A 457454-nucleotide genomic window follows, 5' to 3' on the forward strand; every position below is an offset into this window, starting at 1 on the left:
TCCTCCGAGGTCGGCGGCCGCTGCCAGGTCTTGGTGAATAGAATGGCCATCTGCTCGATCTTCGGTGCCGTGACGACGATGCTGCCCGGCTTGTTTTGGATATCCGCGCCAATGAGCCGGTAACCGGCGAAGATCACCAATGCGAGCAGCAGGAAATGAACCAGCGGCTCCCTTAGCATGGATTTCAGCCAGATCGTTCCTGTTCGTTGGCTGGAGGGTGGAGCGGTCGGTCCGGCGGCCTGTTCAGCCGCGATCATGGCGTATACCAGATCGGCGAGGTGTAGGCGCGCTCGGTCACCGTCATCCGCGTTCCCTCGAGCGGCTTCGTTCCGTACCGTTTGGCATCATAGGCAGTCCATCGCGGCGTCGGAATTTCGATGACGCGCCCGTAGTAAAAAGCCTTCTGCTTGGGATCGAAGCTGGGATCCTTCCAGATGGCGATCAGTTCCGGAGCGCCGATCGTATTGGTCCATGTCGCGTTTTCGACGTTCACGGTGCTGCCGACCGGCGGCAGCTTGCCGTCGGCGCCTGGTTTGCGGTCCCCGCTCCAGGCGACATCGTACACCTGCTCATGCGTCTCGCCCTTGTCGTCCAGCCAGCCCTTGACGATCTGGTAGCGGTCGAGATTGGCCCCGATCGGGTCCCGCAGCGCGGCGACGAGGAACGACGGTGCCTTTCCTTCCGGCGCTGCTCTGAGATCGCCACCCATGGGAACGCCCTTGGCGTAGCCGATTTCACCGGGGTTGCGGGTCTCGGCGTCGGCTTGTTCGAAATTCCAGCCGCCGAAGAAGCGTACGGCCATGCGCGATCCCGTTGTGGCATAGGTCTCCTTGCGTTGCATGGCGTCCCATATCGACTCGCGCGTATTTTCAACCGCCCAGACAGCCGCGTATCCCGACGCGCCGACTTCCCAGTCCATCACCGTGATGCCGGTCTTGTCGTCCTTGACAAAGGTTGCCGTCAGACGCTCGGGGCTCGGCTCCTGCGGCGTGGTCTTGCCGAAGAAATTTTCCTCCTCCATCGCCGAAAGGCCCGTGTGTGCATCGGAGCTGCCGACCAATCCGAACTTGTAAGGGTTCGTACCGAGCTCGGCTTCGAGTTTGAGGCCGTTCTTCAATGCAGACCGTGCATATTCGAACTCGAGCATAGCAGGCGTCTTGCGTTCGCTGGCATCGAGATTGCCGAAATCCCAGATCTCGAAATCAGCAAACTCGTCGTTCGGCGACAGCAACGGGTGTGCCTCTCCGGTCCCCTTCGTCTGGGTCGTTTCGTAGAGGCGTTCCCACCTGGCGCGCTGCTCGACATAGGTCTTGTCGACCGGCTTGCCGGTGAAGGATTCGATCAGCGGGAACATGCGCCCATTGGAGAGATTGCCGTTGTGCGCAATCGCCAGCACGTTGCCGCCGGTCTTGTCCTCATAGGCCTGCATCCACTGCCATAGATCGCGCGGGTTGTCGCTGCCCAGTGGTTTCAGCGTGGTATAGGGTACGACCTGGGCGGCCTTGTCGGCATTGTCGCGGAAGATGACGTTGCGATGGAGGTTGTTACCTGCCGTATTGGACGTCCATTCATAGCCGATGAAAGCCGTGAACCGCCCCGGATCGTTATATTCCTCGGCAGCCTTTATCGTGTCCTGCCATGCATTCTTGTAGGGACGCGTGTCCGGCCCATAGATCATGCTCTGGGGAAGCGTTCCCTTGCCGAAGCTGAAGATGATTTGAAGCGCCGCGGTAGCGCCCTGGCCTGACTTGATCATATCGTACCAGGTCTTCGCCTGCGGATCGGCGATCACTTCAGCCTTGCCGGCGAACAGATCGGGGAACATGCCCATGTTGTCGGAGTGATCGGCCACGACCAGAAAGTCGAGCGGCCGTGACAGCTTCGCAGGCTGGCCGCTTGAGGCCATGACCTCCTCGCCACGGGCGAAGCGGTAAGCGTCACGTGGCGTCAACCTCGCGCCGAACGCGCCGGCGTCGAAGGAGGCTCCCGTATGCAAATGCGTGTCGCCAAAAAGCGGGCGGGTCGGAAAATTTCGTCCCGCATAGGGCGAGTAGAGAGGTTTACTGGTGAATACCCGTCCAGCCGCCCCGCTGTCCAGAGTGCCGATATCGGTGGCCTGCTGAGCCACGGTCGGTAAAGCAGAACCGAGGCTTATCAGCCCGGCAATCAAGAGTTTCCCAGGTGTCCGTTTCATGGCTCTCCCCCCACTGTGCGAACATTACACTATCGAAGCGGCGCGCTCCTTGATTAGCATCAATGACCGGAGCCCCTGTCCCGGCGAAATCAGCCTTGATATCCTCTGAGGCCGGCCCTGGCGTGCCGACCGCATACATGCCGGTCGGCAGGGTGATGGAGGTCCGACTGGGCTCCCCTTACGGGCGTTCAGTCCTTCGTTGAAACTTGCTGGTGCGACTCTTGCGCCTCGGCTAATATGCAATGGTGAAGCGCGGCAAGGGGGAAATAAGAAGAGCAGATTTGCTTCAACAATAAAGGTCAATCCGGATGATACCGGTGATCACTGCAACCGTTGAAAGAAGGTTCTCGAAGTACTGGAGGGGGAAGATGAAACGTAGAACTGCGCTTACCACGGCGTTCATTGGGGGGGTTCTATTCAGCGCTGGCGCCATGGCCGCTGACATCAAATCGCCGCTGACGCCGGAAGCTCATCAAGCTGAAACCGAAACGGGATGGACATTCGCATTCGCGCCCTACTTCTGGGCGGCAGGATTATCCGGCGATGTCGCGCAATTCGGACTGCCGACTGTCGATGTCGACATGAGCTTCAGCGATATTTTTGACCATCTCGACTTCGGGGCCATGGCTATTGGCGAGGCCCGCTACGACCGCTACAGCATTTTCGGCGACATCATATACACCAAAATTTCCGGCTCAGCAGGTACGCCCAGAGGGTTCATTGCCTCCGACGTAGAAGTTTCGACGGAGACATTCGCAGGCTTGCTCGGCGTCGGCTACTCGGTCATCGATGACAACACCTCGCGACTTGATGTCGTCGGAGCGGCGAGGGTCTGGTCTGTCGACACCGATATTTCGTTCAGCGGTGGCGTTCTGGATGGGGTGACGCGAAGCGATGGCGAGACATGGGTGGACGCGATGGCCGGCTTTCGCGGAAACTACTCCATCACGCCCGAGATCTATCTGACCGGATGGGGCCTGATCGGCGCCGGCCAGGCCGACCTCGATTGGGACGTCGCTGCTGCGATCGGCTACCGTTTCGGCGAGACCGTTTCAGCAGTCGTCGGCTACCGTGCCCTGGGCGTCGATTTCAGCAATGACGGCTTCGTCTTCGATGTAGTGCAACAGGGCCCGATTCTGGGATTGGTCATGCATTTTTGACCTGGTTTCAGGCAAACTTTCGAGCCAATGTCGAGGGCTAAGCCGATGCCGAGCCCCGCGCGGAAGTCCATCGTAGCCTTCAGCGGGCGGAGTGGCTGGCGCTGCGCGCAAAAACGAAAATTTGACGAACCGGCCCGGCAACTTCAGAATCGCTTCACAAACACGCATCTACCCGATGCTCGCCAAAACTTCGGATATAACGGAGAATTTCGTGGCCTGCCACCGTCTGTAGTCGAGGACGAATTTTGCGGAAATCCAGCAATCTCCGGTCATTTGGGCAGCCTCCCACCCGAGTAGTCCTTGATTTTGCGCGGCCGCCAACAATCTGCCGGCATGACTTCGGGAAATGACATATTCGGCCGCCGTCAATCGTGCGGAGACATCGCCCACCCAGGTGCGTTCACCTACGACCGGCGCGAGTGGCACACGCGACATGAGGTCATGCAATATATTGCTTCCGGATTCGGACCTCACGAACAGCGCGATGCTTTCTGGCGGACTGTACCAATCCGGATTGTTAAACAGCCGGCGGGCGATACGCGGCTGAGCGCGATAGAGAATTGTCTCATCCGTCTCCGACCGGCTACAGCGGTCTCCCGCGTCCATGCCGTCCAGGGAACGAAGGTGCCCTTCGAACCATTGTCGGATCAAGGCTTCAGCATAGGCGCTTGCCTGTAACGGGTTGGCGCGCCGATCCGTCGTCGCCACGGGCTCGAATAGTTTGTAATAGGCCATCTCCTTCAGATGGGCGACCGCGGTGTTATGGCTGGCGACGTGATTCTCGACCAGAAACTTTGCGAGGTTGGAAGCGGTCAAAGGAGGACGGGACGGGTCGAGCTTCCGCTCAAAATGCAATGCCAATGCCGCCTGGCTGAGCAGCCACTTCTGCAGATCGGCAACGTAACGCACAATTCTGGGCGCACTGCGATGGATTGCCAGCAGCTCGGAGGCGGATTCGCGCAGAGCCGCGGCAAAGGCGGCGTCCGCCATGAGATCTTCAACACTGTAGCTGCGGCATCTGGTCTGCAGTGAGGCTGAACATAAAGATATCGACATTTTGAAACCGAAGTGCATGCGATGCTGGCGCGAGATAATAAAAACCGCGGATGGTCAAAAGTCACTGCGAGAGTCAGTAACTGGCAAGCCAATTGCCGGTCGAGTGCGCGGCACCGTCGACGGAAGCTGCAGCGTCTCTGGCCCCGCTGCGTCACGATCGCCGGTTGAATGTTGCGAGCATCGCCGCGCCGACCAGACCGGACAGCAGAGATCCCAGCAGGATGCCCATCTTCACATGGTCTTGGACGGTGGGGTCGTTGAATGCCAGCAACCCGATGAAGAGGCTCATGGTAAAGCCTATGCCGCAGAGGGCGGCCACGCCGATCATTTGCCCCCAGCTCGCCTTCGCGGGAAGGTCGGCCAGGCCGAGTTTGACGAGCAGAAAGACCGTGCTGAGAACGCCGGCCAGTTTTCCAAGTAGCAGGCCCGCCGCCACGCCGAGCGTCAATGGTTCTGTCAGCGTGGCTGCCGAGGCGCCGATGAAGGAGACGCCGGCATTGGCAAAGCCGAAGATCGGAACGACGATGAATGCGACTGGCCTGTGGAGGATGTGCTCGAGGTGGTGCAACGGCGACTGGTCGTGGCTTGCCTCGGGCGTACCAGGCGTCACCTTCAGCGGAATCGTCAGAGCGAGAAGAACGCCGGCCAGCGTCGCGTGGATGCCGGATGCGAAAACGAGCACCCACAGCACGGCGCCGAGCAGCAGATACGGCCAGAGCTTCAAAATCCTGGCGCGGTTCATGCCGTAGAGCGCCGCAAGCACTGCCGCAGCCCCTGCAAGCGCCAGGAGGTTGAGATCGTTCGTGTAGAACAGCGCAATGATCACGACCGCCCCCAAGTCATCGATGATCGCCAGTGCCGCCAGGAAGATCTTCAACGAGGCAGGCACCCGTGGGCCGAACAGCGAGATGACGCCGAGCGCGAATGCGATGTCCGTCGCGGTCGGGATCGCCCAGCCGCGCAGGGCGGCCGGGTTTTCCCAGTTGAACAGGATGTAGAAGAGGGCGGGGAAGAGCATGCCTCCCATTGCCGCCGCGCCCGGCAGGATGCGGCGGCTCCAGCTGGAGAGCTGGCCATCGAGCATTTCGCGCTTGATCTCGAGCCCGACGAGGAGAAAGAAAAGCGCCATCAGCGCGTCATTGATCCAGTGCAGCAGGCTGAGCGGCCCCAGATGGATGTGAAGCGCGTGGAAGTAAGCCTCTGCGAGTGGTGAGTTCGCCGTCACGATCGCCGCCAAGGCGACTGCCATCAGCACGAGACCGCCCGACGCTTCGCTGTCGAGGAACTGACGAAGGGTGGATCGGATGAGGCCTGGAGAGATTGGCGACGACACCGGTCAGCGCTCCCTTTGTTTTGGAAGGTTGATCTTCAGTCTCCGTCGATTTCGGGAAAGCCCGCGGCGCACGCAGCACACGCCATCCCCTGCAGGATAAAGGGGCCGCATCGCCATTTCCAGCGAAATCGACCCGATCCGGAAAGATCATGGAGAGGCGCAGGGTTCGTTGGACCTGCCATTCGCTTCATTTTCACTGAAACGAGTAACCAGCCGGCACCATCTGCGTTTCTATCGTGAAGGTGACGATGTCGCCGAGTTCGGGGATTGCGAGATCCAGCCCCCAATCGCTGCGACGGATGCTGCCGGTCGCCGAGAAGCCGATCTTCGGGACGCCCATCATCGGGTGCTCCGCCATTGAGCCGTTGAAGGTCACGTCGAGCGTTGCCGGGTGCGTCACGCCGCGCAGGGTCAGGAGGCCTTCGACGGTGCCGGTCTTCTCGCCCGTCACGTGGATCGTCCTGGAAACGAAGGTGATCGGCTTGGCTGCAAGGAAGTTCTCGTCTCCGCCGATCTCCGCATCGAAGTTGACCTTCTCAGGCCAGGGATAGTCGGTGCGGACCGAAAGCGGATCGATCGTGACCGAAAGCGTGGAGGTTTCCGGCTTTTGCGGCTTCCAGTCGAGCCGCGCATCGACTCCGGTAAAGCGGGCCGTGTAGTGGGACAGGCCGGAATGGTCGAAGGACCAATTGAAACTCGAATGCGAAGGATCGGTCTTGTAGGCACCGCCCGGTGCAGGATCGGCGGCGGCGGCAGAGGTGAAGGCCGTGCTCAAGGCCAGAGCAAGGGTGCATGCGGTTGTACGAAGCATTGATAGTTCCTCGGATGTGAAATGATGTGGCTGTCGGCTCAGGCCGCCTGGTCGCGGTGGATCGTCTGGAGGCGCTCCCAGACGCGGCCGGGCTGGGGGATGTCGAGATCGAATACTGCCTGGAATGTGTCGCCGAGATGGCTCGCGCTCGTAATGCGCTCCTCGCTGAGGCTGTTCGCCGTCACACGGCGCAGACGGTCGTTCTGGAGGGCGACGTAGCCGTCCGCCGTGTGCCGCAACACCGCGAGCTTCTGGGTGAACGGCGAGCCGGGATCTTGCATCAGCCAGCCTTGTGTTGCGGCCATCGCGGCTTCGTCGCTGTGGTCGAGCCGGAAATCGAAGCTTTTCGCGATGCCGAGCACCTGATTATTGAAGCGCAGCCAGCTCCCGTCGGCCGGCATGATGGAGAAGTCAAAGCCGCGTTGGCTGATCGGCCCGGCCACAAGCGGCACCGGCTCGATGATGGCGTCGGCTACGCCGACCTCGGCGAGATAGGAACGGTCGAGGTCGACCCGCAGCGTCAGATGATTGCCGATGGCGATGTCGCCGAGCTTTTCGCGATCGACGGCGCCGCAAAGGCGGGTCACACGGAAACCCAGGGCTGCAAGCGCGGCGCCGAAGAGGCCGTTCATCTCATAACACCAGCCGCCGCGCCGCCCCTCGACCATCTTGGCGAATGCCGCAGCCGGGGTGATCTGGGAAGGCCATCCCATGAAGGCGTCCAGTGCCTCCCATGTAAAGCTCATGAGATGGGCGCGGTGCAACTGCGACAAGCTGTCGATGTCGAGGCGCGACGGCCGCTCGACTCCGATCCGGGCCAGATAGGCATCTATCTGTTGGGCTGTCAGGGGCATTGCGTTTTCATTTGAACGTGCATGTGTCATCGTTCGGTCTCCTTTCATTGGACCGTTGCTCAGGTCCGGCGGTGCGACTCCGTTGGTTCAGGCGACCTTGCGGCCGTCCTCAGGTGGGAAGGTCAGCCCGAAACTTTTGGCGACCGAGGCGACCTGCTCAGGTGTTTCGGGCTTGCAGAGTTCTACGATCGAAAAGAAACTTTCGAACCCGCCCGGTGTGACCACGACCATGAGGCGGCCCTCCGTTTTCCCCACATTGCGGAAACGGTGTGGCACACCACGCGGCAATGCGATGCAGCCGCCTTCCGCAAGTTCGACATAATCTCCGGCGCACCAGAAGCCGAAGCGCCCGGCAAGCACGCGGAAGAACTCGTCCTCGCGCTCGTGTACGTGCAGCGGCGGTCCTTCGCCGGCCGGCACGAAAGCTTCGAACATGCCGAGCGAACCGCCAGTATTGGCCGCCATTATGCGGATGACATGCTTGCCGAACGCCATTGCCGGCGTCCCACGCCCGGACGGCGAGACCGCAGCTTGGGTGAATGTCATCATGTCGGGTCTCCTTTGCTTGAGTACGCCCCACCGATTACTTTGCGCCCTCTCCTATGATAAGAGGGATTAACTGACATCATTGTTCGGATAATTGTACTCATGAAAACGCTTGATCCGCTTGACGGGATTGCCGCATTCCTAACGGTTTCCACGCATCTGAGCTTCACGAAGGCGGCCGAGGAACTGAGCATGGCGCGGGCGACGGTCGGCGCCCAGGTCAGGCAGCTCGAGGATCGCCTTGGCATCCGCCTCTTTCAAAGATCGACGCGCAAGATCGTCCTGACGGAGGCCGGGGCAGCCTACAGGGAAGCGCTTTCGGGAATTCTGCCGCAGATAAGAGAGGCCGAACGGGCCGCAATCTCGTTTCAGAAGGAAGCTGTCGGGCGATTGCGGGTGTCGGCGCCACCCGACCTCGGGCAGCTCGTGATCGTGCCGGCAGTTTCGGAGTTCCTCAAACTCAATACGGCTGTGTCTATCGAACTCGACCTGTCACATCGGCCCGTGAACTTGGTCGAGGATGGCTTCGACCTTGCAATTCGAGGCCGCCTTGAGGTCGATATCAATCTCATCACCCGACAACTGGCGACATCGTCAATCGTAATTTCCGCTTCACCGGCCTATATTGCCGAACACGGGGCACCAATGACGCCGCACGACCTCGCTCACCACGCCTGCCTCCACTTCGCCGAACTAAGATGGGGGCGGATTTGGCCGTTCAGCAGGGACGGTGAGGAGTTTCGCATCCCCATCGTACCCCGCCTGGAACTTAATCACAGTCTTGGTCTGCGCGACGCCGCCGTGCTCGGACTCGGCATTGTCCTTCTGCCCGACTTTATCGTCGGGGAAGACCTCAGGCAGGGCCGGTTGGTCCGTCTTCTCCCCGATTGGGATATCAGTACGATACAGTTGCAAGCGGTCTATCCGGCCAATCGCCATATCGCGGTAAAGGTCCGACGCTTCGTCTCGTTCCTGGCAGGCAAACTGCGACTATAGACGAGGTCCCAATCACCTATGGCATACAGCCTATCGAGACGCTGCTGAGCCCGTTCCCTGTCTCGAAGTATGCGGCTACTCCACCGGAATTTCGACCCCGATCGCGCCGATCATTCATCACCGCGGCGACGAACGAGCTTTACATCGTGAAGGGTGTTGCCGGCATTCCGCTGCGCCTGATGCTCGACTGGCATCTGAGCGATGGCAGAAGCGAGTTCACGAACCGGGAAACGCGGTTGACCGCCGGCGCACGCATGCCGGAGATCAAGGACAATCTCGAAACCCGGCTCTTGCTGTTGCGCCGCCGGCTTGAAGAAAAGCAGGCGCCCATCCGCCTCGCCCGCATCGGCAGGGGCCGCGTCAGGCTGGAGGCGGAAGGACCGCTGTTCCTGGAAGCCGTCGCAGGGGAATCCCCCTAAGCTGAGTGCCGGCGCAATCCTCCGGCGGCGCCTGCGCCAAACGAGCACCACCACTGTCCCACGAACAAAGCCGTACCATCGTGCGAAGGCCGATCACCAATTCGTGTTCGTCATGCCTGTAACAAGCGGGATCGTCGGCTCGAAAGAGGGATTACGCGGCCGATGACCGGTGCGCGGATATTTGCAAGAGGAGACCTTCCATGAACCGTTCCACTCTCACCCTCGCCCTCGCAGGCTCGCTCGCCACTGCGATTTCATCCGCTGCCTTCGCCGCGCCGCTGCCGGCGGAGAAAATGGTGGGCAACGAGAAATGCTATGGCATCGCGCTCAAGGGTCACAATGATTGTGCCGCCGGTGCCGGCACGACCTGCGCCGGGACATCGACGATGGATTATCAGGGGAACGCCTGGAAGGCCGTCCCGGCCGGCACCTGTGTCAGCATGAATGTCAACGGGCACATGGGTAAGCTCGAGCCGACCAAAGGCTGACCCGAAAGCGGAGGCCCGACACCCGGGCCTCCATCTTTTCTGGCCAAATCGGGAGAATTGCGATGACCGCTTCAACAAACCGACCTGTCCTCCTGCCTGCGCGGGCCGGCCTCGGCTTAAAACCCGAGCATTACGACACTATTCTGGCCGATCTGCCGGATGTCGGCTTCTTTGAGGTCCATGCCGAGAACTACATGGGCGCAGGTGGGCCGCCGCATTGCTATCTCCAAGCCATCACGGAACACTATCCGCTGTCGCTGCACGGTGTCGGCTTGTCGATCGGCGCGGCGCGCGGGCTCGACACGGCGCATCTGAATCGACTTCGCAGCTTGATCGACTGCTATCGGCCGCAGAGCTTTTCCGAACATCTGGCCTGGTCGACGCATGAAACGGGATTTCTCAACGATTTGTTGCCGCTACCCTACACGGAAGAAACGCTGGCACGCGTCGTCGACCATGTCGATGAAACGCAACAGGCGCTCGGGCGACAATTGCTGCTGGAAAACCCTTCCACCTATATACTATTCGCCGACAGTACGATCGATGAAGTGGATTTTCTGGAGGCGATCGCGCAGCGGACGGGCTGTGGCCTTCTGCTCGACGTCAACAATGTGATGGTCTCGGCGGTGAACCACCGGCTCGACGCCGCCACCTATATAGATCGTTTTCCGGTCGAGCTCGTCGGCGAGATTCACCTTGCCGGCTACGACGAAACCGTCGACTCCACCGGCGACCGGCTGCTGATTGACGCGCACGCGACAGCCGTGAAGAGCGATGTATTGGCGCTCTACGAACATACCCTCGCGCGCACCGGCGCACTCCCGACGCTGATTGAATGGGACAATAATGTTCCGGATTTCGCCACACTGTATTCAGAGGCGAAACGTGTGGATGCGGTGCTCGCCGCCGAAACGTTTCGCCGCGGCGGGCACCGGACCCGGGCGGCGTGACGATGGATTTCCCAACTTGCCAAACCGCCTTCGCCGATGCCTTGCTGCATGCCGAGCGGCCGGTGCCGGACTGCGTGATCAATGCACGCGGCAAGCCCGACGCGGCGCGGTTTGCCGTATACCGCAACAATGTATTCGTCGGGCTGACAAAGGCGCTGGCGCAACGCTTTCCGGTGACGGAGAGGCTCGTCGGTTCGGAATTCTTTGCGGCCATGGCGCGGGCCTACGCCCAGAATCATAAGCCGGCCTCGCCGCTGATCATGGAATATGGCGACGATTTCCCCGACTTCATCACAGCTTTCGAGCCTGCAGGCACGCTTGTCTACCTGCCTGACGTCGCCCGGCTCGAGGCCGCTTGGACGGAGGCTTACCACGCCGCAGACAGCGCGTCTCTCGATCCTGCGGCACTGAGAGCCGTGGCGCCCGAGATTCTTTCGGATTTGCGGCTCGTCCCGCACCCCTCGGCGCACCTGATCCTATCGAATTTTCCGGTTGGTTCGATCTGGAGCGCACATCAAGAGGAGATGGTTTCGCCGGTCTCCGACTGGGGCGGCCAAGCGGTCCTGGTCGTGCGACCGGAGATGTCGGTGAATGTTCATATCCTGCCGCCGCGGGACGCCGTTTTTGCAGCCGCCTTGTTCAATGCCGCCACTCTTGGCGAGGCGGCAGAGGCAGCATTTGCGGCTGCCCCCGAATTCGATTTCGGAACGGCGCTGGTCGGCCTTGCCGGTCTCGGCGCGTTCAGCACCCTTCAACAGTATAAAGGAAACTCCACATGAAAACCGAAATGGTCCCTTCGTACGGCTTTGGTGCTGCCGCTGCCTCCCTCGTCACGCGTGCGGAAGGCCTGCTCGCCTCCGTTCCCAGGTCGCTGCCGCTCTTGGCATTGCGTTTTGCGCTGGCTATTCCCTTCTTCAAGTCGGGGCTGACCAAATGGGACGGCTTCCTGACGCTTTCATCGGGCGCAAGATATCTTTTCGAGCAGGAGTTCAAGCTTCATGTCTTCGGCAGCGCAGTCGCCTACCCGTTTCCTCTGACGATGGCGACGGCCGCCGGAATCGGAGAATTGGTCCTGCCAATTCTGCTGATCCTCGGCCTGGCCACACGCTTCGCTGCTCTCGGTCTGCTTCTGATGACGGCGATCATCCAGCTCACCATCCCGGATGGCTGGGCGAATTTTCACTTGCCCTGGGCGGCAATGGCGCTGGCATTGGTCGTGTTCGGTGGGGGCAAGATCGCGGTTGATCCGTTTGTCTTTGCAGCGCCGCAAATGACGCGGCGGCCACACGCGTCATCTCCCCGAGGCGGCGCTCAGCCGGGATGAAGCCTTGCGCCGGACCGGAAAGATGCTGGCGTAGAACTGTCCGGCGTCAATGGCGTCGGCGGCTGCCACGCTCTCGACCATCTCATGGTCCTGCGATCCTGCCGCAGTGCTGGCATCCAACACGCTAGCGGCCGGTGCTGTGATCAACGTCAGCAATGGAAGAAACTCGAAGCGCAGCCGGAACCGACCAGCGTTTCGATCTCAGCCCCAGCCTGGGCCTTGCCCCGTCCACCGGATTGGCCGGGCCGAGGCGCTCCGGTTTTCGAAGCGAAGTGTCTCCGCCGCTCCCCCGAGCGCGGCGGAGACACGCAGCGCGCCAGCTATGCTGCGGACTGGTCCCGCGCTGCGAAGATAATCGCCTCTCCTGCGATATCGAGCACTGTGCGGCCCTCGATCGTTCCCGCTTTGAGATCGGCAAAGATATCGTTGATGTTGTCGAGTTGCGCCTTGGAGATTTCGGCGCGAACCTTGCCTTCGATAGCGAAAGCCAGCGCCTCATCGAGATCGCGGCGCGTGCCGACGATCGAGCCGCGTACGGTGATGCGCTTCAGCACGACATCGAAGATCGGTGTCGGGAAGTTGCCCGGCGGCAGGCCGACGAGGCTGACGGTGCCTTTGCGACGCACCATGCCGAGCGCCTGCGAGAAAGCGGGCGGCGAGACGGCGGTGACGAGAACACCATGCGCACCGCCGCTTGTTGCCTTCAGCACCTTCTCGACGGTGTCTTCAGCGCGTGCGTTGAGCGCGAGATCGGCGCCGACCTGGCGGGCAAGGTCGAGTTTGGCGGCAGCGACATCGAGAGCAACCACCTTGAGACCCATCGCTTTGGCATATTGGATCGCAACATGGCCGAGGCCGCCGACGCCCGATATCGCCACCCATTCGCCGGGCCGCGCTTCGGTTTCCTTCAGCCCCTTATAGGTCGTGACACCGGCGCAGAGGATTGGCGCGATCTCCGCGAAATCGACACCGGCAGGAAGGCGGGCGGCGAAAGCGGCCGAGGCAATGACATATTCGGCAAAGCCGCCATTGCAGCTGTAGCCGGTATTGTGCTGGTGTTCGCAGAGGGTTTCCCAACCGGTTTCGCAATATTCGCAGCGCAAGCAGGCATCGTGCAGCCAGGCGACGCCGACGGCGTCGCCTTCCTTGAATTCGGTGACGCCGGGACCGAGAGCAGCAACGACCCCGGCCGCTTCGTGACCGGGAATGAAGGGCGGCAACGGTCTGACCGGCCAATCGCCCTCGGCGGCATGCAGATCGGTATGGCATACTCCGCAGGCAGCGACCTTCACCAGGATTTCACCTGGGCCCGGAACAGGCACTGGCACGCATTCGATTGCGAGCGGCTTGCCGAACTCCTGAACCACTGCCGCCTTCATCATCTTGCTCGTCATGATCTTCGTCCCTTCACGATGATTATCCGGCTCGGATAATGCAGGCATCGCACACTCGCCACATTGACCCATCGCAAAGAGCGGCCCCGTTGACCCAGAGGGAAGGGGGGAGACTGTTCTGGCAGCCATCAATAAGAGAGGCCGGATACGAAACCGGCATGTCTGGAGGCACCACGGGAATGGGAGCGGCCATGAGATGTCTCCTGCACGAAAGTGCCGGCAGCCTGGCGCACATCACCCGGGAAGGCCTTAGCCGGCCTCGTCGAGGGACCTTGCCGCTTCAAGCAGAAGCTGCTTCATTTTCTCGCGAACCGTCTGAGCGCCAATCGCGGCGTCTGCGCTTCCAAAAAGCTGAACCGCTCTCGGTAACGCAGGCGCAGCGCCTGTAGGCAATCAAAACAGAAGGAGCGATGCCAGAGACAGAATGAGCGCGGGGAACATGACGACGGTTCCGAGTTTTAGAAACGTCCAGGCGCCGATATGCAGGCCTTCGCGGCGCAGCGCAGACAGCCACAAGATCGTTGCCAGCGACCCCGTCACCGACAGATTGGGGCCGAGATCGACGCCGATCAGCACGGCGCCGGCGATCTTGTCGGAGACGCCGGCCGCCTGAACCACGCTGCCGGCAAGCAGTCCGGCGGGAAGATTGTTCACGAGGTTGCAGATCACGCCGACGAGAAGGCCCGCCACGCCGATCGCCTGCGATTGCGAGGACGAGGCAAGCGCAGCCAGCTGATCAGCGAGAATGTTCGTCAGGCCGGTGTGATCGAGAGATTCGACGATGACGAATAGGCCGGCGACCAGCGGCAGAACGCTCCAGCTGATGCCCTTCATCGTCTCGGCCGGGCTTTGCCGCGTGAGCATCAGAACGATCGCGGTGGTGATCGTGCCTGCAACAAAGGTCGGCACGCCGAGATCGACATGCATCGCCGACGCCGCGATAAGAATAATGGCCGTCAGCAGGATTCCCCATCCCGCCAGCCGGGCGCTGTGGGAGAGGGGCGCCCGTTGCGTGTCCGCGGCAAGAGTGTCTTCTGCGAGGGCGCTGCGCTGCGTCCAGTAGAGGCAGAGGAACGTGGCGACGATCGAAATGATCGACGGCAGCATGAATGTCGACAGCCAACGGGACAGCGGCGGCATGTCACCGCCGGCAAAGATCACCAGATTGGCCGGATTGGAAATTGGCAGAACGAAGCTTGCGGCATTGGCGATGAAGGCGCAGATCAACAGATATGGCATCGGGTCCTTCACCCGCGCCGTCCGGCAGGCGGCATAGACGGCCGGTGTCAGCACCACGGCTGTCGCATCGTTGGAAAGAAAGACGGTGACAACCACCCCGACAAGATAGACCAGCACGAAGAGACGCCGGGGTGATCCTTTGGCGTAGGCGATTGCAATGGCGGCGATCCAGTCGAACAGGCCTTCGCGCCGGGCAAGTTCCGACAGCAGCATCATGCCGATCAAAAAGAGATAAACGTCGCCGCCCTTGGCGACGCCTGCCAGGGCATCATGGGGGCCGAGCAGGCGGAAGGCGAGCAGGAGCAGGGCGCCGAAGACGGCCCAGATCGCTTCCGGCCACCGAAAGGGACGGACGACGACGCCCATCGCAGTGAGGCCGGCGATTCCCCAGGTCATGGCATGTTCAATCATTTGCAATCGCGTTCGGTTGGGGCGCGGCAGAACAGCCGCCAAGGTTGATGCAAGAGCTTTTCGGGATCGAATACATGTTTGGTCGGGCAGTGACAAATCCGATTATCTTGAAAAGCCGCTAATACCAGAAGCAGCAGCTCAATCGGCCAACGGAACAATCACAGCAGGATCTGGTTTAACTCGCACCACGTATCTCCGGCGGAGGTGACGATGTGGGCAGTTCTGATTGGCGCCGCTCTCATAATTGGCGGCCTTGTTTTTCTCTTGCGGCCGACGCTTCGTCGAAAGCCGAGTGATCCGCACCTGATGCCGCAAGGCGGCGCCACGCTCGAACCGCGGCGCCAAGGGCTGAGATTTCTCAGCTTGGCGCGGAACTGGCCGGCCCTGGTTGTCATCGCGGTCGGTGCGGTTTTTCTGGTTTTCGGGAGCTACTGGTGACAGACACAGTGTTGGCCCACTCCGCAGCGCATCTCTCCCATCAAGATTCCCGGTTTGCCGCCGACGCCTTGAGAAGGCCTGCAGCCAAGGCGCCGAAGGCCTCGACAGCTTTCGGCAGCACATCCTGCGGCTCGTCACTGGCAGCGATCCAGAGGGCGGCATTGAGCGCGGCACCGTTGAGCAGCCGGGCGGCTGCTTCCGCGTCGACCGGCTTGAGGGCGTCCTGCGCGATAAGGCGATCGATTGTCTGCCTGGTTGCCTGAAGGCAGCTGCTCTGGCTCGGCCATTGTGACGGATCACCCAATACGGCAGGCCCGTCGAGCAGAACGATGCGTTGGACCTCCGGATCAAGCGCCATTTCGATATAAGCCGCGCCCTCTGCGAGCAGACCTTGCCAGTCATCACCCGCACGGGCGCCGATCTCCTGGGCGCGGGACGCCATTTCCGTGTCGATCTGATCGACGACTGCCGCAAGCAGCCCGCGCTTGTCTCCGAAGTTGTGGTACAGCGCTCCGCGCGTCAGGCCTACCTCTGCGGTCAGCTCATCCATCGACGCGGCCGCGTATCCCTTCTCGGCAAAAGCCTTTCGCCCGGCCGCGATCAGCTTCATACGATTTTCCTCCATCGTCTCGCTGCGCCGTTTGACCATCTCGTCTCCAAATTTTGGTATACGTTCCGTATATGAACTTGACATGCGGCCCGTGTGCAGGCATTTCATATACGCACCGTATATCAGATAACGCGGCGGGCTGTGAAGCTCCTTAGACGGCCTGCTGCTCATTGGTGTTCCATCAACGACAAGGATCGACAAATGACCCAACGCGAAGCAATCTTTCCCGCAGGCAGGAATGCCCTTTACGAAAAACACGGATATTCGGCCGCCATCCGAACTGGCGATCTTCTGTTCGTCTCCGGCCAGGTCGGCAGCCGTTCCGATGGTACGCCTGAACCCGACTTTGAACGCCAGGTTCGGCTGGCTTTCGAGAACCTGAAGGCAACGCTGGATGCTGCAGGCTGCGGCCTCGACGACATCGTCGATGTAACGACGTTCCATACGGACCCCGAAAACCAGTTTGAAACAATCCTGGCCATCAAGCAGGAGCTTTTCAGCAAGCCACCCTATCCGAACTGGACGGCGATCGGCGTGAACTGGCTGGCCGGCTTCGATTTCGAGATCAAGGTCATTGCCCGCATCCCGTCCACCGCCCGATTTTAGGATGATGCCAGGCATCCCGTTCGGGCTGCATGGTTGGACTGTGACAATAGACGGGTGCCGGACGATGCAATCATCGTTCGACTCGCGACCTATCGGGGGAAGAGCTCCGGGATGATCCTGCGGGCGCGATCGCGCAAAAACACCGCCTCTCGCTCGTCGACAAAGCGGTAAGGCCATCTCAGCCTGGTCGTGACCGGGCCCCAGTTGCCGATCACAGCGAGCAGTTTGTCGAGGGCGGCATTTGAATAGCCGCGGTCACGGCGAAACGGGACGATGTGATTGTCCATGAAGGCGCAGATGCGGCTTTCGATGTTGAGCGCCGCCTCGAGATTCCTGCGCATCAGCTCTGTCCAGGCCTGCGCGCCGCGGGGATGGAGACAGGCAACGTTCGAAAACGCCCCGGCGGCCACCCCCTGCTTCATGCCGGTTGCGAGATGGTGGCCTGGAATGAACAGCGAAAATTCGGAAAGGTGTGCTCGCGCCTGCGAAAACCAGGCATCGTCTCCATCGGCGACCTTCATCCCGACCACTGACGGGCAGGGGCCGCAAACCTCGCTGAGCTCGGCTGGCGACAGGACACGTTTCGCATGCGGCGGATTGTAGAGGATGAGCGGGATTCCTTGGGCGACGTCTGATGCCCGTTTCAGGAAATCGATGGCTTCGAGATTGGTGAGCGGCCACCAGTCGGGGAGGATTACCTGAAGCGCCAATGGCTTATGAACGGTTGCACGGCGCAGCCGATCGAGCATGATCATCGGATCGGGCTGGCAGGCGCCGATGACGAACGGCATTCCGGCCGCGCGGCAACGCGAGACCAGCACGTCCTGAATTCGCTCGTACTCCGCTTCGCTCTGGTTGTGGAATTCTCCCGCCGTGCCGTTCGAATAGATGCCGTCGACCCCGGCGGCGATCAGTATGTCAATTTCCTCGGCGAGCTTTTCGAAATCGATGCTGTCGTCGTCGGCGATGGGCAGCAGCAGGCTTGCCCAGTTGCCCGCGATCGGGTGGCGGCGGGTCGTGGTGGTCATCGCACGTCCTTCAATTCAGGTCATCACGGATGCAGGCCTTGAAATGACCGGGCTTCATTTCGCGCAGCTCCGGCACGGTCTCGCCACAGGCGGGCAGAGCGTTTGGACAGCGCGTGCGGAAGACGCAACCGCTCGGCGGATTGGCGGGGCTCGGAATATCGCCCTTCAGGATCTGGCGATCGCGCGGCGCATCGGGATCGGGCGAGGGGATCGCGGAGAGAAGCGCCCGCGTATAGGGATGCAGCGGCCTGGCATAAAGCGCGGCACTGGGCGCGATTTCCATGATCCGGCCGAGATAGAGCACGATCACCCGGTCGCAGATATATTCGACCACGGCGAGGTCGTGACTGATGAACAGCATGGCCAGATCAAGGCGCTGCTGCAGGTCGCGCAGAAGATTGATCACCTGCGCCTGGATCGAAACATCGAGCGCCGAGACCGGCTCGTCGGCGACGATGAATTCGGGCGCGAGCGTCAGCGCGCGCGCGATGCCGATCCGCTGCCGCTGGCCGCCCGAGAATTCGTGGGCATACCGGTTGACGGCGTCCGGCGGAAGATCGACCTGTTCGAGCGCCTCGCCGGCACGTTCTAATCTCTCTCTTGCCGTCCCCAAGCCCTGGATCCTCAGCCCCTCGGTCAGGATTTCGCCGATTGTCATACGCGGCGACAGGCTCGCGAACGGGTCTTGGAAAATATATTGCATCCGGGGCCGCAGACGCCGCATTTCGGATGAGGACAAGGCGGTGAGTTCGGTACCATCGAAGCGGACGCTGCCGGCCGACGGTTCGACCAGCCGCAGGACCGATCGGCCGATCGTGGTCTTGCCGCTGCCGGATTCGCCGACCAGCCCGACCACCTCGCCCTTGCCGATATCGAAGGATATGGCCTGCAGGACGGTCAGCCTGGTTCCGCGGGACGTATAGTGTTTGCCGAGATCGCGGACGGAGAGAAGGGGCTCGCTCATCTGATCTCCTGCCAGCGAATGCAGCGGCTGTGGTGGCGCGGATTGACCTCGGCCAGCGGTGGCACCGCCGGGCGGCAGGAGTCGATGGCAAATTTGCAGCGTGGTTGGAAAGCGCAGCCGGCCGGCATGTTCATCAGACTCGGCACGACGCCGGGAATGGCCGCCAACCTTTCGCCCGCCTGCTTCATCCGGCTCGCATCGCCGAGTTTCGGCATCGAGGCCAGGAGGCCGATCGTATAGGGATGTCTCGGATTGCGGAAAACCTCGGCCACCGGCCCGGTCTCGACGATCCGGCCGGCATACATCACCGCCACCCGATGCGCGATTTCGGCGACGACGCCGAGATTATGGGTGACGAAGAGCATGGCCATGCCGCGTTCGCGTTGCAGCGTCTGCAGAAGGGCTAGAATCTGCGCCTGGATGGTGACGTCGAGCGCCGTCGTCGGCTCGTCGGCGATCAGCAGCGTCGGGTCGCAGGCAAGGGCCATGGCGATCGTGGCGCGCTGGCGCATGCCGCCGGAGAGCTCGTGCGGATATTGACCGGCGCGGCGCCCGGCATCGGGAATGCCGACGCTGTCGAGAAGGGCGACGGCCACATCCATGGCGGCCTTCCGGGCCGCCCGGCGATGGATGCGGATTGGCTCCGAAATCTGGTCGCCGATCGTGTAGACCGGGTTGAGGCTCGACATCGGCTCCTGAAAGACCATGCCGATGTCATTGCCGCGAATGGCACGCATGTCCTCTTCGATGAGCGCGACAAGATCGCTGACCGTACCGTTCTTGCGCTTCAAATGGATGCTGCCGGCGGCGATCGCACCAATATTGCGGGTCAGAAGCCGCATGACCGAAAGGCTGGTGACCGATTTGCCTGAACCGGACTCGCCGACAAGCGCAAGCGTCTCGCCGGCAGTCACCGTCAGATCGATGCCGTTCACCGCCGTCACTTCGCCCGAGCGGATACGGAAGACGGTCCGCAGCCCTTTGACGTCGAGAATGGTGTCGGCGGTCTGTTGCATGGCATCCATCAGGAAAGCAGGCCGGTCGCGCGCAGGATTTCGTCGATCCTAGTCGTTTCAGTCTCGTTGAGAGCCGCCCTCGGACGCGGCATCAGCGCCGTGTCGATGATGCCGAGGCTCTTCATCGCCGCCTTGAAGGCGCCGATGCCGGCGGCGCCGCCGCTGACGCGGCCCGCCCCGACTGAGACGATCTCGAAGAGCCGGCAGAGGCGCTCCTGCTCCTTGCGGGCCGCGACCCAGTCGCCACGCTGGGCGGCGTTCCAGAGCCTGACGTAGCCATGCGGATCGACATTGGCGATGCCGGGCACGACGCCATGAGCGCCCATCTGCAGCGCCGTGTCGACGACGATTTCGGAGCCCGTCATCAGGAAGACCTCGTTGTTGCCGGCGAGATCGAGCAGCACGTAACGGAAGTTGCCGTCGTCGCCGCTCGAATCCTTGATGCCGACGATCGTTCCCTCCTTCGCCAGCGTCACGCTGGTCTGGCGCTGCAGTTTCACATGCACGCAGACGGGAATGTCGTAGGCGATCAGCGGCACGTCGACGGCATCGCGGATATAGCGGAAGTGATCGATGATCTCGGACTGGCTGGTGACGGTGTAGAACGGCGCCGTGACGACAACCGCGTCGGCGCCGGCCGACTTCGCGATCCTGGCATGGTTGATGACCCTGTCGGTGGTTGGGTCGATGACGCCGACGATCAGCGGTACGCGACCATTGATGACTTTGGCCGAGTGCTCGATGATTTCCTTCCGGGTCCTTTCGTCGTGGAAGATCACCTCGCTGGTCGAGCCGAGCACGAACAGGCCATGGCATCCGGCCTCGATCAGGTTTTCGAGCACCCGTGTGTAGGACGGGTAATCGACCGTGTAATCCTTGTTCAGCGGGGTTATGACGGGAGGAACGACACCCTTGAATTTGCTCATTTTCGCTTTCTTTCAATCGTCAGTTTAGTTCGGTGCGAGGGTCGAAGGCATCACGAAGACCATCGCCAATGAAGTTGATTGCAAGGACGGCAAGCACCAGGAATCCGCCGGGAAACAGCCATTGCCAGGGATATTGTTCGAGCACGGCGGTAGAGCGGGCAGCATTCAGCATGTTGCCCCAGCTTGCCGCCGGTGGCGCAATGCCGAGACCGAGGAAGGAAAGGCCGGCCTCGAGCAGGATGGCATTGGCGATCTGCAGCGTCGCGAAGACGACGAGGATGTCGATCGAGTTCGGCAGGCCGTGGCGGAAGAGGAGATGCGGCAGACCCGCCCCCATGCCTCTCGCGGCCATCACGAAGTCACGTTCGCGAAGTTCGAGCAGCCGCGAGCGCACCATGCGCGCCAGCAGAGGCCAGGAGAGAAGTGAGATGACAAAGACCGTCGGCCAGATGCCGGTGCCGGCGATCGAGGCGAGCACCAGCAGGAAGATGACCGGCGGCAGCGTCATGACGAGATCGACGAACCGCATCGTGACCGCATCTGCAAAGCGGCCGGCAAGCGCCGAGACGGCGCCGACCAGGAAACCGATGATGGCGGACATGACGGTCGAGGTGAGGGCCACCAGCAGCGAAATGCGACCGCCGTCCAGGACCCGGGCAAGGATGTCGCGGCCGACCCCGTCAGTGCCGAACCAGTGTCCCGGCCCCGGCTGCGCATTCATTGCCATGAGATCGATGTCGTTGGGTTTGAAGCTCCACCACAGCGGATAGGAAAGGATTGCGACGATCATCAGCGCGATCATGCCGAGGCCGAGCAGCGCGGTCCGGTTGAGCAGAAAGCGATGCAAGGAGCGTATGATCGGGCCCGGGCTGCGGGCAGGGCTTCGTGCCAGCATCGCTCACCCCACCTTGATCCGCGGATCGACCACCGCATAGGCTAGATCGGTCAGAAGATTGACGACGATGACGCAGGCACCGATCACCAGCGTCGAACCCATGATGACCGGATAGTCGCGGCCCTCCACCGCATCGACCATGAGCAGGCCCATGCCGGGCCAGTTGAAGACGCTTTCGATGAAGATCGCGCCACCGATCGCAAGGCCGATGGTCGAGCCGATCAGCGTAATGACGGGAAGCAGCGCGTTGCGCAGGGCGTGCTTGGTGATGACCCAGAATTCGAAGACGCCTTTGGCGCGCGCGGTACGCACATAATCCTGGCTCAGAACCTCCAGCATGGAAGCGCGCATATAGCGCATGATCAGCGCTGTCTGGGCGACGGCCAGCAATGTCGCGGGCAGGATCAGGTGATGGAGAAGGTCGGCGATGGAGAATTCCTGGCCTGGCGTCAGCATGCCGCCCGAGGGCATCCAGTTGAAATAGACCGAAAAGAGATAGAGGCCGACAAGAGCGCTGAGGAAGGGTGGACTTGAAATACCGGTGACGGCGAAGACTGACAGGGACAGGTCCGCGACGGAATTGCGGCGAACCGCGCTGATGACGCCGGTGGCGATCCCCGCAACGATCGCGATCGCAATCGCCGATCCCATCAAGAGCACTGTCGGGCCGACGCGCGAGAGCACGAGGCCGAGCACTGGCTGGTCCGGCCGCTTGATCGAATAGCCGAGATTTCCCGTCAGCGCCTGCCGCAGCCAGCCAAGATACTGCACCGGCAGCGGCTGATCGAGTCCGAGCGTGGCGCGCAGCTCGGCAAGATCCGACGACGACATCGGAATATTGGGATCGATATAGGCGTCGATCGGATCGCCGGGCGTGAGGCGCAGCATGGCGAAGATCAGCACGCTCAAGGCAAGCAGCATGCCCACTCCGATCAGCAGGCGCCGGAGACTGTATCTCAGCATGAATTCCGTTCCCGTGCGGGCGGGCCACTGCGCCTCGGAAGACGCGTGGCGCTGCAGTGACCCGGCCGCCCTTTGCTTCTCAGGATGCGTGACGCCCTATTCGGCGATCGCCCATTTCTCCGGATGCGCCTGGTAAGGGCCGCCACCGGGAGCGGGCGTCCAGATGAAGTCCTTCAGCCTGGCGGAGGCGACGCCATATCGTTTCGCCACCCACAGCGGACCCCAGGGCAGTTCCTTGTTCATCACCTTGCAGACATCCTGATAACGGGCGGAGCGCTTTGCGGCATCCGTCTCGCCAAGCGCTGCGTCTAGAGCAGCCGTCAGCACCGGCATGCGCACGCGCGCGACGTTCGGGCCGGCCGGCGGGATCTGCTTTTCGTTGAGGCCGACATTGATGCTGCCCGGATCCGGGCCGTTCTGAAGTCCGGCATAGACCATCTGGAACTGCGCGACATCAGGCGTCGGATTGAGCACGATGCTGTTATAGGTCGGCGTGTCGACGGCACGCGGCGTTACGTTGATGCCGACCTGGGCGAGCATTGCCTGGACCGCCGCCATGACATTGGCGGCAAGCGGCGTCGTGTAATAGGTCAGCAGGGTGACCGGCTTGTTGCCGTTGATCTCATCCCAGCCGGCGTCCTTCAGCAGCTGCTTGGCCTTTTCCGGATCATAGGCATAGGTCTCGATGCCTTTCGGCACCACCTGATCGGCGACATAGGCGCAGTTTGCCGGTTCGGCGGCGCCGCCGTAAAGGCTCTGGATGATGGCATCGCGATTGATCGCGTACATCACTGCCTGACGGACCCGAACATCTTTCCAGATCGGCGAGTCGTGGTTGAAGCCGAGATAGTTGACGACGAAGGAGTTGCCTTCGATGACGCGGAAATCCTTGTTGTTGTCGAAGGCCTTCAGATCGTTGGAATCGACGTAGGTGAACTGGATTTCGCCGGCACGAAGTGCGGCGATCGCCGCTGCCGGATTGGCAAAATAGCGGTTGATGATCTTTTCGAGCGCCGGTTGGCCGCCTCGGTAGTCGGTATTGGCGACAAGTTCGACATATTGATCGGTGACATATTTGCTGAACTTGAACGGCCCGGTGCCGATCGGCGCGGTGGACCACCATGTGTTCTTGGCGAGCTGATCGGCCGGGATCTGCGAAAGTGCGTGTTCCGGCAGCATCATCACCTTCGTCAGGGTGTCCATCAGGCTTGCGGACGGGGCGGAGAGCTTGATGATCAGGGTCTTGTCGTCCTTGGCCTCGACCGAGGAAACGGCGCTCAGCCGCGCTGCCAGTACGGAGCCGGTCTTGGCGTTCTTGGCGAGCTCGATGGTGAACTTGGCGTCCTTTGCCGTGAAGGGCTTGCCGTCATGCCATTTCGCGTCGGCAAGCGTGAAGGCGTAGGTCAATTGGTCGGGACTGACCTCGTAGGACGAAGCGAGCTGGCCGACGACCTTCTCGAGCTTCGCGTCATAGGTCACCAGCGGCTCGAAATAGACGCTGAGCCATGTGAAGCCGCCCGTTGCGGCAAGCGGATTGAAATTGCCCTGAAAACCACCCGGGCCGACATCGAAGCCGCCGGACAGCGTGGCTGCCTTCGCTGGGCCGATGAAGGCCGGGGCGACGGTCGTCGCCATCAAGGCACTCAATGCGATGGCCGATGATAGTCTTTGCAGTCGTTTCATTGTGCTCCTCCCACATTGGCACTTTTCTTGTTGGCTGCGATCACCCGGGAAATGCCGTCATAATGGCGGTCCAGGCGCTTCTGCGCTTCCGCGACATCCCTTGCCTCGATGGCATCGACGATCGCCGCGTGATCCCTCCAGGTGGCGACGGGGTCGACATTGTCGAGGTTGACGAAATCGGACGCCTTGTAGAAGGCGAGCCAGAACACGTCGATCAGCCGCGCAAGGGTCTCGTTGTTCTGGCAGCGGAAGAGCAGGGTGTGGAAAAGCTGGTCTTCGTCGGCGAAGGATTTACCCCGTTCCGCATGGACCCGCATGCGCTCCACCGTGGCGCGCAGCTCGGCAATATCGTCGTCGCCGATCATCTCAACCGTCTTGCCGATCAGCCCGACTTCCAGCGTTCGCCGGATCTCGATCACTTCTTCGATCTGGCGCAAGGCGCCGCCGAGGCCATAAGCGAGATTGTCGAGCAGCGGCTCGAATGAGAATGCCTTGACGAAGATGCCGACACCACGGCGCGATTCCAGCACGCCGAGCGATTCCAGCGCCTTGATGCCTTCGCGCAGGGAATTGCGGCTGACGCCGAGCTGGTTCGCCAGGTCGGATTCAGGCGGAAGCAGCGTGCCGGGCTTCAACCCGTTGTCGCTGATATAGGCCCGCAGGCTTTCCTGCACGGAGACGTGAAGTAGGGGCGCGCGGGCGAGGGGTTTCATGGATTTCAGCGACATGCGTTCTCATTCCGTCCGCAATGGAGATGTTAGAGAGATATCCACTTGTAGGATATCCGTCAACAGCATTCCTTCGCTTCGGAATGTCGGCGAGAGGTCGGACGCGCACGCTCCGAGCGCTGGCAGTAGTCATTGTGGTGATGGAGGATCGCTGCGCGTTGCGACGGATACGCAGCTCGCGTCCGCGTAAGTAGTAGCGGAAAACCATACGAACGGCCCGGCGCTCAATCGGGTTGCGGGGGAGCGGTCGTTTCCCCCTCCGAAAGCTCGCAAGCGAGCAGGATCGGGTGGTCGAGGTCTGGCGTCGGTTGCCTGTTCAGCAGGACGGCGACCGCTGCTGCGGCAATCTTTTGGATCGGCTGCTTGACGGTTGTCAGGCGCGGCGTGGTCATGCTCGAGAGCGGGATGCCGTCGAATCCGACGATCGAAAGGGCTGCGGGTATCGGTATCCCCAGATCATGTGCCGCTCTCATGCAGCCGATCGCCTGCTGATCCGAACTTGCGAAAATGGCTGTCGGCCGCTCGCTGCGGGCGCGTGCCAGCAGATAGTTTCCCGCCGATCGTCCGCTTTCGTAGTCGAAAGCCGCCTCTGCGATCAGCGGCGACCCTGTTTGTCCGCCGTCGTCGGGCTGCCCCATGGCGTCAAGGTAACCTGTAAGGCGATCGTTGGCAGGCACGGAATGTTTCGGGCCCGAGATGAAGCCGATGCGGCGATGGCCGAGCTTCAAGAGATGCTCGACGCCGAGACGCACGCCGGCCCGATGGTTTGAAGCGATCCCGGAATATCCTGGCATGAGGCGGTCGACGACGACGATCGGCAAGCCCTTCGGCAGCTTCAGCGTATGGAAATCATTGCTGGGAACCAGGATGATGCCGTCCACTTTTCGGCTTGTCAGCTGACCTATGCGGTCTGCTTCCTTGGTCGCATCGTCAAACGAAGTCATGACGATGATGTTATAGCCATGGCTTGCCGCCGCCTGCTCGGCCGACTGCACGAGTTCCGAGAAGAACGGATTGGTAAGATCGGGAATGACGATGCCGATGAGCCGGCTGACCTTGCTGCGCATGCTTCGGGCCGACGGGTCGGGCCTGTAGCCGAGCTCGTCGATGATGCGTCTGACGCGTGCCCTCAGTTCATCGGTCACGGCGGGGTGGTCATTCAGCACCCGTGAGACGGTCCCGGTGGAAACGCCGGCAAGTTTGGCAACGTCTCGAATTCCGACCTTTGGCATAATGGAAGAATATGTCCCTTCATTTTGGGTCTCGGGGACGCGGAGGCACCCGATGAGGCTTCAGCTAATGGTCTCCATCGCCTTCGTCAAAGGGCCGCAGTCAATTTGACGGCGTTTGCATAACACGAGGAACGCCGGCATTCAATGGAAACGGTTCATCAACAGGCGCCTCATTCTTCCATATACGGCCATTTTCGCTGCCTTGACAATCCTGCGGGGCGTTGTTACCCAAGTGCTGTTGGAAACGGTTCATTTCGAAGGCACTCAGGTGAGGATAGGCCCGGAACCGTTCGGAGGAGAGAAATGTCCCAATCTACGAAGCGTGATTCCGTCCTGATGCGTACGCCGCGCCGTGCGGCATTGAAGCTTGGACTTGCCGGCACGTTGGTGCTCGCACTGTCTTGCGGCGTGTCGCCCGCTTTTGCGGCCGGCAAGCCGAAGGTCGGCCTGATCATGAAGTCTCTGTCGAATGAGTTCTTCAAGCAGATGAAGGCCGGCGCCGATAAATATGCGGCTGAGAACAAGGACAAGTTCGACTTCAAGGCCGTCGGCATGAAGGACGAGCGCGATTTTGCCGCCCAGGTCGATGCCGTCGAAAACTTCGTGACGCAGAAATACGACATCATCGTCGTCGCCCCGGCCGATTCCAAGGCGATGGCGACGCCGCTTGCGAAGGCCGTGAAATCAGGTGTCAAGGTCATCAACATCGACGTGCCGCTCGATGCCGATGCCAAGAAGGCAGCCGGTATCGACCTGGCATTCTTCGGTCCGGACAACCGCGAAGGCGCAAAGCTCGCCGGCGACGCGCTGGCCAAGGATCTGGGCCCAGGCGCCAAGGTCGTCATCCTCGAGGGCAATCCCGAGGCCGACAATGCCAAGGAGCGCAAGGAAGGTTTCATGGCCTCCGTCAAGTCGGGCAAGCTCGAGCTTCTCGACAGCAAGACCGCCCATTGGGAGACCGAAGAAGCCAACACCGTCATGACGAACTTTCTGACCAAATATAAGGATATTCAGGGTGTCATGGCGGCCAACGACTCCATGGCGCTCGGTGTCGTCAAGGCTCTCGATGCAACCGGCCAGGCCGGCAAGATCAAGGTTGTCGGCTTCGACAACATCCCGCCGGTCCAGCCGCTGATCAAGGACGGCAAGATGCTTGCCACTGTCGAGCAATATGGCGCGCAGATGGCGGTCATGGGCATCGACTATGGTATGCGTGAACTGGCCGGCGAAAAATTCACCGGCTGGGTCAAGACCGACATCAAGCTCGTTACCGCCGGCGACCTCAAATAATCGATATTGCCGAGCTAGGACGAAAGGAGGCGCCGGCTGCCCGCCGGCGCTGACAGCTGCCAACCGATTGCGTCTACTCCCGATGAGGCTCGTTGCGGGCCTTTGGGAGTGTGCATGTTCGGATGGCGGCCATCTCGAATTCAAACAGATCATGCACGAGGTGGGACGTGTCAGACGCAGCAGATGACCACATCCTGAAGCTGGAGGGGATCGGCAAGCGCTTCCCGGGCGTCGTGGCGCTCAGGAATGTTTCCATGCGGATCGGCCGCGGCAAGGGCCACGTCCTGCTGGGCGAGAATGGTGCCGGCAAGTCGACCCTGATCAACCTGCTGGGCGGTGTGTTCAAGCCGGACGACGGGCAGATTACATTTGACGGCGGGCCCTATCATCCTGCCTCGCCGCTGGAGGCCTTCAAGGCCGGCATCCGCATCATCCACCAGGAGCTCCACCCCCTTTCCAATCTCAGCGTCGCCGAAAATCTGCTCTTCGAACATCTTCCGCGGCGATACGGCCTGGTGGATTACCGGCAGATGAACCGCCGGGCGGCCGAATTGCTGGCGGAAGTTGGCCTCGATGTGGCGCCGACGACGCTCGCCAGCCGTCTCAGCGTCGCGCAGTTGCAGCTGCTCGAAATCGCCAAGGCGCTCTGCTATGAAAGCAAGCTGCTCGTTCTCGACGAGCCGACGGCAACCTTGACGTCCAAGGAAGTTGACCGGCTGTTCGAAATTCTGAAGCGTCTGAAGGCGCGTGGGGTGACGACGCTTTACATATCCCACAGGCTCGAGGAGATTTTTGAAGTCGGGGACGATGTGACGGTGCTGCGCGACGGCCAGCATGTCATCACGCGACCGTTGTCCGGCTTGGCCATCCCCGACATCGTCGAGCTGATGGTCGGGCGAACGCTCTCGGATCATGGCGTCTTTCGCAGTGACAGCGCCGTGTTCGGCGAGGCGCTCGGCGTTTCCGGTCTGAAAGTGACCCGAAACAGCCCGGAATTGTCGTTCTCAGTGGCCAAGGGCGAAATCGTCGGCATTGCCGGCCTTGTGGGTAGCGGCCGGACAGAGGCGGTCCGCGCCATATTCGGCGCCGACGCCAAGGCCGGGGGCGAAATCCGCATCGACGGCGAACTGGTTGCGATCCATTCGCCGAAAGATGCGGTTGCCGCCGGCCTGTGCCTGGCGACGGAAGACCGCAAGCTGCAGGGCCTGATGCTCGACATGAGCTGCGCAGAAAACACCACGGTTACCGATCTCGCCAAGATTTCCCGCAAGGGGCTGATCAGCCGCAGGATGGAGAACGAAAACGCGCAGCGTCTCGTGCGCGAGTTGCGCATCAAAACACCATCCGTCCATCAGCGGGTCAGGACGTTTTCGGGCGGCAATCAGCAGAAGGTGGTGATCGCCAAATGGCTGTTCCGCGGCCCCAAGGTGCTGATTTTCGATGAGCCGACCCGCGGCATCGATGTCGGCGCGAAAGCCGAAATCTACGACCTTCTCTGGAAGTTTGCCGCGGAAGGAAAGGGTGTTCTGGTCGTATCCTCGGATCTGCCGGAGCTCATTGGCATCTGCCATCGCATCATCGTCCTGTCGGACGGCAAGATCGCCGGCGAAATCGCACGGGATCAATTCGAAGAGAGCAGGATCCTCTCACTCGCTTACAAGGAGTACAGTCGTGTCCGGCAACATTGAAACCAAGGTCGAAGCGAAAGAGACGGGCTTCTGGGACAAGCTGATCCGGATCTCGATGAAAGAGGCAGGCGTTGCCATCGCCCTCGTCCTGATCGTCGCCTTCTTCTCGGCGACGGCGCCGTATTTCGCGACGCCTGAGAATTTCCTGAAAATCTTCGTGCAGATTGCCATCAACACCGTGCTTGCCTCGGGCATGACCTTCGTCATCCTGGTCGGCGGCATCGACCTCTCGGTCGGCTCGCTGCTGGCGCTATGCACGGTCATCGGCGCGACGATCATGATCGACCCCAGGCTCTCGCCCTGGCAGGCGATCGTGCTCGCTTCGCTCGCCTCGATGGGCACCGGCGCGATCCTTGGCGCCATCAACGGCTGGGTCTGCGAAAAGTGGAAACTGCCGTCCTTCATCGTCACGCTCGGCATGCTGAATGTCGCCAGCGGCCTGGCCCGCGTCGTCAGCGACAACTCCACCATCACCGGCCTGCCGCAGCCTTTCGTGGATTTCGGAAACCTGATCTTCTGGGGCGTCTTCCCGTCGATCTTCCTGATTGCCATCATCGTCGTCCTCGCCGGCTGGTTCGTCCTGCGTTATACCGTGTTCGGACGTTTCGTCTTCGCGATCGGCACCAACGAAGAGGCTGTGCGGCTGTCGGGGCATGAGCCGAAACGCTACAAGATCGCGGTGTTCACCATCTCGGGCCTGACCGCCGGCATCGCAGCCATGGTTTACCTGCTTCGCCTCAATGTCGGCAGCCCGGTTGCGGGCATCGGCTATGAGTTGAACGCCATCGCCGCGGTCATTATCGGCGGAACCAGCCTCTCGGGCGGCAAGGGCTCGATTGTCGGAACGCTGGTCGGTGCCTGCATTCTGCAGGTGCTGTCGACGGGATTGCAGCTGCTGGGCGCCGACGACAACATCAAGCCGATCGTCATCGGCGCCGTCATCGTGCTTGCCGTTATCCTGGACAGCTATCGCGGCCGGTTGATGCGGATACTCGAAACGCGGTGACCGATCGCAAGGCGTGGGCCTCTGAGCGCATGGCGGCGTGCAAAGTCGAGGCAGGCCGTCAAACTCCTGCCACATGCCCTGCATTAATTCGACGCGACTGCGTATGTCTTAGATCGGAATTGATTTAAGGATAATGCTGCAGCAGCTCAAAGCCCAGCCGCACCCTTGGCGCATCTGAGACGATGCGCGGCGCTGCGGTAACCGCGTCGATGGAGATCCGATGCCCGCAGTCCTGCGAAAAAAAGTTCACGGCGCGTCCACCCGGGCTGAGGTCATCGACGGTGCAGAGGATATCGGCGTCGCCTATCAGGTGTTTTCCGACACGGTGGTCGAAGACGTCGTCGTCAAGAACTCGCCTCGTGGCTTCAAGTTTCACAACGGCAGCAACCTCGTCGTCAGACGCTGTGAAACGGAGAATGTCAGGGGCGATGGCCTTTATCTGACGAAGACGAAGAACGTTCTTCTGGAAAACAACCGTATGGGGGCGGCTCCGGGCGAGGGCGCGGACTGCTGCCAGTTCGCCTATCAGAACAGCGACGACAATATCAGTTCGGACGTGGTGATCCGCGGCAACCTCTTCCTGCAGTCGCCGACGAGCACCTCGAACAAAGGCGCCCTGGTCTGCGATAAAACCCGGAAATATCTCGTCGAGTACAACTTCATCGGCGGCAAGAATTTCTCCTTTTCATCGATCGGCGACGATGCCGTGGTGCGCAGCAACATCATGCGCGACGGCAGGATGAACGACTATTCCTTCGGTTACGGCATCGGCGACAAGGCAGACCGTACCGGCCATCACGTCTATGACAATTGGATCGAGAACAACAATCGCGGCATTAGCCTGAGCGGCTTTTCCGACCAGGAGCGGGCATTTCGCAAGGACATCGACATCCACGACAACGTCATCAGCGGCTGCGACATCGCCTTTTTCGCCAATCGTCCATGGTCCGGGAGCCTCCGGCGCAACATATTCATTCGATGCGGCCAGGACTTGGTTCTGTCGGGAAAGGGCAAGAGCACCGCCGGCGAGATCGACAGCAATTACCATAATGACGGCAGCTTCTTGAACCTTGTGGCGCCGCCGCTCCGCTTCAATACCTACGGCAAGGCCTCCGTCGCCTCGGGTGAATGGACATCCGAGCCCGATGAGATCGTCATCCAGTGGCGCGACAAGGGATTGGATATTCCTGGCGCTAACCGCCCTTCCATTGCCGTCGAGCCTGGCATGGAATTGTCCTGCGTGCTGTTGGCCCGCAAGGGCCGCAATTGGATGCTGGCGATCGCCGAGACCGCTTATGACGAGTTCACGCCGCGCGCATGGCAGGAAAAGATGCTGCCGTGGCAGAAGCGGTATCTCTCGATCTGAACCAAGTAATCCCGGTATGCCAGGCCCGGAACCAAAGGCCGGTTTTGCCGTTGACTGCCAAGTTCCATCGGTCCGGGAGGGCAGGACAGTCGTGGCACGTCAGGCGTTCTGGAAAGGTTATCTCAAGCTCTCGCTCGTCACCGCCGCCGTTTCGCTGACGCCGGCAACGACCGAAAGCAACAAGTTGCGTTTCCACGTCCTCAATCGCCAGACGAAAAACCGGGTCGAAAGCCGCTATGTCGACAGCGTTACCCATAAACCAGTGGCCGACAGGGACCAGGTCAAGGGCTATCCGCGCGGCGAGGACGATTATGTTCTTCTCGAAGACGAGGAGATCGAGGAAGTCGGGCTCGACAGCACCCGCACCATCGATATCGACAGCTTCGTACCGCGTGGCTCGATCGATTGGGTGTGGTACGACAAGCCGCATTTCCTGGCGCCGGAGGACAAAGTCGGCGTGGAAGCCTTCTGCGTCATCCGCGAGGCGATGAAGGCGAACGACGTCGTCGGCATTGCCCGCCTTGTTCTCTATCGGCGCGAGCGCGTCGTGCTCCTGGAGCCGCAAGGCAAGGGCATCGTGCTCTGGACCCTGCGCTATGGCGACGAGGTGCGCGAACCGTCGGCCGAAATCGACGACAAGGCGGAGATCGACAGCAAGCTGCTGACGCTGATGAAGCGGCTGGTGAAGGAAGAGACGAAGGATTGGAGCCCGGCCATGGTGCAGGACCCGATCCAGAAGCGCCTGAAATCGATGATCCGCGGCAAACAGAAGAGCCTGAAGAAGGCAGCGCCTGCCAAAAAAACCGCACCGGAAAAATCGACCGGCAACGTCATCAACATCATGGATGCGCTGAAGAAGAGCCTGGTTTCGCAAAGCGGGCGGAAGTCGCGTTAGAGCAATTCCAGGAAAAGTGCGAAGCGGTTTTCCCAGGCAAAGCGAAGCGCTTTGCCTGGAATTGCGCAAATCCAAAAGGTCAGAGCGGGATGATTTTACGCTCTAACGCTTCTTCTTTTCCAACGGTTTCGCTGCAGCGAAAAATCCGTCCCAGGGATCTCGCGGCAACGCGTTGAGCCGCGTCGGCGTATTGTCCACCGTGAAATAGGCCGGTCCGACGTCGGCGGTGAGTTCGCTCCACTCCAGCGGCATCGAGACCGCGGCGCCTCGCCGTGCCCGTGTCGAATAAGGCGCGACCGCCGTATTTCCGCGGCCGTTGCGGAGATAGTCGATGAAGATCTTCCCCTTGCGCTTGGCCTTCGTTGCCGTCGCCAGATAGCGGTCGGGATCGTCGGCGGCCATGCTGTCGGCGAGCCACTTGGCGAAACCCTTCACTTCGGCCCAGCTGGCCTTCGGCGTGAGCGGCGTCACCACATGCAGCCCCTTGCCGCCCGAGGTCTTGACGAAGGCGGCGAGGCCTTCGGCCTCCAGCCGCTCCTTCAGTTGGTAAGCAGCGGCGATCACATCTGCCCACGCCACCCCGTCATCGGGATCGAAGTCCATGGTGATCATATCGGGCTTTTCCCAATTGTCGGTCGTTGTGCCCCAGGGGTGGATTTCCAGCGCGGCCGATTGCACCAGCGCCACGATCCCGTCGAAATCGGTAATTCTGAGCAGCTTCTCCCCCTGCCTGTCCTTGGGATCGGTAATCTCCTGGATATGCGGGTTCATGCCCTTCCAGGCGTGCTTCTGGAAAAACCGCTGCCGGCCATTGATCCCGTCCGGCAGGCGCAGGAGCGCCAGCGGCCGGTTGACGACGTAAGGCGCCATGAAGCGCCAGACCTGGGCGTAATAATTCGCCAGCCCCTCCTTGGTAACGCCCTCGTCCGGCCAGTAGAAGCGGTCGGGATGGGTGAGTGTCACAGCCGATTTCGGCAGAGCAGGGGCCATGGTCTTTTCCGTCTCGCGCGTCACGTCCTTCGCAGGCTTGTCTTCTCGCAGACCGCGGAAGGCGGCATGGCGCAGATTGCCATCGGCCGACCAGGCGCGGAACTCGACCTCGCCAACCAGCTGCGGCTTCACATAGATCAGACCGCGCCGCTCCTCCGATGTCAGCTTGTCGTCAAATGACGTCTCGTTCTGCGTCAGGCCCGACAGTTTCTCATAAAGCATCCGCGCGGTTGCCGCCGTATATCCGGTGCCGACGCGCCCGACATGTTTGAGTTCGCCGTCCTGGTAATAGCCCATCGCCAGCGAGCCGATCGCATTCTTCATCGATGTCGACGGCACGTAGCCGCCGATGACGAATTCCTGCCGGTGCGAACATTTCGATTTGATCCAATCGCCTTTGCGTCCCGACGTGTATTTGCTATCGCGCAGTTTGGAAATCACCCCTTCGAGGCTGAGCCGGCAGGCATGGTCAAGCACCAGGCCGCCGCTTTCGTTGAAATGCGCGCTGTAGCGCAGCTTGTCGTTATTGTCGGGCAGCAGGCTTTCGAGCAGCTGCTTGCGATCGGTGAGCGCCACATTCACCAGGCTGTGGCCGTCGAGGTGGAGAAGATCGAAGGCATAGAAGACGAAGCGATCGTCGCGGCCCTCGCTCAGATCGCGTTGGAGCGCCGAGAAATCCGAGGCGCCGCTATCGCGCTCGACGACGATTTCGCCGTCGATCACCCCCGATTGCACCGGCAGGGCGGCAAAGGCCTCGAGCACCTCGCTGCCGAATTTCTCCGTCCAGTCGAGGCCGCTGCGGGTCAACATTCTGACCTTGCCGTTCTCGACCCTGACCTGCAGCCGGTAGCCGTCGAACTTGATCTCGTGGATCCAGCGATCACCAGCCGGCGGCTTCGTCTTTAACCTGGCAAGCGCCGGTTCGATGAAATCGGGCATTGCGGCCTTGCGAGCACCCTTCGGCCAGTCGCGTTCTCCTGGTGCGGCGGCTTCGGCCTTTGAAGCCGGTCTTTTAGCGGCAGCCGGCTTGCCGTCTTTCGACTTGGAGGTCCAGGTCGTATCCGGATTTCCCGCCACCTCTTCGAGCCGGCGGCCGGTCTTTGCCGATTCCGGCCGCTCCTGAAGAATGTCGCCGTCGTGGCGCGCCGCGGCATCATCTCCCTTGATCAGCAGCCAGTTCTCCCGCTTTTCCCCGGGCCGGCCATGCATGCGCACGAGGTGCCAGCGGCCCTTCAGCTTTTCGCCATCGAGCTCGAATTCCATATGGCCCTCGCGATAGTCCTTGCGCGCATCGCCGAGGGGCGTCCAAGTGCCGCGATCCCAGACGATGACAGTGCCGCTGCCATATTGACCTTTTGGAATGATGCCTTCGAAATCGCCATAGGAAAGCGGGTGATCTTCGACGTGTACGCCAAGGCGCTTGTCCTCGGGGTTGAGGCTCGGCCCTTTGGTCACGGCCCAGCTCCTCAGCACCCCATCCATCTCCAGGCGGAAGTCATAGTGCAGCCTCGTTGCATCATGCTTCTGGATGACGAAACTGTTGCCGCTGCTGCGGCCCAAGCGACCACGTGGCTCCGGAGTGAGTTTGAAATTGCGCTTCGCCTCATAGGTCTCGAGGGCCATCTCAGCCTGCCTTCTTCCTTAGGCTATCGCTGCGCGCCGGCGCCTTCTTCTTTGCCGACGCCTTCTTCGCCGTCTTGCCGCTCATCCCCGCGCTTTGGCGCAGCGCCTCCATCAGGTCGACGACCTTGCCTTCCGGCGCCGGTTCCTTCTTCGGCGCTGCCCGGCCCTCGATCTTTGCTTTCACCAGTTCGACGAGGGCCGCTTCGTAGCGATCCTCGTAGGCACTCGGATCGAAGCTGCCGCGCTTGGTTTCGATGATGTGACCGGCGAGTTCGAGCATCTCCTTGTCGAACTTGACGTCGGGAATGTCTTTGAAGACCGAGTCGGCCGAGCGCACCTCATAGTCGAAGTTCAGCGTGGTCGCGATGATGTGGCCGTCATGAGGCCGGATCAGCAGCGTTCGGATGCGCCGGAAAAGCACGGCTTCGGCGAGCGCCGCGACCTTGCCGTCGCGCATGCTGCGGACGATCAGCGACAGCGCCTCCTCATCATGTTCGTCGACAGGTGCGAGGTAATAGGGACGATCGAAATAAAGCTTGTCGATATCGTCATAGGCGATGAAAGCTTTGACGTTGAGCAGCTTGTCGCTCTCCGGCACGATCTCTGCGATCTCGTCTCCTTCGATGACGACGTAGTCGCCATTCTCCATCTGATAACCTTTGACCTGCTCGTCCCGCTCGACCGGTTTGCCGGTCTCGCTGTCGACGAATTGCCGTTCCACCCGGTGTCCCGTCCTGCGGTTGATGATGTTGAAGGAAACCCGGTCCGAGGAGAAGATGGCGGTATAGAGCCCGACGGCGCAAGCAAGGTCGCCTACCTTCAGATGACCTTTCCAGCTTGCCCGCGCGGCCATGCCATCCTCCGTTGCAAATCACAGACGACTGTTGCTCTTATCTGTTTCGAGTTCCTGAAACGCCCAGCCGCCATCGGGTGAAGGATAGGCGAGCAACGCGTCGCCATCGCCGATTTTCTGACGTGACGCAGCATCCTTGGCGTGGACAATCGCTTCCTCAGCCGTCGCATAGGTTTCCGACAACGTGTCGCCGAGCTTGTAGGCCCAGCCATTGTCATGCGGCACGACCTGATAGGTGATGTCAGCCATTTCGGATCTCCTCTTTTCAGTTCGATGGCGGCATGATGCCGGTCGAAAACCGCGCACGCTTCGGCATCACGCCTAGTTCCGATGTGGTTTGCGTCTTTCATCGAGCGCGATGATTTTCTCCAGGGAGGCGATGTCCTCGCTGGTGACGACGGGAACCGGATCGGCCGCGATAGCCTCAAGCACCTCCTGCGAGATGGCGCCGTTGCGGATGGCCCATTCCAGCGTCTCGCGCGTTTCCCGCTCGGCCTTCAGCTGTGCATAGAGCGCGACAATCAGCCGGTCGCGGGCGTCCATCCGCCGGTCCTGACGATGCATGTTGCGGGCATGCGGCATCGTTATGCACCTTTGTCACTGATTTCGTTCAGGTGTAGTCAACTGATGACGGAAGGAAAGGTTCCGTTACCAAGCATCGCGCCGTCATTGCGGGCCGAGGCGTAACTCGCTATTTCTGCGAGGCTGTTGTCAGAGGATCTTTTCATGGCCGATCTCAAGGCTCGCCCCCGTCCGACAGGTGCTATCGCCACTCTCGGCCGTACCGGCTTTCCGCATGTCACGTCCACCACCAAGGGTGAGATCGATATCGTCACCGCCCCTTCTCAGCCGGGCTTCAGCCCGCTCGATCTGCTCTATGCCTCGCTCTCGGCCTGTCTCGTGCTCAGCGCCCGCATTGCAGCCAGTCAGATGGGGGTTCTCGACAGGATCAGCGAGATCACCGCCGACGTCACCGGCGAGAAGGCGGCGGAAGGGCTCTCACGCGTTGCAAAATTCAACATCGTCTTCTCGATCAAGGGCGATGTCGACGAAGAGACCCGCCGCAAGATCGTCGATGCTGCCGAAGAGGAGATCTGCACAGTCAGCAACACCATCCGCGGCAATCCCGAATTCTCGACCACGATAGTGGGATAGAGGTCGCACTCGAAACCCAATAAAATTTATAGACAATTCGCGGTGAGGGAGATTGCGCGGGAAATGTCCGGCATTTATTCTCGGCCATCGCAAGTGAATATCCCGGCCGTCATGCATCCGAAGCCTCTCCCGAAGTCCGAACGATCCGTCGTCGCCATTATCGGCGGCGGCCTCTCCGGCGCGGGCGTCGCCTATCATCTCGCCAGGGCAAATTGCGGTGAGCGCCCCATCATCATGGTCTTCGAACCGCGCGCGGAGCTCGGCCGCGGCCTTGCCTATGACACGGACGATCCGGCGCACCGTATCAATGTTCCCGCCGCCAAGATGAGCCTGCAGCCCGACGACCTGGGCGAATTCCAGGCTTGGATCGAAGCTCGCGACGCCGTCGCGGACGATCCGGGGGCGAGGCAACCGGACGGCATGCTCTTCCCCCGGCGCCGGCTCTTCGGCGAATATGTCGCCTCCCTGCTGAAACCGCTGCTGGAAGAGGGCGTCGTGCTCCACAACCGCGCCCGCGTGACCGGTCTCGAGCGCCGGGGCGGCCGCTGGTCGATCCAGGACGACAAAGGCGGGGTGACGGAGGCCGATATAGTTGCGATCGCCACCAGCCATCCGCCGCCGGCAGCGCCGGGCCGGCTTGCCGCCAGCTTGGCCGCCCATCCCCGCTTCGTCGCCGATACCACCAAGCCGGGCGCGCTCGGCGTTATCCGTCGGCATGACCGGGTGCTGGTCATCGGCAACGGCTTGACGGCCGCCGATGTCATCGCCTCTCTTGCCGAGTGCGGTCATGATGGCCCTGTGACGGCGATCTCGCGCCGCGGCCTGCGTTCGCGCGGCCATTCGCCGGAACCGCAGCAGCTCTTTGGAGACTTCGTCTCCCAGGCCGCGCATTCCGCCCTTGCGCTGCTTGTCAGGATCCGCGCCGACATAGAGGCCGCGAAGGCGCAGGGCATAAGTTGGCACGGCGTGATTGATCAGGTGCGGGCGCAGGGATACGAACTCTGGCAGGCGCTGCCGATCGCCGAACGGCGCCGTCTCGTCCGCCATCTGCGTCCCTATTGGGATGTGCATCGCTTTCGCATCGCGCCGCAGGTGGAAGCCGTGCTCGACGCGGCGATTGCCGCCGGCCGCCTGGAAGTCCTTGCCGGGTCGGTCGCCGATGCGCGCATTGAAGGAGAGCTTGTTCTTTGCACCCTGCAGCCGCGCCATCGGCGTCAGTCCCTGGAGCGGAGCTATGACGCCGTCGTCGTCACCACGGGCCCGGCGCATGGCGGCATTCTCGAAACTCAGCCCTGGCTCGCGGCGCTTGCTGCAAGCGGCCACCTGTCGCTTGACCCGACAGGCCTCGGCCTTGCCTGCACCGAGCAGTCGGAGGCGATCGGCCCGTCGGGAAAGGCGGATCCTTCGCTACTGATCTCCGGTCCACTGGCGCGCGGCACTTTCGGCGAACTGATGGGGCTGCCGCAGGTGACCGAGCATGCCTTCTTCGTTGCAGGCGAAATCGCCGCAAAGCTGCGGCTGGCCGAGACGAACACCCGCCCGGCCTGATTTTCCGTTCCGATGTCGTTCTTCGACTGTCGCCGGCACATGACTTCTGCTACGCACGCTCCAGTCAATGGCCCGCCGCCAATGTTCGGGCAATCAAGAAAATCGAGACCATGTCGCAGACCGCTTCCACTCTCTCCGAAGCCTCGCCTTCCAACCGTCTGGCGCTGGCCGCTCTTGTTGTCGGCGGGGCGGCGATCGGCGGCTCGCCGATCTTCGTTCGGCTGTCCGAAGCCGGGCCGATGGCCACTGCCTTCTGGCGTGTGGCGCTGGCGCTGATCCCGATCTTCATCGTCTCGCTCATGAAGAAGGATAGGGGGCCGAAGCCGCAAAGCCTTTCCGATTATGGGCTGCTGGTTCTTCCGGGCCTCATGCTGGCGCTCGACCTCGCCGCCTGGCATCTTTCGCTCACCATGACCTCGGTCGCCAACGCGACGCTGCTCGCAAACCTCGCGCCTGTTTTCGTCACGCTGATCGCCGTCCTGTTTTTCAAGGCGCGAACCAGCGGTGTTTTCCTGCTGGGGCTGGTCCTGGCGCTTGCCGGCGTCGTTATCCTAAAAGGCGGACCGGCAGGGCTCGGCAATGGCGGCTTGAGCGGCGACGGCACCGCGATGATCGCCGCTTTCTTCTATGCCTGCTATATCCTGGCGATCGGCAGGCTGCGCAGCCGGTTCGATACGATCCGCATCATGCTGTGGAGCACGGCATCGGCTGCCGTCTGCATCTTCCCGATCGCCTTCTTCTTCGAAGGGCAGATGCTGCCGGCGACCCTCTACGGCTGGTCGATCCTCTTCGGCCTCGCCTTTGTCAGTCATGCCGGCGGGCAGGTGGCGATCACCTATGCGCTGGCCTATCTGCCGCCCGCCTTTTCATCGCTGACGCTGCTGTTGCAGCCGGTCGTCGCCGCAATCCTCGCCTGGGCGCTGCTCGACGAGGCGATCGGGACGATGCAGGCGCTGGGCGCCGGGGTGGTGCTCGCCGGCATCATGGTTGCCCGAACGGCTCGCTCGCCGGCCTGACCGCCTGCTGCTCCAGCGGCGCTGGATCGTCCCCCATTCTCTGAAGCAGCCACTTTTGAATGATCGGCACATCGGCGTCGCCGAGATCGTGGCCGCCGGGGATGACGTCGGAATCGACGGTGGCGCCGGAACTCTTCAGCCGTTCCTCCAGGTCGCTCGCATATTTGCCGTAGGCATCGGTCTTGCCGCTGATGACGAGCAGGTCCGTGCCCTTCAGATCGGCATGCGGATAGTCACTGAGCACAGGCATGGAGCGCAGCAGTACCGCCTTGTGAACGAGGTTCGGATGCAGGTAGAGCAGCGAGTTCAAGAGGTTGGCGCCATTGGAATAGCCGACATAGACGATCTTCTTCGGATCGAGGCCGTAGGATTTGACGGCGCCTTCTATGAAGGCCGCAAAGGCTTCGGCCTCGGTCTTGATGTCGTTCTGGTCGAAAGAGAAGGGTGTAATGCGCTTGTACCAGCGCGGAAAGCCTTCTTCCGTCGCCCGGCCCCGCACGCCCATCAGTGTTGCGCGCGGTGCCGCCTTGTTGAGGAGCGGCATCAGCGTCGTCTCATTGCCGCCCGAGCCGTGCAGAAGCACGAAGACACTGCCGTCAGGATTCGGCGGCGTGTAGAAGCGATGAACGAACGGCAGCTCGCGGTAATTGATGCGCGGCTGGCCGGGCAACGAAAATTGCGGCAGAACCACCTTGAGGTCGTCGAGATTGGTGATCGCTTCCGGCGGCGCGAAGAGCTTGGTGCCGAGGGCTGCATGCTCTTCGTCAACAGTCATGCCGGGCTTGTCGGTTGCAAGCTCCACCAGCGTGCCGCCGGGCTCGCGGGCATAGAGCGAGCGGAAATACTTGCGGTCGTGCATGTTGGTCGGCGATGCATCGGTCTTCTCCAGCGCCTTGGATACCGAAAGCAGCGCCTCCTCATCGGCGGCCCGGAAAGCGACATGATCGACCGTGCCGGTCCCCGGCGCACCGGACCAGAAGCCGCGTGCATCGCGCACATCGATGACATCGCCCGATTGCGACACCAGCCTGTCGATCGTGCCGCGGTTGGCCAGGAAGCGGTAGCCGAAATGGCGCTCGAGGAAGCTGCGGCTCTCCGCCGGCTTTTCCGTCAGCACGGTTGCGCCGCGCACCCGCTGGACGGCATGCCCGACCGGGATCGCGGCGCCGTCCCAGACAGCCGGCGATGTCAGGTCCTTTGCGCCCGCGAGCTTGAGGATGATGTTATCGGGATCCTTCAGCCTCAGAACAGGCTCGCCGAATTCATCGGCGGGTCCTTCCGAGCGCAGGCCGAAGCTCATGGCGCGCGTCAGCCAGTAGCCGATGCTCGCCGGATCGATCGCCAGCGAAATTTCGCTGATCTGGCCGTAGCCCGCCCGGCCGGGCGCGCCATCTTCCCAGACGAGGAAGCTGACGAGCGAACCCGGCGTGCCTGCCGAATCGCCGTAGAAGAGATGGAGCTGCGTCGCATCCTCGTAGCCGGCCGTCTGCTTGACGAGCCGCATGCCGAGAAAGCCGGCGTAAAAATCCACGTTCGCCTGCACCTTTCGGGTGATGGCTGTAACGTGATGTATGCCTGATACCATCGAGAGCAGTCCTGATTGAAGCGGCGTCGTCAGGAGCGCGAGTATGAGAGCTGCGAAAGTCATACCGTTGCCAATGACCACCGCTTAGTTTTGTTCCGCGCAAAGCGCAAGCGAATCGCCGCGCTGGAGCAGTTCCAGATGGTCGACATCTTCGAGCGCCTCTTCCAGTTGCTGCAGGGTCGGCGGCTTCACCATATAGGCGCGCGCGCCGAGATTTCTGGCCCGCTGCATGTCGGTCTCATCGCTTGAGGTGCTGAGAATGCAGACGGGAATCCGTTTCAGACGGGCATCGGCCGAAAGCGCGTTCAACACCTCGAAACCATCCATGATCGGCATGTTGATGTCGAGCAGCATCAGGTCGATCTGCGGGACGTCGGCTATGCCGGCGCGCTCTTCGAGCAGCCGCATCGCCTCGCGCCCATTGGTGGCGACATGCAGGTTGAAGGCCACCTTCTCCCGCCGCATCAGCTTGATCTTCAGAATCTGGATGTCGGCGGGACTGTCTTCGACCAGCAGCACCTCGGCAAGCCTGCCGGAACCCTCGCCCGGCTGATCCGCCGGCTTCAGGCTCGGCGGAACGGCTGATGCGGCGGGCGGCGCGGGCCGTGCCGCGGCGAGCGGCATCTCGACGACGAAGGTGGCGCCAGGTCCCTTCTCCGGTTCGCACCAGATCGAGCCGCCATGCAGCTGCGCGATGCGTCGGCAGATGGCAAGGCCGAGCCCGGTGCCCTCGATGCCGCGGCCGACGAGCCGTTTGAACGGCTGGAAGATCAACTCGCGGTGCTGGGGATCGATGCCCGGTCCATTGTCACGCACCGTCAGGCGGCAGCTATTCCCATGCGCTTCGCCCGAGATCTGGACCTCCGGAACCTTTTGATCGCAGTAGCGGATGGCATTCGACACCAGGTTCTGGAGAAGCTGGGTCAGCAGTGTCGCATCGCCCATCACCTCCGGCAGCGGCCCGCGGATGATGACGGCCCCGCGGCTCTCCATCTGCTGGCGCAGATTGTTCTCCACTTGGTCGAGCACATCAGACAGCGAGACCGGCGTCAACTCCGGCCCGCCATAGGCTTCGAGCTTGGTGAAGTTCGAAACCTTGACGATCAGGTCTTCCATATGGTCGGCGGCGCTCAGGACATAATCGAGCAGCTCGCGGTCTTCCGCCGGAAGCACTGCAGAACCGTGCAGGATCCGGCTGAAGGACTTGATCGTCCTCAGCGGCTCCTTCAGATCATGCGCCATGGCGCGTGTGAAGATCTCCAGCGATTGCCGCTTCTGCTCCAGCTGGCCTTCCAGCATGCCGTGCATGATGGCGTTCTGGATGCAGCGATGCAGCGTTTCGGGTGAAAGGGAATCCTTGGTGAGATAGTCGCGCGCGCCGCTCTTCATCACCTCGACGGCGACGGTTTCGCTGCCCTGGCCGGTCAGCATGATGACGTTTGCGGCGGGATCGTCCTCCAATATATCGGCAAGAACGCCGAGTCCGTCGCGCCCCGGCAGCGAATAGTCGAGTAGGATGCAGTTCGGCCGTTTCCGGCTGTTCAGCGCAAGTCCCTCTTCACCGGTCTCCGCCTCGAGGACGGTATAGGCCGTGCTGGAGACACGTCGAAGGATGCGGCGATAGACCTCGCGGTCGTCGATGTTGTCGTCGATGATGAGAATGCAGCAGTCTTCCGCCAAACTGTCAGTCCTCGAGCGGCAGGATCGCGATTTCGAACCAGTATTCCTTCAGCCGCTGGATCGCGGCGAAGAGGCCGTCGAGATCGACCGGCTTCTGCACATAGGTGTTGGCGCCGAGCGCGTAGCAGCCTTCGATGTCGCGTTCATCGTCTGACGTCGTCAGGATCACCACCGGGATCTTGCGCCAGCCGTCGTTCGACTTGATCGCCTGCAGCGTCTTGCGGCCATCGAGACCCGGCATGTTGAGATCGAGCAGGATCAGCCCTGGTTTCGGCGCCATCACGGCGAGCATGTCGAGGGCTTCCTGACCCGAGGCGGCCCATCGGATCGAGTTGCGCAGGTTGGTCCGTTTGAAGGCGCGCATCGTCGCTTCGAAATCGTCTTCACTGTCTTCGACGATCAAGATCGGTTGCGTGTCACGCTGCTGCATTCTGCCCCTCGCGCTTTCTTCCCAGGGTGAAATAGAACGTGGTGCCGACGCCGACTTCGGACTCCAGCCAGATATCGCCGTTGTGCCGCGCGATGATCTTGCGGACGAAGGTGAGGCCTGCTCCGGTCCCGTCTTCGGAATCCTGCGACTTTTCGAGCCGTTTGAAAATGCGGAAAATGTCCTCATGGAATTCCTGGGGTATTCCCTTGCCGTTATCCCTAACGAAAAACACGTTGCGGGCAACCGTGCCGTCCTTGCCGACGAACCGTTCGAGATAGCCGATCGAGACTAACGGCGCCGGCTTGTCGTTGTATTTGATCGCATTGGTGATGAGATTGCGGAACACTTCGGTCAGCCGCGGCGCGTCGCAGACCACGTCAGGCAGCCGGCCGTCGGTGACGACCCTGGCATGCCGCTCTTCCAGCAACAGCTCCATCGTCGCGACCACATCCTTGACGATCAGGCCGATATCGGTGCGTTTGACTGCCAGCTGCTGCCGACCGAGCCGGGAGAAGTAGAGCAGGTCGTTGACGAGCTTCTCCATCCGCTGGCTGAGACGCACGAGCCGGTTCAGCCGGCGCACGCCGTCCACGTCGAGCTTGTCCTCATAATCCTCGAGGAGGAAACGCGAGTGGTTGTGCAGGCCACGCAGCGGCTCCTTCAGATCATGCGAGGCAATATAGGCGAATTCGTCCAGGTCGTGGTTGCTGCGCTCGAGCTCCGCCGTATAGGCCTCGAGCTGGGCAAGCGTCGTTTTCATCCGTTCTTCCTGCCGCACGCGCTCGCTGATATCGCGTACGATGCCGACGAAGGTCTTGGTCTCGCCGCTGACGACAACGCTGATGGACACTTCGATCGGGAAGACGATGCCGTTCTTGCGCCGACCGGAGACCATCCGCGTCGTTCCGATGATACGTTCCTCGCCGGTCTGCCGGTAATGGGAGAGATAGCCGTCATGCTCGGAATGATAAGGCTCGGGCATCAGCATCTTGATGTTCCGGCCGATCGTTTCCTGCGGCGAATAGCCGAACATGATCTCGGCTGCCGGATTGAAACTCTTGATCGTTCCACGTCCGTCGATGACGAGGACGGCATCCGGCGTGCTGCGCGCCAGCGCGCCGAAGCGAACGCGTTCGGCTTCCAGGTTGTTGTTGTTGCGCAGGAAATAAAAGATAAGGATGGCGATCAGCCAGAGGGTGGCAGCGGTGATGGTGCGGTTGGCGATCTCCTGCCAGAATGCCGCCTCGTCATGCCTGACGGCGAAGAAGCCGAGCATGAGGAGCACGGTGCAGGCAAAGGCGAAGAAGAGCGGCGCATTCCTGTTGCCGAACCAGAGGGCCGTCAGCACCAGCGGCACATAAAGAATGCCGTTGGCAAGGCCGAGCGGCGTATAGAGATCGACGACAAGGCCGGTGAAGCAGACCGCCGCCGGAATCCAGAGCGGAATCTGCGCCCGGTTTGTCGGCTGCATCCACCAGGAGCGGGCAAGCAGGCCCGCGCCGAAAAGCACCATTCCGATCGCCGTGTGCAAAGCCATCGCCGCATAGGGGCCCCAGCGGTAGCCCTGTTCGGCGTCGGTGAGATAGCCGGCGAGCGCGATCATGCCGAGCGTGACGACGACATAGGCGGTCAGCTCCTGCACCACCTGATTTCCAGACTTTTCCACATGAAGCGAGAGCAGCAGCGAAAGATTGGCGATCAGAAAGATCAGCGCTGTATTGGGTCCCATGCCGCCGCCGATCTCTGCGATGAAATCGGGCGGAATCACCCAGCCAGTGATCAACTGGTCGACATAGTGGACGGTCCGGCCGGCGGTGACGATTTCCACGAGCCGGGCTGCCGCGATCGCCGCTGCAAACCCAGTCATGACAGTTGCCATTGTAAGAAAGCGACGGGCGGAAAACGTCGATGCGGCAAGCCCTAGGCCGGACAGTATGAAGCAGAGCCCGGTGTTGAAGGCCATCGACGGAAAGCCGGGGAAGAGCGAAATGATGAGCTTGATCTGCAACAGCCAGCCGGCAAGGGCGCTCACCCCGAGAAGGAACAGCAGGCAACCGACCGCAATCGCGAAGGCACGGTAGCGCCATCGCCTCCGCTGGTCCTGCAGGTCCACGTTGCCCTTATCCTGCACCCGTGTATCCTCTCTCGGTTCGCGCGGCCATTTTTTCCGAAATCGAGGAATACTCAATAGGCAGTGGACGCCGCCATCGCGCTTTTTCCGAAATGATTTTTCGATCGGGCAGATCGAATTTTCGTGAAATCGCGATATCGTGACGTCGGAAGACAACGAGGTTCATTCGAACAATACCCAGATCACGGTGCCGCATGCCTACGATAGTTTACGTCGACGACAGCAGGGACGATCTCTTCTATCTCGACTATATCCGCAAGAAGCAGCAGATAGACGTCGATCTATTTTGTTTCTCGACGGGCGAGACGGCGCTGGAGGCGCTGAAGCAGCGCGTGGCGGAAGGCTGGGCCCCGCCGGAGCTGCTGGTCGCCGATCTCTACATGCCCCTCGACAGCGGCATTGGCCTGGTAAGCAGCCTGCGCGGGGATGATCGTTTCAGAACGATGCGTCTCGCCATCTGCAGCGGATCGGATGCCGATGAGGATCGCGCGCGCGCGTTCGAAGCCGGTGCCGATCTTTACCTTGAGAAGCCGCTTGACCTCGCCGCGATCCTTCTCAATCTGGAAGTGTAGGAAACAGCGAAACCGAATGGTGCGTTTCCTGGCGTTCGTCCGGGCGAAGTGACAAACCGCAATTGACAAGGCGGAGTGTGCATTTCAAGATGCAACCGAAGCGAAAAGGACGGAACAAAAAGTAAGCGCTGAGAGAACCGATTGACCCGTGTTCGCCGCCACGAACTTCCAGCCAACCCCTTAGCTGAATGGGCCTATCGGCTCTCTCGCGCTTACGTCTGGCACTGCCTTCTCGCATTCATGGATGTTGAACGCGCGAAGATTTACGATACCCAGGTAAGAATTACTGCCCCTCAGTATATCTGCCCGTGCATCACCTGTAGTTGAGGCATTTGATGATATCCGCCTTGTATACCGAAAGTCCCCGTTTCGATATCTCTCATCAACCGTCTCGCAATTTTTGTAGCTGTTCGCGTTTAAGACGTATATCCCAAGATTTGGGGATCGGGGGCATGGCGGGAGGAGAGGAAGAGTGGGAATGAACAATGCCGCGGCAACTCCTTTTCATGCCGGACCGGAGCTGAGCCGGGCGATTAACCGCACCGATTTTTTCCGTCTGCTGAAAGCGGCGGCGCAGCATTACCACTTCGACAATTTCGCGCTTGCCCGCATTTCCGAGGCTTCGACTCCTTTCGGCGAGCGCGATATCGTTATCACCAATGTCGCCGAGCGACGGGTCGGCCTTTTCATTGCGACGTTGAGGGAGGCGCTCGGGACCGTCCGGGCAAAGAGCGCCCAGTTTTTGGCGACGCCCGTCCATGGCAGGAGCGCGCAGCCGGACACCTTTCCCTCCGATCTGCTTTTCAACGAGTTCCGCAGCGGCGTCTTCCTCTTCATTCCGCTGTTCACGCCCGAAGGGCGGCGATATTGCCTCGTGCTGAGCGGCGAGCGTGAAGAGCCGGATCAGGGTGAGATCGCCGACATGCTTCTGGATGCCATGCGCATTTTCGACAAGCTCTACGAGGAAATCCTGACGCCTGAGATGTCCGGACGGTTGACCCAGCGCGAATCGGAAATCGTCAAATGGACCAGCGAAGGCAAGACCTCGGCCGAAATCGCCATCATTCTCGGTCTGTCCGAACATACGGTCAATTCGCATATCACTGCGGCCGCGCGTAAGCTCGACGCCGTGAACCGCGTCCACATGGTGGCGATCGCCCTGAGGAATGGGTTGGTTTCGTGAAAATTGGCTTCGGGACTGGGAAAATGAAATGATCACCAGAACGGTCCGACAGAATGCCGTAAAGGTTCTCTTTGTCGATGACGAGTTCATCGAATTCCGCGCGCTCAAAAAGAAGATCGCAGATCTCTCCGAGCCGGCGGTCGAAGTCGAATATTCGCCGTCGATCGGAGACGCATTGGAAAAGGTCCGCGCGGCGCGCTTCGATCTCATCCTGCTCGACAATCGCCTTCTGCCCAATGCCGATTTCCGCGAGACGGTGCCGGAGTTGCGCGGCATCGGCTATACCGGCCCGATCGGCGTCGTCTCGACCGACATATCGGGTGGCTATTTCCAGGAATTCCCGGATTACGGCGTCGACTTCCGCATCGGCAAGGACGAAATCGACGTTCAGACGCTGCAGCACATCATCCGCGAATATGTGAACTATGATGTCCCGGATTTCTGGAAGGACGATTACAGCATTTGAGCGTGGCGCGCAAAATAGCGCGAACGTTTTGCGGTAGCGGCATGCGCAGAAAAGGACTGGAAGCACGTCCAGCGAATCTGAGATCGCAATGCGCTTCAAGCACGGCAAACGAAGCTGAGCGATTGCAATAGGTTGCTTAGCCGGCGGGAAGGCGAATGGTGAAGCGGCTGCCGGTTTCGTCGGAATGCTCGAGACTGATATCGCCGCCAAGCGCCTTCAGAAGTTCCTGCGCCGTCGTCAGGCCAAGGCCGGCGCCGGGGGCTGCCCCCGCCTTCGGCAATTTCCAGAACGGCTCGAAGATCCGTTCTCGATAAGCAGGATCGATGCCTATCCCGTTATCGGAAATCCGGACGAACCAGTTCGCCCCCTCTTGTTCCGCCGTCATCGCCACATGCGGCGGCGATGAGTTCCGATAGGTGAGTGCGTTGGACATGAGCTGCCTCAGCACCAGTCCGAACAGCGCGGGGTCGGTGCGGATGGAGGGGAGTCCCTTACTGGCGAACGTCGCGTCGCGAGCCCCCGTCTCATCGATGAGGTCGCCCCAGATTTTCTCGGCCAAGGCCTTCAGGTCGACCTTTTCGGGCGTTACCTGTGGTGTTCCACCGGCAAGGCTCATCAGTGCCTTGGTGAGGCGTTGTGCGGCTTGCGCCTTTTCCAGGATCATCTTGAGGCTCTGAAGCTGTTCGCCGTCGAGTGTCTCCTCGAGATCGTCGAGCAGCAGCTCGGCATACATGGCGATATGGCGCAGCGGCGATTGCAGGTCGTGCGAGGCGGTTGCGAGAAAGCGCTTGATGCGCTCCTCGTTATCGCCGGCAATATTGGTCTCAGGCGGTTTCGCCGGGTTGGGTGACATCTGGCGGTTTCCCGATCTCTGCTGCGGCGTCGCGCGCCTTTTTCAGCCGCGCGACGGACGCTGTAATATCTTGAATTGCTGCACAATTTTATCCTGGCAATAGGCAACAATAAAAAGAGGGCGCCGGCTCTGCAACCGGCGCCCTCTTCAAGGATACGTTAACAACCCGTTTTTCAGCTCACCGACTTGCGCGAGCGGCCCTCTTCCGGCGGGATGATTTCGGCTGCCGTATCGGTTGCCAGTGCCGCCTTGGCGTGGCGGCGGCGCCAGTCGCCGAGGAACAGCAGGATCGGTGCGGCGATGAAGATCGACGAGGCGCCGGCCACCAGAATGCCGAAGACCATCGGGATCGCAAAGCTCGAAACGGCGCTGCCGCCCCAGATCGCCATCGGCACCAGGGCGAGGAAGGCCGTCGCGTTGGTGTAAAGGCTTCGCGCCAGGGTCTCGTTGATCGACTTGTCGATGATCTCGCGCAGCGGCATCGACTTGTAGAGCCGCATGTTTTCGCGCATGCGGTCGTAGACGACGACCTTGTCGTTCACCGAATAGCCGACGAGCGTCAGGATGGCGGCAATGGCCGTGAGGTTGAAGTCGAGGCCGGTGATTGCGAAGAAGCCGATCGCCTTGGTGACGTCGAGCACCAGCGTAACGATGGCGCCGACGGCAAACGGCCATTCGAACCGCGCCCAGATATAGATGAGCATCGCGAAGCTGGCGATCACGACCGACAGGATACCGGCCGAGGCAAGCTCGCCGCTGACCTTCGGGCCGATAACGTCGGTACCTTCGACGGTAGCGCTCGGATCGATCTTGGCGACTTCGGCCTTCAGTTTGGTCACCGCAGCCGTCTGCGCCTCCTCGCCGCCTTCCTGCCGCTGCGCCCGAACGAGAATGCTGTTGTTGTCGCCAAAGGTCTGTAGCGTGATTTCGCCGAGGCCGAGACTATCAAGTCCCTCGCGGAACTTCGCAAGATCGGCCGCCTCTTTCGTCTTGACCGACATCTGGATGCCGCCGCGGAAATCGACGCCGTAGTTGAGTCCGGGATGGATGAAGAGCACGACGGAGGCAATCGAAAGCAGCGCCGAAACGGTGACGCCGAAGAAGCGCGCCTTCATGAACTGGATGTGTTTGTCATAAGGGCTGAAGGGGATCAACGGCCGGATGTTCAGTACCTTGAACCTGCGGCGGCGGGTAATCTCGATCATCGCGACGCGAACGAAGGCAACCGAGGTGAACATCGAGATGATCAGGCCGAGCGCCATGGTCACGGCAAAGCCGCGAACCGGTCCGGAACCGAACCAGAACAGGATGGCCGCAGCGATCAGGGCCGTCATATTGCCGTCGATAATGGTCGAATAGGCACGATTGAAGCCCGTGTCGATGGCGGCAAAGGCGCCCTTGCCCTTGCGGGTCTCTTCTCGAATGCGCTCGTTGATGAGGACGTTCGCGTCGACCGCAAGGCCGATGCCGAGAACGACACCGGCAATGCCGGGCAGCGTCAGCGTCGCGCCGACCAGAGTCAGGGCCGAGAAGGTCAGGATCGTGTGGATCAGCAGCGCCACATTGGCGAGGATGCCCCAGGTGCCGTAGAGAACGAAGATGAAGGCGGCAACAAGGGCGAAGCCGACGATGCCGGAATAGATGCCCATCTTGATGGCGTCAGCGCCGAGATCGGCGCCGACCGTGCGCTCTTCGATAACAGTCAGTTTGGCGGGCAGGGCGCCGGCGCGCAGCATGGCGGCAAGAGTCGTGGCGCTGTCGGCCGAGAAGTTGCCGGAGATCTGGCCGGAACCGCCGGTGATCGGCTCGCGGATGACGGGAGCGCTCAGCACCTTGTTGTCAAGGACGATGGCAAAGGGACTACCGACATTCTGGCGGGTGATCTCGGCAAAGCGGGTGGCGCCGGCACTGTCGAAGCGGAAACTGACGATGGGTTCGCGCGTGTTGGGATCGAAGCTGACGCGGGCATCCGAAAGGCGGTCGCCGGAGATTTCGACACGATCGAGCACCGGATAGGATCTGCCTTCGTCGTCCTGCAGCATGGTGACGCCGGGGCCGGGCTGGTTGTTCGGCGCCAGCATGTGGAACGACATCTTTGCCGTGGAGCCCAGAAGTTCACGCAGGCGCGACGGATCCTGCGCGCCCGGAAGCTGGACGAGCACGCGGTTGCCGCCGATGCGCTGGATGGTCGGCTCGGACACGCCGACCTGGTCGACGCGCTGGCGGATGACTTCAAGACTCTGCTGGACGGCATTGTCGACATTGGCGGAGATGCCGGCCGGCGAGAAGCCGACAGTGATGGTCGCTCCGTTTGCGGTGACATTGAGATCTGCCTGGCCGGCGCTGAGGCCGGTGCTGATCGGGTTGGCAAGCGTCTTCAGATCGGTGACAGCCGCATCGCTCTGCGCGGCATCGGCGAGCGTCACGACGATCTGGTTCTGGCTGCGCACGACGGCCTTTGGCTGGATGCCCTTTTCGCGCAGGACGCGGCGGGCGTCCTGAAGCAGCGATTGCAGCCGCTCCTTGGTCAGGTCCGCTTCGTCGACTTCCAGGACGAGGTGCGAACCGCCGCGAAGGTCGAGGCCGAGTGACACCTGCTCATGCGGCAGCCATGCCGGAATGCGCTGGAGGGTGGACTGCGGCAGGACGTTCGGCAGGGCGATGAATAAGCCGATCACGATGATCACCGTATAGGTGAACACCAGCCATGGTGAAGTACGCATGTTGTATTCCTTAGATAATCGAGGGCCGGCGCCCGGGCGCTGGCGGCATGTCGTCAATGGTCGGAAGCGCCGCTCGGCGCAGGCCTCAGGCGACGATCGGCGGTGCGCGCGCCTGATGGGTCCTGGAAACTGCCTGATGAAGCGCAGGCTCGAATGCCGCAAGAGGAGCGGCAATGTCCCAGCCGGTAAAGTCGACAGCAGGGGCGGCGGCAAGGGCCGGCGGTCCGGCGTCGTAGCCGGTCTGTTTCGGCGCAAGCTTGCGCTCGGCGACAAGCACCCCGCGCACGGCTTCGCGCGCGCTCAGTTGCTGCGGCTGGGGATCGCGGCCGGAAGAGGAAAGCGTGTTGACGGCGGTCGCCGGCTCAATGAGATTGCCGCCGAAAAGCAGGCCGATATAGGCAAGAATGGCGAAGAGGAGGGAAGCGGCGATACGGCTCGTCAGACGGTGCTGGTCCAGCTCCATCTCCTCCGTCCCGGCGATGTCACTACCGTATCGGCTCAAAAGCGCGCCAATCTCTCATTCTCTTTCCGGCGGAGCAGTGCCCGTCGGGATGATTGTATCAGGCTCCTGCCTGTCTTCATAGGAAACACTCTCATGATGCACTTGAGCGAGCCGGTCAACCATGCCAAGCGCGATTTCGCGTTCGCCCATGATGACGGTGTCGGCGCCGTATTGCTTCAGCTCGTCGACCTCGGCGTCGGAATGGGCGCGGGCGACGATGAGGATCGAGGGATTGACGCTGCGCGCCTGCTCGGCGATGCGACAGGCCTCAAAGGCGTTCGGGATGGCGATGGCGAGGCTGCGCGCAGTCGAAAGATTGGCGAGATCGAGCGTCTCCCGCGCCACCGCATTGCCCATGAAGGCTTCGATCCCTTGTGCTTTCAACTCGCCGATGCGCTTGTCGGAATCCTCGATGACGAGGAAGGGCGTGCCGGACGATTTGAGATTCTGCCCGACGATCCTGCCGACCCGGCCATAGCCGACGAGGATCGCGTGGCCGGTTAGCGTGGTCGGATGCGCGTCGTCGTTGTCAGACGCCGCCTGCTCTTGAGCGGGATCCGCAACCGCGGCGGAAGCGGGGTCGGCCACGGTTTCCTCGCGCTTTGCACCTTCGAGAAGAGGCCGCATGCGGTCGCAGAGGAAGAACAGCAGCGGATTGAGGACGATCGAGATGATGGCGCCGGCAAGAATCAGGTCGCGGCCCTCCTCCGGCAACAGCCCGAGTTCGGTGCCGAGAGCGGCGAGAATGAAGGAGAACTCGCCGATCTGACCGAGGCTTGCCGAAATCGTCAGCGCCGTGCCGGGCGGCTTCCTGAAGGCGAGCACGATCAGAAAGGCGGCGACGGACTTGCCGATGACGATGATGAAGACGGTGGCAAGGATCGGCAGCGGCCTGTCGAGCAGGATGTTCGGATCGAACAGCATGCCGACCGAGACGAAGAAGAGCACGGCAAAGGCGTCGCGCAGCGGCAGGCTTTCCTGGGCCGCGCGGTGGCTGAGCTCGCTTTCGGCCAGCACCATGCCGGCAAAGAAGGCGCCGAGCGCCAAGGACACGCCGAAGAGCTTCGCCGCGCCGAAGGCAACGCCAAGAGCGATGGCGAGCACACCGAGCCGGAAGAGCTCGCGCGAGCCGGCATGGGCGATGCGGTGCATCGTCCAGGGAATGAGCTTGCGGCCGAAGACCAGCATCAGCGCCACGAACAGCGCCACCTTGACCAGCGTCATGGCGATCATCCCGCCGATGCCGAGATCGAGGCCGAGCAGGCTGTTCAGAGCCGCCGACAGCGGCTCGACCGGACCATGGCCGCCGCCGATGCTGGCTGCCGCCGGGATCAGCACCAGCGCCAGCACCATGGCGAGGTCTTCGACGATCAGCCAGCCGACGGCGATCCGGCCGCGCTCCGTCTCCACCAGCCGGCGCTCCTGCAGCGCCTTCAAGAGCACGACGGTAGAGGCGACCGACAGCGCCAGGCCGAAGACCAGGCTGCCGCCGGTCGGCCAGCCCATCAAGGCGCCGAGCCCCCAGCCGAGCAAAGTCGCAAAACTGATCTGCACGATGGCACCCGGCAGCGCGATGCCGCGTACCGACAGCAGGTCTTTGAGCGAGAAATGCAGCCCGACGCCGAACATCAGCAGGATGACGCCGATTTCGGCAAGCTCCGGCGCAAGGCTCTGATCCGCCACGTAGCCCGGCGTGTGCGGTCCCACCAGCACGCCGGCGATCAGGTAGCCAACGAGCGGCGGCATGCGCAGCCGATGAGCAAGGACGCCGAAGATGAAAGCCAGCACGAGGCCGCCAACGATTGTCGAAATCAAGGGCGTATCGTGCGGCATTGCTGTCTCCCGATCTGGAAATCCCGTGCGTAATATGACATATATGGTCTATCTCAACCAATATGGGCAACATCACACCATGGGTCAAGGCGCAAGGGAAACAATTCTCACCCCGGCTCTCTGCCGCGCGGCGCGCGGCCTGCTAGATTGGACCCAGGCCGATCTGGCCGAAAGAGCCGCCGTCTCGCGCAGCACCATCCGCGATTACGAGGGACGCCACCACGACATCCACCGCGCGACGGAGGCGCAGTTGCGCCTTGCTTTCGAAAGGGGTGGTGTCAGGTTCGTCGAGATCGAAGGGGCAGGCACCGGCCTCTGCCTGCCCAATTGAACAGGCTGAAGCCGGCTCAGGGCGCCAGGCAGCCGGCGGAGACTTTGTAGATGGAAAGCGCCTTGCCCTTGTAATAGCCCGCGGTCGGCTGCCATTTCTTCAGTACCTCCGGCGTTTCTGTGGCACAGCTAAGGGGGACGTCCGTCAGGAAAAGCACCTTGCCGGTGACGTCGGCGGGCAGCGCGAACTCCTGCTCGTAGTAGCTCTCCGGAAGTCCTGCAGGCGCCCGGGCGTAGATCCTGTAGGATGCGTCGCGCAGTGTATAAAAGAGGTCGGCGACCATATCGCGGTTGTCGGTGACGATAATGTCGGTGCCGGCCTGAGCTGCAAGGGCTCCCGCCTCGCGGCTGACCTCGGCGCGACCAAGATAGCGCTTCATCAATTCGTCGCCGTTCGGCAGCAGCAATTGCTGCGGAAAGATCGTCGCCAGCGGAAAGAGCAGGCTTGCGATGCCGTTGATGGTGAGCGACAGCCTCAACCCCTTAGGCCACATCCGGTAAAGCAGCCAGACGGCAAGAATGGTCCCCGCGACATAGGCGGTCACGGCCCAGTTGGCATAGGCTTTCGCGACCGTCGCCTGCAAGGTGATCAGCACCACCACCGGCATCGACAGCCAGATCAGCATCTTTTCGCGGTCGTCGCTCCGGCCCTTGATCATGCGATAGACCGCCCAGAGCATTGCGAAAAAGATGATCGGTCCGACGACGCCGAATTGGGCGGAGAAGAATTCGAGCCCGCGCCGCAGATTGATGCCGATGTCGCTCCAATGGGCGATATCCTGCGTATGGCGCACCGTCGTATTGTCGTGTTGCAGGTTCCACCAGAGGTTTGGCAGGGCGACGACAGCCGCAACCGCGACCGCGATGATGAAGTCCCGGACGGCGATGCGCGCCGACGGAATGAGCAGGAGGGCGATCGCGCCGCCCGGTACGACGAACAGCACGGCATATTTCGTCAGGAAGGCGAGGCCGACGCCGAGGCCCATGATGAGCGCCAGTCCGACCGAGCGCCGCTGCGTCAGGCCAAAATAGGCGTGCAGAGCGATCGCGATGAAGAACAGCAGGATGACGTCGGTCGAGAAGAACACTGAAGAAAGCGCCACCCCCGGCAGCGTAATATAGGTGGCGCCCGTCCAGCCTTCGATCTCCGGCCCGACGAAACGCTTTGCCACCTTCATCAGCACCAGTGCCGCCGCCATGTGGATCAGCGGCCCGAGCAGCCTGATGAAATAGATGGCGTTGGAGCCGGAAAGCTCCGTCATTGCCCGGATCACCCAGGCGATCATCGGTGGTTTCGAATAGTAGCCGAGATCGAGATTCTGCGACCAGAACCAGTACTGCGCCTCGTCGACAAACAGGTCAGTAGCATCGAAACGCAGCGTGACGACACGCCAGAACGTGAAGCCGAGAACGATGAGGAGACCAGATCTGGGGGACATGAACCGAGTGTTCCGCTGACATGAAAGGCGCGAGTGCGATTACACCAAAGGCGCCGGACTGCCAACGGGGGATGGATCGGCTTGGAGCGGGAGAGCTTTCAGAACACCCGAAGCATGCGGATGTCGCGGTTTGCGGCAAGGAAATCGAGGCTGGCGATGGCGGCAAGTACGCCCATTGCGATCAAGCAGGAACCCAATCCGAGAACAATCATTGCTCTGTCCTTGTCGACGTCATGTCTTGGTTGTCGACCGGCCTATAACACGGAGCTTGCGTGTGCCTTGTAGCAGCCGTGCAACTCCGTGGAAGTATTTCCTGCGAACTGCCTTGAATTGCTCCAAAAGCCTGCGCCTGGAACGGCGTATTAACCTTCGGGCAAGGAATTAACCATAAACATTGGGTTACACGTCGGAATGGGAAGATGTGCTCGTTCCCAGCAGGCATGACGCCGTACCGCCGTACCGGGTCGATCCGGTATCCATCTCTTCAGACAGCTTCGAAACATAGCTGATCAGGGGCTTTTACCTGCCGGTCGTCGCCGGTGGTGAAGACCGGCTCCGCGCTTGCGTTCATCGAATGCTGCAAAAGTTTTTGCCGGGCATTCGCCTGGAAAGTGGGTCGGGGACAGGCGTTGAGGCAGGACATGCCATCAGATCAGGCTCGTGGAGCGCAGGCAGGCAGCTTGCGCGACCGCCTGCGTTTTGCCGGTCTCGATGCCGATCAGTGCGAACTGGTGCGCCGTAACCGACCGGCCCTCGAAGCGCATCTGAAAGCGGGCCTGCGCGATCTCTTCCACAGGTTCCAGTCCTATCCCGACGCCGCTCGCAATTTCGAGAGCGACCGACAGGTCGATCGTCTGCATGATCTGCAGTCCTCGCATTGGGACCTGCTGACGGATGCGCGCTTCGACAGCCTCTATGCCGAGCGTGTCAAGGTCCTCGCCGACACCGAAAGCAAGATGGGCCTCGAGCCGCGCTGGCACGTGGCCGGCCATGGCGTCATGCTGGAACACGTCCTTTCCGGCCTCGCCGAAGAGATCGCCGGCCGGCCCCTGCTGCCCTCGGCCAGGCGCCGCACCCGCGAAATTTCCGATCTGATGACGGCGATCATCCGCATCGTCATGGTCGATGTGGAAATTGCCGTTTCGCTTCGCTTCAATGCGCTGCGAGCCGCCCAGAGCCGCGCGCTCGCCGATCAGCGCGCCGGAAGTGAAGCGGAGATTGGGCGGATCTTCGGTGAGGTTATCGAGGGCCTCGCCGCCCGCGACCTGACGCGGCGCGCGCCTGTCGAGGCCGACGGCGCCTATGCCGGCATCGCCGCCGCCCTGAACGGCGCCTTGGATGGCCTGCAGGCAGAATTCGCCGCCATGACCGAACGCGCTGATAAGGCCGAGACGGCGACCGCTTCGCTTGCCGCTCAGTCGCGGCAGTTCGCCGGCACTGCGTCCGGCCAGGCAGGCCGGCTGCAGCTTTCCGCCGCTGCCCTTGCCGGCATTGCCGGAAGCGTGCGCGACGGCGCCGCCGACAGCCGCGCCGCCGAACAGGCGGCCGCCTCGACGCGCGCTGCGGTCGAACAAAGCGGCGAGGTCGTCGGCCGCGCCATCAGCGCCATGGCCGACATCGAGCAGTCGGCCGAGAAGATCGGCCAGATCATCGGCGCGATCGACGAGATCGCTTTTCAGACCAATCTGCTGGCGCTGAACGCCGGCATCGAGGCGGCCCGCGCTGGCGATTCCGGCCGCGGCTTTGCCGTCGTTGCCCAGGAAGTCCGCGCGCTTGCCCAGCGCTCGGCCGACGCCGCCCGCGAGATCAAGACCCTGGTAACGACGACCAAGGCGCAGGTCGACGCCGGCGTGCAGATGGTCGGACGTACCCAGGATTCGATCGGCAGCATCGTGCGGCAGGTCACCGACATCAACGCCGCCATATCCGGCATCGCCACCAGGACCGGCGAGCATGCCGCAAGCCTCGACGGCGTGGCGGCCGACGTCAAGGGTCTCGGCGCAGAGGTGGCGGACAATGCCGGTTTGGCCGAATGCTCCGCCGAAGGCGCCGACCACCTCCATACCGTCATTCTCGAGCTCGGCCAGACGATTCGCGAATTCCGCATCGCCCGGGAAAATGCGCACACCGGGCGTGCAGCATCGGTCCGCGCGGCGCCGTCGCGCGCGATCGAAGCGGCTGCCCGTCCTGCGGTCGAAGACGAATACGAAAATGATGATTTTGGCCTTCCGCAATCGCTCGTAAGCGTCGGAGGTGGGCGGAATGTTTACTAACCTATCGGATGATCGCCGCAGCTCATCTTTTCGGGCCGGGGACAAAGGGACAAGGACAAGCTGATGGTAGCAAAGAAGAGTGGCAAGACGCTGAATTTGACAGCGGTGCTCGATCTCAACGAGGCTTCCGCCTTGCGTGACAAGCTCCTTTCTCTCAGGGGCAGCGGTCTTTCAATTGACGCATCGGGCGTCGAGCGGATCGGGGCTCTTTGCGCTCAGGTCCTGATGTCCGCCGAGAAGACCTGGGAGCAGGACAAGCAGCCATTCACCTTCTCCAAGGTGTCCGACGCATTTCACAAAACCATGCAGCTGGTTGGCGTCAATATTGACCACCTGCTTGCCAAGGAGATTCGGCAATGAAGAAAAAAGTGCTTACCGTGGATGATTCCCGCACCATCCGAAACATGCTGCTCGTGACGCTGAACAATGCCGGTTTCGAGACGATCCAGGCGGAAGACGGCGTCGAGGGCCTTGAGGTGCTCGAAGAATCCAATCCTGACGTGATCGTGACCGACATCAATATGCCGCGCCTCGATGGCTTCGGCTTCATCGAAGGTGTGCGCCGCAACGAAAAATATCGGGCGATCCCGATCCTGGTCCTGACCACCGAGAGCGATGCGGAAAAGAAGAACCGCGCCCGCCAGGCCGGCGCCACCGGATGGATCGTCAAGCCTTTCGACCCGGCCAAGCTGATCGATGCAATTGAGCGCGTAACCGCTTAAACCCAGGATTTGCTCCTATGGATATGAACGAAATCAAAGAGATCTTTTTCCAGGAGTGCGAGGAACAGCTCGCCGAGCTGGAATCCGGTCTGCTGAAAATGAACGATGGCGATCGCGATCCGGAAACCGTCAATGCGGTGTTCCGTGCCGTGCATTCGATCAAGGGGGGTGCCGGCGCCTTCGGCCTTGATGATCTGGTTGCCTTCGCCCATGTTTTCGAGACCACTCTCGATTGCGTTCGTTCCAACAAGCTCGAGCCGACCCAGGACGTCCTGAAGGTGATGCTGAAGTCGGCCGATGTGCTCGCCGACCTGACCAATGCTGCACGCGACGGCGGCAGTGTCGATGAAAGCCGCAGCCGCGGCCTCGTCAAGGAGCTCGAGGCGCTGGCCAACGGCGAGCTGCCGTCTCCTTCGGCCGAAGCGCCTGCGCCCAAGGCCGCCGCAAAGGCGTCTCCGGCCGCTCCGGCGCCGGCCCCCAAGCCGACCGACGACAGCGGCTTCCAGCCCGTCCCCTTTTCCTTCGACGATTTCGCCGACGAGGACGGCGCAGAGACCGGCCTGCCGGCCTACGAGATCACCTTCAAGCCGCGCCACGAACTCTATTCGAAGGGTAACGACGCCACCCTGCTGCTGCGCGACCTTTCGCGCCTCGGCGAAATGACGATCTACTGCAATACGGATGAGCTGCCGGGTCTCGAAGAGCTCGATCCGGAGGCTGCCTATTTCTTCTGGAACGTCACGCTCAAGACCGACAAGGGCGAGGATGCAATCCGCGCCGTCTTCGAATTCGCCGAGTGGGATTGCGAGCTGACGGTGAAGCCGGTTGAGGAGACCAGTGGCGCCGCTTCGAGCAACGAGGAACTGCCGATGGTGCCGGTTCCCTTCGACCTCTCGATCCTGGACGAGACCGACGCAACGGAGAGCGTTTCCGCTGCACGGTCCGAAGACACGGCCGCTGCCGTTGCCGCCGCCGAAACCGCTTCCAACGTCACGCAGATGGCGGCAGCCGCCGCTCGCGTCGAGAAGAAGGAATCGGCCGCCGCGGCCGCCGCGGCCAATGCCGCCGCCCAGAACAATGCCGCTGGCGCCGGCCAGACAATCCGCGTCGATCTCGACCGCGTCGACCGTCTCATCAACCTCGTCGGCGAACTGGTCATCAACCAGGCGATGCTGTCGCAGAGCGTCATCGAGAACGACACAACAGGCACGTCCTCGATCAACATGGGTCTCGAGGAGCTGCAGCAGCTCACCCGCGAGATCCAGGACTCGGTCATGGCGATCCGCGCGCAGCCGGTCAAGCCGGTCTTCCAGCGCATGTCGCGTATCGTCCGCGAAATCGCCGATATGACCGGCAAGTCGATTCGCCTCATTACCGAAGGTGAAAATACCGAAGTCGACAAGACGGTTATCGACAAGCTGGCCGAGCCGCTGACCCACATGATCCGTAATGCCGTCGACCACGGCATCGAAACCCCGGAAAAACGCGCAGCCGCCGGCAAGAACACCGAAGGCACGGTTCGCCTCACCGCCAAGCACCGCTCAGGCCGCATCCTGATCGAGCTTGCCGACGACGGCGCCGGCATCAACCGCGAGAAGGTCCGCCAGAAAGCGATCGACAACGATCTCATCCCCGCCGACGCCAACCTGTCGGATGAGGAAATCGATAACCTGATCTTCCTGCCGGGCTTCTCGACGGCCGACAAGATCTCCGACATATCGGGCCGCGGCGTCGGCATGGACGTCGTCAAGCGCTCGATCCAGGCGCTCGGCGGCCGCATCAACATCACCTCCAAGCCGGGCCACGGCTCGGTTTTCACCATGAGCCTGCCGCTGACGCTTGCCGTTCTCGACGGCATGGTAGTCACCGTCGCCGGCCAGACGCTGGTCGTGCCGCTGACCGCGATCGTCGAAACCCTGCAACCGGAAGCGTCCGCAATCCACTCCTTCGGCGCGAACCACCGGCTGATCTCGATCCGCAACTCGTTCTGCCCATTGGTCGATGTCGGTCGCATCCTGAACTTCCGCGCGACCCAGGCCAACCCCGTCGAGGGCGTGGCGCTGCTGGTGGAATCGGAAGGCGGCGGCCAGCGCGCCCTGATGGTCGATGCCATCCAGGGTCAGCGCCAGGTGGTTATCAAGAGCCTGGAGGCCAACTACACCCATGTGCCCGGCATCGCCGCCGCCACCATCCTTGGCGACGGCCGCGTGGCGCTCATCCTCGATGTCGACGCGGTTGTCGGCGCCTCGCGCGGCCAGTCGCTCAAAGCGGAAATGTCGTTAGCAGCGGTAGGGTAAGGAATGTCGTACGCTGTAAAAAGTCTGAACCAGGGGGATCGCGAGCTGATCGCGTTCCGCATCGGAGATCAGGAATTTTGCGTGAATATCATGTCGGTTCGCGAAATCCGGGGCTGGACCCCCGCGACCGCGATGCCGCACTCGCCTGCCTATATGCTGGGGGTCATCAACCTGCGCGGCGCGGTGCTGCCGATCATCGATCTTGCCGCCCGGCTCGGCATGAAGCCGGCCGATCCCACAGCCCGTCATGTCATCATCGTCGCCCAGGTCCGTCGCAAGGTCGTCGGCCTCCTGGTCGACGCCGTCTCCGACATTCTGACCGTCACCGACGAGATCATTCAGCCGACGCCCGAAATCTCCTCCGACCTCGAGCGCCAATTTGCCCGGGGCATTCTCGCCATCGACAAGCGCATGATCTGCCTGATCGAACTTGAAGCCCTCTTTTCCGAGACCGAAAGCGAAGCCGCATGAGTGCAATGGGTGCAAAAGATCAGAGGCAGGGAGCCGATGAGGTGCTGGCGAGCGGAGAATATCCGCTGACGCGCCGCGACCTTACGGAAATCGCCGCCATGATCTACTCGGATGCCGGCATCTTCCTCAACGAGACGAAGGCCTCGCTCGTTTATTCGCGTCTGTCGAAACATATCCGCAATCTTGGTCTGTCCGGCTTCCGGGAATATTGCGAACTCGTCGCTTCGCCGGCGGGGGCTGCGGCGCGCCGCGAAATGCTCTCGCATCTGACGACCAATTTCACTCGCTTCTTCCGCGAAAACCATCATTTCGAGCATCTGCGCGATCATGTTCTGCCGGAGCTTCTGCAGCGGGCGAGATCGGGCGGCAGGGTGCGCATCTGGTCGGCTGCTTCCTCCGACGGGCAGGAGCCCTATTCGATCGCGCTGACCGTGCTGTCGCTGATGCCGAACGTCGCCGATTACGACTTCAAGATCCTGGCCACTGACATCGATCCGAAAATCCTCGCCATCGCCCGGGCCGGCGCCTACGACGAGAGCGCGCTCGAAACCGTTTCACCCGCCATGCGCAAGCAATGGTTCAGCGAAGTCGAGGTGCAGGGCCGGCGCAAGTTCCAGGTCGACGACCGCGTCAAGCGGCTGATCACCTACAATGAGCTGAACCTGATGGCGCAATGGCCGTTCAAGGGCAAGTTCGACGTCATCTTCTGCCGCAACGTCGTCATCTATTTCGACGAGCCGACGCAGATAAAGATCTGGCAGCGTTTTGCCGGCCTGCTGCCGGAAGGCGGCCATCTCTATATCGGCCATTCCGAGCGCGTCTCCGGTGAGGCGAAGCACGTCTTCGACAATATCGGCATCACGACCTATCGCTACACGACCAAGGGTCTCGGGAGGAAGGCATGAGCGCTCCGGCCAGAGTTCTCGTTGTTGATGACTCGCCGACCATGCGGGGTTTGATTACCGCGGTGCTGAGCTCCGACCCGGAAGTGAGCGTCATCGGCCAGGCCGGCGACGCGCTGGAAGCGCGGGAGGCAATCAAGCGGCTGAATCCCGACGTCGTGACGCTCGACATCGAGATGCCGAACATGAACGGCCTCGATTTCCTTGAAAAGATCATGACCCTGCGGCCGATGCCGGTGATCATGGTCTCGACGATGACGCATCGCGGTGCCGAAGCGACGCTTGCGGCGCTTGAGATCGGTGCCTTCGATTGCGTCGGCAAGCCAGGTCCCGGCGAACCCAGGCCCTTCGGCGATCTCGCCGAGAAGGTCAAGGCGGCCGCGCGCACGCAGCGTCAGTTCTCCCAACCGACCGCCGCCGTCGCGCCCCCGCCCTCCGTCGCCGATTTTCGCGTCGGCCGCAAGATCGTCGCGATCGGCTCGTCGACCGGCGGCGTCGAGGCGCTGATCGCCGTGCTGCAGAAATTCCCGGCAAACTGCCCACCGACCGTCATCACTCAGCATATGCCGCCGACTTTCACCAAGAGCTTCGCCGAGCGGCTGAACCGTCTCTGCGCGCCGGTGGTGCAGGAAGCGACCGACGGCGCCCGTCTCGAGATCGGCAAGATCTATCTGGCGCCGGGCGGCGAACGTCATCTTCAGGTCAGCGGCGGCTCCGCGCCGTGCTGCCGTCTCGTCGACCGGGCGCCCGTCAACGGTCACCGCCCGTCCGTGGACGTGCTCTTTGATTCGGTCGCGGAACTCGCAGGCCGCAATGCCGTCGGCGTGATTCTGACCGGAATGGGCCGCGATGGCGCCGCCGGATTGTTGAAAATGCGCCACGCGGGCGCCAGAACGCTCGGCCAGAACGAAAAAACCTGCGTCGTTTACGGAATGCCAAGGGTTGCTCACGAACTTGGCGCCGTCGAGCAGCAGCTGCCACTGACTGCCATCGGTGAAGAAATATTGAAATTGACAGCCGCCCGAAAGGAAGGGACCGAATAAATGTCGATCGCGGAGAAAATCAAAGTTCTGATCGTCGATGATCAGGTAACGAGCCGGTTGCTGCTCAGCGACGCGCTGACCCAGCTCGGCTTCAAGCAGATCACATCCGCAGGCGACGGCGAGCAGGGCATGAAGATCATGACCGAGCAGCCGCACCACCTGGTGATCTCTGATTTCAACATGCCGAAGATGGATGGCATCGGCTTCCTTCAGGCCGTGCGCACCAACCCGAACACCAAGAAGGCGGCCTTCATCATCCTCACCGCCCAGGGCGATCGCGCGCTGGTGCAGAAAGCGGCCCAGCTCGGTGCCAACAACGTGCTCGCCAAGCCATTCACGATCGAGAAGATGAAAGCTGCTATCGAAGCCGTGTTTGGAGCTCTGAAATGATCATTGAGGGGGCAGCCCGCCGCGTGCACATCATTCAAGGCGAGTACAAGGTTCTGAGCGATCCGAATGCGGTTCTCTCGACCATTCTCGGCTCGTGCGTGGCTGCGTGCCTCAGAGATCCGGTCGCCGGTGTCGGCGGCATGAACCACTTTCTGTTGCCCGGCTCGGCGACGTCGCCGACATCAGGCGGCGATGCCACACGCTACGGCGTGCATCTGATGGAATTGCTGATCAACGGTCTCCTGAAGCAGGGCGCCCGGCGCGACCGGCTGGAGGCAAAGATCTTCGGCGGCGCCAAGACGATCTCGACTTTCTCCAACGTCGGTGAGCAGAATGCGGCCTTCGCCATGCAGTTCCTGAGGGATGAAGGCATTCCGGTGGTCGGCTCCTCCACAGGCGGAGAGCATGGGCGCAAGCTCGAATATTGGCCGGTCTCCGGTCGGGCCCGGCAATACCCTTTGACCGGCGCCGAAACGCAGAGAACCGTCGCTCTCGAGCAGCGTCCCGCCGCTCCGCAGAAGCCCGCCGAAACCAGCATCGAATTTTTTTGATGGCGAGGATTTTGATATGACATTTACTCCGGTGATGGAGCCGCCCGCGCCTGTCGAAGCGCTGAGCGACATCCTGATGCGCATCGTTTCGGAACTGCACGATGTGGCTTACCTGATCGAGCGCATCGAGCCGCAGCTTCTCGACCTCGGTGGCGCTGAAATTCTGAACTCGCCTGACGCCATGAAGGTCATGCAGGGCATCGACCTGGCCGTGCAGAAGTCACGCGGCCTTGCCGAATTCATCGACACCATCACCGGCGAAATCCCGCTCGGCTGGACGGTCGACGTCGCCACCGCGCTCAGCCTCGTCAAGCTGGCGGAGATGCAGAAGGCGCTGGGCGGCTCCACGCGCCACGGTCATTCGCAGCCGCTGAGCAAGGCCGCCGGCGACTTCGACTTCTTCTGAAGCGAACGGTTTTTCAACTCCGCTTCTCGCGCCTCGGGTCCTTTTCAAGCATGTCGTTCTCGCAAACTCGCCGCGCGACATGCTTCAACCTTTCGCTCTCGCGCGCTCCTCACGAAACGCTCGCACAAGTTTCGCCTATTATTCGTCGGATGAGGCAATAAGCCTGCTTTGTCTTTGACGGATCGTGCGAGAACAGAATGAATCTGTTAAATCAATTAGTTCAGATTTTTAAGAACTTTGGCGCCCTGGGCCGGACACGCCTGATGATTCTGGGAGGCGTCGGCGCCGTTTCCATCGCAATCATCCTTGCGGCCGCCCTTTTCGTCAACAAACCGGCACAAGAAACGCTCTATGTCGGTCTCGACGCTCCCGATCTCAACCAGATCAGCATGGCGCTTGCCGAAGCCAACATCAATTTCCAGGTCGGCACGGACGGCTCCAGCATCACCGTTCCGGCTGGTATGACGGGCAAGGCCCGCCTGATGCTTGCCGAGCGCGGCCTGCCAAACAGCGCCAATGCCGGCTATGAACTCTTCGACAATGTCGGCTCGCTTGGGCTGACCTCCTTCATGCAGGAGGTGACGCGGGTTCGAGCGCTGGAAGGCGAAATCGCACGCACCATCCAATCGATCTCGGGCATAACGGCCGCGCGCGTCCATATCGTCATGCCCGAGGTTGGAAACTTCCGGAAGGCGGAGCAGAAACCGACCGCCTCCGTGATGATTCGCGCCAGCGCCGCCACCGGGCGCGGCGCGGCGACCTCGATCCGTCACCTCGTCGCCTCGGCCGTGCCGGGGCTTGATGTCGATGACGTCACGATTCTTGATTCTGCCGGCCAGCTTCTCGCGTCCGGCGACGAGGCGAGCAACAGCTCGCTGAACCGCTCGCTCAACATCGTCCAGAACGTTCAGCAGGAAGTCGAATCCAACATCGACAAGGCGCTGGCGCCCTTCCTCGGCATGGACAACTTCCGCTCCAGCGTCACCGCCGACCTCAACACCGATGCTCAGCAGATTCAGGAAACGGTCTACGATCCCGAATCCAAGGTCGAACGCTCCGTTCGCTCGACGAAGGAAGCCCAGCAGTCGCAGCAGAGGCAGTCCGACAACGCAACGACTGTCGAACAGAACATTCCCCAGGCGGCCCCCGATGCCGGCGGCGCAAGCGGTCCGGAATCACAGGACAAGTCGGACAAGCGCGAAGAGCAGACCAACTACGAAATCAACAGCAAGACGACGGCGACGACCCGCAACAGCTATCAGGTCGAGAAGCTTTCGATCGCCGTCGTTGTCAACAAGGGCCGCATCGCCAAGATGGTCGGCGAGCCCGTCGATCAGGCCAAGATCGACGCCTATCTCGCCGAAATGCAGAAGATTGTCGCTTCGGCAGCCGGCATCGACGCCAAGCGTGGCGATGTCGTCACCGTCACGGCGATGGACTTCCTCGAGAACCAGCTGCTGGAAGACGCCACCGGCGGTGTCCGCGTCATGGATATGCTGAGCCGCAACCTTGCCGGCATCATCAACTCGCTCGCCTTCGTGGCGGTCGCCTTCGTGGTGGTCTGGATGGGTCTGCGGCCGCTGGTACGCAGCGTCAGCGGTAACGGCGCGAGCTCGGTGCTTGGCGACGCCACGCCAGAAGCGGCCGGTCTCGAACTTCCGGACTTCGCGCCGGCGGCCGGCGCTCCTGGAGGCGCTCTCATGGACGGCTTCGGCTCCGATTTCGGCTTCGACAGCACCGAGGATCTGCTCAGCCTCGGCGACGACGACGGCAACTTCAACCGCCGCGTCAAGGAGGGCCCGGAACGCAAGCTTGCCCGCATGGTGGAGATCAACGAGGAGCGCGCCGCCAAAATTCTCAGGAAGTGGGCGATCGACGACGCAGCATAAGAAAGAGGCCGGGCAACCGGCCCTTTTCATGTCTGTATCAGGCTTTTCACTGCCGGAGCAGGATTGTTATCGGTCCTCCGCGGGGGAGCCGACAGCTCCCCGGTTTGTATTCGGCTCCAGCTGTCGAACGGGAATAGAAACGGCCGCGTGAAGGATTTGAATAATACTGTTGAAGATCACTCGCGTAAAACGCGAATGAAGTTGCGGTACAGCCAGAATCATCTTAGCCTTCCCAGTATTCTGAGGGGCGCAAGTCGTCCTCGAATCACGGCATGAGCGACAGCGAAAGTAAATCCCTAGAAGTCGGAGATGGTGATTTACACCGGCTGGCTTACCCTTAGGTGATTCGAAATGGGATTCGAGCGGGGCTTGAATTGAATCCTTCACAAAAAAATCGCTGTTGCACCGAGTTTGATCGTTCCTCAGCCGCAGGAAATTGCCAATGGATATGACGATATTTCAGGCGAGCAAAGGCGAGAGGCAAATGGCGAATTTCGCGAGCGTGGTGGCGCCGGCTCTCTTGCCGCGCGACGAGCTGATTCGGCGCCTGCACGGTGTCGCCGACACTGGGAGGTTGCAGTCCGGTCTGCGCGCGCTGACGGACTATGTGGGTGCGTCGCACTATCTTCTGGCGCGCTGTGATCTCATCCAGGAAAGCGGTCTCGATTTCATCGTTTCGTCGGACTGGCCGTTCGATCTGGTTAAGGATATCGCCAACGATCTGGTCAGCACCTATGCCCGTTCGACCGAGCTGGAAAAATGCATGCAGGTTTTCCAGCCGAACTTCGCTCTTCTGCCCGATGACGCCGATGTGCCTGATGGCGCCAGCCGCCAATATTGCTCATTGACCTTCAATGTCGGCCGCTCGCGGCTCGCCTTGATGTTCCTGTTCGGCGAAGGCTTCATCCTGTCGCCGGAGCGCCTGCGGGATGTGGGACTGCTTGCCGGCTACGTCGCGAGCTTCCTTCGCTGCGGGGGCGCAAAGGTCGACCGCGATTTCGAACTGACCGACCGCGAGCTGGAATGCCTGTTCTGGATCGCCGAGGGCAAGACCAGCGATGAGATCGCGATGATTCTCGGAATATCCCGCAATACCATCAACAATTACATCACCAGCGTGATGCGCAAGACGGCGACCAAGACCCGGTCGGAGGCCATTGCCTTCGCGGTCCGCAACAATCTCGTATAGGGGAATCCATGGCACATCCATCAAGCAGGGCGATGAACGGCGCCGATCCGCTGCGCGTGGTGCGGGTGAACAGGATTTCCAGCCGTTCGGATCTTTTTCCGCGGCTGGTCGCGATGCAGAAGCTCGCCGACGCTCAAGGCTTCGCGATCTACCGTGTCAGCGGCTCGGGATTGCCGGCAAAGCAGCGCCTAGTCTGTGAGCTCGAGAACTGGGGGCCTTCGAATACCGGTTTTGCCAAGGCCTTCACGGATGCTTATGGCGATATTCTTCTTGACCATATCGAAAAGTCGCTGCTGCCGCTTTCATGGGCCGGCGCTCACGACCGAGCGGCCCCCGGTCCGGCGGATTTCGCGCCCTTCATGACACGCCTGAAGGATGGAATTCTGCCTTTCTCCGGCCTTGCCTTCCCGGTGCGGCTCGGCGCCCTCGGCAACGGCTTCATCCTTTTCACCGGCGATGATATCGATCCTCCAAGCGACACGATCGTCGAGCTGCACGGCCGCTGCTGCCACGTGATGATGGATCTGCTCTCTCTCGACGAACGCCGCTCGGCCGCCGCCGAAGCGCTGAGCGAACGCGAAATCGCCTGTCTCCAGCTCGCCGGCGATGGCCGTATCAGCGAAGAGATCGCCGAAAAACTCGGCCTGTCCGTGCACACGGTCAATGCCTATCTCGGCTCGGCGACCATCAAGCTCGATTCCGTCAACCGCATCCAGGCGATCGCCAAGGCGATCCGGCTCGGCTACATCAGCTGAACCGGTTCCTGCCGCCTTCATGAAAGGCGGCGCGAAAGCGAGGCTGGATTGTCCTGGGGGCAAATCAGCTGGCGAGCGCGCGCGGCGGTTTCACGCTGTAGCGAGACTGCTGAAGGCTCTTTTCCAGAAAGGTAGTGTTCTCGTCGGGGTCGGAGGAGGGGTCCTCGAAGGCGATGTGGTTGATTTCGATGCCGGCATGATTGTCGGCAAGGGTGAGCTGGGCGTAGACGGTGACGCCCCGCGGCTTGATTTCCAAGTCAAGAACGACTTCGGGCTTGCCGCCCCATTCCAGCGTATAGTTTCCACCGAGGCCGAAATTGACCGTGCCCGGATGAAAGAAAAGCTCCGCCGCCGAAGCGACGAGATCGGCCAGATTGCCGTAATACTCGAAGCGCAGCAGTGAAATGAGGTCAGAGGCATCCAGAAGGCGCAGTTCGGTGGCGACGGGGCTGATCGCGTCTGCGAGGATCTTTTCACGCTGGGCAGAGTGAGGGCATTTTTTCATTCGGCTTATCTTACCCGTTTGTTCTTGGCGTCTGCGGCGTAGACCCTGTGTATGAGCTCCGCAACGGCCTTATAGAAGACTGACGGTATGACACTATCGATCGAGACTTGCGCAAACATGGAGCGCGCGAGCGGCGGATCCTCGAACACCGGGATGCCGTTCTGCTCGGCGATCTCTCTGATTTTGAGTGCAATCAGGTCCTGGCCCTTTGCCAGAACCACAGGCGCGTCGTTCTCTTCACGCGCATAGCGCAGCGCTACGGCATAGTGCGTCGGGTTAGCGATGACAAGCGTGGCGCGGTGCACGTTGGCGATCATGCGGCGGCGCGCGCGGTCGCGCATCAGCGAGCGCTGCCGGCTTTTGACAAAGGGGTCGCCCTGCGCCTGCTTGTTTTCTTCCTTCACCTCGTGGCGCGTCATCTTGAGCTCGGTGAACCAGTGATGGCGCGTCCAGAAAAGATCGGCGATCGCCACGATCGCGGTGGCGATCAGCATGACGATGATGATCTTGCGCATCGCCGTCATCATCCGCACGAGGATTGTCTGCGGATCGGAGAACATGGCGTCGATTGAGCTGAAATATTCGCTCCTGAGCACAAAAAACAGGACGACCCCGACGACGACGACCTTGAACAGCGACTTTCCGAACTCGACGAGGCCGGGCAGGCTGAAGAGCCGTGACCAGCCCTTGACCGGAGAGATGCGTGAGGCCTGAGGCCTGATGCGTTCGAGCACAGGCGTCGGCAGGTTCTGGAAGATCGAGGAGGCGATGCCGAAGACCATGAACAGGATGAGGGCGGGTGCCAGCAGCGCCGCGCTCGCCCAGCCGAGCCGGACGAAGAGCGCCAGAATGTCCGGTCCCGTCTCGATTTTCCATTGGTCGGGCTGCTCGAAAATGTCGCGCAGCGTTTCGCCCATGCGGCCGACGCTATCGGGAAGGAAGAACACCAGATAAATGAAAGTGGCGAGGATGGTCGCGAAGATCGACAGCTCGCGCGAAAACGGCACATTGCCTTTCTCCGCGGCGTCGGCTTGCTTTTTCGCGGTCGGGGCTTCTGTTTTGCTGTCCTTGTCATCATCGGCCAAGTCGCGGCCCTCCGTCAAAGAAACAGGCCGCAGCGAATGCATGCCACCCCGAACAGGGCAGCGATTCTGGGATGACGAGATGCGTCAAAACAAAAACCCAAGGCGCGTCGCAGGAGCCATGTGCTCTGCGACACGCCATAGAGTGCGGCCGATCGATGAAAGGTAGTCGCCCGCGGCGCGGCGATCAACAGCGGCCTGCTTGCCGGCCGGATTTGTCAACAGTCTCAGAGGGTCAGGCAGCGGCCGAGGCCTCGCCTTCCTTCTCCTTGAGCTCGATCTGGCCTGAGTTGGCCAGGCGAATCGCTTCCTGTGCCACGGCGCGGCGCGCAATGGCGATCTCACGCGGATTGACGCCGCCCATGCCGCTCTGCAGATCCGATTCGATCATGCGGCGCTGGCGCGGACTGATGGCGGACAGAACCGATTCGCGGATCTCGGCCGGCGAGCCGCGCAAGGAGACGGTGAGCACGTCGGTCGAAATATCGTTGAGCAGCAGGACGCGGCTGCGCTGCGGCATGTACATGAGGTCCTCGAAGAGGAAGATCTTCGGCCGAACCTTGTTGACCGCCTCGCGGCTGATCGATTCGAGCGAGGTGAGCAGCGTGTCGACCTGCGGCTTGTCGAGCTCGTTCATGAGATCGGCGACCTTCGTCGAGCCGGCAGCGTTGCGCTCTGCCTCGATTTCGGCAAGCAGCGTCATCACCTGGTTCTCGATGATCTGCGCCGCCTTCGGGCTGACGGCCTTCATATTGACCGTCCGGTTCATGATGTCGGCGCGGCGGTTGTCGGGAAGCTGCAGCAGCACCTTGGCGCCGAAGGAGGAGGGCATCATCGAAAGGATGTAGGCGACGGTTTGCGGATGTTCACGCAGCAGGAACTGTGCGACGAATGCCGGCTCGGCTTCGCTGAGGCGATCCCAGATCGAGGTCTCGTAGGCCTGGAATGCCGTGCGGCGGCCGAGCAGGCTGTCCACCTCGTCGGGGGTCAGGCCTTCTTCTAGAATGGCCTCGATCGCTTTGGCATTGTCCATCAGTCCAGCGCCCTCGGTGAAGAGGTCCTCGAACTCGGAGACGAGCGACAGGAGCTCGTCCGGCGGAATGGCGCGCAGTGACTGGGCCGATGCGATAATGGTCTGCAGCTCGGCCTGAGTGAAATATTTCAACAGCCGGCCGGCGACACCCTTTCCCATGGCGAGAAGGACCGCCGCCGCCTTTTCAGCCTGGGTCAACGGTTTCCCGGCTAGCGCGCCGCCGAAATCGTCAAAGTCCATCATGGTCTAACCTCTCCGTCCCCACAGGGATCAGGCTTTTTTCGTACTCAAAACTTCTATCAGCTTCACGCCGAACCGGGTGTCGTCGTTATCAAGAACCGTAATCTCGCCGCGTGCAATCCTGCGGCCGTTCACCATGATCTCAACGGGTTCGCCGATTTTCTTGTCGAGGGCGATCGTCGCTCCTTCATTAAGATTCATCAGACTGGAGACCTGCATCCGGCTGGTGCCGAGCATGATCTGGACATCGATCGGAATGTCCATGATCAGCTCGAAATTCGAGGTCAGCGCGCTGCCGAGCGGCGCCGATGACGCCTCGAACGAAGAGCTGCCGCCGAAATCCATGCCTGCAGCCGGGCTGGCATTGCCGGCGCCGAAATCGCCGCCGAAATCATCGCCGCCGAAAGGGGAATCCGAAATCTCGCCGCCGAAGGCGGTCAGATCCGTTCCTGCCGCGAAGCCATCATTCTCCAGTTCGGCGCCAAACTGCGACAGGTCGCTATCGGCATCCTTCTTCAGCACGCCGCGCAGATCGTCGATCGCTTGGTCGAGATCGGCCTCGCTGCCCGGCATATCCAGGGAGAGGTCACTGTTCTGCTGTGTTTTCTTCGTTGCCATGAAATCACTATTCCAGTTGAAACTTGCCTCAAACTGCCTTTGCAGCCCGGAAGCCAGAGAACCGATCAATTCATTAAATGACGGATGAGTTCGTCATCCGAGTTCATCGTATCCTTGACGCGGACCATGTAGTTTTCGCCAGAACGCCCGAACTCGCATATATACAATTCCTTGCTATTGGCGCTGACCTCGACGCGGACGTCGCGGCCGTCGCGGAACGGGATGACGTCGCCGACCATCAGCTTCGATATGGTGCGCAGCGTCAGGTCCTGTAGCCGGATCCTGGCCTCGAGCGTGACATGCGAGCGGCGGACCTGATCGCCAAGCTGTTCGGCCCATTCCGGCGAATTGCCGCCGGTCTGGCGCTTCGGCTTCGGCGGCGTCACCTTGGTCTTGAGCAGCGCCGTCTGCGGAATGATCAGTGCGAATTCCGAAACAATGCCGGCGAGCGTGATCGACATGTTAATGGCGGCGGCAAATTCGTCCGGCTTGTCCTCCGCCGGCCGGGGGCTGGCGTCATGGGCGTGCGGGGCCGAAAGACTGGGCTCGAAACCGCCAGGTGCATTGACCGCCGAGCGCAGCACCTTGGCGATCTTGTCGAAGACCATGACCGCCAGATCGAGTTCGATGACCGAGAGCAGCCGCTCGGCCGGCTCCTCGATCGTATCGGCGGTGGCGCCGAGCAGGTGTTCCATCAGCGTGATGACGAAACCGTTGCCGCAGGCAAGCGTGACATTCTGAGACCAGTTGCGCAGCGTCGCGTCGACGAGCGTGACGTTGTGGCTGAGGTCGTCAACCAGGTGGTTCTTGTAGCCGATCTCGCAGCCGAGATAGCTGACGGTCACGTCGAGGCCGGTCTCGCTTTTGATGACGTCGGGAAAGAACTCGCTGTAGACCTCCCCGAAGGCGCTGCAGATCTTGGCGACCCTGCCTCTGTCTCCGAGCCCGCCGGTCAGCTTGGCGAGAAGGGCGGGATCCATTGCCGGTTTGTCACGCGAAGCATCGCTCATGGTCATTTAAGCCGCCTTGTTTTCGCCGCCTGGGTTCATCATTTCCTGTTCGACCGCATCGATGGAAGGACGTTCGTAGGCCGAGATCGTCTTGCGGCCGTATTCGAGAGCGACCTGCGGCACCGAACCGTTCATATAGGCAAGCAGCGTCTGCTTGACGATGACATAGAGGCGATGCTGCTTGTTGCGGACGACCTTGATCTGGGAAACCAGCGGCGAGCAGACGCAATAGGATAGGAGAATGCCGAGGAAGGTGCCGACGAGCGCCGAACCGATCAGATGGCCAAGCACCTCGGGCGAATCGTTGATGTGGGCCATCGCCTTGATGACGCCGAGAACGGCCGCAACGATACCGATCGCCGGGAAGGAATCGCCCATGATCTGGATCGCGTGATAGGGCTTCATCTTGTCGTGCATGATGGTGTTGAGCTCTTCGTCCATCAGCGCCTCGATTTCGTGGCTACGGGCGTTGCCGATAATGATCAGGCGCACGTAATCGCAGATGAAGGCCGTCAGTTCCTTGTTCTTCAGAACCGTCGGAGCCTGCTGGAAGATCGTCGATTCGGCAGGATTGTCGATATGGGCTTCGATTTCGTTTCGCGACTTGGTGCGCAGGTCCCGCATCAGCGAGTAGAGCACGCCGAGCGTATCGAGATAATTGCGCTCCTTCGGTACGGCGTGCTTGAAGGCCTCTGCAAGCGCCTTACCGGAATCCTTCACCACCTTCATCGGGTTCGCCATGATGAAGCTGCCGAGACCGGCGCCGCCGATGATGAGAAATTCGAAGGGCTGGAACAGCGCATCCACTTCGCCGCCCATCGCCATGAAGCTGCCGACGATGCAGCCGCAGACAACAATAAATCCGATAATGATGTTCATCGTCAGCCCAATCTGAACGTTGCTTTTCTTCGAGACGGATAGGGTTTCTGCCTTGCGTGAGGCTGATGAAAGGGTCGGTCCCAGGCATTTCCACGTGCCAGCTTCGCGCAAGCATCTGCCGCCAATCTAAAGGAGACGAATGGGCGCTCGCGCCCGTTTCTGAGATGCCGCCTCAGCGAAATCCCGGCCGAACCAGATCAGACGACGCCCGGCTTTTCGTCCCGTTCATCGCCAATGCTTGGAGCTTACAGACATGCAATCCGGTCTTTACGTTTCTCTGTCGTCGCAGATGGCGCTTGAAAAGCGCTTGAACACCATCGCCGACAACATGGCGAACGTGAACACCACCGGTTTTCGCGCCACCGAGGTGAAGTTCGACGAGATGGTGGCGGCCACCAAGAACAAGCTGAACACCAAGGTCGCCTTCGTTTCCCAGGGCAACGACTACCTGAACGAGCAGAACGGCGAGTTGCAGCACACCGGCAACATGCTTGATTTCGCCGTCAAGGGCGATGCCTGGTTTGCCCTCGACACACCGGCCGGCCGCGTCCTCACGAGGGACGGCCGCTTTACGCTCAGGGATACCGGCGAACTCGTTTCGATCCGCGGATATCCGGTTCTCGATGCCGGCGGCGCACCGATCCAGCTCGACACGAAGGGCGGCGAGCCTGCTGTCGGCACCGACGGCATCATCTATCAAGGCGACCGCCAGGTCGGTTCGCTGGGCCTGTTCGAGGCCGATATCGGCAAGGGTTACCTGCGCTACGAAAACAGCGGCATCCTGACCACCGACCAGCCGCGCGCCGTCGTCGACCGCTTCAATGTCGGTGTCGAGCAGGGTTATCTGGAAAATTCCAACGTCAACGCCATGCGCGAGATCACTCAGCTGATCGAAGTCAACCGTGCCTTCGAAAGCATTTCCTCGCTGATGCGCGACAGCGAGGATTCGTTCAAGCAGGCCGTCCAGACGCTTGGGGGCAGCCGCTAAGCAATGAGCACGACGCTACTGTCCGAAGACGGCCTTTCTCCGAAGCTCGCGCATCTGGCGGGTCTCGTCGACCGATACGCATCGCCGGAATTCGCCGTCGCTCATGGCGGTCGCGTCCAGACCATCGCTGCCGGCCACTATACGGTTCGCGGTCTCTCCCGTCATGTTCGTCTCGGTGAATTCGTAGCGCATAAATCGGCGACTGGCATCCATCTCGGCGAGGTCGTTCGTGTCGAGCCGGACCTGATCTATGTCTGCCCGATCGAACCGGGCGAGCCGATCGGCATCCATGACACGGTCATTCGCAAAGGCGCCTTCCGAATTTCGCCATCCGACAGCTGGTGCGGGCGCACGATCAATTCGCTGTGTGAGCCGATCGACGGGCTGGGTCCGATCGGCCAAGGGCTCGATCGCCGCTCGATTTCCAACGCTGCGCCACCCTCGATGACGCGCCAGCGCGTGGCGACCGGCTTCAAGACCGGCGTGCGCGCGATCGACATCTTTTCGCCGCTCTGCCTCGGCCAGCGTCTCGGCATCTTTGCCGGCTCCGGCGTCGGCAAGTCGACGCTTCTGTCCATGCTTGCCCGCGCCGATGCCTTCGACAAGGTGGTCATCGCGCTCGTCGGCGAACGCGGCCGCGAGGTGCGCGAATTCATCGAGGATACGCTCGGCAGCAATATGAAGAAGGCGATTGCCGTCGTCGCGACCAGCGACGAAAGCCCGATGCTGCGCAAGATGGCGCCGCTGACGGCGGTCACCATCGCCGAGCATTTCCGCGACAAGGGCGAAAACGTGCTCTTCATCGTCGACAGCGTCACGCGTTTTGCCCATGCGATCCGCGAGGTGGCGACCGCCTCCGGCGAACCGCCGATCGCCCGCGGTTATCCTGCCTCTGTCTTCACCGAATTGCCGCGCCTGCTCGAACGCGCCGGTCCTGGCCCCGAAGGCGCCGGCACGATCACCGCCATTATCTCGATCCTCGTTGATGGCGACAACCACAACGACCCGATCGCCGATTCGACGCGCGGCATTCTCGACGGCCATATCGTCTTGCAGCGCAGTCTCGCCGAAGAAGGGCGCTATCCTCCGATCGATCCGCTCGCCTCGATCTCGCGTCTTGCCCGCAAGGCCTGGACTCCGGATCAGGAAAAGCTGGTGTCGCGCTTGAAGGTATTGATCCACCGCTTTGAGGAAACGAGGGACCTGCGCCTGATTGGCGGTTATCGCCAGGGGGCCGATCCTGATCTCGACATGGCGGTCAAGCAGGTCCCTATCATTTACGACGTCCTGAAACAGTCTCCGGGCGATCGCGACTCGGTTGACGCTTTTGCCGATCTCGCCGGCGCGCTCAAGGCTGCTGCCGGCATGGGCAATCAGGGCGCACCCATGCAGAGGAGATAAAAGTGGCTGATTTTGACGATGAACGCATCGCTTCCCTGAAGCAGCGCAAAAAGACCGCCACTCTGGATCGGTTTCTCACCTTCGCCGGCCTGGCGCTTGCCGGCGCCTCCGCCTTTTTCCCCTGGTATGTCTTCTTCAATGCGGACAAGTTCGGCATCAACGTCGCCACCAGCAGCAATTCGCGCGAACTGCCGGATTGGCCCGCCCGCAACGTCTTCAGCGTCTCACCGCTGGCCATGGTCAACAAGAACGAGGCAGCCAAGAAGGCTCCGCCGATCGATCCGCTGACGACGGCGACGGTCTCCGATCTCGGCAAGCAGCGTGACGGCGGCGTGATGCTGGAAGACCAGCCTTTCCCGGGCAAGTCTTCCTTCCGCCTTCTCCACGTGTCCAACGGCCGGGCGCTGATCGAGGATCCCTCGGGCATGTATGTGGTGCGCATCGGCTCGGTCCTGCCCGACGAAAGCCGCCTGGCGATGATCGAGCAGCGCGAGGGCAAGTGGGTGATCATCACCTCCAAGGGCGATATCTACAAGAACGACTGAATCCCTTCGCAACGGCTGAAGACAAGAGGGGCTCCGCCGCGAACCGGCAGGGGCCCTTTTCTATTGCGGTTTTCGGCGAGGCCTCGAAGGCCGAATTCCCGTAAGTCCCACGCAAGATTACCGCTCTAGGTTCCGGATAGTAAAAACGGAGAGTTCTCATGCAACCGATCCAACTTTTCGACTTGGCTTCGCGACAGGCGGAATGGCTGACGATCCGTCAGCAGGTTGTTGCCGGCAACATCGCGAATGCCAATACTCCGAAATTCCGCGCCAAGGACGTCACGCCCTTCGATGCCGTGCTGGACAGATCCGACATCACCATGGCGCGCACCAATCCGGCGCACTTCAGCGGCAACGATTTCAGCGACAGCGGCGATATCGACGTCAAGGAAGCAGCCCTCGACCAGGAGATCGGCATTCAGGAATCCGGCAACACCGTCGGTTTGGCCGAAGAGCTTTCCAAGTCGGGTGACATCAAGCGCCAGTACGATCTGAACACCTCGCTGGTCAGCTCCTTCAACCGCATGATGTTGATGACGGTCAGGAAGTAATTGTCATGGATCCGCTTTCCGCAGCTATGAAAATCGCCGGTTCGGGGCTCGAGGCGCAATCGACGCGCCTGCGCATCGTCTCGGAAAACATTGCCAACGCCCGCTCGACCGGTGACACGCCGGGCGCCGACCCCTATCGCCGCAAGACGATCACCTTCGGCCAGCAGATGGACCGCACCAGCGGCGTCGAGACAGTCAACGTCAAGAAGGTCGGCGTCGACGAAGGCGATTTCAGCACCGAGTTCGACCCCAGCAATCCGGCGGCGGACGCCAAGGGCGTCGTCAAATTGCCGAACGTCAACATCCTCGTCGAGATGGCTGACATGCGTGAAGCCAATCGCTCCTATGACGCCAATCTGCAGACCATCAAGCAGACCCGCGACCTCATCTCGTCCACGATCGATCTTCTGAAGAGCCAATAATCAATGATCAGCAGCGTCCAGAATGTCAGCAATCTTTCGATGACCCGCGCGCTCGGCGCCGTCGACACCGAAAATTCCGCCTCGTCCTCCGCAACGACCATGCCGGGCACTGCGGGTGCGGCCAACGGCCTGAGCTTCGCCTCGGTCCTGGGCGGCATGGCGACCGACGCGGTCAGCAGCCTGAAGGGTGCCGAAAACATGTCCTTCGCCGGCATCAAGGGCACGGCGACGACCCGTGAAGTCGTTGATTCCATGCTCCAGGCCGAGCAGACGCTGCAGACCGCGATTGCCATCCGCGACAAGGTCGTTTCGGCCTTTCTCGAAGTCACCAAGATGCAGATGTAACTGATTTGAGGACGAATACATGAGAGCGCTCGCCATCGCAGCAACGGGCATGGATGCCCAGCAGACCAATCTGGAAGTCATCGCCAACAACATTGCGAACATCAACACGACGGGCTTTAAGCGGGCCCGCGCCGAGTTCACCGACCTTCTCTACCAGACCGAACGCGCCAAGGGCGTCGCCAACCGGGCCAATCAGGCCGTCGTTCCTGAAGGCGCAAATATCGGCCTCGGCGTCCAGACCTCCGCGGTCCGCAATCTGCATCTCCAGGGCGAACTGACACAGACTGGCAACGACCTCGACGTGGCGCTGATCGGCAAGGGCTTCTTTCAGATTCAGTCGACCGATGGCACGACGCTCTATACCCGCGCTGGCGCTTTCAACAAGAATGACCAGGGCCAGCTCGTCACCATCGACGGCTATGAAGTCCTGCCTGGGATCACCATCCCTCAGGGTTCGACCGAACTGACCATCAGCCGCTCCGGCGAGGTCTCGGCGAAGCTGCCGGGTCAGACCGATCCGACTGTTCTTGGACAGCTGACGCTTGCCGACTTCGTCAACGAAGCGGGTCTTCAGCCGATCGGCGACAATCTCTTCCAGGAAACGCCGGCCTCGGGCGATGCGGTCGTCGGCAACCCCGACGAGGAAGGCTTTGCCTATATGAAGCAGGGTTATCTGGAATCCTCGAACGTCGACCCGGTGAAGGAAATCACCGAGCTGATATCGGCTCAGCGTGCGTACGAAATGAATTCCAAGGTGATCACGACCGCTGATGAAATGGCCTCCATCGTCAGCAAGAACCTGAAGTAAAGGGAAGGGCCGAAACATGATGTTTTGCCGGGCAGGACGCATCTCAGGATGGGTGGCGGCAGCCACGATCGCACTCGCGGGCGTGGTCTTGCCTGCGGACGCGGATGCCGGCATGGGTTATGCCGTCGTCCCGACGACGATCATCTACCCCGGCGACACATTGTCGGGCAGCCAGCTTCAGGAGGTTGAGGTCACCAACCCCAACCTCGCCGGCGATTATGCCAAATCGATTTCGCAGGTCGAAGGTCTGGTTTCCAAACGCACGCTGCTACCGGGGCGCACAATCTCGGTTTCAGCCCTGCGCGAGCCCTATACGGTGACGCGCGGCTCTTCGATCCGCCTGGTCTTCTCTCTCGGCGCAATGACGATCTCCGCTGCCGGCACGCCGCTCGAAGACGGCGCGACGGGGCAGGTGGTCCGTGCACGTAATATGGATTCCGGCGTCATCGTCAGCGGCACGGTGCTTGCGGACGGCACGATCCATGTGAGGGCGAAATGAAATTGTTCTTCCGTATCGTCGCCTTTGCTGCGGTTGTCGCCATGAGTTTGGCCGACGTGGCGCCCGCCTGGGCGCTGACGTCACGCATCAAGGATATCGCCTCGCTTCAGGCCGGCCGCGATAACCAGCTGATCGGCTACGGTCTGATCGTCGGCCTGCAGGGAACCGGCGACGGCTTCCGTTCCTCGCCCTTCACCGAGCAGTCGATGCGGGCAATGCTCCAGAATCTCGGCATCTCGACACAGGGCGGCCAGTCCAACGCGAAGAACACCGCGGCCGTGATGGTCACCGCCAACCTGCCGCCCTTCGCGAGCCCCGGCAGCCGTCTCGATGTTACGGTGAGCTCGCTCGGCGATGCGACCTCGCTGCGCGGCGGCACGCTCGTCATGACCTCGCTTTCCGGTGCCGACGGCCAGATCTATGCTGTCGCCCAGGGCTCTGTTATCGTCTCCGGCTTTCAGGCGCAGGGCCAGGCGGCGACGGTGACCGAAGGCGTCACCACCGCCGGCCGCGTACCCGGCGGCGCGATCATCGAACGCGAACTGCCGTCGCATTTCAAGGATTCAGTCAATCTCGTCCTACAGCTGCGCAATCCCGATTTCTCGACGGCGATCCGCATTGCCGACATTGTCAATGGCTATGCCTCCGCGCGCTTCGGCGGCCCGGTCGCCGAAGCCAAGGATTCGCAGGAAGTGGTGATCCAGAAACCGCGCACGGCCGATCTCACCCGGCTGATGGCCGACGTCGAAAACCTCATCGTCGAAACCGATACGCCGGCCAAGGTGGTTATCAACGAGCGCACTGGAACGATCGTCATCGGCTCCGATGTCCGCGTCTCGCCGGTCGCCGTCAGCTACGGCACACTCACGGTTCAGGTCACCGAGACGCCGCAGATCATCCAGCCCGAACCCTTCTCGCGCGGGCGGACTGCCGTTCAGCCGCAGACCGATATCGCGGCTGAGCAGACCGGCGGGCGCGTTGCCATAATCGACGGTCCCGACCTCAGGACCCTTGTTGCCGGTCTCAACAATATCGGCGTGAAACCGGATGGGATCATCGCCATTCTCCAGGGCATCAAATCGGCGGGCGCCCTGCAGGCGGAGCTTGTATTGCAATGATGACGATCCTGAATCCTGACATGACCGTGCTGCAGCTGCTGCGCCGCCTGGCGCTGCCGGCAGCCGGCCTCGTCCTGCTGTCGATCCCGGGTGCCTTCGCACAGGAGCACCCGGAGGGAGACATCACGTCTCAGGACGAGATCAAGCAATTCTGCACCAACATCGCCGATCCAGCCCGCGACCAGCGCTACCTGCTGCAGAAACAGGAGCTGGAAAGGCTCCGCGCCGACATCGACGCCCGGATGGAGGAGATGGACAAGCGCAAGGCCGAATACCAGGACTGGCTGAAGCGGCGCGACGACTTCCTGCAGCAGGCGGAAGCCGGCCTCACCGAAATCTATAAGAAGATGAAGCCGGATGCGGCGGCGCTCCAGCTGCAGGACATGAAGGTCGAAGTGGCCTCGGCCGTCATCATGCGGCTCGGTCCGCGTCAGTCGAGCCTCATCCTCAACGAGATGGACCCGCAGAAAGCCGCCATCATCGCCGGCATCATCGCCAGTGCGTCCGATCCCAATACGTCGAAGGATCCTTCATGAACATGCGTTTTCCGGCCGCGATCGCCGCCCTCGCACTCCTTGCGGGCTGCCAGTCCCCGACGGCAGTCAGCGAGATCGGCCGTGCGCCCGCCATGAGCCCGATCGGCAGTGGACTTGCCTATGGCCAGACCCCGCAGATGGCGCTTTATCCGAAGCAGCCGCGTGCCGTGGCGCAGGGCTATTCGCTCTGGAGCGATTCGCAGGCCGCGCTCTTCAAGGATGCACGCGCGCTGAACGTCGGCGACATCCTGACCGTCGACATCCAGATCAACGACAAAGCCTCCTTCGACAACGAGACCAACCGCAGCCGCAAGAATTCGAGCGGCATGAACTGGGACGTCAATGCCCAGATCTTCGGCTGGACCCCGGAATCGAAGACCGATCTGACCTACGGTTCGGATACCAGCACCGACGGCAAGGGCAAGATCGAGCGCACCGACAAGCTGACCCTTCTCGTTGCGGCCGTCGTCACCGGTATTCTTGAAAACGGCAACCTCGTCATCTCTGGCTCGCAAGAAGTCCGTCTGAACCAGGAGCTGCGCATCCTGAACGTCGCCGGTATCGTGCGTCCGCAGGACGTCAACGCCGACAACCAGATCTCCTACGACAAGATCGCCGAAGCCCGCATCTCCTATGGCGGCCGCGGTCGCCTGATGGAAGTGCAGCAGCCTCCGCGCGGGCAGCAGGCCGTCGATCTTTTCTCGCCGCTTTGAGGCCCAACGACGATGGCAGACGAAGACGTAAGCGCAGGTCAATCGAAGAAGAAATCCGTCCTGATGACGATCATCGGCATTGCCGTCCTGACGCTCCTCGGCGCCGGCGGCGGCTGGGCGGTCGGCACGATCGTCGCGCCCCAGATCAAGGGCGCCAAAGAGGCAGAGCAGGCCAAGGAAGCCGAGGCCAAGAAGAAGGCCGAGGAGGGGCTGGCGCGCATCTCGACCGAGGCCAACAACGTCGTCCAGCTCGAGCCGATTACATCCAACCTTGCTTACCCGTCGGAAAACTGGGTCCGACTAGAAGTCGCGCTGTTGTTCAACGGGCCGCCCGACGTCAAGGTCGCCGAGGACATTCATCAGGATATCCTCGCCTATGTCAGGACCGTTTCCCTTCAGCAGATCGAGGGGCCGCGGGGCTTTCAATATCTCAAGGATGACATCCAGGAACGTGTTGACCTTCGCTCGCAAGGGCGGGTATCGAAGGTCATGTTCAGGACCTTTGTCATCGAATGATTCGTTTCATAGTTTTCCTTGCCGCCATGATGGCGGTGCCGGAACTGGCGGTGGCACAGCAGCTGCCGACCGACTTGTTGAACGTGCCGGTCGATGGCTCCGTCGCCGCCTGGATCATCCGCACCTTCGGCCTGCTGACCGTACTTTCGGTCGCGCCCGGCATCCTGATCATGGTGACGAGCTTCCCGCGCTTCGTCATCGCCTTCTCGATCCTGCGCTCGGGGATGGGCCTCTCCTCGACGCCTTCCAACATGATCCTCCTGTCGCTGTCGCTCTTCATGACCTTCTACGTCATGTCGCCGACCTTCGATCAGGCCTGGCAGAACGGCGTTCAGCCACTGCTTGCCAACCAGATCAACGAGACGGAGGCGGTGCAGCGTATCGCCGAGCCCTTCCGCACCTTCATGGCGGCCAATACCCGCGACAAGGATTTGGCGCTCTTCGTCGATCTGGCGCGTGAGCGCGGGCAGAACATCCAGACGACCGATCCGATCGACTATCGCGTGCTGATCCCTGCCTTCATGATTTCGGAGATTCGCCGCGGTTTCGAGATCGGCTTTCTCGTCGTGCTGCCGTTCCTCGTCATCGACCTCATCGTCGCAACCATCACCATGGCGATGGGCATGATGATGCTGCCGCCGACTTCGATCTCGCTGCCTTTCAAGATTCTCTTCTTCGTCCTGATCGACGGCTGGAATCTGCTCGTCGGCAGCCTGGTCCGCTCGTTCAGCTGACCGGCTGGGGCGATGAGGAACTTCGGTTCCTCGATCGAGCGGTTTATGCTATGCGCGGCTCGCGAAATCCATCAGCAATGCCAGACCTTCCGGCCAGTCACCCAGATCGCTTTGGCCATTGATGTGGCCGGCCGCGCCGATGATTTTCAACTCGCTACCCCATTGCTTTGCTCGCGTTTCGGCGTAGGGGAGCGAACCATAGGGATCGGTGGTGCTAGCGACGATCAGCGATCGAAAGCCGAACTGCACCTGCGGCACATCTGCAAAGCCTGCGGCGTCCGCAGGAAAGCTCGGAGAAAGAGGGTCTGGCACGGCGGCGAGGAACGCTCCCTTGATCGGCGAAGAGGTCCGCTGATGCCAATGTGCTACAAGCAGGCAGGAGAGGCTATGCGCCACGAGAACAGGTGGTGTTTTCGCTCTGCGCACCGCTTGCTCCAAGGCTTGGATCCAGTCGGAAAGATCCGGCTGATCCCAACTCGTCGGTGCAAAACGGCGTATGGCCGGATTGGCATTCTCCCAACGGCTCTGCCAGTGAGCGTTTCCGGAATTGCCGATGCCCGGCAAATGAATGAATTCGGTCATATCTCGCCTCTTCTTCGCTTCAGCGGGAGTATGGCGGTTTACACCTGCGAACCAAATTGGCATCTATCGGAAAAGCACCGGATAATCCGATAGATTGAAGGTTGATGGCAAAGCGCACCGATATCAGTCCAGATCTTGATCCAACCGACATCGCCATCATCGAAGTCTTGCAGGATGATGGACGCATCAGCGTCTCCGAGCTCGGAAGGAAGGTCGGTCTTTCCCAGCCGGCCACGTCGGAGCGTCTCAAACGGCTTGAAGAACGCGGTATCATTGAGGCGTACAGAGCCGTCATCGACCCCGCCGCAGTTGGGCTTGGCATGATGGCCGTCATTCGCCTGCGCACCACGCACGAGCATATCAAGACATGCTTGAAGCAATTTTCCGATATGCCTGAGATCATCGAGGTTCTAAGGCTGACAGGAGAGGATTGTTTTCACCTGAAAGTCATTGTTCCTACGCCGGGCGGCCTTGAAAGCATCGTCGATGCCATTGCGCGCTATGGCTCGGTCACGACGGCCGTCGTTCTGCGCAGAGAGCCGCCTAAACGCATCGGGCGTGAACTGATCGCAAAGAAGTAAAGACCCGCTGAAGCGAACAGGACCGCTTCGGCGGGTATTCCGTCTCGGAAAACATCACTCGGCTGCGAACGGTGTCGTGCGCGGCGGCAGCGCCGGAATATCCATGTGATCGGGTGCGAGGCCCTGCTTGGCGCGCTCTGCCATGATTTCATAGGCCTGCTCGAGATGATGGCAGAAGCGTTCGGCGTCGAAGAGCGGCGCGATATAGCGCCTCTCCTTGAGGTGTGCCTTGTATTCGGCGATCCGTCCCGGGTTCTGCGCCAGTTCGACGGCAAGGTCCTCATAAGCCTGCAGGTCGCTTGCGACGAGCTCGGGCAGATCGATCGCCCTGAGCAGGCTTTCGCTGACGCGTGAGGCGAAGTTGGTGCCCTTGACGGTCAAAACCGGCAGGCCGCCCCAGAGCTGCTCCGAGGTGGTCGTATGGCCGTTGACCGGGAAGGTGTCGATCCCGAGGTCGGCTGCCTGCTGGCGGCTGATGTGATCTTCGTAGGGCGCGCGCGGGCAGAAGATGATGCGCTTGGGCGCAATGCCTGATGTCTGGAACTGCTTCAGCAGGTTTGCCTGGTTGCGCGGCGAATTGGCCATCAGCCAGAGCACACTGTTCGGCGCCCGCTTGAGGATCCGGCACCAGCTGTTGACCACATCAGGCGTAATCTTGCGGTTGCCGTTGAAGGAGGCGAAGATGAAGGCCTCTTCCGGCAGGCCGAGCTGCTCGCGGGTGACCGGACGCGGCTTCGGGCGATGCATCGGATCATTCGGCTGGTAGCTCTCCGGAAGCCGGCAGAATTTCTCATGGAAGAATGGCTTGGCCAAGTCGGGCAGCACCGAATGGTCGCCGATGACGTAGTCGAGATCGATGTTGACGGTGCTGCCGGGAAAACCGAGCCATCCGACATGAACAGGTGCGAGCGGCAGGTTGAAGGCTGACGCGCGGCTGCCCGACGTATGACCCTTGAGATCGACCATGATGTCGATATTGTGCTCGCGTACGATTTCCAGCACCGCCTGGTCGGAGAAGCCGTGAATGTCGACGATCCTGCCCCAGCGGCTGCGGTCGGTGACGTTATGCTTCAGGTATTCGGGACCTGTATGGCAGAAGAGCGTCACCTCGAACCTGTCCCTGTCGTGCAATTCGAGAATGCGCTGCAGCAGCTTCATCGTCGCGTGGCGATCCCAGAAGTCCGATGACATGTAGCCGATGCGGATCTTGTTCGACCATGTGTGCGGCTGGTTGCGGCGGAAAGCGATGCGTTCCTGGTTAAGCGGGGCCGTGCCGATCGTCGCATACCGGTTGAAATCTTCGTTGCCGCACCAGTGCAGATGATAGAACGGGTTGTCCTTGCGCAGGATCTCGACATTGCCCTTTGCCAGCGCGTCGTCGATCACTGCCTGATGCTTGGCCGCCTCGTCGAAATCGTTGAATTCCCGGGCAAAAACGAGGTGAAGAAAGCGGAAGGCGTGATTGCCCGGGAAACGTTTGAAGATGTTGCGGGCAAGCGTCTGGTTGGTTGCGTCGTTGAGATCGTCGCTGAGCAGCAGGGCCGCCAGGCGCATGTGATCGGGGTTCATGCTTTCCGACAGAACCGTCTTGAACGGGCGGATGATATCCCGCTGCTGGCGCTTCAGATAGATCGCGGTGATGATGAAGGCGAGTTCGGGATCTTCCTGCGCTCTGGTGAGGTTGCGCATGGCGATCAGCAGCGCTTCGTCCTCGTTGCCGGTTTCGTAGTGCAGCTTGGCAGCCTGCTTCTGATATTCGTAGGCGTTCGGTCCTTCGCAATTGCCGGCCAGACCATAGGCTTTCGCGGCATCGGCCTTGAAGCCGAGCTGCACGAGGTTCTTGGCCAGCAGCGCATAGGTCTTGGCGTCCTGCTGAGTATCGATGAGCTGGTTGAGCGTCGCCAAGGACTTTGTGTAGCGGCCTGCCTGGTAATCTTTGGATGCCGCAGAGAACGAAACTTTGCTGTTCAAAACCCAACTCCGTGAAGGAAATTTTCTCGCATGGCTGTCGATTGCCGAGCGCCCACGATCCGTCCTCCCGGACAACGGGTGGATTGATCCGATGATGCTATCCCGGCACCTGCCATGTTGCCATTCGAAGCTTGCTTGAAACAGGTGCGCCTCATGAAGACATTGTCTTGTCCGAGGGAAAACGGCTTCTTTCCCGATATGTTAGCATGCGAAGGGATAGATTCAGCCGGTATTAACTATGGGATGTAAGGAGCCGGAACGGAGCCTCTATTTTTAAGAAGTTGGCAAGCATTGGCTGCGAGATTGCCCTGGACATGACGGGTTTGGGCCAAACAAGCAGGCGCCGAGTAGCATGAAGCTGGTCCGTCATCGCCGGTATTACAGTCCGGTATGTCCTCCTTTTTGTATCTAGTTTCCAGGGGACAGATTTATGACAAGCATTAACACGAATTCTTCCGCACAGGCCGCTCTCCAGACGCTGCGCAGCGTCAACCAGGGCCTCAACAAAACGCAGAACCACGTTTCGTCGGGTTATCGCGTTGAAAAGGCTTCCGACAACGCTGCTTACTGGTCGATCGCAACGACCATGCGTTCGGACAACAAGGCACTGTCGGCCGTTTCCGACGCCCTCGGCGTTGGTGCTGCGAAGGTCGATACCGCTTACACCGCCATGGACAGCGCCATCGACGTCGTCGGCGAAATCAAGGCCAAGCTGGTTGCCGCAACTGAAAACGGCGTTGACAAGGCCAAGGTGCAGGAAGAAATCGGTCAGCTGCAGCAGCAGCTCCTGAGCATCGCTCAGTCGGCTTCCTTCAACGGCGAGAACTGGGTTGCCGGCGCTAACGGCACCAAGAGCGTCGTTTCGTCGTTCGTCCGTGACGGCTCCAACGCCGTATCGATCACCACGACCGACTACGTCCTCGACAGCGGCTCCGCCGGCAACGTTCTGTTCGGCATGAGCGCTGGCGCGGTTGAAACCTCCACGGGTATTCTCGGTACCTCGACGGGCGCGACCGGTTCGATCTACTCGATGGACATCACCAGCTTCACGGCCGGCCAGATCCAGTCGGCTCTGACGAACGTCGAATCGGCTCTGAAGTCGATGACCAGCGCCGGTGCTGCTCTCGGCTCGCTCTCCAGCCGCATCGACAGCCAGGAAGACTTCGTCTCGGCTCTCAGCGACTCGATCGACTCCGGTATCGGCCGTCTCGTCGACGCCGACATGGAGGAAGAATCCTCGAGGCTCAGCGCTCTGCAGACCCAGCAGCAGCTGGCGATCCAGTCGCTGTCGATCGCGAACTCCTCTTCGCAGAACATCCTGTCGCTCTTCCGTTAAAACGGTCGGCACAAGGCTTTCAAGTTTCGCGGCCGGCTCATCCCCGGCCGCGAAATGTTTTAACATAAGGTTAATGTAAATCTCTGTAAGTATCAGATATTTTTACGCAATTTCAATTTTGAATTTAGCTTTCCTTAACCATCTTACTGTTTTCTAGGCCCATCGAAACGGCGAGTTAACCCTAACGAGAATGGTTAACAGGCATGATGCTGATCGCTGTGGGCCGGCCGAAAATCCGGAATGTCCCTTCTTAAAATCTGCCAACAAGGGGCAAACAAACTATGACGAGCATCAATACCAATAATGCTGCAATGGCAGCCCTCCAGACTCTGCGTGGCGTCAACCAGGGTCTCCAGACGACCCAGGCTCACGTTTCGTCCGGCTACCGCGTCGGCAAAGCTGCCGACAACGCTGCTTACTGGTCGATCGCAACGACCATGCGTTCGGATAACAAGGCTCTTTCGGCTGTTTCCGACGCTCTCGGCCTCGGCGCCGCCAAGGTCGACACCGCTTACTCCGCCATGGACAGCGCCATCGATGTCGTCGGCGATATCAAGGCCAAGCTCGTTGCCGCGACTGAAAACGGCGTCGACAAGGCCAAGGTCCAGGAAGAAATCAGCCAGCTGCAGCAGCAGCTCCTGAGCGTCGCTCAGTCGGCCTCCTTCTCCGGTGAAAACTGGGTTGCCGGCGCTAACGGCACCAAGAACGTCGTTGCCTCCTTCGTCCGCGACGGCTCCAACGCCGTTTCGGTCGTGATGACCGACTACGTTCTCGACAACAGCTCCACTGGCAACGTTCTGTTCGGCATGAGCGGCGGCGCGGTCGAAACCTCCACAGGTATCCTCGGTTCTTCGAACGGCGCGACCGGTTCGGTCTACGCGATGGACATCACCAACTTCACCCTCGGCGAGATCCAGTCCGCTCTGACCAACGTCGAATCGGCTCTGAAGTCCATGACCAGCGCCGGTGCTGCTCTCGGCTCGATCTCCAAGCGTATCGAACTTCAGGAAAACTTCGTGTCGGCTCTGAGCGACTCGATCGACTCCGGTATCGGCCGCCTCGTCGACGCTGACATGGAAGAAGAGTCCTCCAAGCTCAGCGCCCTCCAGACCCAGCAGCAGCTGGCTGTCCAGTCGCTGTCGATCGCGAACTCCTCTTCGCAGACCATCCTGTCGCTCTTCCGCGGCTAATAAGCGCCGGAAAATATGGCCCGCCGGTCTCCGGCGGGCACCTCGTGCCGAGCCGCGCTTCGACGAAGCGCGGCTTTCTTATTTCCGTTAACGATTGATTAACCATAATGTTGTCTTCTCAGCTCAACGAGACGGCGGGTTAACCGAAATTAACAACCGGTTAACAGGCATGAGGCTGATCCCCGTTCCCGGTAACATTCCGGAATGTCCCTTTTTCCCAGATGCCAACAAGGGGCAATCATTTCATGACCAGCATTTTGACGAACGTCGCGGCAATGGCCGCTCTTCAGACACTCCGCGGAATCAACGACAGCCTCGAAGACACGCAGAACCACGTCTCGTCGGGTTATCGTGTTGAAAAGGCTGCCGACAATGCCGCCTACTGGTCGATCGCAACAACCATGCGTTCGGACAACAAGGCGCTTTCGGCCGTGTCCGACGCTCTCGGTCTAGGCGCCGCCAAGGTCGACACCGCTTACTCCGCCATGGACAGCGCCATTGACGTCATCAGCGAGATCAAGGCGAAGATCGTTGCCGCAACCGAAAAGGGCGTCGACAAGACCAAGGTCCAGGAAGAAATCGGTCAGCTGCAGCAGCAGCTGCTCAGCATCGCACAGTCGGCTTCCTTCTCCGGTGAAAACTGGGTCGCCGGTGCCGACGGCACCAAGAGCGTCGTGTCGACCTTCGTCCGCGACGGAAACGGCAACGTCTCGGTCAAGACGACGGACTACGTCCTGGACACGAGCTCTACGGGCAACGTTCTCTTCGGCATGACCTCGACCGGTACGATCGAGACGAGTTCCGGCATTATCGGCACGTCCTACGGCACGATCGGTTCGATCTACTCTATGGACATCAGCACCTTCGGTTCGGCTGAGATTTCCATGGCCCTGACCTCGATTGAGGCCGGCCTCGAAGCGATGACCAAGGCTGCATCGCAACTCGGTTCGATTTCGACGCGTATCGAATTGCAGGAAAACTTCGTCGGAGCGCTCACCGATTCGATCGATTCGGGCGTCGGCCGCCTCGTCGATGCTGACATGGAAGAGGAATCGAGCAAGCTGACGGCGTTGCAGACCCAGCAGCAGCTGGCGATCCAGTCGCTGTCGATCGCCAACTCCAGCGCTCAGAACATCCTCACGCTGTTCCGCAGCTAAATCAGCCGCTGAAGCTGGACCGAATCTTGCGCCGCCGTTCGGCCGCAAGCAGAAAACCTTCCGGACCGCGCCCGAAACGGCGCGGTTCTTTCTTTCACATCAATGGTTTGACTTGCGAGGCAATTCGAATGTCGCGCTCGCGGCGCCGCTCTTGCCCAACAAGTTGATATCGAGTTAACTTCGCCTTGAGTTGATTTGCTTTTGCGACGCGCCGGTGAAATTTCGCCGGAGGCATGAGGCCACTTCAGTCGCCGCCGGCAATCCGGCCTGCCCTTTCATCTTATTCCGAGACCCTGTCGATGACCGTTAAGATTACCAGCGCGGCCGCGGTGAATGCACTTGCGGTGCTGCGCAGCATCAACAAAGAAGCCAGTCAGACCCAGCAGCAAGTTTCTTCGGGCTATCGGATCGAGACGGCCGCAGACGATGCCTCCTACTGGTCGGTCGCCACTGTCATGCGCTCGGATAGCACCAATCTAGGCACGATCGGCGATGCGCTGGGTCTCGGCGCTGCCAAGGTGGATGCGACCTACACGGCAATGAATTCGGCGCTCGATCTCGTCAGCCAGATCCGCGCCAAGCTGGTTGCTGCAAGAGAGCCCGGCACCGACAAGGACAAGATCAATGCCGAGATCAGCGAATATAAGGAGCAGCTGAAGACCGTTGTCGAATCAACGTCGTTTGCAGGCGAGAACTGGTTGCTGAACAGTGACAAGACCGCGCCGCCGGCATGGTCGGTCATTTCAGGCTTCGTGCGCGCCTCGACGGGCGAATACCAGGCCCAGACCATCGACTTCCCTTCGTCGCAGACCATCCTCATCGACAAGAACAATGCGAGCGGTGGCCTGTTCACCAAGGCGATTGACGCCCAGGCGATCAACAACAGCGGCACCGGACCGCGGAATTATTACCTGCTGGACGCCGGTTCGACCACGCCGGCGACGGGCAGCGAAATCGCGATCGGCAAGAACACCACCGACGCCCAGCTCGTCGACATGCTCGATGTGACCGACTCCCTGTTCTCCTCACTGACGACGACGGCAGCCTCCATCGGTGTGATGAAGACGCGTATCGACGATCAGATCGATTACGCCGCTGATCTGTCGGATTCGATCGACAAAAGCGTCGGCGCGCTCGTCGATACCGATATGGATGAGGCTTCGATCCGCCAGAAGGCGATTGAAACCCAGAAGCAGATGGCCGTCGAAGCGATCTCGATCCTCAACACGGCTGCGAGCAAGATCCTCATTCTGCTGGAATAGAGCTGGGCGTGATCACTGATGGCGGCGGCGCCATTCATCTTCGCGCAAGTTTGACTTCCTAGTTTCCGGCATGAAGGCATCGTCCGAAAATCGTGCCGGTGCAAGGTCAAGCCCTTGTTCGCTGCGAAGGACATGTCGCGCACAAGGTCATTTTGAACGGGGGCGGGCATGCCGCACGTCTCCCGGACGCTGGATGGTTTCTATGAGCATTTCGCTTTCTCGGTATTTGAAGGACTTCGGCGAACCGAAGCCGTCAGGGCCGATCATCGATATCGACGATTTGGCCGGAGATGTTTTTCCGGAGCCGCCGAGCGAACCGCCGGTCGACCTCGAGGCGGAGCGGCGTGACGCCTATGCGCAAGGCCATGCCGCGGCGACCGCTGATTTGGCCGAGAAATACGAAAGCGAGGCGCGCGCTCTGGCCGAGGCCCATGCGCGCGCGCTCGAGGAACTGAAGATTCGCTATGAAGTGGAGGCGGCGGCGGTCATTGCATCCCGCGTCCGCGATATCGCCGAAGAAGTCGCTCAGCTGGTCAGCGCTGGCGCAGCCAAGGCCATTGCGCCCGTCGTGACGGACGCGCTTGCGGCGAAGGCTGCCGAAAGTCTCGCGGCTTTGCTGCGTGAAGCGATTCTCGAAGGCGCGGCCGGACCGATCGTCGTCAGGGGTCCGACCAGCCTCTTCGACATATTGAAGGCCGAGCTCGGCGAACATGCTGCCGCGGTTCGGCACATCGAGGCAGACGATGTCGATCTAGCCGTCGAAATCGGTGAATCCGTCATCGTCACCCGAATGTCCGCCTGGGCGGCCAGCTTGAAGAAAGTTCTCGAATGAGCGACGGCGAAAACCATCACCACGGCAGAAATGAGATCATTATCGTCAAGCGGCATGGCGGCGGTGATCACGATGGTGCCCACGGCGGTGCGTGGAAAATTGCATATGCCGACTTCATGACGGCGATGATGGCATTCTTCCTGGTCATGTGGCTGGTCAACGCCGCCAACGAGGAGACCAAGGCCGCGGTCGCGACCTATTTCAATCCGATCAAGCTTGCCGACGAAAAGCCGACCGAGAAAGGCCTGAAGAAGCCTGTCGACCATGCCGAGGGCGAGGAGAAGAAGGAAAAGTCGAAACAGAAGGAAGATAATCCGACCGAGGGCAAGTCCGCCGCCGATGGTGACGACCAGACATCGACCTCAGGCGACCAGACCAATTATTCCGAGGCCGATTTCTTCGAGAATCCTTATTCGGTACTCGCCGAGATCGCCCAGGAGGTCGGCCAGCAGGCCAATGTCAGCGCCAAGGGCGATGGCGGCGCGGCCGATTCCGGCCCTGCCACCGGCGCCGATGGCGGTCAAGCCTATCGCGATCCCTTCGATCCGGATTTCTGGACGAAGCAGGTGGAGGTGACAACGGCCGGAAAACCCCTGCCGCCCGGCAAGAGCGAGGAGCAGGCGGCCGAGAGCGAGACGACGGAGATCGCCAAGGCAGAGGATATGAAGCCGGTGCCTTTGGCGAGCGATCAGAAGCCCGCTAAGGAAGCGCCCGCCAAGGAAGCCAAGCAGACCAAGGAAACGACCGGCCCCGCCGAGACCAGGGACGGCAAGGCGACGGATGGCAGGGCGCCTGAGGAGAAGAAGGCGGAAGCTCGGAAGGACGTCGAGCATCAGAAGGAAGCCGACAAGAGCGCGGCTGGGACCGAGCAGCAGAAGAAGGAAGCCGAACAGCTTCAGGCGGAGATCGCGCAACAGATCGGCGGTGTTGCCGGCAAGCTCGCCGAAGGCCTGACAGTGACGGCAGCCGAAGGCGGCCTGCTGGTCAGCATCTCCGACCAGAACGACGATTCGATGTTCAATATCGGTTCGGCCGTTCCGCGCCAGGAGATGGTGCTCGCCATGGAAAAGATCGGGACGATCCTGAAGGAGAGGGGGGGCGCAGTCGCCGTCCGCGGCCACACGGACGGGCGCCAATACAAGAGCGGGCAGAACGAGAACTGGCGGCTTTCGATGGATCGCGCCCAGAGCGCCTATTACATGCTCGTGCGCGGCGGGCTGGACGAGACGCGCGTCTCCCAGGTCTCCGGTTTCGCCGACCGTCGGCTGAAGCTTCCCGCCGACCCGTTCAATGCGGCCAACCGTCGGATCGAGATCCTGGTGCAGGCGGAATAGGGATAGTCGGATGGCGCGTCGGCAGCATCGCTACGTCGGATTTATGGCCCTCGGCCTGGCGATGCTTTCGCCTGCCGCAGGCAAAGCGCAGGATCCGGACGATCTTGCGCCGTACAAGATGCTGCGGTCGCTGCAGTTCGTACAGGATTCCGTCGTCGCCGGCGATCATTCGGCCGGCGAAATGCAGCGCTTCATGTTGGGAACCATCGACGAACGGCTGCGAACGGCCGATACAAAGATTTTCGATGACGACCGCAATGTCGATGCGGCGCTGATCTATACGATGAGCGGCGGCAATCCCCAGACGCTCGAATATCTGATCGCCCATGACGTCAACGGCTATTTCGACAACCGCGTCACCGATGTGCTGCGCAAATATCTGACGGGCAAGGGGCTGCTCGTCGCCAAGACGCTGGAGGAAACCGCTAAGGAATATCGCGACAAGAAGATCGGTCCATACCTGGCGCTGATCGGCGGCAACGTGATGATCGCCAGCAAACCGACAGATGCGCTTGGCCTCTACGACCAGGCACGTCTGGCCGCGCCGGGCACGATTGTCGAGGAGGCGGCCTTGCGCCGTTCCCTCGCCATCTGCGTCGACAAGGGAATGCTCGACAAGGGGCTCGCCTATTCGCAGCGTTATGCCAGACGCTTCCTGCATTCGCCCTATGCTAGCCAGTTCGCCGATCTTTTCGTCAAGCTCGTCGTCGCCCATGATCACGATGTGAAACCGCATGATGTCGTCGATATCCTCTCCTTCATGGATGCCCCGCGCCAGCGCGAGGTCTATCTGCGCATCGCCCGCGCTGCAGCGATAGCGGGCAAGCCTGAGCTGGCGCGCATGGCGGTCGAACATGTGCAGCTGCTTGGCGCGGGTACCGACAATGCCTTCGGCCCGCTGGCAGATTTTTATGGCGGTATGGCCGGCCTTCCGACGGACGATATCGACCAGGCGGCGAAGAACGTCAGCGACATCGATGGTGAAACGCTTTCGCCGCGGGATCAGGCGCTGCAGGCGGCGGCGCGGTCCGTTGCCGAGCAGATCCTGCGTGCGCCGGATCCGGCAAGCTTGACGCAAGCATCCAATCCTAACACTTCTCATCAAGAAATCACTTCTGAAAAGGCTGCTGCGATAGCCACGCAACCGGGGACGCCAAGCGCGCCTCCCGAGCCTGTTCCGGGAGGTGTGGCATCGACTGGCCAGAGCCAGGATACCGACTCCTCATTCAACGCATTTGTGACGACCAGCCGGTCCAAGCTCGACGAGATCGATGGTCTGCTGGCGCAGGAAGGCAACGAACAATGATGGATTTGAGCGTCTCGGGCGGAGCCTCTGGTGCGGAGGCGGCTGCGGCCGCGAAATCCGCCAAGGCTGGAAAGGGCGATGCCACCGGTCAGCAGGGCGGCTTCTCCGATGTGCTTGCCAAGACAGGCGGCAGCGCCTTCGACGACGCGCCCGACGATGCGCAGCCGGATCAAAGTGTCGCCGATGGCGATCCAGGGAAAGTGACACGAACGATCCGCAGCCGCAGCGGCGCCAAACCGCTGATCGATCTCGGCGGCGCCGCGCTCAAGGCACAGGCCGAGGTGCAGCCGGAGACGATCGCCAATGTCGAAAAGGCCGCGGCAAGACCTGCAAAGGATGGGCTCAAACCGCCGGCCGGCGTCGGCAAGCTCGATGCCGAGGATCAATCCGCCGACGAGGCCGCGCAGGCGGCCAAGGGCGTCAAGCGCGTCAAGGCGGAGATCCCGAAAACAGATGCGGATACGGACAGTGAGGCCGATGACGGCGGCATTTCCGATGTGCTCGGGCTGCTGAAGCAGGAGGCCGCCAATGGCACGGCTTCGCCAGCCGTGGCAGCCGTCCATCAAGCCCTCACCAAGACCGGCGAGGCCGGATCTGCCGAGAAGACGACCGTTGGTGTCGACGCCAAAACGAGCGGGCACGCATCCGACGCCCTGGCGGTCGTCAGCGGCAATGTCGAAAGCGTCAAGGCTGATGATATCAGGGTTCCCGGCGCCGAGAACACCGAAGCCGCCGACGGCCGGACGTTCCGGATCAGTCGCGCCGATGGCCGCGGCGTGTCGATGGACGTTCACCGCGGCGCGGAACAGGCCGGGCCGAAGGACGGTGCGAAGAAGACCGATGTCGAAAACGTCTCGGTCCTCGAATCGCGCCGCTATATCGGCTTGGCGCAGAACACCAATTCCGCCGCGGTCACCGCGGCTCTCGCTGGTGACTCCGAATGGGCGCGCGCCATGCAGCCGAGTTCGGCGCTCTCCAACGCGGCGGAATGGACGAGCACCGGCAAGGTGGTCAATACGCTGAAGATCCAGATGAACCCGATCGATCTTGGCCTGGTGACGGCGACCATGCGCCTGGCTGGCGACGCCCTGAACGTCGACCTCAAGGTCGAAACCGGCACAGCCTACCGGCAGCTGAAGGAAGATCACGGCAAGATTCTCGAATCTCTGCGCAGCCAGGGCTATGCGGTCGAAAACGTTACCATCAGCCTGGCCCCCGTCGAGCGGGCCGACGTTGGCAACCAGGCCGACGGCCAGGGGCAGGCCTCCCAGCAGCAGTCGCTGCCGCAGCAAGGGCAGGGCAGCGAGGCGCGCGAGCGCCACAATCAGGTGGCGCAGCGGACGGATGGAGGCTTCAATGGCGCAGGCGAGACCGGTATCGAAGACGTCTTTGCTGGCGGTGCTCGCAGCAGCAGCGCTGGCGGCGTTTACCTCTGAGGCAGCCGCTTCCACCGGTGCCTGCGAACGCGAAATCCAGTCGGCTGCGGTCAAATATGGCATCCCGGAAGGCATCCTCTATTCGGTTGGGCTGACGGAGACCGGTCGCAAGGGCTCACTTTATCCCTATGCCATGAACGTCGAGGGCAGGGCGATTTTTCCGCCTTCGGAAGAGGATGCGATGAGGCAGTTCGATGTCGCCCGAAGAAGCGGGGCGAAGCTAATCGACATCGGATGCATGCAGATCAATCACTATTATCATGGCGAGAATTTCGCCTCCGCCGAAGATATGTTCGATCCGCATCGCAACGTCGAATATGCGGCGAAGTTTCTCCGCAACCTGCATGACCGTCATGAGACGTGGACAATGGCGGTAGCCAGATACCATGCAGGGCCAAATAACAACCCGGCGCAGAAGCAATATGTCTGTCGCGTCATCGCCAATTTGGTGGCCACGGGCTATGGCAAATGGACTCCCAATGCGAGTAACTTCTGCCAAAATTAATTCAACCAAAAATAGAAGTGCCAAATTGTGACGGAACTGTGGCATAATGTGGCGGGAATCCGGCGTCAAATCGACGTGCAAGTCACATTTAACTGCTCGTTAACTTTTCCACGAAACTTTTGTGTGGATATCCGAGCCAGGCCACTAGATGTAGATCAAATCGCAACGCGGGTCTTAATCAATTATTAATTTCCGCCATTCACTTTAACGAGTTGTCGCCGATTCGTGCGATTCGTACCCATAGATCATCGAAGTGCCACACTGATTCGGAGGCGGACGAATGATCGTAGTGGTTGATGAGCGTGAGCTCGTGAAAGACGGATACACATCCCTGTTTGGCCGGGAGGGCATTCCCTCCACCGGCTTTGATCCATCGGAATTCGGCGAGTGGGTACAGACCGCTGCCGATTCGGATATTGCGGCGGTCGAGGCCTTTTTGATCGGTCAGGGCCAACGCAGCTTCGAGCTGCCCCGGGCGATCCGGGACCGCTCGATGGCGCCGGTGATCGCGGTCAGCGACCAGCCCTCGCTCGAAAACACCCTTGCGCTTTTCGATTGCGGCGTCGACGACGTGGTACGCAAGCCCGTCCATCCCCGCGAAATCCTCGCCAGGGCGGCCGCGATCCGGCGCCGGCTGAAGGCGATCGCCAACTACACCGATATCGGCGGCATCCGTGTCTTCTCGGATGGTCGTGACCCCGAGATCAACGGCGAAGTCTTCGCGCTTCCCCGGCGCGAGCGCCGCATCCTCGAATATTTGATCGCCAATCGCGGTCGCCGGGTCACCAAGACCCAGATCTTCAACGCCATCTACGGCATCTTCGATGAGGAGGTCGAGGAGAACGTCGTCGAAAGCCACATCTCGAAGCTGCGCAAGAAGCTGCGCAAGAAGCTCGGTGTCGATCCGGTCGATTCCAAGCGCTTCCTTGGCTACTGCATCGACTGGGCCTGATTTTTCCGGCCGGACAGCGGCGTCCGGCTGAACCTCGAGATTAGCCTCGCTGCTCGCCATCACAGACAGCTTCACGCAAGGCCCGACAAATACTCTCGAGTTTAACAGGTAAAACGAGGTTTTCAGATGAGCATTTTCGGCAGCATGAAGACGGCAGTGTCGGGCATGAACGCGCAGGCAAACCGCCTCAGCACCGTCTCCGACAACATTGCCAACGTGAACACCACCGGTTACAAGGCCGTGTCGACGAGCTTCTCCTCGCTGGTTCTCCCCTCCTCGGGCGGCAATTACAACTCCGGCGGCGTTCAGACCTCCGTGCGCCAGGCGGTCTCCGACCAAGGCGATATTTCTTACACGACCTCCTCCACCGATCTTGCGATTTCGGGCGACGGCTTCTTCATTGTCCAAGGGCCTGACGGCACACCGGTTCTGACCCGCGCCGGCGACTTCCAGAAGGACGACGAAGGCAATCTCGTCAATGCCGCCGGCTTCCAGTTGATGGGCTATTCCTACGACTCCGGCGCTCCTGCCGTCGTCGTCAACGGCTTCGACGGCCTCGTCCCCGTCAACGTCAATCAGGATGGTCTGACCGCAATCGCGTCGACATCAGGTGTCTTCAAGGGGAACCTTGATTCCAACGCCAACGTCGCGCCGGTTGCCCCGGCGACCCTTCCAAGCGCAAACCTCGCGACCACCACCGCCGACACCAAAAAGGTCTCGATGGTCGCCTATGACCGTCTCGGCAACAAGGTGATGTACGACTTCTACTTCACGAAGACCTCGGTGGTTACGCCGCCGCCGGCAACCGGTACCGCTGCAACCTGGGAGGTTGCAGTCTTTCGCAACGCCAACGCGGCGACGGGTGGCACAACTTCATTCCCGTACAGCGCCGGTGGCGCTGTCGGATCGGGATCGCTAACCTTTGACCGTGACGGCAAGATGCTCACTGGCGGCACCCTCAGCATCAACGATACGACCACCGGCCAGACGATAGCAATGGATCTCTCCGGCTTTACTCAACTCGGCGCCGCCTTTTCCGGCACCGGTACGCCGAACGGTCAGGCGGCGACCCCGGTCAAGGACGTCACCATCGACGGCGACGGCATCGTCTACGCCAAGTATGAAGACGGCAGCACCAAGCCACTTTACCGCATTCCGCTCGCCAACGTTGCAAGCCCCGACAAGCTGACGCTGATGAGCGGCAACGTCTACAGCGCCAACGGACAATCGGGCGTCACCGTCACCGGCTTCCCGCAGACCAACGGGCTCGGCACGATCAAATCAGGTGCTCTCGAGGGTTCGAACGTCGATCTCGCCGGCGAACTGACCGAGATGATCGAAGCGCAGCGCAGCTACACCGCCAATTCGAAAGTGTTTCAGACGGGGTCCGACATCATGGACGTCCTCGTCAACCTCAAGAGATAAGTAAGGTAACGGCTAAGCCATGTCGCTCACGTCCGCACTGAATACCGCGCAGAACATATTCAACAATACCGGCACGCAGAGCAGTGTCGTATCGAACAATATCTCGAATGCGGGCAACAAGGATTACGTGCGCCGACAGGCGATGCTCACCACGTCACTCAACGGCGCGCAGGTGGTCAAGATCAACCGGGCACAGGAAGATGCCCTACTGCGTCAGTATCTGAAGACCTCCTCTCAGGATAGTGCCCAGCAGACCCTGCTGGGCGGTCTCGAAGACCTCAAATCGATCATGGGAGGCAACGACTACGAAACGTCGCCGTCCACTTATCTCGGTGTTTTCCAGCAGAAGCTCCAGGCGTTCCGCACCACGCCCGGCAGTACAGTCGCCGCGCAGGGCGCCGTCACCGCCGCCCAGGACGTCGCCAACTCGCTGAACAATGCCTCGCAGTCCGTTCAGGACGTTCGCGCCAACGCCGACAAGGAAATCACCACCGCCGTCGATACGCTGAATACGCTCCTCAGCCAGTTCGAGAAGGCTAACAATGCGGTCAAGACCGCCACCGCCTCCGGTACGGATGCATCCGGCGCTCTCGATGAACGCGAGAAAGTTCTGAAGCAGATTTCGCAAATCGTCGGCGTCAGCGCGACGACGCGCGACAACAACGACATGGTGTTGAGCACGCCGGACGGAACGATCCTCTTCGAGACGATCCCGCGCAAGGTGACGTTCAAGTCCCAGGATATCTATACCGCCACCACGGTCGGCAATTCTGTCTATATCGACGGCGTGGCGCTGCCGCTCGGCAAGGGTTCGACGACGACGGGGCAGGGAAGCCTCCAGTCGCTCCTGCAGATTCGCGACGAGATCGCCCCCAACTTCCAGAAGCAGCTCGACGAAATCGCCCGTGGCCTCGTCTCGCTCTTCAAGGAGCAGAACACGGCAGGCCCCCCGGCCTATGTGCCTGGCCTCTTCACCTGGAGCGGCGGCACGGTAGATACTGGCGCCACCGCGGTCGCCGGCATGGCGTCGACCATCACGGTCAGCACCCGCGTAATCACCTCACAGGGCGGCGATCCGATGCGTCTGCGCGATGGTGGCGTCAACGCCGCCGGCGTCGTCCTGAATACGTCAGGCGTCAGCGGTTATACGGCTGAGCTCGACCGCCTTTATACGGCGATGACATCCGACATGGATTTCGACCCGGCAGCTGGAGCGCCGGTCGGCTTCGACGCCACGACGGGCATCGATTCCAACGTGAGCATCATGGAATATGCCACGAATTCACTCGGCTGGCTCGAGCAGTACCGCAGCAACGCAACGACGGCGGCCGAAAACACTTCGGCGGCACTGTCGCGCTCCGACGAAGCCTATTCCAATGAGACCGGCGTCAACCTCGACGAGGAGCTGACGCTGCTCCTCGACATCGAGCAGTCCTACAAAGCGGCGACCAAGATTCTGAACGCCGTAGACGAAATGTTGAAGTCATTGCTGGATATCGCGAGTTAAGCCATGAAGAGCTCATTTATTTCAAGTTCGGCCATTCAGAATGCGATGCGGTTGACGATCCGTCAGGCGCAGAACCAGATGACGAAGGCGACGATGGAAGCAACGACGGGAGTCTATGCAGACATCGGCATCTCGCTCGGCGGTAATGCGGCCAGGAGCGTGGATTTCACCCGCGAGACCGACAGAATAGACTCGATCAAAGCAAGCAATTCGCTCGTCAGCGCACGCATGGAATCCTCGCAGCTCGGTCTTTCCAAGATGAAGGACGTTGGCGATGGCCTCGTTTCGAAGCTGACGGCGCTGCAGGGCAGCCACGATCCGGGCAGCATAACCGTCGCCATTCAGTCGGCCACCAGCGCACTTTCGACCATGATGGATACGGCCAACACCATGGTGAACGGGGAATATCTGTTCTCCGGCATCAACACCGACGTGCAGCCGCTGACCGACAAGACGACCGCAACCAGTACGGCAATCGTTACCGCTTTGAACACTTATGCAGCCGGCCTTATCCCGCCGAAAGCGGTCAGCGACCTCACCGGCGCTGAAATGGAGACCTTCATCACGTCGACGGTCGAACCGATGTTCAGCGAAGCGAACTGGACGGCTGCGGGGACCGGCTGGTCGCAGGCGTCGAGCCAGAACATGACGAGCCGCATCAGCAACTCGGAAGTGATCGAATCTTCGACCAATGCCAATTCCGAAGGCATGCGCTATTTGGCGCTTGCTTCGGTCATGACCACCGCGCTGCTCGGCCAGAACCTCAGCACCGATGCAATGACGACGGTGTCCAAGCAGGCCATCAGCTACACGGCCAAGGCCACGAGCGGTCTCGTGACGCAGGCAAGCCAGCTCGGCCTCTCCCAGGAGCGCGTCAAGAAGTCCAACGACGCTCTCGACGCTCAGTCGAACATTATCAAGAACAAGCTGGTCGATCTTCAGGGCGTCGATCCGTACGAAGCCTCCACTCTCGTCAAGACTTTGGAAACGCAGCTTGAAACCGCTTACACGATCGTCTCGAAGATCCAGCAGTTGAGTCTCGTGAACTACCTTTGATGAGCAAAGGCGCGCAATAAAGAAGGATGCATGAATGTATCAGTTCTCATATGCCGAAGTCATGCAGGACTCGGTGGCCGACGCGAAAGAGCGGGAATGGCAGGTTCTTGACCGGTCCATAGAGCTGCTGTCGTTGGCGCGCGACAAGGAAAAATACGGCCGGGAAGCCATCGAAGCCCTGTTTTATACGCGCCGGGTGTGGATCAGCTTTATCGAGGATCTGAAACATCCGGAAAACCAGCTGGATGTCCAGCTCAGGGCCAACCTCATCTCGATTGCGATCTGGATATTGAAGGAATGCGACAGGATCAGAAAACGTCTGTCTAACAACTACCAGGGCATCATCGACGTTACCACCATCATCAGGGATGGACTTAAATGAAAAGTACACTACGCATTTCTCTGAAAGCCGGGGAAAGAATCTTCATCAACGGCGCCGTCCTGCGTGTCGACCGCAAGGTCGCGCTGGAATTCCTGAATGATGTGACGTTCCTTCTCGAAAATCACGTCCTCCAGCCGGAAGGTGCGACGACGCCCCTGCGCCAGCTCTACTTCATCGCGCAGATGATCCTCATCAACCCCGAGGGCAAGGAGCACTCGACGGCGATGTTCCGCAAGTCGATCACCATGCTGCTCACCTGCTTCAAGAATGAAGAAATCCTCGCCGAACTGAAGCGCATCGACGCACTTGTGTCGACCGGCCGCGCCTTCGACGCGCTGAAGGCGATCCGCGGTCTCTACGCCATCGAAGACAATATTCTCAACAACCACGAACTGCCGCCGACGATGGTCGAGCAGATCCGCAGGGAGATCGCACCATGGCGGTAGATGCAACGTCAAAAGTGACGAGCTCGACCTCGACCGGCACGTCAAGCTCGACCCAGAAGGCGACGCTGAACTACGACAACTTCCTTCAGCTGCTCATCGCGCAGATGAAGAACCAGGATCCGACCGATCCGATGGATGCAAGTGAGCAGGTCGCTCAGCTTGCGACCTTCTCGCAGGTCGAGCAGACGATCCAGACCAACACCAAGCTGGATACGCTTCTGGCAAGCTCGAGCCTGACGCAGGCCAGCAGCTATGTCGGCAAATATATGGAAAGCGCCGACGGCACCGTCAAAGGCGTCATTGATTCCGTCAAAGTTTATTCCGACGGCATCATTGCGACGACCGCGGATGGCGATAAGATACTCGTGCAGGCGGGAATCACTGTTGCCGACGAGGCGCCGAGCAGCGGCTCCTGACGCAAGGGGCGCCAGGAGCGCGCTAATGCCGATCAATCGCAGCCCTGTTATAGCGGGGCTGCTTCGAGGCGATATGAGGTTGCCTTCAGATGAATGAAGCTGATGCATTGGACCTGTTCCAGGCCGCAATCTGGACGGTCCTGATTGCCTCCGGTCCGGCGGTTCTCGCCGCGATGGTGGTGGGTCTCGTCATTGCCTTGATTCAGGCGCTGACCCAGGTGCAGGAAGCGACACTGACCTTCGTGCCGAAGATTGTCGCCGTGCTGGTCGTGGTCGGAATCACCGCCCCTTTCGTCGGCTCGCAAATCTCCATTTTCACCAATCTCGTCTTTTCGCGCATCCAGACCGGCTTCTAAGCAATTCCCGCAAAACTGCGCAGCGGTTCGACGCCTCATGAATAGCTGAACCGCTTTGAGCCACCTTCGCGCAAGCTTCGCCATTTAATTCTCGATCCGAATTGGGCGGACCCATGTCCGCCTCCTCTCATGAAGAGACGGAATCGTCATGGCGCAACCACCTGCACTCCCCCTTCCCAAAGTCGCCCCGAGCCTGCGCGATATCGGTTTTGCCCTCGGCATCATCGGCATCATCTGCATTCTCTTCCTGCCGATCCCGCCGTTCCTGATCGATATGGGCCTGGCTTTCTCGATCGCTTTCTCGGTGCTGATCCTGATGGTCGCGCTGTGGATCCAGAAGCCGCTCGATTTCTCGTCTTTTCCGACCATTCTGCTGATCGCGACGATGACACGGTTGGCGCTCAACATCGCGACGACCCGCGTCATCCTGTCCCACGGCAATGAAGGCCACGATGCGGCCGGCGGCGTCATTGCCGGTTTCGCCAGTCTCGTCATGTCCGGCGACTTCGTCATCGGTCTGATCGTCTTCCTGATCCTCATCACCATCAACTTCATCGTCATCACCAAGGGTGCCACGCGTATCGCCGAAGTCGGCGCGCGTTTCACCCTCGACGCCATCCCGGGCAAGCAGATGTCGATCGATGCCGATCTCTCGGCCGGCATTATCGACGAAAAGGAAGCCCAGCGCCGGCGCAAGGAGCTCGAGGAGGAGAGCTCCTTCTTCGGGGCGATGGACGGCGCGTCGAAATTCGTGCGCGGCGATGCCGTCGCCGGCCTCATCATCACCGCGATTAACGTCTTCGGCGGCATCATCATCGGCTATTTCCGCCACGCCATGCCGATCGGCGAAGCGGCCGACGTCTTCGTCAAGCTCTCCGTCGGCGACGGCCTCGTCTCGCAGATGCCGGCCCTCATCGTTTCGCTCGCGGCCGGCCTTCTCGTGTCGCGCGGCGGCACGACCGGCTCCACCGACCAGGCGGTGGTCAACCAGCTGAGCGGCTATCCCCGCGCGCTCTCCGTCTCGGCCGTGCTGATGTTCGTTCTCGGCCTGATGCCGGGCCTGCCGACCATTCCCTTCACCGTCCTCGGCGGTCTTCTCGCCTTCGGCGCCTGGTTCATTCCGCGGCAGGTCGAGGCTGAAAATAAGCTTCGCCGCGAACAGGAGGAAAAGAAGGTCGTCCAGAGCAAGGAGCTGGAGAAGGATTCGGTCAAGTCGGTGCTACGCACCTCGGAGATCGAACTCGCACTCGGCAAGATGGTGTCGACCCGCCTGCTCGGCGCTCACCAGGAGCTGGCGTTCCGCGTCGGCAAGATGCGCAAGAAGTTCGCCACTCAATACGGTTTCGTGGTGCCGGAAATCAAGGTCACGGACGACATCGCCATCGCCGAGAAGTCTTATCAGATCCGCATCCACGGCACGACGGTCGCCTCCAATCTGCTGCGCGTCGGCGAAGTCCTCGTCGTCACCGGCGCCGGTCGCAAGCCCAGTATTCCCGGCGACGAAATCCGCGAACCCGCTTTCGGCATGCCGGCCGTCTCGATCCTCGAAAACTTCGCCGACGATCTGAAACGCGAAGGCTTCCAGCCGATCGACAACGTCTCCGTCGTGCTCACGCACATGAGCGAGGTCATCCGCAACAACCTGCCGCAGCTTCTGTCCTACAAGGACGTCAAGGTGCTGATCGATCGACTCGACCCGGAATACAAGAAGCTCGCCGATGAGATCTGCTCGTCGCACATGTCCTATTCCGGCCTGCAGGCGGTGCTCAAGCTCCTGCTTGCCGAGCGGGTGTCGATCCGCAACCTGCATCTCATTCTCGAAGCGGTGGCCGAGCTTGCCCCGCATGTCAGGAAGACCGAGCAGATCGTCGAGCATGTCCGCATCCGCATGGCCCAACAGCTCTGCGGCGATCTCGCCGATAATGGCGTATTGCGTGTGTTGCGCCTCGGCAGCAAATGGGATCTCGCCTTCCACCAGGCGCTGAAGCGCGATGCCAAGGGCGAGGTGATCGAATTCGACATCGATCCGCGCAGCCTGGAGGAATTCAGCGAGCAGGCCAGCAAAGTTATCCGTGAGTTCATGGATCGCGGCCTGCCGTTCGCCCTTGTCACGTCGCCGGAAACACGCTCCTATGTGCGCATGATAATCGAAAGGCTGTTCGCCACGCTCCCTGTCCTGTCGCATGTCGAATTGGCCAAGGGCATCGAAATAAAAATTTTGGGCTCGATTTCATGATAACAGACCCGCAAGGGACGGTTCTCGCGCTGTTTCTGGTTTTCTGCCGGATCGGCGGTTGTGTGCTGGTCCTTCCGGGTTTTTCCTCGGCGCGCGTGCCCGAGCAGCTGCGCGTCTTCATTGCCCTCGCGCTGTCGATCGCCGTCATGCCGCTGCTTTGGGACACCGTCTATCCCGCCGTCCACACGGGGTCCGCGACCTATATCGGCCTAATCTTCAGCGAATCACTGATCGGCGTGATGTACGGCATGCTGGCCAGACTCTATACGCTCGGCATGCAATTCGCCGCGACGATCCTCGCCATGATGGTCGGCTATACCCAGCCGGGTTCGGCCGATGTCATCGAAGATACGCCCGAGACCAGCCTTTCCGCCTTCATCACCTTTGCCGGCATCATGATTCTCTTCATCATGGATTTCCATCACATCGTCTTCCGCGCCCTGATCGATTCCTACACGACCATGCCTTTCGGCGGCCTGATGCAGATGCGCGCGACGCTGATCTCCTTCACCGACACGCTCGAGCAGACGACCTACATCATGCTGCGGCTGTCGAGCCCCTTTCTGATCTACGGCATGATCTTCAACGTCTCGATCGGCTTCATCAACAAGCTGGCGCCGCAGATCCCGGTCTATTTCATTTCCACGCCCTATCTCCTGATGGGCGGGCTCTTCCTGCTTTACATCTCGATTGCGGCGCTGATCAGCCAGTTCGGCCAAGCCTTCGGTTCGATCTATATCGGGCGATGAGGCTGTCATGATCGAGAAGAGCCGTTCCCAGAAGCTCAAGCGTCTCCTGTCGGTGCAACGGCATATCGAAAGGATGGCGGAAAACGATCTGGCGGAAACCAGCCGTCAACGCATCGAGGTCAATGCGGCGATGGACGACGTCATCGTCGCGCTCGGCTCGATGGATCCCGTCCACCACGCTTTTTCACAGAATTATGCCGATCGATTCGGCAGACTCACCATCAAGGATCAGCAGCTGACCGGCATGCAGCAGATCCACGAGATGCGGCTGTCGCGGGAGCGCGCCAAGGCCGATCGGCTGGAAGAGGGCTTGAAAGAGGCCTTGGACGCCGAGCGTCGGGAGGCCGACGACAATGCCGTTTACGATGTGATCGACCAGCAATTCGCAACGCCAGCCTCCAGCAAGCTTCAAAAACCATAATCGTTGCGATCTTAATTCAGAGGATTGTAACGTGGCTATTTCGCCCCCCAGTGATCTGGTCCTGGACGTGGTCAAAGCTGCCGACCCCATGGAGGTTCAGGCAGCCCAGGAAAAATTGAAGGCAAATCGCGCGGCCTTTGCCGCGACGAGCCTCGCCGAGAACGGCAAGGGCTTCTCCAATGCGGTCGACGTTCTCGATCATGTCGGCCAGAAGAGCGGCCTCTCCAATATTCAGAACCGCACCAAGACTGAGGAGGTTCCGGAAAGCTACCGGAAGTTCGAGGCCATGGTGCTGCAGAACTTCGTCAAGTCGATGCTGCCGAGCGAGAGCGAAGACGTCTACGGCAAGGGCGCGACCGGCGATATCTGGAAGGGCATGATGGCCGAGCAGCTCGGCAACACCATGGCGAAGGGCGACGGTATCGGCATCGCCAAGCAGATGTACAGCGAGCAGCTGCGCCGTCAGGAGGGCAAGATCGTCAATGCCGCGACCGATGATCGCGACCGCAACACCGCGCTCAGCATGATCGATGACTTCCAGCGCAGGACCTTCGGCACGCCAACCGCCGACTCCAAGACAGCAAGCGACGCATAATCGAGGATACAATGGAAATAGTTTCGAACGAATACAGGATCAAATCCGTTCTCGGACGCCTCGAGATGATCATCGACAATGAGAACACCCGGATCGGCAACGATCCGCAGTTCGACCTCAAGGTCTCCAACGCCCACAAGAGCCGTTGCCTCTACGAGCTGTCGATGCTTTTCCGCGACACCGATCCGGCCGAGCTTGCCGCTGCCCATCTCGATCAGCTGCACGGCCTGAAAAAGAAGCTGGTTCTTAACGCCCGGCGTGTCGAGGCGCATCTCGAAGCAGTTCGTGCAGTGGCCGACCTCCTGAAGAATGCGGTTCAGGACGCCGACGCCGACGGCACCTATTCCCAGGAACAATTCGCCACGCGTGGAAACTGATGGTCAAGCTCGTCCTCACCGGTATCTGGGTCTGCGCCATCACCTTGGCCTCGGTCTATTTTTCGGTGTACCTGGCGACGGCGCCGGCACCCGCGGCAACGGATTCCAAGCAGAGCGCGCTCGAACTGGTGAAGGGTGAAACGATCACTGTGCCGGTCATCGGTGACGGCGCGATCACCGGTTATTTTCTCGGCCGCATTTCCTTCATGATGAACAAGGACATGCTGAAGGGCGTGACCTTGCCGCTGACCGAGATGACGACCGACGAGCTTTTCAGCCTGCTCGTCGGCAACAAGATGGTCGATCTTGCCCACATCAAATCCTTCGACCCGAAAGCCTTTCGCGAGGAGATCAGGAAGGGCATGAACGAGCGCCTCGGCGGCGAGTATGTCGCCGACGTGATGCTGGAGCAGCTTGATTATCTCTCCAAGGAAGAGGTCAAGGAAAATTCGGCCGGTCAGCCGAAGAAGCTCGGCGCACCGGTGAAGATCATCGAGGGCGCGCCAGCTGAGGAAGCATCGGCCCCGCTCGCCCATTGAACAACCGACCATCAATGCACAAACGGCGCCTTCGGGCGCCGTTTGTCGTTGGGCCGTCTTTGGTTAATAAACTACTTATACGAGCATCAAAATCCAAGGAATTTTCCTAAGGGTTGTTTGAAACCGTCCTGTTATATCAGGTGGCACAGCTTGGCATGCGCCGTTTCCGCTATCGGGGCGACGCCTTTCCATGCGTGACGCGACCGGTCCTTTCGAGACCTCCGGGGTGCGGAATATGGGCTTGTTTTCCGGGATGTCGGGCGCATGAAGCACCCTCGGCAGGAGGTAGGAATGAATTTGATTGCAAACTTCGCGGTGCTTGCGTCGCGGCGGACGATCTTCGATCTGCCGGTCTGCGATCTCGACTGGGACGATGCCCTCGTTTTCATCAACGAGCTCGCCTCCATCCCCGTCGGTCAGACCGTGGTTTGCTTCGTCAACGCCCATAACATGCTGACGGCCCTGCGGGACGATGAATATTACCGGATCATGTCGCACAATCTGGTGCTGCCTGATGGTATCGGCCTCAACATCGCTTCGCAGATCGCCCATGGCGCGCCATTTCCCGCCAATTTGAACGGCACTGATTTCGTCCCGGCCTTCCTCACCTTCATGGAGGCCCCGCGCCGCATCGGTCTTATCGGCGGCAAGCGCTCGGTCGTCGAGGCGGCGGCAGAAAATTTCCACAAGCACACGCCCTGGCATGAATTTGTCGTTATTTCCGACGGTTTTTTCGACAAGGTCGACTCCACGGATGTCATCGAGGAGATCGAGCGCCAGAAACTCGATATTCTGATCGTCGGCATGGGGACACCGCTGCAGGAGAAATGGGTTCACGACAATATCCGCGCCGACCATGCGCGCCTGGTGCTGACGGTGGGCGCTCTCTTCGACTTCGTCTCCGGCGCCGTGCCGCGGGCGCCGAAGACGGTGCGGATGATGCGTCTTGAATGGGCCTATCGCCTGATACAGGAGCCCGCGCGCCTCTGGCGGCGCTATATCGTCGGCATTCCGGTCTTCCTCTTTCATGTGCTGCGCTACCGCTTCCGCCGGCGCGAAAGAATTCTCGGCCATCCCGAAGAGCCCCGCAGCATCGTGCAGCCGGCGGCCGATCGCAAGAAGGCGAGCTGAGCCTGAATTGCCCGCGCGTTTGACGCGCAGGCAGCGCTATCGAGAACCGGACCGCAATTCTTGCCGGTCGCGGTTAACCATTTCTTTGCCATGAATATTTAGAGTGGCTTAATCATCTGCATCGCGTGCGGATGAGTAAACTTGGCCATCATGTGCATGAGATGTGGTGCAAATGTACGATAGCAGGGCCAGAAGCAGTTTTCTCGATCGCGCAGCCGCAAGGCCGCGCGCCCATGACGATCACTACCGGCAGTCCCGATCGAACGGAGCGAATATCGCCCCGCCCGAAGCCGACCTGCTGCGCGCCATCGGCCGTGTGCTGGAAGAGCAGCGCGTGAAGGCGGCGCCCGAGGCGCCGCTCGTCGACCGCATCGAAACCATTCTCGGCAACCGTCTCCGGGCTGCCAATGATGTCGGCCATCGTCTTCCGACGGAACCAGCACGATATGGGGAGCCGGCGGTTCCCGCCGGCGAGACGGCAATTTCGGTCGAACTGCCGGCCGCAAGTCATCAGGAACCGGTCGAGCCCCGCCCGGCGGCACCGCAACCCCGCGCGGGCAGGACCGGCTTTGCGGTAATGGTCGCTGCCGCAACAATCCTGGGCGCCGGTCTGCCGATGCTGATGCCGGCTGCGCCTGTCCACTACCGCGCCGAAACGACGCTTGCTGTGAAAACGGATGCCGCAAGCCGCGCCGCTTTCACGCAGGCTGCGGCAAAGGGGCTAGTGTCCGCGCGCACGGTGGCCTCGACGGTCGCTGCGTTGAAACTTGATCGCGATCCTGAATTTGCCGGTTCCAGCACCAATGCGCTCGGCATTGCATTCGATCTCCTCTCGGGAACCGGTGCCGCCGCCGATCCGGCCTCGCGCGCCGAAGCCACGCTGAAACAAGCGATTGAGATCGTGCCCGATGCGGCCGCCGGCACGATTCTCGTCAGGGTGACGACCGGCGACAGTGGCAAATCCATGCGCATCGCCGCGCGGCTTGCCGAAACCGGTTCCACAGGCAGCGGCCAAGGTCGGAGCGCTGAGACCGACGCCACCCTGCGTAAGGCCTATGACGAGGCTCAGGCCGAGCTTTCCGCCTTCACGGCAAAGAGCGGCGATGGCAATGTCAAGGTAGCGATCGACCTTCGTCGTCAGATCGACCGGCTTGATGCCGATCTGAAAGAGGCAGACCAGAACATTCTCGCGGCCAAGGCGCAGGCCGACCGGCTGAAGGCGGCGAAGCTTGCCGACGTGCTGGATGGTTCGTTGCCCTCCGGCATGCTCTCGCCGGCGATGCAGGACTGGCGCGACAAATATGCGGTCGCAAGGACGACGTTTGCGCAGCTTTCGGCTGAGCTTGGCCCACGCCATCCCCGCCTGTTGCAGCAGCAGGCCGAAACGGATGGGCTTAAGGAGAACATGGGCAAGGAGCTTGCCCGGCTCGCTCAGGTCGCCAATGCCGCTGCCAAGGCTGCGGTCGATGCGCGCAAGGGACTGAACGAGCGCCGCAACATGCTGATCGCCCAGAGCCGGGATACCGGCGTCGATCTCTCGCGGCTGACCGAACTGCGCGAAAAGGCGAATGCCGCCCGCTCGCGCCTGGATGATGCGGCATCCGTATCGGCGGCGGCAGGCGACGGCCATATCACCGTTTTGAAGCCGCCGCTGGCATCGGCGACATCGGCAAAGAGTGGTCTGACCGGCCGCGCTCTGGCCGGCGCCGCCACAGGCCTGGCAGTCGCTGTCGCACTGGCTTTCCTGCTGTCCTTGCGCAAATCCGTCGCGGCTCCGGCAACGGATGTGCCGGCGTCCGCGTCCGTCCCTTCTCCGCCGCCATCGCCCGTGCCGGCCTCTGCTGCGGTCGACGAGGTCGAACTGCTGCGCTCCCAAATCTCAGGCCTGCGGGACCGGCTTCGTGTTCATGTGATGGAAACGCGGCAACAGCGGCGCTGAACCACCCATTTCCTTGCAAATTTGATATTGCCTTGCCGCTTTCCGACAGGATAGGGCGTTAGCGGGCATTTGACGCTCGTCAACTATCCATAGATTGACGCTAAACAGGGCGGAGAGACGCGTGACGACAGTAATCGACGGCAAGAACGTAGCTGCATCGGTAATTCAGACGGTCAAGAGTGCGACGGCAGCGCTGGAAAAAAGCAGCGGCATCACCACCGGCCTTGCGGTCATCATCGTCGGCGACGATCCGGCGAGCCACGCCTATGTCGGCTCCAAGGGCCGCATGGCCAAGGAATGCGGCTTCAAGTCGGTCCAGCACACGCTGCCGGCCGAGACCAAGCAGGAGGATCTGGCTGCCCTCGTCGCCACCCTCAACGGCGATCCGTCGATCCATGGCATCCTTGTGCAATTGCCCTTGCCGAAGCCGCTCGACAGCGAGCCGATCATCCAGTCGATCCTGCCCGAAAAGGATGTCGACGGCCTGAGCGTCGTCAACGCCGGCAAGCTTGCCACCGGCGACCTGAAGACCGGTCTGGTCTCCTGCACGCCGGCCGGCGCCATGGTCTTCGTCCGCCGCACCCATGGCGAGGATCTCTCCGGCCTCAACGCCGTCGTCATCGGCCGTTCCAACCTGTTCGGCAAGCCGATGGCGCAACTGCTGCTCAATGCCAATGCGACGGTGACGATCGCGCATTCGAGAACCAAGAATCTCGCCGAGGTCTGCCGCAACGCCGATATTCTGGTCGCCGCCGTCGGCCGGCCGGAAATGGTCAAGGCCGATTGGGTCAAGCCCGGCGCGACCGTGATCGACGTCGGCATCAATCGCGTGCCGGCTCCTGAGAAGGGCGAGGGCAAGACCCGGCTCGTCGGCGACGTCGCCTTCCGCGAGGTCTCCGAGGTCGCCGGCACCATCACGCCGGTTCCGGGCGGCGTCGGCCCGATGACCATCGCCATGCTGATGGCCAATACGGTCATCGCCGCCCATCGCACCGCCGGGCAGACGCCGCCGCAGTTCTGATTATGGTTGCTGCGGGGCTGGGCCCGTCGAGGCCCTGACGATCAACTCGGTTTTCCAGAGCTCCTGTTCGGGGAAGGGGCCGGCCTCTTTCACCGTGCCGATCAGCCGCTGGGCGATGCGAACGCCTGCGGCCCGCAGCGAGGAGCGTGTCGTCGTCAGCGGCACCGAGAAGTTTTCCGGCTTCAAGAGCGGCAGCACGTCGTCATGGGCGATCAGCGAAATGTCCTCGCCGAGCCGCAATCCGGCCTGGTTCACCGCGCGGATCGCCCCGAGCGCCATCACCGTGCTGGAGCAGAGGATCGCCGTCGGCCGTTCCGGCAGTTGCAGGAACCGTTCCATCGCCAGCAGGCCCAGTTCGTCCGTCATCAGTGCGTGGCTCATGCAATCCTCCTCCAGCGTGAGGCCGCGTTCGGCAAGGGCTGAGATGACGCCGTTCCTTCTGCGGATCGCGAAATCGAGATGTATCGGCCCATTCATCAAGGCAAAACGCGTGTGGCCGAGCTGCAGCAAGAGCCGCGTCGCGTCGTAGAAGGCCCCTTCATTGTCGATGTCGAGATAGGGATAATCCTGCTCCGCGCCGAAGGAGCGACCGTGGACGACATAGGGCATGGAGAGCGATTTCAGCATGGCGAGCCGCGGGTCGTGAGCGCGCATATAGGCGATGAACAGCGCGTCGACATTACCGCTGATCGCAAGCCGCCGGAGCGCCGCCACCTCGTCGTCCGGATCGGACGGCATGATGACGAAATGGAAATCGTGGCGCACGGCCTCCTCGCCGAGTCCAGCCAGGAATTCGCCGAAATGCACGTCGGACTGGTGGCCGGGCGCCGTCGGCATGACGAGGCCGATCGAACCTGCCTTGCCGGTCGCAAGCCGCTGCGCAGCCTTGTTCGGCCGGTACCCGGTTTCCTTCACGGCTTGGAGCACGCGCTCTCGGGTCGCCTCGTTGACCTCGGGATAACCGTTGAGCGCTCGGCTCACTGTCGTCTGCGAAAGCCCCAGCAATTCCGATAGCTGTTTGAGATTCACCTGCTATGCTTCCTCCCGGCCCGCTTGGCGCCTCGACGGGCAAGCCGCCTCCCAGCGACAGCCAAAGCGCTTTCAATTATGTATTCATTTGGCGCGCTTGACTCAAGAAAAATCGCTCCATATTGCCCAATAGACACTAGTGAGACGGCGCTATTCCGCATGTCTGCCGCGACTTTTAGCGAAATGACTTGACTTCGCTCCACCGAAAGTGGAATGAGTTGGGGTGCCAAAGCGCTTTGAAAATTTCCGATGAAGAAGTTTGGCGCGGTTTTGTGATGGGAGGTTGATCACATGAAAAAGTCATTTTTGATGGGCGTTGCCGTGGCGGCGCTTTTTGCCGGTGCTGCGTCCGCGGCCGACCTGAAATTTGCCCCGGGACAGGATGCCAAGTTCAACTGGAAGAGCTATGACGAATTCAAGGCCGCTCATGCCGATCTGAAGGGGCAGCCGCTGACGATCTTCGGCCCGTGGCGCGGTGAGGACGAGGCGTTCTTCCGCAGCGTTCTCGCCTATTTTACCGAAGCGACCGGAATCGACGTCAAATATTCCTCTTCCGAAAACTACGAACAGCAGATCGTCATCGACACGCAGGCCGGCTCGCCGCCGAATATCGCCGTTCTGCCGCAGCCGGGCCTTCTGGCCGACCTCGCCGGCAAGGGCTTCCTGACGCCGCTCGGCGACGACAATTCCAAGTGGATCAAGGACAATTACGGCGCCGGCGACAGCTGGGTCGGTTACGGCACCTACAAGGGCAAGGACGGCAAGGAAGCCTTCTACGCCTTCCCCTATAAGGCCGACGTCAAGTCGCTGGTGTGGTACGTTCCGGAGAATTTCGAGGAAGCCGGCTACAAGATCCCGACGACCATGGAAGAGCTCCATGCTCTGACCGACCAGATCGTCAAGGATGGCGGCGTTCCCTGGTGCATCGGTCTCGGTTCCGGTGGCGCCACCGGCTGGCCGGCGACCGACTGGGTCGAGGACATCATGCTGCGCATGCAGTCGCCGGAAGCCTATGACAAATGGACGACGAACGAGCTGAAGTTCACCGATCCGGCCGTCGTTGCCGCGATCGAAGAATTCGGCAAGTTCGCCAAGAACGAGAAATATGTAAACGGTGGCGTCGCGGCCGTGGCATCGACCGATTTCCGCGACAGCCCGAAGGGCCTCTTCACCGTTCCGCCGAAGTGCTACCTGCACCATCAGGCCTCGTTCATACCGTCCTTCTTCCCTGAAGGCACGAAGCTCGGACAGGATGCCGACTTCTTCTATATGCCGACCTATGCTTCGCATCCCGAACTCGGCAAGCCGGTGCTCGGCGCCGGCACGCTCGTCTCGATCACCAAGGACTCGAAGACGGCCCGCGCCTTCATCGACTTCCTGAAGACCCCGATCGCGCATGAAGTCTGGATGGCGCAGTCGAGCTTCCTGACGCCCTATAAGGGCGTCAGCACCGATGCCTATGCCAATCCGCAAATGAAGAAGGAAGGCGAGATCCTGACGTCCGCCACCACCTTCCGCTTTGACGGTTCCGACCTGATGCCGGGGAAGATCGGCGCCGGCGCCTTCTGGACGGGCATGGTTGATTTCGTCGGCGGCAAGTCCGCCGAGGAGGCCGCCGGCGAAATCCAGAGCGCCTGGGACGGCATCAAATAATCTTTCAAAACGATGCCGCCGGTTTGCCGGCGGCATACGCTCCATGACTGGCCGGGTTCGCAAAGAGCCGGGCCAATGGGATATATTGTGATTGGGCAATGCAAACATATTGACGGTGGCCGGCCTTGACCCGTCAGAATGAAAGCCGGTCGGAATAAGATCAGGGGAAGCAGGGGAGGGACGTAATGCTGTTGCAGATAGTGTCCGCTTTGGGCGTCGTGGTCGCCGCCGTTGTCGCGTGCTCGGCCTATTTCTATTTTTCGAATAAGATCCTCGATTTCGCTCTGCCGGTGAAGGACGGCGACATCCGCGCCGCCTCGCGCAACCTCAACCGCCGTGCGCTCATCCGGCCATGGCTGTTTCTCGGCCCGGCGCTCTTCCTGCTTTTCGTCTATCTCGTCTACCCGGTCGTCGCGACCTTCATTCTCTCCTTCTATGACCGCACCGGCCAGCAATTCGTCGGCGTGGCCAATTACAAATGGGCGATCGGTGACCGCGAATTCCGCCAGTCGATCTTCAACAACATCCTCTGGCTCGCCGTCGTGCCGGCCGCCTGCACCTTCTTCGGCCTGGTGATCGCGGTGATGACCGACCGCATCTGGTGGGGCAATATCGCCAAGAGCATCGTCTTCATGCCGATGGCGATCTCCTTCGTCGGCGCCTCGGTCATCTGGAAATTCATCTATGAATATCGCGGCGGCAACGACGTCCAGATCGGCCTCTTGAACGCCATCGTCCAGCTGTTCGGCGGCACGCCCGAAGTCTGGATCTCGGTTCCCTTCTGGAACAATTTCTTCCTGATGGTCATCCTCATCTGGATCCAGACTGGTTTCGCCATGGTCATCCTCTCGGCAGCGCTGCGCGGCATTCCCGAGGAGACGATCGAAGCCGCCGTCATCGACGGCGCCAATGGCTGGCAGATCTTCTGGCGCATCATGGTGCCGCAGGTCTGGGGCACCATCGCCGTCGTCTGGACGACGATCACCATCCTCGTCCTCAAGGTTTTCGACATCGTGCTGACCATGACCAACGGCCAGTGGCAGACCATGGTGCTGGCGAACCTGATGTTCGACTGGATGTTCCGCGGCGGCGGCGATTCCGGCCGAAGTGCGGTCATCGCCATCATCATCATGCTTGCCGTCACGCCGATCATGGTCTGGAACGTGCGCCGCGCCAACCGCGAACTGAAGGGCCATTGAGATGACCGCTGTCGGAAGCTACTTCAAGATCGGCCCCGCCCGTCTCTTCGTTCACCTTGCCGTTCTGCTGATCGTCATCATCTGGCTGATCCCGACGCTCGGCATCTTCGTCAGCGCCTTGCGCGACAAGGACCAGATCGTCGTCTCCGGCTGGTGGACGTCCTTTGTCGGCTCGACGCAGACCGTCGCCGTCCGCCTGGGCACGCCCGATCAGCAAAAGCAGGACGGCGCCACTTACGTCATCTCAGGCAATGTGCTGGAAGGGCAGACCGGCCGCTCGGTAAAAGCCTTCGGCAACCGCGTGCAGCAACCGGCCGCTTTTGAAGCCGGCGAGACCGCCGATCTCGGCGATGGCGAGAGCCTGCAGATCAACAGCGACGGCAGCTATCGCTACATGAAGAACACGGCCTTTTCGCCCGACGAGCGGCCGCGGCGCATCTACGTGTCCGTCTCCGCGCCGCCGGAGTTCACGCTGCAGAACTACAAGACGGTTCTGACCGGCGAAGGCATCGGTCAGTCCTTCATCAATTCGCTGACGGTGACGATCCCGGCAACGATCATCCCGATCCTGATTGCCGCTTTTGCCGCCTATGCATTGAGCTGGATGGAGTTTCCCGGGCGCGCGCTGCTGATTGCGCTTGTGGTCGGCCTCATCGTCGTGCCGCTGCAGATGTCGCTGATTCCGCTGCTGCGTCTCTACAACGAGATCGGCAATATGCTTGGCCAGCCGTCGAAGACCTATCCTGGCATCTGGTTCGCGCACACCGCCTTCGGCATGCCGCTCGCCATCTTTCTCCTGCGGGCCTATATCGCCGGCCTGCCGAAGGAGATCATCGAATCCGCCCGCGTCGACGGCGCAAGCGACTTCGAGATCTTCGTTCGTATCGTTTTGCCCCTGTCCTTCCCGGCACTCGCCTCCTTCGCCATCTTCCAGTTCCTGTGGGTATGGAATGACCTGCTCGTCGCCATGGTCTTCCTCGGCACTGACCAGGATCACCTCGTGCTGACGGGCAGGCTGAACGCGCTGCTCGGCTCGCGCGGGGGCAATTGGGAGATTTTGACGGCGTCGGCCTTCGTCACTATCGTCGTGCCGCTGCTGGTCTTCTTCGGACTGCAGCGTTATCTGGTGCGTGGTCTGCTGGCGGGTTCGGTCAAGGGCGGCTGACCATTTCCAAACTGACTTCAGACAGGATATTCCATGAACGTGGCTCCTCAATCGATCTTGACTCCCGACAAGGACTGGTGGCGCGGCGCGGTGATCTATCAGATCTATCCGCGCTCCTACCAGGACTCGAACGGCGACGGCATCGGCGACCTGAAGGGCATCACCGCCCGCCTGCCGCATGTGGCAAGCCTCGGCGTCGATGCGATCTGGATCTCGCCCTTCTTCACCTCACCGATGCGCGATTTCGGTTACGACGTTTCCGATTACGAGAACGTCGATTCGATTTTCGGCACGCTGGTGGATTTCGACACGATGATCGCTGAGGCCCATCGTCTCGGCATCCGTGTGATGATCGACCTCGTCATCTCCCACAGCTCGGACCAGCACCCCTGGTTCGTGCAGAGCCGTTCCAGCAAGACCAATGCCAAGGCTGACTGGTATGTCTGGGCCGATGCCAAACCCGATGGTTCGCCGCCGAACAACTGGCTGTCGATCTTCGGCGGCTCCGCATGGGCGTGGGATCCGACGCGCATGCAGTATTACCTGCACAATTTCCTGACCTCGCAGCCGGATATGAACCTGCATAATCCGGAAGTGCAGGACCGCCTGCTCGATGTCGTGCGCTTCTGGCTCAATCGCGGCGTCGACGGCTTCCGCCTCGACACCATCAATTTCTATTTCCACGATCCGCTCCTGCGCGACAATCCGGCGCTTGCCCCTGAGCGGCGCAACGCCTCGACGGCGCCGGCGGTCAATCCCTACAATTTCCAGGAGCATATCTACGACAAGAACCGGCCGGAGAACCTTGCCTTCCTGAAGCGCTTCCGCGCCGTCCTCGAGGAGTTTCCGGCAATCGCCGCCGTCGGCGAGGTGGGCGACAGCCAGCGCGGCCTCGAAATCGTCGGCGAATATACCTCCGGCAATGACAAGATGCATATGTGTTATGCCTTCGAATTCCTTGCCCCCGATCCGCTGACGCCGGAGCGCGTCGAGGAGGTGATGGAGGATTTCGAAGCTGCCGCGCCCGATGGCTGGGCCTGCTGGGCCTTCTCCAATCACGACGTCATGCGTCACGTCAGCCGCTGGGGCGGGCTGGTCGCCGATCACGACGCCTTTGCCAAGCTCTATGCTTCGCTGCTCTTGACGTTGCGCGGCTCCGTCTGCCTCTACCAGGGCGAGGAACTGGCCCTGACCGAGGCCGATCTCGCCTATCAGGATCTGCAGGATCCCTATGGCATCCAGTTCTGGCCGGAATTCAAGGGCCGCGACGGCTGCCGTACGCCGATGGTCTGGGACAGCCACGTCGCCCAGGGCGGTTTTTCAACCGTCAAGCCCTGGCTTCCGGTTCCGGTCGAGCACATTCTGCGCGCCGTCAACGTCCAGCAGGGCGACGAGACTTCGGTGCTGGAGCACTATCGCCGCTTCATTGCCTTCCGCAAGCTGCACCCGGCCTTTGCCAAGGGTGAGATCGAATTCGAGGAGGCGCAGGGCGATAGCCTGGTCTTCACCCGCGAACACGCCGATGAGAAGCTGCTCTGCATCTTCAACATGAGCCCGGCCGAGACCGGCGTCACTCTGCCTGCGGGAGAATGGCAGGCATTGACGGGCCATGGCTTTACCAGCAACAACTATGGCGACAAGATCGATATTCCGGCCTGGGGGGCGTATTTCGCCCGTCTCGCCTAAGGATCAGGAGGGGAGTGAGAAATGACTGGACTGACACTGAAGGACATCCGCAAATCCTACGGTTCCGTGGATGTTCTCCATGGTATCGACCTCGATATCAAGCAGGGCGAATTCATCGTCTTCGTCGGTCCGTCCGGCTGCGGCAAGTCCACGCTTCTGCGCATGATCGCCGGTCTCGAGGCGATTACCGGCGGCGAGATGTATATCGACGGCCAGCTCGTCAATGACGTGCCGCCCTCGAAGCGCGGCATCGCCATGGTCTTCCAGTCATACGCGCTCTACCCCCACATGACCGTCTACGACAACATGGCCTTCGGCATGAAGATCGCCGGCGAAAACAAGCAGGAGATCGACCGCCGCGTCCGCGCGGCGGCCGAGAGTCTGCAGCTGACCAAATATCTCGACCGGCTGCCGAAGGCGCTCTCCGGCGGCCAGCGCCAGCGCGTGGCGATCGGTCGCGCCATCTGCCGCGATCCCAAGGTCTTCCTGTTCGACGAGCCGCTGTCCAACCTCGATGCCGCGCTGCGCGTCGCCACGCGTATCGAAATTGCCCGTCTCAATGAGCAGATGGCCGATACGACGATGATCTACGTCACCCACGACCAGGTCGAGGCGATGACGCTCGCCGACCGCATCGTCGTCCTGTCGGCCGGCAATATCGAGCAGGTCGGTGCGCCGCTGGAGCTCTACGAGCGCCCCGCCAACCTCTTCGTCGCGAAATTCATCGGCTCGCCCGCCATGAACATCATTCCGGCGACGATCGCGGGGACCGGCAGCCAGACGACCGTGACGCTGACCGGCGGCATGTCGGTGACATTGGACGTGGCGACCGATGCCTCCGAGAGGGGCAAGCAGGCGAGCTTCGGCGTCCGTCCCGAAGATCTGAGGATCGCCGACGGCGCCGACTATCTTTTCGAGGGCGAAGTGTCGATCGTCGAAGCGCTCGGCGAAGTGACGCTGCTCTATATTGAGGGCCTCGTGCCCGGCGAACCGATCGTCGTCAAGCTGCCGGGCATTTACGATGTCCATAAGGGCCAGAAGATGCGCTTTGCCGCCGATCGGCAGAGGCTGCATCTCTTTGACGCGAGCGGCCATACATACCGGAAATGAGGCGGCCATTTTTGGGGTGGTAATCCCGGGAATTATGTGGAGGCAGCCGAATTCTCACTTTCTGTTAAAGATCGGCTGCTACCTTTTCCTCATCACTTTATGAGGGGGATAAGCAGGTGGCCGCTTCCAATCCGTCACAGCCAAGATCTCATTTCCTGAGCAAGGAAGAGTCCTTCATGTATGACCGCGAGGCGCGGTTCAAAATGGAGGATACGATGAACGCCGCGCGCATCGAATATACGGAAAAGGGCGTCATGCACGCGGCTTCGCGCCGCTGCGACATTGTCCGCATCTCGATGAGCAGCGCAACATTGGCCATCCTGACCCAGTTCAACCTGCCGAAGCAGTTCTATCTGGATATTCCGGATGCCCGCATCACCAAGGTCGGATGCCTGCTGATGAAGGTCAACGCCAACAATACGATCGAGGTTCGCTTCCTGCGGCTGCTGACGCAGAAGGAGCTGAACAAGATCTTCGTCTACAGCACGCACCCCGCGCACAAGGACTACGTCCTCGATATCCGCGCCTGACGGATAGTCTCGGACCGCTCATAGAAAAACCCGCGGGACGCTTCAGGCGCCCCGCGGGTTTTTCTTGTTTAAACTGATTGCGCTCAGTGGAAGAGCACGCTGGCGCCCTGATCGGATGCGCCGACGGCGCGGCGGAAGGGGGCGAAGAGTTCACGGCCCATGCCGAATTCATTGTCGGAGAGATCGATGCTCACCGGCTCGCGCTCGGCCATGTCGGCTGCATCGACCAGCACTTCGAGCGTGCCCTTGATCGCGTCGAGGCGAATGATGTCGCCGTCCCGGATGCGGGCGATTGGGCCGCCATCGACCGCTTCCGGCGTGACGTGGATTGCTGCCGGCACCTTGCCGGATGCGCCCGACATGCGCCCGTCGGTGAGCAGCGCCACGCGGAAGCCGCGGTCCTGCAGCACGCCGAGCGGCGGCGTCAGCTTGTGCAGTTCCGGCATACCGTTCGCCTTCGGCCCCTGGAAGCGTACGACCGCGATGAAATCGCGGTTGAGCTTGCCTTCCTTGAAAGCGTCCTGCAGTTCCTGCTGGCTGTGGAAGACAATCGCCGGCGCCTCGATGACGTGGCGCTCCGGCTTGACGGCGGAGATCTTGATGACCGCCTTGCCGAGATTGCCACGCAGCATCTTCAGCCCGCCATTGGCCTGGAACGGCGTCTCGATGCTGGAAAGCACCTTCGGATCGTGGCTCTTCTCCGGCGACGGTTCGCGCAACACGGTGCGGTTCTCGCCGAGCCGGGCATCGACCGTATAGGCCTCGAGGCCTTGGCCGAAGACGGTGCGCACGTCGTCATGCACCAGCCCGTGCTTGAGGAGTTCCTTGATGAGGAAACCCATGCCGCCGGCCGCCTGGAAATGGTTCACGTCGGCAAGCCCGTTCGGATAGACGCGGGCAAGCAGCGGCACGATCTCCGAAAGCTCGGCAATGTCCTGCCAGGTGAGCTGGATGCCGGCTGCCCGCGCCATGGCGACGAGGTGCAGCGTGTGGTTGGTCGAGCCGCCGGTCGCATGCAGGCCGACGACGCCGTTGACGATCGAGCGCTCATCGATCATCTCGCCGGCTGGCGTGAATTCGTTGCCGAGTGCGGTGATCGCCAGCGCCCGCTTGGCGGCTTCGCGCGTCAGCGCTTCCCGCAGCGGCGTGCCGGGGTTGACGAAGGAGGAGCCCGGCATGTGGAATCCCATGATCTCCATCAGCATCTGGTTGGAGTTGGCGGTGCCGTAGAAGGTGCAGGTGCCGGGACCATGATAGGATTTCGATTCCGCCTCCAGAAGCTCGGCGCGCCCGACCTTGCCCTCGGCAAAGAGCTGCCGCACGCGCGACTTCTCGTCGTTCGGCAGGCCTGTGGTCATCGGACCGGCGGGAACGAAGATCGACGGCAAGTGGCCGAAGGATAGTGCGGCGATGACGAGGCCCGGCACGATCTTGTCGCAGACGCCGAGGAAGAGGGCGGCATCGAACATATTGTGCGACAGGCCGACGCCCGCGGCCATGGCGATCAGGTCACGCGAGAAGAGCGAGAGCTCCATGCCCGGCTGTCCCTGGGTGACGCCGTCGCACATGGCGGGCACGCCGCCGGCCACCTGAGCGACACCGCCTGCCTCGGCGGCCGCCTCACGGATGATCGCCGGATAGGTCTCGAACGGCTGGTGGGCCGAGAGCATGTCGTTATAGGCGGTGATGATGCCGAGATTGGGTATGCGGTCGCCGGCGAGCGCATCTTTTTCGGCGGGGGAACAGACCGCGAAGCCGTGCGCGAGGTTGGCGCAGCCGAGCACCGAGCGCTGCACACCCTTTGAAGCGGCGGCGCGCAGGCGTTCCAGGTAGCGCTCGCGGGTCGGCTTCGAGCGTTCGACAATGCGATCGGTGATCGCAGAAATGCGTGCATGAGCGGACATGGAAAATCCCTGCCTTGTTCGTTGTCTCTATCTCTTTCGGCGGCTCCGGCCTGAAATCCGGATCCGGTCTGGGGCCGATCAGGGAGCCCAGTAGATCTCGACCGGGGAAGTGGCCCGGCGCAGAACGGCGCGGATCGGCATTTCTGCCTCGTCACCGCTGCCTTCCGCCTTTGCGAGAACGTCTTTTTTGCCTTCGCCCTCAATATGGAGCACCAGGAGTGCGGCATCCTGAAGACTGGAGAAGGTGAAGGTCAGGCGCGGCTCGCCGGCTCCTTCCGCTTCCATGGTGATGACGCCGCGCGGCGTCGACGCGTCGAGCGCCCGGGCAAGATTGCTGCCGCCGGGGAAGAACGAAGCCGTGTGGCCGTCGCCGCCCATGCCGAGGATGACGACGTCGAAGGGTATTCCGATTTCGTCGCTTTTTTCCGTCGCAAGCCGTGCGGCCTCCTCGACGGAGGATGCCGGCTGGTAAAGCGGCACGAAACGCGCCGCTTTTGCCTTGTTCTGAAGAAGGTTGGCATCGACCAGCAGGTGGTTCGAGCGGGCATTGTCGGCCGGCACGAAACGTTCGTCCACCAGCGTGATCGTCACTTTGTCCCAGGCGATGTCGCGTGTCGAAAGCGCCTGGAAGAAGGCCTTCGGCGTCGAACCGCCGGAAACGGCGATGGACGCCGCACCGCGGGCGGCGATTGCCGCCGAAAGCCTGTCGGCGACCGTGTCGGCGAGGCTGTCGGCGAGGTCGGCAGCAGTGGCGAAGGAATGCAGGTTCGATGCCATCGGTGTCGTCCTAGATGTCGTCATGCCAGGTGCGGCCGTCGCGCTCGATCAGCGCGATGGCCTGGCTCGGGCCCCAGGTGCCGGCCGTATAGCCCTGCACCTGCTGGCCGGTCGTTTCCCAACCCTTGAGGATCGGATCCACCCACCTCCATGCGGCCTCGACTTCGTCGCGGCGCATGAACAATGTCTGGTTGGAGCGGATCACGTCCATCAGCAGGCGCTCGTAGGCGTCGGGATTGCGGACATTGAAGGCCTGGGCGAAGCTCATGTCGAGCGATACGCTGCGCAGGCGCATGCCGCCCGGACCCGGATCTTTGATCATCAGCGACTGCTTGACCCCCTCATCCGGCTGCAGGCGAATGATCAGCTGGTTGGCGACAATGCGCCCGGCCGCCTGGTCGAAGATCGCATGCGGGATCGGCTTGAAGGTGATGACGATTTCCGACATGCGCCCGGTAAGGCGCTTGCCGGTTCTGATGTAGAAGGGCACACCCGCCCAGCGCCAGTTGTTGATCTCCGCCTTGATGGCGACGAAGGTCTCGGTGTTGGAGACGCCGCCTTCGAGCTCTTCGAGATAACCCTTGACCGGGCCGCTGCTCGATGCACCGGCCCGGTACTGGCCGCGAACCGTCGCCTGCTCGACATTGGAAGCGTCGAGCGGCTTCAGGGCGCGCAGCACCTTCAGCTTCTCGTCGCGAACGGCTTCCGAATCCATCGACGAGGGCACTTCCATCGCGGTCAGGCAGAGCAGCTGCAGGATGTGGTTCTGCACCATGTCGCGCAGCGCACCGGCGGTATCGTAATAGCCGGCGCGGCCTTCGAGGCCGACCGATTCCGCCACGGTGATCTGCACATGATCGATGTAGTTGGCGTTCCACAGCGGCTCATAGAGCGCGTTGGCAAAACGCAGCGCCATCAGGTTCTGCACCGTCTCCTTGCCGAGATAGTGGTCGATGCGGAAGATCTGCTCTTCCTTGAAGACGCGGCCGATCGTGTCGTTGAGCTGCAGCGCCGAGGCGAGGTCGCGGCCGATCGGTTTTTCGACGACGATGCGGGTCGACTTGGTGATCAGCTTGTGATCATGGATCTTTTGCGAAATGTCGCCGAAGATGCCAGGTGCAACCGCCAGATAGAAGCCGCGCACCCGATCCTTGCTTTCGTCGAGCAGCTTTTTCAGCTCATCCCAGCCGGTGTCCGTGCGGGCGTCGACTGAAACATAATAGAGGCGGGCACAGAACTTCTCGACCTCGTCTTCGTCGTATTCACCTTTCTTCAGGTGTTCCTTCAGCGCGTCCCTGGCGAACTTGCGATATTCCTCATGCGAAAGCGGGCTGCGCGAGGCGCCGATGATACGCGTCGGCTCCTTGAACTGGCCCTCGATCTGGCGATGGTAGAGCGCGGGCAAAAGCTTCCGCTCGGCAAGGTCGCCGCTGCCGCCGAAGACGACGCAATCAAAGGGCTCAACGGGAATGATCTGGCTGCTCATGAGCTTGTCTCTCAATCAGGCTGGTTGCGGCCCTTTTAATCTAATCGATTTAAAAAAGCTAGTGTGCAGTGCAATGAATCTGTCGGGCTCCGGTTTTAGAGCGAATTGCCGGAAGAGGAAATCCGCAATCGGACTAAAACTTGTCGCGAAGCGCAAACCACGACAAGGCGAGGAAAAGCAGCGGCGCCCGCATCCGGGCTCCGCCGGGAAAGGCAGGAATATCGAGCGATCTGAACAGGTCGAGATCGCCGGATTTGCCAAGCACCGTTTCCGCATAGAGCCTGCCACAGTAGTTTGACAGCATGACGCCATGGCCGGAGTAACCACCGATCGAGGTGACGCCGGGCATCACATCGCGCACGAAAAGCTGGCGCGGCATGGTGATTCCGACGCTGCCGCCCCAGGCATGGGTGATCTGGATATCCTTCAAGCCAGGATAGACCTCGCCGATCTGCCGTCGGATGTGCCGCGATATGTCCCGGGGATTGTCCGCCGTATAGGCCTCGCGGCCACCGAACAGCAGGCGGCCTTCGACTTTGCGGAAATAGCGAACGACGAAGCGCGAATCGGCGACAGCTTCGCCTCCCGGCAGCACATCGGGATAGGCCTCAAGCGGAACGGTGGCGCCGATAAAGGAGCGGATTGGCATGACATGACTTGCCGTCACCGGCTCCAGATTGCCGATATGACCGTTGCAGGCGACTAGCGCCCGGTCGGCGGTGATCGTTCCCCTTTCGGTTTCGATCATCACCTTGCCGCCGGTTTGGCGGATCGCCTTTGCAGGGGTCATCTCGAAGATATCAGCGCCGGCATTGGAGGCCACCCGCGCCAGCCCGATGAGCAGCTTCAGCGGATGAATATGGCCGGTGCCGACATCACGCACGCCGCAGTGGAAACGGTTTGAGCCGAGCCGCTCCTGCGTTTCCTTCCGGTCCATGAAGCGCAAATGCGGATAGCCGTAACGCTCAGCGGCGATTTCCGCATTTTCACGATAGTCGCGTTCGTAGCTTGCCTTGTGCGCGACGTTGAGCTGGCCAGGCACGTAATCGATCTCGATCTGATGTTCCCTGGCGAAATCGAGAAGATGGCGCTTGGCCGCCTCGGCGACATCGAACAGCGCCTTCGAGCGTTCGTAGCCGATCTTTTCCTCAAGCTCTTCCGGCCACCACCGCTGGCCGGTGCCGAGCTGGCCGCCATTGCGCCCGGAGGCTCCGTCGCCGAAGCGCCATGCCTCGATCAGCACCACCGAAACGCCCGACTTGGCGAGGTTGTAGGCGGCCTGCAGGCCGGTATAGCCGCCGCCGACAATGGCGACGTCGCATGTCCTCGAGCCGTCGAGAGCGGCGTAGGTCGGCCGCCCCCCGACGTTTGCTTGGTACCAGGATAGCCCGGGCGCAATCGGGCTTTGCCACATCTCCTGCGACGCCATGATATCCTCACACGTTGAGCAGAAGAAACTCCCGCTCCCAGGGACTGATCACCTGCATGAAGGTCTCGAACTCGCCGCGCTTGACGCCGGCGTAAAGGCCGATGAACTGCTTGCCGAACACCTCTTCGAAGGCGAGCTCGTCCTCCATCAGCGCCACGGCTTCCAGCAGACCGCGCGGCAGGTCGATCGAGCCTTCATTGGCCGAATCCTCGGTCGGCGCCGTCGGCTCGATCTGCCTCATGATGCCGAGCAGGCCGGCGGCGAGCGAGGCTGCGAGCGCCAGATAGGGATTGGCGTCCGAACTCGGCAGCCGGTTTTCCACCCGCCGCGCCTGCGGATCGGAAACCGGGACGCGGAAGGCGGTCGTCCGGTTGTCGTAGCCCCAGGCATTGTTGACCGGGCAGGACATGTCGGGCTGCAGGCGGCGGTAGGAATTCACATAGGGGGCCAGCATCGCCATCGCGCTCGGCACGAATTTCTGCATGCCGCCGATGAAATGGAAAAATTCCTTCGAGGCCGATCCGTCCAGATTAGAGAAGACGTTCCTACCCGTCTCGATATTGACCACCGATTGGTGGATATGCATCGCCGAGCCCGGCTGCCCCTGCATCGGCTTGGCCATGAAGGTCGCGTAGATGTCGTGCTTCAGCGCCGCCTCGCGGATCGTGCGCTTGAACAGGAACACCTGGTCGGCAAGCTCGATCGGATTGCCATGGCGCAGGTTGATCTCGAGCTGCGCCGGTCCCTCCTCGTGGATCAGCGTATCGATCTCCAGCCCCTGCTTTTCGGAGAAGTGGTAGATATCGTCGATCAGTTCGTCGAACTCGTTGATGCCGGCGATCGAATAGCCCTGGCCGCCGAGGATCGAGCGGCCGGAGCGGCCTTTCGGCGGATGCAGCGGATAGTCGGGGTCGTCATTCTTGGCGACCAGATAGAACTCGATCTCCGGCGCCACGATCGGCTTCCAGCCGCGGTCGTGATAGAGGCTCATGATCCGCTTCAAGACGTTGCGCGGCGTATAGGGCACTTCCCCGCCGTCCGAATCGACGATGTCGCAGATCACCTGGGCCGTCGGGTCGGTCTCCCAGGGCACGACCGAAAGCGTCGAAAGGTCGGGCATCAGCTTCAGGTCGCTGTCGCGCGGCTCGTATCGGAAGCTCTCCGTCTCCTCCGGATACTCGCCGGAAATCGTATGCCGGTAGATCGCCGAAGGCAGCGCCAGCGAGGTGTTGGAGGTAAATTTGGAACTCGGCATCATCTTGCCGCGCGGCACGCCGGCAAGGTCCGGCGTGATGCATTCGATGTCTTCGATGCCCCTGGCCCTCAGCCACTGCGCCGCTTCCTTCCAGTTCGCAACGCCGCGCAGGGATCCGGGGTCCGGAGGTGTTTTCGTCGAGGCGGGTACGTTTCTGGCAGGCTTCAGCGTCGTCTTTTTTGGGGACATGACACACCGGTTTGGTTGATCGTGGCGCCATCATAGCCGGAGTTTGCCAATTGGCGAGGGGTTGAGAACGTTGACTTTCGCCCTTTGATGGAAAAGAAGACGCCGGTTGGATTGGGGAAAAGGGTTTGCAGCACAAAAGCGACGTCATCATCATCGGCGCCGGAGCCGCCGGCATGATGGCGGCCATTCGCGCGGGTAAACGCGGCCGCTCGGTCGTCGTCATCGACCATGCGAAGGTGCCTGGCGAGAAGATCCGCATATCGGGCGGCGGTCGCTGCAATTTCACCAATATCCATGCCGAGCCGAAGAATTTCCTGTCCGCCAATCCGCATTTCTGCAAGTCGGCGCTTGCCCGTTTCACGCCCGCCGATTTCATCGCCATGGTCGACCGACACGGCATTGCCTGGCACGAAAAGACGCTCGGCCAATTGTTCTGCGACGACAGCGCCAAGGACATCATCCGCATGCTGCTGGACGAGATGCGCGCGGCCGGCGCGGGCCTGCATCTCGGCACCGAAATATCAGGTGTCGAGAGAAGTGAGGCTGGCTTCCGCGTCTCCACGGGCGAAAGCGTCTTCGAGGCATCCTCTCTCATCGTTGCGACCGGCGGCAAATCGATCCCGAAGATGGGCGCCACCGGCTTTGCCTATCGCCTTGCCGAGCAGTTCGGGCTGGCCGTGCTCGAAACCCGCCCGGGTCTCGTGCCGCTGACGCTCGATCCCGGCCTGCTTGCAAGCTTAGCGCCGCTTGCCGGCATTTCCGCACCTGCCGAAATCCGCCATGGCCGCACCGCTTTTCGCGAAGCGCTGCTGTTTACCCATCGGGGCTTAAGCGGTCCCGCCATCCTGCAGATCTCGTCCTACTGGCGGGAGGGCGATGAAATCGTTGTCGCGGTCGAGCCGGATGTCGACATATCAGCGCAGCTGAAGACGGCAAAGCAGTTGAAAGGCCGCCAGTCGGCCCAGACAGCTCTCGGCGATATCCTGCCGAAGCGGCTGGCCCAGTTTCTCGTCGAGCGGGAAAAGATCGCCGGCAATATGGCCGATCTGCCCGACAAGGCGCTGCAGCGGCTGGCCGCCAGCGCCCAGAACTGGATCATCAAACCGTCCGGCTCTGAAGGCTACCGCACCGCCGAAGTGACGCTCGGCGGCATCGACACGGCGGCGCTCGATTCCCGCAGCATGGAAGCAAAGACCGTTCCAGGCCTTTATTTCGTCGGGGAATGTGTCGACGTCACCGGCTGGCTCGGCGGCTATAATTTCCAATGGGCCTGGGCTTCCGGCTTTGCCGCCGGCGAATGCGCATAGAAATATCCGGTGTAACGATTCAAGACTTCTTAAGAGAGGTGCGCCATCCTGTCTCAATTGCCGGCTCTGAAAGCTTTTCCCAAATTAAGCTTTACCGGCAGGCCTTTTTGTTGGACTGTTGTGTCACAAAAGTGAGGTTTCGAGCATGAACAGAAACGCACGACGCGCCCGCGCCATCGCAATCGCCCAGGCAAAACCCGACGCCCGCATCGCCACCCTGCGATACCTGATGCTCGCAGCCGGCGCGACCGCCGCCAGCTTGGCGCTGCTGCTCGCTCACCTCATCTGATCCTGCCGAGCGTCGACAAGCAAACTTGCGGCCCCCGTTCGCAACACTGCGGCTGCGTGGCGCATAATCTGCAATTATTTCACCGCCTTGGCTTAAGTCACCATGACCGCTTATCTGAAAATTAATATCTAATCTGACACTATTGCCCGCGATTATTTGGGCGTTTCCAACTCTGCTTGGACATGAACCGGCAATGACTGCCGCCTGGCCTCCAGGTTCCCCGATGGAAAGAGAATAGTTCGATGTGCACTCGGCTGGCGCGCCTTATGGCTGCCCGCGGGAGGAGTAGTGTATGAAAGGCTCGGAACGCCATGTTGATTGACAAGATTCTTTCCCGCTTCAGGATCAAGACCAAGGTTCTGATCTTCGTTCTGCCCTTTGTCGTCACCATTTCGGCGGTGGGCTTGACCGGCCTTTACGCATCCGGGCTTCTCCAGGGCCGCATGGAAATATCCAACAGCGTGCTGCAGTCGCTGAGCGGATTCAAGGATCTCTACGGTTCGATGGACGATTTCCTGCGCGTCACCAGCCCCGAGGCGCGCGACAAGCTGCTGTCGGATCTGAAGACCCAGCAGGGCGTGCTCGACCAGACGCTGGATCAGGTCGGAGAAGAGGCCGCCGGCCGCGACAGCCTTGCCGAGGCATCGCGCCGCACCAAGGATATTTCCGGCGTCGTCGACAAGCTCTGGGGCCTGCACGAGCAGGAGCAGAAGCTGCACGAGCAGATCGACGCGGCGCAGAAGAGCCTGATCAGCACCCGCTTCACGGTCTCCTATCAGGCCGATGAACTGCAGACCGCGCTTCAGCGCGACGAGGGCGCCGCCACGATCACGCTGCGCACGGCCGACCGCCTGCTGAAGGGCGGCGATTTCCTTGGCAGCGTCGCCAGCGGTTACAGCAAGCCGCAGACGCCTGAGGAAAAGATCGCCTACATCAAGGAACAGCTGCCGGAGATCATGAAGTCCCAGCGGCTGATCGCAATCTCGGTCCCCACCAACCAGAAGAATGTCATCGATTCGCTGGCTGCGACCATCGACAGCATCAAGCAGATCGCCGAGATGCCCAGCCCGACGGAGGAAAACATCACCGAGCTCGGTCGTCTCGTGTCCCGCTTCCGCCAGACCTCGACCTATACGCAGCTCACCGCGACGCAGAAGATGCGTGAGGCGACACAGCGTTTCGCCGAACTGGAAGGCCGCATCGCCCAGACCAATTCCGTCCTTCAGGATACGCGGCGTCTCGAAAACTCCGTCTACGCGCTGCAGATCGTCCTTTCCGATTTCCTCGCCAATTCAAGCAAGGAAAATCTCGTCCGTCTGCAACAGCAGACCGGCACGCTCGGCAAGGACATGGAAGTGCTAACAACAAGCGCCAAGGGCATGGGTTTTGCCGAAGGCATATCGGAGGCGATCAAGCCGGCGCTCGACGCCATTTCCGGCGGCGGCTCGAAGATCGTCGATACGATCGGCGAGCGCGTCACGGCCTATGCAGCGGCCCGCCAGGAACTCGACGGCATCTGGAAGAAGCTCACCGATTTCGCCGAACTGCAGAAGCAGACGGCCGGCACCGAGCGCACCCAGGCAAACAGCATCTCCGTCATGACCACCGGCCTCGGCATCCTCCTGTCGATCCTCGGCGGCATCGCTCTGGTGCTGACGCTGCAGCGTCCGATCAGCCAGATCACCGGCGCCATGCGCCGCATCGCCGAAGGCGCGCTGGATACCAGCATATCGGGCGAGCAGCGCCACGACGAAATCGGCGACATGGCCCGGGCACTCGGCATCTTCAAAGAAAACGCCATCTCGAAGATCCGCATAGAAGAACAGAGCGACGAGGAGCGCGCTGCCGCCGAACACGAGCGCCAGCGCAACGATGCCGAAAAGCGCGAGATGGATCGCCAGATCGAATTCGCGGTCAACGCACTCGCCGCCGGCCTCGAGCGCATGTCGCAGGGCGATATCTCGACGACGATCGAGACACCCTTCATCGGCCGTCTCGAACAGCTGCGCCAGGATTTCAACGGCTCGATGCTGCGCCTGCAGGCGACGATGAGCCAGATCCGTGACAACGTCGAATTGATCCAGGGCAACGGCAACCAGATGGCCCGTTCGGCCGAGGATCTCTCCAAGCGCACGGAACAGCAGGCCGCCTCGCTCGAAGAGACCGCCGCCGCCGTCGATCAGATCACCGTCACGGTCCGCTCGTCGGCCGAACGCGCCAAGGATGCCGACCAGATCGTCCGCCAGGCCAAGCGCAGCGCCGACGATTCCGCCGTCGTCGTCAGCAATGCGATCGACGCCATGGGCCGCATCGAGGAAGCCTCGCGTCAGATCGAGCAGATCATCGGCGTCATCGACGAGATTGCCTTCCAGACCAATTTGCTGGCGCTCAACGCCGGCATCGAGGCAGCGCGCGCCGGGGAGGCCGGCAAGGGCTTTGCAGTCGTCGCCATGGAAGTCCGCGAACTCGCTCAGCGCTCCGCCGCTGCCGCGCAGGAGATCAAGGGGCTGATCAACAAGTCGACCAGCGAGGTCAGCTCCGGCTCGCAATTCGTCCAGGAAACCGGCACCGTGCTTGCGAAGATCAGCGCACAGATCGTCACGATCAGCCAGCATGTCGAGATGATCGCCCGTGCCAGCCACGATCAGTCCAACGCGCTGCAGAGCGTCAACTCGACGGTCAACCAGATGGATCAGATGACGCAGAAGAACGCCGCCATGGTCGAGGAGACGACCGCTGCCAGCCGCGAACTCGCCGACGAGGCCGATGCGCTGCGCCGCCTCATCCAGCAGTTCAAGATCCACGGCGAGGCGGCCGAGGCCCAGGTCTACCGCGCCGCCTGATCGCTGATCCTTTTCTCATCCAAACGGCCCCGGCTCTTCCCGGGGCCGTTTTCTTTTGTTCCAGAATCGCGCTCACTGCCGCCCTGATTTACGGAAAATTTTCCTTAACGCTTTTCCTCTAATTTAGCCCTTGTTGCCGGCCGGGGGTTTTTCATGCTGCGCCTTTTCTCTACATCTATTGTCAGCCAGATCGTGGCGATCACGCTGTTTCTGCTGGCGATCAGCACGGCCGCTATCGTCGGCGCGACCTATTACAATCTGAGCCGCCATGTGATGGACGGGGCTGTCTCGGATGCCCGGAACGCCGCCCGCGCCATGGCTGTCCTTTACGGCGCGGCTGATCCGGCCGCGAAGATCGAGGTGATGAATAATCAGCTTGCCGCCGTCACCGAGGACGCGGTTCCGGCCCTTGCCGATCATTCGCTTGTCGACCGCACCGCGCAGTCGATCGCCGGTGTCGCGACGATCTTCCAAAAGCAGGGCAGCGACTACGTTCGCATCTCCACCAACGTCAAGAAGGAAAACGGCGACCGCGCCCTCGGCACCAAACTTGCAGCCGAGCACCCGGCCCAGGCGGTTCTCGCCCGGGGCGAGGCCTATTACGGACCCGCCGAGCTATTCGGCCGCAAATTCATGACAGGCTATTTCCCGATCAAGAACGCGTCGAACGTCAATGTCGGCATAATCTTCATCGGCATCCCGATGGAGTTCTATTATCAACGCATGAATGAGCTGCTGATCCTGGTTCTCGGCATCGGCGCCGTCGTCATGCTGCTCGTCGGCGTTCTCGCCTTCTATGCGATCCGCCTGTCGGTGCGGCCCCTGCAGGCGCTGACGGCGAGCGTCCACTCGATCTCCTCGGGCGATCTTGACGGCGCGATCCCCTGTCTCGAGAAGAAGAATGAGTTCGGCGAAATCGGCCGGGCTCTTGCGCTCTTCCGTGACAGCGCCCGTGCCAGGCGCAATCTGGAAACGCAGGCAGTCGAACAGCGCGCCTTGGGTGATGCCGAACGCGCCCGCAACGATGCTGACAAGCGCTCGCTCGACAGCCAGATCGATTTTGCCGTCAGCCAGCTGGCGGCTGGCCTCGGGCGCCTGTCCCAGGGTGATGTCTCGCAAACGATCGGCACGCCCTTTATCGGCCGGCTGGAACAACTGCGCGTCGATTTCAACGCATCGCTGCTCCGGCTCCAGGATACGCTCTCCGGCATCCGCGACAGCGCCTCGACGATCCAGCGCAACAGCAGCGCCGTTTCGGCCTCCGCCGGCGAGCTTTCGAAGCGCACCGAGGCGCAGGCGGCGAGCCTGGAGGAGACCGCCGCCGCGGTGGAGGAGATTACGGTCACGGTTCGCTCCTCCGCCGAGCGTGCCCGCGAAGCCAACAGCGTCGTCGCCGCGACCAAGAAGACGGCCGACAATTCCGGCACCGTGGTCGGCGATGCCGTCGCCGCCATGGAGCGTATCGAAGGAGCCTCGCAGCGTATCGAGCAGATCATCGAGGTGATCGACGACATCGCCTTCCAGACCAACCTTCTGGCGCTGAATGCCGGCATCGAGGCGGCGCGCGCCGGCGAGGCGGGCAAGGGTTTTGCCGTCGTCGCCCAGGAGGTCCGCGAACTCGCCCAGCGCTCGGCCGATGCGGCGCGCGAGATCAAGTCGCTGATCGAGACATCAAGCCGCGAAGTCACGGCCGGCTCGGAGCTCGTCCAGAAGACTGGCAGCGTCCTTGCTTCGATCAGCCAGGAGATCATCGCAATCAGCGGCCATGTCGAGACCATCGCCACCGCCAACCGCGACCAGGCGGCCGCGCTGCAGGAGGTCAACAGTTCGGTCAACGCCATGGACCAGATGACCCAGAAGAACGCCTCGATGGTTGCCGAGACGACGCAGGCAAGCCGCCTGCTTGCCGGCGAGGCCGATACGCTGATGGCGCTGATCGAGCGTTTCCGCATCGGCGTAGAGCCCGCGGCCGCTCACCGCGGCGCAAGGAAGGTCGCCTGAGGAGCGCGGCCGCTGCCGCAGGATTGCGCCGCAACTTTGCGGCGTCTTTCCGTTGGGGCGACACGCTTGAGCATGAGGTCGAGCGAGGTCAGCCAAGCTGCAAAGCGAATGATGCCGCTGTCTCCGAACTCGGCATAGAACCGATCCTCGTCGGCCTTGCTGTTGCTCGGACCGCAATGATGCCGAAATCCGTGGACGCCTGCGATGGTGATCATATCGAACATGGGATGTCCTTTCCTACTCGAGTACATCCCTGGATTTAAGCATCGAATTTCTCTTCATAAACAGGCAAATCCACGCTATGTTTTTCACTGATGAAAAACGCGAATTGGGATTCCTATCAGCTTTTCCTGCAGGTCGCCCGGCTTGGCGGCCTGACGGGAGCCAGTGCCGCAAGCGGGCTCAGCCCGGCGACCGTCGGCCGGCGCATGCTCGATCTCGAACAGGAGGTCGGCCGCACCTTGTTTTCCCGCAGCCAGACCGGTTATCGGCTGACTGGCGACGGCCAGGCACTGCTCGATCACCTTCAAGAGATGGAGGCGGCCGCCCGCAAGGTCGAAGCCTGGCGGCAGTCCGGGGAGGGTGGCACGACCGTCCGGATCGCCGCCGGCACCTGGGTCGCCTGGCTGTTGACGGAGAATTTCGCCGCAATCCGCATGCCGGGCGATGCCTTCGCCGTTGCTCTCACAATCGGCGAGGCGCGGGCAAGCCTTGCCTATCGCGAGAGCGATATCGGCATTCGCGCCTTCGAGCCGGAGGAGGGCAATCTTGCCGCCCGCCAGCTCGGCGAGGTGGCCTATGCGGTCTATAGCAGGCGCAACGCCGCCGAACCGGACGAGCGCTGGATAGCCGTCGGCGAGGAGGACGCGATCTCGTCCTATCTGCGCTGGCCGCATGCCCATGCCGCCGCCGAGATCGTCGCCACGGTTAACCGGCCGCGTTCGCTGCCGGATCTGGTGCGCGCCGGCGCCGGCAAAACAGTGCTTCCCTGTTTCGTCGGCGATCTCCATCCCGATTTGCAGCGCCAGGGCAGCGAACTGCCGGAATTGCGCCACCGCCAATGGATCGTCATGAATGCCGAGGATCGCCATCGCCCGGAGATCCGCACGGTCGCCGACCGCATGACCAGGCTGATCCGAAGCTATGCCGATCTCTTCGCCGGCAAGCGTCCAAGCCGCGGCTGATGCCGAGGCTGGAAAGACTGAAAGACGATAAGGCGTCCGCGCCTTCTTTCGAGGCGCGGACGCTGTGATCGAGGGCAGATCGAGCGATGTGCCCGAGCTGCCGGCTGTTTCGTCAGTGCCGGTTGGTGACGACAACCGGGATCAACAGGTCGCCCCAGTTGCCGTCGCCGCCGTGATGACGAGCCGAGCGCACCAGTTCGACCGAAACGCCGGCCTCGACGGCCTTCATGACGGATTGGTTCAGCCGATGCAGGTCGTTGGCGAGCATGCGGATCGTCGTCTGTTGATCCTCGCTCATGCTCGATGCCTGCTGCTCGGCCCGCTCCCGGACGCGTGCGATGGATGCCATGATCTTATCCTCCTCTTGCGCTCATTCCGCAGCCGGTTTGAACTGCGCATGTTCGGTTGAATCGTGCATTGCCGTAGTCGAAGACCGGCCGCCGGTGATGGCGAGCGACACGGCGTCGAAATAGCCGGTGCCGACCTCGCGTTGATGCTTGGTGGCGGTATAGCCGTTCGCCTCTGCGGCGAATTCGGCCTGCTGCAGTTCGGAATAGGCCGACATCTGCCGCTGCTTGTAGCCGCGCGCCAGCTCGTACATGCCATAGTTCAGCTGGTGGAAGCCCGCGAGCGTGATGAACTGGAACTTGTAGCCCATCGCGCCGAGTTCGCGCTGGAACTTTGCGATCGTCGCCTCGTCAAGATTTTTCTTCCAGTTGAAGGAAGGCGAGCAATTATAGGCGAGCAGCTTGCCCGGATGGACCTTGTGCACACCCTCGGCAAAACGGCGCGCCTGCTCCAGATCCGGCTTAGAGGTCTCGCACCAGATCAGGTCGCAATGCGGCGCATAGGCGACGGCACGGGCGATGCAGGGCTCGATGCCGTTTCTGACCTGGTAGAATCCCTCGACCGTGCGCCCGGCATCATAGTCGACGAAGGGCTGGTCGCGCTCATCGATATCAGACGTCAGCAGTTTTGCTGCCTCCGCATCGGTGCGGGCGATGACCAGCGTCGCCACGCCCAAGACGTCGGCGGCAAGCCGGGCGGCGTCGAGATTGCGGATATGGGCGGCTGTCGGGATCAGCACCTTGCCGCCGAGATGGCCGCATTTCTTCTCCGAAGCGAGCTGATCCTCGAAATGGACGCCCGCCGCACCCGCCTCGATATAGGCCTTCATGATCTCGAAGGCGTTGAGCGGTCCTCCGAAACCGGCCTCCGCATCGGCAACGATCGGCGCAAACCAGGTCTCGACGGTAAGGCCGTTGCCCTCAGCTGTCTCGATCTGATCGGCCCGCTGCAGCGTGCGGTTGATGCGCTTGGCGAGTTCCGGCCCGGCATTGGCGGGATAAAGCGACTGGTCGGGATACATCGCCGATGCCGTATTGGCGTCAGCCGCCACCTGCCAGCCGGAGAGATAGATCGCCTTCAGCCCGGCGCGCACCATCTGCATAGCCTGGTTGCCGGAGAGCGCGCCAAGCGCATTGACGAAGTCTTCCTGATGAATGAGCTGCCACAAGCGACCCGCCCCCATTTCGGCGAGCGTATGGCTGAGCGCCACCGAGCCTCTCAGCCGCTGTACGTCAGCGGCCGAATAGGGCCGTTCGATACCGTCGAAGCGGCCTGCTGGTGCATTTCGGACAAGCTTGTAAAAATCGGTCATGCGGCTCTCCTCACTGAAAATCGTCTTCGGATGGATGAATGACAAGATTGACAATTTGCGCTGGTCTGGCCAGGAAAACCTTTGATTTCTGCACTGGAAAGAGGTTAAGATGACGAGGATTGACAGAGGGGCGCTGTGAATTTGTAAAATTTTGTAAATTAAACGCTCCTGTTCTTTGTCAAAGGTGTGACATGGCGGAACGGAAGATCTTCGCAGGCCCTAAACTGCGGCGCATCCGCAATGCGCTGGCGCTGACGCAGACCGCCATGGCCGAGGCGCTGGAGATTTCGCCTTCGTACCTGAACCTCATTGAGCGCAACCAGCGGCCGTTGACGGTGCAGCTGCTCCTGAAGCTTGCGGCCGTCTACCGGGTCGATCTGGAGGAGTTGCGGGGGCAGACCGGCGGCAGCCTCGGGCAGCTGAAGGAGGTCTTCGCCGACCCGCTGCTATCAGGCGAACTGCCTGGCGACCAGGAATTGGTGGAGGTGGCCGAGGCGGCGCCGAATGCCGCAAGCGGCATGATCAAGCTTTATCGCGCCTACCGCGAACAGGCCGCGCGGCTGTCCGATCTGACGGCGCTGATGGCGGCCGAAGGGCATGCGCCCGTTGCCGCCGGCCGGCTGCCGCTGGACGAGCTGCACGAGACGCTGGAGCGCCGATCGGGCTATTTCGGACGGATCGAGACCGCGGCGGAGGCCTTTGCTGCGACGGTGCCCGGCGGCCTCGATCTTGCGGCGGGGCTGAAGGACTGGCTGCGCGCCGAACGCGGCATTGCTGTGCGCGTCTTGCCCGTGCACGTCATGCCGGATCTGCGCCGCCGTTTCGATCGGCATTCGATGCGGCTTTTCATTTCGGAACGGCTGTCGCCGGCCGATCGTGCGCACGAAATCTCAGTCGAGGTCGCAAACCTTGCCTTGCTGCCGGCCATCGATGCCGAGCTCGACGATCTCTCGCTTTCTTCCGCCGAGGCGCGCCGCATCGCCCGCTTCGAGCTTGCCCGCATTGCGGCCCTGGCGCTGGCAATGCCCTACGAGGCCTTCCTGTCGGCGGCTAAGGCGACGCGTTACGACATCGATATTCTTCGCGCGCGTTTCGGCGTCTCCTTCGGCCATGCGGCAACGCGTCTGACGATGCTGCAGCGACCTGGGGCGGCAGCCATCCCCTTCTTCCTGGTCGAGATCGATGCGGCCGGCCATCGGCTGCGGCGCGCCGGCGCCCAGGGCTTTCCGCAGGCCCGTTTCGGCGGCGGCTGTCCAAAGCTCAATATCCATGCCGCCTTCCTGCAGCCGGGCCAGATTCTCGCCGAGACCGTCGTCATGCCGGATGGCGCCTCCTTCCTGACGGTCGCGCGCACCCTGGAGGGGCCGAGCGTCGAATTCGGCGAAAGGATCAGACGCACCGCGATTCTGATCGGCTGCGATGCCGCCCTCGCGGATGGCGTGGTCTACGGGCAGGCGGCGGCGCTCGATCCGGTTGCGATCGGCTCAGCCTGTCGTCTTTGCGAGCGGCGCGGCTGCCTTTCCCGCGCTGAGCCGCCGGTAACGCGGCCGCTCGGGCTCGACGAGATGGTGGCGGGCCTCAGCGCCTTCGACTTCCAGTGAGGTGAAATGATTGAAAGCGCAGTTTTTGCGCTTGTGGGGTTAGAAATTCCTTCTTAGTCTGCGGGGCAAAACCAGAGGGAAAAGAGGTTCGCGGATGCGGGCTCTTCGAACAAACAGGAGAAGTCATGAGGTCAACCATCGCAACCGTGACGGCCGCAGCCATCGCCGCGCTCCTTGCCGCCGCGCCGGCCGTTGCGCAGGAGCGCGTCGTCAACGTTTACAACTGGTCGGATTATATCGACGACAGCATCCTTGCCGACTTCACCAAGGAAACCGGCATCAAGGTCGTTTACGACACCTTTGATTCGAACGAGACGGTGGAAACCAAGCTGCTTGCCGGCGGCACCGGTTATGACGTCGTCGTTCCCACCGCCGACTTCCTGCAGCGCCAGATCCAGGCAGGCGTCTTCCAGAAGCTCGACAAGTCGAAGCTGCCGAACCTTTCCAACATGTGGGACGTGATCCAGCAGCGCACCGCTTCCTATGACCCGGGCAACGAATACGCCGTCGATTACATGTGGGGGACCGACGGTATCGGCTATAACGTCAAGAAGGTCGCTGAAATCCTCGGGCCTGACGCCAAGCCCGGTCTCGAAGTGATTTTCGATCCGAAGGTCGCCGAAAAGTTCAAGGACTGCGGCATCTACGTGCTCGACACGCCGAAGGACGTGATGACCACGGCGCTGCGTTATCTCGGCCTCGATCCGAACTCCACCAAGGCCGAGGATTTCAAGAAGGTCGAGGCATTGCTGACGGCGGTGCGCCCCTATATCCGCAAGTTCCACTCGTCCGAATATATCAACGCCCTTGCCAATGGCGACATCTGCATTGCCTTCGGTTATTCCGGCGACATGCTGCAGGCCCGCGACCGCGCGGCCGAAGCCAAGAACGGCGTCGAGGTCAATTATTCGATCCCCGTGCAGGGCGCTCAGATGTGGTTCGACATGATGGCAATCCCCGCCGATGCCAAGCACGTGGCCGAAGCGCATGAATTCCTGAACTACCTGATGAAGCCCGAGGTCATCGCCAAGGCGAGCGACCACACCTTCTATGCCAACGGCAACAAGGCCTCGCAGCAGTTCGTCAGCAAGGAAGTGCTGGAAGATCCGGCGGTCTATCCGACCGACGAGGTGATGAAGAACCTTTTCACCGTCAAGCCGTGGGATCCGAAGACGCAGCGCACGGCAACGCGAATCTGGACGAAGGTCGTGACCGGCCAGTAAGTCGATGCCAGGCCCGGACGGAAACGTCCGGGCCTTTCATTACCGGCCCGGGGTGGAGGCCGGCTGAAAACTTATATTCGGGGAATATTATGAAATCTTTGGGCAATATCCGCCGCGCCTTCGCACCCTGGACCGACCCTTCTGCAAAACCTTTCATAGCCTTCAAGAATGTCACCAAGCGCTTCGGCAATTTCACCGCCGTCGATGATCTGTCGCTGAACATTTATCACCGCGAGTTCTTCGCGCTGCTCGGTGCGTCCGGCTGCGGCAAGTCGACGCTTCTGCGCATGCTCGCCGGCTTCGAGCAGCCGACCTCGGGCGAAATCATCCTCGATGGCACCGACCTCGCCGGCACGCCGCCCTACAAGCGGCCGGTCAACATGATGTTCCAGTCTTACGCGCTTTTTCCGCATATGACCGTCGAGAAGAATATCGCCTTCGGCCTCAAGCAGGACGGCATGCCGAAGGACGAAATGACTGAGCGCGTGACGCAGATGCTGAAGCTCGTAAAGCTCGAGCAGTTTGCCTCACGCAAACCGAACCAGCTCTCCGGCGGTCAGCGCCAGCGCGTTGCGCTCGCCCGCTCGCTCGCCAAACGCCCGAAAGTGCTGCTGCTCGACGAACCGCTTGGCGCGCTCGACAAGAAGCTGCGCGAGGAAACTCAGTTCGAACTGATGGACCTGCAACAGACGCTCGGTCTCACCTTCGTTGTGGTCACCCACGATCAGGAAGAGGCGATGACCATGGCCGACCGCATCGCGGTCATGAGCCACGGCAAGGTCGTGCAGGTGGCAACGCCGGCCGAAATATACGAGGCGCCGAATTCCCGCTTCGTCGCGGACTTCATCGGCGACGTGAATATCTTCGACGGCAAGGTGACGACGTCGGAAAACGGCGCGGTCGAGATTTCGGTCGAAACCGGCCTGACGATCCGGACGGCCGCCACCGAGACGCCGGCCGTCGGCAAAACGGTCGGTTTTGCCATCCGCCCGGAAAAGATCCGCGTGGCGCGCACGGCCCCCGCGAATGCCTCGGTCAATGCCGCCAAAGGCGAGATCTGGGATATCGGCTATCTCGGCGACATGACCGTCTTCCATATCAAGCTGCCGAGCGGCAAATTCGTCAGAGCTTCTTCCCTCAACGCGCAGCGTTCCGTCGAAGACCCGTTCACCTATGATCAGGACGTCTGGGTTTCGTTCGACGAGAATGGCGGCGTGCTGCTGAAGGATTGAGGTTATGGAAACCTTCGCATCGCGCCTTTACAACCGCCTCGTCATCATCATCCCCTACGCTTGGCTGCTGCTCTTCTTTCTGGCGCCGTTCTTCATCGTCTTCCGCATTTCCCTGTCGACGACGGCGATCGCCATCCCGCCCTATGAGCCGGTCTTCTCCTTTGCCGATGGCTGGAGTGCCTTCTGGAGCAAGGTCTCGACCTTCTCCTTGGATAATTACGGCTATCTCACCGACGATCCGCTCTACTTCAACGCTTATCTCTCGAGCGTCATCATCGCGGCGGTCTCGACCTTCCTGATGCTGCTGATCGCCTATCCGATCGCCTATGGCATGGCGCAGGCCCCGCGGCGCATCCGCCCGACACTTTTGATGCTCGTCATCCTGCCGTTCTGGACGAGCTTCCTGATCCGCGTCTATGCCTGGATAGCCATCCTGAAGCCCGAAGGGCTGCTGAACCAGCTCCTCCTGTCGCTGCATGTAATCGACATCCCACTGATCATCCTCAACACCACCACCGCCGTCTATATCGGCATCGTCTATTCCTATCTGCCCTTCATGGTGCTGCCTCTCTATTCGGCGCTCGAAAAAATGGACGGCACGCTGATCGAGGCAGCGCAGGATCTCGGCTGCACGCCGACCCAGGCCTTCTGGCGCGTCACCTTCCCGCTGTCGATCCCCGGCGTGGTTGCCGGCTGCATGCTGGTCTTCATCCCTGCCGTTGGCGAGTTCGTCATTCCCGATCTTCTCGGCGGTTCGCAGACGTTGATGATCGGCAAGACGCTCTGGAACGAATTCAACGCGAACAGAGACTGGCCAGTCTCCTCGGCGGTCGCAACCATCCTGCTCATGATCCTGGTGATTCCGATCGTCTTCTTCCAGAATGCGCAGGCCAAGGCCGAAGAGCGGGGGAAATAAGCCATGCTGAGATGGACCCGTTTCAACATCATCTCCGTCGTGCTCGGCTTTGCCTTCCTCTATCTGCCGATCGTGCTGCTGGTGGTCTTTTCCTTCAACGAATCGAAACTCGTCACCGTCTGGGGCGGCTTCTCCACCAAATGGTATGCGTCGCTGCTCTCGAACCAGGCCCTGCTCGATGCCGCCTGGGTAACGATCCGTGTCGGTCTGCTGTCGGCCACCTTTGCGACCATCCTCGGCACGATGGCGGCGCTAACGCTGGTGCGCTATACCCGCTTCCGCGGCCGCATGCTCTTTTCAGGCATGGTCTATGCGCCGCTCGTCATGCCCGAAGTCATCACCGGTCTGTCGCTGCTGCTGCTCTTCGTGGCGATCGGCCTCGACCGTGGCTTCTGGACCATTACGCTGGCGCATACGACGCTGACCATGTGCTTCGTCGCCGTCGTCGTGCAATCACGGCTCTTGAGCTTCGACCAGTCGATCGAGGAAGCCGCGCAGGATCTGGGCGCGCCGCCGGTGCGGACCTTCTTCGAGATCACGCTGCCGATCATCTCGCCGGCGGTGTTTTCGGGCTGGATCCTGGCTTTCACGCTGTCGCTCGACGACCTCGTCATTGCAAGCTTCACCTCCGGCCCCGGCGCAACCACGCTGCCGATGAAGATCTATAGCCAGGTGCGCCTTGGGGTAACGCCTGAGATCAATGCGATCTGCACGATCCTGATCGCCATCGTCGCGGTCGGCGTTATCTGCGCATCCGTGATCACCAAGCGGCGGGAAGTGCAGCGCGAGCGCGACGAGCGGGCGGCGGCAGCCGGCGCCTGAGCGGCATGTCCCCTTGGACGCAGGGCTCTTTATTGCGCGTGGGGCGTGCCGCCAAAAAGCGGAACCGGCGAGATCACCGGATTCGGCCATGAGCCGCCCACGAAGAACGGCAGAAGCGGCAGCTCTGCCGCCTTGGCCGGATCGGTCGCCTCCAGAGAACCGGAAAGCGCCAGCCCGTTGGACTGATAGGTGACCACGCCGGAAAGCGCCAGCGTCTGCGTCGGCCCGACAACATGGGCGTCATGGATTTCGGCGGAGCCGTTGGCGAAATCGGCCCGAAGTTCCAACTGGTTGAACGCGAAAGCGCTGCCGGCTGCGGCACTCAGTGGAAAGAACGGCTTTTGGGCCGCCTGTGTCCTGAGCGCGCCGGAGTCGACGCCGGGAATCGTGCCTTCCCTCGTCCAGAAATGCAGCTTGCCGGTGACGTCGGCAAGACCGGCCGTCCAGATCGCCTTCGACGACTGCAGGTCGAGATCGAGCGATCCCGTCGCAAGCGGCAGCGGTCCTTTGAGCTGCAGACGCTCGGCAAGGCCGGCGAAGTCGGCATCGCGGATCGACAGCTGCAGCTTGCCGCCGCCGTCGAAGTCGCGCCGCGTCGCCTCCAGATGCGCCGTCATTTCGCCGCCTTCGAAGCCGCTGTCGCCGATATCGAACTTGGCCTCGCCGCCGGTGACGATCATGCTGGCGCCGACATCGGAAAGCTCGAAGCGGCCCATCTCAGCGCGCCGCGCCGAAAGCCTGACGTCGACGTCGAGCAGTTGCAGCGGTGCGCTGATGCCGGTGGAGATTTCCTCCGCCTCACCCGCCGCCAATCGCAGCGCGAAAGCGTCGAGGAACGGCTTCAGGTTCATCTGGTCGAAGGCGAGCGTGCCGCCGATCTTCGGCCGTCTGCCGGCCCTAGTCGTAAGGTCCATCACGCCGGTGGCGCTCGCCTCGTTCAGCGACAGGCTGAGATCGTTGAAACGCAGCCCGCTGCCCGATGACATGATGTCGGATTCCAGCGAGGCGCTCTTCAGCGTGCCGACGCCGGGGAGCGATCTGCCCGACCATGTCAGAAACGCCGGCACATCGGGAATGCTGACGGCGATATTGCCGGAAAGCGCCGAAAGGCTGGCGATGCTGGCGATCCCTTGAAAACGGGCCGTCAGCAGGTCTGACGTCAGCGATGTCCGCGTCTCGGCGCTCTTGCCGGCAAAGGCGAGCAGCGGCTGGCGCGAGGCGAAATCCACCTTCAGGTCCACGCCGTTGATACGGGCGATCACGACAGCCGAGATCGCGCCCGAGAGCCGTGGCCAGCCGATGTCGGCCGTGACGCTGTCAAAATTGTAAGTCTTGGCGCTCTTGACGTCGGTGACGGCAAGCGTGCCGTCCTCGACGGTCACCGCACCGATCTCGGCATCGAGAGCGGGATCGAGCATCTCAGCCCCGTTTTCGTAGCGCACGCCGCTGATCGCGCGGGCAAGCAGGCCGGCGTAACTCCAGTCGATCAGGCCGTTCTCGTCACGCGTCAGCGCCAGGTTGGGCCGCAGCAGATGGAATTCGTGGAAACTCGTCCGGCCTCTCAGCGCATCGATGAGGCTGAAATCCGCCGACAGGCTTTCAATACTGCCGAGCAGCTTGTCGCCGCTTTCGCGTGGCTGGCGGATGGTGACCTGGTTCAGCGTGATGCGCGGCGTCGGCCAGAATTCGAGAACCGGATTACCCTTGATCTCGGCATGGTAGCCCGTCCATTTCGACAGCGCATCCTCGATGCCGGAGCGCACGAAACCCGTCGTGATGAGATAGGGCGCTGCGACCCTGAGGGCCACGAACAGTGCAAGCGCAACCAGCAGAAACAGCGTCGACATGCGGGCGAAGGCCGGAAGCCAGCGCGAAACGGGCCCGATTTTCCTGCGCCACCTGCGATGTCTAGACGTGCTCATGATCTCTGCCGGTTACCGGTTATGCGCTGATTTCGCCCGATATATGAAATATCAGGCCTATGCAAATCCAATGCATGTCGCCTGGAAGCGTGCAACGGTTCCAAGACTACGACATCATAAAACGAAGAGCCGAACCGCGTCGCATGAATCCGGTTTATGCGACGCGTTTAGGCTTGGGATCGGGCGGTCGCACTTTATAATGCAATGCAGCATGATATAAGGACGGGATTGGGGAGGAAGAATGAATGCAGGATAACAAGCCACTTTGGGTGCCCTCGGCCGAGACCGTTGCAACAAGCCCGATCCATGCCTTCATCGAGCGTTGCAATAGAGAATTCGGCCTCTCGCTTGCAGGCTTTGAGGATGTGCACGCATGGTCGGTGGCCGAGCGGGAGAAGTTCTGGTCGAGCGTCTGGAATTTCTGCGGCGTAAAGGGAGAACGCGGCGCACGGGTGCTCGTCGACGGCGACCGCATGCTGGAGGCCCGCTTCTTTCCCGATGCGACGCTGAATTTCGCCGAAAATCTGCTGCCCGGCCGCGGCGAGGCCGACGCCATCATTTTCCGCGGCGAGGACAAGGCCGAAGACCGTTGGTCGTGGGATCGGCTGCGCGCGCAGGTCTCCAAGCTGCAGCAGGCCTTCGCGGCACTCGGCATCGGCAAGGGCGACCGCATCGCCGCCATGATGCCCAACATGCCGGAGACCATCGCCTGCATGTTGGCCGCCGCCTCGATCGGCGCCATCTGGTCATCCTGCTCTCCCGATTTCGGCGAGCAGGGCGTGCTCGATCGCTTCGGCCAGATCGGCCCCCGGCTCTTCATCGCCTGCGACGCCTATTGGTATTCCGGCAAGCTGCAGGACGTTGGCCCCAAGGTTGCCGCGGTGGCGAAAAGCCTCGGTGTCCCCACGGTCGTCGTCCACTATGCCGGAGATGCCGAGGCAGTGGCGGGCAAGACATCAGGGGCTTCGACGCTGGAAGCCTTCATTGCGCCCTACGAGGCCAAGGAGATCGCCTTCGCGCCGCTTGCCTTCGCCCACCCGCTCTACATCCTCTTTTCCTCAGGCACGACCGGTGTGCCCAAATGCATCGTGCATTCGGCCGGCGGCACGCTGCTGCAGCATCTCAAGGAGCACCGGCTGCATTGCGGCCTGCAGGCGGGCGAGAAGCTCTTCTACTTCACCACCTGCGGCTGGATGATGTGGAACTGGCTGGTCAGCGGGCTCGCCAGCGGCGCCGCGCTCTGCCTGTTCGACGGTTCGCCCTTTGCACCGGACGGCAATGTGTTGTTCGACTATGCCGAGGCGGAAAAATTCGCAATTTTCGGCACCTCGGCAAAATATATCGATGCGGTGCGCAAGGGCGGGCTGACGCCGCGCAAAAGCCACGATCTTTCCAGCCTCCGGCTGATGACCTCCACCGGTTCTCCGCTGTCGCCCGAGGGTTTCACCTTCGTCTATGAGGGCATCAAGGCGGACGTGCAGCTTGCTTCGATCTCAGGCGGCACCGATATCGTTTCCTGTTTCGTGCTGGGCAATCCGCTGCAGCCGGTCTGGCGCGGCGAGATCCAGGGTCCTGGTCTCGGTCTTGCGGTCGACGTCTGGGACGATGGCGGCAAGCCGGTTCGCGGTGAGAAGGGCGAACTCGTCTGCACCAAGGCCTTCCCCTCCATGCCTGTGATGTTCTGGAACGATCCTGATGGCGCCAAATATCGCGCCGCTTATTTCGAGCGGTTCGACAATGTCTGGTGCCACGGCGATTTTGCCGAATGGACAGAGCATGGCGGCCTCGTCATCCATGGCCGCTCGGATGCGACGCTCAACCCCGGCGGTGTGCGCATCGGCACGGCCGAGATCTACAACCAGGTGGAACAGATGGACGAGGTGGCCGAGGCACTGTGTATCGGCCAGGAATGGGATGACGACGTGCGTGTCATCCTCTTCGTCCGCCTTGCCTCAGGTGTGACGCTGACCGAGGATCTCGTCAAGGCGATAAAGGCGCGTATTCGCGCCGGCGCCTCGCCGCGGCACGTGCCGGCAAAGATCATCGCGGTTGCCGATATTCCCCGCACCAAATCCGGCAAGATCGTCGAGCTTGCAGTGCGTGAGGTCGTTCATGGCCGGCCGGTGAAAAACCAGGAGGCGCTCGCCAATCCGGAAGCGCTGCGGCTCTTCGCTGATTTGAGTGAACTGAGGGACTGATAAGGAGCCGTAAACCACAAGCTTTCACCATTCAGCAATCCCCTGTCATGGAAACCTTTCGTTAAGAAACCTTTGTCAAAGGTGAAACAACTTGGGGGCCGCACATGAACGAGGCGGCCTGAAGCCTCCGGGCTTACGAAACATGACGTTGATCGACTGAGCTCTTGTTGAACAGCACCCATTCAAGGCAGCCTCCGGCTGCCTTTTTTTTGCCTGCCGTGCAGCGTTCCGGCGGCTCTGCCCCGTCGATAGGGATCAGCCAGCCAGCACACGTTGCGACGGGAAGGTGATCTCGACAAGCGTGCCTTCGTTCGGCGCCGAATTGATCGAGAATGTCGCCCGATTGGCATCCACCATCGCCTTGGTCAGCGGCAGGCCGAGCCCGGTGCCGTCGCCGCGATGGCGTGACTGGGTCGAAGAGACCTGGCGGAACGGCTTCATCGCATGGTCGAGTTCGGCGCGCGTCATGCCGATGCCGGTATCGCGAACCCTCAACACCACGCTGCCATTCGCCTCGTAGGAGGTGGAAACGACGATCTGTCCGCCAGACGGCGTAAAGCGGATGGCGTTCGACAGGATGTTGAGCGCGATCTGCTTGATCGAGCGCAGATCGGCTACGACCTCGGGCACCGAATGGGACAGCGCCGTGCGGATGATGACGCGCTGGCCGTTTGCCTGCGGCTGGACGAGGGCGACGGCCTCTGAGACCGCCTCGTTGAGGCCGACGGCGGCGAAGTCAAGATCCATCTCGCCCGCCTCGATCTTCGAAATATCGAGGAGATCGTTAACGATATCGAGGACGTGCCGGCCGGAGCGGCCGATATCGTTGGCATATTCGATATATCGGGGATGGCCGATCGGACCGAAGCGCTCGCCGGCCATCATGTCGGAAAAGCCGATGATGGCGTTGAGCGGCGTGCGGATTTCATGGCTGACGCGCGCGAGGAAATCGGTCTTGTGGGCGTTGGCGGTTTCGGCCGCGCCCTTGGCATTGCGCAGCTCATCCTCGGTGCGTTTCCACTGGGTGATATCGCGGATGACGGCGCAATAACCGTTCGAGGAGGTAAGCCGGCCCATCGTCATGAACAGCGGCACGAAGCCGCCGCCGGCCTCGCGGCCGATCACTTCGCGCCCGTCGTTCAGCACGCTTGCCACGCCGTGGCCGGCAAGGCCGTTCAGATAGTCGAGGACGGCTTTCTGGCTCTCATGGGCAAACAGCATGACGAAGGGTTTGCCGCGCGTCTCCTGCTCGTCGTAATTGAACAGCGCGCTCGCCGACCGGTTCATCGAACGGATATCACCCTCGGTGCCGATGACGACGACGCCGTCGGTCGCCGTTTCCAGGATCGAGCGCAATTCCTCGACCTCGACCTGAAGCTTGGCGACCTTCTCGACCATCCGCTCCGGACGCGCTTCGGACCGGTTGCTGTCGCCGCGGCCATCCTCCTTGCCTTCCACCGGCATCAGCGCCAGCATCAGAGCATTGGCATCTTCCCAGCGCACCGATTGCAGCCGCGCGGTCACCGGTGTCAGCGTGTCGTCGGCCTTGACCAGCATCATGGTGCCGGAACCGGCTGCCTTTTCCTCAAGTTCGCGCCGCTGCAGCAGGGCTTCGATACCGCCAACCTCACGCAGCGCGTCGAGCGACTGGTAGCCCGTCAGCCGCATGAATTCGGGATTGGCATGGATCAGCGCATCGCCGACATGGATAAGCACCGCGACGGGCAATTGGTCGACCGTTCCGGCCGAAAGCCCGTCAATCATCTTCACGCGCGGCGGGATGAAGCTTGTGAGAACCTCGATCTGGCTGACCGTCTCCTCGAGCCCTTCCGTCGCCTCGTCCTCGGTGATGGCGGCGGGTTCTTCCGCGGCGCCGTCTTCGCGCAACGACTCGGCCGCCTTCTCGAAGATCGCTTCCTGCGGCGCAATCTCCTCGGCCGAAGCTGTGTCGGCCGTATCGGCGCCGGGCGTTTCGCCGGTGAAGGCTTCGGGCGCCGCGCTTTCTTCGAAAGCCGCCGGTTCCGTGGCGGTGGCGCCCGTCGGCGCCGGGGTGTCGGGCTCCTCCCTGCGGGCGCCGAAGGCTTCCAGGCGCTTGGCGATTTCGCGGAAGTTCGCCTGTTCGGCGGCCGTCAATGCGGCGCCTGTGCTGTGAAGCTGCACCACCTTGTCGGTGGAACGGCGATTGGGCGTTTCCACGATGCGAAGCGCCGGGGGGTCGTCTGCGGCATCGGCCGCCAGCCCTTCACCGGCGCTCTCCTGCACCTCTTCGGCGGCGCTCTCCCGGGTGGGCGGCTCGAAGCCGGCCTCCCCTCCGGCCGCTTCGAAAGGCGTCTCTTCGATCTGAGGGTGGTCCTCGATCACGTCCGCCGCGATCGTTTCTGCCGGGGCCGCTTCGGGCGCGGCGTCAATCTCGTGTGCCGGTTCGCTGATAGCGTCGGCCGCCGGGCCGGGGCCTGCCGCATCATGGCCGACACCGTCCGGGCCAAGCGTCAGGCCGAGCGCCAGCGGATCCTCCTGCGTATCGGAAAGCCTGACGACGCCGAAGCCGCGGAAGCCGTCGAAGTCGCGGCTGCGGGTATAGGTCGGCAGTGCGGCGAGATCGACCGGAACGACGAGGCTGGTGCCTTCGACCGGCCAGAGGATCGTCTTCCCCGACCATGTGTCGCGGCGCGCAAGGGCCTCGGAAATCTTGCCGTCGGGGTCGAGATTGAAGAGAGCGGCGATGTCGCTGAAGGCAGAGCCGATGATAGCGGATGCATGCGGACCGACGGCCTCGGCAAATTCGTGACTGACTTCGTTGAACCGGCCTTCCGCATCGATCTTCCAGACGAAGCGGGTGGCGCGGCTGTTCGGCCTGAAGACGAAACCAGGCTCGGGCGCAAGCGACGCGGGAGGGGGCGCGTCGGCTGCGATGGCCGGCTCTTCGCGCGCGGCGTCCGGCGCCTCATCGCGCGGCATTTGGCTGGTCTCGGCGGGTGTCCCCGCCATCGCGGTCGCTTCCGCCGTCTCGTCGGCGGAATGGCTCGCGGCCTCATCGACGGGCGCCGCGGGCTGGTCGGCCTCATCCATGCGGCTCTCGGTCGCGTCGTCGTTCTCCGCCGCTTCCTTTGCGGTCGGATTCTCGTCCGCAACCGCCGCCTCTGCGGTGGTGGCAGCCGCCTCGGCCGGCTGTTCCCGGTCGTCGGCGATCTCCTCCAGTGTCTCCTCGACCTCTTCGATTCCCGAGACGGCATTGACGATCTCGCCGAAGCCGGTCGCCGCAGCCGCCTCTTGCGGAGGAAGTTCGGATGACGACGTGCCTTCTTCCCTCGCCGGCGCGTCAGCCGCCTGCGGGGGTGCATCGACTGCGTCGAGCACGGGCGCATCGGTCGGATCCAGATGACCGATCGCGGTTTCCACGGCAAAGAGCAGATTGAGCGCCGGCTCGTCGCTGAGCCTGCCGACTGCTGCCGGAAGATAACCCCTGCCGGTGGCGACCGGGCGCTTCACCAGGCGATCGGGATGCGCGCCGGCAAGATTGATCAAGGCCTTTGCGGTCTCACCTGATATGGCGAGCGAGGCGAAGCCGGGCGAGGCCGCGATGACCTCGCCATTGGCGCCGATGACGGCCATATGCGTGTCGGGATCATCGAGACCTTGCAGCATCTGGGCCGCCGCAGCGCCCGCCGTTAGCGGCCTTGCCGACACCGGCACGGAAAACAGAATAGCCTTCTCGCCTGATGAAAGCCGGATCAGTTCGGCCGCCGCCTGCACCTGCACGCGCTGGAAGCCCTTGGCGACCCGGATCATCAGGCTTCTGTTGTCGCCGATATCGGCGAGCTGACGCGCCGCCGTTTCCAGCTGGCGAAAGGTGATGTCGGTGCGATCGGCTCCCTGGTCGAGCAGGTCGTAGACCGCCGAATGGCCGAAAAGCTCCGCGCCTGCGCCGTTTGCCCAGAGCAGGCGGGCAAGATCGGCCGAAAATAGCACCATGGCCTCGCCGCGCGAAAAGCGTTCCCGCACCCGCGCATGCACGGCGATATCGATGAACGGATATTGGACTGCGGGCATGATCAAACCTTGTCGCTGTCGGCCTTCTAAATTAACGGCTTATTAATAACTGCAGGTCGCACGCCGGTCCAGAACAGCGGGGTGCTTTCAGCCGAAAGGGTTAACGACTTGTGCGTCGCACAATTTATGTTGCAATGCACAATGAAATATTCTATATAGACGTCATTCGATGATCGCAGGCAGCAACTGCCTTAGCCCAAAGGAATGCGACCCATGGCTACCATAAAGACCGATGATGTTTTTTCAATCGCTTCTTTCGACCCGTCCAAGCTGGCTGAATCCTTCCGCGAATTCGCTGAAAAGGGCGCCCAGCAGTCGAAAGACGCCTATGCCAAGCTGAAGACCGCTGGCGAGGAAGCCGGCAAGACGCTCGAAGCCACCGTCCAGACGGCACAGGCCGGCACCGTCGAGATCGGCCTGAAGGCGATCGACGTCCTGCGCGTCAACGCCGAAACCTCGCTCTCGCACATGGAAGCACTGCTCGGCGTCAAGTCCCCGGCTGAATTCTTCGAACTGCAGACCTCCTTCCTGCGCAAGCAGGCCGAACTCGCCGTCGAACAGGCGAAGTCGATCCAGGAAACCACCAAGCAGGTTGCCGAAAAGCTCGCAAAGCCCTCCAAGGAAGCCGCCGAAAAGGCCATGGCATCCTTCAAGGTTGCCTGATCGGTTTTACCATTGCGTGACAAAAGGCTGGACCCCGCGTCCAGCCTTTTTGTATATTGATGAGGAATGGGACTTGAATTCATCGCCAAGTCCTCGTATGTGACCCCCGTCGCGTCAAACGCGATTTATGCGGTTGTAGCTCAGTTGGTTAGAGCGCAGGTTTGTGGCACCTGAGGTCGGAGGTTCGAGACCCCCCAACCGTACCATTTCTCTCTAGGTCAGCTCCCTATCAGACAAATCGTTCTGGCTGACGTCATTTCGACCGAAAAACGTACAGACGTTTGACTGTATCTGTAGTGATGCCGCACCGAGGCTGGCTTGCCTTGCCAAAAAGCACGGGCTTTCACGTATGGGATGGTAGGCGAGGCGCCTCTCCTGACCAGATGGCAACATCCCGAAGGCAAAGTGAGCAGCGCTTAAAAAGAGCCTACGCTTCCGGAGAATTTGCTGCCTATTTGCCACATCAGCTCGAACATTCAGGAAGCACAACCCACTCGTATGGTGCCATACCTCTGGGTGAGCTACATATGCGGCACGCAGCAGCGAGCTCCGCAATTGCAACAATCCGCCACTTGATCCGGAACGATGCCCCACGCAAGCAAAATTGCCAAGGATGCGAACCGCGAAGCCGATCCGCGGCAAGAGAGGCGTAGACAACATTCAGGGGCGCTTAAACAATTCGGACCTCGTTTTCCCGATAAGCGTGGAGACTTACTAAATTTTAGCAGATGACCGTAACTTCAATTTAAGTGCCGTCATGCGAGCAATTGCGCAGGTTCGGACGGGCAGGGCGCAGGATCCTGGAATATGTCTTCTAGCCTTTGTTAGAGGTTGCGGTGGAAGCGCCTCATAAGCGCTAGTCGCCAAGATCAAAAACCTTCTCGAACATAAATAAAGCTTTTGGTTGAATTTCCTCTTCAAATGGAGCAGAGGAAATTGGCATTAGGCGCGGCCGAAATGGAATAGGCAACGGGGATTTTATGACGAACCTCATTACTTTTATTAAGTACGTCGACACGACTGGGGATCAAAAAATTGACGGGCTTATCAGCGGCGTTGCCTGGGACGGCACGATAACCTATGCGTTTCCCACCCTTTCGACATCGTATTCCTATGAGGGCGAGAAAGATTTCGACTTCTCGTCGATTTCTTCGCAACAGCAGTCTGCAGCCTTGTTTCTTATGGAGCAATCCTACGGAAACGCGGCAAATGACGGCTTTTCGGTTGAGGGATTTACGAACGCGAACTTTGAGGCGGGAGGCGCCGATACCGCATCCGTGCGCTTCGCTCAGTCGTCCCTGCCTCCGACGGCATGGACCTATTATCCGGGTAATCGCAGCTACAGCGGCGATGTCTGGTTCGGAACCGAATATGCCGGCACAGAAGATGACCTTCGCTTTCCGGGGTTCGGCAACTATGCGGGCCACACCGTGGCGCATGAGTTGGGTCACGCTCTCGGTTTGAAGCATGCTCATGAACCGGATGACGCCAATACGACAGTTGTTCCGAGTGCGTATGACTCGGTCGAATACACGATCATGACCTACCGCACCTATGTCGGAGACAATTTGAGTGGGTACAAGTATGAGCATGATGGCGCGCCGCAAACCTTCATGATGCTCGACATCGCCGCCCTGCAGGAAATGTATGGTGCGGACTACACCACGAACAGTGGCGATACCGTCTACAAGTGGAATCCCGACGAAGGCATCACCTATGTCAACGGAGTGGCGGCCATCACGCCCGATGCCAACCGGATCTTCGCAACAATCTGGGACGGTGGCGGTATCGATACCTATGATTTGAGCGCTTATACCACCGCCCTCAAGATCGACCTGCGAGCAGGCGGATACTCGGTTTTTTCCCAGGACCAGTTGGCCGATCTGTGGGGTGGTCCGAACAATGGCTACGCCCGCGGCAACATTTTCAACGCGCTTCTGTTTCACGGCAACGTTGCGTCCTTGATCGAGAACGTTCAGGCCGGCTCCGGCAACGACAACATCACAGGCAACGAAGCGAACAATACGCTTTGGGGCAATGCCGGGAATGATTCGCTTTATGGCGGCGCCGGCGCTGACACATTGATCGGCGGAGTTGGTTCCGATTGGATGGTGGGCGGGGCGGGCAACGATCTCTATGCCGTCGACGATAACTTCGATTTTGTGATCGAGAGTGCGAACCAGGGGACGGACACCGTTCAGACGGCGCTTTCAACCTATACGCTCCGCGACAATGTCGAGATCTTGACCTACACAGGGTCCGCCAGCTTCACCGGCACCGGCAATGCGCTCGCCAACACGATCACCGGCGGCGCCTTCAACGACACGCTGAATGGCGGGGCTGGTGCGGACACCTTGATCGGTAGTGCGGGCGACGACACCTACATCGTCGACAATGTTGGCGACAGCGTCACCGAAGCCGCCAATGAGGGGATCGACACTGTTCGCGCGACATCGGCAAGCTATACGCTTGCCGCCAATCTCGAGAACCTCACCTATATCGGCACGGCAGCCTTTACCGGGACGGGCAATGACCTTGCCAATACGATCAGGGGCGGGGCAGGTGCCGACACCTTGGACGGGAAGGGCGGTGCGGACAGCTTGATCGGCGGTGCGGGCAACGACACCTATATTGTCGATACCCTTGCCGACGTGATCACCGAAGGGCTGAATGAAGGAGGCGATCTGATCAAGACGACGCTTTCTTCCTATGCCTTGACCATCAATGCCAATGTCGAAAACCTGACCTTCATCGGCACCGGCGATTTTACCGGGACTGGAACCAGCATCGCCAATACGATCACCGGCGGCGCTGGCAACGATGTTCTGGACGGCGGCGCCGGCAATGACACGCTGAATGGCGGCGGCGGCAACGACATCTATATGGTCGACAGTGCGGGCGACGTGATCAACGAGGCGGTCAGCGCCGGCACCGACGAAATCCGCACGGCGCTTGCAGCCTACTCGATCGCCGCCTTGGTCAATGTCGAGAACCTCACCTACACTGGATCCGCCAGCTTCACCGGCACCGGCAATGCGCTCGCCAACACGATCACCGGCGACGCCGGCAACGATACGCTGAATGGCGGAGCCGGTACGGACAGCTTGATCGGCGGTGCGGGCGACGACACCTACATCGTCGACAATGTCGGCGACAGCGTCACCGAAGCCGCCAATGAGGGAACCGACACGGTTCGCACGACATTGGCAAGCTATACGCTTGGCAGCGATGTCGAGAACCTGACCTATATCGGTACGGTAGCCTTTGCCGGAACGGGCAATGATCTCGACAACACCATTCTGGGCGGGGCAGGTGCCGATACCCTGGATGGGAAGGCCGGTGCGGACAGCTTGATCGGCGGTGCGGGCAACGACACCTATCTTGTCGATGACGTTGGCGACGTGGTCACCGAAGGGCTGAATGCAGGAACCGATCTGATCAAGACGGCGCTTTCAAGCTATACGCTCGGCAACAATGTCGAGAACCTGCTCTACACGGGATCCGGCAGCTTCACCGGCACCGGCAATGCGCTCGTCAACACGATCATCGGCGGCGCCGGCAACGACACGCTTGACGGCGGCATCGGCAATGACACGCTGAACGGCGGCGCCGGCACCGACACATTGATCGGCGGCGTCGGTTCCGACACGATGTCGGGCGGGACGGGCGACGACATCTATGTGGTCGATATTGCGACCGACGTGGTGATCGAGAATGTCAATGAAGGGACGGACACGATCCGGACGGCGCTTGCCGGCTATACGCTCGGCAACAATGTCGAGAACCTGCTCTTTACGGGCTCCGCCAGCTTCACCGGCACCGGCAATGCGCTCGCCAACACGATCACCGGCGGCGCCTTCAATGACACGCTGAATGGTGGGGCAGGTGCGGACACCTTGATCGGCGGTGCGGGCGATGACACCTATATCGTCGACCATGCCGGTGACATCGTCACCGAAGCTGCCGACGAGGGAACCGACACGGTTCGCACGACATTGGCAAGCTATACGCTTGGCAGCGATGTCGAGAACCTGACCTATATCGGTACGGTAGCCTTTGCCGGAACGGGCAATGATCTCGACAACGTGATCACGGGTGGCGCTGCCGCCGATACGCTTTCGGGCGGCGTCGGCAACGATACGCTGAATGGCGGGGGCGGGGCCGATCGTTTGATCGGTGGTGTTGGCGACGACACCTATATCGTCGACAATGCCGGCGACCTCGTCACCGAGAACGCCAATGAGGGGATCGACACGGTTCGCACGACCCTGAGTGCCCACACATTGGCGGCCAATGTCGAGAACCTCACCTATATCGGAACGGCAGCCTTTACCGGGGCAGGGAATCTGCTCGACAACGTCATCACAGGTGGTGTCGCCGCCGACAAGCTTATAGGCGCTGCGGGCAATGACACATTGATCGGCGGGGCTGGCTCCGACACGATGCTGGGTGGGATTGGCGACGACATCTATGTGGTCGATATCGCAACCGACGTGGTGATCGAGAATGTCAATGAAGGGACGGACACGGTCCGGACGGCGCTTGCCGGCTATACGCTCGGCAACAATGTCGAGAACCTGACCTATACCGGCTCCGCCAGCTTCACCGGCACCGGCAACGCGCTTGATAATACGATCATCGGCGGCGCCTTCAATGACACGCTGAATGGCGCAGCAGGTGCGGACACCTTGATCGGTGGTGCGGGCAACGACACCTACATCGTCGACAATGCCGGCGACATCGTCACCGAAGCCGCCGACGCCGGGACCGATACGGTTCGCACGACACTGGCGAGCTATACGCTTGCTGCCAATGTCGAGAACCTCACCTTTATCGGATCTGGGACGTTTATCGTCGGAACAGGGAATGCATTGGACAACATTATCGTCGGCGGCAGTGGTTCGAATACGCTAACGGGGGGTGCCGGCAATGATACCCTCACTGGCGGAGCGGCAACCGACGTCTTCATTTACTCGCCGAACTGGGGCCATGATACGATCACAAACTTCGTCGCAACCGGCTCAGCAAGTGACGTGATCTCGATCGATGACAGCATTTTCGCCAACTGGGAATCGCTTTTTGCGGCAACTGAGCAGTCCGGGAATGATACAATTATCAGAGCCGATGCCGATAACACCATAACGCTAACAAATGTTGCTCTTTCAAGCCTGCATTCGTGGGACTTCTTCTTTGCGTGATCCTTGCTCGGACCTCGCGGCGCATTTTTTTCGGGAAGGGGCTGAACCCGTAACGGCGTGAATCAAGTCCGGCGGATATTGACGGACGTCGGTGCGGGCGTAGCTCTTTCGATCAACGGTAGGCACGGCAGCGGGGTTAGAGAGCATGTCGCGCAAAAGTGCAGCGTGCAATCTGCAGGTGCAGGCTCGAAACCAGGATCCTGTCGATTAAATGGAACCCATGCCATCCCTCACCGTTCTCCAAGCTGACGGGAGAATACGCATGTCGAAAACGCTGCTCTACGGCGCGACCAAGATCGACGAGACGAACGGCGCCTATTCGCCGATCGAAAGCCTGGCCGCATTCCAGTGGAAGAATCGCGTCTTCATTCTTTTCGCCGACAGGGACAATGCCCGCGCGGCGCGCCAGGAAAACCAGCTGCTGGCCGACCGCAGCGCGGTCGATGAGCGCGATATGGTGGTGCTGAAGGTCTCGGGCGGCAAGGTGCGGGCGCTTTTCGGCGCCGCCGATGGCCTCGACGGCGAAGTGATCCGCCGCGATCTCGATGCGCCGGAGACCGGTGAATTCGCCGCCTTCCTTGTCGGCAAGGACGGCACCGTCAAGCTCAAGGTCAGCGAGCCGATCACCAATGGCGAGCTCTTCGCCATCATCGACAGCATGCCGATGCGCGCTGCCGAGACGCTGAAGTCGGACAAATAGTCCCGACGAACATCGCAAACATAAAGGGAGGCGGTCATGTCCGTGCCCAACGAACCCATTCCCGATCAGCCGCCGATGCCGGCGCCCGGCTGGAAGCCGGTGCCGCCGATCACCGAACCGGAGCCGGACCGACTCCCTGACGAAGCTCCTGTTCCCAACCCCGATGAGAACGACGAGCCGGCCAAGCACGTTTCGGGAATTTAAAGGAAGATGTGGCGCTCGGCACGGACGAGTTCCTGTAGGAAGTCGACGACACTGCGGACGCGGACGAGGTCGCGCGCGGTTTCGTGATAGGTCGTCCAATAAGCCCGTCGGATCGAAATGTCAGGCAGGATGCGCTGCAGTTCCGGATATTGTCGGGCGATATAATCGTGCAGGATGCCGATACCCGCGCCTGATCGCACCGCCTCCGTCTGGCCAATCGCCGTCGAGATTTCAAAGCCGGCGTCCCAGCTGCGCATTACCTCGCCGGAGAAATTCAGCGAGGCGGTGAAGATCAGATCCTCGACATAGCCGATGCGCGGATGCGCCTTCAGCGCTTCGACATCGCCGGGTCTGCCGTTCGAGGCGATGTAGTCGCGCGAGGCATAGAGGCCGAGTGTATAGTCCGTCAGCTTGGAGGAGACGAGCCGGCCCTGTTCGGGACGTTCCAGCGTGATGGCGATATCGGCCTCACGCTGCGACAGCGAGAAGGAGCGCGGCACCGGCACGAGCTGGATCTTCAGCTCCGGATGGCGCTCGATCAGCCTGCCCATGCGGGGTGCCAGGAAGGAGACGCCGAAACCATCGGGTGCGCCGACGCGCACCGTCCCGGCAATCGCCGTGTCGGTGTGGCCGAGATTGGCCTGCGCCGCGAGCATTTCGGTTTCCATCCGCTCGGCGGCATTAAGGAAGATGCCGCCTTCAGCCGTCAGCTCGCAGCCATTCGTCCGGCGCACGAAGAGCCGCGTCTTCAGCGCCTCTTCGAGTGAGGTCAGCCGACGTGAAAGCGTGGCGTGGTTAAGCCCCAATCGCTTTGACGCGGCGAGGATCTGGCCGGTTCGGGCGATGGCGAGGAAGATGCGAACGTCGTCCCAGTTCATCACTTGGCCCGCATTGCAATCGGATCGACATCGATCAGCGTCAGCGACGTCACCATGCCGGCCGTCTCGCTCTTATATTTGAGGAAATGCGGTGTCCGCAGATGCGCCTCATAGGCCTCCTGGTCGGCGTAGACTTCGAGAATACGAACGCGGTTTGGAGCCTCTCGGATGGAAACAGCGCTGAGTGAAAGGACACCCTCTTCCAGCGTGACCGAAGCCTCGATCTCCTCCGTCAGCAATGCCCGATAGGCGTCGAGCCTGTCGGCGGCGATCGCCACATCCGCCATTCGCACGACCGGATTTTGGCTCATCGATTGACCCTCCCTGAGTTTGACTTGTCCGCATGCCGCTCCAAGTTTGGGAGCAGCAGCGCCTGCATCAGAACTATAAATTGTGCACAACGGTTGCTTATATCATCGTGTTGATTTGTGCAAATTGAAGTGCGAATGTAGGCCATCCAAACAGGAGGAACATTCATGCGTGAGATCGGACATTTCATCGGCGGCAAGCAGGTCGCCGGCACCAGCGGCCGGGTCAGCAACGTCTACAATCCGGCGACCGGCGAAGTGCAGGCGACCGTCGCCCTCGCCAGCGTCGAGGAGCTTCGCGCCGCCGTCGAGAACGCCAAGGCCGCGCAGCCGAAATGGGCTGCCACCAACCCGCAGCGCCGCGCTCGCGTCTTCTTCAAGTTCGTCGAGCTCCTGAATAAGCATATGGACGAACTTGCCGAATTGATTTCGAAGGAACACGGCAAAACGATCGAAGACGCCAAGGGCGACGTCATTCGCGGCCTCGAAGTCTGCGAATTCGTCTGCGGCATCCCGCATCTCGCCAAGGGTGAGTTCACCGAGGGCGCGGGTCCGGCGATCGACATGTATTCGATCCGCCAGCCGGTCGGCATCGGCGCCGGCATCACTCCTTTCAATTTCCCCGGCATGATCCCGATGTGGATGTTCGCGCCGGCGATCGCCTGCGGCAATGCCTTCATCCTGAAGCCTTCCGAGCGTGATCCCTCCCTGCCGATCCGTCTTGCCGAACTGATGATCGAGGCCGGTCTTCCGGCGGGCATCCTCAATGTCGTCAACGGCGACAAGGGCGCCGTCGACGCCATCCTCACCGATCCGGATATCGGCGCCGTTTCCTTCGTCGGCTCCACGCCAATCGCCCGCTACGTCTACGGCACGGCGGCGATGAACGGCAAACGCGCCCAGTGCTTCGGCGGCGCCAAGAACCACATGATCATCATGCCGGATGCCGATATGGACCAGGCCGTCAACGCGCTGATGGGCGCGGGCTACGGTTCGGCCGGTGAGCGCTGCATGGCGATCTCGGTTGCCGTTCCGGTCGGCGAAGAGACCGCCAACCGCCTCGTCGAGAAGCTGACGCCGAAGATCGAGTCGCTGCGCATCGGCCCCTATACCGACGACAAGGCCGACATGGGCCCGCTCGTCACCAAGGAAGCCTATAACCGCGTTCGCGGCCTCATCGACCGTGGCGTCGAGGAAGGCGCCAAGCTCGTGGTCGATGGCCGCGACTTCAAGCTCCAGGGTTATGAAGACGGCTATTTCGTCGGCGGCTGCCTGTTCGATCACGTCACGCCTGAGATGGACATCTACAAGACCGAGATCTTCGGACCCGTCCTCTCCGTCGTTCGCGCCCAGAACTACGAGGAAGCGCTGTCGCTGCCGATGAAGCACGAATACGGCAACGGCGTCGCGATCTATACCCGCGACGGCGACGCCGCCCGCGATTTCGCCTCGCGCATCAATATCGGCATGATCGGCATCAACGTTCCGATCCCGGTTCCGCTCGCCTATCACTCCTTCGGCGGCTGGAAGGCATCGAGCTTCGGCGACCTCAACCAGCACGGCACGGATTCGATCAAGTTCTGGACGAAGACCAAGACCGTCACCGCCCGCTGGCCGTCCGGCATCAAGAGCGGCGCCGAATTCGTCATGCCGACGATGAAGTGACCGGACACATCGATCTGCAATTCGGGGGCCTTTCGGCCCCCGTTTTCGATTTAAGGTTGTTGATTTCTGCGCCTCTTTGCTTTTCAGATAATGCGTCCACCGCGATTCCCATCAAGGGTGGTTGGGCAAGTGTGCTGGGGGAAGCAAAGATCATGGATAACAGAGTGTCCGCGGGCTCCGCGGCAAATGCGTTCGAGCGTGCCCGGTTCACCGGCACGGCGTCCGAATATTTCGGCATCTGGATTGTCAATGTCCTGCTGACGATCGTAACGCTCGGGATTTATTCCGCCTGGGCGAAAGTGCGGCGAAACCGTTACTTCTACGGCAACACCGTCCTGCTCGGCCGCGCTTTCGAATATCACGCCACCGGCAAGCAGATCCTCATTGGCCGCCTCATCGTCTTCGCTTTCATTGTTGTGGCCAACATTCTCGCGACGATCCATCCGCTGTTCTCACTTGTAACCACGATCCTGGTGCTCATCGCTCTGCCCTGGCTGATCGCCAGAGGCCTTCGTTTCAACGCCCGCGTGACGAGTTACCGCAACGTACGGTTTGATTTCACCGGCACCGCCGGCGGTGCCTTCGTCTCTGTGTTGCTCGGAGGATTCGTCGCTTTCCTGTCGCTAGGCCTGCTTGCGCCCGTCGCCAGCCGTTGGCTCAACCGCTATATCCTGAACAATCTGCGCTACGGAAACCGGCCGTTCCAAACCGATCCTAGGGTCGGAGCGCTTTATGGTGCGCTCGTTGTCCCGGCGCTGATAGTCGTGGTGGGAGCGGTCCTTGTCTCTACGCTTGGTTCGACGATGATTGGATGGCTTCAGGCCTATAACGCAGATGGAGTCAGGAGCGAACTCGGTGATGCCTTAACGGCGGTCGGACTATACGCAATCTTCTTCACTGTCTTCATCGTGTATGGTCTTGCGAGCATCATCTATCGGGCTGACGTCCATAACATGGTGTGGTCGTCGACGTGGATTGATGGCCGGCACAAATTGCGAAGCGATCTTTCTCCAGTGCGCTATGCCTGGATAGCCATATCAAATGTCTTTGTCACAGTGCTCACCCTCGGCTTGATGCGTCCCTGGGCGGCGGTCCGCCTGGCGCGTTATGTTGCCGAGCACACGGCAATCCGCATCGACGGCGAAATCGGGGAAGTTTTCACGCAGATTCAAACGACAGGTGCGGCCATCGGTGCGGAATATATGAGCATGGAAGGGATCGATTTTGGTTTCTGACACAGAGACCATTGCCAAGGGGGAATGGTTTCCGCCGCATTCGAGCGGCGCCGTTCCCGCGCGCCTGCGGTCGCGCGGCGGCCGCCTGGTCGCCGTGACCGAAGAAGACGCAATTCTTTCTGACGGCGATGCTGGGCAAGTCTCCTTCACGCCGCGTGTCGGGTCGATCCCGCGGCGCGCCGTCTTTGCCAATGGCTCGGTTTTCGAAAGCGCGGACAACGATGCCATCGATGCTTTCCTTCGCGGCGCGGGCAGAAGCGGCTGGGTGCATCGGCTGGAAGAATTTCATCCGCGCATCTTCGTCTTCGTGATCGCCGTCCTTCTGCTTGCCGTTGGAATCTACCGTTATGCACTGCCGGCCCTGGTCGAAGTCGCCATCTTCGTGACGCCACCTGTCGTCTCCGGGGCGATATCGTACGGCGCTCTCAACACGCTGGATAATACCGCGATGAAGCCGAGTCGCCTGACGGACCTCCGGCAGGCGGAAATTGCCGGTCTCTTTCGGCAGGTGGCCGCCAATGCCGAGGGCGGCGCCGAGCGTTACGTGCTGAATTTCCGCGATGGCGGCCTGATCGGTGCCAATGCTTTCGCGCTTCCGGACGGCAATATCATCATCACCGATCAACTGGTGGACCTGGCGGGTGGCGACGATGAGATGATATCAGGCGTTCTCGCTCATGAGATCGGCCATGTCGAATATAAACATAGCCTCAGGCAGCTCTATCGCGCGGCGGGCGTCGCCGGTCTCGTCATGCTGATTGCCGGCGATATCGGTTCCGGGGTCGAGGATATCCTGACCCAGGGCGGTGGCCTGCTCGCATTATCCTATTCCCGCAACGCCGAAGCCGAAGCCGACCGGCGCTCCGTCGAACTGATGGGCGAGGCCGGCATGAACCCGGCCTCGATCGCCCGGTTTTTCGACCTGCTGGAGGAAGAACTCGGCGATCGCTCCGGCACCAGCATGCTGTCCAGCCACCCCGGCACGCCCGAGCGCAAGCAGGCAATCCTGGATTATGCCGGCGCTCTGAAGCAGGATTGATCTCGCGGCAAATGGCCTCATAAGCTGAATGCGAATTTCATATTTTGGAATTGTTCAAAACTACCAAACCGCCTATATACGTCTGAACAGGCACGAGTCAGGAGATCGGCATGCGGTTGACGAAGCAGACCAACTATGCGGTTCGCATGTTGATGTATTGTGCTGCCAACGAAGGGCAGCTGAGCCGGATTCCGGAAATTGCCAAGGCCTACGGGGTTTCCGAACTCTTTCTTTTCAAGATCCTGCAGCCGCTGAACAAGGCCGGTCTGGTCGAAACCGTGCGCGGCCGCAACGGCGGTGTGCGCCTGGGCAAGCCGGCACCCGAGATCACGCTCTTCGACGTCGTCCGGGTCACGGAAGACAGTTTCGCCATGGCCGAATGCTTCGAGGATGACGGCATGGTCGAATGCCCGCTGGTCGACAGCTGTGGCCTGAACTCTGCGCTGCGCAAGGCGTTGAACGCCTTCTTCGGCGTGCTCTCGGAATATTCGATCGATGACCTCGTCAAAGCCCGACCCCAGATCAATTTCCTCCTCGGAATTACCGGCGAGCACCACTACCGCAAGCCGGCGGCCGTTGCCCCCGCCGCCTGATTTCAAGAAACAGGTCTGACTTATGAAACCGCGGTTGCCTCGGCGATCGCGGTTTTTGTTTGCGCCATCCGGTTGCACCCAGGGGTGCTGAAATGTCCAACATGCGCTGCTGAGAGGCGCAATTGTCCAGAATGCGACGAAATCCCGGACATTTTTGTCCGAATATTTCCGAATGAGGCCGATTTTTGACCAAAAATTTCTAAAATTGTCCAGCTGGAAAAATTTTCTCCGTAGGCCGTTGCTTTCAGTAGATAAATGTCGTTCCATCGACCGTCGATCGGGATGCCTACGGGTCTCCAGACATCAAAAAAGAACAACCGGGAAACAATACTATGAAAAAGATCTCTGTCATGCTGGCAGCGACGGCCTTGATTTCGGTCATGGCGACGTCCGCCTGGTCCAAGACCCTTGTTTATTGCTCCGAGGGTTCGCCGGAAGGCTTCGACCCGAGCCTCTATACGGCAGGCACGACCTTCGACGCGTCCTCGCGCACCGTCTACAGCCGCCTCGTCGAATTCAAGCATGGCGGCACCGAGATCGAACCCGGCTTGGCCGACAGCTGGAGCGTTTCGGACGACGGCAAGGAATACACTTTCAAACTTCATCCCGGCGTCAAGTTCCAGACCACCGACTTCTTCACGCCGACGCGCGATTTCAACGCCGACGACGTCGTCTTCTCCTTCGAGCGCCAGCTGAAGTCCGACAATCCTTGGAACAAGTATGTCGAGGGCGGTTCTTACGAATACGCCGCCGGCATGGGCTTCCCGGAACTGATCAAGTCGGTTGAGAAGGTCGATGACCTCACCGTCAAGTTCACGCTTAACCATCCCGAAGCGCCGTTCCTGGCCGACCTCGCCATGGACTTCGCTTCCATCATGTCCAAGGAATATGCCGACAAGCTTGCAGCCGACGGCAAGATGGCACAGCTGAACCAGCAGCCGCTCGGTACCGGCCCCTACACCTTCGTCGCCTACCAGCCGGATGCCGTCATCCGCTACAAGGCCAACGAAAGCTATTTCAAGGGCAAGGAAAAGATCGACGATCTGGTTTTTGCCATTACCTCTGACGCCGCCGTCCGCGCTCAGAAGCTGAAAGCCGGCGAATGCCACCTGATTCCCTATCCGAATGCCGCCGACGTTCCTGAACTGAAGAAGGACGGAAATCTGACGGTTCTGGAGCAGCCCGGCCTCAACGTCAGCTACCTCGCCTACAACACGCAGATGGCGCCCTTCGACAAGCCGGAAGTTCGCCGCGCGCTCAACATGGCAATCAACAAGCAGGCGATCGTCGATGCCGTCTTCCAGGGCGCGGCAACCGTTGCCAAGAATCCGATCCCGCCGACCATGTGGTCCTATAACGATGCCGTTCAGGACGAGAAGTATGATCCGGACGCCGCCAAGAAGGCTCTGGCAGATGCCGGCGTCAAGGATCTCAGCATGAAGGTCTGGGCGATGCCGGTGTCGCGCCCCTACATGCTGAACGCACGCCGCGCTGCCGAACTGATCCAGGCCGACTTCGCCAAGATTGGCGTCAAGGTCGAGATCGTCACGCATGAGTGGGCCGAGTACCTGAAGCTCTCCTCCGATGTGAAGCGTGACGGCGCCGTCATTCTCGGCTGGACCGGTGACAATGGCGATCCCGACAACTTCATGGATACGTTGCTCGGCTGCGATGCCGTCGGCGGCAACAACCGCGCCCAGTGGTGCAACAAGGAGTACGACGACCTGATGACCAAGGCCAAGCTGACGGCCGATGTCGGCGAGCGCACCAAGGCCTATGAGCAGGCGCAGCTGATCTTCAAGAAGGAAGCCCCCTGGGCGACCCTCGACCATTCGCTTGTCTTCGTTCCGATGAGCAAGAAGGTGTCGGGCTTCAAGATGGACCCGCTCGGCATTCACCGTTTCGACGGCGTCGACGTATCCGAATAACAAGAATAATGTAAAAATGCCCGGCAGTGCTGGGCACAGCCGGCGGTCAGGACCCTCCTGACCGCCGGAAACTATTGGACATCTGCCATGTTGCGCTTTTTCATCGGCCGCCTTGCGGTGCTGATTCCGACATTCCTCGGCGTTTCCCTGATTGCCTTTTCTTTCATCCGCCTGCTGCCCGGAGATCCCGTGATGCTGCTCTCGGGTGAACGCGTCATGGCGCCGGAGCGGCACGCCCAGATCATGCACGATCTCGGTTTCGACCGGCCCATGTATATGCAGTATTTCGATTATCTCGGAAAAGTGCTGCAGGGCGATCTCGGCACCTCGATCGTCACCAAGCGGCCCGTTCTCGGCGAATTCCTGACATTGTTTCCGGCAACGCTGGAACTGTCCTTCTGCGCCATCATCCTTGCGGTCTGTCTTGGCGTGCCCGCCGGCGTCTTTGCGGCCGTCAAGCGAGGCACGTGGTTCGATCAGAGCGTGATGGGTGTCGCCCTCGTCGGTTATTCCATGCCGATTTTCTGGTGGGGTCTGCTGCTCATCATCTTCTTCTCCGGCTATCTCGGCTGGACGCCGGTATCCGGCCGCATCTCGCTGATGTATTTCTTCAAGCCGGTGACCGGCTTCATGCTGATCGACAGCCTGCTGTCAGGTCAGAAAGGGGCCTTTGCTTCGGCCGTCAGCTATCTCATTCTGCCGACCATCGTACTGGCGACCATCCCGCTCGCCGTCATCGCCCGCCAGACGCGCTCGGCCATGCTCGAGGTTCTCGGCGAGGACTATGTCCGCACCGCACGCTCGAAAGGTTTGAAGCCGCTGCGCGTCGTGGGCGTGCATGCACTGCGCAATGCAATGATTCCCGTCATCACCACGATCGGCCTGCAGATCGGTGTCCTTCTGGCAGGCGCCATCCTCACCGAGACGATCTTCTCCTGGCCGGGCATCGGCAAATGGATGGTCGATTCGGTGTTCAAACGCGATTACGCGGTGGTGCAGGGCGGCCTTCTGCTGATCGCCGGCGTCATCATGCTGGTCAATCTGATTGTTGACGTCCTCTACGGCTTCATCAATCCGCGCATTCGTCACTAGGAGCGGTCCATGAGCACGGTCACCGTTAAAACTGGCCAGCCATCCGCTCTTGCGGAATTCTGGCACTATTTCTCCCGCAACAAGGGCGCCGTCATCGGCCTCGTTGTTTTCGTCATCATCCTCGTCGTTGCGATCTTTGCACCGGTCTTTGCGCCACATGCGCCGAACGAGCAGAACCGGGAGGTGCTGCTCGCCGTGCCTTCCTGGATGGAGGGAGGCCACGCCTCCTTTCCGCTCGGAACGGATGCCGTCGGCCGCGATATCCTCTCGCGGCTGATCTACGGCGCGCGGTTCTCGCTCTTCATCGGCGTCGTTGTCGTCACACTGTCGGTCATATGTGGTGTCCTGATCGGCCTCGTCGCCGGCTACTTCCGCGGCCGGATCGATACCGCCATCATGCGCTTGATGGACATCATCTTGGCCTTCCCGTCGCTGCTGCTTGCGCTCGTTCTGGTGGCGGTCCTCGGCCCTGGTCTCACCAACGCGATGATCGCGATTTCGCTGGTCAACCAGCCGCATTTCGTGCGGTTGACCCGCGCCTCGGTCATTTCAGAACGTGAGAAGGAATATGTGATCGCCTCGCGTGTTGCCGGCGCGGGCACGCTGCGCTTGATGTTCAAGACGATCCTGCCGAACTGTCTGGGGCCGCTGATCGTTCAGGCGACGCTTGCCTTCTCGGCGGCGATCCTCGATGCCGCCGCCCTCGGCTTTCTCGGCATGGGCGCTCAGCCGCCGACACCCGAATGGGGCACCATGCTCGCCGAGTCCCGCGAATTCATCTCGCGCGCCTGGTGGGTCGTGACATTTCCGGGCCTCGCCATCCTTATCACCGTTCTTGCCATCAACCTGATGGGCGACGGCCTGCGCGATGCGCTTGATCCCAAACTGAAGAGGTCGTGATGCCGCTCCTCGAAATCGAAAATCTGACTGTCGAATTCCAGACATCATCCGGTCTTTTCCGCGCCGTCGACGGCGTGTCGCTGACTTGCGACAAGGGCGAGATCCTGTCGGTCGTCGGCGAATCCGGCTCGGGCAAATCCGTTGCCATGCTGGCCCTGATGGGGCTGCTGCCCTGGACCGCCAGGATCACCGCCGACCGCATGCAGTTCGATGGTCAGGATCTGCGCGGCATCTCCGCCCGTCAGCGCCGCCGGATCGTCGGCAAGGACATGGCGATGATCTTCCAGGAGCCGATGTCGAGCCTGAACCCGTGCTTCACGGTCGGTTTCCAGCTCGGCGAGACCCTGCGCGTCCATATGGGCCTCAACCGGAAAGAGCGCCGCGAACGTTCGATCGAACTCTTGAGCCTCGTCGGCATTCCGGCGCCGGAAGACCGCCTGTCGAACTTCCCGCACCAGATGTCGGGCGGCATGAGCCAGCGCGTCATGATCGCCATGGCGCTCGCCTGCAATCCGAAGCTTCTGATCGCCGACGAGCCGACGACGGCGCTCGACGTGACGATCCAGGCGCAGATCCTCGATCTGCTTGTGCGCCTGCAGAAGGAGCAGGGCATGGCGCTGGTGCTGATCACTCATGACATGGGTGTCGTCGCCGAAACCGCGGAACGCGTGCAAGTGCAATATGCCGGCCAGAAGGTCGAGGAACAGCCGGTGAAGGCGCTCTTCCGTGATCCGCATCATCCGTATACGGCAGCCCTGCTTGCGGCTCTGCCGGAACGCGCCCAGGTCGGCCATCGTCTCCCCTCGATCGCCGGCGTCGTTCCCGGCCAGCACGGTCGCCCGACAGGCTGTCTTTTCGCGCCGCGCTGCGGCTATGCCACGGTCGAATGCGATCGCGGCGTCGTGCGCCAGGGACCGGAACTCGGGCGGGCGCTGTGTAACTATCCATTGAAGGACGGTAAGCCACTCGGGCATCCCGGTGTCATGCGCGTTGAAACTGCAGGAGACCTGGTATGACGGGTGCTGTTCTCGAGGGCAGGGATCTCGCCCGTTTCTACACCGTCAACCGCGGTCTCTTCAAAGCCGACGCCACGGTCAGGGCGCTGAACGGCGTCAGCTTCAGCCTCCATTCCGGCAAGACGCTCGCCGTCGTCGGTGAATCCGGCTGCGGCAAGTCGACACTCGCCCGTCTGGTCACGATGATCGAGGATCCGACAGCCGGCGAGTTGCTGATCGACGGCAAGCCGGCGCGGGTCGGCGACCGCAGCCTGCGCAGCCAGGTGCAGATCGTCTTCCAGAATCCCTATGGCTCGCTCAACCCGCGCCAGAAGGTTGGTGCAATTCTGGAAGAGCCGCTGAAAATCAATACCGATCTCGACGCGAGCGCCCGCCGCCGCAAGGTGGAGGAGATGATGGCCCGCGTCGGGCTGCGCCCGGAACATCACGGCCGCTACCCCCATATGTTCTCCGGCGGCCAGCGCCAGCGCATCGCAATTGCCCGCGCGCTGATGCTGCGGCCGAAGGTGCTGGTGCTCGACGAACCGGTTTCGGCCCTTGACCTCTCGATCCAGGCGCAGGTGCTGAACTTGCTTATGGACCTGCAGAAGGAGATGGGCCTTGCCTATCTCTTCATCTCGCACGGCCTCTCGGTCGTCCATCACATCGCCGACGAGGTGATGGTGATGTATCTCGGCCGCCCGATCGAAACCGGTCCTGCCGCCGAAGTCTTCGCCCGTCCGCGCCATCCCTATACGGCCGCCTTGCTGTCGGCGACCCCGATCGCCGATCCCGAGCGGGAGAAGAACCGCATCCGCCTGCAGGGCGAACTGCCGTCGCCGCTGAAGCCGCCGTCCGGCTGCCACTTCAATCCGCGCTGCTGGAAGGCGCAGGACTATTGTCGCCAGGTTTCTCCCGAATTAAGTGGGGAAGGCGCACAACAATATGCCTGTCATTTCCCGCTCGACTGAGCGGGAGCCGCCGTTTGAGAGGAAACATGCAGGACGATCGGATCAACAGAGCCCATGCGATCATCGTCATGGGGGTCAGCGGTTGCGGCAAGTCCTCGGTCGGCGAGAAACTCGCTGAGGCCTTGCATCTGGCCTTCCTCGAAGGTGATGCGCTTCATCCGGCCGCCAATGTCGAGAAGATGTCGAAGGGCATTCCGCTGACCGATGAGGATCGGATGCCCTGGCTCGACCTGATCGGCAAACGGATGCAGGCCTCGCTGGAAAAGGGCGAGGGCATCATTGTCTCCTGTTCGGCGCTGAAACGCATCTATCGCGACAGGCTGAGGGCTGCCGCCGGCAGCAATCTGTTCTTCGTTTACCTCGAAGGGTCGAAGGCGTTGCTGACGAAGCGCATGGGCGAGCGCAAGGGGCATTTCATGCCGGTCTCGCTACTCGAAAGTCAGTTGGCGACACTCGAGGTGCCGACGGGCGAACCCGGAGTCGTCACCGTCGACATCGACGATACGATCGACGGCATCACGGCAACGGCCCTCCGGGGTCTCTCCACCCTCGGTGTTATGGCTTGAAGCGCTGCGGCGAATAGGCCGAGATATCGATGAATGGCGTCTCGCCGCTGATGAGTTCCGCCAGCACGCGGCCGGTAACGGGCCCGAGCGTCAGTCCATGATGGGCGTGGCCGAAGGCGAACCACAGGCCCTGATGGCGCGGCGCCTTGCCGATGACAGGCATCATGTCCGGCGTGCAGGGGCGCGCGCCCATCCATGGTTCGGGATCGAGCCTTCCTCCGAGAGGGAAGATCGTACGCGCCACGGCTTCGGCCCGGTCGAGCTGCACCGGCGTCTTCGGCGCGTCGAGCATTGCGAACTCCGCCCCTGTCGTCAGGCGGATGCCGCGGTTCATCGGCGCCAGCAAATAACCGCGCTCGGCATCGAGGATCCAGTTGTTGAGCATGGCATTGCCCTTGGCGGCATAATGCATGTGATAGCCGCGCTTGACGCCGAGGGGAAAGGAATAACCGAGCCGGCGCGTCGCGACGGCTGCCCAGGGACCGAGCGCAAGGACCGCATCCTCCGCTTCCATTGCACCTTCGCTGCTCATGATCTTCCAGCCGGCGCCGAACTGGCCGAGCGAGGCGGCGTCGCCTGTGACGAAGCGGCCGCCGAGGCTTTCGAAATAGCGGCGATAGGCCGATGTCAGCGCATGCGGATCGAGCACCGACCAGGGATCGCGCCAGCGGATGCCGCCGGCGAAACGGACGCTCATATCGGGTTCCATGCGTGCGATATCGGCCGACGTCAGGCTGTCATAGTCCACTCCGAATTCATTCTGCCAAAGCGCGGCCTCCGCTAGGGCCTCGTCGCGCTTGGCCTCCGTCCGGAAGATCTTCACCCAGCCGTTCTTGCGGATCAGCGCCTGCGCCTGCGCCGCCTCGATCAGGTCCTTGTGCTCGGCGATCGAATTTTCGATCAGTGGCGCATAGGCCCGGGTGATGACCGCGTGTCGCCGGGCATTCGAATTCCACCAGTAACGGGCGAGAAAGGCGAGCTGTCTCGGCAGCGTACTGAGATGATAATGCGCATCGATGCGGTTGTTGAGCGCATAACGCAGGAGAAGGCCGAGCTGCTGGGGAAAGCCGTAAGGTGCCACCCCCTCGCGCTGGATCAGGCCGGCATTGCCGAAGGAGGTTTCGCTGCCTGGATCCTTGCGGTCGATCAGCGTCACCTGCCGACCGCGCCGCTGAAGATGGATTGCCGTGGACACCCCCACGATACCAGCGCCGAGCACGATTGCGTTCTTCGTCATTCCCCTGCATTCCGCATTGTTCCAGATTGAAAATGCCCCTGCCGATCCCGCCGCGCAAACGAAAATCGCATTCATTTCAAAATCATTGCGCTTTTCAGCGCGGCATTTTCGGCCTTTATGCGCACATGCAGGATTGCGGCATTGAAAAACGAAAAGACGATCGCATAGACCGGCAGGCCGAAAGCAAGGGGAAGGACGGCGATCTCGCAAACGAGGATCGTGTAGTTCGGATGCCGGAGAAAGCGATAGGGTCCCGATTTCACGAGCGGCGCGCCGGGCAGGATGATGATGCGCGTCGTCCAGCGATCTTTCAGGGTCGTAAGCACCCAGAGGCGCAGCGCCTGGAGCCCCAGGAACACCAAAAACCAGAAGGGTTGAACCGACCTGCCCGGCGCCAGCAGCCAAAGCCCCATGATCCAGGCGGCATGCAGCGCCACCATGACGCGATAATGCTCCGGGGCGACCTCCCGGCCGCCTCTGGCGAGCAGGGCGGCAGTGTTGCGCCGGGCAAGCACGAGTTCGCCCAACCGCTGCAGCGTCACGAATGTCAGGAGCGCGATCGACGGCCACATTCATGCCGCCCTCCGCAGCGTCACGCAGCTCGCCGAAAACCCTGGTCCCATGGCGATCATCGCTGCCCGCTCCGGCAGCCCGGCGCGGATTACCCGTTCCAGCACGAACAACACGGTCGGCGAAGACATGTTGCCATATTCGGCAAGCACGGCGCGTTCGTGATCGAGCGTGCCGGGTGTCAGTGAAAGCGCGCTCTCCATTGCGGCCAGCACCTTCATGCCGCCGGGATGGCAGATGAAGCGGTCGATATCTGCCGGCCTCAGGCCGTTTCGCGCCAGTATGGCGGTGACCGCCGGGGCGAGCTCTCGTTCGGCGAATGGCGGCAAGGATTGCGCCAGCACGATGCCGAAGCCGCCATCGTCGATCTTCCATCCCATGATATCGAGCGTGTCCGGGAAGAGGTGCTCGCCAGTCGATTCGACTTCCGCCAGGCCGCCGCCGCTCGTGCAGAGCACGCAGGCAGCGGCGCCATCGCCGAAAAGCGCCGTCGCGATGATATTCGGCCGCGTCAGCTCGTCCAGCCGGAAGGCCAGCGTGCAAAGTTCGATTGAGACGAAAAGCACAACGACGCCCGGCCGGTTGCGTGCGAGCCGCGACGCGATCGCAAAGCCGGAGACGCCGGCGGCGCAGCCGAGCCCGAAGACCGGAACACGCTCGATATCGGCCCTGAAGCCCATCCTGCGGCTAAGCTGCGCATCGAGGCTTGGGGTCGTAAAGCCGGTGGAAGAAACGGTAACGACACAGTCGACATCGCCAGCCTCAAGCCCGGCCCGACGAAGCGCCAAGCTGGCTGCCTCGACGAAAAGTTCGCCCGCCACTTCTGCATAGGCCTGCATGCGGTCCTGCCAGCCGTGCGGCTCGTCGAACCAGGCAAGCGGCCGCGCCGCATGGCGCTTGTTGATACCGGCGGTATCGAAGACGCGGGCAAGATGACGGAAATCCTCGAAACGGCCGGCAAACAGCCGAGCTGAAGATTCGGCCGCCTGCTTTTGGAAAATGATATGTTGGGGCGTGGCAGTGGCGAGGCTGGCGAGTTTCACGGTATCGGTCACAGAATTCTCCTTGTCTTCCCGGCGCAACGCTGAGAACACCCGGTTGGGACGGTTTATTCGGCCTCAGGGGCTTCACGAAGCCGTGATGGAGAAAATGGAGCGGCCGGCGAATAAACCACGGGGCAGCGGTGTTTTCTCCCCGCAACGTCACTTTCCAGGAGTTTTCCCATGACGATCATGACAGCCCGTATTGCTGCCGTCCTTCTTGGCGGCTGCCTTGCCGCTTCGCTCTTCTCCGGCCCGGTCTTTGCTGTCGGCAATGACAACAGCACGATGCCGACCTGCAAGAAGGGCGAGATCTACGACCAGAAGACCAAGAAATGCGTCAAGCAGCAGAGCGCTAATGTCTCGGACGAGAACCGTACCGACTATGCCTATTCGCTGGCCAAGGCCGGCCGTTATGAAGAGGCGCTTGCCATGCTCGATACGGTCAGGGACCAGAACAGCGCGGAGGTGCTGAACTATCGCGGTTACGCCACCCGCAAGCTCGGCCGCACCGACGAAGGCATCTCCTATTACCTGCAGTCGGTGAAGATGGATCCGCAGTACGCCAAGGTCCGTGAATATCTCGGCGAAGCCTATGTCATCAAGGGCCGGCTCGATCTCGCAAAGGAGCAATTGAACACGATCAAGACGATCTGCGGCATGGCTTGCGAGGAATATCAGGATCTGAACGCTGTCATCCTCGACCCGTCGAAGATCTGAGATTAGGCCACTGGCGGGAAATGGAGCCGGAAAAGGATATCCGAATGTCGGTCGCGGACGCTCCATTTCCTGCCTATAGTCGCGAGAATGGAATCGCCGGTTTATCAGGCGGTTCCAAGGATGCAGGATCGGCGGAGGCGGCCATCGCGAGCGAAGCGGATATCAGGAGCGGTCTGACGGAAAACCTGGCCAGGCTCTGGCGTTATGGTCTCGTTCTCTCGCATCAGCGCGATGTCGCCGACGACCTAGTGCAGGCGACCTGCCTTCGCGCGCTCGAGCGCGCCGGCCAGTTCGTTCCCGGCACCCGGCTCGACCGCTGGCTGTTTTCGATCCTGCATTCAATCTGGCTGAACGAGATCCGCTCGCGCCGGGTGCGCCAGGGCCAGGGTTTCGTCGATGCCGGCGAAGCGCTGACGTTCGACGGCGCGCACGATACTGAAACGCATGTGATGGCGGGGCAGGTTTTGAAACAGGTAAATGCGTTGCCCGAGGCGCAGCGGACGGCGGTTTTCCTCGCCTATGTGGAAGGACTGTCCTATCGCGAAGTTGCAGGCATATTGGATATTCCGATCGGGACCGTGATGAGCCGGCTGGCGGCCGCCCGCGCCAGGCTCTCCGGCGCCGGACCGGCAGGGGGACGGCCATGAGCATGAAACACACCATTCCCACCGACGAGGACTTGACCGCCTTCATCGACGGCGAGCTGACGGCGGAAGAGGCAGCTCGCATCGAGGCCATCGTCAAGGAAGATGAGAGCGTCGCCGAACGGCTGGAATTCCTGGCGCGCGCCAGTCTGCCGTTCGAGCAGGCTTTCGCTCCGCTCCTCTCGGAAGCCCCGCGGGAAAAACTGGAGGCGATGCTCGCCGCCATTCCTGCGCATGAGAACGCAAAACCCGCCTCCGCGCCTGCGGTCGTCCGCCGTCGCTTCCTCGGCGCGCTCGCCGCCTCGCTTGTGGCCGGCATCGCCATCGACCGCACCGTCATCGGCATCGGCAGGGGCTTTTCCGCAAAGGACGAAAACAGCGAATGGCGCGCCGTGGTCGCCGATTATATCTCGCTCTATACCGCCGAAACGCTCGCCGGCCCCGTTCCTGGCAGGCAGGACCAGGCCGCCCAGCTCGCCAGTCTTGACGAGAAGCTCGGCCTGTCGCTCTCCCCGGAAGCAGTTTCGCTCCCGGGGATCGATTTCAAAAGCGCCCTGCTGCTGCAATATGACGGTAAGGCGCTCGCCCAGATCGCCTATCTCGATCCCGAAACCGGCCCGATGGCGCTCTGCATCGTGAAATCTGATGCGGGGCCGAAGGCGCCGGATCTGGAAAACCGCAAAGGGATGAATGTCGTCTACTGGTCGAACGAGACGCACGCCTTTATGCTGATCGGCTATGCGGCGGCGGACAGGATGACGGCAATTGCGGATGGGGTGCGGCGGAGGGTGGCGGTGTGACCCGCCACGCCGGCGGCTTTAAGCTGATCAGTCCTGCGATCGATTGCGCATCAGGAACTGGCCTAGCCGGTTCACGATCTTGAAGGCCCAGAACATTGATGTTGAGACCTTGAGGCCGTGGTCGGCAAGGGCGCGCAGCACCTCATTGTTCTGACGCGATATATTTTGAACGTTCTTGTTCGTGGCGCCCCCTAAGCGCATTCTGACCAAGACTCGCGGAATATAGATCGTTCTGATCCGCGCGACTTCCAAAAATCGCATCATCAGCTCGACGTCGGCTGCAAGCCGATAACGCAGGTCAAACCGCCCGAACCGTTCATAGATGTTGCGCCGAACATAGAATGTTGGGTGCGGCGGGCACCAGCCGCGCGCGAAGAAACCGGGTTTGAATGCGCGGGATTTCCAGTAACGGATCTTGCGATCGATGTGCCGGTTGGAAACATAGACGAGATCGCCATAGCAGCCGTCATAGGCTTTATCGTCCAGCGCTGCCGCCACGGTTTCCAGGGAGTCGCTGCTCTCGAAAGTGTCGTCGGCATTCAGGAATCCGATGATGTCGCCGCTCGCAAGGCCAATCCCCTTGTTCATGGCCTCATAGATACCTCCGTCCACCTCAGAAAGCACACGGCGGTTATCCGCCGGCGCCGAAGCGATGATGGCGAGGGTGGAATCGGTTGAGCCACCATCGACGATGATATGCTCGAAATCGCGGTAGGTTTGCGTGTCGATGGAGCGCAGCGTATCGGTAATGGTCTGTTCGGCGTTCCAGCAAACAGTGATGAGGCTTATCCGAGGAGGGCGTGGATCGGCGGTGTCTACAGCCATTTTGACGAGTATCTTGCTCACATTCTAGGGGCGAAATCTAGCCGACCCGTAGCAGACGGAGAGGCGGCGTCGCAATCCAGTCCTGCAGATTATCCTCGATCAATGTCCGATTGACCGGCGATTGGTCGACTTCCCGTCTTGGTAAGTGCATTGCATGCAGATCAATCTATCTGTAGTGAGCAGTGTCGAACAGCGATGGTCACCACGCCAGGCTCGTGAATGCACGCGGCTTTACCAGGTTTTACAGGAGGTCTCTTGTCTTCGAATAAAAAACTGCGCAAGGGCATCTTGCTCGCCGGTGGCTCGGGCACCCGACTTCATCCCGCGACTCTCGCCATTTCGAAGCAGCTTCTTCCGGTTTTCGACAAGCCGATGATTTACTATCCCCTGTCAACGCTGATGCTTGCAGGCATCCGGGATATCCTGATTATCTCCACGCCGCAGGACACCCCGCGTTTTGAACAGTTGCTGGGTGACGGCGCCCAATGGGGATTAAATCTCCAATATGCCGTGCAGGCTGCACCGGACGGAATTCCCCAGGCATTCTCGATTGGCAGGGAATTCATCGCGCGGGATGCAACCGCCCTCGTGCTGGGAGACAATATCTTCTACGGCAACCTCCTGACTCATGATTTATCCGCGGCTTCCGCGAGGTCGGACGAAGCGACGATCTTCGCGTACAAAGTCCACGATCCCGACCGGTATGGGGTAGTGGAATTTGATGGTCAGGGCAAAGTCCTCAGCCTGGAGGAAAAGCCATCCAGGCCCCGCTCTTCTTATGCAGTAACCGGTTTATATTTCTACGACAATGACGTGGTTGATATTGCTGCCGCCTTGAAACCATCGCCACGCGGTGAAACCGAAATTACCGATATCAATCGCCATTATTTGGCGGCCGGCAGGCTGAATGTTGCCGTCTTGGGCAGAGGACATGCCTGGCTTGATACGGGCACGCACGATTCACTCCTTGAAGCCAGTCAATTCATTGCCACCATCGAGCGGCGCCAGGGGCTGAAGATTGCCTGCCCCGAAGAAATCGCCTTTCATTTGGAATACATAGATGCCGAGCAGTTGCTGAGGCTGGCAGCTCCACTTGAAAAGAGCTCTTACGGTCGATACCTCATCAGCCTGGTGAGGGAACCAACTCCGCATTTCCCGCCCGGCTGACCTGCAAAACTGGAAATCAATCTTGTCTGCTTTTACCCTGCTTAAGTTAAAGACAATGTCCGACTCACGAGGCGCGTTGACCGTCATGGACGGAATACTGCCATTTCCGGTGGTCCGGAGCTTCTGGATCTATGGTGCTGACGGATACACACGCGGCGGTCATCGTCATCACAAGACGCGGCAGGCCTTGGTGGCGATTTCGGGGAGCGTGATGGTTTTGATGGACGATGGAAAAGCCAGGGAAGAGGTCACCTTGTCGTCACCGGACCAGTGCCTGCTGGTAGAGCCAAGGGACTGGCATGAAATGACCTTCGGTCCTGGTTCTATCCTGCTGGTTTTTGCCTCTCACGGATATGATAAGGACGACTACATCGACACCCCCTATGAACGGCTCTGAGATGATTGAGTATGAAAGTCTAGCGCAGGCCAACCGCCCGCTGATGGAAGAGTTGGAGGCGGTTGCATCCCGCGTCATTCGGTCCGGATGGTACATACTTGGCAATGAGGTCTCCTCATTCGAAGCTGAATTCGCTGCCTTTGCGGAAAGCAAACATTGCATCAGCGTGGCCAATGGTCTGGATGCATTGATCCTGTCGATCGAAGCGCTCGACCTGCCGAAAGGCAGCGAGATCATGGTTGCCTCCAACACCTATATAGCCACTGTTCTGGCGATTCTTCGCGCGGGCCACAAACCCGTTCTGGTGGAGCCCGAGCGCGAAACCTTCAATATCGATCCGGAGCGCCTTCCAGCGGCGCTCACACACAAGACGCAGGCAATCTGCGTGACGCATCTTTTCGGCAAATCCTGCCGGATGACCGAGATCGCGGCGTTTGCAAGCGAGCATGGTCTCAAGGTGATCGAGGATTGCGCGCAGTCTCACGGCGCGCGCTTTGACGGCAAGCTGACCGGCACCTTCGGAATTGCCGGTTGCTTCAGCTTCTATCCGACCAAGAATCTTGGAGCTCTCGGAGATGCGGGCGCCATCGTCACGAACGATGACGAATTTGCCGATCGCCTGAGACATATGCGCAACTACGGCTCGAAGAAAAAATATGAGAACGTCTATATTGGTGTAAATTCGAGGCTTGACGAGATGCAGGCGGCATTCCTGCGGGTTAAACTCCGTCACCTCGACCAGGTGACTGAACATAAGCGGGCACTGGCCGATGTTTATTTTGCCAATTTGCCCAAATGGCTCGCGCAGCCGCTTCGTCGACCTGCCGAGTATGACGTGTTTCATATCTTCGCGATACGTCATCCGGCCCGCGACGAATTGCGTCGGTGGCTGCTCGATAACGGCGTCAAGACCGAGATACATTATCCGATCGCCCCGCATCGGCAGAAGGCAATGCAAGGCATTCTTTCCGGCGACTATCCCATTGCCGATGAGCTGCATGCCACCGAGCTGAGCCTGCCTATTTCGGCTGGGCATCGAAAGGATGAGATCGAGCGCGTCTGCAGCCTTCTTACTGCGCTCCCGGAAAAGCTGAAGTTGGCGGCATGACAGAACAGCTGAAGGGATCGGCCTCCACCCGCGAGGAAGATTGGGATATCGTTATCAAGCCTTCGAAGGGCAGCGCGCCGGATCTCGGACTCGTCTGGCGATATCGCGATCTCGTCTGGATGTTCTTTATGCGGGATTTCACGACATTTTATAAACAGACGGTTCTGGGGCCGGTCTGGTACATTATTCAACCGTCGCTGACGGCAATGACGTATTATATCGTGTTCGGAAAAATCGCCAATCTTTCCACGGATGGCCTGCCACCTTTCCTGTTTTATATGTCGGGAACGATCATCTGGAGTTATTTTTCCGTCTGTCTGGCCAATAACTCCGACGTCTTCTCGAAAAATGCCAACCTGTTCGGAAAGGTTTATTTCCCCAAGCTCGTGGTGCCGCTATCCGTTGCCATGAGCGGGCTTGTCGCATTTGCCATCCAGTTCCTGCTCCTGTTGACGGTTGCGGTTGGGATGAAGATCGCCGCCCCCGATCTGGCATTGAGCTACAGGTTCCTATTTATGACGCCGCTCCTGCTGCTCTATATTGCGGTGCTTGGTATAGGTGCGGGGCTTGTGGTTTCGGCGCTAACAGTCCGTTTTCGTGACTTGGTTTATGCCGTCGGATTCATGACGCAGCTCTGGATGTATGCCACGCCGATTGTCTATCCCTTTAGTCAGATTCCTGAACGGTATCACTGGTTCTTTTATATCAATCCGATGACGACCCCGGTACAGACCTTCCGTTGGGCGCTGCTTGATTCTCCCGCTTTGCCGGTCAGTCTGTGTCTCGCCAATCTGGCTGTGACTGTCGCGATCGCGACGTGCGGCTTGATGCTTTTCGCTCGTGCGGAGGCAACTGCGATGGATACGGTCTGATGAACGATATCGTTATTCGAGCCGAGCACGTCAGCAAGCTATACCGCCTTGGCGTGATCAACCATGGCACGCTTTATCGCGACCTTCAAAGCTGGTGGGCAAAGTGGCGCAACCTTCCCGATCCGAATGTTTCTGTATCCGATTATGCTTCCAACAAGAGTCAGCAGTCGCGAGTGAAGGGCGACATCTTTAAAGCGCTGGATGATGTCTCCTTCGAGGTGGGGAACGGCGAGATCGTCGGGATTATCGGCAGGAATGGCGCCGGCAAATCCACCCTGTTGAAGGTCATGTCACGTATCACCATGCCCAATTCGGGTTTCATAGGTATACGGGGCAGGATTGCCAGCCTGCTTGAGGTCGGCACCGGATTTCATCCGGAGCTCACCGGTCGCGAGAACGTCTATCTCAACGGAGCCATCCTTGGCATGAGCCGCGCCGAGGTCAGGTCCAAATTCGATGAGATCGTCGAGTTTGCTGAAATCGGCGAGTTCATTGACACCCCGGTGAAGCGGTATTCATCTGGAATGTATGTGCGTCTGGCTTTCTCGGTCGCGGCGCATCTCGAGCCGGAGATTCTGCTGGTTGATGAAGTTCTGGCCGTCGGCGACGTCAACTTCCAGAACAAATGCATGGGACGCATGCAGGAAGTCACGAAGGCAGGTCGAACGATCATCTTCGTCAGTCACAACATGACCGCGATCAGCAGCATCTGCCCGAAATCGATTCTGATGGCCGATGGCAAGGTTGCTGCGATGGGCGAGACCGCAGATGTGATCAAGGCCTATCTCAATCGCCCGGAATTCGGCGGTACCGCAAGTTACTCGGTCAATCCCGAGGACATCGACGGAAAGGCGGTGATATGCCGCGTCGCGGTATTGAACGAGAAGGACGAGGTTTCTGAAACCGTGGAACTGTCGAACGGCTTCTCGGTCGAGGTCGAATACGAATTGAGGGAGCCTCTTTCCGGCCTCTCGGTCGGGATGCAGATCAAGATGGAGGACGGCTACACCACGCTCGTCAGCCTTTCCGATCCCGAACTCGACGTCGGGCGCCTGGATACCCGGCCAGCCGGCTATTACAAAGCGCGCGTCAGATTTCCCGGATATCTCCTCAACACCGGCACCTTCTACTTGCGGCTCGGCATATCGAGCCGGTTCTCGATCTATTCCGTCGCCGAGGGTATTCGGTTTGACGTGGAGGACAATGTCGGAATTATCCAGATGCTGGGTCAGCAACGCAAGCCGTCGATTTCGGCGATCCAGTTGCCTTGGGAGGTGGAGAAGCTCTTCCAGCGCGATTCTGAGGGTGTTTTGAGATGAAGAAAGTGCTTGTCACTGGGGCGGATGGATTTATCGGCTCTCACCTTGTCGAGACGCTGGTCAGGTCGGGCGTCGAAGTTCGCGCCCTATGCCAGTACAACTCGTTTTCCAGCTGGGGCTGGCTTGACCAATCCGAACACCGCGGCCAGTTCGAAGTGATCCTCGGAGACGTCCGCGATCCCTCGCAAATGCGCACCGTCGCAAAAGGCGTGGATACGGTTTTCCATCTCGCCGCTCTGATTGCGATTCCCTATTCCTATCAAGCACCCTCAAGCTACATCGATACGAATGTGCATGGGACGCTGAACGTCCTTCAAGGAGCCCTCGACGCTGGGGTGGGAAGGGTGATCCAGACCTCGACCAGCGAAGTCTACGGCACCGCGCGTTTTGTGCCGATCAGCGAAAGCCATCCGCTGCAGGCGCAGTCGCCCTATTCGGCTTCCAAGATCGGTGCGGATGCGATCGCCTACAGCTATTATTCGAGCTTTGATCTGCCGGTGACGATTGCCCGGCCTTTCAACACCTTTGGCCCGAGACAATCTGCAAGGGCGGTTATTCCGACCGTGATTTCACAGCTTCTGAGCGGACGGACGACCCTGAAGCTTGGTGCGCTCTCACCAACGCGGGACTTCAATTTCGTCCAGGATACCTGCGATGGCTTTCTGGCGCTCGCGGCCTGCGACCAAGCGATCGGCCAGACCGTCAATATCGGTTCCGGCAGCGAGATATCGATTGGCGATACCGTTCAGCTCATCGCCGATATCATCGGCGTCAGCGTCGAGATTGAATGCGACGAACAGCGTTTGCGTCCCGCAAACAGTGAAGTGGAACGCTTGTGCTGCGACAACAGCCTGATCAAGTCTCTGACGGGATTTTCGCCGCGTTACAGCGTGGAGGATGGTCTGAAGGCAACGATCGAATGGCTGCGTCAGCCGCAGAATCTGGCGCGGTATAAGGCGGATATTTTCAATGTCTAGACGCGCAGTCATTCTGGCGGGGGGAATGGGCACGAGGTTGCGGCCCTATACCGTCGTCCTTCCAAAGCCTTTGATGCCGATCGGCGATTATCCTATTCTTGAGGTCATCATCCGGCAGCTGATAGCAGGCGGATTTCAGCACATCACGCTTGCCGTCAATCATCAGGCCGAATTGATCAAGGCGTTTTTCCAGGATGGCGACAAGTGGGGCGTACGCATCGACTATTCGCTCGAGGACGAGCCGCTTGGCACGATGGGGCCGCTGCGGTTGATCAAGGATCTTCCTGAGAATTTTCTAGTGATGAACGGCGACATCCTGACGGACCTCAATTATGCCGATTTTCATGATGTCCATGTCCGGGACGGCAATATATTCACGATCTCGTCCAAGACGCGCCAGCATCGCATAGACTACGGCGTTCTTGATACCAACGCCGCAGGACGACTAACGGGCTTCCGGGAGAAGCCCACGGCCGAGTATAAAGTCAGCATGGGCGTCTACATGGTGTCTTCGGCGGCCGTCGAGCACATACCGCAACGCGGCGCTTACGGCTTTGACCAGTTGATGCTCGATCTACTGGCGGCAGGCAAGCCGGCCACGGTTCGCGATTTTCCGGGCTATTGGCTCGATATCGGACGCCCCGACGATTATGCATTGGCGATCGAAGAGTTCGAAACCATGCAATCCAGGTTCTTGAATGGTTGACGCCATCGTCACCGGTGCAGGCGGCTTCCTCGGGAAGCGTCTGGTGGAGCGGCTTGAACAAGCTGGCATCGATGTGCTTGCGCTTGAGCGAACGCATGGGGACATTAGCGAAGAGCGCCTTTGGAAGGAGCTTCCGGCAGCGCGCACGCTGTTTCATCTTGCCGGCAGGACATTCGTTCCGGATAGCTGGACACAAGGCCCGAGTTTCACCGCCGCCAATGTTCTCGGTACACAGCATGCCTTGAACTGGTGCAAGCGGCACAAGGCCAAACTCGTCTTCGCAAGCGCCTATGTTTATGGGGTGCCGGAACGGCTGCCGATCCATGAAAGCGATCCGGTCAAGCCGAACAACCCTTACGCACTTTCCAAATATCTTGCCGAACAGCTCTGTGAGTTCGCTGCTACATACGAGCAAATACCGGTGGTGGTATTGCGCCTTTTCAATATATATGGGGTTGGGCAGCGGCCGGAATTTCTGGTACCGACGCTACTGAATCAGGTAAGAACGAAACAGGAAATACAGGTCATGGACCTCGGTCCGCGGCGGGATTATGTCTTCGTCGACGATGTCCTGAGCGCCTTTGCCAAATCAATGGACGTGTCGGAAGGTTACCACTGCATCAATATCGGCTCCGGAATGTCGTATTCGGTGCAGGAAATCATCGACATCTTGCAAGAAGCTGCCGGCACTAATCTACCAGTAGTGTCGTCTTGCGCTGTTCGGCGGAATGAAATACCTGACGTGCGGGCCGATATTACGCGGGCTCGCGCCGTTCTCGGATGGCAGCCGGAGTGGGATCTGCCCGCCGGCATCCGCGTGATGATGAAGGAGTCGTAAAATTGAACGAGCGTTACGTTCCGATCAACAAAGGCAACTACTCGATGGACACGGACGAGCGCGAAGCCGCGTTCGACAGATTCCGTGGCGAGGGATGGGAAGCCGAATACGCGGATTACCGTCGCAAATGGTCGGAATATGCCCTGAACCAGCAGGTTTCGGATTACCCGCTGCTCGTCGATCTCGAGCTGGCGTCGATCTGCAACCTGCGCTGCCCCATGTGCTATACGATCAGCGACGAGTTCAAGAAAAACGTCAATACGACGCGGATGGACTGGGACCTCTATTGCCGGATTATCGATGAGATCGGCGGCAAGGTTCCGGCGATCCGCCTCTCGCTGCGCGGCGAGGCGACGTTGCACAAGCGTTTCGCCGACTGTGTGCGCTACGCTAAGGACCATGGGATCAAAGAGGTTTCGACCCTCACGCATGGCTTCAAGCTCAACAGAGACTATTTCGCCCAGCTTGTCGATGCCGGCATCGACTGGATCACCGTTTCGATCGACGGCACCGGTGAGACCTACGAGAAGATCCGCAAGCCGATCAAGTTCGAAGCCCTGCTCGACAAGATCAAGGACATAAAGAAGTACAAGGAAGAGCGCGGTCTCCACCGTCCTGTGATCAAGGTGCAGGGTATCTGGCCGGCAATCCGGGAGAATCCCGATCTCTACTACGAGACCTTTGCACCTCATGTGGATCTGGTCGCTTTCAATCCGTTGATCGATTACCTCGGCAACGATTCCGAGATCGCCTATCTCGATAACTTCACATGCCCGCAGCAGTACCAACGCCTTGTGATTGGTGCCGACGGATTGGTCATGAAGTGCTCGAACGACGAGGAGAACCGCGAGGTTATCGGCAATGCGAACACCGAAACCGTGCACCAGATCTGGCATGGGGAAAAAATGAACGCGGTGCGCGCTCTGCACAAGGAACCGCAAGGCTTCCTGAAGAGCGAGGTCTGCCGCAGATGTTATCTGCCGAGACAGACCAATGATGAGACGGCTGAGATTTGCGGCCGACAGGTCATTGTGCGGAATTACGTCGACCGAAACCAGGAAATCGGGCAGTAATCGGCCGAATTCCACGCGCTACGACCAGACCTCGCCAAGCCTATAGTTTAGGGGCTGCGATCGCCGCGAGAGCGAGGCGGCTTTGCCGGTCGTGAATTACAGGGAGTAACAGGATGTTCCGGAATTACCGGCCTGATCGGTGCTATATCATCGCTGAGATCGGCGGAAACTTCACGACGTTTGATCAGGCAAAGCGCTTGATTGACGAGGCAAAGGCGGCGGGGGTGGATGCCGTCAAGCTCCAGACCTATCGCGCAGAGACTTTGTCGAGCCGCAACGCCATGTTCGACATGGAGAACACCGGCGTTACCTCGCAGTTCGAACTCTTCCGCAAATATGAAATCGGCCACGAGCTTCACGAAGCGGTGTTTCGCTATGCCGAAGAGCACGGGCTGGACTGGTTCTCCTCGCCTTCGCATGAAACGGATGTCGATCTACTGGAGAAGTGTGGAGTCGGCGCCCACAAGGTGGGTTCGGACGACGCGGTCAACATTCCCTTTCTCCGTTATCTGGCAAAAACCGGCAAGCCGATCATCCTGTCGACGGGGATGTCGACGCTCGACGAAGTTCAGGAGTCCGTCGCCGCCATCAAGGAAGCCGGCAACGACAAGCTTATTCTGCTGCATGCCATCACGAGTTATCCGACGCATCCGGAAAATGTGAACCTGCGTGCAATGCAGACGATGATGAAAGCGTTTCCGGATCTCGACATCGGTTATTCCGACCATACGCTGACGCCGGTCGCAAGCCTCTGTGCGGTCGCGATGGGCGCCCGGGTGATCGAGCGTCATTTCACCTACGACAAGTCCGCCGACGGCCCGGACCACTTGCTTTCGGCCGATCCGACGGAAATGAAATGGCTCGTCGACGCGATACGAGCGTTCGAGATCATGAAAGGCAGTGGCCGCAAGGAGCCGGCTGCGAGTGAAGCAACGACGAGATTGAACAATCGCAAGAGCGTTGTCGTCAATCGACCGCTCAAGGCCGGCCATGTCATCTCCGCCGGCGACATTTCCGTTAAGCGACCTGGAACAGGAATTGAACCGAAGCATTTCGAAGCTCTCGCAGGACGGCGGGTCGCAAACGACCTCGATGCGGACGCGGTCCTTCAATGGAGCGATCTGGCGTGACGCTTGGAGTTATTATTCAGGCGCGGATGGGATCGACGCGGCTGCCGGGAAAAGTGCTTCGCGACATTTGCGGAAAGCCCCTTCTCGGACATGTTCTTGGTCGGCTTCAGATGCTGAAGCGCCCGGGAAAGGTTGTCGTTGCGACATCGTCCGCCAGCGAGAACGATATTATCGAAGCCTGGTGCCTTGAGCACGGCGTTAGCTGCTTTCGCGGCGACGAAACCGACGTTCTCGATCGTTATTTTCAGTGTGCGAGATCGCTCGGGATGTCAGATATCGTGCGGTTGACCGCAGATAATCCTTTTACCGACGTCGAGGAGCTTGAGAGGCTGATCGATCTGCACCAAAAGCAGGGATTCGATTACACCCATGCCTTTGGCCAGTTGCCTATTGGCGTCGGCGCCGAGATATTTACCTTCGAAGCTCTATCGCGCAGCCACTGCGAGGGGAAGCTGCCGCACCATCGCGAACACGTGAATGAATACTTCACCGATCGCCCCGAATTGTTCAAGATTGGTCGGCTCGAGGTGCCCCCAGCCAAAATCTCTCCGGAGCTGCGCCTGACGGTGGATACTGAGGAGGACTGGAGACGCGCCTGTGCGCTCGCAGCGCAGGCGGGCGGAACCTGGCTCGGGACGGAAGAGGCGATCAGGCTATGTTCGTCTTCTGCGTAGAAAGTTCGCATGCACGCGGCATGGGGCATCTTTTTCGGTCGCTGACGCTCGCCGCCGAGCTGCGCACCCGCGGTCATTCGGTCCGATTTTTGGCAAACGATCATCCGAATTCCTTGAGAATCATCCGCGAGCGCGGGTTTGCCGTGGCGCTCTATGATCTGGCAGCCGTGACGGGATGGGAGAAGGCTTTCCTCGAAGCCGCTGCTCCGTCTCCGATCTGGATCAACGACCGCCTTAATACGCAGCGATCCCACAGCGAGACGATCAAACGCTTGGACGCCAAGCTTGTTACCTTCGATGATCGTGGTGATGGCGCGGAACTTGCCGACCTGAATATCTGCGCTCTGCTGTTCGAAAACACGAAGGGTCTGAAGGGCAGAGATGTTCGGCTGGGCATAGAGTACATGATACTCAATCCTGAAATCGCCAGGTATCGCCGAGTTCGGGAAAAGCTTGCATCGATACTTGTCACCCTCGGCGGCGCCGACACTTATGGAGTGACGGTCCGCGTCGCTAAATGGCTGAGCAGCAAGCCTTTCCCTGTCACCATCGTGACAGGCCCGAGCTTCCAGCACATGGCGGAGCTTGAAGAGGTCGTCGCGGCGGCTCCGCCGGATCGGTTCAGATTGCTGAACCAGGTGCCGTCGCTTGCGGCGGAGATGTACGGGCACGATCTGGCGATTACCGGGGGCGGTCTTACGCCCTTCGAAGCGTGTGCGGCCGGCCTGCCCTGTGTCGTGGTCGCAAACGAACCGTTTGAAATCCCGGTCGGGCGTGCGCTCGAGGAACTTGGAGGAGCGCTCTTCGCCGGTCATCACTCCGCTTTCGATCTCGGCATCCTGGAAAAGGCAATTCCCATCAGGAGCATGAGCGAGACCGCCATGACCAAGGTCGACCTTGGCGGGGTTGGCCGAGTCGCCGATTTACTGGAAAGATTGACTGCATGACCCTGACAGCGGTGATCCATCAGCCGGACTTTGCGTCCTATCTCGGCTTTTTTCAGCGATTTCTGAACGCCGACCTCTACGTCGTTCTGGACCACGTCCAGTTTGTCCACGGAACGAGCAAAAGCTGGACGCACCGTGACAAGATAAAGACGGCACAAGGCGACCGCTGGCTCACCGTCGGAATCAGAAAGCCAAGCTTCGGCACACCGATCAACGCGGTGGAGCTGGCACCGGGCACCGGATGGATAGACCAGAACCTTTCACTGCTTCGTGAAAACTATCGCAAGTCCGCCGGCTGGAGCGAAGTCTTTCCCCGCATCGAAGTCCTCTACGGCAAGCGGTTCGACCTCTTGGCCGATTTCAACATGCATTTCCTGGACGGTATTCTGGATATGCTTGAAATCACCATGCCGACGGTGCGATCGAGCACTCTAAGCCCCGTGGGTCATAGGAACGAGTTGCTTGTCGAATTGCTGGGCAAAGTCGGAGCGACGCGTTATCTCTCGGGTCTCGGCGCTCGCGACTATATGCGGCCGGAACTGTTCGAGGCAGCCGGAATCGAAATCGAGTGGCAGCATTTCGTCCATCCGGTTTATCCACAGCCCTTCGGCGATTTCATTCCCTATCTCAGTATTCTCGACACACTGCTGAATTGTGGTATTGCAGGCACGCGTGACCTGCTCTGGAGTTGCAAATGAACATTCTCGCGATCGGTGCCCATTTTGACGACGTTGAGCTCGGCTGCGGTGGTGCACTGGCGCGCCATACAGCAAACGGCGACACCGTTTACGTCTATGTCGCGACCGTATCCGGCTTTTCCAACCAATATGACCAGTCCGTGCGCAGCAGCCAGGTCGCCAGAGCGGAAGCGGATGCCGCGATGGAAATCCTCGGCGTTCAAAAGATGTTTTGCGGCGAGTTCAAAACGCTCCAGATCGAATTCGTCGACCCGCTGAATATCGAGATCCTCAAGCTGGTGCAGGATCTGAAGATCGATATGGTCTATACCCACTGGGTCGGCGATATCCATCATGACCACCTGGCACTGTCGCGCGCATCGCTGCACAGCTGCCGGCACGTGCCCCGCCTGCTGATGTATCGCAGCAACTGGTATCATTCGACCGTCGATTTCAGGGGGAATTTCTACGTCGACATTACCGCCCATTGGGACCAGAAGGAAAAAGCGATCCTTGCCCATGAATCCGAGATGGAGCGCACCGGGCGGAAATGGGTGAGCTTCTTCCGCAATGAAGCCGAGAACGCCGGCCAGCGCATCGGTGTAAAATACGCCGAAGTCTTTGAGGTGGTGAAGTGGCTGCAGCCTTGAGGAAGATTTTGACCTTTGGCTCCATGCTGCTTCCCTATGGTGTGCATGAGCTGAAGCGCAGGCTTAAAAATCGTCACAAGTTATCTGCTGATGTCGCGAGATCGCTGGCAGAAAACAGGCAGCTTGCCGGGCTGCGTGCGGGCCAACGCTGTTTCATTTTAGGAAATGGACCGAGCGTCAAGGGCTTGGATCTGTCGCGGCTTCAAGGCGAAAATGTGATAACCGTTTCCAACGGCTATCTGCATTCCGATTTCGACAAGTTCCAGTCTCGTTATCATTGTGTTCCGCAAATCACCTACGGATTGATGACACCCGAGGACGTGGTCCGCTGGTTCGAGGAGATGCATTCGCACCTCGGCGGCGCGGAACTCTTCCTCAGCTCCACGGAAGCGGAGCTGGTTCGAAAACACGATCTGTTTTCAGGACGAACAGTCCGCTATCTCATGCTCGGCGAAAGCTTCGACGAAAGACCATCGGTAGAAATCGTCGATATCTCCAAACCGGTGCCACGTGTCGATTCAGTCCCGGTGATGGCCTTGATGATAGCGATGTATCTTGGTTTCAAGGAAATCATCCTGCTCGGCGTCGACCATGATCGCTTCCTGTCAGCAACCTATGAATACGCGTTCGACCTCAAGGTGCAAAAGGGAAAAGATTTCACCGTAAATGCGGACGGCACCCCGACAACGAACCGTCACGACGACTTTCAGCAGGCGGCGCGGCTGTGGCGACAATATCGAGCCATCGCGAATATCGCGCGAGCAAATGATATCCGCATCTTCAATTCCACACCCGGTGGGGCACTGGACGAATTTGAGCGCCGGCCGTTCCAAGCCTGGTTTGAAGAATGAGACGGCTTAAATTTGCGCTTCCGGGAATCCACTGTTTGCTTGAGGTGACGCGAGAATCGCCCCAAGCGCGCGAACAGGAGATCTGGGCCGAATTCCGACGGCACAACATCATTTTCGACGGACCTTACGATGATTGGCGTTCGGCAATGGCTGATTCAACCGGCTATGATGCGCCGGCCATTCTTGCAAAAGCCGTCGAAGCGACACGCGCAGTTGTTCAGGGCCGTGCCTCATATGAGCGGGACACTGTAATCTTCAGAGAGAGAATCTACTCGCATCCGCTGCTTGCCTGGCTGCTCTATGTTGCATCCAGATCCGATGGTCGTTTGAGAGTGGTCGACTTTGGAGGCGCGCTCGGAAGTTCCTATTTTCAACACCGGTCAAAACTCGCTCATCTCGCGGAATTGAAATGGTGCGTCGTGGAGCAGCCTCATTTTGCAGAAGCAGGGCGAGCAGAATTTGAAGACGGGCTTCTGAGCTTTTCTCGTAGCCTCGAAGAAGCAATCGAATTTGTGAACCCTCACATCGTTCTGCTCTCGGGCGTGCTCCAGTACCTCGAATATCCCCACGAGCATCTTGAGAGCCTTCTTTCGAAAGGCGTCAAGTTCATCCTTGTTGACAGAACAAGCGCGCAGGTCGATATCCCCGAAGCCCCTTTTGTACAGCATGTGCCGGAACGCATCTATCGCGCGAGCTACCCCGTGTGGTTCTTGAACGCGCATGAATTGCAGAATCGCTTCGCGAGGCATGGCTACGAGGTGCTGGACAGGTTCCAGCCAGCTGGGACATTTGGAATAGCAACACCGCCGCCCTTGCAGGAATTGACGCGTTGGGGCGTTGGCCTTACGCCAGCTCGGGGACAATACGAATGGTCGTATACTGGCTGGTTTCTTGAGAAGCCGGAAATCTAGCGATGCGCGTTAACGTCATTATCCCTGTCTTCAATCGTCTGGAGCACACCCGGAAGGTGCTGGAGGCTCTCAGGAGACAAACTCTCGCCGACGCGCTGACGATCGTCGTTGTCAACGACGGTTCGACCGATGGCACGGCAGAATACCTGCAGTCGCAGGGCGATGTTGTCGAAATCCGAGGCGACGGCAATCTTTGGTGGGGGGGTGCCATCGAGAAGGGGCTGAAATACGTCCTTCCGTCTTGCAAGGCGGAAGATTATATCCTGTTTCTGAATAATGACACCTGGTTCGACGAAGATTATGTTGAAACCCTGGTGCAAACATCCAAGGCGAATGGCGAAGCCGCCGTCGGAAGCGTTATCCATGAAGAGGGGAAAGACCCACCTCTTGTGAGTATAGGACCTCGGATCAACATCAACAGGTTCGCGATCTGGGATGTCCTTTCGGAATTGAGCGAAGCGCAACAACGGTCGCCTGAGAGCCAATACCGCGTGGATGCATTGAGCGGTCGAGGTACTCTATATCCAGCCCTCTTGTTTCGGAGATATGGCGGTATGCGGCCACGCCTGCTGCCGCACTACATGGCCGATTATGAAATCGCGATGCGCTTTTCGCGCGCCGGAGTGCCTCTGATCGTCAGCACAAAAGCAATCGTCTATTCCCCGCCAGTATATGGAAACGACATCTCCAGGCATTCATGGAAAAAACGATTGTTTGGCAGGCGCTCTCCTCACAATGTGTTTCAACGCCTGATCTTCTATTCGCTTGTCGGTTCACCGGTGCAGAGATCGACCGCACCTTTCCGCATGGCCTATTTCTTTTACGCACGTGTCCTTTTGGGAAAGATCACGACCAGCCTTAAGAAATTCGCCTTTTCCCGTATGCGTGCAAGGCAGCTTGGCGAACTGAAACGTCACGGGGTAAGCGTTGGCCGCGATGTTGTGCTCTATGGCGCCCCTTTGTTGCAACGACATCCTGACAGTGAGATTCACCTCGGTGATCGCGTCGTCCTGTGTTCTGATTCCCGATTTACAGCGCTCGCTCTCAATCATCCGGTGAAGATAGCGACCATTCGCGCCGGATCGAAGATCAGCATTGGCGCAGACAGCGGCATCAGTGGTGCAACCATCGTCTCGGCTGTAGGGATTTCAATCGGCGCGGAAGTGCTGATGGGAGCCAACGTCACGATTTTCGACACGGACTTTCATCCGATACGTCCGGAAGGGCGCCGTCATTCGGATGTCGAGGCGGACATCAAGACTGCGCCGGTGCACATTGGCGATAATGTGTTCATTGGCACCAATGCCCTGATCTTGCGTGGCACAGAAATAGGACGTGATAGCATTGTCGCTGCGGGTGCGGTCGTCCGCGGAAATTTCCCCGAAGGGGCAATAATTGCCGGGAACCCGGCAAAGCTTGTCGGTAGCGTCTATAGAACGTCACAGGAACGTCCCGGCAGTCAACCAGACGGTGAACATGAAAATAGCAATATTTGACACCTATTACGCGCGGTTTCTGAAGCAATTCTATGCGCGGCGGCCACAGCTCCGAAAATCGACCTCGCTAGAACAGACGAAAGCTCTTTTGGCCGCCGCATTCGGCACGTCCGATTTCTACTCGCGCCACCTGAAGGACCAGGGTTGCGACGTCATTGACATCATCGGCAATTGTGTCCCGCTTCAATCGGCCTGGGCGCAAGAAAACAACGAGCCGTTCAGCGCTTGGGCGATGAAACTGCCGCATCGGTTTTTCAGGCTGCCTTATGTTGGCGCACGCCTGGCGGCGCTCCCTGGCTTGCTGGAGGTCGCAATGGCCCGGGTTCGAACATTCAAGCCGGATGTACTCTACTGTCAGGATCTCAGCTTCTTTCCGCCGCATGCCCTGACGGAGTTGAAGAAGACGGTGCCGTTGATTGTCGGCCAGATCGCTTGTCCGCTGCCGCCGGGTGAGTTTCTGCGACCCTATGACCTTATTCTGACGTCATTCCCCCATTTCGTACCCCGTTTTCATGAGATGGGGATAAAATCCGAATATTTCAGGATTGGCTTCGACACTCGGGTGCTCGATCTCCTTGGCGACATCAGGCGCGATGTGCCGGTGAGCTTCGTCGGCGGAATAAGCCGTCATCATGGCAAGGCCGTACCCTTGCTCGAACATCTTGCCGATACCACGCCGATACAGTTTTTCGGTTACGGCGCGAAGACGCTCCCGCGCTCTTCTCCGATTCGCAAACGTCACAATGGCGAAGTCTGGGGTCCGGATATGTATCGGGCGCTGGCGCGCAGCCGGATCACCGTCAACCGCCATATCAATGTTGCCGAAAACAACGCCAATAACATGCGGCTCTACGAGGCGACCGGTGTCGGATCGCTGCTGATAACCGACAAGAAGGATAATCTCGGGGAGATTTTCGAGGTTGGAAAGGAAGTGGTTGCCTATTCCAGTGCGGAAGAAGCGACAGAACTCGTCCGCTACTATATAGACCACCCGGACGAGGCCGACGCCATCGCGAAGGCCGGTCAGGCAAGGACGCTGAAGGACCACACCTACAAGTCGAGAATGGAAGAATTGGTGCCGATCCTCGAACGATATCTGGAGAAACAGGGCTGATGTCGTTTCTGCGCACAAGTCTCAATCGCTTTCCGGGGATGAAGAGCCAGTTGAAGCGATTGCATGATCGGCTGTTGCCGACGACGTCGGTATCGTCCCGCTATGTCGAGATAGAGGCGGCTCGTCGAGACAGCGAAAGTTCGCGCCTTGCTGCATCCTGGAAAGCAAGTGATCTGCCCGCCCGCCAGAGAGCCCTCGTCGAGCGCCAGCTGAAGGAATACCGCAATGGCGCTTCCATTGATGTATTCGATGTCTTTACCGCCGCTTTGCGCAGCATCGACGATCTTCCGGCTAATGCTTCGCTGCTCGAAATCGGTTGTTCCAGCGGCTATTATTCCGAAGTGCTTGATGTGAGTGGCTTGCCGCTGCGTTATCGCGGCTGCGATTACTCCGATGCTTTCATCGATATGGCGCGCAGCATTTATCCCGGGCTGTCGTTCGACGTGGAGGATGCGACGCGGCTCAACTATCAGGATGACGCTTTCGATGTCGTCGTCTCAGGATGTTGTCTGCTGCATATCCCCGATTATGACGCGGCGATCGCAGAGAGCGCCCGTGTTGCCAAGGAATACGTGATTTTTCACCGTACGCCTGTTGTCTATGGCGAGCCGACCAAGTATTTCCGCAAACAGGCCTATGGCGTCGAGACCATAGAGATCCATTTTTCCGAGCCGCAGCTATTGGACATCTTTCGAGTTCACGGCCTGCACGTCCTGGCGACGTTCACGCTAACTGAGAACGTGGATCCGCACGACAGTCGTAAGGGCAATGCAATGCGCACCTATTTGTGCAGGAAACAAACCCAATCATGACGAACTATTTCTGTACCCTTTTCGACAACGGCTATCTCATCAAGGGAATGGCCATGATGGAGAGCCTCGTCCAGTGGTGCCCCGATGCGCATGTTTTTGTGCTTTGCATGGACCAGCAGACGCAGGAGATATTGACCGCTCTCAACAGGTCCTACATCACCTGCATTCCACTCGCTGATCTCGAGACGCCGGAACTTCTGGAAGTCAAGAAATCGCGCGGCGTCGCCGAATATTGCTGGACCCTGTCTCCGTGTCTGCCGAGTTTCCTGCTGGAGCAGCATCCCGACATTGATTTCCTCACCTACCTCGATTCCGATCTGCTGTTTTATTCACCGCTCGGTCCGATTTTCGACGAAATCGGCAATAGTTCCATCGCCATTATCGAACACCGTTTTGCTCCGCGGCTGCAGAATCGCGAAATTAACGGCCGTTTCTGCGTCGAATGGGTGAGTTTCCGGCGCGACGAAGAGGGAATGCGCTGCCTCACTCGCTGGCGCGAGCAGTGCATCGAATGGTGCTACTATCGCCTGGAAGACGGCAAGATGGGTGATCAGAAGTATTTGGATGAATGGCCGGATCTCTACCCGAATTGCCATATCATCGAGCATCCCGGAGCCGGAATCGCGCCCTGGAACTACGAAAAGCTGCATTTTTCGCAGGATGCATCAGGCAGGATCGAGGTCGATGGTTCGCCGCTGATCTTTTATCACTTCCACCAGTTTCAGTTGCTGACCAATGGCATGTTCGATCGGCTGTCGGCTTTCTACACCGCCGTCTGCGAGGAGCCCGACGCTGCTTACAGGGTCTATGAACGCGCTCTGAGGCAAGCCCTGAAAGCGATCAGGACGGTTTCTCCCGGCTTTTCCGGCGGCATTCGTCCCTTTTTCCGGGTTAAGGCGCGCCGATGGGTGCAAAGCAATGTACCCCGGCCGGTCATAAGCTTCCTGCACAATTTCATCAGGTACTGATGTCACGATTGCGGGGAGGAGCCTCGCTTCTCCTCGCCTCGTTATTGGTACTGCCGATCGATCCACTGTCGATAGCTGCCGCTTGTCACATTCTCTACCCAAGCATCGTTGGCGAGATACCATTCGACGGTCTTGCGAATGCCCGTCTCGAAGGTCTCACTAGGGCGCCAGTCCAGCTCCCTTTCTATCTTTGCCGCATCGATGGCGTAACGACGATCATGACCTGGCCGATCACGCACAAAGGAAATCTGGGCCTTGTAGCTTGCGCCGTTTGGCAGGGGCGTCAATTCATCGAGAATTTCGCAGAGCGTATTGACGACTGACAGGTTCGTCAGTTCATTCCTGCCGCCGACATTGTAGGTTTCCCCGACTTTTCCTCTCTCCAGAACACGCCGGATCGCGCTGCAATGATCTTTGACGAACAGCCAGTCGCGCACCTGCATCCCGTCTCCGTAGATCGGAATCTGTTTCCCCGACAGAGCATTGTGGATGACGAGGGGAATAAGCTTTTCCGGAAAATGATAGGGACCGTAATTGTTCGAACAGTTCGTCGTCAGAACGGGTAGGCCATAGGTGTGATGGTAGGCGCGAACCAGATGGTCACTCGCTGCCTTGCTCGCGGAATAAGGACTATTGGGTTCGTATTTGCGATGTTCGCTGAAAGCGGCCTCGTCGGGAGCAAGCGAACCATAGACCTCGTCCGTCGATACGTGGAGGACGCGGAAGCTCTCCCGGAAGTCTTCACTCTGTGAGGCAAGAAATCCCCGGATTGCCTCCAGCAGACGAAACGTGCCGACAATGTTGGTCTGGATAAATTCTTCTGGCCCATGGATCGATCGATCGACATGACTTTCGGCAGCGAAGTTCAGGATTGCGCGAGGCTGATGGGAACGGAGCAGTGCGTCGACAAGGTCGTAGTCCGCAATGCTGCCTTTGACGAAGACATGACGCGGGTCACTCCAGATGGAGTTAAGGCTCTCAAGATTGCCGGCATAGGTGAGGGCATCGAGGTTGACGACCGGCTCATCGTGAAGCGCAAGCCAGTCGAGCACGAAATTCGCACCGATAAAGCCGGCACCTCCCGTCACCAAGATCATGTCTTTCCCTTTGGACATCTGATAAATGGAACGCTCTAGTCTCATTGCGCCAATCCGCCGTCAACCGAAGAGATCGACAATGCTGAATTTCGTTTGTCCCCGGTGTCGGTCACATTGGGGTTGCGCTGGTTCGGTCGTTTCCATAAACACCTCCCGAAGATTGCAGCGAAAGACGACGTGAAAAATGACGAAAACCGCGCTTATTACTGGGGTGACTGGTCAGGATGGTGCCTATCTGGCCGAATTGCTTCTGAGCAAAGGCTACACGGTGCACGGTATCAAGCGGCGGTCATCATCTTTTAACACCGGCCGCATCGAACATATCTATCAGGATCCGCATGAGGCCCACCCACGCTTCGTCCTTCACTATGGCGATATGATCGACTCGACCAACCTGCTGCGGATCGTCCAGCAGACTCAGCCTGACGAAATCTACAACCTGGCCGCACAAAGCCATGTCGGCGTCAGTTTCGAAACGCCGGAATATACGGCCGATGCCGATGGTATCGGGACGTTGAGGCTGCTCGAAGCGATCCGCATCCTGGGTCTTGAGAAAAAAAGCCGGTTCTACCAGGCGTCGACGTCGGAACTCTACGGTCTCGTGCAGCAAGTGCCGCAGAACGAGAAGACGCCGTTCTATCCGCGCTCCCCCTATGCCGCAGCCAAGCTCTATGCCTACTGGATCGTCGTGAATTATCGCGAGGCCTACGGCATGCACGCGTCGAACGGCATTCTGTTCAATCATGAAAGCCCGCTTCGCGGCGAGACCTTCGTCACGCGCAAGATCACGATGGCGGTTGCTGCCATCAGCCTCGGCCTTCAGGACAAGCTTTTCCTGGGGAACCTTGACGCCCAGCGTGACTGGGGCCATGCGCGCGAATATGTCGAGGGCATGTGGCTGATGCTGCAGCAGGACAAGCCGGATGACTACGTCTTGGCGACGGGTAAGACGACGCGTGTGCGCCAGTTTGTCGAGTGGGCCTTTGCCGATGTCGGCATCACCTTGGAATGGAAGGGATCCGGTGTCGACGAAAAGGGCTATGATGCCGCCTCCGGCGCTTGCCTTGTGGAAATCGATCCCCGGTATTTCCGCCCGACGGAAGTCGATCTTCTGCTTGGCGACCCGACCAAGGCACGTCAGAATCTGGGCTGGCACCATAAGACCCCGGTTCGTGAACTCGCCGCTGAGATGGTGCGCGAGGATATCAAGCACTGGAAGGCTTAAGGCAGCCGGAAAGAGGTCTGAGTGTACGACTTATCGAACAAGAAGATCTGGGTTGCCGGTCATCGCGGTATGGTCGGCAGTGCTCTTGTGCGCAGGCTTCAATCCGAAAATTGCAGGATCATCACGGCCACGCGCGCCGAGGTCGACTTGAAGCGCCAGGACCAGGTCGGGAAGTTTGTTGAAGCAACCCGGCCGGACGCGATCATAATCGCCGCAGCCAAGGTTGGCGGAATCCTCGCCAATGACAGCTATCCTGCCGAATTCATCTCCGACAATCTGATCATTCAAACCAACATCTTTGAAGCCGCTCACCGGGCGGAGGTGGACCGGCTTCTCTTCCTGGGTTCAAGCTGCATTTATCCCAAGCTCGCTCCCCAGCCGATTCCTGAAGAGGCTCTGTTGACCGGTCCGCTTGAGCCGACCAACGAATGGTACGCCATTGCCAAGATCGCCGGTATCAAGCTCGCGGAAGCCTATCGCAAGCAATATGGCCGTGACTACATTTCGGCGATGCCGACCAACCTGTACGGCCCTGGCGATAATTTCGACCTGAACTCCAGTCATGTCCTGCCCGCGCTGATCCGCAAGGCGCATGCGGCGAAATTGCGCAGAGACCCGCAAATGGTTGTCTGGGGCACCGGAACCCCGCGCCGCGAGTTTCTTCACGTCGACGACTGCGCCGACGCGCTGGTGTTTCTGCTGAAAACCTATTCGGGCGCACAGCATGTCAATGTCGGCTCGGGCACGGATCTTGAAATCATCGAGTTGACGCGTCTGGTTTGCCGCGTCGTCGGTTACGAGGGTGAGATCGTCCATGACCTTTCCAAGCCCGACGGCACGCCGCGAAAGCTGATGAGCAACAAGAAGCTGCAGGACATGGGCTGGAAACCGAGCATTTCGCTTGAGGACGGCATTAGAGCCACTTACGCTTGGTTTCTCGAATTCGAAAACGGATCTGATCCAGCGGCCTGATGCCCGAGTTCCTGCGGGCCGGCACTTTCTCTGTCCCACATTGATTCGCGACACAGCGCTGTCGCCGTGCCTCCGATTGCCTCGTGGTCCTATGGCCGGCGGGTCCGGAACGCATTGGTGTCTAAGCTTCACCACGCGTCGGTATAAACGCCAAAGCCGGTCCGAATTACAGTCCGCCGGCGAGGAAGAGCAATTCGAACAATATCGGCGACCGGCAGCAAGCCCGATCATTGCGGCGGGGAACCCGATAGGGTTAGCGCGGTGGGTATTGTAGGAGGGGCGAATATACGCATAATTTCCGCTGCTGGCGCTGCCAGGCAAGATCGGTCGAATTTCTTGGGAGGGTTCCATGGAAACGAGCATCGAGCACGCCCATGCCGGCGCAGTGTCGCCCGAACTTGTGGTCGATGCGCTGTTTGCGTGCCGAAAGACGGCAGCGATCAGGGCGGCCATCGAACTTGATCTCTTTACACATATTGGCGAGGGCAAGACGCCGGCAGTCCTGGCGTCGGCAACAGCCGCCTCGGAGCGTGGCGTGCGCATCCTCTGCGATTACCTTGTGGTCCATGGCTTCCTGACCAAGGAGGGCGAACAGTACAAAATGACGCCCTCGACCAGTACGTTCCTCGATCGCAATTCGCCGGCCTATATGGGCTCTGCCGTCGAGTTCGCCGCCGCACCCGAAGTACTCGATAATTTTCTGCGCGATCCGACGTCCGTCGTGCGAAACGGCGGTTCGATGGGCCTTGCGAACATGTCGCCCGACAACCCCGTCTGGCTGAAGTTTGCGCGTGGCATGGGCTCTTTCACCGGGCTCAGCGCCAAACTGCTGGCTGGGGAAATCTCCAGCTGGGCGATGTCTCCCAAGAAGGTCCTGGACATCGCTGCAGGCCCAGGCGTCTTCGGCATCGAAATTGCCAGGGCCTTTCCATCCGCGGAGATCGTCGCCGTCGACTGGGGCGCCGTCTTGGAGCTGTCGAGGCAGAATGCGGAAAAATCAGGCGTCGCGGACCGGTACCGGACGGTCGCCGGCAGTGCCTTCGAGATCGACTGGGGCGCTGGTTATGACCTCGTCCTGCTTCCGAATTTTCTGCACCATTTCGATTTGCCGACATGTGCCGCGTTGTTGCGAAAGATCATCGCGAGCCTTGCAGCGGATGGTCGGATCGTCGCGGTCGATTTCGTGCCGAATGAAGATGGCGTGTCGCCGCCTTTTCCAGCGGCCTTCTCCTGGGAGATGCTCGTCAGCACACCGGCCGGCCAGGCTTACAAGCAAAGCGAACTGGCCGAGATGGCAAAACTGGCCGGCCTCACCGGCGTCACGGTCAAATCGATGCCGCCAACCCCTGCGAGCCTCATTGTCTTTGAATAGCCGCAGCTCAAGGCTGTCTGTTCTATGTTATCGGCGGAACCGAGCTCATCGGAGATTTGAGGGAAATTGGCTGGGGGTTCGCGCCTGGGCTCAATGGCTTATCGAAGGCGCCTTGAGATCCTTCAGTGTCCCGCCGCCAGCGACCGTGGATGCCCCCTTGTGCCTCGGCGACGGCGAGGGTCACGATGATGGAGACACTTGCGGATCCCGGATATGATGAGCGAAGTCGGCCTTCGCTGCCCTGTAACAGGGTCGATGATCCGCGATGTCGAGTTCGACCCGCGACGCATGAGCGAGAATACCGGCTGCGGAAAGTCTGATGCCGAGCGGCGCCCCAGCCGCTGCGGTCTCATGAGGCCAGCCGCGCCGCCGCGTATGCTACCGTAAGATACGTTTGTCCGGCACCACGCTGCGCCTATGCTGCATGTGCTAAGAGCGTGCATGGCCCACAGCGCGGCCATCATTCACAGAGCGGACGCAGATCAAGAATATGATCATCCAAGTATAAGTCTCTGGCCAGAAGCGGTGAACAGGAGATTTGGCATGCGGCATTCTTCCTATCTTCCCACAGCCGGTTTCGCCACGCAGTTCGGTCCGGCCGGTTACGCCCTCGACTATGTTTTGGATGCCGCCCAGCGCAGCGTGCTGTTCTGGGACGTCATGCGCAAGCGCGGCAACCAGTATCGCGCCCATGCGGAAGCAACCGCGCCGCATGTCCTGAGCTTCACGCCCGAGGTCGTGCTTGACGGACGTTCGCTCGAGAAGCCCGTCAACTACGCGCTGGTTCGGATCGTCCCGCCTGAGGGGGTAGAGATTGATGAAAAGCGCCGGCCTTTCGTCGTGGTCGATCCGAGAGCTGGACACGGGCCGGGCATCGGTGGCTTCAAGGCTGACAGCGAGATCGGCGTTGCACTGAGAGCCGGGCACCCGTGCTATTTTATTGGCTTTCTTCCGCAGCCGATGCCGGGACAGACGATCGAAGACATTGCACTGGCTGAAGCCATCTTTTTGGAGAAGGTGATATCGCTGCATCCGCAGGCCGACGCCAAGCCATGCGTGATCGGCAACTGCCAGGCGGGCTGGGCCGTCATGATGCTGGCCGCCATGCGCTCAGAACTGTTCGGCTCGATCATCATTGCCGGCGCGCCACTTTCCTACTGGGCGGGTGAACGCGGCAAATATCCGATGCGATATACCGGCGGACTGCTTGGCGGTACTTGGATGACCGCACTCACCAGCGACCTCGGACACGGGCAGTTCGACGGCGCATGGCTGGTGCAGAATTTCGAGAACCAGAATCCGGCCAACACGCTATGGACCAAGCAATATAACCTCTATTCGAAGATTGACACCGAGGCACCACGCTATCTCGGTTTCGAGCAGTGGTGGGGTGGTCACGTCAATCTGAACGCGGAGGAAATCCAGTTCATCGTCGACGAACTCTTCGTCGGCAACAATCTTGCCGCGGGCCGCATCAAGACGTCAAAGGGCGAGGCGATCGATCTTCGCAACATCCGCACGCCGATCGTCGTCTTCTGCTCGAAGGGAGACAACGTCACGCCGCCCGCGCAGGCGCTCGGCTGGATTCTGGATCTCTATGACGATGTGAACGAGATACGCTCACACGGCCAGACGATCGTTTACACGGTGCACGAAACGATCGGTCACCTCGGAATTTTCGTGTCCGCGAGCGTTGCCCGCAAGGAGCATGGAGAATTCTCCAGCAATATCGATCTGATCGATGCGCTGCCACCCGGGCTCTACGAGGCGATTTTCGAGGCAAAGACCGCTGAGACAGTAGGCGGGGACCTCGTCGAGGGTGATTGGATCATGCGCTGCGAGGCAAGGACGCTGGACGATATCCGCGCGCTCGGCTGCAATAACGCCGCGGATGACCGGCGTTTTGCGACCGTTGCGAAGGTCTCGGAGATCAACCTGTCCCTCTATCGGACTTTCCTTCAGCCTTTCGTCCGCGCAATGGCGCCGGATTGGGCGGCCAAGCATCTGCGTGAGATGCATCCGCTCCGGCTGCAATACGAGGTGTTTAGCGACGTCAATCCTTGGATGGCGCCGATTGCAGATCTCGCCCTCGATGTGGCGGAAGAGCGCCGTCCCGTTCGTGCCGACAATCCCTTCCTGGCGTTGGAGCAAGCCTTCTCACGCCAGGTCGTTGCGGGGCTGGATGCATGGCGTCAAGGGATCGAGGCGCTGAGCGAGGCGACCTTCCTCTCCGTCTACGGGTCTCCGCTCCTGCAGGCGGCAGTCGGCATCGATCCGTCTGACACTAGGCCGCAGCGCAGAGCAAGCAAGACCGCGCTGCATGCGCAGGTTCTCAAGGAGAGGATCGAGGAACTCAAGGCGCAAATGGAGGACGGCGGACTTCGGGAAGGTCTGGCGCGCAGCCTGCTCTACGTCGCCATGGCCAATGGTGCAGCCGATGAGCGTGGCTTTGCCGCCATTCGCCGGATGCGGCGCACCGAGGACGGCATGCCGGCGATGACGCTCGCGGAATTCAAGGCCTTGATCCGCGACCAGTTCCTCATGCTGCTGATCGACGAAGAGGCTGCCGTGAGCGCTATCCCACGGCTATTGCCGGAGGAGGAGAGTGTTCGCCGCGAGGCCTTGTCTTCCCTGCGTGAGGTCTTGAACGTGCGCGGCGCGCTTTCCGGCGAAGCCGAACAGCGCTGGAAGAGGATTGTCGGGATATTCGGCCTTTCCGGAGAGACGCTGCCGGAACCTGTCTTGTCGCCGGCGAAGGCCACCCCGGGGAAGCCTGTTCGCCGCGCAAGTTAGCCGACAAGATGCTGAAGCCGAGGGACTGAGCCCGCCCTTCAACATGGAGTGTGAAGATGCAGGATTTAGACGACGTTGGGAAAGAGTACGTGCCGCATCAGAAGTATGAGCGGCTGATCGCCAAGGCAAAGCAGGTTCCTGTGATGACGACGGTCGTCGCCCATCCTTGCGACGAGACATCGCTGCGCGGCGCCGTCGAGGCAGCCGAGATAGGACTGATCCGTCCGGTCCTGGTCGGGCCGGCGGGAAAGGTGCGCACAATTGCAGACGCGCATCACATCGATATCTCCCCATTCGAGCTGGTCGACACGCCGCATAGCGACGCGGCGGCGGCGAAGGCGGTGGAGATCATCCGCCAAGGCGGCGCTGATTTGCTGATGAAAGGAAGCCTCCACACGGATGAGCTCATGCGCGCCGTGACGTCATCGGCCACGGGACTGAGGACGGCGCGGCGGATCAGCCATGTCTTCGTGATGGATGTCCCGCACCATTCGGAAACGCTGTTCATTACCGACGCGGCCATCAACATCGCGCCGGATCTCGATGCCAAGCGCGACATCGTTCAGAACGCCATCGATCTCTTCACCCAGGTCGGCCTGGGCACGCCCCGCGTGGCGATCCTTTCGGCGGTTGAGACGGTCACATTGAAGATCCCTTCGACGATCGACGCCGCTGCTCTTTGCAAGATGGCCGAGCGCGGGCAGATAACGGGCGGCATTCTCGACGGGCCGCTTGCCTTCGACAATGCGATCGATCCGGAGGCTGCACGGATAAAGGGCATCCAGTCGCCGGTGGCCGGCCACGCCCAGATACTCGTCGTCCCCAATCTCGAATCCGGTAACATGCTGGCGAAGAACCTGACGTTCCTGGCGAAGGCAGATGCAGCAGGCATCGTGCTTGGAGCGCGCGTGCCGATCATCCTGACGTCGCGGGCAGATTCCGTGCTGGCGCGCCTTGCCTCCTGCGCCGTCGGCGTCCTGCTGGCCGATGGGCGCCGCCGCACGGCGCCGATACAGGGGGGATGATGCAATGGACACCATCCTCGTCGTCAATGCCGGCTCCTCCAGCCTGAAGTTCGAGGTCTTCGCGGTCTCGGGTTCGCTCACGCGACTGGTCAAGGGTAAGATGGAAGGCATCGGCACTGCGCCGCGCCTGGCCATCAAGGGTGCCGGCGGCGAGCGGCTGGCGGACGCAAGCTATCCAAACGAGACCGTTGCCGATTTGCCCGCGGCGATGCGCCTTGTGGGCGAATGGCTGCGCGAGCGGCACGACGGCCGTCTGATTGCCGTCGGCCATCGGGTCGTCCATGGCGGCCCGAACCACATGCGCCCGGCGCGCATCGATGAAACCCTGCTGCACGAACTGGAGCGCTATACGCCGCTTGCGCCGTTGCACCAGCCAAGCAATCTCGCGCCGATCCGCGCACTGCTGGAGCGTCAGCCGCAGCTAACGCAGATCGCCTGCTTCGACACGGCCTTCCATCGCGGCCATGATCCGATGGCTGACCACTACGCCATTCCCGCGCGTTATTTCGAAGAGGGTGTCCGGCGCTATGGTTTTCATGGCCTGTCCTACGAATATGTCGCCGGAAGGCTGGCCGAGATCGCGCCGGACGTTGGCCGAGGACGGGTCATTGTCGCCCACCTCGGAAGCGGTGCCTCGATGTGCGCGCTCCGCGGCGGAAAAAGCGTGGAGAGCACACTGGGCTTCACTGCTCTGGATGGCCTGCCGATGGGCACACGATGCGGCCAGATCGATCCGGGCGTGCTTCTCTATCTTCTCCAGCAGCGCGGCATGAGTGCAGCTGAGCTGCAGGACCTTCTTTACAGGGAATCCGGCCTCAAGGGCCTCTCGGGCGCCAGCAACGACGTCCGCGACCTGTTGGCGAGCGAGGAGCCGGGTGCGGCACTCGCGCTCGATCATTTCGTACATCGCATCGGCCTCAATGCCGGCATGCTCGCGGCCGCTCTCGGCGGATTGGACGCTTTCGTGTTCACCGCCGGGGTCGGGGAAAACTCGCCGGTCATGCGTGAGCGGATCTGCAGGAAGCTGGAATGGTTAGGCGCCAAGCTCGACAGCAGGCGAAACGCCGCCGGCGAGCTGTTGATTTCGGGCGACGATAGCAGGCTCGCCATCTATGCCGTGCCGACCGACGAGGAACTGATGATCGCGCGGCATACATACGCATTGCTCGCCGCATGATGGGCAACCCATGACCCGGGAGAGGGGCTGATGATGATCCCTGATGTGAAGGCCAAGCTTCTTGAAGGCAAGCGCGGGCTGGTGGTCGGCATCGCCAATGACCAGTCGATCGCCTGGGGTTGCGCCAGAGCCTTCCGTGCGCTCGGCGCCGAGCTCGCGGTGACCTATCTCAATGACAAGGCCAAGCCCCATGTCGAGCCGCTGGCCGAGGCGCTGGAAGCGCCCATCTTCATGCCCCTCGACGTTTCCCTGCCGGCACAATTGGAGGCGGTGTTCGACAGGATAGCCGAGCAATGGGGCGAGCTCGATTTCCTGGTGCATTCGATTGCCTTTTCGCCAAAGGATACTCTGCAGGGGCGAGTGGTCGACGTGCCTCGTGAAGGCTTCCTGAAGACGATGGACATTTCCTGCTGGTCGTTCATTCGCATGGCGCATCTTGCGGAACCCCTGATGAAACGCGGCGGGACGCTGTTCACCATGAGCTACTACGGCAGCCAGATGGTCGTGAAGAACTACAACGTCATGGGTGTCGCCAAGGCGGCGCTCGAAAGCGCCGTGCGCTACATCGCCGCCGAACTCGGGCCGAAGGGCATTCGGGTGCATGCCATCTCGCCAGGCCCGCTGGCGACGCGGGCTGCCTCCGGCATCCCGGAATTCGACGAGCTTCTTAGCAAGGCCGAGGAAAGGGCGCCGACACGCAGCCTTGTGTCGATAGACGATGTCGGCATGGCAACGGCCTTCCTCGCTCATGATGCAGCGCGGCTGATCACCGGCGACACCATCTACATCGACGGCGGCTACCACATCATAGACTAGGGAACCAGTGGAGTGATTTACAACGCGCCGCGTCTTCGAGATGCCAAAGCATGACGTCGCGCTCGTATTCGAAGCGTGCGTTGCCCTTGCCTGTCCGCTGGGACGCTGGCCGCGCTCACTCGCGTGGGCATCAACTGCGGGCTGCAGTTCTGGGCATCAGGTCCCCAATGATGCCAACACGATATCCGGCATGACTGGAAAATCACGGAATTAAAGGACTGGGAGAGAATTGGCTGGGGAACCTGGATTCGAACCAAGATCGACGGAGTCAGAGTCCGCTGTTCTACCATTGAACTATTCCCCAGCAAGCGAACCGGCGGGCGGTTCGGCTGGTGTGCGGCGCTTATAAACAAAAGCCCGGCGATTGCAAATACCTGTTTTGAAAAAAATCGGCCTTCTCAGGCCGGCGGTGAAACTCTTCCGCAAAGCCCTCTGTCAAAAAAGAATTTGGTGATTTTGGCGGGCGCTGATATTCTTGCGGCAACGCAAAAATCAAACGAGCGCCTGCTGCATACCTCCGGGACTTGCGCGGCGCGGTGGAAAACAACGTGGAAGACCCCGAAGGCGGCGCGAAGCCGCAATTTGACGGGGCGACGGCGGCAGGGCGCAGGGACGGCAAGAAGTCCAGGCGTCGCAAGGGCAAGCGCGGCGGGCAAACCCGCAGCGTCGCCCATCCCGCTTCGCATGAGTTCCCCGGCAGTGCCGGGCAGCCTGCGCGCCCCATGGAAGATGCGGCCGGACATCCGGCTCGCAAGCGCAAGCGCCGTCGTCGCGGCGGTCAAGGCGCTTCGCAGGATAGTTCAGTTCAAAACCAGAAGGTGGAACAGGACGCGGCAGCCGCCCGGCCCGACAGCGAACAGGCATCGAGCCGGCGCAACCGCCGGAAGCATCGCGGCAAGCGCGGGCTGCAGGGCCGGCCGCTGTCATCGGCAAAGCCTTCCCATGTGCCCCTGCAGGAAAGCCGCGTCGAAGAGACGGTGCGCAGTGCCGTCCCGCGCGAGATGCAGAACGGCGCCGGCGCCGGCCGCAAAGGCCGCCAGGAGAGCCACGGTCACCAGGGGGATCGTCAGGCCGGCGAGCACGCATGGCCGGAAGAACTCTATGCCGCGCTCGATCTCGGCACCAATAATTGCCGTCTGCTGATAGCCCAGCCGACCCGGCCGGGCCAGTTCCGCGTCGTGGATGCCTTTTCCCGCATCGTACGGCTCGGCGAGGGTCTTGCCGCCAGCGGCCGTCTCTCCGACGAGGCGATGGAAAGGGCGATCGAGGCGCTGAGGATCTGCGCCGGCAAGCTGAGGAACCGGGAGATCCGCCGCATGCGGCTGATCGCCACCGAGGCCTGCCGTCAGGCGGTCAACGGCGCGGAGTTCCTCGGCCGCGTTGTCGCCGAAACCGGCCTCGAGCTTGAGATCATCGACCGGGAGACCGAGGCACGCCTCGCGGTCTCCGGCTGCTCCTCGCTCGTTGGCCGCGAGACTCGTTCCGTCGTCCTCTTCGATATTGGTGGCGGCTCGTCGGAGATCGCCGTCATCCGCATCGGCGATAGTCGCTTCAGCCGGCTCGCCAATCACATCACCCATTGGACCTCGCTGCCGGTCGGCGTCGTGACGCTGTCGGAGCGTCACGGCGGGCGCGACGTCACGCCGGATGTTTTCGAAGGCATGGTGCGCGAGGTCGAAGCCATGCTCGGATGCTTCGACTGCCCGGAGATCGAGATCGCCCAGACTGGCGATTTCCACCTGATCGGCACGTCGGGCACGGTGACGACGCTTGCCGGTGTCCATCTCGACCTGCCGCGCTATGACCGGCGCAAGGTCGATGGCATCTGGCTCTCGGATGACGAGGTCTCCGCCATGCAGGCGAAGCTTCTCTCCTGGGATTTCGAAAGCCGCGCCGCCAATCCCTGCATCGGGCCGGACCGGGCCGATCTGGTGCTTGCCGGCTGCGCCATTCTGGAGGCGATCCGCCGCCGTTGGCCGAGCCCGCGCATGCGGGTCGCCGATCGCGGCTTGAGGGAAGGCCTGCTCACCGACATGATGGCCGATGACGGCGTGTGGCGGCGCCATCGCAACCGCCGCGGCCAGCGGGCGAAATAAGGGGAAGGGCATGACAAAGGCACCGATCGCGGGAAACCGCACCGGCCGCAAGCTCGGCCAGCGCGTCAAGAACAAGAAGATGAAGGCGTCCTCCCGCCAATGGCTGCAGCGCCACATCAACGATCCCTATGTGCAGCGCGCCCAGCTCGAAGGCTATCGCGCCCGCGCCGCCTTCAAGCTGTTGGAGATCGACGAGAAATACCACATCCTGCGCGGCGCCAGGCGCATCATCGATCTGGGTGCGGCTCCCGGCAGCTGGTCACAGATCGCCGCCAAGGTCACCGGTTCGACGGATGAGGACGTGCGTGTGGCCGCGATCGATTTCCTCGAAATGGCCCAGCTTCCCGGCGTCAAGATCCTGCAGCTCGACTTCCTCGATCCGAGCGCGCCGGAAAAGCTGATGGAGGCGGTCGGCGGCACGCCCGATCTCGTCATTTCCGATATGGCCGCGCCGACCACGGGCCACCACAGAACCGATCATCTGCGCACCATGCATTTGTGCGAGGTTGCGGCCCATTTCGCCGTCGAGGTGCTGGGAGAGGGCGGGCATTTCCTCACCAAGACCTTCCAGGGCGGCACCGAGCGTGATCTGCTCGCCATGCTGAAGCAGAATTTCCGCCAGGTCGTCCATGTCAAGCCGAACTCGTCACGCGCCGAATCGGTGGAGATGTTCCTGCTGGCCAAGGGCTTCAAAGGCCGCAAGGCGGAAGCTGACGCAGAGCAAGCTTGATCTCGGGTCCATCCCGGTTGATGATGATCCCATGCTTCTCTACATCACGCTCGGAACCAACGATCTTCATCGCGCAGGTCATTTCTATGACGCCGTGCTGGGTGCGCTCGGCTATCGTCGCCAGCGTCATACAGAAGAGGAGATCGGCTATTCCGCCGAAGGCGACACGCGCTGCCGCTTCTGGGTGGTGACGCCGTTCAATCGCCACCGGGCGACTGCCGGTAACGGCGCCATGGTGGCGCTTGCGGCCGAAACGCGGGCGGCTGTCGATGCCTTCCACGCAGCCGCGATTGCGGCGGGCGCGGCGGATGAAGGCGGGCCTGGCCTGCGCTCCTACCATGCCCATTTCTATGCGGCCTACGTCCGCGACCTCGACGGCAACAAGCTTAGTGCAGTCTGCGAACGTCCCGAATAAAGCCCGGCCTATTTCACCATCGATTGTTCGGCTTCGATGGCCGACGGCTTCACGCCTCTCGAGCGATGGCCGGAAACGAGGGCGCCAGCGTTGCGATCCATGCGGACGAAGGGAATGGTCGCAATCACCGTCAGTCCGGCAAAGATGTAGAAAGCCAGATGGAAATCGGCCACATCAAGCGCCTCGCCCCTGATATAGATCGAGGTCTCCAATATTGCGGCCGCCACCGCGACGCCGAGCGCCAGGCTGACCTGCTGCATGACGGAGCTCATCGATGTCGCCTGGCTGGCTTCGGCATCATCGATATCGGCGAAGGCAAGCGCATTGACGCCGGTGAACATGAAGGAGCGGGAGAAACCGCCGAGAAGCAGCACGCCGATGATGACGAGGTGCGGCGTTGCCGGCGTGAAGAAGCCGGTGATGACGGTCACAAGCGTCGTCACCATGGCGGCGCCGACGAGTGTCGTGCGAAAGCCGGTGGCGGCGAAAACGCGCTTGGCCATGAACTTTGTGGTGATCGCCCCGATCGCCCCGGCAAAGGTGATGAGGCCGGATTGGAACGGCGTCAGCCCGAAGCCGAGCTGCAGCATCAGCGGTGTCAGGAACGGCATGGCGCCGACGCAGATTCGAAAGAGATTGCCGCCCATGGTCGAAGCCCGGAACGTCGGATTTTTGAACAGGTTGAGGTTGAGGATCGGCGCTGGGTGGCGCTTCGCATGGCTGATGTAGAGGACGCCGCAGGCAAGGCCGATAAAGGTCGCGGTGATGCCGATGATCGGCGGCAGGGCCGGCAGGCTGACCACCGACAGGCCGAAGACGACGCCGGCGGCTGAAAGCGAGGTGAGCACGAAGCCGGTGAAATCGAGCTTCGGCGGCGCGATCGCTTCCACCTCCGGCAGGAAGATCGTTGCAAGCCAGATGCCGATGATGCCGACCGGCACGTTGATCAGGAAGATCCAATGCCAACTGAAATAGGTAGTGATGAAGCCGCCGAGCGGCGGGCCCGTGAGCGGGCCGACCAGCGCCGGGATCGTCAGCAGCGCCATGGCGGAAACCAGATCGCTGCGCTTCGTCGTGCGCACCAGCACCAGGCGGCCGACCGGCGTCATCATCGCGCCGCCCATGCCCTGCAGGAAGCGGGCAAACACGAATTCGACGAGATTGGACGAGAAGGCGCAGAAAATCGAGCCGATGACGAAGACGGAGATGGCAAGCCGGAAAATCTTCTTGGCGCCGAACCTGTCGGCCATCCAGCCGCTGACCGGGATGAACACCGCCAGCGCCACCATGTAGGAGGTCAGCGCCAGCTTCAGCGTAATCGGCCCGACATTGAGATCCCCGGCGATTGCGGGCAACGCCGTCGAAATCACGGTGGAGTCCATCTGCTCCATGAAGAGAGCGACGGCAAGGATCAGCGGGACGATGCGGTTCATAGGCGGGAGCCTTGATAGGCTGCGGATTGGAGCAGGAAAGGCATTTGCTGTGTAGACTCACTTCCCGGGCCTGCCAATCCTTCAATCCGCTTCGATGGAACGTTTGGTTCACGTCTGCGTGAGATGGCTTGCCCGACATCCTTCCCTATCAACATTGACCTATGTTCACCTACCCGGGCAGGAAATACGGCCAGATCGTCGGGTCGGCGCGATGGCGCGCCGCGCATCAAAGGGGAGTGGACATGGCAATCTCAACGCCAATAAGGCGGCGCACGTTTTTTGCCACAGGCCTCGGGCTGCTGGCTGCGCCGGTGATTTTAAGAGAGAAGGCCGTGGCGGCCGCGACTGGAGAAAGCAGCAATATGAATGCAATGCCTTTGCCCGAGATCGATCAATTCAAGCTCGGTTCCTATAAATTCACAGTGGTGCGCGATGGCATCAACATCTCCGAAAAACCCTATGAAACCTACGGCACCAATCAGGATCCCGAGACGGTCAAGGCATTGCTGACTGCAAACTTCCTGCCGGCCGACAAGCTCCTGAGCGGCTATACGCCTGCCCTCATCGATACCGGCGCGGATGTCATTCTTGTCGATACCGGCTTCGGTGCAGCGGGGCGGGCGCGTGGCGCCGGCCGGCTTGCCGAAGGCTTGAAAGCCGCAGGATACTCGGCCGACGACGTCACCCTCGTGGCGCTCACCCATCTGCACGGCGATCATATCGGCGGTCTCATGGAAAATGGCGCAGCCGCCTTCAAGAATGCCCGCTATGTCATCGGTCAGGCCGAATATGATTTCTGGTCGAGCAAATCACGCGAAGGCACGCCCGCCGAAGGCGGCCACAAGGCCGTGCTTGCCAACCTGACGCCGCTCGTCGAAAAAGCCATCTTCATCAAGGACGGTGACAGCATTGCGCCCGGCATGACGGCGATGCTGGCCGCGGGTCACAGCCCGGGCCACATGGTGTTCCATGTGGAATCCGAGGGCAAGCGCCTGGTGCTGACAGGCGATACGGCCAACCACTATATTCTGTCGCTGCTGCGCCCGGATTGGGAAGTGCGCTTCGATATGGACAAGGCGCAGGCGGCGGCCAGCCGCCGCAAGGTTTTCGACATGATCGCCACTGACAAGATCGCCTTCCTCGGTTACCACATGCCGTTCCCCGCGGTCGGTTTCGCCGAAAGGCAGGATGGCGGCTATCGCTTCGTGGCGAAGACCTATCAGTTCGACATTTGATCTACGGCATGTCGCCCGGAAGTGTGTAGCGGTTCCGGGATAACGACATGCGTAAAAACAAAGAGCTAAAGCGCATCGCATGAATGAAGTTTGACCCGATGCGCTTTCCCGCGCCGCGCGTCTTGGCAGACGCGCAAAGGACGCTGTAACACTTTGAATACACGCATCGTGCTTTCCGAAATCGATTCCGATTTTCGGGCCGATGCGGTAGATGCATGGCTCCCATGACGATCCGGCGGCCACGCCGGGCTTTTTGCTATTTCCTTCCTGTCATAGACGTGTTACCAGCCCTCGCCAACTTCCAAGCAACTCATGCACACCGCCGGGGCGGACGATTCGTTTCCGGGACGGGTTGCATTTTCTTAACTGAAGGAATTTGGCCATGGCCCGCATCATTGAAACGGCAACCGGCGCGGACGCGCTTACCTTCGACGACGTGCTGCTGCAGCCCGGCCATTCCGAGGTCATGCCCGGCCAGACGAACATCGCAACCCGCATCGCCCGCGACTTCGATCTCAACATCCCGATCCTCTCTTCGGCCATGGATACCGTCACCGAGAGCCGGCTGGCGATCGCCATGGCCCAGGCCGGCGGCCTCGGCGTCATCCACCGCAACCTGACGCCGATCGAGCAGGCCGAAGAGGTCCGCCAGGTGAAGAAGTTCGAAAGCGGCATGGTCGTCAATCCGGTCACCATCGGCCCGGAGGCGAAGCTTGCCGAAGCGCTCTCCCTGATGAAATCGCATGGCATCTCCGGCATCCCGGTCGTCGAGAAGTCCGGCCGCCTCGTCGGCATCCTCACCAACCGCGACGTCCGCTTCGCCTCGGATCCGGAGCAGAAGATCCATGAGCTGATGACCAAGGACAATCTGGTCACGGTCAAGGAGAGCGTCGATCAGCAGGAAGCCAAGCGCCTGCTGCACTCGCATCGCATTGAGAAGCTGCTGGTCGTCGACGCCGAAGGCCGCTGCGTCGGCCTCATCACCGTCAAGGATATCGAGAAGTCGCAGCTGAACCCGAACGCCTCCAAGGATGCGCAGGGCAGGCTTCGCGCCGCCGCCGCCATCAGCGTCGGCGATGACGGCTTCGAGCGGGCCGAACGCCTGATCGAGGCCGGCGTCGACCTTTTGGTCGTCGATACCGCCCATGGCCATTCGCAGCGTGTTCTCGATGCTGTCGCCCGGGTCAAGAAGCTTTCCAACTCGGTCAGGATCATGGCCGGCAACGTCGCCACCTATGACGGCACCAGAGCGCTGATCGATGCCGGCGCCGACGCCGTCAAGGTCGGCATCGGCCCGGGTTCGATCTGCACGACGCGCATTGTCGCCGGCGTCGGCGTTCCGCAGCTCGCCGCCATCATGTCGGCCGTCCAGGCCGCCCAGGATCAGGATGTGCCCGTCATCGCCGACGGCGGCATCAAATTCTCCGGCGACCTTGCCAAGGCGATCGCCGCCGGTGCTTCTGCCGTCATGATCGGCTCGCTGCTCGCCGGCACCGACGAGAGCCCGGGCGAGGTTTATCTTTACCAGGGCCGTTCCTTCAAGGCCTATCGTGGCATGGGCTCCGTCGGCGCCATGGCCCGCGGTTCGGCCGATCGTTATTTCCAGGCTGAGGTGCGCGACACGCTGAAGCTCGTGCCCGAAGGCATCGAGGGCCAGGTGCCGTACAAGGGACCGGTCTCGGCCGTCGTCCACCAGCTCGCCGGCGGTCTCAAGGCGGCCATGGGTTATGTTGGCGGCAAGGACCTGAAGGATTTCCAGGAGCGCGCCACCTTTGTGCGCATCTCCGGCGCCGGCCTTCGCGAAAGCCACGCCCATGACGTGACGATCACCCGCGAGAGCCCGAACTATCCGGGCGCCGGCCTCTGATCATGAAGGCGGGCAGCGCAATTCCGCTCTGGATCGTCGCGCTGCTCGCCGCCCTTTGCCTTGCCGTGCTCGCCTGGACGACCTTCGGCTTCGTCGTGCCTTTCAAGCACGAAACCGGGCAGGCGGTGCTCGACACCTACTTCGCCGGCTACGACGAATCGACCGTCTTCCACATGCAGAAGCTGCTCGATGAAAATAAGACGGCGGCCAAACTGCTCAGCGCCATGTATTTCGGGCCGGAGCTGATCTTTCCGGCATTGCTGACGGCGCTGCTGTTCGTCGTCTTCCTCAGGCTTGGTCCCGTCGGCTCGTGGTTCGGCCGGTCACTTCATCCGCTCATAGCCAAGGCGATCTCTCTGCTGCCTTTCATCTACGGCATCTCCGACTACGGCGAGAACATTTCCAGTCTGATTGCCTTCGGCAACAGCGCGTCCGCAGGTCTTGCAATGCACGTGCTGCCGTGGATGACGCGGTTGAAATTCGCAAGCCTCGCTATCTGCTTCATCGTCGCGGCCCGGCTTGCAATTGCCCGTTGGCTGTCGCCACGCCAGGACTGAAGTGGCTATCAGCTCCTTCGCCGCCAAACCGGATTTGACAGTCTCGCCATCATGAAATCGGAAAGTACCTCGACCTTCGCTGGCCGGTTCCGCGCGGAAGGTGTGACGAAATACAGTGCGCCGGTCGGCAGCGTCCAGTCGGGAAGAATCGGCTTCAGCCGGCCGTCTATCAGATAGTCATGCGCGAGAAACTCCGGAAGTTCGATGATCCCGAGGCCGCTTAGCGCCATTGGCACCAAGGCTTGCGAATTTGTGGCCTTGAGAGAGCCACTTGGCACGATGACCTCCTCCTTGCCTTCACTGTTGCGCAGGCGCCAGACATCCTGTCGCGCCCTATAGGCGTATCCCAGGCAATGGTGAGCCGCTAGGTCGCGCGGATGTTCCGGCACGCCGTACCGGTCGAGATATGCGGGTGCAGCGAGAATGAAGCGATCCACCGGCGTCAGCCTTCGCGCGACCAAGGACGAATCCGGCAGTACTGCGATTCTGAGCGCGGCATCAAAACCCTCTCCCACGATATCGACGACGGCATCGCTCATGTGCAGGTCGATGGAAATCTCCGGAAAGCGCTCGAAAAAATCAGGCAGGACCGGGGCAAGCCAGCGCGTCCCGAAGGCCATCGGTGCGGCAAGCCTGATGAGACCCTTCGGCCGGGTGGCAATCTCCCGGGCAGCGTCCTCCGCCCTCTCGGCCTCGGCATAGATTCGTGCGGCGCTATCGACCAGTCGCAGGCCGAATTCGGTCAACGCCAGCTGCCGGGACGTCCGGTTGAAGAGCCTGGCGCCGAGTCTGTGCTCAAGACGGCTGACGGCCCGCGAAACGGTCGGCACCGACACGCCGAGCGTCTGCGCAGCCCGAAGGAAGGAACGCTCTTCCGCGACCTTCGCAAACATCGCCAGACCCTCGAAATCGGGAAACTTTGTCATTTCATTCCTGAAACAATGGCTTTCAACTCTTTCTATTCCGCAACGATGCTTTCGTCCATATCTCAGCTTCAGTCGAACCAAGGAGACGACAATGACACAACGACTGAACGCAAAGATTGCGGTTATCACGGGCGCCACTTCGGGCATCGGCCTTGCAACGGCCAAGCGCTTCGTAGCCGAGGGCGCCCGGGTCTTTATCACGGGTCGCCGCAAGGATGTTCTCGATGCAGCAATCGCTGAGATAGGCGGCGAGGTTGTGGGAATTCAGGCGGATTCAGCCAATCTCGCCGACCTCGATCGCCTCTATGAACGGGTGAAGGCAGAATCCGGGAAAATTGACGTGCTCTTCGTCAACGCGGGTGGCGGCTCCATGTTGCCCCTCGGCGAAATCACTGAAGAGCAGTATGACGACACGTTCGATCGGAACGTGAAGGGGGTTCTCTTTACGGTGCAGAAGGCCTTGCCGCTGCTCTCGCCAGGATCATCGATCATCTTGACGGGATCGACCGCAGGCTCGACCGGCACACCCGCCTTCAGCGTTTACGCCGCATCGAAAGCCGCCTTGCGCAGCTTTGCGCGCAACTGGATCCTCGACTTGAAGGATCGCGGCATTCGGATCAACACGCTTAGTCCTGGCCCGACGGAAACGACTGGACTGGTCGAATTGGCGGGCAAGGACCCAACGCAGCAGCAGGGCTTGCTCGACGCCTTGGCAGCCCAGGTGCCTATGGGCAGGGTCGGTCGCGCCGAGGAAGTTGCCGCTGCCGCACTCTTCCTTGCCTCGGAGGATTCCAGCTTCGTCAGCGGTGCCGAACTCTTCGTCGATGGCGGCAGCGCCCAGGTGTGAAGACAATATCGGGTTTGCGGTTGCACAGCGGCGAGCCGCTGGCATCCGCTTATCCTTTCCGCTAATGCTGCCAACGGCATATAAAGCGGAAAGGAAGTGGCGATCATGACCGGCTATGAAATCTTCTGGCCACTCCTTGCCCATGTGGCCCTGGTCTATGGTCTCTACGCGCTTCTTGGCCTGAGACGCGGGAAAATGGTGCGGGTCGGAAAGATCCGCAAACAGGACTATCGCGAAAATCGTGACGAACCCGCCGAAAGCCTTGTCGTCAAGAATTGCCTCGCCAACCAGTTCGAATTGCCTGTACTCTTTTACCCCTGCTGCATTCTTCTCTATATCGCCGAGGCCGACAATCTTGTCGCCCTCGGCCTCGCCTGGCTCTTCGTCGCTCTGCGTTACGCTCATGCCGCCATTCACGTCACCAGCAATGATCTCAGTTACCGCAGCCCGATCTTTGCTGCCGGTTATCTGGTGCTTGCAGCCATGTGGGGTTGGCTCGCCATCTGGATGGCGATGGGCTGACGGCGATGTGCGCAGGCGGCAATCTGCCGGATTTTACAACTATCTGACGTTTTTTGCGCCCTCGTCAATCAGAGCAATGCGGCCTAGGAGCCTGATTTCTCACGCGTTTGCCTATCGTTAAAATCTGAGCGTTTCCATTTACCGCTGATGAAGGCCTGCAATGTCATATCCGCTCGACGCGGTGGTGGTAGATAGCCTGCGCCGCGAAACAATAAGAATGGGAACGACATGGGCGCGGAAAGCATGGATCGCATCGGCTTGCGCAGGAAGCCGAAGCAGGAGCGTAGCATCCAGAGGCTGGATCTTATCCTCGCTGCCGCCGCCAAGATAATCGCCCAAAAGGGCGTCAGCGCCATGCGGATGACGGAGCTCGCGGTCGCCGCCAAGGTGCCGATCGGCTCGGTTTACCAGTATTTCCCGGAGAAGGCGGCGATCGTCAAAGCCCTGTTCGACCAGCACGCTTCGGCGATTCAGGCGAAGACGGCGGCGATGTTCAGCGACGTGCAGTCCCTCGACCAGGCCCTCGATCTCGTCTGCGCCACCATCGACTGGTACTACGAATCCTATCGCGACGATCCCGTTTATCTCGGCGTCTGGATGGGAACCGAAACCGATCAGGATCTGCTTCGGCTGAATATCGAGCATAGCGGTCGCGTCGCTGGTATCTTCGATGACGCTGTACGCCGGTTGGCTCCCGACCGTTGCGACGAGGAAATGTTCGCGCGCACTTACCTTTTTAGCCACCTGATCGGCGCCGTCATCCGACTTGCGGCCGTCAGCGAAGAGGCCATAGCGCAGCGCATGCTCGGCGAGTGGAAACGCGTCATCCGGGCCTCCCTTTTTGCCGCGAGCGTCGCCTGAGGCCTTCTACCAGCTCGGCACCATATTGGCAGCCTTCAGCCGCGGATAAAGGCGCGCCTGGGCGGATTTGACATCCGCTTCCAGCCCGTCGTCGACGACAGCCGGCGTGATGTTGTCGAGGCAGGCAGTGATATGGGCCGTGATTGCGTTCATCAGCGACAGCGAGACGCCAGGCCGTTTCATGATGCCGATCTGCACCGGCGGCAGCGCCGGGAAACCGTCGGCCTGGCTCAGCACCTTCATGCCCGTCCGCAGCGCCGATTCCGGCATCACCGAGACCGCCATACCGGCAAGCACGGCCGCGGCGACGACGGTGCAGGACCAGCTGGTGAACAGGATCTGGTGCTCGCGCCCGACGGCATCGAGCGCCGAGCAGGCAAGCTGGCGCCATTGGCAGTCGCGGCGGCCAACGGCTAGCGGCACCGGCGCATCGTCGCGGATCGGATGGTTGGCCGAGCCGACCCAGCAGAGCGGCTCGGTTCTGACCACATCGGACATGCGCTCGCGCGGATTGTGGGTGACGAGGGCGATATCGAGCTCGCCCTTGTGCATGCGCTCGGCAAGGTCCATCGACGGCTCGCAGACGATGTAAAGCTCGACATTCGGATGCGTCTTGGCAAAACGGCCGATGATCTCAGGCATATAGCGGTCGGCGTAATCGTCCGGCGTGCCGATGCGTAGCGTCCCCTCCAGCCTGTTGTCGTCAAAGGCGGCGATCGCCTCATTGTTGAGGCGGATGATGCGCCGGGCGTAATTGAGCAGTTTTTCACCCTCGACCGTCAGCCGATTGCCGCGGCCGTCCTTGATGAACAGCTGCTTGCCGATGCGCTCTTCGAGACGGCGCATCTGCATGGAGACGGCGGATTGGGTCTTGTAGACCCTGTCGGCGGCCTTGGTGAAGCTGCCGGAATCGACGATGGCGATGAAAGTCTGCAACTGGTCGAGATCAAGAGGCGCGGACATGGGTTCACCTATAAAGATAGCTGATGATAATCATTAGAAACATTCGTTGGACTGATCAATAGGTCTTTGGCATCTTCGGGATGCAAATCAAGCAAAGTGAAGGACAGACACCCTGCCTGTCCGAGCCGAATTCAGCCTGCTCCCTTCCGCACGACCTCGCGGCAGGGGTGGGTTGTTGCGTGCCCCGAAAGAAAGGAGAGTTCGATGCACACGACAGACCGGACACTAGAACTCGACTGCGGCAAGCTTACCCCGACGTTTTCCCAGCGTCTGGCGGCAGGCCTCGCCCCGTTGACCTTCCTCTTTCGCGTGTTTCGCAATCGCATGGAGATCAACGCGCTGCATGATCTGAATGATACGCAGCTGAGAGATATCGGCCTCACCAGGGCCGATCTGACCTCGGCGTTCCTGGCCTCGACGTTTTTCGAGGATCCGTCGGAACATCTGACGCGTTCGGCGCGCAATCGTTGGCGCCTGCAGTTCTTCCGTTCCTGCGACGAGTAGGAGCGCAAGTTTCCCCGCAGGGTGATAGCCAATAGCCCTGCCGCTTGACCCGGCGATCGGCTTTCCCAGCCATCGCCGGGTCTTTTTATGTCTTAGGGTCAGGCGAAGGCTTCGGCCGGTAAGTTTCGAAAATCGCCTCCAGATTCCTCTGGTAGCTCTTCTGCACTTCCAGCCCGCTGTCGAACATGGCGTTCAACATCTCCGCATAGCTGTCGGCATTGACCTTCGCCTCTTCCTTCGGAGCCTCCGGCGTCTTCGCGGTAGGCTGCTGGGCTGCCGGTTGCTGGCCGAGCCCGGCCATCATCTCCTGGAAGGCTTTGGCGAAAGGATTGTCGAGGAATGGGTTCGGGGCAGGCGCCGGTTGCTGTTTCGGCATCGAAAACATCAGTTGCATCGCCTGCGTGAAGGGATTGTCGAAAATGCTGGACTCCGGGGCTGCCTTCGGCTTCGGCGCAAAGCCCGTACTCTCAAGCCATTTTTGAATGCTCTCGCCCATCGCCGTGTTGGCGAAGGGGTTGACAGGAGAGGCCATCTGGCCGGTCGTCTGCTTGAAGAGCCCGCCCATCAGCGTGTCGGCCAGCACCGGCAGCATCTGTTTGTAGATGTCCTGTCCGATCCCGGTCATCTGGGCGGCCTGGGCTGCGATCGCCCGCGAAACCTCCTTGGAGCCGAACAACTGGGCAAGGATGTTGTTGCCGTCGGAAATGCCCTCCGGCGTGAAGGCCCGGCTCATATCCTCGAAATATCGCGCGTAATTGCCGGAGGCGACGGCCTGCATCAGCCCGACGAAATCGTAAGGATTGCCGGTGCTGCGCTTCAGGCCGGCGGAAAAGGCCGGCATCAGCGCCGCCATGGCCTTCGTCGCCTGTTCCTGCGCCAGGTTGAATTGCCGGGCGATCGCTTCCATCGCCGCGCCGTTCTGCGCCTGCATCATCATATCGAAGAGTGGCAGCATGGAGGTCCCTTTCCCCGAGTCGTGACGCGTTGTGACGTCACTATATCCGGAAATGGTAATACGCAAACGGCTTTTTGTCAGAGGGGCTTAGGACGATCTCAGTACTGATAATCCTCGAAGACCGGTTCGACGGAACCCTGCCAGCGGCCGTGATAGAGCGACAGCAGATCCTCGGCGAGCGTCGCCTTCTTGGCAAGCACCTCGTCGAGCGGCGCCAGGAAGATGCTTTCGTCCTGGCCTTCGCCGTTAAGCCTGCCGCGCGCCTTGAGGCCGGCCCTTGAGATGCCGACGACCTCGCGCGCCGCCTCGAGCAGCGCATGCCCGCGAAACTCGGCCTTCAACCCTTGCGCCGGAACGGCATTGCGCAGGGCGCCGATCTCGGCAAAGCTCCAATCCTTCGTCAGCTCGTCGGCGGCCTGAAGGGCCGCATCGTCGTAGAGCAGGCCGACCCAGAAAGCGGGCAACGCACAGATGCGCCGCCATGGGCCGCCGTCGGCGCCGCGCATTTCGAGGAAGCGTTTCATTCGCACGTCCGGGAAGAGCGTGGAAAGATGGTTTGTCCAGTCACCCATCGTCGGCGCCGGATCGGCGACCTCGCCCTTCAACGCGCCGTTCATGAACTGGCGGAAGGTCACATGGGTACAGTCGTGATAGTGCCCGTCGCGGACGATGAAATACATCGGCACGTCGAGCGCCCATTCGGCATAATCGCGGAAGCCGAAATCGTCGCGGAACGTGAAATCGAGCAGGCCCGAGCGCTGGTTGTCGACATCGCGCCAGATATCGCCGCGCCAGGAGAGCAGCCCGTTCGGCTTGCCCTCGGTGAAGGGCGAGGATGCAAACAGCGCGGTCGCCAGCGATTGCAGCTTCATCGAGACGCGCATCTTCTGGCGCATGTCGGCTTCCGAGGAGAAATCGAGATTCACCTGGATCGTGCAGGTGCGATACATCATGTCTAGGCCCTTGGTGCCGACCTTCGGCATATAGCGGGTCATGATCTCGTAGCGCGATTTCGGCATTTGCGGGGTTTCGGCATAGGTCCATTTCGGACTGCCGCCGATGCCGAGGAAACGGATGCCCATCGGTTCGGCGATCTCGCGCAGCGTCGCCAGGTGCTGGTTCGATTCCCTGCAGGTCTGGTGGATTGTCTCCAGCGGCGCGCCTGACAGTTCGAACTGGCCGCCGGGCTCGATCGAGATCGCCCCCATGCCGTGCTGCTCGGCAAGGCCGATGATGTTGCCGCCGTCCATGATCGGCTCCCAGCCGCTCTTTTTCTGCAGGCCGGTAAGCAGGGCCGAGATGCTGGCATCGCCGAAGTAGGGAACCGGGCTGTTGTCGGCGCGGAAGAAGGCGAACTTCTCATGTTCGGTGCCGATCCGGAAGCGCTCCCGCGGCTTGTTGCCCGCGGCGATGTAATCGGTCAATTCCTGAACGGAAGAGAGCGGTGTCTGGTCGGTAGTGTCGCGGGCCATGCGGGGTACCTGTATTCAAAAGGCGCCCAGGGGGCCGGGCAATTGGAAGGTGATTAGGACCCAAGCCACGTATGTTGCAAGTGAAATTCTTTCAACGACGCATCAAAAAAACAGCAGTGATTTCCGCGTCAACCCGTTTTCCCGGTCATGTCCAGTCGCCGATCGCCGCCTGGACCACTGCCAGCGCCGCAACAGCGGCCGTATCGGCCCGGAGGATGCGAGGTCCGAGCGGAATGGCAGTGACGAAATCGAGGCTTCGAAGCCGCGCCCGCTCATCCTCCGAAAAGCCGCCTTCCGGCCCGACGAGCAGAGCGAGATGCCTTTCTTGGATGGCTGCCAGCACCGGCAGCGGGTTTTGCCCGGCGTCACCCTCGTCGCAATAGATGATGCGGCGCTCGCTCGGCCAATGGTCGAGCAGGTCGGAAAGCCTCACCGGCTCGGCCACGGCAGGGATGCCGAGAATACCGCATTGCTCCGCCGCCTCGACGACATTGGCGCGCAGCTTGTCGAGATTGGTGATCTTCCCCTGCACATGCTGGGTCATGACAGGCTGCAGCAGCCCGGCGCCCATTTCCACCGCTTTCTGCACGAGATAATCCATGCGGCCGACTTTGAGCGGGGCAAAGAGATAGTGCAGGTCCGTGGCCGCCGGCTGCGGCCGCGTCTCTTCGGTTGCCGTCAGCAGGATGCGTTTGCGCGTCGGGAAGGACAGCGTCGCCCGCCACTCGCCGTCGCGGCCGTTGAAGAGCAGGATGTCTGTGCCGTCCTCCATCCTCAGCACGTTGGCGAGATAGTTGAAATGGTCGGCATTCGCCTCCACGACGGCGCCGCTGGAAAGCGGCGCGTCGACGAAAAGTCGTTGCATGCGGAAATTGGCGCGCATTGGAAAAAACTCGGGATCTCAAACGAAGAGCGCGAACATAACCCAATAAATCATCGCCGCAAGCGCTGCCGAAACCGGCACGGTGATGATCCAGGCGGCGATGATCGTCATGAAATGCGAGCGCCGCACCAGATAGCGTCGCCGCCTCTCGTGGATATTCGGCTCCTCCGGCTCGTCGATATCGAAGCTCTCCGTCTTGCGCCTGATATAGGCGATGCGGCGCTTCGAATGGCGCGTATACCATTCGCGGAAGAAGCCGACGCCGAAGACGGAGCCGACGGCGATATGGGTGGTGCTGACCGGCAGGCCGAGCCAAGAGGCGACGATGACGGTGAAAGCGGTCGACAGCGCGACGCAATAGGCGCGCATCGGATTGAGCTTGGTGATCTCCTCGCCGACGAGGCGGATGAGCCGTGGCCCGAAGAGCAGCAGGCCGACGGAGATGCCGAAGGCGCCGATCAGCATCACCCAGAGGGGCGAATGGCCGACGCCGCCAACGCCGCCGATGCCGACCGAATGGACGATCGCCGAAAGCGGCCCGACCGCGTTTGAAACGTCGTTTGCGCCATGCGCGAAGGATAGCAGCGCCGCCGAGCCGATCAGCGGCAGCCGGAACAGCGCCCGCAGTGAACTGTTGCGGTTTTCAAGATCCCGCGCCTGGACGAGGACGAGCGGCCGGGCGATAAGCCAGGTCACCAGCCCGATGGCGATCCCGATCAGAATGACGGTGAAGGGCGGAAATCTACCGATCGGCGATAGCTGCAGCACCATATAGGCCATGAAGGCGCCAGCCATCGTCGCGACCAGCACCGGTACCCAACGCCGCGCCGCCGCGATCTTGTCGTCGCGATAGATGATGAGCGTCTTGACGAGATAGAGCAGGCCGGCCGCGATCAGTCCGCCAAGGAGCGGCGAGGTGATCCAGCTCGAGGCGATCTCGAACATTACCTGCCAATTCACCGGCTCCGGCCCCACAGCTGAGATGCCGGCCCCGATCACCGCCCCGACGATCGCATGCGTGGTGGAAACGGGCGCGTTCATCCAGGTTGCAAGGTTGATCCAAAGGGCGGCTGCGGTCAGCGCCGCCATCATGATCCAGCCGAGCACCGCCGGCGACACCTGGCCAGCATCGACGATGTCGGAGGAAATCGTCTTGACCACTTCGCCGCCCGCGATCGTGGCGCCCAAGACCTCGAAGATCGCAGCAATGACCAGCGCCTGGCCCATCGTCATGGCGCGTGCACCGACGGCCGCACCGACGTTGTTGGTCACGTCGTTGGCGCCGATATTCATCGCCATGTAGCCGGCAAGGGCCGCTGCCGCCACGACGAGTACGGCGCCCGGACGGTCGAAGACATAGACGCCGGCAAAGAGCATGACCAGGCCGACGAAAATCAGCCCGAGCCCGGGTGCCACCAGCAGTCGCGCAACGTGCTTTGCCGCGTCCTCGACATAGGTGATTTTATCGAGGTCTTTATCGAGCGTGCGTTTGGTAAGAACTGCGGGACGGGGCGGCATTCTTTTTCCTGAGGGATGAAGCTGCTTCTACGCTGCTTTCCTAGCAGTGCAAGATGGCAGGATTCATTCCGCTGGAATTTGCTTGGCCGCCGGAACTTTTTTGGCCACCGGAATTCGCTTCGCCGGTCTGACTGAAAGCTTGTCGGTCATCTTTTGTTTGAAGGCGAGGAAGAGGTTGCGAAGCTCTGGTTCGCGCACGCGGCTCACCGCCTCGTCGACCGAGACCCACTCGATGGTGCGTTCGCCTTTTTCCTTGAAGTTCTTCGCCATGTCGGTGACCTCAAGCGCATAGACCTGCACTTTGCAAACCACCTGCACACCGTCGCGCAGCACTTTCGGATAGGTGTAGGAACCGAGCGTTTCCGCCTCGACGGAGCCGCGAACGCCGGCTTCCTCCAGAGCTTCCTGCAGGGCGACCTCATGGGCGCACTTGCCGTTCATCGGCCAGCCCTTGGGAATGACCCAGCGGCCGGTGTCGCGGCTCGTCATCAGGAGTACCTCGACTTCACCGCTCTTCTTCTTCAACCGGTAGCAGAGCGCACCATATTGCTGTCGCGGCGGGCGCCGGAACATCAGTCGCACATCGGAGGCCAATCGGGCGAGAAGAGTCAATTGTCGGGTCACCTTTACAGTGGTTGTTAGGAATCACTCATATGCGTGTATCACGGAACGCTGACACAATCCAAAGCCGCGACGGTCCGAAACATGATTTAACCGCCGTTCATAGGGGAAATCGGGCTGGGGCAGGCTCAAAAAAACCGTCACATCCTGTTTCGAATGCGCCATGTTGCACAGGTGTACAATATGGCTTCGTCCGGACCCCTAATCAATGGCGGGACGAATTGTTCCACCAGGATTTTTGAAAATGTGGTAACCATGCCTCGCTGTCCGACCGCTGCCTTGCTTCGTGCACTTTCGTGCCGCGGTTACGGGCCGCCATCAGCGCTCCCAATAGGGGATCGGCCCGTAAAGCTCGCTCAGATAGTCGATGAACAGCCGCACCTTGGCCGGCAGGAACTGCCGGCTAGGATAGACGGCCGAGAGCGCGACATTGTGCGAGCCCTCATAGGCGGGCAGCACCTGCACCAGACGGCCGGCCTTCAGTTCCTCGCCGATATCCCAGGTGGACCGCAGCGCGATCCCGAGCCCCGCGATGACGGCCTCGCGGATCACCTCGCTGGAATTGGTGATCAGCATGCCGTCTGGCCGCAGGCTGAGGGCTCCGTCCGGCCCGTTCAGCCGCCAGGTGTCGTTATTGTGCGCCGGCAGGCAGCGATGGTGTTTCAGATCGTCGATATGCCTGGGCTCGCTATGCGCGGCCAGGTAATCCGGCGAAGCACAGAGCAGCCGGCGCACGGGCGCCAGCCGTCGGGCGACGAGGCTGGAATCGGTCAGTTCGGCAATCCGGATCGCCAGATCGAAACCGCCGCCGACGATGTCGCTGAATTCGTCGGTCAGCACCAGGTTGATCGCAAGCTCCGGGTGCGCCTGCATGAACGCCTTCAGATGAGGCGCGATATGCATGCGACCGAAGGAGGTCGGCGCCGAGATCTTCAGCGTGCCGTGCATTTGCGCCGAGCGGCCGGAAATGTAGAATTCGGCCTCCTCCAACCCGGCGAGAATGCCGAGAACGCGGTCGTAAAAACCCTGTCCGGCTTCCGTCAGCGAGATCTGCCGCGTCGTGCGCTGCAAAAGCCGGGTACCGAGCCGGTCCTCCAGCCGTTTGATCCGCTTGGAGACGACCGCGGGCGAAAAGCCGAGCGCCCGCCCGGCGAGCGACATGCTCCCCGTCGAAACGACCTTGGCAAAGATCTCGAGATCACCCAGATTGGTCATAAGGTTTTCAGACTTTTTCCCCTTTTGACATAAGTGCTTAGCATTTGCGCCACTTTCTGGAAAGTGCTAAGCCGGTTCACCGGCGGCAGAGGCTGGCGGCCCGTCCCGCTGTCACCTTTCCGCTGTGATTTCCGGTCGTCAGGGTCAGGGAGGACATCATGTCCGACGCCATTCCGTTTCTCGCCCCGCGCGCCGATGTGCTGGCGCGCCGCGCCCGGATCGTTGCCGATCTCGCCGATCTTCTGCCACCGGAATGCCTGGTTCATGAGGCGCGCGAACTGGTGCCGTTCGAGACAGACGCCTTCGTGTCCTATCGCCGCCTGCCGCTTGCCGTCGCCCTGCCGCGCACCACGGCCGAGGTGGCGGCCGTCATGCGCTATTGCCAACGCTACGGCATTCCCGTGGTGCCGCGCGGCGCCGGCACCTCGCTTTCCGGCGGCGCCATTCCGCAGGAGGATGCCGTTGTGCTCGGCCTGTCGAAGATGAACAGCATTCTCGAAATCGATCTGCCGAACCGTGTCGCCGTGGTTCAGGCGGGTGTCACCAATCTCAACATCTCCGAATCCGTCTCGGCCGACGGCTTTTTCTACGCGCCTGATCCGAGTTCGCAGCTCGCCTGCACGATTGGCGGCAATATCGGCATGAATTCCGGCGGCGCCCACTGCCTGAAATATGGCGTCACCACCAACAATCTGCTCGGCGTCAGAATGGTGCTGGTCGACGGCACGGTGATCGAACTCGGCGGCAAGGCGCTGGACGCGGCCGGTTACGACCTGCTCGGCCTCGTCTGCGGCCACGAAGGCCAGCTCGGCATCGTCACCGAGGCGACCGTGCGGCTGATCGCCAAGCCGGAAGGCGCCCGTCCGGTGCTCTTCGGCTTCGAAAGCTCGGAAGAGGCCGGCGCCTGCGTTGCCGATGTCATCGCCGCCGGAATCATCCCGGTTGCCATCGAGTTCATGGACAAGCCGGCGATCGAGATCTGCGAGGCCTTCGCCCATGCCGGCTATCCCCTCGATGTCGGGGCACTGCTGATTGTCGAGGTCGAGGGTTCGGACGCCGAAATGGACGCCACCCTCAAAGACATCGTCGAGATCGCCCGCCGCCATGCTGTGAAGACCGTGCGCGAATGCCAGTCGGCCACCGAGGCGGCGCTGATCTGGAAGGGGCGCAAATCCGCCTTCGGCGCCACCGGCCGCATCGCCGACTATATCTGCATGGACGGCACCGTGCCGCTCAGCCAGCTTTCCCATGTGCTGAAGAGAACTGCCGAGATCGTCGATCACTACGGCCTGCGGGTCGCCAACGTCTTTCATGCCGGCGACGGCAACATGCATCCGCTGATCCTCTTCAATGCCAACGACCCCGAGGATGCCGCCCGCGCAGAAGCCGCCGGCAACGATATCCTCAAGCTCTGCGTCGATGCCGGCGGCTGCCTCACCGGCGAGCATGGCGTCGGCATCGAAAAGCGCGACCTGATGCGCCATCAATATTCGGAGGCCGATCTCGCCCAGCAGATGGCGGTGCGCGCCGCCTTCGATCCGGGCTGGCTCCTCAACCCGTCGAAGGTCTTCCCGCTCGAAGGGCGCCCTGCCGCATGATCGATCTGATGCCGACAAGCGAGGAACAGGCGGCGGCGATCGTCCTCGCACATGCGGAGACGAACCGGCCGCTCGCTGTCTGTGGCGGTGATACGCGCTCCGGTTTCGGCAATGCCGTTGCATCAGAAGACCGGCTGCGATCGACCAGGCTTTCCGGTATCATCGCCTACAATCCCGGCGAGATGGTCATGACGGTCCGCTCGGGTACGCCGCTTGCCGAGGTCGAGGCGGCACTGTCCGAAGGCGGCCAGATGCTTGCCTTCGAGCCAATGGATCATCGCCCAATCATGCGCAGGTCGGGCGAGCCGACGATCGGCGGCGTCTTCGCCGCCAATGTTTCCGGCCCGCGCCGCCTCGTTGCCGGAGCGGCCCGCGACAGCCTGCTCGGTGTTCGCTTCGTCAACGGCAGGGGCGAGATCATCAAGGCCGGCGGCCGGGTGATGAAGAACGTCACCGGCCTCGATCTCGTCAAGCTGATCGCCGGCTCGCATGGAACGCTGGGTTTTCTCACCGAACTGACCTTCCGCGTGCCGCCGCGCCCGAAGACGGAACAGACGCTGGTTCTCTCCGGCCTCAACGATGCCGAAGCGGCCAATGCCATGGCGGCGGCGATGGCGCTGCCGGTCGAGGTCTCCAGTGCCGCCCATCTGCCGCTGACGGTGACCTGGAAATTCCTTGCCGGCAAATTGCCCGAGGGCGAGGCGACGGTTCTGCGCGTTGAGGGCCTGGCCGGTTCGGTCGGCGTGCGCATGGAAAAGCTTGCGGCGGCGATGTCGGCCTTTGCCACGGTGACGCGGCTGGATGAGCCGGAGAGCCAGAGGCTCTGGCGAGAAATCCGTGATGTATTACCCTATGCCGACGGTACGACACGGCCGGTCTGGCGCGTCTCGGTCGCGCCGGGAGCCGGCCACCAGCTGGTCGCGGCCCTTCGTCTAGAAGCCGGCGTCGACGCCTTCTACGACTGGCAGGGCGGTCTCGTCTGGATGAGGATGGAGGCGGACCCCGAAGCAGATCTGGTCCGCCGCTTCATCAAGGTGCTCGGTGGCGGCCATGCGACGCTGATCCGTGCTTCGGACGCGGCGAGGGCGGCAACGGCGGCCTTCCATCCGGAGCCGGAGGCAGTGGCGATGCTGTCGCGGCGGGTGAAGGAGAAGTTCGATCCGGCGGGGATCTTCAATCCGGGGAAGATGGGGTGAGAAGATGAGTTTGCGCGTGGTCCACCCCCCTCTGTCCTGCCGGACATCTCCCTCACAAGAGGGAAGATTGGCAAGAGGTTGGATCACCGGTCCCTCTCTGCCGTATCGAAGTAATTCCACGGTGGCTGTTTGGGGAAACCGTTGCGCCCATCTGATCTCCCCCCTTGTGGGGGAGATGTCCGGCAGGACAGAGGGGGGTGCCCCAGGCACAGCGCCCCCAAAGCGGAGGTCCCGCTAGATGCAAACCAACTTCACCCCATCGCAACTCGCCGACCCCCATGTCGCCGAATCCGAAAAGATCCTGCGCAAGTGCGTCCATTGCGGCTTCTGCACTGCCACCTGTCCCACCTATGTGACGCTCGGCAACGAGCTCGACAGCCCGCGCGGGCGGATCTACCTGATCAAGGACATGCTGGAAAACGGCCGCCCCGCCGATGCCGAGGTCGTCACCCATATCGACCGCTGTCTCTCCTGCCTTGCCTGCGTCACCACCTGTCCCTCGGGCGTCGACTATATGCATCTGGTCGATCACGCCCGCGCCCATATCGAAAAGACTTACAGACGGCCGTTCACGAACCGGCTGACGCGCGCCATTCTCGCGACCGTACTGCCCTATCCCGGCCGTTTCCGGCTGGCGCTCCATCTCGCCCGTCTCGGCCGCCCCTTTGCCGGCCTGATGCGGGGGGCAGCGCTGAAGCCCTTTGCCGCCATGCTGGCGCTTGCGCCGCGCCGCATCCCGGCGGCTTCAGACTTTTCAAAACCCGGCACCCATCGGCCCGAGGCGGGGCGGCGCGGCCGGGTGGCGATTCTCACCGGCTGCGCCCAGCCGGTGCTCGATCCCGGCATCAACGCGGCGGCGATCCGGCTGCTGACACGGCTCGGCATCGAGGTCGTGGCGCCGGAAGGCGAGGTCTGCTGCGGATCGCTGGTCCACCATATGGGCCGGGCCGAACAGGCGCTCGCAAGCGCCCGCACCAATGTCGATATCTGGACGCGCGAGATCGACAGCCATGGCCTCGATGCGATCCTCATCACCGCATCGGGCTGCGGCACGACGATCAAGGATTACGGTCACATGCTGCGCCTCGACCCCGCCTATGCCGCAAAGGCGGCCAGAGTCTCGGCGCTGGCAAAGGACATTACCGAATATCTGGCGACCCTCGACCTGCCGGCCCATATGCCGAGGGGCATCACGGTCGCTTATCATTCCGCCTGTTCGATGCAGCACGGCCAGCGCATCACCCTTGCGCCGAAGCAACTGCTGAAGGCGGCGGGCTTTACCGTGCGCGATCCGGCCGAAGGCCATCTCTGCTGCGGCTCGGCCGGCACCTACAACATCATGCAGCCGGAGATTTCGGCGGCGCTGAAGGCACGCAAGGTCAAAAACATCGAGGCCACCAAGGCCAACATCATCGCCACCGGCAATATCGGCTGCATCACCCAGATCGCCGCCGGCACCGAGATCCCGATCCTGCATACGGTCGAGCTTCTCGACTGGGCCTATGGCGGCGCTATGCCGGAAAAATTAACCGGTTTGCCGTTAGGCTGACGGGAATGCGGGCCCATTCGGGCCGCTCCCGGGAGGTTGGGCGATGTGGCGGGGAATGATTGTACTTGCGGGACTGCTCGGTGCGGCAGGCGCGGCCCATGCCGACAGCCGCCTATTCTGTTCCGCCGATGACGCGCAGGCGCGCTTCACCCTTGAAAGCGGTTTCGCAAGCGATGCCGGCCATAGGCTCAACCATTTCCGCGGTGCGCTTGTTGTCAAGGATCCCGCGCAAGCGACCTTTGCCAAACGTCTGTTCGAATCGCAGCATCTGAGCAATCACTGGTCGCGCGATGGCGAACTGCTTCTGGAGGTCTTCGACGGCGGCGGTGACGATACTGGCGGCGCAACGCTGGATCTGGTGGTGGTCGCCGGCGTCCGTGGCAAGCCGGCGTCGAATTTCAGCGGCACCTATTCCCTGACCATCGAAGGCGGCAGCAAACCTTATGCTGCCGAGGGCAAGGTCAGCTGCGGCACGAAATAGCGCCGCAGCCGAAATTCAATTCATTACCAGTGGAACGAGACGCCGACGTTGACGGCGTTGGTGAAGATGTTGGTCTTCAGGTCAACGCCGCTGTCGATCGGAACGTCGACGCGCGAATAGGTGCCCTTGTATTCGACAAAGGTCGACCAGCGGTCGGTCACCTTGAAATCGACGCCGGCCTGGGCCTGCAGCGTCACGCCGCCGAATTCGTAGGCCCAGGTCTTGCCCTCGGGACGAATCACCTCGACATGCGGAATGTTCACGCCGATGCCGGCGCCGAGATAAGGCGTCCAGCGGCGGCTCGGATCCTGGAAGCGGTAGAGCCCGTTCACCGTCAGCAGGTTCAGACCGTCGGTGAATTCGAAATGCGACCAGCCGGCCTTGGCGAGCGTGTCGTCGTCGGCATAGACCTTGTCATGGGTGTAATCGAGCGAGATACCCCAGTTCGGCTTGTTGAAATTCTCCAGCCACCAGGTGACGCGGCCGCCGTAATAGGGCGGCGCGCCGAAGGACTTGCCTTCCCAGCCGGCGGTGAAATGCGTGCCGTCGGAAAGATCGACGCCGCTGTGCGGCGCGGTCTGGTAACCGCCGTAAATGGAGAACTGCAGATCTTCCGCCGAGGCGGATGCTGCCGAACAGAATGTGAAAAACGCGATGCCCGCAAGCAGGGAAGCGGAAGAACGCAGCGCATATGTCATTGAATAGCCCCGATATTGCAAATATGTCCACTCCTAGGCACGTCTGCCAGCTTTCAGCCGCAAAGTCCAAGAGAAATAAAAGGCGCCTCTAAAAAGCGCCCTCGTTTTTTGACAAGTGTTGCTCAGCCGCCGAACATGGTGCGCAGCACGTCGATACCCCTGTCCTCGAAAGCCACATTGCCCTGCTTGTTGCCGGGGCCGATGACGATCACCTTGGTGCCGACAGGCGCACGATCGTAAAGATGCATCACGTCCTCGTTCATCATGCGGATACAGCCGGAAGACATATTGAGGCCGATCGTCCAGGGCTGGTTGGTGCCGTGGATGCGGAAGATGGTGTCGCGGCCACCCTGGTAGAGATACATGGCGCGGGCGCCGAGCGGATTGTCCTCGCCGCCTTCCTGGTAAGCGGGGATGATGTGACCCTTGGCGGCTTCGCGGCGGCGCATTTCGGCCGGCGGCGTCCAGGCCGGCCATTCAGCCTTGCGGCCGATCTTGACGATGCCCGACCAGCCGAAGCCGTCGCGGCCGACCCCGATGCCGTAGCGGGTCGCGCGGTTGTTGCCTTCGACCAGGTAGAGATATTTGTTATTGGTATCGATGATGACAGTGCCGGCCACTTCCGTCGTCACCAGGCGCACTTTCTTGCGCTTGAATTGCGGCTTTACATATTTCGGCATCTGCGCCACGCGCATGATCTGCGCCGGATGCCGTGCATTGTCGGAAGCCGGGCCGGCAGGCGCGGCAAAGGCTGATGTAGAAATCAAGGACAGGACAAGTCCGGCCGCGGCCAGTCCCGGCATCACTTTGATCATTAGTCGATTCCCCTCAAGCAAGTCCGCCCGAAGCTACATGATCTTCTGCCCGATTCAAGATCGACATGGCCGGATAAAGCAATTTTGACGAGTGGAGCCACCTGTCCTAGCGGCTTCATAGAGCATTTCCGTATTTCTCCGAAACACGAAAATGCTCCATCTCTTTGTTTTTACTGAATTCTCAACGCAAAACCACTGCACACTCTTGCTGGTGCTCCAGCTTTTGCGTGCGCCGTTACATGACGATGACGCGGGTTCCGACGTTGACGCGGTCGTAGAGATCGACGACGTCCTCGTTGCGCAGGCGGATACAGCCGGAAGAAACGGCGCTGCCGATCGACCAGGGCGCATTGGTGCCATGGATGCGGTAGAGCGTCGAGCCGAGATACATGGCGCGCGCGCCGAGCGGATTTTCCAGGCCGCCGTCCATGCGCGCCGGCAGATAGTGGCCCTTGGCGGCCTCGCGGCTGATCATTTCGGAAGGCGGCGTCCAATCCGGCCATTCCGTCTTGCGGGTGATCTTGTGGACGCCGGCCCATTCGAAGCCCGGCTTGCCGACACCCACGCCGTAGCGCCGTGCCTTGCCGCCATTCATGACGAGATAGAGAAAGCGGTTGTTGGTATCGATGACGATGGTTCCAGGCTTTTCCGTGGTGTCGTAATCGACCATCTGCGGCAGATATTGCGGCTCGATTGGGTGGCGGATTGCCGGTATGCCGGGATTGATCGCCGAAACCGTCTGAGGGGCCGGCTGCTGCGCCTGGCGGGTGACGCGGCGCTGGAAGAGGCCGCGCTGCTGCGGCTGGACGACCGGGCGCTGATAGACGACCGGCCGGACCTTGCCGCCGAGCTGATTGATCCAAGGCGCGGTCAGATCGGGGCTGAGGATAATAGGCGGGCGGGTGGCGTAGCGGTCGTCTGCAATGGCGGCCGTGGAGAAGATGCCGCAGAAGACTGAGGCAAGAAAAAGGTGTTTCATCATCGGACGAACTCTCTACAAATGACCGAAAATGGACTGGCGGGATGGGTCCGCCTGGCGGAGATGTTCCGCTCGCAAAGACGCTGCCACTCCATCCGCCAGCGAATGGTAAAGATCGATCCATGAAAGACCGACCGGCCGAATAAACTTTTCGTCAGGGTTACCGATCGGTTTGGAAAGACGGTTTGCAAATGGTAAAGCCGGAGTCATGACCGGAGAACGACGCGGATCCCGGAGAATGAAGCGGACATGAGCACGACTGGCATCATCATCGGCGAGGACGGCAGGAGCCGCTGCCACTGGCACGCCAACCTGCCGGACTATCTCAAGTATCACGACGAGGAATGGGGCCGCCCCGTCACGGACGATATTCGCCTGTTCGAGAAGATCTGCCTTGAAGGTTTCCAATCCGGTCTTTCCTGGCTGACCATCCTGCGCAAGCGGGAGAATTTCCGCGCCGCCTTCGCCGGCTTCGATTTCGAGAAGGTTGCCCTCTTCGGTGAGAAGGATGTGGCCCGCTGCCTGGCTGATGCCGGCATTATCCGTCATCGCGGCAAGATCGTTTCCACGATCAACAACGCCGGGCGCGCCATCGAGCTTCGGGACGAATTCGGCTCGCTCGCCCGTTATTTCTGGCGCTACGAACCCGGCCACAATGAGCGGCCTGTTGTGGTCGACCGTGAGCACATCGTCGCCAATCCGACGACGCCGACATCGGTGGTCATTTCGAAGGATCTGAAGAAACGCGGCTGGACCTTTGTCGGCCCGACCACAGTTTATGCCTTCATGCAGGCGATGGGCCTCGTCAACGATCATCTGGAGGGCTGCTTCTGTCGGCCCGAGGTGGAGGCGATGCGCGCCGTCCTGGTTCGACCATGAAAGATCTGTCCGTGAAAATATCGATCGCCGCCCTTGCCCTGTTGTTCTTGCCGGCCTTTGCCGCGGCGCAGACGCCGCAGCTCGATCCCGGTGAGAAACTGGAGAAGCTGCAGTTTCCGGCCGTCACCATGCAGCTCAAGGGATGGACGAAATTCGGCAGCGGCCACGTCTACACGCTGCCGGTGCGCGCCGGTCAGCACGTGAAGATCGATTTTTCCACCAAGAGCAAGTTCGCCTTCCTGGCGATCTTCGACCTGTCGAAACCCGACGACGAAGCTTTCTTCGGCACCGATGAGGACGGCATGAGCTTTCAGACGACGGTGAAGGAAAACACCACCTGGCTGCTGCGTCCCTACTACTCCAAGGTCTCGCCGCGCCGCGGCCTCGGGGCCCCCTTCAGCATCCTCATCGAGCCGCTGACCGCCGCCCCGCAGCATCCGCCGGCTGAGCCGGACTCGCCCTCGCTGTTTCCGAAGGCGCCTCCCAAGGCGAAATGAGGCTGGCTTAATGCGTGTCGCCTGGGCCCGCTATGCGAGCCCATCGATCAGCTCGCGCAATTCGCCGAGATGGCCAATCTTTCGGAAGCGCGGCGCTTCTCTCGGCTCGTCCACATGTTCCAGCACCCAGGTGAGTTCGTGCGGCACGAAAACGCCGTAACTGCCGGCTGCGATCGCCGGCACGATATCCGATTTCAGCGAATTGCCGACCATCATTGCCCGCTCCGGCCCGTCTCCGACCTTGGCGAAGATGCGGCGATAGGTGACGGCCGTCTTGTCGGATACGATCTCGACGGCATCGAAGAAGTCGCCGAGCCCGGATTGGGCAAGCTTGCGCTCCTGGTCGAAGAGATCGCCCTTGGTGATTACGACAAGCAGATATTTGCCGGCAAGCGCCTCCAACGTGTCGCGCGCATGCGGCATGATCTCGACCGGATGGCTGAGAAGGTCGCGGCCGGTATCGAGGATCTTGGCGATGACGCTCGCCGGCACTTTGCCCTCGGTGATCTCGATCGCCGTCTCGATCATCGACAGCGTGAAGCCCTTGATGCCGAAGCCGTAATGGCGAAGATTGCGTTTCTCGGCTTCCAGCAGCCGCTCGGAAATCTTCGGGCCTTCAGCGAAATCGGCAAGAAGCTCAGTAAAATAGGCCTCGGTCAGTCGGTAATGTTGTTCGTTCTGCCAAAGCGTGTCGTCGGCATCGAAGCCGATCGTCGTCAGTGCTCGCGTCGTCACATGCGCACCTCTTCAATTATGGCCGTCAATCTATCGGCCGCCTGTGTCGAGACAAGGGCTATGTCGAGACAAGGGCGTCAGCCTCCGATGCGACAACGCTTGGCGTTGAAAAGCGTCGCCGTCGCACTACATCGAATGGGCCTCACCCAGCAGCCAGCCACGGCTGTGCCTGTCGCGCGCAGGCCAATAATCAAAAGATGAAGTTCTTCCGTTCGCAAGTCCCTCTTGCGGCAGACACAAAGGATTTTTTCGACCATGCGTTACAATCAACTCGGAAATACCGGACTTTTCGTCTCGGAAATCTGCCTGGGCACGATGACCTTCGGCGACGCCAAAGAAGGCAGCATGTGGGGCGCCATCGCCGATGTCGACCAGAATGCCGCCGACCGGATCGTCGAGCGCTCGCTGGCAGCAGGCGTCAATTTCATCGACACGGCCGATGTCTATTCATCCGGCGAATCCGAAAGGCTGCTCGGCCAGGCGCTGAAGAACCTGGATGTGCCGCGCAAGGACGTCGTCATCGCCACCAAGGTCTATGGCATCATGGGCGACAAGCCGAACGACCGCGGCGCCTCGCGCGGCCATATCATGGATTCGGTCGAGGCGAGCCTCAAGCGCCTGCAGACCGATCATATCGACCTCTATCAGATCCACGCGACCGATACGGTGACGCCGATCGAGGAAACGCTGCGCGCCTTCGACGATCTCGTTTCGCGCGGCCTCGTTCGTTATATCGGTGTTTCCAACTGGCAGGCCTGGCGTATTTCCAAGGCGCTCGGTGTCTCCGAACGCCGCGGCTTTGCCCGTTTCGAGACGGTGCAGGCCTATTATTCCATCGCCGGCCGCGATCTCGAACGGGACATCGTGCCGATGATGCAGGAGGAAAAGCTCGGCCTGATGGTTTGGTCGCCGCTCGCCGGCGGCCTGCTCTCCGGCAAATATGGTCCGGGCGCGCCTGGCAATGGCGAAGGCCGCCGCGCCAGTTTCGATTTCCCGCCGGTCGACAGGGACAGGGCTTGGGCCTGCGTCGCCGTCATGCGCGAGATCGCCGAGAAGCATGGTGTCGGCGTCGCGACCGTCGCGCTCGCCTATATCCTCGCCAAGCCTTTCGTCACCTCGGTCATCATCGGCGCCAAGCGTGTCGATCAGCTCGACCAGAACCTTGCCGCCGTCCGGCTGAAACTCGACGAAGGTGATATGCAGAGGCTCGACGAGGTGAGCGCACTTGCCCCAGAATATCCGGGCTGGATGCTGTCGCGACAAGGCGCCGGTCGCCGCCCGGCCGACTTCGAGCCGAAGGACTGACCTCACCACTCCAAGGTCCGGGGAACGCCTGTCCTATCGGGCGTTCCCCTTCAGCAACGGCTGACTACTTGCCGTGGGCCTTCAACCAGGCGTTCATTTCCGCGATCTCGGCCTCCTGCGCCTTGATCACCGCTTCGGCGAGCTTGCGGATTTCGGGATCCTTGCCGTATTGGAGCTCGACCTTGGCCATGTCGATCGCGCCCTGATGGTGCGGAATCATGCCGTGGACGAAATCGACGTCGGCGTCGCCGCTATACCTGATCATCATATTCTTGTGCATTTTGTCGTTCGCCTCGCTGAAGGCGTGGCTGGCCGCGTCGTGGTTGCCCATTGGCTCGCTCATATCCATGGGCTTGTCTTCGGCGAAAGCGGGTGCGGCAAAAGCGGCAAGCATGGCGGTAAGGGCGATGATTTTCAAAGACATGAGAGTTCCTTCCTCTGTCTGACAATAGAGTTCCCGGGCAGCCGAAGCCGCCCATCTGCATGGAAAATGCGGGTATCAGACCAGTCGGGGAGGCGGTGCCTGTGGAGCAGGCCTGTTGTCATCAAGGGCGCGGGCAAGCGGCGGCGCCGGATAGCCGAAATTGGATTTTCCGCCCGCCACGGTCATCACTGCCGCCGGCAGCATAAGACAGGCGGCGCAAAGCGGCATATGCGCGAAGTTTCCGCTGGCGCAAGGGTCTTTCAAGGAACCGGCCTTGCCTGCTTCTTTCGGCATCGGCATGCCAGCCATTTCATGGTGCATGCTGCCGCCGGCGGCCGGCGCATTCATCGACGCGCATGTCGGACAGCCGGCCCATGCGGACATGGCGCCGTAGACCAGCCAGCCGAGAAACATTGTGATGAGGGCGATCATGCGCATGGTGTTTCATATAGGTGAATGCCTGCTGCACGCCAAGTGCTGCCCGACGGCCCCATCCGGATCACCAGCCGGCAATGACCTTGTGTTCGATCCGGTAATCCCTGCTCTCCTCGCCGAGCGGAGCGACCGGCCATGTCCAGACCGCTTTCGCCGGCGGCGGGGTGACGCCGTGCAGCAGGTCGGTCTCCTCATGTGTTTTGCCGTTGCGGTCGATGACGGCATAGGCGATGTCGGTCACAAGGCAATGCCGGCAGGAAAGTTCGGAAAGCCCGCTGAGATGCGCGGTGATCAGCCTCTCCACCGTGTCTTCAGGCATTCGACCGGCCGCCTCGGCCTCATGGCGTCGCTTCACGCCGCGGCCGATCTGGGACAAGAGATTGGCGGAAACCACGAAATCGAGATAGGGCACGCCACGCAGGAAGGCGAGCGGTTCGGGCTCCTGACCGGCGGCGAAATCGTCGTAGCCGGAGAGATCGCGCTCGATCAGCCGGACGTTGCGATAGCCCTTGGCCGCAAGCCACAGCCGCACCGAGGCGAGATGAATGAGATCGACGAGCACGACGGTGTCGAAATCGCGTGCCAGCTCATCGATCGGCACATCCCGCAACAGACCGGAGCCGAGCACGACGGCGGTCCGCCTCTGCCTGAGGCCGGCCGCTGCTGCACGGATTGCGTTGCGGCTCTTCTCTTCGTGGTCGGCCCAATCCCCGGCGCAACGTCCGGCCCGCGACCAGAGATTGACGGAATTGCGGATGAACTTCCGATGGCGCTTGCCGGTCAGTGGCAATGTCGCGGCATAGAGGAGCGCCTCGGTGATCATGATCATATCCGCATTCTGAACAATGCCTCATCGTTCAATCGATTCTGGCAGCGCCATCAAGGCCCTCCGCCCTTGCCGCTCCCCGCCCAATCCGCTAGGACACCGCCACTGTCACAGTCAGCGGAATTCCCGGAAATGAACGACAAGCAGAAGAAACCGCAAAAGCTCAAGGCCCGCCTGCCGCGCGGCTTCGTCGACCGGACGGCCGACGATATCCGCGCCGTCAACGAGATGACGGCAAAGATCCGGGAAGTCTATGAGCATTATGGTTTCGATCCTGTCGAAACGCCGCTGTTCGAATATACCGATGCGCTCGGCAAGTTCCTGCCCGATAGCGACCGGCCGAACGAGGGCGTCTTCTCGCTGCAGGACGACGACGAGCAATGGATGTCGCTGCGTTACGACCTGACGGCGCCGCTTGCCCGCCATGTCGCCGAGAATTTCAACGAGATCCAGCTGCCCTACCGCACCTATCGCGCCGGCTACGTCTTCCGCAACGAGAAGCCGGGCCCCGGCCGTTTCCGCCAGTTCATGCAGTTCGACGCCGATACCGTCGGCGCGCCGGGCGTCCAGGCCGATGCCGAAATGTGCATGATGATGGCCGATACGCTCGAGGCGCTCGGCATCAAGCGCGGTGACTATGTCATCCGCGTCAACAACCGCAAGGTTCTGGATGGGGTCTTGGAGGCGATCGGCCTCGGCGGCGGCGACAAGGCCGGCCAGCGCCTCAACGTGCTGCGCGCCATTGACAAGCTCGACAAGTTCGGCCCGGAAGGCGTCTCGCTACTCCTCGGTCCCGGCCGCAAGGATGAATCCGGCGATTTCACCAAGGGCGCCGGGCTCAACCAGGAACAGATCGACAAGGTTCTGTTCTTCGTCGGCATCAAGGATTACGCCGAAAGCGCCGCACGCCTCGCCGGACTCGTCGCCGGAACGTCGAGGGGCGGCGAAGGCGTCGAGGAGCTGAATTTCATCGGTGCGCTCGTCACGAGCGCCGGCTACGGCTCCGATCGAATCAAGATCGACCCTTCCGTCGTGCGCGGCCTCGAATATTATACCGGCCCGGTCTATGAGGCCGAGCTTCTCTTCGACGTCACCAACGAGAAGGGCGACAAGGTCGTTTTCGGCTCGGTCGGCGGCGGTGGTCGTTATGACGGCCTCGTCTCCCGCTTCATGGGCCAGCCGGTTCCGGCAACCGGCTTTTCGATCGGCGTCTCCAGGCTGATGACGGCGCTGAAGAACCTCGGCAAGCTTGGCGCCAGCGAAGTGATCGAGCCGGTGCTGGTCACCGTCATGGACGGCGATGTCGAGGCGATGGGCCGCTACCAGAAGATGACGCAGCAATTGCGCGCGGCCGGTATTCGCGCCGAGATGTTCCAGGGCAACTGGAAGAAATTCGGCAACCAGCTGAAATATGCCGACCGCCGCGGCTGCCCCATCGCCATCATCCAGGGCGGCGACGAGCGCGCTGAAGGCGTCGTGCAGATCAAGGATCTGATCGAGGGCAAGCGCCTTTCCGGCGAGATCGAGGACAATGCCAGCTGGCGCGAAGCCCGCGTGGCGCAGGAGACGGTTATGGAAGCCGATCTCGTCGCCAAGGTGAGGGAAATCCTTGCCGCGCAGGCGGAGGATCGGAAGAGGGCTGGCGGTGATGTCTGAGACATATACGTGCCTTCCGGCACGCCCTTCGCCTGTTGTTCGGAGCGCAGCATGCCCCTGATCAACCTCCCGGAATTCTCCAACGACCTGCTTGCCGAATTCGCTTCGCGAAATTCCGAGCGCATCGATACGCCGGTCATACAGCCGGCCGAGCCGTTCCTCGATATCGCCGGCGAGGATCTTCGCCGCCGTATCTTCATGACGGAAAGCGAAACCGGCGCCAGCCTCTGCCTGCGTCCCGAATTCACCATCCCCGTCTGTCTGCGCCACATCGAGACGGCAACCGGCACGCCGAAGCGTTACGCCTACCTCGGCGAAGTCTTCCGCCAGCGCCGCGAAGGCGCCAATGAATTCTACCAGGCCGGCATCGAGGATCTCGGCGACATCAACATACCTGGCGCCGATGCCCGCGCCATTGGTGACGCCACAGGCATTCTCGCCCGCCTGCTGCCGGGCCGGCGCTTAGCCGTGACGTTGGGCGATCAGGCGGTGTTCGAAGCGGTCGTTCAGGCGCTCGGCCTGCCGCTCGGCTGGCAGAAGCGCCTGATCCACGCTTTCGGCAATATGACGCAGCTGGAAGCCTTGCTGGCAAGCCTCGTCAGCCCGCAATTCGTCACCGGCCTTGACGACGATATCGCCAGGCTTGTTGTGTCAGGTGACGAGCAGGCGCTGGTCGCCCATATCGAGCACGAGATGCAGGCGACCGGTTATTCCTCAAATGCCAGCCGCTCGCCGCTGGAGATCGCCCGGCGGCTCAAGGAAAAGCTCATCCTGTCCGAGACGCGTCTCGACGATGCGGCCTTCCATGTGCTGCAAGAGTTCCTGTCTCTGCACGTGCCGCTCGTCAATGCGTCCGCAGCACTTGCCGGCTTTGCCGACGCTGCCGGCCTGAAGCTCGGCAATGCGCTGTCGCGCTTCAACGGCCGCGTCGCCGCCCTTGCCGATGCCGGCGTCGACCTGTCCTGCCTGGATTACCGCGCCGCTTTCGGGCGTCCGCTCGATTATTACACCGGCCTCGTCTTCGAGGTGACGGTGGAAGGCTCGAGCGCGGTCCTGGCCGGCGGCGGCCGCTTCGACCGGCTGTTGACCTTCCTCGGCGCGACGGACCGCATTCCGGCCGTCGGCTTCTCCTTCTGGCTCGACCGCATCGAAACCGAAAGGGCAGCCGCATGACGATCACCATCGCGCTTCCCTCCAAGGGCCGGATGAAGGACGACGCTTCGGCGATCTTCGAGCGGGCCGGCCTGCCGATCTCGGCGGTTGGCAACGACCGCTCCTATCGCGGCCGCGTCGAAGGCTGGGACGATATCGAGATCACCTTCCTGTCGGCGTCGGAAATCTCCCGCGAGCTCGGCAACGGCACCGTCGATTTCGGCGTCACCGGCGAGGATCTGATGCGGGAAGGCTTTGCCGAGGCCGACAAGCGCGTCGAATTCTGCGCCCGGCTTGGCTTCGGCCATGCCGATGTCGTCGTCGCGGTGCCCGAGATTTGGCTCGATGTCGACAGCATGGCCGATCTCGGCGATGTCGCCGCCGATTTCCGCGCCCGCCACGGTCGGCGCCTTGCCATCGCCACCAAGTATTGGCGCCTGACCCAGCAGTTCTTTTCGAGCCAGCACGGCATTCAGCTTTATCGCATCGTTGAAAGCCTGGGCGCGACCGAAGGCGCTCCCGCCTCCGGCTCGGCCGATATCATCGTCGATATCACTTCCACCGGCTCGACGCTGCGCGCCAATCATCTGAAGGTGCTCCAGGACGGCATCATCCTGCATTCAGAGGCTTGCCTCGTGCGCGCCCGCAAGGAGAGCCATGCGGGCGAGCCGGCGGTGCAGGCGATCATCGAGGCGGTGCGCGCCGCCCTCTGATCCCGGTCATCAAGGCATAAAATGACCCGCCGTCGGATGACGGCGGGTTTTGCATTTTTGGGAGGATATCAACTGCTATCAGGCGGCTGCGTAGGCACCGCGGCGGGCGTCGAGCGAGTAGGCGCCTGCGCCATTGGTTGCGAGCATGATATAGGCGCCGGCGAGCGTGATGTTCTTCAGGAAGTTGACGAAGTTCAGGCCGTTAATCCAGCCGTTGGCGGCGGCCGGGAAATCGGGAACGTTGACTGGCGCAAGATGGAAGACCACGCCGGTGAAGACGCAGAAGACGGCAAGCAGCCAGCCGACGATGCGGACCTGGAAACCGACGAGCACGGCAATGCCGGTTGCGAGTTCGAAGAGACCGGCGAGATAGGTGAGCGCGGTGGAGGCCGGAAGGCCGGCGCCGGCGATCATGCCGGCAGTGGAAGCCGGATCGGTGACCTTGCCGAAGCCGGCAAAGATGAACATGAAGGAAAGAAGGATCCGGGCGATCAGGATGATGACATTGTTGGCGTTCGACATGGACATTGTCTCCGTTTGAATGGCTCTGGAGATCTTGGTGCCCCGGCACCTGTTGGACCTCTGATGCGTTCTATGTCGCCTTTTTCTGCCGTTATGGAAAGATAAACGGAAGCAGACGCTTCGTTCAATAATATGGAACGATGCCGTCGCTTGCTTTTCTGGAGCATCGTCTTCTATGGTCGCCGCCAAACATGGAGTCCCCTATGGCAGATCTTTCCGCATTTCCGATCACCACGCGCTGGCCGGCGAAAAATCCCGATATCATCCAGCTCTATTCCCTGCAGACGCCGAACGGGGTGAAGGTATCGGTCGCCCTCGAAGAACTTGGGCTCCCCTATGAGCCGCATTATATTTCCTTTGCCGCAAACGAGCAGAAGTCGCCGGAATTCGAATCCCTGAACCCGAACGGCCGCATTCCGGCGATCATCGATCCGGACGGGCCTGGGGGAAAGCCGATCGGCCTGTTCGAATCCGGCGCCATCCTGCTCTACCTCGCCGAAAAGACCGGCAAGCTCATCCCCGCCGATGCCGCCGGCCGCTATGAATGCATCCAGTGGGTGTTTTTCCAGATGGCCGGAATAGGTCCGATGCTCGGCCAGTTCGGCCATTTCCACAAATTCGCCGCCGACAAGGTCGCCAATAATTCCTATCCGGTGGAGCGTTACCGCGATGAATCCAAACGCCTGCTCGGCGTGCTCGAAGGCCGGTTGCAGGGCCGTCAGTGGATCATGGGCGATCAATATACGATCGCCGACATCACCACCTTCACCTGGGTCCGCGGCGCCGACATCTTCTATGGCGGCCGTGAGATTCTCGACTATGCGAAATTCCCCGCAGTCTCGGATTGGCTGGAGCGCTGCATCGCCCGCCCGGCAAGCGCCAGAGGCCTCAACATTCCGGTCAAACCGGAGTAACGGACGATCCGCCGGAAAATGCAAAAGGCCGCCCTGAGGCCCAGCCACTAAGGGGGTATTACTCAAGCTGGAGATTTCGGACACTCAACGCGGCTTCGATTGCCTCTCTCTCCCGGGGAGTGAACGTCAGCTTTTGCAAGAACCCGCATCGCCCGAACTTCGCGATCGCCGCAGATGTGGAGGTTCGGCGCGGTAGTCCGACTGGAAACCGGCAAACCCCGTATCAAGGACGCGATCCGCTTCGGCTGACGACCGCAATCCCGGCGGCATTCGGTCGGAGTCAGGCTTTTTTGACGCCGGCTTCCACAAATCGCAGATGGCGATGACTCTTTTCACCTCCTTGAAGCGTCGTTGTTGCGACCGTCGTCGAGCGGTCGAAACCAACCCGACTAAGGACTGAGAAATGGATCTGGAAGGAAAGCGAATCGTGGTCGTCGGCGGGAGCCGCGGCTTGGGGAGTGGGCTCGCCGAGGCATTCGTTGCTCGCGCGGCCGAAGTCACCGTGGTCGCCCGAGACGCGACGGCTGAGCAGCGGCCGGCTAAGCAACCGGCCGTCACCGCCATATCCGCCGATGCGACCGATGCCGACGCGGCGTGGCGGATCATGGAGCAGACGCGACCTGATGTTGTCATCATGAATGCCGGTGCGAAACCGTCCATGGAACGGATCGACCGCATTGGCTGGGAGGCATTCACGACCAACTGGAATGTGGACGTCAAGGCCGCGCTGCAATGGGTACAGGCTGCCCTGACTTTGCCAATGGCGCCGGGCGGGCTCGTCGTCCTGGTCTCCAGCGGAGCCGCCGTGCAGGGGTCGCCGCTATCGGGAGGTTATGCCGGCGCCAAGCGCGCGCAGTGGTTCATTGCAAAATATGCCGAAGACTTGTCGGCCGAACTCGGCCTGGGCTTGCGGTTCCGGGTCATCGTTCCCCGGCAGATGTTCGTTGGAACTGGTGTGGGCGATACCGGAATTGGGGCCTATGCTGCGAAGGCGGGTCGGACATTTGCCGAGCAGGCCGCCACCTGGCCGGACATGACGCCGCGGACTTTCGGTGATACGGTCGCCGAACTGATCGGCGATTCCGGCCTCGCCGAGGCCATGGTCTATGCCGTGCGTGGTGATACGGGTGTGACGGTCATCGAATGACGAAAGACCCAGCTCTCGGGGCCGAAGAGAGGAAAACTCTGCTCGAAGACCTGGCCAGGGAAGCGGACGCGCTTCGCCCCCAACTGCATCGTTATGCTGCTCGTCTGGTGGGTTCGGTGATCGACGGCGAGGACGTGATTCAGGACGCGTTTGTCAGGGTATTTGCGACGGCCGGCTCGATCCCACCGGGCACGCGGCTGCGACCGTGGCTGTTTCGCATCGTCCACAATCGAGCCATAGATGCCCTGCGCCAGCGCAGTACGCGCCGGTCGGAGCCGCTTGAGATGGCCTTTGATCTGGCCGATATCAGCGCCGTCGGCCCGGAGGACGCGCTGATCCGGCGGGACACGGTGAGTATCGCCCTGGGTCATTTTGCAGAATTGCCGGTGCCGCAACGCAGCGCGGTGATCCTCAAGGATGTGCTGGGAGAGTCGCTTGCGGATATCGCAGCGCTGCTGGAACTGAGTGTCGATGCCGTCAAGGCCCATCTGTCGCGCGGTAGGACGCGATTGCGCGCGATCTCCGACGTGCGGTCTGAGGTCGCGCCGTCGCCAAGTCCCGAGGCCCAGAACTTTGCAGCGCTCTTCAACGCCCAAGATTGGGACGCGCTGCGTCGCTTGCTGGCCGATGACGTTCGGCTTCGCCAGGCGCGACGGCCGGAAATCTCGGGTGCCGCCGACGTCGGTCGGTTCTTCACCTACTATGCCCAATATCCGCCGGTCAGGCTCGAACCGGCCTGGCTGGAAGGCCGGGAAATATTGCTGGTATCGGCCGAACCGTCGGGCGGTCCTTCCTATTTCATGCTGCTCGAATGGCGCGGGCAAAAGATAAGCCTGATCCGCGACCATCGCTACGCGACCTATGTCATGGATGGTGCTGATGTCATGCCGGCCGCATCGCGGTGACCGATACTGGTCGAGACGAGCTTTCTCGCGGCCCGCTATGCGCCGAATACCAAATCAGAAGCCAATGCCCGAAAGCCTGCCACGTGAAGTTAGGTTCACGCGATAGGCTTAGGGAACCGCAAATTTAGCGATTCCACGTTTTACGTTAGTGGCTGAGCCCTGAGGCGGCCTTTATCTCGCGTCGCCGGTCTTCACTGCCAGCTTGTGATCTGGGTTGCGTCTTGCAGCTTGAAGCGCGGAAAGATGAAGACGCCGGCCATGCGGCCGCTGTATTTCTCCTCGAGCCCGCTCGACTCCCCCATGCAGAACAGCGGCTGACGGAAACCGTTCCGCGTGATGATCGTCGTCGAAAAACAGAAAGAGGAGCAGTGCGTCGCCGCCTGCTCGAACAGCTCCAGCACGTGGCTGCGATCCTTGGTATCGTAGCAGCGGATCAGGTTCAGCAGGCCGCATTCATCGGCGGAGATGCCGTGCAGCATCGCGCTCCATTTGCCGAGACGGATCAGGCCGGTCGAAAAATCTCCGGTCCAGCTTTCGGAAACTGACAGCTGAGCAAGCATCTGGTGATTTTGATGATTGTCGTTCAGGGAGCCGGTCATCAAGGGCACGGCTGCATTGGCTTTGGCGATCTTAAACAAGGCGTTCCCCAGTTCGGATGCGGCTCCGACGCCGCACGCTCGGCAAACACAAAGAAACAGGATCATGGGACAGGGGCATAATGCCCGCGCCTACACCGGCGATCGTTGCGGCCGTTCGAGTCTCCGGACCGGAGCCTCTCGAGTACGCAACTATGGCATCGCCTTCTCGCGCTCGTCTGATGGCGAAAATCATCGCCGGGCGCGCATCAATTGCAGCGCGGATTTATAGGAGCTTTTGCACAAACGGCAACGGCTTTTTAAGGGCTGTTCGGATCGGCATCAGTTGCGGGAAATGTCGGCATCCCCGCGTCTTCGGCCAGAAGTGATCAGTTTCAGCGCTTTTCGACCCGTTTCGCTGCGCTTGCGGGAGAAAGCCTGCCCCCCGTAAGCAATCTCCCGCGCATAGGAAATGAGCGGCGACATAAGCCTGACGAAAGCTTCGCGAGCGCGGACGCACTGCGCAGCATAAAATAGCGCGCAACGGATCGAATCATTTTTGGCGAAAAGAAAAGGGCGACCCGAGGGCCGCCCTTCCTGTTCCGGATGTGCCGGAATGGATTTCAGTGACGGCTTTCGCCTATCACATCATGTCCATACCGCCAGTTCAGCGCGCTTTACGCGCTGAACCATTTTGAATGATGGGCGGTTTCATGGACGATGTTGTGACAGGCCGGAGGCCTATCACATCATGTCCATACCGCCCATGCCGCCCATGCCGCCCGGCATAGCCGGAGCGTCCTTCTTCGGCAGCTCGGCGATCATGGCTTCGGTGGTGATCAGCAGCGATGCGACGGAAGCGGCATCCTGCAGGGCGGTGCGAACGACCTTGACAGGGTCGATGATGCCCATGCCGATCATGTCGCCATATTCGCCGGTCTGGGCGTTGTAGCCGTAGTTGTCCTGATCCTTGTCGAGGATCTTGCCAACGACAATCGAAGCTTCGTCACCAGCGTTCTCAGCGATCTGGCGGGCCGGAGCCTGCAGAGCGCGACGAACTATGTTGATGCCGGCTTCCTGGTCGTCGTTGACGCCCTTGGCGGAGATCTTGACGGAAGAACGGAGCAGGGCAACGCCGCCGCCCGGTACGATGCCTTCCTGAACGGCAGCGCGCGTCGCGTTGAGGGCGTCGTCGATGCGGTCCTTCTTCTCCTTGACTTCGACTTCGGTCGAGCCACCGACGCGGATGACGGCAACGCCACCAGCGAGCTTGGCAAGGCGTTCCTGCAGCTTCTCGCGGTCGTAGTCGGAGGTGGTTTCTTCGATCTGCGCCTTGATCTGGGCAACACGGCCTTCGATGTCGGACTTGGCGCCCGAACCGTCGACGATCGTGGTGTTTTCCTTGGAGATCGAAACCTTCTTGGCACGGCCGAGCATGTCGAGCGTGACGCTTTCGAGCTTGATGCCGAGGTCCTCGGAGATGACGGTGCCGCCGGTCAGGATGGCGATGTCTTCGAGCATGGCCTTGCGGCGGTCGCCGAAGCCAGGCGCCTTGACGGCAGCAATCTTCAGGCCGCCGCGCAGCTTGTTGACGACGAGCGTTGCAAGGGCTTCGCCTTCGACGTCTTCAGCGATGATGAGGAGCGGCTTGCCGGTCTGGACGACGGCTTCGAGAACCGGGAGCATCGACTGCAGGTTCGAGAGCTTCTTCTCGTGGAGGAGAATGAAGACGTCTTCGAGGTCGGCGACCATCTTTTCCGGGTTGGTGACGAAGTAGGGGCTGAGATAGCCGCGGTCGAACTGCATGCCTTCGACGACTTCGAGTTCGGTTTCGGCGGTCTTGGCTTCTTCAACCGTGATGACGCCTTCGTTGCCGACCTTCTGCATGGCTTCGGCAATGTCGAGACCGACCTGACGTTCGCCGTTTGCGGAGATCGTGCCGACTTGGGCGACTTCCTCCGAAGTGTTGATCTTCTTGGCCTTGGCCTGGAGATCCTTGACGACTTCAGCAACGGCGAGATCGATGCCGCGCTTCAGGTCCATCGGGTTCATGCCGGCGGCAACGGCCTTGGCGCCTTCGCGAACGATCGCCTGGGCAAGAACGGTTGCAGTCGTGGTGCCGTCGCCGGCGATGTCGTTGGTCTTCGAAGCGACTTCGCGGACCATCTGGGCGCCCATGTTTTCGAACTTGTCTTCGAGTTCGATTTCCTTGGCGACGGAAACGCCGTCCTTGGTGATGCGCGGAGCGCCGAACGACTTGTCGATGATGACGTTACGACCCTTCGGGCCGAGCGTGACCTTCACTGCATCGGCGAGAATGTCGACGCCGCGCAGCATCTTTTCGCGCGCGGTGCGGCCAAACTTGATTTCTTTAGCTGCCATGTTTGTGACTCCTGAATTCGATTTGTTCGGGCGAAACGCCCGTCAGCCATTTCGGGAAAGCGGATCGGCCGATCAGCCGATGATGCCCATGATGTCGGCTTCCTTCATGATCAGAAGGTCTTCGCCGTTGATCTTGACTTCAGTGCCGGACCACTTGCCGAACAGAACGCGGTCGCCAGCCTTGACGTCGAGAGCCACGACCTTGCCGGACTCGTCACGTGCGCCGGAGCCGACGGCGACGATTTCGCCTTCCTGCGGCTTTTCCTTGGCGGTGTCGGGAATGATGATGCCGCCCTTGGTCTTCTCTTCGGACTCGACGCGACGAACGACGACGCGGTCGTGAAGCGGACGGAAATTGGTGCTTGCCATTGTCTAATCCCTCGATCGAATGACATTCGCGGACCGGAGCGGTCCACATGGATAAGTGTTAGCACTCCTCTAAGGTGAGTGCTAGCGCTCGAGCATTTAGGGATGGCTCCGAGAGGAGTCAATGAGAGCAATCACGAATTTTTGTGCCGGAATTGTGAAGAGGCGGTGAATTATCGGAGATTGTCGTTGAAATGTTCTCTAACCGTTGCGTTCGGCAACGTCGCCCGACCTTGCCATTCGCTCTGGCCGGGATTGCCGGCGCTCTTGTCTGCCAAGGTGAAGAAAATGCCTTGCCATCGCCTTGCGCCTTTGCAATGTCACCGGTGACTGAAGCAAATCGGGAAATCGGCATGGCCAGGCGGATAGAAAACTTCTCGCAGATATCGGCGCATTACGACGTGGTGCTCTGCGACGTCTGGGGGGTGGTTCACAACGGCGTCGATCCGTTTCCGAAGGCCGCCGCCGCCCTTCAAGCCGCGCGTGAGAGCGGCGTCGCCGTCGTCCTCATCACCAATTCGCCGCGCCTTTCCTGGCAGGTGGTTGAGCAGTTGCGCCATATCGGAGTCCCCGACAGCGCCTATGACCGGATCGTCACCTCGGGCGACGTCACTCGCGGGCTGATTTCAGAAGGGCCGAAGACGGTCTTTCTGCTCGGCCCCGAGCGCGACAAGGCGCTTCTCGAAGGCATTGGCGTCGAACGTCGGCCGGCGGGCGAAGCGCAATCGCTCGTCTGCACCGGCTTTTTCGACGACGAGACGGAGAAGCCCGAGGATTACACCGACATGCTTCTGGATTTTCAGGCACGCGACGTGCCGATGATCTGCGCCAATCCCGACCTCGTCGTCGAACGTGGCCATCGCATCATCCCCTGCGCCGGCGCCATGGCCGCCTATTACGAGCAATTAGGCGGCAAAACGCGCATTGCCGGCAAGCCGCACCAGCCGATCTACGAAGCGACGCTTGCGGCCGCCCGCGAGCTTCGCGGCGATTTTTCCATTGACCGCGTGCTGGCGATCGGAGACGGCATGCCGACGGATGTGCGCGGCGCCTTGAATTTCGGTCTCGATCTTCTCTACATCAGCGGCGGTATTCACGCGAAGGAATACACCTTGAACGGCGAGACCGACGAAGCGATCCTCAACGCCTATCTCGATCGGGAGAAGGCGGCGCCGAAGTGGTGGATGCCGCGTCTTGCATGAAGAGAAGCCAGCCGATGACCGTCTTCCACCGCAATGAAACCCGCGAACCCTTGCCCGCCCATCTCAAGGGCGGGGTGATCGCCATCGGCAATTTCGACGGCGTGCATCGCGGCCATCAGTCGGTGCTGAACCGTGCGCTCGAAATCGCCAAGGCGCGCGGCATTCCTGCCCTGGTGCTGACCTTCGAGCCGCATCCGCGCACGGTGTTCCGGCCGCAGACACCGGTCTTCCGTCTGACGCCCGCGCCGCTCAAGGCCCGCATCCTGGAAACCCTTGGTTTCAATGCGGTCATCGAATATCCCTTCGACTATGAATTTTCGCAGCGCTCGGCCGACGATTTCATCCATTCGATCCTGAAGGATTGGCTCGACGCCTCCGAGGTCGTCACCGGCTTCGATTTCCATTTCGGTCGCGGTCGCGAAGGTGGTCCTGCCTTTCTGATGAATGCCGGCCAGACCTATGGTTTCGGCGTCACTCTGATCGATGCCTTCCGCGACGAGAACGCCGACGTCGTCTCTTCGAGCCACATCCGGGCGCTCCTGAAGGACGGCAATGTCAGCGAAGCGGCCGGCATGCTGGGCTACCGCTACACTGTCGAAGCCGAGGTGATCGACGGCGAAAAGCTCGGCCGCCAGCTCGGTTTTCCCACCGCCAACATGCGCCTGCCGCCCGAGGCCGAACTCGCCGCCGGCATCTACGCCGTCCGCTTCCGCCGCCAGGACGGAATGCTCCACGATGCCGTCGCCAGCTATGGCCGCCGGCCGACCGTCACGGAAAACGGCGCGCCGCTGCTCGAAACCTATCTCTTCGATTTCAGCGGCGATCTCTACGGCCAGCGCTGCGCCGTCTCCTTCTTCGGCTATATCAGGCCCGAGCTGAAATTCGACGGCCTCGATGCGCTCGTCGCCCAGATCAAACGCGACGAGGAGGAGGCGAGGGCGCTGCTGGCGGGCGTCGTGCCGCTCGGCGAACTTGATCGGAAACTGTGTTTCGCCTGAGTTCGTCACGGCTCGGGATATTCCGCATGGTGGAATCGGCCCTGACCTGGGTTGCCAGGCCTGCGATTTCTTCTCTTCCTTTTCCCGGCAAAAACGCCTATGAACCGGCGCTATGACGAAATTTCGGCTGGCGACCACGATACGAATTATCGGCCCGGCCTTCCGCGCGCGCTAAGCGGCCGGGAGGTCCGGGTTTTTGGCGCTTGCGAGCAGGCGCTTCCGCCGCCACCTATTTTCACGTCCGTTGCGCCCCTCCCTGGGCCGCCAAAAACGATTGTCGAACATGACCGAAACCGCCGAAAAGATCGATTACTCGAAGACCCTCTATTTGCCCGAAACCGATTTCCCGATGCGCGCCGGTCTGCCGCAGAAGGAGCCGGAGCTCGTTGCCCGCTGGCAGCAGATGGATCTCTACAAGAAACTGCGCGCCTCCGCCGCCGGCCGCGAGAAATTCGTCCTGCACGACGGCCCGCCCTACGCCAATGGCAACATCCATATCGGCCATGCGCTGAACAAGATCCTCAAGGACGTCATCAACCGTTCGTTCCAGATGCGCGGCTATGACGCCAACTACGTGCCCGGCTGGGATTGCCACGGCCTGCCGATCGAATGGAAGATCGAGGAGGAGAACTATCGCGCCAAGGGCAAGGCCAAGCCCGACCTGAGCGAGCCGGCGGCGATGATCGGGTTCCGCCGCGAGTGCCGCGCCTATGCCGAGAAGTGGATCAAGGTCCAGGGCGACGAGTTCCAGCGCCTCGGCATCGTCGGCGACTTCGAAAACCCGTATCTGACGATGAACTTCCATGCGGAAAGCCGTATCGCCGGTGAACTGCTGAAGATCGCCGCAAGCGGCCAGCTCTACCGCGGCTCCAAGCCGATCATGTGGTCGGTCGTCGAGCGCACCGCGCTTGCCGAAGCCGAGGTCGAATACCACGATTATGAAAGCGACACGATCTGGGTGAAGTTCCCGGTCGCGAAGGGCTCGGAGAGCCTCAAGGATGCCTTCGTCGTCATCTGGACGACCACGCCCTGGACGATCCCCGGCAACCGCGCGATCGCCTATTCCTCACGTGTCGCCTACGGCCTTTACGAAGTCACGGCCGCCGAGAACGATTTCGGCCCGCGCCCGGGTGAAAGGTTGATCTTCGCCGACAAGCTGGCTGAAGAATCTTTTGCCAAGGCAAAGCTGCAGTACAAGCGTCTCGCCGACGTCACGGCTGCCGATCTCGCCGGCATCACCTGCGCGCATCCGCTTAGAGGCCTCGACGGCGGTTACGAGTTCGAAGTCCCGCTGCTCGAGGGCGATCATGTCACTGACGATGCCGGTACCGGTTTCGTGCACACGGCGCCGAGCCACGGCCGCGAAGACTTTGACGTCTGGATGGCGCATGCCCGTGAGATCGAGGCGCGCGGCATCGAGACCAAGATCCCGTTTCCGGTCGACGACGGCGGCTTCTACACGGCCGATGCCCCCGGTCTGGAAGGCGCACGCGTGATCGACGACAACGGCAAGAAGGGCGATGCCAATGATCGCGTCATCAAGGCGCTGATCGATCGGAACGCGCTCTTTGCCCGCGGCCGTCTGAAGCACCAATATCCGCATTCCTGGCGCTCCAAAAAACCGGTGATCTTCCGCAACACGCCGCAGTGGTTCGTCTATATGGACAAGACGCTGTCGGATGGGACGACGCTGCGCAATCGGGCGCTGAGCGCGATCGATGACACCCGCTTCGTGCCGGCCGCTGGCCAGAACCGTCTGCGCGCGATGATCGAGCAGCGCCCGGACTGGGTGCTTTCCCGTCAAAGAGCGTGGGGCGTGCCGATCTGCGTCTTCGTGAATGAGCAGGGCGAAGTCCTGAAGGACGAGGCCGTCAACCAGCGCATCCTCAATGCCTTCGACGCAGAGGGCGCAGACGCCTGGTTCGCCGAAGGCGCCAAGGAGCGCTTCCTCGGCAACGAGCATGATCCGGCCAAGTGGACGCAGGTCATGGATATCCTCGACGTCTGGTTCGACTCCGGCTCGACGCACACCTTCACACTGGAAGACCGCCCCGACCTGAAATGGCCGGCCGACCTTTATCTCGAAGGGTCTGATCAGCATCGCGGCTGGTTCCATTCCTCGCTCCTGGAATCGGCCGCCACCCGCGGCCGCGCGCCCTATAACGCCGTCCTCACCCATGGTTTCACCATGGACGAGAAGGGCGAGAAGATGTCGAAGTCGAAGGGCAACGTCACCGCCCCGCAGGAAGTGATGAAGGATGCCGGCGCCGATATCCTGCGTCTCTGGGTGATGACCTCGGACTATGCCGATGATCTCCGCGTCGGCAAGACGATCATCCAGACCAATGTCGACGCCTATCGCAAACTGCGCAACACCATCCGCTGGATGCTCGGCACGCTCGCCCACGACAAGGGCGAGGTCATTGCGCTTGCCGATCTGCCGGAGCTGGAGCAACTGATGCTGCACCGTCTCTCCGAGCTCGACCAACTCGTGCGCGAGAACTATGATGCCTTCGACTTCAAGAAGATCGCCCGCGCATTGATCGACTTTGCCAATGTCGAGCTCTCGGCCTTCTACTTCGACGTTCGCAAGGATGCGCTCTATTGCGATGCGCCCTCCAGCCTTCGCCGCCGCTCGGCGCTTTATGTCATCCGCATGATTTTCGATTGCGTGGTGACCTGGCTTGCGCCGATGCTGCCCTTCACCATGGAAGAGGCATGGCTCTCGCGCAATCCCTCGGCCATCTCGGTGCATCTGGAGCAGTTCGCTCCGGTCGCAAAGGAATGGCGCAACGATGCGTTGGCCGAGAAGTGGAGAAAGATCCGCGCAATCCGCAGCGTCGTGACCGGCGCGCTCGAAATCGAGCGCAAGGACAAGCGCATCGGTTCCTCGCTCGAGGCGGCTCCGGTCGTGCATGTCGCCGACGCGGCGCTTTGCAAGGCGCTCGAGGGCCAGGACTTCAGCGAAGTCTGCATCACCTCTGGCATCACGATCAAGACGGATGCCGGCCCGGCTGACGCTTTCCGTCTTGCCGAGGTGCCTGATGTTGCCGTCGTGCCGAGGCTTGCCGAAGGCGTCAAATGCGCGCGTTCCTGGCGCATCACCACCGATGTCGGTTCCGATCCGGAGTATCCCGACGTCTCGGCGCGCGACGCCGCCGCATTGCGCGAACTCGGCATCCGCGCCTGAAGATATTTGCCGGGTGAATTGCCTTCGAGGCGTTCATCCGGTAAAAGCTGCCTGAAAATGGCCGGATTTTTGCGTCAGGGGGACGGTTGTCCGGTAGGGCGACGATTGCACCGGTGGCTGGAAGGGTTTTCATGTTCGCAACGCATTGGTTCCGTGTAGGCGCCTGCCTGTCTGTTGTCATGGTGGGATGCTCCCTGGTGTCCGGCTGCGCCAGCAGCCCGACCTACGGCACCGACAAGACGGCCATGGAGCAGCTGACCGACGATCTCGGCCAGTCCGTGTCGCTGACCGGGCCCGACCCGAAGAACAAGGGCGTCAAATATACGCCGCGTCCGACGCTGGTGCTGCCGGCTGAGGGGCAGCGCGAGACCCTTATCGCGCCGCAGCCGACGGTGGCCAACAAGGACAATCCGCAATGGCTTGAATCGCCGGAGGAGACCCGCGCCCGCCTCGTTTCCGAGGCTGACGCCAATTCGGACAACCCGAATTACCGCTCGCCGCTGGCGAGCTCCGCCATCGAAGGCGGCCGGCGCACGACCGAAGCCCAGACCCAGGCCTATCGCGAGGCCCGCGCCCTGCAGAAGGGCTCATACCTCGATCAGCGCCGCTATATTTCCGATCCGCCGCCCGGTTACCGTACCGTCGACGACCCGGCAAAGCTCGACGACGTCGGCGAGCCCGAGCTCAAGAAGCAGAAGAAGCGCAAGAAGGATGCGGCAATCGCCAATTCCGGCAAGCAGTGGTGGAACTTCCTGCAGTAGCGGTTTTCCGAGCGCTTAGCGCCGCCGCAGGAGATCGGTGATGGCAGCCCCTCATCCGGCTGCCGCCACCGACCGGCGTCGAGCCACGGGCCTCGCCCGTCTTTCGGACCCCGCTCGCGGGGCGAACGGACATGCCACACCGTCTCCGTTCCTCACCAGCGTCTCGCAGGGCACGTCCCCTCGCCCCGCGAGCGGGGAAAGGGTTAGGGTGAGGGGCAGCTATCAGCGCAAAAGCCGAAGATGGCGGCGGGCACTGAGCACTACGGCGCCTCTCTCCGTTCCACAAAGAATCGCCGCAAGATCTCGGCCGACTGCACCTCGTTGATGCCGGAATAGACCTCGGGAGCGTGATGGCAGGTCGGTTGTGCATAGAATCGCACGCCATTGTCGACGGCGCCGCCCTTCGGATCCTCGGCGCCGTAATAGAGCCGGCGGATGCGCGCAAACGAGATGGCTGCCGCGCACATGGTGCAAGGCTCGAGCGTCACATAGAGATCGGCGCCGACAAGGCGCTCCTGCCCAAGCGTCTCGCAGGCGAGCCGGATTGCGGCGATTTCGGCATGCGCGGTGACGTCTTTGAGTTCGCGCGTGCGGTTTCCCGAGCGTGAAACGGCGATATCGTCGACAACGACGACCGCGCCGATCGGCACCTCGCCGCGTACTCCTGCGGCGCGCGCTTCTTCAAGCGCCATCTCCATGAAACGATTTGTCTTCACGATCGCAAGAATTTCCACTTAACCGCAGATGCGTGACCTGATAGACAGGCCCAAAAGGCAGGCAAACAGCAAATGACACCCAAAGACAAGCCAAAACGCCCGGGCGCAAAGCCCCTTTCACGGGATATCAGGCCGAAAGCCGGTCCGAAGGCCGCGGCCGCGCGCCCGGCGGCGGCCGAAGCCGAAAGCGACACCAAGGCCGAGCGCATTTCCAAGGTGATGGCGCGCGCAGGCGTCGCCTCCCGCCGCGACATCGAGCGCATGATCATGGAAGGCCGTGTGACGCTGAACGGCACGGTTCTCGAAACCCCCGTCGTCAACGTCACACTTGCCGACCGCATCGAGGTCGACGGTGTACCGATCCGTGGCATCGAGCGCACTAGGCTCTGGCTCTATCACAAGCCGGCGGGCCTCGTGACCACCAATGCCGATCCGGAAGGCCGTCCGACCGTCTTCGACAACCTGCCGGAAGAGCTGCCGCGCGTCATGTCGATCGGCCGGCTCGACATCAACACCGAAGGCCTGCTGCTGCTCACCAATGACGGCGGCCTCGCCCGCGCCCTCGAACTGCCGGCGACCGGTTGGTTGAGGCGCTACCGCGTCCGCGCGCATGGCGAGATCGATCAGGAAGCGCTCGACAAGTTGAAGGACGGCATCGCCGTTGACGGCGTGCTCTATGGATCGATCGAGGCAACCCTCGACCGCACCCAGGGCTCAAACGTCTGGATCACCATGGGCCTTCGCGAAGGCAAGAACCGCGAAATCAAGAATGTGCTCGGCGCTCTCGGTCTCGACGTCAACCGTCTGATCCGCATTTCCTATGGGCCGTTCCAGCTCGGCGATTTGCCGGAAGGCCAGGTCGTCGAGGTGCGCGGCCGCACATTGCGTGACCAGCTCGGCCCGCGCCTGATCGAGGAAGCCAAGGCGAATTTCGACGCGCCGATCTACAACGCCCCGGCTGTCGCCGCCGAGGAAGAGGAACAGGCCGCGGCACCGGCGGCGCCGGAAAAGCGCGAACGGCCGCGGCGCCAGGAGGACAAGCGTGAGCGGGCGCTGAGCCGCCTCGACACCAAACGTGACGACCGCCACGGCGGGCGCAGAGACGACGATCGCCGCGACGGCGGCCGCAGGGATGAAGACAAGCCGAAGCGCGCCCAGCCGCTCGGCCAGCGCCGCAGCGCCAATGTCTGGATGGCGCCCGGCGCCCGGCCTCTCGGCGAGAAGGCGGCGGCCAAGGCCGCCAAGAATGCGCAGACTGCGCGCCGGCGCGGCGAGCAGCCGGCGGCAAAGACCAATGCTTTCGATCGCATCGAGGATCGCCCGCGCACGCCGATCAACCGTGTGCGGGAAGAGGACGGTGAATGGATCCGTTCGAGCGAGCAGCCCCGCCGCAAGGATGAGGTCGAAGGCTTCGGCCGCCAGCGCTCGTTCGGGGATCGTCCCGCTCGCGAAGACCGCGGCTTCGGCGATCGCCCATCGCGCGGCGACCGGCCTTTCGGCGACAAGCCGCGCGGCGATCGCAAGCCCCGTGCGGATGGTGACGAACGTCCTCGTGCCGCCAGAGTCTCCACCGGCGAGGGCCGTTCTGAGCGTCCGCGCAGCGACCGCCCCTTCGGCGATCGTCCATCGCGGGGCGATCGACCTTTCGCCGGCAAGCCGCGTGGCGATCGCAAGCCGCGCGAGGAGGGTGACGAGCGCCCGCGGACAGCCAGAAGCTTCGCCGGCGAGGGTCGCTCCGAGCGTCCGCGCGGCGAACGGTCGTTCGGCGACAAGGCTGTGAGCGGCAAGCCTTCGGGCGATAAGCCGCGCGGCAAGAGCTTTGGCGCCGGGTCCGGCGGACCCAAGAATTTTTCCGGCAAACCGAAGGGCGCCAAGCCAGGCGGTGAAAGGCCGGGCGGTGACAGGCCCGCGGGCGGTCCGTCCAGAGGTGGTGCTCGAGGAAAGGGAATGACGCGCGGTGCGGATCGTCGGCGGTGAGTTTCGCGGACGGCCTCTCGCCGTGCCAAAATCCAACGAGATCCGGCCGACCGCCGACCGGACACGCGAGAGCCTGTTCAATATATTGAGCCATGCCTATCCGGAATGCGTCGACGGCACCCGGATCATCGATCTTTTCGCCGGCACCGGCGCCGTCGGCCTCGAAGCCGTCTCGCGCGGCTGTCGCCACGCGCTCTTCGTCGAAAACAGCATCCAGGGCAGGGCGCTGCTCTGGGAAAACATCGATGCGCTCGGCCTGCACGGACGCACCCGCATCCTGCGCCGCGATGCGACCAATCTCGGCAGCGTCGGCAATCTCGAGCCTTTCGATGTGCTCTTTGCCGACCCGCCCTATGGCAAAGGCCTCGGCGAGAAGGCGATGGCGGCGGCCGCCATCGGCGGCTGGCTGCGGCCGGGGGCGATCGCGGTGCTCGAAGAGCGCGCCGACATTGTCGTTTCGGTCCACCCTTCCTATGTTTTCCTCGAAAGCCGCATCTTTGGCGATACGAGGGTGCATTTCTTCCGATATCAGCCGCAATAGGCGCAGGGGCGGGGCGTGCAGCAGGCAGAGATCATCAGTCCGAAACTGCCTGCGATCAGCGATTTGCCGACAGTCGCGGTTGCCTTCGGCGGCGGCGGCGCGCGCGGCCTGTCCCATATCCATGTCATTGAAACCCTTGACGAACTCGGGATCCGCCCGGTTGCGATTGCGGGTTCGTCGATCGGCGCCATCATGGGGGCCGGCATGGCCGCCGGCATGTCCGGCGCCGAAATCCGCGAACATGCGCTGGCAACCGTCGGCAACAAGACGGCCGTCGTTGCCCGCATCTGGGGGATGCGACCGACAACGGTGCGCGATGCGGTGGCCAAGGGCATCCGCATCGGCCAGTTCAATCTGGAACGGATACTGAAAGCCTTCCTGCCCTCCGAGCTGCCGGCCCGATTTGAAGATCTGCTGGTGCCGATGAAGGTCATCACGACAGATTATTACGGTCAGAACGAGGTGATCATCAAAGAGGGCGAGCTGTTTCCGGCACTCGCCGCCTCGTCTTCCATCCCCGCCGTTTTCATGCCGGTGCGCCTGCGCGGCCGCGTAATGATCGATGGTGGCATCAGCAATCCGGTCCCTTATGAATGCCTGATGGATCTTGCCGACATCGTCGTCGGCATCGACGTCGTCGGCGCCCCGGAAGGCGACGGCACCCATATCCCGAACCGTATGGAAAGCATCTTCGGTTCCGGCCAGTTGATGATGCAGACGGCGATCTCCCTGAAGCTGAAGCTTTGCCAGCCGCATATCTTCCTGCGCCCGACGGTCGGCCGCACCGGCGTCATGGATTTCCTCAAAGCCCGCGAAGTGCTTGCCATGTCCGTCGGCGTCAAGGACGACCTGAAATTCGCCCTCGACCGCGAGATCGAAGCGCGGCTAAAACGCTAAAGAACCTTGCATGGGCACCGTTGTTCGCGTCCGCGCGACATGAGCGAGCGGTTCAGAGAACATTGCTTCGGCTATGAGCTCGGCATCATCATTGTCGATTTCGAAGAGACCAAAGCGCAGTCGATATCCCCAGCCAGCCCGATCGCTGGTGAAAGATAGCCGACCGAGCAGCGGCCGGATGGGTGCTTCCGTGGCTCGCCACCAGGCGACATCCCGTCTCCAGGGGCGGAAGCCCGGGTGAACCTCCACCTGATATGCCTCCTTTTCCTCGATCATGCCAATGGCCGTGAACGCCTGCAGGCGATCGGTGCCGCCAAAGGTTTCGGTCGGCGAATAGTAGATGACGCGGTCGCCTGGCGCGCTCCGCTTAAGCGGAGCGGCCTTGCCGTGACAGACTTGCATGAACCCGGCTTTGCGTCCGATGCGGACATGGTTTGCTGATGCGACAGCGATCCAGCTGCGCGACATGGCTCAGTCCTCCGCCACGTTGTAGACGCGCAGACGATGCCCGTCGGGATCGGCCGCGACAAAGCTACGGCCGAAATCGAGGTTGGTCGGCGGCAGAAGGATCGGCGCGCTCTTGTCCTGCCATTCGGTGTGGAGCCTATCAACCATGTCTGCTGTCGCAACCTTGAAACCGACCTCGCAGCCGCCACCCGCCGCAGCCGGAGCAGGCTCGACGCCCGCCTTGCCCCACAGTCCGAGTGCCAGCCCCGAAGGCAGAATGAACATGGCGAAGGTCGGGCTGGCTTCGACGGGATCCTGCCCGAGCAGCCGCGCATAAAAGCTGGCGCTCTTCGGCGCGTCGGTTACGAAAAGCAGAATGCTGTTGCTGTCGATCATGTTAGCCTCCTGTGTGTCGGTCAGGAGGACCCTAGAGAGGCATGCTGACAGATTCTGGCAGTAACCTCCGTGCCTTCCGCTTGTCGATCCGCTCGAGCGTCGCGCCTGCGGATTTGATTTATGCGTCCGCCGTCGCATCCGTGATTCCGGCCAGCGGATCATCCTCGAAAGGATCGGCGGCGCGCTTCGGCTTGACTAGCGGTTCGGGACGGACAGGGTGGGAAAACAGCATGTCGCGCCCCGCCTGGAGCCCCTCGGAGACCTGCAGGGCGAGCCGCGCCTCGTCGCGCTTGCGGATGTCCTCGCCGATTTCATAAGCGTCGGTTTCGGAGACGCCGAGCGCCTCCAGCGTCCGCCTTCCGAACAGCAGGCCCGATTCCAGTGTCTCGCGCAGCTCGTAATCGATCCCCTTGTTGCGCAGTTCGATCGAATGGATGCGGTCGTAGGAGCGTACGTAGAGGCGCGTCTGCGGATAATCGGCCTGCACCAGCTCCACCACCTTGTCGGTGATCTCCTTCTTATGGGTGCAGACGAGCACGATCTTCGCGCGGTCGATGCCCGCCGAGCGCAGCACGTCCTTGCGGGTGCCGTCGCCGAAATAGATGCGAAAGCCGAAGGAGGAAGCCTGGCGGATACGGTCGGCGGAAAAATCGATGACGGTGACGCTGCGCCCGCCGGCAAGCAGGATCTGGGCGGCGATCTGGCCGAAACGCGAGAAGCCGACCATCAGCACGTCGGCGCCGGCGCCTTCGAAATCCTCGTCCAGCTCCTCCTGTTCATCGCCGTTGAGCAGCCGCTTCGACAGCGCCGCGCCGATCGGCGTCAGCGCCATGGACAGCGTGACGATCGCCACCAGCAGCGATGCGGTGCTCGTCGACATCAATCCGACGACGCCCGCGGTGGTAAAGAGCACGAAGCCGAATTCGCCGCCTTGCGGCAACAGGAAAGCAATGCGGATTGCGTCATTGTGCGGCGATCCTGACATCCGGCAGAGCCCGTAGATAATGATCGCCTTGACGGCCATGACGATCGGCACAGTGACGATAACAAAGAGCGCGTTGTCGACGAGAACGCCGAGCTGCAGCGACAGGCCGACGGCGATGAAGAAAATGGCGAGCAGTACGCCGCGAAAAGGCTCGATATCGGCCTCGAGTTCGTGCCGGTAGGAGGATTCGGCCAGCATCACCCCGGACAGGAAGGCCCCCATCGCCATCGACAGCCCGGCAAGCTGCATCAGGCTTGCCGATCCCATGACGACAAAGAGCGCCGCCGCGATCATCGCCTCGCGCGCGCCGGTGCGGGCGATGATCTGGAAGAGCGGCGTCAGCAGGTAGCGCCCCATGACGATCATCGCCGCCACCGCACCGACGGCCACGGCAAAATCGGTGAGCGGCGTATTGCTGCCCTTGCCGCTGCCGTCGAGAACGGTGATCAGCGCCAAGAGCGGCACGATCGCCAGGTCCTGGAACAGCAGCATCGAGAAGGAACGCTGCCCGTATCGCGTGTTGACGTCGCCGTCGCCCTCGAGGATCTGCATGGCGAAGGCCGTCGAGGACAGCGCCAGCCCGAAACCGGCGACGATGCTGCCGCGCCAATCCAGAACTTCGGAAAACCAGGCGAGCGCGGTCAGCGCCAGCCCTGTTACCACCACCTGCGCCGTGCCGAGACCGAAGATATCGCGCCGCATCTGCCAGAGCCGGCTTGGCTTCAACTCCAGGCCGATGATGAAGAGCAGGAAGACGACGCCGAGCTCGGCCACGGCAAGGATCTGTTCGCCATCGGTGATGCCGTGGAAGACGGGGCCGATGACGATGCCGGCGGCGAGGTAACCCAGCACCGTTCCGAGCCCGAGCTTCTTGAAGATCGGCGCGGCGACCACCGCGCCGCCGAGCAGCAGGATCGTTTCGGAAAAAAGGTCGTTGGGCGCTGACATGCTGGCAATTTCTTTCGACGGCGGGAAACATCCTGGCAGCCCTGACAAAGAATCGGCGGCGGCGGCCTTGATGCCAGGGAGAGTGCACAATAAATGGATGCCGAAGGAAAGGCCAAATCATGTCCTCTGAAATCGATTCCTCGACACTTCTTTCCCGCGCAAGTCAATTGATCGATCTGGCAAGGAAGGCGGGCGCCGACGCTGCCGACGCCGTCGTCGTTCGCTCTCGCTCGCAATCGGTCAGCGTCCGGCTTGGCAAGGTCGAGGGGACAGAATCGTCGGAAAGCGACGATTTTTCGCTCCGCGTCTTCATCGGCAAGCGGGTCGCCAGCGTTTCGGCCAATCCGGGCTTCGATCTCCAGGCGCTGGCCGAACGGGCCGTCGCCATGGCCAAGGTTTCCCCGGAAGACCCGTATGCGTGCCTGGCGGACGAGGCGAACCTTGCCAAGTCCTATCCCGACCTGCAATTGCTCGATGCCACCGAAGTCTCCTCGGAGATGTTGCGCGAGGCGGCTCTTGCCGCCGAGACGGCAGCTCTTGAAGTCACGGGCGTCACCAATTCCTCCGGCGCCGGCGCGTCGGCCGGCATGGGCGGCCTCGTTCTCGCCACATCGCACGGTTTCCAAGGCAGTTACATGGCCTCCCGTTTCGGCAACTCCGTCAGCGTCATCGCAGGCGAAGGCACCGGCATGGAGCGCGACTATGATTTCGACAGCCGGCTTTATTACGCCGAACTCGACGATCCCGCCGAAATCGGCCGCCGCGCCGGCGAACGGGTGGTCAAGCGTGTCAATCCGCGCCAGGTGCCGACTGGCAAGAATGTCACGGTCGTCTTTGATCCGCGCGTCGCCCGCGGTTTCGTCGGCCATATCGCCGGTGCGATCAACGGTGCCGCCGTCGCCCGAAAGACCAGCTTCCTGCGCGACAGGATGGGTCAGCAGGTGCTGAAGTCAGGGCTGTCGATCACCGACGATCCGCTGATCGTGCGCGGGCCTTCCTCGCGTCCCTTCGACGGTGAGGGCGTGTCCGGCGAGCGGCTTGTCATGATCGAAGACGGTGTCCTGAAGGACTGGTTCCTCTCGACCTCGACGGCCCGCGAACTCGGCCTGCGGACCAATGGCCGCGGCGTGCGCGGCGGCAGCGCCGTCACGCCGTCTTCCACCAACCTTGCCCTTGAGCCGGGCGAGATCTCGCCGGAGGAGCTGATCCGCAGCACCGGCAACGGTTTTTACGTCACCGAACTGATCGGCCACGGCGTCAACATGATCACCGGCGAATACAGCCGCGGCGCCACCGGCTTCTGGATCGAGAACGGCGAACTTACGTTCCCGGTGTCCGAGGTGACGATTGCCTCGAACCTCAAGGACATGTTCATGCGCCTGACGCCGGCAAATGACATCGACCGCAAGTTCGGCGTCGCGGCTCCGACCTTCGCGATCGAAGGCATGACGCTCGCCGGACAGTGAGAAGCGGGCGGCAGGAAATGGGTTGACGGATGAGCGATAGCGAAAAGCTGCGTTGGCAGAGCGATCTCGCCTTGATCGCCGATGCTGCCAAGGAGGCCGGCGCGGTCGCCTTCGGCTTCTTCAACCAGTCTCCCGAGGTCTGGTGGAAGAACGGCGACCGCTCTCCCGTCAGCGCCGCCGATTTCGCCGCCAACAAGACGCTTGAAACGATCCTGCGCAAGGCGCGGCCGGATTATGGCTGGCTGTCGGAGGAAACCGAGGACGATGCTGACCGCCTCTCGTGCGAGACGCTGTTCATCGTCGATCCGATCGACGGCACCCGCGCCTTCCTCGGTGGGCAGCTGGTCTGGTGCGTCAGCGTCGCGGTCGTGCATCGCGGTCGCCCGGTCGCCGGTGTGCTCTATGCGCCCGCGCTCGAAGAGCTCTACGAAGCGGTCGATGGCGGCGTGGCGCTGAAGAACGGCGTGCCCTTCACCGTTTCCGCCGCCGGGCCGGACGAGGTGAGCCGGCTTGCGGTCGGCGAAGACCTGTTGAGGACGTTTCCGCCGGCGTTCCGTGACCGCGTGAGGCGCGAAAAATATATTCCATCGCTCGCCTATCGCATCGCCATGGTGGCGGACGGCCGCCTCGAAGCCACCTTCGTCAAGGGCAATTCGCACGACTGGGACCTTGCCGCCGCTGATCTCGTTCTGGCCTGCGCCGGTGGCCGCCTCGTCGATCTCGACGGCAAGCCGATCGTCTATAACAGGGCGGACGTCACCCATAAGGTGCTCTGTGCGGCGCCGACGGCCCGGATCGATGAGTTTCTAACGGCTTTTGCCGGGCGAGGAGACGGTTGACGTTTCCGTCAAAATCCCGCAGATGAGGTGGCGGAGGAATTCGGCAGAAAGAGAACAAGAAAATGACTGACTCCGGTGACAAGAAGCAGCTTTTGCACCTCGTTTTTGGCGGCGAACTGGAAAGCCTCGAAGACGTCCAGTTCCGTGATCTGGACGGTCTCGATATCGTCGGCATTTTTCCCGACTATGCCTCGGCGCTGACGGCCTGGAAGGCGAAGGCGCAGCAGACGGTCGACAATGCGCATATGCGCTATTTCATCGTCCACATGCACCGTCTGCTCGATCCGCATCAAAAGGCTGGGGGCAACTGACCTCGGCAGCCGCCGCCAGCCGAACGGGCCTTCGTGCATCGGGCGCCCGTCGATCCGGATCGTTTGACGCATTCTGAACAAATTGATCGGCCATTCCGGCCGCAACGATAATAAGGGAATGGGTTTGATGTCGATCGTCTTGGGTCGGAGGCTGGCGCGATGAGCTCCCGGATGGCGCGGCTCGGTCTGAGCACATACCGTCTGGCGGGAACCGTGGCCTCACCGGTCGTCGGCCTCTATCTGACCTACCGCACGGCCAAGGGCAAGGAAGACCGGGCGCGCCGCCTGGAACGCTTCGGCTATCCGAGCGCCAACCGGCCGCAAGGCCCGCTCGTCTGGTTCCATGCTGCAAGTGTCGGCGAAACCAATGCCGTCATTCCGCTGATCCGCGAAATCCGCCGCCGCGAGATCCATGTCATCCTGACCACCGGCACCATCACCTCCGCCAGGCTCGCCGCCGAGCGCCTCGGCCAGGAGGCGATCCATCAATATGTGCCGCTGGATCTGAAACCATCCGTCAGCCGCTTCCTCGACTATTGGCAGCCCGATTGCGCCATTATCGCCGAATCCGAGATCTGGCCGGCGACGGTGCTGGAGCTCGGCCGTCGCCGCATCCCGCAGATCCTGGTCAATGCCCGCATGTCGGACCGCTCCTTTGCCCGCTGGCGCCGCCGCCCGTCGATTGCGGAGGCCTTGTTCGAAAACCTCGCCCTCGTCATTGCCCAATCCGATGTCGATGCCGAGCGGTTCCGCAATCTCGGTGCCGTTCCCGTCATCACCTCGGGCAATCTGAAGGTCGATACCGACGCCCCGCCTTATGACAGCGCTGTCTTCTCCCGCTACAGGAAGCAGATCGGAGATCGCAAGACCTGGGCGGCGATCTCCACCTTCGACGGCGAGGAGAATGCCGCCGGCATCGTCCATCGCGCCCTGAAGGAGCGCGATCGTCAATTGACGATCATCGTGCCCCGCCATCCCGAGCGCAGCGACGAGATCGAGGCGGCGCTGGTCAAGCAGGGACTGAAGGTCGCCCGCCGCACCCGTGACGATGTCCTGTCGGCCGATGTCGATGTTTTCCTTGGCGATACGATCGGCGAAATGGGGCTTTATCTCCGTCTGACCGAAATCGCTTTCGTTGGCCGCTCGCTCTTTGCCGAGGGTGGTCAGAACCCGTTGGAGCCTGCCATGCTCGGCTGCGCCATCCTCTCCGGCGGCAATGTGCAGAATTTCCGCGAGGCCTATCAGAAGCTCGCCCGCAGCGGCAGCGCCCGCATGGTGCGCGATACCGAAATGCTGGCCAAGGGCGTGCATTACCTGCTGACCAATGATGAAGCCCGCCGTACCATGATCGAGGCCGGCGTCGCCACCGTGCACGAGATGCGGGGCGCACTATCGGCGACGGTGAAGGGGCTCGAACCCTATATCAATCCGCTGACGGTCAAGGCGCGTTTGTTGCCCAAGGCCGCGGCCCAGGTCTGAGGAGACGCGATGTCGGGCCCGGCGCATATCAAAGGCATCCTCTTCGACAAGGACGGCACGCTGCTCGACTATGACGAGAGCTGGCTGCCGGTCAATCGCGAGCTTGCCCGCATCGCCGCTGAGGGCGACCCACTTCTGGCCGACCGGCTGCTGTCTGCCTGCGGCATGGATCCGGTGAGCGGCCATATCGTTCCCGACAGCCTGCTCGCCGCCGGCAATACAAGGCAGATCGCCGAGGGGCTCGTCGCCGCCGGATCGATGATCGATATCGGGGAATTGACGATCCGTCTCGACGACCTCTTTTCCGGCGCCGCTGAATTTTCCGTGCCGGTGACCGACCTTGCCGGCTTTTTCGCAAGGCTGCATCGGCGCGGTTTCAAGCTCGGCGTTGCCTCCAGCGACAATGAGCGCTCCATCCGCCAGACGGCGGAGCGCTTCGGTTTCGCCCGCTATGTCGATTATATCGCCGGCTACGACAGCGGCTTCGGCGTCAAGCCGGAGCCGGGCATGGTGCTCGGCTTCTGCGCTGCGACCGGGCTTTTGCCATCCGAGGTCGCCATGGTCGGCGACAACAACCACGATCTGCACATGGGCTTGAATGCCGGCACGGGACTTAGGATCGCCGTGTTGACGGGAACCGGCTCGCGCGATTCACTTGCCGCGGCGGCCGATCATGTGCTCGACGATATCACCGCCCTTGAGACGTTGCTGCCCGATCTGCAGCCGGCCTGATCGTAAAGGCTTGCATTTTCATCGATTTTAACCTCTCAATCCCGCCGGGAAAACGAATTCTCTGGCCGGGCGGGGAGCGGGACGGCAAAATGATTTCAGAAGCGCCGCCGTTCTGGTGGAGGAAAGCCGATTGGCGCGCCTGGCTGCTGGCGCCGCTGTCCTTTCTCTACGGCCGTATCGCCGGCCATCGCATGGCCCATGCGCGCCGCGCTTCGGTTTCCGTTCCCGTCATCTGTGTCGGCAATTTCACCGTCGGCGGCGCCGGCAAGACGCCGACGGCGCTGACGCTCGCCCGCGCCGCCAAGGCGAAAGGCCTGAAGCCCGGCTTTCTCAGCAGAGGTTACGGCGGCTCGCTCGACGTGACGACGGTGGTCGATCCCCATCATCACCGGGCGGTCGCCGTCGGCGATGAACCGCTTTTGCTCGCCCAGGAGGCGCTAACGGTGATTTCCCGCCGGCGTGTCGACGGCGCTCGGCGCTTGGTCGCGGAAGGCGCCGACCTCATCATCATGGATGACGGGTTTCAGAGCGCCCGGCTGGCGATCGACTATGCGCTGCTCGTCATCGACGCGACGCGCGGCCTTGGCAACGGCCATATCGTGCCGGCCGGCCCGGTCCGCGCGCCGATCCGCCAGCAGCTGAGTTCGGCGACGGCACTGCTGAAGGTAGGCGGCGGTAATGCTGCCGATGGCATCGTCCGCATGGCGGCACGCGCGGCAAAGCCCTATTTCACCGCATCGCTGAAGGTACGCGGCGACAACAGGCTTGCCGGCATCAAGGTGCTTGCCTTCGCCGGTATCGCCGATCCCGCCAAATTCTTCCGCACCGTCGAATCGCGCGGCGCCGAGATCACGGTCGCCAAGACCTTCGGCGACCACGAACACCTGACCGAGGAGGAGATCGACGATATCCTGACGACGGCCGAACGCCAGGACCTCCTGATCGTCACCACCTCAAAGGATTTCGTTCGCCTCTCCGGTCATCACGGCAAGGCGGAGCAATTGGCGCAGAAGGCCAAGGTGATCGAGGTCGACATGGTCTTCGAGGATCATCTCGCCCCGGGTCTGATCATCGACCGGGCAATCATTGCCTGCCGTGATCGGCGCCTCAGGGAATTGAAGGCTGGGGCTAAAGTAACTCCAGGAACGGCCGAGCGGCCGTAACTGGCTGCTGTGAACCACCTGGCCCGCCTAAATCTGCCTGCAACCCGATCATGCGATCGAATGAAGCAAAGTTTCGCGAGCAGACGTCAGATGCAACCGACAGGCGTGATCGATCAACGCGATATTGCGGCTTTCGAGGGCTTCGATGAGCGCAAGATGTTCCCTGATGGCGACCTCGTTCCGCGCCCGTTCATCACGCTTGTTCCACTGATAGTGATAGTGAAACACCATGGCGATCACGTCTTGGAAGCTTTCAATGAATCGGTTTGGTGCAACTGCCGTAATCAGCCGGTGAAACCGGCTGTCCAATTCCGAGAAATCCTGATACCGGGAGTCGATATCGGCGAGCAGTTCCAAATGTGCGCTCCGCGTAGAGTGGAGCTGCTTCCAGACCGGCGAGCTGTCGGGCAGGGCCGCGAACAGCCGCGCCGAACGCATTTCGAACATTTCTCTGATCTCAAACAGTTCGAGTGCGAAACTCGCTGTGAACCCTTTGAAGACCCAGCCTGCGTTGGGGCGTTTCTCGATCAGCCCATATTTCTGAAATCGATTGAGAAACTCACGGACGATCGTTGTTGCGACGCCGAACCTACGAGCTAGTTCCGCCTCGTTGATTTCTGTGCCCGGGCAGGCATCACCGCGCAACATCCAGTCCATGAAGCTTGTTTCGACCTGTTCCGAAATCGCCAAGGTCTCTTCGCGTGGATAGCGTTCTATCGGCAGCGGTTGCTCACGGACGATCCGCCTGTGCGCTTCAGATACGATGATTCCACGTGCGGACATTCCTGCCAGCACCTTTCGCACTGTTGTCCTGCTTACGCCGAGCTGGGCGCGCAGTGCATTTTCGGAGGGTAACTCCTCCCCAAGATCGAACGTGCGGACAATGTCGATCATATCGTTGAACGCCCGCTTGAAAGTCGTATCGGTTCTCATGGCACAACTGCTGATCTGACTAGATATCCATAAAAAACAAGTTGACGTACGTGTATCATATGTTTCTTATGTATAAAAAACCAGGGAGGCTCGGGGAATTTGGAAGACTCCAGGACGCTGCCTCAAAATTCGTCCCGGCCTGGTGGTTCGCAGGACGCAACCTTCCATCCGAGACAATCTGGCATCGCACTGGGACTGAAGCTGTTGAGCCTGGGTCCACTGTTAATCCTCATTATGCTTATCGCCGTGGTCAGTATTGTCACCCCGGCTTTTTTAAAACCGGTAAACCTCGGGAACATCCTCGCGCAGACAGCAGTGATCGCTGTGGTGGCAATGGGCCAACAGCTTGTCATCCTGACGCGCGGCATCGACCTCTCTGTAGGCTCGAACCTTGCACTGGCGACAGTCATTGGCGGACTTGTCTACCAGCAGGTTGACTCATCGTTCATCGTCATCATGGCCATGCTGCTTGCCGGTGCTGCCGTTGGCGCTATAAACGGCCTGGTCTTTGTCTATGGTCGACTGCCACATCCCTTTATCATCACGCTTGCGACTTTGAGCATCTGCCGCGGTCTGGCCCTCGAATTGGCTCCGGGTCACACGACCATACGTGGGATGCCGGATGCAGTTACCGCCATCGGCGGCGGGACGACGCTTGGCGTGCCCAATTCTTTTTTTGTCATCGGGATGTTCGGGATCGTTTTTCTGATCCTGACGAAGTCGATGGTCTGCGGCCGATGGATCTATGCCGTCGGCGGCTCGCCGAACGCCGCGACAAGCATGGGCATCCCGGTAAGAGGCGTTCTGCTCTCGACCTACATCGTTTCTGGTTTTCTTGCCGGCGCCGGCGCGGTGCTGCTTGCCGGGCGGACCGGTGCCGCCTCGCCGATCTACGGCAATCTCCTGGAACTTGACACGATTGCTGCTGTGATCATCGGTGGCGCCAGCTTCCTTGGCGGACGAGGCCACCTTGGCCACGCCCTAATGGGCGCCGTGTTGATCGGCGTCATCCGCAATGCGCTTAACCTTCTCGGCGTCGACGTGTTCTTTCAGATGATCGCGATTGGGTTCGTCATCGTCATCGCCGTCGAAGCTGACGTGCTTCGTAACCATCTCGAGTCGCGCGCACGCGTGCTTCAATCGGCGGCAGTGCAATGAACCCGGCATCCACCACACCGGCACTTTCGGTTCGAAATGCCCAAAAGCGCTTTGGCGCAATCCATGCCCTGAAGAATGTAAGTTTCGATGCTTATTCAGGTGAGGTAACGGCTCTCCTGGGTGACAACGGCGCCGGCAAGTCGACACTCGTCAAATGCATCAGCGGGCTCCATAGTCTCGACGAAGGAGAGATCCTTATAGATGGTGCTCCGGTATCGCTTCATTCAACTGCGGCCGCCCGCCGCGCCGGGATTGAAACCGTCTATCAGGATCTGGCGCTTTTCGACAACCTGACCCCCGTGCAGAATTTCTACTGCGGTCGGGAGATCTCTTTCCCCTCCTGGTTGCCGCGTCCGCTCCGCTTTCTCAGCACGGGCGAAATGAAGCGGGAAGCAGCGAACGTCATCGATCGCCTGAAGGTTAAGCTGCCGAAATTCGACGCACCGGTCGCACTGATGTCTGGGGGACAGCGACAGGCGATCGCGGTCGCACGCGCCATTGTTTTTGCGCGCAAACTGGTGATCCTTGACGAACCCACCGCGGCGCTCGGCCTTCGCGAGTCTCGCCAGGTTCTTGACATTATCAATCAGCTCAAAGCCGACGGCAATGCCGTGATCATCATCACCCATAACATGGAGCATGTCATTGAGATCGCCGATCGGGCGGTTGTCCTCCGGCAGGGTCGCAAGGTGGGTGAAGTGAAGCCCACAGAGGCGAACAAGCAGGACGTTGTTGCGATGATCGTCGGTGCGGAGGCTTAAGGGGATCGCTGCTTGGTTGGGGCAGCGGAAAACGAGATCGCGCTCTAGAAGAGGGCGGTCGAAACACGGGAGGTGTAATCATGAAACCGCAATCCCTGCTGGGAGCTGTTGCGCTCCTGGTCGTCTCTGTATTCCCGTCCCTGGCGGAGGAGCCAGTGAAGCTCGGGTTTATAACCAAGTTCCCTGTACCGTTCTTCGCAACAATGGAAGACGCAGCGAAAGATTACGCCAAGAGAAATCCGGGCGTCGAGATCATCTACGGCCAGGGTACGTCCGCAACCGACATCGAAGGCCAGATCGCGCAGATTGAGTCGATGGTGACACGAGGGGTGCAGGGCATCGCCCTCACGCCCGTCGATCCCACCGTGTCGACGGCCCTGGACAAGGCGGTAGCGGCCGGTATCAAAGTCGTGCTGATGGACAACAACATTCCGGATTGGAACGGCAGGACAGCGCTTGCCACCACCGACAACCTCGCCGCAGGCAAAATCGCGGGGGAATACCTCAAAACCGTGCTCCATGACGGCGATACGCTCGGGATACTCGAGGGCGTGCCCGGTGTGCCGGCGCTCGATGACCGTGTGAAGGGTATGCTCGAAGGACTGAAGGGCGTTGACGTCAAGATCGTCGGGAAAGGTGCAACCAACTGCACCGAGGAACTCGGGATCAGTGTCGCCGAGGATCTGTTGACGAAAAACCCGGACCTCAAGGCCATTTATGCCGCTTGCGGCCCCCCCGCTGCTGGCGCGGCACGCGCAATCAAGAACGCCGGCATTGCCAGTGACAAGATTGTGCTGGTCGGTTTCGACTTCTGCTGCGGCGAAGAGGAAGCGCTGAAGAATGGAATCGAGGATGCATCAGTGGCGCAGTTTCCCACCAAGATGGCGGAACTCGGCGTGGATGCGCTGGTAAAGTCTATTCGCGGCGAGAAAGTTGAATCATTAATTGACTCCGGCGCGGCGCTCGTGACGGCTGAGAACATGGCGAAATTCAAGTAGCTGCTTCTCTATGCGATTTGTTGAGAGCGCATACGCCGTAGTCGATGCCTTGCGGGCATCCGGTCAAGCAAACGGCTCGTCCTTCGCCGGGCGGGCCTGACATCTGACCGCTCGATTGGCGAAATCGCAGCCCCCGGGCTCGGGATGCAATTGATCGCCGATTCCCTCGGTCAGATGCCTGCGCCGACCACCCATCGGCACACGTCTCCCTAGCGCCGCTGGTTCGGCAGCACGCCGGCGCGTTTGTCGGCTTCGATTGCAGATATAACGTCGGCATAGGGCTCCTGCCGGGCGACGCTCCAGTAGCGCAGCTCGTCGAGCGGGATGTTTTTTCCGGTCATCGCGCAGACCACATAGGAGCCGGGCGAGAGAATCTGGAAATCGCCGTCGAGATAGCGGATCTTCGCCTCGCGGTTTCCGTGCCCTTCGAACAAATTCATGCGCTCCGTTCCCTACAGTCTGTCATCCGTTTGCCATACTCCCGCAAAGGCGGCTTTGCCAGCTTTTTCAGCTTCTGCCGAATAGCCGTTCGATATCGCTGAGCTTCAATTCGATATAGGTCGGCCGGCCGTGATTGCACTGGCCGGAGCCGGGCGTCACTTCCATTTCCCTCAGTAGCGCGTTCATTTCCTCCGGCCGCAGCCGCCGGCCGGAGCGAACCGATCCATGGCAGGCCATGGTCGCCGCCACATATTCGAGCTTGGCCGACAGGCCCGATGCCGTATCCCATTCGGCGATCTCGTCGGCAAGCTGGCGGATCAGGCCATGGGCGTCGACCTCGCCGAGCATGGCCGGTGTTTCGCGCACCGCGATCGCACCGGGACCGAAACGCTCGATCGCCAGACCGAGTTCGGCAAACTCTGCCGCATGCAGCATCAGCCGGTCGCAATCCTCTTCCGGAATGTCGACGATCTCGGGGATGAGCAGCACCTGCGAGGCCAGCCGCTTCGAATGCAGCGCCTTGCGCATCGCCTCGAACACCAGCCGCTCATGCGCCGCATGCTGGTCGACGATGACGAGCCCGTCCTCGGTCTGGGCGACGATATAGTTGGCGTGGATCTGCGCCCGTGCCGCGCCGAGCGGATAACGCCCAACGGTTTCGGGCGCGGCCGGGCTAGGAGAGGCCAGGCCGGGAGACACGGGGTCCGGAAAAAATTGCGGCTCGGCCCGCGCGGTCGGCATCGACAGGCCGTCGAAGGATGCCTGCGGCCGTTCGGAAAAAGCCGGTGCCGGCTGGTAGGGGCGGGAAGGGGAGGTCTCTGCCGACCATGGCGCCTGTGGCTGCTGCCCATAGGGCTGGAAACCGGGGCGGAAGGCGCGCAGCATATCGCTTGCGCCAGTCGTTGCCGCCCGGCTGCCGTCGCGCGCGAGCGCCTCGCGAATGGCGCCGACGATCAGGCCACGCACCAGGCCCGGGTCGCGGAAGCGCACGTCGGATTTGGCCGGATGCACGTTGACGTCGACGAGGGCCGGATCGAGAGCGATCGACAGCACCGCCACCGGATAACGCCCGGACGGGATCGTCTCGGCATAGGCGCCGCGGATCGCCGAGAGGATCAGCTTGTCCTGCACCGGCCGGCCGTTGACGAAGGCATATTGATGCGCGGAGTTACCGCGATTGAAGGTCGGCACGCCGGCAAAGCCGGTCAGCGCGATCTCCTCGCGCTCGGCGTCGAGCGCAATGGCGTTGTCGCTGAAGTCCTTGCCGAGCACCTGCGCCATGCGCGCCAGATGATCGTCGCCCGTCGCCGGAAATTCCAGCGTTGCGCGGTCCGAGCCGGACAGCACGAAGCGCACGGCGGGAAAGGCGATCGCCATGCGTTTGACGATCTCGGTAATGGCGCCGGCTTCAGCCTTTTCTGTCTTCAGGAATTTGAGCCGGGCAGGCGTGGCGAAGAACAGGTCGCGGACTTCGACGATCGTGCCGGGATTGGCGGCGGCGGGCCTGAGATGCAAGACCTTGCCGCCGGCAACGGCGATCTCGTGGCCGCCGGCACTGTCGCGCTTGCGGCTTGCGATGCTGAGCCTCGCCACGGACCCGATCGACGGCAGCGCCTCGCCGCGGAAACCGAGCGTTCTGATATCCTCGAGCGTCTCGGAGATCTTCGAGGTGCAATGGCGCCTGATTGCCAGTTCCAGATCGGCGGCGTCCATGCCGAAGCCGTTGTCGCTGACCCGCAGCAGCGCCTTGCCGCCGCCTGCCGTGGCGATCTCAATGCGCGTCGCCCCCGCATCGAGCGCGTTCTCGATCAATTCCTTGGCAGCGCTCGCCGGCCGTTCGATGACTTCGCCGGCGGCGATCTGGTTGATGAGCGTTTCGGAAAGCTGTCTGATGGCCATGGGCTATTTTCGGGGATTCGCGGGCTGGAGGGAAGGGGTCTCGGATCGCTTGGCGAAACTGTGATCCGCGGCTCCCCCGAATTCGGGGATCGGTAGTGTTAAGCCGGTTTTAACAGAAAAATGGCATTTCTAATCACACACCTCCGGAAGCCGCGAAATCGAACAGATGTGGGACGAAATGGAATGAGTGCCGGCTTCGAAAAGGCGGACACATCATCAGAGACCGACGGGACGCTCGCCGGGGCCGATCTGCAGACGGCGCTCTTCGATGCGGTGTGCGACAGCCTTTCGGCAGCGTTCATCATCTACGACAAGAACGATCATCTGATCTTCGCAAGCCGCCAGATTCTCGAATTCTTCCCCTTGCCGTCCGAGATGCTGAAGCCCGGAATCCGACTGCGCGATTTCCTGGGCGCGATCTACGATACCGGCGTTCGCCAGCAATATGATATCAAGCAGAGCGGCTCGCTCAGTCGCGAGGACTGGCTGTCGCAGAAGATCGCCTCGCATTGGCGCGAGCGCTTCGAATCCGTCGAGCGACATGGCGCCGACAGCTGGGTCCGCTTCGTCAAGCGCAGGCTGCCGGGCGGTTACGGCGTCACCGTCGTTTCCGACATCTCCGAGGACAAGAAGCGCGAGGAGCAGTGGCGCTCGGACCTGGAGCGGGTGCAGCTCACCGAAGACATTCTCGATAACCTGCCGTTCCCGCTTTTCGTCAAGGATCGCAACCTCACCTATGTCGCGGTGAACCTCGCCTTTTGCGAGAAATACCAAAGGAGCGCCGACGAGGTGCTCGGGCGCAAGAGCGGCGACCTCTTCTCACCCGAGATCGCCAAGCGCTTCGAGGAAAGCGATCGTCACGTGCTGGAAACCGGCGAGATGTCGATCTCCCGCCAGCGGCAGATTTCCCGCGACGGCATCGAGCGCGACATCGTCAGCCGCAAGCACCGCATCGGCAAGCCCGGCCGCTATTTCCTGGTGTCGACCATGCAGGACCTGCCGCGCGACGGCGCCGATCTCGAGGAGTTCGACCGCGCCTCGGCGATCACCGCCTCCGCCAACCAGAGTTATCGCCGCGCCTATGTGCCAGTGCCGAGCGCGGTGGAGCGCCGCGAGCCGGCAGCGATGGAGGCGATCGTTCCGGAGAATTTCTCCGGCCGCAAGATCCTCGTCGTCACCGCCGACCTCGCTGCCGAGACCGCCGCTCTGCGGACGCTGACGAAATATGGTTTCGAATCCTGCTCGGTGCGCGGCGAGGATGAAGAAGAGCGGTTCCTGGAAATCGCCACCTCCTCCGGCATTTCGCTCGATCTGCTGATCATCGACAATCAGATGGGCATGCGCTGCCTCGAGCTTGCCGAACAATATGGAATTCCGGCGCTCGTCATGGACGGGTTCCAGATCGCCAACGAACTTACCTTCCAGATCGCCCGCCATTTCAACCGCAACAGCCGCAACAGCGGCGGCGGTGCGGATACGGATTGGGAAATCAGCATTTCCGACGATACGGTCGGCCTGCAGGTTCTTGTCGCCGAGGACAACGATATCAACCAGATCGTGTTTTCACAGATCCTCGAGGGCCTCGGCTATCGTCATATGATCGCGGCGACCGGCGACGAGGTCGTGCGCCTCTGGGCCGAACACCGGCCCGGGGTGGTGCTGATGGACATTTCGTTGCCGGGCTTCAACGGTTTCGAGGCGGCGCGCCTGATTCGCCAGATGGAGGAAGCCGGCGGCGCAGCCCGCACCCCGATCATCGGCGTGCTGACTCAGGCCTTCGAGCGCGATCGCGCCGAATGCGCCAAATCGGGCATGGACGACGTCATCATGAAGCCTGTCAGTCCCGACATGCTGGAGACGATATTTCAGAAATACCTGACGGAAGGGGCTGCGCCGATTCGAGCGAGCGGATGAGACGCAAGTCCGGTCGACGTCTCCCATAAACCGCAACCTCCCCAAATCTGGGGTAGATCAGCTCGTCAAGGCGGCTGATTACTAGCGAATTGTTAAGAAATGCCGGTCATTCTCTCCCCGGCTGCGGAGGGAAGCTCGGGTTTGGATGATGAAATCGGCGGAAACAGCTTCCTTGACCGTGAGTCACAATGAGCTTCAGGCGATGGCTTATACCGATCCGCTGACCGGGTTGGGAAACCGCAATCGCATGCGCGACAAGGTGCTGCAAATCTCCGCCGAGCGCGCCGGCGATCCCGCGCCCTTCACCATCGGTATCGCCAATCTCGACAGCTTCAAGCCGATCAACGATCTCTTTGGCTCCTCGGCCGGCGACGAGATCCTTTGCCAGGTCGCCCACCGGCTCCGGGCTTGCATTCCGGACGGAGCGCTGGTCACCCGTCACGACGGCGACGAGTTCGCCTTCGTGCTGCCGTTGATTTTCGAGCGGGCAAGCGCCGAGAAATTCGGCCAGATGATCCGCGAGGTGTTGTCGGCGCCCTATGACCTCGGCGACCGCAATGTGCGTCTGTCTGCCTCCTTCGGCTTCGCCATCTATCCCTTCGCCGGAGAGGACTGCGAAGAACTGTTGAAGAGCGCCGAAACCGCCCTCTATCGTTCCAAGCGCCGCGGCCGCGGCCAGATCACCGTCTATTCGCGTGAAATCGCCCAAGAGATGAAGCGCGCGACACAGCTGGAGCAGGCGCTCAGAAATGCCATCATCTCCGACGCGATCGACGTTCATTTCCAGCCGATCGTCTCGCTTGCCAACAATCAGGTCGTCGGCTTCGAGGCGCTTGCCCGCTGGAACGATCCCGATCTCGGTTTCGTGTCCCCCGGCGTCTTCGTACCGCTCGCCGAGGAGCGCGGCTTCATCGATGCGCTGTCGGAGGCCCTGCTTCGCAAGGCCGCCGAAGCAGCCCTGTCCTGGCCGCGCGAACTCTTCCTGTCCTTCAACCTCTCTTCGGCGCAGCTGATGGATCCCGGCACGAGCGGCAGCATCCTGTCGATCCTCGGTCGCGTCGGCTTCGATCCGCACCGCCTGGAACTGGAGATCACCGAGACGGCGGTGATGGGTTCGGCCGATACTGCCCATCGCATCATCGCCGATCTGCGCGCCGCCGGCGTGCGCATCTCGCTCGACGACTTCGGCACCGGCCAGTCGAGTCTCGGGCGTCTGCGCGACTTCATCTTCGACAAGATCAAGATTGACCGCGCCTTCGTCTCGCGCATCAATTCCGACCGCGCCTCCGAACACATCATCAAGGCGATCCTTTCCATGTGCGAAGGCTTGGAGCTTGAAGTCGTGGCCGAAGGCATTGAGGATTATGCCGAAGCGGCGAAGCTGCGCACACTCGGCTGCGGCATGGGCCAGGGCTACCATTTCGGCCGTCCGGCCGATGGCATCGCCACGCTGCGCTTCCTGCACGAGAACTATTACGATATGGCGCCCGCCGAGCGCGTCAGCGCATAAGCGATCCCAGCAAAAGTGCGCAGCGGTTTTGCGTCCGGGATTGCGTAAAGCAAACAGCCAATCCCAGCAAAAGTGCGCAGCGGTTTTGCGTCCGGGATTGCGTGGAACAAACAAGCCAATCCCAGCAAAAGTGCGCAGCGGTTTTGCCCCCGGGATCGCGTCAGGCAAAAGTGCGCAGCGGTTTTGCGTGGTGAATTGCGTGAAACATGCAATCAGAAAAAGCGATGGCGCCCCTAGGAGCGCCATCGCCTACGCTATACTACCGCGCGCGGTTTACTTAGGCGTGGTCGAGCCGGTTGCCGTCGTATCGGTACCGGTTGCGGCCGGGGCCTTTTCTGCAGACTGCATTGCCAGTGTCTTGAACTCGGGCGCAGCCTTCAACGATTCGGCCGTTTCGCTTGTTGTCAGCTTGAGACTGCCGTCCTGGGTGTTCTGGGCAACCGTGATCTTGTCTATCGGAACGGCGACATCCTTTTCGCCGATGCCGAGGAAGCCGCCGACGCCGACGATTGCGGCAACGATTCCGCCGTCCTTCTTGAGGATAAGGTCGTTGATGCTGCCGATGCTTTCATTGTTGCCGTTGTAGACCGACTGGCCGATATAGGTGTTGGCGCTGATCTGGTCCGGAGCCTGCTCCGTCAGATAGGTACCTTGAGCTACATCCGTGGTCGGTTTTGCAGCCGGAGCCTGTGCAGCGTCGCCTGCGGGCTTGGTGACATCAGGGGTGACCGGCTTGGGGGCAGCCGGGTCGGCCGGCGCTGCCTGATTGGTGGCGGCGGGATCGGCAGGCTGCGGCGCCGTCTGCGAGAATGCCGCCGGTGCGAAAGCCGTGGCAAACAGCGCGCCAGCGGCAACGGTCGTCAAAAGTTTGCGTGTCATTTCGAACCTACTTTCATTTCCCTAGAGTGATCGCTGACTCGGCAATGCATCATCCTTGCCGCGCCGGTTCGAAGGGAAAATGAGTGGTGCGCCGATTGGTTCCGGTTGAAAACACGGAAAATTTCTCGATTATCACGGAACTTTTATTAGCGAACGGGGCCGAGAGGAAAAAAGGCGCCCCCGCTTGGGAGCGCCTTGAATGCGGCTGGCCGACGCCGCAATCAGAGCACATAGACGGGATCGAACACGCCCTTGACTTCGATGCCGAGTTCCAGAAGCGCGCCGGCACTCGGCTGAGCCGAACGGGCATCCTCGTCAAGCCCTTCCCAGGCCGTCGTTACCGCCAGCCGGTCGGCATTGGCGCCGATGAAGGCAGGGCAGGAAGGCTGGACGGCGGGAACCTTGTAGCGCGAGATGCGCAAGCCATCGGGATTGTAGCGATCGACGACGCCGGCGCCCCAGCGGGCATTCCAGATATAGCCGTCGGCATCGACCACCGAGCCGTCAATGTCGCCGGGTTCGTTCATGCTGTCGACGAGCACGATCGGCTCGCCCGAGGGCAGGCCGGTCTGCGGATCGACCATGACGCGCATCAGCCGGTTGATGCGGGAATCCGTGTAGTAGCCGATCGTGCCGTCCGGGGAAAAGCAGATCGAATTCGGAATGCTGATGCCGTTGAAGATCTTTGTCACCTTGCCGCCGGCGACATGATAGATGGCGCCGGCCTGGTTCTCCGCCCGCTTGCTCATCGTGCCGATCCAGAGTGCCCCCGACGGATGGGTGCGGCCGTCGTTCGAGCGATTCTCCGGCCTGTCGTTTTCGAGCGCGGCATAGAAGGTGAGGTTGCCGCTCGCCACGTCGCGCACGAAAAGCCCTTGCTCCGTCGCAATCAGCTGCCGTTCGGCGTCGATGCGGGCCAGCACGCTTGCCATTACGGGCAGCGGATGGACCTTTTTCTCCCCTGTTGCGAGTCTGAGCTCGTGCAGCTCCTTGCCGAGGATGTTGAACCACCAGACCGTATTGCTGTCCGGATCATAGGCCGGTCCTTCGCCGAGAACGGAATTGGTGTTGCAAAGGGTCTTGCCTTCGAACTCGTAAATGTCGGTCATGCGTTCACGCTCCCATGGCTGCATCATAGGCGTAAATGGTCGCCTTGGCGCGCTCGGCAACCTCTGCCGCAGTCATTCCGGGCTTATAGAGGCTGGTGCCGAGGCCGAAGGCTGAGATGCCGGCCTTGGTGTAATCGGCGAAATTCTTGTCCGACACGCCGCCGACGGCGGCAATCGTCAGTTCCGGCGGCAGGATCGCCCGGATCGCCGTGATGCCGGAGGGGCCAAGCACGCTCGCCGGGAAGAATTTGAGACCGGTGGCGCCGGCGCGCGCTGCCGCTAAGGCCTCCGTCGGCGTAAAGACGCCGGGCATCGTCACCATACCATAGTCGCGCGCCCGGATGATCACCTCGGGCTCGACATTGGGTGTGACGAGCAGCGTGCCGCCGGCCGCATTCAGGCTGTCGACCGCCTCGACCGTCAGTACCGTGCCGGCGCCGATCAGCACCTCGGCCGGCGCCATCTTCGCGGCGATCTCGATGGATTCGAACGGCTCCGGCGAGTTGAGCGGAATCTCGATCGCCGTCAGGCCGTTTTCGATCAGGGCGCCGACGACGCTCTCGGTCTCGTCGGGCCGGATGCCGCGCAGGATGGCGATCAGCGGACGCTTCATGTCGGGGAAGGGGATACGGTTCATCGTGTCAGCTTTCTCAATTCGGCCAGATGGCTTCGGCGGCTGCCGATAGGCCGCGGCGCACGGCCGCATCGGCGTCGATGGCGGTGAAGGCAAGGGAGAGGGTGTTGAAGGCCTGCTCGTAGAGCGCCTGCAGGCGTCCGGTGGCGACGAGGGTGATGCCAGTGCCGTTGGCGGCATCTTGCAGCGCGCCGGCAATTTCGAGGCCGATCAGCGTGCCGGAAAGCCGGGCCTGCGCGGCCGCGGCGGAGATCCCGTGCAGCAGCTGGCCGGAACGAGCGGTAAACAGCAGATTGGAGGCAAGTGCGGGATGCGCAAAGGCCGCCGATACGGCCGCCTCGAAGGCAGCCGCATCCGCCGGCTGTTGTTCGGCACCTGACACGGCATGCGACAGGATCGTGTTTTTGCTGATCGCGTCGAAAAGTTCGCCGGTCATGAAGGTCGAAAAGCCGGTGACCTTGCCGTCCACGACATGCACCCATTTCGAATGCGTGCCGGGCATGCAGACTGCCTGCGCCGCCGAATTCGCGCGACCGAGCGCGCCGAGGAGCTGGGTTTCCTCGCCGCGCATGACGTCGGGCCTCGCCACATCGCGCTGGGCAAGGCCCGGCAGGATGCGGATGTCGCGGCTTTCACCCGGCACGCGGACCGCCGCGGTGAGGATCGAGGCGAGCGGCGCCGGCACGTCGATATAGCCGGCTTCGACCCAGCCCTGCCTTGCGCCGGCCATGCCGCAGACGATGACAGGCAGGCTTTCCGGCGCTTCGATGGCGGCAAGATGTGCTGATAGCACCTGGGAAAAGCCGGTCTTTGCCGCGCTCGTCATGCCTTCGCCGCTGCGGCGTTCGGCAAGGATGCCGCCGTCCCTGCCGATCAGCCAGAGCCGGAAACTGCTGGTGCCCCAGTCCACCGCGACATAAGCGGGATTAGCCATTACAAAACGCCTCCGTCGACGATCAGGGACTGGGCGGTCATCGCCGCCGCGCAGTCGGATGCAAGAAACAGGCAGGGACCGACGATGGCTTCCGCCTTGAGCGGGAATTTCAGGCATTGCTGCTCGACCGAGCGTGCGATGCTTTCCTCGGTGAGCCAGAGCTGCATCTGCCGCTCGGTGACGATCATACCGGGCAGGATGCAGTTTACCCGGATATTTTCCGGCCCGAGCCGGCCGGCCATGCTCTTCGTCAGTCCGACAACTGCCGCTTTCGCTGCCGCATAGGCGGGAAATCCGCCCATGTTCAGCTTGAAGGCGATCGACGACATATTGACGATCGCGCCGCCGCCGGCCGACCGCATCGACGGCGCCACCGCCTGCGAGGTGAAGAACACGTGCCGCAGATTGACCGCCTGATTGTTGTCCCAGTAGGCCTCGGTCACAGCGTCGAATTCGTGGCGGTCATCCCAGGCGGCATTGTTGACGAGCACGCGGATCGGCCCGGATGTCTGAACGACGGCATCGACCGTGCGCCGGATCGCCTCGATGTCGCGCAGATCGGCATGGTAGAAGAGCACCGGATGCGCCGTTTCCCGCGACAGTCTTTCCGCGAGTTCCGTGCCGGTCGTCTCGGCAATGTCGATGAAGGCGACCTTGGCGCCTTGACGTGCGAAACCTTCGACGATCGCCGCGCCGATGCCGGATCCGCCGCCGGTCACGAGCACGACGCGATCCTTGAACTCGGGAAATTGTGCTGCCACCGCGCTCACCGTCTCCTCCGGTCTCTGGTGTTCCATTATTTGGAACTTAATTTGACTATGTGGAATTATCGGATTATGCTGGCCTTTCTGTCAAGGGCGCATGCTTGCAAGGGCGGACCGATTCAATGGCACATAGACAATGACTTCGAGCGACGGCATGGCCCAAGCGCGCGAGACCGGCACCCTCGGCAAATTGATGGTTCTCCTCGATCTCGTCACCCACGCGGATGCGCCATTGCGCTTCACCGATATCCTGGCGCTCGCCGGCCAGCCGCGCGGCACGCTGCATCGCCAGCTCAGCCACCTGGTGGAGGAGGGGTTGCTTGAGTTCGATGGCGACGGCCGTTATGCGCCGGGCCTGCGCCTGCTCGATTTTGCCGCGCGCAGCTGGGCGCGCAACGAATTCCGCCTGGTTGCCGAGCCGCACCTGAGCGAACTCCAGCAGGCGACCGGCGAGACGGTGCATCTCGGCGTTCTCCGGGGACAGTCGATCATCTATCTCGACAAGGTCGAAGGCCGTCAGCCGGTGCGCATGTATTCACAGATCGGCAATGCGTCGCCCTGCTACTGCACCGGCGTCGGCAAGGCCGCTCTTTCGCTGCTTCCGCCCGAAACTCTTGTCGATCTCCTCGCCGGCCTGAGCTTCACCCGCTTTACCGCCTCGACCCATGCTTCGGCCGAGACGCTTGCCGCCGAAGTCCGCGAGATTGCCGAACAGGGCTATGCTTTCGACCGCGAGGAGCACGAGGCCGGCATCCGCTGTGTCGCCGCACCCATCTGGTCGGAGGATCGAACCTTCATCGGCGGCATTTCGGTCACCGGCCCGGCCTATCGGCTGTCGATGGAACTTCTGCACCAGTGGGCCGTTCCCGTTCAGCGGGCGGCGAGAAAGATCATGGAAGGCATGCGTGTCCGTCTCGGCCCGCGCCGCTGACGGAACAGGCATCTACCGTACCATTGCTGGACGTGATTTGCGGAGCATGCTTATGACGAGCGCGATATCGAGCCCTAGCGAATCTGGACAGCTACTGCGCGAAAATCTACAATCATGCAGCGGTCATGTGCCCAATGTTGAGCATATGGCACATTTTCCTCAAACCGAAGATTGTAATTTCCCGATACAATCCAACCATGCGGCGGCAGAATTCGCATGGAATTTTCCCGATTGCTGTGTCGAAGATGAAGAAATGTGATGGCACCCTTGTCACAGGTATCCACTGAAGAAGACGACTATGTTCAGGAAATAGCTGGGCTGAAGACCCAGTTCGATATCTTCCGGTTCATGAAACGCGTGACCGAAGCGTATCGCAGCCGCGCCTTCATGGTTCTCAACCTGCCGCCGATCACCTCTATGGATCTTCAAGCCAGCACAGTGATCACCAGCTGGCCGGCCGAGCTTCTGGCGATTTACGACCAAGAGGGCTTGATGGTGAACAGCCCGGTTCTGAGGCGGTTGAGGACATCGACGCGGCCGTTCTTTTACGATATGTCGCGTGAGACCTGGTCGCGGGACGACGGCAAGTCCGCCCTGGTCACGGGGTTGTTCGAGCGTTTCAGGATGATGCGCGGCGCCTATTTCCCAACCCATGAGGCCTCCGGCCTGCGCGGCGCCGTCTCCTTCTCGGGCGATCGTGAACCCTTCAGCGCCGCCGAGATGCGCGAGCTTTGCTATATCGCCATCCATGTCTTCGACAGGCTTGCCGAAATCCGCAACCTCGATGCGCGCATGACGGACTCGCTGACCGACCGCGAGATCGACTGCCTCAACTGGACGGCGGCCGGCAAGACCAGCGCCGAAATCGCCGAAATCCTGGCGCTGTCCGAACATACGGTCAATCATTACCTCAACCGCGCCACCAAGAAGCTCGACACGGTCAACCGCACCCAGGCGGTCGCCAAGGCGCTGCGGATCGGCCTGATCAAATAAGTTGCAAAGATGGCGGCGCGCTGTGGCCGGCCGCTCAGTGCTTAGGCAAAACCGGGATGCTGCCCCGGCACTTCTCCGCGCTTTTCCGATTTTTTTCATCTGGCACGCTTTCTGCATCTTTGTTGCCAGAGGTCCAGAGGGGACTTTGATGACCAGCGCCAGGAAATGGCGCGGCCGACACACCGCTGTCCGACGCCGACGCCGCTTCTCTCCCGGCGTTCGGCGTCGGAGGCGGTTGTTGCCTTTCGGCACCGCTTCGTTCGCAGCTGTTCACGAATTCCTCTTCCTGATCACTTTTCTCTGGCCTTTTTTTCGGCTTGCGCTAGTTCGCCCCGCATTGCGCCGGTTCTCGGGGAGAGAGACCGTTGCGGCCATCAGGGCGAAAAGCCCGGCGGACTTGATGGCCGCAACGGATTCGCGGGGTCCCCGCCGGCGTTTTTCGAAGCCCGCGAATTGATTTTCCTCCCGATGATTTTGTTTGGCGAAGGCGGGCGGCTCCACTATCTCTACCGCATGATTTCATGCCTTGGTCGGAATCGGCTAGGACTAAAATCATGTGTGCGCAATGAAAGACGCGCGGCGCCGTAGTCTGCGAGAAGAAGCAATGAGGGTGGAATGACCGACGTCACGAAGGAACAGGTTCTCGAAACGCTGAAGACCGTGCGCGGACCGGATCTCGAACACGACATCGTCGCGCTCGGCATGGTCTCCGATGTCTTCATTTCCGACGGCAAGGTCTATTTCTCCATCACTGTTCCGGCCGAGCGCGCCAAGGAGCTGGAGCCGATGCGGCTTGCCGCCGAGCGCGTCATCAAGGAGATGCCGGGTGTCAAAGGTGCGCTCGTCACGCTGACCGCGGACAGAAAGGCGGCGTCCGCCGCGCCCGCCGCCCGGCCCGTGCCGAATCCGCCTCACGGTCACGCCGGTCATGATCATGGGGGCCACGATCACGGGCACCACGCGCATGCGCCGCAGCAGCCGCCGCCCCGCGCCGGCAAGATCGGCGTCCCCGGCATCGGCGCCATTATTGCCGTCGCCTCCGGCAAGGGCGGGGTCGGCAAGTCGACCACCGCCGTCAACCTGGCGCTCGGCCTGCTCGCCAATGGTCTCCGGGTCGGCATTCTCGATGCCGATATCTACGGCCCCTCCATGCCGCGGCTCTTGAAGATCTCCGGCCGCCCGACGCAGATCGATGGCCGCATCATCAACCCGATGGAGAATTACGGCCTCAAGGTCATGTCGATGGGTTTCCTCGTCGACGAGGAGACGGCGATGATCTGGCGCGGGCCGATGGTCCAGTCGGCCCTGATGCAGATGCTGCGCGAAGTGGCATGGGGCGAGCTCGACGTCCTCGTCGTCGACATGCCGCCCGGCACCGGCGATGCGCAATTGACGATGGCCCAGCAGGTGCCGCTTGCCGGCGCCGTCATCGTTTCCACGCCTCAGGATCTCGCCCTGATCGATGCCCGCAAGGGCCTCAACATGTTCCGCAAGGTCGAGGTGCCGGTGCTCGGCATCGTCGAAAACATGAGCTATTTCATCGCGCCCGACACCGGCACCCGCTACGACATCTTCGGCCACGGCGGCGCCCGCAAGGAGGCTGAGCGCATCGGCGTGCCCTTCCTCGGCGAGGTGCCGCTGACGATGAACATCCGCGAAACCTCCGACGCCGGCACGCCGCTGGTCGCCTCCGATCCGAACGGCGTCGTCGCCGGCATCTATCGCGGCATCGCCGCCAAGGTGTGGCAGCAGCTCGGCGGCCAACCCCAGCGGCCGGCGCCGGCGATCGTCTTCGAATGACGTCTCCGGCTATGGGCACGACTTCCGGGCCAGGGCGCGGATGACAGCAAAGCGCTGAACCGCCGAATCACCGTTGCGATCACTCCGAATTGTGCGGGAAACGTGGTGAAAAGGCGCACTTCACGGAAGATGTCTTGATTATTTCACGGCTTTGCTTCATATGCCGCGGCGCCATGATGGCGTTGCTGCAGATGCTCATGACGGCCGTCTTCGTTTCGAAGGTCCGGCCCGCCTGCAAGGTCGAAGGATGGGTACTGCGATGCGGTTGAGCACAATGGGCATGCTGGCTTCAAGGCCGGATGCAGCCGGAGTTGTATGAACTTTCTTGATCCGCTTCCGTTTGGACCTGGAACGAGCCACCCTCGCATTGCCGCGATGGCGGACGGATGGAAAGGCTTGCAATGAAGATGATGACCACGAAGTGGCGTGAGCATCGGAGACGCTGCCGGTGATCACCGCTTATTGTTCTAATTGCAGATCGGTCGAGATCCGCGATCTCTCGCAGACGGCATCCGTTCCCCAGGATATCGTCTGGATCGACATGATCGAGCCGAGCCGCGAGGAGGAGCTTTATGTCGAAAAGGTCCTCGGTATCGGAGTTCCGACCCGCGACGATCTGAAGGACATCGAACCGTCGGCTCGCCTTTATATCGAGAACGACGCCGTCTTCATGACCGCTTCGCTGGTCTGGAAGGCGGATACCGACGCGCCGACGCTGACCGATGTCGCCTTCATCCTGACCGGAAACCGTCTGGTCACCATCCGATACGCCCAACCTAAATCCTTTGCGCTGTTCATCGCCGCCCTGCACCGGCTGCCGGAAAACTGGCGCAGCGGTGCGGCCCTTCTCGCCAAGCTCTTGGAGACGATCGTCGACCGGACCGCCGAAATCCTGGAAACCTCGGTCTCGCGCATTGACATCCTGTCGACGCACGTCTTCGGCGACCGGGCTAAAAAGGTCCGTAAGCCGTCGAATTACCTTGAGGAAAAGCTGCGCGATATTGCCGGCCATCATCGTATGATCAGCAAGCTACGCGACAGCCTCGGCTCGCTTTCCCGGCTAATGACATTCTTTCACACCATCCCGGCGATCCAGCAGGACCGCGAGGCGAAGGAACTCTGCCGCACCGTGTCGCGCGATATCCAGTCGCTGTCGGAGCATGCCTCCTTCATCGCTGCCAACATCACCTTCCTGCTCGACGCCTCGCTCGGTCTGATCAACATCGAGCAGAACTCGATCATCAAGATTTTCTCGATCGCCTCGGTCGTGTTCCTGCCGCCGACATTGGTCGCCTCGATCTATGGCATGAATTTTCATGTCATGCCCGAGCTGGCCTGGACGGCGGGTTATCCCTATTCGCTGACTTTGATGGTAATATCGGCCGTCATCCCCTTTTTCTTCTTTCGCTGGAAAGGCTGGCTCTGAGGAGCCTGTTGAAATTTCATGTCCGAAGAGAGCCATCCTCCGCACGAACGCCATATGACGCCGCGCAAGCTGTTCTATCTCGCGCTCGGTTCCGTCGGTGTCGTCTACGGCGATATCGGCACAAGCCCGCTCTACGCGTTTCGGGAAGCGCTGAAGCCCGTCGCCCATGACGGTGTCACCCGTTTCGAGGTCATTAGTCTGATTTCGCTGATGATCTGGGCGCTGACCATCATCGTCACCATCAAATACGTTCTCTTCCTGCTGCGCGCCGACAACGACGGGGAGGGCGGCACGCTGTCGCTGCTCGCCCTTCTGATGAAGACCGCCAACGGCCATACCGCACTGCTGATGCTGCTCGGACTGATGGGCGCTGCCCTGTTCCTCGGCGATGCGATGATCACGCCGGCGCTTTCGGTGCTGTCGGCCGTAGAGGGTCTGAAACTCGTCACGCCCAGCCTGGCGGACTATATCGTGCCCATCTCGGTGGTGATCCTGGCGCTGCTCTTTGTCGTGCAATCGCGCGGCACCGGTGCCGTCGCCAAGTTCTTCGGGCCGATCACCGCCGTCTGGTTCCTCGTCATGGCCGCCGCCGGCATTTCCCACATCTCCGACGATTTCGGCATCCTCGCCGCCTTCAACCCCTATTATGCCGTCAGTTTCCTGCTGCATGAGGGTTTTTACGGCGTCGTCGTTCTCGGTGCGGTCTTCCTGACGGTGACGGGCGCCGAGGCGCTTTATGCAGATCTCGGCCATTTCGGCCGCCGCCCGATTCAGTGGGCTTGGTTCCTGCTGGTCTTCCCGGCGCTGACGCTGAACTATCTCGGGCAGGGCGCACTCGTGCTCGGCAAGCCGGAGACGATGTCCGATCCCTTCTATCTGATGTATCCGCAATGGGCGCTGCTGCCGGTCGTCATCCTCGCCACCGCCGCAACAATCATCGCCAGCCAGGCCGTCATAACCGGCGCCTTTTCGCTGGTGCGCCAGGGCATCAACCTCGGCTTCCTGCCGCGCATGGAAATCCTCTTCACTTCGGAAACCAACACGGGACAGATCTTCTTGCCGTCGGTCAACGCCGTGCTGTTCTTTGGCGTCATCTTCCTGGTGCTGAGCTTCAAGACGTCGGACGCATTGGCGACCGCCTACGGCATCTCCGTCACCGGCGCCATGGTCGTCACCTCGATCATGGCCTTCGAATTCGTCCGCGCCCGCTGGAATTGGTCGCTGCCGGTTGCGGTGATCGCGCTCGCGCCGCTCGTCGTCCTCGAAATGATCTTCCTCGGCGCCAACCTTCTGAAGATCCACGATGGCGGCTATATCCCGATCCTGATCGCCACCGCCTTTACCGTGGTCATGTGGACCTGGCGCCGCGGCACCGCGATCCTGATGGAAAAGACCCGGCACACCGATATTCCGCTCGCTTCCTTCGTCAGTTCGATCGAGCGCAAGAGCGAGCATTCGCCGGCGCAGGTTCCGGGCACGGCGATCTTCCTGACCAGCGATCCGGAATCGGCCCCCGCCGCCCTGCTGCACAATCTCAAGCACAACCACGTGCTTCACGACCGCAACGTCATCCTGACGATCCGCACCGTCAACAAGCCGCGCGTACCGAGCCACGACCGCTACAAGGTCGAGCCGATTTCCGAACGGTTCTCGCGCGTCGAGCTGCTCTTCGGCTTCATGGAATCGCAGAACGTCTCGCAGGCGCTGGCGACGCTGCGCAAGACCGGACTGAAGTTCGACATCATGTCGACCTCCTTCTATCTCGGCCGCCGCAAACTGGTGCCGGATGCCAAGTCGGGCATGCCCTACTGGCAGGACCGTCTTTACATTGCGCTGGCCAACGCCGCCGCCAACCCCTCGGATTACTTCCGTCTGCCGGCCAACCGCGTCGTGGAGCTGGGCTCGCACGTTATTATTTGATGGGTGCGGACGAGATTGCTGACGGGGGTGACCGCGCTTTGAACGGCTCTTCCGCCATCTCAACCTCCGGCATGCTCGGCCTTGAGCCGAGCATCCACACTGGACCTGCCAGCAGCGGCACGGGTCCTCGGCTCAAGGTCGAGGACAACGGAGATTGGGGGATGCGTTCCCGTCCAACTCGCTCTGCAGAGCTATAAGGCCAGAAGGAGCGCAGCGGCTCTGGATGGACGAAACTATCCGCCACATTAGAATATCCAAAGGCGCTCATAGTCACTTTCCGGCACACCCCGTTAACCGGACGTCAAGGTTAATGAGTGATTTTCGATGGCATGTTCCCGCGTTCCATGCACGGAGTTCGTGTTGCGTCGAAAGAGCCCTTCCCGTAGCAAGCTGCGTCTTCTTCCCGAGAACTGGGTGTCGCCCGCTATCTTCGGGCTTGCCGGCTGGCTGATCTTCCCGAGCGTTGCTTCCCACGCCGATCTCGCCACCATGCTCGCCGGTCTCGATCGTGAGGGGGAGAGCTGGCGCATGGTGCTGACCAATTCGCCGGCCGGCTCCATCCATCAGGCCGAGCTCGCCTTCGCCGGCCCGGCAGCGACCGGCTCGATCGCCTCAGGCGCCGGCATGGTGCTGCCAGATGGCCGCAAGGTGGCTTTTACGGCCAAGGACAAGGGTCACGAGGACACGCCGGATGAGGATCGCGTCATTCGCGGCACGAAGAAAGGCCGCGTCGTCGCCGTCGAGAAGATGCAGCCGCCGAAGGATTTTTCCGCCGGCTCCATTCTCGAGCGCACCAAGATGCTGTTCACCCCGAACTTCGATCTCAAGGACAGGTCGGCTTTCGTCAAGCCGAAGATCCAGGGCAGGGAAATCGAGATCGCCACCTCTTTTTATAAGAAGCAGCCGGTGATGCCGGAGGTCGGCGTGCCGGCGATGCTCGCAAGCCTTGTCACCAGCAACAAGGCCGACGTGCTGGCCACCGCCTATGCGCCGGCGGCACCGGATTACGCCCGCCAGTCGCCCTTCGATTCGATCTTGACCGAACCCGAGAGCGGCCGCTTCGTCCCCCAGATCGGTCCGGGCGATCACGCCTGGGCCGCAAGCGTGCTGCCGCCGAGCGTCTTTTCCGCCCGCGAGCAGCAATGCCTTGCCTCCGGCATCTATTTCGAGGCGCGCGGGGAATCGGTGAAGGGCCAGGCGGCCGTCGCTCAGGTTATCCTCAACCGCGTTCGAAACCCCGCCTATCCCAAGAGCATTTGCGGCGTCGTCTACCAGAACGAAGATTGGCGCAACCGCTGCCAGTTTTCCTTCGCCTGCGACGCCATCAGGGACCGGGTGAATTCGCAATATCACTGGCGGGTGGCCCGCGACGTGGCCATGGCAGTGACATCAGGCAAGATCTGGCTGCCGCAGGTAGGTTCGGCAACACACTACCATGCCGTCTATGTCAGGCCGAAATGGGCAAAGACCATGGAGAAGGTCGGCCGCATCGGTCTCCACGTCTTCTATCGCACCTATGGTGGCGGCTGGAGCTGAGATAAAGCGCTGGGGCCAGGCCGATTTTTCGCCCCCAAAAGCGGATTCTTTCCGTCGAATTTGCGCGCTCGGCCGGAAATCGACTTATCCCTTTGATTTCACGAATTTATTTTCTGGCTGGACAGAAGCCGTCTACGCCTTGACTATACCAAGCCCTAAAACTATGTTGCGCGCGACTTCAGAACGGGCCGGAAGGGTCTCAACCTTCGCGTCCGGGGTCCGAATGACCGGGGTAGCGGGAGTGCGGGCGACGGGCAGGCGAGGAGAGATCCATGGCGGATGACCGCGAGGAAAGTCTTGAGAAGCGCCGTGCGCAACTGGGAGCGGAACTCGCGACCAAGCGCGCTGAGGCGGGAGTGGAACAAGCAAGCGAGGCCCAAGCCGAGGTAAGCCGCAAAGGTTATGCCCAGGCGATGAAGCTCTCCAGCGAGTTCATTGCCGCAATCGTCGTCGGTGCCGTCCTTGGCTATCTTCTCGACCGTTTTGTTGGCACGGCGCCTTGGGGGTTGATTGTTCTTCTGCTTCTCGGATTCTGTGCTGGCGTTTTGAACGTGCTGCGTTCTGCGGGGGTGGTGGCCCACCCTCTGGACAAGGACGATAAGAAATAGAGGGCCGGTCCCGGTCCAGTGCAATGACCCCGCGTCCTGCGGGCCAAAGAGAGAGAACAAGCGGTGTCTAGCGATCCGACTCATCAGTTCCTGATCCAGAAGATTGTCCCGATCGAAATCGGCGGAATTGATTTTTCGTTCACCAACGCATCGCTCTTCATGGTCGCTTCGGCAGCGGTTGCCGCCGGCTTTCTTTATTTCTCGACCTCGAACCGCGCCATCGTGCCGGGTCGCTCGCAGTCGGTCGCGGAAATGTCCTATGAATTCATCGCCAACATGCTGAAGGAAGGCGCGGGCAAGCAGGGAATGAAGTTCTTCCCGCTGGTCTTCTCGCTATTCATGTTCGTGCTGACAGCGAACTTGCTCGGCATGTTCCCCTATTTCTTCACGATCACCAGCCAGATCATCGTCACCTTCGCGCTGGCGATCCTCGTCATCGGTACGGTGCTCGCCTACGGTTTCTATAAGCACGGCTTCCACTTCCTGAATGTCTTCGTGCCCTCGGGCGTGCCGGGCATATTGCTGCCGTTGGTCGTCACGATCGAAATCATTTCCTTCCTGTCCCGTCCGATTTCGCTGTCCGTTCGTCTTTTCGCCAACATGCTCGCCGGTCACATCACGCTGAAGGTGTTCGCAGGCTTTGTCGCCTCGCTTGGAACCCTTGGTGCCGTCGGTATCGGCGGCGCCGTTCTTCCCCTCATCATGACCGTCGCCCTGACCGGTCTCGAGTTCCTCGTCGCCTTCCTTCAGGCTTACGTCTTCGCGGTGCTGACTTGCATGTACCTCAACGACGCAATCCATCCGGGCGGGCACTAAGGATAACGACAACGACGTCTCCAGGGCGTCAGTCATTCGCCGCAACAACCATTTCAAAGGAGTTCAACATGGAAGCGGAAGCAGCAAAGTTCATCGGTGCAGGCCTGGCTTGCTTTGGTATGGCCGGTACGGCTCTCGGCCTCGGCAATATCTTCGGCAGCTACCTCTCCGGCGCTCTGCGCAATCCGTCTGCCGCTGACAGCCAGTTCGGCCGTCTGGTATTCGGCTTCGCCGTTACGGAAGCTCTGGGCATCTTCTCGCTGCTCGTCGCTCTCCTCCTCCTCTTCGCTGTCTGATATCGGCGAATAGATGGATCACGGCCTGCGACCGCAAGCCGTGATCCTTTGCATTTGCAGTCCACCTGGAGGTGAGCATGTTTTTTGTGACCCCGGCTTACGCTGAAGAAGCACCGGCGGCAGCGACCGGCACGGATGCGCACGCCGCTCCGGCCGCAGGCGAGGTCCATACCGAGACCGGCGTTGCCGAAGGCGAACACGCCCGCGGCCCGTTCCCGCCTTTCGATTCGACGACCTACGCATCTCAGCTGCTCTGGCTGGTGATTACGTTCGGCGTCTTTTACCTCCTTATGCAAAAGGTCATCGCGCCGCGCATCGGGGCCATCCTCGATCAGCGCCACACGCGCATCTCCCAGGACCTGGAAGAAGCAGGCCGCCTGAAGGCGGAAGCCGACGCCGCCGTCCAGACCTATGAAGGCGAACTGGCCGCTGCCCGCGCCAAGTCCCACGCGATCGGCTCCGCCGCCCGCGACGCTGCCAAGGTCAAGGCCGAAGAGGATCGCCGGACCGTCGAGGCGAGCCTGTCGGAAAAGATCAAGGCTGCCGAAGCCCGTATCGCCGACATCAAGGCCAAGGCTTTCGCCGACGTCGGCACCATTGCCGAGGAAACGGCGGCCGCCGTCGTCGAACAGCTGATCGGCAGCACCGCTGCTCAGGCAGATGTCGCCGCCGCCGTCGCGGCAGCCAAGAAGGAGGCTTGATCGATGGATATTTTTCACCTCGACGCGACTTTCTTCGCCTTTGTCGGCCTCATCCTTTTCCTGGCGCTGGTCGTCTATCTCAAGGTTCCGGGCATGATGGCGCGCTCGCTCGACGACCGAGCCGACCAGATCCGCAATGAACTGGCTGAAGCCAAGCGCCTGCGCGAGGAAGCTCAGCATCTGCTCGCCGAATACCAGCGCAAGCGCAAGGAAGCGGAAGCGGAAGCCGCCCATATCGTTGCCGCAGCGGAGCGCGAAGCCGAGATGCTGACCGCCGAGGCGAAGAAGAAGACGGAAGAATTCGTTGCCAACCGCACGGCGCTCTCCGAGCAGAAGATCAAGCAGGCCGAGGCCGACGCGATGAAGGCGGTGCGTTCCGCCGCCGTCGACCTGGCGATCGCGGCCGCCGAGACGGTGCTCGCCAAGAAGGCCGACGGCAAGGTCCAGTCCGAGCTCTTCGGCAACGCCGTCGGACAGGTCAAGACGCGGCTCAACTGAGCGGTTCTGAATAGAATGAGAAAAAGGCCGGGCATGTCCTGGCCTTTTTCTTGTTGATAGCGCTTGTTTTTTGCTTGGCCGCGTGCGGAGCTGCAGTGCGGCGTCCCTGATCGGCAATTGCCGGCCCTTTCTTTTGCAGCCTATTCGGAAATCAACTCGTCCATCTCAGGACCGTCCTCGCCGTTGCGCAGCGGCCGAAAACTCATCCGGTGCAGTGAGCAGGGGCCGTGCTTCTCGATGCCGGCGCGGTGCTGCGCCGTGCCGTAGCCGGCATGCGCGGCAAAACCGTAATCGGGAAACACGTTATGCGCCCTCGCCATCATCCGGTCGCGCGTCACCTTGGCGACGATCGAGGCGGCGGCGATCGAGACCGAGCGGGCATCGCCCTTGACCACCGCCTGTCCGGGGCAATCGAGGCCAGGCGGCACGTCAAGCCCATCTGTCAGCACGTAGCTTGCGGGAATGGCGAGGCTGCAGATGGCGCGACGCATCGCGTCCAGGCTCGCCTTGCGAATGTCCGTCTCGTCGATGCGGGTCGAGCTGGAGGAGGCGATGGAAACCGTCGCGGTCGCCAGGATCTGCACGAAGAGTTCCTCGCGCCGCTGCGCCGAGAGCTGCTTGGAATCGTTGAGGCCCTCAGGGATGCGCTTCGGATCGAGAATGACCGCAGCGGCCACCACAGGCCCCGCCAGCGGCCCGCGGCCTGCCTCGTCGGCGCCGGCGACCGGCCAGTGACCGGCCTTGCGGGCTTTGAGCTCGAGCTTGAAATCCGGCACGAGAGGGACCGTGTCGAAAAGCAGGGGAGAATCGGGTGGCGTGCGACGTTTCATGCGGCTGAACCTCGCACGCCAACCCGATTTCCCGCAAGTCCCCGGATCAGGGCGGCGGCCGGGGACGGTCCGGCGGATGGTGGCGGTCAAGGCCATCCGCAGGAATTGCGCTCGGGGCTCGAAACAGGGCGGTTTTTCTGAGCAGCCGATGCGCAAGCTTAAAAAATCAGAGCAGCGACAACTGCACGCCGCTGCCATCCGGTGGCACGAACAGATCGTCGCGCAGCGGCACGCTGCGCCGCGTCAGCTCGAAGCGTTTCGCCGCCATTTCGAAACGCCGGGCGATCTGCCAGGCATAGGGGCCGGCACCCTTCATGCGCTTGCCGAATTCGGCGTCGTAATCCTTGCCGCCGCGCATCGAGCGCACCAGCGACATCACGTGCCGGTAACGATCGGGATAGTGCTGCAACAGCCAGTCGCGAAAGAGCGGGCTGACTTCGAGCGGCAGTCTGAGGATCACATAACTCGCCTCGGCGGCGCCGGCAGCCTTCGCCGATTCGAGAATGCGCTCGAGCTCGTGATCGTTCAGCGCCGGGATCAGCGGGGCGGCCATGACGGCAGTCTGGATGCCTGCCTCCGAGAGTGCATGAATGGTCTCCAGCCGTCGCGGCGGCGTGGCGGCGCGCGGCTCCATCGCCCGGGCAAGCTTGCGGTCGAGCGTGGTGACCGAGATGCCGACGCGCACCAGGTTCTTGCCGGCCATCTCCTGAAGAATGTCGAGATCGCGCAGGATCATCGCCGACTTGGTGACGATCGACACCGGATGGTTCGCCTTGTTCAGCACCTCGAGGATGCCGCGCATGATGCGCCATTCCTTCTCGATCGGCTGATAGGGGTCGGTATTGGTGCCGATCGCGATCACCCGCACCTTGTAGCCCGGCTTGGCGAGTTCCCGCTCTAGCAGCTTGGCCGCATCGGGCTTGGCGAAGAGCTTCGTCTCAAAATCGAGCCCCGCCGAAAGCCCCATATAGGCGTGCGTCGGCCGGGCGAAACAATAGATGCAGCCATGCTCGCAGCCGCGATAGGGATTGATCGAGCGGTCGAACGAAAGATCCGGAGATTCGTTGCGGGTAATCGCGGTGCGCGGCTTTTCGATCTGCACCTCGGTCCTGAACGGCGGCAGCTCTTCCAGCGTCTGCCAGCCGTCGTCGAACGTCTCCCGCTGCAGCGCTTCGAACCGCCCTGTCGGGTTCAGTCCCGCTCCGCGCCCGCGCCGCCGGTCGCCCTCGACCCTGAGACCGGACGACACGATCATCGCATCGGCAATATCTGCCGTATTGGCAGGCGCGAATGCGGCCTGCCCTGCCAGGGACTGCTCTCTCATCGGATTCTCCCGCAGCGAAAAGCCGTTGCCTCCGCCCGTTTGTGATGATTAAATTCCTATCGGCAAAACGAGAACAATGCAAGAACAAAATCAGGAAAAGGATGCTGGCAAAAAATTGTGCGGCGCATTATGAATAATCGATGTTGACGGTTGTTCTCGAATGCCAGGATCAGGAATCCGAACTGGCGCAGACCTTATCGGTATTGGTGGCAGGCGCGGTGGAAGGGCTCGTCAGCGATGTGATCGTGCTCGATCACGGCTCGCGCGACGGCACCTCGCGGGTCGCCGACGCCGCCGGCTGCCGTTTCCATTCACAATGGGATATCAAGGATATCGTTCGCTCGGCCCGAGGCGAATGGCTGCTCTTCGTCGAGCCGGGCGCCAGGCCGCAGGCCGGCTGGATCGATGAGATCGCCGAGTATGTGGCGCTGAACAAGACGCCGGCGCGCTTTACTGCGTCGCGCGGCTATCGACGCCCCTTCTTCCAGCGCGTCGCCCGCGCCCGGCCGCCGCTGGAGCTTGGGCTGTTGATGCCGAAGAACCAGGCGCTCGCCGCCGCCAGAAGCGGGATGCCTGTTGCCGACTTCGCCAAGGGCCAGAAGCCGCGCAAGCTCGCAAGTGAATTGATTCCTTCCTGGGTGGCGCGTGCCGCGCGGTAGAATGCCCATCCCTGCATCGATGCTGTCCGAAAAAGTGCCCCTCACCCTAACCTGCCCCTTGAAAACGGGGAGAGGGGACGTGCCCGGCGAGAGGTTGGTGGTGATGGCGAGGTTGCGGCATGGTTCCTTCGCTCCGTTTACGGGGTCCGAAGGACGTCGAGACCAGTGGCTCGACCCCGGTCGGTGGCGGCAGCCGGATGAGGGGCTGGTCTCGCCGCAAGCGCGCTTTGGTGATTGCTTCCCATCATCGCGCAAAGATGGCGCCCAATCGGATTTCGCGCTATAATTCGTCCATGGCGCCGCCGAAGCGCCGCGCTTCGCAACGGGTGCCGTGGAATGCCGGTGAACGGCAGAACAGGTCGGCGAAAAATCTCCTCTTCTGCCGGGTTCCCGGCGAAAGGAGGTGCGTCATGCCAGGCGGTAGTATCCACGGCGTACGCAGTATGATCTGCGGCCTGCTGGCCGTCATATTGCCGACATTGGTGATCGCGCATCCGCATTCGGCAGCATCGCAGACGATGCTCAGTTGCGCAGGTCGATCCGACGTCGTCAGTTTCCTCGACCAGAATTTCGGTGAGAAGCTCACCGCCGTCGGGCTGGTCAATCAGAACGCCGTTCTTGAGGTCTATGCCGCCAAAAGCGGCACCTGGACGCTCGTGGTCACGGATATCCACGGCATAAGCTGCATTTTGCTGTCGGGTGATGGCTGGGATTCGATGCCGGCTCTGCCGGGCATTGCCACATGACAAATGCCAGCGCGTCGGCGCCGAAAGTCTGAATCGGATTTTCGACAGCGCGACCGCGGCGCTGGAACGGCAGCTCCAGTCTATTTCTGCGCGCCGCGTTTCAGATGCTCGTCCAGGCGCGGCATGATCTCGACGAAATTGCACGGCATGCTGCGATAGTCGAGCTGTGCTTTCAGTATGCCGTCCCAGGCGTCCCGGCAGGCGCCGGGCGAGCCGGGCAGGGCGAAGATGAAGGTGGAGTTGGCAACACCCGCGGTGGCGCGCGACTGGATCGTCGCCGTGCCGATCTTATCGTAGGAAATACGGTGGAAGACGGCGGAAAAGCCGTCCATGCGCTTTTCGAACAGCGGCTCCACCGCCTCGGGCGTCACGTCTCGGCCGGTAAAACCGGTGCCGCCCGAGGTGATGACGACATCGATCTCCTCCCGCTCGGTCCAGGCTTTGACCTGGGTGGCGATTTTCTCCCGGTCGTCGGGCACGATCGCCCGCTCGACCAGCCTGTGGCCCGCCTCGGCAATCCGCGCCGCCAGCGTATCGCCGGACTTGTCCGTCTCCGGCGTGCGCGTATCCGAGACGGTGAGAACCGCAATGCCGACGGCGATGAAGGGCCGTTTTTCGTCCAAACCTGCCATCACATGCCTCCCGAAACCGTTTCCGTCGCCTGGAAATACCAGTCGGGCCGCGCCTCGTGAAGAGCCGCCGCCGCATCTCGCGCGGCGGCCATGTCGGCAAAGATCCCGAAGCAGGTAGCGCCGGAGCCGGACATACGGGCAAGAAGAGCGCCCTCGGTCCGCAGCATCGCCAAGATCGCCGCGATTTCGGGCACGGCCTCGCGCGCCGGTGGCTCCAGGTCGTTGCGAGCCGCGCCGATCGCCGCAAGCCAGCCTGCGGTCTGTGCGAGCGTCAGGGGTGAATTGTTCTTTGCCTTGAGCCGGCGGAAAACCTCCGGCGTCGAAACCCCCTTCAATGGGTTGGCAAGCACCATGGCGAAGGCCGGCAGATCGGGCACGGCTTCGATCTCCTCGCCGATGCCGCGGGCAATCAGCGGCCGGCTCTCGAGGCACATGGGCACGTCGGCGCCAAGCTTCAGCGCCAGCGCAGCCAGCGTCTCTATCGGCAATCCAGTGCCCCAGAGGCGCATCAGCCCCCGCAGTGTCGCCGCCGCGTCGGCCGAGCCGCCGCCGATGCCCGAGGCGACGGGCAGGTTCTTCTGGAGGTGGATATGAACGGGGAACGCAAGGGCGCCCACGACCTCGCGCAGGAGGTCGCGCGCTCTGATCACCAGGTTGGTGCCGCCGTCGTCGGCAAGCGTCTCGCCGAAACGGCCCGATAGGGTGAAGGCGTCAGCCTGCGCCGGCAGGAAGCCCAGCCGGTCGCCGCAATCTGCGAAGGTCACCAGCATATCGAGCAGGTGATAGCCGTCCGGCCGCTGGCCCGTTACATGCAGGGCGAGATTGATCTTCGCGCGCGCCTCTTCGGTGACGCCGAAAGCATTGGCCAAGCCCTGCTCAGGCATCGGTGGCGCCCGTCAGGACTTCTTGTCGACCGGCGGCGGCGTGACCGGCGCCGGATCCGGCTGCTTCTTGTCGGCCGCCTTGGCATCGTCGTTAGCGGGCAGGCCGTTTGCGACCTTTTCCTTGATCTTCGGAATTTCGGCCGCTTCAGGCTCGGAGGCGAGCGCCCGGTTCCACTGGTAGACGGCTTCGAGCTTGCGCCCGACGCGCCAGTAGGCATCGCCGAGATGGTCGTTGATCGTCGCGTCGCCGGCCTTGATCTGTGCCGCCCGCTCCAGCTCGTCGACGGCGTCGTCGAAGCGGTTGAGACGGAAATACGCCCAGCCGAGCGAATCGATGATGTAACCGTCGTCAGGGCGAAGATCGACGGCCTTCTTGATCATGGCGAGGCCTTCGTCGAGGTTCCGGTTCATGTCGATCCAGGAATAGCCGAGATAGTTCAGCACCTGCGGCTGGTCGGGGTTGAGCTCCAGAGCTTTGCGGAAGTTCGGTTCGGCCTGGTCCCACTTCTTCAGCCGCTCATAGGCGATGCCGCGCTGGAAGAAGACGCTCCAGTTGGCGCGGCCGGGAATTGGGCCGATCGCTTCGACCGCCTTGTCGTAATTGGCGGCCATCGCCTCGTAATCCTTGGCGTCGGAGAGCACGCTGCCATAGGCGAGGTAGCTGCGGATGTCCTTCGGGTCGGAGGCGATCAGCGCCTGCAGGTGCTTGCGTGCCTCGTCGACCTTGCCGCCCTGGGCAAGGGCGAGGCCGAGCTGCAGCTCGGAAATGCGCCGCATCGGTGAATTCTCCGGCACCTTCTTGTAGAGGGAGATGGCGCGGTCCATCTGGTTCTGCTTTTCGGCGATGCCGCCGAGCAGCACCAGCGTATCGGCGCTGTTGGGATCGAGCGCGTTGGCGGTCTGCAGGTAGAGCGAGACGATATCCTCGGCGCCGTCGCGGTTCAGCGCGCCGCCGACGGAGAAGAGCACGCCGGCGGCGCCTTCTTCGGCGGTCTTGACCTGCTGCTCCTGCTTCTCGCCCTTCTCGATACTGTCGCGCAGCGCATTCAGCGGCGCATAATTCGGCAGCAGGTTATCGCCGACGGACACGGCATCGAGCGCCTTCTGCTTGTTCCCCTGCGCCGCCTCCAGGCGGGCAAGCGCCATCACCGCACGCATGAACGTGTCGGGCGCCGTTGCCCCGCCTTCCTTGTCGAGCACGGCGTCGTTCAGATGCTGGCGGGCCGATTTCACGTCGCCGGTGACGACGGCGATCGCACCGGCATTGTAATTCTGGAAGATGCGGAACCAGTCCGGCCCCTTCATCTTCTCGACCATGGCGAGCGCTTCCTTGCCGCGGCCGGCGCCGACCCGGGCCCAGGCGAGCAGCAGGTCATTCATCATCCGGTCGAGATCGTTGGGCCCCTTATATTTCAGGATCGACTCGGCGGTCTTGTAGTCGTCGCGGCGCACGGCATCCATGCCGCGCACGATCGTGGTGATGCGCTCGACCGAGGGATCGCTCTTCAGATCATTGGCGTATTTGACGCCTTCCTTGATGTCGCCGTTGAGCAGCAGCGAGATCATCAGCCGCTGGCGAATCTCGGGATTGCCGGGCTCGATCTGCAGCGCCTTCTTGTAGAGCGCGATCGCCGTTTCGTAATCGTGATCGACATCGGCCGTGCGCGCGGCGAGGAAGGCGCCGGAGAAAGTGGTGACGCTATCGGCATCGAAGAAGCTCTCGGCCTTACCGGCATCGCCCGCCTTGGCCGCATCTTCGGCACTCGCGCCGGCAACGCCGCCGAGCGAAAGGACAGCCGCCAGGGCTGCGCTCGTAAGAAGACGGATGGCAATTCTCTGCCGCATTAGGAAACCTTTCTTCGAGAGCGTCCGGCCGCTGCCGGTCGCAAATCAGTCGTCATCACTGATTCATAACAGGATGGCTTTTTTGGAGCGGCGCTGCAAGAAAATCAGCCTCGATCGCGGCGTTCGATCAATTGACGCGCTCGATGCAGAAGTCGATCACTTCCATCAGGGCGGATTTCCATACCGTATCGGGAAGCGGCGCCAGCGCGTCCCGCGCGATCGTGCCGTAATGGACCGCCCGATTGATCGTGTCGCTCAGCGTGCCGTATTTGGTGATCAGCCCCAGCGCTTTTTCCAGGTTGGCGTCGCTGCTGTTGCCGGCCTCGATCGCATCGCGCCAGAAGGCGCGCTCCTCCGTGGTGCCGCGGCGATAGGCCAGGATGACGGGCAGCGTGATCTTGCCTTCGCGGAAATCGTCGCCGACATTCTTGCCGAGATCGGCGGCCTTGCCGCCATAGTCGAGCGCGTCGTCGACGAGCTGAAAGGCGAGGCCGAGATTCATGCCGTAGGATTTCAGCGCATTGCGGCCGGAACGGCCGGCATCGGCGACGATCGGCCCGACTTCGGCGGCAGCCGCAAAGAGAGCCGCCGTCTTGGCGCGGATGACGGAGAGGTAGTCGTCTTCCGTCGTCTCCATGTTCTTGGCGACGGAAAGCTGCAGCACTTCGCCTTCGGCGATCACGCAAGCAGCGGAAGACAAGACGTCGAGCGCATCGAGCGAGCCGACATCGACCATCATGCGGAAGGCCTGCCCGAGCAGGAAATCGCCGACCAGCACGCTTGCCTGGTTGCCCCAGATCATCCGAGCCGTCGATTTGCCGCGGCGCAGGTCGCTTTCATCGACGACGTCGTCATGCAGCAGCGTTGCCGTATGCATGAATTCGACCGAGGTGGCGAGCTTGATGTGGTTTTCGCCGCGGTAGTCGAACAGCGAGGCGGCCGCCAGCGTCAGCATCGGCCTCAGCCGCTTGCCCCCGGATGAGATCAGATGGTTCGCCACTTCGGGGATCATCTGCACGTCGGAGCCGGCTTTCGACAGAATGAGCTGGTTCACCCGCTCCATGTCAGCCCTGGTGAGATCGACCAACGGCTTGATGGATGCCAGTTTGTTTTTGCTTTCTTCAAGCGGTATGACCACGCCCAACGACCCGGACTCCTGTTCATTCATTGCATCTGACAATAGAAAGGGGCGATGGGCGCGGCAAGGGGTGAATTGTCGCGTCAGCCGAAATTGGAAGGAAAAAGACGGCAAATGCATGAACTTATCCGCGCCAACGATCCCGTCCTGCTCTCCTTTGCCGAGAGCCTGATGAAGGATGCCGGAATTCACTGCTTCATCGCCGATCAGGGGATGAGCGTTCTGGAAGGCTCGCTCGGCATGCTGCCGCGCCGCCTGCTGGTGGATGAGGAAATGGCCGACCGGGCCCGCCGTATCCTGATCGACGCCGGTCTTGGCGGCGAACTGCGCGACAGGACATGAGCGGGCGATGACCGGTAAATTCGCCGAAACCATCGATGCCTTCCATCGCGGCGCCTTTCATGTGGTGCAGCCGAAGGGCAGGGGGCATCGCGCCGGCATGGATGCGATGCTGCTGGCCGCCCTTGTCGCCGACGATCGCCCGGTCAAAGTTGCCGATCTCGGCGCCGGCGCCGGTGCTGCCGGCCTTGCCGTCGCCTCGCGCCTTGTCAAGACGCAAGTGGTGCTGTTCGAGCGTTCGGCCGAAATGGCCGATTATGCCCGCCGCAGCATCCTTTTGCCGGAAAATGCCCATCTCGCAGCCCGCCTCAGTGTCATCGAGGCCGATGTGACGCTGACCGCCAAGGCGCGCAACGATGCCGGCCTTGCCGATGAAAGCTTCCACCACGTGATCATGAACCCACCCTTCAACGATGCCGGCGACCGGCGCACGCCCGATGCGCTGAAGGCCGAAGCCCATGCGATGACCGACGGCCTGTTCGAAAGCTGGATCCGCACGGCCGGCGCCATCATGATCCCGGGCGGGCAATTGTCGCTGATCGCCAGGCCTCCGTCGATCGCCGAGATCATCGATGCCTGCGGCCGGCGCTTCGGCGGCATCGAGATCACCGCCATCCATCCACGCGCCGGGGAAAATGCCGTGCGCATCCTGGTGACCGCCATCAAGGGCTCGCGTGCGCGGCTGTCGCTACGCGCGGCCCTCATCATGCACGAAGAGGGGAGCCACAAGTTCTCCCCTCTGGTCGACGATTTCAACAATGGCCGGGCAGCCTATGCCAGGCTTCGATCGTCAATCGCTAGCCGCTGACGAAGTCGAAGAGCAGCTTGACGTTCAGCCCGGCGATGACGACGGCGATCACATAGGCGGTGCCGCTCAGCCAGCGCGGCGCGACGAGTTCGCCCATCTTGGCCCGGCTGGCGGTGAACATCACAAGCGGAAAGACCGCGAAGGAAAGCTGCAGGCTGAGCACCACCTGTGTGAGGATCAGGAGTTCGGCCGTGCCCTGGTTGCCGTACCAGATGGTGACGACCGCCGCCGGCACGATGGCAATAGCGCGGGTGATCAGCCGGCGCACCCACGGTTTCAGCCGGATCTTCAGGAAGCCTTCCATGACGATCTGGCCGGCAAGGGTCGCCGTCACCGTCGAGTTGAGGCCGCAGCACAGAAGCGCGATGCCGAAGAGCGTCGGCGCGATCGCGAGGCCGAGCAGCGGCGACAGCAGCGCATAGGCATTGCCGAGCTCGACGACGTCGGTCTTGCCGTTGGCATTGAAGGCGGCGGCCGCAAGGATCAGGATCGAGGCATTGATCAGAAGCGCGAAACACAGCGCGACGGTGGAGTCGATCGTCGCATAAGTCAGCGCCTCCTTCTTCTCAGGGATCGTGTGACCATAGGCCCGCGTCTGCACAATGCCGGAATGGAGATAGAGATTGTGCGGCATGACCGTCGCACCGAGGATGCCGAGCGCGAGATAGAGCATCTCCGGATTGGTGACGATTTCGGTTGTCGGGAAGAAGCCGGTAATAACGGCGCCCCATTGCGGATCGGCAAGGAAGATCTGCACGCCGAAGCAGAGCGCGATCACGCCGAGCAGCGCGATGATGAAGGCTTCCACCCAGCGGAAGCCGAGCTTCTGCAGGAAGAGGATCAGGAAGACGTCCAGCGCGGTGATGAGAACGCCGAGCTCCAGCGGGATGCCGAAGAGCAGGTTGAGGCCGATTGCCGTGCCGATCACCTCGGCAATGTCCGTGGCGATGATGGCGATTTCCGCAAAGGCCCAGAGCGGCACTGAGACATATTTAGGAAAGGCGTCGCGGCAGGCCTGCGCGAGGTCGCGGCCGGAGGCGATCGCCAGCCGCGCGCAGAGCGATTGCAGCACGATTGCCATCACGTTGGAAAGCAGCGCGACGGTGAGCAGCGCATAACCGAATTTCGAGCCGCCGGCGAGCGAGGTCGCCCAGTTGCCTGGGTCCATGTAGCCGACGGCGACCATGTAACCCGGCCCGGCAAAGGCCGCCGCCCGGCGCCATATCGAGCTGTGACGCCCCGTGCCCACAGTGCGGTAGACGTCCGACAGCGACGCCTCTCCGCGTTCGTGCCGCCAGCCGCTTTTTGCATTGGGATTGAGGGCGTCCATGCCATTTCCACCTGTTTATCGTCCGTGCACTATGACCGATTAGAATGATAATGCAAGTCATTCGCAACAAGAAAATCAGTCCGATGTTTTTCAGGAACGCGGCCATTGCGTTTGTCGTTCCAGCGCATACATGGATGCGATCGCGGATTGACGATCGCGCGAGCCGAAGCGAAGGATGGGAAATGGCCGGATTCTTGAAAAAGCTGCTGCCGAAACGGTTCCGCAAGGAGGGCCTCACCGTTCCCGTCGTCAGGCTGCAGGGTGCGATCATCAGCGGCGGTGGCCAGTTCAGGCCCACCCTCAATCTCGCCAATGTCGCCCCGGTCCTGGAAAAGGCCTTCGCCATGAAGGAGGCGCCGGCGGTTGCCATAACAATCAATTCGCCAGGCGGCTCGCCTGTTCAGTCCCGCCTGATCTTCACCCGCATTCGTGAGCTCGCCCGCGAAAAGCAGAAGAAGGTGCTTGTTTTCGTCGAGGATGTCGCCGCTTCCGGCGGCTACATGATCGCGCTTGCCGGCGACGAGATCATCGCCGACGCCACCTCGATCGTCGGCTCGATCGGCGTCGTCTCCGGCGGTTTCGGCTTTCCCGAGCTCCTGAAGAAGATCGGCGTCGAGCGCCGCGTCTATACGGCCGGCGAAAACAAGGTGATCCTCGATCCGTTCCAGCCGGAAAAGGAAAAGGATATCGAGTACCTCAAGAGCCTGCAGCTCGAAATCCACCAGGTCTTCATCGCAATGGTGCGTGAGCGCCGCGCCGGCAAGCTGACGGATGATGCGACGGTGTTTTCCGGCCTGTTCTGGAGCGGTACGCGCGGCCTCGAGCTTGGCCTCATCGACGGTATCGGCGACATGCGCCAGGAATTGAAGCGGCGCTACGGCCAGAAGACCCGGCTGGAACTCGTCACCGCCGGCCGCGGCCTCTTCGGCCGCCGCATTCCCGGCGTATCGCCTGTTACACTCGAAGGCGCGGGGGCAGGTCTCGCAACGGGACTTGTCGAAGTGGCGGAAGAGAGAGCATTGTGGAGCCGCTTCGGGCTTTGAGAGGAGCAAGAGAGGGCATGGCACAGCTTATCACCATCCTGGTGCTGGTCTTTTCGGCCTGGTGGCTCTACCGCCGCTTCGTCTCCGATGCCCGCAGGCTCGCCGAAAAGTCCCGCCGCGCCGAGAAAGAGCGCCAGACCGGCGCGATCGGCACGCTGGTCAAAGATCCCGTGACCGGGGAATATCGGTTGAAGCGGGATGACGAATAGGTCTCGGCGAAAAGCCTCGTGTGTCTCCGCACAGCTCCTCGCCCCCGCAAAACCCTTGACCCCTGCCGCCCACCATGGCACCTGTCGCGCCGATAATTCCCAAGCAATCGGTGCAGTTTCATGTCAGCCATCCCAGACCATATGAACCCGAAGCGCTCCTTCCAGGCGCTGATCCTGACCCTGCATGGTTACTGGGCGGACAAGGGTTGCGCGGTGCTGCAGCCCTACGACATGGAAGTCGGCGCCGGCACCTTCCATCCGGCCACCACGCTGCGCGCCCTCGGGCCGAAGCCGTGGAAGGCAGCCTATGTGCAGCCGTCGCGGCGCCCGTCCGACGGCCGCTATGGCGAAAACCCGAACCGTCTGCAGCATTATTACCAGTACCAGGTCATCCTGAAGCCGAACCCGCCCAATCTGCAGGAGCTCTATCTCGGCTCGCTGGCGGCGATCGGTCTCGATCCGCTGCTGCACGACATCCGTTTCGTCGAGGACGACTGGGAAAGCCCGACGCTCGGCGCCTGGGGCCTCGGCTGGGAATGCTGGTGCGACGGCATGGAAGTCTCGCAATTCACCTATTTCCAGCAGGTCTGCGGCATCGAATGCGCGCCGGTCGCCGGCGAACTGACCTATGGTCTCGAGCGCCTCGCCATGTATGTCCAGGGCGTCGACAACGTCTATGATCTGAATTTCAACGGCCGCGAGGGCGACGAGAAGATCAGCTATGGCGACGTCTTCCTGCAGGCCGAGCAGGAATATTCGCGTCACAATTTCGAATTCGCCAATACCGAGATGCTCCATCGCCACTTCGTCGATGCCGAGAAGGAATGCCGGGCGCTGCTCGATGCCGGCGCTCCCGGCCAAAGCGACAACCAGCGCCTGCACAAATGCGTCTTCCCGGCTTACGACCAGTGCATCAAGGCCAGCCACGTCTTCAACCTGCTCGACGCCCGCGGCGTCATCTCGGTGACCGAGCGCCAGAGCTATATCCTGCGGGTGCGCACGCTCGCCAAGGCCTGCGGCGAAGCCTTCCTGCTGACCGACGCCGGCGGCGTCAACCTGTCGAAAGAGGCGGCGTGACGCAAAAGCCTGCCAGCCGTATCGTCCATCTCAACGGCTGGCCAGGCACCGGGAAGCTGACGGTCGGCCGATTGCTGGCGAGAAGCCTCGGCGCGCGGCTCATCGACAATCACACGCTGCTCAATCCGGCCGAAGTTCTTTTCGCCCGCAGCAATCCTCTGCATGCATCACTGCGTAAGCAGATTCGACGAGCGGTTTTCGACCACGCCTTGCACGCCGATCCGGCTGAAAGCTTCGTCTTTACCGATGCTCTTGCGGATGACGAGCATGATGGTGCGATGTTCTCCTCGTATGTCGATCTGGCTGCCGCCAGAGGCGCGGATCTGGTCGCGGTTCTCCTCGATTGCGCGCCGGAGGAGAATGCCAGGCGCCTCATCTCTCCCGGCCGATCCGAGGCGCTCAAGCTGACGGATCCGGCGAAGCTGCAACAGCTCCGGGCAAACTATAAACTGTTGCGCGGACTGGCTGAACACACAGTCGAAATTGATACGACGGACCTTTCGCCGGAGCAGACGGCGGCTCGAATTCGCACGCATATCGGTGTTTGACGACAGCCGAGAATCCTGCGTCTTTGTTGCCCAAAGATCTCTGCGGCGAAACGTTCCTGCTGACTGACGCCGGCGGCGTCAGCTGACGAGCCAGACGGCGTAGGCAGTCTCGAAAATTTTCGTCGGTGCAAGGCCAGCCTTCTTTTGTATTGCGCAAACCATCACTACGTTGTCAGGTGTTGCGACAACGCAAGCTTCGGTATCTCTTTTGAAGAACGATATTCTTTACTTTAAATTTTCAGATGAGAATTTCGCCGCCAGGATGTTGCGTCTTTTATCATGGCCCATCTTATGCTCCATACTGGTTGTTCTGACGTCGTGCAGCGATTTTGACAAGGAGTTCACCGTCCAGTCGGCAAACAGTACGGTCGAAGTCTACACCGACGGCACTGCCTTTGTGTCGGAGCACTTCGACATCGCGGTAAAAATGGCGATGAATTACGGCGGGGTCTACGTCGATATCCCTCAACGTTTCGTGGATGCGGCGGGTGGTGTTCACTGGCGAGATTTCCAATTGGCCGCAGCCCGGCGCGACGGACTCGACGAATACTATTCTCGGGAAAATAATGTGCCGGGCTACTCGATCTATATAGGAGCCGAGCACTGCAAAGACTGCTCTGCAGATCTGCCCACCGGTCTTGCAAAGATCCAGATCGCTTACTGGCTCGGACGCCTGGTTCGTCAGGAAGGCGACCGCGAGGTTCTCTTCCTGCCGGCCTATATGGGCCGCGTGCACGGTCAGGGCGCGAAAAAGACGCTTACTCTGAAGCTGCCGCCGGGCGGAACGTTGCGCCCTTCGCAACAGGATCGGACGGCCGCCTATGACATGGTGCGGAGCGCACCGAATGAGATCTCGGTGTCTATTCCAGTTGGTAAAGCGGATCGAGTCCTGCCAGACATCGAGATCGAATATCCCGCTGGGACCTTTGTGACCATGACGAGTGGCAAGCGGGTAGAGTGGTGGCTTTCCGATCACTTTCTCCCATTCATAAGCATTTTGGGACTGCTCCTCACCGGTCTGTTTATCCTCAGTAGGTGGCGGGGTTGGCGATTGCCCGCATCTTCAATTGCTGTCGATAGCAAGGAGACGGAGAGCATATCGCCTGCTTTAGCCGCCTATTTGTTTTTGAACTGGAAGCCCGGTGCTGCAAAGGCAGCCTTCATGGCGTCTGCCTGCCATCTCGCAGTGAAAAGAATGCTTCGCATTTCCAGCCTTGATGAGGATGCCGAAGCTTCGGATTTGTCAGCCAGGCAAGTGCGCAAGAAGGGAAAGGTGGCGCGCGCCAGATGGTATGGTCTTCCAGCTGTGACGCGTTCGGTATTTGGTCGAATAGAAGGAGAGAGGCCAGTCAACGATCGGCGCAGGGTCAGACATGCCCTCCATGGTTTCGAACGTGACTTGCACCAGATTGTCGCAGAGGAATATCGGAAAGTTAGAGGTGGCGTAGATCGAGCAATGTTGACGACTTCGGCGACAATTCTGGCTCTTGGCATTGCCGTCGCCTACCTTACGGGTCTTTCGCTCTATTCCGCCGCCATCTCAGGGTTATTGTTCATAGTTTTTCTGGTTGTAACCATGTTCCGCCATCCTGAGCGGTTTCCCGTCGCGACCGGCACCGCCGAGCAGTTAAAACAGGCGCTTGGTTTGATGGTGGGGCTTCCGGTGACGGTGATCGTTGCACTTGTCTATATCGGTACGACTGAGGTGATCAGCGAACAGTGGCCATATTTGATGGCGATCTTGCTGCACATTGCCGGCATTATTGCGGTTTTGGCGATGTCGCGCATGCCAACGTCGAAGCAGCGGCGGATCCGCAATAACATCCTTAGTTTGAATCGTTATTTTCGCGGCGAGATAGATGGACCGGCAATGTCGGTCGAATGCTACGAGCACTATCTTCCTTTCGCCGTTGCCCTGAGCGTCGAGCAACGCTGGACCGAGCGGTTCAATCTTTGGCGAGAAAGCGAAAAGATGGAAACCTATGCTCCGGATTGGCGGAGCAGTTCTTAGAGGGACAGTGATGTAAAGGTCTGATTGAAATCTGCGAAGAACGACCGCACCACGATGACTTTGTCACGCCGAATCACTAACGTGCGATCATCAAATCGGGGAGCTCATCTGCATGTATGTGATACTTGCTCTTATCGTTGTCATCGCGCTTTACATCGTCTTCATTTATAACGGCCTGGTTCGTTCCCGGCAGATGGCTGAGGAAGCCTGGTCGGGCATCGATGTGCAGTTGAAGCGGCGCGCCGATCTGATCCCGAACCTGATCGAGACGGTCAAAGGCTATGCCGCCCATGAGAAGTCGACGCTCGAGGAGGTGGTTGCGCTCCGCAACAAGGCGCAGGCCGTGCCATCGGGTGACGTTGCCGGCAGGGCGCAGGCGGAAGGCCTGCTCGGCCAGGCGCTCGGCCGGGTGATCGCGCTTGCCGAGGCCTATCCCGATCTCAAGGCCAACCAGAATTTTGCCGAACTGCAGGCGTCGCTCGAAACTCTGGAGGGCGAGCTGCAGATGGCGCGGCGTTATTACAACGGCGCGGCCCGCGACCTCAACGTCAAGGTCGAAAGCTTTCCCTCCAATCTCGTCGCCGGCCAGTTCGGTTTTGCCAAGCGGGAGTATTTCGAGATCACCAACGAGGCCGATCGCGCCGTCCCCAGCGTCAAATTCTGACGATCCGGCATTTTGCCTTTGCAAAAAACCGATTAAGAGCAAGGGCAGGTGGCGACGCGCTTTAGCTCGCCCATGGACGGAAGACGTAGCATGACACGCACAGCCAAACTCACGATCATCCCGCCGGGCCGCCCGCTTTCCGGTCGCGCCATGCCGCCGGGCTCGAAGTCGATCACCAATCGGGCCCTGCTTCTCGCCGGCCTTGCCGAGGGCACGAGCCGGCTGACCGGCGCGCTGAAGAGCGACGATACCCGTTATATGGCCGATGCGCTGCGCGCCATGGGTGTTGCGATCGACGAGCCCGACGACACAACTTTCGTCGTCACCGGCAGCGGCCGGCTCATGCCGCCGAAGGCGCCGCTCTTCCTCGGCAACGCCGGGACGGCCACACGTTTCCTGACGGCGGCTGCGGCTCTGGTCGACGGTACCGTCATCGTCGACGGCGACGAGCACATGCGCAAGCGCCCGATCGGCCCGCTGGTCGAAGCGATGCGCACGCTCGGCATCGACATCACCGCCGAGACCGGCTGCCCGCCGGTCACCGTCAGGGGCACCGGCCGCTTCGAGGCCGACCGGATCCTGATTGATGGCGGGCTGTCCAGCCAGTATGTTTCGGCGCTGCTGATGATGGCGGCCGGCGGCGACCGTTCGGTCGACATCGAACTGGTCGGCGAGGATATCGGCGCGCTTGGCTATATCGATCTCACCACGGCGGCGATGAGGGCCTTCGGCGCCAAGGTCGAAAAGACCAGCCCCGTCACCTGGCGCGTCGAACCGACTGGCTACCGCGCCGCCGATTTCGTCATCGAGCCGGATGCATCGGCCGCGACCTACCTCTGGGCGGCCGAAGTGCTGAGCGAGGGCAAGATCGATCTCGGCGTACCGAACGATGCCTTCACCCAGCCGGATGCCAAGGCTTACGACACGATCGCCAAGTTCCCGCATCTGCCGGCCGAAATCGATGGCTCGCAGATGCAGGATGCCGTTCCGACGATCGCCGTGCTTGCCGCCTTCAACGAGACGCCGGTCCGCTTCGTCGGCATTGCCAATCTGCGCGTCAAGGAATGCGACCGCATCCGCGCCCTGTCCACCGGGCTCAACAAGATCCGCGAAGGTCTGGCCGTCGAGGAGGGCGATGATCTGATCGTCCATTCCGATCCTGTTCTCGCCGGCCAGCGTCTTCCGGCCGAGATCGACACCTTCGCCGATCACCGCATCGCCATGAGCTTTGCGCTCGCCGGACTGAAGATCGATGGCATCACCATTCTCGACCCCGATTGCGTCGGCAAGACCTTCCCCGGCTATTGGCGGACGCTCGCCGCCCTCGGCGTGACCTATCAGGACAAGGATTGACGAAAAGCGCGGCCGGGGCCGCCGGCAGGGAGAGAGGAATGGGGCGTCGGTTTTTCGGATTCTGCTTGGCGCTCATCTTGATGCTCGCCGCGCCGGCGGTCTTTGCCGCCGAGGTGATCGACAGCTTCGCCTCCGACATCACGCTGGAAAAGAGCGGCGCGATGACGGTGAGGGAAACGATCACCGTCAATGCCGAGGGCAACCGGATCAATCATGGCATCTTCCGGGACTTTCCGCTTTTTTTCACCGACGCCGGAGGTCGTCGCCGCAGCGTCGATTTCGACATGGTGTCGGTCAGCCGCGACGGCGCGGACGAGCCCTGGCATACCGAATCGATATCGGGCGGCATCCGCATCTATGCCGGCTCCGCCGAGGTGACGGTGACGCCGGGTCGTCATCGCTACGTCTTCACCTACCGGACCAACCGCCAGATCCGCTACTTCGACGATCACGACGAACTCTACTGGAACGTCACCGGCAATGGCTGGATCTTTCCGATCCGCTCCGCGACGGCGACGGTGACGCTGCCGCCGGGTGTCGCTGCGACGGGGACGATCTTCTTCACCGGCCCGCAAGGCGCGACTGGAAAGAACGCCCGTGTCAGCGAAAGCAGCGCCGGCCTTGTCTTTTCCACCACCGCGCCTCTTGGCCCCAATGAAGGCCTGACCTTTGCGATCCGGATGCCGAAGGGCTCGATCGATCCGCCGAGCGCGGATATGGAAAGCACCTGGTGGCTGAAGGACAACCGCAATTATTTCATCGGCTTCGGCGGCCTGATCCTGGTTTTCGCCTACTACCTCAGATCCTGGCTGAAGGTTGGTCGCGATCCCGCCCGGGGCGTCGTAGTGCCGCGCTGGGATGCGCCTGACGGCATCTCGCCGGCGCTGGTCAACTACATCGACAATAGGGGCTTTTCCGGCGGCGGCTGGACGGCGCTTGCCGCCACGGCGCTCAATCTTGCGGTCCGCGGTTACTTCAAGCTCGAAGACCTGAAGAATTCGATCGTCATTCGCGGTACCGGCAAGGCGCTCGGCAAGGAGAAGTTCCAGGCCGGCGAGGCCGAACTGCTGAAAGTGGCCGGCGGCGAAGGCAGGACGCTGACGATCGACAAGGCCAATGGCGAGCGGGTAAAATCGGTAGGGCAGTCCTTCCGTTCGGCCATCGAGAAGGAACATCGCGGCAAATATTACAATTCCAACATCGGCTATACCGCAGGCGGCATCGCGCTCAGCGCCGCCGCCCTGGTGGCGCTGTTCGTCTTCGGCTCGCTGGAGCCTGACACGATCGCACTGATGCTGATCCCGATTGCCATCTCGGTCTTCATTTCCGTCTTCGTCGCCGGTTTGGTCAAGTCGCTGCACCACGGCAGATCGCTGTTCGCCAAGGTCATGGCCGTCATCGCCGCAGCGGTCGGCGTTTTTGTCGGCGTCAGCATCCTGGCGATCATTGTCCTGACGCTTGCCTCGTCGCTGGTGGAGCTGCACGAAACGCCGATGCTCTTTGCCGTCGGCGGCATCGTGCTGCTCAACGTCCTCTATGTCTTCATCATGGGCGCGCCGACCCCGCTCGGCGCCAGGATGATGGACGGCGTTGACGGCCTGCGGCAATACCTGACGCTGGCCGAGAAGGACCGCATGAATATGGCCGGCGCTCCCCAAATGTCGCCGCAGCATTTCGAGACCCTGCTCCCCTATGCCGTGGCTTTGGGCGTCGAAAAGCCCTGGTCGCGCACCTTCGAGACCTGGCTCGCGGCAGCCGCCGCCGGCGCGGCCGCGGCCTATTCGCCCTCCTGGTATTCCGGTGATTTCAACAGCGGCAGCTTCTCCGACCGTATCGGCGGTTTCTCCTCGTCAATGGCGTCCACCATCGCGTCGACGATCCCCGCGCCGCCGCCGTCGAGTTCATCCTCCGGTTTTTCCGGCGGCGGCTCCTCTGGCGGAGGTGGCGGAGGCGGCGGAGGCGGGGGCTGGTAAGCTTTCCCGCTTGACCTTTCAGCCCGTGGCCCTTAACCGCCTGACGGAACAGGAAAGGGTCGCGCATGAAGGTTCTGTTGATCGGGTCGGGCGGACGCGAGCACGCGCTCGCCTGGAAGCTGGCGCAATCGCCGTTGCTGAGCGAACTCTACGCCGCGCCCGGCAATCCGGGCATTGGCGAACACGCCGTCCTCGTGCCGGTCAATATCGACGATCATGAAGCGGTCGCTGCCATCTGCAAGGACAAGGCGATCGATTTCGTCGTCGTCGGCCCCGAGGCCCCGCTCGTCGCCGGCCTCGCCGACCGGCTGCGCGCCGACGGCCTGGCGGTCTTCGGCCCCTCCGCCGGCGCCGCCCAGCTCGAGGGCTCCAAGGGCTTCACCAAGGACATCTGCGCCCGCTACGGCATTCCCACCGGCGCCTACCAGCGTTTCAACAACGCGCCGAAGGCGAAAGCCTATATTCGCGGGCAGGGCGCACCGATCGTCGTCAAGGCTGACGGGCTGGCCGCCGGCAAGGGCGTGACGGTTGCGATGACGCTCGATGAGGCGCTTGCTGCCGTCGACGACTGCTTCGAGGGCGCCTTTGGCGCGGCCGGCGCCGAAGTCGTCGTCGAAGCCTATCTCGATGGCGAGGAGGCAAGCTTCTTTTGTCTCTGCGACGGAAAACATGCGCTGCCGCTGGTGACCGCCCAGGATCACAAGCGGGTGGGCGAGGGCGATACCGGCGTCAATACCGGCGGCATGGGCGCCTATTCGCCAGCGCCGGTCATGACGGCCGAAATGGTCGAGCGGACGATGAAGGAAATCATCGAGCCGACAATCCGCGGCATGGCCGAGAGCGGGCATCCCTTCTCCGGCGTGTTTTTCGCCGGACTGATGATCACTCATAAGGGCCCGGAGCTGATCGAATACAATGTTCGTTTCGGCGATCCGGAATGCCAGGTGCTGATGATGCGGCTGAAGAGCGATCTGCTGCCGCTGCTGCTTGCCACCGCCAATGGCACGCTCGATCAGGTGAGCGCCGAATGGAGCGACGATCCGGCCCTGACAGTGGTCATGGCCTCGAAGGGCTATCCCGGCGCCTATGAGAAAAACACACCGATCCAGTCGCTGCCGGCGGCAGGCGAGGGCGAGAAGGTGTTTCATGCCGGCACGGGCATGAAGGACGGCGTGCTGGTCGCGACCGGCGGCCGCGTGCTCAACGTCACGGCGTCAGGCGGCACGGTTGCCGAGGCGAAGGGCCGCGCCTATGCCCTGCTGGACAGAGTTCGGTGGGAAAACGGCTTCTGCCGGCGCGATATCGGCTGGCGCGCGATCGAGCGCGAAAAAGCCTCGGACAAAGCATAAACCGCTACGTTCCTTAAATTTTTACCCTTTCCCCTGACGGGATGGAAACGAAGCTGCGCTATACCGCTGCCGTAGTGAGACGGAGGTGCGTTGATGCGTCAGATTTTCCTCGGTGCGGCAATCCTGCTGATGGCAGGCACGGCGATGGCCTCCTCGATTGAGGTGATCGGCAAAACGGCAGGCCGTGCAGAAGGCAGCATCGTCACTGAAAGCTGCGCCGCTTGCCCGCCGCTGCAGGCCGAGCATAGCCGCAAGGACTATACGGTGCCGGAACTGAAACCCGGCGTCCTCCAGGCAAGCGAAGTCCGCCACGTCGGCGGCGAAACGAAGATCTTCCGCACCGAAGCCTGGATGGGTGGTTCGCCCGTCGTCTTCGTCAGCAAGGCAACGCCGGAAGCCCTGGCTGCCGCCGAACCTTCGATATCGCCCGCCCAAGGCATCGACATGAACGCAACGACCGCAGCCGTCATCGGCGGCGATGCCAGGCCGGTTGCCGCCGGCATGGTTGAGAAGCCGGCGGCTCTCGATATTTCCGAATTCAAGCTGCGCTTCTAGACGATCAACACGCAAAACGGCTGTGTGCCACTAAAGCCAATCTGAGCCGCTGCGATAGTTCCCTGCCCCTGCCCGATCAAGGTTTCGATCGCTTGGGGTTCCACCGCGGTGGAGCGAATGCACCCTCGAAGAGAAGCGGGGGTGCATTCCTGCTTTAGAGCTTTTCCGGGTTAGATTGAAGCATTCTGTTGGCTCAAACGGGGTCGGATGGTCGACCGGCCGGCGCGTGTCGTAGCCCAGCTCTACGGCCAAGCCGGCCGGTCGATCAGCCGGCCCGTTTCAGCCAACCCTCCCGCAGATTTGCTTGGCAAATCTGCAAGACCTTGGAATCGCCGGACGCACTTGTCGCTTCGCCCACGGCGAAGCGGTGCGGCCGGTGGGCCGGGCATGTTTCCGCCAGGATCAAAGGCGATCGGCTCGGACGTACCTGGGGGTATGCCCGTCGCCAATCGCCTTTGCCCTGACGAAAACCTGCTCCGGCAGAATGCTTCAATCTAGCCCGGAAAAGCTCTAAGGCCCCGGCAGTTCTGCAGAGCGAAAACGGATGATATTCGATCGGCGGGTGAAGTCAGCGGTATGCTTGGTAACTCCGCCCCCTGATTTTTAGGGAAATTTGCGCCGTTTTGAATAAAATTAAAGCTTTCTTATTGAGTCAGCTTCAATTCTTACTCACCGGTCGCAGCATGTTGTTCAGCAGCGGTAGACGCGTCCTTCTCAGATGCGCTCGCACAGGCGGTAGAAGACCGCACCGGAATGTATTCCCTCATTCCCCTTTGCGAGGAATCATGAAAAATTTGAAGATATCGAAGCAGCTCATATTGCTGATCGTCGGTTTGATGTCGGCCTTTGCGATCGCCACGTCCCTGCAGATCCGCTCCTCGGTCGATGCCATTTACAAGGAGCGTTACGACATGCTGCGTGCCGAGGTTCAGTCGGCGATCTCGGTTCTCAAGCTTTACCAGGCCAAGGTGACCGCAGGCGAAATGAAGCTGGAGGATGCCCAGAAGCAGGCTTACGCCACCGTCAATGGCATGAAATACGATCCGGACGGCTATTTCTTCGGCTATAGCTACGATGTCCAGATGATGTTTCACTACGACGCCTCGAAGGTCGGACAGAACCTGAAGGGGCAGCCGGACAGCAAGGGCAAGCTCTATCGCGAAGAGTTGGTCAAACTCGGCCAGCAGGGCGGCGGTCTCGTCGAATTTTATTCCACCAGCAAGCCGGGCCAGCCGGCCGGCGATTATCGCAAGACGGCCTATGGCCAGGCCTTCGACCCCTGGAAGGTCGTCGTTGTCACCGGCGTCTATATGGACGATCTCGATGCCCAGGTGAACAGCACGATCCTGACCGCGCTCTCCGGCAGCATCGTTCTTTTCTTCCTGGCCATGGCTGCGGCCTACGTCGTCATCCGCGGCATATCGGGGCCCCTCAACAATGTCCATGCCGCCCTGAAGGCGGTCTCCGAAGAGGACGTCTCCATCGCCATCCCGCATACCGGCATGAACAATGAGGTCGGCATGATGGCAAAGGCGACGCTGTCGCTGCAGGAGAAGATCCGCGAACGGCATCAGATGTCCGATCGCGAGGCGGCCCAGCAGCTGGCGCTGGAAAGCGAGCGCGAAAACAACCTGCGCCAGCAGCAGGACGACGCCGCACTCCAGGCCCGCGTGGTGACGACGATCGGCCAGGCGCTGGAGCTGATCGCCCGCGGCGATCTTACCGTCCGCTGCGCCGATCTCGGCCAGAAATACGCCGCCCTTCGCGACAACTTCAACGATGCGCTGTCGCATCTCGAAGCCGCCATGGCCAAGGTCAGCGCCAAGGGCAGTGACATCGGTACGAGCAAGGAAGAGATTCGCCGCGCCTCGAACGAGTTGTCGCAGCGCACCGAGCGCCAGGCCGCAAGCCTGGAGGAAACATCGGCCGCCCTCGATGAGCTCACGGTCGCCGTCCGCCAGACCGCCGATGGCGCCCATGAGGCGAGCAAGCGCGTGCACGCCGTCAGCGCCGAGACCACCCATAGCGATGCGATCGTCAGCGAGGCGATCGAGGCGATGAGCGGCATCGAGAAATCGTCTTCGGAGATATCAAAGATCATCGGCGTCATCGACGAGATCGCCTTCCAGACCAACCTCCTGGCTTTGAACGCCGGCGTCGAGGCGGCCCGTGCCGGTGAATCCGGCAAGGGTTTTGCCGTTGTTGCCCAGGAGGTGCGCGAACTCGCCCAGCGCTCCGCCGCCGCGGCAAAGGAGATCAAGGACCAGATCGCCCGCTCCTCCACCCAGGTCGATCACGGCGTCCGACTGGTCGGCGAGGCAGGCGAGGCGCTGAAGCGCATCTCCGACCAGATCAAGGCCGCCAACGAGATCGTCGCCAAAATCGCCCACAGCGCTTCCGAACAGGACACCACGCTGCGCTCGATCTCTTCGGCGGTGAACCAGCTCGACGCCGCCACCCAGCAGAACGCCGCCATGGCCGAGGAGACCACGGCATCGGCCGAGACGCTCGCCAGCGACACCGACGAACTGATCGACCTCATCCGCGGCTTCCGGGTCGGCAATGCCGGTGCTGCTCCCATTGCGCATCAAGGTCGCCGCGCTGCCTAGCGCAATTCCAGGATAGAGGCGGGTTTCCGTCACGAATTGCATAAAAACAAAAGCAGTGTGGGGACAAACAGGATTTTCAGCACCAAATTCTTAGCGGCCGTCGGTTCTCCGGCGGCCGTGTCGTTTGGGGTTCATTGTGCCAGACGGTCGATCAATCGGTCGATTTCCCCATCGGAAAACACTTCGACGCCGGCCGCTTTCAGCGCCGCCGCCGTTACGCCGTTGCCGGCCTGCCTGCGTCCGGAAAAGGTGCCGTCATAAATGAACCCGGAGCCGCAGGACGGACTGCCGTCGATGAGCAGAGCATAGCGGCAGCCGGTCTGCCGTGCGAGCGCCACGGCATTCTCCGCCGCCTGCAGAAACTCTGCCGTCACATCGCCGCCCGTCAGCTCTATAACCCGCGCCTTGCCGGCCAGAACCTCTTTGCCGGTTGCCGCCTCTGCGATCTCCGCCGGCGCCCGCGGCACCGCCATGCCCGCCGACATCTCCGGACAGATCGTCACCAACCGCCCTTCGGCCCGCCATCTCTCGATCGCCGGGTGAAGCAACGGTTTCGCCCGTCCGTCATAACGGACGGCGTGCCCCATGAGGCAGGCGCTGACGAGAATCTTGCTGTGCATGGCTGTTTGAATAGCGCCGTGGTGGCGGCAATGCCAGGGTTGGGTGGGCGGATTGTTTAAGCGATAGCAAAACGCCCCTCATCCGCCTGCCGGCGCCTTCTCCCCGCGCGCGGGGCGAAGGGGATTTGCCGCGACCTCTCCGTTCCCCACAACCTCTCGCAGGGCAGGTCCCCTCTACCCGTTTACGGGGGTCCGGAGGACGGGACGAGACCCGTGGCTCGACCCCGGCAAAGGTTAGGGTGAGGGGCAGATGTTCGAGACCGCGCCGCGTCGGCACTGCAAGAAGCCGAATATCACCCCGAAATCTTCGGGAAATCCGCCACCGTTCCCGTCGCCTCGCGGATCAACCGCAGCAGAGCCAGGCGGTTGGCGCGGATGGCCGCGTCCTCGTCGTTGACGAGCACGTCTTCGAAGAAGCGGTCGACAGGGCCGCGCAGCTTGGAAAGCGCTTCCATCGCCGAGCGAAAATCTTCGCCGGCAACGGCATTCGCCGCATCCTGCGAAGCGCTCGATATGGCGGCGAACAGCTCCTTCTCGGCATCGAGCCTGAAGAGCGCCGGCGAAACGCCGTCGGCGATGACGGTGCCCTTCTTCTCCTCGGCGGCGAGCAGCTGCGTCGCGCGCTTGGTGCCGGCGAGCAGGTTCTTGCCGTCCTCCGAGGAGATGAAGGCCGTCAGCGCCTCGACGCGGCGCGCCACCATCAACAGATCGTCGGCTTCAGGCGTCAGCACGGCGTCGATCAGATCGTGCCGGGCACCCTGATCACGCAGATAGACCTTGAGGCGATCATGGAAGAAGGAGAGCAGATCATCATCCTTGGTCGCCGCCAGCAGCGGCAGGCGGACCCTGCGTTCCAGCAGGATACGAACGACGCCGAGGGCGGCACGCCGCAGCGCAAACGGGTCTTTTGAACCCGTCGGCTTCTCGTCGATCGCCCAGAAGCCCGTCAGCGTGTCGAGCTTGTCGGCAAGCGCCAGCGTAATCGCCACCTTGTTCTCCGGCACGCGGTCCGACGGACCCTGCGGCTTGTAATGGTCCTCGATCGCCGCGGCGACGGAGGCGTTTTCGCCCTGCAGCACCGCATATTTGCGGCCCATCAAGCCTTGCAGTTCCGGAAATTCGCCGACGGCCTCGGTGCGCAGATCCGCCTTGGCGAGCACGGCGGCGCGATCGACGAGACCGGCGTCGGCGCCGGTGATATCAGCCAATTCCTTTGCCCGCGCGCGGATGCGGGCGACCCGGTCGCCCTGCGTGCCGAGCTTGGCGTGGAAGGTCACGTCGAGCGCATCGAGCTTGGCCATGCGTTGGTCGAGCGGCTTCTTCAGGTCAAGGCCGAACCTTACGGCAGATGTTTTGAGTGTCTCGAGGTCGGGCATATCGCTCTGGTCGCGCTTCCAGAAATGCAGGGCATCCGAAAGGCGGGCGCGCACCACCTTGCCGTTGCCATGGACGATTTCCTTGCCACCGTCATGCGCCTGGATGTTGGACACCAGGATGAACCTGTTCGACAGTGTCTCTTCGCCCTGCCTTCGGGTGACGAAGCACTTCTGGTTGGTTTTGATCGTCAGCCGGATGATCTCGGAGGGAATGGAGAGATAATCTTCCTCGAAGCTGCCCATCAGCACCTGTGGCCATTCGACGAGGCCGGACACTTCCTCCAGCAAGCCTTCGTCTTCCACCAGCTCGAGCCCGTTGGCAAAAGCAATGTCGCGCGCGTCGTGCAGGATGATGTCCTTGCGCCGCTCGGCGTCGAGGATGACCTTCGCCTTTTCCAAGCTCGCCGCATAATCGTCGAAGCGGCGGACAGTGATGGCTTCGGGCGCATGGAAGCGGTGGCCATAGGTGACGTTGGAGGCGGTGATGCCGTCGATCTCGAAGGGGATGACCACGGTTTCTTCATGCTCCGGGCCGAAGGTGCAGACGATCGACTGCAGCGGCCGCACCCAACGCAGCGCGCCCGGTCTGGAGGAGGCCTTGCCCCAGCGCATCGATTTCGGCCAGGGGAAATCGCGGATGATGCCGGGCATCACCTCGGCGACGATCTCTTCCGTCGCGCGGCCGGGCTTGGAAATGACTGCGACGTAGAAATCGCCCTTCTTTGGATCGCTCACCACCTGCGCCTCGGAGACGGAGGAAAGGCCGGCGCCGCGCAGAAAGCCCTCGATTGCCTTCTCGTTGGCGTCGGTGCGCGGCCCTTTGCGTTCCTCGCGTACATCGGCCGAGCGCGCCGTCAAGCCGTGGATGTCGAGCGCCAGCCGGCGCGGCGTCCAGTATTCGCGCGCGCCCTCATAGGACAGGCCGGCTTCGACGAGCGCATCGGTGACGAGCTTCTTCAGGTCGCCGGCAGCCTTGCGCTGCATGCGGGCCGGAATCTCTTCGGAGCGAAGTTCGAGAAGAAGGTTTGGCATGTCACTCTTTTCCTTGCGCCCGCGGGCAGGGCGATCCAAAAACGTTGCTTCTGCTATCAAAGAATGCCGCATCTGCACAACCGCAAAAACGGAAGAGAGCGATGGGGATGGGCGACACGCAGATGCCCCCAATTCCCCAACTTCCGCTGTGGAAACCACAGTCGGGCATTGCCTTGCCGCTTTTCGCCGCTATGGTCCCGCAACTTTCGTCGGAACAGGAAATCCCATGGCCGCTGACCTCCGTTTTCTCGCAGCCCGTATCTCGGCCGAAATCAACGCCCGGCCGGACCAGGCCAAAGCCGCCATCGAGCTGCTCGACGAGGGCGCCACCGTGCCCTTCATCGCCCGCTACCGCAAGGAAGTGACGGGCGGGCTCGATGACACCCAGCTGCGCAATCTCGCCGAGCGGCTGGTCTATCTGCGCGAACTCGAAGCCCGGCGCGACGCGATCGTCGAATCGATCACCGGCCAGGGCAAGATGACCGAGGAGCTGATGGCGAAGGTCGCGGGCGCCGAAACCAAGGCCGAGCTCGAGGATCTCTATCTGCCCTACAAGCCGAAGCGCCGCACCCGCGCCGAAATCGCCCGCGAACGCGGCCTCGGCCCGCTTGCCGAGGCGATCCTGGCCGAGCGTGGCCGAGAGCCGGCGGTGCTCGCCGAAGGCTTCGTCACGGCTGACGTGCCCGACGTGAAGACGGCGCTGGAAGGCGCGCGCGACATCATCGCCGAAGGTATTGCCGAAAATGCCGACCTGCTCGGCAAGTTGCGCGCCCATATGCGCCAGGCAGCGCTGCTGAAGGCCAGGGTCGTTGACGGCAAGCAGGCGGCGGGCGAGAAGTTCTCCGATTATTTCGATCATTCCGAACGCTGGGCGACCGCGCCCGGCCACCGCGCGCTCGCCATGCTGCGCGGGTGGAACGAGGAGGTGCTGACGCTGACGATCGAGGCCGATGCCGAGACCGCATCGCCGAACAAGCCGGTCGAACGGATGATCGCCGCTGCCTATGAGATCGGCACAAGCCGTCCCGGCGACCGGTGGCTGATGGAGGTCGCCAGCTGGACCTGGCGCGTCAAGCTTTCCATGTCGCTGTCGCTCGATCTGATGCGGGAGCTGCGCGAAAGGGCCGAAGAGGAGGCGATCCATGTCTTCGCCCGCAATCTGAAGGACCTGCTGCTGGCCGCGCCGGCCGGCTCGCGCGCGACCATGGGTCTCGATCCCGGCATCCGCACCGGCGTCAAGGTCGCCGTCGTCGACGGCACCGGCAAGGTGGTGGCGACATCGACCGTCTATCCCTTTCAGCCGAGGAACGACGTGCGCGGCGCCCAGATCGAGCTCGCCTCGCTGATCCGCAAGCACAATGTCGAGCTGATCTCGATCGGCAACGGCACAGGCAGCCGCGAAACCGAAAAGCTGGTGGCCGACATGCTGGCCGAGCTGCCGGCCCCGAAGCCGACCAAGGTCATCGTCTCGGAAGCGGGCGCCTCGGTCTATTCCGCCTCGGCGACCGCAGCGGCCGAGTTTCCCGATCTCGACGTATCGCTGCGCGGCGCCGTCTCCATCGCCCGGCGCCTGCAGGATCCGCTCGCCGAACTCGTCAAGATCGAGCCGAAGTCGATCGGCGTCGGCCAGTATCAGCACGATGTCGACCAGCAGAAGCTGTCGCGCTCGCTCGATGCCGTGGTCGAAGACGCGGTGAACGCCGTCGGCGTCGATCTCAACACCGCCTCGGCGCCATTGCTCGCCCGTGTCTCCGGCCTCGGCCCATCGATCGCCGAGGCGATCGTCCGCCACCGCGACAGCGAGGGCCGTTTCGAGACGCGGCGCGATCTGCTGAAGGTCGCAAGACTCGGCGGCCGCACCTTCGAGCAATGCGCCGGCTTCCTGCGCATTCCGAACGGCAAGGAGCCGCTCGACGCCTCCTCGGTCCACCCCGAGGCCTACGGCGTCGCCAAGAAGATCGTTGCTGCCTGCGGCCGCGACCTGCGCGCCCTGATGGGCGACAGCGCCGTTCTGAAATCGATCGACCCGCGCCGGTTCATCGATGAGAAATTCGGCCTGCCGACGGTGAAGGACATCATCGCCGAGCTGGAAAAGCCCGGCCGCGACCCGCGTCCAAGCTTCAAGACCGCGACCTTCGCCGAGGGCGTCAACGAGATTTCCGACCTGACTCCGGGCATGGTGCTCGAAGGCACCGTCACCAATGTCGCCGCCTTCGGCGCCTTCGTCGATATCGGCGTGCATCAGGACGGTCTGGTGCATGTGTCCCAGCTTGCCGATCGTTTCGTCAAGGACCCGCATGAGGTCGTCAAGGCGGGCGATGTCGTCAAGGTGCGGGTCGTGGAAGTCGACGCCAAGCGCAAGCGCATCGGTCTCTCCATGCGCCGCGACGATGGTTCTTCGGCGTCTCAGCCGCGTGCTGATTCTCGCGGAGGTCAGGGCGGCCGGCCGCAGAACGATCGCCGGCCTGCAGCTCCGAAACCGGAGAGCCAGAGTGCCTTCGGTAGTGCACTCGCCGAAGCCATGAAACGAAAATAACGGCTTAACCGTCATTTCGGCAAAAATGCAACAGTTTGGCAGCGTTCTTTGCGGACTGCTAAATCCGGCGCTTGTAAGGCGGAGGAGAGTTATTAAGTTGATGTGACCATCCTGTCACATTTGCGAGGCGTCCATGGCGTCGGCTTTCCTATCGATTGTCCAGCAAATCATCCGCAAGGGTTCGTTGAAACTTACCCTTGCCAATGGCGAGACTCACGTGATCGGCGACGGCACCGGAGACATGGTGGTCGCCCGGCTTGCCGATCAGGAGGCCGAGGACGCCATCCGGCGCGATCCGACGCTGAAGCTCGGTGAAATGTACATGCAGGGCCGGTTCATTCTCGAACAGGGCAACATCTACGACTTCCTATCGCTGGTGAAGCAGAACACCACCAACGAGATCTTCGACTTCAAGATGGCGGCGCTGCTCGTCGGCCGTATCGCCTGGCAGCAGCTGAAGAGTCGCGTGCCGATCAATCGTAACAAGCACAATGTCGCCCATCATTACGATCTGTCGGCCAAGCTCTTCGATCTTTTCCTCGACGAGGATTGGCAATATTCCTGCGCCTATTTCGAACCGCCGGGTATCGGTCTTGACGAGGCGCAGCTTGCCAAGAAACGCCATATCGCCGCCAAGCTGCTGCTTAGGCCCAACCAGCGGATCCTGGAGATCGGCTCCGGCTGGGGCGGCATGGGCATGTATCTGACGGAGGCGACTGAAGGCGCCGAGTTCACCGGCATTACGCTGAGCGAAGAGCAGCTCAAGGTCTCCCGCGCCCGCGCCGAAAAGCGCGGCCTTTCCGAGCGGGTGCATTTCGAGCTGCAGGACTACCGCACCATGAGCGGGCGAAAGTTCGACCGCATCGTCTCCGTCGGTATGTTCGAGCACGTCGGCATCGGCAATTATGGCAACTTCTTCCGCAAGGTATCGGACCTGCTCGACCACAACGGCGTCATGGTGCTGCATTCGATCGGCCGTCCGAAGCCGAGCTTCGGCACCAATGCCTTCATCGAGAAGTATATTTTCCCCGGTGGCTATATCCCTTCCGTCGGGGAGGTCTTGCCGCCCCTGGAGAAGGCCGGGCTCCTCGTCAGGGACGTCGAAATCCTGCCGATGCATTATGCCTATACCCTGCGCCACTGGCGCGAGCGTTTCGTGGCGCGCAAGGCCGACGCGGTGGCGCTTTACGACGAGCAGTTCTTCCGCATGTGGGAATTTTATCTGGCCGGTTCCGAAATGGGCTTCCGCTGGGATGAGCTGTTCATCCTGCAGATCCAGATCGCCAAGAACCAGTTCACCGTTCCCGACAACCGCAACTATATCGCTGAGAACGAAGCGAAGCTGAAGGAATTCGAGGCGAGGCGGCCACCGCTGGAAAAGGTGACGTTCTGATCCCGCGGCGGCGTTTGTGATGAAAGGGGCTGCGGATGAGCAATGTCTTTCCCGAGATTTACCTGGTCCGCCACGGTGAAACCGAATGGAGCCTGTCCGGGCGCCATACCGGGCGGAGCGATATTCCCCTGACGGCGACCGGTGAAGCCGCCGCTCGAAAACTCGCCGAGCGGCTGGCCGGCCTTTCCTTCTCGCTGGTCTGGTCGAGCCCGTCGCAACGGGCCCGCAAGACCTGCGCGCTCGCCGGCTTCGGAGCGGGCGCGGCGATCCGCGACGATCTAGCCGAATGGGATTACGGCGCCTATGAAGGCGTCACGACGAAGACGATCCTGGCGGAGCGCCCAGGCTGGCAGCTCTTTCGCGACGGTTGCCCGAACGGCGAAACGGCCGCTGACGTCGGTGCCCGCGCCGACACCGTCATCGATGCGCTTCGCCAAGCGGCAGCCCCCATCCTGATCTTTTCCAGTTCGCATTTCCTGCGCGTGCTGGCCGCCCGCTGGCTCGGCCTGCCGCCGCAAGCTGGCGCGCATTTCGTGCTCGATACCGCCAGCATCAGCGTGCTTGGCTATGAGCACGACCTGACCGAACCGGTCATCCGCTGGTGGAACCAGAGATAGGGCGACTATTTGCTGTTTTTCTCGTGCCGACAACGGCCCCTTACCAACCCTCTCCCGAGTAAAACGGGGAGAGGGGACGTGCCGTGCGAAAGGTTAGCGGGGACGGAGAGGCTGAGGTTTGTTCCCTTCGCCCCGCAGGCGGGGAGAAAGTGCCGGCAGGCGGATGAGGGGCCGCTCTCGCCGGTTTCCTAGGTCTCGATGACGCGCAATCTCCTCGCCGTGGTTAACATCGCGGTAACGACCTCACGATAAATGTAGCCACCGCCGCTCTCCGCGGCTGTGTCTTTGCGTTTTCTGGAGTGCGGACGTGTTTCATCGATCAGTCGTATCGATCTCCCTGGCTATTGCCTGTTCATCCCCGGCATTGGCGCTCGCGCAGAAAAGCGGCCAGCATTTCTGGTCTGGCGACTGGTATCTGAGCGTCGGTGTCGCCGGCTTTTCAGCGCCGAAATTCGAAGGCTCACGGCGCTATGAGTTCCGGTTCAGCCCGCTGATTTCGGCCGGGCGGCAGGGCTCGGCTCCGCGCTTTTCCTCGCGCAACGACAATCCGTCCTTCGCCCTCATGGATAATGGTGCTTTCCGCGCCGGCCTCGTCGGCAAATTCGTGCCTTCGCGCGACGAGGGCGACGGTCATGAACTGAAGGGCATGAAGAAGGTCAAATGGGGAGCGGAAGCCGGCGGCTTCGTCGAAGTCTATCCGACCGATTTCCTGCGCGCCCGCGCCGAAGTTCGCCAAGGCATCCGCTCCCATGACGGGGTCGTTGCCGATCTCGCCGTTGATGCCTTCACCGATGTCGCCCCCAACCTGCAATTGTCCGGCGGTCCGCGCGCGACATTCGCCACCAGCGGCTATTATGATGCCTATTACGGCGTCAACGCCAAACAGTCGGCGGCAAGCGGGCTTGATCAATACAAGCCGTCGTCGGGCGTCCAGTCCTATGGCGCCGGCGCGGCCCTGACATGGAAGGCGACGGAAAACCTGTCGGCCAGCTCTTTCCTCGAATACAAGCGACTGGCGGGTCCGGCGGCCGACAGCAGCCTCGTGCGGCAGCGCGGCTCGAAGAACCAGGTGCTCATCGGTGTCTCGGCGACCTACAGGTTCAATTTCTCGCTGCAGTGATTTAATGCATGTCGCCCGGAAGTGTGCCGCGGTTCCGGGAAAACGACATGCATAAACAAAGAGCCGAAGCGCGGCCATACGAAATCAGATTTAATGCGACACGCTTCTGGCGCGCTGCGATCGCTTCTTGACCGGATCGCCGGCCCGCCGCTAGATGAATGGCATGCAAGATACCGGCGAGTTCCACGATCGCGTCTCCGACGCACCTTCCGATAACTGGGTCTACCGGATCCTGCCGCCATGGCTCTGGCCTTATGCGCAGCTTGCACGCTGGGATCGACCGATCGGCTGGCAGCTCTTGATGTGGCCGTGCTTCTGGTCGGCCACGCTCGCCTCCAATGCGGCGGTTGGCCAGGGGCTCTATTCCGGCAGCCTGCTGGTGTCCCACCTTTTCCTCTATTTCATCGGCGCCGTCGCCATGCGCGGCGCCGGCTGCACCTATAACGATCTCGTCGACCACGAGATCGATATGGAAGTGGCCCGCACCCGCTCGCGTCCGCTGCCCTCCGGCCGCGTCACCCGCGCCCGCGCCAAGATCTTCATCGGCATTCAGGCGCTGGTCGGCCTCTTCGTGCTCTTGCAGTTCAACTGGTTCACCGTCTTTCTCGGCCTCCTCTCGCTCGGCATCGTCGCGCTGTATCCCTATGCCAAGCGCTTCACCGACTGGCCGCAATTCTATCTCGGCCTTGCCTTTTCCTGGGGCGCGCTGATGGGCTGGGCCGGCATTCTGGGCAGCCTCTCCTTTGCCGCCATCCTGCTCTACGCCGCCTCCGTCGCCTGGACGATCGGTTACGACACGATCTATGCGCATCAGGACAAGGACGATGACGAGCTGATCGGCGTGCGCTCCACCGCGCGCCTCTTCGGTGATAAGACGAGGCAATGGCTGATCGGCCTTTATGGGCTGACGCTGTTGCTGATGTTTGCGGCCTTCGCGCTCGCCGGCGCCAATCTCATCGCCTTTATTGCCTTGTTCGGCGCGGCCGGCATGTTTGCTTGGCAGATTGTCCGGCTCGATATCAACGATCCCGCCCAGTGCCTGGCGCTCTTCAAGTCGAACAATCGCGTCGGCCTGACCATCTTCCTCGGCCTGTTCTTTTCGCTGCTCTTCGCCCTTCCTTGAGGGCAACGACGCGTAACACGAAAAACCCGGCACAAGCGCCGGGTTTCGAAATTTTCCGAGATCTTACCGCCGAAATGGCGCTGTCGCGATTTCGGTCAGTTGCGGGCGATGATTTCCTTGCCTTCGATCTTCATGGCGACGCCCAGCTGCCCGGTGGTGCGACGCACGAGGAAGCGCGGACGGCGATTGGCGAAGTAGGAATGACGGCGGCGCGGCTTGAGGTCACTGGTGCGCAGCGCCCCGATATGCTCTTCGAGCGGCCGGGCGACGCCATCGGCCTCGACCATCAGCATCGGAATGCGGAAGGCCTCCGACCAGCTGCGCCAGTCGGCGGCGATGTCGCTGAGATCATGGGCGACGAGCAGCGGAATGCAGAGTTCCGGATCCGCATGGTGAAGCTCGAGTGTGACGGTGACCTCGCCGTCGCCATGGTCGATGGCGCGGGCGGCGACACCCTTGAAGACGCGCCTCGGCAGGGCAATCGAGAGTGGCAGGCCGCTGGAGGGAAGGACTTTCCGCAGGACCGCGCCGCGTTCGTCGATCGTGATGCTGACGTCATCCGAACAATCATGGATGGCGTAGCTGACCTGCTGCGGAAAGCGGGACGGATCGAGACGCAGCGTCGTGTCAGCCCAAGCGGGCTTCAAAACGGGATTGTTCATTTCATTCTACCCTTGTCTTACCTGAGAGCCGGTTTTCGGTCTTCTCCTCGGGACTTTTCGTCCTCTATGTCCGACAATAGGCGGCCCCCCTTCCGTACAGCTTAAAAATTGCGGTTAAGAAAACTTTGCCTCCCCTGATGGTTATCAAAACCGAATCCGGCAGGGTTTCCGGAAGGTGAACGGCCCGCTGCCCTGAAATGGCGCAGTCCAAAGGTAAGTCTCGGGTAAGTTTTGCGTGGCAAAATGGGCTCACCAGCAGTTTGTCGTTCTTTAGAGATTTTGCCGAAAAGGGCGCTTTTGATGATCACGGCCTCCCTCGCTTACACGATCCTGTCGAAGGACATGACGTCGAGCTTGAACAAGGTCGCCTCGCAGGCGACGGTCAAGAAGGATGCCCAGTACTACGCGGACAATATCAACAAGGTCAAAGACGTCGACGACTTTCTCGGCGATTACAAGCTCTACAGCTACGCGATGAAGGCCTACGGCCTTGAGGACATGACCTATGCCAAGGCCTTCATGAAGAAGGTGCTCGAGAGCGATCTGACCGACCCGAACAGCTACGCCAACAAGCTTTCCGATACGCGCTACCGCGAATTCGCCGCCGCCTTCAATTTCAACGCACCCGACAAGGACGTTCAGACCGATGCTCAGGAGGACGAGCTCATCGGCCTCTACAAGCAGTCCTTCGTCGATGCCGACAAGGTGTCTGCCACCGAGAGCACATATTACAGCAACAATATCGACAGTGTGCAGACCGTCGACGACCTGGTCAACAACACCCGGATGCGCACCTATGTGCTGAAGGCCTTCAAGATCGATCCCACCTATGCCTCAAAGGATTTCCTGCGGCAGGTGCTGACGAGCGACCTCAGCGACCCGACAAGCGTCGTCAACACCCAGGGCGGCGACAAATACAAGGCGCTTGCCGCCCAGTTCAGCTTCAATGCCGATGGTACGGTCAACGGCAGCGCCCAGACCGCGACGCAGAAGGCGTCGATCATCGAGACCTATACGCTGAACAACCAGTCTGTGATCATCGACAATTCCGTCGGTTCCGATGTCGTCTATGTCAGCAAGACGGCGGCCGAATACAATCAGGCCTATTACACCGCCAAGATCGGCACGATCACCAACGTCGACGATCTCGTCGCCGACAGCCGACTGACCTCCTATATCAAGACCGCCTACAGCATGGGCGCCGATTTCACCGCGCCGGCGCTGCGCATGGTGTTGACCGACCCCGGTTATGCCCAGCTGATGGGCTTTACCGACGTCTATAACGCCTTCAATTTCAAGGCCGACGGCACGACATCGACAACGGCGCGTGCCCAGACGATCGACCAGTCGAACAAGCTGAAGGACGCGGCGGCAAGCACCGCCAATTATTATAGCGTGACTTCGCGGTCGAGCAGCATCACCAATGTCGACGACCTGCTCGCCGACAGCGTTCTGGCGCGCTATATCAAGGATGCCTACGGCCTCGGCACCAGCTTCAGCAATGCCGAGCTGAAGAGCATTCTGACGGACTCGACCTATGCCGCCGCCCAGGGGAAAGCCGGGCTCAATGCCGACTTCAACTTCAATGCGGACGGCTCGATCAACGGTTCGGTGATCCAGACCGACGCACAGCGCAAGTCGACCACCGACAAATCGGCGGCGAACGCAGCGCACTTCAACGCCATGATCGGCAATATCACCAATGTCGACGACATCATGTCCGATCCCGTCGCCGTCAGCTATCTCAGAACCAGCATGCAGATCGCCGACAGCGTTTCCGACGCAACGCTGAGGAGCTTCCTCGTCGATCCCGCGGCTGCCAGCGCCCAGGGCTATAGCGACGTCCACGATCTCTTCAATTTCAAAACGGACGGCTCGGTCGCGACCCTCTATGCCACGCAGAGTGCGGCGCAAAGCGCCAGCACGGCAAGCAAGGCCGACGATGCCGCCGTCTATTACCAGGCAACGATCGCCGGCATCTCCAATGTCGACCAGCTGCTAAGCGACCGCCGGCTGAACAATTTCATCCGCAACGCCTACGGCATCCCGTCGACCGTCAGCGATGTCGATCTGCGCGCTATCCTGACCGATCAGAGCGGCACCGGCACCTATGCCGACGTCGCCGCCGCCTTCAACTTCAAGGCGGACGGTTCGCTCGAGGATGGCATGGCGGCACAGACATCCGCCCAGATCACCAACACGAAAATTGCCGCCACGGCGCGCACGGACGACTATTCCGCCCGCATGGCGACGATCGCCAATGTCGATGATCTCATCGCCGATCCTGCCATCACCAACTTCCTGAAGAGCACCTACAATCTGCCGTTCGATATCACGGACGCCGATCTCAAGAGCATCCTGACCGATGCGACCGCCGCTGCCGCGGCCGGCTATTCCGACCTCAATGCCGATTTCAACTTTGCCGCCGACGGATCGCTTCCCGTCGTCAGCTCGATCCAGACCGCAGATCAGGCGCAGACCACCAACGACAACTACATGGCGCGCTATGACGACGAGCGCGACGAGGCGATCGAAGAAGTTGCCGACAATTACAAGAGCATGATGGCCGACAGCACGAGCCTGCTCGATTTCTCCGAGATCAACAGCGTCAACGACTTCCTGCGCACCAATCGAACGGCAGATTTCAAGAAGAGCAACGACAATCTGCCGGATCTCTATCATGTCGCGCTGCAGGCCTACGGCTTGACCGATCAGGACGTGCCGCGCTCGATGATGCGTAAAATCCTGACGAGCGATGCCTATGATCCGGACGGCTATATCGCCTCGCTGAAGGACGAGCGCATCACCAACCTGGCGCGCGCCTTCAACTTCGGCCCCGACGGCAAGCCGGCGGCGCCCCTCCAGGCGCTGCCGGACGCGACCATGGCCAAATACGCCACGGACTACAAGGCGCATGTAACCATGCTGCTGAAGGCTGGGCCGGTAAAGGACAAGGCATCGAAGGACGCAACGGCCGAGGTGGATTATTTCGCCAAGGGTATGGCGAAAGTGCAGTCGCTCGACGATTTCCTCGATGATAGCCGCCTGACCGATCTGGTGTTGAAGGCGAACAACCTCGACCCGAAGGATTACGACAAGGCGACGCTGAAGAAGATCTTCACCTCCGATCCCGACGACAAGAAGAGCTACCTCAACACCAAGGCCGATGCGCGCTTCAAGGATATCGTCGCCGCCTTCAACTTCGACAAGGACGGCAATCTGACCCGTGCCAAGATAGGCTCCATCCAGAACAAGGCGGCCGAGGAGAATACCCAGGAGCTCTACCTGCAGCAGACGCTGGAGACCCAGGAGGGCGAAAGCAACGACGGTGTGCGTCTGGCGCTCTACTTCAGTCGCAAGGCCTCCAGCATCACCTCGCTCTATTCGATCCTCGGCGACAAGGCGCTCTATCAGGTCATCACCACGGCCTACAGCCTGCCGTCACAGATGTCGAGCATGGATGTCGCCAAGCAGGCCGATCTCCTCAACCGCTTCGTCAAGCTCGAGGATCTCCAGGATCCGAAGAAGGTCGACAAGCTGCTGCGGCGCTTCACCGCGATGTACGACGTCCAGAACAGCACCCAGCAGTCGCCGGCGCTGCAGATCCTAACCGGCGGCGGCACGCAGCAGGCTTAAGGCAGTTCAGGCAGGAGCGCGCACAGCGGCGCGGGTGGCGGGCCCTCACCGTAACCTTACCGGGGGTGAGCCACTCGTCTCGCCCACGGCGGCGAAGCCGGCGCACCCGCTTCGTTTGGCGAAAAGCTAATCCCACACTCCGTCATCCCAGGCCTTGAAGCCTGGGATGACGGAGTATGAGGTCGACGGAAGAGCCAATCAGGGCGCTCGACAACGGTCCGTGCCCGCAGGCGGACGAGGGACAATTCCCTGACTGCCGCCGCTCACGCCTCGAGACTGACGACCTTTCCCGGGTTCATGATATTGGCCGGATCGAAAGCCCGCTTGATGCGGCGCATCAGTTCGATCTCGATCGCCGGGCGGATCGCCGCCAGTTCGTCGCGCTTCAGCTGGCCGATGCCGTGTTCGGCCGAAATCGAGCCGCCATGGGCGAGCACCAGCTCATGCACGATATGGTTCATTTCGCGCCAGCGGGCGATGAAGGCGGCCTTGTCGGCGCCGATCGGCTGGGAAATATTGTAATGAATATTTCCGTCGCCCATATGGCCGAAGGCGCAGATGCGCGCGCCCGGCATGGCCGCTATGACGGCTCTTTCCGCTTCGGCCATGAAATGCGGGATCTTCGACACCGGCACGGACACGTCGTGCTTGATCGAGCCGCCTTCCGGCTTCTGGGCGTCCGACATGCTCTCGCGCATATGCCAGATCGCCTTCTGCTGGGCGACCGATGAGGCGATCGCGGCGTCCAGCACCAGACCGGCCTCGAAGCCCTGCTCCAGCACGCCATTCATCATCCGCTCCGCCGTTTCGGCTGAATCCGATGTCGAAATGTCGATCAGCACGTACCAGGGGTAAGCCGCTTGCAGCGGATCGCGGACGCCGTCGATGTGGCGCGTGGTGATCTCGACGCCGAAGCGCGGCATCAGCTCGAAACCGGTCAGCGATGTGCCGCAGAGGCTGGCGGCAAGATTGAAAAGCGCAAGCGCATCCTCGACCGAATTGAGGCCGGCGAACGCAACCTGGTGGCCGAGCGGCTGGGGAAACAGCTTCAGCACCGCCCCGGTGATGATGCCGAGCGTGCCTTCGGCGCCGATGAAGAGATCGCGCAGGTCATAGCCGGTATTGTCCTTCTTCAGGCGGCGCAGGCCATCCCAGATCTCGCCGGTCGGCAGCACCACTTCGAGGCCGAGGCAGAGCTGGCGCATATTGCCATAGGCAAGCACGGCCGTGCCGCCGGCATTGGTGGAGAGATTGCCGCCGATGCGGCAGGAGCCCTCCGAGCCGAGCGACAGCGGAAAGAGCCTTCCATGCGCCTCGGCCGCCTTCTGCACATCGGCAAGGATGGCGCCGCCATCGGCAACCAGCACGTTGGCCACCGGATCGACGTCGCGGATTCTTGTCATGCGTTCGAGCGACAGGATGATGTCGGCCTGGTCGGCGCGCGGCGTCTGGCCGCCGACGAGGCCGGTATTGCCGGTCTGCGGCACGATCGCCGTTCCGGTCTCGGTCGCAAGCTTCATGATCTCGGAGACTTCCTCGACCGAACTTGGCTTCAGCAGGAGAGGTGAGGAGCCATGATAGAGCCCGCGGTTTTCGATCAGATGCGGCGCCAGATCGGCGTCATCGCGCAGCGCATATTTTTCGCCGACGATTGCGGCGAAACGGTCGAGAAGATCGGTGGAAATGCCGGCGCTGTTCATCTGGTCGATCCTCTATCGCTTCTATCAGGTCAGTCAGTCGCGGGGCGCGGCCGCCCTTTGCAGCCGGTCGTTGATGGCTTCGCCGAGTCCGTCGTCCGGAATGGGCGAAAAGGCGATGCTCGACACCCCGCAGGCATCGGCTCGCTTCATGTAGTCGAACAGATTGGCCGCCGCTTCCGCCAGATCGCCGCGCGGGCTGAGGTCGAGGGCGATGCGTGCCTGGCGCGCGCCTTCGACCGCCGCACCGCCGAAGACGATCAGCGCTTCGCCGGGTTCCACCGCCGTCGCATTGAGGCGCACGCTGGCGCCCGGCGCATAATGCGAGGCGAGCATGCCGGGCGCCTCGATTGCCGCCGATGCCTTTTTCGCGCGCAGCAGCGGCTGGCCCGCCACGCGCTCGATCTCGCGCGCCGCCAGCCCGCCGGGCCGAAGCAGCCGTAGCCGGCCACCCTCCGCCTTGACGATTGTCGATTCGACTCCGACCGCGCTCGGTCCCGCGTCGAGGATCAACGGGATTCTCGCCCCGAGATCGGCTTCGACATGGGCCGCACTGGTCGCGCTGATGGCGCCTGAGGTGTTGGCGCTGGGAGCTGCGAGCGGCCGTCCGAAGGCGCCGATCAGGATGCCGGCGAAGCCCTTGGGCACGCGCACGCCGACGCTGTCGAGGCCGGCGGTCGCCAACGCGTGGATCGGGCTTTCAGCCTTCAGCGGCAGTACGAGCGTCAGCGGGCCGGGCCAGAAGGCTTCGGCGAGCGCCCGCGAGACGGGGTCGAACTCGGCATGCTGTTCGGCCATCTCGAGATCGGCCATATGGCAGATCAGCGGATTGAAGCGCGGCCGACCCTTGGTTTCGTAAATGCGGGTGATGGCGGTCGGATTGGTGGCGTCGGCCGCAAGGCCATAGACCGTCTCTGTCGGCATGGCGATGGGAAAACCTTGGGAAAGAGCGGCACAGGCCGCTTCGAGCGCCGCCTGCCTGTCTGTCCTGATGTCGATGATGCGTGCCATATGCTGCCCGTGTCTGGTTCCGGCAGTCATTAGGCTTTCCGCGGCCGGCGATCAATCGCCTTGTTGGCTCACAGTTGGCGGATGATTTCGCGCAGCTGTTCGTTGCGGGCGCCGAGCAGCAGGATGTTTCGGATCGCCGCCTGCGGATCGTGGGTGCGAAAGAGCAGCCCATTGCCGCGCACCGAGCGGTCGATGGTCATCTTTTCGGCGGAATCCTCCCCAGGCTTGATCGCGACGGCGAAATACATCCGGGAATAGCCGACGTCGATCCGTTCGAAGAAATTGTCGTTGTCGCCGATATCGGAATAGAAATTGGAGATGTAGAAGGCCCAGCTCACCTCCTCATAATGGGCGAATTTGGTGCGCGCCGCGGTGATGTGGCAATAGCCGAGATGCGGGCTGTCCTGCAGCGTCCGGTGAAAGATCATCTTCGGAAACTGGATCGAGTGGTGGAAGCCGTTGATGTGCTGATGCGTCTTCTCGCCGGCCGCCTCCAGCTTGCGGCCGGTCTTTGCGGCGACCTCGTCATGGGTGAGGTAGCGCCTTTCCTCGGCCAGCCAGTGCCGCCGTTCGCGGGGGATGCGGCCGGTGCGCAGGAATTCGGAATGCGCGGCGACCAGTTGCCGCTCCTGCGGCCGGATTACTTCTTTCGCGTCGAAATAGCGGAGTCTGGCCATGGTTTACGTGCTTCGTCGGTCTGAGGTCGACAGCAGGATAAGAGCGTATGCTTAAAGCGGTATTAAGAGGCGACCGGCGCATCGGCGGAAGCCGGCGATGTCGTAAATGCGACAATCACCAATATCGGGGAGCCGCCCTCTTTGCCAATCCGGTCTTTACGCAATGTCGCAATTGACGATAATTGCCTGCAGAGTCCGACATCGGGTCGATCGCGAGGGGCTGTGTTGAAGCCTCGGCGCATCCTGTCGTCAATTTCGAAGCCGATGTCGCATTACAACCAAGCGGCAGGAATGCCAGGTGATTAAATGGCGTCATGAACAATTCTCCCGCAGGAGAAGGAAGCAAGCGCGCTTCCATAGCCTTCCGCTTGAAGGCGCGGCAGCCGGTGCACGAGGACATGAAGATGGATATTCGCAGCAACGTATTACGTCAGCTCAAGAACCGCCGCGAGGGCTTCAGCCTCGAACAGCCGTTCTACACCGACGAGGATTATTTCAAACTCGACATGGAGATGATCTACTATCGCGACTGGCTGTTCATGGGCCATGATTGCGAGTTGCCGAAGCCGGGCGCCTATTTCACCGTCCAGATCGGCACTTATCCGGTCGTCATCGTCCGTGGCCGTGACAATGTCATCCGCGCCTTCCACAACAGCTGTCGCCATCGCGGCTCGCGCGTCTGCACGAAGGAGCACGGCTCTTCCGTGCGTCTCGTCTGCCCCTATCATCAGTGGACCTACGATCTCGACGGCAAACTTGCCTTTGCCCGTCACATGGGCGACGATTTCGACAAAACCGGCTTCAATCTGAAGCCCGTCCACTGCGAGAGCGTCGCAGGCTATATTTTCATTTGCCTCGCCGACACGGCCCCGGATTTCAAGCCGGTGCGCGACAAGATCGAGCCCTATATGGCGCCGCATCGGATCGGCGAGACCAAGATCGCGTTCCAGAGCACGATCATCGAGAAGGGCAACTGGAAGCTCGTCTGGGAAAACAACCGCGAGTGCTACCACTGCGCCGCCAATCACCCGGAACTCTGCCGCACCTATCCGGAAGCGCCTAGCGTCACCGGCACCGATGGCGGCGCCGACGATCCGGAGATCGCCGGCCATTGGGCGCGCTGCGAGGCCGCCGGCCTGCCGAGCAAGTTCCAGATCTCGCCGGACGGTCAGTTCCGCACCGCCCGCATGCCGCTGATCGAGGACGCCGAAAGCTACACAATGTCGGGCAAGCCCGCCGTGCAGCGCCGGATATCCGACGACATCTCGATCAATCGTATCGGCACGATGCTGCTCTTCCACTATCCGACGACGTGGAACCATCTGCTCGGCGACCACGCCATCTCCTTCCGGGTGCTGCCGCTCAACGCCAACGAGACGGCGGTGACGACCAAGTGGCTCGTCCACAAGGACGCCGTCGAAGGGGTGGATTACAATCTCGAGGAACTGACGCATGTCTGGACCGAGACCAACGATCAGGATCGCCGTATCGTCGAAGAGAATGCCTTCGGCATTCACTCGCCCGCCTATGAGCCCGGCCCCTATTCTTCCCTGCACGAGGGCGGCGTCATGCAGTTTCTCGAATGGTATTCGAACTTCATGGTGAACCGCCTGCAGGGCGATCAGGCGAAAATCTCAGCCGTCGCCTGAGCGCGCCGGTTGACCCCGCTTATCCAAAAGCGGCCCGTTCCGGCCGCTCTTGGAACCATTTTCTCCCGAAAGCGTTGCAAGACCAAGCGGTTATCGCTACTGAACGGAGAGAGAGAAATGATCGGCCTGAGAAACAAAATTGCGACCGCGGTATTGGCCGCCGCCGTCGTGCTGACGGGCTTCGTGCCGTCGCAAGCAATACAGATGCCGGCCGCGCCGCAGGTTGAAAAAACCTCGGCTGTCGAGAACGTCCAATACTACCGCGATTATTATCGGCCTTACCGCCGCGACTACTACCGGCCCGGCTATCGCCCCGGCGCCTACTACCGCCCCGGCTGGTATGGCGGCTATCGCGGCTATTCCTACTACCGCCCCGGCTATCGCCGCTATAACGGCTACTGGTATCCGCTCGCCGCCTTCGGCGCCGGCGCGGTCATTGCTGCTCCGCGCTACGCCGCGCCCGCGCCGCGCATGGGTTCGGCTCACGTCGCCTGGTGCGCGAACCGCTACCGGTCCTACCGCGCCTACGACAACACCTTCCAGCCTTATAACGGCCCGCGCCAGCAGTGCTATTCGCCTTATTGATAGGCCCTGAATGCTGCCCGTCACCCTTCCCCTTTCCCGCAAACGGAAGAGGGGAAGGGCCAAACGTGGGGAGCGAAGCGGAGGGCCGTGGCACGAAGGAACGGCGCAACAACTCAGTGAACGACGGTGATCACCGGAATGCCTGCTTCCTTGGCGGCACGGATTAGCGCTTCCCGCGCGTCCTCAGCCGGAACATCCCCATGGATCGCATCGCGGCACACCATGATAGCTGTAAGATATTCCTCCCCATCGTCGAGGGGCCAGCAGGCGGTCAGCATTTGGGCCGCCTCCCAGAGGCTCGCGACGAGCTTGTATTTTTCCGGCCCGTTCACGACGAGCATCAGAGGGCAAAATTCTCCAGGTGTGTGCCACTTCATGACATAAGACCTCCACACGGTGAACATATTAGTAACCGTGCAAGAACCGTTCCGGGCGAGGTGGTGGCATGAACCAACTGATCACGCGGGCACCGATGTCTGAGATTGCCCGCCATCACCGAGGCCATAATCAGATGGACGAAGCGTCGCAATGCTGAGAGCGGCCGCGTGCCGCATGATGCGATAGGCGCAACGCCGCGGCATCCGCTGCGTCGGCGGCGAGTTTGGCAAGAACGCTAACCCACCCTCCGTCATCCTTCGGCCTTGAGCCGAGGATCCATGCCCGGTACTGGTGGAGGAGGTGTACGTGGATCCAGGGTCAAGCCCTGGGATGACGGAGTGTCGGGCGAGCCCTGTGCCAAACCTCGCAACTCACGACAGAGTAACAACGGAGTTGCCCAGCACGCCAACCGCACCTGTCACATTCAAAGTATATTCACCCGCCGCAGCAGCCACCAGGCGAATGCGATCGAGGCGATGATCAGGGCGACGGCGTATTCGGTGCCGTAGTCTCCGACGGCGAAGGGCAGGTTTGCCGTATTCATGCCGAAGAAACCGGTCACCAGCGTCGGTGGTAGCAGGAAGGCCGTCATGATCGACAGCAGGTAGAGGTGGCGGTTGGTCTCGGAGGATTGCTTTGAATCGATTTCTTCGTGCAGCAGGCGCGCTCGGTCCTGCAACGCGTAGATATCGTGGTCGACCGTTTCCAGCCGGCTCGTCAGCCGCCGCGCCACGTCGTCGAAGCCGAAGGGCATCTCGTCCTCGTCCGCCGCCGCCGCGCGGCGCATCAGCGCCAGCACCGTGCGCAGATGCCGGTGCAGCCGGACCACGGTTCGCCGCACCGGCGCCAGCCGCCGGCGCTCGTCGCGCGGCGCATTGTCGTAGACGATATCCTCGATCTGGTTCAGCTCTTCGGTGAGCTCGATGACGATCGCAATCAGCGTGCGCTGGAACTCGATCACCAGCAGCTCGAACAGATCGACCGGCCGCGAGAATTTGCCCGGGTTCTTCTCGATCAGTGTGCGCGCCCGTTCGACGCTGCGCAGCGGCTGCAGCCTTGTGGTGATGATGAAGCGATCCGACATGGCGAAATGCAGCCAGCCGAGATTGTTGGTGTCCTGGTCGAAATCGCGCTGGCAATCGACGAGCGTGCCGTAGAGCATCTGCTCGTCGACGGTCAGCGCCGCATGCGTGTCATGCGTCGTCAACGCCGATTTCGCGTCTTCGGTCAGTCCGTCAAGCGTCTCGAGCAGGGCAGGCACACGGGCATCGACGAGGTTGAGATGCAGCCAGTAGAAGCAGTTCTCGGCGGTCAGATCCGCCACCGTCGCGGTGTTGGTCAGCCGCACCGCCGTATTTTCATCCGGCGAGAAACGATAGGCCCAGACGAAACCGGGTATGTTGACGGGCAATGTATCCATTGGTCGCCGTTCCTTTGCGAGGGCGATAGATTGTCTTCAGTTCTCCATGCCGTCCATGGGCGCCGCTGTGCAAGAGGAAAGCACCGCGCCAGTGGAATTATCGCATCGCGCGGTATGAATCAAAATTGACGTTTACGTAAAAATCAACTAGCCCTTGCCGGGGAGGGCTTTGCATGCGGTGCAGGTACCCCACGGAGGAGGAAGCAATGTACAAGGCGCCCGTCGAGGAAATCGCGTTCACATTGAAGCATGTAGCCGGCATGAGCGAGGTGATGTCGAATGGTCTTTTCGGCGATCTCGGCGAGGATCTCGTCGACGCCATCCTGGCCGAGGCGGGACGTTTTGCCACAGAGGAAGTGGCGCCTCTCGCTGAAATCGGCGACCGCCAGGGCGCCCGCCTGATTGACGGCGAGGTCCGGCTGCCGGATGGCTGGCGTGACCTCTACCGCAACTGGATCGCCGGCGGGTGGAACGGCCTGACGGCGCCTGAAGCTTTCGGCGGCCAGGCTCTGCCCGATATGCTGAATGTCGCAGTGCTCGAAATGTGGAATTCCGGATCCATGGCTTTTGCGCTGGCTCCGACGCTGACGATGGGCGCAATCGAGGCGGTCAGCACCCATGGCAGCGCGGCGCTGAAAGAGAAATATCTGGCAAAGATGGTGTCGGGCGAATGGACCGGCACCATGAACCTGACCGAGCCGCATGCCGGCTCTGATCTCGGCGTTCTGAAAGCCCGCGCCGAACGCAGGCCCGACGGCAGCTATCGCATATCAGGCCAGAAGATCTTCATCACCTGGGGTGAACACGACGCGGCCGACAACATCATCCACCTGGTGCTGGCGCGGCTGCCGGATGCGCCGGCCGGCACGCGCGGCATCTCGCTCTTCCTGGTGCCGAAGTTTCTGGTGAACGACGACGGTTCGCTCGGGCCGCGCAACGATCTCTTCTGCCACGCGCTGGAGCACAAGCTCGGCATCCATGGTTCGCCGACCTGCACGATGATTTATGGCGATGGCCGGTTCGGCGACGAAAAGGGGGCGATCGGCTGGCTGGTCGGCGAGGAGAACAAGGGGCTCGCCTGCATGTTCACGATGATGAACAATGCCCGCCTGGCGGTCGGCATGCAGGGGGTGGCCATCGCCGAGGCCGCCACTCAGAAGGCTATCGCCTATGCCGGCGAACGCACACAGGGCAAGGCCCCGGGCTGGTCGGCCGCCGGCATGAGCCCGATCATTGAACATCCTGACGTCGCCCGCATGCTTCTCACAATGAAGGCGCTGACCCAGGGCTCGCGCGCCATCTCCTATGCCTGCGCCCATGCCATCGACATGTCCCGCCGGGCAGGTGACGGCCGCCACTGGCAGGAGCGCGCCGCGCTGTTGACGCCGATCGCCAAGGCGTTTTCAACCGATGCCGGTGTCGAGGTCGCCTCGCTCGGCATCCAGGTGCATGGCGGCATGGGTTTCATCGAGGAGACCGGTGCGGCCCGTTATCTCCGCGACGCCCGTATCGCGCCGATCTACGAGGGCACCAACGGCATCCAGGCGATCGATCTCGTCACCCGCAAGCTGCCGCTTTCCGGCGGCGATCAGGTAAAAGGCTTCATCGCCGAGTTGAAGGGGATCGCCGACGGTGTCCGCCGCTCGAATCTCGATGGTTTCGGCGAGACAGGCGCGCGGCTCGATGCAGCCATCGCCGACCTTGAGCAGGCCACGGCCTGGCTTCTGGAGGCGCTGGCAGACGACAGAACCGCGGAAGCGCTCGCCGGCGCCACGCCCTATCAGCGCCTGTTCGGGCTGGTGCTCACCGGCTGTTATCTCGCCAAGGGGGGCCTGGCCGTGAGCGGCGACGGCAAAGCCGAGGGCCGAATCGCGCTCTGCCGCTTTGCCGCCGAAAACCTGCTCGCCGAGACCGCAGCCCTTCGCGACCGAGTCATCAATGGCGCGGCAAGCCTTGCCGCCGCCCGCATTCTGCTTGTCTGAGGAAAACTCCATGACCGATCACATCATCGTCGAGCAGCCTTCCGCCCATCCCGGCGTCCAGCTCATCCGCTTCAACCGGCCGGAAAAGAAGAATGCGTTCACGCGGGCGATGTACCGCACCATGACCGATGCGCTGAATGGCGCCAATGCGGACGCGAAGATAAGGGTGACGGTGTTCCTCGGCACCGATGGCAGCTTTTCGGCCGGCAACGACATCGCCGATTTTCTGGCCGCCGCAACGGGCGGCGGCATGGGAGAGGAGCTGATCGATTTTCTCTACGCGCTCGTCAGATCCGAAAAGCCGCTGGTCTCCGGGGTCGACGGCCTGGCGATCGGCATCGGTACGACCCTCAACCTGCATTGCGACCTGACGATCGCTTCCGACCGCAGCCAGTTCCGCACGCCCTTCGTCGATCTGGCGCTGGTGCCGGAAGCGGCGTCCAGCCTGATTGCTCCGCGCATCATGGGACACCAGCGGGCTTTTGCCATGCTCGCCGCCGGAGAGACCTTCAGCGCCGAGGACGCACGGGAAGCCGGGCTTGTCTGGAAGGTGACGACGCCGGAAGAGGTTGAAAGCCAGACGCTGGCTGCTGCCGCAAAGCTTGCCGCCAAGCCGCCCGAGGCGCTGCGCATCGCCCGCGAGCTCGTCCGCGGCCCGCGCGAGGAAATTATCGCCCGCATCGATGAAGAGGCTCGCCATTTCTCAGCCCGGCTGAAAAGTGCAGAGGCGCGGGCCGCCTTCGAAGCTTTTATGCGACGTTGAGCCCCTATAATCTAACGGTTCTTGATGAGATTTTAAGCTCCTTTTAAGTATAAGCTAAATAACTAGAGCGCGACGGATTCCTCGGCCGTCCGGGCGCATGATGTGCTTGACCCCCTTGTTCAAATTCATCCAACGGTTGCCGCCGCCCATTTGGCAGCGTGCTTAACCGTTGCGCCCCCGAATCTATTTGAAGGAGTGCATGGCATGACAAAGAAGACCAATCTGATGACGCGCATCCTGGTTGCAGCGTCTATCGTGGTTCTAGCCGCTTTCGCCGCCTTTTCCTATTATATCGATTACGTTCAGCGTAGCGTGACCACCTCTTCAATCGAAGCGAATATCAAATCCTCGGGCGAGCAGGCTGCCCACAGCCTTGCCAACTGGATGAATGGGCGCGTCATCCTGACCGCCATGGTAGGCGATGCTGTCGGTAAGGCGGTCGATCGCGACAGCGTGCGCAAAGTCCTGCAGAATGACGTGCTCGTCACTCAGTTTGTCAGCACCTATTTCGGCGATGAGCAGGGCGTCTTCACATCGTGGCCCGACCTGCCGCTGCCGGCGGGTTACGATCCGCGCAAGCGCCCCTGGTATCAGGATGCCGTCAAGGCAAATGCTCCCGTGCTGACTGAACCCTATACCGATGCATCCAGCGGCAATCTAATCATCAGCACCGCGGTCCCGGTTTCCCGCGACGGCAAGCTTGCCGGTGTTGCCGCCAGCGACTTCTCGCTGGAAACCATGGTCAAGATGATCAAGGAGATCAATCTTGGCGGGCAGGGAGAGGCTTTCCTCGTTAATAGCAGCGGCCAAATTCTCATCCACCCCGATGCAAAGCTGGTGACGAAGACATTGGCCGATGCCTTTCCGACGGTCACCCCCTCGATCGGCGGCAGCCTCACAGAGACCGAATTTACCGGCAAACCGGTGCTCGTGTCCTTCGTACCCGTCGAGGGTCTTCCGACTGTAAAGTGGTATCTCGGCTTCGTGGTCGACAGCGACAAAGCCTTCGTCACGCTCAACCAGTTCCGCATCGCGGCCTTCGTCGCCACGTTTCTGGCCGTCGGCATCATGATTGCCGCCATGGCATGGCTGTTGCACGGCCTCGTCATCCGTCCAATCACGGCGATGACCGCCGCCATGCAGAAGATTGCCGGCGGAGATCTTTCCGCCGCCATTCCGGGCGAGGAACGCCATGACCAGATCGGCTCGATGGCGGAGACCGTTGCCGTGTTCAAGGCCAATGCCATCGACCGGGAGCGCCTGGAAAGCGAGGCTGAGCAGGGTCGCTCGCTGACGGAACGCGAGCGCCGGGAACGCGAAGCGCAGAAAACGCGTGAGGCCGCGGAGATCCGTGAGGCCGTCGATGCGCTTGCTGGCGCGCTCGGAGCACTTTCCGAAGGCAATCTTGCCCATCGCATCGATACGCCTTTTGCCTCCCACCTCGATCGCTTGCGCAGCGACTACAACACCTCGGTCGCCAAGCTGGACGCTGCCCTCCAGGCCGTCGGCAGCAATGCCCACGCAATTGACGCTGGAGCGACGGAAATCCGTACCGCCGCGGACGGTCTTGCCCGCCGCACCGAACAGCAGGCCGCCTCCGTCGAGCAAACGGCTGCCGCTCTGGAAGAGATCACCACGACCGTCAAGGATACCGCTCGCCGCGCCGAAGAGGCCGGCAGTCTGGTTGGCCGCACACGCAACGACGCCGAACATTCGGGCGAGATCGTCAGCAAGGCCGTCGATGCCATGACCGGCATCCAACAGTCCTCGGAGAAGATCTCAAGCATCATCGGCGTTATCGATGATATTGCCTTCCAGACAAACCTGCTGGCTCTCAACGCTGGCGTCGAAGCCGCACGCGCTGGTGAAGCCGGCAAGGGTTTTGCCGTCGTTGCCCAGGAAGTGCGCGAACTGGCCCAGCGTTCGGCCCAGGCCGCCAAGGAAATCGAAGGCCTGATCACGACTTCGAATGCTCAGGTTCGTTCAGGCGTCACACTCGTCGGCGATACCGGCAAGGCGCTCCAGTCGATTGTTACGCAGGTGCAGGAAATCAGCCGCCATGTCGAGGCGATTGTGATCGCCACGCGTGAACAGTCGACAGGCCTCGCCGAGATCAACACTGCCGTCAACACAATGGATCAGGGCACCCAGCAAAATGCAGCCATGGTCGAGGAACAGACGGCCGCCAGCCATGGTCTTGCCCAGGAGGCCGCGAAACTGATGCGGCTTCTGGCGCAGTTCAGACTCGGCGCTCAGGAAGCGTTGGCTGTCCGCCGCGCAGCTTGACAAAGGTTATCATCGGAGATGCCCGCGCTCGCCGCGGGCGTTTCCGATTGCCGAATGACACCGGTTACTTCTCCAGCGTCGCCACCACCTCGACATGCGAGGTCCACAGGAACTGATCGATCGGCGTCACCCCGGTGATGCGGTAGCCGCCCTCGACGAGGATCGCCAGATCGCGCGCCAGCGTCAGCGGATTGCAGCTGACCGCGGCGATCTTCTTCACCGCCGATCGGGCCAGCTCCTTGCACTGGAACTCCGCGCCGGCGCGCGGCGGGTCGAAGACGACGGCGTCATAGGGCTTCAGCTCCTGCGTCATCAGCGGACGGCGGAAGAGATCGCGCTTTTCGATCGTCACCGGCTTCAACCCCTGGGTATTGCGGGCGGCCTGGTCGAGGGCTGCGAGCGCCTTCGCCTCGGCTTCGACCGCATGGACGCGGCCGACCCGCGCCAGCCTGAGCGAAAACGTGCCGGCGCCGGCAAAGAGATCGGCGATCCGTTTCGATTTCCCGGCATGGGCAAGCACCAGCTCCGCCATCGCCTCTTCCGCCGGCTTGGTCGCCTGGGCAAAGCCGCCTGACGGCGGCGAAACCGAGACACCGCCGAAATCGACGAGCGGCTTCGACGGCTCGACCAGGATCTCGCCATTCACCGTCACGCGGGCGATGCCGCGCAAGGCCAGCACGGTTTCGATCGCCTTGCGCCGCTGCGGGTCGGAGAGTTTCTTGATCTCGTCGACCGCCAGGTCGAGGCCGGAGAGCGTTTCGAGCACCGCGATCCGGAAGGGGTCGGCGCTGGACGCGAGCGACGCGGCGATCGCCGTGATCGCCGGCAGCCGGGCAACAATGCCCGGAGACGAGATCGGACATTCCTCGATGGCGACGATATGATGGCTTTCGGCCTGGTTGAAACCGATCAGCATTTCCTTTTCGGTCCTGCGCGCCGCAAACACCACGCGCCGGCGCTCGCCCGGACGGGCCGGGACGATCTCGCCGACCTCAGGCGTCAACCCCTTCGATCTCAGCGCATCGATGACCAGCTGTCGCTTGAAGGCGCGGTAGGGGCCGTCTGCCAGATGCTGCAGTGTGCAGCCGCCGCAGGTGCCGTTGACGCCGTCGGGACCGAAATGCCGGCAAGGCGGCTCCTGCCGGTCGGGTGAGGGCGCCGCGATCGACATGATCGTGCCATGGCTTTTGACGCGGGCGATCGCCACTGTTTCCCCCGGTAGGGAAAAAGGTACGTAGACCGGCCCCTCGGCCTGGTTTGCAATGCCATCGCCCTGGGCGCCGAGTTTCTCGATCGTGACGGTTTCGGTGCTCACGCTTTCAATCCTGCCAGAAGGTATTCCCGATTGCCGTCGCCGCCTGGTATCGGCGAGGGGATGAGGCCGAGGCTCTTCCAGCCCATGTCCTCGGTGAACCAGCGCTCCAGCTCGGAGGCAACCGCGGGAGCAGAGGAGGGATCCTTCAAAAGCCCGCCCTTGCCGATCGCCTCGCGCCCGGCCTCGAACTGCGGCTTGACGAGCAGCACGGCAACGGCGCCCGGCGCGGCGAGACCAAGCGCCGGCGCCAGCGCCAACTTCAGCGAGATGAAGGAGACGTCGGAGACGATGAAGGTGGAGGGCTCGCCGATATCGTCGGCGCTGAGACTGCGGGCGTTGAGGCCCTCGCGGTTCGTCACCCGCGGATCGGCCGAGATCCGAGGATGCATCTGCCCATGCCCGACATCGATGGCGGTGACATGCGCAGCACCCCGCTGCAGCAGCACCTCGGTGAAACCGCCGGTGGAAGCGCCGATATCGAGACAGTGATGGCCGGCAGGATCGAGCCGGAAATGGTCGAGAGCGGCGGCGAGCTTCAATGCGGCGCGTGAGACGTAAGCCTGTGCCGGGTCGTGGATCTCGATCTCGGCATCGTCGCCGAAGAGCGCGCCGGCCTTGGTTACAAGCTGGCCGCCGATCCTGACGGTGCCGCGCTGCACGGCGTCGCGCGCCCGCGAGCGGCTGGCAAAGAGGCCGCGGGAGACGAGAAGCTGGTCGAGGCGTTGGCTGTTCTGAGCTGACATCGGCTGTGAATGACCGGCAAAGCCGTCGGTTGCAAGCTTTTTATTCCCTGCGGATTGCCGGGCAATTCCTGAGGTGCGCAATTTAAGCAAATTTAAAGTCTGCCCGCATAGGGTCGGCACGATTGCAGCGGTTGGTTCAAACCGCTTGGCGCCATGAAGGCGCAGGCGTCTTCCGCCGATCATGTTTCCGATTCCCAGTCTCTGCGGTTGCGCCTTGTGCGCGGCCGTCTCTCGCCGCGTCGACTGTCGCCAGGAGAAATTCATCGATGTCTGCCAAAAATATATCCTTGAACGGGAAGCTTGCGGCCACGTTCGCAGCCCTCATTCTGATCTTCGTGTCCGTTTCGGCTTTCGTCTATTCGAAGGCGACGGCGTCGGCGGCCGCCTCCGCCGAGCAGGAAAAATCGGAGCTGCTCGTCAATCAGATCGATGATGCGCTGCAGGCCATGCTCGAGCAGGCGGTCAACCTGCGCGGCTTCATTCTCTTCCGCAGCGACAGCACCTATGGCGACGTCTTCGCCAATCGCGAGCGCATGCTGAAGGCGATCGCCGCCGCCAGGCAGACGGCGGCCGGCGAGCCGCAGCTGCTCGAGATGATCGACGGCATGCAGAAGGCTGCCGACCTCTATTTCCATGAACTTGCCGAACCGCAGACCAAGGCGCGCAAGGAAACCGACATGCCGATCGAAGAGGTCGTCAAGATCGGCGTCAACGCCACCAAGGGTCAGCTCGATGGTTTCCGCCAGGCGTCCGCCAAGATCAAGGCCACCGCCCGCGAAAAGTCGAATGCGCTCGCCGCGATCCGGGCCGATGCCAACAGCGATCTGACGACGACGCTGCTGGCCGGGGGCATCGTCGCCTCGCTTGCCGCCACCCTTCTTGCCTGGCTGATGTCGCGCACCATCGTCCGCCCGGTCGTCGGCATGACCGCCGCCATGGATCGTCTCGCCGGCGGTCAGAACGACATCGAAGTCCCGGCCGTCGAACGCGGCGACGAAATCGGCCGCATGGCCCAGTCGGTTCTCGTCTTCAAGCAGGCGGCGATCGAGAAGCTGCGTCTTGCCGGTGAAACCGACCGCATGCGCGACGATGCAGAGCGCCAGCGCCAGGCAAGCGATGAGCAGAAGGCGCGCGAGGAGGGCGAGCTCCGCTACGCCGTCGACGCTTTGGCCGGTGGCCTGGCCGGCCTTGCCGTCGGCGATGTCGCCGCCCGCATCCAGACGCCCTTCGCATCGCAATATGACAGCCTGCGCAACGACTTCAATAATGCCGTGGAAAAGCTTCAGGCGGCACTCCAGTCGGTCGGCCGCAATGCCTCGGCCATCAATGCCGGCGCCGGCGAGATCCGCTCGGCCGCCGACGATCTTGCCCATCGCACCGAGCAGCAAGCCGCCGCGGTCGAAGAGACCGCCGCAGCGCTCGAGCAGGTGACGACGACGGTGCGCGACAGCGCCAAGCGCGCCGAGGATGTCGGCAATCTCGTCGAGCGCACCCGCCTCGGCGCCGAAAAATCCGGTGATGTCGTCCGCAAGGCGGTCTCGGCCATGCAGCAGATCGAAAAGTCCTCGGGCGAAATCTCCAACATCATCGGTGTCATCGACGACATCGCCTTCCAGACCAACCTCCTGGCGCTGAACGCTGGCGTCGAGGCCGCACGCGCCGGTGAGGCAGGCAAGGGCTTTGCCGTCGTTGCCCAGGAAGTGCGCGAACTGGCGCAGCGTTCCGCCAAGGCTGCAAAGGAAATCAAGGACCTGATCACCAATTCCGGCACCCATGTCCAGACCGGCGTCACGCTGGTCGGCGAAACCGGCAAGGCGCTGGAAGCGATCGTCGCCGAGGTGCAGGAGATCAACCGCAACGTCAACGCGATCGTCACCGCCACGCGCGAACAGTCGATCGGGCTGCAGGAGATCAACACCGCCGTCAACAACATGGATCAGGGCACGCAGCAGAATGCGGCGATGGTCGAGCAGCAGACCGCTGCAAGCCATGCGCTTGCCCAGGAAGCAAGCGCCCTGGACGAGCTGCTGCGCCAGTTCAAGCTCGGAACCGAGCCTGCCGCTTCGGCCCAGAGGACGGCAGTCGCGACACCTGCCTCCCGCCCGGTCGCCTCTCCGGCCCGCGCCCTTGCCAGCCAGGTCACCAAGGCCTTCGCCGGGCGCCAGGCAACCGCCGCAGCTGCGGTGCAGGAGGAGTGGACGGAGTTCTGAGAGCGCTCAGAGTGGGATGCTAGATGAAGAGGGCGGTGCAGTGATGCGTCGCCCTTTTTCGTTGGAGGGACCGCAGATAAACACGAGAATCATACAGCGATCCACTGCGCCAGCGACGCGTTGGGCAAATACGGAGATGGGAGGAGATGCGCCGCCCTTTTATTGAGGGACTTGCGTGTGGCCCCCTCATCCGCCTGCCGGCGGCGGCGTGTCGATTCCCTCTTCTCCCCAGCGGAGAGAAGGTGCCCGTAGGGCGGATGAGGGGGCCACATGGCATGCCCTCACAATTCATCTACCCCGCAACTCCAACAGCAACACCGCGCCCGAGCGCCCGGAACACGGTCGAAACAATCCCGGCGCGGTCCAACCCGGCATGGGCGTTCATCGCTTCCGGCTTGGCCTGTTCCATCCAGATGTCGGGCATGACGAGCGAGCGGATCTTCAGGCCGTTGTCGAGCAGGCCTTCGCTCGAAAGGTATTGCATCACCTGGCTGCCGAAGCCGCCGACCGAGCCTTCCTCGACGGTGATCAGCATCTCGTGGTGGCGGGCGAGCTGGCGGATCAGGTCGCGATCGAGCGGCTTGGCGAAACGCGCATCGGCGACCGTTGTCGAAAGGCCGGCAGCCTCGAGATCTTCGCTGGCGAGCAGGCAGTCGGCAAGCCGGGTGCCGAAGGAGAGCAGCGCCACCTTGGTGCCTTCCTTGACGATGCGGCCCTTGCCGATCTGCAGGATTTCGCCGCGCGCCGGCATGTCGACGCCGACACCTTCGCCGCGGGGATAGCGGAAGGAGATCGGGCCGCCATCATAGGCGGCTGCCGTGCGCACCATGTGCTTGAGTTCGGCCTCGTCGGCCGCCGCCATCACCACGAAGCCGGGCAGGGTCGCGAGGAAGGCGGTGTCGAAGGAGCCGGCATGGGTCGGCCCGTCGGCGCCGACGAAGCCGGCGCGGTCGATCGGGAAACGCACCGGCAGGCCCTGGATCGCCACATCGTGCACGACCTGGTCATAGGCGCGCTGCAGGAAGGTGGAATAGAGTGCGGCGAACGGTTTGTAGCCTTCCGCCGCAAGGCCGGCGGCAAAGGTCACGGCATGCTGTTCGGCGATGCCGACGTCGAAACAGCGCGACGGGAAGGCTTCTGCGAGCTTGTCGAGACCGGTACCATTCGGCATGGCGGCGGTGATGCCGACGATCTTGTCGTCGAGAGCGGCTTCCTGCACCAGCGCTTCGGCAAAGACGCTGGTATAGCTCGGTGCGTTCGGCTTGACCCGCGCCTGCGCGCCCGTGATGACGTCGAACTTGTTGACGCCGTGATATTTGTCGGCAGCGGCCTCCGCCGGCGGATAACCCTTGCCCTTCTGGGTGACGACATGGATCAGCACCGGCCCGCGGCCATTGTCGCGCACATTGCGCAGCACCGGCAGCAGATGGTCGAAGGAATGCCCGTCGATCGGCCCGATATGATAGAAGCCCATCTCCTCGAACATCGTGCCGCCAGTGACGTAGCCGCGCGCGTGCTCGACGGCGCGCGTGATCGCCCGGTCGATATTCTTGCCGAGATAGGCCGTCAGCTTCTTGCCGAAGTCGCGGAAGCCCATATAGGTGCGCCCCGAAGCGAGGCGGGCGAGATAGGCGCTCATTGCGCCGGTCGGCGGCGCGATCGACATGTCGTTGTCGTTGAGGATGACGATGAGGCGGGCATCGAGGGCACCGGCATTGTTCAGCGCCTCATAGGCCATGCCGGCCGACATCGCCCCGTCGCCGATGACGGCGATGACGCGGCGGTCGGTTTTGTCGAGATCGGCGGCAATCGCCATGCCGAGGCCGGCCGAGATCGAGGTCGAGGAGTGCGCTGCCCCGAACGGATCATATTCGCTCTCGGCCCGGCGGGTGAAACCGGAAAGGCCGTTTTCCTGGCGCAGCGTGCGGATGCGGTCGCGCCGGCCGGTGAGAATCTTGTGCGGATAGCATTGGTGGCCGACATCGAAGATCAGCCGGTCGTTGGGCGTATCGAAGACGCTGTGGATGGCGATCGTCAGCTCGACCACGCCGAGGCCGGCGCCGAGATGACCGCCGGTGCGCGACACCGCATCGATCATTTCATCCCGGACCTCGCGGGCAAGCTGCGGCAGGTCGCGATCCTCGAGCTTGCGCAGGTCGGCGGGATAGACGACCTGGTCGAGCAGGGGGGTCTTCGGCAGTTGTGTCACGGGCGGGCGCTCTTTCTTGCTTTTCCTCGTTTCGCTTTATTCGATTAGATCGGGGCAAAACAAGTGCATTTCAGGAACCGAAGGTTTTCACCTTAGAGCATGGCGGAAAAAAGTGTGAGCGGTTTCGGTAGATATCACTTTCTATTTCTATGAGTTGCATTTGCCCGATTTTCCCAGCCGATCGAACGCGCGAAGAGCTGGCGAGCAGCTTGAATATGACACGGAAGGGTAGCAATGTTGCCTTGCTCACTGGGGAGACGGGTCATGGGAACGATTGTTGCAGCGCATGCCTATGTGAACAACGAGGTCGCCTATGTGGCCTGGGAGATAGACGACAAGATCGACGGATGCCTCGGCTTCGAAGTCGTCCGCGTGTATCTCGACGAGCAGGGAAACGTCGCGAAAAGAGCCGATGGCAGCGAGGACCGGGTGACCTGCGCCGCCTGGGTAGCCTTCAAGGGACAGCGCAATCCGCATTGGCTGCCGCAAACGACCTCGCTCTGGCCGGTGCAGAAGCTCTCCTGGCGCGATCTGACGCTGCGCAAGCGGCGCAACGAGATGAGACGACGGCCGGACGAGGTCCGCGTGCGTTACGAGATCCGTCCACTTGGCGACCTGAAGCCGGGCCTGCAGGCCGCGCCCGATCCGACACCTGAGATCGTCCAAATCAACAAGCGGGACGAAAAGGGCAGGCCGATCAGGAAGCCTGACGGCACCTTCGAGAAAATCTCAGTCAAGGCCTATGAAGGGCCGCCGCGGCCGCTCGGTTATCTCGGGCCGGCCGTCGCCTCCAATCGGGTTCATGTGACGCGCAAGCGCGGCCAGTTCGAATCGACCTTCACCAACGGTATCCTGGCTGCCCAGTGGCTGCGAAACGTCCTGCTGGAAGACGGTGTGAAGAAGCCGAACGAGCTGATCGACATGATTTCCGATCCGGCGAACGGCATCCGCAAATATCTGGCCGGCGATGTCATTCCGATGCTCAGGGAGTTCATGAATGCGCCTGGACGCTTTCTGATCGCCCTCTATGAGTTGGAGGACAAGGAACTGCTCGAGCTTCTGCTGGCCAACAAGGACAGGTTACGCATCATTCTCGCCAACACCGGCAAGGTTAGCGACGATTGGGATGTGCGCAATCATGAGGCGCGCAAGGCGCTGATTGAGGCCGGCGTCGAGATTCACCACCGGATGTTCAACAATTCGAGCCAGATCGGCCACAACAAATTCGTGGTGCACATAGCGCCCGACGGGACGCGCAGCGTGTTCACCGGCAGCACCAACTGGACGGCCACGGGACTTGCCGGCCAGTCCAACAACGCCTTGATCGTCCGCAACGATGCGGTCGCCGCGGCCTATGTTGCCTATTGGGAGCGGATGCTGGAAGATAATGCGACGCTGGAAGCTCCCGTCGAATTCGACGACGGCATGCCGGACAACCAGCAGAGCAAGGCGTTCCGTCGCTCGAACGAGACGCCGTCCATTGTGCCCACCGGCAATGGCGCTTCGGTGGAAGCATGGTTCTCGCCGAACATGCAGAGCCGAAGGAAGGGCAAGGATACACCGCCCGACCTTCGCGAGGTCTACCGGCTGATGCGCCGCGCCGAGCATGCGGTGCTGTTTCTGGCCTTCTATCCCGGACAGTCCGGCAAGGATTGCATCGTCGGCGAGGCGATCGACATCGGCCTCAAGGACCAGAAGCTGATCGTCACCGGCGCCGTTTCCAGCCCCCAGGCCATGCCCAACTATGTCCCCAGCAAAAAGAACGATCCCGACGACGAGGACGACGATGTCGACGCCACCTCGCCGCATACGTTCGACGAGGCCAACGTCTCGATCGTCCGGGCCTCGCGCATCGACGACCGGCAACTGCTGGCGGATTTCGGCGCGGAGGAACTGACGGCCAAGAAGGTCGGCGCCATCATTCACGACAAGGTGCTGGTGATCGATCCCTTATCGGATGAGTGCGTCGTCGTCCTCGGCAGCCATAATCTCGGTTTCAAGGCCTCCTACGCCAATGATGAGAACATGCTGATCGTCAAAGGCGACCGCGCCCTTGCCGAGGCCTATGCGGTGCATATCCTCGATGTCTACGACCACTACCGCTTCCGTGCGGTCGAGGCGGAACTGAAGCGCCAGGGCAAGAAGGGCTGGTCGGGCTTCCTCAACGTCGACGACAGTTGGCAGGACGGCTACGTCAATCGCACGAAGGGGGCGCTGACGCGCTATTTCGCGGCGGGTTGATTTCCAGGCGGCCTATCCGCCGCCGTCACCCCTCCGGCAGAGGCACGAATTCCTCTTCGTCACCCGGCACGATATCGAAGCGGCCAGTGCGCCATTCCTCCTTGGCCTTTTCGATCCGTTCCTTCGAGGAGGAGACGAAATTCCACCAGATATAACGTTTCGAATTCAGCGCCGCGCCGCCGAAGAGCATCAGGTGGCAGCCGTCGCCGCCGGCTTCCAGCGTGATCGGACCGCCCGGCCGGAAGACCAGCAGCTGGTCGGCGGCGAAGCGGTCGCCCGATATGACGACCTCGCCCGACAGCACGTAGACGGCGCGTTCCTCATGGCCGGCGCCGAAGGGGAAGCGGACGCCGGGCTGCAGGTTGAGATCGACATAGAGCGTGTCGGAGAACGTGCCGACCGGCGATCTCATGCCTTCGAACGAGCCGATGACGACACGCCCGCGCACACCTGATGTTTCGATCAGCGGCATCTCCGACTTTTCCGTATGGGCGAAGGAGGGATCGATCTCCTCCTTGTCGTCGGGCAGCGCCAGCCAGGTCTGCAGCCCCGACATCAGCAGCGGATGGCCGCGCAGATTTTCGGGCGTGCGCTCGGAATGCACGATGCCGCGGCCGGCCGTCATCAGGTTGATGTCGCCGGGACGGATGACCTTTTCGGTGCCGAGGCTGTCGCGATGGCGGATCTCGCCGTCGAAGAGGTAGGTAACGGTCGACAGGCCGATATGCGGATGCGGCTTGACGTCGAGAGCCTCATTGGGCTTCAGGATCGCCGGTCCCATGCGGTCGAAGAAGATGAACGGCCCGACGAGCCGCCGCTGCCGCGTCGGCAGCGCGCGCCGCACCTGGAAGCCGCCGATGTCGCTCGTGCGCGGAATGATCAGGTTCTCGATCGCATCGCAGGCGAAGGCATCGCCGGGCAGGGGATCTTTACCGGGAAAGAAGGACATGAGGGATCTCCGCTTGCAGGGACGTCGACCACAAATAGTCCCTGCAGCGCCGCGCGTCCAACAGGATGTGCCGAAGAGGCTCCATGTTGTCAGATCGCGGTGAAGCCGTTATCGACGAAGAGATGAGCGCCATTGACGAAGCTCGATTCATCGCTGGCGAGATAAAGGGCGGCGCGCGCCACGTCTTCCGGTTCGCCGATCCGTCCCTGCTGCGCGGCAATGGCGGCATCCGAAACATCGACGCCGAGCGCCTGCAGGTCGGCGACCTCGCGCAGCCCGTGCGGCGTGCGGATGAAACCGGGGCAGACGGCGTTGCAGCGGATGTTTCGGTCGCGGAACTCGACGGCGATGGCGCGGGCGAACATGTGCACCGCGCCCTTGGTGGTGTCGTACAGCACTTCCATCGGGGTGGCGGCGACCGCCGAGATCGACGAGGTGCAGACGATCGATCCGCCGCCGGCGGCAATCATCTTCGGCAGTACGGCCTTGGTCATCAGGAACATCGAGCGCACATTGACGGCGTGCAGCCAGTCCCATTCCTGAAGCGTCGTTTCCAGGAAGGGTTTGATGACGATGGTGCCGGCATGGTTGAAGAGCGCGGTCACTGCACCGTAACGGTCCTCGACGCCCGCAACGGCGGCATTGACGGCGGCTTCGTCCGAGACATCGGCCGTCCAGCAGTCGGCCTCGCCGCCGTCATCACGGATCTGTTTCACCGTCTCGGCGGCCGCCTGGCCATTGCGGTCGATGATCGCAACGCGCGCGCCTTCGGCCGCAAACAGCTTCGAGGCAGCCCCCCCCATGCCGGTCGCGCCGCCCGAGATGATGGCGACCTTGCCCTTCAATCTGTCCGTCATTGTTTGTCCCCTGATGGTTCCGGAAGGGGATCATAGATCGACCGAAAGCCGATCGCCAAGCGTCTTCAAGTGCCGCGTTCGCTACGCTCAGGCGCCGTCCAGCGGCTCGACGCCCTGTGGCCTGCCGGCGCGGTCGAGCCTGATCTTCTCGATGCGGTTCTCGGCCGCCGAAAGCAGCGTCTCGCAATGTTTCTTCAGCGCTTCGCCGCGCTCGTAGATCTCGATTGATTCATCAAGCGCCACGTCGCCGCGTTCCAGCCGGGCAACGATGCTTTCGAGTTCGGCGACCGCCTTTTCGAAGGAAAGGCCTGATACTTCAGGCTTGGCGCTGTCAGTCATTCTCAACCCTTCATCATTCTCAGAATATGCATGCCCGCCGATTCGGCCAGCCCCTCGAGATCATAACCGCCTTCGAGCAGGCTGACGACCCGGTTCTTCGCGTGCCGGTCGGCCAGTTCCAGGACTCTGCCCGTCGCCCAGTCGAAATCCTCGCCCGTCAGATTGATCTGCGCCAGCGGGTCGCGGTGATGCGCGTCGAAGCCGGCGGAGATGATGATCAGATCCGGCCGAAAATCGTCGAGCGCCGGCAGCACGCGCGATTTGAACGCTTCGCGGAAATGGTCGCTGCCGACATTCGGCGAAAGCGGCGCATTGACGATGGTATTGTGCTTGCCCTTCTCCTCCTTGGCGCCGGTGCCGGGATAGAGCGGCATCTGATGCGTCGAACAGAACAGCACCGAGGCATCGTCCCAGAAAATATCCTGGGTGCCGTTGCCATGATGCACGTCCCAATCGACGATGGCGACGCGCTCGGCGCCATGCCTCTTCTGCGCATGACGGGCGGCGATCGCCGCATTGTTGAAGAAGCAGAAGCCCATCGCCGTCATCTTCTCGGCGTGATGGCCGGGCGGACGCGCGGCGACGAAGACATTGTCGGCCTGGCCGGAAAAGACATCGTCCACCGCCGCCATCGCCCCGCCGATCCCGGTCAGCGCCGCCTGCAGGCTCTTGACGCTGGCATAAGTATCGGCTTCGAGCTGGTTGATCCGATCCTCTTCCTCGGGGATTTCCCGCATCACGGCGGCAAGATGCTCCTCCGGATGCGCCAGCAGCACCGCATCCTCGCTCGCCTCAGGCGCCTGCCGGCGCTCCAGCCGTTCGAAATTCGGATGTTCCAGCGCGACATTGATGGCGCGGATCCGGTCCGATCGCTCCGGATGGCCGGCGGGCGTCACATGTTCGAGGAAGATCGGGTGTTCGTAAAGACGGGTGCTCATGGAGACACTCTATCGGCCGCTTCTGTCATGATCCACAGCAGATGGGGCATTGCCCGCCGATTTCAACAAGTGCTCCCGCGGCGGTTTCGCACGCTATCGGACGCGAACCGTTCAGCCCATTGTTTGCACCGGTCGCATCGTCGCACCGGCGCGCCTTCAACAACCTGCAAGCCAGGCTCTAACGCTTTGAATCAAATCTGTTTCGATCCAATCAATTATGCAGTAATGTCGGTTTGGGGGAATGTTGTAAGGCAGTATTGTTGATGAGTGAGTCAAAGCGTCCTGGGGTGACGGAAATACGCGTGCCGTTTCGCGATGTCGATATGAACGGCAAGATGTTCCTGGCCTCCTATATTTCTTACGCTGAATCCGTTATTGCGAGCTTCTGGTCGGCACGGCCCGATGTAGACGACGAACCGCTCTATAGCGCCAGCAAGATCTCCTGCATGCTTCACCGCCCGCTGCACCATGACGAGCCGGCAATCTTCACCGCCGCCATCGACAAGATCGGCGTGCGTTCCATCGGCTTCCTCGTTTCGATCGACACCGGCGAGGAGCGCGCCGCCGAAGTCGAGATCATCTGGCAGGCCCGCAACAGAGAGGACGAGCAGCCGGCCTCCCTGCCGGAGGAAACGCGCGACTGGCTGTATGGGTTTTTGGATTAGGGGCGTTGCGGCGGGTAGCGATGAAGGACGAGCGAGAGACCGGTCGGTGGGACGCCGACGACGTCGTGACGTTCATGTATGGAACACAGAGAGCCGCGCAGCTTCTGGCGCTGCGGGATTTCTGGAAAGCACTTCTCTCGGCCTGGCCCAATAAGAAAAACATTTTCGTTTCCCCGCATCGTGGAGATGAACCTCAAGAGTAAGAGCCCGGTGCTTGCGGTTTTTACGCAGATGGTTTCCTTGATCTCCGCGATGCGCCTCGGCTTTCCGCCGGCTGAAATTTGGGCCTCTCGTCATCTCGACGCCATGCTGGCCACCAGATCGCTGAACCTCTCGCCCTGAATGCCGACATGCGTTCGCAGCAGGCGGCGGGCGGCATCTCCATCTCCGGCAAAGATCGCGTCGACGATGGCGCAATGTTCAGCGAAGGACGTCGAGAGCCGATTGCGTACGCGCAGCTGCAGACGGCGATAGGGTCGCAGGCGTCGATGCAATTGCTGGCATTGCTCCTCAAGGAAATCGCTGCGGCTTGCCGCGTAGATCGCCTTATGGAATTCCTCATTGTCGTAATAATAGGCATCGCTGTCGCCGGCGCCGGCCGATTGTTCGCAGCGGCTGTGGGTGGCGGTGATCGCTTCACGGGAGGCCTTGTCCAGCCGGCGTGCGGCGAGCGATCCCGCCAGGCCTTCGAGTTCCGCCATCACCTCGAACATCTCATAGATCCGGTGCGGCCCGGGATCTATCACGATCGCACCGCGGCGCGGGCGGATTTCGATCAGCCCGATGGCGTCAAGCTGCATCAACGCCTCGCGCACCGGCGTTCGCGATACGCCGAACCGATTGGCAAGCACCGTTTCATCAAGCCGTTCACCGGGGGCGAACTCGTAGGAAAGTATCGCGTTTTCAATCTCATCCCGAAGCCACCGACCGGCATTCTCTGACATTTGTCTCGCATCCTTCATACACAAGCGCCATTCTTGTATACACGAATGTTGACGCCGTGTACGAAAGATGACACTCTACATACTACCGATGAAGCCCGGCAATGGGAAGCAGATGGTCTGAATGGCCGCAAATGCGGCGGGTCTTCGGAAGAGAGGAGAATGGCATGCCTGAGGCGTCTTTCTTCACCTGCTGCAAAGCATCACCGATCACGGTCGCCAGCTATTGTTTTCCGGCTCACGCAACACGCAGGCCGCCGCCAAAGCCGATCTCCAGACCCTCTGTGAAATGCTCCTGTCGAGCCGGGGTGAAGCATCCGGCATGGCCCTTGCGGCCGAGATACTCGATCGCTGGGATACGCTCGACAGCGAGGGCGCGCAGACGTTCTTCCATATGCTTCACGAAAAGTTCGGGCCCGACACCGCCGGGCTCGAGCAGGCGATCGAACGCTACCGCACTGACAAGAGTTCGGCCGCCGTCATTGCGCTCCACCAGGCAGCGGAGCCGCGACGACAGGAACTCCTGCGCCGATTGAACCACGCGCCAAACGGCACGGCCAAGCTCGTCCGCATGCGTCAACAACTGCTTGCTTCTGAAGACCGATCCGAAGCCTATCGCGCCCTGGATGCCGATTTCACGCATCTGTTCGGCTCCTGGTTCAATCGCGGCTTCCTGACGCTACGACCCATCGACTGGTCGACGCCGGCAAACATCCTCGAAAAGATCATCAAATACGAGGCCGTGCACGAGATCGCCAGCTGGGAGGAGTTGCGCCGTCGCTTAGCGCCGGCCGACCGTCGATGCTTTGCCTTTTTCCATCCGCGACTGGCCGACGAACCGCTGGTCTTCGTCGAGGTGGCGCTTACCCGATCCGTGCCGAAGGCGATCGCTGACGTGCTGGACGAGGGCAGGGAGCAGATCAATGCCGACGAGGCGACGACGGCGGTCTTCTATTCGATCTCCAACTGCCAGGATGGCTTGCGCGGGATCTCCTTCGGCAATTTCCTGATCAAGCAGGTGGTGGAAGACCTGCGCCGGGACCTGCCCGGCCTGAAGAATTTCGTCACACTGTCGCCGGTCCCGGGCTTTGCCCGTTGGCTTGCCAAGGCGCGCTCCTCGGCAGACGGCCTGCTTCTATCCGAAGCGGCCCTGAGAACGCTGGCCTTGCTCGACCACCCGAACTGGCCCGACAAGGAGAACGGCGCGGCCGAAGTGGAGCGCGTATTGCTGCCGCTTGCGGCGCGCTACTTCCTGACCGAACGGACGCCGGAGGGCCGTCCCATCGATCCCGTTGCCCGCTTCCATCTCGGCAACGGCGCGCGGCTTGAACGATTGAATTTCCTCGGCGACCGCTCGCCCAAGGCTATCCAGCAGGCGCACGGTCTGATGGTCAATTACCTCTACAAGCTCGACGACATCGTCGCCAACCACGAGGCGCTGGCGCAGCGCGGCGAAGTGATCACCTCGCCTGCGGTCAAAAGCCTGCTCAACCAGAACGACGAAGGCCGCCGCGGCGGCCATGGCCAGCAGGGCTCTCGAGCATTCGCACAACTGATGAATTCCACGCTTGGAGGAGGGCGAAAGTGAGCAACCATCTTTTCGATGCCATGCGGGCCGCCGCGCCCGGCGACGCAGCGTTCATCCGGATCGATGGCACCCGCACATGGACCTATGACGACGCCTTCGCTCTTTCCGCCCGCATTGCCGGCGCGATGGACACGCTCGGCATCCGCCCCGGCGACCGGGTTGCGGTGCAGGTCGAAAAGAGCGCCGAGGCACTGATCCTCTATCTCGCCTGCCTGCGCGCCGGTGCCGTCTACCTGCCACTCAACACCGCCTATACGCTGCCCGAGCTCGACTATTTCATCGGTGATGCGGAGCCGCGCCTCGTGGTTGTCGCCTCGGCCGCTCGCGAAGGCATGGAAACGATCGCCAAGCGCCACGGCGCGATCGTCGAAACGCTCGATGCCGACGGCAGCGGCTCGCTGCTCGATCTTGCGCGCGACGAGCCGGCCGACTTTGTCGATGCCTCGCGCTCCGCCGATGATCTGGCCGCGATCCTCTATACCTCGGGAACGACGGGACGTTCGAAGGGGGCGATGCTGACACATGGCAACCTGCTCTCGAACGCCCTGACCCTACGGGACTACTGGCGCGTTACATCGAACGACCGGCTGATTCATGCCCTGCCGATCTTCCACACGCACGGGCTCTTCGTCGCCACCAACGTCACGCTGCTCGCCGGCGCCTCGATGTTCCTGCTGCCGAAGTTCGACGCCGATGAGGTCGTTTCGCTGATGCCGCAGGCAACGATGCTGATGGGCGTGCCGACCTTCTACGTGCGTCTCCTGCAAAGCCCGCGCTTCGACAAACAGGCGGCGGCCAACATTCGCCTGTTCATCTCAGGCTCGGCGCCGCTGCTGGCAGAGACGCATACCGCGTTCCAGGCGCGGACAGGCCACGCGATTCTCGAGCGCTACGGCATGACCGAAACCAATATGAACACGTCGAACCCCTATGACGGAAAGAGGATTGCCGGGACGGTGGGCTTGCCGCTGCCTGACGTGACGGTGCGGGTGACCGATCCCGCCACCGGACAGGTGCTGCCGCCTGAAGAAACCGGCATGATCGAAATCAAGGGGCCGAACGTCTTCAAGGGCTATTGGCGCATGCCGGAGAAAACCGCGGCCGAATTCACCGCCGACGGCTTCTTCATCAGCGGCGATCTCGGCAAGATTGATCGGGACGGCTATGTCCACATCGTCGGCCGCGGCAAGGATCTGGTGATTTCGGGCGGCTACAACATCTATCCGAAAGAGGTCGAGAGCGAGATCGACCAGATCGACGGTGTGGTCGAAAGCGCTGTGATCGGCGTGCCGCATCCCGATTTCGGCGAAGGCGTCACCGCCGTCGTCGTGTGCAAGCCTGGCGCCGTCCTGGATGAAAAGAGCATTGTCAGCGCCCTCCAAGACCGCCTCGCGCGCTACAAGCAACCCAAACGCATCATCTTCGCCGACGACCTGCCGCGCAACACGATGGGCAAGGTTCAGAAGAACATCCTGCGGCAGCAATACGCCGATCTTTACACCAGGACGTAAGGCGACTGCCCTCTGGGAGGAGGGCGTGCCGGCATCCGCATTAATCCTGCAAACAGCAACTACGGTGCCGGAGGCGTCGGAGGGAGGGGAATCATGGGTATTGAAATTCTGGCCATAGGCCTGCTGGTCGCCATGTTCATCGTTGCGACGATCCAGCCGATCAACATGGGAGCGCTCGCTTTCGCCGGCGCCTTCGTGCTCGGCTCCATCACCATCGGGATGAAGACCGGCGATATTTTTGCCGGCTTTCCCAGCGATCTGTTCCTGACGCTGGTCGCCGTCACCTACCTCTTCGCCATAGCGCAGATCAACGGCACCATCGACTGGCTCGTCGAGTGTGCCGTCCGCCTGGTGCGCGGACGCATCGGCCTGATCCCCTGGGTGATGTTCCTCGTCGCCGCCGTCATTACCGGCTTCGGCGCGCTTGGGCCGGCTGCGGTCGCCATTCTCGCGCCGGTCGCGCTGAGTTTTGCCATCCAGTACCGCATTCATCCGGTCATGATGGGCCTGATGGTGATCCACGGCGCCCAGGCAGGCGGCTTTTCGCCGATCAGCATCTATGGCGGCATCACCAACCAGATCGTCGCGAAGGCCGGCCTGCCTTTCGCACCGACCTCGTTGTTTCTCTCGAGCTTCTTCTTCAACCTGGCGATATCAGTGCTGGTGTTCTTCGCCTTCGGCGGCGCAAAGGTCATGAAGCACGCGCCGGCAACATCACCTGGCCCCTTGCCCGAACTGCATCCCAAGGGCGTGTCGGCCTCGATCAGGGGCCACGGCGGCACGCCGGCAAAGCCGATCCGGGACCATGCCTACGGCACTGCGGCCGATACGGCGGCGACGCTGCGTCTGAACAATGAGAGAATCACCACCCTGATCGGCCTGACGGCGCTCGGCATCGGCGCCCTGGTTTTCAAGTTCAATGTCGGTCTGGTCGCCATGACCGTCGCCGTTGCGCTGGCGCTGCTGTCCCCGAAGACCCAGAAGGCGGCCATCGACAAGGTCAGCTGGTCGACCGTGCTTTTGATTGCCGGCATCATCACCTATGTCGGCGTCATGGAGAAGGCCGGTACGGTCGACTATGTCGCGAACGGCATATCCAGTCTCGGCATGCCGCTGCTGGTGGCGCTCCTGCTTTGCTTTACCGGCGCCATCGTCTCGGCCTTTGCATCCTCGACCGCGCTGCTCGGCGCCATCATACCGCTTGCGGTTCCGTTCCTCATGCAGGGACATGTCAGCGCCATAGGCGTGGTCGCGGCCATCGCGATTTCGACGACGATCGTCGATACCAGCCCCTTTTCCACCAATGGCGCTCTTGTGGTCGCCAATGCGCCGGATGACAGGCGAGAGCAGGTCCTCAAGCAGTTGCTGATCTATAGCGCGCTGATTGCCATTATCGGCCCGATCGTCGCCTGGTTGGTGTTCGTCGTGCCGGGGCTGGTTTGACGGCCACCGCCGAACCCATCGCTTTCCGCCCCGGCCCATTGCCCGCGGCGGCGAAAAAACCTGAACGGCGTGGTGTGCGGTATTGGTCGCGGGGCGGGGCGGCCGGCTCAGTATTCCGAACCGCTTCTATTGCTTAGATCGTGACGTTCCGTGCCATTCAATGGTGGATTGAAGACGCTGACGAGGATGAGATCCTCATCCTTGCCACCCCGCAAATAGTGCCGATCGTGTTTGTCGAGAACGTAGATATCGCCGGCGCGGATGGGGAAGACATTGCCGTCCATATCCTCGACCTCGCCTGCTCCCTGGATGCAGTAGCAGGCCTCCAGATGGTTGCGGTACTGCAGCAGGGCTTCGGTGTTGGCGCGAACAACGGTGTGGCAGACGGTAAACCCCATCCCGTCATCCCTGGTCAGCAGACGATGGCTTGTGCCATTGCCCCAATCGACGAAACGCTCGGTCTGCTCGACTTCTCTCAGGCTTCTCACAAACATGTTCGTCTCCTCGCGAATGGCTGAGATGTGTTGATCTCCGTGATCCATTAGGCACTGCAGCCGCGACTCTTTCAAATGATCTAATTTGAGAGACTTGTCAGAATATTCTACACATAATCTGGCGCGGGCGGAGGGCGATCGGATATTCTCCGGCACGTTCGAAGTGATACTAAAAGATTTGACATATCGGGCGGCCAATGGATCCTGCTGCTTATGTGAGGAATTCGAACATATGCAATTGCCGCCGCTGAACGCATTGAGAGCCTTCGAAGCAACCGCCCGGCTCATGAGTCTTTCAAAGGCCGGAGACGAACTGCACGTGACCCATGCCGCGATCAGTCACCAGGTCAAACATCTGGAGACATGGATGGGACGCAAGCTGCTGCAAAAATCCGGACGCGGCGTTGCACTGACGCCGGCGGGCGCCGAATATTATCTGGCCGTCTCGGGCTCGCTGGCCGCCATCGCCCACGCCACCGGCAACATGCGCAGAGACCACAATATGCGTTCGATAACCGTGGGATGCATTCCTTCGATCGCGTCGCGCTGGCTGGTTCCGGCACTTCCATCTTTCCGGGAGAGCGATCCTGATCTTGATGTCAGGATCGTCTATGCAAAAGCGGAAGAGCGCTTCGATGACGAAAGCCTGGATGTTCTCATTACCATGGGAGAAGACGTGTCAGGGGGACGGGAGAGCCGCCTGCTTTTCTCCAGGCGCAACCAGCCGGTGGCCAGCATTCATTATCTGGCAAAGCGAAACTGGACGGCCAACGGCGTTCCCTTTGCGGCAGCCGAGCTGCTGCACGATGAATCCATGGACGGCTGGAAAGAATGGTTCCGAAAGGCTGATATAACGGCGCCCGACCCGCTTCGCGGGCCGATATTCCAGGACTTCAACATTCTTGCCACGGCGGTAATCGCTGGGCATGGCGTCGCACTATGCCCTGTCGAAGTGTTCCGGCGAGAGATCGATCGCGGCGACCTCGTTGTGCTCTCGGACATTTCGACGGCAGAGACTCAAGGCTATTACCTGATCACCAGCTCCTGGGCGAAGAAGCCGGTTCGCCGCTTTGCGGAATGGTTCACGGCGGAGTGTCGATCCGGCGGCCCGCCGACCATGGAATAGGCTGGAAACCACGGGCACGGTTCGTTTTGACCCGAGCTGAAATGTCATGAAAGTTTCATATTGGTGCTATTGCGGCGCTTGAAAAATAATCTACACTTTTGATCAGGAAACGCGATTTCCTGAAGCAAACGAAAGGAAACTGATTGGATTCATATCTTCTGACGACCATGCTCGTTGCAGGCCTCCTCGCTTTCGCCGTAACCGCGGTAAAAGCCGGAACAACTGCCCAGACCACCGCAAATACCAGGCGCAGTCCCGATTCGGGTGGCGATGGCGGAATTGGGTTCGAGGTCTCTGATGACGGGGGCTGCGATGGCGGCGACGGTGGAGGAGGAGACTAGATCAACGGAAATCGATAGAACGCCCGACCGCCTCAAGGCGGTTTTTTGTTGCCCGAACAAGACTCTGTTCCAGCCCGGCAAAACAGGCCGCAATCTCAGACGGGCGGGGGTTGCAGAACTGATCCGACGGGCTTAGACGAACGCATCACGCAATGCATTTTTGGGTCGTCGCAGGAAATGTGCGCCCTATCTCAGTCGAGGCGGTGCCGGGGCATAAGTGTTGGAGACAATCAATATGGCAAAATCTGAAGCTGGAAGCCCGTATATTTACGGGATCGACGCACTGCGATTTGTATGCGCGCTGATGGTGACCGTATTTCATCTTGGATTTGCTTCCTGGGCTTCGCCTTTATATCTCCGACCGTATCCAATGCCCGAGATCGAGAACATCGCCCAACCCGGCTGGGTTGGCGTCGAATTGTTCTTCGTCATATCGGGCTTCGTCATCGTTAACTCCGCAGCTTCCGCCAGCGCCTTGTCCTTTCTCAAGGGGCGCATTCTGCGGCTCTACCCAGCGGTATGGATCTGCGCATCGCTGACGCTGATCATCATCGCGACGCAAGACGTCAACAGGCGCATCCTCTGGAATTATCTGCGCTCGATCACGCTCTATCCCGGCGGGCCCTGGATAGACGGCCAATATTGGACGCTGGCATGTGAGATCTGTTTCTACGCCATCGTCTTCATCATGTGCGCGGCTAGGCAAAAGACGAGGATGCCCGCCCTGGCGCTAGGCCTGTCGCTGTCCAGCACGGCATTCATTGCACTGTTATACGCCTTTCCCGATGCAGCCATCCCGTCGATATTCACCGAGACGGCCTGGCGGGCCATTCCCTTCTATTATGGCTGCCAATTCGCTATCGGCATCTACATATGGCTGCTCTCTCAGGGTCGGATGAACCGAATTTCCTGGCTGGGTTTCCTCTGCGCCCTGGCGACGGGGGCTGTTCAGATCTACATGGCAGGCGAGAACACCAGCAACCGTACGCTCGCCGCTGCGGGCCATGGCTTCTCGTCGTTTCCCGCAATCGCAATCTGGGCGGCCGGGCTGGCGTCGATCGTTGCAAGCGTCGGCTACAGCAAGCGGAACAGTCACCTGCCGGCCTCCTTCCTTCAATCGGTGAAGACCCTCGGCTCGATGACCTATCCGCTCTATCTCCTGCATTTCGCCATCGGCGTCCAGCTTCTCGACTGGTTGACTGCTCTGGGATTGGCGCCGCTCCTGGCAATGGTTCTAGCCGTCGCGATCGTCTGCGCAATGTCGCTTGCGGTGTGCAAATGGGGAGAGCCGCCGATCCGGAGGATCTTGCGAGGGTTCCTCGACCGGCTTGGGCAGCGCGCTGCCGAATTTCAGGCGAAGGAGTCTCGGGCTTAGGTGTGAAATCGAGGAGGCCGGGCGCGCAATGACGTCCGATTTCCCCGTCTCGGTTCTTGCCTTGAAGGTTACCCCACTCTCCGTCCTGCTCGGGCTTGACCCGAGCATCCATGTGGCCTGTTGCAGCATGGGGAATGAATTCCAGGCTCAAGGCCTGGAATGACGGAGGCTGAGAGAGCGATCGGCAGGCCCCCCGCTCAAGGCCCCTGCCGCAGAGTTCACTCCACCCTTGCTCCTGCTCAGGCTTGACGCGCGCATCCACGCGACTTCCTTCAACGCACAGTGGCCGCCTTCGCGCGGAAGGCGGCCATTGTCGGAATGCTCAGCAGGTATCGGCCGTTACGCGGCTCAAGCGCGCGCGGGCAGCAGGGGATAGCCGACCATGACGGCGCGGCCGAGGAGGGCAGCGACGACGGCCTTGATCACATCGCCCGGAATGAAGGCCATCGAGCCGACGAAGGCTTTCGTGAAGCCGAGGCCTGCGACGGTTGCGAGATAGGTGATGCCGAAGGCGTAGAGCACGATGATCCCGCCGATCATGGCGGCGAGGAAGAAGCTCACCGTCTGGACCAGGCCGGACTGCTTGTCGTTGACCAGCCGTTCGCTGAGATAGCCGGTCACGAAGGCGGCAAAGATCCAGCCGACGAGAAAGCCGGCTGTCGGCGAGGCGAAGATCGCGAGGCCGCCGCGGCCGCCGGAAAGCACCGGCAGGCCAATCGCGACGAGCAGCAGCACGATCAGCACGGCGATCGCGCCGCGCCGGGCGCCGAGAACGACGCCGGCCATCATGACGCCGAGCGACTGGGCGGTGATCGGCACCGGAATGAAGCCGAGCGAGATCGGCGGCAGCAGGCCGAGCGCCACGATGATCGCGGCAAAGAGGGCGGTAAGGACGAGGTCGCGGGTGCTCATCATGAACTCCGTATTAAAAAATCGTTAACTTCCATGCCGCCGAATGCGGCGCGCGTCAATCGCAGCGGCGACATTATCCGCGTCCTTCAGCGTCAGAATGATCAGCGGCGCGAGCAGGCTCGTCGGCCGGACCTTCAGCCCCCGAGCCCTGTGCGCCTCGCGGATCGCCTGGTAACGGTTGACGATCTCAGGCACGAAGCGCAGCACCAGGCCGAGAGCGAGGCCGATATCGTCGGCCTGAACCCGGCCGGTGCGTTCGAGCGGACGGGCGAGCGCCGTCACCTCGTCGATGAACTCGGTAATGGTCGTCGTCGCCGTCACGCTGGCGGCGAGAAGCATCAGCGCCGTCAGCCGCAGCACGGGCAAGAGCGCTGCCTGCCATGGGTTGAAGATGAGGTTGAAAAGGGCGACGACCGCAATCGTCAGGAAGATCGGCCGCAGCCGTCGCAGCGCCTCGCCGAGCGGCAGGCCGACCGTGCCGTAGAGGACCGCCGCCACCAGCACGGCGCCCGAGAGCAGAAGGAGATTGTGGTTGATGAACAGCAGGATGGCGAAGGTCGTCAGCGACAGGAGCTTTGCCCGCGGCGAGAGCCGGTGCATGCGGCTGTTGCCTTCGACGTAGAGCGATTGCATCAGGCGGCGATCTCCCTGTAGCGCGCGATGGCTTCGGCCGCCGGCGCATCGGCGGCAAGCCGCCCTTGGTGAAACAGCAGAACCCGCTCGAACCCGGCGATCAGTTCGAGGTCGTGGGTGATGACGATGGCGCTTTCCGGCAGTCCGGCGATGATGCTCTCGACCAGTGCCCGGTTTTTGAGGTCGAGCTGGTTGGTCGGCTCGTCGAGGATGAGAATGCCGGGGCCGGTCGCCAGCACCGAGCAGAGTGCGGCCACCTGCAGTTCGCCGCCGGAAAGCTCGTGCGCGCGGCGATCAGCCAGCGCCTCGGCGCCGAAGCGGGCAAGCACGCCCTCGACCTTTGCCTCGATCTCCGCTTTGCTGAAGCCGCGCCGCTTCAGCCCGAAAGCGATGTCGTCCTTGACGATCGGCAGGATGATCTGGTTCTGCGGCGACTGGAAGATGAAGCCGACATCGGCGACAACAGTCTTCTCGTCGGCCGTGTCGCGGCCGTTGACCATGACGCGGCCGCTGGTCGGCTTGGTCAGCCCGTTGATCAGCCGCGCAAAGGTGGTCTTGCCCGAGCCGTTCAGCCCGATGACGCCGATGCGTTTGCCGCGGATGCCGAGCGTCAGCGGCTCCAGCGCCACCCGTGCCCCGAAACTGACCCCGGCATTTTCGAATTGTATGTCCAAACCAGTCCCTCGCATTTTTCACGACAGGGTGATTGCCGACACCAGCCCCTCATCCGGCTACCGCCACCGTCCCCGCGCTTGCGGAGAGAAGGGACAAGCCGCGAGCTCTCAGTTCCCATATGCCTATCGTATGGCACGTCCCCTCTGCCCGCGAGCGAGGAGAGGGTTAGGGTGAGGGGCAGCCGCTGGCGCCAACCTGATAGCAGTGCTTCTACAAAGAGCAAATCTCCCTGTCGATATCGGGTGGCTAGGAAGATTTTCCGGATTATGATGCGGCCATGACGAATCTGCTGTCCAATTCCGATGCCCGCCGCGTCTTTCTTGCCAAGCAGGGCCTCAGCGCCCCACCGAACCGCGCCTTGACCAAGGCCGGCCTGCTGCAACTCATCCACGATCTCGGCTTCGTCCAGGTGGACAGCATCCAGACGGTGGAGCGGGCGCATCACCAGATCCTGTTTTCCCGCAACCAGACCTATCGGCGCGAGCATCTGAAGGCGCTGCTGGAGAAGGAACGTGCGCTGTTCGAGCACTGGACGCACGATGCCTCGATCCTGCCCAGCGCCTTCTTCGTCTATTGGAAGCACAAGTTCCGCCACCAGGAGAAGGTCCTCGTCGAGCGCTGGCGCAAGTGGCGCGGCGAGGGTTTCGAGGCGGCTTTCGAGGAGACTTATGAGCGTGTGCGGCGCGACGGCGCGATGCTGGCGCGCGACGTCAAGGCCGATGGCCATGTCTCCGGCGGCTGGTGGAACTGGCATCCGAACAAGACGGCGCTCGAATATTTCTGGCACACCGGCAAGTTCGCCATCGCCGGCCGCTCGAATTTCCAGAAGATCTATGATCTGACCGAGCGTGTCATCCCGGCCGAATTCCGCGAGCCGGAGGTGAGCCGCGAAGATTTTGTCGACTGGGCCTGCCGCAGCGCGCTTGCCCGCCTCGGTTTTGCCACCCACGGCGAGATCGCCGCCTTCTGGAACCTGGTCTCGCCCGACGAGGCCAAGGCCTGGGTATCGGCCCATCGCGACGAGCTGACCGAAGTGCTGATCGAACCGGCGCTCGACGGCAAGGCGCGGCCGTCCTGGGCCCTTGCCGATTTCCTCTCGACGCTCGACAGCCATCCCGATGCCCCGCCGCGCATCCGCGTGCTCAGCCCCTTCGACCCGATGATCCGCGATCGCAACCGCACCGAACGCCTGTTCGGCTTCTTCTACCGCATCGAGGTCTTCGTGCCGGAAGCCAAGCGCGAGTATGGCTATTACGTCTTCCCGCTGCTCGAAGGCGACCGCCTGATCGGCCGCATCGACATGAAGGCCGACCGCAAGAAATCAACGCTCGACGTCAGGCGGCTCTGGCTGGAACCGGGCGTGAGGGCGTCGGCCGGGCGGCTGGAGCGGCTGGAGGCGGAGCTCGAGCGGGTGGCGAGGTTTGCGGGGGTGGAGAAAGTGGTGCTTTTGGAGGGGTGGAGAGGGTAGTCGAATTACTCTCTGCCTGTCTCTCGCCTTTACAAGGGAGGCCGTCATGAGAGCCGGCCGAATGAAGGCGTTTCTGTGCGCCGACGGCGGTTTTGGCAACAACGCCAACCACACTCTCCGTCATCCCAGGCCTTGAGCCTGGGATCCATGCGACTGCTGCTGATGGATGCGGCGTGGATGCTCGGCTCAAGGCCGAGCATGACGGAGAGTGGGGTGCACACGAGGAACCCATTCACCGCGCAGAGGCCTGTTGCCAACGCCATCTGCTAGCGAAATCAGATAGCCAGTCGTGGCCTTGATGAGGGAGGAGAGGGCCTGGCCTCAGCAGATCTCCGTCTTGCTGATCTTGATCCCGAAACCTTCCAGGCCGACATAGTGGCGCTCGCGGCTGGTGAGCAGCCTGATCGAGCTGACGCCGAGATCCTTGAGGATCTGGGCGCCGAGGCCGATTTCCAGCCATTCACTCTCGCGCGTCTGCGCCTCGGCATGGGCTTCGCGGCCCTGGTTGCGGGCCTTGCGGCCGTTGTCGTAATGGCCAACGCCGACGGAGCCCTCTCGCAGGTAGACGATGACGCCGCGGCCTTCCGCAGCGATCTTCTCCATGTAGAAATCGACTGGGCTCTTCCTGCCGAAAAGGTCCTCGGCGACATTTTCCGGATGCAGGCGCACCGGAATGTCGACGCCGTCGCGGATGTCGCCGAAGACGACGGCAAGATGCTGCATCGGGTCCCAGGGCAGGGCATAGGTATGGGCCTTGGCCTTGCCGAACGGCGTGTCGATGTCGAAGCTGGCGCCGTGCTCAACCAGCGTTTCCTTCCGCTGGCGATAGGCGATGAGATCGGCGACGGAGACAAGCTTCAGCCCGTGCTTCTCGGCGAAATCGACCACCTGCGGACCGCGGGTGACGGTGCCGTCGTCATTGACCAGTTCGGAGATGACGCCGATCGGCGGCAGGCCGGCGAGCCGGCAGAGGTCGACGGCCGCTTCCGTATGGCCGGAGCGCATCAGCACGCCGCCTTCACGCGATATCAGCGGAAAGATATGGCCCGGACGGACAAAATCGGCGGCCCCGACATTCGGATTGGCGAGGTTGCGCACCGTCAGCGTCCGGTCGTCGGCCGAGATGCCGGTCGTCGTGCCGTGCTTGAAGTCGACCGAGACGGTGAAGGCCGTCGTATGGGCCGAATCGTTCTCGGCCACCATGGCGTTGAGGTTGAGGCGCTTGGCCTCCTCCTTCGGCATCGGCGCGCAGACGATGCCTGAGGTGTGGCGGACGATGAAGGCCATCTTCTCCGGCGTGGTATGCACGGCGGCAACGATCAGGTCGCCCTCGTTCTCGCGGTCATTGTCGTCCATGACGACGACAATTTCGCCGGCCTCGAAGGCCCTGATGGCGTCGACGACGCGTTTCTGATCGTAAGACATGGACGCTCCTATTTCAGACGGCCGGTCTGGCCGCGATCCCGAAGATAATGATCGGCAATGGCGCAGGCGACCATCGCTTCGCCGATGGGTACGGCGCGGATGCCGACGCAGGGGTCGTGCCGGCCCTTGGTGCGCACGTCGACATTCTTGCCATCGGCGTCGATCGACTGGCGTTCGGTCAGGATCGACGAGGTCGGCTTGACGGCGAAACGCGCGACGATCGGCTGTCCGGTCGAGATCCCACCCAGAATACCGCCGGCATTGTTGGAAAGGAAGATCGGCGTGCCGTCATTGCCCATGCGCATTTCGTCGGCATTGTCTTCGCCGGAGGTTTCGGCGGCGGCAAAACCATTGCCGATCTCCACGCCCTTGACGGCATTGATCGACATCAGCAGCGAGGCGATGTCCTGGTCGAGCTTCGAATAGATCGGCGCGCCGAGGCCGGCGGGCACGCCTTCGGCGATCACTTCGACGACCGCGCCGATCGAGGAGCCGGCCTTGCGAATGCCGTCGAGATATTCCTCCCAGACCGGGACGATCGCCGCATCCGGCGAGAAGAACGGGTTCTGCCCGATCTGGTCCCAGTCCCAGTTGCGGCGGTCGATCTTGTGCTTGCCGATCTGCACCAGCGCGCCACGCACGGTCACGCCTGGCACGACGAGGCGGGCGATGCCGCCGGCCGCAACCCTTGCTGCGGTTTCGCGCGCCGAGGAGCGGCCGCCGCCGCGATGGTCGCGAATGCCGTATTTGAGGTCATAGGTGTAATCGGCATGGCCGGGGCGGTATTGCCGGGCGATCTCGCCGTAATCCTTGGAACGCTGGTCGGTGTTCTCGATCAGCATGGAGATCGGCGTGCCTGTCGTCGTCATCGTCTCGCCGTCGGCATCGAGCATCACGCCCGACAGCACCTTCACCAGGTCGTCCTCGCGCCGCTGCGTGACGAAGCGGGATTGCCCCGGCTTGCGCTTGTCGAGCCAGACCTGCAGGTCTTCGAGCTTGAAGCGCAGACCTGGAGGGCAGCCGTCGACGACGCAGCCGAGCGCCGGACCGTGGCTTTCGCCCCAGGTGGTTACGCGGAAGAGGTGACCGAATGTATTGTGCGACATGTGTTCCCACGGCGGCGCGCCAAAGCCGATCGCGCCATTGCTTGAAAAGGCGCGCCACTCATAGGCCAAAAAACCGCCGAGGCAAAAGCCTTTCTTTGCGTCAAACCGGCAGCGGCGGAAATGCTGTTTCGCTCCTTTGCCGAGGCATCGCCATCACGAAGCCAACCGCCATCCGGTTGCGGCCGCCTCAGCGGCGAAATCGTCGAAGGAGAGGGCCGGCGAGAAGGCATAACCCTGCAGCAGGTCGCAGCCGAGATCGCGCAGCAGCGTGGCATGGGCTGCCGTCTCCACTCCTTCGGCCACCGTCTCGACGCCGAGCGAGCGGGCGATGTCGATGATCGAGGTGACCAGCGCTCGCTCCTGCGACGCGCCGATGATCGGCTGCACCAGCTGGCGGTCGATCTTCAGCCGCTTCGGCTTCAGCTTCAACAGGCTGACGATCGAGGTGTGGCCGGTGCCGAAATCGTCGATCTCGATATCAATGCCGAGCGCCTTGATGCGTTCCAGATTGTGCGAGACCACGTCCTCGCTCTCGTCGAGGAAGATCGATTCCACCAGTTCGAAGGAGATCTCGCCGGGGCGGATATTGAGGCCGGCGAGGGATTCCATCAGGCTGCCGTCATGCAGCCGTCTGGCTGAAACATTGACCGCGACCTTGGGAACGACAATGCCCAGCGCCAACAAGCGGGCTTTGTCGCGCAGCGCCGTTTCCAGCACGATCCGGTCGAGCGTCTGCACGACATTGATCTCGTCGGCAATGCGCAGGAACTTGTCTGGCGTCAGCAGCCCCCTGGAGGGATGCTTCCAGCGCACCAGCGCTTCGACGCCGGTCAGCTCCATCGTCCGGGCGCAGAATTGCGGCTGATACCAGGCGGCAAATTCGCCATTATCGATGCCGGCGAGGATTTCATCGGCCGTGCGCTTGGTGTTGATGATATCGGCCTGAAGAGTGTGATTGAAGAATTCGAAGCGGTTACGGCCCATGCTCTTTGCGCGGTAGAGGGCGATATCGGCATTGATCAGCACCTTGCGCGCGTCGACATGGATGCCGTTGGCGAGTGCGACGCCGATCGACACGCCGCAGCGGCAGGCAAAGCCCTGGAAATCGATCGGCTGGCGCATCTCCTCGATGATCCGCGTCGCAAGCTCCGCCATCTCCTTGTCGCCGACATCGCAGGCGAGGATGACGAATTCGTCACCGCCGATGCGCGCCACGAGGTCGCTGCCGCGGACATTCCTGGCGAGCACCTTCGAAGCATGCACCAGCATCGCATCACCGGCGGCATGGCCGAGCGTATCGTTGATGTCCTTGAAGCGGTCGAGGTCGATGTGCAGGATGGAGAATTTCTGCCGCTGCCGGCGCCCGTCATTGGTCAGGCTTTCCAGCGCGATGTCGAGTTTGCGGCGGTTGGCGAGCGCGGTCAGTGGATCGTGCAGCGAATTGTGCTCGATCCTGTTCTTGGCAAGTTCGAGCTCGATATTCTTGGCGACGGCCTCGTCCTTGGCCGCCTTCAGCCGGATCGTCATCAGCATGTCCTCGGTGGCGTCGAAGGCGATGCCCATGATCTTCATTTCGCCGGTCCCGGTCTGGTAGACCTTGCCGACCGAGCGCACATAACGCACCGAGCCGTCGTCGGCGAGCACCCGGCAGACGAGCGTATGCGTATCGCCGCTTCGCTTGAAGTGGCGCGCGCTTTCGAGCGCCAGCCCGCGATCCTCGGGGTGGATGCGGGAAAGCCAGGTCTCCTCGGTCATGAAGCCATTGCGCGGCGCCAGCCCGTAGAGCTCGTGCATCCGTTCATTCCAGATCGAGCCGCCTCTATCCGGCCGCGCCTCCCATATGCCGCACTGATAGGAATTGAGCGCCAGGTCGAGCCGGCTCGAAAGCTCGGCGAGCTGACCCTCGCGGCTTGAAAGCTCTTCAAGCGCCAGCTCGAGCTCGGCATTCTTGACCTCACTGACATCCCTGGCCTTGCGCAGCGCCTCGGTGGCCTCCGCATCGGCGGTGACGTCCCAGACGATGCCGATCGTCTTGCCGGCGCCACCGACATCTCTGTAGAGGGCGCCGACAGAGCGCAGGTGCCGGATGCCGCCATCGGCAAGCATGATCCGGTACTGCGCCGTGCAGGCGGCGCCGGCGATGCTGCAGCTGAAGAAATGCACCTCGGCGGTCTCACGATCCGCCGGCAGGATCGCCGCCAGCCATTCGTCGAGCGGCCGGCGTCCTTCCTCCGCCGGCTTGCCGTGCAGTGCAGCGGCGCGTGCGTCCCAAAGGAGGCTGCTCGAATGATCCTGCAGCTCCCAAATGCCGATAGTGGACGATTCGAGCGCAAGGTTCAGCCGCTGCGACAGTTCCATGAGCTTTGCTTCGCGCGTCTCCAGTTCGGCAATGTTGCGGTTGCGTTCGCCGAGCAGCAGTGTGGCGAGGAAGATCGGGACGATGATGATGCATCCCGCGGCAACGACGATCAGCCGCAGCTCGCTCCGGTTTTCCGGTATTGCAGCCCAGCCGCCTTTGGGGACGGCGGAAAGCTCCCATTTGCCGCCGGCAAAGCTGATTTCGCGGCGGATCGGATCCTTGTCGTCGATGTCGGCCGAACCGAAGAACGGCGCGGAAAGCGCGGCGTTCCCGGTTGACCGGCCAATATCCCGCACCGCGATGGAAAGATGGTCGAGATTGGGATAGCGCTCCTGGTTTTCGCGGTCGCGCGCCGCCACCAGGCCGGTCGCCTCGTAAAAGCTTTTCCGGTCGATGGCGACCTCCACGGCGCCCCAGAGGCGCCGCTGGCCGCTCTCCTTGACGAAAACCGGGAAGAAGACGGCGAAGGCGTCCCGGCCGTCAATGCTGATCGGGCCGTAGAAGCGCGCCGTCTGGTCGCCGGCGGCCCGGGTCGTCGCTTGCTGCGAGATGGAGGTTTCGCGCACATCGCGGCCGATCCGCCCGCTGCCGGGGCGTTGCGGATAGAGGTCGTTGACGATGAAATCAGGCGCGACGGCGATATGGATGAAAGCCGGGTTCTGGATCAGCAGCCAGTTGATCTGGCGCTCCGTTTCCTCCCGGCTTGCAGCGTTGTTGACGGAGGTCAGATTTGCAAGATCGCGGACCATGGTGAGGCTCATATTGATCTCGGCCTTCACCCTGGCGCGCAACAGGTTCGTCTCGTTCTCGGTGCGGATGTGAAGTTCGCGCATATGAGCGGCAGTATTGGCGCGATCGAGCGCGAAGCCGACCATGGTGACGACGAGGGCGACAAACGCGGAAACCAGAAACGAGAGGCGGCTATTCTTCAAAACGCGTCGCAACCGCTTGCTGTCGCCCAGCCTGGATAGCAAAATGAGACCCCCATATTCGCGGTAACTCTAAAAGGCAGGGGTTAATTTACGATTGCCTGTTGTCGATGTTGAAAACCCGGCAGGCCGGCCGGGCGTGGTTAACGCAGCGTCTTGATTATGTTTAAAATGCTATTCATCAATTAGGCGGGAAAAGCCATTCTTACGGGCAATTTTCGCCATATTCAGGAGATTATCTGTGGCAAGTGTTCTCGTGCAGCGTTTCAAGAGGATTGTTGCCATGCGTTTCGTCGTCGCCACGCTTTTGGCCACAGCAAGTTTCCTGTCGCCGATGAGCGGTTTTGCCGAGAGCGCCGATGTCGAGGCGACGATCAAGAAGGTCGACACGGCCAATCTCGTGCTGACGCTCGACGACGGCAAGACCTATCAGGCGCCGGAGGAATTCAATTTCGACGGCCTCGAAGCCGGCGTGAAGGTCATCGTCTTCTACACCGAGGTCGACGGCAAACGCGTCATCAACGATCTCGATATCGTCAAGTAAGCAGACTTCAAGAGAATGACTGGACGAGGTTTGCGCCCAATGGCTGCCCCTCACCCTCTCCCCGTAAAAGCGGGGCGAGGGGACATGTCCACGAGAGCTCAGCGGGGAACGGAGAGTTCGCTGCTTGTCCCTTCTCCCCGCAGGCGGGAAGATGCCGGCAGGCGGATGAGGGGTAAAGCCAGTCGATCCCTTACAGCCAGACGATCGTCCGCTCGCTCGTATCGATCCTGACAATCCGGTCCTGCGGAATGCCGCCTTCGGCGGCGGTGCTCTTCGGCAGGTCGGCAATCGCCTGGAACAGCGTGCGGATAACGCCGCCATGGGTGACGCAGACGGTCGGACGCTCGACGGAGCGCAGCCATGCGCCGGTACGCCAGGAGAGGATTTCGTAGCTTTCGGCATCGTCGCCGGGCGGGATGAAATCCCATTTGGAGACGTTGCGTTCGGCCACCCGCTCGCGCTGCGTTGCCTTCAGCTCCTTGATCGTCGAGCCTTCCCAGTCGCCGAAGGAAATCTCCACCAGCCGCGGATCGGTGCGATAGGCAAGCGGCGGGAGGCCCATTGCGGCGCGCATGATTTCCATCGTTGCGCGTGTGCGTCCGAGCGGGCTTGCGACGAAATCGAATTCGCCGACCGTCTCACCGAGGATCTCGGCCAGTGCGATGCCGTTCTGCCGGGCCTGTTCCTGGCCAGTGGCATTCATCGGAACGTCTTTCTGGCCCTGCAGGCGACGCTCGGCATTCCAGTCGGTCTGACCGTGTCTGATCACGTAGATGAGCACGGTCTCGACTCCGGGGAACTTAGTCCTTGACGACCGAAATATCCGGCGCGTCGACCGCCTTCATGCCGATGACATGATAGCCGCTGTCGGCATGGTGCACCTCGCCGGTGACCGAGCGCGACAGGTCGGACAAGAGATAGAGGCCGACATCGCCGACTTCCTCGATGGTAACCGTACGGCGCAGCGGAGCGTTATACTCGTTCCACTTCAGAATATAGCGGAAATCGCCGATGCCGGAGGCGGCAAGTGTCTTGATCGGCCCGGCCGAAACGGCGTTGACGCGGATGTTCTGCGGCCCGAGGTCGACAGCGAGATATTTGACGCTCGCTTCGAGCGCGGCCTTGGCGACGCCCATGACATTATAGTTCGGCATCACCTTTTCGGCGCCGTAATAGGTCAGGGTCAGCATCGAACCGCCTTCCGTCATCAGCTTCTCGGCGCGGCGTGCGACCGAGGTGAAGGAGTAGACGGAAATCTGCATCGTCTTGGTGAAATTATCGGGCGAGGTGTCGATGTAGCGGCCGGTCAGCTCGTCCTTGTCGGAAAAGCCGATCGCATGCACGAGGAAATCGATCTTGCCCCACAGCTTTGCGACATTTTCGAAAACAGCGTCGATGGTGGATTCGTCGGCGACATCGCAGTGGCCGACGAGGGTCGCGTCGATTTCGGCTGCAAGCGGCTCGACACGCTTCTTCAGCGCATCGCCCTGATAGGTGAGCGCAACTTCTCCGCCCTGCGCATGAATGGCCTTGGCAATACCCCACGCAATCGAACGATTGTTGGCGACACCCATGATGACGCCGCGTTTGCCTGCCATGAGGCCGGATGCTTGAGCCATATTTCGCTCCCTAGGATTCTGATCGATCCTGCCTATGGCATAGGCCGTTAATCGGTTCAAGCTTGGCCTGGATCATCAACTGTTAGGGATCGTAACAAAGGGTGCGAAAGACATAAAAATTTCACAGGAACAGGCCTTCGCGCATGCTCCGCATCAGATCGGTGATCTTGTCGTCGGGTTTTTCCCACAGGATGATGCGCAATTCGACGACGAGATCGCCTCTGCTGCCGTCTTCCCGCGGCAATCCCTGGCCGGTAATCGCGATCGTCTTGTCCGAGCCCGACCATGCGGGAACGGTGATGTTCAACGGCCCGGCCGGGCCGTCGATGCGTGCCTCGGTGCCGAGCACGGCATTTTCGATGCTGATCGGGAGCACGGCGTGCAGGTCGAAACCATCGACGGTGAAGCGCGGGTCGGGGGCGATGCGGATATTGACGACGGCATCGCCGCGCTGCATGCCCGGCAGCTTGAAGCCCTGTCCCTTGAGCCTGATCTCGTGACCATCCGTGGTGCCGGCCGGCAGCGCGAAGCCGATTTCGCGGCCTTCCGGCAGCGACGCGGTGATCCAGCCGCTCTTCAGCACGTCGTCGATCGTCACCGTCGCCGTCGTCACCTCGTCGGGCGCTTTCTCGAGGCCCGCATCCTTGGCGCCGGTGAAACGGCGCACCAGCGATGTCAGAATACTGAGCGGCAGCGACAGGTTGGCGCCGGCACTAGTTGGCGTTTCGCCGAGTTCCTCGCTGGCTTCGGTGGTCTCGCCATCCGCACGTCTGCCCTCTTCGGACTGGCCCTGGCCCTGCGTCTGCTGATTATGGGCCTGCTGGGCGCGGCCTTGCGCCTGGCCCCCCGCCGCAGCGCGCGCTTGAGCGCCGAAAATGCGCTCCACCATCTCCTCGGCGCCTTCGCTGGCGCCGGCCTGCTGTCTCTGACCGTCGGCCGCGGCCTTCTGGGCAGCCCGGGCAAGTTCTTCCATCACCCGCTCGGCATTGGCCTGCGCCGCCTTGGCGCGGGCCGCCGCCTCACGCGCGGCCTGGCGCTGCTGCATGATCGTCTGTTCCTGTTTCCTGGCTTCCGCCATCCGCACGGCATTGTCGAACAGGCTGCGCTTGCGCGGATCCCGCAGCGTTTCATAGGCGCGGCCGATCTCGGCGAACCGGGCCGTCGCCGTCGGATCGTCCTGATTGTGATCGGGATGGGCTGCTTTGGCCAAGTTGCGCCAGGCCGCCTTGATCTCGTCTGCCGCCGCGTCGCGCTTGACGCCCAGAATTTTGTAAGGATCGCGCATGTCAAAACCGCCGGTGTTGCGATGCGGGCGCCTGTCCTTGCCCGGCATCCCCGCCCAATATCGAAGTCCAATATCAACATCTGAGGCGCCACCGGCCCAAAGGCAGGGAGAGCCACTCTCGACACCGATCGTGCGGCCGAGTTGCTAATCACTTCTTATTTCTGTGGAGGGATGGGGAGTGTTTTGCCGTAAATGGTTAGCTCTTTGCTAAGCATTCGGCGGAAAACCGGCGGCCGTTAACCTGTCGCGCGCCGGATCGGTTCCGCCGATCAAATTTCGGGCGCGATCAGGTTTTCCCGGATCAACTTTCCGCCGGAATTAACTTTCCCGCCGGAATTAACTTTCCCGCCGGAATTAACTTTCCCGCCGGAATTAACTTTCCGGCTGAAAGCTCAGCAGCTGCCAATTGCCGCCGCCGACGAGGCAGGTCTTGCCGTAGAATTTGGCGATTCCGACATAGGAATGCCGTGTCGTGCGGAACTGCCGGCAGACCTGGCCCGATTCGTTGTTTTCAACGATCGTATCGATGACACCGGCGCTGCCGGTCGATGCATTCGCCCAGGGAAGCGGCTGGCCTTCAAGCTTGTGCACATCGGCCGAAGTCACGGCATTGCGCACTGTCATCTCGTCCGAGAGCGTGTCGGTGCTCGGCGGCGTCTGCGGCACGGTGCCGGTGGCCACCGACCGGTCGACCTTGGCCTCGCTCAAGAAATCCATCCCGCCCGCAAGGCAGCCGGAAAGCGACAGCATTGCGGCGCCGACAACCAGGAAGGCGCTGCTGCGTTGCCGCAGGCCCTTTGTATGGCGATATGACTTTGCTATGACTTCCACCCTGCGTCCTGTCCAGTTATCAAAAGCTGGGCGAGTTTTGAATAATCCGGGGCATTTGAACCAATATGTCGGCAAACGAGTTAACAAGCGGTGACTTTACCGAAAGTGGCGAGCCCTTCAAGCTCTTTGCCGAATGGCTGAAGGAAGCGGAGGCCTCCGAACCGAACGATCCCAATGCCGTGGCGCTGGCAACGGTCGACGAAGATGGTCTTCCCAATGTCCGCATGGTTCTCCTGAAGGGATTCGACGATGACGGTTTCGTCTTCTACACCAATTTCGAGAGCCAGAAAGGTCGCGAAATCTTGGGGCAGAAGAAGGCCGCCATGTGTTTCCACTGGAAAAGCCTGCGCCGGCAGGTGCGGTTGCGCGGGCCTGTCGAGATCGTGAGCGACGCCGAGGCCGATGCCTATTTCAAGACGCGGGCGCGCGGCAGCCGCATCGGCGCCTGGGCCTCCAAACAATCGCGTCCGCTCGAAAGCCGATTCGCGCTGGAGAAGGCGGTGGCGGAATACACCGCCCGCTACGCGATTGGCGAGATACCCCGGCCTCCCTATTGGTCGGGCTTCCGCATCCGGCCGACGTCGATCGAATTCTGGAAGGATCAGCAGTTCCGCCTGCATGACCGCATCGAATTTCGCCGCCCGTCCCCAGTCGGGGCTTGGGAAAAGGTGCGGATGTATCCGTGAGCCGCTAGCGGCCCATGATTTTCAGCGGAATGCCGGAGGCAAGCGCCGAGATATAGCGCTGCTTCTGGTAGAAACCGTTCAGCGACATGCGCGGAAGATAGCCGGGCTTGCCCGCCGCCGGCAGCCCCGGCTGCGTCGTGACGGCGACCGAAAAGCCCAGCCGGCGGACAAGCGCTGCCTCGCGGGCGCTTGCCGCCTCCGGCGTGCCGTAGGGATAGGCGATCGTGGCGGGACGGATGCCGGTCAAGGCCTCGACGTAATCAGCCGAAACTTCCATCTCGATTCGCGCTTCGGCCTCCGGCAGGCGGGCAAGGGCGCGATGGCTGATCGTGTGGGCGCCGAGCGCTGCAAGCGGATGTCGGGCGAGCTGCTGCAATTGTGCCGGCCCCATCACCAGGTCGCGCACGATATCGGTCGGCTCGATGCCGTTTTCCCGCGCCAGCGTGTCGATCGCGGCGACGGCGCGGGCCTCGTCGAAGCTGTGGATATACCGGGTGAAGCGGTCGAAGGCATCCCATTGCTGCCGCGGGTCGGCGAGCGCCAGCCGCTCGCTGCCGCGGCCGAAATCGAAGCGGATCTCTTTTGGCCGGCGCAACAGGACGGCGAGCGTCTCCCACCAGATGCTGTGCGAGCCTTCGGCAAAACCCTTGGTGACGAACACCGTGAATGGCGCCCGATGCCGCTCGAACACCGGCAGCGCATGCTCCATGTTGTTGGCGTAGCCGTCGTCGAGTGTAAAAGCCGCAAACGGTCTGCCGCCCTCCGGCTCTGCCAACAGCGCCGGCAGCTCGTTAAGCGGCACGAAGCGATAGCCGTCGCGTGTCAGCCGCCTGAGCGCCGCATCGAGAAAATGCGGGGTGATTTCGAGATGCGCGTTCGGGGCAAAGGCCTGGGCTGCGTGCGGGCGAACATGATGCAGCGTGAAGATCACCCCGCGCCCGCGCGCCTGCCGCATCAGGCCGGCCGCGGCGATCAGAAAGGACGCCTCGAGCCCGGCGCCGATCGCTGCCCGTTTTGCCAGTCGCTTCAATTGCCCCGCCATGCGCCGCCCATTGCCTTTTGCGGCAACCTAGCAACCGCAGCTTAAGCCTTGCTGAATCCCGGTTTCGCACAGCTTCTTTCGTTTTCTGTTAACCAAGACGATGAAAAGACTAGAAAAATGGTAGGCGTTGCCGCAAAGTCGCGCCAAACTTGCGGCTTCTGTCACATTGCGAGACATGGCCGGCCCGATCGAGAGCCAGCGCATCAGGGGGAACTCCATGAGAAAGCTTTTGGCGGCTGTTTTGACCGTGACGCTTGCCGTTTCGGCGCCGCTTGCGGCTCTTGCCGGCAGCGCCTCGCTGATCCTTGATGCCCGCACCGGCAAGGTACTGGCGTCCGAAAACGCCGACACGCTCAACCATCCGGCCTCGCTGACGAAGATGATGACGCTCTATCTCACCTTCGAGGCGCTGAAACGCGGCAAGATCGCCTGGGATACGCCGATCAAAATGTCGAGATACGCTGCCGCGCGGCCGCCGACCAAGCTCGGCGTCAAGGCGGGCGGCACCATCACGGTGCGCGAGGCGGTCTACGGCATGATCGTCAAATCCGCCAATGACGCCGCTGCCGCGATCGGCGAGACGCTCGGCGGCTCGGAGAGCGGCTTTGCCCGGATGATGACGGCCAAGGCCCGCCAGCTCGGCATGAGCCGGACCGTCTTCGTCAACGCATCGGGCCTGCCGAACAGCCGCCAGGTGACGACGGCGCGCGACATGTCGACGCTCGCCGTGGCGCTGATGAAGAATTACCCCAACGAATACCGCCTGTTCTCGATGGCAAGCTTCAGTTTCCGCGGCAAGACCGTGCGCGGCCACAACAATCTCATGTACCGCTACCAGGGCATGGACGGCATCAAGACCGGTTATACCAACGCCTCCGGCTTCAACCTCGTCAGCGCCGTCAGAGACGGCAACCGCCGCGTCGTCGGCGTGGTGCTCGGCGGCCGCACCGCCCGCAGCCGCGACGCCAGGATGGAAGCGCTGCTCGACCGCTATCTCGGCCGCGCTTCGTCGTCAGGCGGCGCAAGGCTGGTGGCGAGCGTCGGCGCCAGGGAGCCGGTCGAAGTGGCTTCCGCCGCCGATTCTTCCGACGTTCCGGTGCCGGCGAACGCGCCGCGTCCGGCCGACGATCTCACGGCAAAGAGCCTGGCCTATGCCGATGACGCCGTCGTGCCGCTGGAGCGCCCGGTCGCGATGGACGAAATCCTGAACGCCGGCAAGACATCGAAGACCGCGGCGAAAAAGGCCGACGGCGACTGGCAGATCCAGATCTCGGCCGCCCCGAGCGCCGATGCGGCGCGGGCGCTTCTTGCCCAGGCGCAGTCGGAAGGCGGCGCGCCGCTCGTTTCCGCCTCGCCCTATACCGAAGCGGTCGGGCAGGGGGCCAACAGGATCTATCGCGCCCGCTTCGTCGGCTTCGCCAGCAGGGAGGACGCCGCCTCAGCCTGCGATGCGCTGAAGCAGCGCTCCTATGACTGCATGCTGCTCCCGGACCGCGGCTGATCGCAACGCCCCACTGAGGCAGTGCGCTCTGGACAAGCAGCGGGAATCAGCGTCTCCTCCATAAACAAAAGGAGAACATTGATGCTGCGCCGTCTTGCCGACCAGTTCGAAGCCGCTTCCTCCGCCCATGTCGCCGAGAGCGGCATCGAGCGCGACGCCGACTGGTTTCTGTTGAAGCTGCAGGAGGAGATGGGTGAACTGACCCAGGCATGGAACCGCCTGACCGGCCGCGGCCGTGCCAAGGGCCGCTCCCCTGAGGACATCAGGCGCGAGCTCGCCGACGAGACGGCCGACCTGCTTGGTCACCTCATGCTGTTTGCTCGCCGTAACGACATCGACCTCGCCGCCGCGATCGAACGGAAGTGGCGGTTTCAGCCGAGCTGGTAAGAAATCGGGAGCGACATCAGAAGATTTTGCTCAAGCCGGTCACCAGCCAGAACGAAACTGCCGAAATCATTGCCGCTGCCGGCAGGGTGATGATCCATGCGATGACGATGTTGCCGGCTAGCCCCCACCTGACGGCGGACACGCGCCGGGCGGCGCCGACGCCGATGATGGCGCCGGTAATGGTATGGGTGGTCGAGACGGGGATACCGAGCCAGGTGGCGCCGAACAGCGTCAAGGCGCCGCCCGTTTCGGCGCAGAATCCCTGCATCGGATTGAGCCTGGTGATCTTCGAGCCCATCGTATGGACGATGCGCCAGCCGCCGAACAAGGTGCCGAGCGCCATCGCTGCCTGGCATGAGATCACCACCCAGAGCGGCACGTGGAAGCTGCCGCCGAGGTAACCCTGCGAATAGAGAAGCACGGCAATGATGCCCATGGTCTTCTGGGCGTCATTGCCGCCGTGGCCGAGCGAATAGAGCGACGCCGACACGAATTGCAGGAAACGGAAGGATCGGTCGACGGCAAAAGGCGTCTGCCGGATGAAGGTCCAGGTCACCGCCAGGATGAGGAACAGTGCCAGGAGAAAACCGATCATCGGCGACATGACGATGGCGGAGACGGTCTTGAGAAGACCGCTCCAGACGATCGAGCTCAACCCCGTTTTGGCAAGGCCCGCACCGACCAGCCCGCCGACCAGAGCATGGGATGAACTGGAGGGAATGCCGAAGACCCAGGTCACGACATTCCAGACGATGGCGCCGATCAGGGCCGCGAAAATCACCTGCGGCGTGACGATCGCCGGGTCGATGATGCCGGTCCCGAGCGTCTCGGCCACATGCAGGCCGAAGAACAGGAAGGCGATGAAATTGAAGAATGCCGCCCAGAAGACCGCATATTGCGGCCTCAGGACCCGTGTCGAGACGATTGTCGCGATCGAGTTGGCCGCATCATGCAGGCCATTGAGAAAATCGAACAGCAGTGCGACGCCGATCAGGCCGACAAGAAGCGGAAGAGCGAGGGCGGCTTCCATCAGACATTCTCGATCACGATGCCGCTGATCTCGTTGGCGACGTCCTCGAAACGGTCGACCACCTTCTCCAGCTCGCCGTAGATCTCGCTGCCGATCATATAGGCCATCGCATTGCCGGCGCCGTGCCGGCGAAACAGATCCTTGAGCCCCTGCTCGTGCAACTCGTCGGAGCGCCCTTCCACCTGCGTGACCTGCTCGACGATGGCAGAAAGCCGCGGCGCATTGGCGCTGATGCGATCAAGCAAGGGAATGGCCTCGGCAATGAGATTGGCAGCTTCCACAACGGTCTTGCCCATTTCCTGCATCCGTGGATCGAAGCTGGTCTGCTCGAAGAGCCGGATGGTTTTGACGGTTTTGTGCATCATGTCGATCGCATCATCCATGGATTGGATGAGATCCTTGATGTCGCCACGATCGAAAGGTGTGATGAAACTCCGCCGGACGGCCAGCATGACTTCGCGCGTTATATCGTCGGCCTGATCTTCCAACCGCACGATCGTTTCGCATTGATGCTCGATCTCCATTCCCGACAGCAACCTGTCCAGAGCCTGTGCGGCGTCGACGATCGTTCTGGAATGTTGTTCGAAAAGGACGAAGAACCGGTCTTCGCGCGGCATCAACTTTCGAAACCAACCCAGCATGAACACCTCGCAATCCTGGTCTGCGCTATGAACGACGAGCCGTCCTAAACCCTATCCCGTTGAAGAGATAGGGCCGAATTTCGGTTTGTGACAGATTTATGACAGTTGTGCCGCGGCAGGGACATGGCCGTTGCCGGCAGCTGAACCCTTTCCGCCATCGGCGGTCAGCCGACCTTGTACCGGTAAAACTTGCTGTCCACCGCCATCAGCGGGAAGGAGCGGGGCAGGGCGCTCTTGGCAATTTCGGTAAAGCCGTTCTTTTCGTAGAAGCGCTGGGCGGCGACGAACTTGTCCGTCGTGCCGAGGAAGATGTCGGTGAGGCCGGCATCTCTGGCGTGGTCGAACAGGCGCTCGAGAAGCCGCGCCGCCACGCCGTGCTCGCGGCCGCGCACCTCGGCGGCGACGAACATCTTGCGCAGCGCCGCCTGATTGTTGCCGATGTCCTTCAGCCCAAGGGTGCCGACGATGGCGCCGTCCTTGACGGCGACCCAGAACTGACCTTTGCCGGACTGGTAGAAATCCGGGATGACCCGGAGATCGGGCTGCGCATCGGCAGTGATATCGATGCCGAACTCCTCGCGCTGGATCGGCAGGATCACCGACAGCACGTCATCGGCATCGCCTTCGGCAAAGGCTCTGATTTCGATCTCTCCCATCAGATCCTCCCGCCTCAGGCCTGGGTGCCGCCGACGGTGACCTGATCCATGCGCAGATGCGGCTGGCCGACGCCGACCGGAACCCATTGGCCGGCCTTGCCGCAATTGCCGATGCCGGTATCGAGCTTCATGTCGTTGCCGATCATCGACACCCGCTTCATCGCATCCGGGCCGTTGCCGATCAGCATCGCCCCCTTGATCGGCGCGCCGATCTTGCCGTTTTCGATCAGATAGGCCTCGGTGCAACCGAAGACGAATTTGCCGGAGGTGATGTCGACCTGGCCGCCGCCAAAGGAGACGGCATAGACGCCCTTCTTCACCGAGGCGATGATTTCTTCCGGAGTCTTGTCGCCGCCGAGCATATAGGTGTTGGTCATGCGCGGCATCGGCACGTGGGCATAGCCCTGGCGGCGGCCGTTGCCGGTGGGCGCCATGCCCATCAGCCGGGCGTTCTGCCGGTCCTGCATATAGCCGACGAGCTTGCCGTTCTCGATCAGCACGTTGTAGCCCGACGGTGTACCCTCGTCGTCGATGGTGATCGAGCCGCGGCGGTTGTCGATCGTGCCGTCGTCGACGACGGTGACGCCGGGCGCGGCAACGATCTGGCCGAGAAGCCCTGAAAAGGCCGAGGTCTTCTTGCGGTTGAAATCCCCTTCCAGCCCGTGGCCGACCGCCTCGTGCAGCATGACGCCCGGCCAGCCGGAGCCGAGAACGACATCCATCGTGCCGGCGGGCGCGTCGATCGCTTCCAGATTGACGAGCGCCTGGCGCAGCGCCTCGTCGGCGCCGTACTGCCAGCTGCCCTCGGCAATGAAATCGCCGAAGCCGATGCGCCCGCCGCTGCCGTAGGAACCGCTCTCCTGCCGCTCGCCTTCACCGACCACGACGGAAATGTTGATGCGGGTCATCGGTCTTATGTCGCGCACGCGGTGGCCGTCGGCGCGCAGGATGTCGACCACCTGCCAGCTCGCGGCGACCGAGGCGGTGACCTGCCGGACCTTGTCGTCCTTGCCTCTGAGATAGGCGTCGATGTCCTGCAGGACCTTGACCTTCTCCTCGAAGCTCGGCTGGCCGATCGGGTTCTGGTCGCCGTAGAATTTCTTGTTGGTGCCCTGGGGAGCGGCGGCGTAGGTGCCGGAATAGCCGCGCGTCACCGCGCCGACCGCATCGGCCGCCCGCTTCAGCGCCGCCACCGAGAGATCGCCGGCATGGGCATAACCCACCGCTTCGCCGGCAACGGCGCGAAGCCCGAAACCCTGTTCGGTGTTGAAACTGCCGCCCTTCAGCCGGCCATTGTCGAAGGTCAGCGCTTCGGCCTGCGCATGCTCGATGAACAGTTCGCCGTCATCGGCGCCGGCGAGCGCCTCGGCGACAAGGCCGCGCATCGTGGCTTCGTCGGCATCGAAAAGCGTCAGGAGATCGGTGGTCATGGTCTGGCTCCAATGGGCATGTTCGGGAATGCGCTTATCCCCTAGATAGGGCTCCATATAACAAGGAGTGAAGCCCTCGCGGCGAATATTCTTTGTCTCGGGAGGTGGGACGCGCCTCGAAGAGATGCAAACGGTTGATCGCTTTGCGCGGGGTAGACAACGCTAACCACCCGTCGGGGCGTCGAGCGATTTTTTGTCGTCAATGTGCGACTTGCGAAGCTGCCGACATCAATTCCCGGGAATTCGGAGCCTTGAATGTTTGCAGCCCGGCCTCCAGAACTTCAGTGAAGCTCCAGCGGACGATGCCCTCGCGGTCGATCAGGAACTGACCGACAAGCTGCCCATGGTCGGCGGTCATCATCTGCTGATCGGCTTCCGTAATTTGATATCCTTCCTTCTTGTTGAGAAAATCGTCCATCGCCATCACGCCCATAGGCTCTGGCAATTCGCCCGGCAGATCGATGCGTATCGCCATGACCGTGTCGATCCCGACCTCGCGTAAGCCGAAGGCTCGGTGCGAAGCCCGTATCGGGTCGGAAGCCGCAAGAATACCGGGGATCGGATGGTAACGGAAATACAGCCGCGCGCGTTCGACCGGGGTGTTTACCACTGCCAGCGATTGGACGCCTTTCTCGCGCAGCATCGGGTTGAGATATGCCATGGCCGCGACATGGCGCCGGCAGAAGGGACAATGCAGGCCTCGAAACAAACCGATCAACAATGGGCTGCGGCCGCGAAAATCATCAAGCGCGATCTTCCCTTCGCGCGAGACTGCATCAAACACAACGTTCGGCACCCGGTCGCCCGGTTTTAGCGGATGGTCGACATAGCGCGTGGACATGGACAACCTCCTCGCTCGGGATCAGTCGAGAAAAGGCGACACGTTAAGTGTTTCGAGGTCGAGACTGAGCGTTGCGAGGCCCGACCTCTTGTCTTACCGCACCGCCAGGATCCGATCCAAGAATGGTCCCACATTGGCCCGCGGGCAAGCGGTAAACGGCGTATCGTGAACGGAAAAGTCCGTTTTCTCAAAATTCAGCCTTTCACCAGAGCGGGGCCGCTGGCGGAAGTGAAGCTGGATTGAGCGGATGAGGGGCGGACCCGCGACAGGCCGCAGCCGCCCTCAAGGCAGCGCGTCAAAACCTTCGGCGAAACCCTTGAGATCAACAGGAATGCCGATCCCTTCTTCCGGGGTCTGGAAGACGATGAAGGTGGCCTGGGCGCCGCTGCGGAAGGTCTTGAGCAGTTCGTCCTCGAGCACGACTTCGGCATAACAGCCGTCGGCGAAGCAGCGGACGAAGTAGGCGCGGCCGATATCCTTGCCGTCGACATTCAGTCCGAGACCGTTCGGCAGGAGCACGCCGAGCGGCGCCAGCACGCGCAGGATCTTCGATTTGCGGTCGGCCGTCTTCAAGACGACGACGGAAAGCCCGACCTCCGGCCGGTCCTCGGCGATGACGTTCTGCATCAGCGCGCATTGTTCCGTCGCCGCACCGGCCGGCTTGTCGCAAACAACCGACCATGCGCCGTGGTTGGATTTCACCGTGCCGGGCGCCTGCGGCTGCGTCTGGCCGGGCGTTACCTGGATATTCGGGTTGGCAGCCGGGGGCTGCTGCGCCGGGGCAGGGGCGGCCGGTGCCGGTGTGGTGGGTTGGGCGGGGGAAGGGGCGGGTTGCTGTGCGAAGACGGGCGTCGTCGCTGCGGCCGCGATGCTGGCAGTCACGAGAAGCGACCGCGCGAGGGAACGGAAACCCATGGAAACCTCTGGATATCGAATCATTGCGGCTATTGTTGAAGCTGCCCACCGGAAATGAAAAGCCCCACCCCGTGAAAACCGGGGGACTGCGGCAGAAATTGGACCTCTGTCAAATAATGTGCGGTGGTCGGATCGGCCGGAAATGGCATTTTTCATATGCTGATGAAAAACTTGGGATGTTTTGCCGTTCGGCCTGCCTGTGCTTTAAGCAAAAATGCCGCATAGACAATTGCTCCTGCCTGTTGCGGCAAATGCCAAACTGTGGTTTGAAGCGCTGAAGATGGCAAGGATTCTGCGTTCGATTTAGCAGGTCAAGCGCTCGAGGGAGATAATAAGGTGATGAAGAAGGCTTATGCAGCTCTGACCGCGCTGGTCTGTCTGCTTTTTGCTTCCGGCACATATGCCGACCAGCCGACGCCGTGGCAGGCGACGCTGCAGCCGGCGGCGACGCCGATTATGCGGGAAATTCATTGGTTCGAACAATATACCCTGTGGTTTATCGTTCCAATCACGCTCTTCGTTCTGATCCTGCTCATCGTCGTCTGCTTCAAGTTCCGCGCCAGCGCCAATCCGGTTCCGTCGCGCACGAGCCACAATACGCTGATCGAGGTCATCTGGACCGTGGGGCCGGTCCTGGTGCTGCTCTTCCTCGCCATTCCCTCGTTCAATCTTCTGACGGCGCAGCTGACGCTGCCCGAAAATCCTGACGTGACGATCAAGGCGACCGCCACCCAGTGGCAATGGAATTATGAATATGAAGGTTCGGGCGACAGCCCGCTCGCCTTCGATTCCTACCTCTTGAAGGATCAGGATCGCGCGGCCGCCGGCAAGGAAGACAAGTCGGTCTATCCGAGACTGCTCGCCGTCGACAACGAACTGGTGCTGCCGGTCAACAAGACGGTGCGCGTTCTCGTGACCGCGGCACCCACCGACGTCATCCACGCTTTCGCCATGCCGTCCTTCGGCATCAAGATCGACGCCGTACCGGGCCGCCTGAACGAGACCTGGTTCAGGGCCGAGCGCGAAGGCCTGTTTTATGGCCAGTGTTCCGAGCTCTGCGGCAAGGACCATGCGTTCATGCCGATTGCCATCCGCGTCGTCTCCGAGGACAAGTACAAGCAGTGGCTGACCGCGGCCGCCAGCGACCTGCCCGGCGCCTACAAGACACTCATGGCCGCAACCGATGGTCCCGCAAAGACCGTCGACGTTGCCGAAGCACAGTAATTAAGGGGATCGGGACAATGGCTGGACCTTCCGCTCACGACGATCATTCTCACGCCCACCACGACCATGCGCATGATGATCACGATCACCATGATCACGGGCACAAGCCGAGCTTTGTCAATCGCTGGCTGTTCTCGACCAACCACAAGGACATCGGCACGCTCTACCTGATCTTCGCGATCATCGCCGGCATCATCGGCGGCGCGCTGTCGGTGGCCATGCGCATGGAGCTGCAGGAGCCGGGCATCCAGATCTTCCACGGCCTGGCCTCGATGGTCTACGGCTATGAAGGCGATGCCGCGATCGACGGCGCCAAGCAGATGTTCAACATGTTCACGACGGCGCACGCGCTGATCATGATCTTCTTCATGGTCATGCCGGCGATGATCGGCGGTTTTGCCAACTGGATGGTGCCGATCATGATCGGCGCGCCCGACATGGCCTTCCCGCGGCTGAACAACATCTCCTTCTGGCTGATCGTCCCGGCCTTCGCGCTGCTCTTGCTGTCGATGTTCGTCGAAGGCCCGGCAGGCGCTTACGGTACGGGCGGCGGCTGGACTATGTATCCGCCGCTGGCAACGAGCGGCACGCCGGGACCGGCGGTCGATCTGGCGATCTTCGCGCTGCACATTGCCGGCGCCTCGTCGATCCTCGGTGCGATCAACTTCATCACCACGATCCTCAACATGCGCGCCCCCGGCATGACGCTGCACAAGATGCCGCTCTTCGCCTGGTCGGTGCTGATCACCGCCTTCCTGCTCTTGCTGTCGCTGCCGGTTCTGGCAGGCGGCATCACCATGCTGCTGACTGACCGCAACTTCGGCACCTCCTTCTTCTCTCCGGAAGGCGGCGGCGACCCGATCCTCTACCAGCACCTGTTCTGGTTCTTCGGTCACCCCGAGGTCTACATCCTCATCCTGCCGGGCTTCGGCATGATCAGCCACATCATCTCGACCTTCTCGAAGAAGCCGATCTTCGGCTATCTCGGCATGGCCTACGCAATGGTTGCGATCGGCGCCGTCGGCTTCGTCGTCTGGGCCCACCACATGTACACGGTCGGTCTGTCGCTCGATGCGCAGCGTTACTTCGTCTTCGCCACGATGGTCATCGCCGTTCCGACAGGCGTGAAGATCTTCTCCTGGATCGCGACGATGTGGGGCGGCTCGATCTCGTTCCGCACGCCGATGATCTGGGCGATCGGCTTCATCTTCCTGTTCACGGTCGGCGGCGTCACCGGCGTCCAGCTTGCCAATGCCGGTCTCGACCGCTCGCTGCATGACACCTATTACGTCGTGGCTCACTTCCACTACGTTCTGTCGCTCGGCGCCGTCTTCGCGATCTTTGCCGGCTGGTATTACTGGTTCCCGAAGATGACCGGCTACATGTACAACGAGTTCGTCGGCAAGCTGCATTTCTGGGTCATGTTCATCGGCGTCAACCTGGTGTTCTTCCCGCAGCACTTCCTCGGTCTCGCCGGCATGCCGCGCCGCTACATCGATTATCCGGATGCCTTTGCCGGCTGGAACTATGTTTCCTCGATCGGCTCCTACATCTCGGCCTTCGGCGTGCTGATCTTCCTCTTCTCGGTCTTCGAGGCCTTCGCCAAGAAGCGCATCGCCGGCGAGAATCCGTGGGGCGAGGGTGCGACGACGCTGGAGTGGCAGCTGCCTTCGCCGCCGCCCTATCACCAGTGGGAACAGCTGCCGCGCATCAAGTAAAGCGCTTGGAAAACCGGACGCCGCATTCGAAACGGCGTCCGGCATAAGTAAATTCAGGACGGAATGATGACGGTTATCGACAATCACGAGGCGCTTGCAGAGGACGGCGAAATGTCGGAAGCGAGCGCGCGCGATTATTTCGAGCTCTTGAAGCCGCGGGTGATGTCGCTCGTGGTCTTCACCGCCTTTGCCGGCCTGGTGCTGGCCCCGGGCCACATCAACCCCGTCCTCGGCCTGATCGCCATCCTCTGCATCGCCGTCGGCGCCGGCGCCTCGGGCGCGCTGAACATGTGGTACGACGCCGATATCGACGCCGTCATGAGCCGCACGGCCAAGCGCCCGATCCCGGCCGGCCGCGTCGCGCCGTCGGAGGCGCTCGCCTTCGGTCTGGTGCTGTCGGGCTTTTCCGTCGTCATTCTCGGCCTTGCCGTCAATTGGCTGTCGGCCGGCATCCTTGCCTTCACCATCTTCTTCTACGCCGTCATCTACACCATGTGGCTGAAGCGTTCGACGCCGCAGAATATCGTCATCGGCGGTGCCGCCGGCGCCTTCCCGCCGATGATCGGCTGGGCCTGCGTCACGAATACGGTGACGATCGAGAGCACCGTTCTCTTCCTGATCATCTTCCTCTGGACGCCGGCGCATTTCTGGGCGCTTGCCCTCTTCAAGATGCGCGATTACGAGGCCGTCGGCGTGCCGATGCTGCCGAACGTCGCCGGCGAGCGGGTGACCAAGCATCAGATCGTCGCCTATGCGGTGCTGACCGCCATCTGCGCGGTGCTGCCGTCCGTCCTCGGCTTCGCGAGCTTCGGCTACGGCCTCGTCGCCGCCGTGCTCGGTACGATCTTCATCACCTGTTCCATCGCCGTCTGGCGCATGCCCGACGGCGATCTGAAGATGGTGCCGGCAAAGAAGCTCTTCGCCTTCTCGATCTTCTATCTCTTCGCTGTATTCTCCGCTTTGATGATCGACCGGCTGGCCGCCATGCTGGTTTCGCAAGTGGGAGGCTCGCTCTGATGGATCTCGTCAAGCTCACCGAAAAGCAGATGAAGTCGCGCCGCAACCGCAACATCGCCCTTGGGCTGGTGCTGGCCGGTCTTGTCGTCCTCTTCTATGCGATCACGATCGTCAAGATCGGCGGGGGGATGGCCGGATGAGCGAAAAAGCCGCCGCACCGAGGAAGCAAGGCCGCAACAACGGCGCCGTCGTGCTGATGTGCCTGAGTTTCGTCTTCGGCATGGGTGCGATGAGCTATGCCGCCGTGCCGCTCTACCGCATCTTCTGCCAGGTGACCGGCTATAACGGCACGACCCAGCGCGTCGAGCAGATGTCGAGCATCGTGCTGGACCGCAAGATGCGCGTCACCTTCGACGCCAATGTCGCCCCCGGCCTGCGATGGAATTTCAAGCCGGTCGAGCGCGAGGTCAGTCCGAAGATCGGCGAAACCATCCAGGTCAATTTCGTCGCCGAGAACCGCTCGAACGTGACCCAGCGCGGCCAGGCGGTGTTCAACGTCACGCCGGGCGAAGCGGGCGCCTATTTCAACAAGGTGCAATGTTTCTGCTTTACCGAAACGGACCTGAAGCCGGGCGAGAAGCTGGAAATGCCGGTCGTGTTCTATATCGACCCTGAAATCGTCAAGGCGGTGGAATCGAAAGATATCCACACGGTGACGCTGTCATATACGTTCTACCCGAAAGAGGGTCCGAAGCCTGTCGCTTCGAATGAGGGTGGAACGGTAAAGATTGAAAAGAAACTTTGATCAAGGCTCGTTTCCGGCTATGCCGGGAGCGAAGTGAGGAAGACATCCGGGGATAGCCACATGGCCGATGCGCATCAGAAGAACCACGACTACCACATCATCGATCCGAGCCCGTGGCCGATTCTCGCCTCGCTCGGCGCCTTCATCATGGCGATCGGCGGCGTCTGCTATATGCGTTACCTGAACGGCGGCTCCTTCAAGCTCGCTGGCGCCGAACTCGCCAATCCCTGGCTCTTCTTTATCGGCCTCGTGCTGGTTCTTTACGTCATGTACGGCTGGTGGGCCGATACGGTGAAGGAAGCCCATGAGGGCTCTCACACCCGCGTCGTCTCGCTGCACCTGCGTTACGGCATGATCATGTTCATCGCTTCGGAAGTGATGTTCTTCGTCGCCTGGTTCTGGGCTTATTTCGACGCCAGTCTGTTTCCGAACGAGGCGATCCAGGCCTCGCGCATGGCCTATACCGGCGGTGTCTGGCCGCCGAAGGGCATCGAGGTCCTCGATCCTTGGCACCTGCCGATCTACAACACCGTCATCCTGCTGCTCTCCGGCACGACGGTCACCTGGGCGCACCATGCGCTGCTGCACAATGACCGCAAGGGCCTCGTTCAGGGCCTGACGCTGACCGTGCTGCTCGGCATCCTGTTCTCTAGCGTGCAGGCCTACGAATATGCCCACGCCCCGTTCGACTTCAAGAATTCGATCTACGGCGCGACCTTCTTCATGGCGACCGGCTTCCACGGTTTCCACGTCCTCGTCGGCACGATCTTCCTGCTAGTCTGCCTGCTGCGCGCGCTGCGCGGCGATTTCACCCCGAAGCAGCATTTCGGCTTCGAGGCAGCCGCCTGGTACTGGCACTTCGTCGACGTCGTCTGGCTGTTCTTGTTCTTCTGCATCTACGTCTGGGGCGGCTGGGGCGCACCCGTCGCAGCCGGCTGATCGGAAGCGATGTTCAAGCGAAAGGCGGGCCTCGGTCCGCCTTTTCTGTTTTGGCTCCACGCACCGTGATCGCAGGGCTTAATCCACGGCGCGGCCCCTGACGTCCCGCTACGATTGAGTGAGAATCACCAAGGTCTCCGGCAATACTCCGTCATACTCCATCGCATCCGCAGCTTGCTTGGACTTCATAAATTCCTCCAGGCGGCCCATGTCGGGAACGTCCATGACGAGGCCAACGCGATTGGACGCCTGTGGATCGACAAACGTACGAATGTTTGTGCAGCCGAGGGGCTCGAAGACCTCTTTGCGGCGCGGTGAAGTGAGCCAATGTTTGACGTCCTTGACGTCGTGGTAGGCCAATATGGTAGGCATAGCATCCTCCTCTCAAAGCCAAGTGGAACACTACGCCGCGATCGATCACATTGATATTACCCGGATGGGCGGGGCGCATCGTCGTCGGCAAATGGCAAAGATGTCGATGTTCTCGTCGATTCCTGCCCCAGCTTCGCACCTGGAAGCGATCATGGTGGCATTTGCCGCCGAACTCGGCGTCGATGCTCGCGTCAAGTCGGTCAAGCCTGAGCCTAATGGAGAGTGGGACGTACGATTGGCATCAACGTCCGCCAGCGATCCTTTCGAAGGCCGAAGGTCCGGGGATGCCGAGATCGAGGCGTTGGCGGATTGCCTCGGCGCATTCGTCGGCGGTCAGCACCGAGGTATCGACCTCCATGTCGTAGATGCCTGGCCGGTGCACCTCGTCCTGCCAGCGCTGCACCGGTTCGGGAACCGGCATGTCCGCAGTGGCGCGGAGATACAGCGTCTCGCGGCCGTCTTGTTCAATGTCTCGCCGCTGCATGATCGTCTCGAGCGGACAGCGCACGCCGACGAACAGCACGGAAAATCCATCGAGACGCCGGGCGCAGTCGGGAAGTATGCCGAGTGGGTGCGAATAGCTGTCGTGATGGCCGAGATCGGCGACGACGTTGAGGCCCAATCCGGCATGGATGGCGATCGACTCGTAAAGGGCGGCATAGAGGAAAGGTATCAGCTCTTCGAGCTCCGGCCGCTCGCCGCCGGGCCTGAGCCCGATGCCGGGCAAATAGCGCTGCGGCGTCATCGCATTGTAGCTGTCGACGCCGAGGTTGATCCACGGTCCCTCGAATTCGTCCTGGATCGCCCGGGCAATGCTGGATTTGCCGCTGCGCGGCGCGCCGTTCAGGATAATGATCTGTCCGGCATGGCTGTCATTGGTCATCAGTCTTCTTCTTCTGTTTGGCGCGAATCGGTGAGGCGAAATCGCGCAGGCATTTCCATTCGGGATGCGAATACTTTATGGGAGAGTTAAGGCAGCATCGAAAAAGCCGCGGTCGCAAGTGGCCGCGCAAAGGAACAGCATGAGCGAGGACAGCGCGCAATTTCCCCCTCTCGATCCGGTGAAAACCGGTATCAAGGGCTGCTGCCCGCGCTGCGGTCATGGCAAGCTGTTCGATGGCCTGCTCGGCCTGAAGCCGCGTTGCGCCTCCTGCGGCCTCGATTATTCCTTCGCCGATTCCGGTGATGGCCCGGCCGTCTTCGTCATCCTCATCGTCGGCTTCATTATCATTGGCATGGTGCTGTGGCTGCAGGTCAATTATGGGCCGCCGATCTGGGTGCACATCCTTATTTTCGCGCCGCTGACGATCATCCTGTCGCTCCTGACGCTGCGCTGGTTCAAGGGCGTCCTGATTGCCATGCAGTACCGTCATAATGCCCGCGAAGGACGTCTGAGTGACTGATGTCGATCACGCCGGGCCGCGCCGCCGGCTGCCTGTCATATCCGGCTTTCTGGTGCTGGTTGCCCTTGCCATTCTGGTTTCGCTCGGCACCTGGCAGCTGCAGCGCCTCACCTGGAAGCAAGGCCTGCTCGCCGACATCGCCGCGCGCCAGGCTGCCGCGCCGGTGCCGCTCGCCGGCATCGAGGCGATGGCGGCTTCCGGCGGCGACATCGAATACCGCAAGGTTACCGCCACCGGCCGCTACATCAACAACAAGGAGCGGCACTTCTTCGCCACTTGGCGCGGCCAGACCGGCTTTTACGTCTATACCCCGCTCGAGCTTGCCGACGGGCGCATCCTCTTCGTCAACCGCGGCTTCGTTCCCTATGAGAACAAGGAGCCGGAAATGCGCATGCAGGGCCAGCTGACTGATCAGCAGACGGTCACGGGCCTCGCGCGCGCCAAACTTGCCGGCAAGCCCTCCTGGCTGGTGCCCGATAACGACGTCGCCAAGAACATCTTCTACTGGAAGGACCTCGACGTCATGGCTGACAGCGTCGGCCTGGAGAAGGCGCGCGTCATCCCGTTCTTCGTCGACGCCGATTCCACGCCCAACCCGGCCGGCCTGCCGATCGGCGGCGTCACCCAGGTCGATCTGCCGAACGATCATCTGCAGTATGCCCTGACCTGGTACGGGCTTGCCGCCGTGCTCGTCACCGTGGTGGCGATCTCCTGGTTCCGAAAACCCGGCAGGGCACCTCGGCAATAGTATCGCTTCAATTCCCGGCCATATTGGGCTAGAGGTCCCTTACTCCTATCGGACGGAATTTTGACGGAACGGACATGAATATTGCGGCGAAACCTCCCTTGACGATCAGGCTCTGCGGGCCGCGCGGCTTCTGCGCCGGCGTCGACCGCGCCATCCAGATCGTCGTGCTGGCGCTGAAATCCTATGGCGCGCCGGTCTATGTGCGCCACGAGATCGTCCACAATCGTTATGTCGTCGAGGGGCTGGAGGCCAAGGGCGCCGTCTTCGTCGAGGAACTGGACGAGATCCCGCCCGAGCATCGGGCCCAGCCGGTGGTCTTCTCGGCCCATGGCGTACCGAAATCGGTGCCTGAGGATGCCGCGAGCCGCAACCTTTTCTATCTCGACGCCACCTGTCCGCTGGTCTCCAAGGTCCACAAGCAGGCAATGCGCCACAATCGACTTGGCCGCCACGTCGTCCTCATCGGCCACGCCGGCCACCCGGAAGTGATCGGCACGATGGGGCAGTTGCCGGAAGGCGCGGTTTCGCTGATCGAGACGATCGAGGATGCCGACGCCTACGCCCCGGCCGACCCCGACAATCTCGGTTATGTCACCCAGACGACGCTGTCGGTCGACGATACCGCCGGCGTCATCGCCCGCCTCCAGGAGCGATTTCCCAACCTGACTGCGCCGGCGGCGGATTCGATCTGTTATGCGACGACCAACCGCCAGGAAGTGGTGAAGCAGGCGGCCCCCGGCTGCGATCTTTTCATCATTGTCGGCGCACCGAATTCCTCCAATTCCAAGCGCCTCGTGGAAGTGGCGCTGAGGGCAGGGGCGAAGAAATCGATCCTCGTCCAGCGCGCCGCAGAGCTCGACTGGGAGGAGATCGGCGCGATTTCGACGCTTGGCCTTTCCGCCGGCGCCTCGGCGCCGGAGGTGATCGTCAACGAAATCATCGAAGCCTTCCGCGCCCGCTTCGATGCCCGCGTCGAACTGGCCGAGACGGTGCAGGAAACCGAAAACTTCCTGGTCAACCGCGAATTGCGCAGCATCGAGCTGACCGCGGCCGACATGGCGTTCGTCAACGGCTAGGCCGCGATCGCGTCCCAGGTCATCCATCCATCATACAGAGACGAGACTTCACTTGGCAGTCTACACCGATATCGCCGAAGACGATCTGAAATGGTTCCTGACGGAATATGATGCAGGCACGCTGCTCTCCTACAAGGGCATCGCCGAAGGCGTCGAAAACTCCAATTTCCTGCTGCATACCTCCAAGGCGCCGCTGATTCTGACGCTTTATGAGAAGCGCGTGGAAAAGAGTGACCTGCCTTTCTTCCTCGGCTTGATGCAGCATCTCTCGGCCCGCGGCCTGTCCTGTCCATTGCCATTGCCGCGCCGCGACGGCGCGCTGCTCGGCTCGCTCTCCGGCCGCCCGGCCGCGCTGATTTCCTTCCTCGAAGGCATGTGGCTGAGAAAGCCGGAGGCAAAGCATTGCCGCGAGGTCGGCCGGGCGCTGGCCGAAATGCACGTGGCCGGCGAGGGCTTCGAGTTGAAACGGCCGAACGCCCTGTCGCTCGATGGCTGGCGGGGGCTCTGGGAGAAGTCCGAGGCGCGTGCCGACGAGGTCGAACCCGGCCTGCAGGGCGAGATCCGCAAGGAGCTTGATTTTCTCGCCGCCGCCTGGCCGAAGTGCCTGCCGTCCGGCGTCATCCATGCCGACCTCTTCCCCGACAACGTCTTCTTCCTCGGCGACGAGCTCTCCGGCCTGATCGATTTCTATTTCGCCTGCAACGACCTGCTCGCCTATGACGTCTCGATCTGCCTGAACGCCTGGTGCTTCGAGAAGGACGGCGCCTACAATATCACCAAGGGCATGGCGATGCTCGAGGGTTATCAGAGCATCAGGCCGTTGAGCGGTGAAGAAATCGCCGCCCTGCCGGTGCTCGCGCGCGGCTCGGCGCTGCGCTTCTTCCTGACCCGGCTCTATGACTGGCTGATGACGCCGGAGGGCGCCATGGTCACCAAGAAGGACCCGCTCGAATATCTGCGCAAGCTGCGCTTCCACCGCCAGATCGGCTCGGCCGCCGAATACGGATTGAGCCTATGAAACACGTCGATATCTTCACCGACGGCGCATGTTCCGGCAATCCCGGTCCCGGCGGCTGGGGCGCAGTGTTGCGTTATGGCGAGGTCGAAAAGGAGCTTTGCGGCGGCGAGGCGGAGACGACCAACAATCGCATGGAGCTGATGGCGGCGATCTCGGCGTTGCAGGCGCTGAAGAGCCCTTGCGAAGTCGACCTCTATACCGACAGCGCCTACGTCAAGGACGGCATCTCCAAGTGGATCTTCGGCTGGAAGAAAAACGGCTGGAAGACATCGGACAAGAAGCCGGTGAAGAATGCCGAACTCTGGCAGGCGCTTGAGGAAGCCCGTAACCGCCACAAGGTGACGCTGCACTGGGTCAAGGGCCACGCCGGCCACCCGGAAAACGAACGCGCGGATGAACTTGCGCGCCGGGGCATGGAGCCGTTCAAGAAGGGCAAGGCGATTTCGTTTTAAGTGTGGGAGGTTTTGCCGTTACGCACCTCTCTCAATAAAGCACTGGCGGCGTGAATGTGCCCGTCGGTTCAACCCAATCTCCGTCATGCTCGGGCTTGACCTGCTCGAGGCCGAGGATGACGGAATATCTGGTGTCGTCCCAGCCAATTCGTCCCCGAAAGCCGACAATGGGCGGACTCATCCGATGACGAGCACTTTTCATCTCAATGCTGCGACGCCGTCGCCGCCCCCTGGATCAGCCGATGCAGATATTCGAGCTTGGCCACAACAGGCGAGGAGAGCACGAAGGGATAGGAGTCGGGCTGGCCCATGCTGCGCTGGATGGCGTTGATTGCGAGGCTGAGCGGCACCCAGGCGCTGACGAGCTGCTCGGCGCTCTGTGCCCGATAGGGAAGAAAATCGACCTCGCCTGCGATTTCCTCGTGGCCGCGCGGATCGATGGCGATGCCGAAGGCGCGGGCCGTCTCCAGCGTATCGACGATATGGAGGTAATGCGCGAAGCATTCGGCGAAATCCTCCCAAGGATGTGACGAAGCATAGGCGCTGATGAAATTATCCTGCCATCCCAAGGGCGGGCCGGCGGCATAGTGTTTCTGGAGGGCCGCCGCATAATCCTGCCGCTCGTCGCCGAAGACGGCGCGGAAATCATCGAGGCCGTTCTGATCGCGCACCAGCTTGTTCCAGATGAAATGGCCGGTCTCGTGGCGGAAATGGCCGAGCAGCGTGCGGTAAGGTTCGTTCATCGAGCTGCGCGCTTGTTCGCGGGTGGCGTCGTCGGCTTCGGCGGCGCGGATGGTGATCAGGCCTTCCTCATGGCCGGTCATGGCCGGCACGACATTGCCGTTGCCCTGCAGGGAATCCTCGAGGAAATCGAAGACCAGGCCGCCATGCGGATCTTCGCCGCGATCGGGATGCGGCAGCCTCCAGCGCAGCAGCGAATAGAAGAGATGACGCTGCGCCTGACCGATGCGCCGCCAGCGGTCTATGCCGTTCTGGGTATCGGTGTTCGGAACCAGCCGGTTGTGGCGGCAGGCGGCGCAGAATTCACTGTCGCTCTCGTCCTCCACCAGCCAGTTGCAGATGTCGAGGCCGGCATTGGCGCAGAAGCCCACGTGCCGGTCGGGATCGGAAACGAGCTGCCAGGCCGTCTCATCGCGCGGCTCCAGCGCATGCATCGCGAGGTCGCCGGGCAGGAAGCCGAGGCGATGGTTGCAGCGCACGCAGTGACGATTGTCGAAGTGGACGACCTGGTCGCAATTGTCGCAGGCAAAGAGTTTCATCGTACTGATCTCTGCAAGGCGGGGGGCGGATTAAAAATGCCCGCTGCGCGCGTGCGCAGCAGGCATGGTTTATCCGGGCTGCTGTGGTTCAGAGCCGGTCGACGGCGCCCTTGAGCTTGTCCTTGACCTTGCCGGCTGCGACCTGCCCCTTGCCCTTGGCTTCCTGGACGTCGCCCTTGGCCTGCATGTCGCGATCGCCCATGGCCTTGCCGGCGGCCTGCTTGGTCTTGCCGGCAATTTCGTTTGCCTTGCCTGAAATCTTGTCGCTGGTGCTACCCATCTGTGATGTCTCCATTCTCGGCGACGGACCTCTCGTCCGCGCGGGAAGGGAACGTCACTCGCGCCTATTCGTTCCCGCGACCGTCAGGTGAGCCGCGACCGTCAGGTGAGCCGCGACCGTCAGGCGTGGCCGGCTTCAGCCGAAAGCATGGCGGCGTTGATGCCCATGCCGGCGAGCGCCCGCTCGTATTTGTCGTCGAGATTGCGGTCGAAGATCAGTTCCTCATTGGCAGGGCAGGTGAGCCAGCCATTGTTGGCGACCTCGTTTTCCAGCTGGCCGGCCGCCCAGGAGGAATAGCCGAGCAGCATCGTCGCGCGCTTCGGCCCCGCGCCCTTGGAGATGGCGCGCACGATGTCGAGCGTTGCCGTCAGGCAGATGTCGTCGCTGACCGGGATCGAGGAGTCGCTGGCATAATCGTCCGAATGCAGCACGAAGCCGCGGCCGCTCTCCACCGGGCCGCCCGTCTGGATCGGGAAATCGCGCGCCCGCTGCGGCAGCACGATCGGTTCTTCCTGCTTGATCATGTCGAGATGCTGGAGCACGTCGGTGAAGGTGAGGCTCTGTGGCCGGTTGATGACGAAGCCCATGGCGCCGGCATCCGAATGCGCGCAGATGTAAATCACTGTGCGCGCAAAATTGCGGTCTTCCATGCCGGGCATGGCGATGAGGAACTGGCCATCGAAGAAGCCACGTTCCCGTCTGTTCTTCAGCGTCGATAAGGACATCGTTCCTCCTGCTGCCAGACCGCACCAAGGCCCCGACAAGAGAAAGATGGGCCAATGTCACAAATCAATCAACCGAAAATGAAGATTTAAATGGCCGCGGCTTCTGGCGGCCAGAGAGCACTTTCGGTAAACCGTTGTTCCATGATGATTATTTTCATGGCCCCGCGACGGCTTTTGATGGCGGTCATTTCCGTGGCCGCGGCCCTCGTCCCCTTTTGTTCCGCAAAAGCGGAGATGAGCGCCTGGGCCGAGGCCGAGGGCGGCCGCATGCGCCTGGTGGCGCTGGCGCCCGATGCCGGCGGCAAAATCCGCGCCGGCCTGCAGATCGAACCGAAACCCGGCTGGATCACCTATTGGCGCGAGCCCGGCAACAGCGGCATTCCGCCTCAGGTCACCATCGCGCCGGCCAGCGGTGTGACCCTCGATGCCATTGCCTATCCCGTCCCGAAGCATTTTTTCAAAGGCGGGATCGAGGATATCGCCTATGACGCGCCGGTGACGCTGCCGCTATCCTTGATGGCGGCTGGCAAAGGCGGAGTCGAGATTGACGCCTCGGCTTTCATCGGCATCTGCAGGGATATCTGCGTTCCCTTCCAGGCGAATTTGAGCCTGAAGCTCGGCCGCGCCATGCAGTCGCACCCGGAGGAAGAGGCGATCCTGGCGGCCGCTGACGCGACGCTGCCGAAGCCGCCGTCGGATGATTTCAAGGTGACGGCGCATGCGATCTCAGCTGATCGGAAGACGCTGTCGCTGACGCTCGCTCTGCCGGGTGACGGCAAGGGGTCCCCCGATATCATCGTCACCGGCCCGAGCGGTTATGCCTTCACCAAGCAGAGCGGCGGCAAACGCGATGGCGCCACCTTCAAGACCGATATGATGATCGGCAGGCTGCCCAGGGATTACGACATGTCAGGCAAGCGCTGGGGCGTGCTTGTCATCGATGGCGACAGGGCGATGGAGACCACGCTTGCCTTTGAGTGACCGGCACTTATAGTCGCCCTATTCCCAGGCGGCGCCCGCCGCAGAGCACGAACCCAACAAGCCAAACCCGAGGAGAAAACCATGACCATCGCGATCGGCGACAAGCTTCCGGCCGCCACCTTCAAGGAAAAGACCACCGACGGCCCGGTCGAAATCACCACCGAGCAGCTCTTTGCCGGCAAGCGCGTCGTGCTCTTTGCCGTGCCGGGCGCCTTCACGCCCACCTGCTCGCTGAACCACCTGCCGGGCTATCTCGAAAACCGCGATACCATTCTTGGCAAGGGCGTCGACGACATCGCCGTTCTCGCCGTCAACGACTGGCATGTGATGGGCGCCTGGGCGCAATCCTCGGGCGGGCTCGGCAAGATCCACTTCCTCGCCGATTGGGACGCCGCCTTCACCAAGGCCGTCGGCCTCGAAGCCGACCTCTCCGCCGGCGGCCTCGGCCTGCGATCCAAGCGCTATTCGATGCTGGTCGAAGACGGCGTCGTCAAAGCCCTCAACGTCGAGGAAAGCCCCGGCCAGGCGACGATTTCCGGTGCAGCGGCGATGCTGGAACTGCTTTGAGTTTTCATTCCGAGAGATAAAGGGGCGGCCATTCGGTCGCCCTTTTCAATTGTTGCCGCGCCGCTCGTGTGCTGGCGAATTGGCGGAGACGCCCTCCTTCTTCCCAGGCCACGGCTGCTCTGTCATGCGGAGTAGCTGCCCCTCACCCTAACCCTGTCCCGGTAAACGGGGAGAGCGGACCTGCCAAGCGAGAGTCTACCGGGGAACGGAGAGGTCGCGGCGTGTCCCTTCGCCCCGCAAGCGGGCAGAAGGTGCGGGCAGGCGGATGAGGGGCAGCCGCCATCTCCTGGGCCGAGATGAAGGGGCCGACGCCAAGAAAGGGCATGGCGTTCGCGCCCTTTTCAATTCCACGATAGTCCAAGCCTCAATCTTGCCGCAATCGTTATAACATTACGGCAGTAATGTTATTACATTTTAGGATCAGCCATGCCGCGAAACCCCGATCGCCTTCCCATCAGCCTCATGGGACAATCGGCCTTATCGAGGGCAGTCGGCATCACACTGGTCATTGCCGTCCTCTGGCTCGCCATCCGCTGGGCGGTTCTGCTGCCATGACGCCGCTGATCCGCCTCGACGATCTGACCATCGCCTATAACAGGCATCCAGCCGTCCATCATGTCTCCGGCGCCTTTGCGCCGGGCAGCCTGACGGCGATTGCCGGGCCGAACGGGGCGGGCAAGTCGACGCTGCTGAAGGCGATCATGGGTGAGCTTCGTCCGGCCGAGGGCCGGGTCGAGCACCGGCTCGGCCGGGCGGAATTCGGCTATCTCCCGCAGGCGGCCGAGATCGATCGCCGCTTTCCGATCTCGGTCATCGACACCGTCATGCTCGGCGTCTGGAAGGCGAGGGGAGCCTTCGGCCGTGTCGGCCCCCTCGACCTGAAGAGAGCAGGCGAGGCGCTTGCCGCCGTCGGCCTCGACGGCTTTGCCAGTCGCCATGTCGGGTCGCTCTCGGCCGGCCAGTTCCAGCGTGTGCTCTTTGCCCGTCTGCTGCTGCAGGATGCCGGCGTCATTCTGCTCGACGAGCCTTTTACCGCAATCGATGCCCGCACGACCCGGGATCTCGTCGAACTCGTCATCCGCTGGCACGGCGAGGGCCGCACTGTCATCGCCGTGCTGCACGATTTCGAGCTCGTCCGGGCGCATTTCCCGCAAACCTTGCTGCTTGCCCGCGAGCTTGTCGGATGGGGCTCGACCGCCGAGGTCATGTCCTCCGCCAATCTGATGAAGGCGCGCGCCATGTCCGAGCGCTGGGACGAGGACGCCGCGGCCTGCTCACCGCGAGAGGCGCCGGCGGCATGACGGCCTACGATCTCTTCCTGGCGCCCTTTGCCGATTTCGGTTTCATGCGGCGTGCCCTCGTCGCCTGCCTCTGCCTCGGGCTCGGCTCGGGGCCGATCGGCGTCTTCCTGATGCTGAGACGCATGAGCCTGATGGGCGACGCCATGAGCCATGCGGTGCTGCCGGGGGCGGCGATCGGCTATCTCCTCGCCGGCTCGTTGTCGCTGACGGCGATGGGCCTGGGCGGCCTTGTCGCCGGCCTTTCGGTGGCGCTGCTTTCGGGTGCCGTCAGCCGCATGACCGTGCTGCGGGAGGATGCGAGCTTTGCCAGCTTCTATCTCGCATCGCTGGCGCTCGGCGTGCTGATCGTCTCGCTGCGCGGCTCGAACATCGATCTGCTGCATGTGCTGTTCGGCACCATCCTGGCGATCGATGCGCCCGCTCTCTATCAGATCGGCGCGATCACTTCGCTGACGCTCGTCGTCCTCGCCGCCATCTACCGGCCGCTGGTGGCCGAATGCTTCGATCCGGGTTTCCTGCGCGCCGTCGGCGGCCGCGGCCCGGCCTATCATGTCCTCTTCCTGCTGCTGGTGGTGCTGAACCTCGTCGCCAGCTTCCAGGCGCTCGGCACGCTGATGGCGGTCGGCCTGATGATGCTGCCGGCCGCCGTCGCCCAGCTCTGGTCGCGCAGCCTGCCCGCCATGATGCTGATTGCCACCGCCAGCGCCGCCGCCTCCGGCTATCTTGGCCTGATCGCCTCCTACCATCTCGAACTCGCCTCCGGCCCGACGATCATCATGACGGCAGCCCTGATCTACGCCTTCTCAATCCTTTTCGCGCCATCCGGCATCGCCCGGCGCCTCTTTCCCCGCCCGCATCTGAAGGGCTGACCCCAAGGAGACTTCGATGACCTCACGCAGACTGCTTCTCTCCGCCGCCGCACTGCCCGCCCTGATGGCGCTCTCGGCCGCACCCGCCTCGGCCGAAACGCTGAAAATCGTTGCCTCCTTCACCGTGCTTGCCGATGTCGTCAAAGAGGTCGGCGGCGATCATGTGAAGGTGACGAGCCTCGTCGGCCCGAACGGCGATCCGCACGAATTCGAACCGTCACCCGCCGATGCTAAGAATTTGAAGGCGGCGCAGGTCACCTTCGTCAGCGGCGAAGGGCTGGAAGGCTGGATGGACCGGCTGATCACCGCCTCCGGCTACAAGGGCAAGCCGGTGACGGTCTCCGAAGGCATCGCCACCCGCACGATGGAAGAGGATGGTTCTGAGATCACCGACCCGCATGTCTGGAACAGTCCCGTCAACGTCAAGGTCTGGGTTGCCAATATCGAAAAGGCGCTGTCGGCGGCCGATCCGGCCGATGCCGCTGCCTTCAAGGCCAATGCCGAGAAATATTCAAAGACGCTCGACGAGCTCAACACATACGCCCATTCGAAATTCGACAAGATCGCCGACGACCGCCGCAAGGTGCTGACCAGCCATGACGCCTTCGGCTATTTCGGCCGCGAATATAATGTCAGCTTCCTCGCGCCGCTCGGCCTTTCCACCGAGAGCGAGGCGTCCGCCGCCGACGTCGCCAAGCTGATCAGGCAGATCAAGAGTGAGCATGTGAAGGCCTATTTCTTCGAGAATTCCAACGATCCGCGCCTCGTCAAGCAGGTCGCCAAGGCAACCGGCGCCGAGCCCGGCGGCGAGCTCTTTGTCGAATCGCTCTCCGACGCCGAGGGCCCGGCGCCGACCTATGAGAAGATGTTCCGCTACAATGTCGACCAGCTCGCCGCCGCCATGGCGAAATCGAGCTAAAGGCTGGCCGCTCTGAAAGCGCGTCGCATGAGGCTTTGATTCAAGCGGCGCGCTTTAGACGCTAAAGATTGAGGTCGAAGACCAGGATGCCGGCAAGGCCGCCGTCCGTCGAGGCGACGATACGTTCGCCGACGGCAACATGGGCGGGATGGACGAGATAGGCATCCCGCGCTTCAGCGCTTTCGAAGGTCACGGCAAAGCCATCGACGAAGCCGGCATGCAGGCCCTCGGGCGAAACATTCGGCCCGTACTTGATATCCAAAATGCCGGGGATGACCTGTTTCAGCGCGACGATCGCCTCGAACAGCGATTGCTTGTCGTCCATCGTCAGCGCCGTCTTCAGCCGCAGGAACACGCAGTGCAGGATCATTATGGTCCTCCCGATTTTCTGTGTCGGCAGCATAGCTGCGAAAGCCGGGACGGCAACGGGATTTATTTTTCGCGCCAGCCGTTGCCGAGAACCGGAGGAGGCCAGGCTACATCTGGTCGGTCGCCGCCATGTCACGATTGTAGATCTTGCGGACGAGCTCGCCGGCGTGAGCACGGGCTTCGTCCTTCTGAGCCGGCGTCATCGGCCGGCAGGTGTTCCTGAGGTTGGACCGGTCGAGCACGGTGGCCGCAGCCGAATTGGTGATGACGAGGTGCCAGCTGCAGGAGGCCACCTTGTCGACGTTCACCGCGCCATGGCATCCGGAAGACAAGCAGAAAGCCACGGTCTGCTGTGCGGCATGATCGCCCTTCTGTGCCAGCGCCAGCGCCGTCTGGAATTCCTGAGTCCATCGTTCACAATGCTTCACCCCAGGCACGCAGGCCTTCATGACGGGAGGGACGTCACCGGCCTGAAGCGGCGAAACGAAAAAGACGCCGATCGACAGGGCGAGCAGAAGTTTGAGCATCGCAAATTCCTTATGTGATAAGGGAGTGGCGCATATTGCCGGCCGCCGGTCAATCGCCATTTCTAGGGAGGTCGTCGCCGGTGATCACGCCCGTTTCGTCAGCGGAAACCGGTCACGAAGCAGCCGCAGCACCGAGTCCGACGGCATCGGCGGGCCGAACAGATAGCTCTGCCCGTAGCTGCAGCCCATCTTGGCAAGCTCGATCGCGTCCTCGTTGGATTCGATTCCCTCGGCCACCACCTTCATCTCCAGCTCGCGCGCCATTGATATCACCGATCGGAGCACGGTCGCCTTCTTGTCGCTGCTGTCGCGCACCAGCGCCTTGTCGAGCTTGATCGTATCGAAGGGGAAGCGGGTGAGATAGGCAAGCGAGGAATAGCCGGTGCCGAAATCGTCGAGCGCCAGGCCGATGCCGGCTTCCTTCAGCTTCTGCAGCACGAGGCGGGCCTGTTCCGGATTCTCCATCACCATGGATTCCGTCAGTTCCAGTTTCAGCCGCGAAGGCGGGCAATGCGTCTTGGCGAGAACCGAACGCACGTCGTCATAGAGCTCGTTGTTGAGCAGCTGCACGCTCGACAGGTTGATCGACACGAAGATCGGCAATTCGCCGGTCTGGCTCTGCCAGCTCATCAGGTCGTTGGTCGCCTGCTCGAGCGCGAACATGCCGAGCGCCCCGATGATGTCGGAGGACTCGGCAAGCGGGATGAATTCCGACGGCGGGATATTGCCGCGCTTCGGATGTTCCCAGCGCATCAGCGCCTCGAAGCCGGCGACCTCGACGTCCTCGAGCCGGGCGATCGGCTGGTAGACCATCGACAATTCCTTGCGCTCGATGGCCCGGCGCAGATCGGTTTCGAGCTGCAGCCGGTCGGTGCCGAAATCGCGGAAGGCCGGCTGGAACGGTTCGACGCGGTTGCCGCCGGCCCGTTTTGCCCGATACATCGCAAGCTCGGCGTCGCTCAGCAGCCCGCTGGCGCTCTCCTGCCGGTCGACCCAGGAAGCGAGCCCGATCGAGGCCGTCAGGATGATCTCACGACTGGCGAAGTTGATTGGCACCATGATCGCCTTGCTGACTGCATCGGCAAAATCGGCGACCTTGGCCGGATTGTGCTCGGAGACCAGGATGAGGCCGAACTGGTCGCCGGCAAGCCGCGCCAGCGTGTCCTGTGGCTTCATCAGACGCCGCAGGCGCCGCGTCAGGGCAATCAGGATATTGTCGCCGGCGGCCACTCCAAGCGAATCATTGACCAGCTTGTAGCGGTCGATATCGATCACCATGACAGTCGGACGCAGCGTCTCGCCGGCCGGCGCCAACGCCAGCACAGACTGCAGCCGGTCGAGGAAGACCTGCCGGTTCGGCAGGCCGGTCAGATTGTCGTGCAGCGCATCGTGCAGCAGCCGCTCGACTGAGTTCTTCGGCTCGGTCACGTCGACAATCGTGCCGACGCAGCGGATGATTTCGCCGTTGGAGCCGAGCACCGGCCGGGCGCGGATCAGCAGCCAGTGGAAATGCCCGTCCTCGGCGCGAATGCGGAACTCGTGATTGAGCCGGCCGCGCCGGTGTTCGAGCAGCACGTCGAGCGTGGCGCGGAAGCGGTCGCGGTCGTCGGGGTGCAGCCGCGGCAGCCAGTTGCGCGCTGCCCCATGCATGGTGCCGGGGGAGAGGCCGAGCTTGACCGAGACGTCGGGGATGGTGACGACGCGGTCGCGCGCCACATCCCAGTCCCACACCATGTCGCCGGAGCCGGTCAAGGCCAGAGACTGCCGCTCGAGGTCGGAAAACAGCCCCTGCTGGAAGGCACCACCGGCAAAGGCGTGCTGCATGACGGTAAAGCCGATCAGCAGCACGATCAGCACCAGGCCGCCGCCGAGCGCCGGCTGGATGATGTCGTTGTCGAGCCGGCCGGTGACCGTCAGCCATGCGCCGAACAGCCAGACAAGCGTCAGCGCCCAGGCCGGCACCAGCAGAATGGCGCGGTCGTAGCGGTTGAAGCCGAGATAGATGATGAGCAGCAGGCCGGTCGCCGCCGTCAGCGCAAAGGAAAGCCGGGCAATGCCGGCGGCGATCGACGGATCGTAGATCGCCACGCCGAAGAGCAGGGCCAGGCCGAGCACCCAGGCGAGCGTGGCGTAGCCGAGATGCGCGTGCCAGCGGTTGAGGTTCAGATAGGTGAAGAGGAAGATGACGAAACTCGAGGCCAGCGCCACCTCCGCGCAGGCCCGCCATATTCGCTGGTCGGCCGAGGCGACGCTGATCAGCTTGCCGAGAAATCCGAAGTCGACGCAGATATAGCCGAGCACCGCCCAGGCAAGGGCGGCGGTTGCCGGCAGCATCGACGTGCCCTTGACGACGAAGAGGATGGTCAGGAACACGGCGAGCAGGCCAGCAATGCCGAGCACGATGCCGCGATAGAGCGTGAAAGCGTTGATCGTATCCTTGTAGGCGTTCGGTTCCCAGAGATAGATCTGCGGCAGTTCCGGCGTCGACAGCTCAGCGACGAAAGTGATGACGGCGCCGGGGTTCAGCGTGATGCGGAAGACGTCGGCCTCGTCGCTCGGCTGCCGGTCGAGCGCAAAACCTTCGCTCGGCGTGATGGCGCTGATGCGCTGCGAGCCGAGATCCGGCCAGAACAGCTTGGAATTGACCAGACGGAAATGCGGCGCGACGATGACGCGCTCCAGCTGTTCCTCCGAGACGTTGGCGAGCGCAAACACCGCCCAGTCGCCCTGATGGTTTTCCGAGCTCGCCCGGACCTCGATGCGCCGGCGGATGCCGTCGGCACCGGCGGCCGTCGACACCTGGAAGGCCTCGCCCTGGTTGGCATAGATCTCGGTCGTCGCAGTGAGATCGAGCGCGGTATCGTCACGGGAAATCTTCACCGGTTCGGCCGCCTGGGCAACGCCCGCCGAAAGGGCGAAGACCGCCAGGAAAAGGGCTGCGATCACCGCGATCACTCGTCCGGACGGTGACTTGGGCAGCATGCTGTTTCTGGTCATCGGCTGTCGGTTTTCCTGCCTTTATCCGTATCGGTGGCGAGCCGTGAGAACATCACGTGGTCGTGCCACTGACCGTTGATCTTCAAATATCCGCGCAGATAACCTTCCCGCTGAAACCCGGCCTTTTCAAGCAGACGCATGCTGCGCGCGTTATCTGGAATACAGGCTGCTTCAATACGGTGCAACTCAAGCCCGGAGAAGATGTAAGGAATAACCAACTGAAGGGCCGCATACATATGCCCCTGGCCGGCATGGCGTTCGCCCATCCAGTAGCCGATCATGCAGCTTTGTGCCGCACCGCGCCTGATATAGCCGATGGTGATGCCGCCGACGAGCGTGCGGTTTTCCTTGAGGAAGATGAACAGCGGGATCGACTGTCCCGAGGCATATTCCTGCTTGCCGCGGATGACGCGCGCGCGGTAGGCGCCCTCCGTCAGCTCATCGCGCCGCCAGGTCGGCTCCCAGGGTTCGAGGAATTTGCGGCTTTCGGCGCGCAGCCGGTGCCACTGGGTGAAATCCTGGTAGCGCGGCAGGCGCAAGAGGTATTTCTCATTCTCCAGCTCCACCGCATCCGGCTGCCGCGACAGGAACCGAAACACCGATTTTGGCATCGATCACTCCCGGCAGACGGACGTCGGCTCAGCTGGCCTGCATCGTCTTCGGCGCCGGGACCGAAAGCGAGGCGATGATGTCTTCCATCGGCGCGAGCTGTTCCAGCGGCCCGATTGCCGAAAGCGTCGGCACCGTATCGTAGAACAGCCGGCCGGCGAGGTCGGTCAGCCGCTCGATGGTGATGCCCTCCAGCCGTTCCATCATCTCCGGATTGGAGATCGGCCGGCCGTAGAGCATCATCTGCCGTGCGATCTGGCCGGCGCGGGCGGCCGGGCTCTCCTGGCCCATCAGCAGCTGGGCGCGGATCTGGGCGCGGGCGCGTTCGATCTCCTTCTGGTGGATCTCGCTGGCCGACTTGTGCAGCTCGTCGATGATCACAGGCACCAGCTCCGGCAGGTTTTCGCCGCCGGTAGCGGCATGAATGCCGAAGATGCCGGTATCGGAAAAGCCCCAGTGGAAGGCGTAGACGGAATAACAGAGGCCGCGGAACTCGCGCACTTCCTGGAACAGCCTGGAGGACATGCCGCCGCCGAGGATATTGGCGAGGATCTGCGAGCAGTAGAAGTCGCGGGCGTGGTAGGGCTTGCCCTCGAAACCGAGCAGGATCTGCGCGTCCATCAGGTCGCGCGGCTCGCGCACGCTGCCGCCGATATAACGCGCCGCTTCCATCACCGGCGGCGCCGAAGGCTGCGTCGGCAGGCTGGCGAAACGCTGCTCGACCATACGCAGGAATTCCTGGTGGTCGACGGCGCCGGTGGCGACCACGAACATCCGATCGGTCGTGTAGTTGCGGCCGAGATAGGTGCGGATCTGCTGCGGCGTGAAGGAGACGACGGTCTCCGGCGTGCCGAGAATGGCGCGTCCGAGCGTCTGGTCACGATAGGCGGCCTCGGAGAAACGGTCGAACACGACGTCGTCGGGGGTATCGTTGGCGGCGTTGATCTCCTGCAGGATCACCTGCTTCTCACGCTCCAGCTCCTCCTCCTCGAAGGCCGATTCCGTCAGGATGTCGGCGAGGATGTCGACGGCGAGCGGCACGTGGTCCTTCAGCACCCGGGCATAATAGGAGGTCGTCTCGGTCGAGGTGGCGGCGTTGACCTCGCCGCCGACATCCTCGATCTCTTCGGCGATCTGGCGGGCCGTGCGGCGCGCCGTGCCCTTGAAGGCCATGTGTTCGAGCAGGTGGGCGATGCCGTGCTCGTCTTCCGTCTCGTTGCGCGATCCCGATTTGATCCAGACTCCGAGCGCAACGCTTTCCAGGTGCGGCATGGTTTCTGTGACTACTGTCAGCCCGGATTTGAGCCGGGTGCACTCAACTGTCATTGGCTATCTTTCTGCGCCTGCTGTCGTCTCGCTGCGGGCGTGCTGGCCGATAAAGGTTTCAACGGCTTTCAGCTCCGGTTTGATGATCTGGAAGCGCTCCTCCCTTTGCATCAGACCAGCAAGCCACGTCGGAAGCGCCGGGTCAATACCGCTGGCCGATTTTACGGCGACGGGGAATTTCGCCGGATGCGCGGTCGCAAGCGTCACCATCGGCGTATTCGCCTTTTCCTTCTTCTTCGCCACGAAGACGCCGATCGCCGAATGCGGATCGAGCAGATAACCGGTCTCGGCATGGGTCTTGCGGATCGTCTCGGCCACCTGCCGCTCACTGGCGCGGCCGGCGCGGAAATCGCGGCGGATCGCCTTCAGCGCTTGCGCGCCGATCTCGAAGCCGTTGGATTGCTTGAGGCTTTCCATCGCGGCGCGCACCTTCGAGGCATCGCGCCCATAGGCTTCGAACAGCAGCCGCTCGAAGTTCGACGAGATCTGGATATCCATCGACGGCGAACTCGTCGCCTTGACTGCCTTCATGTCGTAGCGGCCGGTCTTCAGCGTGCGGGTGAGAATGTCGTTCTCGTTGGTGGCGATGACGAGCCGGTCGATCGGCAGGCCCATGCGCTTGGCGCAGTAGCCGGCGAAGATGTCGCCGAAATTGCCCGTGGGCACCGTGAACGAGACCTTCCGGTCCGGCCCGCCGAGCGCCACCGCCGTCGTGAAATAATAGACGATCTGGGCCATGATGCGGGCCCAGTTGATCGAGTTGACGCCGGAGAGACGGACCCTGTCGCGGAAGGCCGCGTCGTTGAACATCGCCTTCACCAGGTTCTGGCAGTCGTCGAAATTGCCTTCGACGGCGAGCGCATGCACATTCGAAGACGTCGAAGTGGTCATCTGCCGCTGCTGCACCGGCGAGACCTTGCCGTGCGGGAAGAGGATGAAGATGTCGGTGCGCTCGCGGCCGGCAAAGGCGTCGATCGCCGCGCCGCCGGTATCGCCGGAGGTGGCGCCGACGATCGTCGCCCGCTCGCCGCGCTTTTCCAGCGCATAATCCATCAGCCGGGCGAGCAGCTGCATCGCCACGTCCTTGAAGGCAAGCGTCGTGCCGTGGAACAGCTCCATGACGAAGCTGTTCGGCCCGGTCTGGACGAGCGGCGCGATCGCCGGATGGCGGAAGGTGCCGTAGGCCTCGTCGATCATTGCCCGGAAGGTCGCCTCGGGGATCTCGCCATTGGTGAAGGGCGAGAGAATGGTGAAGGCGATCTCCTGATAGCTCTTGCCCCGGAGCGCCCGGATCTCCTTCTTGGAGAAGTGCGGCCATTCACTGGGAATATAGAGCCCGCCGTCGCGCGCCAGCCCCGTCAAGAGGGCGTCGCAAAAGCCGAGGGAAGGGGCCTCGCCGCGGGTCGAGATATAGTCCACGTTCGTCATCCTTGATCTATCGCTGGAGAAAATCCGGCCGGGCGCGGCCGTGGCCTGCTTCGCCGGAAACCGAGAAGGTGCGGCCCTGCCGACATATGATCGCCGTTATCTTGTTGAAGTTGCCCGCATCCGGCGGCGAAAAGTGCATCAAAACGGCGCGTACCCAATCGATTTTTGTTTGAGCCGCTGATATAGACCATCGCCAACCGTCGTGAAAGGCCTCACGCAAAAGACATGGGGCCTCCAAGAAACGCTTGTGCAAGGGGTGGAATATCGTGCTCGGCAAGGTCTCGCGTCTCATCGTCTCCGCTTCTCTTGTCGCCCTGCTCGCCGGCTGCAATTCGCTCGGCATAGGCGGCGACAGCAAACCGGAGGCAGCGCCCGCCCAGCCGAACGGCAATGCCCAGATCATGCCGCTGGCGCCCGCCAATCCGTCGTCCAACAATCCGTCGATCGGCACGGCCACGACTGCGCAGGGCACCGTCGCCCCGGTCGTCCAGGGCGCCTGCCCGCAGATCTTCATGCGCGATCAGGATGCGATCTTCCGCACTTACGCCAAGGGCAAGAAGGACGATCCGCAGCAGATCGCCGTCCAGGCCTCCTTCGGCGATTACACCCGCCAGTGCATGCTGAACGATACCAACCTGACGATGACCGTCGTCGCCCAACTGCGCCTCATCACGGGCCCGGCGGGCGCTCCCGGCCCGGTGACGCTGCCGATCCGCGTCAGCGTCCTCGACGGCGAGAACGTGCTCTACTCCGAAGTCACCAAGTTCCCGACCGAAATCCCGGCGGGCTCGCCGGGCACGCAGGTCATCTTCCGCAAGGAAGGCATCAAGATGCCGGTCGGCGCCGGCGCCCTGGTGCGCGTCAACGTCGGCTTCGACATCCAGCCGGCGAAGACGAAGAAGAGCAGCTAGGCCTGCCTTTGTCATGCTCGGGATATCCGTTGGATGCCGAGAGGACATAGCCGCAATCTCAGCCATTGCCACGCCCACACCGTCATTTCAGGGCTTGACTCTGGGATCCACGACCGGCACTCGGCCTCAATTGCTTGCCCACGGGGAAATGTCGCCGCTCCTCACGCAGTGCCAGCCGCATGGATCCCAGGGTCAAGCCCTGGGATGACGGAGGAGAGGCGGTGCCGGGATGCATAAGCCCCGCCGGCGCGGAGGAGAGGTAGTGCCGCGATCGCATCGGCAAGCAGCCGAGCGAAATGGTCCAGGCCTAGAGCACGCCTTCCCACGCCGCCAGCGCGGCAACCACGCCCGGCAGGTCGTTCATGCGTGAGATCACCGTCTCGGCGCCGGCATCGGTGAGTTTGTCGGCATGGGCGGGGTAGCTGTGCGAGGCGCCGGTGAAGCCGATGACGCGCATGCCGGCGGCGCGGGCGGCGTGCACGCCGTGGACGGAATCCTCGACCACGACCGTCTGGTCGGGAGAGACGCCCATGCGGCTTGCTCCGTGCAGGAAGATATCCGGCTTCGGCTTGACGCGGTCGGCGCCGAGATCCTTGGCGGAGAAGACGTTGGGCGCAAACAGCGGCTTCAGGCCGACCTTGCCGAGCATCATGTCGAGCCGCTTCGTGCTCGAATTCGAGCAGATGCAGCGCTTCATCGGTAGCCTGGAGACGGCGAATTCGACGCCCGGGATCGCCTTGACGTCATTCGCCAGCCTGAGGTCGAGCAGCTGCTCGGATTTATCCAGCAGCGAGGCCGAAAGCGGGATGCTGGCCTCGCGCTCGACCTGCAGCAGGATGTTGTGCCAGGTCATGCCGGCGAAACGCTCGCCCATTTCCTCGACGCCGATCGGATATCCGGCCTCCGTCAGCAGTGCGGATTCGACTTCGGCCGCGATGATTTCGGAATCGACGAGGACACCGTCGCAGTCGAAGATGATGAGATCGAAGCCGTCCATTGTTCACGCCTTGCTGGAAATCTGGTCTTGTGCGGGGATGCTGCGGCTTTACACGATCACCGGGCAAAGCTCAACCTGATCTCAAGCATGGCTGCGATGCGGCAAGCGACCGGCTCCGTGGTCGCTGCTCAATGGTGATACTGGAGGGGCAGGGCTCGTCGAAGTTCAAGCGGCGAGCCCCGGGCAACTATTGTTCCGGCAGAATGATCTTCTGAGTGGTGGTGCTTTTCACCGGCTTTTCGCCCGGAACATGCGACATCGTACGAGTCGTGCTGTCGAGCGAGCTGCCGTCCGTGCTGGTCTTGGTGCGGGACTTGCTGAACGTGCCCTTGTCGACGGCCTGGGCCTTGGTCTGCGCCTTCAGCTTGTCGCCATTATCGTTGACATGAGTCTTGCTTTGCGCCTTTCCGTCGACCGTGGCCGCACTTCCGCCAGATCCGATCGACGATGTCGTGCCGCCATCGGTCTGGCAGGCGCCCGCCGTTCCGACCGAGCTGGCGGATGTGCCTCCGGCCGAAGCGCTTCCCGCCGTGCCGACGGTTCCGGCCGCATTACACTCCTCCGCAAGGGCGGCCGGGCTCGATGCGAGGAGCGCGATCGAGGCGGCGGCGATAAAGTTGATGGGTTTCATTGCCATCTCCTATTTGTTCGGCTTGGTGATGGAGCAGGTTCCATCGGACCGTTTCGTGATGACGGTGCCGTCCGGCCGGGTCACGCTTGCCGTCGAAAAGCTGTCGACGCTTCCCGATCCAGCCGAGGAGCCCGCCGAGGCGGATGACGAAGTGGAGCCGGTCGAACCGCTGCCTGTCGTGGTCGACGAGGACACGTGCCCGTTGCCGGCCGTGACGGTGGTTGACGTGTCTCCCGCCTGGGATTGGACGATCGTGCACGTCGTCCCGTCGTCGAGCTTGATCTCTTCCGACATTGTCGGGCCGGCGATCAGAATGAGCGAAGCGGCCAGTGCGATTGTGGAAAACCGGGTCATTGGTTTCTCTCCAAGAGTTTGGCCGGCGCCCGGAAGGCGCCGGCCGGGATCATCATTTGCAATCCTCGGTGCCGGCGGCATCCTTCTTGACCTGGCCAGGCGCGCAGCCTTTCTTGCCCTTGTTGTCGTGCGAGCTGCCTGCCGCGCTGCTGCCGGTGCCGACGGTGCTGCCGGTCTTGTCTCCATCCGCCGACGAAGCGCCGGTTCCGACACTCGAGGCCGAATTTGCATCGCCCGAACCTGCGGCGGAACCGCCGGTGCCCACGCTGCTGCTGGACGTGCCGCCGCCGGCCGACGAGCCACCGGTGCCAAGCGTAGAGGCGGAACCGGATCCAGAGCCCGAGCCCGCGGCCGAGCCGCCGGTACCGACCGTGCTGCTCGACGTCCCGCCGCCAGCCGACGAGCCGCCGGTGCCGAGCGTCGAGGACGAACCGGAATTGCAGTTGGTCGCACCAGCCGGGCAGGTGCCCCCGGCAGAGCTGCCACCAGTACCGACGGTGCTGCTCGCAGTTCCGCCGCCCGCCGTCGAACCGCCGGTGCCGACTGTGCTCGAAGACTGCGCAAAGCCGGAAGCCGCCGTGCCGGCCAGAAGGGCCGCTGCCAATGCCAGATGTGTTACCTTCATCATAGGATATTCCTCCGATTGTTTGTCAGTTGCCGTCGCATCCGGAGTGGATGGACGACTGTTTGACAAACGACGGTTTTACCCGGCTGTTCCTGATCTAGGCACTCAGTCGGACAAGGCCTCGGACCTTAGGCCGATTTAATCGTTCGGCGCGGCGGCTTCGACTCTTTTGCCGCCGATCAGCGCCGTCAGGCGGCTGTAATGGACCATCTGTCCGGCCACCCAGGTCTCGAACTGAAGGAGCGTCCCATCGGGCATCGAGGCGAGTTCGCCCCCCGCGGAGACGCAATACCAGCCCTTCTCAGCGGCTTCGTCGAGGATGTTGCTGATATGCTGACGGGACACGCCGAAGCGCTCCGCAAGCGCTCGATAAGTCAGGCTTGCGGGGACCTTCGCGTCGGCCGGGCGCTCGCGCAGCGCCTCGGCGATGACGGCGCAGAAAACGAGGTGGCCGGCATCTCTTTCGCTGTGGCGCACGATGGCCGGAAATGGGCCGAATAGGTCGTCCTTCAACGCATAACGTTCCGCGGAGAGCGCCAGCCAGCGCGCCAGCACGTCCTCGTCCTGGGCGAGTTCGTCCGGGCGGATGGGCAGAGGCGGCGCCAGGAGCTCGAAGGATCTCGAAATGGCCAATGGCGAGTGTGCGATTTCCCGCATCAATGCCAGACCCGGCTTCAGGATTTGCGTACGGCGATCCGTCTCCAGTGACATCGCGGTGACAAGGCCCCGGTCACGCAGCCCGCCGATGAAATCGGCGATCTGGCGCGGGCTGCCGGGTGCAGCGCGCTGAAGAAGGGCAAGCGATGGCGCTGGGCCACGCGCTTGAAGCCACTGAATGTAAAGACAAATCAGCACGAAGGAAACGAGATAGCGCTGCTTCTGGGCAAAAAGCTTGTTGGCAGGCAACACCTTCGGCACGCGTGCAACCATTGCCTCGCAATAGGATAGCACCGCGCCGCGATAGGAGGGATGTCGCATCAAGCCGGCCGCCTCGACCCACAGAGTGTCCGCGGCGAAGTCATTCACTCCTGCGTAAAGCCTTGTCTCACTCATTTTTCTTTTCGTCTGCTTACCTGATCAATGCAAAGTTTAGACTCTGCCCTGGGCGGGGAGGCGGTTTATACAGCTTCCGCGTTTAATTTTCTTCAATAAAGTTGATTCTGATGAAAGCACAGGGCCGTATTTCAGTTCACTTCGCCGTGGCCGGTTCAGCCTTCATTCCACTCTTCCTTTCAGCCGTTACCGCGCAAAGCGATCCCTTGCTCGATTCCTATGTCGAGATCAGCAACGGCGGCGAGTTGGGAACGGATCAGGTCGACATGTCGACGGGTGGATGGATCAGATCCGTGGGGGCCGGAACCGTCAACCTGGTGCCGGAAATGGATATTATGAACGGCGCCGTTGTGCGTTTCTCCGCCATTGCCGGTAGTGATCTGAATCTCAGGCTTTATCGGGCCGGGACGGCCGCGGAACTTCATTTCGGCGGCGCCGGCGACACCGGCACCGTCACGCTTGCGGATAACTTCTTCTCGGGCGGAGGCCAGGACGTTTATGTCGATTCTGGCACGCTACTGATCCCGGGGGACGGTCAAGGGGCACTGCTCCGCGCCACCACGACAACCGTTGCATCCGGCGCAACCATCGACTTCGGGACGCACAACGATTGGATAGCCTCTCTTGCCGGCAGCGGCACCATCCGCCTCAACAATGCTAATCTTGAGATCCGAGACTTCACATTCGATGGAACGATCGACGGCGCAAACAGTGTGACCTTCAGCCGGGGCGGAAACTGGCAGGGCAGGTTCGTCGGCGTCGGCGAAGTCGCGCTCTCCGCCAACCGGACGCTAAACATTCTCGATGCCGCCACCGCTGCAAATCTTTCGACGCTCGATTCGCTTCGATTGTCGTCAGGCTCGACCCTGGATCTAAGAACGTACGACGCCTCGCTCAACAACCTCTACGGCTCCGGCATGATAGGCACGACGGAAACGCTGGCGATCGGATCCGGAAATTATTCCGGCGAGATCATCGCCACCCGCGGGCTGACGATTTCCGGGGATTTTCTCTGGTCGGGAATCGCGCAAGGGGGCCTCTCGATCGATGTCCTGTCCGGCGCGACACTGACTGCTGATGGCGGCAAGGTGTTCGGGGGCCTTGCGGACATCAATCTCGACGGGACGTTGACTATCAAGACAAGTGAAGCTGTCGATGCACTAACCGGTAGTGGGAGTGTCGACGTCGCCGGCAACGCCGTTCTTTCCGTTGGAGCTGACAATAGCTCGACCACTTTCGACGGAGTTATATCAGGTGACGGCGGCCTGACCAAAGCCGGCACCGGCACCTTCACGCTCAGCAGCCAGCAGTCCTATACCGGTGCAACGACCATCTCAGCCGGCAAATTGCAGTTGATGTCGGCAAACGCGCTTTCCACCTCGTCCGGACTCTTCATGAATAACGGCACCCAATTGGATATGGGCGGCTTCAACCAGGCTATTGCGAGCCTTTCCGGCGGCGGCGACATTCTGCTCGGCAGTGCCAGCCTGTCCCTTGGCGCTTCCGGCGCGAGCGGGACGTTCAGCGGCGTCATATCCGGCAGCGGCTCCGTTACCAAATCGGGCGCCGGCACTTTTGGGCTATTTGGACCCAACAATTTCTCCGGCGCGATGAATGTGCTGGGAGGAACCCTCTTCGTGTCCTCATCCGCATCTCTCGGTGATGGCAGCGCCACCAATACTGTGACCCTCGACGGCGCGACGTTGCAGACATTCGGCACTGTTGCGTCTCCAGCCGCCCGGGGTGTGGTCATCGGAGGCGCCGGTGGCACCGTGAACACGAACGGCTATGCTGTGACCTTCGCCGGCAACGTGTCGGGTACCGGACGGCTGACCAAGACTGGCGCGGGGACACTGACCCTTTCCGGCAACAACACGCGTTCCGGCGATACGGTGATCGACCAGGGGCGGTTATTCATCCAGAACGGCAATGCATTGGCCGACGGAGCGGGCGTGACCATTACTGATCTTGCCGGAACCGGGCTCGACGTCGCCACCTCCGAAACCATCGGCTCGCTCGCCGGCGGCGGTTCGTCGGGCGGAGATGTGAACCTTTTTAACACGGCGACACTCACGGTCGGCGGCGACGACAGTTCAACCACTTTCGCCGGGTCGATCACCGGCGATGGCAGTCTCGTCAAGACTGGCGATGGCCTCTTTCACCTGACTGGAAACAGCAGCTATAGCGGCGATACGGATGTGCTTGACGGCACGCTGTCGGTCAATGGCAGCCTGACTGGTGCGGTCAACATCGGTTCCGGCGCAAGACTTCAGGGAACGGGAAGCGTCGGCACCGCCTCGCTTGCCGCAAACAGCGTCCTTGCTCCTGGCAATTCGATTGGAACCCTCGCGGTCTCCGGAGATCTGAACCTCGATCCACTCACTCTTTTCGAGGTCGAGATCGGCAGCGCCGGGCTGAGCGACAAGGTCGATGTCACCGGCACCGCCTTCCTGAACGGCGCCAAAGTCCAGGCAATCCTATGGGACCCGGCCGTGAGTTACATCAACGGCCAGTCCTACACGATCGTCTCCGCCGGCGCCGTGTCGGGCACCTTTGGCGACCTGGAGATCGATTCCGCCTTCCTGAAGTCTTTCCTCAGCTATTCCGCCACCGACGTAACCTTGACCCTGCGTACCGTGCTGAGCCCCGGCTCTCTGTTCCCGAGCGCCGCCCTCACCTTTAATCAGCAACAGTCGGCTTACGGGCTCGACTTTCTCGACCAGACGAGCGGTTCCAGCAGCCTGGCGCTCTACAATGCGATTCTTTATAGCGACAGGGCAGAAGCGAGGGATGCGTTCGATCAGCTCTCCGGCGAGATTCACGCCTCGTTGCAAAATGGCCTTTTCAGCGAAGCCGATGACGTGCGCAATGCGGTCTATGACCGGCTGAACGAGGCGTTCGAGACCGGCGGCAAGGCATGGACGAGCGCCTATGGCAATCTTTCCTGGTTGAAGGGCGACGGAAACGCCTCCAGCGCGACGACGGCGCGCGGCGGTGCGCTGTACGGTGTCGACTGGGTGATCGACGATCGTTCGGCCGGGGTGTTCGCAGGCGTCGGACAATCGTCTTTCCAGATCCCGGACCTTGGCTCCACGGCCAATATCGACAGCGTGCATCTTGGCCTCTATGCCGCCCAGCGATTCGGCGGACTGCAGGTCAAGTTCGGGGCGTCGAATAGCTGGCACGACATCGAAACGCGCCGCGACATCGCCTTTGACGGTTTTTCCGACAGTCAGACGGCAAGCTATCATGGCAGTACCGCCCAGTTTTTCTCGGAGGCGTCATTCGACTTCGGCCTCTCCCGTGACCTTATTGTCACCCCTTTCGGCAGACTGGACTACGCCATCGGCCAGCGCGACGGCTTTCACGAGGACGGCGGCGCTGCCTCCCTTTCGGGCGAGAGTGCGCGTGAAGATCTGTTTGCAACGACGGTCGGGCTACGGACGAAACGACAGGCTTCGCTCGCCGGAAAGAGCATCACAACGGGTTTGGATTTCGCCTGGAGGCGGATCGCCGATCAGGATGCCCCGCTTTCCGCTCTGACATTTGAAAATGGTGGCAGTTTCGCGGTTAGAGGGCTGCGTAATGCCGAAAACAGCGTCGTTGCGGGCGGATCGGTGGCATTGCAGTTGACCGAGGCAGCGGCCGCATCCTTATCGTACCGCGGAGAATTCGGCGATGGCCTCAACCGTCACAGCGCCAATGCCCGGTTGGACATGAGATTTTAAAGGCGCTACGCCTCTAACGGAAACAGCCTCAGGAACTGCCGGTCGCCTTCCGGTGTAAAGAGGATCGAGCGGCTTTCGGCGGTGCGCCTCGCCCAGCCCCTGTCAAGGAAGCTCGACAGCAGCGCCTTGCCGAGGCTGCCCGCCAGATGCGCTCGTCTTTCGCTCCAGTCGAGGCAGGAGCGGCAGAGCGGGCGGCGCGAGGATTTGAGATTGCCGACGTCGATGCCGATGCGGGCGAGATCGCTCTCGCCCTTTTCCGTCAGCGCCAGACCCTCTCCGACCGCCTCGATCGCGCCTGATGCAATCAGGCTGTCGAGCATGCGCACGCCATAATCGCCGGCCAGATGATCGTAGCAGATGCGCGCCTTGCGCAGCGCCGGCTCCTTCGGCCCTGGCTGGTGGCGCAGATGCCCGCGCCCGGCGGCAAAACCCATCATGCTTTCGATCAGCCGGGCGGCGGCCTCGTCGGCCAGCGTGAAATAGCGGTGGCGCCCCTGCTTGCGCTGGGCCAGCAGCCCGCCGGCTTCGAGCTTGGCGAGATGGGTGCTTGCCGTCTGCAGCGTGATGCCGCCGACGCCGGCAAGCTCGGTCGCCGTCAGCGCCCGCCCACCGGTCAGCGCCGCCAGCATGTTGGCCCGCGCAGGATCGCCGATCAGCGCGCCGATCTGGGCAATGTCTGGTCCTTCCTTCATAGTTCGATCGTAACCGAAGCATCTTCGTCCGGCAATGTGCGAAAACGGGGAAGCACAAAGGAGAACCCGATGATCACCTGCTTCATCCGCTATGAGATCGACCCCTTCAAGAAGGACGTCTTCACTGAGTATGCCCGCAACTGGGGCCAGGCGATCCCGAGGAATGGCGCCGACCTGATCGGCTATTTCGCCCCGCATGAAGGGTCGGCGACGACGGCTTACGGCGTCTACAATATCGAAAGCCTCGCCGCCTACGAAGCCTACCGCGCCCGGCTGGCCGCCGACCCGCTCGGCCGCGAGAATTACGAGTTCGCCCGTCGCGAACGCTTTATCCTGAAGGAGGATCGCGTCTTCCTGAAAAACGTCTCTGCTCCCCACGCAAAGCTGGTGCTGCCATGATCGCCGTCATCTTCGAAGTCGTGCCCTATATGGGCGAGCGCCACAAATATCTCGATCTCGCCGGCGAACTGCGTGCCGAGCTCGAGACCATCGACGGCTTCATCTCGATCGAACGGTTCGAAAGCCTGACCAACCGCGGCAAGCTCTTATCGCTCTCCTTCTTCCGCGACGAGGCGGCGGTCAAGGAATGGCGCAACCGCGAAACCCATCGCGCCGCCCAGCAGGCCGGCCGCGGCGGCATCTTCGCCGATTACCGGCTGCGGATCGCCAATGTCATGCGCGATTATGGCATGTTCGAACGCGACGAGGCGCCGGCCGATAGCCGCACTGTCCATGATGCGGCGTGATGACAGGCGGAGGGGCGTGTGTGGAGAGGAACCTCAACATATTTTTCGCGGCAGCGCGTGTTCCCGGCGCCACGCCCTGAGCCGCGAGAGCGGGAAGGGAGAAAAGTACGCAATGATGACGATTGACAAGAATCGCAACATAAAGGCAGTTCAGCAGCAAGTTGTATTTATTCCGCGCGTGTGGGGCCGGTTCCTGTGGGTATTAAAAGAAAAGTTTTATTAAGCCAGTACAAATGGATCGTCTTTACAACCGCAGTCTTAATTGCGCCGACCATCGTCAACGCCAAAGGTACCAAGTTGACGCCACTTGAGACAAAGGTGCGGGGTTGCTTGATCGCGGCGATTGTGCCCAGGCATGGAAAGAACTGTGGCACTATGCCAGACAGGGAGACCAGAAGACACTCAGCGATATCGCTTTCGTCGTCATTCCCTATAGAGCGCTTGTTCCGCCTACTTATTTTCCACTGCCGGAAAACGCCCTCCAGAGCCATCTGATCAATCATGTGATCGCCCTCAAGCTCTACAACTGGAGAGACCCGGAAGTGAACGCGCGATTTGACAAATATGGGCTAAGCCTTGATTCAAATCCGCAAGAGATGTTCGCAAATGTCGAGACTCAGGTTGATTATCAACGCGTTGATAGCTGTTTGAAAACACGTAGAGATAAGGAAACCTGCGTAAGACTCGCCATCAAGCTCAAGATCATTCCCGATTTCGACTCGTATGTTGCCATGATGGATCACGCGCCCCGCGACGCATTTTGCCTACCTTTGCCGGGTCCGAAGAAAGCTCACATTTCTCCCAATCCGTGATGGTTTAGCGATTTAGGGCAATGGCTGACAACGTTCCTGCTGGATTACGATCGCGTTTTTGTTTCTTTGCGAGACAGAATACGTCTGGGTTCAAGAGGGCGTCAGAGTGAGCGCTTGGTAGGCTCAGCGAGAGCGGGAAGCAAACTGCGTCAAGCGCGGACGGATGGCGGCAACTACATCCCTCTGCTCACCAGCCGCCACAATAAATTCCCGAAATCAGTCATCGCTTCAGGCTTTGGTAACTAAGTTGGGTAACCATAACGGAGAGTTAAGCGTAAAGCGTATGAGTGAGTATCAGAATGGCGTCAGTTTTTCCGCTTGCCGACCTGAAGGCCTCCGTCAAGACGGACTCCTGGGTTGACACCATCATCAAGGGCGACTGCGTGAGCGCCCTTGAAGCCTTGCCCAACCACTCCGTCGACGTGATCTTCGCCGACCCGCCGTACAATCTCCAGCTCGGCGGAACGCTGCATCGTCCCGACCAGTCGCTGGTCGACGCGGTCGACGACGAATGGGATCAATTCGCCTCCTTCGAGGCCTATGACGCCTTCACCCGTGCGTGGCTGCTCGCCTGCCGCCGCGTGCTGAAGCCCACGGGCTCGATCTGGGTGATCGGCTCCTATCACAATATCTTCCGCGTCGGCGCCACGCTGCAGGATCTGAACTTCTGGATCCTGAACGACATCATCTGGCGCAAGACCAATCCGATGCCGAATTTCAAGGGTCGCCGTTTCCAGAACGCCCATGAGACGATGATCTGGGCAAGCCCCAACGCCAAGGCCAAGGGCTATACCTTCAACTACGACGCGATGAAGGCCGCCAATGACGACGTGCAGATGCGTTCGGACTGGCTGTTCCCGATCTGCAATGGCGGCGAGCGGCTGAAGGGCGACGACGGCAAGAAGGTGCATCCGACCCAGAAGCCGGAAGCGCTGCTCGCCCGCGTCATCATGGCTTCGACCAAGCCCGGCGATATCGTGCTCGATCCCTTCTTCGGTTCAGGCACGACGGGTGCCGTCGCCAAGCGCCTCGGCCGCCACTTCGTCGGCATCGAGCGCGAGCAGGATTATATCGATGCGGCCGCCGCCCGCATCGCCGCCGTCGAGCCGCTCGGCAAGGCGGAATTGACCGTCATGACCGGCAAGAAGGCCGAGGTGCGCGTCGCCTTCAACGTGCTTGTCGAAAGCGGCCTGATCAAGCCCGGCCAGGTGCTGACTGACGCCAAGCGCCGCTACAGCGCGATCGTGCGCGCCGATGGCACGGTGGCATCAGGCGGCGAGGCCGGCTCCATTCATCGTCTCGGCGCCAAGGTGCAGGGTCTCGATGCTTGCAACGGATGGACCTTCTGGCACTTCGAAGACGGGCTGTCCCTGCGCCCGATCGACGAGCTCAGGTCCGTCATCCGCAGTGATCTGGCAAAGGTCGAGTGAGCACCACCTAAACCAGATAATTGGAGCATGATGTCGTCCGAAAACCGCTTACACTTTTCGGCATGATGCTCTGGCGGATCGAAATAACTTCTTCCGGTTTCCTCCAGTTGCGGAAGAAGACCAAGGCGCCCGGGGTTCAAGCCTCGGGCGTCTTCTATTTGAGCTGGGAAGCGCAATGATCAGAACTGGCGATAGTCGGTGACTTCGACCCGCGTGATGCGGCCATCTTCATTGAAGGTGATCGTTTCCTCGCCCTCGCGCAGCAGCGGTTTGCCGGTCCGGCTGTGGGTGGCGCTGAGCGACCAGACCGCGCGGCCGGAGAGGGGCGTCAGGCTTTCCACCAGCGAATTCTCCGCCGTCTGATCGGGATAATCGTCGAAATAGCGCCGGAAGGCAGCCATGATCTCTGGTCGCCCCGAGAGGCTGCCGACGCCGTTCGAGACATAGGTCGCGTCCTCGGCGAAATAGTCCTCGATCGCCGGAAAATCCAGCGCGTTGATGGCGGCGTGGAAGCGTTCGATTTCCTCTGCCGGGTCGAAGGCCATGGCTCTCACACCTTCACGCCGTAGGCAGCGAGATCGCTGCGCAGTTTGTCCGCGCCCGAAAACCGCACCGCGTTCCAGCCGAAGGCCTTGGCGCCTTCGACATTCGCCGGCGCGTCGTCGATGAAGATCGTCGCGGCGGGATCGAGGCCGAAGCTCTTCGTATGCGTCTCATAGATCGCGATGTCAGGCTTGATCAGGCCGACATCGCCGGAAACGGTGACGCCTCGCGGTTTCGTCAGGAACGGGAAACGTTGCTGCGCCTCGCGGAAAGTGTCGGAGGCGAAGTTGGTGAGCATGGTCACGTCGCGGCCTTCGTCGATCAGCCCCTCCATGATCGCGACGCTCTCCTCATAAGCGTGCGGGACCATCTCGTGCCAGTATTTGCGGAAAGCGCGGATGTGCTCCTCGCGCGTCGGATGCGCTTCGATCAGCTGCGCTTCGGCCTCCGCCCAGGTGCGGCCGCGGTCCTGCTCGACGTTCCAGTCATGGGTGCAGATATTGGCGAAAAACCAATTGCGCTCGGCCTCGTCGGGAATGAGGCGGGCGAAGGGAAGATTGGGATCGTAATGAATGAGAACTTTGCCGATGTCGAAAACGATATGCCTTATTTCGATGGTCATGTTTATGCCCTGGATGTTTTGAACGCGAGAGGAATAGCCGCTGCGATCGCTTTTTTCATGACGGTCGGCAAGGCCTGCGCTTCAAGATTTGTAACCGGTTCCCACCATCCGTCATCCACGCCAGCATTCGGCTTCGGCTTTGCAGCGATCGCCGCCCGCCAGATCGACAGCCGGAGTTCGAAATGGGTGAAGACATGGATGACGGTGCCGCAGGATTGCCAGGCCGCCTCGAAGGGGGCGGCGGTGACGGAGGTCTCGCCGTCGATGCGCGCCGTCCAGCCCGTCGTCGGCACCTCGGTCATGCCGCCGAGCAGGCCGCTATCGGCCCGCCGCCTGAGCAGGATCTCGCCCTCTGCGGTCACCGCGATGAAGGCCGCGCCCTGGCGAACCGGCTTGTCCTTCTTCGCCCCCTTGACCGGAAAGAGCTCGGGATCGGAAAGCTTCAGCGCCTGGCAGGCATCGCGAAACGGACAGAGCGAACAGGCCGGCCGCTTCGGCGTGCAGATCGTCGCCCCGAGATCCATCATCGCCTGGGCGAAATCACCGGGCCGAGCCGCTGGCGTCAGCAGCGCCACCTTCGCCTTCATCAGCGGCTTGGCGCCCGGCAGCGGTGTTTCGATGGCATAAAGCCTTGAAATCACCCGCTCGACATTGCCGTCCATGACGGCGGCCCGCCGATTGAAAGCAATGGCGGCGACGGCGGCAGCGGTATAATCGCCGATGCCGGGAAGCGATTTCAGTCCCTCTTCGGTGTCGGGAAAGACGCCGCCATGTTCCCTAGCTACCGCTTCGGCGCATTTCTTCAGATTGCGGGCCCGCGCATAATAGCCGAGCCCCGCCCAGGCGGCCATGACCGCCTCGTTTTCGGCTGCGGCAAGATCGGAGACTTCGGGCCAGCGCTCGAGAAACTTCTCGAAATAGGGTTTGACCGCCTGCACCGTCGTCTGCTGCAGCATCACTTCGGACAGCCAGACGCGATAGGGATCGGCGCGGACGCCGCGCGCCGCCATGCCGGGCGAAACGCGCCAGGGCAGGTCGCGGTGATGGCGGTCGTACCAGTCGAGGAGGGGCTTTGCCGAGGGCGTGTCGAGTGTCGTGGTCGTCATGATTTGCCGCAATGGGGGGAAGGCCCTATACTTGGCGAAGCAACGCCGCGCGATCAAGTCGGCCGCACCAATTCGTGACGCCGTTCAAAGGTTTCGATGAGTTATCCACGCAAAGATGTGAAGCAGATTTCCGAACTGGCGAACGGGCTGATCGATCCGGTCCTGGCGCGCCGCGCCGGCATCAACACGGCGCTACTCGGCTCGTGGAGCGAAATCGCCGGCGAGGATTTCGCCGATTGCACCCGGCCGGAAAAGATCGCCTGGGCCCGCGGCGGCGGCGATGACGGCAGCTTCCGCCCCGGCGTGCTGACGATCGCCTGCGAAGGTGCGCGCGCGCTCTTCCTCACCCATGCCCAGGGCGAACTTATCCAGCGCATCAACAGCTTCTTCGGCTTCGCCGCCGTCCACCAGATCCGCATCGTCCAGAAGCCGGTGTCGCAAGCCGTCCGCCGCTCCCGCCCGCCCGCGCCGCTGAAGGGCGAGGCCGCGCGCAAGCTCGAAGGCATGATGGAGGGCATCGAGGGCGACAAGCTGCGTCAGGCGATCCAGCGCTTGGGAACTGCGGTGATGGGCAAGCGGGGAAGAGGGCGCTGATGAGCAAATCTGAGTGGAAGTTTGTCCGCTTCTGGCGACCGAGGCGTCCTACGGGCGTGTAATTTTTTGATCCTGCTTCAACACGCTCGCGGGTCACAAGGAATTCGACTCTGCCCGAGACCGACGTATAGGGCTCGCATTGCGTAATCGCATCAGCGAGATTTCCGGGAGGAGACTGGTGACCGAACGCTTCGGGTGCTATATTTGTATAGCAGACAGGAGAAAAATCATGTTGGCCTTGCGGTTGCCACCTGAAATCGAAGCACGCCTCGATGAGCTTGCCAGGCGCACGGGCCGCAGCAAGAGCTTCTACGCGCGTCAAGCCATTCTCGAACATCTCGATGATCTCGAGGATGTCTATCTCGCCGAAAAGCGCCTCGAAGAGCTTCGCCGAGGTGAGAGCGATACAGTGCCGCTGGCCGAGCTGATGGCACGTCATGGCTTGGAGAATTGAGTTTCACCGGGCAGCCGAGCGTGAGCTTGAGAAGCTTGGACATGAGGCGGCTCGCCGAATCCTCCGGTTTCTCAATGATCGCGTTGCCAAGCTGGACGATCCACGATCCATCGGAGAGGCGCTTAAAGGATCTGAACTTGGGGACTTCTGGAAGTACCGCATCGGGGACTATCGGGTGATCGCAAGCATCGACGATGGAACCGTGCGAATCCTCATCGTGCGGATTGGCAATCGCCGTGATGTCTATCGATGAAATCCGGGAGCTGACCGATAGCAATTTTGTCCGGCGGTCCCATCACGGTCACAATTCTTTGAAGGAAGTTGGCCAACCGTGCCTTGTAGGCGGCTGCCAGCCGTTATATCGCACAATCATGCCGTCACTCTCATTACTTATGGGGAACCCATGCAGATGTCCGAAATGCAACTGACGAAACGCCGCCTCCTGGGTGGGATCGCCATCGCCGCAGCTGCCGCAGCGCTTGTCGCCTGCAACGACAGCAAGGACGCTGCCGATGCTTCGTCCTCCGGCAAGACCATGGCCGACGGCACCGATGTCGATACCATGCAGACGGCGGCCACCTCGGCGGGGGACATGCCCCAGCCCGACGGCGATGTCGACATGGCCGAAGTGCTGAAGCCCGGCGCGCTGCCCGAGATGGCGCTTGGCAAGGCCGACGCGCCGGTCAAGATCGTCGAATATATGTCGATGACCTGCCCGCATTGCGCCCATTTCCACAACACCACCTTCGACACGATCAAGCAGAAATACGTCGATACCGGCAAGGTGCAGTTCATCATCCGCGAATTCCCCTTCGATCCGCGTGCCGCAGCCGCCTTCATGCTCGCCCGCTGCAGTTCCTCCAATCCGGAGCAGTTGAGCACGCCGGAACAGTATTTCCCGATGGTTTCGATGCTGTTCAAGCAGCAGCAGGTCTGGGCCGCCGCCGATGACGGCCGCGCCGCACTGCTGCAGATGTCGAAGCTTGCCGGATTTACTGAGGATAGCTTCACGAAATGCTTGACGAACCAGAAGCTTCTGGATGAAGTGAACGCCACGCGGGAAAGGGGATCCAAGGATTTCGGCGTCAACGCCACGCCAACGTTCCTCATCAATGGCAAGCGCTATTCTGGAGACATGCCGGTTGACACCATGTCGAAGCTCATCGACAGCCTCATCTGAACCGGACCGTTCGACCACAGCGGGCGACGGCGAAAGCCGTGCGCCCGTTTTTTGTTTTCAGCGCAGTTTGCGGGCGGGGCTTCCTGCCGTGGATATTTCCGCATGAAGTTCAACAAGCTGCGCCTGGTCGGCTTCAAATCCTTCGTCGAGCCGACGGAATTCATCATCGAACGGGGGCTGACCGGCGTCGTCGGACCGAACGGCTGCGGCAAGTCCAATCTCGTCGAGGCGCTGCGCTGGGTGATGGGCGAGAATTCCTACAAGAACATGCGCGCCTCCGGCATGGACGACGTGATCTTTTCCGGCTCGGGAAACCGCCCGGCCCGCAACACCGCCGAGGTGGCGCTCTATCTCGACAATGGCGAGCGGACCGCACCCGCCGCCTTCAACGACAGCGACGAGATCCAGGTCACCCGCCGCATCGAGCGTGAACAAGGCTCGCTCTATCGCATCAACGGCAAGGAAAGCCGCGCCAAGGATGTGCAGCTGCTCTTTGCCGACGCCTCCACCGGCGCCCGCTCGCCCTCGATGGTTGGCCAGGGCCGCATCGGCGAGCTGATCCAGGCAAAACCGCAGGCCCGCCGCCAGCTCCTGGAAGAGGCGGCCGGCATCTCCGGCCTGCATTCGCGTCGCCACGAGGCCGAACTGCGGCTGCGCGCCGCCGAAACCAATCTCGAGCGCCTCGACGACGTCACCTCGCAGCTCGAAAGCCAGATCGAGAGCCTGAAGCGTCAGGCCCGCCAGGCCAACCGCTTCAAGACGCTGTCGGCCGATATCCGCGCCCGCGAGGCGATGCTCCTGCATATCCGCTGGGTGCAGGCCAAGGAGGCCGAGGCCGAGGCCGACAGCGCCCTCAACCAGGCAACCGTCATCGTCGCCGAAAAGGCGCAGATCCAGATGGAGGCGGCCAAGCAGCAGGGTATTGCCAGCCTGAAGCTGCCGGAATTGCGCGAGGGCGAGGCGCGTGCGGCTGCCGCCCTGCAACGCCTGCAGATCGCCAGAAGCCAGCTGGAAGAGGATGCCGGCCGCATCCTGCGCCGCCGCGACGAGCTGACCCGCCGTCTCGCTCAGCTGGCCGAAGATATCCGCCGCGAGGAACGGCTGGTCGCCGACAATGCCGTCATCCTCGCCAAGCTCGACGCCGAAGAGGCCGAGATTTCTCAAATCCTCGCCGATTCCGGCCGTTTTGCCGAGGAGACCCGCGAAGCCTTCGAAGGGGCGGCGGCGAAGCTCGCCGACAGCGAGCGCATCTTCACCCAGCTGACGGCCGAGCGGGCGGAAGCCGCCGCCGGCCGCAACCAGCTGGAGCGCGCCATCCGCGATCTCGCCGACCGCCGCATGCGCCTCGAGCGCCAGATGCACGAGGCGAATGCGGAATTGTCGGCCATCGCAGAGAAGATATCAGGCCTGGCCGATCCCGATGAAAAACGGGCGATCGTCGAGGCCGGTGAAATCGCGCTGGCCGATGCCGAAGCCGCGGCCCAGACAGTCGAACGGGCGCTCGCCGCCGCCCGCCAGGCCGAGGCCTTGTCGCGCGCGCCGGTCGATCAGGCCCGCTCCGCCCTGAATGCGCTGGAAACCGAGGCCCGCACCATTTCCCGCATGCTTGCCGCCGGTGCGGCCGCCGGCAAGTTTCCGCCGGTTGCCGAGGAGCTGAAGGTCGATCGCGGCTTTGAGACGGCGCTGGGTGCGGCACTCGGCGACGATCTGGAATCCCCGCTCGATGCCGAGGCGCCGGCCCATTGGTCTGTCAATGGCGACGGCGCCGCCGACCCGGCGCTTCCGCCGGGCGTGACGCCGCTCATCGCCCATATCAGCGCACCCGCCGCTCTGACGCGCCGGCTGCGCCAGATCGGCATGGTTGGCGAGGGCGACGCGCGGTCGCTGATGGCGGCGCTGAAGCCCGGCCAGCGCCTGGTGACGAAGGAGGGCGCCGTCTATCGCTGGGACGGCCATGTCACCGGCGCAGATGCCCCGAGTGCCGCGGCACTGCGCCTTGCCCAAAAGAACCGCCTGGCCGAACTGGAAAGTGAAGTGGCGATTGCCCGCGACGTGCTTGCCGAGGCCGAGGAACGGCAGGCAGCCGCCGCCGAAGCCATCCGCATCGAGGAACGCAGGCTCGCGGAAGCCCGCGACATGAGCCGCCTGTCGGCGCGTCATCTCGCCGAGGCGCGCGAGGCGCTGGCTGCGGCCGAGCGCGCTTCCGGCGATCTCATCCGCCGCCGCGACGTCGTCAGCGAGGCCGCCAGCCAGTTGGGCACGCAACTGGAGGAGATCGGCGTTCAGGAAGAAAATGCCCGCATCGAGCTGGAGGATGCGCCTGATCTCACGCTGATCGACGAGCGGCTGCGCTTCCAGCAGGCGGAGGTTGCGACCGACCGCGGCGCGCTCGCCGAGGCCCGCGCCCGGCACGAAAGCCTGGCGAGGGAAAATGAGGCCCGCCAGCGTCGCATCATGGCGATCGGCCAGGAGCGCGAGACCTGGCGCCAGCGGGCGGCAAGTGGCGAGGATCATGTCGCCACACTGCGCGAGCGCGAGGAAGAGGCGCGCGAGGAGGCGGCCGAGCTCGAAATGGCGCCGGATGAATTCGACGACAAGCGCCGCGCTCTGCTCAGCGAATTGCAGAAGGCCGAAGAAGCGCGCCGCAACGCCGGCGATCTGCTCGCCGAAGCCGAACGCATCCAGCGCGACGCCGACCACAAGGCGGCGACCGCGCTTTCCGAGCTTGCCGAATACCGCGAACGCCGCGGCCGCGCCGAGGAGCGCCTCGTCTCTGCCCGCGAGCGCCGGCAGGAAAGCGAAGCCCGCATCCGTGAGGCGCTGAACGTGCCGCCGCATGAGGCGCTGCGGCTTGCCGGCCTGCAGCCGATGCAGGCGCTGCCCGATCCGCGCGAGGTCGAGCGCGAGCTGGAGCGGCTGAAGATGGAGCGCGAACGGCTCGGCGCCGTCAATCTGCGCGCCGACGAGGAGCAGAAGGAGCTGAGCGAAAGGCTCGAAGCCCTGATCAAGGAGCGCGACGACGTCATCGACGCGATCCGCAAGCTGCGCGGCGCCATCCAGAGCTTGAACCGCGAGGGCCGCGAGCGCCTGGTCGCCGCCTTCGACGTCGTCAATGGCCAGTTCCAGCGGCTGTTCACCCATCTCTTCGGCGGCGGCACCGCCGAGCTGCAGCTGATCGAATCCGACGATCCGCTGGAGGCGGGCCTCGAAATCCTGGCGCGGCCGCCCGGCAAGAAGCCGCAGACCATGACGCTGCTGTCGGGCGGCGAGCAGGCGCTGACGGCGATGGCGCTGATCTTCGCCGTCTTCCTCACCAATCCGGCGCCGATCTGCGTGCTCGACGAGGTCGACGCGCCGCTCGACGACCACAATGTCGAGCGCTACTGCAACCTGATGGACGAAATGGCGGCATCGACCGAAACCCGCTTCGTCATCATCACCCACAATCCGATCACCATGGCCCGCATGAACCGCCTCTTCGGCGTCACCATGGCCGAGCAGGGCGTCTCCACCCTCGTCTCCGTCGACCTGCAGACGGCCGAACGCCTGCGCGAAATCGCCTGAAGGCGTCCGCGCGAGCCGCGGAGACCAGGCTCAGGGCCCAGGGTGATGGGATTGAGGCAAGGGACCGGCCGGAAACGCGGGACGCGGCAGGAGGCCGCGGACAGACACACGGGCGCCACCGAATTGGTATTTGGCGGTCCGCCGCTATTTTGCTGCGGCTGTCACCCTATCCTCCGTCTTCCTCGGGCTTGACCCGAGGATCCATGCGGCATCCACCAGCGCCAGGCCGTGGATCCCAGGCTCAAGGCCTGGGATGACGGAGGAGAGGTGATGCCGGGCTGGCGGGAAGGGTGGTGCTTGGGTTGGCAGAGGAGAGAATGAACCGGGCTCGAAGGACGAGAGGTAGTTGCGGTTGAGGGGCAGCCCCCCACCGATCTCCCAGCCCGGGACGTTGCACGGATATTGAACTCCTGCGTATCTCGACCAACGAAAACGCCAGAACACGAAGCAATCAATGACTACTTCCGTCCAAGCGGTTCACCCCCCATGATCCCTGGTCAGCCGCCCGATGCAGCCTGGAAGACCGCCAGCTGCGCGGCGAAGGCGCGCTGATAGGCCGGTCGCGCCTCGGCGCGGGCGACATAGGCGGCAAGGCTGGGATAATCGTCCAGTATGTTTGACGACTTCAGCCGCAGCAGCACCGAGGCCATCAGCAGGTCACCGGCGCTGAAGGCGCCGTCGAGCCAGTCGGCATCGCCGAGATGGGCAGAAAGGCTGTCCAGTCGTTTGCGGATGCTGCTCTCGAGGGAACGCAGGCGCTTTTCGTACCAGGGTTCGTCGCGCTCCAGGATCCTGGCGAGGCTGTGCTCGAAGATCGGCGTCTCCACCGTATTGAGCGCGGCAAACATCCAGGCGATCGCCCGCGCCCGGCCATTGCTATCCCCAGGCAACAGGCCGTCGCCATGACGCTCGGCGATATGCAGGACGATCGCGCCGGATTCGAACAGGGTAAGATCGCCTTCCTCATAGGTCGGGATCTGCCCGAAAGGCTGACGCGCCAGATGCGCCGGCTGCTTCATCGTCTCGAATGAGACGAGGCGAACCTCATAAGGTTGGCCCGCTTCCTCGAGCGCCCAGCGAACCCGCATGTCGCGCGCGAGACCCCGGCCCCGATCAGGCGAACGTTCAAAGGCGGTAATGGTGATCGTCATCGCTTTCTCCATCGCTTGTCCACATTGAAGACGTGCGGCCAAACGGGATTCCGACATTCACCGCCGTCCGGCGTCAGCTTTTGCGGGAACGGCTGTCTGCCATCGGCGCAGGATCTGCCTCGCATTTCGAGAGGGTCGCATCGACGACGAGGCGGTTGCTCATCGGCCGGCCAAAACCCGAACTCCAGCCGGACTGTGCACAAATCGCGCGCAATTTTCCCGCATTCAGTGATAAACACCAAAAAAGGTCGGCTGTCTTGCGGTCCGTACCCCATTTGGATGATGCTCTTTTCTCTGACTTGCATTAGAAGTTGTTTCAACGCAACCTGATGACTTTGCTGAAAAGCGGGCGGTCAACGTTGCGTATTGTCGAATTTGCGATGCGCTTTCCGGGTAGAGGGCAAAGACCCGGGAGGTGTTGAGCAATCCCGGGAAATCCTGAGGTATTGCCGAACACGAAGATCAGGGTGGTTCCATGAACCGTCCTGGGTTGAGGGACCCCCCGTCCGGTTTTCCTGGCCGGACGGAAACAAGGCTTTGCGGGACATTGTTGCAGTCCCGCAAAGCTTTTTTTATGCCTTCTTCAGATCGGGTGCGGTTTGCATGCCTTCGGCCGCCACTCTCGCGAAAATTATTGTGCGACGCAGCATTTTTGCCGCATTTGTCGATTTTCATTTCAACTCCAAGGCATTAAGCTGATTTGTCAGGCTGACGACACTGCCTTCTTCTCTTTCGTCATGCTCGGGCTTGTCCCGAGCATCTGCGACCGGTCACACGCAGCAGATCCTCGCCACAGGGGCGAGGATGACGCCGAGAAAAGAGCGAGGGTCGTCGACAGCCGAGGGATCACGCTGATCCCGATCTGGAGTTGGGGGGAAGATGACCAAGTGGGTCTATAGGTTCGGCGACGGACAGGCGGAGGGTGGCGCGCGCGACCACGAGATGCTCGGCGGCAAGGGCGCCAATCTTGCTGAAATGTGCGCTCTCGGCCTTCCCGTTCCGCCGGGACTGACGATCGTCAGCGATGCCTGCAACACCTATTACAGCAATGGCGGCCATATCGACGACCGGCTGAAGGCCGAGGTGCGCGACGGCATAGCGGCGATCGAGGCGATCACCGGCCGCCATTTCGGCTCCACCAGCCAGCCGCTGCTGCTGTCGGTGCGCTCCGGCGCCCGCGTCTCCATGCCCGGCATGATGGACACGGTGCTCAATCTCGGCCTCAACGACGAGACCGTGCAGGCGCTCGGCCATGATGCCGGCGACGCGCGTTTTGCCTGGGACAGTTACCGCCGTTTCATCCAGATGTATGCCGATGTCGTCATGGGCCTCGGCAACGACGCCTTCGAGGAAATCCTGGAGGACGAGAAGGCCAAGCTCGGCCACGAACTCGATACCGAGCTCAGCGCCACCGAATGGCAGCATGTCGTCTCCCTCTACAAAAGGTTGATCGAAGAGGAGCTGGGACAGCAGTTTCCGCAGAATCCGGAAGTCCAGCTCTGGGGTGCGGTCGGCGCCGTCTTTTCCAGCTGGAAGAGCGCGCGCGCCGTCACCTACCGCCAGCTGCACAACATCCCGGAAGGCTGGGGCACGGCGGTCAATATCCAGGCGATGGTCTTCGGCAATCTCGGCAACAGCTCGGCGACCGGCGTCGCCTTCACCCGCAATCCTTCGACCGGCGAGAAGGCGCTCTACGGAGAATTCCTCGTCAATGCGCAAGGGGAGGATGTCGTTGCCGGCATCCGCACGCCGCACAGCATCACCGAGGAGGGGCGGCTTTCCTCCGGCTCCGACAAGCCCTCGATGGAAAAGCTGATGCCGGAGGCCTTCCGCGAGCTCACCCGCATCTGCACCGAGCTCGAGATGCATTACCGCGACATGCAGGATATCGAATTCACCATCGAGCGCGGCAAGCTGTGGATGCTGCAGACCCGCTCGGGCAAGCGTTCGACCCGGGCGGCGATGAAGATCGCCGTCGACATGGTCGACGAGAAAGTGATCACCGAGGAGGAGGCGGTGTTGCGCATCGAACCTTCGAGCCTCGACCAGCTCCTGCATCCCACCATCGATCCGCGCGTCAACCGCCAGGTGATCGGCACCGGGCTGCCGGCCTCGCCGGGGGCGGCGACCGGCGCCATCGTCTTTACCGCCGAAGAGGCGGTCGAGGCGGAAGCCGAGGGCCGCAAGGTCATTCTGCTGAGGGTCGAGACCAGCCCGGAGGATATTCACGGCATGCATGCCGCCGAAGGCATCCTGACGACCCGCGGCGGCATGACCAGCCATGCGGCGGTGGTTGCCCGCGGCATGGGCATTCCCTGCGTCGTCGGCGCCGGCACCATGCGCATCGATCAACGCAACGAGCGCCTGCTCGGCATCGGCGTGACGCTGAAGAAGGGCGATATCATCACCATCGACGGTTCGGCCGGCCAGGTGCTGAAGGGCGAGGTGCCGATGATCCAGCCGGAACTGTCGGGCGATTTCGGCCGCATCATGGGCTGGGCCGACCGCGCCCGGCGCATGACGGTGCGCACCAATGCCGATACGCCGGCTGATGCCCGCGCCGCCCGCTCCTTCGGCGCCGAGGGCATCGGCCTTTGCCGCACCGAACACATGTTCTTCGAGGGCGAGCGCATCCATGTCATGCGCGAGATGATCCTGGCCGAGGATGAGAAGGGCAGGCGGCTGGCGCTCGACAAGCTGCTGCCGATGCAGCGCTTGGATTTCACCGGCCTTTTCACCGTCATGCACGGACTGCCGGTGACGATCCGCCTGCTTGATCCGCCGCTGCACGAATTCCTGCCGAAGACCGACGACGAGGTCGCCGAGGTCGCCTTCGCCATGGGGTTGGAGCCGCTTGCGCTGCGCCAGCGCGTCGATGCGCTGCACGAGTTCAACCCGATGCTCGGCCATCGCGGCTGCCGGCTGGCGATCTCCTATCCCGAGATCGTCGAGATGCAGGCCCGCGCCATTTTCGAGGCGGCGGTGGCTGCGGCGCATGAGACCGGGGCGGCCGTCGTGCCGGAGATCATGGTGCCGCTGGTCGGCCTGCGCTCCGAGCTGGATTACGTCAAGGCCTGCATCGACGCCATCGCCGGCAATGTCATGGCCGAAGCCGGCATGAAGATCGATTATCTCGTCGGCACGATGATCGAGCTGCCGCGCGCGGCGCTGCGCGCCCATGTGATCGCCGAGGCCGCCGAATTCTTCTCCTTCGGCACCAACGACCTGACGCAGACCACCTTCGGCATCTCACGCGACGACGCGTCGGCCTTCATCCCCACCTATCAGCGCAAGGGCATCATCGAGCACGATCCCTTCATCTCGCTCGATTTCGATGGGGTGGGGGAGCTGATCAGCATCGCCGCCGAACGCGGCCGGCGCACCCGCAACGACATGAAGCTCGGCATCTGCGGCGAACATGGCGGCGACCCCGCCTCGATCCGCTTCTGCGAAACGATCGGCCTCGACTACGTCTCCTGCTCGCCGTTTCGCGTGCCGATCGCCAGATTGGCGGCGGCGCAGGCGGTGATTTCGGAAAACATGTAGGACCGGGCAGCGCCGACGTCAGTGATGGTACCGCCAGCGATCGTGATAGATATAGGGTCCGTTCAGATCCCAGGCCATGCTCTGCATCAACTCGGCACTCTGCGCCCGCGACTCGGCCCGCCGGTCGAGATCGATGCGCTGCAGGCAGGTGGCAAACGCGTCGGTGCCGCGGCGGAAACCATAATTCAGGCACTTCTGCTCATCGGCCGCCCGCCGCTCCTCCGGCGTCATCGTCTGGCAGGCGGAAAGGCCGAGGAGGGTAAGGAGAAGGGCGATGCGCATTGGTTTGGTCCTTGCTTTTCCCTGAGGAAAAGCCATTCGGGCGAGGGCGTCAAGCGACCGCTCGTCCCTTGCCGAGTGGCCCAGGCCGGGAATGGTTTCTCCTGCGCATCCCACGCTCCGTCATGCTCGCCCTTGAGCTGCCTTGGGATCAGCCCCGGCATGCGGCCTCAGTCAATCTTCCCGCAGTGTCAGCCGCATGGATCCCAGGGTCAAGCCCTGGGATGACGGAGGAGAGGTGGTGGCGCAGCACATAAGCCCGCCAGCGCGCGGCAGAGGTAGTGCCGGGACGCATCGGCTCGGCGGCAGCGATGAAGCTTCGGCAGACGCGGCGCCACACTGGCTACGGCAAATGCGGCGCCTCACAGGCTGCGCCGGCGGTGCGTTTGGCGAGAACGCCAACTCCACACTCCGTCATCCCAGGGCTTGACCCTGGGATCCACAGCCAAGCACTCTGCCCACATGGCAGGATATGTTTACATCGTCACCAACCAGAAAAACGGCACCCTCTACATCGGCGTGACATCCGATCTGGAGCGCCGCATCCATGAGCATCGCGAAGGACTGACACCGGGCTTTGCCTGGAAATATGGCTGCACCCCGCCTCGTCTGGTACGAGGAGCATTGGGACATCGGCAGCGCCATCCAGCGCGAGAAATCATTGAAACGATGGAACCGGCAATGGAAGATCGACCTGGTCGAGGCGATGAATCCCGAGTGGGACGATCTCTATCTTACGCTGTGGTGATGCCGGCTGCGTCGTCTGTCGTGCCAGCCGCGTGGATCCCAGGGTCAAAAGACGGAGGAGAGGTGGTCGCGCGAAAGATCGGCTCACCGCGAGGAGAGGTGGTGCCGGGATGCATAAGCCGCCAGCGCGGAAGAGAGGTGGTGCCGCGACCCATACGTGCGCCAGCGCGCAAAGTGGTGCCGCGACGCATCGGTTGAGCAGCGGTGAGGAACCTTCGGCGGATGCGTCGTTGCACAAGCCGCGGCATTGCGACATCCCAAAAACCGCGCCGGCTCCCAAGCTGCGCCGGCGGTGCGTTTGGCAACATCGCCAACCCCACACTCCGTCATTCCAGGGTGCTTGACCCTGGAATCCACAACCAAGCACGCGGCTTCAGTTACTTACGAGAAAAAGCCGTCGAGAGCGAGGACAACGCCTCTCGCCATCTTCACGCCGCCCCGGCGGGATCCCCGATCGGCAGCAGCGCCGGATCGAGCGGCGGGTCTTGCGGGTTCTTCGTGTCGCCCGGGTCCTGGGCCGGGGTCAGCGGCGGTTTTTCCTGGATGCGGTCGGGAATGCCGGGTGTCGGCGTCGGCCCGCGCGGTGTATCGGTCGTCGGTGTCGGGATCGGATCTCTGTTCGGCATGATCGCCTCCTTTCCAAAAGGAACGGCACCGCCGGAAGATGGTTCCGCTTTCGCCACCCACCTATGCACAAGGGGCATTCCTCTGTATGAGGAGGCCGAAAACACTGGAACCGAGCATGGCCATCCGCGATCGATTTTCGAAGAAACTGAACTGCCCGCAATGCGGCAATGCGGGTTTTGCCGAGGCCTCGGAGATCGATGATCCCAAGCGCAAGCATCCGGATTTCCAGGTCGATCAGCTGCCGCGCGGCTTTGGCGTGCAGCGGGCTTCCAACCACCAGGAAAGCTTCATGATCAAATGCGAGTGCGGCCGCAAATTTCCCTTCCGCAGCCTGGCGGAAGCGGCGGTCGAACGGCGCTAGAACCGAGACGGACGCTCAGATCCGCTCCAGCACCTCGATGAAGGCATCGGCGAAGCGCACCAGATGGGCAGTGTCCTCGTCGGGCGCCTGCATGCGGATCTCGGTGCCGTTCTGATCGAGCAGCGCCAGCACGACGCGCATGCCCTCGCCATCGGGGATGCGCAGGACGGCGATGCGGCGACAATCCTCGATCAGGCCGGCGGCCGGCAGGTCGAACAGCAGTTCGCCGCCGGAACGGCCGGCTGCCTGGCGCACCGCCTCGCAGAAGCCGGCATCGCCGCCGGCATAACCTTCGAGCGAAAGTTCGAGCTCGACGAGCTCCATCGGCAGCGTCGGTTCGGTGTGATCGATCCCGCCAAGCGCAGACGCCTGCGGCCTTGCTGCTATCTCGGGTGAAATCATCCCGTCTCTCCTGTCCGTGACCCTGGAGATGAAACCGCGGCAGAATGGCCTTTTTTTGACATATCAGCAAGGGCTTATGAAGTCGGCGGTCGATTGCCCGGCGGTCTTCGCTGAATTCCATCTGATTCCGAGACAACAGTTTCAATTCAGCCGAATCTTGCCCCAGATCCGGATAATTTTAGGCCGGCCCGGCCTAGAGTCTTTCCGGGCTAGATTGAAGCATTCTGCCGGAGCAGATTTTCGTCAGGACAAAGGCGATTGGCGACGGACATACCCCTCGGTACGTCCGAGCCGATCGCCTTTGTCCTGGCGGAAAGATGCCCGGCCCACCGGCCGCACCGCTTCGCCATGGCGAAGCGATAAGTGCGTCCGGCGATTCCAAAGTCTTGCAGATTTGCCAGACAAATCTGCGGGAGGGTTGGCTGAAACGGGCCGGCTGATCGACCGGCCGGCTTGGCCGTAGAGCTGGGTACGCCACGCGCCGGCCGGTCGACCATCCGACTCCGTTTGAGCCAACAGAATGCTTCAATCTAACCCGGAAAGGCTCTAAATCTGAATCCGAATCTAAATCAAAGAAATAGAGCAAGATGTCGTCCGAAAACCGCTTCACACTTTTCGGCATCATGCTCTAAACAGGGAGAAGGCGATTTGCGTGGTTGATGGCGCGGCGCTGACGAGCAACCGGTAAGTTTGATGCCCATCCGTTACGACCGTCCCGTTTCCAACGCCGCCTACGCTTCGCGGCTGATCGGGGCATTTTCCCTGGTTCTGGCGCTCGCCGTGCTGATCGCCCACCGCTTCGGCGGGCTCGCCACCCCCTATCTGGTGCTGCTTTTGATCGCCGCCGCCGGCGGCGCGCTGCTTGCAGCACTGCTCGCCGCCGTCGGCCTGCGCAGCCTCTGGGTATCAGGGGCCGAAGGCGGGCTCGCCGCACTGGCGGCGCTGATCTATGCCGCCTTTCCGCTTGGCATCGGCGCCGTGGCGGCGGAGCGCTACCTCAGCCTGCCTGCGATCTACGATGTCTCCACCGATCCGGTCGCAGCGCCCGACTGGCTGTCGCCGCCGAAATCCGACCAGATCTGGCTGAAGCGCAATCCGCTGGTGACGCCGGAGGATCGCGAGAAGCAGATGGAGGCCTATCCCGAACTGACCGGCCGGCGCTATGAGGGCGCTCTCGACCGCGTGCTGGAGGCGGTGCGCAAGGTCGCCAAGCAGAGCGGCTTTACGATCGTCAGGAGCACTGGCACGAGCGAGCCGGATCGCGATCTCGAGGACAGGCCGGCAAAGCCCGACCCCGACGACGACGCCGTGACCGACGCGCCCGGCATCATTCCCGTGCCGACGCCGCGTCCCTATGACGACGACGTCGCCAAGCTGATCCGCGGCGCCAACGGCGTGACGCTGCAGGCGACCACCCGCACGCTGATCCTCGGCCTGCGCTTCGATATGGTCATCCGGCTGCGCGAAGAGGCCGAAACCACCTTCGTCGACATCCGCGTCGCCTCCCGCTACGGCCAGCACGACCTCGGCCTCAGCGCCGCAATCGCCGGCGATTATCTGAAGGCGCTCGACTCCGAACTCCTGGGAATTGCGGGTGGGTGAGCCGCGATGCCGCCAAAGGCGGCAGCAATCGATCCAGTGAATCGATTGCAGCGGCGAACGCCCTGAGCCCAAGCGAAGGGCCGGGAGAGGGCGCGGCAGACGCGGCCCCCTGTTCCGATGCCGCCAAAGGCGGCAGCAATCGATCCAGTGAATCGATTGCAGCAGCGAACGCCCTGAGCCCAAGCGAAGGGCCGGGAGAGGGCGCGGCAGACGCGGCCCCCTGTTCCGATGCCGCCAAAGGCGGCAGCAATCGATCCAGTGAATCGATTGCAGCGGCGAACGCCCTGAGCCCAATGGAAGGGCCGGGAGAGGGTGCGGCGAACGCGACCCGCATACCGTGCCGCAAACTCGACGGTCCTGCGATATTGCCTAGCTCTCCTCCCTCATTCTGTGACGAGCACAGGAATGAGGGAGGAGAGGTGGAAGCAAACGCCCCGAGCCCAGCAAAGCCGGGATAGGCGCGGCAGACCGGCCCCCTTGTTGCGGGCCGCCAAAGACGCCGGCAATCATCCGACCACCAACCGATAACGCTGCAGCCTAGCGCCCAAGCTCGCCCACGGCAGCGATGATCTCCGTCGCCGTCGGGAAGATGCAAAGGCTGCTGGGTCCGTCCAGCGCCTCCATCTGTGCCCAGGCAATGGTGCCGTTCTGATCGACCAGGAAGTGACCGACGAGCTGGGTAGGGTGTTTGGCGAAGATCGCCTGATCGGCTTCGTCAAGCACGAAGCCGTCCCTGGCGTTGAGCACCGTGTTGGCTTCCATCGGCTGGATCGGTTCCGGAAACACACCCATGGGGTTGATGCGCGCCGCCTGGAACTGCGCCATCGTCGCGGTATAAGGCCATTCGGGCTGCTCGCTGCTGCCCTCGGGCAGGAACTCGGCATGCGGCACACCATAGGCGCGATGCGTGCGGCAGTCGGGATCGCACAGCAGCGTCACCGGCGTCGGACGGTGGCGGACATACAGGCGAGCGCGCTCCACCGGCGTGTTGATAACGGCCACGGTCCTCACCCCGGCGGCGCTGAGGGTGGGCTCTATGCCGGCAAGCTGCTCGAGCTGGCGCCGGCAGAACGGGCAGTGCAGCCCGCGAAAGAAGCCGATCAGGAATGGCCGGCCGCTCAAATCGGCCAAAGAGACCGTCCCGTCGAAATTGGCCGAGGCGAGCTCGAAGGCGGGCGCGGTGTTCCCAGGTTGCAGCGGGCGCTTCTGTTCTCCCATCGAGAATTCCTTTCCCGGTTCGTCTCAGGTGCAACGACCGAAATTGAATATAGCACTCGTTGCAGGAAGACCCAGCGCCCGATGGTGAGATCGCCTGGAGTGGCCAGGCGTGCTTACCGCCTTGCCAGGCGCCACAGACGCATCAGTTCCACCGGAGCCGAGATCTCCGCTGTCAGCACGAACGGGTCTGTCGAGCCTGAACGGGTCGGCCTTCGACTCTTGACGGGAAGACCGTGCCCCATGCCATGGATGGAATAGAGCGATACCGGGCGTGCACCTCCGGCGTTCCAGGAGGACAACTCGCCCCAGGGCTTCTTCTCGACACGGGCGCTGCTTCGATCGACAGCGTTCGCTTCAACCCATTGATCGACGCAGGCCCTCGCATTTGCCGGGTTTACCGTGCGATCCGCAGTCCCCTGCCAGATGCTGATCGGCGGCCAGGAGCGTTGGCCGGGGGAGATTTCGGCAATCCTGGCGCCCCAGCCATCCCGGGGCAGTGCCGCGCCGGACTTCATCGCCCGCAGCGCTGACATTGCATCGCGCACCGCGCCAACCGGCATCCCGGCGACGATGGCGGCACCTGCAAACATATCCGGATAGTTGGCGACCAATGAACCTGTCATCGCGCCGCCGGCAGAAAGGCCGACAATGTAAACGCGCGTGCGATCGGCTCGATGTCGTTTGAGCGCATGGTCAATCATCTGCTTGATAGAAAGCACCTCGCCGCGATCGCGAGCGACCTCGCTCGGACGGAACCAGTTGAAGCATTTATGAGCATTGTTGGCGTGGGTCTGCTGCGGGTAAATCAGCACGAACCCTCTCTCGCTCGCCAGTCTCGAGAAGCCGCTGGCGGCGTCCAGGCTTTCCGGCGTCTGCCGGCATCCATGAAGCACCACCACAAGGGCCGGTTTGCTTGGCAGATCGGCGGGCACGAAGCTCTTCATGACCAGCCTTCCGGGGTTGCTGCCGAATGCGGCGGTCGTCTGGAGCCTCGGTCGCTCCTGCCTGGATGGCTTGCGGCGAAGCGGACGCCATGCCTTCTCCAACAAGCGTGCGGCTCGCCGTCGCGTCGTCAACAGTCTCGACAGCGATTTGGTGAAGCCGAGCTTCAAACGACCACGCCTTCCAGCCTGGAAAGCAGAGCCTCCAAGCCAGGCTGTGCCGCATCTCGCCTCGACGACGTGCAGCAGATGAACGGTGACATGGTAGCGATGCGAAGCTGCCCGCTTCCGTCTCTTCGATAACAGATCGCATCGGCCTGCCGAACATCGCGGACCGTTGCGATCGTCGAGTTGGATTGATCGTGAGAATGGAGCATGGCTGTTTCGATTTTCCTGTCTTTCATCGCAGCTGTCGCATCGAACCATGACAGTCTGGTCCGCAGGGGGAGTTCAAGTTGTCGCCCGAAACCGAAATCAATCTCGACCGTCACAGGAAGCCTTCAACCCCTTATTGGTTCCGATCTCGTGCGACAAGCCTACCAGGTCCTCGGCCGAAAGCTGCGATGCATCAGGACTGCCCCTCACACTCAGATCGGTCGATGCCGTTTCATTTCCCGCATGTCTCGGTTTATGGAAGAGCAACGCATTCTTTCCAAGGAAGAAGTGGCCGATGGCCGGAGATGAAGAGAGCCCCGAAAAGCTGGAGTCCGCCTTGGCGCTTGCGGAAAGTCTTCGCGTCACGGTCGGCAATTTCGTCAGGGGCATAAGAGCGAATACAAACACGCCGACAACGTCTCAGTCTGAAACTCTGGCGCTGCTCGATCGAAGCGGTCCTCTCAGCGTCGCCGAATTGGCAAGCCGACGCAATGTCAGACATCAGAGCATGCGATTGGTCGCAGGCCAATTGGAGACCGCCGAATTGGTCAGCAAGTTGCCCAATCCGGTGGATAGCCGCAGCCGGCTTCTATCCATAACCGAGAAAGGCCGGGAAGAGCTGACCCGCTCCAGGAAGGCTCGGACGGCGGAAATTGCCGCGCTTATCGACGAGCGCTTGTCCCAGGAGGACAGGCGAACACTCGAAGCCGCAATTCGTATCATCGAAAGACTTGTTCGTCCGTAGCGTCAGGCCTTCGCTAAAGTCGCAAGGACGGTTGAGAACGTGTTCAGGCCCCAATGCTCGGCATATTTGCCGTCCTCGACACGCACGATATCGATGACATCGATGGCGACATCCCGACCGGTCGGTGGAATTCCCATCAAGGGACCGGAGTGAGTGCCACTGATCGTCTTTCGCGTTGTCACCTTGTCGCCTTCGGCGATCTGATCATGGATCGTCACTTTCATATTCGACAGCGCCGGGCGCAGGACATTTTGGAACGTGTTCCACATGCTCTGCGGGCCATTCGCCATTCCTTCCGGCGCGGCATGGTTGATGAAATCCGGGGCCATCAGGGCTTTGAACGCCGCCTCACTGCCGTCTTGAATCACTTCAACGTTGAAGCGGCGAACCACCTCTTTATTCTCGATCTCCATGATCAATCCTTTCTGCTATCCGATGCCGATTTATACAGGTAAACTGTATAAATCGGCAACCGACTTTCTGTCGCTTTTCCAGCGCCATCGTGGCAGATCGGCGCAGCCAGCCCCGCATCCGGCTGCCATCCCGTAAACGGGGCGAAGGGGTATGCCGTGAGGTGTCCGTTCCAAGCTCTCGGCCGGAAGCGTCTCCGCATCTAACCCGACTTGCGCATCTCGGCCTCGCGCCACTGCTGCCATTGCTGCCGCAGCCGGCTCCTGGACATGCCGATGGGTTCAGCCAGGATCTCGACCTTGAGGATCCGTTCGGTGCGGAAGTGACGGAAGGCCTGTTTCGATTGGCACCAGGCAATCAGCAGGCTGTGCCTATCGGCATAGCCGAGAAGCACGGGCCAGACGATGCGGCTGCTGACCGAGCCATCCCCCGCGCGATAGTCGAGTTCCAGCTTGCGGCCTTCCCGGATCGCCGATCTCAGCGGCCGCGTGTCGAGCGTCGCATCGCCGCCGATATCGTCCGGTTTGATGCCGACCGCGGGCTCGGCAATATAGGGAAGCAGCTCCGGCGGCATGACCGAGGTGATCTTGGCCATGACATCGCTGGCGGCGTTGCGGATGGCCGCATCATTCAGCCTTGCCGCCATCTGCACGCCGAGCACGACCGCCTCGATCTCGTCGGGCGTCAGCATCAGCGGCGGCATGTCGTAGCGCGGATCGAGCACATAGCCGAACCCGGCTTCGCCTTCGATCGGAACACGCTGGGCAATCAGATGGGCGATATCGCGATAGACGGTCCGCCTGGCGACCTCCAGTTCATCCGCGAGCGCCGACGAGGTCACCGGCCGGCTCGACCGGCGAAGAATCTGGATGATCTGAAAAAGCCGATCCGCTTTTCGCATGCCTGCTGACTCCTGCTGCCACCACGCTGTCAGCACGGCTGTGTGACAAAGGCAAGCCAAGAGATCGTCGCGCACCCATCATCGCGCACCCACGGAGAAGATCATGAAATTCGCATCCACCCGCCTCATCGCCGCCGATATCGCCAGCATGGTGGCCTTTTATGAGCTTGTGACCGGCTGCCGCGCCGAATGGCTTGCGCCCGCCTTCGCCGAGATCGTCATGCCAGGCGCCACACTCGCCATCGGCAGCGCGGAAACGGCGGCCTTGTTCAGCGAGGGCAGCGCCGAGCCGGGAGCCAATCGCACGGCCATTCTCGAATTCATGGTGTCGGATGTCGATGCGGAATTCGCCCGGCTCAAGGACCGGGTCACGGTCGTGCACGCGCCCAAGGATCTGCCATGGGGCAACCGGACAGCGCAGTTTGCCGACCCCGAGGGGACCCGCATCGCCCTCTATACGCCTGTCACCGAGGCCGCCAGACAGCGTTTCGCCGGCCGTTGATGCTGGCCAGGGCGAGGGGTCTCACTCCAGCACCAGCCATCCCGAATAGCGCACCACCAGCCCGGTCAGCCGCCCGCCGATCTCGACGTGGAAGTGGAAGCGCCCGTCGCGCTCCTCCTCGTAGGTATCGCCGCCCGGCGCCAGGAACAGCGGCAGCGGAATGCCGCAAAAGCGCCAGCCGCGCACGATGAGGCGCAGCTTCTGCCCCTCCGGCACCAGCGCCAGCAGCACCCGGAACGGCCCGAACACCTCGACGAGCAGGTGGCTGTCGCGGCCGGGGCCGGCGGCCTGCCAGCTGCGGAAGGTCTTGCTGCCGAAACTGCGCGTCCAGATCTCCCGCTCGCCCTCGGCGACAAAGCGCACCGCGACCGGCACATCCTCGCCGGCGGCGGGAAAGCCGATGAGGCCGGCGATCAGCCGGGCGAGGAGACCGCTGCCGCGCTCGATCCGCGCCCGGCCGGAGGCAAGCCGGGTGCCGCCCGCATGGATCGCCGCCAGCGCCGGCGGCAGCTTCTCCCAGGCGTCGCCGAGAATGCGCCGGTAGAGCGGCTGGGCCTCTTCCTGGTGATCCAGCCGGACGCCTGAAGCGATGGAGAACTGGCTGAAGGCCGCTTCGAAATCCGCAAGGGACAATTCCCCCGCCGCCGGCCGGGCGCCGCTTTCCGGCCGTTGGCCGTCGAGCAGCCGGCGCACCAGCAGCTCGACGCCGAGAACCGGAATGAACGGCCCGTCATCACCTTCGGCAATCAGCGACCAATCCGCCGTCAACCGCCGCCCCTCATGATCGACGCCGCCCAGGCGCACGAACATGCCGCCGCGATGCGCGCCGGCGGCGAAGCGATGGCTGGCCGCCTGCAGCGCCCGGGCGAACGGCGTGAGCGACGGCAGCAGCCCGATCTCGACCAGCCGGGCGGCAAATCTCAAGAGCCGCTGCAGCGCCTGCGGCTCGGTGCCGACGCCGGTGAAGGTGGATTGCAGGCCGGCAAAACGATCAGGCAGCAGCGCCAGGTCGGGCGCATCGACCAGCAGGAATTTCCGGCTGGCGAGCGGCGCCACATAGGGCGGGGCGATCGTCACCCGCATCTCATCGATCAGCCCGCGCCCCTCGGCCGGCCGGCCCTCGCGCAGCACCGCCACCGGCTTACCGGCGTAACTTGCGATCGCCCTGACGACATTGAGGCCGATCTTCACATGCGCCGAGGGGGCAATGCCGGCCGCCACACTTTCGATGCGGGAGAAATGCGGCGCCATCGCCTCCAGCGCCGCGAAGGAAAGGGCCGGCAGGCTGCTCAGCCCCGACAGAACAAAGATGCCCTTGGCCTTCGCCTGCGCATCCAGCCTACCGATGCCGGCGACAAAGCCGGTGCTGTCGGCGAGATCGGCATAATCGATGCCGAGGTCGATGCAGGCCCGCACCAGCTTATAGCCATCGCCGGTGAAGCTCTGGAACGGCCCGGAGGCATCGACGACGAGATCGGGCCTCAGCCGCGTCAGCTGCTCCCGGAGATCGCCGTCACGATCGAACACCACCGCCTGCAGCCAGGCGCCGAGATCGTTGCCGCCGAGGCGCCCGGCGCCGCCCTTCGGCGATCGCATATCGAAGACGAAATCATCGGCCTTTTCGAGCGAACGGCCGGCGATCAGCAGCCTGAGCCTGGGCTCCTCGCCGAGCAGCCGGGCGAGCCGGCCGCCGAAGGCGCCGTAGCCGCCGATGATCAGCAGGGAAAAGGTGCCGCCGCTCATGCGATGAAGCGGCCGCGCTGCTCCGGCGTCGGCACCATGCAGCTCTGCCGGCCGGCGATCTTCAGCCGGTTGCGGGCGATGAATTCATAGATGGCGTCAGCCGCGCGCCGCGGCAGCAGCCGGAACAACCTGACCAGCGAATAGGGAAAGCCGAGCCCGGCCACCATGCGGATCGAGCCATCGGACTTGAAGAAGGCGTGGCCCTTTTCGATGAGGATATTGGTTTCGTAATCGCGGCAATCGAGCCCGTAATGCCGGTAGAGCGCTTGCCCGAGCGGCGTCTGTGCCGCGACGAAGCGGTAGCGCTGCCGCCTGTCGTGCTTCAGCGCGAATTTCACCCAGCCGGAGCAGAAGACGCATTCGCCATCGAAGACGATGAGCGGCCGGTCATCGGCAAAGGCGGGAACGGCGGGATCGGTGCGATAGCTGTAATCGGCGCGGCCCATGCTGATCTCCCTCCGCCTTTCATTACCCCGGCCAATAGCGCGCGGCAAGCGAAGGCGGCCCATCCGCTGCAATCTCGCCGCGCTCCATGAGATGCTCGATATGGGCGAGCACGGAAAGGGCCGCCGCGCCATAGAGCTTCGGATCGGTATCGCGATAGATCGCCTTCACCATCTCCGCGATCTCGCGATCGCCAGCCGCGACCCGCGCCAGCACCGCCTGCTCGCGCTTGAGCCGATGCGCCTTCAGCGCCGGCAGGAAAGTCTTCGGCTCGTTGACCGGCCCGCCATGGCCGGGCAGCAGCAGGCCGTCCTCGCGCGCTATCAGCCTGTCGAGCGAGGCCATGTAATCCGCCATCGCCCCATCCGGGGGTGCGACGATCGAGGTCGACCAGGCCATGACATGATCGCCGGAAAACAGGATCTCCCGGCCTTCGAGCGCGAAGGCGGCATGATTGGCCGTATGCCCCGGCGTCAGCACCGATGTCAGCGCCCACCCATCGCCCGTTATCGTCTGACCATCGCCGAGCGCGATATCCGGCACGAACTCCATATCCGCGCTTTCGGCAAAGGGATTGACCTCGCCGTGGCGCAGCCGCCGTGCCGGCCGATGCGGCCCTTGCCCCACCGTCACTGCCCCCGTTTCCGCCTGCAGCCGGCGGGCAAGCGGCGAGTGATCGCGATGGGTATGGCTGACGAAGATATGCGTCACATGACGCCCGCCGATCGCCGCCATCAGCGCGTGATAATGCGCCTCGTCCTCCGGCCCGGGATCGATGACGGCGAGCGACGAGGCGCCGACGAGATAGCTGTTGGTGCCGAAAAAGGTGAAAGGTCCGGGATTTTCCGCCGTGATGCGCAGGATATCCGGAGCAACCGGCACGGCCCGCCCATAGGCCGGCTCGAAAGCAAGGTCGAAAACGGGACTTTCCATGCGGGACGATGATCTCAGGTTGATAATATCGCCTCATGCTAGCACGCCGCCCGCCACTTCGCGCGCATAAATCTGCCTGAGGCGCAAACTTAGTCATTGTGACAGGCAAAGAGCTTTGCTAATCAGGCGCGATCCGAGCAAGCGGTTCGCCGCTGAAGCTCTGGTGGGGCGTAGCCAAGCGGTAAGGCAGCGGTTTTTGGTACCGCCATCCCCTGGTTCGAATCCAGGCGCCCCAGCCAATCTCACCTTGTGCCCTCAACACCTGCAGCTTAGGCAGTAGATCACTGCGCCGAGTTCCCTCGGACCAATCTCACAGTCCCAGCAGCATAGAACTCAACCGTCAAAGTTGGAGTAAGTCTTAGTTTTGGGACAACCATTAGGCCGATGGCGAATTCCATCATTCCATCATCAACAACTTTGCTAAATGCCTCCCAAGCGGCGGGATTCGTTCTAGCAAAGACCAATATCAATGGCTCCAGATCACGCAGTTCCAGCTTTTGTTCATCGGCTGCCATTTCGAGAGTGTTGAGGGCTTTTGCAAGTCTCGCGTCCGATACACCTTTCGCCACAAGTGCCCGGCATCGCTCGGCGCCACGCGTGGCTTTCTCAAGGGAAGCAAGGTGTACTGGCGACGGTTTGAAACTATAGCCCTTCTTTGCATTGTTGCAGGCGCTGCAACTCGGAAGCAAATTTTCAAACCCATTTATCTGAAAGTCGCCTGGCAGCCCTAGACTTCTCAACGCGCTTTTCAATTCCAGCGACTTGGATAGAAGATGCTCAGGTATTATGTGGTCGATTTGCATTGTCTTTAGGTCGAGCGGCACAGAGCAAGCATAACAGCTGCCACCGTGGACCGTGTAGATGGCAAACCGTTCAAGAGAGGAAAATCTGTGGGATGACAATCGGACTCCCTCGACTGGCCAAGATCAGAATTGCATAAGGAAATTTAGCGTCAACAAGGTAGGCATTATGGCGGATCACTACATAGAAACGGCCTTTTTGGATACATCCGGTCAGAAATGTCCGATACCGGTAATTAAGGCGAAGAAAGTGCTAAAATCGCTATCAGTTGGGGACGTTCTTAAAATCAAAACAACAGACCCTCTCGCGCTTATCGACATTCCGCACATGTGCAACGAATTGAAATATGAGTTGCTAATGACGAGCCGATTTGAAGATTACAACATTTTCTATGTGAAAAAGGGTTGAAAGCGGTCCTATTCCCAGGATTGGACCTTCCGGGCTGCTTGATCGCCTCTTCTTTTTACATAGCTTTGGCCGGTTGCCAGAGTTGCAAGGTTCGCGCTCTTACCAAGAATGCGAGTGGCATTTCGGGGCGGTGCATTGGTTGAAAACGCTGCCACCAAACCCATTTCGCTGAGAAAGTCATCGTCTTCTCCAGAGAAATCGTCAGGCGATTGTGAGATAAGCATCACGGCACCGCCCTTAGATCGACTCATTCTTACCAGGTTTGCGAGGGAGGGCAGATTGTTGCCGAGAATACGATGCGCTTCGTCGATCACACAAACAATGCGCAATCCACGGCTCCCATCTGCACCCACGGGAGAGTCTGGCAAGCTATTCAAATATTGGTCCAGAGCGTCGAGTATTAAGTTTACTACGATACTACGGCTTTCCTCCACCACGTTTGGTGGAAGCTTGATAATCCAGCTCTTCTGAAAAAAAGCCTCCGGCGACAACGTCGGCGTGAACAGCGGAAAACGGCAGATCTCTCGTGCAGCAGAGATCGCGCCATCGTCCTTCATCTCTCGTTCGGCATACACCTGGACTAGCTGCTCAAGAAAATCACCGAGTTCGCACGGTGCGCTTTCTTGCAGGGCGCCTACCGCCGCTTCGTAAACCGCATCTCGTTGTTTGTCACCAAGTCTGGCACCTTTGAGACGAGAAAAGCTTTCTCTGAAGCGCGACGCCGCCTCAGACAACTCGATCTTTTCACGGCTTCTGAGCGCCAGCACGTCAAGGGGCACCGGTGTCCGCGGCGGTTCGATCACTGTCGCTCCGAACAATTCCTCAAGGTGATATCCGCCTCCCGCGTCGTCAGTCGCAAGGTCACCTTTGAAGTCGAACGCAATGATCGGTACGTTTGCCTTCGCTCGAATGCTTTTCAATATTGCGACGGCAGTTCTCGTTTTGCCCGAGCCGACGCCGCCCATGATCGCGCTATGCGGTGAGCAACCGGAGCTATTGAGTGTCCAGTCCACTTCATTGCCAGACGATGTCTCTTTCGAAATCTCTCCAACCGGTACGGTAATCACTCCTGTGCTGGAGAAGTCAGTGGAAGCTGACCCGTGTCGGAGACCAGCTCTTGCTAGCAAGGGGAGGTCGGCTTGCTCAACCAAGCGACGAACAAATTTGGATAAGTCCTCATCGGCTTGTTTCCAATCACTATCAAGGAGATGAAGACCGCGTTTCCAATGCGCGGCGACGAGACCGCTTACCTTGCGAAGGTCGTAGTCGAGGTCTCCATAGTGCTGGATAAGCATTGCAAGCCAAGAAGATAGGGTTGACCCCGTGCCGAACAAAGTGTCGCCCTTTATGGATTTACCCCAGTCGGCATCGGCTTCAATCATCGAAGGTCTAGACTGGACCCCGAGGGAGCGTGAGATTGCGAGACGCGCAGGCAAATACCGCTTCTTCATGCCGAGACGCTTCATAAAGTCGGTGTTTAGATCGTCGCTCTCTTCGTCCGTGCGAAAGTTTGCACCGGCAATTTCAACCAAAGTGAAAGTCATGATGCGCGCACCTGCGGGGATCTAAAGTAGCCTTCGTGAACAGATGACTGGCCAATGTCGCCAACCCGCTCAAATTGAATCAAGAACTCTTTCTGAACATGATCGCTCACGACTTCGTGATACTCGCCAACGATCTCTGTATTTGTGGATAGAAGTATCACTTGGTGGTCAGGGCGAATTAGATGCTGAAGAACACCTTTCCGGTGCTCGACGTCGAGCCTGCCCAATGGCGTATCGATAACCATTGGAAAAGAACGTTGTGACACCGAGGCTACAGCCGAAATAAGCGCCTGAGTGAAGATTTGCTTTTCCCCAGCCGATAGGTCGAAATTTCTCAGATCGATGCCGTCTGCGCTCAGAAGCTTAACTTCGCAATCCTCTGTAATTTCGATCCTTTCCACCAAATCCTTCTTGTGAGCCATCGATTTGTGAGCTGCGGTCATAGCCGTAGCTATAGCCGCAATCTGACTGGGAACGGCTTTACTCACGATGGCATCTATCATTGACGCCGCGGTCAACGCTCGAGACGCCCGTCGAAGGTTTGGCTTTGCTTGATCCCATTGACCGGAGAGGCGGGCTAGCTCGGTATTTCGTTTGGTGATCTCAGCATCCGTGACGCCGATCTCACGCCTCAGCGCGCCAATCTCCTGATCCAATTCTTGAAGCCGACCATTTACAGCGCCCAACTCCAGTCGCTTTTTGTCGACGTTCGGCGCAATTGCCTCGGTTTTTGTAATTTCCTGTTGAAGACGTCCATGTGCCTCTTCAGTCGCGCTGATCCTATCGAGCAAGTCGACTATCTCCGGTGCTCCGACCTGATCAAGCTCGTCCAGCCGCTCGCTCACGCGAATTCGGTCTAATTCATTGAGATACTTGTGCAGAACGTTTTCGACAATGTTTGTGGGGGGAGGATTCCACAGCGTCTCCCACGCATCTCGAGAAACTTTAAGTACAGATGATTTTTGAGTATGCATTAAATCGGGTTGGATTAAGTTCAGTGCAGCCTCAACCGCAGACAGATACCTGTCCAAGTTTGCATCCCCTTGCTGGCGGCCAGCAAGCCATTTTTCTCTGGCTATTTCACCTACTAGCGTTTCTTTCAGCGCAGATCTGAGCTTCGCACCGGAAAGAGCGAGCGCGATGTCCTGAGAGAGAAGGGCCTCTAGTTGAGCTCGACCTTCTTCAATTTCACGCTCGAACCTATTCAATCTTTCAAATTGCTCTTGAAACTGCGCCTGCGATCCGACGCCGAAACTCGCTAATTCGCGAGTTAGTTTCTCACGCTGTTCCTTCATTGTCTGGTGTTCGGGCTCGAGTTCTGCAAGACGCTGCTTTTTTTCGTTGACCTGGAATTGCGCAGTATCGATGTCCAGCTCTAGGCGTTCCAGCGTTTTATCTGAAACGTTATTAACCTCACTGCGCCTCACCCTCGCGTATTGTCGTAGGTCGGCAGCCAAATCTCGGAGGACGGGTATCCCAAGCAGCCCCTCGATTCCTGAACGGACCTGGACTGCCATCTCACGCTCAGCAAAAGCGCTAACCTGCTCTCCATCAAAGAGGAAAAACGCCGCTAGATAATATGGGAGGAACCGTTTCGCGATGAAGTCGCGGTACCATTCGATTTCGTCCACATCTTCATTCGGACTAGGGCCGATAAGTCGGCGCGTAGAGCCTTCATAAACTCGGACCTCTTCGTCCTGAGGGCGAAAGGCGCCCTTATCGCTGAAATACCAAATGCGGTGGATTTCAATCTCTTGGCTGTCGTCATCAACGAACGTCATCTTCACCGAGCAAGATGTCCTGCCCGCTTCAACAGCGCCTCGATGCAAGGCCTTTTCAAGAAAAGTTTTATATGATGTGGCAAGCCTTTCTTTATCGTCGCTCGCAAACGGCGATCTTGCCACTAGAGGCAGGCCGCTGCGTCCGAAGAGCCCCAGGACGATAGCCTCGAAAAGAGAAGTTTTACCAAACCCGTTCGGCGCACCTACTAGGATGATGTTTTTCTCAGGCGTAGGTGCTGGGAAATCAAAATTTGCAACAGTGTAGGCTTTCCAGTCTCTCAAGGAAATATTCTTAAAATACACTGTTATTCCCCAATCTCGATTCTGTCGAGAATATCATCGAACATGTCAAAAAGACCACGTTTCCGTTGTTTTCCGGTTTGGTCGACTTCCGCTTGTACAAGCTCGGAAAATTCCGGAAAACTAATGTTATGGCTTAGGCACTCCTGCTTAATCAGAGCTTTACCCTCAGGATTATCCAACAAAACTACAACATTTTTCGCCACTTAACGGACCTTCTTGAGGGTATTGGTAACTGCTCGCTCGCCTTTCGGCGAAGCGGTTATTTCGTCTGACCAAATCTGCCGGATCCGGTCTATCTCCTCCGCGGAAATTAAATCTACAGGTTGATTTCGCTGTAGGTCAATTAGCCGGTCCAATATTTCGTGTCTGGTCTCAAGCGTGAAAGGCCCAGGGATGAAGGTTCCAGTATCAGTAATGGTGATTGTTCCATTCCGTCGGCGTGCAGATCGCTTGTTTGGATCGGACCGGATCGCGACCAGATAGTCGCGAAAATCGAGTAAAGGGCCAAACTCGGCAAATCCCGCGTCAACAAACCCTTCGAGGCTCCTGTCTTTGTCAACGACTGTGCATGTCCAGCAACCGAAGCGTGACGATGTGCTTCCACAGGATGGGGCATCGGACTTCTGCGTCACGATGGGGCACTCGCCGCCGCTTGCATCGCGATAAAGTTGGATGAGCTTTTGATGATTGCCGCCCCAAGGGGCGTCATGTTCAGCCAGATACTCCCAAACGTCGTCCGTCGAAAGTTCAACGATTGGTCGAAAGACCGCACAGCCAACAAGATCGTTGTGGCGGTTCAGACGTTCTCCATTGTCGTACCGTTTGACACTTGCCGCGCGGGTCGCGCTCTCTGAGCGGCGAACTCCCAAAAGCAGAATTACGTTTTTGGATTCCTCGATTTGAGATTTTATATATGCGCTTGTTGGTTGGATCTTCATTCGGTCGGTGCACCATCGGAAGGTCCGGTTGGGGGACGGATAGCCTCTTCCGATAAGGTTCACCCAAAACGTGTGATCTAAATTCGGAGTCGTAATGCTCGTGACAACTGGAAGGCGCAAAACCGATGCTGCATCCCTGATGCGCTCCAAACTTTCTTTTATGTGACCGATGACGAGCGGACTTTCGACAAGCGTATCGTTTGACACGATATGCACCTCGCGGCGGCGCTGGCTTCGAGGTAAATCCATCAGCACTTCGTATACCAGATGCACAACTAGTGTGCTGTCTTTCCCACCCGAGTAGCCAATGACCCAGGGATGCGAATGGTCTTGAAGATATTCGTCTCTAATCTCACTTTTGATGATTTCGATCATCTCTTCCAGCTGCAAGCCGGAGAAGTCATGGGTTCTAAGACTTTCGGCGAACGCAGCGACCATTTCTCACCTCACAAGACTATGCACGATTCCATCAAAGGATTCGACGACGTCGTATCCATAGCCGAATCTGGCGTAACCTGAAAGGGAATGTGAACCCGGTACCGCTGGCCTATGTCTGTGCCTTCCGTGCTTGACATGCGAGGTTGAACGCTAGGCAGCTCTGAGAGCGCTTAGTCGACCTTCCATCGACTACAGATTTCCTTGCAACGGGTGCAGACTCTACGGCAAGACTCGTAATCGACCTTTAGCCCACCCACGCCGCACCTACCAGCATAGTTTAGCGCTGCGACCTGGTTGCTTGCCACGCTCTGGAAGCAGCAGGACGCCCATCGACCCGGCCAAACTCATCAGCGTATCCTGAAATCCGACGTCACCAAACGCCGCCGCCTCCCGCTGCGCCTTTGTCAAATATTGTGCCTAATCACAAAGGTTGAGGTGGCGACCAGGATACACGCGCTTGTTAAACCTAGTGCGCGGGATCTAGGATTAGGCGTGCGCATCTAAGAATGGGGGAGTAGGGATGCAACAAGGTCGTTTTCTGGGTGGAAGCACCGCCATTGGTCCAGGAGCAGGGCGCTCGACGGGACAAGTAAGTGAGATTGCCTCATGCAAATTGGCTACTGCCCATTCGGCGAGAGCGGAGCATCAGCTTAATTCCCTGAACCCGTTACGCCAGGAAAAACTAGATGTCTATTCGCCAGCCATATCTCAGATGAACAAGCCCGGTGGTGCGCTATGACTTCGCGTCTGGTTGATGCAGGATGGGCAGAAGAGCTAAACACGGCACTCCAGCTCGAACCTCGTAATCTCAGTCTCATATCTCCGTTTCTCAAACAGAAGGCTATCAGGCGGGTCTTGTCGCGCAACCCGCAACTTGTGCGTGTGATAACTCGCTTCAGTCTTGCGGACTTCGCGGACGGAGTAAGCGACATCGCAGCGCTGAGAAGCTTGCTAGTCGCTGGTGCGAGGGTGCGCGGGGTTCGGAATCTTCACGCCAAGGTGTATGTATTCGGTTCTAGGCGCACAATCGTGACATCTGCCAACTTGACGGAGGCGGCGCTGACCAGAAACCATGAGTTCGGTCTCGTGTCTGATGACGCAGAAATAATTTCCGCATCTACTCGTTATTTCGATGCACTCTGGGAGTGCGCCGGAAGAGATTTGACGGCAAGGCAACTGGATGAATGGGAGCAAACGGTCACAATGCATCTCGCAAGCGGAGGACCACGTTTTCGCCTCGAGGAGTTAGCGGATTACGGCACCGACGCCACAGGGGTTCTTCAATCTGGCGCACCGCCGGTTCCAGGTCCAATTCCCCAGGCTGAACAAGCGTTCGTGAAGTTTCTGGGCGAGGGCAGCAATAGGGTTCCACTCTCCTATTCGACGCGGGACGAAATCGACAGTGCGCTTTGTCATTGGGCGCTTGCATACCCAGCCACTAAGAGACCTCAAGCAGTCAAGGAAGGTGCGGTGATGTTCATAGGCCGGCTGACCTATGAACCAACGGACATATTCATATTCGGCCGCGCCACTGGGATGCGACACGTGCCTGGACGTGACGATGCCTCGGCAGATGAAATCACGCAACGACCCTGGAAGAAGACATGGTCGCGGTACATACGAGTCCATCATGCAGAATTCATCGCGGGAACGATGGCGAATGGAATCTCGCTCAAGGAAATGATGGACACCCTCGGCCCGGATGCATTTACCTCGACACAGCGAAATCAAGCTCGGGGCGAGGGGAATACCAACCCCTACAACGCCTATCGCCAACAGGCAGCAGTTGAGCTCTCGCCCCAAGGGCAGCTTTGGCTGAGCGAGCGGCTACAGAGGGCTCTGGTGGTACACGGCAGGGTCCCACAGGAGGAGCTGAACAAGCTTGGGTGGCCGAAGATCCATGAAAGCTTGATCGCTGCGTTGGCGTAGTCTAGCGGCCTGCCCAGACAAGTCTGTCAGCGCTCCGGCTCCTCAAGCGCCGGCGCCGCTCTTACGCCTCAGCCGTGCCGCTCAAAGAGACGAACACCTGTGAGTTCAACCAACTTCTCCACCAGCTCCTCCTGAAGTGCGACATCACACACCTCCGCCGCCGCCCCCCGCTGCTGCAGGTGATACCAATACCCGCCGCTCATCTTCGCAGCTTTGTCCTCGCTCGTCGCCAGCCACGTCTGCGTCAGATGCCCCATCTCCAGATCGTCAGGCGCGCCGGCGCCGCCCATCTTGGTCGGCACCCAGCCGGGGTCGACCGCGTTGCTGAGGACGTCGGGCCAGTGGCGGGCGATGGCGGCGGCCAGCGTGGCGATGTAGAGCTTGCTTTCGGAATAGGCCTGGCTGGCGCTCCAGGGCCGCTTCTTCCAGTCGATATCGTCAAGCGCGCTGCTGCCGCTGCGGTGCATGCCGCTGGTGAGATAGATCAGCCGGTGGGGCCGCGTGATCCAGGCGGTGAGGAGATAGGGGGCGAGCGTGTTGACCGCCAGCGTCTTGGCGTGGCCTTCGGGCGTGTCGCCGCGGCTGCGCTCGAGGTAGATGCCGGCATTGTGGATGACGGCGTCCATGCGGCCGATGGCGTTGACCTGCTCGGCGATCGAGCGGGTTTCCGCGGCGCTGGCGAGATCGCCGATGACGAGGCCGAGGGCGGCGGCGGAGGTCTCGGCGATGGCTGCGGCGCGCTCGTGGGAGCGGGCGTGGAGCACGACCTCGTGGCCTTCGCGGATGAGGGTGCGGGCGGCGGCGAGACCGAGGCCATCGGTGGAACCGGTGATGAAGATGCGGCTCATGGGGGTTCCTTTCGCGAGCGGTGGCGGGACAGAGTGCTGGGTAGGGGTGCTTCGGTCAAGGTGGGATGGTCGACAAGTCCGCCAGCGAGCGGGTGCGGTTTTGCAGATTGGTTCCCACCTCCTCCGTCATCCTCGGGCTTGACCCGAGGATCCACACGCAGCACTCGAGTACATACGTTCACGGACAGGATGCTCCCTGCCGCTCCGTCTGCCGACGGCCAGCACAATGCGCGCGGCATGGATCCTCGGGTCAAGCCCGAGGATGACGGAGAGTGGGGTGAGGCTTAGGCCGGAACCGCGAGGCCGTTCGCCGGATGATGCCGCTCCGTCTGACACGGCGAGCACAATGCTCGGGGCATGGATCCGAGGGTCAAGCCCTGGGATGACGGAGAGTGGGGTGAGGCTCCGGCTGGTTCCGCAAGGCCCTCAGTCAGATGATGCCGCTCCATGCGCCTACGGCCTGCACAATGCGCGCGGCGTGGATCCCAGGGTCAAGCCCTGGGATGACGGAGGAGAGGGTGGGGCTCGGCGAAAACGGCAATGTCGTCAGTC

428 protein-coding genes, 3 tRNA genes and 2 pseudogenes (1 of these 433 only partly in view) are annotated in these 457454 nt (G+C 61.6%); 264 read left to right on the forward strand and 169 right to left on the reverse strand.

Annotated elements, in window-relative coordinates:
* Window positions 1–257: the start of a peptidyl-prolyl cis-trans isomerase gene (locus NL154_RS01100; protein WP_434733440.1), read on the reverse strand. The gene continues 661 nt to the left of window position 1, outside the view; 257 of the gene's 918 nt are visible here — the first part of the coding sequence; it begins with the start codon at window positions 255–257; the stop codon falls past the left edge of the window.
* A complete protein-coding gene (locus tag NL154_RS01105; protein WP_221122739.1) occupies window positions 254–2194 on the reverse strand; it encodes a DUF3604 domain-containing protein in 1941 nt (646 codons plus the stop codon). Before NL154_RS01105 ends, NL154_RS01100 begins: the two co-directional genes overlap by 4 nt.
* A gap of 431 nt (window positions 2195–2625) precedes the next feature.
* On the opposite strand from NL154_RS01105, the gene NL154_RS01110 reads away from it, so the two are divergent.
* Window positions 2626–3354, forward strand: a complete 729-nt coding sequence (locus NL154_RS01110) for a hypothetical protein (protein WP_259669841.1) — start codon at window positions 2626–2628, stop codon at window positions 3352–3354.
* A gap of 168 nt (window positions 3355–3522) precedes the next feature.
* On the opposite strand, the gene NL154_RS01115 is transcribed toward NL154_RS01110, so the two are convergent.
* From NL154_RS01115 to NL154_RS01135, 5 genes are all read right to left on the reverse strand, one after another.
* The gene (locus NL154_RS01115; RefSeq protein WP_210629271.1) at window positions 3523–4344 is read right to left on the reverse strand and encodes a hypothetical protein; all 822 of its coding nucleotides are present in this window, start codon (window positions 4342–4344) and stop codon (window positions 3523–3525) included.
* A 217-nt stretch (window positions 4345–4561) separates the two neighbouring features.
* Window positions 4562–5743 (reverse strand): Na+/H+ antiporter NhaA, encoded by a 1182-nt coding sequence (gene nhaA, locus NL154_RS01120; RefSeq protein WP_221122740.1) that lies wholly within the window; start codon window positions 5741–5743, stop codon window positions 4562–4564.
* 193 nt (window positions 5744–5936) lie between these two features.
* The gene (locus tag NL154_RS01125; protein WP_434733441.1) at window positions 5937–6554 is read right to left on the reverse strand and encodes a YceI family protein; all 618 of its coding nucleotides are present in this window, start codon (window positions 6552–6554) and stop codon (window positions 5937–5939) included.
* A gap of 38 nt (window positions 6555–6592) precedes the next feature.
* On the reverse strand, window positions 6593–7408 hold the full coding sequence (locus tag NL154_RS01130) for an arylamine N-acetyltransferase family protein (RefSeq protein WP_434733442.1): 816 nt from the start codon (window positions 7406–7408) through the stop codon (window positions 6593–6595).
* Between the two features lie 87 nt (window positions 7409–7495).
* Window positions 7496–7957, reverse strand: coding sequence for a cupin domain-containing protein (locus NL154_RS01135; RefSeq protein WP_210629267.1), 462 nt, complete (start codon window positions 7955–7957; stop codon window positions 7496–7498).
* 99 nt (window positions 7958–8056) lie between these two features.
* Between NL154_RS01135 and NL154_RS01140 the strand changes: the two genes are divergently transcribed.
* The 6 genes from NL154_RS01140 (at window position 8057) to NL154_RS01165 (ending at window position 12131) form a co-directional block, all read left to right on the forward strand.
* Window positions 8057–8950 (forward strand): LysR family transcriptional regulator, encoded by an 894-nt coding sequence (locus NL154_RS01140; protein ID WP_210629266.1) that lies wholly within the window; start codon window positions 8057–8059, stop codon window positions 8948–8950.
* A gap of 146 nt (window positions 8951–9096) precedes the next feature.
* Window positions 9097–9369, forward strand: coding sequence for a hypothetical protein (locus tag NL154_RS01145; protein WP_259668837.1), 273 nt, complete (start codon window positions 9097–9099; stop codon window positions 9367–9369).
* 200 nt (window positions 9370–9569) lie between these two features.
* Window positions 9570–9857: a BufA1 family periplasmic bufferin-type metallophore gene (locus NL154_RS01150; RefSeq protein ID WP_210629265.1), complete on the forward strand. Its 288-nt coding sequence runs from the start codon at window positions 9570–9572 to the stop codon at window positions 9855–9857.
* Between the two features lie 62 nt (window positions 9858–9919).
* Window positions 9920–10807, forward strand: coding sequence for an MNIO family bufferin maturase (gene bufB, locus NL154_RS01155; RefSeq protein ID WP_434733443.1), 888 nt, complete (start codon window positions 9920–9922; stop codon window positions 10805–10807).
* Window positions 10808–10809: 2 nt separating this feature from the next.
* Window positions 10810–11586 (forward strand): HvfC/BufC N-terminal domain-containing protein, encoded by a 777-nt coding sequence (locus tag NL154_RS01160; protein WP_434733444.1) that lies wholly within the window; start codon window positions 10810–10812, stop codon window positions 11584–11586.
* A complete protein-coding gene (locus tag NL154_RS01165; RefSeq protein ID WP_247241680.1) occupies window positions 11583–12131 on the forward strand; it encodes a DoxX family protein in 549 nt (182 codons plus the stop codon). Before NL154_RS01160 ends, NL154_RS01165 begins: the two co-directional genes overlap by 4 nt.
* Before the next feature lie 320 nt (window positions 12132–12451).
* Here NL154_RS01165 and adhP read toward each other — a convergent pair whose 3' ends face one another.
* The gene (adhP, locus tag NL154_RS01170) at window positions 12452–13525 is read right to left on the reverse strand and encodes an alcohol dehydrogenase AdhP (protein WP_434733445.1); all 1074 of its coding nucleotides are present in this window, start codon (window positions 13523–13525) and stop codon (window positions 12452–12454) included.
* A gap of 393 nt (window positions 13526–13918) precedes the next feature.
* Window positions 13919–15175, reverse strand: coding sequence for an arsenic transporter (locus NL154_RS01175; protein ID WP_434733446.1), 1257 nt, complete (start codon window positions 15173–15175; stop codon window positions 13919–13921).
* A gap of 210 nt (window positions 15176–15385) precedes the next feature.
* On the opposite strand from NL154_RS01175, the gene NL154_RS01180 reads away from it, so the two are divergent.
* Window positions 15386–15613, forward strand: coding sequence for a hypothetical protein (locus tag NL154_RS01180; protein ID WP_184457179.1), 228 nt, complete (start codon window positions 15386–15388; stop codon window positions 15611–15613).
* A gap of 40 nt (window positions 15614–15653) precedes the next feature.
* On the opposite strand, the gene NL154_RS01185 is transcribed toward NL154_RS01180, so the two are convergent.
* A complete protein-coding gene (locus NL154_RS01185; protein WP_210629260.1) occupies window positions 15654–16262 on the reverse strand; it encodes a TetR/AcrR family transcriptional regulator in 609 nt (202 codons plus the stop codon).
* A gap of 162 nt (window positions 16263–16424) precedes the next feature.
* On the opposite strand from NL154_RS01185, the gene NL154_RS01190 reads away from it, so the two are divergent.
* The gene (locus NL154_RS01190) at window positions 16425–16829 is read left to right on the forward strand and encodes a RidA family protein (protein WP_221145955.1); all 405 of its coding nucleotides are present in this window, start codon (window positions 16425–16427) and stop codon (window positions 16827–16829) included.
* 89 nt (window positions 16830–16918) lie between these two features.
* On the opposite strand, the gene NL154_RS01195 is transcribed toward NL154_RS01190, so the two are convergent.
* From NL154_RS01195 to NL154_RS01235, 9 genes are all read right to left on the reverse strand, one after another.
* Complete coding sequence (locus tag NL154_RS01195; protein WP_434733447.1) at window positions 16919–17857, reverse strand: dihydrodipicolinate synthase family protein; 939 nt, start codon at window positions 17855–17857, stop codon at window positions 16919–16921.
* A 10-nt stretch (window positions 17858–17867) separates the two neighbouring features.
* Window positions 17868–18821 (reverse strand): ABC transporter ATP-binding protein, encoded by a 954-nt coding sequence (locus NL154_RS01200; protein ID WP_434733448.1) that lies wholly within the window; start codon window positions 18819–18821, stop codon window positions 17868–17870.
* Window positions 18818–19837: an ABC transporter ATP-binding protein gene (locus NL154_RS01205; protein WP_221153956.1), complete on the reverse strand. Its 1020-nt coding sequence runs from the start codon at window positions 19835–19837 to the stop codon at window positions 18818–18820. The genes NL154_RS01200 and NL154_RS01205 overlap by 4 nt, the downstream gene beginning before the upstream one ends.
* Before the next feature lie 8 nt (window positions 19838–19845).
* Window positions 19846–20763 carry a dihydrodipicolinate synthase family protein gene (locus tag NL154_RS01210; RefSeq protein ID WP_210629255.1) on the reverse strand — a complete coding sequence of 306 codons (918 nt, stop codon included), beginning with the start codon at window positions 20761–20763 and terminating at the stop codon, window positions 19846–19848.
* A 19-nt stretch (window positions 20764–20782) separates the two neighbouring features.
* A complete protein-coding gene (locus NL154_RS01215) occupies window positions 20783–21658 on the reverse strand; it encodes an ABC transporter permease (RefSeq protein ID WP_210629254.1) in 876 nt (291 codons plus the stop codon).
* 3 nt (window positions 21659–21661) lie between these two features.
* Window positions 21662–22621: an ABC transporter permease gene (locus tag NL154_RS01220; RefSeq protein WP_210629253.1), complete on the reverse strand. Its 960-nt coding sequence runs from the start codon at window positions 22619–22621 to the stop codon at window positions 21662–21664.
* A 96-nt stretch (window positions 22622–22717) separates the two neighbouring features.
* Entirely contained in the window at window positions 22718–24304 is a 1587-nt protein-coding gene (locus NL154_RS01225) for an ABC transporter substrate-binding protein (protein WP_221163565.1), read from the reverse strand.
* Window positions 24301–25032, reverse strand: a complete 732-nt coding sequence (locus NL154_RS01230) for a FadR/GntR family transcriptional regulator (protein WP_221163564.1) — start codon at window positions 25030–25032, stop codon at window positions 24301–24303. The genes NL154_RS01225 and NL154_RS01230 overlap by 4 nt, the downstream gene beginning before the upstream one ends.
* 224 nt (window positions 25033–25256) lie before the next feature.
* Complete coding sequence (locus tag NL154_RS01235) at window positions 25257–26264, reverse strand: LacI family DNA-binding transcriptional regulator (protein WP_434733449.1); 1008 nt, start codon at window positions 26262–26264, stop codon at window positions 25257–25259.
* A 303-nt stretch (window positions 26265–26567) separates the two neighbouring features.
* Between NL154_RS01235 and NL154_RS01240 the strand changes: the two genes are divergently transcribed.
* The 5 genes from NL154_RS01240 (at window position 26568) to NL154_RS01260 (ending at window position 32509) form a co-directional block, all read left to right on the forward strand.
* On the forward strand, window positions 26568–27554 hold the full coding sequence (locus tag NL154_RS01240; RefSeq protein WP_210629249.1) for a sugar ABC transporter substrate-binding protein: 987 nt from the start codon (window positions 26568–26570) through the stop codon (window positions 27552–27554).
* A 167-nt stretch (window positions 27555–27721) separates the two neighbouring features.
* On the forward strand, window positions 27722–29242 hold the full coding sequence (locus NL154_RS01245; RefSeq protein WP_210629248.1) for a sugar ABC transporter ATP-binding protein: 1521 nt from the start codon (window positions 27722–27724) through the stop codon (window positions 29240–29242).
* Complete coding sequence (locus NL154_RS01250; RefSeq protein ID WP_210629247.1) at window positions 29226–30248, forward strand: ABC transporter permease; 1023 nt, start codon at window positions 29226–29228, stop codon at window positions 30246–30248. Before NL154_RS01245 ends, NL154_RS01250 begins: the two co-directional genes overlap by 17 nt.
* Window positions 30249–30468: 220 nt before the next feature.
* Complete coding sequence (locus tag NL154_RS01255; protein ID WP_221145967.1) at window positions 30469–31614, forward strand: right-handed parallel beta-helix repeat-containing protein; 1146 nt, start codon at window positions 30469–30471, stop codon at window positions 31612–31614.
* 91 nt (window positions 31615–31705) lie between these two features.
* Window positions 31706–32509, forward strand: coding sequence for a Ku protein (locus tag NL154_RS01260; protein WP_434733450.1), 804 nt, complete (start codon window positions 31706–31708; stop codon window positions 32507–32509).
* Between the two features lie 102 nt (window positions 32510–32611).
* Here the strand turns inward: NL154_RS01260 and ligD are convergent, their stop codons facing one another.
* From ligD to NL154_RS01280, 4 genes are all read right to left on the reverse strand, one after another.
* Window positions 32612–35122 carry a DNA ligase D gene (ligD, locus tag NL154_RS01265; protein WP_434733451.1) on the reverse strand — a complete coding sequence of 837 codons (2511 nt, stop codon included), beginning with the start codon at window positions 35120–35122 and terminating at the stop codon, window positions 32612–32614.
* A 1-nt stretch (window position 35123) separates the two neighbouring features.
* Window positions 35124–35975, reverse strand: a complete 852-nt coding sequence (locus NL154_RS01270) for a Ku protein (RefSeq protein ID WP_434733452.1) — start codon at window positions 35973–35975, stop codon at window positions 35124–35126.
* Between the two features lie 18 nt (window positions 35976–35993).
* On the reverse strand, window positions 35994–36224 hold the full coding sequence (locus NL154_RS01275; protein ID WP_210629242.1) for a DUF2188 domain-containing protein: 231 nt from the start codon (window positions 36222–36224) through the stop codon (window positions 35994–35996).
* Between the two features lie 72 nt (window positions 36225–36296).
* Window positions 36297–36557, reverse strand: a complete 261-nt coding sequence (locus NL154_RS01280) for a hypothetical protein (protein ID WP_210629241.1) — start codon at window positions 36555–36557, stop codon at window positions 36297–36299.
* Window positions 36558–36701: 144 nt separating this feature from the next.
* On the opposite strand from NL154_RS01280, the gene NL154_RS01285 reads away from it, so the two are divergent.
* The 3 genes from NL154_RS01285 (at window position 36702) to NL154_RS01295 (ending at window position 39694) form a co-directional block, all read left to right on the forward strand.
* Window positions 36702–37130, forward strand: coding sequence for an OsmC family protein (locus NL154_RS01285; RefSeq protein ID WP_210629240.1), 429 nt, complete (start codon window positions 36702–36704; stop codon window positions 37128–37130).
* 63 nt (window positions 37131–37193) lie between these two features.
* Window positions 37194–38678 carry an FAD/NAD(P)-binding protein gene (locus tag NL154_RS01290; protein ID WP_434733453.1) on the forward strand — a complete coding sequence of 495 codons (1485 nt, stop codon included), beginning with the start codon at window positions 37194–37196 and terminating at the stop codon, window positions 38676–38678.
* A 110-nt stretch (window positions 38679–38788) separates the two neighbouring features.
* Window positions 38789–39694 (forward strand): DMT family transporter, encoded by a 906-nt coding sequence (locus NL154_RS01295; RefSeq protein ID WP_210629238.1) that lies wholly within the window; start codon window positions 38789–38791, stop codon window positions 39692–39694.
* Here the strand turns inward: NL154_RS01295 and NL154_RS01300 are convergent.
* Genes NL154_RS01300 through NL154_RS01315 form a run of 4 tightly spaced genes read right to left on the reverse strand, consistent with a single transcriptional unit; the run spans window position 39660 to window position 45520 of the window.
* On the reverse strand, window positions 39660–41342 hold the full coding sequence (locus NL154_RS01300) for a VOC family protein (RefSeq protein ID WP_434733454.1): 1683 nt from the start codon (window positions 41340–41342) through the stop codon (window positions 39660–39662). The two genes, NL154_RS01295 and NL154_RS01300, sit on opposite strands and share 35 nt — an antisense overlap.
* A gap of 21 nt (window positions 41343–41363) precedes the next feature.
* Window positions 41364–42959, reverse strand: a complete 1596-nt coding sequence (locus NL154_RS01305; RefSeq protein WP_434733455.1) for a response regulator — start codon at window positions 42957–42959, stop codon at window positions 41364–41366.
* 4 nt (window positions 42960–42963) lie between these two features.
* Entirely contained in the window at window positions 42964–43389 is a 426-nt protein-coding gene (locus NL154_RS01310; protein ID WP_210629235.1) for a response regulator, read from the reverse strand.
* Complete coding sequence (locus tag NL154_RS01315) at window positions 43376–45520, reverse strand: sensor histidine kinase (RefSeq protein ID WP_434733456.1); 2145 nt, start codon at window positions 45518–45520, stop codon at window positions 43376–43378. The genes NL154_RS01310 and NL154_RS01315 overlap by 14 nt, the downstream gene beginning before the upstream one ends.
* 194 nt (window positions 45521–45714) lie before the next feature.
* On the opposite strand from NL154_RS01315, the gene NL154_RS01320 reads away from it, so the two are divergent.
* The 3 genes from NL154_RS01320 to NL154_RS01330 all read left to right on the forward strand — a co-directional run bounded on the left by NL154_RS01320 (window position 45715) and on the right by NL154_RS01330 (window position 47741).
* On the forward strand, window positions 45715–46092 hold the full coding sequence (locus tag NL154_RS01320; protein WP_221145980.1) for a response regulator: 378 nt from the start codon (window positions 45715–45717) through the stop codon (window positions 46090–46092).
* Window positions 46093–46570: 478 nt separating this feature from the next.
* Window positions 46571–47275, forward strand: coding sequence for a helix-turn-helix transcriptional regulator (locus NL154_RS01325; protein WP_221153977.1), 705 nt, complete (start codon window positions 46571–46573; stop codon window positions 47273–47275).
* 28 nt (window positions 47276–47303) lie between these two features.
* A complete protein-coding gene (locus tag NL154_RS01330; protein ID WP_434733457.1) occupies window positions 47304–47741 on the forward strand; it encodes a response regulator in 438 nt (145 codons plus the stop codon).
* A gap of 136 nt (window positions 47742–47877) precedes the next feature.
* On the opposite strand, the gene NL154_RS01335 is transcribed toward NL154_RS01330, so the two are convergent.
* The 4 genes from NL154_RS01335 to ybaL form a co-directional block, all read right to left on the reverse strand.
* A complete protein-coding gene (locus NL154_RS01335) occupies window positions 47878–48594 on the reverse strand; it encodes a sensor histidine kinase (protein ID WP_221145982.1) in 717 nt (238 codons plus the stop codon).
* A gap of 173 nt (window positions 48595–48767) precedes the next feature.
* Window positions 48768–51317, reverse strand: a complete 2550-nt coding sequence (secD, locus tag NL154_RS01340) for a protein translocase subunit SecD (protein WP_210629229.1) — start codon at window positions 51315–51317, stop codon at window positions 48768–48770.
* A gap of 85 nt (window positions 51318–51402) precedes the next feature.
* Window positions 51403–51780, reverse strand: a complete 378-nt coding sequence (locus NL154_RS01345) for a hypothetical protein (RefSeq protein WP_210629228.1) — start codon at window positions 51778–51780, stop codon at window positions 51403–51405.
* Window positions 51781–51834: 54 nt separating this feature from the next.
* Entirely contained in the window at window positions 51835–53652 is a 1818-nt protein-coding gene (gene ybaL / locus NL154_RS01350) for a YbaL family putative K(+) efflux transporter (protein ID WP_434733458.1), read from the reverse strand.
* Between the two features lie 34 nt (window positions 53653–53686).
* On the opposite strand from ybaL, the gene NL154_RS01355 reads away from it, so the two are divergent.
* Window positions 53687–53983, forward strand: coding sequence for a helix-turn-helix transcriptional regulator (locus NL154_RS01355; RefSeq protein WP_210629226.1), 297 nt, complete (start codon window positions 53687–53689; stop codon window positions 53981–53983).
* Window positions 53984–53999: 16 nt separating this feature from the next.
* Here NL154_RS01355 and NL154_RS01360 read toward each other — a convergent pair whose 3' ends face one another.
* Window positions 54000–55421 (reverse strand): ArnT family glycosyltransferase, encoded by a 1422-nt coding sequence (locus NL154_RS01360; protein ID WP_210629225.1) that lies wholly within the window; start codon window positions 55419–55421, stop codon window positions 54000–54002.
* Window positions 55422–56062: 641 nt separating this feature from the next.
* Between NL154_RS01360 and NL154_RS01365 the strand changes: the two genes are divergently transcribed.
* From NL154_RS01365 to visR, 13 genes are all read left to right on the forward strand, one after another.
* Entirely contained in the window at window positions 56063–57694 is a 1632-nt protein-coding gene (locus NL154_RS01365; RefSeq protein WP_210629224.1) for a globin-coupled sensor protein, read from the forward strand.
* A gap of 63 nt (window positions 57695–57757) precedes the next feature.
* Window positions 57758–58054 carry an STAS domain-containing protein gene (locus tag NL154_RS01370; protein ID WP_210629223.1) on the forward strand — a complete coding sequence of 99 codons (297 nt, stop codon included), beginning with the start codon at window positions 57758–57760 and terminating at the stop codon, window positions 58052–58054.
* Window positions 58051–58416, forward strand: coding sequence for a chemotaxis response regulator CheY1 (gene cheY1 / locus NL154_RS01375; protein ID WP_003570362.1), 366 nt, complete (start codon window positions 58051–58053; stop codon window positions 58414–58416). The genes NL154_RS01370 and cheY1 overlap by 4 nt, the downstream gene beginning before the upstream one ends.
* 17 nt (window positions 58417–58433) lie before the next feature.
* Complete coding sequence (locus tag NL154_RS01380) at window positions 58434–60713, forward strand: chemotaxis protein CheA (RefSeq protein WP_221153991.1); 2280 nt, start codon at window positions 58434–58436, stop codon at window positions 60711–60713.
* A 3-nt stretch (window positions 60714–60716) separates the two neighbouring features.
* Window positions 60717–61184: a chemotaxis protein CheW gene (locus NL154_RS01385; RefSeq protein ID WP_011424005.1), complete on the forward strand. Its 468-nt coding sequence runs from the start codon at window positions 60717–60719 to the stop codon at window positions 61182–61184.
* A complete protein-coding gene (cheR, locus tag NL154_RS01390) occupies window positions 61181–62089 on the forward strand; it encodes a protein-glutamate O-methyltransferase CheR (RefSeq protein WP_434733459.1) in 909 nt (302 codons plus the stop codon). Before NL154_RS01385 ends, cheR begins: the two co-directional genes overlap by 4 nt.
* The gene (cheB, locus tag NL154_RS01395) at window positions 62086–63129 is read left to right on the forward strand and encodes a protein-glutamate methylesterase/protein-glutamine glutaminase (protein ID WP_210629221.1); all 1044 of its coding nucleotides are present in this window, start codon (window positions 62086–62088) and stop codon (window positions 63127–63129) included. The genes cheR and cheB overlap by 4 nt, the downstream gene beginning before the upstream one ends.
* Window positions 63130–63519 carry a response regulator gene (locus tag NL154_RS01400; RefSeq protein ID WP_004672258.1) on the forward strand — a complete coding sequence of 130 codons (390 nt, stop codon included), beginning with the start codon at window positions 63130–63132 and terminating at the stop codon, window positions 63517–63519. It begins immediately after the preceding gene.
* Complete coding sequence (gene cheD, locus NL154_RS01405; protein WP_210629220.1) at window positions 63516–64070, forward strand: chemoreceptor glutamine deamidase CheD; 555 nt, start codon at window positions 63516–63518, stop codon at window positions 64068–64070. The genes NL154_RS01400 and cheD overlap by 4 nt, the downstream gene beginning before the upstream one ends.
* A 16-nt stretch (window positions 64071–64086) precedes the next feature.
* Complete coding sequence (gene cheT / locus NL154_RS01410; RefSeq protein WP_088395213.1) at window positions 64087–64476, forward strand: chemotaxis protein CheT; 390 nt, start codon at window positions 64087–64089, stop codon at window positions 64474–64476.
* A 197-nt stretch (window positions 64477–64673) separates the two neighbouring features.
* Window positions 64674–66365: a flagellar basal-body MS-ring/collar protein FliF gene (gene fliF, locus NL154_RS01415; RefSeq protein WP_221122741.1), complete on the forward strand. Its 1692-nt coding sequence runs from the start codon at window positions 64674–64676 to the stop codon at window positions 66363–66365.
* A gap of 442 nt (window positions 66366–66807) precedes the next feature.
* Window positions 66808–67554, forward strand: coding sequence for a transcriptional regulator VisN (gene visN / locus NL154_RS01420; RefSeq protein ID WP_210629218.1), 747 nt, complete (start codon window positions 66808–66810; stop codon window positions 67552–67554).
* Between the two features lie 8 nt (window positions 67555–67562).
* Window positions 67563–68309, forward strand: a complete 747-nt coding sequence (visR, locus tag NL154_RS01425) for a transcriptional regulator VisR (RefSeq protein WP_210629217.1) — start codon at window positions 67563–67565, stop codon at window positions 68307–68309.
* A 64-nt stretch (window positions 68310–68373) separates the two neighbouring features.
* Here visR and NL154_RS01430 read toward each other — a convergent pair whose 3' ends face one another.
* From NL154_RS01430 to motA, 6 genes are all read right to left on the reverse strand, one after another.
* On the reverse strand, window positions 68374–68814 hold the full coding sequence (locus NL154_RS01430) for a hypothetical protein (RefSeq protein ID WP_210629216.1): 441 nt from the start codon (window positions 68812–68814) through the stop codon (window positions 68374–68376).
* A 5-nt stretch (window positions 68815–68819) separates the two neighbouring features.
* Entirely contained in the window at window positions 68820–69899 is a 1080-nt protein-coding gene (gene flhB, locus NL154_RS01435; RefSeq protein WP_434733460.1) for a flagellar biosynthesis protein FlhB, read from the reverse strand.
* A 232-nt stretch (window positions 69900–70131) separates the two neighbouring features.
* Window positions 70132–71172 (reverse strand): flagellar motor switch protein FliG, encoded by a 1041-nt coding sequence (gene fliG, locus NL154_RS01440; RefSeq protein ID WP_210629214.1) that lies wholly within the window; start codon window positions 71170–71172, stop codon window positions 70132–70134.
* A 27-nt stretch (window positions 71173–71199) separates the two neighbouring features.
* Window positions 71200–71787 carry a flagellar motor switch protein FliN gene (fliN, locus tag NL154_RS01445; protein ID WP_210629213.1) on the reverse strand — a complete coding sequence of 196 codons (588 nt, stop codon included), beginning with the start codon at window positions 71785–71787 and terminating at the stop codon, window positions 71200–71202.
* 65 nt (window positions 71788–71852) lie between these two features.
* Window positions 71853–72803, reverse strand: coding sequence for a FliM/FliN family flagellar motor switch protein (locus tag NL154_RS01450; RefSeq protein ID WP_210629212.1), 951 nt, complete (start codon window positions 72801–72803; stop codon window positions 71853–71855).
* Window positions 72804–73676, reverse strand: coding sequence for a flagellar motor stator protein MotA (gene motA, locus NL154_RS01455; protein ID WP_020920386.1), 873 nt, complete (start codon window positions 73674–73676; stop codon window positions 72804–72806).
* Between the two features lie 253 nt (window positions 73677–73929).
* Between motA and flgF the strand changes: the two genes are divergently transcribed.
* From flgF to fliP, 13 genes are all read left to right on the forward strand, one after another.
* The gene (flgF, locus tag NL154_RS01460) at window positions 73930–74664 is read left to right on the forward strand and encodes a flagellar basal-body rod protein FlgF (RefSeq protein ID WP_210629211.1); all 735 of its coding nucleotides are present in this window, start codon (window positions 73930–73932) and stop codon (window positions 74662–74664) included.
* A gap of 3 nt (window positions 74665–74667) precedes the next feature.
* Window positions 74668–76065, forward strand: coding sequence for a flagellar protein export ATPase FliI (fliI, locus tag NL154_RS01465; RefSeq protein ID WP_210629210.1), 1398 nt, complete (start codon window positions 74668–74670; stop codon window positions 76063–76065).
* A 2-nt stretch (window positions 76066–76067) separates the two neighbouring features.
* Complete coding sequence (locus NL154_RS01470; protein ID WP_210629209.1) at window positions 76068–76610, forward strand: flagellar protein; 543 nt, start codon at window positions 76068–76070, stop codon at window positions 76608–76610.
* A 158-nt stretch (window positions 76611–76768) separates the two neighbouring features.
* Window positions 76769–77161, forward strand: coding sequence for a flagellar basal body rod protein FlgB (flgB, locus tag NL154_RS01475; RefSeq protein WP_011424023.1), 393 nt, complete (start codon window positions 76769–76771; stop codon window positions 77159–77161).
* A gap of 5 nt (window positions 77162–77166) precedes the next feature.
* Window positions 77167–77583 carry a flagellar basal body rod protein FlgC gene (flgC, locus tag NL154_RS01480; RefSeq protein ID WP_064693821.1) on the forward strand — a complete coding sequence of 139 codons (417 nt, stop codon included), beginning with the start codon at window positions 77167–77169 and terminating at the stop codon, window positions 77581–77583.
* A 3-nt stretch (window positions 77584–77586) separates the two neighbouring features.
* Window positions 77587–77928, forward strand: a complete 342-nt coding sequence (locus NL154_RS01485; RefSeq protein ID WP_434733461.1) for a flagellar hook-basal body complex protein FliE — start codon at window positions 77587–77589, stop codon at window positions 77926–77928.
* A 19-nt stretch (window positions 77929–77947) separates the two neighbouring features.
* A complete protein-coding gene (gene flgG, locus NL154_RS01490; RefSeq protein WP_210629207.1) occupies window positions 77948–78736 on the forward strand; it encodes a flagellar basal-body rod protein FlgG in 789 nt (262 codons plus the stop codon).
* A 16-nt stretch (window positions 78737–78752) separates the two neighbouring features.
* Complete coding sequence (gene flgA, locus NL154_RS01495; protein WP_221157996.1) at window positions 78753–79235, forward strand: flagellar basal body P-ring formation chaperone FlgA; 483 nt, start codon at window positions 78753–78755, stop codon at window positions 79233–79235.
* Window positions 79232–80353, forward strand: a complete 1122-nt coding sequence (locus tag NL154_RS01500; RefSeq protein ID WP_210629205.1) for a flagellar basal body P-ring protein FlgI — start codon at window positions 79232–79234, stop codon at window positions 80351–80353. The genes flgA and NL154_RS01500 overlap by 4 nt, the downstream gene beginning before the upstream one ends.
* Window positions 80350–80889: a MotE family protein gene (locus tag NL154_RS01505; RefSeq protein WP_210629204.1), complete on the forward strand. Its 540-nt coding sequence runs from the start codon at window positions 80350–80352 to the stop codon at window positions 80887–80889. The genes NL154_RS01500 and NL154_RS01505 overlap by 4 nt, the downstream gene beginning before the upstream one ends.
* Window positions 80886–81602: a flagellar basal body L-ring protein FlgH gene (flgH, locus tag NL154_RS01510; RefSeq protein WP_064800681.1), complete on the forward strand. Its 717-nt coding sequence runs from the start codon at window positions 80886–80888 to the stop codon at window positions 81600–81602. The genes NL154_RS01505 and flgH overlap by 4 nt, the downstream gene beginning before the upstream one ends.
* 12 nt (window positions 81603–81614) lie before the next feature.
* Window positions 81615–82118, forward strand: coding sequence for a flagellar basal body-associated FliL family protein (locus tag NL154_RS01515; RefSeq protein ID WP_221122743.1), 504 nt, complete (start codon window positions 81615–81617; stop codon window positions 82116–82118).
* Window positions 82115–82852, forward strand: coding sequence for a flagellar type III secretion system pore protein FliP (gene fliP / locus NL154_RS01520; protein ID WP_011424032.1), 738 nt, complete (start codon window positions 82115–82117; stop codon window positions 82850–82852). The genes NL154_RS01515 and fliP overlap by 4 nt, the downstream gene beginning before the upstream one ends.
* Before the next feature lie 48 nt (window positions 82853–82900).
* Here fliP and NL154_RS01525 read toward each other — a convergent pair whose 3' ends face one another.
* Entirely contained in the window at window positions 82901–83434 is a 534-nt protein-coding gene (locus NL154_RS01525; RefSeq protein ID WP_210629201.1) for an RBBP9/YdeN family alpha/beta hydrolase, read from the reverse strand.
* Window positions 83435–83538: 104 nt separating this feature from the next.
* On the opposite strand from NL154_RS01525, the gene NL154_RS01530 reads away from it, so the two are divergent.
* Entirely contained in the window at window positions 83539–84015 is a 477-nt protein-coding gene (locus NL154_RS01530; RefSeq protein ID WP_210629200.1) for an Lrp/AsnC family transcriptional regulator, read from the forward strand.
* Window positions 84016–84069: 54 nt separating this feature from the next.
* Here the strand turns inward: NL154_RS01530 and NL154_RS01535 are convergent, their stop codons facing one another.
* Entirely contained in the window at window positions 84070–85986 is a 1917-nt protein-coding gene (locus tag NL154_RS01535; protein WP_210629199.1) for a glycosyl transferase, read from the reverse strand.
* Between the two features lie 430 nt (window positions 85987–86416).
* On the opposite strand from NL154_RS01535, the gene NL154_RS01540 reads away from it, so the two are divergent.
* The 26 genes from NL154_RS01540 to folD all read left to right on the forward strand — a co-directional run bounded on the left by NL154_RS01540 (window position 86417) and on the right by folD (window position 111892).
* Entirely contained in the window at window positions 86417–87322 is a 906-nt protein-coding gene (locus NL154_RS01540) for a flagellin (protein ID WP_210629198.1), read from the forward strand.
* 281 nt (window positions 87323–87603) lie between these two features.
* Entirely contained in the window at window positions 87604–88512 is a 909-nt protein-coding gene (locus tag NL154_RS01545) for a flagellin (protein ID WP_184457286.1), read from the forward strand.
* A 245-nt stretch (window positions 88513–88757) separates the two neighbouring features.
* Complete coding sequence (locus NL154_RS01550; protein ID WP_210629197.1) at window positions 88758–89669, forward strand: flagellin; 912 nt, start codon at window positions 88758–88760, stop codon at window positions 89667–89669.
* Window positions 89670–89968: 299 nt separating this feature from the next.
* The gene (locus tag NL154_RS01555; RefSeq protein ID WP_210629195.1) at window positions 89969–90931 is read left to right on the forward strand and encodes a flagellin; all 963 of its coding nucleotides are present in this window, start codon (window positions 89969–89971) and stop codon (window positions 90929–90931) included.
* A gap of 202 nt (window positions 90932–91133) precedes the next feature.
* Window positions 91134–91763, forward strand: a complete 630-nt coding sequence (locus NL154_RS01560; protein WP_434733462.1) for a hypothetical protein — start codon at window positions 91134–91136, stop codon at window positions 91761–91763.
* Window positions 91760–93097, forward strand: a complete 1338-nt coding sequence (locus NL154_RS01565; protein ID WP_434733463.1) for a MotB family protein — start codon at window positions 91760–91762, stop codon at window positions 93095–93097. Before NL154_RS01560 ends, NL154_RS01565 begins: the two co-directional genes overlap by 4 nt.
* A 10-nt stretch (window positions 93098–93107) precedes the next feature.
* Window positions 93108–94403, forward strand: a complete 1296-nt coding sequence (gene motC, locus NL154_RS01570) for a chemotaxis protein MotC (protein WP_221122747.1) — start codon at window positions 93108–93110, stop codon at window positions 94401–94403.
* Window positions 94400–95839: a flagellar hook-length control protein FliK gene (locus NL154_RS01575; protein ID WP_434733464.1), complete on the forward strand. Its 1440-nt coding sequence runs from the start codon at window positions 94400–94402 to the stop codon at window positions 95837–95839. Before motC ends, NL154_RS01575 begins: the two co-directional genes overlap by 4 nt.
* On the forward strand, window positions 95760–96344 hold the full coding sequence (locus NL154_RS01580) for a lytic transglycosylase domain-containing protein (RefSeq protein ID WP_210629190.1): 585 nt from the start codon (window positions 95760–95762) through the stop codon (window positions 96342–96344). Before NL154_RS01575 ends, NL154_RS01580 begins: the two co-directional genes overlap by 80 nt.
* 280 nt (window positions 96345–96624) lie before the next feature.
* On the forward strand, window positions 96625–97296 hold the full coding sequence (gene rem / locus NL154_RS01585) for a transcriptional activator Rem (RefSeq protein ID WP_064709879.1): 672 nt from the start codon (window positions 96625–96627) through the stop codon (window positions 97294–97296).
* A 126-nt stretch (window positions 97297–97422) separates the two neighbouring features.
* Entirely contained in the window at window positions 97423–98721 is a 1299-nt protein-coding gene (locus NL154_RS01590; protein ID WP_184457300.1) for a flagellar hook protein FlgE, read from the forward strand.
* Between the two features lie 19 nt (window positions 98722–98740).
* Complete coding sequence (gene flgK, locus NL154_RS01595) at window positions 98741–100228, forward strand: flagellar hook-associated protein FlgK (RefSeq protein WP_210629189.1); 1488 nt, start codon at window positions 98741–98743, stop codon at window positions 100226–100228.
* Between the two features lie 3 nt (window positions 100229–100231).
* Window positions 100232–101284 carry a flagellar hook-associated family protein gene (locus tag NL154_RS01600; protein WP_210629188.1) on the forward strand — a complete coding sequence of 351 codons (1053 nt, stop codon included), beginning with the start codon at window positions 100232–100234 and terminating at the stop codon, window positions 101282–101284.
* Window positions 101285–101318: 34 nt separating this feature from the next.
* Complete coding sequence (gene flaF, locus NL154_RS01605; protein ID WP_210629187.1) at window positions 101319–101666, forward strand: flagellar biosynthesis regulator FlaF; 348 nt, start codon at window positions 101319–101321, stop codon at window positions 101664–101666.
* Complete coding sequence (gene flbT, locus NL154_RS01610; RefSeq protein ID WP_064693845.1) at window positions 101663–102112, forward strand: flagellar biosynthesis repressor FlbT; 450 nt, start codon at window positions 101663–101665, stop codon at window positions 102110–102112. Before flaF ends, flbT begins: the two co-directional genes overlap by 4 nt.
* Window positions 102103–102528, forward strand: coding sequence for a flagellar hook assembly protein FlgD (flgD, locus tag NL154_RS01615; protein ID WP_434733465.1), 426 nt, complete (start codon window positions 102103–102105; stop codon window positions 102526–102528). The genes flbT and flgD overlap by 10 nt, the downstream gene beginning before the upstream one ends.
* 89 nt (window positions 102529–102617) lie before the next feature.
* A complete protein-coding gene (gene fliQ, locus NL154_RS01620) occupies window positions 102618–102884 on the forward strand; it encodes a flagellar biosynthesis protein FliQ (protein ID WP_210629185.1) in 267 nt (88 codons plus the stop codon).
* Window positions 102885–103032: 148 nt separating this feature from the next.
* Window positions 103033–105120 (forward strand): flagellar biosynthesis protein FlhA, encoded by a 2088-nt coding sequence (gene flhA, locus NL154_RS01625; RefSeq protein ID WP_210629184.1) that lies wholly within the window; start codon window positions 103033–103035, stop codon window positions 105118–105120.
* Window positions 105117–105869 (forward strand): flagellar biosynthetic protein FliR, encoded by a 753-nt coding sequence (gene fliR / locus NL154_RS01630; RefSeq protein WP_210629183.1) that lies wholly within the window; start codon window positions 105117–105119, stop codon window positions 105867–105869. The genes flhA and fliR overlap by 4 nt, the downstream gene beginning before the upstream one ends.
* Before the next feature lie 7 nt (window positions 105870–105876).
* Complete coding sequence (locus NL154_RS01635; protein WP_210629182.1) at window positions 105877–106290, forward strand: hypothetical protein; 414 nt, start codon at window positions 105877–105879, stop codon at window positions 106288–106290.
* A 31-nt stretch (window positions 106291–106321) separates the two neighbouring features.
* Window positions 106322–106885 (forward strand): rod-binding protein, encoded by a 564-nt coding sequence (locus NL154_RS01640; protein ID WP_210629181.1) that lies wholly within the window; start codon window positions 106322–106324, stop codon window positions 106883–106885.
* 11 nt (window positions 106886–106896) lie between these two features.
* On the forward strand, window positions 106897–107262 hold the full coding sequence (locus NL154_RS01645; RefSeq protein ID WP_210629180.1) for a hypothetical protein: 366 nt from the start codon (window positions 106897–106899) through the stop codon (window positions 107260–107262).
* Window positions 107262–107801 (forward strand): hypothetical protein, encoded by a 540-nt coding sequence (locus NL154_RS01650; protein ID WP_210629179.1) that lies wholly within the window; start codon window positions 107262–107264, stop codon window positions 107799–107801. The genes NL154_RS01645 and NL154_RS01650 overlap by 1 nt, the downstream gene beginning before the upstream one ends.
* A gap of 291 nt (window positions 107802–108092) precedes the next feature.
* Complete coding sequence (locus NL154_RS01655; RefSeq protein WP_434733466.1) at window positions 108093–108932, forward strand: WecB/TagA/CpsF family glycosyltransferase; 840 nt, start codon at window positions 108093–108095, stop codon at window positions 108930–108932.
* Between the two features lie 172 nt (window positions 108933–109104).
* Entirely contained in the window at window positions 109105–110871 is a 1767-nt protein-coding gene (locus NL154_RS01660) for a succinoglycan biosynthesis protein exop (protein WP_434733467.1), read from the forward strand.
* 121 nt (window positions 110872–110992) lie between these two features.
* Complete coding sequence (gene folD, locus NL154_RS01665) at window positions 110993–111892, forward strand: bifunctional methylenetetrahydrofolate dehydrogenase/methenyltetrahydrofolate cyclohydrolase FolD (protein WP_434733468.1); 900 nt, start codon at window positions 110993–110995, stop codon at window positions 111890–111892.
* Here the strand turns inward: folD and NL154_RS01670 are convergent, their stop codons facing one another.
* Window positions 111893–112921: a LacI family DNA-binding transcriptional regulator gene (locus NL154_RS01670; protein ID WP_434733469.1), complete on the reverse strand. Its 1029-nt coding sequence runs from the start codon at window positions 112919–112921 to the stop codon at window positions 111893–111895.
* A 291-nt stretch (window positions 112922–113212) separates the two neighbouring features.
* Here NL154_RS01670 and NL154_RS01675 point away from each other — a divergent pair, with 291 nt between their 5' ends.
* The 6 genes from NL154_RS01675 to NL154_RS01700 all read left to right on the forward strand — a co-directional run bounded on the left by NL154_RS01675 (window position 113213) and on the right by NL154_RS01700 (window position 120264).
* On the forward strand, window positions 113213–114574 hold the full coding sequence (locus NL154_RS01675; protein ID WP_210629174.1) for an ABC transporter substrate-binding protein: 1362 nt from the start codon (window positions 113213–113215) through the stop codon (window positions 114572–114574).
* Window positions 114575–114759: 185 nt separating this feature from the next.
* Window positions 114760–115773 (forward strand): carbohydrate ABC transporter permease, encoded by a 1014-nt coding sequence (locus NL154_RS01680; protein ID WP_210629173.1) that lies wholly within the window; start codon window positions 114760–114762, stop codon window positions 115771–115773.
* A 1-nt stretch (window position 115774) separates the two neighbouring features.
* Complete coding sequence (locus NL154_RS01685; protein ID WP_434733470.1) at window positions 115775–116938, forward strand: carbohydrate ABC transporter permease; 1164 nt, start codon at window positions 115775–115777, stop codon at window positions 116936–116938.
* Window positions 116939–116971: 33 nt separating this feature from the next.
* Window positions 116972–118624, forward strand: coding sequence for an alpha-glucosidase (locus tag NL154_RS01690; RefSeq protein ID WP_221146746.1), 1653 nt, complete (start codon window positions 116972–116974; stop codon window positions 118622–118624).
* A gap of 21 nt (window positions 118625–118645) precedes the next feature.
* On the forward strand, window positions 118646–119734 hold the full coding sequence (locus tag NL154_RS01695; protein WP_434733471.1) for an ABC transporter ATP-binding protein: 1089 nt from the start codon (window positions 118646–118648) through the stop codon (window positions 119732–119734).
* Window positions 119735–119910: 176 nt separating this feature from the next.
* On the forward strand, window positions 119911–120264 hold the full coding sequence (locus tag NL154_RS01700; RefSeq protein ID WP_009996042.1) for a hypothetical protein: 354 nt from the start codon (window positions 119911–119913) through the stop codon (window positions 120262–120264).
* Between the two features lie 83 nt (window positions 120265–120347).
* Here the strand turns inward: NL154_RS01700 and edd are convergent, their stop codons facing one another.
* From edd to NL154_RS01725, 5 genes are all read right to left on the reverse strand, one after another.
* On the reverse strand, window positions 120348–122168 hold the full coding sequence (gene edd, locus NL154_RS01705) for a phosphogluconate dehydratase (protein ID WP_434733472.1): 1821 nt from the start codon (window positions 122166–122168) through the stop codon (window positions 120348–120350).
* Window positions 122169–122246: 78 nt separating this feature from the next.
* On the reverse strand, window positions 122247–122945 hold the full coding sequence (pgl, locus tag NL154_RS01710; RefSeq protein WP_434733473.1) for a 6-phosphogluconolactonase: 699 nt from the start codon (window positions 122943–122945) through the stop codon (window positions 122247–122249).
* A 10-nt stretch (window positions 122946–122955) separates the two neighbouring features.
* Window positions 122956–124431, reverse strand: coding sequence for a glucose-6-phosphate dehydrogenase (gene zwf, locus NL154_RS01715; RefSeq protein WP_210629167.1), 1476 nt, complete (start codon window positions 124429–124431; stop codon window positions 122956–122958).
* A 133-nt stretch (window positions 124432–124564) separates the two neighbouring features.
* Window positions 124565–125860 carry an NAD(P)/FAD-dependent oxidoreductase gene (locus NL154_RS01720; RefSeq protein WP_434733474.1) on the reverse strand — a complete coding sequence of 432 codons (1296 nt, stop codon included), beginning with the start codon at window positions 125858–125860 and terminating at the stop codon, window positions 124565–124567.
* A 7-nt stretch (window positions 125861–125867) separates the two neighbouring features.
* Complete coding sequence (locus tag NL154_RS01725; RefSeq protein WP_434733475.1) at window positions 125868–127304, reverse strand: glutamine synthetase family protein; 1437 nt, start codon at window positions 127302–127304, stop codon at window positions 125868–125870.
* A 125-nt stretch (window positions 127305–127429) separates the two neighbouring features.
* On the opposite strand from NL154_RS01725, the gene NL154_RS01730 reads away from it, so the two are divergent.
* From NL154_RS01730 to NL154_RS01745, 4 genes are all read left to right on the forward strand, one after another.
* Complete coding sequence (locus tag NL154_RS01730) at window positions 127430–128611, forward strand: NAD(P)/FAD-dependent oxidoreductase (RefSeq protein WP_210629164.1); 1182 nt, start codon at window positions 127430–127432, stop codon at window positions 128609–128611.
* Window positions 128612–128756: 145 nt separating this feature from the next.
* Window positions 128757–128900: a hypothetical protein gene (locus NL154_RS01735; protein WP_210629163.1), complete on the forward strand. Its 144-nt coding sequence runs from the start codon at window positions 128757–128759 to the stop codon at window positions 128898–128900.
* A 311-nt stretch (window positions 128901–129211) separates the two neighbouring features.
* Window positions 129212–131743, forward strand: coding sequence for a methyl-accepting chemotaxis protein (locus tag NL154_RS01740; protein WP_434733476.1), 2532 nt, complete (start codon window positions 129212–129214; stop codon window positions 131741–131743).
* A gap of 153 nt (window positions 131744–131896) precedes the next feature.
* Window positions 131897–133744 (forward strand): methyl-accepting chemotaxis protein, encoded by a 1848-nt coding sequence (locus NL154_RS01745; protein ID WP_221146742.1) that lies wholly within the window; start codon window positions 131897–131899, stop codon window positions 133742–133744.
* Here the strand turns inward: NL154_RS01745 and NL154_RS01750 are convergent.
* Window positions 133717–133968, reverse strand: a complete 252-nt coding sequence (locus tag NL154_RS01750; RefSeq protein ID WP_210629160.1) for a hypothetical protein — start codon at window positions 133966–133968, stop codon at window positions 133717–133719. The two genes, NL154_RS01745 and NL154_RS01750, sit on opposite strands and share 28 nt — an antisense overlap.
* Before the next feature lie 90 nt (window positions 133969–134058).
* Here NL154_RS01750 and NL154_RS01755 point away from each other — a divergent pair, with 90 nt between their 5' ends.
* Window positions 134059–134928, forward strand: coding sequence for a LysR family transcriptional regulator (locus NL154_RS01755; RefSeq protein ID WP_210629159.1), 870 nt, complete (start codon window positions 134059–134061; stop codon window positions 134926–134928).
* A gap of 112 nt (window positions 134929–135040) precedes the next feature.
* Here the strand turns inward: NL154_RS01755 and NL154_RS01760 are convergent, their stop codons facing one another.
* Together NL154_RS01760 and aceA are read right to left on the reverse strand one after the other, a co-directional pair.
* Window positions 135041–135277, reverse strand: a complete 237-nt coding sequence (locus NL154_RS01760) for an SMc00767 family acetate metabolism repressor (protein WP_210629158.1) — start codon at window positions 135275–135277, stop codon at window positions 135041–135043.
* A 21-nt stretch (window positions 135278–135298) separates the two neighbouring features.
* Window positions 135299–136588: an isocitrate lyase gene (gene aceA, locus NL154_RS01765; RefSeq protein WP_434733477.1), complete on the reverse strand. Its 1290-nt coding sequence runs from the start codon at window positions 136586–136588 to the stop codon at window positions 135299–135301.
* Between the two features lie 191 nt (window positions 136589–136779).
* Between aceA and NL154_RS01770 the strand changes: the two genes are divergently transcribed.
* The 5 genes from NL154_RS01770 (at window position 136780) to NL154_RS01790 (ending at window position 142382) form a co-directional block, all read left to right on the forward strand.
* Entirely contained in the window at window positions 136780–138189 is a 1410-nt protein-coding gene (locus tag NL154_RS01770; RefSeq protein WP_221154433.1) for a helix-turn-helix domain-containing protein, read from the forward strand.
* Between the two features lie 125 nt (window positions 138190–138314).
* Entirely contained in the window at window positions 138315–139412 is a 1098-nt protein-coding gene (locus NL154_RS01775) for a polyamine ABC transporter substrate-binding protein (RefSeq protein WP_064800725.1), read from the forward strand.
* An 89-nt stretch (window positions 139413–139501) separates the two neighbouring features.
* Window positions 139502–140644: an ABC transporter ATP-binding protein gene (locus NL154_RS01780; protein ID WP_210629155.1), complete on the forward strand. Its 1143-nt coding sequence runs from the start codon at window positions 139502–139504 to the stop codon at window positions 140642–140644.
* A 4-nt stretch (window positions 140645–140648) separates the two neighbouring features.
* Window positions 140649–141560, forward strand: coding sequence for an ABC transporter permease subunit (locus tag NL154_RS01785; protein WP_210629154.1), 912 nt, complete (start codon window positions 140649–140651; stop codon window positions 141558–141560).
* A 3-nt stretch (window positions 141561–141563) separates the two neighbouring features.
* Window positions 141564–142382 (forward strand): ABC transporter permease, encoded by an 819-nt coding sequence (locus NL154_RS01790; RefSeq protein ID WP_210629153.1) that lies wholly within the window; start codon window positions 141564–141566, stop codon window positions 142380–142382.
* 29 nt (window positions 142383–142411) lie between these two features.
* Here the strand turns inward: NL154_RS01790 and NL154_RS01795 are convergent, their stop codons facing one another.
* Entirely contained in the window at window positions 142412–144304 is a 1893-nt protein-coding gene (locus tag NL154_RS01795) for an AsmA family protein (RefSeq protein ID WP_434733478.1), read from the reverse strand.
* 245 nt (window positions 144305–144549) lie between these two features.
* On the opposite strand from NL154_RS01795, the gene NL154_RS01800 reads away from it, so the two are divergent.
* Window positions 144550–146502, forward strand: a complete 1953-nt coding sequence (locus NL154_RS01800; RefSeq protein WP_434733479.1) for an acetoacetate--CoA ligase — start codon at window positions 144550–144552, stop codon at window positions 146500–146502.
* Between the two features lie 255 nt (window positions 146503–146757).
* Here NL154_RS01800 and NL154_RS01805 read toward each other — a convergent pair whose 3' ends face one another.
* Entirely contained in the window at window positions 146758–150552 is a 3795-nt protein-coding gene (locus NL154_RS01805; RefSeq protein ID WP_434733480.1) for an ATP-binding protein, read from the reverse strand.
* Between the two features lie 213 nt (window positions 150553–150765).
* Between NL154_RS01805 and NL154_RS01810 the strand changes: the two genes are divergently transcribed.
* From NL154_RS01810 to NL154_RS01830, 5 genes are all read left to right on the forward strand, one after another.
* Window positions 150766–151215, forward strand: a complete 450-nt coding sequence (locus NL154_RS01810) for a phasin (RefSeq protein ID WP_210629149.1) — start codon at window positions 150766–150768, stop codon at window positions 151213–151215.
* A 129-nt stretch (window positions 151216–151344) separates the two neighbouring features.
* A tRNA-His gene (locus NL154_RS01815) sits at window positions 151345–151421 on the forward strand.
* 774 nt (window positions 151422–152195) lie between these two features.
* On the forward strand, window positions 152196–156413 hold the full coding sequence (locus tag NL154_RS01820; protein WP_434733481.1) for a M10 family metallopeptidase C-terminal domain-containing protein: 4218 nt from the start codon (window positions 152196–152198) through the stop codon (window positions 156411–156413).
* Between the two features lie 262 nt (window positions 156414–156675).
* Window positions 156676–157113 (forward strand): DUF4174 domain-containing protein, encoded by a 438-nt coding sequence (locus NL154_RS01825; protein ID WP_210629147.1) that lies wholly within the window; start codon window positions 156676–156678, stop codon window positions 157111–157113.
* 36 nt (window positions 157114–157149) lie between these two features.
* Window positions 157150–157317, forward strand: coding sequence for a hypothetical protein (locus tag NL154_RS01830; protein ID WP_210629146.1), 168 nt, complete (start codon window positions 157150–157152; stop codon window positions 157315–157317).
* Here NL154_RS01830 and NL154_RS01835 read toward each other — a convergent pair.
* Together NL154_RS01835 and NL154_RS01840 are read right to left on the reverse strand one after the other, a co-directional pair.
* Window positions 157314–158195: a LysR family transcriptional regulator gene (locus tag NL154_RS01835; protein WP_210629145.1), complete on the reverse strand. Its 882-nt coding sequence runs from the start codon at window positions 158193–158195 to the stop codon at window positions 157314–157316. The genes NL154_RS01830 and NL154_RS01835 overlap by 4 nt on opposite strands.
* A complete protein-coding gene (locus NL154_RS01840) occupies window positions 158195–158506 on the reverse strand; it encodes a putative quinol monooxygenase (RefSeq protein WP_210629144.1) in 312 nt (103 codons plus the stop codon). Before NL154_RS01840 ends, NL154_RS01835 begins: the two co-directional genes overlap by 1 nt.
* 165 nt (window positions 158507–158671) lie before the next feature.
* On the opposite strand from NL154_RS01840, the gene NL154_RS01845 reads away from it, so the two are divergent.
* The 10 genes from NL154_RS01845 (at window position 158672) to NL154_RS01890 (ending at window position 169487) form a co-directional block, all read left to right on the forward strand.
* Window positions 158672–160168 carry a CoA-acylating methylmalonate-semialdehyde dehydrogenase gene (locus NL154_RS01845; RefSeq protein WP_221146734.1) on the forward strand — a complete coding sequence of 499 codons (1497 nt, stop codon included), beginning with the start codon at window positions 158672–158674 and terminating at the stop codon, window positions 160166–160168.
* 152 nt (window positions 160169–160320) lie between these two features.
* A complete protein-coding gene (locus NL154_RS01850) occupies window positions 160321–161403 on the forward strand; it encodes a YjgN family protein (RefSeq protein WP_221122639.1) in 1083 nt (360 codons plus the stop codon).
* Complete coding sequence (locus tag NL154_RS01855; protein ID WP_221146733.1) at window positions 161393–162442, forward strand: M48 family metallopeptidase; 1050 nt, start codon at window positions 161393–161395, stop codon at window positions 162440–162442. Before NL154_RS01850 ends, NL154_RS01855 begins: the two co-directional genes overlap by 11 nt.
* Before the next feature lie 110 nt (window positions 162443–162552).
* Window positions 162553–163035 carry an iron-responsive transcriptional regulator RirA gene (gene rirA, locus NL154_RS01860; protein WP_210629142.1) on the forward strand — a complete coding sequence of 161 codons (483 nt, stop codon included), beginning with the start codon at window positions 162553–162555 and terminating at the stop codon, window positions 163033–163035.
* Window positions 163036–163367: 332 nt separating this feature from the next.
* Complete coding sequence (locus tag NL154_RS01865; RefSeq protein WP_210629141.1) at window positions 163368–164963, forward strand: ABC transporter substrate-binding protein; 1596 nt, start codon at window positions 163368–163370, stop codon at window positions 164961–164963.
* Window positions 164964–165050: 87 nt separating this feature from the next.
* Window positions 165051–166055 (forward strand): ABC transporter permease subunit, encoded by a 1005-nt coding sequence (locus NL154_RS01870; protein WP_038686996.1) that lies wholly within the window; start codon window positions 165051–165053, stop codon window positions 166053–166055.
* A 9-nt stretch (window positions 166056–166064) separates the two neighbouring features.
* Window positions 166065–166955 carry an ABC transporter permease subunit gene (locus NL154_RS01875; protein ID WP_210629139.1) on the forward strand — a complete coding sequence of 297 codons (891 nt, stop codon included), beginning with the start codon at window positions 166065–166067 and terminating at the stop codon, window positions 166953–166955.
* Entirely contained in the window at window positions 166955–167971 is a 1017-nt protein-coding gene (locus tag NL154_RS01880; protein WP_210629138.1) for an ABC transporter ATP-binding protein, read from the forward strand. Before NL154_RS01875 ends, NL154_RS01880 begins: the two co-directional genes overlap by 1 nt.
* Window positions 167968–168921 (forward strand): peptide ABC transporter ATP-binding protein, encoded by a 954-nt coding sequence (locus tag NL154_RS01885; protein WP_210629137.1) that lies wholly within the window; start codon window positions 167968–167970, stop codon window positions 168919–168921. The genes NL154_RS01880 and NL154_RS01885 overlap by 4 nt, the downstream gene beginning before the upstream one ends.
* Window positions 168922–168947: 26 nt before the next feature.
* On the forward strand, window positions 168948–169487 hold the full coding sequence (locus NL154_RS01890) for a gluconokinase (protein WP_210629136.1): 540 nt from the start codon (window positions 168948–168950) through the stop codon (window positions 169485–169487).
* On the opposite strand, the gene NL154_RS01895 is transcribed toward NL154_RS01890, so the two are convergent.
* The 3 genes from NL154_RS01895 to NL154_RS01905 all read right to left on the reverse strand — a co-directional run bounded on the left by NL154_RS01895 (window position 169477) and on the right by NL154_RS01905 (window position 172349).
* Window positions 169477–170724 (reverse strand): NAD(P)/FAD-dependent oxidoreductase, encoded by a 1248-nt coding sequence (locus tag NL154_RS01895; protein WP_221102557.1) that lies wholly within the window; start codon window positions 170722–170724, stop codon window positions 169477–169479. The two genes, NL154_RS01890 and NL154_RS01895, sit on opposite strands and share 11 nt — an antisense overlap.
* A gap of 71 nt (window positions 170725–170795) precedes the next feature.
* Window positions 170796–171296, reverse strand: coding sequence for an isoprenylcysteine carboxyl methyltransferase family protein (locus NL154_RS01900; RefSeq protein ID WP_434733482.1), 501 nt, complete (start codon window positions 171294–171296; stop codon window positions 170796–170798).
* Window positions 171297–172349, reverse strand: coding sequence for a type III polyketide synthase (locus tag NL154_RS01905; RefSeq protein ID WP_434733483.1), 1053 nt, complete (start codon window positions 172347–172349; stop codon window positions 171297–171299).
* A 168-nt stretch (window positions 172350–172517) separates the two neighbouring features.
* Between NL154_RS01905 and NL154_RS01910 the strand changes: the two genes are divergently transcribed.
* From NL154_RS01910 to NL154_RS01920, 3 genes and pseudogenes are all read left to right on the forward strand, one after another.
* Entirely contained in the window at window positions 172518–173054 is a 537-nt protein-coding gene (locus NL154_RS01910; RefSeq protein WP_434733484.1) for a tetratricopeptide repeat protein, read from the forward strand.
* A 44-nt stretch (window positions 173055–173098) separates the two neighbouring features.
* Window positions 173099–173701, forward strand: a pseudogene (locus tag NL154_RS01915) (RNA polymerase sigma factor).
* Window positions 173698–174498 (forward strand): anti-sigma factor family protein, encoded by an 801-nt coding sequence (locus NL154_RS01920; RefSeq protein ID WP_210629130.1) that lies wholly within the window; start codon window positions 173698–173700, stop codon window positions 174496–174498. Before NL154_RS01915 ends, NL154_RS01920 begins: the two are co-directional and overlap by 4 nt.
* Before the next feature lie 27 nt (window positions 174499–174525).
* On the opposite strand, the gene NL154_RS01925 is transcribed toward NL154_RS01920, so the two are convergent.
* The gene (locus NL154_RS01925) at window positions 174526–175323 is read right to left on the reverse strand and encodes a glycosyltransferase family 2 protein (RefSeq protein ID WP_434733485.1); all 798 of its coding nucleotides are present in this window, start codon (window positions 175321–175323) and stop codon (window positions 174526–174528) included.
* 255 nt (window positions 175324–175578) lie between these two features.
* Between NL154_RS01925 and rfbA the strand changes: the two genes are divergently transcribed.
* From rfbA to NL154_RS02025, 20 genes are all read left to right on the forward strand, one after another.
* Window positions 175579–176490 (forward strand): glucose-1-phosphate thymidylyltransferase RfbA, encoded by a 912-nt coding sequence (rfbA, locus tag NL154_RS01930; protein ID WP_210629128.1) that lies wholly within the window; start codon window positions 175579–175581, stop codon window positions 176488–176490.
* 22 nt (window positions 176491–176512) lie between these two features.
* Window positions 176513–176887 (forward strand): sugar 3,4-ketoisomerase, encoded by a 375-nt coding sequence (locus tag NL154_RS01935; protein ID WP_210629127.1) that lies wholly within the window; start codon window positions 176513–176515, stop codon window positions 176885–176887.
* 1 nt (window position 176888) lies between these two features.
* Window positions 176889–177995 (forward strand): DegT/DnrJ/EryC1/StrS family aminotransferase, encoded by a 1107-nt coding sequence (locus NL154_RS01940; protein WP_221146752.1) that lies wholly within the window; start codon window positions 176889–176891, stop codon window positions 177993–177995.
* The gene (locus NL154_RS01945; protein ID WP_210629126.1) at window positions 177992–178867 is read left to right on the forward strand and encodes an ABC transporter permease; all 876 of its coding nucleotides are present in this window, start codon (window positions 177992–177994) and stop codon (window positions 178865–178867) included. Before NL154_RS01940 ends, NL154_RS01945 begins: the two co-directional genes overlap by 4 nt.
* Entirely contained in the window at window positions 178867–180186 is a 1320-nt protein-coding gene (locus tag NL154_RS01950; protein WP_434733486.1) for an ABC transporter ATP-binding protein, read from the forward strand. The genes NL154_RS01945 and NL154_RS01950 overlap by 1 nt, the downstream gene beginning before the upstream one ends.
* Window positions 180183–181163 (forward strand): NAD-dependent 4,6-dehydratase LegB, encoded by a 981-nt coding sequence (locus NL154_RS01955; RefSeq protein ID WP_210629124.1) that lies wholly within the window; start codon window positions 180183–180185, stop codon window positions 181161–181163. Before NL154_RS01950 ends, NL154_RS01955 begins: the two co-directional genes overlap by 4 nt.
* A complete protein-coding gene (locus NL154_RS01960; protein ID WP_210629123.1) occupies window positions 181156–181869 on the forward strand; it encodes a nucleotidyltransferase family protein in 714 nt (237 codons plus the stop codon). Before NL154_RS01955 ends, NL154_RS01960 begins: the two co-directional genes overlap by 8 nt.
* Window positions 181862–182707 (forward strand): NAD-dependent epimerase/dehydratase family protein, encoded by an 846-nt coding sequence (locus tag NL154_RS01965; protein WP_210629122.1) that lies wholly within the window; start codon window positions 181862–181864, stop codon window positions 182705–182707. The genes NL154_RS01960 and NL154_RS01965 overlap by 8 nt, the downstream gene beginning before the upstream one ends.
* Before the next feature lie 2 nt (window positions 182708–182709).
* Window positions 182710–183780 (forward strand): radical SAM/SPASM domain-containing protein, encoded by a 1071-nt coding sequence (locus NL154_RS01970; protein ID WP_221122488.1) that lies wholly within the window; start codon window positions 182710–182712, stop codon window positions 183778–183780.
* A 113-nt stretch (window positions 183781–183893) separates the two neighbouring features.
* Complete coding sequence (locus tag NL154_RS01975) at window positions 183894–184910, forward strand: N-acetylneuraminate synthase family protein (RefSeq protein ID WP_434733487.1); 1017 nt, start codon at window positions 183894–183896, stop codon at window positions 184908–184910.
* Window positions 184907–185584 (forward strand): cytidylyltransferase domain-containing protein, encoded by a 678-nt coding sequence (locus NL154_RS01980; protein ID WP_434733488.1) that lies wholly within the window; start codon window positions 184907–184909, stop codon window positions 185582–185584. Before NL154_RS01975 ends, NL154_RS01980 begins: the two co-directional genes overlap by 4 nt.
* On the forward strand, window positions 185566–186531 hold the full coding sequence (locus NL154_RS01985; protein ID WP_434733489.1) for a PseG/SpsG family protein: 966 nt from the start codon (window positions 185566–185568) through the stop codon (window positions 186529–186531). Before NL154_RS01980 ends, NL154_RS01985 begins: the two co-directional genes overlap by 19 nt.
* Window positions 186528–187229, forward strand: a complete 702-nt coding sequence (locus NL154_RS01990; protein WP_210629117.1) for a WbqC family protein — start codon at window positions 186528–186530, stop codon at window positions 187227–187229. The genes NL154_RS01985 and NL154_RS01990 overlap by 4 nt, the downstream gene beginning before the upstream one ends.
* Window positions 187226–187858 carry a PIG-L deacetylase family protein gene (locus NL154_RS01995; RefSeq protein WP_004677164.1) on the forward strand — a complete coding sequence of 211 codons (633 nt, stop codon included), beginning with the start codon at window positions 187226–187228 and terminating at the stop codon, window positions 187856–187858. The genes NL154_RS01990 and NL154_RS01995 overlap by 4 nt, the downstream gene beginning before the upstream one ends.
* Window positions 187843–188709, forward strand: a complete 867-nt coding sequence (locus NL154_RS02000; RefSeq protein ID WP_221122492.1) for a hypothetical protein — start codon at window positions 187843–187845, stop codon at window positions 188707–188709. The genes NL154_RS01995 and NL154_RS02000 overlap by 16 nt, the downstream gene beginning before the upstream one ends.
* Window positions 188710–188753: 44 nt before the next feature.
* Complete coding sequence (locus NL154_RS02005) at window positions 188754–189620, forward strand: TIGR04325 family methyltransferase (protein ID WP_434734130.1); 867 nt, start codon at window positions 188754–188756, stop codon at window positions 189618–189620.
* Between the two features lie 2 nt (window positions 189621–189622).
* Window positions 189623–191116, forward strand: a complete 1494-nt coding sequence (locus NL154_RS02010; protein WP_221146725.1) for a glycosyltransferase — start codon at window positions 189623–189625, stop codon at window positions 191114–191116.
* Window positions 191097–192230 (forward strand): CgeB family protein, encoded by a 1134-nt coding sequence (locus NL154_RS02015; RefSeq protein WP_210629113.1) that lies wholly within the window; start codon window positions 191097–191099, stop codon window positions 192228–192230. The genes NL154_RS02010 and NL154_RS02015 overlap by 20 nt, the downstream gene beginning before the upstream one ends.
* Window positions 192230–193042 (forward strand): class I SAM-dependent methyltransferase, encoded by an 813-nt coding sequence (locus tag NL154_RS02020; RefSeq protein WP_210629112.1) that lies wholly within the window; start codon window positions 192230–192232, stop codon window positions 193040–193042. The genes NL154_RS02015 and NL154_RS02020 overlap by 1 nt, the downstream gene beginning before the upstream one ends.
* Window positions 193039–194010 carry a hypothetical protein gene (locus tag NL154_RS02025; RefSeq protein ID WP_434733490.1) on the forward strand — a complete coding sequence of 324 codons (972 nt, stop codon included), beginning with the start codon at window positions 193039–193041 and terminating at the stop codon, window positions 194008–194010. Before NL154_RS02020 ends, NL154_RS02025 begins: the two co-directional genes overlap by 4 nt.
* Before the next feature lie 41 nt (window positions 194011–194051).
* Here NL154_RS02025 and rfbB read toward each other — a convergent pair whose 3' ends face one another.
* Window positions 194052–195107, reverse strand: a complete 1056-nt coding sequence (gene rfbB / locus NL154_RS02030; RefSeq protein ID WP_434733491.1) for a dTDP-glucose 4,6-dehydratase — start codon at window positions 195105–195107, stop codon at window positions 194052–194054.
* A 184-nt stretch (window positions 195108–195291) separates the two neighbouring features.
* Between rfbB and gmd the strand changes: the two genes are divergently transcribed.
* The 7 genes from gmd to fabI (NL154_RS02065) all read left to right on the forward strand — a co-directional run bounded on the left by gmd (window position 195292) and on the right by fabI (NL154_RS02065) (window position 204487).
* The gene (gene gmd, locus NL154_RS02035; RefSeq protein WP_434733492.1) at window positions 195292–196332 is read left to right on the forward strand and encodes a GDP-mannose 4,6-dehydratase; all 1041 of its coding nucleotides are present in this window, start codon (window positions 195292–195294) and stop codon (window positions 196330–196332) included.
* 21 nt (window positions 196333–196353) lie between these two features.
* Window positions 196354–197304, forward strand: coding sequence for a GDP-L-fucose synthase (gene fcl, locus NL154_RS02040; RefSeq protein ID WP_434733493.1), 951 nt, complete (start codon window positions 196354–196356; stop codon window positions 197302–197304).
* Window positions 197305–197653: 349 nt separating this feature from the next.
* The gene (locus NL154_RS02045) at window positions 197654–198676 is read left to right on the forward strand and encodes a class I SAM-dependent methyltransferase (protein WP_434733494.1); all 1023 of its coding nucleotides are present in this window, start codon (window positions 197654–197656) and stop codon (window positions 198674–198676) included.
* A gap of 543 nt (window positions 198677–199219) precedes the next feature.
* On the forward strand, window positions 199220–201469 hold the full coding sequence (locus NL154_RS02050; RefSeq protein WP_434733495.1) for a DUF3141 domain-containing protein: 2250 nt from the start codon (window positions 199220–199222) through the stop codon (window positions 201467–201469).
* Window positions 201470–201525: 56 nt separating this feature from the next.
* Window positions 201526–202494 (forward strand): phosphate acetyltransferase, encoded by a 969-nt coding sequence (locus tag NL154_RS02055; RefSeq protein WP_210629106.1) that lies wholly within the window; start codon window positions 201526–201528, stop codon window positions 202492–202494.
* 4 nt (window positions 202495–202498) lie between these two features.
* Complete coding sequence (locus NL154_RS02060) at window positions 202499–203671, forward strand: acetate/propionate family kinase (protein WP_221146720.1); 1173 nt, start codon at window positions 202499–202501, stop codon at window positions 203669–203671.
* A gap of 30 nt (window positions 203672–203701) precedes the next feature.
* Window positions 203702–204487 (forward strand): enoyl-ACP reductase FabI, encoded by a 786-nt coding sequence (gene fabI / locus NL154_RS02065; RefSeq protein ID WP_221146719.1) that lies wholly within the window; start codon window positions 203702–203704, stop codon window positions 204485–204487.
* Between the two features lie 230 nt (window positions 204488–204717).
* On the opposite strand, the gene NL154_RS02070 is transcribed toward fabI (NL154_RS02065), so the two are convergent.
* Window positions 204718–204791: transfer RNA gene (locus tag NL154_RS02070), tRNA-Gln, on the reverse strand.
* A gap of 244 nt (window positions 204792–205035) precedes the next feature.
* On the opposite strand from NL154_RS02070, the gene NL154_RS02075 reads away from it, so the two are divergent.
* Genes NL154_RS02075 through NL154_RS02085 form a run of 3 tightly spaced genes read left to right on the forward strand, consistent with a single transcriptional unit; the run spans window position 205036 to window position 207728 of the window.
* Window positions 205036–206583: a Ppx/GppA phosphatase family protein gene (locus NL154_RS02075; protein ID WP_210629077.1), complete on the forward strand. Its 1548-nt coding sequence runs from the start codon at window positions 205036–205038 to the stop codon at window positions 206581–206583.
* Window positions 206584–206593: 10 nt separating this feature from the next.
* Window positions 206594–207313 (forward strand): RlmE family RNA methyltransferase, encoded by a 720-nt coding sequence (locus tag NL154_RS02080; protein WP_064681032.1) that lies wholly within the window; start codon window positions 206594–206596, stop codon window positions 207311–207313.
* Window positions 207314–207344: 31 nt separating this feature from the next.
* The gene (locus NL154_RS02085; protein WP_210629076.1) at window positions 207345–207728 is read left to right on the forward strand and encodes a VOC family protein; all 384 of its coding nucleotides are present in this window, start codon (window positions 207345–207347) and stop codon (window positions 207726–207728) included.
* Window positions 207729–207736: 8 nt separating this feature from the next.
* Here NL154_RS02085 and NL154_RS02090 read toward each other — a convergent pair whose 3' ends face one another.
* Window positions 207737–209161 carry a DHA2 family efflux MFS transporter permease subunit gene (locus NL154_RS02090; RefSeq protein WP_221154381.1) on the reverse strand — a complete coding sequence of 475 codons (1425 nt, stop codon included), beginning with the start codon at window positions 209159–209161 and terminating at the stop codon, window positions 207737–207739.
* Window positions 209162–209403: 242 nt separating this feature from the next.
* Between NL154_RS02090 and NL154_RS02095 the strand changes: the two genes are divergently transcribed.
* From NL154_RS02095 to NL154_RS02105, 3 genes are all read left to right on the forward strand, one after another.
* A complete protein-coding gene (locus tag NL154_RS02095) occupies window positions 209404–210396 on the forward strand; it encodes an MBL fold metallo-hydrolase (RefSeq protein ID WP_210629074.1) in 993 nt (330 codons plus the stop codon).
* A gap of 382 nt (window positions 210397–210778) precedes the next feature.
* The gene (gene guaB / locus NL154_RS02100) at window positions 210779–212263 is read left to right on the forward strand and encodes an IMP dehydrogenase (RefSeq protein ID WP_210629073.1); all 1485 of its coding nucleotides are present in this window, start codon (window positions 210779–210781) and stop codon (window positions 212261–212263) included.
* 2 nt (window positions 212264–212265) lie between these two features.
* Complete coding sequence (locus tag NL154_RS02105; RefSeq protein ID WP_221122505.1) at window positions 212266–212820, forward strand: hypothetical protein; 555 nt, start codon at window positions 212266–212268, stop codon at window positions 212818–212820.
* 8 nt (window positions 212821–212828) lie between these two features.
* On the opposite strand, the gene NL154_RS02110 is transcribed toward NL154_RS02105, so the two are convergent.
* Window positions 212829–213746 carry a LysR family transcriptional regulator gene (locus tag NL154_RS02110; RefSeq protein ID WP_210629071.1) on the reverse strand — a complete coding sequence of 306 codons (918 nt, stop codon included), beginning with the start codon at window positions 213744–213746 and terminating at the stop codon, window positions 212829–212831.
* 91 nt (window positions 213747–213837) lie between these two features.
* Between NL154_RS02110 and NL154_RS02115 the strand changes: the two genes are divergently transcribed.
* From NL154_RS02115 to NL154_RS02125, 3 genes are all read left to right on the forward strand, one after another.
* Window positions 213838–214593, forward strand: a complete 756-nt coding sequence (locus NL154_RS02115; RefSeq protein ID WP_210629070.1) for an SDR family oxidoreductase — start codon at window positions 213838–213840, stop codon at window positions 214591–214593.
* Window positions 214594–214698: 105 nt separating this feature from the next.
* Window positions 214699–215115 (forward strand): MAPEG family protein, encoded by a 417-nt coding sequence (locus tag NL154_RS02120; protein ID WP_210629069.1) that lies wholly within the window; start codon window positions 214699–214701, stop codon window positions 215113–215115.
* 228 nt (window positions 215116–215343) lie between these two features.
* On the forward strand, window positions 215344–215976 hold the full coding sequence (locus tag NL154_RS02125; RefSeq protein WP_210629068.1) for a TetR family transcriptional regulator: 633 nt from the start codon (window positions 215344–215346) through the stop codon (window positions 215974–215976).
* A gap of 6 nt (window positions 215977–215982) precedes the next feature.
* Here NL154_RS02125 and NL154_RS02130 read toward each other — a convergent pair whose 3' ends face one another.
* Window positions 215983–216939, reverse strand: a complete 957-nt coding sequence (locus tag NL154_RS02130; protein ID WP_210629067.1) for a LysR substrate-binding domain-containing protein — start codon at window positions 216937–216939, stop codon at window positions 215983–215985.
* A gap of 204 nt (window positions 216940–217143) precedes the next feature.
* Here NL154_RS02130 and NL154_RS02135 point away from each other — a divergent pair, with 204 nt between their 5' ends.
* Window positions 217144–217443, forward strand: coding sequence for a DUF1127 domain-containing protein (locus NL154_RS02135; protein ID WP_210629066.1), 300 nt, complete (start codon window positions 217144–217146; stop codon window positions 217441–217443).
* Window positions 217444–217528: 85 nt separating this feature from the next.
* On the opposite strand, the gene NL154_RS02140 is transcribed toward NL154_RS02135, so the two are convergent.
* From NL154_RS02140 to NL154_RS02165, 6 genes are all read right to left on the reverse strand, one after another.
* Window positions 217529–218398, reverse strand: a complete 870-nt coding sequence (locus tag NL154_RS02140) for a DUF937 domain-containing protein (protein WP_210629065.1) — start codon at window positions 218396–218398, stop codon at window positions 217529–217531.
* 98 nt (window positions 218399–218496) lie between these two features.
* Window positions 218497–219870 (reverse strand): glutamate--cysteine ligase, encoded by a 1374-nt coding sequence (locus tag NL154_RS02145; protein ID WP_210629064.1) that lies wholly within the window; start codon window positions 219868–219870, stop codon window positions 218497–218499.
* 145 nt (window positions 219871–220015) lie between these two features.
* A complete protein-coding gene (locus NL154_RS02150; RefSeq protein WP_210629063.1) occupies window positions 220016–220753 on the reverse strand; it encodes a 16S rRNA (uracil(1498)-N(3))-methyltransferase in 738 nt (245 codons plus the stop codon).
* A gap of 18 nt (window positions 220754–220771) precedes the next feature.
* A complete protein-coding gene (locus NL154_RS02155) occupies window positions 220772–222271 on the reverse strand; it encodes an inorganic phosphate transporter (protein WP_434733496.1) in 1500 nt (499 codons plus the stop codon).
* A gap of 63 nt (window positions 222272–222334) precedes the next feature.
* A complete protein-coding gene (locus NL154_RS02160) occupies window positions 222335–222883 on the reverse strand; it encodes an NUDIX hydrolase (protein ID WP_434733497.1) in 549 nt (182 codons plus the stop codon).
* Between the two features lie 327 nt (window positions 222884–223210).
* Window positions 223211–224107, reverse strand: coding sequence for a LysR family transcriptional regulator (locus NL154_RS02165; protein ID WP_434733498.1), 897 nt, complete (start codon window positions 224105–224107; stop codon window positions 223211–223213).
* 158 nt (window positions 224108–224265) lie between these two features.
* On the opposite strand from NL154_RS02165, the gene NL154_RS02170 reads away from it, so the two are divergent.
* The 4 genes from NL154_RS02170 to NL154_RS02185 all read left to right on the forward strand — a co-directional run bounded on the left by NL154_RS02170 (window position 224266) and on the right by NL154_RS02185 (window position 228931).
* Window positions 224266–225705, forward strand: coding sequence for an FAD-linked oxidase C-terminal domain-containing protein (locus tag NL154_RS02170; RefSeq protein ID WP_434733499.1), 1440 nt, complete (start codon window positions 224266–224268; stop codon window positions 225703–225705).
* The gene (locus NL154_RS02175) at window positions 225702–226901 is read left to right on the forward strand and encodes an FAD-binding protein (RefSeq protein ID WP_210629058.1); all 1200 of its coding nucleotides are present in this window, start codon (window positions 225702–225704) and stop codon (window positions 226899–226901) included. Before NL154_RS02170 ends, NL154_RS02175 begins: the two co-directional genes overlap by 4 nt.
* 238 nt (window positions 226902–227139) lie before the next feature.
* Complete coding sequence (glcF, locus tag NL154_RS02180) at window positions 227140–228450, forward strand: glycolate oxidase subunit GlcF (RefSeq protein WP_210629057.1); 1311 nt, start codon at window positions 227140–227142, stop codon at window positions 228448–228450.
* Between the two features lie 43 nt (window positions 228451–228493).
* Window positions 228494–228931: a hypothetical protein gene (locus tag NL154_RS02185; RefSeq protein ID WP_210629056.1), complete on the forward strand. Its 438-nt coding sequence runs from the start codon at window positions 228494–228496 to the stop codon at window positions 228929–228931.
* A gap of 23 nt (window positions 228932–228954) precedes the next feature.
* Here the strand turns inward: NL154_RS02185 and NL154_RS02190 are convergent, their stop codons facing one another.
* The 3 genes from NL154_RS02190 to NL154_RS02200 form a co-directional block, all read right to left on the reverse strand.
* Window positions 228955–229629, reverse strand: coding sequence for an outer membrane protein (locus tag NL154_RS02190; RefSeq protein WP_210629055.1), 675 nt, complete (start codon window positions 229627–229629; stop codon window positions 228955–228957).
* Window positions 229630–229751: 122 nt separating this feature from the next.
* Window positions 229752–230444 (reverse strand): L,D-transpeptidase, encoded by a 693-nt coding sequence (locus NL154_RS02195; RefSeq protein WP_210629054.1) that lies wholly within the window; start codon window positions 230442–230444, stop codon window positions 229752–229754.
* Window positions 230445–230679: 235 nt separating this feature from the next.
* Window positions 230680–231426 (reverse strand): L,D-transpeptidase, encoded by a 747-nt coding sequence (locus NL154_RS02200; protein ID WP_210629053.1) that lies wholly within the window; start codon window positions 231424–231426, stop codon window positions 230680–230682.
* A 246-nt stretch (window positions 231427–231672) separates the two neighbouring features.
* On the opposite strand from NL154_RS02200, the gene NL154_RS02205 reads away from it, so the two are divergent.
* Complete coding sequence (locus tag NL154_RS02205; RefSeq protein WP_210629052.1) at window positions 231673–232302, forward strand: DNA-3-methyladenine glycosylase I; 630 nt, start codon at window positions 231673–231675, stop codon at window positions 232300–232302.
* Entirely contained in the window at window positions 232299–232799 is a 501-nt protein-coding gene (locus NL154_RS02210) for a hypothetical protein (RefSeq protein ID WP_210629051.1), read from the forward strand. The genes NL154_RS02205 and NL154_RS02210 overlap by 4 nt, the downstream gene beginning before the upstream one ends.
* Window positions 232800–232829: 30 nt before the next feature.
* Here NL154_RS02210 and NL154_RS02215 read toward each other — a convergent pair whose 3' ends face one another.
* On the reverse strand, window positions 232830–233534 hold the full coding sequence (locus NL154_RS02215; protein ID WP_210629050.1) for an HAD family hydrolase: 705 nt from the start codon (window positions 233532–233534) through the stop codon (window positions 232830–232832).
* A gap of 255 nt (window positions 233535–233789) precedes the next feature.
* Between NL154_RS02215 and NL154_RS02220 the strand changes: the two genes are divergently transcribed.
* The gene (locus NL154_RS02220; RefSeq protein ID WP_210629049.1) at window positions 233790–234839 is read left to right on the forward strand and encodes an aldo/keto reductase; all 1050 of its coding nucleotides are present in this window, start codon (window positions 233790–233792) and stop codon (window positions 234837–234839) included.
* Between the two features lie 64 nt (window positions 234840–234903).
* On the opposite strand, the gene copM is transcribed toward NL154_RS02220, so the two are convergent.
* From copM to NL154_RS02235, 3 genes are all read right to left on the reverse strand, one after another.
* Window positions 234904–235263: a CopM family metallochaperone gene (gene copM, locus NL154_RS02225; RefSeq protein ID WP_434733500.1), complete on the reverse strand. Its 360-nt coding sequence runs from the start codon at window positions 235261–235263 to the stop codon at window positions 234904–234906.
* A gap of 75 nt (window positions 235264–235338) precedes the next feature.
* Window positions 235339–235701: a hypothetical protein gene (locus tag NL154_RS02230; RefSeq protein ID WP_221146708.1), complete on the reverse strand. Its 363-nt coding sequence runs from the start codon at window positions 235699–235701 to the stop codon at window positions 235339–235341.
* Window positions 235702–235762: 61 nt separating this feature from the next.
* Entirely contained in the window at window positions 235763–236527 is a 765-nt protein-coding gene (locus tag NL154_RS02235) for a hypothetical protein (protein WP_221154379.1), read from the reverse strand.
* A 129-nt stretch (window positions 236528–236656) separates the two neighbouring features.
* Between NL154_RS02235 and hisS the strand changes: the two genes are divergently transcribed.
* From hisS to hisG, 3 genes are read left to right on the forward strand one after another with little or no spacing between them, the layout of a single operon-like run.
* Window positions 236657–238180, forward strand: a complete 1524-nt coding sequence (gene hisS / locus NL154_RS02240) for a histidine--tRNA ligase (protein ID WP_434733501.1) — start codon at window positions 236657–236659, stop codon at window positions 238178–238180.
* 51 nt (window positions 238181–238231) lie between these two features.
* Entirely contained in the window at window positions 238232–239353 is a 1122-nt protein-coding gene (locus NL154_RS02245; protein ID WP_434733502.1) for an ATP phosphoribosyltransferase regulatory subunit, read from the forward strand.
* A complete protein-coding gene (hisG, locus tag NL154_RS02250; RefSeq protein ID WP_210629043.1) occupies window positions 239350–240045 on the forward strand; it encodes an ATP phosphoribosyltransferase in 696 nt (231 codons plus the stop codon). Before NL154_RS02245 ends, hisG begins: the two co-directional genes overlap by 4 nt.
* Before the next feature lie 78 nt (window positions 240046–240123).
* Here hisG and NL154_RS02255 read toward each other — a convergent pair whose 3' ends face one another.
* Window positions 240124–240567 (reverse strand): DoxX family protein, encoded by a 444-nt coding sequence (locus NL154_RS02255; protein WP_210629042.1) that lies wholly within the window; start codon window positions 240565–240567, stop codon window positions 240124–240126.
* Between the two features lie 203 nt (window positions 240568–240770).
* Here NL154_RS02255 and NL154_RS02260 point away from each other — a divergent pair, with 203 nt between their 5' ends.
* The 3 genes from NL154_RS02260 to NL154_RS02270 all read left to right on the forward strand — a co-directional run bounded on the left by NL154_RS02260 (window position 240771) and on the right by NL154_RS02270 (window position 243533).
* Entirely contained in the window at window positions 240771–241481 is a 711-nt protein-coding gene (locus tag NL154_RS02260; protein WP_210629041.1) for a glutathione binding-like protein, read from the forward strand.
* Window positions 241482–241884: 403 nt separating this feature from the next.
* On the forward strand, window positions 241885–242628 hold the full coding sequence (locus NL154_RS02265; RefSeq protein ID WP_434733503.1) for an SDR family NAD(P)-dependent oxidoreductase: 744 nt from the start codon (window positions 241885–241887) through the stop codon (window positions 242626–242628).
* Window positions 242625–243533: a sigma-70 family RNA polymerase sigma factor gene (locus tag NL154_RS02270; RefSeq protein ID WP_221146703.1), complete on the forward strand. Its 909-nt coding sequence runs from the start codon at window positions 242625–242627 to the stop codon at window positions 243531–243533. Before NL154_RS02265 ends, NL154_RS02270 begins: the two co-directional genes overlap by 4 nt.
* 191 nt (window positions 243534–243724) lie before the next feature.
* On the opposite strand, the gene NL154_RS02275 is transcribed toward NL154_RS02270, so the two are convergent.
* The 3 genes from NL154_RS02275 to groES all read right to left on the reverse strand — a co-directional run bounded on the left by NL154_RS02275 (window position 243725) and on the right by groES (window position 246859).
* A complete protein-coding gene (locus NL154_RS02275; RefSeq protein WP_210629039.1) occupies window positions 243725–244171 on the reverse strand; it encodes a hypothetical protein in 447 nt (148 codons plus the stop codon).
* A gap of 681 nt (window positions 244172–244852) precedes the next feature.
* On the reverse strand, window positions 244853–246490 hold the full coding sequence (groL, locus tag NL154_RS02280; protein ID WP_088396568.1) for a chaperonin GroEL: 1638 nt from the start codon (window positions 246488–246490) through the stop codon (window positions 244853–244855).
* 72 nt (window positions 246491–246562) lie between these two features.
* The gene (groES, locus tag NL154_RS02285) at window positions 246563–246859 is read right to left on the reverse strand and encodes a co-chaperone GroES (protein ID WP_004675403.1); all 297 of its coding nucleotides are present in this window, start codon (window positions 246857–246859) and stop codon (window positions 246563–246565) included.
* Window positions 246860–247209: 350 nt separating this feature from the next.
* Here groES and NL154_RS02290 point away from each other — a divergent pair, with 350 nt between their 5' ends.
* The 4 genes from NL154_RS02290 (at window position 247210) to NL154_RS02305 (ending at window position 253007) form a co-directional block, all read left to right on the forward strand.
* Window positions 247210–248058: a TIGR01459 family HAD-type hydrolase gene (locus NL154_RS02290; protein ID WP_210629038.1), complete on the forward strand. Its 849-nt coding sequence runs from the start codon at window positions 247210–247212 to the stop codon at window positions 248056–248058.
* 14 nt (window positions 248059–248072) lie between these two features.
* On the forward strand, window positions 248073–249056 hold the full coding sequence (locus NL154_RS02295) for a bifunctional riboflavin kinase/FAD synthetase (RefSeq protein WP_434734131.1): 984 nt from the start codon (window positions 248073–248075) through the stop codon (window positions 249054–249056).
* A gap of 283 nt (window positions 249057–249339) precedes the next feature.
* Complete coding sequence (gene ileS, locus NL154_RS02300; RefSeq protein WP_210629037.1) at window positions 249340–252246, forward strand: isoleucine--tRNA ligase; 2907 nt, start codon at window positions 249340–249342, stop codon at window positions 252244–252246.
* Between the two features lie 131 nt (window positions 252247–252377).
* The gene (locus NL154_RS02305) at window positions 252378–253007 is read left to right on the forward strand and encodes a hypothetical protein (RefSeq protein WP_210629036.1); all 630 of its coding nucleotides are present in this window, start codon (window positions 252378–252380) and stop codon (window positions 253005–253007) included.
* 260 nt (window positions 253008–253267) lie between these two features.
* On the opposite strand, the gene NL154_RS02310 is transcribed toward NL154_RS02305, so the two are convergent.
* Entirely contained in the window at window positions 253268–253705 is a 438-nt protein-coding gene (locus NL154_RS02310) for a nucleoside deaminase (protein WP_210631690.1), read from the reverse strand.
* 90 nt (window positions 253706–253795) lie between these two features.
* Here NL154_RS02310 and NL154_RS02315 point away from each other — a divergent pair, with 90 nt between their 5' ends.
* The 3 genes from NL154_RS02315 to NL154_RS02325 are packed head-to-tail and all read left to right on the forward strand — an operon-like array spanning window position 253796 to window position 257138.
* Window positions 253796–255700 (forward strand): pseudouridine synthase, encoded by a 1905-nt coding sequence (locus NL154_RS02315; RefSeq protein WP_221154353.1) that lies wholly within the window; start codon window positions 253796–253798, stop codon window positions 255698–255700.
* On the forward strand, window positions 255681–256241 hold the full coding sequence (gene rsmD / locus NL154_RS02320; protein ID WP_221163520.1) for a 16S rRNA (guanine(966)-N(2))-methyltransferase RsmD: 561 nt from the start codon (window positions 255681–255683) through the stop codon (window positions 256239–256241). Before NL154_RS02315 ends, rsmD begins: the two co-directional genes overlap by 20 nt.
* Window positions 256242–256256: 15 nt before the next feature.
* Entirely contained in the window at window positions 256257–257138 is an 882-nt protein-coding gene (locus NL154_RS02325; RefSeq protein WP_221146700.1) for a patatin-like phospholipase family protein, read from the forward strand.
* Here NL154_RS02325 and NL154_RS02330 read toward each other — a convergent pair.
* The 3 genes from NL154_RS02330 to NL154_RS02340 all read right to left on the reverse strand — a co-directional run bounded on the left by NL154_RS02330 (window position 257127) and on the right by NL154_RS02340 (window position 259914).
* Window positions 257127–257606: an EVE domain-containing protein gene (locus tag NL154_RS02330; protein ID WP_210629032.1), complete on the reverse strand. Its 480-nt coding sequence runs from the start codon at window positions 257604–257606 to the stop codon at window positions 257127–257129. The genes NL154_RS02325 and NL154_RS02330 overlap by 12 nt on opposite strands.
* Before the next feature lie 3 nt (window positions 257607–257609).
* Entirely contained in the window at window positions 257610–257981 is a 372-nt protein-coding gene (locus NL154_RS02335; protein ID WP_210629031.1) for a VOC family protein, read from the reverse strand.
* Between the two features lie 118 nt (window positions 257982–258099).
* On the reverse strand, window positions 258100–259914 hold the full coding sequence (locus NL154_RS02340) for a monovalent cation:proton antiporter-2 (CPA2) family protein (RefSeq protein ID WP_434733504.1): 1815 nt from the start codon (window positions 259912–259914) through the stop codon (window positions 258100–258102).
* A 119-nt stretch (window positions 259915–260033) separates the two neighbouring features.
* On the opposite strand from NL154_RS02340, the gene NL154_RS02345 reads away from it, so the two are divergent.
* From NL154_RS02345 to lpxK, 6 genes are all read left to right on the forward strand, one after another.
* Window positions 260034–261380 carry a TldD/PmbA family protein gene (locus NL154_RS02345; RefSeq protein WP_434733505.1) on the forward strand — a complete coding sequence of 449 codons (1347 nt, stop codon included), beginning with the start codon at window positions 260034–260036 and terminating at the stop codon, window positions 261378–261380.
* Between the two features lie 29 nt (window positions 261381–261409).
* Window positions 261410–262219, forward strand: coding sequence for a 3'(2'),5'-bisphosphate nucleotidase CysQ (locus NL154_RS02350; protein ID WP_221154340.1), 810 nt, complete (start codon window positions 261410–261412; stop codon window positions 262217–262219).
* Between the two features lie 62 nt (window positions 262220–262281).
* Entirely contained in the window at window positions 262282–262530 is a 249-nt protein-coding gene (locus tag NL154_RS02355; protein ID WP_210629027.1) for a DUF4170 domain-containing protein, read from the forward strand.
* Between the two features lie 159 nt (window positions 262531–262689).
* Window positions 262690–264009 (forward strand): lipid IV(A) 3-deoxy-D-manno-octulosonic acid transferase, encoded by a 1320-nt coding sequence (gene waaA / locus NL154_RS02360; RefSeq protein ID WP_210629026.1) that lies wholly within the window; start codon window positions 262690–262692, stop codon window positions 264007–264009.
* 9 nt (window positions 264010–264018) lie between these two features.
* Window positions 264019–264741 (forward strand): HAD family hydrolase, encoded by a 723-nt coding sequence (locus tag NL154_RS02365; RefSeq protein ID WP_210629025.1) that lies wholly within the window; start codon window positions 264019–264021, stop codon window positions 264739–264741.
* 89 nt (window positions 264742–264830) lie between these two features.
* The gene (gene lpxK, locus NL154_RS02370; RefSeq protein ID WP_434733506.1) at window positions 264831–265904 is read left to right on the forward strand and encodes a tetraacyldisaccharide 4'-kinase; all 1074 of its coding nucleotides are present in this window, start codon (window positions 264831–264833) and stop codon (window positions 265902–265904) included.
* A gap of 48 nt (window positions 265905–265952) precedes the next feature.
* Here the strand turns inward: lpxK and NL154_RS02375 are convergent, their stop codons facing one another.
* Window positions 265953–266837, reverse strand: a complete 885-nt coding sequence (locus NL154_RS02375; RefSeq protein ID WP_221146696.1) for a GntR family transcriptional regulator — start codon at window positions 266835–266837, stop codon at window positions 265953–265955.
* A 99-nt stretch (window positions 266838–266936) separates the two neighbouring features.
* Between NL154_RS02375 and NL154_RS02380 the strand changes: the two genes are divergently transcribed.
* The 3 genes from NL154_RS02380 to NL154_RS02390 all read left to right on the forward strand — a co-directional run bounded on the left by NL154_RS02380 (window position 266937) and on the right by NL154_RS02390 (window position 269754).
* On the forward strand, window positions 266937–267995 hold the full coding sequence (locus NL154_RS02380; RefSeq protein WP_434733507.1) for an ABC transporter permease: 1059 nt from the start codon (window positions 266937–266939) through the stop codon (window positions 267993–267995).
* Complete coding sequence (locus NL154_RS02385) at window positions 267992–268756, forward strand: ATP-binding cassette domain-containing protein (protein ID WP_210629021.1); 765 nt, start codon at window positions 267992–267994, stop codon at window positions 268754–268756. Before NL154_RS02380 ends, NL154_RS02385 begins: the two co-directional genes overlap by 4 nt.
* Window positions 268757–268836: 80 nt before the next feature.
* Window positions 268837–269754 carry a sugar ABC transporter substrate-binding protein gene (locus tag NL154_RS02390; RefSeq protein WP_434733508.1) on the forward strand — a complete coding sequence of 306 codons (918 nt, stop codon included), beginning with the start codon at window positions 268837–268839 and terminating at the stop codon, window positions 269752–269754.
* 209 nt (window positions 269755–269963) lie between these two features.
* Here NL154_RS02390 and NL154_RS02395 read toward each other — a convergent pair whose 3' ends face one another.
* Both NL154_RS02395 and mutL read right to left on the reverse strand, forming a co-directional pair.
* On the reverse strand, window positions 269964–270194 hold the full coding sequence (locus tag NL154_RS02395) for a DUF2093 domain-containing protein (protein WP_010010632.1): 231 nt from the start codon (window positions 270192–270194) through the stop codon (window positions 269964–269966).
* A gap of 67 nt (window positions 270195–270261) precedes the next feature.
* Window positions 270262–272094, reverse strand: a complete 1833-nt coding sequence (mutL, locus tag NL154_RS02400; protein ID WP_210629018.1) for a DNA mismatch repair endonuclease MutL — start codon at window positions 272092–272094, stop codon at window positions 270262–270264.
* Window positions 272095–272277: 183 nt separating this feature from the next.
* On the opposite strand from mutL, the gene NL154_RS02405 reads away from it, so the two are divergent.
* Both NL154_RS02405 and NL154_RS02410 read left to right on the forward strand, forming a co-directional pair.
* The gene (locus NL154_RS02405) at window positions 272278–274008 is read left to right on the forward strand and encodes a response regulator (protein ID WP_434733509.1); all 1731 of its coding nucleotides are present in this window, start codon (window positions 272278–272280) and stop codon (window positions 274006–274008) included.
* Window positions 274009–274153: 145 nt separating this feature from the next.
* Complete coding sequence (locus NL154_RS02410) at window positions 274154–275518, forward strand: putative bifunctional diguanylate cyclase/phosphodiesterase (protein WP_210629016.1); 1365 nt, start codon at window positions 274154–274156, stop codon at window positions 275516–275518.
* Window positions 275519–275791: 273 nt separating this feature from the next.
* Here NL154_RS02410 and NL154_RS02415 read toward each other — a convergent pair whose 3' ends face one another.
* The 5 genes from NL154_RS02415 to NL154_RS02435 all read right to left on the reverse strand — a co-directional run bounded on the left by NL154_RS02415 (window position 275792) and on the right by NL154_RS02435 (window position 279871).
* A complete protein-coding gene (locus NL154_RS02415; protein WP_210629014.1) occupies window positions 275792–276397 on the reverse strand; it encodes a PRC-barrel domain-containing protein in 606 nt (201 codons plus the stop codon).
* A 221-nt stretch (window positions 276398–276618) separates the two neighbouring features.
* Window positions 276619–277506, reverse strand: coding sequence for an SMP-30/gluconolactonase/LRE family protein (locus NL154_RS02420; protein WP_210629013.1), 888 nt, complete (start codon window positions 277504–277506; stop codon window positions 276619–276621).
* Between the two features lie 4 nt (window positions 277507–277510).
* Window positions 277511–278143, reverse strand: coding sequence for a 2-dehydro-3-deoxy-6-phosphogalactonate aldolase (locus NL154_RS02425; RefSeq protein ID WP_210629012.1), 633 nt, complete (start codon window positions 278141–278143; stop codon window positions 277511–277513).
* Window positions 278144–278156: 13 nt separating this feature from the next.
* On the reverse strand, window positions 278157–279074 hold the full coding sequence (locus NL154_RS02430) for a 2-dehydro-3-deoxygalactonokinase (RefSeq protein WP_210629011.1): 918 nt from the start codon (window positions 279072–279074) through the stop codon (window positions 278157–278159).
* Window positions 279074–279871, reverse strand: a complete 798-nt coding sequence (locus NL154_RS02435; RefSeq protein ID WP_210629010.1) for an SDR family NAD(P)-dependent oxidoreductase — start codon at window positions 279869–279871, stop codon at window positions 279074–279076. The genes NL154_RS02430 and NL154_RS02435 overlap by 1 nt, the downstream gene beginning before the upstream one ends.
* A gap of 103 nt (window positions 279872–279974) precedes the next feature.
* On the opposite strand from NL154_RS02435, the gene NL154_RS02440 reads away from it, so the two are divergent.
* From NL154_RS02440 to NL154_RS02490, 11 genes are all read left to right on the forward strand, one after another.
* On the forward strand, window positions 279975–280769 hold the full coding sequence (locus NL154_RS02440) for an IclR family transcriptional regulator (protein WP_210629009.1): 795 nt from the start codon (window positions 279975–279977) through the stop codon (window positions 280767–280769).
* A 258-nt stretch (window positions 280770–281027) separates the two neighbouring features.
* A complete protein-coding gene (locus NL154_RS02445; protein WP_210629008.1) occupies window positions 281028–281762 on the forward strand; it encodes a LuxR family transcriptional regulator in 735 nt (244 codons plus the stop codon).
* A gap of 615 nt (window positions 281763–282377) precedes the next feature.
* Window positions 282378–283562, forward strand: coding sequence for an Mrp/NBP35 family ATP-binding protein (locus NL154_RS02450; RefSeq protein WP_210629007.1), 1185 nt, complete (start codon window positions 282378–282380; stop codon window positions 283560–283562).
* Window positions 283563–284010: 448 nt separating this feature from the next.
* A complete protein-coding gene (locus NL154_RS02455; protein ID WP_434733510.1) occupies window positions 284011–284988 on the forward strand; it encodes a magnesium transporter CorA family protein in 978 nt (325 codons plus the stop codon).
* An 18-nt stretch (window positions 284989–285006) separates the two neighbouring features.
* Complete coding sequence (locus tag NL154_RS02460; RefSeq protein ID WP_221146689.1) at window positions 285007–286908, forward strand: potassium transporter Kup; 1902 nt, start codon at window positions 285007–285009, stop codon at window positions 286906–286908.
* A gap of 324 nt (window positions 286909–287232) precedes the next feature.
* Entirely contained in the window at window positions 287233–288444 is a 1212-nt protein-coding gene (locus NL154_RS02465; RefSeq protein WP_430961286.1) for a cell wall hydrolase, read from the forward strand.
* Window positions 288445–288716: 272 nt separating this feature from the next.
* A complete protein-coding gene (locus NL154_RS02470; protein ID WP_210629003.1) occupies window positions 288717–289052 on the forward strand; it encodes an AtpZ/AtpI family protein in 336 nt (111 codons plus the stop codon).
* Window positions 289053–289115: 63 nt separating this feature from the next.
* Window positions 289116–289868: a F0F1 ATP synthase subunit A gene (locus tag NL154_RS02475; protein ID WP_434733511.1), complete on the forward strand. Its 753-nt coding sequence runs from the start codon at window positions 289116–289118 to the stop codon at window positions 289866–289868.
* Window positions 289869–289936: 68 nt separating this feature from the next.
* Entirely contained in the window at window positions 289937–290164 is a 228-nt protein-coding gene (locus NL154_RS02480; protein WP_003588243.1) for a F0F1 ATP synthase subunit C, read from the forward strand.
* 77 nt (window positions 290165–290241) lie between these two features.
* The gene (locus NL154_RS02485) at window positions 290242–290865 is read left to right on the forward strand and encodes a F0F1 ATP synthase subunit B (protein ID WP_064800845.1); all 624 of its coding nucleotides are present in this window, start codon (window positions 290242–290244) and stop codon (window positions 290863–290865) included.
* A 3-nt stretch (window positions 290866–290868) separates the two neighbouring features.
* Window positions 290869–291363, forward strand: a complete 495-nt coding sequence (locus NL154_RS02490) for a F0F1 ATP synthase subunit B (protein WP_210629001.1) — start codon at window positions 290869–290871, stop codon at window positions 291361–291363.
* A gap of 140 nt (window positions 291364–291503) precedes the next feature.
* Here NL154_RS02490 and NL154_RS02495 read toward each other — a convergent pair whose 3' ends face one another.
* Together NL154_RS02495 and NL154_RS02500 are read right to left on the reverse strand one after the other, a co-directional pair.
* Window positions 291504–292193: a ribonuclease HII gene (locus NL154_RS02495; protein WP_210629000.1), complete on the reverse strand. Its 690-nt coding sequence runs from the start codon at window positions 292191–292193 to the stop codon at window positions 291504–291506.
* A gap of 166 nt (window positions 292194–292359) precedes the next feature.
* Window positions 292360–293517 carry a PA0069 family radical SAM protein gene (locus tag NL154_RS02500; RefSeq protein ID WP_210628999.1) on the reverse strand — a complete coding sequence of 386 codons (1158 nt, stop codon included), beginning with the start codon at window positions 293515–293517 and terminating at the stop codon, window positions 292360–292362.
* Between the two features lie 140 nt (window positions 293518–293657).
* On the opposite strand from NL154_RS02500, the gene NL154_RS02505 reads away from it, so the two are divergent.
* Window positions 293658–294176: a glycosyltransferase family A protein gene (locus NL154_RS02505; protein ID WP_210628998.1), complete on the forward strand. Its 519-nt coding sequence runs from the start codon at window positions 293658–293660 to the stop codon at window positions 294174–294176.
* A 410-nt stretch (window positions 294177–294586) separates the two neighbouring features.
* Window positions 294587–294922 (forward strand): hypothetical protein, encoded by a 336-nt coding sequence (locus tag NL154_RS02510; protein ID WP_210628997.1) that lies wholly within the window; start codon window positions 294587–294589, stop codon window positions 294920–294922.
* 80 nt (window positions 294923–295002) lie between these two features.
* On the opposite strand, the gene moaB is transcribed toward NL154_RS02510, so the two are convergent.
* From moaB to NL154_RS02530, 4 genes are all read right to left on the reverse strand, one after another.
* Window positions 295003–295554, reverse strand: a complete 552-nt coding sequence (moaB, locus tag NL154_RS02515) for a molybdenum cofactor biosynthesis protein B (protein WP_434733512.1) — start codon at window positions 295552–295554, stop codon at window positions 295003–295005.
* Window positions 295554–296438, reverse strand: a complete 885-nt coding sequence (locus NL154_RS02520) for a 4-(cytidine 5'-diphospho)-2-C-methyl-D-erythritol kinase (RefSeq protein ID WP_210628995.1) — start codon at window positions 296436–296438, stop codon at window positions 295554–295556. Before NL154_RS02520 ends, moaB begins: the two co-directional genes overlap by 1 nt.
* A 12-nt stretch (window positions 296439–296450) precedes the next feature.
* Window positions 296451–298283, reverse strand: a complete 1833-nt coding sequence (locus NL154_RS02525; RefSeq protein WP_210628994.1) for a tetratricopeptide repeat protein — start codon at window positions 298281–298283, stop codon at window positions 296451–296453.
* 127 nt (window positions 298284–298410) lie between these two features.
* Entirely contained in the window at window positions 298411–299427 is a 1017-nt protein-coding gene (locus tag NL154_RS02530) for a polyprenyl synthetase family protein (protein ID WP_210628993.1), read from the reverse strand.
* 108 nt (window positions 299428–299535) lie between these two features.
* Here NL154_RS02530 and NL154_RS02535 point away from each other — a divergent pair, with 108 nt between their 5' ends.
* Together NL154_RS02535 and NL154_RS02540 are read left to right on the forward strand one after the other, a co-directional pair.
* Window positions 299536–299763 (forward strand): DUF2007 domain-containing protein, encoded by a 228-nt coding sequence (locus NL154_RS02535; RefSeq protein ID WP_088939554.1) that lies wholly within the window; start codon window positions 299536–299538, stop codon window positions 299761–299763.
* Between the two features lie 7 nt (window positions 299764–299770).
* Complete coding sequence (locus NL154_RS02540) at window positions 299771–300568, forward strand: tRNA1(Val) (adenine(37)-N6)-methyltransferase (RefSeq protein ID WP_210628992.1); 798 nt, start codon at window positions 299771–299773, stop codon at window positions 300566–300568.
* On the opposite strand, the gene NL154_RS02545 is transcribed toward NL154_RS02540, so the two are convergent.
* Window positions 300558–301898 carry an Nramp family divalent metal transporter gene (locus NL154_RS02545; protein WP_210628991.1) on the reverse strand — a complete coding sequence of 447 codons (1341 nt, stop codon included), beginning with the start codon at window positions 301896–301898 and terminating at the stop codon, window positions 300558–300560. The two genes, NL154_RS02540 and NL154_RS02545, sit on opposite strands and share 11 nt — an antisense overlap.
* A 182-nt stretch (window positions 301899–302080) precedes the next feature.
* Between NL154_RS02545 and NL154_RS02550 the strand changes: the two genes are divergently transcribed.
* The 11 genes from NL154_RS02550 (at window position 302081) to NL154_RS02600 (ending at window position 315289) form a co-directional block, all read left to right on the forward strand.
* Window positions 302081–302941, forward strand: a complete 861-nt coding sequence (locus tag NL154_RS02550) for a S49 family peptidase (protein WP_221122513.1) — start codon at window positions 302081–302083, stop codon at window positions 302939–302941.
* A gap of 17 nt (window positions 302942–302958) precedes the next feature.
* The gene (locus NL154_RS02555; RefSeq protein WP_221122514.1) at window positions 302959–303150 is read left to right on the forward strand and encodes a hypothetical protein; all 192 of its coding nucleotides are present in this window, start codon (window positions 302959–302961) and stop codon (window positions 303148–303150) included.
* A gap of 120 nt (window positions 303151–303270) precedes the next feature.
* Entirely contained in the window at window positions 303271–304227 is a 957-nt protein-coding gene (locus NL154_RS02560; RefSeq protein WP_210628989.1) for a glycine--tRNA ligase subunit alpha, read from the forward strand.
* Entirely contained in the window at window positions 304224–304775 is a 552-nt protein-coding gene (locus tag NL154_RS02565; RefSeq protein ID WP_434733513.1) for an AAA family ATPase, read from the forward strand. Before NL154_RS02560 ends, NL154_RS02565 begins: the two co-directional genes overlap by 4 nt.
* 262 nt (window positions 304776–305037) lie before the next feature.
* On the forward strand, window positions 305038–306786 hold the full coding sequence (locus tag NL154_RS02570) for a DUF2207 family protein (protein ID WP_434734132.1): 1749 nt from the start codon (window positions 305038–305040) through the stop codon (window positions 306784–306786).
* Between the two features lie 112 nt (window positions 306787–306898).
* Window positions 306899–307450, forward strand: a complete 552-nt coding sequence (locus NL154_RS02575; RefSeq protein WP_210628987.1) for a LemA family protein — start codon at window positions 306899–306901, stop codon at window positions 307448–307450.
* 90 nt (window positions 307451–307540) lie between these two features.
* Window positions 307541–308803, forward strand: coding sequence for a 3-phosphoshikimate 1-carboxyvinyltransferase (gene aroA, locus NL154_RS02580; protein ID WP_434733514.1), 1263 nt, complete (start codon window positions 307541–307543; stop codon window positions 308801–308803).
* Window positions 308804–308841: 38 nt separating this feature from the next.
* Complete coding sequence (locus tag NL154_RS02585) at window positions 308842–310776, forward strand: DUF2207 domain-containing protein (protein WP_434733515.1); 1935 nt, start codon at window positions 308842–308844, stop codon at window positions 310774–310776.
* A 65-nt stretch (window positions 310777–310841) separates the two neighbouring features.
* Window positions 310842–312125, forward strand: a complete 1284-nt coding sequence (gene purD, locus NL154_RS02590) for a phosphoribosylamine--glycine ligase (protein WP_210628984.1) — start codon at window positions 310842–310844, stop codon at window positions 312123–312125.
* A gap of 93 nt (window positions 312126–312218) precedes the next feature.
* The gene (locus tag NL154_RS02595; protein ID WP_210628983.1) at window positions 312219–312680 is read left to right on the forward strand and encodes a plant virulence effector HPE1-like domain-containing protein; all 462 of its coding nucleotides are present in this window, start codon (window positions 312219–312221) and stop codon (window positions 312678–312680) included.
* Window positions 312681–313465: 785 nt separating this feature from the next.
* Entirely contained in the window at window positions 313466–315289 is a 1824-nt protein-coding gene (locus NL154_RS02600) for a methyl-accepting chemotaxis protein (RefSeq protein ID WP_210628982.1), read from the forward strand.
* Between the two features lie 131 nt (window positions 315290–315420).
* Here the strand turns inward: NL154_RS02600 and NL154_RS02605 are convergent, their stop codons facing one another.
* Together NL154_RS02605 and glyS are read right to left on the reverse strand one after the other, a co-directional pair.
* Window positions 315421–315909 carry a DUF523 domain-containing protein gene (locus NL154_RS02605; protein WP_210628981.1) on the reverse strand — a complete coding sequence of 163 codons (489 nt, stop codon included), beginning with the start codon at window positions 315907–315909 and terminating at the stop codon, window positions 315421–315423.
* 293 nt (window positions 315910–316202) lie between these two features.
* Window positions 316203–318317 (reverse strand): glycine--tRNA ligase subunit beta, encoded by a 2115-nt coding sequence (gene glyS, locus NL154_RS02610; RefSeq protein WP_221122520.1) that lies wholly within the window; start codon window positions 318315–318317, stop codon window positions 316203–316205.
* Between the two features lie 226 nt (window positions 318318–318543).
* On the opposite strand from glyS, the gene NL154_RS02615 reads away from it, so the two are divergent.
* From NL154_RS02615 to ubiA, 5 genes are all read left to right on the forward strand, one after another.
* The gene (locus tag NL154_RS02615) at window positions 318544–320853 is read left to right on the forward strand and encodes a Tex family protein (protein ID WP_221123922.1); all 2310 of its coding nucleotides are present in this window, start codon (window positions 318544–318546) and stop codon (window positions 320851–320853) included.
* Window positions 320854–320986: 133 nt separating this feature from the next.
* A complete protein-coding gene (locus tag NL154_RS02620; RefSeq protein ID WP_210628978.1) occupies window positions 320987–322246 on the forward strand; it encodes an SAM-dependent methyltransferase in 1260 nt (419 codons plus the stop codon).
* A 35-nt stretch (window positions 322247–322281) separates the two neighbouring features.
* On the forward strand, window positions 322282–322863 hold the full coding sequence (locus NL154_RS02625) for a histidine phosphatase family protein (protein ID WP_434733516.1): 582 nt from the start codon (window positions 322282–322284) through the stop codon (window positions 322861–322863).
* Window positions 322864–323170: 307 nt separating this feature from the next.
* Window positions 323171–323983, forward strand: coding sequence for a MipA/OmpV family protein (locus NL154_RS02630; RefSeq protein ID WP_434733517.1), 813 nt, complete (start codon window positions 323171–323173; stop codon window positions 323981–323983).
* Between the two features lie 163 nt (window positions 323984–324146).
* Window positions 324147–325106 carry a 4-hydroxybenzoate octaprenyltransferase gene (gene ubiA / locus NL154_RS02635; protein WP_221158070.1) on the forward strand — a complete coding sequence of 320 codons (960 nt, stop codon included), beginning with the start codon at window positions 324147–324149 and terminating at the stop codon, window positions 325104–325106.
* A 95-nt stretch (window positions 325107–325201) separates the two neighbouring features.
* Here ubiA and NL154_RS02640 read toward each other — a convergent pair whose 3' ends face one another.
* On the reverse strand, window positions 325202–325768 hold the full coding sequence (locus NL154_RS02640; RefSeq protein WP_210628974.1) for a DUF6101 family protein: 567 nt from the start codon (window positions 325766–325768) through the stop codon (window positions 325202–325204).
* 300 nt (window positions 325769–326068) lie between these two features.
* Here NL154_RS02640 and NL154_RS02645 point away from each other — a divergent pair, with 300 nt between their 5' ends.
* Complete coding sequence (locus NL154_RS02645; RefSeq protein ID WP_210628973.1) at window positions 326069–329404, forward strand: DUF1217 domain-containing protein; 3336 nt, start codon at window positions 326069–326071, stop codon at window positions 329402–329404.
* 263 nt (window positions 329405–329667) lie between these two features.
* On the opposite strand, the gene NL154_RS02650 is transcribed toward NL154_RS02645, so the two are convergent.
* The 3 genes from NL154_RS02650 to NL154_RS02660 form a co-directional block, all read right to left on the reverse strand.
* Entirely contained in the window at window positions 329668–331104 is a 1437-nt protein-coding gene (locus NL154_RS02650) for an FAD-binding oxidoreductase (RefSeq protein ID WP_434733518.1), read from the reverse strand.
* A gap of 33 nt (window positions 331105–331137) precedes the next feature.
* On the reverse strand, window positions 331138–332112 hold the full coding sequence (locus NL154_RS02655) for an L-threonylcarbamoyladenylate synthase (protein ID WP_434734133.1): 975 nt from the start codon (window positions 332110–332112) through the stop codon (window positions 331138–331140).
* A 68-nt stretch (window positions 332113–332180) separates the two neighbouring features.
* Window positions 332181–332789, reverse strand: coding sequence for a DUF6656 family protein (locus NL154_RS02660; protein ID WP_434733519.1), 609 nt, complete (start codon window positions 332787–332789; stop codon window positions 332181–332183).
* A 404-nt stretch (window positions 332790–333193) separates the two neighbouring features.
* Here NL154_RS02660 and NL154_RS02665 point away from each other — a divergent pair, with 404 nt between their 5' ends.
* Together NL154_RS02665 and NL154_RS02670 are read left to right on the forward strand one after the other, a co-directional pair.
* Window positions 333194–334438 (forward strand): aromatic ring-hydroxylating oxygenase subunit alpha, encoded by a 1245-nt coding sequence (locus NL154_RS02665; RefSeq protein ID WP_434733520.1) that lies wholly within the window; start codon window positions 333194–333196, stop codon window positions 334436–334438.
* A gap of 117 nt (window positions 334439–334555) precedes the next feature.
* A complete protein-coding gene (locus NL154_RS02670) occupies window positions 334556–335023 on the forward strand; it encodes a BA14K family protein (protein ID WP_168300709.1) in 468 nt (155 codons plus the stop codon).
* Between the two features lie 113 nt (window positions 335024–335136).
* Here the strand turns inward: NL154_RS02670 and NL154_RS02675 are convergent, their stop codons facing one another.
* On the reverse strand, window positions 335137–335400 hold the full coding sequence (locus NL154_RS02675) for a DUF982 domain-containing protein (protein ID WP_168300710.1): 264 nt from the start codon (window positions 335398–335400) through the stop codon (window positions 335137–335139).
* A gap of 425 nt (window positions 335401–335825) precedes the next feature.
* Window positions 335826–336821: a transporter gene (locus NL154_RS02680; protein ID WP_434733521.1), complete on the reverse strand. Its 996-nt coding sequence runs from the start codon at window positions 336819–336821 to the stop codon at window positions 335826–335828.
* Window positions 336822–337027: 206 nt separating this feature from the next.
* Here NL154_RS02680 and NL154_RS02685 point away from each other — a divergent pair, with 206 nt between their 5' ends.
* From NL154_RS02685 to mcpU, 3 genes are all read left to right on the forward strand, one after another.
* Complete coding sequence (locus tag NL154_RS02685) at window positions 337028–338803, forward strand: acyl-CoA dehydrogenase (RefSeq protein ID WP_434733522.1); 1776 nt, start codon at window positions 337028–337030, stop codon at window positions 338801–338803.
* A gap of 10 nt (window positions 338804–338813) precedes the next feature.
* A complete protein-coding gene (locus NL154_RS02690; RefSeq protein WP_221154300.1) occupies window positions 338814–339566 on the forward strand; it encodes a crotonase/enoyl-CoA hydratase family protein in 753 nt (250 codons plus the stop codon).
* Window positions 339567–339770: 204 nt separating this feature from the next.
* Window positions 339771–341852, forward strand: coding sequence for a methyl-accepting chemotaxis protein McpU (gene mcpU, locus NL154_RS02695; RefSeq protein ID WP_434734134.1), 2082 nt, complete (start codon window positions 339771–339773; stop codon window positions 341850–341852).
* Window positions 341853–341916: 64 nt separating this feature from the next.
* Here the strand turns inward: mcpU and NL154_RS02700 are convergent, their stop codons facing one another.
* Window positions 341917–343167, reverse strand: a complete 1251-nt coding sequence (locus NL154_RS02700) for a class I SAM-dependent RNA methyltransferase (RefSeq protein WP_221163508.1) — start codon at window positions 343165–343167, stop codon at window positions 341917–341919.
* The gene (locus tag NL154_RS02705; RefSeq protein WP_434733523.1) at window positions 343164–343910 is read right to left on the reverse strand and encodes a TlyA family RNA methyltransferase; all 747 of its coding nucleotides are present in this window, start codon (window positions 343908–343910) and stop codon (window positions 343164–343166) included. The genes NL154_RS02700 and NL154_RS02705 overlap by 4 nt, the downstream gene beginning before the upstream one ends.
* 266 nt (window positions 343911–344176) lie before the next feature.
* Between NL154_RS02705 and NL154_RS02710 the strand changes: the two genes are divergently transcribed.
* On the forward strand, window positions 344177–346120 hold the full coding sequence (locus tag NL154_RS02710; RefSeq protein WP_434733524.1) for a methyl-accepting chemotaxis protein: 1944 nt from the start codon (window positions 344177–344179) through the stop codon (window positions 346118–346120).
* A 292-nt stretch (window positions 346121–346412) separates the two neighbouring features.
* Here the strand turns inward: NL154_RS02710 and dxs are convergent, their stop codons facing one another.
* Complete coding sequence (gene dxs / locus NL154_RS02715) at window positions 346413–348329, reverse strand: 1-deoxy-D-xylulose-5-phosphate synthase (protein ID WP_434733525.1); 1917 nt, start codon at window positions 348327–348329, stop codon at window positions 346413–346415.
* A 264-nt stretch (window positions 348330–348593) separates the two neighbouring features.
* Between dxs and NL154_RS02720 the strand changes: the two genes are divergently transcribed.
* Complete coding sequence (locus tag NL154_RS02720; protein ID WP_221146675.1) at window positions 348594–350570, forward strand: phospholipase D-like domain-containing protein; 1977 nt, start codon at window positions 348594–348596, stop codon at window positions 350568–350570.
* 25 nt (window positions 350571–350595) lie between these two features.
* On the opposite strand, the gene NL154_RS02725 is transcribed toward NL154_RS02720, so the two are convergent.
* The 4 genes from NL154_RS02725 to NL154_RS02740 all read right to left on the reverse strand — a co-directional run bounded on the left by NL154_RS02725 (window position 350596) and on the right by NL154_RS02740 (window position 353653).
* A complete protein-coding gene (locus NL154_RS02725) occupies window positions 350596–351519 on the reverse strand; it encodes a pirin family protein (RefSeq protein ID WP_434733526.1) in 924 nt (307 codons plus the stop codon).
* A gap of 89 nt (window positions 351520–351608) precedes the next feature.
* The gene (locus NL154_RS02730) at window positions 351609–352376 is read right to left on the reverse strand and encodes an SDR family NAD(P)-dependent oxidoreductase (RefSeq protein ID WP_434733527.1); all 768 of its coding nucleotides are present in this window, start codon (window positions 352374–352376) and stop codon (window positions 351609–351611) included.
* Between the two features lie 87 nt (window positions 352377–352463).
* Window positions 352464–352715, reverse strand: coding sequence for an exodeoxyribonuclease VII small subunit (locus NL154_RS02735; protein WP_039618216.1), 252 nt, complete (start codon window positions 352713–352715; stop codon window positions 352464–352466).
* A 2-nt stretch (window positions 352716–352717) separates the two neighbouring features.
* Complete coding sequence (locus NL154_RS02740; protein WP_221146673.1) at window positions 352718–353653, reverse strand: histone deacetylase family protein; 936 nt, start codon at window positions 353651–353653, stop codon at window positions 352718–352720.
* A gap of 263 nt (window positions 353654–353916) precedes the next feature.
* Here NL154_RS02740 and NL154_RS02745 point away from each other — a divergent pair, with 263 nt between their 5' ends.
* Window positions 353917–354318 (forward strand): acyl-CoA thioesterase, encoded by a 402-nt coding sequence (locus tag NL154_RS02745; RefSeq protein ID WP_085777184.1) that lies wholly within the window; start codon window positions 353917–353919, stop codon window positions 354316–354318.
* Between the two features lie 293 nt (window positions 354319–354611).
* Here the strand turns inward: NL154_RS02745 and NL154_RS02750 are convergent, their stop codons facing one another.
* The gene (locus NL154_RS02750) at window positions 354612–355262 is read right to left on the reverse strand and encodes a GntR family transcriptional regulator (protein WP_221146671.1); all 651 of its coding nucleotides are present in this window, start codon (window positions 355260–355262) and stop codon (window positions 354612–354614) included.
* Between the two features lie 187 nt (window positions 355263–355449).
* Between NL154_RS02750 and NL154_RS02755 the strand changes: the two genes are divergently transcribed.
* The 3 genes from NL154_RS02755 to NL154_RS02765 all read left to right on the forward strand — a co-directional run bounded on the left by NL154_RS02755 (window position 355450) and on the right by NL154_RS02765 (window position 359801).
* Window positions 355450–356847, forward strand: a complete 1398-nt coding sequence (locus tag NL154_RS02755) for a malonyl-CoA decarboxylase (protein ID WP_434734135.1) — start codon at window positions 355450–355452, stop codon at window positions 356845–356847.
* Window positions 356844–358358, forward strand: a complete 1515-nt coding sequence (locus NL154_RS02760; RefSeq protein WP_434733528.1) for a malonate--CoA ligase — start codon at window positions 356844–356846, stop codon at window positions 358356–358358. Before NL154_RS02755 ends, NL154_RS02760 begins: the two co-directional genes overlap by 4 nt.
* Window positions 358359–358451: 93 nt before the next feature.
* A complete protein-coding gene (locus NL154_RS02765) occupies window positions 358452–359801 on the forward strand; it encodes an SLC13 family permease (RefSeq protein WP_434733529.1) in 1350 nt (449 codons plus the stop codon).
* A 107-nt stretch (window positions 359802–359908) separates the two neighbouring features.
* Here NL154_RS02765 and NL154_RS02770 read toward each other — a convergent pair whose 3' ends face one another.
* Window positions 359909–360295: an ectoine synthase gene (locus NL154_RS02770; protein WP_085779980.1), complete on the reverse strand. Its 387-nt coding sequence runs from the start codon at window positions 360293–360295 to the stop codon at window positions 359909–359911.
* Between the two features lie 232 nt (window positions 360296–360527).
* On the opposite strand from NL154_RS02770, the gene NL154_RS02775 reads away from it, so the two are divergent.
* Together NL154_RS02775 and NL154_RS02780 are read left to right on the forward strand one after the other, a co-directional pair.
* Complete coding sequence (locus NL154_RS02775) at window positions 360528–361421, forward strand: LysR substrate-binding domain-containing protein (RefSeq protein ID WP_434734136.1); 894 nt, start codon at window positions 360528–360530, stop codon at window positions 361419–361421.
* Window positions 361422–361997: 576 nt separating this feature from the next.
* Window positions 361998–363137, forward strand: a complete 1140-nt coding sequence (locus tag NL154_RS02780; RefSeq protein ID WP_434733530.1) for an acyltransferase family protein — start codon at window positions 361998–362000, stop codon at window positions 363135–363137.
* 348 nt (window positions 363138–363485) lie between these two features.
* On the opposite strand, the gene NL154_RS02785 is transcribed toward NL154_RS02780, so the two are convergent.
* The 3 genes from NL154_RS02785 to NL154_RS02795 are packed head-to-tail and all read right to left on the reverse strand — an operon-like array spanning window position 363486 to window position 365356.
* Window positions 363486–364049: a biotin transporter BioY gene (locus NL154_RS02785; RefSeq protein ID WP_210628949.1), complete on the reverse strand. Its 564-nt coding sequence runs from the start codon at window positions 364047–364049 to the stop codon at window positions 363486–363488.
* A 24-nt stretch (window positions 364050–364073) separates the two neighbouring features.
* Entirely contained in the window at window positions 364074–364682 is a 609-nt protein-coding gene (locus tag NL154_RS02790) for an energy-coupling factor transporter transmembrane component T family protein (protein WP_434733531.1), read from the reverse strand.
* On the reverse strand, window positions 364682–365356 hold the full coding sequence (locus NL154_RS02795; protein WP_210628947.1) for an energy-coupling factor ABC transporter ATP-binding protein: 675 nt from the start codon (window positions 365354–365356) through the stop codon (window positions 364682–364684). The genes NL154_RS02790 and NL154_RS02795 overlap by 1 nt, the downstream gene beginning before the upstream one ends.
* Window positions 365357–365634: 278 nt before the next feature.
* On the opposite strand from NL154_RS02795, the gene NL154_RS02800 reads away from it, so the two are divergent.
* Window positions 365635–366825: a winged helix-turn-helix domain-containing protein gene (locus NL154_RS02800; RefSeq protein WP_210628946.1), complete on the forward strand. Its 1191-nt coding sequence runs from the start codon at window positions 365635–365637 to the stop codon at window positions 366823–366825.
* A gap of 321 nt (window positions 366826–367146) precedes the next feature.
* Here NL154_RS02800 and ribB read toward each other — a convergent pair whose 3' ends face one another.
* The 3 genes from ribB to NL154_RS02815 all read right to left on the reverse strand — a co-directional run bounded on the left by ribB (window position 367147) and on the right by NL154_RS02815 (window position 372689).
* Window positions 367147–368250, reverse strand: coding sequence for a 3,4-dihydroxy-2-butanone-4-phosphate synthase (ribB, locus tag NL154_RS02805; protein WP_210628945.1), 1104 nt, complete (start codon window positions 368248–368250; stop codon window positions 367147–367149).
* Window positions 368251–368258: 8 nt separating this feature from the next.
* Window positions 368259–369356 (reverse strand): chorismate synthase, encoded by a 1098-nt coding sequence (aroC, locus tag NL154_RS02810; RefSeq protein WP_210628944.1) that lies wholly within the window; start codon window positions 369354–369356, stop codon window positions 368259–368261.
* 153 nt (window positions 369357–369509) lie between these two features.
* Window positions 369510–372689 carry a bifunctional diguanylate cyclase/phosphodiesterase gene (locus tag NL154_RS02815; RefSeq protein WP_434733532.1) on the reverse strand — a complete coding sequence of 1060 codons (3180 nt, stop codon included), beginning with the start codon at window positions 372687–372689 and terminating at the stop codon, window positions 369510–369512.
* Between the two features lie 238 nt (window positions 372690–372927).
* Between NL154_RS02815 and NL154_RS02820 the strand changes: the two genes are divergently transcribed.
* On the forward strand, window positions 372928–373188 hold the full coding sequence (locus NL154_RS02820; RefSeq protein WP_003569889.1) for a DUF1344 domain-containing protein: 261 nt from the start codon (window positions 372928–372930) through the stop codon (window positions 373186–373188).
* A gap of 190 nt (window positions 373189–373378) precedes the next feature.
* On the opposite strand, the gene NL154_RS02825 is transcribed toward NL154_RS02820, so the two are convergent.
* The 4 genes from NL154_RS02825 to NL154_RS02840 form a co-directional block, all read right to left on the reverse strand.
* Window positions 373379–373969 carry a histidine phosphatase family protein gene (locus tag NL154_RS02825; RefSeq protein WP_210628942.1) on the reverse strand — a complete coding sequence of 197 codons (591 nt, stop codon included), beginning with the start codon at window positions 373967–373969 and terminating at the stop codon, window positions 373379–373381.
* A gap of 19 nt (window positions 373970–373988) precedes the next feature.
* The gene (gene fabI / locus NL154_RS02830; protein WP_210628941.1) at window positions 373989–374807 is read right to left on the reverse strand and encodes an enoyl-ACP reductase FabI; all 819 of its coding nucleotides are present in this window, start codon (window positions 374805–374807) and stop codon (window positions 373989–373991) included.
* 121 nt (window positions 374808–374928) lie between these two features.
* Window positions 374929–376092: a DnaJ C-terminal domain-containing protein gene (locus NL154_RS02835; RefSeq protein ID WP_434733533.1), complete on the reverse strand. Its 1164-nt coding sequence runs from the start codon at window positions 376090–376092 to the stop codon at window positions 374929–374931.
* Window positions 376093–376464: 372 nt separating this feature from the next.
* Complete coding sequence (locus tag NL154_RS02840; RefSeq protein ID WP_210628939.1) at window positions 376465–376923, reverse strand: RT0821/Lpp0805 family surface protein; 459 nt, start codon at window positions 376921–376923, stop codon at window positions 376465–376467.
* Window positions 376924–376988: 65 nt separating this feature from the next.
* Here NL154_RS02840 and pdxH point away from each other — a divergent pair, with 65 nt between their 5' ends.
* The gene (gene pdxH / locus NL154_RS02845) at window positions 376989–377609 is read left to right on the forward strand and encodes a pyridoxamine 5'-phosphate oxidase (protein WP_210628938.1); all 621 of its coding nucleotides are present in this window, start codon (window positions 376989–376991) and stop codon (window positions 377607–377609) included.
* Window positions 377610–377613: 4 nt separating this feature from the next.
* Here pdxH and NL154_RS02850 read toward each other — a convergent pair whose 3' ends face one another.
* Window positions 377614–378651 (reverse strand): polysaccharide deacetylase family protein, encoded by a 1038-nt coding sequence (locus NL154_RS02850; RefSeq protein WP_434733534.1) that lies wholly within the window; start codon window positions 378649–378651, stop codon window positions 377614–377616.
* Window positions 378652–378868: 217 nt separating this feature from the next.
* Here NL154_RS02850 and NL154_RS02855 point away from each other — a divergent pair, with 217 nt between their 5' ends.
* A complete protein-coding gene (locus tag NL154_RS02855) occupies window positions 378869–380152 on the forward strand; it encodes a D-alanyl-D-alanine carboxypeptidase family protein (RefSeq protein ID WP_210628936.1) in 1284 nt (427 codons plus the stop codon).
* An 81-nt stretch (window positions 380153–380233) separates the two neighbouring features.
* Window positions 380234–380539 carry a pyrophosphatase gene (locus NL154_RS02860; protein ID WP_210628935.1) on the forward strand — a complete coding sequence of 102 codons (306 nt, stop codon included), beginning with the start codon at window positions 380234–380236 and terminating at the stop codon, window positions 380537–380539.
* Between the two features lie 16 nt (window positions 380540–380555).
* On the opposite strand, the gene NL154_RS02865 is transcribed toward NL154_RS02860, so the two are convergent.
* The 6 genes from NL154_RS02865 to NL154_RS02890 all read right to left on the reverse strand — a co-directional run bounded on the left by NL154_RS02865 (window position 380556) and on the right by NL154_RS02890 (window position 386076).
* Window positions 380556–381569: an inorganic phosphate transporter gene (locus tag NL154_RS02865; RefSeq protein WP_210628934.1), complete on the reverse strand. Its 1014-nt coding sequence runs from the start codon at window positions 381567–381569 to the stop codon at window positions 380556–380558.
* On the reverse strand, window positions 381569–382210 hold the full coding sequence (locus NL154_RS02870; protein WP_210628933.1) for a DUF47 family protein: 642 nt from the start codon (window positions 382208–382210) through the stop codon (window positions 381569–381571). The genes NL154_RS02865 and NL154_RS02870 overlap by 1 nt, the downstream gene beginning before the upstream one ends.
* A 164-nt stretch (window positions 382211–382374) precedes the next feature.
* The gene (locus NL154_RS02875; RefSeq protein ID WP_210628932.1) at window positions 382375–382866 is read right to left on the reverse strand and encodes a GNAT family N-acetyltransferase; all 492 of its coding nucleotides are present in this window, start codon (window positions 382864–382866) and stop codon (window positions 382375–382377) included.
* 14 nt (window positions 382867–382880) lie between these two features.
* A complete protein-coding gene (tldD, locus tag NL154_RS02880; RefSeq protein WP_221146659.1) occupies window positions 382881–384296 on the reverse strand; it encodes a metalloprotease TldD in 1416 nt (471 codons plus the stop codon).
* Between the two features lie 199 nt (window positions 384297–384495).
* Entirely contained in the window at window positions 384496–385137 is a 642-nt protein-coding gene (locus NL154_RS02885; RefSeq protein ID WP_210628930.1) for a peroxiredoxin-like family protein, read from the reverse strand.
* Between the two features lie 282 nt (window positions 385138–385419).
* Window positions 385420–386076, reverse strand: coding sequence for an invasion associated locus B family protein (locus NL154_RS02890; RefSeq protein ID WP_210628929.1), 657 nt, complete (start codon window positions 386074–386076; stop codon window positions 385420–385422).
* Between the two features lie 315 nt (window positions 386077–386391).
* On the opposite strand from NL154_RS02890, the gene coxB reads away from it, so the two are divergent.
* From coxB to NL154_RS02920, 6 genes are all read left to right on the forward strand, one after another.
* Window positions 386392–387276, forward strand: coding sequence for a cytochrome c oxidase subunit II (gene coxB, locus NL154_RS02895; RefSeq protein WP_210628928.1), 885 nt, complete (start codon window positions 386392–386394; stop codon window positions 387274–387276).
* Window positions 387277–387293: 17 nt separating this feature from the next.
* Window positions 387294–388994, forward strand: a complete 1701-nt coding sequence (gene ctaD / locus NL154_RS02900) for a cytochrome c oxidase subunit I (RefSeq protein WP_210628927.1) — start codon at window positions 387294–387296, stop codon at window positions 388992–388994.
* Window positions 388995–389060: 66 nt separating this feature from the next.
* On the forward strand, window positions 389061–390011 hold the full coding sequence (locus NL154_RS02905) for a heme o synthase (RefSeq protein ID WP_210628926.1): 951 nt from the start codon (window positions 389061–389063) through the stop codon (window positions 390009–390011).
* Window positions 390011–390151, forward strand: coding sequence for a hypothetical protein (locus NL154_RS02910; protein WP_004672998.1), 141 nt, complete (start codon window positions 390011–390013; stop codon window positions 390149–390151). Before NL154_RS02905 ends, NL154_RS02910 begins: the two co-directional genes overlap by 1 nt.
* A complete protein-coding gene (locus NL154_RS02915; RefSeq protein ID WP_434733535.1) occupies window positions 390148–390756 on the forward strand; it encodes a cytochrome c oxidase assembly protein in 609 nt (202 codons plus the stop codon). The genes NL154_RS02910 and NL154_RS02915 overlap by 4 nt, the downstream gene beginning before the upstream one ends.
* Before the next feature lie 60 nt (window positions 390757–390816).
* On the forward strand, window positions 390817–391695 hold the full coding sequence (locus tag NL154_RS02920; RefSeq protein WP_064800923.1) for a cytochrome c oxidase subunit 3: 879 nt from the start codon (window positions 390817–390819) through the stop codon (window positions 391693–391695).
* A gap of 108 nt (window positions 391696–391803) precedes the next feature.
* Here NL154_RS02920 and NL154_RS02925 read toward each other — a convergent pair whose 3' ends face one another.
* Window positions 391804–392067: a hypothetical protein gene (locus NL154_RS02925; protein WP_097597707.1), complete on the reverse strand. Its 264-nt coding sequence runs from the start codon at window positions 392065–392067 to the stop codon at window positions 391804–391806.
* Between the two features lie 241 nt (window positions 392068–392308).
* Entirely contained in the window at window positions 392309–392950 is a 642-nt protein-coding gene (locus tag NL154_RS02930) for a chloramphenicol phosphotransferase CPT family protein (protein WP_210628924.1), read from the reverse strand.
* 139 nt (window positions 392951–393089) lie between these two features.
* Between NL154_RS02930 and NL154_RS02935 the strand changes: the two genes are divergently transcribed.
* The 5 genes from NL154_RS02935 to rnhA all read left to right on the forward strand — a co-directional run bounded on the left by NL154_RS02935 (window position 393090) and on the right by rnhA (window position 396764).
* Window positions 393090–393470: a DUF983 domain-containing protein gene (locus NL154_RS02935; RefSeq protein ID WP_434733536.1), complete on the forward strand. Its 381-nt coding sequence runs from the start codon at window positions 393090–393092 to the stop codon at window positions 393468–393470.
* On the forward strand, window positions 393463–394218 hold the full coding sequence (locus tag NL154_RS02940) for an SURF1 family protein (protein ID WP_210628922.1): 756 nt from the start codon (window positions 393463–393465) through the stop codon (window positions 394216–394218). Before NL154_RS02935 ends, NL154_RS02940 begins: the two co-directional genes overlap by 8 nt.
* A 74-nt stretch (window positions 394219–394292) precedes the next feature.
* Window positions 394293–395294, forward strand: coding sequence for a 4-hydroxy-3-methylbut-2-enyl diphosphate reductase (gene ispH, locus NL154_RS02945; RefSeq protein WP_210628921.1), 1002 nt, complete (start codon window positions 394293–394295; stop codon window positions 395292–395294).
* Window positions 395295–395346: 52 nt separating this feature from the next.
* Window positions 395347–396312, forward strand: a complete 966-nt coding sequence (locus NL154_RS02950; protein WP_434733537.1) for a homoserine kinase — start codon at window positions 395347–395349, stop codon at window positions 396310–396312.
* Entirely contained in the window at window positions 396309–396764 is a 456-nt protein-coding gene (rnhA, locus tag NL154_RS02955; protein ID WP_210628919.1) for a ribonuclease HI, read from the forward strand. The genes NL154_RS02950 and rnhA overlap by 4 nt, the downstream gene beginning before the upstream one ends.
* 203 nt (window positions 396765–396967) lie before the next feature.
* Here rnhA and NL154_RS02960 read toward each other — a convergent pair whose 3' ends face one another.
* From NL154_RS02960 to NL154_RS02970, 3 genes are all read right to left on the reverse strand, one after another.
* Window positions 396968–398044, reverse strand: coding sequence for a zinc-binding metallopeptidase family protein (locus NL154_RS02960; protein WP_221122523.1), 1077 nt, complete (start codon window positions 398042–398044; stop codon window positions 396968–396970).
* 88 nt (window positions 398045–398132) lie between these two features.
* Window positions 398133–398324, reverse strand: coding sequence for a CsbD family protein (locus NL154_RS02965; protein ID WP_210628917.1), 192 nt, complete (start codon window positions 398322–398324; stop codon window positions 398133–398135).
* Between the two features lie 119 nt (window positions 398325–398443).
* Window positions 398444–399049, reverse strand: coding sequence for a YqgE/AlgH family protein (locus NL154_RS02970; RefSeq protein WP_088396070.1), 606 nt, complete (start codon window positions 399047–399049; stop codon window positions 398444–398446).
* A 141-nt stretch (window positions 399050–399190) separates the two neighbouring features.
* On the opposite strand from NL154_RS02970, the gene NL154_RS02975 reads away from it, so the two are divergent.
* From NL154_RS02975 to NL154_RS02995, 5 genes are all read left to right on the forward strand, one after another.
* Window positions 399191–400030, forward strand: a complete 840-nt coding sequence (locus tag NL154_RS02975) for a protein-disulfide reductase DsbD domain-containing protein (RefSeq protein ID WP_434733538.1) — start codon at window positions 399191–399193, stop codon at window positions 400028–400030.
* A gap of 81 nt (window positions 400031–400111) precedes the next feature.
* Window positions 400112–400597: a peroxiredoxin gene (locus NL154_RS02980; RefSeq protein WP_434733539.1), complete on the forward strand. Its 486-nt coding sequence runs from the start codon at window positions 400112–400114 to the stop codon at window positions 400595–400597.
* 551 nt (window positions 400598–401148) lie between these two features.
* On the forward strand, window positions 401149–401898 hold the full coding sequence (locus NL154_RS02985) for a metal ABC transporter ATP-binding protein (RefSeq protein WP_434733540.1): 750 nt from the start codon (window positions 401149–401151) through the stop codon (window positions 401896–401898).
* Window positions 401895–402767 (forward strand): metal ABC transporter permease, encoded by an 873-nt coding sequence (locus NL154_RS02990; protein ID WP_221122527.1) that lies wholly within the window; start codon window positions 401895–401897, stop codon window positions 402765–402767. The genes NL154_RS02985 and NL154_RS02990 overlap by 4 nt, the downstream gene beginning before the upstream one ends.
* Before the next feature lie 16 nt (window positions 402768–402783).
* Entirely contained in the window at window positions 402784–403686 is a 903-nt protein-coding gene (locus NL154_RS02995) for a metal ABC transporter solute-binding protein, Zn/Mn family (RefSeq protein WP_434733541.1), read from the forward strand.
* A 61-nt stretch (window positions 403687–403747) separates the two neighbouring features.
* Here the strand turns inward: NL154_RS02995 and NL154_RS03000 are convergent, their stop codons facing one another.
* The 6 genes from NL154_RS03000 to thrC all read right to left on the reverse strand — a co-directional run bounded on the left by NL154_RS03000 (window position 403748) and on the right by thrC (window position 410942).
* Window positions 403748–404056: a Dabb family protein gene (locus tag NL154_RS03000; protein ID WP_210628911.1), complete on the reverse strand. Its 309-nt coding sequence runs from the start codon at window positions 404054–404056 to the stop codon at window positions 403748–403750.
* 106 nt (window positions 404057–404162) lie between these two features.
* Window positions 404163–404582 (reverse strand): hypothetical protein, encoded by a 420-nt coding sequence (locus NL154_RS03005; RefSeq protein WP_210628910.1) that lies wholly within the window; start codon window positions 404580–404582, stop codon window positions 404163–404165.
* Between the two features lie 84 nt (window positions 404583–404666).
* A complete protein-coding gene (locus NL154_RS03010) occupies window positions 404667–407579 on the reverse strand; it encodes a sensor domain-containing phosphodiesterase (protein WP_210628909.1) in 2913 nt (970 codons plus the stop codon).
* Entirely contained in the window at window positions 407576–408190 is a 615-nt protein-coding gene (locus NL154_RS03015) for a GNAT family N-acetyltransferase (RefSeq protein WP_210628908.1), read from the reverse strand. The genes NL154_RS03010 and NL154_RS03015 overlap by 4 nt, the downstream gene beginning before the upstream one ends.
* Window positions 408191–408218: 28 nt before the next feature.
* Window positions 408219–409514, reverse strand: coding sequence for a M16 family metallopeptidase (locus NL154_RS03020; RefSeq protein ID WP_210628907.1), 1296 nt, complete (start codon window positions 409512–409514; stop codon window positions 408219–408221).
* A 3-nt stretch (window positions 409515–409517) separates the two neighbouring features.
* On the reverse strand, window positions 409518–410942 hold the full coding sequence (gene thrC / locus NL154_RS03025; protein ID WP_221146656.1) for a threonine synthase: 1425 nt from the start codon (window positions 410940–410942) through the stop codon (window positions 409518–409520).
* Between the two features lie 263 nt (window positions 410943–411205).
* Between thrC and NL154_RS03030 the strand changes: the two genes are divergently transcribed.
* Window positions 411206–411853: a hypothetical protein gene (locus tag NL154_RS03030; protein ID WP_434734137.1), complete on the forward strand. Its 648-nt coding sequence runs from the start codon at window positions 411206–411208 to the stop codon at window positions 411851–411853.
* Between the two features lie 307 nt (window positions 411854–412160).
* On the opposite strand, the gene NL154_RS03035 is transcribed toward NL154_RS03030, so the two are convergent.
* The 5 genes from NL154_RS03035 to NL154_RS03055 form a co-directional block, all read right to left on the reverse strand.
* Window positions 412161–412850 (reverse strand): HAD family hydrolase, encoded by a 690-nt coding sequence (locus NL154_RS03035; RefSeq protein ID WP_210628905.1) that lies wholly within the window; start codon window positions 412848–412850, stop codon window positions 412161–412163.
* 187 nt (window positions 412851–413037) lie between these two features.
* Window positions 413038–413481 carry a hypothetical protein gene (locus NL154_RS03040; RefSeq protein ID WP_221163488.1) on the reverse strand — a complete coding sequence of 148 codons (444 nt, stop codon included), beginning with the start codon at window positions 413479–413481 and terminating at the stop codon, window positions 413038–413040.
* Window positions 413482–413490: 9 nt separating this feature from the next.
* Entirely contained in the window at window positions 413491–413835 is a 345-nt protein-coding gene (locus tag NL154_RS03045; RefSeq protein ID WP_221163487.1) for a hypothetical protein, read from the reverse strand.
* A gap of 52 nt (window positions 413836–413887) precedes the next feature.
* Complete coding sequence (locus tag NL154_RS03050; protein WP_434733542.1) at window positions 413888–414463, reverse strand: hypothetical protein; 576 nt, start codon at window positions 414461–414463, stop codon at window positions 413888–413890.
* A 135-nt stretch (window positions 414464–414598) separates the two neighbouring features.
* The gene (locus NL154_RS03055; RefSeq protein ID WP_434733543.1) at window positions 414599–415513 is read right to left on the reverse strand and encodes a MarR family transcriptional regulator; all 915 of its coding nucleotides are present in this window, start codon (window positions 415511–415513) and stop codon (window positions 414599–414601) included.
* Window positions 415514–415623: 110 nt separating this feature from the next.
* Between NL154_RS03055 and NL154_RS03060 the strand changes: the two genes are divergently transcribed.
* On the forward strand, window positions 415624–419241 hold the full coding sequence (locus NL154_RS03060; protein ID WP_434733544.1) for an autotransporter domain-containing protein: 3618 nt from the start codon (window positions 415624–415626) through the stop codon (window positions 419239–419241).
* 5 nt (window positions 419242–419246) lie between these two features.
* Here the strand turns inward: NL154_RS03060 and NL154_RS03065 are convergent, their stop codons facing one another.
* Complete coding sequence (locus NL154_RS03065; protein WP_434733545.1) at window positions 419247–419933, reverse strand: ArsR/SmtB family transcription factor; 687 nt, start codon at window positions 419931–419933, stop codon at window positions 419247–419249.
* 69 nt (window positions 419934–420002) lie between these two features.
* Here NL154_RS03065 and NL154_RS03070 point away from each other — a divergent pair, with 69 nt between their 5' ends.
* From NL154_RS03070 to NL154_RS03085, 4 genes are all read left to right on the forward strand, one after another.
* Window positions 420003–420332, forward strand: a complete 330-nt coding sequence (locus NL154_RS03070; protein ID WP_210628897.1) for an NIPSNAP family protein — start codon at window positions 420003–420005, stop codon at window positions 420330–420332.
* The gene (locus tag NL154_RS03075; protein WP_434733546.1) at window positions 420329–420679 is read left to right on the forward strand and encodes an antibiotic biosynthesis monooxygenase family protein; all 351 of its coding nucleotides are present in this window, start codon (window positions 420329–420331) and stop codon (window positions 420677–420679) included. The genes NL154_RS03070 and NL154_RS03075 overlap by 4 nt, the downstream gene beginning before the upstream one ends.
* 326 nt (window positions 420680–421005) lie before the next feature.
* Window positions 421006–421491: a hypothetical protein gene (locus tag NL154_RS03080; RefSeq protein WP_434733547.1), complete on the forward strand. Its 486-nt coding sequence runs from the start codon at window positions 421006–421008 to the stop codon at window positions 421489–421491.
* A gap of 299 nt (window positions 421492–421790) precedes the next feature.
* Complete coding sequence (locus NL154_RS03085; protein ID WP_434733548.1) at window positions 421791–422921, forward strand: site-specific DNA-methyltransferase; 1131 nt, start codon at window positions 421791–421793, stop codon at window positions 422919–422921.
* 179 nt (window positions 422922–423100) lie between these two features.
* Here NL154_RS03085 and NL154_RS03090 read toward each other — a convergent pair whose 3' ends face one another.
* Genes NL154_RS03090 through mutY form a run of 3 tightly spaced genes read right to left on the reverse strand, consistent with a single transcriptional unit; the run spans window position 423101 to window position 425192 of the window.
* On the reverse strand, window positions 423101–423466 hold the full coding sequence (locus tag NL154_RS03090) for a nuclear transport factor 2 family protein (RefSeq protein ID WP_210628893.1): 366 nt from the start codon (window positions 423464–423466) through the stop codon (window positions 423101–423103).
* A gap of 5 nt (window positions 423467–423471) precedes the next feature.
* Entirely contained in the window at window positions 423472–424086 is a 615-nt protein-coding gene (locus NL154_RS03095) for an HAD family hydrolase (protein ID WP_210628892.1), read from the reverse strand.
* 2 nt (window positions 424087–424088) lie between these two features.
* Window positions 424089–425192 (reverse strand): A/G-specific adenine glycosylase, encoded by a 1104-nt coding sequence (mutY, locus tag NL154_RS03100; protein ID WP_210628891.1) that lies wholly within the window; start codon window positions 425190–425192, stop codon window positions 424089–424091.
* Window positions 425193–425288: 96 nt separating this feature from the next.
* On the opposite strand from mutY, the gene NL154_RS03105 reads away from it, so the two are divergent.
* The 5 genes from NL154_RS03105 to NL154_RS03125 all read left to right on the forward strand — a co-directional run bounded on the left by NL154_RS03105 (window position 425289) and on the right by NL154_RS03125 (window position 430984).
* Window positions 425289–425786, forward strand: a complete 498-nt coding sequence (locus NL154_RS03105; protein WP_210628890.1) for a DUF721 domain-containing protein — start codon at window positions 425289–425291, stop codon at window positions 425784–425786.
* Between the two features lie 229 nt (window positions 425787–426015).
* Window positions 426016–426240 carry a type II toxin-antitoxin system RelB family antitoxin gene (relB, locus tag NL154_RS03110; RefSeq protein WP_210631686.1) on the forward strand — a complete coding sequence of 75 codons (225 nt, stop codon included), beginning with the start codon at window positions 426016–426018 and terminating at the stop codon, window positions 426238–426240.
* Entirely contained in the window at window positions 426224–426493 is a 270-nt protein-coding gene (locus NL154_RS03115; RefSeq protein WP_221122530.1) for a type II toxin-antitoxin system RelE family toxin, read from the forward strand. The genes relB and NL154_RS03115 overlap by 17 nt, the downstream gene beginning before the upstream one ends.
* Before the next feature lie 156 nt (window positions 426494–426649).
* Window positions 426650–427420: a DsbA family protein gene (locus tag NL154_RS03120; RefSeq protein WP_434734138.1), complete on the forward strand. Its 771-nt coding sequence runs from the start codon at window positions 426650–426652 to the stop codon at window positions 427418–427420.
* 102 nt (window positions 427421–427522) lie between these two features.
* Complete coding sequence (locus tag NL154_RS03125) at window positions 427523–430984, forward strand: chromosome segregation SMC family protein (RefSeq protein ID WP_434733549.1); 3462 nt, start codon at window positions 427523–427525, stop codon at window positions 430982–430984.
* A 497-nt stretch (window positions 430985–431481) separates the two neighbouring features.
* Here NL154_RS03125 and NL154_RS03130 read toward each other — a convergent pair whose 3' ends face one another.
* Window positions 431482–432135, reverse strand: a complete 654-nt coding sequence (locus NL154_RS03130) for a glutathione S-transferase family protein (protein WP_221122533.1) — start codon at window positions 432133–432135, stop codon at window positions 431482–431484.
* Window positions 432136–433014: 879 nt separating this feature from the next.
* Between NL154_RS03130 and ppdK the strand changes: the two genes are divergently transcribed.
* Window positions 433015–435681 carry a pyruvate, phosphate dikinase gene (gene ppdK, locus NL154_RS03135; RefSeq protein WP_210628885.1) on the forward strand — a complete coding sequence of 889 codons (2667 nt, stop codon included), beginning with the start codon at window positions 433015–433017 and terminating at the stop codon, window positions 435679–435681.
* A gap of 18 nt (window positions 435682–435699) precedes the next feature.
* On the opposite strand, the gene NL154_RS03140 is transcribed toward ppdK, so the two are convergent.
* Window positions 435700–435963 carry a hypothetical protein gene (locus NL154_RS03140; protein ID WP_221154217.1) on the reverse strand — a complete coding sequence of 88 codons (264 nt, stop codon included), beginning with the start codon at window positions 435961–435963 and terminating at the stop codon, window positions 435700–435702.
* Window positions 435964–436422: 459 nt separating this feature from the next.
* Between NL154_RS03140 and NL154_RS03145 the strand changes: the two are divergent.
* A pseudogene (locus NL154_RS03145) lies at window positions 436423–436708 on the forward strand (GIY-YIG nuclease family protein).
* A 427-nt stretch (window positions 436709–437135) separates the two neighbouring features.
* Here the strand turns inward: NL154_RS03145 and NL154_RS03150 are convergent.
* Entirely contained in the window at window positions 437136–437333 is a 198-nt protein-coding gene (locus tag NL154_RS03150) for a hypothetical protein (protein ID WP_029531594.1), read from the reverse strand.
* Window positions 437334–437449: 116 nt separating this feature from the next.
* Between NL154_RS03150 and NL154_RS03155 the strand changes: the two genes are divergently transcribed.
* Complete coding sequence (locus NL154_RS03155) at window positions 437450–437695, forward strand: hypothetical protein (RefSeq protein WP_221154215.1); 246 nt, start codon at window positions 437450–437452, stop codon at window positions 437693–437695.
* 15 nt (window positions 437696–437710) lie between these two features.
* On the opposite strand, the gene NL154_RS03160 is transcribed toward NL154_RS03155, so the two are convergent.
* Window positions 437711–438097 carry a hypothetical protein gene (locus NL154_RS03160; protein WP_221122535.1) on the reverse strand — a complete coding sequence of 129 codons (387 nt, stop codon included), beginning with the start codon at window positions 438095–438097 and terminating at the stop codon, window positions 437711–437713.
* 693 nt (window positions 438098–438790) lie between these two features.
* On the opposite strand from NL154_RS03160, the gene NL154_RS03165 reads away from it, so the two are divergent.
* Window positions 438791–439699, forward strand: a complete 909-nt coding sequence (locus tag NL154_RS03165; protein ID WP_210628882.1) for a DUF1499 domain-containing protein — start codon at window positions 438791–438793, stop codon at window positions 439697–439699.
* Between the two features lie 537 nt (window positions 439700–440236).
* On the opposite strand, the gene NL154_RS03170 is transcribed toward NL154_RS03165, so the two are convergent.
* Window positions 440237–440917 (reverse strand): peroxiredoxin-like family protein, encoded by a 681-nt coding sequence (locus NL154_RS03170; RefSeq protein ID WP_210628881.1) that lies wholly within the window; start codon window positions 440915–440917, stop codon window positions 440237–440239.
* Between the two features lie 113 nt (window positions 440918–441030).
* Entirely contained in the window at window positions 441031–441963 is a 933-nt protein-coding gene (locus NL154_RS03175) for an extracellular catalytic domain type 1 short-chain-length polyhydroxyalkanoate depolymerase (protein ID WP_434734139.1), read from the reverse strand.
* Between NL154_RS03175 and NL154_RS03180 the strand changes: the two genes are divergently transcribed.
* Together NL154_RS03180 and NL154_RS03185 are read left to right on the forward strand one after the other, a co-directional pair.
* Entirely contained in the window at window positions 441860–442111 is a 252-nt protein-coding gene (locus NL154_RS03180; protein ID WP_247241674.1) for a hypothetical protein, read from the forward strand. The two genes, NL154_RS03175 and NL154_RS03180, sit on opposite strands and share 104 nt — an antisense overlap.
* Window positions 442112–442282: 171 nt before the next feature.
* Window positions 442283–442978, forward strand: a complete 696-nt coding sequence (locus NL154_RS03185) for a MarR family winged helix-turn-helix transcriptional regulator (protein WP_221146643.1) — start codon at window positions 442283–442285, stop codon at window positions 442976–442978.
* Between the two features lie 2 nt (window positions 442979–442980).
* Here the strand turns inward: NL154_RS03185 and NL154_RS03190 are convergent, their stop codons facing one another.
* On the reverse strand, window positions 442981–443391 hold the full coding sequence (locus tag NL154_RS03190; RefSeq protein WP_210628878.1) for an ester cyclase: 411 nt from the start codon (window positions 443389–443391) through the stop codon (window positions 442981–442983).
* A 200-nt stretch (window positions 443392–443591) separates the two neighbouring features.
* On the reverse strand, window positions 443592–444290 hold the full coding sequence (locus tag NL154_RS03195; RefSeq protein WP_434733550.1) for a helix-turn-helix transcriptional regulator: 699 nt from the start codon (window positions 444288–444290) through the stop codon (window positions 443592–443594).
* 103 nt (window positions 444291–444393) lie between these two features.
* On the opposite strand from NL154_RS03195, the gene NL154_RS03200 reads away from it, so the two are divergent.
* Complete coding sequence (locus tag NL154_RS03200; RefSeq protein WP_434733551.1) at window positions 444394–444792, forward strand: VOC family protein; 399 nt, start codon at window positions 444394–444396, stop codon at window positions 444790–444792.
* Between the two features lie 21 nt (window positions 444793–444813).
* Here the strand turns inward: NL154_RS03200 and NL154_RS03205 are convergent, their stop codons facing one another.
* Genes NL154_RS03205 through NL154_RS03215 form a run of 3 tightly spaced genes read right to left on the reverse strand, consistent with a single transcriptional unit; the run spans window position 444814 to window position 447912 of the window.
* A complete protein-coding gene (locus tag NL154_RS03205; RefSeq protein ID WP_434733552.1) occupies window positions 444814–446535 on the reverse strand; it encodes a DUF4166 domain-containing protein in 1722 nt (573 codons plus the stop codon).
* A complete protein-coding gene (locus tag NL154_RS03210) occupies window positions 446532–446981 on the reverse strand; it encodes a thiol-disulfide oxidoreductase DCC family protein (RefSeq protein ID WP_434733553.1) in 450 nt (149 codons plus the stop codon). Before NL154_RS03210 ends, NL154_RS03205 begins: the two co-directional genes overlap by 4 nt.
* Before the next feature lie 22 nt (window positions 446982–447003).
* A complete protein-coding gene (locus NL154_RS03215) occupies window positions 447004–447912 on the reverse strand; it encodes an MBL fold metallo-hydrolase (protein ID WP_434733554.1) in 909 nt (302 codons plus the stop codon).
* Window positions 447913–448076: 164 nt separating this feature from the next.
* Here NL154_RS03215 and NL154_RS03220 point away from each other — a divergent pair.
* Window positions 448077–448151, forward strand: a tRNA-Gln gene (locus NL154_RS03220).
* 42 nt (window positions 448152–448193) lie between these two features.
* Here the strand turns inward: NL154_RS03220 and NL154_RS03225 are convergent.
* A complete protein-coding gene (locus NL154_RS03225; RefSeq protein ID WP_434733555.1) occupies window positions 448194–448715 on the reverse strand; it encodes an HNH endonuclease in 522 nt (173 codons plus the stop codon).
* Window positions 448716–448881: 166 nt separating this feature from the next.
* On the opposite strand from NL154_RS03225, the gene NL154_RS03230 reads away from it, so the two are divergent.
* A complete protein-coding gene (locus NL154_RS03230) occupies window positions 448882–449121 on the forward strand; it encodes a sulfurtransferase TusA family protein (RefSeq protein ID WP_434734140.1) in 240 nt (79 codons plus the stop codon).
* Between the two features lie 8 nt (window positions 449122–449129).
* Here the strand turns inward: NL154_RS03230 and NL154_RS03235 are convergent, their stop codons facing one another.
* Genes NL154_RS03235 through dndC form a run of 4 tightly spaced genes read right to left on the reverse strand, consistent with a single transcriptional unit; the run spans window position 449130 to window position 454125 of the window.
* Complete coding sequence (locus NL154_RS03235) at window positions 449130–450665, reverse strand: ATP-binding protein (protein WP_434733556.1); 1536 nt, start codon at window positions 450663–450665, stop codon at window positions 449130–449132.
* On the reverse strand, window positions 450662–452749 hold the full coding sequence (gene dndD, locus NL154_RS03240) for a DNA sulfur modification protein DndD (protein WP_434733557.1): 2088 nt from the start codon (window positions 452747–452749) through the stop codon (window positions 450662–450664). The genes NL154_RS03235 and dndD overlap by 4 nt, the downstream gene beginning before the upstream one ends.
* A 2-nt stretch (window positions 452750–452751) precedes the next feature.
* A complete protein-coding gene (locus tag NL154_RS03245) occupies window positions 452752–452952 on the reverse strand; it encodes a hypothetical protein (protein ID WP_434733558.1) in 201 nt (66 codons plus the stop codon).
* Window positions 452953–454125 (reverse strand): DNA phosphorothioation system sulfurtransferase DndC, encoded by a 1173-nt coding sequence (gene dndC / locus NL154_RS03250; RefSeq protein ID WP_434733559.1) that lies wholly within the window; start codon window positions 454123–454125, stop codon window positions 452953–452955.
* A gap of 735 nt (window positions 454126–454860) precedes the next feature.
* Here dndC and NL154_RS03255 point away from each other — a divergent pair.
* Window positions 454861–456054 (forward strand): phospholipase D family protein, encoded by a 1194-nt coding sequence (locus NL154_RS03255; RefSeq protein ID WP_434733560.1) that lies wholly within the window; start codon window positions 454861–454863, stop codon window positions 456052–456054.
* A 68-nt stretch (window positions 456055–456122) separates the two neighbouring features.
* On the opposite strand, the gene NL154_RS03260 is transcribed toward NL154_RS03255, so the two are convergent.
* Entirely contained in the window at window positions 456123–456902 is a 780-nt protein-coding gene (locus NL154_RS03260) for an SDR family NAD(P)-dependent oxidoreductase (RefSeq protein WP_434733561.1), read from the reverse strand.
* Window positions 456903–457454 lie beyond the last annotated feature (552 nt).

It is taken from the genome of Rhizobium sp. YTUHZ044 (genome assembly GCF_051123975.1).
Taxonomy (GTDB): domain Bacteria; phylum Pseudomonadota; class Alphaproteobacteria; order Rhizobiales; family Rhizobiaceae; genus Rhizobium.

Bases quoted from the DNA above. Each gene is read 5' to 3' on its own strand.
- NL154_RS02450 (WP_210629007.1), top strand. From the start codon at position 282,378: ATGACCGACGTCACGAAGGAACAGGTTCTCGAAACGCTGAAGACCGTG.
- ispH (WP_210628921.1), top strand. From the start codon at position 394,293: ATGAATATTGCGGCGAAACCTCCCTTGACGATCAGGCTCTGCGGGCCG.
- NL154_RS02290 (WP_210629038.1), top strand. From the start codon at position 247,210: ATGGCCAGGCGGATAGAAAACTTCTCGCAGATATCGGCGCATTACGAC.
- flgG (WP_210629207.1), top strand. From the start codon at position 77,948: ATGAGAGCGCTCGCCATCGCAGCAACGGGCATGGATGCCCAGCAGACC.
- NL154_RS01955 (WP_210629124.1), top strand. From the start codon at position 180,183: ATGAAGAAAGTGCTTGTCACTGGGGCGGATGGATTTATCGGCTCTCAC.
- NL154_RS02905 (WP_210628926.1), top strand. From the start codon at position 389,061: ATGACGGTTATCGACAATCACGAGGCGCTTGCAGAGGACGGCGAAATG.
- NL154_RS03190 (WP_210628878.1), bottom strand. From the start codon at position 443,391: ATGGAGATCGAGAATAAAGAGGTGGTTCGCCGCTTCAACGTTGAAGTG.
- NL154_RS02395 (WP_010010632.1), bottom strand. From the start codon at position 270,194: ATGAATTTGTTCGAAGGGCACGGAAACCGCGAGGCGAAGATCCGCTAT.
- aroA (WP_434733514.1), top strand. From the start codon at position 307,541: ATGACACGCACAGCCAAACTCACGATCATCCCGCCGGGCCGCCCGCTT.
- hisS (WP_434733501.1), top strand. From the start codon at position 236,657: ATGAACGACAAGCAGAAGAAACCGCAAAAGCTCAAGGCCCGCCTGCCG.
- ribB (WP_210628945.1), bottom strand. From the start codon at position 368,250: ATGTCTTACGATCAGAAACGCGTCGTCGACGCCATCAGGGCCTTCGAG.
- NL154_RS03060 (WP_434733544.1), top strand. From the start codon at position 415,624: ATGAAAGCACAGGGCCGTATTTCAGTTCACTTCGCCGTGGCCGGTTCA.
- NL154_RS02765 (WP_434733529.1), top strand. From the start codon at position 358,452: ATGGGTATTGAAATTCTGGCCATAGGCCTGCTGGTCGCCATGTTCATC.
- NL154_RS01975 (WP_434733487.1), top strand. From the start codon at position 183,894: ATGTTCCGGAATTACCGGCCTGATCGGTGCTATATCATCGCTGAGATC.
- NL154_RS01345 (WP_210629228.1), bottom strand. From the start codon at position 51,780: ATGGAGCTGGACCAGCACCGTCTGACGAGCCGTATCGCCGCTTCCCTC.
- NL154_RS03180 (WP_247241674.1), top strand. From the start codon at position 441,860: ATGACCAGCCTTCCGGGGTTGCTGCCGAATGCGGCGGTCGTCTGGAGC.
- cheR (WP_434733459.1), top strand. From the start codon at position 61,181: ATGAGTGCAATGGGTGCAAAAGATCAGAGGCAGGGAGCCGATGAGGTG.
- NL154_RS02085 (WP_210629076.1), top strand. From the start codon at position 207,345: ATGCTTCTCTACATCACGCTCGGAACCAACGATCTTCATCGCGCAGGT.
- NL154_RS01370 (WP_210629223.1), top strand. From the start codon at position 57,758: ATGGTAGCAAAGAAGAGTGGCAAGACGCTGAATTTGACAGCGGTGCTC.
- NL154_RS02640 (WP_210628974.1), bottom strand. From the start codon at position 325,768: ATGAACAATCCCGTTTTGAAGCCCGCTTGGGCTGACACGACGCTGCGT.
- NL154_RS01135 (WP_210629267.1), bottom strand. From the start codon at position 7,957: ATGATGACATTCACCCAAGCTGCGGTCTCGCCGTCCGGGCGTGGGACG.
- NL154_RS02295 (WP_434734131.1), top strand. From the start codon at position 248,073: ATGACCGTCTTCCACCGCAATGAAACCCGCGAACCCTTGCCCGCCCAT.
- NL154_RS02595 (WP_210628983.1), top strand. From the start codon at position 312,219: ATGCGTCAGATTTTCCTCGGTGCGGCAATCCTGCTGATGGCAGGCACG.
- NL154_RS01865 (WP_210629141.1), top strand. From the start codon at position 163,368: ATGAAAAAGATCTCTGTCATGCTGGCAGCGACGGCCTTGATTTCGGTC.
- NL154_RS03215 (WP_434733554.1), bottom strand. From the start codon at position 447,912: ATGGAAAGTCCCGTTTTCGACCTTGCTTTCGAGCCGGCCTATGGGCGG.
- NL154_RS02885 (WP_210628930.1), bottom strand. From the start codon at position 385,137: ATGTCCACGCGCTATGTCGACCATCCGCTAAAACCGGGCGACCGGGTG.
- NL154_RS01685 (WP_434733470.1), top strand. From the start codon at position 115,775: ATGACCGCTGTCGGAAGCTACTTCAAGATCGGCCCCGCCCGTCTCTTC.
- NL154_RS02625 (WP_434733516.1), top strand. From the start codon at position 322,282: ATGAGCAATGTCTTTCCCGAGATTTACCTGGTCCGCCACGGTGAAACC.
- NL154_RS01720 (WP_434733474.1), bottom strand. From the start codon at position 125,860: ATGGCGTCGCAGGAGATGTGGCAAAGCCCGATTGCGCCCGGGCTATCC.
- NL154_RS02510 (WP_210628997.1), top strand. From the start codon at position 294,587: ATGCCAGGCGGTAGTATCCACGGCGTACGCAGTATGATCTGCGGCCTG.
- NL154_RS02350 (WP_221154340.1), top strand. From the start codon at position 261,410: ATGAGCGATAGCGAAAAGCTGCGTTGGCAGAGCGATCTCGCCTTGATC.
- NL154_RS03200 (WP_434733551.1), top strand. From the start codon at position 444,394: ATGAAATTCGCATCCACCCGCCTCATCGCCGCCGATATCGCCAGCATG.
- NL154_RS02800 (WP_210628946.1), top strand. From the start codon at position 365,635: ATGACGAATCTGCTGTCCAATTCCGATGCCCGCCGCGTCTTTCTTGCC.
- NL154_RS02245 (WP_434733502.1), top strand. From the start codon at position 238,232: ATGCCCCTGATCAACCTCCCGGAATTCTCCAACGACCTGCTTGCCGAA.
- NL154_RS02480 (WP_003588243.1), top strand. From the start codon at position 289,937: ATGGAAGCGGAAGCAGCAAAGTTCATCGGTGCAGGCCTGGCTTGCTTT.
- NL154_RS01820 (WP_434733481.1), top strand. From the start codon at position 152,196: ATGACGAACCTCATTACTTTTATTAAGTACGTCGACACGACTGGGGAT.
- NL154_RS02605 (WP_210628981.1), bottom strand. From the start codon at position 315,909: ATGCACAGCAAGATTCTCGTCAGCGCCTGCCTCATGGGGCACGCCGTC.
- NL154_RS02270 (WP_221146703.1), top strand. From the start codon at position 242,625: ATGACGAAAGACCCAGCTCTCGGGGCCGAAGAGAGGAAAACTCTGCTC.
- NL154_RS02210 (WP_210629051.1), top strand. From the start codon at position 232,299: ATGAAAGATCTGTCCGTGAAAATATCGATCGCCGCCCTTGCCCTGTTG.
- rnhA (WP_210628919.1), top strand. From the start codon at position 396,309: ATGAAACACGTCGATATCTTCACCGACGGCGCATGTTCCGGCAATCCC.
- NL154_RS01700 (WP_009996042.1), top strand. From the start codon at position 119,911: ATGTATGACCGCGAGGCGCGGTTCAAAATGGAGGATACGATGAACGCC.
- NL154_RS02185 (WP_210629056.1), top strand. From the start codon at position 228,494: ATGTGGCGGGGAATGATTGTACTTGCGGGACTGCTCGGTGCGGCAGGC.
- NL154_RS01175 (WP_434733446.1), bottom strand. From the start codon at position 15,175: ATGATTGAACATGCCATGACCTGGGGAATCGCCGGCCTCACTGCGATG.
- NL154_RS02080 (WP_064681032.1), top strand. From the start codon at position 206,594: ATGACAAAGGCACCGATCGCGGGAAACCGCACCGGCCGCAAGCTCGGC.
- NL154_RS02345 (WP_434733505.1), top strand. From the start codon at position 260,034: ATGTCCTCTGAAATCGATTCCTCGACACTTCTTTCCCGCGCAAGTCAA.
- NL154_RS02330 (WP_210629032.1), bottom strand. From the start codon at position 257,606: ATGTCGCGCAGCTGGATCGCTGTCGCATCAGCAAACCATGTCCGCATC.
- NL154_RS01795 (WP_434733478.1), bottom strand. From the start codon at position 144,304: ATGAGCACGTCTAGACATCGCAGGTGGCGCAGGAAAATCGGGCCCGTT.
- NL154_RS02915 (WP_434733535.1), top strand. From the start codon at position 390,148: ATGAGCGAAAAAGCCGCCGCACCGAGGAAGCAAGGCCGCAACAACGGC.
- NL154_RS01965 (WP_210629122.1), top strand. From the start codon at position 181,862: ATGGTTGACGCCATCGTCACCGGTGCAGGCGGCTTCCTCGGGAAGCGT.
- NL154_RS01830 (WP_210629146.1), top strand. From the start codon at position 157,150: ATGTCCGTGCCCAACGAACCCATTCCCGATCAGCCGCCGATGCCGGCG.
- NL154_RS02465 (WP_430961286.1), top strand. From the start codon at position 287,233: ATGGCATGTTCCCGCGTTCCATGCACGGAGTTCGTGTTGCGTCGAAAG.
- NL154_RS03150 (WP_029531594.1), bottom strand. From the start codon at position 437,333: ATGCCGAACAGAGATCCGATCCCGACACCGACGACCGATACACCGCGC.
- cheD (WP_210629220.1), top strand. From the start codon at position 63,516: ATGATCATTGAGGGGGCAGCCCGCCGCGTGCACATCATTCAAGGCGAG.
- NL154_RS03260 (WP_434733561.1), bottom strand. From the start codon at position 456,902: ATGAGCCGCATCTTCATCACCGGTTCCACCGATGGCCTCGGTCTCGCC.
- NL154_RS01780 (WP_210629155.1), top strand. From the start codon at position 139,502: ATGAAATCTTTGGGCAATATCCGCCGCGCCTTCGCACCCTGGACCGAC.
- NL154_RS02750 (WP_221146671.1), bottom strand. From the start codon at position 355,262: ATGTCAGAGAATGCCGGTCGGTGGCTTCGGGATGAGATTGAAAACGCG.
- copM (WP_434733500.1), bottom strand. From the start codon at position 235,263: ATGTCTTTGAAAATCATCGCCCTTACCGCCATGCTTGCCGCTTTTGCC.
- ligD (WP_434733451.1), bottom strand. From the start codon at position 35,122: ATGGCCCTCGAGACCTATGAGGCGAAGCGCAATTTCAAACTCACTCCG.
- NL154_RS02690 (WP_221154300.1), top strand. From the start codon at position 338,814: ATGACCGATCACATCATCGTCGAGCAGCCTTCCGCCCATCCCGGCGTC.
- NL154_RS02910 (WP_004672998.1), top strand. From the start codon at position 390,011: ATGGATCTCGTCAAGCTCACCGAAAAGCAGATGAAGTCGCGCCGCAAC.
- NL154_RS03235 (WP_434733556.1), bottom strand. From the start codon at position 450,665: ATGACTTTCACTTTGGTTGAAATTGCCGGTGCAAACTTTCGCACGGAC.
- NL154_RS01775 (WP_064800725.1), top strand. From the start codon at position 138,315: ATGAGGTCAACCATCGCAACCGTGACGGCCGCAGCCATCGCCGCGCTC.
- NL154_RS02200 (WP_210629053.1), bottom strand. From the start codon at position 231,426: ATGATGAAACACCTTTTTCTTGCCTCAGTCTTCTGCGGCATCTTCTCC.
- NL154_RS02575 (WP_210628987.1), top strand. From the start codon at position 306,899: ATGTATGTGATACTTGCTCTTATCGTTGTCATCGCGCTTTACATCGTC.
- NL154_RS02205 (WP_210629052.1), top strand. From the start codon at position 231,673: ATGAGCACGACTGGCATCATCATCGGCGAGGACGGCAGGAGCCGCTGC.
- NL154_RS02770 (WP_085779980.1), bottom strand. From the start codon at position 360,295: ATGTTTGTGAGAAGCCTGAGAGAAGTCGAGCAGACCGAGCGTTTCGTC.
- NL154_RS01845 (WP_221146734.1), top strand. From the start codon at position 158,672: ATGCGTGAGATCGGACATTTCATCGGCGGCAAGCAGGTCGCCGGCACC.
- cheY1 (WP_003570362.1), top strand. From the start codon at position 58,051: ATGAAGAAAAAAGTGCTTACCGTGGATGATTCCCGCACCATCCGAAAC.
- NL154_RS03085 (WP_434733548.1), top strand. From the start codon at position 421,791: ATGGCGTCAGTTTTTCCGCTTGCCGACCTGAAGGCCTCCGTCAAGACG.
- NL154_RS03225 (WP_434733555.1), bottom strand. From the start codon at position 448,715: ATGCAAATCGACCACATAATACCTGAGCATCTTCTATCCAAGTCGCTG.
- NL154_RS01995 (WP_004677164.1), top strand. From the start codon at position 187,226: ATGAACATTCTCGCGATCGGTGCCCATTTTGACGACGTTGAGCTCGGC.
- NL154_RS01560 (WP_434733462.1), top strand. From the start codon at position 91,134: ATGAGCATTTCGCTTTCTCGGTATTTGAAGGACTTCGGCGAACCGAAG.
- NL154_RS01200 (WP_434733448.1), bottom strand. From the start codon at position 18,821: ATGAGCGAGCCCCTTCTCTCCGTCCGCGATCTCGGCAAACACTATACG.
- NL154_RS01225 (WP_221163565.1), bottom strand. From the start codon at position 24,304: ATGAAACGACTGCAAAGACTATCATCGGCCATCGCATTGAGTGCCTTG.
- NL154_RS01920 (WP_210629130.1), top strand. From the start codon at position 173,698: ATGAGCATGAAACACACCATTCCCACCGACGAGGACTTGACCGCCTTC.
- NL154_RS01960 (WP_210629123.1), top strand. From the start codon at position 181,156: ATGTCTAGACGCGCAGTCATTCTGGCGGGGGGAATGGGCACGAGGTTG.
- guaB (WP_210629073.1), top strand. From the start codon at position 210,779: ATGGCCCGCATCATTGAAACGGCAACCGGCGCGGACGCGCTTACCTTC.
- NL154_RS03045 (WP_221163487.1), bottom strand. From the start codon at position 413,835: ATGACCCGGTTTTCCACAATCGCACTGGCCGCTTCGCTCATTCTGATC.
- NL154_RS03115 (WP_221122530.1), top strand. From the start codon at position 426,224: ATGGCTTGGAGAATTGAGTTTCACCGGGCAGCCGAGCGTGAGCTTGAG.
- NL154_RS01565 (WP_434733463.1), top strand. From the start codon at position 91,760: ATGAGCGACGGCGAAAACCATCACCACGGCAGAAATGAGATCATTATC.
- NL154_RS02985 (WP_434733540.1), top strand. From the start codon at position 401,149: ATGACGCCGCTGATCCGCCTCGACGATCTGACCATCGCCTATAACAGG.
- NL154_RS01805 (WP_434733480.1), bottom strand. From the start codon at position 150,552: ATGCCCGCAGTCCAATATCCGTTCATCGATATCGCCGTGCATGCGCGG.
- NL154_RS02340 (WP_434733504.1), bottom strand. From the start codon at position 259,914: ATGTCAGCGCCCAACGACCTTTTTTCCGAAACGATCCTGCTGCTCGGC.
- NL154_RS01235 (WP_434733449.1), bottom strand. From the start codon at position 26,264: ATGCCAAAGGTCGGAATTCGAGACGTTGCCAAACTTGCCGGCGTTTCC.
- NL154_RS02730 (WP_434733527.1), bottom strand. From the start codon at position 352,376: ATGACGGACAGATTGAAGGGCAAGGTCGCCATCATCTCGGGCGGCGCG.
- visR (WP_210629217.1), top strand. From the start codon at position 67,563: ATGGCACATCCATCAAGCAGGGCGATGAACGGCGCCGATCCGCTGCGC.
- glyS (WP_221122520.1), bottom strand. From the start codon at position 318,317: ATGCCAAACCTTCTTCTCGAACTTCGCTCCGAAGAGATTCCGGCCCGC.
- ubiA (WP_221158070.1), top strand. From the start codon at position 324,147: ATGCAAGATACCGGCGAGTTCCACGATCGCGTCTCCGACGCACCTTCC.
- NL154_RS02660 (WP_434733519.1), bottom strand. From the start codon at position 332,789: ATGGCCAGACTCCGCTATTTCGACGCGAAAGAAGTAATCCGGCCGCAG.
- NL154_RS03095 (WP_210628892.1), bottom strand. From the start codon at position 424,086: ATGACCATCGAAATAAGGCATATCGTTTTCGACATCGGCAAAGTTCTC.
- NL154_RS01890 (WP_210629136.1), top strand. From the start codon at position 168,948: ATGCAGGACGATCGGATCAACAGAGCCCATGCGATCATCGTCATGGGG.
- NL154_RS02050 (WP_434733495.1), top strand. From the start codon at position 199,220: ATGCGGCATTCTTCCTATCTTCCCACAGCCGGTTTCGCCACGCAGTTC.
- NL154_RS03165 (WP_210628882.1), top strand. From the start codon at position 438,791: ATGCCCATCCGTTACGACCGTCCCGTTTCCAACGCCGCCTACGCTTCG.
- NL154_RS02875 (WP_210628932.1), bottom strand. From the start codon at position 382,866: ATGGGAGAGATCGAAATCAGAGCCTTTGCCGAAGGCGATGCCGATGAC.
- NL154_RS01675 (WP_210629174.1), top strand. From the start codon at position 113,213: ATGAAAAAGTCATTTTTGATGGGCGTTGCCGTGGCGGCGCTTTTTGCC.
- NL154_RS02535 (WP_088939554.1), top strand. From the start codon at position 299,536: ATGCATGAACTTATCCGCGCCAACGATCCCGTCCTGCTCTCCTTTGCC.
- NL154_RS01430 (WP_210629216.1), bottom strand. From the start codon at position 68,814: ATGAAAAAATGCCCTCACTCTGCCCAGCGTGAAAAGATCCTCGCAGAC.
- purD (WP_210628984.1), top strand. From the start codon at position 310,842: ATGAAGGTTCTGTTGATCGGGTCGGGCGGACGCGAGCACGCGCTCGCC.
- NL154_RS03120 (WP_434734138.1), top strand. From the start codon at position 426,650: ATGTCCGAAATGCAACTGACGAAACGCCGCCTCCTGGGTGGGATCGCC.
- NL154_RS01105 (WP_221122739.1), bottom strand. From the start codon at position 2,194: ATGAAACGGACACCTGGGAAACTCTTGATTGCCGGGCTGATAAGCCTC.
- gmd (WP_434733492.1), top strand. From the start codon at position 195,292: ATGACGAAAACCGCGCTTATTACTGGGGTGACTGGTCAGGATGGTGCC.
- NL154_RS01695 (WP_434733471.1), top strand. From the start codon at position 118,646: ATGACTGGACTGACACTGAAGGACATCCGCAAATCCTACGGTTCCGTG.
- NL154_RS01205 (WP_221153956.1), bottom strand. From the start codon at position 19,837: ATGCAACAGACCGCCGACACCATTCTCGACGTCAAAGGGCTGCGGACC.
- NL154_RS03210 (WP_434733553.1), bottom strand. From the start codon at position 446,981: ATGGGCCGCGCCGATTACAGCTATCGCACCGATCCCGCCGTTCCCGCC.
- NL154_RS01195 (WP_434733447.1), bottom strand. From the start codon at position 17,857: ATGACCACCACGACCCGCCGCCACCCGATCGCGGGCAACTGGGCAAGC.
- NL154_RS02645 (WP_210628973.1), top strand. From the start codon at position 326,069: ATGATCACGGCCTCCCTCGCTTACACGATCCTGTCGAAGGACATGACG.
- dndC (WP_434733559.1), bottom strand. From the start codon at position 454,125: ATGGTCGCTGCGTTCGCCGAAAGTCTTAGAACCCATGACTTCTCCGGC.
- NL154_RS03075 (WP_434733546.1), top strand. From the start codon at position 420,329: ATGATCGCCGTCATCTTCGAAGTCGTGCCCTATATGGGCGAGCGCCAC.
- NL154_RS02155 (WP_434733496.1), bottom strand. From the start codon at position 222,271: ATGCCGCCCCGTCCCGCAGTTCTTACCAAACGCACGCTCGATAAAGAC.
- NL154_RS02435 (WP_210629010.1), bottom strand. From the start codon at position 279,871: ATGGAACACCAGAGACCGGAGGAGACGGTGAGCGCGGTGGCAGCACAA.
- NL154_RS02390 (WP_434733508.1), top strand. From the start codon at position 268,837: ATGAAACCGCAATCCCTGCTGGGAGCTGTTGCGCTCCTGGTCGTCTCT.
- motC (WP_221122747.1), top strand. From the start codon at position 93,108: ATGGCGCGTCGGCAGCATCGCTACGTCGGATTTATGGCCCTCGGCCTG.
- ctaD (WP_210628927.1), top strand. From the start codon at position 387,294: ATGGCTGGACCTTCCGCTCACGACGATCATTCTCACGCCCACCACGAC.
- NL154_RS01215 (WP_210629254.1), bottom strand. From the start codon at position 21,658: ATGCTGGCACGAAGCCCTGCCCGCAGCCCGGGCCCGATCATACGCTCC.
- flbT (WP_064693845.1), top strand. From the start codon at position 101,663: ATGAAAAGTACACTACGCATTTCTCTGAAAGCCGGGGAAAGAATCTTC.
- NL154_RS01310 (WP_210629235.1), bottom strand. From the start codon at position 43,389: ATGCAGCAGCGTGACACGCAACCGATCTTGATCGTCGAAGACAGTGAA.
- NL154_RS01515 (WP_221122743.1), top strand. From the start codon at position 81,615: ATGGCAGACGAAGACGTAAGCGCAGGTCAATCGAAGAAGAAATCCGTC.
- NL154_RS02060 (WP_221146720.1), top strand. From the start codon at position 202,499: ATGGACACCATCCTCGTCGTCAATGCCGGCTCCTCCAGCCTGAAGTTC.
- NL154_RS03185 (WP_221146643.1), top strand. From the start codon at position 442,283: ATGACAGTCTGGTCCGCAGGGGGAGTTCAAGTTGTCGCCCGAAACCGA.
- coxB (WP_210628928.1), top strand. From the start codon at position 386,392: ATGAAGAAGGCTTATGCAGCTCTGACCGCGCTGGTCTGTCTGCTTTTT.
- NL154_RS01735 (WP_210629163.1), top strand. From the start codon at position 128,757: ATGAACAGAAACGCACGACGCGCCCGCGCCATCGCAATCGCCCAGGCA.
- NL154_RS01900 (WP_434733482.1), bottom strand. From the start codon at position 171,296: ATGTGGCCGTCGATCGCGCTCCTGACATTCGTGACGCTGCAGCGGTTG.
- flgH (WP_064800681.1), top strand. From the start codon at position 80,886: ATGAACATGCGTTTTCCGGCCGCGATCGCCGCCCTCGCACTCCTTGCG.
- NL154_RS01800 (WP_434733479.1), top strand. From the start codon at position 144,550: ATGCAGGATAACAAGCCACTTTGGGTGCCCTCGGCCGAGACCGTTGCA.
- NL154_RS02655 (WP_434734133.1), bottom strand. From the start codon at position 332,112: ATGGCACGCATCATCGACATCAGGACAGACAGGCAGGCGGCGCTCGAA.
- NL154_RS01760 (WP_210629158.1), bottom strand. From the start codon at position 135,277: ATGGCATCCATCGCACGCGTCCGGGAGCGGGCCGAGCAGCAGGCATCG.
- waaA (WP_210629026.1), top strand. From the start codon at position 262,690: ATGAGCTCCCGGATGGCGCGGCTCGGTCTGAGCACATACCGTCTGGCG.
- NL154_RS02015 (WP_210629113.1), top strand. From the start codon at position 191,097: ATGAAAATAGCAATATTTGACACCTATTACGCGCGGTTTCTGAAGCAA.
- NL154_RS03035 (WP_210628905.1), bottom strand. From the start codon at position 412,850: ATGGACGGCTTCGATCTCATCATCTTCGACTGCGACGGTGTCCTCGTC.
- fabI (WP_221146719.1), top strand. From the start codon at position 203,702: ATGATGATCCCTGATGTGAAGGCCAAGCTTCTTGAAGGCAAGCGCGGG.
- NL154_RS02920 (WP_064800923.1), top strand. From the start codon at position 390,817: ATGGCCGATGCGCATCAGAAGAACCACGACTACCACATCATCGATCCG.
- NL154_RS01280 (WP_210629241.1), bottom strand. From the start codon at position 36,557: ATGCCGCATGCCCGCAACATGCATCGTCAGGACCGGCGGATGGACGCC.
- NL154_RS03010 (WP_210628909.1), bottom strand. From the start codon at position 407,579: ATGACCAGAAACAGCATGCTGCCCAAGTCACCGTCCGGACGAGTGATC.
- NL154_RS01125 (WP_434733441.1), bottom strand. From the start codon at position 6,554: ATGCTTCGTACAACCGCATGCACCCTTGCTCTGGCCTTGAGCACGGCC.
- flhA (WP_210629184.1), top strand. From the start codon at position 103,033: ATGGCGCAACCACCTGCACTCCCCCTTCCCAAAGTCGCCCCGAGCCTG.
- NL154_RS02090 (WP_221154381.1), bottom strand. From the start codon at position 209,161: ATGAACCGCATCGTCCCGCTGATCCTTGCCGTCGCTCTCTTCATGGAG.
- NL154_RS01940 (WP_221146752.1), top strand. From the start codon at position 176,889: ATGATTGAGTATGAAAGTCTAGCGCAGGCCAACCGCCCGCTGATGGAA.
- NL154_RS02495 (WP_210629000.1), bottom strand. From the start codon at position 292,193: ATGAAACGTCGCACGCCACCCGATTCTCCCCTGCTTTTCGACACGGTC.
- NL154_RS02870 (WP_210628933.1), bottom strand. From the start codon at position 382,210: ATGCTGGGTTGGTTTCGAAAGTTGATGCCGCGCGAAGACCGGTTCTTC.
- NL154_RS01650 (WP_210629179.1), top strand. From the start codon at position 107,262: ATGGTCAAGCTCGTCCTCACCGGTATCTGGGTCTGCGCCATCACCTTG.
- NL154_RS02490 (WP_210629001.1), top strand. From the start codon at position 290,869: ATGGATATTTTTCACCTCGACGCGACTTTCTTCGCCTTTGTCGGCCTC.
- aceA (WP_434733477.1), bottom strand. From the start codon at position 136,588: ATGACCGATTTTTACAAGCTTGTCCGAAATGCACCAGCAGGCCGCTTC.
- NL154_RS02110 (WP_210629071.1), bottom strand. From the start codon at position 213,746: ATGACAAAGTTTCCCGATTTCGAGGGTCTGGCGATGTTTGCGAAGGTC.
- relB (WP_210631686.1), top strand. From the start codon at position 426,016: ATGTTGGCCTTGCGGTTGCCACCTGAAATCGAAGCACGCCTCGATGAG.
- flgK (WP_210629189.1), top strand. From the start codon at position 98,741: ATGTCGCTCACGTCCGCACTGAATACCGCGCAGAACATATTCAACAAT.
- NL154_RS01275 (WP_210629242.1), bottom strand. From the start codon at position 36,224: ATGGCTGACATCACCTATCAGGTCGTGCCGCATGACAATGGCTGGGCC.
- NL154_RS02025 (WP_434733490.1), top strand. From the start codon at position 193,039: ATGACGAACTATTTCTGTACCCTTTTCGACAACGGCTATCTCATCAAG.
- flgF (WP_210629211.1), top strand. From the start codon at position 73,930: ATGCAATCCGGTCTTTACGTTTCTCTGTCGTCGCAGATGGCGCTTGAA.
- NL154_RS02850 (WP_434733534.1), bottom strand. From the start codon at position 378,651: ATGGCGGGGCAATTGAAGCGACTGGCAAAACGGGCAGCGATCGGCGCC.
- NL154_RS02680 (WP_434733521.1), bottom strand. From the start codon at position 336,821: ATGGATACATTGCCCGTCAACATACCCGGTTTCGTCTGGGCCTATCGT.
- NL154_RS02385 (WP_210629021.1), top strand. From the start codon at position 267,992: ATGAACCCGGCATCCACCACACCGGCACTTTCGGTTCGAAATGCCCAA.
- bufB (WP_434733443.1), top strand. From the start codon at position 9,920: ATGACCGCTTCAACAAACCGACCTGTCCTCCTGCCTGCGCGGGCCGGC.
- NL154_RS02425 (WP_210629012.1), bottom strand. From the start codon at position 278,143: ATGAACCGTATCCCCTTCCCCGACATGAAGCGTCCGCTGATCGCCATC.
- NL154_RS02540 (WP_210628992.1), top strand. From the start codon at position 299,771: ATGACCGGTAAATTCGCCGAAACCATCGATGCCTTCCATCGCGGCGCC.
- NL154_RS02315 (WP_221154353.1), top strand. From the start codon at position 253,796: ATGACACCCAAAGACAAGCCAAAACGCCCGGGCGCAAAGCCCCTTTCA.
- NL154_RS01270 (WP_434733452.1), bottom strand. From the start codon at position 35,975: ATGGCCGCGCGGGCAAGCTGGAAAGGTCATCTGAAGGTAGGCGACCTT.
- NL154_RS01555 (WP_210629195.1), top strand. From the start codon at position 89,969: ATGACCGTTAAGATTACCAGCGCGGCCGCGGTGAATGCACTTGCGGTG.
- NL154_RS02355 (WP_210629027.1), top strand. From the start codon at position 262,282: ATGACTGACTCCGGTGACAAGAAGCAGCTTTTGCACCTCGTTTTTGGC.
- NL154_RS02555 (WP_221122514.1), top strand. From the start codon at position 302,959: ATGGCACAGCTTATCACCATCCTGGTGCTGGTCTTTTCGGCCTGGTGG.
- mutL (WP_210629018.1), bottom strand. From the start codon at position 272,094: ATGGCCATCAGACAGCTTTCCGAAACGCTCATCAACCAGATCGCCGCC.
- visN (WP_210629218.1), top strand. From the start codon at position 66,808: ATGGATATGACGATATTTCAGGCGAGCAAAGGCGAGAGGCAAATGGCG.
- flaF (WP_210629187.1), top strand. From the start codon at position 101,319: ATGTATCAGTTCTCATATGCCGAAGTCATGCAGGACTCGGTGGCCGAC.
- NL154_RS01600 (WP_210629188.1), top strand. From the start codon at position 100,232: ATGAAGAGCTCATTTATTTCAAGTTCGGCCATTCAGAATGCGATGCGG.
- NL154_RS01945 (WP_210629126.1), top strand. From the start codon at position 177,992: ATGACAGAACAGCTGAAGGGATCGGCCTCCACCCGCGAGGAAGATTGG.
- NL154_RS01835 (WP_210629145.1), bottom strand. From the start codon at position 158,195: ATGAACTGGGACGACGTTCGCATCTTCCTCGCCATCGCCCGAACCGGC.
- NL154_RS01210 (WP_210629255.1), bottom strand. From the start codon at position 20,763: ATGAGCAAATTCAAGGGTGTCGTTCCTCCCGTCATAACCCCGCTGAAC.
- NL154_RS01530 (WP_210629200.1), top strand. From the start codon at position 83,539: ATGGCAAAGCGCACCGATATCAGTCCAGATCTTGATCCAACCGACATC.
- NL154_RS02685 (WP_434733522.1), top strand. From the start codon at position 337,028: ATGTACAAGGCGCCCGTCGAGGAAATCGCGTTCACATTGAAGCATGTA.
- NL154_RS02775 (WP_434734136.1), top strand. From the start codon at position 360,528: ATGCAATTGCCGCCGCTGAACGCATTGAGAGCCTTCGAAGCAACCGCC.
- NL154_RS02170 (WP_434733499.1), top strand. From the start codon at position 224,266: ATGTCCGACGCCATTCCGTTTCTCGCCCCGCGCGCCGATGTGCTGGCG.
- NL154_RS01335 (WP_221145982.1), bottom strand. From the start codon at position 48,594: ATGTCACCCAACCCGGCGAAACCGCCTGAGACCAATATTGCCGGCGAT.
- NL154_RS03000 (WP_210628911.1), bottom strand. From the start codon at position 404,056: ATGATCCTGCACTGCGTGTTCCTGCGGCTGAAGACGGCGCTGACGATG.
- edd (WP_434733472.1), bottom strand. From the start codon at position 122,168: ATGTCCGCTCATGCACGCATTTCTGCGATCACCGATCGCATTGTCGAA.
- NL154_RS02310 (WP_210631690.1), bottom strand. From the start codon at position 253,705: ATGGAGATGGCGCTTGAAGAAGCGCGCGCCGCAGGAGTACGCGGCGAG.
- fabI (WP_210628941.1), bottom strand. From the start codon at position 374,807: ATGGCTCAAGCATCCGGCCTCATGGCAGGCAAACGCGGCGTCATCATG.
- NL154_RS01635 (WP_210629182.1), top strand. From the start codon at position 105,877: ATGATCGAGAAGAGCCGTTCCCAGAAGCTCAAGCGTCTCCTGTCGGTG.
- NL154_RS02235 (WP_221154379.1), bottom strand. From the start codon at position 236,527: ATGATCATGATCACCGAGGCGCTCCTCTATGCCGCGACATTGCCACTG.
- NL154_RS02675 (WP_168300710.1), bottom strand. From the start codon at position 335,400: ATGAAGTGGCACACACCTGGAGAATTTTGCCCTCTGATGCTCGTCGTG.
- fliF (WP_221122741.1), top strand. From the start codon at position 64,674: ATGAATCTGTTAAATCAATTAGTTCAGATTTTTAAGAACTTTGGCGCC.
- NL154_RS01785 (WP_210629154.1), top strand. From the start codon at position 140,649: ATGGAAACCTTCGCATCGCGCCTTTACAACCGCCTCGTCATCATCATC.
- aroC (WP_210628944.1), bottom strand. From the start codon at position 369,356: ATGTCGCACAATACATTCGGTCACCTCTTCCGCGTAACCACCTGGGGC.
- NL154_RS02735 (WP_039618216.1), bottom strand. From the start codon at position 352,715: ATGACTGACAGCGCCAAGCCTGAAGTATCAGGCCTTTCCTTCGAAAAG.
- groES (WP_004675403.1), bottom strand. From the start codon at position 246,859: ATGGCAAGCACCAATTTCCGTCCGCTTCACGACCGCGTCGTCGTTCGT.
- NL154_RS02615 (WP_221123922.1), top strand. From the start codon at position 318,544: ATGGCCGCTGACCTCCGTTTTCTCGCAGCCCGTATCTCGGCCGAAATC.
- ybaL (WP_434733458.1), bottom strand. From the start codon at position 53,652: ATGCCGCACGATACGCCCTTGATTTCGACAATCGTTGGCGGCCTCGTG.
- NL154_RS02990 (WP_221122527.1), top strand. From the start codon at position 401,895: ATGACGGCCTACGATCTCTTCCTGGCGCCCTTTGCCGATTTCGGTTTC.
- NL154_RS02130 (WP_210629067.1), bottom strand. From the start codon at position 216,939: ATGTCCGCGCCTCTTGATCTCGACCAGTTGCAGACTTTCATCGCCATC.
- pdxH (WP_210628938.1), top strand. From the start codon at position 376,989: ATGTCGGCAAACGAGTTAACAAGCGGTGACTTTACCGAAAGTGGCGAG.
- NL154_RS02430 (WP_210629011.1), bottom strand. From the start codon at position 279,074: ATGGCTAATCCCGCTTATGTCGCGGTGGACTGGGGCACCAGCAGTTTC.
- NL154_RS02105 (WP_221122505.1), top strand. From the start codon at position 212,266: ATGAAGGCGGGCAGCGCAATTCCGCTCTGGATCGTCGCGCTGCTCGCC.
- NL154_RS02505 (WP_210628998.1), top strand. From the start codon at position 293,658: ATGTTGACGGTTGTTCTCGAATGCCAGGATCAGGAATCCGAACTGGCG.
- NL154_RS01295 (WP_210629238.1), top strand. From the start codon at position 38,789: ATGTCGCAGACCGCTTCCACTCTCTCCGAAGCCTCGCCTTCCAACCGT.
- NL154_RS02055 (WP_210629106.1), top strand. From the start codon at position 201,526: ATGCAGGATTTAGACGACGTTGGGAAAGAGTACGTGCCGCATCAGAAG.
- NL154_RS03055 (WP_434733543.1), bottom strand. From the start codon at position 415,513: ATGAGTGAGACAAGGCTTTACGCAGGAGTGAATGACTTCGCCGCGGAC.
- NL154_RS02165 (WP_434733498.1), bottom strand. From the start codon at position 224,107: ATGACCAATCTGGGTGATCTCGAGATCTTTGCCAAGGTCGTTTCGACG.
- NL154_RS01590 (WP_184457300.1), top strand. From the start codon at position 97,423: ATGAGCATTTTCGGCAGCATGAAGACGGCAGTGTCGGGCATGAACGCG.
- NL154_RS02120 (WP_210629069.1), top strand. From the start codon at position 214,699: ATGACCGGCTATGAAATCTTCTGGCCACTCCTTGCCCATGTGGCCCTG.
- thrC (WP_221146656.1), bottom strand. From the start codon at position 410,942: ATGACGAACGTGGACTATATCTCGACCCGCGGCGAGGCCCCTTCCCTC.
- NL154_RS03090 (WP_210628893.1), bottom strand. From the start codon at position 423,466: ATGGCCTTCGACCCGGCAGAGGAAATCGAACGCTTCCACGCCGCCATC.
- NL154_RS02570 (WP_434734132.1), top strand. From the start codon at position 305,038: ATGTTGCGTCTTTTATCATGGCCCATCTTATGCTCCATACTGGTTGTT.
- NL154_RS01505 (WP_210629204.1), top strand. From the start codon at position 80,350: ATGATGACGATCCTGAATCCTGACATGACCGTGCTGCAGCTGCTGCGC.
- NL154_RS01655 (WP_434733466.1), top strand. From the start codon at position 108,093: ATGAATTTGATTGCAAACTTCGCGGTGCTTGCGTCGCGGCGGACGATC.
- NL154_RS01580 (WP_210629190.1), top strand. From the start codon at position 95,760: ATGGCGCAGGCGAGACCGGTATCGAAGACGTCTTTGCTGGCGGTGCTC.
- NL154_RS02890 (WP_210628929.1), bottom strand. From the start codon at position 386,076: ATGATTCGATATCCAGAGGTTTCCATGGGTTTCCGTTCCCTCGCGCGG.
- NL154_RS01385 (WP_011424005.1), top strand. From the start codon at position 60,717: ATGTCGTACGCTGTAAAAAGTCTGAACCAGGGGGATCGCGAGCTGATC.
- NL154_RS01355 (WP_210629226.1), top strand. From the start codon at position 53,687: ATGACATATATGGTCTATCTCAACCAATATGGGCAACATCACACCATG.
- NL154_RS02500 (WP_210628999.1), bottom strand. From the start codon at position 293,517: ATGAGAGAGCAGTCCCTGGCAGGGCAGGCCGCATTCGCGCCTGCCAAT.
- glcF (WP_210629057.1), top strand. From the start codon at position 227,140: ATGCAAACCAACTTCACCCCATCGCAACTCGCCGACCCCCATGTCGCC.
- NL154_RS03020 (WP_210628907.1), bottom strand. From the start codon at position 409,514: ATGACAGTTGAGTGCACCCGGCTCAAATCCGGGCTGACAGTAGTCACA.
- NL154_RS02445 (WP_210629008.1), top strand. From the start codon at position 281,028: ATGGCACCCTTGTCACAGGTATCCACTGAAGAAGACGACTATGTTCAG.
- NL154_RS03065 (WP_434733545.1), bottom strand. From the start codon at position 419,933: ATGAAGGAAGGACCAGACATTGCCCAGATCGGCGCGCTGATCGGCGAT.
- NL154_RS02525 (WP_210628994.1), bottom strand. From the start codon at position 298,283: ATGCGGCAGAGAATTGCCATCCGTCTTCTTACGAGCGCAGCCCTGGCG.
- NL154_RS02255 (WP_210629042.1), bottom strand. From the start codon at position 240,567: ATGTCGAACGCCAACAATGTCATCATCCTGATCGCCCGGATCCTTCTT.
- NL154_RS03005 (WP_210628910.1), bottom strand. From the start codon at position 404,582: ATGCTCAAACTTCTGCTCGCCCTGTCGATCGGCGTCTTTTTCGTTTCG.
- NL154_RS02725 (WP_434733526.1), bottom strand. From the start codon at position 351,519: ATGTCCTTCTTTCCCGGTAAAGATCCCCTGCCCGGCGATGCCTTCGCC.
- NL154_RS02140 (WP_210629065.1), bottom strand. From the start codon at position 218,398: ATGCTGCCACTCTTCGATATGATGATGCAGGCGCAGAACGGCGCGGCG.
- NL154_RS03140 (WP_221154217.1), bottom strand. From the start codon at position 435,963: ATGCGCATCGCCCTTCTCCTTACCCTCCTCGGCCTTTCCGCCTGCCAG.
- NL154_RS02860 (WP_210628935.1), top strand. From the start codon at position 380,234: ATGCTGCGCCGTCTTGCCGACCAGTTCGAAGCCGCTTCCTCCGCCCAT.
- NL154_RS02145 (WP_210629064.1), bottom strand. From the start codon at position 219,870: ATGGCCCGCGACACTACCGACCAGACACCGCTCTCTTCCGTTCAGGAA.
- NL154_RS01285 (WP_210629240.1), top strand. From the start codon at position 36,702: ATGGCCGATCTCAAGGCTCGCCCCCGTCCGACAGGTGCTATCGCCACT.
- NL154_RS01690 (WP_221146746.1), top strand. From the start codon at position 116,972: ATGAACGTGGCTCCTCAATCGATCTTGACTCCCGACAAGGACTGGTGG.
- NL154_RS01400 (WP_004672258.1), top strand. From the start codon at position 63,130: ATGTCGATCGCGGAGAAAATCAAAGTTCTGATCGTCGATGATCAGGTA.
- NL154_RS03195 (WP_434733550.1), bottom strand. From the start codon at position 444,290: ATGCGAAAAGCGGATCGGCTTTTTCAGATCATCCAGATTCTTCGCCGG.
- motA (WP_020920386.1), bottom strand. From the start codon at position 73,676: ATGAACATCATTATCGGATTTATTGTTGTCTGCGGCTGCATCGTCGGC.
- NL154_RS02980 (WP_434733539.1), top strand. From the start codon at position 400,112: ATGACCATCGCGATCGGCGACAAGCTTCCGGCCGCCACCTTCAAGGAA.
- NL154_RS01540 (WP_210629198.1), top strand. From the start codon at position 86,417: ATGACAAGCATTAACACGAATTCTTCCGCACAGGCCGCTCTCCAGACG.
- NL154_RS02410 (WP_210629016.1), top strand. From the start codon at position 274,154: ATGATGAAATCGGCGGAAACAGCTTCCTTGACCGTGAGTCACAATGAG.
- NL154_RS01130 (WP_434733442.1), bottom strand. From the start codon at position 7,408: ATGCCCCTGACAGCCCAACAGATAGATGCCTATCTGGCCCGGATCGGA.
- NL154_RS03105 (WP_210628890.1), top strand. From the start codon at position 425,289: ATGAGTTATCCACGCAAAGATGTGAAGCAGATTTCCGAACTGGCGAAC.
- NL154_RS02045 (WP_434733494.1), top strand. From the start codon at position 197,654: ATGGAAACGAGCATCGAGCACGCCCATGCCGGCGCAGTGTCGCCCGAA.
- cheB (WP_210629221.1), top strand. From the start codon at position 62,086: ATGAGCGCTCCGGCCAGAGTTCTCGTTGTTGATGACTCGCCGACCATG.
- NL154_RS02265 (WP_434733503.1), top strand. From the start codon at position 241,885: ATGGATCTGGAAGGAAAGCGAATCGTGGTCGTCGGCGGGAGCCGCGGC.
- NL154_RS02220 (WP_210629049.1), top strand. From the start codon at position 233,790: ATGCGTTACAATCAACTCGGAAATACCGGACTTTTCGTCTCGGAAATC.
- NL154_RS01825 (WP_210629147.1), top strand. From the start codon at position 156,676: ATGTCGAAAACGCTGCTCTACGGCGCGACCAAGATCGACGAGACGAAC.
- NL154_RS01545 (WP_184457286.1), top strand. From the start codon at position 87,604: ATGACGAGCATCAATACCAATAATGCTGCAATGGCAGCCCTCCAGACT.
- NL154_RS02520 (WP_210628995.1), bottom strand. From the start codon at position 296,438: ATGCCTGAGCAGGGCTTGGCCAATGCTTTCGGCGTCACCGAAGAGGCG.
- NL154_RS02020 (WP_210629112.1), top strand. From the start codon at position 192,230: ATGTCGTTTCTGCGCACAAGTCTCAATCGCTTTCCGGGGATGAAGAGC.
- NL154_RS01140 (WP_210629266.1), top strand. From the start codon at position 8,057: ATGAAAACGCTTGATCCGCTTGACGGGATTGCCGCATTCCTAACGGTT.
- NL154_RS02460 (WP_221146689.1), top strand. From the start codon at position 285,007: ATGTCCGAAGAGAGCCATCCTCCGCACGAACGCCATATGACGCCGCGC.
- NL154_RS02740 (WP_221146673.1), bottom strand. From the start codon at position 353,653: ATGAGCACCCGTCTTTACGAACACCCGATCTTCCTCGAACATGTGACG.
- NL154_RS03125 (WP_434733549.1), top strand. From the start codon at position 427,523: ATGAAGTTCAACAAGCTGCGCCTGGTCGGCTTCAAATCCTTCGTCGAG.
- pgl (WP_434733473.1), bottom strand. From the start codon at position 122,945: ATGGCATCGAACCTGCATTCCTTCGCCACTGCTGCCGACCTCGCCGAC.
- adhP (WP_434733445.1), bottom strand. From the start codon at position 13,525: ATGACGAGCAAGATGATGAAGGCGGCAGTGGTTCAGGAGTTCGGCAAG.
- NL154_RS02335 (WP_210629031.1), bottom strand. From the start codon at position 257,981: ATGATCGACAGCAACAGCATTCTGCTTTTCGTAACCGACGCGCCGAAG.
- NL154_RS02125 (WP_210629068.1), top strand. From the start codon at position 215,344: ATGGGCGCGGAAAGCATGGATCGCATCGGCTTGCGCAGGAAGCCGAAG.
- NL154_RS02745 (WP_085777184.1), top strand. From the start codon at position 353,917: ATGAGTGAGTCAAAGCGTCCTGGGGTGACGGAAATACGCGTGCCGTTT.
- NL154_RS02855 (WP_210628936.1), top strand. From the start codon at position 378,869: ATGAGAAAGCTTTTGGCGGCTGTTTTGACCGTGACGCTTGCCGTTTCG.
- NL154_RS02195 (WP_210629054.1), bottom strand. From the start codon at position 230,444: ATGATCAAAGTGATGCCGGGACTGGCCGCGGCCGGACTTGTCCTGTCC.
- fliP (WP_011424032.1), top strand. From the start codon at position 82,115: ATGATTCGTTTCATAGTTTTCCTTGCCGCCATGATGGCGGTGCCGGAA.
- NL154_RS01725 (WP_434733475.1), bottom strand. From the start codon at position 127,304: ATGTCCCCAAAAAAGACGACGCTGAAGCCTGCCAGAAACGTACCCGCC.
- NL154_RS01660 (WP_434733467.1), top strand. From the start codon at position 109,105: ATGTACGATAGCAGGGCCAGAAGCAGTTTTCTCGATCGCGCAGCCGCA.
- NL154_RS02820 (WP_003569889.1), top strand. From the start codon at position 372,928: ATGCGTTTCGTCGTCGCCACGCTTTTGGCCACAGCAAGTTTCCTGTCG.
- NL154_RS02930 (WP_210628924.1), bottom strand. From the start codon at position 392,950: ATGACCAATGACAGCCATGCCGGACAGATCATTATCCTGAACGGCGCG.
- NL154_RS01850 (WP_221122639.1), top strand. From the start codon at position 160,321: ATGGATAACAGAGTGTCCGCGGGCTCCGCGGCAAATGCGTTCGAGCGT.
- ppdK (WP_210628885.1), top strand. From the start codon at position 433,015: ATGACCAAGTGGGTCTATAGGTTCGGCGACGGACAGGCGGAGGGTGGC.
- NL154_RS02095 (WP_210629074.1), top strand. From the start codon at position 209,404: ATGGCAATCTCAACGCCAATAAGGCGGCGCACGTTTTTTGCCACAGGC.
- NL154_RS01330 (WP_434733457.1), top strand. From the start codon at position 47,304: ATGATCACCAGAACGGTCCGACAGAATGCCGTAAAGGTTCTCTTTGTC.
- NL154_RS02175 (WP_210629058.1), top strand. From the start codon at position 225,702: ATGATCGATCTGATGCCGACAAGCGAGGAACAGGCGGCGGCGATCGTC.
- NL154_RS02190 (WP_210629055.1), bottom strand. From the start codon at position 229,629: ATGACATATGCGCTGCGTTCTTCCGCTTCCCTGCTTGCGGGCATCGCG.
- NL154_RS03205 (WP_434733552.1), bottom strand. From the start codon at position 446,535: ATGAGCGGCGGCACCTTTTCCCTGCTGATCATCGGCGGCTACGGCGCC.
- NL154_RS03130 (WP_221122533.1), bottom strand. From the start codon at position 432,135: ATGACGATCACCATTACCGCCTTTGAACGTTCGCCTGATCGGGGCCGG.
- NL154_RS01450 (WP_210629212.1), bottom strand. From the start codon at position 72,803: ATGACCATGAGCGATGCTTCGCGTGACAAACCGGCAATGGATCCCGCC.
- NL154_RS03170 (WP_210628881.1), bottom strand. From the start codon at position 440,917: ATGGGAGAACAGAAGCGCCCGCTGCAACCTGGGAACACCGCGCCCGCC.
- NL154_RS01255 (WP_221145967.1), top strand. From the start codon at position 30,469: ATGCCCGCAGTCCTGCGAAAAAAAGTTCACGGCGCGTCCACCCGGGCT.
- flgC (WP_064693821.1), top strand. From the start codon at position 77,167: ATGGATCCGCTTTCCGCAGCTATGAAAATCGCCGGTTCGGGGCTCGAG.
- NL154_RS01925 (WP_434733485.1), bottom strand. From the start codon at position 175,323: ATGGCTGTAGACACCGCCGATCCACGCCCTCCTCGGATAAGCCTCATC.
- NL154_RS01740 (WP_434733476.1), top strand. From the start codon at position 129,212: ATGTTGATTGACAAGATTCTTTCCCGCTTCAGGATCAAGACCAAGGTT.
- NL154_RS02585 (WP_434733515.1), top strand. From the start codon at position 308,842: ATGGGGCGTCGGTTTTTCGGATTCTGCTTGGCGCTCATCTTGATGCTC.
- secD (WP_210629229.1), bottom strand. From the start codon at position 51,317: ATGCGTACTTCACCATGGCTGGTGTTCACCTATACGGTGATCATCGTG.
- NL154_RS02440 (WP_210629009.1), top strand. From the start codon at position 279,975: ATGACTTCGAGCGACGGCATGGCCCAAGCGCGCGAGACCGGCACCCTC.
- NL154_RS02960 (WP_221122523.1), bottom strand. From the start codon at position 398,044: ATGAAACTCTTTGCCTGCGACAATTGCGACCAGGTCGTCCACTTCGAC.
- NL154_RS02925 (WP_097597707.1), bottom strand. From the start codon at position 392,067: ATGCCTACCATATTGGCCTACCACGACGTCAAGGACGTCAAACATTGG.
- NL154_RS03160 (WP_221122535.1), bottom strand. From the start codon at position 438,097: ATGATTTCACCCGAGATAGCAGCAAGGCCGCAGGCGTCTGCGCTTGGC.
- NL154_RS03040 (WP_221163488.1), bottom strand. From the start codon at position 413,481: ATGAAACCCATCAACTTTATCGCCGCCGCCTCGATCGCGCTCCTCGCA.
- NL154_RS01320 (WP_221145980.1), top strand. From the start codon at position 45,715: ATGCCTACGATAGTTTACGTCGACGACAGCAGGGACGATCTCTTCTAT.
- NL154_RS01110 (WP_259669841.1), top strand. From the start codon at position 2,626: ATGGCCGCTGACATCAAATCGCCGCTGACGCCGGAAGCTCATCAAGCT.
- zwf (WP_210629167.1), bottom strand. From the start codon at position 124,431: ATGAGCAGCCAGATCATTCCCGTTGAGCCCTTTGATTGCGTCGTCTTC.
- NL154_RS02995 (WP_434733541.1), top strand. From the start codon at position 402,784: ATGACCTCACGCAGACTGCTTCTCTCCGCCGCCGCACTGCCCGCCCTG.
- NL154_RS01985 (WP_434733489.1), top strand. From the start codon at position 185,566: ATGTTCGTCTTCTGCGTAGAAAGTTCGCATGCACGCGGCATGGGGCAT.
- rem (WP_064709879.1), top strand. From the start codon at position 96,625: ATGATCGTAGTGGTTGATGAGCGTGAGCTCGTGAAAGACGGATACACA.
- NL154_RS02305 (WP_210629036.1), top strand. From the start codon at position 252,378: ATGTTCGCAACGCATTGGTTCCGTGTAGGCGCCTGCCTGTCTGTTGTC.
- NL154_RS02115 (WP_210629070.1), top strand. From the start codon at position 213,838: ATGACACAACGACTGAACGCAAAGATTGCGGTTATCACGGGCGCCACT.
- NL154_RS01500 (WP_210629205.1), top strand. From the start codon at position 79,232: ATGAAATTGTTCTTCCGTATCGTCGCCTTTGCTGCGGTTGTCGCCATG.
- NL154_RS01575 (WP_434733464.1), top strand. From the start codon at position 94,400: ATGATGGATTTGAGCGTCTCGGGCGGAGCCTCTGGTGCGGAGGCGGCT.
- NL154_RS01360 (WP_210629225.1), bottom strand. From the start codon at position 55,421: ATGTCCCCCAGATCTGGTCTCCTCATCGTTCTCGGCTTCACGTTCTGG.
- NL154_RS02710 (WP_434733524.1), top strand. From the start codon at position 344,177: ATGTCTGCCAAAAATATATCCTTGAACGGGAAGCTTGCGGCCACGTTC.
- NL154_RS03050 (WP_434733542.1), bottom strand. From the start codon at position 414,463: ATGATGAAGGTAACACATCTGGCATTGGCAGCGGCCCTTCTGGCCGGC.
- NL154_RS01770 (WP_221154433.1), top strand. From the start codon at position 136,780: ATGGCGGAACGGAAGATCTTCGCAGGCCCTAAACTGCGGCGCATCCGC.
- flgD (WP_434733465.1), top strand. From the start codon at position 102,103: ATGGCGGTAGATGCAACGTCAAAAGTGACGAGCTCGACCTCGACCGGC.
- NL154_RS01190 (WP_221145955.1), top strand. From the start codon at position 16,425: ATGACCCAACGCGAAGCAATCTTTCCCGCAGGCAGGAATGCCCTTTAC.
- NL154_RS02470 (WP_210629003.1), top strand. From the start codon at position 288,717: ATGGCGGATGACCGCGAGGAAAGTCTTGAGAAGCGCCGTGCGCAACTG.
- hisG (WP_210629043.1), top strand. From the start codon at position 239,350: ATGACGATCACCATCGCGCTTCCCTCCAAGGGCCGGATGAAGGACGAC.
- NL154_RS01230 (WP_221163564.1), bottom strand. From the start codon at position 25,032: ATGTCGCTGAAATCCATGAAACCCCTCGCCCGCGCGCCCCTACTTCAC.
- NL154_RS02720 (WP_221146675.1), top strand. From the start codon at position 348,594: ATGGGAACGATTGTTGCAGCGCATGCCTATGTGAACAACGAGGTCGCC.
- NL154_RS01150 (WP_210629265.1), top strand. From the start codon at position 9,570: ATGAACCGTTCCACTCTCACCCTCGCCCTCGCAGGCTCGCTCGCCACT.
- fliQ (WP_210629185.1), top strand. From the start codon at position 102,618: ATGAATGAAGCTGATGCATTGGACCTGTTCCAGGCCGCAATCTGGACG.
- groL (WP_088396568.1), bottom strand. From the start codon at position 246,490: ATGGCAGCTAAAGAAATCAAGTTTGGCCGCACCGCGCGCGAAAAGATG.
- NL154_RS02600 (WP_210628982.1), top strand. From the start codon at position 313,466: ATGAAAAATTTGAAGATATCGAAGCAGCTCATATTGCTGATCGTCGGT.
- NL154_RS02670 (WP_168300709.1), top strand. From the start codon at position 334,556: ATGATCGGCCTGAGAAACAAAATTGCGACCGCGGTATTGGCCGCCGCC.
- NL154_RS01750 (WP_210629160.1), bottom strand. From the start codon at position 133,968: ATGTTCGATATGATCACCATCGCAGGCGTCCACGGATTTCGGCATCAT.
- NL154_RS01810 (WP_210629149.1), top strand. From the start codon at position 150,766: ATGGCTACCATAAAGACCGATGATGTTTTTTCAATCGCTTCTTTCGAC.
- NL154_RS02550 (WP_221122513.1), top strand. From the start codon at position 302,081: ATGGCCGGATTCTTGAAAAAGCTGCTGCCGAAACGGTTCCGCAAGGAG.
- NL154_RS01325 (WP_221153977.1), top strand. From the start codon at position 46,571: ATGAACAATGCCGCGGCAACTCCTTTTCATGCCGGACCGGAGCTGAGC.
- fliI (WP_210629210.1), top strand. From the start codon at position 74,668: ATGAGCACGACGCTACTGTCCGAAGACGGCCTTTCTCCGAAGCTCGCG.
- NL154_RS01990 (WP_210629117.1), top strand. From the start codon at position 186,528: ATGACCCTGACAGCGGTGATCCATCAGCCGGACTTTGCGTCCTATCTC.
- NL154_RS02965 (WP_210628917.1), bottom strand. From the start codon at position 398,324: ATGGGTAGCACCAGCGACAAGATTTCAGGCAAGGCAAACGAAATTGCC.
- NL154_RS02135 (WP_210629066.1), top strand. From the start codon at position 217,144: ATGCACACGACAGACCGGACACTAGAACTCGACTGCGGCAAGCTTACC.
- NL154_RS01880 (WP_210629138.1), top strand. From the start codon at position 166,955: ATGCCGCTCCTCGAAATCGAAAATCTGACTGTCGAATTCCAGACATCA.
- NL154_RS01680 (WP_210629173.1), top strand. From the start codon at position 114,760: ATGCTGTTGCAGATAGTGTCCGCTTTGGGCGTCGTGGTCGCCGCCGTT.
- fliN (WP_210629213.1), bottom strand. From the start codon at position 71,787: ATGGCAACGAAGAAAACACAGCAGAACAGTGACCTCTCCCTGGATATG.
- NL154_RS01645 (WP_210629180.1), top strand. From the start codon at position 106,897: ATGGAAATAGTTTCGAACGAATACAGGATCAAATCCGTTCTCGGACGC.
- NL154_RS01115 (WP_210629271.1), bottom strand. From the start codon at position 4,344: ATGGCGGACGCCGCCTTTGCCGCGGCTCTGCGCGAATCCGCCTCCGAG.
- NL154_RS01240 (WP_210629249.1), top strand. From the start codon at position 26,568: ATGTCCCAATCTACGAAGCGTGATTCCGTCCTGATGCGTACGCCGCGC.
- NL154_RS02560 (WP_210628989.1), top strand. From the start codon at position 303,271: ATGTCAGCCATCCCAGACCATATGAACCCGAAGCGCTCCTTCCAGGCG.
- mcpU (WP_434734134.1), top strand. From the start codon at position 339,771: ATGACAAAGAAGACCAATCTGATGACGCGCATCCTGGTTGCAGCGTCT.
- NL154_RS01185 (WP_210629260.1), bottom strand. From the start codon at position 16,262: ATGGTCAAACGGCGCAGCGAGACGATGGAGGAAAATCGTATGAAGCTG.
- NL154_RS02545 (WP_210628991.1), bottom strand. From the start codon at position 301,898: ATGGACGCCCTCAATCCCAATGCAAAAAGCGGCTGGCGGCACGAACGC.
- lpxK (WP_434733506.1), top strand. From the start codon at position 264,831: ATGATTTCAGAAGCGCCGCCGTTCTGGTGGAGGAAAGCCGATTGGCGC.
- NL154_RS01755 (WP_210629159.1), top strand. From the start codon at position 134,059: ATGAAAAACGCGAATTGGGATTCCTATCAGCTTTTCCTGCAGGTCGCC.
- NL154_RS02230 (WP_221146708.1), bottom strand. From the start codon at position 235,701: ATGCGCATGATCGCCCTCATCACAATGTTTCTCGGCTGGCTGGTCTAC.
- NL154_RS02650 (WP_434733518.1), bottom strand. From the start codon at position 331,104: ATGAACAGCGCCGGCATTTCCACCGATCTTCTCGACCGTTTCGCCGCA.
- NL154_RS02620 (WP_210628978.1), top strand. From the start codon at position 320,987: ATGGCGTCGGCTTTCCTATCGATTGTCCAGCAAATCATCCGCAAGGGT.
- NL154_RS01875 (WP_210629139.1), top strand. From the start codon at position 166,065: ATGAGCACGGTCACCGTTAAAACTGGCCAGCCATCCGCTCTTGCGGAA.
- NL154_RS02260 (WP_210629041.1), top strand. From the start codon at position 240,771: ATGGCAGATCTTTCCGCATTTCCGATCACCACGCGCTGGCCGGCGAAA.
- NL154_RS02970 (WP_088396070.1), bottom strand. From the start codon at position 399,049: ATGTCCTTATCGACGCTGAAGAACAGACGGGAACGTGGCTTCTTCGAT.
- NL154_RS01290 (WP_434733453.1), top strand. From the start codon at position 37,194: ATGTCCGGCATTTATTCTCGGCCATCGCAAGTGAATATCCCGGCCGTC.
- NL154_RS01300 (WP_434733454.1), bottom strand. From the start codon at position 41,342: ATGACTTTCGCAGCTCTCATACTCGCGCTCCTGACGACGCCGCTTCAA.
- NL154_RS02780 (WP_434733530.1), top strand. From the start codon at position 361,998: ATGGCAAAATCTGAAGCTGGAAGCCCGTATATTTACGGGATCGACGCA.
- NL154_RS01180 (WP_184457179.1), top strand. From the start codon at position 15,386: ATGTGGGCAGTTCTGATTGGCGCCGCTCTCATAATTGGCGGCCTTGTT.
- NL154_RS03230 (WP_434734140.1), top strand. From the start codon at position 448,882: ATGGCGGATCACTACATAGAAACGGCCTTTTTGGATACATCCGGTCAG.
- NL154_RS02420 (WP_210629013.1), bottom strand. From the start codon at position 277,506: ATGACCGACATTTACGAGTTCGAAGGCAAGACCCTTTGCAACACCAAT.
- NL154_RS01745 (WP_221146742.1), top strand. From the start codon at position 131,897: ATGCTGCGCCTTTTCTCTACATCTATTGTCAGCCAGATCGTGGCGATC.
- NL154_RS03255 (WP_434733560.1), top strand. From the start codon at position 454,861: ATGACTTCGCGTCTGGTTGATGCAGGATGGGCAGAAGAGCTAAACACG.
- NL154_RS01895 (WP_221102557.1), bottom strand. From the start codon at position 170,724: ATGACGAAGAACGCAATCGTGCTCGGCGCTGGTATCGTGGGGGTGTCC.
- NL154_RS02835 (WP_434733533.1), bottom strand. From the start codon at position 376,092: ATGCGCGATCCTTACAAAATTCTGGGCGTCAAGCGCGACGCGGCGGCA.
- flgB (WP_011424023.1), top strand. From the start codon at position 76,769: ATGCAACCGATCCAACTTTTCGACTTGGCTTCGCGACAGGCGGAATGG.
- moaB (WP_434733512.1), bottom strand. From the start codon at position 295,554: ATGGCAGGTTTGGACGAAAAACGGCCCTTCATCGCCGTCGGCATTGCG.
- NL154_RS02375 (WP_221146696.1), bottom strand. From the start codon at position 266,837: ATGAGAACCGATACGACTTTCAAGCGGGCGTTCAACGATATGATCGAC.
- NL154_RS01365 (WP_210629224.1), top strand. From the start codon at position 56,063: ATGCCATCAGATCAGGCTCGTGGAGCGCAGGCAGGCAGCTTGCGCGAC.
- NL154_RS01525 (WP_210629201.1), bottom strand. From the start codon at position 83,434: ATGACCGAATTCATTCATTTGCCGGGCATCGGCAATTCCGGAAACGCT.
- NL154_RS02975 (WP_434733538.1), top strand. From the start codon at position 399,191: ATGATGATTATTTTCATGGCCCCGCGACGGCTTTTGATGGCGGTCATT.
- NL154_RS01165 (WP_247241680.1), top strand. From the start codon at position 11,583: ATGAAAACCGAAATGGTCCCTTCGTACGGCTTTGGTGCTGCCGCTGCC.
- NL154_RS02365 (WP_210629025.1), top strand. From the start codon at position 264,019: ATGTCGGGCCCGGCGCATATCAAAGGCATCCTCTTCGACAAGGACGGC.
- NL154_RS02415 (WP_210629014.1), bottom strand. From the start codon at position 276,397: ATGACACGCAAACTTTTGACGACCGTTGCCGCTGGCGCGCTGTTTGCC.
- NL154_RS02785 (WP_210628949.1), bottom strand. From the start codon at position 364,049: ATGAGCACCCGCGACCTCGTCCTTACCGCCCTCTTTGCCGCGATCATC.
- fliG (WP_210629214.1), bottom strand. From the start codon at position 71,172: ATGATGGACTTTGACGATTTCGGCGGCGCGCTAGCCGGGAAACCGTTG.
- ileS (WP_210629037.1), top strand. From the start codon at position 249,340: ATGACCGAAACCGCCGAAAAGATCGATTACTCGAAGACCCTCTATTTG.
- NL154_RS02665 (WP_434733520.1), top strand. From the start codon at position 333,194: ATGGATATTCGCAGCAACGTATTACGTCAGCTCAAGAACCGCCGCGAG.
- NL154_RS02705 (WP_434733523.1), bottom strand. From the start codon at position 343,910: ATGTCAGCTCAGAACAGCCAACGCCTCGACCAGCTTCTCGTCTCCCGC.
- NL154_RS03015 (WP_210628908.1), bottom strand. From the start codon at position 408,190: ATGCCAAAATCGGTGTTTCGGTTCCTGTCGCGGCAGCCGGATGCGGTG.
- NL154_RS01160 (WP_434733444.1), top strand. From the start codon at position 10,810: ATGGATTTCCCAACTTGCCAAACCGCCTTCGCCGATGCCTTGCTGCAT.
- tldD (WP_221146659.1), bottom strand. From the start codon at position 384,296: ATGACCACCGATCTCCTGACGCTTTTCGATGCCGACGAAGCCACGATG.
- NL154_RS03070 (WP_210628897.1), top strand. From the start codon at position 420,003: ATGATCACCTGCTTCATCCGCTATGAGATCGACCCCTTCAAGAAGGAC.
- mutY (WP_210628891.1), bottom strand. From the start codon at position 425,192: ATGACGACCACGACACTCGACACGCCCTCGGCAAAGCCCCTCCTCGAC.
- NL154_RS01885 (WP_210629137.1), top strand. From the start codon at position 167,968: ATGACGGGTGCTGTTCTCGAGGGCAGGGATCTCGCCCGTTTCTACACC.
- NL154_RS01380 (WP_221153991.1), top strand. From the start codon at position 58,434: ATGGATATGAACGAAATCAAAGAGATCTTTTTCCAGGAGTGCGAGGAA.
- NL154_RS01870 (WP_038686996.1), top strand. From the start codon at position 165,051: ATGTTGCGCTTTTTCATCGGCCGCCTTGCGGTGCTGATTCCGACATTC.
- NL154_RS02865 (WP_210628934.1), bottom strand. From the start codon at position 381,569: ATGGAAGCCGCCCTCGCTCTTCCGCTTCTTGTCGGCCTGATCGGCGTC.
- flgA (WP_221157996.1), top strand. From the start codon at position 78,753: ATGATGTTTTGCCGGGCAGGACGCATCTCAGGATGGGTGGCGGCAGCC.
- NL154_RS01950 (WP_434733486.1), top strand. From the start codon at position 178,867: ATGAACGATATCGTTATTCGAGCCGAGCACGTCAGCAAGCTATACCGC.
- NL154_RS02010 (WP_221146725.1), top strand. From the start codon at position 189,623: ATGCGCGTTAACGTCATTATCCCTGTCTTCAATCGTCTGGAGCACACC.
- NL154_RS02485 (WP_064800845.1), top strand. From the start codon at position 290,242: ATGTTTTTTGTGACCCCGGCTTACGCTGAAGAAGCACCGGCGGCAGCG.
- NL154_RS02935 (WP_434733536.1), top strand. From the start codon at position 393,090: ATGAGCGAGGACAGCGCGCAATTTCCCCCTCTCGATCCGGTGAAAACC.
- NL154_RS01790 (WP_210629153.1), top strand. From the start codon at position 141,564: ATGCTGAGATGGACCCGTTTCAACATCATCTCCGTCGTGCTCGGCTTT.
- NL154_RS02150 (WP_210629063.1), bottom strand. From the start codon at position 220,753: ATGCGCGCCAATTTCCGCATGCAACGACTTTTCGTCGACGCGCCGCTT.
- cheT (WP_088395213.1), top strand. From the start codon at position 64,087: ATGACATTTACTCCGGTGATGGAGCCGCCCGCGCCTGTCGAAGCGCTG.
- NL154_RS02790 (WP_434733531.1), bottom strand. From the start codon at position 364,682: ATGCAATCGCTCTACGTCGAAGGCAACAGCCGCATGCACCGGCTCTCG.
- NL154_RS01220 (WP_210629253.1), bottom strand. From the start codon at position 22,621: ATGCTGAGATACAGTCTCCGGCGCCTGCTGATCGGAGTGGGCATGCTG.
- fliR (WP_210629183.1), top strand. From the start codon at position 105,117: ATGATAACAGACCCGCAAGGGACGGTTCTCGCGCTGTTTCTGGTTTTC.
- NL154_RS01910 (WP_434733484.1), top strand. From the start codon at position 172,518: ATGACGATCATGACAGCCCGTATTGCTGCCGTCCTTCTTGGCGGCTGC.
- rfbB (WP_434733491.1), bottom strand. From the start codon at position 195,107: ATGATCTTGGTGACGGGAGGTGCCGGCTTTATCGGTGCGAATTTCGTG.
- rirA (WP_210629142.1), top strand. From the start codon at position 162,553: ATGCGGTTGACGAAGCAGACCAACTATGCGGTTCGCATGTTGATGTAT.
- NL154_RS02405 (WP_434733509.1), top strand. From the start codon at position 272,278: ATGAGTGCCGGCTTCGAAAAGGCGGACACATCATCAGAGACCGACGGG.
- NL154_RS01485 (WP_434733461.1), top strand. From the start codon at position 77,587: ATGATCAGCAGCGTCCAGAATGTCAGCAATCTTTCGATGACCCGCGCG.
- NL154_RS03155 (WP_221154215.1), top strand. From the start codon at position 437,450: ATGGCCATCCGCGATCGATTTTCGAAGAAACTGAACTGCCCGCAATGC.
- NL154_RS01550 (WP_210629197.1), top strand. From the start codon at position 88,758: ATGACCAGCATTTTGACGAACGTCGCGGCAATGGCCGCTCTTCAGACA.
- NL154_RS01840 (WP_210629144.1), bottom strand. From the start codon at position 158,506: ATGAGCCAAAATCCGGTCGTGCGAATGGCGGATGTGGCGATCGCCGCC.